Genomic DNA, 461,373 nt, shown 5'->3' on the forward strand with positions numbered 1-461,373 from the left:
TAAGAATTCACACGAAAAGTCCGGGTTTGACTTTTTGGGTGAATTTGTTCTGGCCGAGGGGCTAGGAGATGGAGCTGGACAATATAGAAAAGCGGAACCGCCCGGTTAGCTCCGACAGACAGATAAGGATTCGCCAGTAAAGGCGCTTTTTGCCTTTACTGGCGAATCCGTTCTGGCCGAGGAGTTGGGCGGTGGAGCTAGACAACACGAAAAACGAACAATCCCGTATAGGCTCGGTCAGACAGATAAGGGCAAATCCGTTCTGGCTGAGAGGCTGGGCGGTGGAGCTAGACAACATAGAAAATCGGATTCGACTGGCAAGGACCAACACTAAATGCATATCCACCGATTATTGAAATTTAACCACCGAAATTTGATATTATCTGCCTGTTTTCAATTTTGCATCAATCGAACCCTGCTGTCCGCAAATACAAAGCACCCGCATCAAAGATACGGGTGCTTTTTTATTACGCCTGTGCCTGTCTTGCTTTAGTTGCTGCATTAACCTGTTCATCTGCATGGTAGGAAGAACGTACGAGCGGGCCTGCTTCACAGTGGCTGAAGCCTTTGCTCATTGCAATTTCACGAAGCTCTGCAAATTCCTCAGGTGTGTAATATTTCAATACTTTAAGATGCTTTTTTGAAGGCTGCAAGTATTGGCCGATTGTCATAATATCAACATGATTTGCACGCAAATCATCCATTGTTTCGATAATTTCTTCTTTCGTTTCTCCAAGTCCGATCATCAAGCTTGATTTTGTAGGAATATCAGGCTGCATTTCTTTAGCGCGGCGTAAGAATTCGAGGGAACGCTCATATTTTGCACGTGCGCGAACTCTTGGAGTCAAACGTTTTACTGTTTCAATGTTATGGTTTAGTATGTCTGGTCTTGCGTCCATTAGCGTTTTTAGGTTTTCCTCAACCCCGCCCATATCTGATGGCAATACTTCAATTGAGGTAAATGGACTTTTGCGGCGGACAGCGCGGACTGTCTCGGCAAATACGTTAGCTCCCCCGTCACGCAAATCATCCCTTGCAACAGCTGTAATAACAGCGTGCTTTAAGTTCATCAATGCTACTGAATCTGCAACACGTTCCGGCTCTTGTAAATCAAGTTCAGTCGGCAAACCGGTTTTTACCGCACAGAAGCGGCATGCACGAGTGCACACAGCGCCAAGGATCATAAATGTTGCTGTGCGTCTCACTGCCCAGCATTCATGAATATTAGGACATTTTGCTTCTTCACAAACGGTGTGAAGGTTGTTCTCGCGCATCATTTTTTTCAAGCCTGTGTAATTTTCATTGGTGTTTAATTTTATTTTTAGCCATTCCGGCTTTCTCAGGTATTCTTCTTTCTTAGCCATCTGAATCATCTCCAGTATGTATTGTAAGTATTCCTCTGTGTTTTCTGCGAATTATCAGCATAAAAGGAAAATGAAAATAAAACATGTACATTAGCCACTTTAACATAACAGTTCAGGATAGGACAAGGGAAAGAGAGCTAAGCAATTTCTAACATTTTCTACATATGAATTTTCTTTATTACACCAAACTAAGGTTATGAAATTGGTTTAAAGGAGACCGGTAATGTGAGAAAAATATGGACCCTGTTTATTCTTTGTTTCTTCTGTACCGCTATGCCGAATCAGGTGCTTGGTGCGGATAAAAGCATTGAACAAATTAATCAAGAACGAATGAACTTATTTAAAAAAGCTGAAACCATTACTCAAATTCCCTGGTACGTACTGGCCTCTGTTGATCAATATGAGCGAAATGTAAGAAGAACCAGGAATGATATCCCAAAAGCAAAAGGCGTAATTGGCATCTATATCAGGCCGGAAGTATGGGCAGGTATGCAAAACCCAGACCAGTCTGACACAAACCCAACGAGCATCTCTTTGTTCGGCGGTATGGGGATTGATGGAAATGGCGACGGCAAGGCTGAGCCTGACAATGACGAAGATGTACTGTTTACGTTTGCAGCCTATTTGCTGTCTTATGGAATTGATCTCGAAAATATAAAAATTGGTCTTTGGGATTACTATCAGCGTGATAAAACGATTGGATTGATATCGGGGCATATGAAACTTTTTCAAAAATATGGAAGATTGGATCTTGATCAGCATTCCTTCCCTGTTCCCATTCGCTTCAATTACAGTTTTAAAAATACATGGGGAGATGCACGCGGCTGGGGCGGGCGAAGAATACATGAAGGCACAGACATCTTCGCTAATTACGGGGTTCCTGTGAGCTCTACTTGCTATGGTATTGTTGAAATGAAAGGCTGGAACAGGTTCGGCGGCTGGAGACTTGGTATACGGGACAGCTCAAACACCTACCATTATTTTGCCCACTTAAACGGATTTGCTGATGGTCTCCAGGTAGGACAAATTGTAGAGCCTGGCCAGTTAATCGGTTCAGTCGGTAGCTCAGGCTACGGTCCTCCCGGAACCTCGGGAAAATTCCCTCCTCATCTCCATTACGGCATGTATAAGGATAATGGCAGGACAGAATGGTCTTATGACCCTTATCCGCAGTTAAAAGTTTGGGAACGTGCAGAATACAGAAAAAGAAAAAGAAAATAAAAAGCAGGTCGGCCGTGATAAGCTGACCCGCTTTTTTAGTTTAATCGAATGGCTCCGCTCTAAGTTTTATCAACAAAAGGACAGCATCTCAAGGCACACCGTCTTTACATGAAGATTAAATAGGCAAATCTTCTTTTACCTTCCAGATGAGCCCTCAGGCACATCAAGTGCAGGAGGAGCACTGCCTCCGCCGCCATTGTAATAGCTTGGCACCTGCCCCTGTACAGCTTTTATTGCAATTGGGATTGTGTTTCTTACAGTAGCGGTTTGAGTGGAGAAGGGGATAACAACTTCTACATTCACTTCAATTTCAACCGCAATCTCAATTAAAGCATTATTAATTCCATACTGCTGAATGGTTTCTTTTACGTCAGTCTGGACTTCTCCCACCACATAGAAGCGAACCGGAACCCTTGGCCCAAGGTTACCGATAAGCGCATTATTTGTAGCTTGGCCCAATGGGATGGAATAGATAATTCCCTCTCCCTGCTCATCTTTTGATATATGTTCTCCCTCAGGAAGCTCAAGTGCATCTATATTTCCTTTCGAAGCTTCTCTCAAGTTCGTTTGAATTTTATCTGTTGTTTTAGCAAGCACGCTTCTTACAAACTTTGCGTTGAAATCGATCGTCGTAACATTCCCTTTTTCATCTGTATCGACAACAAACATTTCATCCACATCAACGTCTTCTTTTATGTCTTTATTGATTGCATTTTGAATAACGAGTGTTGCAATCCGTTTCGTTTCTGTCTCTGCAACAGTCATTAATGTTGGTTCAATTCCTTTATTGACGATCCACAGACCTGCAGCTGTAGAAAAAATAAAAAAGACAAGTGTAAGCAGGAATACATACCGGAAAGGAAGCGGCCCCTTCTTTTGAGGGCGTTTGCGGAATCTGGCCAAAAATAAATCCCCCCTTTACATGATATGTTTATGCAGGCAAGGAGGGATGTACGCATTCTTTTTCATCTATGATTTTGAAATGAATATTTAATAAGCTATTCCTAAAATAAGGCGCTTTTTGTTTTTCTGTCATTACAGCATTCTTAACAATGCCTCTCTGCCGCTCATACCGACATGTATGCCGCGATTTTCCGCTTCAAATGTAATGGATTCAAGAGGGGCATCAAGCAGCTGTTCAATGGTACGGACGCCTACTGCACGCCCAGCAATAATTCCGCGGTCTTTTAATTTTTCATTGAGCAAAGCTACATCAAGCGCGCCGCACATAATGTATCCCTTTTCACTTGTCACAGCCAAAAAATTGGTTTTTGGCAATGCTACCGTAATGGCTGTAAACTGATTGTTTTCAATAATAATTGGTGTCATTGATACCATCGTTATTTCACTCCCTTCCTTCTACAATTTATGAAGAAAGGAGACATGGAGTGTGAAAATTAGGCATTCTTGGACGAATGTACCTGTTTTAGCTTCCAGGCAAGCAGATCCCTCAGCATTTCAGGCATATAATACGTTTTCTTTTCCGCATGACCAATAGATGGATACAGGACACCAAGTGTAAACATATCCACTGTAGCTACTGCATAAATTCGTTCTGTCTGTATAGGTGCCCCTGATACCAGAATTTCTTTTACATGGTGCAAACCATCTTCTAATGGCTCTGTAAAAACCTCAATCCCGTCAAAAACCATTCGTCCCATTACATGGCCCCGGAAACCAAGCCCCTTTAATTTCAGCTGCTCCATCCTTTCTGAGCGCGCTTCTAAAATAACTTCCTTTAGGACGTCTCCTTTTAAATAAACCGTGCATGGATTAATAGGATGCGGACAAATCCGGTGCAGATCCTTTTTGGTGACAGGGCCTTTTTTAAGAGGCTCAAGCAGTATTCCTGCATTCACCATGCTTACTTCTCCCTTGCACCATTCTTTAATTGCAGCTGCTAATAGATCAGTGAATTCTGATGGACCAAACCAGTCCAATAATAAATCCTCTTCTAAAACAGTAACTGTTTCAGATAGGATCTCATCACTTTTTATAGTCTCATTTACTAGAAACTGCTTTGTGTCTTCACACTCGGGCTCTGAAAGAATGTTAATAACTTCAGCTTCCTTATCTATTAAGGTGCTGGTTTTATCCACAGTAAGAGAAATATGCCCAACCAATCCACAGTTTTTCCCTGCACCTGTTAATAAAGCGCCATGCAGAAGTTTCCCTTTTTCAAAGATATGATGAGTATGAGCCCCGAGTATGACATCAATTTCCGGAAACTCTTTTGCCACGATTTCATCATCATTTATTCCTAAATGAGAAAGCAAAATGATCATATCCGCTTCATCTTTCACCATTTGAATTGTCTCCTGAAGACTTTGAAACGGATCTTTTATTTTCCAGCCGAGCAATTGATAAAATTTTTCGTAAAAAACGCTTACTCCCAGTAATACTGCCTTAGTGCCATTTGATAAAGTGATGATTTCATAAGGCTTCACCCAGCTCGGACGTTCACCCAGTTCCGTATATAAGTTTGAAAGAACAACCGGAAAACGCGCATGTTTGTATAGAGTGTCAAGCGCTTCATGAGGGAGTGTAATTCCTTCATTATTGCCGATGGTAACGGCATCATAATTCAGGGCATTTAGAAGGTCGACATTAGCTTTTCCTTCTGTTGCTTCTGTAATGGGATGAACACGGTCGATGTGATCTCCAACATCAACTAAAATCATTTCTTCACCGTTTGCAGCATGTTCTTTTTTCATTCTTTTTAAATAGTGCGCAACTTTGGGCCAGTTTTCAAAATAACTGTGTAAATCGTTAGTGTGATATAGATGAATGGTCTCTGCCATTTACATTCTCCTCTATTAAAAAATACCTTCATAAATCAGTTTTAAACCGGCCAGAATGAGGACAAGACGCAGTAAGTTGATTACTGTTTTACCCGATAGCTTTGTCGCAATCATGGCTCCTGCTTTCCCGCCTGCCCACGCCCCCGGTATTAATGCTAAAGCAAAAAGCCAGTTCACATTTCCAAGCGCGATATGCATGACAGAGCTTGAAAGACCTGATAGAAAAATAATAAACATCGATGTGGCGACTGCAATATGCGGCGGAAATAAGAATAGCAGCACCATTGCAGGGACCATTAGAACTCCGCCGCCAATTCCGAACAGCCCTGAGATAAATCCAACTCCAAATGAGATAAAGACAGCAGGGGCAGGTTTATAAAAATAAACAGCATCATTGCCGTTTTCAGATGGATAATAGCGGATTACATCACCCAGTCCCGGCTCTCTGTATTTCGGCTTCCATTTGTCTCTCATCATAAGCAGCAGTGAGACAGCAATCATGAATAACCCAAAATAAAGAGAGAAAGAATCCAAATTTAAATACTTATTAAGATAAGCGCCTAATAAACCTCCGGGACCGCTTCCGATAAAAAAGATCCATCCGCTTTTATAATCTACTTTTTTAACCTTCATATAAGCAAGCGTTGAGGATAAGCCAGTGAAAATGATAACAAGCAATGAAGTTCCGACCGCCGTCTGCGGAGTTACGTTTTCAAAAATCGTAAAAAAGGCAGAAGAAAACAGCATAGCCGGAACAACAATAATGCCTCCCCCAAGACCCACTAAACTCCCGATCGTACCAGCAATAAAACCGATCAGGACAAGAAATAACCATTCCATTTAAGCCAACTCTTTTCCGTTTATTCACCGCTGAATAAATCCAGCTGTCTGGGTGCCAGGTCTTCGTACTCAATATTTAAAAGCTTTTGCATTTGTTTTGCATTATCTGCAGCGTCTCCGCCTGAATTATTATTAAAGAGAAGATAAATATCTTTAGTCGCATCTTTCAGCTGATCAATCTTTTCATGCCATTCCTGCAATTCCTGTTGATTGTACCGGTACAGATACCTGACTTCCCGCCAATCTTCACCATTTGCAGGTCTTGTCCATCCATGCACATTTCTGCCGTGCATCCTGATTAACGTTTTATTGTTATCTGTCGCTCTCACTACAGCGGGAATGGACCCGCTTCCGGCTTGAGGCTCGTCGCAAATGCTGTGAATCCACTTTTCCTGTTCCATAAAAGTTAGGGTCTTCTCATATGTATTAGGTGCAAACCATGATTGATGCCTGAATTCTAACGCAACGGGAACTTCACCCATTTGCTCTTTGCACCATCTCAAATAACTGACATTCTCTTTTTTGCATTCAAACCATGGCGGGAATTGAAATAAAACCATCCCAAGCTTGCCTCCTGCCTGATACGGTGCAATAGAATGATGAAAAGCCTGGAACATCTCTTCTTTAGAATCAAAAGGTATATCTCCCCGCTGATGTCCAGTCATTCCCTGATAAGCTTTCACGATAAACTGAAAGCTCTCAGGCGTATCCTTCACCCATTTTTCTGCGTTGCGCTGAGGCTGCACAGCATAGAAGCTAGCATCCACTTCAACAATCGGAAAATGTCCAGAGTATTCCTTCAGCTTATCTCCGGCAGAAGTACCATTAGGATAAAGCGCATCATGATCTCCCCAGCCTGTAAGTCCAATATAAATCAATGCAGCCTCAGCCTCCTTTATTATTTCATGATACTACAAGGCATTTAAAAATTCATTGAAAAGGACATTCATTTACTGCCCTGAATAGATGTCGGAGATTGAGTTATTGGAAGTACTTTTAAAAAAGGAAATATATATTATATTGATTTAAGCGGGGATTTGTGCAGGGCAAAAAGGAATGTAATAATGGATGGCGTTTTTTATCGGATCTTGCCATATATGATATGGGAAGATGGACAAGATTTTATAGGAATTAACTATGCCATGCTGATATCCACAGTTCCTGCATTCATTTAGACAGTATGGGACTATTTACAAAAGGATACCTCTGAACGTTCGTTAGAAATAAGATCTCAAAGTTTTCCTTCATCAATAATCACAAAAAAGCTCACCAGAACTGGTGAGCATTTCTCCATCTTTAATAACCGATAGAGCCTTCCATTTCGAACTTGATTAATTGAGGTTTTTCATAGTATTTCATAGGCTTGCAAAAACGTTGATATATCAGCGTTTTCAGTTATATATTTTCATTGATAGGAAAGTAGATAATAGAAAAGTTCAAACAGTCTAAAACTAACGATCTGATTTCTAATTAAAGAGACAGTTCACCTATCCTTAAATATGTGAACTGTCCCAAATCAAACTATAACTTTCCCTTTGACTTAATAAATTTTCAAACTGCACAACTATCTATTTGACTTGAACGTGAATCGTTTTTCTCTCCATGTTCCCTGCTTTATAGATTTTTATTTGGATTCATATGAAACGACGGAGCGAATCATTGGATTGCCTGCACCTCCTGCTTCAGAACCAACTCCATCCAAGGGACCAGCACCACCAGATTCTTTACGCCACGGTTCATTGAAAGTTTTCCACCATAAGCGGTCTGAGAACGGGCTGCTGTTATCCAAACCAAGGGTCGGCGCAAATGGATATGGAGCTTGGGTGCTGAATACAAGGAAATATTCCTTCGGTACATAAATGGAGTAAGGGCTAAGATCTACTCTGACCCAGCCATGAACGACATCCGATTTTGCAGGAATGGATTCCGTTAATTTCTTTCCAGGCCCTCCTTCAGGCCCAGTGGCATCATATACATCAACTTGAAAATTTTCCCCGCCTGGGTTAAGCCAGCGTGGGTCGATATAAAACAGGCCGGCAGTCAGCAATGCTTGTTCCTGTCCATCCTTCAATGACATTTTTAATGCGACCTCGTCTATTCCAGTGACCGGAAAGACACTTTCAGCCGAGCCATCATCATAGCTGATTTCATCTTCTGTACCGATATAAGGCTTTAAGTGTATATCGATTGAACGGATGGCATTGCCTTTAATTTCAATCCGTTCCCGGTAGGTATGAAAATAGGGGGCACTCACTTCAAGCGTATATGTTCCAATAAAAGGATTAAGCGAGTATTTGCCGTTTGCACCTGTTTTTACCGGGGCGACAGCGGCGTCTTCAATGAGTTTCACCGTGGCTCCCTTAATCGTTTTTTTGGATTTGCTGCTCTTGACAGTTCCCTTGACGACGCCTTTATCTAATGGGGATAACTGTATATCTACATTGGTCGATGCATCTTTCATTACTCTTGCCGTTTGAATCTTTTGCTTAAAGCCATAGGCCTCGGCCAGCAGGTGGTATTCATCTGCTGGCAGCTTCATGCTGAAGCTGCCATCCGTTGGATCGGTCGCTAAAAGCCTTTCATTTTCAACAATCTGTATTTGCGCGCTAAGTGGGATGAGAACTTGTTTTTCATGGGTGCCTTGCAGCCTTGCAGCCTCCCCAAATGGTTCAAATGCAGTCGTTGATTGGGAGGGTTGATATACGCCGCCGGAAGGCTTGGCTTCTATGGCAACATCATCTAAGTACCACCCTAAATTTGTTTTGTCACTGTCGGAATGGAAACGGTAAGCTACATATACCGTTTTCCCTGAGAAGGAAGACAAGTCGACAGAAACGGCTTCCCATTTTGTGTATAAATGTCCTTCGTTTGTTTTCGCCACATGCCAGTTCTTCATGTCTTCAGAAACGAGCACTTGGCCGTAATCATTCGCCCCTACTAAAAACGGAAATCCAAAGGTCTGTTTAAAGTTAAGGAATACCGCTTCTCCTTTATTGACTTGGATCGGAGGCATAGTTAGCATGGATTCCTCGTTATTGTGATAACTCCAGTTAAATTCGATGCTATCTCTCCAGTCAGGGATCGAGGTCGCGTACGCATTGGTCCCTGAAGCCGCCTTCAGGACATGCGTCGGCATAACCTTCCCCCAATTCCACGAACTGTTTCTACCGGTACTGTACCACCCTACAGGCGCTGTTTCAAAATCTGTTGCATACCCGACCGACAGCCCTTTCTTCAGGGGTAGGCGAACAGGGACGGTTTTCGTACTGTTTCCTGCATAGTCCGTAATCTTCCAGTAATACGTAATTTCTTTCCCCCTTACTTGTTCTAAAGGGAGTTCACTGGAATAGGAACCGCTTTTAAAGTTGCCTTTAAAAAGTGTTCCATTTGATGTTTGCTCTCGTGCTCTGTCAACTTGGTAATGAAGTTCCACCGCGGAAACTGCAAAATCGTCAGAGGCTTGTACAGAGAGTTTTAAAGGCGCATTAGCATAAGCATAGGGAAGAGGCTCATGGCTTGCTGCTGGTTTCTTTTTATCGACAGCTTTATAACCTACTTTTCCTACTAGACTGCCGACGCCGTTAGAACCGCTCTTAACTATACCTGTCAGGTCAACAATCCCTCTCCCATAGGCGTCATTTGGGGAAGATGGATACTGTGAATCGGATAACGGAATCAATCCGGCATACAAGGTTTCTTTAAGCTTGTCGATCGGCATGTTTGGCTGCATTTGCTTTAAGATGGCAATGGCGCCTGATACATGTGGTGCAGCCATGGAGGTCCCATTTGACAACCCGTATTCGTTATTTGGGAGGGTTGAAAGAATCGCTTCCCCCGGTGCAACCAAATCCGGCTTTATTTCACTGCCGCCATAGGGAGAAGGCCCCCTTAAGGAAAACCCTGAGATTCGGTTGGCTGAATCCGTTGAGCCAACTGCAATGGTTTCAGGGTAATTCGCTGGATTGACTATAGAACCTGGCCCGACGGGCGTCGTCAAACCGTCGTGGTTTCCTGCAGCAAAAACCGGTGTAATGTCGGCAGCCGTCCATGCCTTCACAACCGATCGAAACCAGTCATTCAAGGTAGAACTGCTACCCCATGAGTTATTAATAATGTCAGGTGCCATTTCTGGATGAGGAGTTCCCTTTTCATCCCGTGGGGCGAGAAGCCATTCTCCTGCTTTTAGCAAGTCTGTATCCAGCGCGCCGTTTTCTGAAAATGCGCGAACTGCAATCCAGCGTGCCCCTGGAGCCACTCCGGTACGCGTGCCTGTTTCCGGGTCATAGCCAACCATTGTCCCTGTCACATGTGTACCATGTCCAGTTGAATCAATTGGAGCAGGACTATCCCCAACCAAGTCCAGCCAATTGAAGGTGTGTGTAAAGGTGCCATCCGCATTGAGTCCTCGGTATTGCTTCTTAAGCGACGGGTGGTTCGCGTCCACCCCAGTATCAAGCGTTGCGACCACTACGCCCGATCCATCCAACCCTTTTTCCCATGCTTTTTTTGCCTGTATTTTTTCCAGGTTCCAAGGTAGCTCACTTGTTACTTTTTGGACTCCAGATGTCTTCGGTTTCGGCAAAGCGTGCCGTTCGTTTAAGTAAATATGGCTGACTTCCGGAAAGGCTGCTATTTCCTGCAAAACTTCTTTCGTGGATGTAAATGAAACCGCATTCACGATGTAGTAAGATTGATCATCCTTCAATTTGCCTTCAGCTTTCTTTTGACGGATAAAATTCTTAATATGATACTGTGTTTGTTCAGCGTTCGTTTGTAGTCCTGACACGACAGTTGAACGGACGCGGAGTTTCTCTTGATAGCGGGTAGCCTTCACTTTCTTAGCCTCTTCCCGAGCTTGATTAGAGATTTTCCCAACATCCGCTTGGTTTTTTAACTCTACAATCACAGTCGTGTACTTGTTTTTTTCAAAGGCCTGTATGACCTTCGGATCCACCTTTCCTTCCATTGGGGTAGGATTCGATCCTCCGTTTTGAACCGCACCGCCTTTTACAGGAAAGATTGTTCCTAGTAAAAGAAAAATCATCAAAAAAGCTACTAAATTCCGTTTTCTCCTTTTTAACCCTTTCATTTGAATCCTCCTTTTATAAACGTTATAAACACATCATTCAAATTACTATAAATTCTGAAAATTGAAACCATTCTAGCCAACCAGCATTTTTTAATCTTTGATAGTTATTTGTCTAGAAATATCTGTTTTAATAGAAAATAAACTGCCTCTTAGTTCAAATATTCCTGAATAAATCAATTCCTAATTTTTAAAACATCGCTACCTATACTGATATCTTTCATTCTCATAATCAACCTGTTCCTTCCAATTAAACACAATAGCAAAATTCCGAAGAGAGAAAGCCAGTATCTAGATGGTGTGAACTAAATTGCATGATTTTACTTATACTAGGATAAATCTCCTCCTTTTGAATTTATTAAATACTATTCCCAATAGTATAAGTATTCTGAAAAGTTAACAATACAGGATTTTTGATCGAATCGATTGAGTATTCAAATGGATAATAAAGGAAATATTTTGACATGCTTAACGATTTGTTTTTCCATATGTTAATCCCACTTATTTTTGATCGAAATCATTTTTATGTTACGGAATAACAGGGTTTATCAAATAAAAAATGACTAGCTGAAAATCATTTGGTTTTAATTGATTCGGGTGCTGTTTTATCCAACTTCTTACTCAAATTAATGGCCCGTTTGTTGAATAAAAAACAAAAAAAGATGTCCTCTTTATTTAAGAGACACCTTTTTTCAATCATATTGGTTCAGTAAAAACGAAAGATATTTGATTATTTTCTTAAGGTTTTTAATGCACCGCTCCAAGCATCAACTTGGTCAAGCATTGCATTAACATTATTAAGATGTAATTCAGCTGGTTTGAACACTGTCCCGTTTTCAAAATCTGTAAATAAGGACAATGTAGGATGTACACGCACATCTGCAATCATTAATTCACCCATGATTCCTCGTAAATGCTCAGCTGCACGAGCACCACCGGTTGAACCATAACTAACGATACCTGCTGCTTTGTTATTCCAGGCTTCACGAGCGAAATCAAGTGCATTTTTTAAGGCTCCTGTTATACTGTGATTATATTCCTGAACGATAAATACGAATCCATCCAAGCTGTTAAGTTTTTCGTTCCAAGCTGCAATTCCTGGTTCAGTCCCATCAGTTGTTCCTAAAAAAGGTAATTGATAATCAGCAATATCTACGATTTCATAGTTTGCATCTCCACGTTTGTCAGCAATTTCTTTAACCCATTCTCCCACTTGCGGGCTAACTCGCCCTTGCCTTGTACTACCTAAAATAATTCCAATATTTAATTTCTCATTTGTCATTGTTTCTTCCTCCTGTATCGTTTTTTAAATTTATTTTTCTAAATTTTGTGCACCCATTCCAATTCTCTTTAATAAATCAATTAGCTGTTCTTTTTCATCATTCGAGATAAATGATAAATTTTGAGAAATGGTTGCAACGTGTTTTGGGAAAATCTCATCAAATAGTGCTCTTCCTTCTTCTGTCAGGACGACATTAGAAGCCCTTCTATCATTAGGGTTTGGCTGTCTTGCAACAAGCCCTTTCTTTTCTAACTTATCAACAACATATGTGATACTTCCACTAGGAATAGAGTGTATCTCACTAATTTTTTGAACAGGATGAGGACCTTTACTGTAAAGTAATTCAAGAATCATAAAATTTTCATTATTAATTTTATGACTTTCAATATCCTTCTGAATATTTTCAACAACAGATTTGGAAGCCTTCATCCAAATCCGAAACAATCTCAAATCCAGATTACTTTGATCTTGCATCACACAACCTCCTTTTAAAATTAACGTTATCTTGGTTTTTTGTATAAAGGATAATCAACTTCAGTTGGAATCTCTATTAGCAGCATCCGAAGTTCTTCACCTTTAGGCTGAATGGTAAAGCTTTCAACATTCTCTGACTGAATAATAATGAAATCCTTATTCTCAAATGAAACCTCCAATTCATTAATCACACCACCATTACCCCTAATAGATAAAGCAGCTAGTGTCCGATTAGGTGAAAGAGCATACTTATAGGTTACACCATTTCCAATTTCAACATCGTACATTTTGGCATCTGTCACGAGATTGATTGGTGATTGCTCACCTAATATCGTCTTAACCATTACACCGTTTTCTGAAGTGAGCGGGAAATCTTCATGCCCGTATTTTGAGTAAGTGGGTGTTCGCTTCTTGGCTTCATTTAAATACGGTTCGAACCAAATTTGAAACGCTTCTGACGGCTCAAGAAGAGATTCGGCATGGTGCATACCTGAGCCAGCTTGCATCACTTGAACATCACCAGCACCTACTTCGCTAATCGTACCAAGCGTATCTTGGTGACGACCTCTGCCCTTAGTGAAGTAGCCTAATATCTCAAAACCCTGATGAGGATGAAAGCCAATACCACCCTCCCCTTCAGATGTTCCCCATCCCCAGTAAAACAATGGACCGAGACGATTAATGACGGAGCCTTCACCAGAAAAGCCAATGGGTTTTTGTGCTATTATTTTACCGTCATCAAACTGCTCTAACGCCTGATCCTGTGGTTTAATAATATTAATTTCCATTTTAATTCCTCCTTTATGTTAATAGACTTAAAGCAATGATCCAAAATTTATAAATAATACAATTAATCCAAGAATTAATAAAACAATCGGCATCATCATTTTGTTTACAGGATCCTTAACTTTGATGTGTGTGAAAATTGCCCCAATCATTGTACCGACAATAAATAAACCACCCCACGCAGCTAATTTATCATTCCAAATACCTGAGATAACTAGTACCGCTGCAATCACTTCAACAAGACCTGTAAATATCCTAAAACCTCCTGGATACCCATAACGCCCAAATTCATCCACCATTTGCTTTGAACCGAACTTCATAAATCCAAACATTAGGAATCCTAATCCTAATAAAACTTGAAGAATAATTGATAAAACACCCATTAAAACCTCTCCCTTTATCCTAATATTATTTATCTCGAAAAAATTTATCCTAAACTCAGAATAAATATATCCTATCATTAGGGTATATTATATGTCAACAAAAAAACAACTCAATTTATATTTATTGAGTTGTTGCGAGCACTTCTTTTGAGGAATGCCATTTATCTTTGTCCAAAATTAAAGATGCTTTTTTATAACAGTAAAAATACAATTTTATTCAGTAATAATTTATTGTAAAACAATAAATCTTATTAAAATCAAATTTACAATAAATAAGTGAGACGCTTTTTATGAAACGAGAAACACTCTTTTTAAAGATAGCTGTTTTTCTTATTGGAATTCCGATTGTTCAAACATTAAGAAGGACAGCCATAACAGCTGTCCTAAATTAAATTATGGTTTTTGTAAATATTCTTCAAGGGTGATGCCCTGTTCGTGGATTTTTTTAGCATGTTCAACACCAACGTATCTTAGATGCCATGGTTCATAGTTATAACCTGTAATAGCTTCTTTCCCTTTTAGATAACGAATGATAAAACCATATTTATGTGCATTCTCAGCTAGCCATTTACCTTCTTTTGTTTCTCCGAATGCCTCAGTAAGTTCATAATTCACTTCTGATGATGTTACATCTATGGAAAGACCTGTCTGATGTTCACTTTGTCCAGGTTTTGAGCTGGTTTTATTGGCTATTTCTTCCCCTTTTTCTTCAGCGTTAAAAGCAAAAATGGAAACTTGAGTATCATACGAGCGGTAACCGGATTGTGCAAGAAGTTCTAAACCCTTATCTTCAGCAGCCTTAAACAACACTTCTAATGAAAGAGCTGCTTCTTTTCTCATTTTTTTCTTTGGTAAGTCTTCTTTAAATGGAAAAGGCACATTTGGTTTAACTAGATCTGCTGGTTCATAATCTTCAGGCAAGTTTCTTTCTTTATTAGCTACGATTAAGAAATCATCTAGATTATGAACAACTGCTTTTCCATCTCCTGAGACGGTCACTGTTTCTTCTAGCCAAGGGAGATTTTCTTCTTGAGGCCTCTCTTCTTTTGGATCTTCTGTATTTTTTTCTTTTTTTTCACTTGATACATTGTTGAAAGGGGAATTCCACTGTTTTTCGGCCCAGTCAATTGGTTTACATGCCGAAAGGAGTAATACACTTCCAATTAGCATAGATGGTAAAACATAGTTCTTCAAAGTACTCTCATCCTTTAGTTCGATTTGTAATGTATGCTATCTTAGCAGGTTCCAGTCAACTGACTTCCTCAATTTTTTTGTACGATATCTGGTAAAGAATTAAAACCCGTCTGTAATGAAGAAATTGGACAAATTTCAGTACACGCTAACCGTTCATCCTGTAGCTGAATGAATTTCTTTAGCTTCTCTTCACCGAAAACGAGGCATCCTTTTTAATCAATAAAAAGTTTTGCAAGCTTTTAGAAAAACGTTCGGTTATGGCAATCCCTACTGCCTATGATTTGTTTCTTTCTGTTTTCTATATCCAAATATTTACTTACTAATAAGTAAGTATCCATGTAAAAAATCTTCAGGCTAGATTAATTTTCTTACCTCAAAAGATTCTAAAGCTTTCATTTGATAGCTTAAAGCAGGGTGCCCACTTCTTAGTTTTTCAGCAGTATTTGTAAAGTGCATTTCTTCACAAAGAGCCATAAAATGTTCTAATTGTCTCAATTTCAATATTCCTTATCCACCCCTTAGATATTTGTAAATCCATTTTAAAGTAAAACTCATATAATATACTATTCGAAATATTTTACAAAACTTCTATTAATTCTCTTTTATTACATAAAAAGGATGGAATGAGCTTATGAAATTCATCTACTAATGTTGCATAGTTTACAACTTGATTCAAAATCCCTCCTTTAAAATTTTAAAACTACTAGACACAATCATATTAATATTCTGAAGTGTTAACAATACAACTTTTTTGATCGAATCGATTGAGTATTTAAATGGATAATGAAGAAGATTTTTTAACGAACTGCTTTTTCCATATGTTGACCGGATTTCGAGTATGCACGAAATTGGCACGCCATGAATTTGAACATAAAAAAGCCTTGGTATATAAAGGATATACCAAGGCTTTTCAGTCTTTATCCGATTGAACCTTCCATCTCGAACTTGATTAAACGGTTCATTTCAACCGCATATTCCATTGGAAGTTCTTTAGTGAATGGTTCGATGAATCCCATAACGATCATTTCAGTTGCTTCTTCTTCTGAAATACCGCGGCTCATGAGATAGAATAACTGCTCTTCAGAAACTTTTGAAACCTTCGCTTCATGCTCTAAAGAGATGTTATCATTGAAGATTTCGTTATATGGAATCGTATCAGATGTAGACTGATTATCCATGATTAACGTATCACACTCAATGTTGGAACGTGCACCTTCAGCTTTGCGGCCGAAGTGAACGATTCCGCGGTACGTTACTTTACCGCCTTGTTTAGAGATTGATTTTGAGACAATTGTTGAAGACGTATTAGGCGCTAAGTGAATCATTTTCGCACCTGCGTCCTGATGCTGGCCTTTGCCTGCTATTGCAATGGATAATGTCATACCGCGAGCGCCTTCACCCTTAAGGATGACAGCAGGGTATTTCATCGTTAATTTAGAGCCAATGTTTCCATCGATCCATTCCATTGTAGCGTTCTTTTCACAAACTGCACGTTTCGTAACAAGGTTAAATACATTGTTCGCCCAGTTTTGAATTGTAGTATAACGGCAGTAACCGCCATCTTTTACGATAATCTCAACTACAGCACTGTGCAGAGAATTAGTCGTGTAAACCGGAGCTGTACAGCCTTCTACATAGTGCACATGTGCACCTTCATCAACAATAATCAGCGTACGTTCAAACTGACCCATGTTTTCAGAGTTGATGCGGAAGTATGCCTGAAGCGGTGTATCAACTTTGATGCCTTTTGGCACATAGATGAACGATCCGCCGGACCATACAGCTGAGTTTAGTGCTGAGAACTTATTGTCAGTCGGCGGAATAACCTTGCCGAAATGCTCTCTGAAAATATCTTCGTTTTCTTTAAGAGCTGTATCTGTATCTTTAAATACGATACCCAGGTCTTCAAGATCTTCTTTCATATTGTGGTATACAACCTCAGATTCATACTGAGCAGATACACCTGCCAAGTATTTTTGCTCTGCTTCAGGAATTCCAAGTTTATCAAACGTGCGTTTGATTTCCTCAGGTACTTCATCCCAAGAGCGCTCTGATTTTTCAGAAGGTTTTACGTAATACGTAATTTCATCGAAGTTAAGTGAAGCCATATCGCCGCCCCATTGAGGCATTGGCATGTTATAGAAATGCTCCAGTGATTTCAGACGGAAATCAAGCATCCATTGAGGCTCGCTTTTCATGCGAGAAATTTCTTCAACAATTTCTTTAGTTAATCCCCGCTTTGAACGGAAAATCGAAACGTCTTTATCAGCAAATCCATACTTGTAATCGCCGATTTCTGGCATTTTTTTAGCCATCCGTTTTCACTCCAATCATAGTAGAATGAGGTCTGCCCCCATTCTTTTTCTTAAGAAGGCATAAATTTAAAGGTTAAGCTATTAGCTGTTTTGGACCCCTTTTTCCATTGCCTTCCACGCAAGTGTTGCACATTTGATCCGTGCAGGGAATTTAGCAACCCCTTGCAATGCTTCAATATCCTCAAGCTCTACGTCATCATCGTAATCTTTTCCCTGCATCATGTCTGAAAAGATTTTTGAAAGCTTTAAAGCTGTTTCGACCGATTGCCCTTTAATCGCCTGAGTCATCATTGATGCAGATGACATTGAAATCGAACAGCCTTCACCGTCGAACTTTGCATCCTTAATGCACCCATCTTCAATCTGCAGCGTTAAACGAATTCGGTCTCCGCATGTAGGATTATTCATATCTATTGTTAAACTATCTTCGAGTACACCTTTGTTCCGCGGGTTTTTATAATGATCCATGATGACCTGCCGGTACAGAGTGTCCAGATTATTAAAAGACATTCGTGAAGTACTCCTTTGTTTTTATGATTCCTGCAACAAGCTTATCAACTTCTTCTTCTGTGTTGTACAGGTAAAAACTTGCACGAGCTGTCGAGGAAACATTCAGCCATTTCATTAAAGGCTGTGCACAGTGATGGCCGGCACGAACTGCTATGCCTTCAGCATCTAATACTGTGGCAACATCATGAGGATGCACATCTTCAATATTGAATGTCACAAGACCCGCACGCTTTTTAGGGCCGTATATAGTGATGCCTTCAACTTCTGACAGTCTCTCAAGTGCGTAATCAGCAAGCTTGTGCTCATATGCTTCAATGTTTTCAAGACCGATTTCTTCCAGAAAATCAATGGCAGCACCAAGGCCGATTGCCCCTGCAATGATTGGTGTTCCGGCTTCCAACTTCCAGGGAAGTTCTTTCCATGTTGATTCGTATAATCCGACGAAATCAATCATTTCGCCGCCAAACTCAACTGGCTCCATGTTTTCAAGAAGTGCTTTTTTGCCGTACAGGACGCCAACACCGGTCGGACCGCACATTTTATGAGCTGAAAAAGCAAAGAAATCACAATTTAAATCTTGAACATCAATTTTCATATGCGGAGCACTTTGCGCACCGTCAACAACCATGATGGCACCTTTGCTGTGGGCTAACTCTGCAATTTCTTTTATAGGATTTATTGTTCCCAGAACATTTGAAACCTGCATAACAGAGACAATTTTAGCTGAGTCTGTAATCGTTTCTCTGGCATCTTCAAGAGAAATCGTGCCATCCTCCTGCAAAGGAATATACTTAAGTGAAGCCCCAGTCGCTTTAGCAAGCTGCTGCCAAGGTATGACGTTTGCATGGTGCTCCATATGCGTAATCACAATCTCATCGCCTGCTTGAAGATTTGCACGTCCATAGCTTGCAGCTACTGTATTCAATGCAGTTGTAGCACCGCGTGTGAAAATGATTTCTTCTGCAGACTGAGCATTTATGAACTTTCTTACCTTTTCGCGTGCTCCCTCGTAGCCATCTGTAGCTTTGGTGCCCAGTGTATGAACTCCGCGATGAACATTGGAATTATATTCTCTATAATAGCGGTCTAGTGCTTCAATGACCGGCAGCGGCTTCTGAGAAGTCGCTGCACTGTCAAGATAAACAAGATTCTGTCCATTTACTTGCTGATCCAAAATCGGGAAGAGAGAACGGATATCTTGGATATTCATTACTTAACTTTCCTTTCAATGACCTCAACAAGCTGTTTCTTAACGCCTTCGATTGGAAGTACTCTAACAACCGGCGCAAGGAAGCCGTGAATGACAAGACGCTCAGCCTCAACTTTAGAAATGCCTCGGCTCATCAAGTAATACAATTGAAGCGGATCCACGCGGCCAACAGACGCAGCATGTCCAGCCGTTACATCGTCCTCGTCAATTAATAGAATCGGATTTGCATCTCCGCGTGCTTTTTCGCTAAGCATAAGAACTCTTGATTCCTGCTCTGCATTAGATTTAGAAGCACCATGCTCAATTTTGCCGATTCCGTTGAAGACAGATGAAGCACTGTCTTTCATTACGCCGTGCTTTAAGATGTAGCCCTCAGAATTTTTGCCGAAGTGAATCACTTTTGTTGTGAAGTTTTGAATTTGATTTCCGCGTCCGACAACCACAGATTTAGTGTCTCCATAAGAGCCGTCACCTATCAGGTTTGTTGTGTTTTCAGAAATCGTATTGCCGTCATTCATCAAACCAAGCGCCCATTCAATGCGTGCATCGCGGGCAGCAGTACCACGGCGGTTGACATACGTAGTAACACCTTTATTCAAATGATCAACAGCACCGTAAGTAACTTTTGCATTATTATTCGCAAATACTTCCGTTACAATGTTGAAAATCGATTCTTCCGTTTCAGTCGTTGAAATATAGTTTTCAACATAAGTGACAGAACTGTTGTCGTCTGCTACAACGATAACATGGTTGAAAAGATTGGTTTCCGGATTTTCATGTACATATACAGCCTGAAGAGGTGCTTTTACCTCAACATTTTTAGGCACATATACAAATACTCCGCCGTTCATAAGAGCTGCATGAAGTGCTGTTAAACGATGCTCATCAACTTTCACGCCTTCAGTCATGAAGTATTTTTGCACAAGCTCAGAATGTTCACGGGCAGCCGTATGGATATCAGTGAAGATTACGCCTTGGTCTATCAACTCCTGAGAAAGAGATGCATAAGCAGGCGTTGTATCTAATTGGATATAAAGATTTTTGTTCTCATCTTCAAGATCAATTAAAGCCTTTACTTCATCGCTTAAATCATTAAGGGATGCTAAAGCTTTGCTTTTAACTGAGTGAGTCTGGAATTGTGTAAAATTCCACTTATCAATTTTCGTTTTATCCGGTCTTGGCATTGAAAGGTCTTCAGCTTTTGCAAGAGCTTGTAAGCGCAGTTCTTTAAGCCATTCCGGTTCACCGAGTTCACTTGAGAAACCCGTGACATAGTCGTGGTTGAATTTCGTCTCTACTGTCATCTTAATCCCCCTAACGCTTACGCTTCTTGACCAACAGTTTCGTCTTCGATGCCAAGCTCTTGTTTAATCCAGTCATAGCCTTCTGATTCTAAACGCTGAGAAAGCTCAGGACCGCCTGATTTTACGATGCGACCCTGCATCATTACGTGTACATGATCAGGTGTGATGTAGTTTAACAGGCGCTGATAGTGAGTGATGATCAGGCAGCCGAAATCTTCGTTGCGCATTTGGTTAATGCCTTTTGAAACAACTTTTAATGCATCGATGTCAAGACCTGAATCGATTTCATCAAGAATCGCAATTTTAGGCTCGATCATCATTAATTGAAGAATTTCATTGCGTTTTTTCTCTCCGCCTGAGAATCCTTCATTTAGGTAACGCTGTGCCATATCAGGATCCATTTCAAGGAATTCCATGTTAGAATCCATTTTGCGGATGAATTTCATTAAAGAAATTTCCTGTCCTTCTTCTTTGCGTGCATTGATAGAAGAACGAAGGAAGTCAGCATTTGTTACTCCGCTGATTTCGCTTGGGTATTGCATCGCTAAAAATAGACCTGCACGTGCGCGCTCATCTACTTCCATCTCAAGGACATCTTCACCGTCAAGAGTGATGCTTCCTTTTGTTACTTCATATTTAGGATGCCCCATGATCGCAGATGATAGTGTAGATTTACCAGTACCATTCGGTCCCATGATTGCATGGAATTCTCCGCCTTTTATTTCAAGGTTTACACCTTTTAAAATTTCTTTCCCGTCAATTTCAACATGTAAATCTTTAATAACTAAAGTAGAACCTGCCATAAATAACTATACCTCCAATAATCTATTCTCAATTTAATCATTCTCAATTTATTCTCATTCTAATTTTATAACAAATGAAATGTGAATACAACTTTTTCGGTGGCTTCCCAAAAAGGACCGGATATATATAACTCAAAAGGAATCAGCCAGTGACTGATTCCTTTTGATTGGTATATTAATTCATTTTACGATCTAATACTGCAAATAGATGTTTGCTTTGCTGATAATCTTTTTCACGATTCTTTTCTACTTCCATACGCTTTTCATGGTTTCTGCTGTATACTGCATATCCCATTTTATGAGACTGCATTAAGGCTTTTTCCATTTCACTTGTGTAATTCAAATCAAGCTTTTGCTGACTTGCGTAGATAATGAATCATCCTTTCAATGTTTATCAATTAGCACTCTTATATGATAACACCTGGTCAAAACAGCCTCAATCATCATATAGAAGGATATGAAAGGATCATGGTTCTTCATATCGGATGTCAGTATTTAAGACACAGTTCTTTTATAAATACTCCGATATGCTCGAGTATGCTATTGCTTTAGGTGATTCAATTCTGTGATGCACTCTTGAACTAAGGTAACAGATTGACTCATTGCCGCTCCGCCGCCAAAGGCAGCTGTTACTCCGACTGTTTCTAGAATTTCCTGTTCGCTTGCTCCCTGGTCTAAACAGCCTTTTGTATGATAAATAATACAATATTCATCTTGTGAATAGATGCTTATGCCAAGTGCAATCAACTGCTTTTCTTTTTGGGAAAGTGTTCCTTCTTTGAAACATTCTTCAGTGAATTCATTATAAAGATGTGCAAGCTCAGGCATTTTTTCTGTAAAAACTCCTAGACCTTCTTTGTAATTATGCAAAGCGGCTTCGCTTATATTTCTCGGTTCAAAATGCTGCATTAATTTTCAGCTCCATTCCTTATATTAATCATCATTAGTATGCAAAACATTCAGGAGATGTATGTGTAAAAAGAGTTTTTTCGGAAGCGTTTATTCCTAATTTCTACTATATTGTATTGGGTTATTTCAGATAAAAAAGAGAGCACCGAATTTCGGGTGCTCTCTTTCTATTTATTCTCCGTCAACAGGTACTACTGCACCTTCATATTTTTCTTCAATAAACGATTGAATTTCTTTTGAATGAAGCACTTCTACTAAAGCTTTAATTTCTTTTTTTTCTTCATCGCCTTTGCGGACTGTGATGATGTTTACATATGGTGATTCTGACCCTTCAAGTGCAATCGCATCTTTTTGAGGATTGAGTCCTGCACCAATTGCATAGTTCGTATTAATTAAAACAGCATCGCCTTCATCGTTGTTATAAGCCTGCGGAAGGATACTTGCTTCTACATCTGCTTTGAATTTCAGATTTTTTTTGTTTTCAGCGATATCATCAATTGTTGCAGTTGTTTTATCGACACCTTCTTTGATCGTAATTAAGCCTTCGCTTTCAAGCAATGAAAGCATGCGGCCATGATCAGCTACAGAGTTACTCATGATAATTGTGCCGCCCTCTGGAATCTCTTCTAATGATTTATGTTTTTTAGAATACACACCAATTGGCTCGATATGAATGCCGCCTGCATTAACAAAGTCGTAATCTTTATTTTCCGCCATTTGAGACTCTAAATATGGAATATGCTGAAAGAAGTTGGCATCAATTTCTTTACTTGCGAGAGATTTATTCGGCAGGATATAATCCTGGAACGGCACGATATCAAGTTCAATGCCTTTTTCCTCAAGCAAAGGCTGTGCTTCCTCCAGAATTTCCGCATGCGGGACATTTGAAGCACCGATTTTCAGCGTTTTTGTTTCTTCTCCTTCGCCATTTCCGCCTCCTGAACCACATGCAGCAAGAGCGAAAGCAGATGTTGCGAATACAGCACTTAATAATAATTTCTTCATGTAAATTTCCTCCCTAACGTTTATCTAATTTTGATGTTATAAAGTCCCCAATAAATTGGATGATAAATACAATCACTAATATCAAGATTGTCGCAATCATTGTTACAGCATTATTATTCCGCTGGAAACCTTCAAGAAATGCAAGATTTCCTAATCCTCCGGCGCCGACAACCCCTGCCATGGCTGTGTAGCCGACAAGTGCAATTGCGGTTACGGTAATGCCGGAGATAAGCGCAGGAGATGATTCAGGTATTAATACCTTCCAAATGATTGTTGATGTTTTTGCACCCATCGATCTTGCAGCCTCAATGACTCCTTTATCTATTTCTCGTAGAGCAATTTCAACCATTCGTCCATAAAATGGCGCAGCGCCGATAATTAAAGCCGGCAATGCTGCTTTTGCTCCAAGAAACGTATCTAAAATGGCCTTTGTAAAAGGAATCAGCAAAATGATAAGCAGAATAAACGGAATCGACCGGAAAATATTCACGAATGCAGATATAATGATATTTACCGGTTTATTTTCCCATATTCCGCCTCTGGAAGTTAAGAATAACAGCAGCCCGAGTATAATGCCCAAGAAAAATGTTGCAGCCACGGAGAATCCTGTCATGAATAAGGTTTCACTTGTAGCTTCCCATACATTTTCCCATCTCACATTCTCAAACATTTGCAATCACCTCCGCTTCAACTTCTTGAGAGCGGATAAATGCCATTGCCTTATCAAGCTCTTCAGGTTGCCCGTCCATATGAATGAGCAAGGTACCATATGATCCGCTTTGAGTTTGCGATATTTTCCCTTGAAGGATGTTTACTTCAATCGGATGGTTTCGTATAAGATTCGTAATGAGCGGACTTTCTGTTGAATCCCCCACAAATGTTAGCTGAATAACCATTCCGTGTTTGTATTTTTCAAGAATCAATTCCATCGTTTCCTGCGTATCATCAGGCTCCGTAATTTGTTTCACAAAGCGCTTCGTAATAGACTGCTGCGGTTTTTTGAAAACATCGAGCACTTCACCCTGCTCAACAATCCTTCCGTTCTCCATAACGGCAACACGATGGCAGATTTTACGAATAACATGCATTTCATGTGTAATCAGGACAATGGTCAAACCCAGTCTTTCGTTAATATCCACCAGCAGTTCAAGAATTGAATCTGTTGTTTGCGGGTCCAGTGCAGATGTTGCTTCGTCACAAAGCAATACTTTTGGGTTATTCGCAAGAGCTCTTGCAATACCGACACGCTGTTTTTGTCCTCCGCTCAGCTGGGATGGATATGCATCTTCCCGCCCTTCCAGCCCTACAAGCTTAATCAGCTCTTCCACTCGTTTCACCCGCTGCTCTTTTTTCACTCCGGCAATTTCTAATGGAAACGAAATATTTTCCCGGACCGACCTTGACCAAAGGAGATTAAAATGCTGAAAGATCATGCTTATTTCGTGTCTTGCCGTTCTCAGTTCATCTCCGCGGATTTTATCGATCTCTCTTCCCGCTACTTGAATGGAACCGCCTGTAGGCTTTTCAAGTCCGTTCAGCAATCTGATCAGTGAGCTTTTTCCTGCTCCGCTATAACCGATAATTCCGAAAATTTCACCTTGATTTATGTTCAAGTCAACTGAATCAACCGCGGTAACATTTCCGCTTTTTGATTGAAAGACTTTTTTGACATCTTTTAACGTAATCATGAATTCACCTTCTTCCAAAATTCCACTCACTATCATTTTGCACGAATTACGTCAGGTTCATTTTTTTTATTAAGAAAAGCGGAACCACTTGTTCCCCTTAAACTTTTAAGAAAACAAAAATGCCTTTCTGCATAAATGAGCAGAAAGGCATATCTATAGAAGAACCTTTCTCTCATCTTTCAAAACTGAATAACAGCTTTGAGTGAATTGGCACCTTTTCAATAAAATTGACGGTTGCCGGGCTTCGCAGGGCACTTTCCCTCCACCTCTCTGGATAAGAGACTTACAATTTATTTAATTAGTTTACGTTTAAATTCAGTGAGTTAGTAGTACGAGTGTGATTTTATCATGTGCCAAAAGACCGTGTCAACCAAAAAGTTTTTTATTAATTCGAAAAGACGGATGATTCAATTAATGATTTCACACCCGTTGCTTGTTCAATTGCCTGTTCAAGATCCTCCAGAAGGTCATCTATATGTTCAATCCCAACAGACAATCGAATTAAGTCTTCAGTTACTCCTGATTTTTTCAGGCCTTCTGCATCCAGCTGCTGATGTGTAGTGCTGGCAGGATGAATGATCAGGCTTTTGGCATCTCCGACATTTGCTGCATGCGACCATAGGTTAACAGAATTAATCACCTTTGCGCCTGCTGCACGGCCGCCATCAATGCCGAACACTACAACCGCGCCTGCCCCTTTAGCTAAATATTTATCTGCCAGGGCCTTGTCAGGGTGCTGTTCATCTTCAGGGTACAGCACCCATTTAACTGCAGGATGCTCATTTAAATACTCAACCACTTTTCTCGTATTAAAAATATGCTCTTTCATTCTTACATGAAGTGTTTCCACTCCAAGAGCAAATTGAAATGCATTAAAAGGACTGATAGCAGGCCCTAAATCCCTGAGGAGCTGAACGCGGGCTTTTACAATAAAGGCTGCCTCCGGCAATGCTTCTGCATATACAAGATTGTGATAGCTTGGATCTGGAGTAGTAAAGCCCGGAAACTTATCGCTGTTCCAATCAAACTTCCCTCCGTCTACGATAATTCCTCCGAGGGTCGTGCCGTTTCCAAGCAGCCATTTGGTGGCCGAATGAATGACAATATCTGCTCCGTGTTCGATTGGCCTGCATAAATAAGGAGTTGCAAAAGTGTTATCAATAATTAATGGGATACCTGCTTCATGAGCAATTTTTGACACTGCCTCTAAATCAAGAACCTGCAGACTTGGATTGCCAATCGTTTCTGCAAAAATGGCCTTTGTTTTAGGTGTGATGGCATCCCTGAAATTCTCAGGATCATCCGCATTTACAAACTTAGTCTGTATCCCGTACTTAGGCAAAGTGGTTTGAAAGAGATTGTAGGTCCCCCCGTATAGGCTTGAGGCAGAGACAATCTCATCCCCTGTTCCGGCAATATTTAATATGGAAAGCGTTATCGCAGCCATGCCGCTTGCCACAGCAAGACTTCCTACTCCCCCTTCTAGCTGGGCAACTCTTTCTTCGAAAACCGTTGAGGTAGGATTATGTATCCGGGTATAAATGTAACCCTGCTCTTTTAAAGCAAATAAATCCGATGCATGCTCCGTATCATTAAAAACATAGGCGTTAGACTGATAAATTGGCACAGCCCGTGCTCCTGTTGCAGGATCCTTCTGCAAACCCCCATGTACATTTAACGTCTCAAGCCGATACTTATTTTGTCCCATATTCCCATCTCCTTTTTCATTTTTCCATATAAAAAACCCCTTCAAAGAAGAGGCGGAATCACCATAACTCTTCTTATCTTCCAGAGCATTCTACCCTGCTCTGATGGAATTGGCACCGTGTTGCAATAACCGGTTGCCGGGCTTCACAGGGCCAAGTCCCTCCACCTCTCTTGATAAGATTAAACTTATTGAATCTAAATGAATTGTAACACCGCTTCATTTACACAGTCAATTAATAGTTTGAATTTTTAGATTATTATTTAGACAAGTGAATAATGGATTCAAGCCTTAGTACATTGCGAAATGATCCTTTTACTTCAATCGCTCCTAGCTTTGAGAGCTGAAGAAGTCTGATTGGTGAGTGAAAACAGTCAAGAAGATGATTTTCATCACCTGAAACCAGTACATGTGCTGAAAGATTGTCATTGTCGCTGCTTAAACAACAAGCCCCCTTTTTTAAAACAAGCAGGATGGGTTTTTGTTTTGAACTGGTTATCCGTATTCTTAATTCTTCGTTTGGAAGCAGCGGCTGAATAAAATAAGACGCATTCATTTTTTCTACAAACGAAAATAAGTCCATTTCTTTTTTTCTCCCCATTTCTTTCCTATCAGATCATAACGTATTAATTCGTTTTAATACGACTCATCACCTTTATGAAAAGTTCGACACTTTATTGGACTTGGAGAGACAAAATAATCGTTTTTTCTATTTCCCAAGAAATATGTCAAATGCCGCCCTGCTCAGGCGGCATATTCTTTCAATATTTGATAAATATATTCAACAGAATGAAAGGCATATTTCTTGTGGGTAACCGCTCCATTTTCAAATATAAGCAAGCAGGGAACACTTTCAATTCCCCACTCTTCCGCTTGCTTAGGCAGGAAATTTAAGTTTGCCGTATGAATCGCTAAAGCTGGGAGCAGCTCTTCAACAACAGACAGCATTTTTTTTGCAAGCTGACACGTTCCGCAAAATGGAGTGTATAGATAAAGGATGCCAAATTCTTTTTCAGCAAACATATCTAATTGTTCTTCTTTTATTTCAATCATTGCTTTTCATGAGACTCCCTTTATTTTATAAGTATTTCGCCTGAACATCGATATTTGCACTTAAAAGCACAGCAGCAACATGCTGATCAGGTGCAGTCGCAACTTCACGGTACATTCTATCTATAAATATATGAGCAGCTTCGGGCAGTTCCCGCTTGAATTGTTTTCTGAGGCGATCCCCTGATTCATCAGAATCTACAAGCACATATACGTCTCTATAAAACAGAGCATCAATCATTTCATCTAATCGAGTAAGGCTTATTGTTCCATTTGTACAGATAATTTCTACAGGTTCATTGACAACATTAAGAACCTTTCGTTTGTCAGATGTTCCTTCAACTATTATGACCTTTTCAACCTCAATTGCAGACATCGCCATCACCTATTCAGTTAAAGTATGTGTTATCTTATAACCTATTCGAATTGCATGAGGTTGTTTCTTAAAATAATTGAACAAAAATGGCAGTGGAACATTCCACTGCCATTCGATTAGCACCAGCCGTTTTCTTCGTCACAATCTACATACTTTTCATCTTGTTTTGATAAAACGTCTGCATCCTGGAAAAAGGAATGGTTTTCTTCTTCATATCCATTTTTCAATGAAACCTGATTTCCATTTTGACCAAAAGACATTGTGCCAATTTGCTCTTTTTCAAAAAACAAGTTCATTTGACCTTCTGAAAAGCGTCCTGTTACCCGGTCTGTAATATCTAAGCGCTTCTTTTCAAATGACATCCTGGAACACCCTCCTTTTTATAGCTTAGGGTGTCCTGAGTTGATGCCCTTTATCAGTCTTCATTTGTCATTTCTACATATTGTTCAGCAGTCATTAAGCTGTCAACATCACTTACATTGCTTGGCTCGATAACAATCATCCATGCTTTTTCGTATGGAGATTCGTTTACAAATTCTGGGCTGTCATCAAGATCCTCATTGATTTCAACAACTTTTCCGCTGATTGGCGCATAAAGCTCTGAAACCGTTTTTACTGATTCAACGCTTCCGAAAGGCTCGTCTGCTTTAATTTCATCTCCAACTTCAGGAAGCTCAACAAATACAATATCCCCAAGTTCTGATTGAGCAAAATCAGTAATGCCGATACGTACTTTTTCGCCTTCAACTTTAACCCATTCGTGCTCTTCAGAATAGCGAAGTTCTTTTGGTGTGTTCATTTTTATTACCTCCAAGTTTTATCTTGTTTATTTGTAAAAAGACTGAAGTTAAAGTCTTCTACTACTTTGCCCATGCTGCTTCGAATTGATCTTCATTAAAGCCGACGGTAACTTTCTTGCCGTCTGTTGTTAATGGCCGTTTGATAAGCATGCCGTCTGATGCCAGAATCTCAAGCAGTTCTTCATCAGATAAAGAAGCAACCTTCTCTTTCATGCCTAATTCGCGGTATTTTTGACCGCTGGTATTGAAAAACTTTTTTACTTCTAACCCGCTGTTATCAAGCATCTTTTTTAATTCTTCTTTTGTCGGTGGATTTTCGACAATATGTACATCTTCTACCTGCAAATTGTGATCTTCAAACCACTTTTTTGCTTTTCGGCATGTACCGCATTTTGGATACCAATAAAACGTAAGAGCCACTCTTCTCACCACCTGCAACCGTAATTGAACAAGATTATTTTACCACAATCAATTGGACAATCATAATCCCAAGTTTCTATTGTGTAAAAATCAGTTTCCTAAAAGAAATAAGACCTTTTCCATTACGGAAAAGGTCCATTTCTTACACTTTGCTTAAGCGCGGTAACCATTTTCTTCAATTAGTGCAGCTGCAATTTCACGTTTTTTGGCAATCACGTTGATCGGAGTGTGACGAGTGAATTTTCTGAGTGCCGAAATCATCATGCGAAGTGTATCGCCCTGTTCAATCGCAACTAATGATTCCTTCGCGTGTGCTTCAATCTCATTAAATGCTTCCTGGCAGTACACTTGAGTATAAAGGAGCTTTTGAGCGCTCTTTGCTTCTCCAGCTTTGCTGATTGCTTTTTCAGTACGCAGAATCGCTGATTCCATAGCATAAATGCTGCTTACGATATCTGCAATGTTCACTAATACCTCTTGTTCCTTCTGCAATGCCTGGCCGTACTTTTGTGCAGCAAGTCCAGCAATCATCAAGCCGATTTTTTTAGCATTTTTCAATAAATGTTTTTCTTGTTCCAGAACGCCTTCACCAACTTCTTCAGGCATGAGCATCATTAATTCTTCCTGCAGAGCCTGAGCCTTTTGCAGCAATGGCAATTCACCTTTCATTGCTTTGCGCAAATATGTTCCAGGCACTAATAGGCGGTTAATTTCATTTGTCCCTTCGAAAATGCGGTTTATACGGGAATCACGGTACGCTCTTTCCACTTCGTACTCTGCCATAAAACCATATCCGCCATGGATTTGAACGCCTTCATCTACTACATAATCAAGCGTCTCAGATCCTAATACTTTATTTAATGAACATTCAATTGCATATTCAGCAATGGATGCAGCAACTTCTTTGCCGTCTTTCACTTCTTCAGGCGACAGACGGCTCATGCGGTCTTCAAACAACCCTACAGTACGGTATACAGAACTCTCCATTGCATAGGTTTTAGAAGCCATGTTAGCCAGTTTTTCCTGAATCAGCGAGAAGCTGCTGATTGGCGTTTTAAATTGCTGGCGCTGATTTGCATATTGAACAGAGACATCGATAATGCGTTTTGATCCGCCGATTGTTCCCACAGCTAATTTATATCTTCCGATGTTAAGGATGTTGAATGCGATAACATGGCCTTTTCCAAGGTCTCCTAATAGATTTTCCTTTGGAACCAATGCATCCTCAAGAATAAGAGTTCTAGTTGAAGAGCCTTTGATTCCCATTTTCTTTTCTTCCGGACCTGTTGATACTCCAGGATATTTTTTTTCGACGATGAAAGCCGAGAAGTGCTCGCCGTCAACTTTTGCATAGACTACAAAAACATCAGCAAAACCTGAGTTTGTAATCCATTGCTTTTCTCCATTCAGTACATAGTGTGTGCCTTCAGCATTCAATCTTGCAGTTGCTCTTGCACCCAATGCGTCTGATCCGGAACCCGGCTCAGTTAATGCGTAAGCTGCAATACGCTGGCCTGTTGCAAGGTCTGGCAGATATTGCTGTTTTTGTTCTTCGTTGCCGAAGAGCACAATTGGAAGCGACCCGATTCCTACATGTGCGCCGTAGGATAAGGAAAAACTGCCTGCACGTGCAAATTTTTCTGTGATCAAAGCTGAACTGATTTTGTCTAGTCCAAGGCCGCCGTATTCTTCAGGAACATCAGCTCCAAGCAGACCCAGCCCGCCTGCTTGCTTAAGCAGCTTCACAGATTTATCAAATTGATGATTCTCAATATCTTCTAAGTGCGGCAAAACATCATTTACGACAAAATCCTCTGTCGTTTTAGCAATCATTTTATGTTCATCTGTAAAATCCTCAGGAGTAAATACACTTTCAAAAGTCACATCATCTAGTAAAAAGCTACCGCCTTTGATTACATTTTCAGTCGTTTTAGACATGTTTGGTTCCCCCGTTTACTAAAGTTTTATTTCAAACCAGCTCGAACACTCCTGCAGCGCCCATTCCGCCGCCGATGCACATTGTAACAACTCCAAATTGTTCCTTGCGCCGCTTCATTTCATGAATAAGGGACAGGGTCAGCTTTGCTCCCGTACAGCCAAGCGGATGCCCAAGTGCAATTGCGCCGCCGTTAACATTCACTTTATCTTCATCTAATCCAAGCTCTCTAATCACCTGAATTGATTGAGAGGCAAATGCTTCATTCAGTTCAAAAAGTCCGATGTCAGATAAGCTCAGTCCTGCTTGTTTTAAAGCCCTCGGAATCGCTTCAATCGGCCCAATCCCCATTACCTCAGGCGGAACTCCTCCCACAGCGAAGGATCTGAATTTTACAAGGGATTGCAGACCTAGTGCATCTGCTTTTTCACGGTCCATCACCATAACTGCCGCAGCCCCGTCACTTGTTTGTGAAGAATTGCCCGCTGTTACAGATCCCTTAACGGAAAATGCAGGTCTTAAATTCGCAAGAATCTGCATGCTTGTTCCAGGACGTACACCTTCATCTTTTGAGAATTGGAAATGTTTTTCATGAAGCTTATTATCGCTGCCAACACTTCTTTGTGTGACATCTACTGCAATAATTTCATCATCAAATTTTCCTTCTTGGATGGCTCTTGCAGCGCGCTCATGACTGCGGACGGCAAATGCATCTTGATCTTCACGGCTAACGCCGTACTTTCTTGCCACCTGCTCAGCTGTATGCCCCATTCCCATGTAATATTCAGGAGCGTTCTCAGCCAAATTTGCATTTGGACGGACAACATGCCCCATCATCGGAACCATGCTCATTGATTCTGCTCCGCCTGCAATCACTGTATCTGAATGGCCAAGCATAATTTTTTCTGCTGCATAGGCAATGCTCTGCAATCCTGATGAGCAGTAGCGGTTAACGGTAATGGCGGGAACTGTGTAAGGCAGTCCGGCAAGCGCCCCGATGTTTCGCGCTAAGTTCAATCCCTGTTCTGCTTCAGGCATTGCACACCCGATAATCAAATCGTCTATATTTCCTTCATAGCCCCCGGCACGCTTCAGCGTTTCTTTTACAACGAGAGCTCCTAAATCGTCTGGTCTTACAGTTGCAAGTGATCCTTTTTTTGCTCTTCCAACAGGTGTTCTCGCACCTGCTACAATGACCGCTTCTCTCATAACAGTGCACCCTCCTAATTACGTAGTGGTTTCCCTTTAACAAGCATGTGCTGCATTCTTTGCTGTGACTTGCCCTCTTGAACCAAGCTCAGGAAAGCTTCTCTTTCTAAATCCAACAAGTACTGTTCATCCACTTCGGTGCCAAATGGAACCTTGCCGCCTGCAATGACATAAGCAAGTTTTTTTACAATTTTTAAATCATGCTCGGAAATATATCCTGATTGAAGCATGGATTGCGCGCCAAGCAGCAGTGCTGCATATCCAGTTTCGCCTACAACCGGAACCTTTTTACGGACAGGTGCTTTATATCCTTTATCAAACAGCTCAATAGCTTTTTGCTTTGCATCATGCAGGAGATGATCTCCATTAATACTCACAGAGTCGCTCTCATTTAAGAAAAAATTGTTTCTCGCTTCAGCAGCAGAGGCTGAAACCTTTGCAGTAGCGATTGTCTCAAAGACTTTATTTGCGACATTCTGCAGATCAAAGTCTACCCCTTTAGGAATGCTGTTTAGCAGTTTGATGTAAAGCTCTTTGTTGCCGCCGCCGCCCGGGATTAAACCAACGCCTGCTTCCACTAATCCCATATACGTTTCACTTGAAGCCTGAATGTGCGCAGCAGGCAGACAGATTTCTGCTCCTCCCCCAAGCGTCATGCCAAACGGTGCTGCTACAACTGGCTTAGGACTGTATTTAATCTTCATCATCGCCTGCTGAAAGTGACGGACAACCATGTCAACTTCAAAATAGTTGTCATCCTGTGCTTCCATTAATATCATCGCAAGGTTTGCTCCAACACAGAAGTTTTTCCCTTGATTTCCAATGACAAGCCCTTTGTAGTTTTTGCTGACTTCATCGATTGCGAAATTGATCATTTGAATGATATCCATGCCAATTGCATTGTTTGGAGAATGGAATTCAAGCAGGGCAACATCATCACCAAGGTCAATTAAGCTTGCACCGCTGTTCTTTTTAATGATCCCTTTTCTTTCTTTTATATCTTTTAAATCAAGGACTTTTTCGTTTTGCTGAATGCGTCTGTAATCTCCGTCATGATAAAAATATGAGATGCCATCTTCTTTTTTATAAAATGAGGTAAATCCACGCTCAAGCATGTCTTTAATCCAAGCCGGAACACTCTCGCCTTCAGCCTCCATTTTTTCAACCGACTTTGACAGCCCAATGGCATCCCATGTCTCAAATGGACCATATTTCCAGCCAAAGCCCCATTTCATTGCTTCATCTATCGCAACGATGTCATCTGCGATCTCTCCTGACAATTGTGCCGAGTAAAGGAGTGTCGGACTTGTAATATTCCAAAGTAATTGGCCTGCTCTATCACCAGAGTATATAAGCGCTTTCATTTTAGCGGCGGCACCCTTTGACTGTTTTGCAATTTCTATGCTTTGGGCCTTTAATCTTTTTCTCTCTCCGTATTCAAGCGTGTCAGGATTAAGCTCAAGAATTTCTTTTCCCTCTTTTTTGAAGAAGCCTTGACCTGATTTGCTTCCAAGCCAGCCATTTTCAAGCATTTTTTTCATAAATTCCGGAATTTCAAAAACAGCTTTCTCTTTTCCTTCCACCTGGTCATAAACGTTTTTCGCCACATGTGCAAATGTGTCGAGACCTACAACATCCAGTGTTCTGAATGTGGCGCTTTTTGGGCGGCCGATTAACGGTCCTGTAACAGAATCCACTTCGCCTACACTGTAGTTTCCTTTGAGCATTTCCTGAACAGTGACAAGCAGACCGTAAGTTCCAATTCGGTTTGCGATAAAGTTTGGAGTGTCTTTCGCTTCAACAACGCCTTTGCCAAGCACATCTTCCCCGAACGTTTTAATGAAAGATAAAACATCTTGTGATGTTGCTTTAGTCGGAATGACTTCGAGCAATTTTAAATAACGGGGCGGATTGAAGAAATGGGTTCCAAGAAAATGCTTCTGAAAATCCTCAGATCTTCCCTCTGCCATCGCCTCAACAGAGATTCCTGATGTATTTGAGCTTACAATACTTCCTTGTTTTCTATATTGATCCACTAATGTAAAGACTTTTTTCTTTATGTCTAAATTCTCAACGACTACTTCAATAATCCAATCGGCTTCAGACAATCTGTGCATGTCATCTTCAAAGTTACCCGCTTCGATCAATGAAAGATTTTCCTTAGCAGTCAGCGGAGCCGGTTTTTGTTTTAATAACTTTTGGATAGATTCATTAGAGATTCGGTTTCTGACAGATCGATCTTCTAAAGACAGTCCTTTCTTCTCTTCGTTATCCGTAAGTGAACGCGGGACAATATCAAGCAATAAAACAGGGATTCCGATATTTGCCAAGTGTGCAGCAATTCCTGAACCCATAACACCAGATCCTAAAACTGCAGCTTTTTTAATTCGCTGGACCATGAATGCTCCCCCTTTTGTCAATTTGAATGAATGCTCATTCATTTTTTGATGAAAAAAATAGTCAGGAATCAATTCCTCTATATACAATATAAAAGATTTCGAAAATTTGTTCAATACATTTACAAAAAATTCACATATTTATTGTGACGGCATGAAAAAAAGCCAGACGGGAAGGCTAAAAGCCAGGAGGTGACCAATTATGGCAAGGTTAAAGAAAGAACCATCTAAAGCAGGAGTAAGTGCATCCAGCGTAAAAGGCAGCTCTGGTCCAACAAATGAAATGGACGGCGGGGGCAAACGCTCGAGTACAAATCAGCAATATAAAAAGAAAAACATGGGACATGAATAAATGATCGGAAGCTGATTCGGAGGAATCAGCTTTTTTATTCTATAAACACTCCGTCACCCGTTTTACGTCAGAAGGGACAGAGCAGATTTCCTTACGGTTTTTCAAAGGAAGAAACGGATGATATCATTACAAATCTTCAAACAGACAGCCCAGCAAGGCTTGCCGAGTTTGGCGAAATATTCTTGAAAAGCGAGCTTTCTGAAGAGTTTAAGGAATGGTTGATGAAGATGGCCGTGATGATTTAGGAAAAGTATATGTTCCGACAGCCATTTTTTCTGGGAGATCAGATCTGTCCATTTCGAGTTTACTTAGACTTTGAGCGAAGGTATTCAATATTCGTCTGTTATTCCTTTTTTAGAACAGCGGAAAAGGAATATTTTTTATGAGAGAGAAATTTAACAGTGCACTTTTCATTCTTTCAGAACAGCAGCATTCCATGTTCATACTGAAACGCTCAGACATCTGAGCGTTTTTTCTTATTTTTTAACCATTCCCTTCAAAACGAATGCAACGTTTGCCGGCCTTTCTGCAAGACGGCGCATAAAGTAACCGTACCAGTCTGTTCCGTATGGGACATACACCCGCATTTTATACCCTTCTTTCACTAGTTCAAGCTGGCGTTCCGGCCTGATGCCATACAGCATTTGAAATTCAAATTGGCCATTCGGAATGTTGTTTTCTTTTACAAATCTTTTTGTAAATTCAATTATTGCATCGTCATGGGTTGCGATTGCTGTATAATTCCCATTCACTAAATGCATTTTAATTATTTTCTTGAAATTTCCGTCGACATCTTTCTTTTCAGGAAAAGCTACACGCGGAGATTCTTTGTAAGCTCCCTTAACAAGCCGTAAATTCGGATGAAACTGATTCAGATCATCGATATCTTTGATCGTTCTGTAAAGGTAAGCCTGAATAACCGTTCCAACGTTATCATATTCCTTTTTCAGGCTTTTAAAGATTTCTATTGTTTTCCCGCAGCGGGAATAGTCTTCCATATCAATGGTCACAAAAACATTATGTGTTTTTGCTGCTTCTAGAATCCGCCGCATATTCCGTAGGACAACCTCATTTGAGATATCAAGACCCATGGAAGTCATCTTTAAGGACAGCTGTGACTGCAGATTTTCCCTGCCTATTGCTTCAATTGCTTTTATCGAATGATCCGCCATTTCATTTGCCTCTGCTTCGTTATCGACGAATTCTCCCAAATAATCAATGGTAACATCTAGACCCTTCTTATTTAACTCTTTAATTACTGCTGCTGCCAGTTCAATTGTTTCTCCTGCAACAAAACGAGCCGCTCCAAATCTCAGTCCATACCTTTTAGCTGCTTTGGTCAGAGCTTTATTTTTTGATAAAAACAAAAAAAAGCTTCGAAGTAATTGCTCCATGTGAAGTCCCCCGCTCTCCGGCGAAAAAATTAAGAATTATCTGTTATTTTATCATTTTTATAATAGTTTGAATATATTTTGAGCTCATTTGCTGATACTCGTCACTAAAATTCCGTATAGAATTTTATGGCTGAGGAACGATAAGGAAGAAAATGTTTGAAGGAGGTTATAACTATGCAACAACAGCAGAATACAGGCACACAGCAAGGAATGATGCAGCAGCCGCCGTCTGTTATTACAACAAAAGATCACCTTTATTTAACAGATATGCTTTCGTGGAACCTGCTTGCCATGAAAAAAGCGCACTTCTTTGCATCGCAATGCAGTGATCAGAAATTAAAAACCGAGCTTGAGAAAGTTGGAAAAATGCATGAACAGCATTATTCTAAAATTTTAACTCATTTAAATCCAAATCAGGAAGCATACGGAATTCAGCTTCAGTAGGAGAGGTGCAGGATGAATAATAATCAGAACCAGAACAAAATCGGCAACCCTGAAACACAAGTACCTAAAACCCCTCAAATGAATGACCGCGACTTTGTTAATGAACTGCTGGCTACCGAAAAATATTTGACAAATTCTTATAGCACAGCCCTAAATGAGATGAGCCATGATTCTCTTTATCAGGATATTCAGGGAATCTACAACGAGACTCAAAATTGCCAAAGAGAATTATATAATGTGATGTATCAAAACGGCTGGTACAAGCTTGAAGCCGCAGACAGCCAAAAGCTTCAGCAATCTTATCAGCAGTTTGCTGATTATCTGCAGCAGCAATCACCTTATCTTCAATAGCGAAAATCGAATACCTACAGATAGGGGATCCGACAGAAAAGGCTTTTTTTTCCTTTCCTGGCGGATCCTTTCTGACCGAAGAGATGCCTTTAACCTTTATTCCTAGACTTTTCGTATTAATTCCCGCACTTTTATATTTAATTCCGAGACTTTCTAAGATTATTCCAAGACTTTTACAAATAATTCCGTACAATTGTGAACTTCACCCTAAACAGGATTCGGCTAGTTTGAAATTTCATTCAAACTCAAAAAAAAAATGAAAACAGCATTATGCCGCTTTCATTTTTATTTGCATTTATCCACAAATGTTTTAAACAGATTATGCATCGCCTCATCCTGGGCAGCCATTTCTTCAGGATGCCATTGAACAGCAAGCACATACCACTCATTATCGGTTCCTTCAATTCCTTCTATAATTCCATCAGAAGCCTTGGCTGTTGCCGTTAGTCCATCTGCAAGCTTTCCGACTGCCTGATGATGCATACTGTTCACACGGACTGTTTCTGTTCCAAAAATATTCTGCAGTTTGCTGGCTTTCTCAATCGTGATTTCATGAGTTGGATTTGGGCGGTCAGCTGTTTGATAATGCTTAATCGGATTTTCGTAATTGCTTTCGATATCCTGGATGACCGTTCCTCCAAGAGCTGCGTTAAGCATAGCAATGCCCCTGCAGATTCCAAATACGGGCTTTTTCTTTTCTTTCGCATATTTCACGACGGCTATTTCCATTTCATCCCGCTTGCCATTTGTTTTTCTTAGTTTCGGGTCTGGGTCTTCTCCGTAAGAATGAGGGTCCACATCCTCCCCGCCGCTTAAGATGAAGCCATCGCATATTGACACAATAACCTTTGCCATTTCATCATCTACAAGAGGAATCACGACGGGAATGCCTCCAGCCTGAATGACAGAACTGATATATTTTTGATGCACATGCACGCTCGGTATATCTCCGTGATCTACTACTGAGCTTGATATGCCGATAACTGGTTTTGAATCATCCATTTATGTTCACTCTCCCTGGGAATTACTCTTCTTCTATCTATACCCCATCCGATCCCAGGTCGAATCCTCTTATTATCATTTTATAAAATTTACCTTATTAAAGATCGTTCTTCCCACTCTTCCCGCAATAAACCGATTCTAATGGAATCGTAGTATTCTCCATTAACCACTCTGCATTTTCTCATGCGTCCCTCTATTGTCATGCCGAGCTTTTCTCCCACTTTAATCATTCTTATATTTCCAGACCATGTAGTGTAGCCGACTCTTACAATGGGCAATGTCTCAAACAGGTGATTTATCCATAATCGGAAGGCTGTCGTTCCATGTCCATCGTTCCAATAAGAAGGATCATAAATGCCTATCCCCATTTCAAGCCATAGTGAAGGCTCGTGCTCCCAATAATAGCTTACTGTCCCTATAATTTTTTCACCGGCAACGATCGCCCAGTAATCTTCTTGATTTACGATACTGTCTTTTTGTGAAAGGAAATCTGTCAGAGTAAGATTCTTATGTTCAAAATAAGGTGCATCCCACTTCTTCCACTCAGGATGTTCGTCTTTATACTTGATCTTCCATAAATGAATAAGATCCTTCGTTTCAATTGGACGGATCATTGCTTTTGACTGACACATAACTTGTTAGTCCCCCATTTTTGCAAGAATTTATTCACTGATAAAAGATTTTGCAGCTCTTTCCCTCTTTCAAGATATACCGTATAATTAAAATAAAGGAAAATTTTGGAGTTGATTTTCTATGAAATATTATGCAGCATCTTTGCTAATCTATCTGTTTTCTGTAGGTATTTTATATGCGGCCGGCTATGCATTTGAAATTGTTTGGCTGAAGTGGGAACACACAGTCACTTATCAGGATGGATCTATTAAAGCGGTTTCAGGATCCATTATACCCTTTTTCTTATGTGTGCCTATTTATTATTTCTTTACAAGAAAAGCGCAAACGCCAGCTTAGCTCAGGCATGGCAGATTATCACCTGGCAGAAAAGGTCCGGATTTGGTTTTTTGGGCGGATTTGATATGGCTGAGGAGTGGGTATATGGATCCAGACATCGAAGCAAAAAAATACTTTCTTATTAATTAAATCATCAAAAGAGTTTTGGACGATCAAAAGTAAAAAATCCCAGAGCCTTCATTCGTTCTCTGAGATTTATGATTCTTTATTATTTGTCTTTAATTTTGCTCGATGCTGTTCATTCAGCTGCTTAATTTCAGAAATAAGCTGTTTGATCTTTTCTTTCTCTGCCGGATACGTTTCATTCCAATGCTTCGCAAGCGGCGGCATGGACTTGGCAATGTGTGTATAAATCAACCAGCTTTTCACTTTTTCCTGAAGTTCAGGCGTTGACTCTCCAAGAAGCAATTCTGTGTATTTTTCAATCAGGCCATTCAGCGGTTCTTTAAGATCTTCCTGCAACAAGATCTCCTCCTAATCATCCATTATGTTAAACAATGCTTCGGACAGGTACTGCAGCGATCTCTTTTCTCAGAAGTCAGATAGTAAAGACAGCATGTTTGTCTCGTTACTTGTCCCTGTTCTCTATAGAAAGGCAAGAAAGGGTTTTTCATTCCTTCTCCGAAAAGTTCTCCGTCTGCTTCTTTCACTACATACACATAATCCGCTTGTATTTGCTCTATCGTAACATACTCAGGAATGTTTGCAAGCAGCGTGTTATACATCCAGACAACATAAAGGACGATATTCTCCCAAAGGATCAGTTTAGATATTCTTGCTTTCACTGACACGATGTTCACAATTTTACTTAAGTGATTCCGAAATAAATCTTTCAGTATTTCATCTCTCCACGCATCTCTGCTTTCTCCAGCAGAAACACACTCCAAAGAGTGAAAGTAAAAAGAAGGGAGCCATAAAGGATCCTTATCATCTGTCTCAAGTGTTAAATTTAGAGGGTCAGTATTCATTTTTTTCCCAAAAACAGTCATGGAAAAAAGAACCATCGCTGCAAGAAAGGCGTATCGTTTAACAAGCATAGATCCTGTAACATTCAATCTGTCTGAATGAATTTTTGGCTGGATCTCAATTAAGTACCTTGAAAGAAAATCAGGATCCAGCAAGTTTGCCGCTTCTATCGATAAGGCTGATTCACTTCGTTCTAAACTCAGCCTGAATCTCGATAAATGCCCGAGCTCTTCTTTTGAAAAATGGTTCATGATTAAATTGCCGCCTCTTTAATAATGCAGCGGCCTCTTCCATGCGGAATGCACAGAGGAGTTCCAAACAGCGGATCCATTGTAACTTCGCAGTTCATTTGAAAAACATCCTTCACCAAATTGCAATTAATGACATGTTCCGGTCTGCCTTCCGCATAGATTTGCTTATCCTTAATAGCAACAATATGGTGAGCATACCGGCAGGCTAAATTAAGGTCATGCAGAACCATAACAATCGTACGCTGTTCTTTTTCATTCAGCTCAAATAAGAGATCCAGAATTTCGATTTGATGAGTCATATCTAAATATGTCGTCGGTTCATCAAGTAAAATAATATCCGTATCCTGAGCAAGAGTCATGGCAATCCAGGCACGCTGACGCTGTCCGCCTGACAGGGAATCAACCGGTCTTTCAGCAAATTCCAGCATTCCTGTAGCATCTAAAGCGCTCATAACTGCCTTCTCATCTTTTTCCGTCCATTGTTTGAGCCAATTTTGATAAGGATAACGGCCTTGCTTGACGAGCTGAAGAACCGTCAGGCCTTCCGGTGCAGCAGGTCCTTGAGGCAAAATGGCAAGTTTCTTTGCCACTTCCTTTGTGGGAAGCTTCGCAATGGCTTCTCCTTCTAAAAGAACTGCACCTTTTTCAGGCTTTAAAAGCCGTGCTATTGAACGCAGAAGCGTTGATTTTCCGCAGCCGTTGCTGCCGATGAATACAGTGATTTCGCCTTTTGGGATCTCTAAATCGAGCTCATTAATAATGGTTGTTTCTCCATACGACAATGTTAGCGCCTTTGTTTTAATAGCTGTCATTTTTACTATCCAGCTCCTTTTCAAATAAGGATTGATTAATGGCTGCGGGATGAATTTCTGGTGCTGCGGAAACAGCCTAATTATTTCTGCTTCTATAAAGCAGGTAGATGAAATAAGGTGCCCCGATCGCTGCAGTGAATACACCTGCAGGAATTTCAAGAGGAGCAAAAAGAGTTCTTCCAATCAAATCTGCAACCATAACGAGCACCGCTCCGAGCAATGCCGATACAGGAAGCAAAGCACCGAAAGATGACCCTACGAGTCTTCTTGCGATATGCGGGGCAATGAGGCCTACAAACCCGATTCCACCCGCAAATGCAACAGCACTCCCTGTTAATGCAGTTGCAATCAGCAGCAGAATAAATCGATTGTGCTGTACAGCGCTTCCTACGCCAGCTGCAAGCTCATCCCCTAATTCCTGAATGTTGACGTTTCTAACAAAAATAAAGCTGATGATGACTAAAACGATTGTAATCGGCACCATAATCTTTACTTGATCCCAAGTTGCTGAATAAACAGTTCCTGTAATCCAAATATTTGCCTGCGCCGCGCGGTAGATCGGCCCTTTTATCATTAATAACGTCGTAAGAGACTGAGCAAGCATTGAAAGTCCAATACCGACCAAAACGAGTCTTATTGAAGAAGAACCGCCTCTCCATGACAAAATATAAACTAATAGGGCAATCACTGTCGCTCCTATAAAAGCTGCAACTGGCATCCACTGTATCGGAACAGTCAATGTATTATTTTTATCACTGAATATCGCTAAAAACATCACAACAGCAACGGAAGCGCCGCCGGTGATACCGATTATATCGGGAGATGCAAGCGGGTTGCGGATGATTCCCTGAAGAATGCCGCCTGCAACAGCAAGTGATATTCCGACCATTAGAGCAATCAGGATTCTCGGCAAACGAAAGGATTGAATGACAAGCTCATCCATCTCTGTCCCGTATCCAGCAAGTGTTTTAAGCACCTGAATCGGGCCGATTCTCAAATCACCCATACCTGTACTGAAAAGAAAGGTAAACGCAGTGACAAGGAGCAAAACACAGAAGACCGTTAAGGCTTTTTTATCAATAAGGAAAGAAATAAATCCTTTTCCTATTCTAAAAGAATGATAGCTTTTCATTATTTCTGGAACCCCCTGCGCGCGATGTAGATGAAAAATGGTGTTCCGACAAGAGCCGTCATCACTCCTACCGGCACTTCTTCAGGCATCGCGACGAACCTGGCCCCAATGTCAGCCGTCACTAACAGCACTCCTCCGAGTACGGCACAATAAGGAAGAATCCAGCGGTGATCATTCCCGACAAAGAAACGGGCAATATGCGGAATGACAATCCCTACAAATCCAACAGGACCTGCAATCGCAACTGCGCCTCCTGCAAGCAGAATAATAACGGCAGCCGTCATTAATTTGACGATGCCTGTTTTCTGGCCGAGCCCCTTTGCGACATCTTCACCCATCATCAGCAGGTTGATCTTGGATGCAAGAAAGACACAGATAACAAAAGCAATTCCTATATAAGGAAGCACACTATAGAGAAGCTCTAGCTTCCTTCCCTGAACAGATCCGGCAAGCCAAAATAATACTTGATCCAATGCAGCTTCGTTACTTACAAGAAATCCTTGCGTCAGAGAGGAAAACAAAGCAGCCATCGCTGCTCCGGCCAATGTAAGCTTCATTGGTGTTAATCCTTCTCTCCCAAAAGAACCTGCAAAATAAACAGTGAAAGCAGCTGCTGCCGCTCCTAAAAAGGAAATCCAAGTGAAGGCCTGCAAAGAGCTGACGCCAAATATGGATACGGCAATCACAACAAAGAATCCCGCTCCGGCATTAATCCCGAATACGCCCGGAGATGCCAGCGGATTTTTAGTAAGAGCCTGCATCAGTGCCCCTGCAACTGCAAGGCTTGCTCCAACCACAACAGCTGTTGCTGCTCTAGGAAGCCTTACTGTCTGAATAATTAAATGTTCGTTAGAACCATCGAAATTTGTAAGCGCATTAATGGCTGTTTCCCACGAGGTTTGTGTATAGCCAAGCACGACACTTGCACAAATACTCACTAAAAGCAAAATAAAACCAGTGATAAGTCCAGCTATTTTCACTAAATTAGTCTGTAATAACATATTTATACCTCTTGATGTGAAACCATCACTTCTTAATATTTTTCTAAAGCTATTGTAACAAAGTCAATTGAATTTGAAAATCATTTTCAATTAAATATTGGCAATCAAAATCAGAAAAATTAATATTTTATCCGCAAATGAAAATCATTTTCAATTAAATATTGACAACTGATAGTAAAAAAATTAATATTTAACTTGTAAATGAAAATCATTATCAAACAAAAATATGGGGGTAACAACAAATGCAAGCTACATATCAAAAAGCATGGCTGTCACTTATTGCAATCGTTTTATCAGCAGTACTTCTAGCAGCATGCGGAAACAACGAGAAAGATAAAACAGCTGGTGATACTGGCAGCAAAGATAAAGAAAGCGAATCATATACTGTTGAACATGCAATGGGAACAACTGAAGTGCCTAAAAAACCTGAAAAAGTAGTCATTTTGACAAATGAAGGAACAGAAGCTTTGCTTGCAATGGGTGTTAAACCTGTTGGTGCTGTTAAATCCTGGTTAGGCGATCCTTGGTATGATCACATTTCAGATGAAATGACAGACGTTGAAGTTGTTGGGGATGAAAGTGCCCTTAATGTAGAAGCAATCGCTGCATTAAAACCTGATTTAATTATCGGAAACAAAATGCGTCAGGAAGACCAATATGAAAAATTAAGCAAAATCGCTCCAACTGTTTATGCTGAAACACTTAGAGGCGACTGGAAAGAAAACTTCAGCTTCTACGCTAAAGCATTAAACCGTGAAGAAGAAGGCAAAAAAGTGCTTGCTGACTATGATGCCCGCATTGCTGATATCAAAGCAAAAGCCGGTGATAAACTAGATCAGGAAATTTCAGTCGTTCGCTTCATGGCTGGAACAACACGCATTTATTATAAAGATACATTCTCTGGTGTCATTCTTGAAGAGTTAGGATTCGCACGTCCAGCAAACCTTGAAAAGTTATTTTCAGACAATCCGGATGATTTATTTGTTCGCGAAGTAACAAAAGAACTAATTCCTGAAATGGATGGAGATTATTTATTCTACTTCACTTATGCTCCTGCTGAAACAAAAGCTGATGCTGAAAAACAGGCAGAAGAATTTACAAATGATCCGCTTTGGAAAAACCTTGATGCAGTAAAGGCTGGCAAAGCCTACCAAGTTGATGATGCGATTTGGAACACTGCAGGCGGTGTAAAAGCTGCTAACTTAATGCTCGATGAACTTGAGAAAATCGTTCTCGAGAAATAATTTTGTCTCCCAACCAATTCATATATGCTTAACCCTTTTAAACGAAAAAAGTCTTCCATCCGGAAGACTTTTTTCGTTTTCTTCTATATATATGCATTCTTAACAGATCCCTTAGATTCAACAATTAAATCATAATATTTTATGGCCAGCATTTTTTCATCCTTATAGGATTTGTTCCAGCAGTCTTCAAGCCATATATCTGCAATTGCCTGTTTCCGCTGATCTCCTGATTTTGCATCTTTCAGCGCAACGGTGCTTAACAGCAGATCGCACATTAAAGCGGATAATTTTTTCGCATGAAACTTCCATCCAGCTTCTTTCTGATTTTCCAGAAAAGCCAGCAGATCTTCAAGATCCCTTATCCCATTATGAATGGCTGTGCTGCCGGCCGAATTCTTTCTAATCCATGAGAGAAACAAAAGATGAACAGCATGCTTTTTAATGAGACGCAATACTTCTAAACCAAGTATATTTGCCGTACCCTCCCATACTGTCAGTACTTGAGAATCCCGCAGCAGTCTTGGCGTTACAAAATCTTCAATATATCCATTTCCGCCATGCATTTCGATTGCCTCATGCGAAAATGCAATTGCCTCTTCTGCCGTCTTTGCTTTTAATAACGCAATGAAAAGATGGGTCAGCATTTTTTCTTCATCTGTGGAAGTCTTTTCTCTCATTACCTTGTCAAAAAGCTGAATTAGTTCAAAGCATGCACTGGTCTGAACTTCCTGCCGCACAGCCATTTTACACAGCGTTTCCTGAATCATCGAAGATTCCGTCAGCTTTTTGCCAAAAGCTATCCGCTGCTCTGCATAGCCTTTTGCTTCAATATAAGCTCTTCTCATTATTCCGGCAGATGTGATGGCATTCGAGATTCTCGAAAGATTAAGTGCCTCCATCATGTAGTAAAACCCTCTGGATGGATCACCGATCAAGAATGCTTCCGCCCCATTTAATTCGACCTCAGCCGATGGAACTGCTCTTACCCCCAATTTATCTTTGAGACGTCTGATATGAATTTGATTTGAAGTTCCATCGTCCTTTTTCCAGGGAACTAAGAAAAGAGACAATCCCTTTGTTCCAGCAGGCGCTCCCTCCATCCTGGCAAGAACTGCTGCTATTTTGCATGCACCCGCATTGCTCGCAAAATATTTTTCACCATAAAGATGATACCCCATGTCAGCTTTTACGGCTTTAGTTTCATTTGCACCCACATCTGATCCGCCCTGTCTTTCCGTTAAAAAAGTAGCTCCTTCATAAAGCTCAACATCACCTGTTGAGATGGCATGAGGTAAATATTTCGCCTTCAATTCCTCATCTGCATATTCGTCAATTAAATAGGCAGCTGCCATCGTAAGGGTGACTGGACAATAAAACCCTGATTCAACCTGAGACAGAAGATATCCTTAAGCATATGAATAGTGATAGTCTGCCTTTCTGTTCAATTCAGGAATGTTTTTATGCAGATAGCCGACAATCCCTGTTTGATAGGTGTCTTGAATTGTTTTTTTATACCCCTCGTTCAGCCAGACTTCCGAGACATCATTTCCAAATTTATCATAGCGGATAAGCTTTGGCTGTCCCTCTCTATCCGTATGCGCTGCACGCTGATCAATTTCTTCAAAACAAAGCTTTTGAAATTTTGACAGTCTCTGAACGGTATATTCATAAAGTTCTGCATCCATAAATTTCTTCAGATTAAACAGCAAATTAGCATCCAATTAAATCAGCACCTCTCTTTATTAAATCGCTTACAACTTATTTTACAGAATATTCCCTTTATTCGATATGTGCTTTTTGCATTCTTTGTTAGATATTTGGTAAGCTAACGGTAGATAGTAAGTTAGGAGGGACTCAGTCGAATGCTGCAGGCTGCGATGTGGGGAGCTTTTGCTGGTTCCTCTATTTTATTAGGTGCTTTGCTTGGCATCTACAAGGAGATACCGCGCAAGGTTTTAGGTTTTATTATGTCGTTTGGAACAGGTGTCCTGATCGGGGCAGCTTCCTTTGAACTGCTTAGGGAATCAGTGGATGACGGGGGACTGCTGGCAGCATCGGGCGGATTCATTTTTGGATCTTTGACATTTACAGTGTGTGAATTGCTGATTACAAATAAGGGCGGAAGCGACAGAAAACGCTCAAAGCAAAACCCGGATAATCACTCAGGAGTATCCATTTTTATCGGAACTGTTATTGATGCTATTCCTGAGTCGGTTATTATCGGCGTCAGCCTGCTTCAGGAGAATACAGTCAGCTTCTTAATGGTGACAGCTGTTTTTATCAGCAATTTTCCAGAGGGTCTTTCAAGCTCTGTCGGATTGCGTAAAGATGGCTATTCCAAAAAAAAGATCCTTTTCATGTGGCTGATCGTTTTACTTCTTTCTTCTCTCAGCTCATTTCTCGGCTTCTCGCTGCTGCAGAATGCCGACACTGCAGTGATTGCATTTATTGGAGCCTTTGCAGCAGGCGGCATCATTGCAATGGTGGCCTCGACGATGATGCCGGAAGCATTCGAAGAAGGCGGTCCGATTGTAGGTTTGATTGCTTCTTTAGGCGTACTTGCTTCGCTGATCCTCTCAAATCTATAATAAAAAAGGCTTCGCAGATGCGAAGCCTTTTTTTCATCCTGTTAATATATCTTCGTTAGGATATTTAATTTTTTGTTTTTGTGGTTTAGCAATAGAGAACAAGAGCGTCAATGGCCCAACTTTCCCTAAGAACATAATAAAAATGATCACTTCTTTTCCCAAATCTGATAATTTAGGAGTAACAGACATTGACAGTCCTACTGTACCAAAAGCAGAAACAACTTCAAATAAAATTTCCATAAAAGTAAGATTTTCCGATAAGGTTAAGATAAACACGGACACTAGTACAAATAGCAGACTTGCCACTGTAATGGCAAGAGCTTTCACTATATATCTAGTGTTAATTGAGCGTTTCGCAATGCTTATTTCTTCTCTGCCCCGCAAAAAAGTAATGGTTGCCAGCAGAATGATGATGGCTGTAGTTAACTTTATTCCACCGCCAGTTGATGCACTCCCTGCTCCAATAAACATAAGGATGACCATTAGAAAAAGAGTTGTATCTTCCAGACTTGCCATATCCAATGTATTAAAACCTGCGGTTCTGGGCGTTACCGCCTGGAAATATGAAGCTAATAGCTTACTTCCCGAAGAAAGGTCTCCAAGTGTAGCAGGATTGGAATATTCAATAACAAAAATAATAAACATCGCTGTTACATTTATCACAAGTGTACCGACAAGCATCAGCTTTGTATGCAATGAAAACTTTTTAAAGCTGCGCTTTCTCCATACATCAACAAGCACTGTAAAACCTATACCTCCTATTATAAAAAGAGATGACAGCACCAGGTTTATAAGCGGATCTCCTACATACCTCATTAAATTATCCGGCCAAAGAGCGAAACCCGCATTATTAAATGCAGAAATTGCGTGAAAAAAACTGTAGAAAAGACCTTTAGACCACCCATACTCGGGTATCCATCTAAACGATAAAAAGATCATTGCAATGAATTCAATTGAAAGGGAAAAGTAAAACAAATACTTTACTAAATTTATAACTCCGCCAATGGAGGTTTGATTCAGCGCAGTTTGCATCACTAATCTTTCTTTAATGCCAATTTTCCTCCCTAAGAGGATATAAATCAGAACCCCAAATGACATGATCCCTAATCCGCCAAGCTGAATCAGCATAGCAATGATAAATTGTCCGGTATAAGTAAAGGTTGATCCGGGGTCCACAGGTGCAAGTCCTGTTACAGTCATCGCGGATGTAGCAATAAATAACGCATCAATCCATCTAATCGGTTCATGAGTTGAAACAGGCAGCATCAATAAGGCAGATCCTCCTGCAATTCCAACTGCGAAAATAGTAACCAATAGCTGTGATGGATTAAACCGAATCATTTTTTGCAGTTTATTTGAGCTTATCACCTATATGCCCTCCTCCTCGAAACGGCTGATGTCCTTATTCCGTCCAATCACAAGCAGAATATCACCTGATTTGATGGATTCTTCGGCAGGAGGCGAAACAATCATCTCTTCATCCCGCTGAATCCCGACAATATTACATCCATATCTTGCCCTAATATCTAAATCAATTAATGTTTTACGGTGAATTTTTGCTGAAGCAATCAGCTCTACCATGCTGTATTCCTTTGAAAGCTCAATATAATCAATCATTTTTTCTGAAATAATATGATGGGCAATCCGCTTTGCCATGTCACGTTCAGGATGAATGACTTTGTTTACACCTATTTTGTCTAAAACCTTCTGATGATAGTCATTTTGAGCTTTTGCCCATACTTGCGGAATCTCCATTTCTTTTAGCAGAAGTGATGTCAAGATGCTTGCTTCAATATCATCTCCAAACGACACAAAGGCATGATCTACGTTACGCACGCCAAGCTGCTTCAGTGTCGCCTCATCAATTGCATTTGCCTGCACAGCAAGTGTCGCATATTGAGAATAATATTGAACCTTTTCATCATCTTTATCGACCGCTAAAACTTCCATCCCCAACTCATGAAATTCCTTTACAAGACTTCCTCCAAAACGGCCAAGTCCAAATACAGCAAATTGCTTTTTCAACAGGATTTCCTTCTTTCAATACTAATTTTTGCACACAAAAAGACACAGAGGTCCCATGAACCGCTGTGTCTGATTTTTTAAGATCACATTAGTTTCATTATCCTCTCTCAAGAACGCTTGCGAAGTTAGCTGTCGGGTTCGGGCAATGAGAGTAGCCCTACCAGTAAAGGATTCACCCCAAGCTGCAAAAGATGCCAGCAAAATTGGGTCCCCCGCTCCGTAATGGATTAAGCGAATTAAGAATATCTGAAATGTATTTATGAAAGTATCTTACTCCTGTTGAATTGGACAGTAAAGAGCCAATTATTGCAGAAATTAGTTAAAATTGAGCAAATATAACCGTTTAAGCGCTCTCAAGTCTTATTTACTCAGCATATCTGTTTATTTTAAATTCTTTGAAAGACTGATATGATGCGAAGAAGTTGTGGTTTAACAGCATATATTGAAGCGTTATTCATTTAAATTGATGTTCTATCAGTGTAAATTGCAGTTTTATCTGCATAAACCGGATTTCTATCAGTATCTTTCCAGATCACACATGAGCAAGTTAAAAACACCAAGCCCACATGGACTTTGTGCCGGAAGTTTACAGTTTGGCTCTTTGCAGTCTCAGCGTGTTCAAAACAACGGAAACCGAACTGAATGCCGTTGCCGCTCCATATCAGCTTCTGCAAGGGCTTATTGTCTTTAATAAAAAAGACGGCCACTTTAGGCCGTCTTTCTCATTATGACAATTTTTCTTCCATTTCAGGAAATTTAAAGTCTCCATGTTTCTTTTCTGTTTCTGCTACAATCACTGCACATGCCGCATCTCCTGTAATATTAACTGCTGTACGAGCCATATCCAGCAGACGGTCTATACCGATGATCAAGGCGATGCCTGCTACGGGAAGGCCTACAGAGTTTAAGACCATCGCAAGCATGATAAGTCCAACTCCTGGTACACCGGCTGTTCCAATTGAAGCGAGAACAGCTGTAAGTACTACTGTCAGCAACTGAGTGAAAGAAAGATCAATATTGTAGACTTGAGCGATAAAGATTGTTGCTACACCCTGCATAATGGCCGTTCCATCCATATTAATGGTTGCGCCGAGCGGCTGAACGAAACTTGAGATCGGCTCTGGAACCTTCAGACGCTTTTGCGCTGTTTCCATAGATACAGGAAGTGTCGCATTACTGCTTGATGTACTGAAAGCTACTGCCATGGCAGGAGCGAAATTTTTAAAGAACCAGATCGGGCTTTGCTTTGCCAGAAAAAGAATGGATGAACCATAGGTGACAATAGCATGAATCACAAGTGCAAGCATTACAACTCCCATGTAGAGTCCCATTGCTTTAAGGGCGTCTAAACCTTGACTGCCTACAGCAGTAGCAATAAGACCGAAAGTACCGTATGGAGCGAATTTCATCACTAGATTTACTAAATACATCATTAAATCATTGCCTTGCTCAACTACCTTAAATAATGTATTTGCTTTCTTTCCAAGAAACGTGATGCCAAGGCCAACAAAAATTGAGAAAATAATAATTTGCAGCATATTACCATCGGCAAATGCTTTAACAGGATTCGTCGGAATCATATTTAAGAATGTTTCTGCAACAGATGGAGCTTCTTCAGCTTTATATTCAGCGGACTTTGTATCGAATTCACCTACATTGCCGGGCTGAATGGTCAGTGCAAGGATTAAGCCTATAACAATGGCTACTGCTGTTGTTACTAAAAAGTAGGTGACCGTTTTAACACCTATTCTTCCTAATTTCTTTGGATCTCCTAACCCAGCAACTCCCAGAGTAATAGAAAAGAAGACTATTGGTACGACGAGCATATTGATTAAGTTTAAAAAGATTTTTCCAAGCGGGGTAAATAGGAACGTGTCTAACTGTTTAAATAAATCCGGAGCCGTGATATTAAGAATGAGGCCGACAATTGCCCCCAGAATAAGACCAATGATGATTTTCGTTGCTAGTTTCATATAAAACCTCCGTAAAAAAGTAATAGATAGTGTTTAATTCCCAATAAATAGAGAAAGAGAAACATATATGTGGGAGTTTTTTTAAAAAATACAAAAAACCGCGAGAGAATTCTCGCGGTTTTATTCGTCAATTTGAATAATTATAACATTTCCACAGATGAGTCTCTCCACCGCATACGAGGTTAGCTGTCGGATTCGGACGAAGAGTGTCCTACCTTTTGACCATAAAGGATTCACCCCAGTGCAACTGCACAGTTTGGTTCCCCCGTTCCCATTTTAGGATTAAGCGTATATTTATTAAGTTATACTACTATTCTAAATACAAGATTTAATTTTTGCAAATATAAAAATTTGCCTTTAATTGGATTTGAACATAAAATTTAGCAAAAAACGTTCTTACTTTAAGGAGTTTTAACCATGAAAAAGTGGATAAAAAATTTTTTTCTGATTGCATCAGGGGGAATGATTCTCTCTTTTGCAGGATTTTATATCTGGTCCCAAATCACCTATAAACCGGCTGAAGAACTGTTTTACACTACTAATTTACTGGATCAAAATGATAAAAATGGGTATTTGCTGTTTCAGCCTGAAAACCAAAAAACGAATAATGGCATCATTCTATATCCTGGAGCAAAAGTTGATCCGAGAGCATATGCCTATCTTGCAGAGCAGTTAACTCAAAAAGGGTTCACTGTCTTAATTCCTAAAATGCCCTTTAACCTTGCTATTGCAGGCATCAGCAAAGCAGATAAAATTATAAATGATAGAGACGAGATTGAAAATTGGTACATTGGAGGACACTCTCTCGGAGGTTCGGCTGCTTCTATTTACGCGTTTGAACATCAGGAAAATATAAAAGGGCTTTTCCTGCTTGCTGCTTATCCGGCAGATTCCAGTGATTTTTCAAACACACATTTTCCGATTCTGACCATCTATGCAGAACATGACGGATTAACAACCCTGGATGAAATAAAAGAAACGAAACACCTATTGTCTGACAATACCTTTTATTACAAAATTAACGGCGGCAATCATGCACAGTTTGGCATTTACGGAGAACAAAAAGGAGATAACAAAGCCCAGATCAATGTCTTTGTTCAACAAGATCAGGTCATTCGAGAAATAAACAGCTGGATCGAGCGGATTGAGTAAAAGGCAAGGGAGATTTTCTCGTTTTTTTCTACATTTACAAGCCATAAAAAAAACGGAAACAGGCAGCAGAACCATGCCTGTTTCCGGTTTATTTATTTTGTCGCTTCCAAAAACTCTTCTACATCTTGCACAGTCAGCTGAACAGCTTTTTGCCAGAAATCCTCTTTTGTTAAGTCTACTCCTAAGTGTTTCATAGCCAAATCTTCTACCTGCATGGATCCTGTATCTTTTAAAAGAGCAATGTATTTCTCTTCAAACGCAGTTCCCTCTTCCAAAGCTTTCGCATATATGCCAAGTGAGAACAAATAGCCAAACGTATATGGGAAATTATAGAACGGCACACCGGTAATATAGAAATGCAGTTTTGATGCCCAGAAATGAGGATGGTACTCTCCCAAAGCATCACAATAAGCTTCTTTTTGTGCAGCTTCCATTAATTGATTTATTCTTTCCGTACTGACGATTCCTTTTTTGCGTTCCTCATAAAAAGAAGTTTCAAATAGGAAGCGGCCGTGAATATTCATGAGCAGTGCAACACTTCTTTGCACTTTATCTTCTAATAGTGCCAAACGCTCGTCATCAGATTTTGCTTTTTTAACTGAGGCATCTGCAACAATCATTTCAGCAAATGTTGATGCTGTTTCAGCTACATTCATCGCATAATTGCGGTTAAGCGGATGCACTCCCGCCATTGCATGCTGATGGAAGGCATGGCCCAGCTCATGGGCAAGAGTTGCGATATTTGACGGGGTGCCGGAGAATGTCATGAAGATTCTGGACTGGTCACTTTCGGTAAAACTTGTGCAAAAACCTCCCGGAGCTTTTCCCGGACGATCTTCAGCCTCGATCCAGCGGTTCTCAAATGCTTTTTTTGTAAATGAAGTCAGTTCTTCTCCAAAGTGGCTGAATTGATCTAAGATAAATTCAGCTCCCTCCTGATAGCTGACCTTCGCTTCTTCCCCGCCAATCGGTGCATCGAGATCGTACCAGCTAAGCTTTTCGACACCAAGCAAATCTGCTTTTCTTTTTAAATAGCTTACAAGCGGCTGTTTATTCTCAGAAATCACCTTCCACATGACATCAAGGGTCTCGCGTTTCATTCTGTTGATTTCAAGCGGCTCACTCAGAACATCGTCCCAGCCCCGCTTTTCATATACATTCAGTCTAAAACCAGATAAATGGTTCAGCGTATGGGCAAATAAATCTGCACCGCTTCCCCACGCCTTTTCCCATTCTTCAAACACAGATTTTCTGACTGATCTGTCCGCGCTTGAGAATTTATTGGCTGCCTGGCCTACAGACAATTCATGTACTTTGTCATCTTCTTTGTATGGTATTTTCACTTTGGAGACGAGAGTATCATAAAGCTGTCCCCACGCATGATAGCCGTCCACTGACAAGGCATTGATCAGTGTTTCCTGCTCCATCTGCAGTTTGTTTTTTGCTCTGTTCCTGCGCTCGGTCAAGGCAAATTTTAATTCAGTCAAGGCATCAGCATTTACAAGCTCAGGCCAAACCGCATCGTCAACTTGAACGAGCTTTTGATCAAAGGCTGCCAAAGCATTTTGAAACTGAGAACTGAGTTGAGTAACCTTCCCCCGGAGCACGGAGGCATGCTTATCATTTGTATCCTGAGCCTGCAGACACCCGACAAAAGCTCCTGCCTGTCTCATCCGTTTTGCAATACCCTGAAATTTCTCAAGAACCTCTCCTAAAAGGATGCTGTCTTCTTTTGTTTGAGGTACTTTGATGCTCTCTGCCTGCACCTTAAATGAAGGAACATCAACTTCAAGCTCCTCTAAATACTTTTTAAAGGCAACAGATTTGCTTCCACCTTCAAAAAACACATCTAAATCCCACGTTTCAGCATACGTAGCAGCTTTCATCGCCATTCCCCCTGTTATGTATTTCGGGACACTAAATAATCCCTCACTTGTCATTATAAAACAATTAACGAAAAATTTGTACAATTCAACCGGCTAAAAACAAAAGAAAAAGGCATGACGAAGTGTCATAGCCTTTACGAATTTTATTTATTTAATTTGTTTATCTGATTTTGCATCATCGTCGTCCATAAGACCTTTAGTAGCATTCTTAAACTCTCGTAGCGTTTTGCCTGCAGCTTTACCTAATTCAGGCAATTTTTTCGGTCCGAAAAGAAGCAATGCAACAAAAACGATCAACATAATTTCGCCGAATCCTAAGTTCACTATGAACCCTTCTTCCATCTCAATTTAATAGATTATTTATCAGTAAAAAGAAAACGCTGCCTTTGTAAATTATAGTTGATTTATCCATGAATTGCAAAATGAAATTCGGCCAATATTATTTAGGGAAAATTTAGAAATACATGAATTCCATTGACAAAAGGAAGCTGAATTGGTAGTTTTATTTTATTCAAATATTATTTTTACTATAAATCCTCACTATAATCTCGGTGAGGTAGAGGTTGCACCAATTAAGAGTAGATTGCAAGAGGCTAGTGGAGCTGTTGACTGTAAATTCGAAAGGACTTGGTGCCGAAGTTTGAAACAGCCACTTTGTTTCTTGCTGGGACTGTATCGAATAGGTACTGGACTGCCACAGAGAATCTGTGGAGTGCTATCATGAGATTTTTGAGTGAGTTTTTTGTGTATTTTTGCGCATGGACTTGTTCCATGCGCTTTTTGTTTGTCAAAAATGATCCATTTCTTCAAAAAATACACACACTAATTATGCAGCCATAACATTATGGTTCTATTTATAGGAGGTTTCAGCAGTGAAACAGAAAAAATGGGGATTTTGGCTTTTAACAGCCTTTGTAGTAGGAAATATGGTGGGCTCCGGAATTTTTATGCTGCCAAGCACACTGGCACAGACCGCAAGTCCGCTTGGCGTCACAAGCGCCTGGCTTGTAACCGGATTAGGTGTTTTAATGATTGCACTTGTATTCGGAAATTTATCAATCCGCAGACCTGATCTTACAGCAGGTCCGCAAAGCTATGCTAAAGCTTTATTTGATACTCCCAAAAGAGGAAAAGTCGCCGGATTCAGCATGGTGTGGGGATATTGGGTCGCAAACTGGATCAGCAATGTCGCGATCATCACAAGCTTCGCAGGCTACCTTTCTACATTCTTTCCTATTATGTCCGACGAATCTATTCTTTTTTCAATTGGTTCGCAGGATGTTCAATTAGGAAGAGCCGTTACATTTATTGTTTGTACCATTTTGCTTTGGGGCACTCATACCATTCTTTTAACGAACTTGAGCGGTGCAGGCAAATTGAATTTTGTGGCTACTGCTTCAAAAGTAATCGGTTTTATGCTTTTCATCATCGCTGGTTTATTTGCACTGGAGTCAGCAGCGTTTGGAGAATTTTATTTCCCGGTGGAAGCAGAGCCTGGTGTGACTTACGGGCTGACAAATCAAGTTCAATTTGCTGCGATCTCGACTTTATGGGCATTCGTAGGAATAGAGTCGGCAGTCATTCTGTCAGGACGCGCGTCTTCTCAGCGTGATGTAAAAAGAGCGACCATCACTGGCCTAATTATTGCTGTGTTTATCTATATGATTATCACACTTATCACAATGGGCGTTCTGCCGCACGATCAGCTGCAGTCATCTGACAAGCCTTTTGTTGATGTTCTTTCAGTCATTATTGGCGATGCCGGTGCAAATGCAATGGCACTATTGGCTGTCGTATCTTTGTTTGGATCAACGATCGGATGGATTCTGCTGTCATCTGAAGTGCCGTACCAGGCTGCAAAATCAGGTATTTTCCCTGCTTTCTTTGCTAAAACAAATAAAAAGGGAAGTCCGAAAAATGCTTTGATAATAACGAATTTAATGTCTCAAATCTTTATTTTCTCAACGATTTCCGGAACCATCAGTGAAGCTTATACATTCTTAACAACATCAGCTACACTTGCCTATCTTTTCCCATACCTTGTATCGTCTATCTTCTTCTTAAAGCTGATTGCCAAAGGAGAGACATATGATCTTATTAAAGGGTCAAGAGTAAAAGACGGAATCATCGCCTCACTAGCCTGTATTTATTCTGTTTGGGTGATTGTTACAGGAACTGCTGATATAAAAACATTTATACTTGGAGTCGGCCTTTTCTTTGCAGGATTTGTGATTTATCCGTTTTTGACGAAATATATGAAAAAACAAGATACTGGCTCAACCATATAATAGAAGGCTGCATGTTGAATGCAGCCTTTTTTAATTCTTTTTCCCCAAAAGCTGAGCTGCGCAATATTCAATAATTTCCCTTCTTCTGATTATCCCTATAAAGATTCCCTTATCGTCTGTAACAGGTACGAAATTCTGTTCCATCGCCCTTGTAATAATGTTCTCCATTTCAGCATGAATGGATATTGGTTCATTCTTTCGATGGTAATTAAGATCAGTTAATCGGATTTTTTCTGTGTTATGAAAATGCAAATCAGGTGTATTTTTCAGCATCCACAGCAAATCACCTTCTGTAAGTGTTGTTACGTACTTCCCCTCATCATCAAGCAGCGGAACGGCTGAATAACGGTGATATTCCATTCGTTCAAGCGCCTGCCTCATGGTGGCATAAATGTTTAAATAAACAACTTCCTTTTTGGGTATAAGGAAAAAAGCAATATTCATTTCTCCTGAACTCCTTTAAGATCGTCCATCTGACACGATGTGAATATCAATATTCTCTGTCTTTCTCATTATGGTATTCACAATGGAACCCTTTCTAATTTCTTCCCATCTTGTTCTTGCTGACTGACCGAGAAGGATTTGTGTAATGTGATACTGCTTAGCAATATCAATAATGACCTGAGCGGGTTTGCGGCTGCCTTCCTGCTCCAGCAAAAATACAGCATTAAATTGAGAGGCAAGTATTTTCCATTGCTCCGTTCTTTCCCGTTTTTCCTGTGAAAACGCCTCAGGGGAATTCTTCGTTACATTCAGAATATACAACTGAGCTTTTAGCCGGTTCGCCATCCGCCATCCTCTTCTGATTAATTTTTCAGCAGTTGGCCCATACCCGACACATACAAGGATTTTTTCATGAACACCTATTGGACCATACATTAAATTCCCGCTGATCTGCTCTATTTTTTCGTCTACATCATCTGCTACTTCTCTCAAGGCAAGTTCTCTTAGGGATGATAAATTGGTTACTGTAAAAAAATGAGTAAGGCTTTGCTCAATTTTTTCCGAGGCATATATTTTCCCATCTGCCAGCCGCTTCCGAAGGGTTTCAGGAGTGACATCAATGAGCTGAATTTCATGAGCATCCTGAACAAATAAATCCGGCACTCTTTCTCTCACTGCCACTCCCGTTATTTGCTGTACAATGTCGTGAACGCTTTCTAGATGCTGGATGTTTACCGCAGACATCACATTAATGCCGGCATTTAAAATTTCTTCTACATCCATATATCTCTTTTTATTTTTTGAGCCCGGAATGTTGGTATGGGCCAGCTCATCAATCACAATGACTTTAGGCATTCTTTGTATGATGGCATCTACATTCAATTCTCTAAAAATACTTCCTTTATAATTCATCTCTTTCAGAGGAACCACTTCAATATCTTTAATCAGTTCCTCTGTTTCTTTTCTCCCGTGGCATTCGATCAGACCGATTGCAACATCTATTCCTTCCAGCTTTAAATCATAGGCATCCTGGAGCATTTTATAAGATTTCCCGACACCAGGTGCTGCACCGACATAAAGCTTCAGCTTTCCCCGCTTTTCTTCAGCAATTTCATTAAGAAGCTCCTGCGGGGTTTTTCGTCTGAAATAAGGGTGTTTTTCACTCATTTCATCACCTCTGAAAAGTTGAATGACCTCAGCTGAATAGAAGCTGAGGTGCATCATCGTTAGTTCAACATATTTTTTAAAGCCAGATTTAATTGAAGAACGTTTACCTTCTCTTCACCAAACATTCCAAGTTCCCTTCCTTGAGTATGCTGCTTGATCATGTTTTCAAGCTTTGATTGATCAATTCCAGTTGCTTTTGAAATACGTTTCACCTGAGCATATGCGGCACCCGGGCTGATATGAGGATCAAGCCCCGAGCCTGAATTCGTCAGCAGATCATTTGGCACTTCACTTACTGGCGTTTCCGGGTTGTTTTTCTTCCATTCTTCAATCGAATCCAGCGTGCGCTTTATCATATCTGCATTAGATGGTGCATAGTTGTTGGAACCTGACCCCGCACCATTATTTTCAATGCTTGAAATTCTGCCATGAAAATAGCTGTCCGCGCTGAATGATTGCCCGATAAGCTCAGAGCCTATTACATTCATATTCTCATCATATACTAAGCTGCCATTTGCCTTTGCTGGAGAAATGGTTTGAGCGATTCCTGTCACAGCCACTGGGTAAATTATGCCGCAAATCACCATTAAGAATAAACTCATTCTGATGATCGGACCCATAATTGATTGTTTTTCTTCCATCATAAAATACCTCTTTTCTTCCTATTAAAATATACGTTACAAAATCATAGCAAGAACAACATCAATTCCTTTGATTCCAATAAAGGGAACCAGCACTCCCCCGAGCCCGTAAATTAGAAGGTTTCTGCTCAGCAAAGCATTCGAACTCATCGGTTTGTAGCTGACACCTTTCATTGCGAGAGGAATCAAGACGGGAATGATAATGGCATTGAATATCAAGGCTGACAGAACCGCTGAAATCGGCGAGTCCAGTCTCATGATATTCAGCACATTCATTTCAGGTATGGCAAGCATGAACATAGCCGGAATAATGGCAAAATATTTCGCGATATCGTTGGCAATACTGAACGTTGTCAGAGCTCCTCGCGTCATCAGCAGCTGTTTGCCGATGGAGACTACTTCAATTATTTTCGTAGGATTCGAATCTAAATCCACCATATTGGCTGCTTCCTTGGCAGCTGCTGTTCCGCTGTTCATGGCAAGGCCTACATCTGCCTGTGCGAGAGCCGGGGCATCATTTGTTCCATCTCCAGTCATGGCAACAAGCTTGCCTTGTGATTGTTCATATTTAATGACTTCAATTTTATCCTCAGGCTTGCACTCTGCAATAAATTCATCAACACCTGCTTCTTTAGCGATCGTTGCTGCTGTTAGCGGATTGTCTCCTGTACACATGACGGTTTTGATCCCCATGCTGCGCAGCTTATCAAAGCGCTCTTTCATGCCCGGTTTAACCGTATCCTTCAAGTAAATCAAACCAAAAATCTGATCGTTCATCGCAACAGCAAGAGGCGTGCCTCCCGCCTTTGAAATTTCATCTGTTTTTTTGTCTAAATCAGAAGGAATGGTTCCCCCTTGGGAGATTACCCATTTCTTAACGGCATCTACTGCTCCTTTTCTGACAACACTTCCATCAGCAAGATCCATTCCGCTCATCCGCGTTTCCGCCTTAAACTCGATAAACGTTCCGCCTATCGCGATATCTGTTTGATAGGAAAGCTGTTTCTTTTTCAGCAGTTCAAGGACAGATCTTCCTTCTGGTGTCTCATCTTCAAGCGAGCTGATGGCTGTCCACTGAGCAAAATCCTGCATGGCATGATTTCCTGCCGGAATAAACTCGCTTGCCATCCGGTTTCCAAAAGTTATCGTTCCGGTTTTATCCAAGATAATTGTATTAATGTCTCCAGCCGCTTCAACCGCTTTCCCTGACATCGCAATCACATTAAACTGTGTAACCCGATCCATCCCTGCTATTCCGATGGCAGAAAGCAGACCGCCAATGGTTGTTGGAATTAAGCACACAAGCAGGGCAATTAATACGGGAATCTCAAGCTCAAATCCTAAGTAATTTGTGAAAAGAGGCAATGTGACAACCACGATCATAAAAATGAGCGTCAGGCTTGTTAAAACCGTGTTCAATGCAATTTCATTCGGTGTTTTTTGACGCTGTGCTCCCTCAACAAGGGAAATCATCTTATCAAGGAATGATTCACCAGGCTCACTCGTGATTCTTACTTTGATCTGGTCACTGACAACTTTTGTGCCCCCTGTAACGGAGTTGAAATCTCCGCCAGCCTCCTTAATCACAGGTGCAGATTCTCCTGTAATTGCTGACTCATCTACAGAAGCGAGGCCAGAAATGATTTCTCCATCACCTGGAATAAACTCACCTTGTGATACGACAACTATATCCCCTTTACGGAGCGAGGCAGAGTCTGTTTTTTCAATTTCGCCATTAGGCTTTAATTTGTTTGCCGTCATTTCCTTTTTTGAATTCTTAAGAGAATTTGCCTGGGCCATTCCTCTCCCTTCTGCAAGTGCTTCTGCAAAATTCGCAAACAAAACGGTAAACAGAAGGATGAGGGACACTGTTAAATTAAACCAGACATTTACTTCACTTGACCCAAAAGCAGAAGGGATAAAGGCAAGCAGCAAAGTAAGGGCAAATCCAATTTCTACAATGAACATGATCGGGTTTTTCACCATTACCCGAGGATCCAATTTGAAAAAGGATGCCTTGATGGCGTTTCCGATCAGTTCCTTTTCCATCGCCTTTTTGTTTGCAGGCTTTTGATCATTAGGCTGGATTTGTTTAACTGGGGCCTTGCGTTCATATCTTTCAGCAGATTTTTCTGCTGCTGCTAAAAATGGCTTACTCATTTTGGATCCTCCAATTATCTTTTATAAAGTTAATAGCTCAGCAACCGGTCCCAGAACCAAAACCGGGAAGAATGTCAGAGCACCGACAATAAATATGGCTCCTACAAAAATGGTTCCAAACAAGCCAGTGTCTGTACGGAATGTACCTATCGTCTCCGGCACAAGCTTTTTGGCGGCCATTGATGCTCCAACAGCAAGCATGGCAATGATTCCAAAATATCTGCCTATAAACATGACAATACCGGTTGAGATGTTCCAAAACGGTGTTGCATCACCGAGACCTTCAAAGCCTGAACCATTATTGGCAGCAGAAGATGTGTACTCATAAAGAACTTGGGAAAGCCCGTGAAATCCAGGATTTGATATACCGTCAGATCCAAGCGGTGTAAATAAAGCAACAGCTGTTGAAGCAAGGATCAAGAAAGGATGAATAAGCAGTGTCACAGCGATCAGCTTCATTTCTTTACCTTCAATTTTCTTGCCAAGGAATTCCGGAGTGCGGCCTACCATTAACCCTGATAAGAAAACGGCTATGATCGCATACATCATAATGTTCATGAACCCTGCGCCAATTCCGCCGAAAACGGTATTCAGCAGCATGTTGGATAAAGCAAGCATTCCTGTTATTGGCGAAAGCGTATCGTGCATCGTGTTGACTGCCCCTGTTTCAGACGCCGTTGTTACAATAGCGTAAAGGGTTGACTGTACCGTACCGAAACGAACCTCTTTTCCTTCCATACTGCCGGATGACTGCTCAAGGCCTGCTTCTGCAAATCTGGGATTCCCCTGAAATTCTGAGAATAGGGCCGTTCCAAGAAAGACAACGAAAATCATGGCCATCGCCGCGAATAGAATTCTTCCCTGTTTAGCATTTCCGACCATTTTTCCGTAGGTAAACGGAAGAGCTGCCGGAATTAAAAGCATCAATAGAATTTGCAGGAGGTTGCTCATCGCATTTGGGTTTTCAAACGGATGTGCTGAGTTTACTCCGAAGAACCCCCCGCCATTGTTTCCAACTTCCTTAATTGATAAAAACGATGCAACAGGTCCTCTTGCGATCGTTTGCTCGGCTCCTTCCACCGTTGTGGCCGTGACACTTGAATCAAGTGTTTGCGGAACCCCAAGAAAGACGAATATCAGTGCAGTAATAAAAGCAATCGGTAAAAGCACACGTGTAATTGATCTTATTAAATCTACAAAGAAGTTTCCAAGCGGATTCCCTGCGAGTCCTCTTATTAACGCAATTGCAGCCGCAAATGCAGTTGCAGGAGCCACGAACATCATAAACGTAATGGCGATCATCTGAGACATATAGGATAATCCGCTTTCTCCGCTGTAATGCTGAAGATTCGTGTTTGTCATGAAGCTGATTGCTGTATTAAAAGCAAGGGTGGGCTCCATCCCTGCTATGCCGCTTGGATTCAGCGGCAGAATGCCTTGAAAACGAAAGACGAGATAGACAAGAAAAATCATAAAAATGTTCGAAAATAATAGTGCCATTGCATATTGCCTGAAGCTTTGGTTTTGCTGTTTTAATCCGCTGACTTTATAAACAGCATTTTCCACCGGGCCAAACACGGCATCCAGTTTAGTAGATTGATAAGTAAAGGCCCGGGCTATATAGTAGCCCATCGGCTTTGCCAGAAGCACAGCCATCGTCAAAGTAAGAATGATAGAAATGATGGATATTACGCTCAACGTCTTTCCCTCCGCAAGTTAAAATTTTTCTGGATTTACTAACGCATACAATAAATAAATCGTGACAGCAGCGATGCCGCCCATTAAGACAATCATCATTTCTCTTCCCTTCCTTCTTTCACAAGCTCTCCAGACCATTTAACAAACCCGGCCATGGCAAGTGTAAGTGCTGTAAATGAGATGATCATTATACTGTCAAGCATCGTCGTTCCCCCTTGTTCTTACTGAAGAAAAAATCGCAAAAACCTGTTTTGTTAGCTCCAATCCATGCATTAAGTTTTGTCGGGCACCTTGCGTTTTTTGTAATAACTGTGACCGGGAACGTGAACAATCGCATGAAGCCAAGCACTAGTATCGGCTATCATGTCCACGTGCTGTAAAGCTCGTGTAATTTGCTGGTGTATGATTAGAAAATGAGCATTTTGTCTATTAAAATAAATGTCTTTATATCCTCTTTTTTTGCAAATGACTCTGCACACGATAATTACCCGTTATAAAATGCAGGTGATAATTCTTCCGGGCAAATACCATCCGGGCATTCAAACCCTTAATAGCCATGTGAGCATTGCATTCTCTTCCTTTCGCTAACATAAAAAGCCGCGGAAGAGGGATCTCTTCCGCGGCTTTTGGCATCACTAAAGAAACGTGATGAATCACTGCGATTTTGATTTTCCCTCACAACGCTTTCGGGGTTAGCTGTCGGATTCGGGCTATGAGAGTAGCCCTACCATTTTTTCAATGGACTCACCCCCTAGTGATAGAAATCACAAAAGATTGGGTCCCCCGATTTCCTTAAGAAATTAAGCGATTAGGTTTTTTAAAAAAATATTCAATTCATTTACACTAAAAATGCACACAAAAGAACACTGAGGCATAAACCCAGTGTTCTCCACAAAGGTATCCTCTCTCAGAACGCTTACGAAGTTAGCTGTCGGATTCGGGCATCTTTGAGAGTAGCCCTACCACTTGAACATTCAAATGGACTCACCCCTAGTGACACTTAGTCACAAAATCTTGGGTCCCCCGCTCCTAATTTAGGATTAAGCGATTAATAGGAATTCTATTTTTAAAAATCGTTTGATCGTGCACCGTCCCTTCTCTTATGACGCTTACGAGGTTAGCTGCCGGGTTAGGGCCTAAGAGTTGCCCCTCTTGCACTTTCTGCGTCGATTCACCCCAAAGTGCCTTCATCACACCTATGTGGGTCCCCCGCTCCTTATCAGGATTAAGCGATTATGAGAGTAATATTACTCCTGTGGCTGAAACTTGTAAAGAACTTAAAAAGCACGAAATTTCTCAAAAAACAAGTAAATACCCTTATATCTTTGCAAATTTCAAAGGAAATATGACCCTTACTAACTAATTCATCATTTTCCTTCTGAATACATATCAATCAGAAATAATGATTGATTTTTTCCAAAGATTACATAAAAACCATTTCGCTTTATAAATGCAGTCAAACTATTAAGATTTTCATAGGGAAAACATATTATTAAAATCAAAAAAATTAGAAATAACATTATGATATACATAAAAAAAAAAGCCCGATTCAGATAGAATCGGGCTCTCTTTTATGCAGCAATATGCTCTTTATTCTTTTCTTCGTCAAACTCGCCTTCCCACTTAGAGATCACAACTGCAGCCAGTGAGTTCCCTACCACGTTTACAGCGGTTCTTGCCATATCCAAAATACGGTCAATACCTGCGATAAAGGCCAATCCTTCAACCGGAATTCCTACCGTACCCAATGTAGCGAGAAGCACAACGAATGATACGCCCGGTACACCGGCAATCCCTTTAGAGGTTACCATTAACACTAAAAGTAAGGAGATCTGTTGAGAGATCGACAGGTCAATCCCATACATTTGAGCGATAAATACAGCAGCCAGAGCCTGATAAAGTGTCGAACCGTCCAGGTTAAAAGAATACCCTGTCGGAATAACAAATGATGTAATGGCTTTCGGACAGCCGAATTTCTCCATTTTCTCCATGATTTTTGGTAAAACTGTCTCAGAGCTTGCGGTAGAATAAGCAAGAAGCAGCTCATCCTTCAGCAGACGGATAATGTTAAATAGATTAACACCAACCATTTTCGCAACTAGCCCTAAAACTACAACAATAAAGAAAATCATTGTTCCATATACTAGAATAACTAATTTACCAAGTGGTATCAGCGATTCTAATCCAAACTTAGATACAGTTATACCAATTAATGCAAAAACACCAAATGGAGCGAATTTCATAATTAGATTTGTTACATAGAACATGGTTTCAGCCGTTCCCTGGAAAAACGCAAGAACAGGTTTTCCCTTTTCTCCAATTGCAGCAATTCCAAGACCGAATAATACGGAGAAGAAAATAATTGGAAGCATGTCCCCTTGAACAAAAGATTCAAATATGTTGCTTGGTACAATATTAACAAATGTATCAGCAAAACCATGTGATTCTACATCCTCAGCTGTATCCACATAGCTATTGATATCCGTTTTCTCCAACTTGTTCATATCTACTCCAGCACCCGGAGTAAATAGGTTTGCAGCAACTAAACCGACTACAATTGCAATCGTTGTAATAATTTCAAAATATAAAATGGTTTTCCCGCCGATTTTTCCAAGCTTTTTTGTATCGCCGACGCTTGCTACGCCAACAATGAGACTTGAAATAACAATCGGAATAACAATCATTTTAATCAAACGTATAAAAATATCACCTATTGGCTGTAAATAATTTTCGATTGTTGGGTTACCGTAAAAAATAGCACCGAGTGCAATACCCAAAACTAACCCGATAAAAATCTGCCATGCAAGGCCTAATTTTTTCATTCAATCCACCCCTTATGTTTGTTATTTATGAAAATAAAATGGTCTATTGAAAATAGTTAGAACTAAACCATCTTATCATTTACCATGAATCACATTTTTTTATATTATATCAAATTTGATTATTTAACAATAACATTAATTTCCATAAGTTTATTCCATTTGAATCAAAGAAATATTCTAAAAATTGTTGACATTCTATCAATTCGACAATATACTACAAAATGTTCACTTCTAAGATAGGACTAAAATAATGGAGGATTATATGAGTTCATTGTTCAGAAAAAAGTCTATTACAGATTTACTTGCACAAAGTCAGCAAAAATCACTTGCCCGTACTATGGGTGCATTTGATTTAACACTGCTTGGGATTGGTGCAATTGTAGGAACTGGTATTTTTGTACTAACCGGTGTCGTTGCGGCAGAAACTGCAGGTCCGGCTCTCATTTTATCGTTTATTTTATCTGGAATTGCCTGTGCACTCGCAGCCTTTTGCTATGCGGAATTTGCTTCTTCTGTTCCGATCTCTGGCAGCGTGTATACTTACACATATGCAACTCTTGGTGAGCTGTTTGCTTTCCTTATTGGCTGGGATTTAATGCTTGAATATCTTCTTGCAACCTCGGCAGTTGCCACTGGATGGTCCGCATACTTTCAATCCCTTATTGCAGGATTTGGAGTTGAACTGCCGGATGTCATTACTTCAGCACCAGGGGCAGGAAAAGGCGGATTTATTGATTTGCCTGCAGTGATTGTTATTCTGCTCATAACCGCTCTCCTATCAAAGGGAATTAAGGAAAGCACACGGGTAAATAACATTATGGTATTTGTTAAACTTGCTGTAATCCTGATATTTATTGTTGCAGGCGTCTGGTATGTTAAACCTGATAACTGGACCCCATTTGTACCATTTGGATTTGATGGCATTGTAACAGGTGCAGCTACAGTCTTTTTTGCCTATATTGGATTTGATGCAGTAGCAACTGCTGCTGAGGAAGTAAAAAGACCGCAGCGGGATGTGCCAATCGGAATTATTGCTTCATTGACTGTTTGTACTGTACTGTACATTATCGTCTCGCTTATTTTGACAGGGATGGTTCCATATACTCAGTTAAACGTCGCAGACCCTGTTTCTTTTGCTCTTCAATTTGTAGGACAGAATTCTCTTGCTGGTTTGATTTCAGTTGGAGCAATTGCCGGAATTACAACTGTACTTCTTGTTATGATGTATGCACAGGTCAGAATATCATTTGCAATGAGCAGAGATGGGCTGCTTCCAAAACGGTTATCAAAAGTACATCCATCTTTTAAAACACCATTCCAAAATACATGGATTACAGGTTTCGTTGCAGCAGCGATCGCAGGTTTTGTTGATTTAACTACGCTCGCACATCTTGTGAATATGGGAACACTTGCAGCATTTACGCTGATTTCAGTCGCTGTTATTGTTTTAAGAAAAACACATCCAAATCTGGAACGTGCCTTTAAAGTGCCTTTTGTTCCGGTATTGCCGGCAATCAGCGCACTGTTCTGCATTTATCTCATGATAAGTTTACCAGCTATTACGTGGATCTCTTTCTTCATCTGGATCGGGATCGGCACGGTCATCTATTTTGTATACGCCAGAAAGAACAGCAATCTTGGCCGTTTAGAGAAATAAAAAAATCCTTTCTCCTGTGTTGGAGAAAGGATTTTTTTATAATCTTCTTACTTGCCTAAAGAAGTAGCCAACAAGAAGCAAAACAATTGCAAATGAAGACATGACGATAAATTTCAAGTGATCATGCAAGATGCTTTGACCCAGCGATGGTTGTACATCTGAAACAGTTCCTTTCACAACATTGCCTGCATCAGCAATAACAGGTTTTAGTTTATGGGAAGCAATTTTCCTGCCATCCTCGCCTTCAACCGCAAGCATTCCATCTAAATCAACTTCTTCAGAGATGCTTTCATTTAATTTTTTGGCATAATACAGCGGTTCACTCAGTGTAAACTCCTGGCCGCTCTGATCTTCAAAGGCTGTATCCTCTGCAATAAATTCTGATGTAAAATGATTAAAGCCATAATCTAATAATTTCACGGTATCTTTATATGAAATCCGGTCTGTTTTAGCATTAAGGACAATCGCAATCAGGCTGATATTCTCTCTTTCAGCAAGAGTGGATAAAGTAAACCCCGATTCGCTCACATAGCCGTTTTTCCCGCCGATCATCCCGTCATACGGCGTTACTTTAAGAAGCTTATGGTGATTATGAAGCGTAGTATCCCACGTTTCCCCGTCCCACTTTAATTCTTCTGTTGAAAAAATTTCTCTAAATAATTCATTTTGTGAAGCGTACTGAGTTAACTTTGCAAGGTCTTCAGCGGTCGTTACATGTTCAGGATCAAACAGACCGTGCGGGTTAGTAAAATTGGTGTGCAGAAGTCCTACCTTCGACTTTAAAAAAGCTGTCATTTCCTCAGAAAAGGTCTCGGTATCTCCGCTGATATGTTCAGCAATTGCTACACCTGCATCATTCCCGGAATTAATCATCAATCCCTGGATGAGCTTTTTCAAGGGAACCTGCTCTCCTTCTTCAAGGTATACCCTTGTTCCATCAACACTTCTGGCATTTTTGCTTATCGTCACAATATCTTCCATATTTCCTTTTTCAATCGCATAAATAGCTGTAGCCATCTTCGTTACACTCGCTGGATACATAATCGCATCACTGTCTTTTGAGTACAGAATCTGACCTGACTTCGCATCAATCAATACAGCTGATTCACTTTGAATATCGGGTTCTTTTATAGAGAGTTCCTCAGCGTATGCTTTAAACGAAAATAATCCGAAAGAAAAGATGAATACTAAAAGAATCAAAGGTGCTTTTATCATAAAAAAAATCTCCTGTATAGTAGTTAAGATTATTATTCTCTATTCAGTCCATATACAAGCATAACAGCTACTAATCAAGCATGACAATGTAAAGAAATAGAAATAGTCGTATATTCTTTCATTTGACTTTATGAAGCACCGGATTTATAATAAAACTGACGAACGTCAGGAAGGTGAAGAAATGACATCTGAACAAATAAAAGAAGCCGCGATACGCAATTTTGCCGCACACGGATATGAAGGTGCATCTTTAGCAGCAATAGCGAATGAAGTCGGCATCAAGAAACAATCTATTTACACTCATTTTAAAAGCAAGGATGAACTGTTTCTTACTGTCATGGCTGAGGTGCAGGAAAAAGAAATTGAGTATATTAAAAACTACTTTGTTTTCTCAAATTCCGCATCATTAAAAGAAGCGCTCTATCAATACTTGTCAGAGTATATCAACCGCTATGAAAAGGATGATAAAACAAAGTTCATGCTGCGGATCAGCTTTTTGCCGCCAGCACATCTTTACGATGAAGTGATGAAGAAAGTGTACACCTATCTGGATACTTTTGAAGAGCTGCTGACGGATATATTTAATGACCAGAAAGCTATAACAATAAACCAATCAGATGCAGTAATTGCCTATATGGGACTTGTTGATGCTGTTCTGGTTGAGATTCTCTATGGCGGTGCTGAAAGATTTAAAAAGAGATTGGATGGCTGCTTTAACGTTTACTGGAACGGGATAACACTTAGAAACACGGAAGAGCCTTGGTCAGCTCCGAAAGGCAGATAAGAATCCTGCGGAAAAGTCCGGGTTTGACTTTTTTGGCGGATCCGTTCTGACCAAGGAGTTTGGCATTTGCGCTTGCTGCCAATAAGCAAAATTGTGTCCCATCCAATAATTAAAGAAAGGAAGAACATCATGAATCGTGACTGGATAAAGGTTTTCTTAGCCGGTTTCATTGAAGTTATCTGGGTGGCTGGATTAAAATACTCAGACAGCTGGTATGAATGGCTTATTACAATTATTACGATATGTGTAAGTTTTTATTTACTGATCGGAGCGACTAAAAGACTGCCAGTGAGTACCGTTTACGCAGTCTTTACAGGACTTGGCGCTGCAGGAACCGTTATTTCGGAAATTCTCTTCTTTAACGAGCCATTTCAGCTCATCAAAATACTGTTAATTCTCGTATTAGTCGCTGGAGTTATTGGCTTAAAAACATTGTCTAATGATAAAAAAGAGGAGGCTGTGCACTAATGGACTGGATTTTACTGATAGCAGCAGGCCTATTTGAAGTTGTCGGTGTCATCGGAATCAACAAAATGAAAGATTCAAAAGGAATTGTTCCCTTGCTGATTATGATTGCAGGCTTTTCCATCAGTTTTCTTCTATTAAATCAATCTCTTCAAACCATTTCGCTTGGAACGGCATATTCTGTCTGGACAGGAATTGGATCTGCGGGCAGCGCGCTTGTGGGCATTTTATTTTACGGAGATTCAAGCAGCTGGAAAAGAATCCTTTTTATTAGTATGATCATCTCAGCTACAGTAGGATTGAAGCTTGTTTCATAAGGAGTTATCATTGTGAGCCAATTATTTAAATACTCATTCCTTGTCTTGGTCGGCGCATGCAGTTACGGGGTTATTTCTACCATTATTAAAATTGCCTTCATGCATGGATTTACAGTGAACGAAGTGATCGGAAGCCAATACTTGTTTGGCTTTATCATGTTTCTCATCTGTGTGACTCTTTTCTCAAGAAGAAAAGTTTCTTTTAAGCAGGCGCTCATCTTAATGATTACAGGAACCACTACCAGTCTGACTGGTATTTTTTACGGAAAATCTCTTGAAACGATTCCCGCCTCGATTGCGATTATCCTCTTATTTCAGTTTACCTGGATTGGAATCGTCATTGAGGCAATAGCTGTGAAAAAGCTGCCGGGTCCTGACAAAATACTCGCTGGAGGCATTCTCTTAATAGGCACATTTCTGGCGGGAAACATTTTTGGTCATGATGCTTTTAGCCTGAGTGATCCCGGAATCATCTGGGGACTTTTATCAGCTGTTTCATTTTCACTATTTATCTTTGCAAGCGGAAAAGTAGCAATTGAGCTGCCGTCTTTAAATCGAAGTCTGTTTATGTCATTGGGTGCTGCACTCTTTTTACTAATCGTCTTTTCCCCTGATTTTCTGACAAATGGCTCCATGCAGTCAGGATTATGGATTTACGCTTTGCTGCTGGGCTTTTTCGGCGTATTCATACCCGTTGTATTGTTTTCAATCGGAACGCCGAAGATCGGTTCAGGCATTGCAACGATTTTAGGAGCTGCAGAATTGCCAATGGCCATTCTCTGCTCGGTTCTTATTTTAAAAGAGCAGGTAACAATCCTGCAGACAGCCGGAATCGCCATGATTTTAATTGGAATTGTAACACCGCAGCTTTATCATTTTTTAAAACATAAGCAGCTTGAGAAGGATAGCATATCTTCTTGACAAAGAGAGTGAACGATTAAACGTTCACCCTCTTTTTAGCATCCAGATATAAGCTTACTCAGCTGAAAAAGTACGCATAGCATCTTCAGCTTGTTTCTCTGTTATATAAGGTGTATGAAAGTACACTCTTATCCATTCTTTTTCATCAGTCTGAACGTAATAGTGATAGGTTTGTGTGGCAGTCATTGTTTTAACATGCTCGAGTATTCTTTCTGATGGATACTTTAATTCGTTTATTACTTTTCTTTCAAAAATCCCCGGCCGGCTTTCAAGGCTTTGCTTTTCCTCAAGTGTACTGGGGACTGCCCCTCCTACAGTCTTTTCTCCTTGTTTAAAAATCAGGCTATCTCCATTTCTTTCTGTTTTGATTCCATCTGGAAGCTGTATACTGTAGTTTAATTGCCCATTCCGTGTATCTTCCCCTTTTTCACCATTTACAAAAAAGAGAGAAAAGATGCCGACTCCGATTAAAAGGATCATTGTTACAGAAAGCTGAAATACTCGGTGTATCACGGCAAGGGAAAATCCTGACCGCCTTTTGGAGAGAGCCTTGCTGATTTTCTCCCGCTGTTCGGATGATAATGTTTTTTTCGGAAACTGAAGGTTTTCAGGATTCAAGTTTGGCCCCTCCTTCTTTAATAGCATCTTGCCTGTTCTGATTTAGTTTCTTCAATGCCCGGTAGTAAGTGCGGCTGACTTTTTCCCTTGTCCAGCCCAGGACTTCTGAGGTTTCTTCCACGGAAAGCTCAGAGATGACTCTCAGCATGACAACATCTCTGTACTCTGTTTTCAGTTCATCTATTGCTCTGTAGACTTCCCTTACATTTTCATGTTCCATCAAAATATCATCCGGACTTTTTTGCCGCTCTTGATTTGGCAGCCAAGAAAGAAGCCGTTTCTTCCGGCGCTGATCAATGACAAGTCTTCTGGCAATGCTGATCAGCCATGTTTTCGGATGGGAATCACCGTGAAAATGGCTTTTTAAAGCCCTGAAAAAAACTTCCTGGACATCATCCTCCACATCGTGTGATCCTTTGTAATAAACCAAAAAGTGATAAAGATCATCTCCGAACAGCTTAAACATCCGCTCAATTTCTCTGTGGTGTTCGTTCATTTATCCACCCCGTTTGAACTCTTTACTTAATTAGACGGTTACTTATCTTAATTCTCTCACTTAAATGGAAAAAAATCAGTTTTTTCAGAATTGATCTATTCCATCTTTTATTTAAGATTAAAATTCGGGTAACATAAATATAAGACTGTAGAACTATATTTGTTTTATTTTTCAGAAAATATTGACTTTTTTCCGGAAAACTATTAATTTATAGGAAAGCGTTTGGATAAATGTAAGGAGTATATTATGACAACATTAAAAGAAATTGCGGAGCATGTTGGAGTATCAATTTCAACTGTTTCCAGAGTAATCAATAACGATCTATCAAGAAATATTCACCCTGAAACGAAAAGAAAAGTTTGGGATGCCGTGAAAGACTATGGATATAAGCCAAACCAAAATGCCAGGAACTTAGCCTCACAGAAAAAAACTGAAAAGAAAAAAACAATGCAGATTGGCTGTTTAGTCCAGCATCCTCATCTAATAGAAAGATATGATCCGTATTATTCACCTATATTTAATGGAATAAGCAAGACTCTTACAGAACATAAATACAGCTTAATCTATATTGATTCATTCGACAAAAAAATTGAGGAAACTGATTTTTACAGAACTATCAACTCTGATACATTGGATGGCATAATCCTTTTCGGAAACTTTGAGGAAAATGTCTTGTCTTTCATTAAAAATCAGATATCCTGCATCGTCGCTTTAGAAACTGCCCACACGGATCGCTTAGATGTATCATTGGTGGACTATGACAGACAGTCTGCATGCAGAGCAGCCATTAAGCACTTAATTGAACAAGGTCATGAAAAGATCGGATTTATTGGAGGCGGAACAGGTGCTGACTATGTGAATCTTTCTGATGAAGAGAGATATAAAGGCTATGTGAAAGCACTGCATGAATTTGGACTCGAACTTGAATCAGATTGGATTGTAAATGCCCAATGGACTCCTTCATTAAGTTATAGCGGCATGAAGAAAATTTTAAACCTTGATTCTAAGCCAACTGCCATGTTTTGTGCAAGTGACACAATGGCCATCGCTGCGATGAGGGCTGTTTATGAAAATAAACTGCAGATCCCAGAGGATGTTGCATTTATCGGGATTGATAACATTGAAATGTCTTTATATTCTAATCCCCCTTTATCAACTATTCATATTCCAAAATATGAAATTGGAAAAGCTGCAGTAAATGTACTTTTAAATCAAATAGAGGAACGGATGGATCTCCCAGTCGTGACTTTGCTGCCATATCAGTTAATTGCCAGGGAATCATCGGAAAATAAATCTAACTTGAAGCATCTTTAAAATTTTATGAGTTAAATTGAAGCATTTATTTTGCACAGTAGGAAAACGTTTTCCGTATTTGGGGAAAATTCAATTTAAGGAGGTGATCTGTTTTCATTGAAGGAGGTTTTTTTCATTTGATATTTCGAGAGGAGACATTAGGAAATGAAACAAGTAAGAATTGCTTTAATTGGAGCAGGATTAAGAAGCGGGATTGCAAAATACTGGCACAAGCCAGATGGTGATTCAATCGTAGTCGCCGCAGCAGATATTTCTTATTCAAAATTAAAAGAATTTCAGGAAAAGATAAATGCCGAAGCTTTTATTACGCAAGATTATAAAGAATTGCTGCAAAGAGATGATATTGATGCTATTGCCGTGACGTCACCTGATTATTTGCACGAGGAACACGCAATCGCTTCCCTTCAGGCTGGAAAGCATGTGTATTGTGAAAAACCTTTAGCTATAACAGTGGAAGGCTGTGACCGGATTATAGAAGCTGCAGAGAAATCAGGCAAGCATTTAATGGTTGGTTTTAACATGAGATATATGAATATGTACAGAACGATGAAAGGAATTGTTGATTCCGGTGTCATCGGAAAAATAAAAGCTGTATGGGTCCGGCATTTTGTAGGATATGGCGGCTACTTCTATTTCCATGATTGGCATGCAAAATCTAAGAATACGACATCTCTTCTTTTACAAAAAGGTTCGCATGATATTGATATCATTCATTGGATTACCGGAAGTTACACACAAAAAGTATCAGCATTTGGAGGCTTGGATTTTTATGGCGGGGACAAGCCAAATGATTTAACTTGCCCATCGTGCAATGAACGGGATACATGTACTGAAGCCAGTCCCCACACACTAATTGAATGCGCTTTCAGAGAAGAGGTAAATGTTGAGGATAATAATGTGGTCATAATGGAGTTGGAGGGTGGCATTAAGGCTTCTTACCTGCAATGTCATTTCACCCCTGATTATCAGCGGAATTACACATTCATTGGCACGGAAGGCCGAATCGAAAATTCAGAGCTGGAAGGAAAAATATATGTAAAGTCGCGTCGTTCAAACTCATGGAGAGAATTCTCTGATACTACCTATGAAATAAAAAAAGCAGAGGGCAGTCATGGCGGAGCCGATCCAAATATATGCAGAGATTTTGTAGATTTAGTGCTTAAAGGCAAGCAGCCTTTAACAACACCTCTTGCTGGCCGAATGAGTGTAGCTGTCGGATGTGCAGCAACTGAATCGATCCGTTCGGGCGGACACATTGTAAAGATTAAACCAATCCCCACAACTATTCCGAAAGCATTTTAAACATCAGTATAGCTGAAAGGGATGGTATTTTTGAAAATTGAACATAAACCTGAAAAATACACAAACACACGTACAGCCTCTAAGACCTCACATACAAAATTATCTGCATTTCGAATATCCTTCAGGAAAAACTGGGATCTGTATTTGCTGATTTCACCTGTCATACTTTATTTTATTATCTTTCACTACATTCCAATGTATGGAGTACAAATTGCATTCAAAGACTTTTTCCCTGTAAACGGAATATCAGGAAGTCCATGGGTTGGCCTTAAACATTTTGAACGATTTTTTGATAGCTATTATTTTTGGCGCTTAATTAAAAATACACTTGGAATCGGTTTATATACGTTAGCATTATCTTTCCCTATTCCAATTATTATTGCGCTCATGCTTAACGAGGTAAAGCATGAAAAGTACAAACGCTTCGTCCAAACTGTCATTTATGCTCCTCATTTTCTGTCAACCGTTGTCGTAGTCGGAATGCTGCTGTTGTTCCTGAAGCCTGATGGGCTGGTCAATCAAATCATTATCTTATTTGGCGGTGAACCTATTTATTTTATTACTGAGCCTAGCTTATTTAAATCGCTTTATGTTTTTTCTGATGTCTGGCAAACGATGGGCTGGAGTTCGATCATCTATCTTGCTGCTTTAGCCTCTATAGATTATCAGCTTCATGAAGCAGCCATCATAGATGGAGCAACTAGGATTCAGAGAATCTGGCATATTAATGTTCCGACCATATTTCCAACAATCGTTATTATGTTTATCCTAAGTGCCGGCTCTATTATGGCCGTAGGCTTTGAAAAAGTATTCTTAATGCAAAATAGTCTGAACATGTCTACTTCTGACGTTATTTCAACATTTGTATATCGTGCCGGGATTTTAGATGCCCAATATAGTTTTTCAGCAGCAGTCGGATTATTTAACTCCGTTATTAATTTCATTATGTTGATCGTCGTTAACTCATTTGCTAAAAAGATCAACGAAACTAGTCTTTGGTAGGAGATGAGGGATATGACAAACAGTTCATCAGATAAAGTCTTCAACATCGTGAACTATCTATTACTTGCCATAATTACACTGCTTGTGCTGTACCCTTTATACTTTGTCCTCAGTGCATCGGTGAGTGATCCCCTCTATGTCTTAAGAGGAGAAATGTGGCTCCTTCCGAAGGATATTAACTTCGATGCCTATAAAAAAGTATTTATGAATGAAGATATCCTAAACGGTTTTTGGAACACGATAAAGTATACAGCGGTTGGAACTGCCATTAACGTCGTGATGACAACAATGGCCGCCTTTCCCCTATCAAGAAAGGACTTCATGGGCAGAAACCTTATTATGGGATTCTTTGTGTTTACTATGTTTTTTAGTGGAGGATTAATTCCTTCCTATCTATTAATTAAGGAACTCGGAATGCTGGATACTTTTTGGGTAATGGTTATTCCTAATGCAGTAGCAATCTGGAACATCATTATTATGCGTACTTTTTTCCAGACCACCATTCCGATTGAACTGCAAGAGTCGGCAATGATTGACGGCTGCAGCAATATACAGATTCTAATTAAGATCGTTTTGCCATTATCTATGCCTGTCATTGCAGTAATGGTGTTATTTTATGCTGTTGGCCACTGGAATTCTTACTTCAACGCCTTGATTTACTTGCAGGACCGGGAGCTCTTCCCTCTCCAGTTAATTTTGAGGGAAATTCTGATTCAGAGTCAAACGGATGAAATGGTCAAAGCGACTTCGGAATCATTTGTAAAGCAGCAGTTAAGTGTTGAAGGGCTAAAATATGCTGTACTGGTTGTATCAAATATACCAATGATGCTCTTGTACCCTTTCCTGCAAAGATACTTTGTTAAAGGGTTTATGATCGGAGCCATAAAAGGATAATAAAGGGGGTTATGTTAATGAAGAGCAATAAATGGAGATATGGATTTTTATCAGGTGTTCTTGCATTTTCCATTTTGAGCGGCTGTACGAATGAGGAAGCTTCTAAAGAAAAGAGCGAATCTGCTGTCAAAGTCAATAAGACCGGTATGCCGATCGCAGATGAGAAAATAGAATTAACAGGATTTGCAGGGAAATTTTTTGCCTCTCAAGACTGGAATAAACTTAAGTTATGGGAAGAATATGCAAAGATGAGCAATGTTGAAATAGATTGGGAAACGGTACAAGTTGATAGTTTAAAAGAAAAAAGAAACCTTCTTCTTGCAAGCGGTGAATATCCGGATGTCCTATTCTCATCTGCACTTCCAAAAGCAGATTTGATTAAATATGGGCAGCAGGGTGTATTGCTTAAACTAAACGACTTAATTGATCAGTATGCTCCTAATTTTAAAAAGATTATGGAAGAAAATCCTGTGGTTGCAAAAGGGATTACTATGCCTGATGGAAGCATTTATGGGTTTCCTACTATCTATGATCCAGAATTTAAAGGTCTGCACTTGGGAACACCATGGATCAATAAGAATTGGCTGGAAAAATTAGGCCTGGAGGAGCCTCAAAATTTAGATGACTTTCATAAAGTTCTCAAAGCTTTTAAAGCAGAGGATCCTAATGGCAATGGAAAAGCTGACGAAATTCCATGGTCCGGGGCATATGGAATTGGAGAAGCTATCGGATTTATTAAAGGGTCTTTCGGTCTTAATAATCATGGATCTGCCAATGCATATATTGATTTAGCACCTGGAAGCAATAACCTCAGGTTCACTCCTGCGTCAGATGAATATAAAGAAATGCTGGAGTACCTTCATAAACTCTATAAAGACGGATTAATAGATAAAGAGATTTTCACAGCTGATCCACAAGCATTTACTGCCAAAGCTTCAGATGGAGCCTTCGGTGTCATCAACGGACTCGATCCTGAGACGATTTACCAGTTAAAAGGTTATGTCGGAACACCTGTGCTCAAAGGACCTAAAGGTGATCAAATGCTTACATCAATGGGTTCACCGCTTGGAAATATCGGAATGTTCGTCATCACGGACAAGAACAAAAATCCAGAAGCAACGATTAGGTGGATTGATCACTTTTACGGGGATGAAGGAACAAAGATGTTCTTTATGGGATTTGAAGGTGTGACATACGAAGAGAAAAATGGAGAGTTTGAATACACTGAGAATATGACAAAAAACCCTGATGGCTTAAATTTGGATCAGGCATTGAGCGAATATCTTACATGGCCGGGCGGGTATTACCCTGGAATTGTTAAAGAAAAATACTTTAAAGGAGCAGAAGGTAAGCCTGCAACAAAAGAAAATGCACTGAAATCTGAACCTTACGCCCTTAAACAAGAAGACATTTGGCCTGCATTTAACTTCAGCCCAGAAGAACAAGAAGAGCTGTCAACCATTTCAACTGATATAACGACATATGTAGATGAAATGACAGCAAGCTTTATCTCCGGAAAAACATCATTATCGAAATGGGAGGATTATGTTCAGACCCTCAAACAAATGAACTTAGACCGCTACATGGAGATTTATGAATCCGGCTATAAGAATTACAAGAAATAATGGCATACTTGGTAACCTATGAACTTCCTTATAGGTTACCTGAATTTCTTCAAAGAAACTGGGTGAAATGATGACTGCAAGAATGCTTATTTTGGGAAGCTATAGGCTCTGTGAAAAGATTATGTTAGCAGCCTATTTAAATCTTCTGTGGATTATATTTACAGCAGGCGGCTTCATTGTATTCGGAATCTTTCCTTCTACTGTAGGACTCTTTACAGTTATTAGAAAAATGATTCTTTACAAAGATCATGATATGAACATATTCAGCGAGTATTGGAGAGCTGTGAAAAAAGAGTTTGTGAAATCGAATGCTATGGGTTTTCTATTAACCCTCATCACTTTGCTTCTTTGGCTAAACTTTCAGCTGCTTCAAATCACCGATGGAATACCGCATCTCATACTTCTTTCGATTATGTGCATGATTGGAATGATGTGGGTCATTCTCTTATTCTATTGGATTCCAATATATGTACATTTTGAACTGCCTATTCGGAACGTTTTGAGTGCAGCTTTTCTGATTGGTCTGTCCAATCCTCTTTATACAATCTTAATGATTTTAGGGTTATCCGTACTGTACATGATTCTTCTTATCGTTCCTGGTTTATTTCCTTTTTTTTCAATCAGCATCTCTGTCTTCCTCATCATGAAGCTTGCTCTAAAAGCCTTTGAACGGAATCAAAAAATCACTTTCAGAAATGAGGAAAAGAAATGAAAGGAACATTTTTGGCTATAGGGCTTACAGTATCAGCCCTGTTAGCATCTCCCTCGTTATCTCATGCAGCATCTGCTGATAACGTTTATTTAGGACCTCTAAAGAGTGTTGAGTCTGATATCGTCATGAGTGATTGGTCACCAACTATTACTGCGCCTTATACCTATTGGGCCACTCAAAACTGGAATCAAGGTGCAGAGGGCGGCGGATATGCAGGATTTCAGCAGCAGGACGAGCGGGCTTGGGCCAACCGGACCGTACATTTTGCATTATGGGATCCAATGGCCGTTCAAGCTCCCATTGTTTCCTTATATTCTCACCCTGATGCTAAAGTTGAGCGTTTTGGCGGAGAAGGAACAGGATTAAAGGTAATGACACCATATGAATGGGATCTATCAAAATGGTATCGAATGGTTGTCAAGCGATGGGATATGCAGGATGGCACTCATTTTGGGCAATGGGTAAAAGATGTCAGCTCTGATAAATGGACCCTCATCACAGAAGTCGCCTATCCCGTTAAAGATGTGAATTTTGGCGGACGATTCACTCTTTTCCAAGAAGATTGGGCCGGTACTGCAGAGAACGCAAGAGGTGGACGCACAAAGAACGGCTACAATCGATCACTTGCTGGAACGTGGAATTCCTGGGATAAGCAGACAATGTCAACTAATAGTTCGAATACAAATTGGGCAGGAGGTGCAACCGATGAATACTTTTGGTATCAATCCGGCGGCACAACCATTCCCAACCTTGCCAATCCGACGACTTTAACGATCAGCCAGCCAGCAGAACCAGAACTTGATGATATCGAAATCGATTCTGTTAAAGCCATAACTAAAAATAAAAAAGTGCATATAAACTGGCACCTGAAAGAATCCAGTTCTCCGCAATTTGAATATGAAATCACAATTGTCGAAACTGAAAATCATACACAAGCAGCATCAGTGACGAGTATCGATACAAGGTCTAATTCAGAAATATTGACAGCCTCATTAGATAAAAAGAAAACATATAACGCTGAACTAAAAATTACGGATATTTTTGGCCAGCAAAAAACAATAACAAAACAAATAATCCAAAAGCAGTAAAATTGAAGCTCAGCTCTATAAACAAAAACATCTTTATAAGAGGATGATAGCAATGAATTTATTAAGCTCAAAAGAAGAACTTGCAAGTGCAGGCGCCCTATATACATCGAAAGAAATTATTCAGCAGCCCAAATTATGGGCAGAAGCAGCTGAAATAATCCAACAGCAAATTGATCAAATCACTTTGTTTTTGGATAACATTCAAAGCAGACATGATCGAATCAAAATCATTTTTACCGGAGCTGGAACTTCTGCTTTTATAGGAGATACACTCCTGCCTTATCTTAAAATGATTTCACAAGACTCAAAATTTGATTTAGAAAGTATTCCTACCACGGATATCGTATCGAATCCATATTATCATTTAGAAAGAGATTTTCCGGTTTTATTGATTTCATTTGCCCGGTCGGGGGATAGTCCCGAAAGTTATGCCGCTGTACAGCTGGTTAACCAGCTTGTTCAAAATGCTTACCATATTATTATCACATGCAATAAAAATGGAGAATTAGCTAATCAGGAAGGCAGCCATTCCAGGAGCTATATTTTATTGATGCCTGAGGAGGCAAATGACAAGGGGTTCGCGATGACCAGCAGTTTTACAACGATGATGCTCTCCTGTCTTCTTCTTTTTCAGCATTACTTCGGCCGCTATACCGAAAAAACAATCGAAGCTCTTAGTGTGTCTGCCGCTCATGTTTTGCAGCAGCATAAAAATTCATTAAAAGCTATAACAGAGCAGCCTTTCAAAAAGCTTATCTATCTTGGATCAGGAGTGTTCAAAGGTTTGGCATGTGAAGCTTCGCTTAAATTTTTGGAGCTTACAGGCGGGACCATCCCTTGCATGTATGATACTTCCCTTGGATTCAGACACGGTCCAAAAACCTTTTACGATGAGAATTCAGCTGTCATTCTTTTTCTTTCATCTAATTCTTATACAAGAAACTATGATTTAGATATTTTAAAAGAACTTTTCTTAGATCCAAAGAAGGGGACGGTCATTGTCATATCTTCACAGGAGGATGATGCAGCACGCTCCTATTGTGATCACTTTCTTATAACACATGTCGAAAATCAAGAAGAAGATATTATATTATCCTTTCCATACATCATAATTGCTCAAATCCTTGCGTTATACAAATCCATATCTGTAGGACTGAAACCCGATAATCCAAGTCTTGATGGAAAAGTTAACCGTGTTGTCAAGGGGGTCCGCATTTACCCTCACCATAAATTTTCGAAATAGTAAGATAGATGTCAGGAGGCAGAAAGATGCTCATTTCTACTGAATCACTATTAAAAGACGCTCAAGAAAAGGGATACGCTGTACCAGCTTTTAATATTCATAACCTTGAAACAATAAAAGCTGTCGTGGAAAAGGCAGATGAGTTAAGATCTCCTGTTATGCTGGCAGCCACCCCAGGCACAATACGATACATGGGTGCAGACTACTTGCTGCAAATTGCAGAGACAGCTAATCGAAAACATGATATTCCTGTCTCTCTTCATCTTGATCATCACGAAGACTTGAGAGATATTGAGAGATTAATTGAATTGGGTGCAAGATCTGTCATGATCGACGCCTCCCATAAGCCGTTTGAAGAAAACGTAGAAACTGTAAGAGATGTTGTGAAATTCGCCTCCCGCTTTGGTGCATCAGTCGAAGCTGAGCTTGGAAGATTAACGGGTATGGAAGATGATCTGCATGTTGATGAAAATGACGGCATCTATACGAATCCGCTTCAAGCTAGAGAATTCGTTGAAAGAACAGGCATAGACTCATTAGCCGTAGCCATCGGAACAGCTCATGGCTTATACAAAGGCAATCCAAAACTTGATTTCGATAGACTAAGGGAGATAAGAAAAGAGATACATATTCCTTTGGTTCTTCATGGTGCCTCCGGTCTTTCAAGTGAAACGGTACAAAGGACCATAGAAATGGGAATATGCAAGGTCAATATTGCTACTGAACTGAAAATTGCTTATTCAAGCGGACTCAAAGATTATCTCCAAAAGCATCCCAATGCAAATGATCCACGGGAATATTTTTCAGATGGCATTAATGCCTTAAAGCAGGTTGTCGAAAACAAAATTAAAATGTGCGGCAGTTATAACCGGGTTTAGGACAATTATGATTTTAGTTGTATCCTTAAACCCCGCTGTTGATATTCGCTACTCAGTGCCAGAATTCCAGCCCGGAAACATTAATCGTCCAGTATTGAAAGAAAAAACTGCAGGCGGAAAAGGGCTGAATGCTGCAAGGGTCCTCTCTCTGCTTGGATATAAACCGTTATTCATAACAGGATTTTCAGGCGGTAAGCAAGGTGAGTGGATTCAGTCTGAATTGGACTGCAGCTCAATCCCCTATCATTTTCAGGAGATTAAAGAAGAAACAAGAACTTGTATTGCTATTCTTTCCAGCTGCAGTCAGACAGAAGTTTTAGAGGCTGGTCCAGAGATTTCCGAGAGTGAAATGAAAAATTTTATTGATCTTTTCAGGGCAAAAGTGAAAGAGGCTTCCTTAATTATCCTTTCAGGAAGCCTTCCTAAAGGGGTTCCAGCTGATTTTTACCGAACACTTGGTGAGATAATCAAGCTAGAGAAAAAGCGTATGCTCCTTGATTCAAGCGGAGAAAGCCTTAAGTACGGAATTGAAGCCTCTCCCTTTTTAATTAAACCGAACTTGCAGGAGCTTTCGCAATTATTAAAGAGAAAGCAATTATCGGTGGAGGAAGCAATTAAAGGGGCCCTATCATTATGCGAAAAAGGTGTCTGTTACACGTTAGTATCTTTAGGTTCCGACGGTGCCATTCTGGCATCTGAGAAAGGAGTCTGGAAGGCCGTCCTCCCTTCCATCGAGATTAAAAATCCAGTAGGATCCGGCGATAGCATGCTGGCAGGTGCTGCCTTTGGAATGCAGCTTCATTTGCATCCGGGAGACCTCCTTCGGTTTGCATGTGCATGCGGAACTGCCAATGCTGCCGAAGAAAAGACTGGATTTATCAAAGAATCAACTGTCATGGAGCTTTATCAAAAAATACAAGTTGAACAGATCTTCCCGGAGAAAGGACTAGATTATGAGAAAGGCGATTTGTTTTGATGTCGGGGGAACTTTTATAAAACATGCCGTTATTGATGAAGAAGGAAAGGTTTATGATTTCGGCAAGACCCCAACCCCTAAAGCGAACATACGAAGTGAAATTGTGCTGCTTATTCAGTCTATTGCAAATAAATCTAAGGAAACTCATTTAATAGAAGGAATCGGAATTTCTTCCTGTGGGATTGTTGATAAAAAAAATGGCAGAATACTAGTTTCAGCAAATATTCCAGACTACAGTGGATTTGAGATTGTCAGAGAGGTGGAGAATGCTACAGATCTTTCCGTTCTTCTTGAAAATGATGTTAGAGCTGCCTGCCTTGGAGAGAGATGGAAAGGGATTGCAAAAAAGTCAGATCATATCGTCATGATTACCCTTGGGACAGGCATTGGAAGCGGAATTATTGCCAATGGAAAACTGGTTGAAGGAGAACACGGTTTAGCAGGAGAATTTGGACATATGATCATTTCCATTAACGGTGAACCATGTCCTTGCGGAATGAAGGGCTGTTACGAAAGGTATGCTTCAACCTCTGCTTTTATCAGTCAATACTGTCATGCTGCCAACATTGCCCCTTATCCAAACAAGATTTCTGGGGAAACCATTATGGAATTGGTTAGAAAAAGAGATTCCATTGCTGTTTCTGTTTATGAGCAATATTTAGAATACGTTGTAACCGGCCTTGTCAATATTGCTCATTCTATTAATCCAGAGATTATATTGATTGGGGGCGGTATTTCTGAACAAGGAGAACACTTTATCAGCAGCATTCGCTCCCTGTTTAAAAAAAGAGCAATGAAAGTTTACCAAGATTACACCCGCATTGACATACCTTCGCTGGGCAATTTATCCGGATTGGCAGGAGCCGGTTACCTTGTGCTGTCGCAGGACGTTATGAAAGGAATGTAAAAAGTCTTGTACTCTTAGCTTCCGCTTTTTAAGTATCCATTTAGTCTATAATTTTCATTTTTCCTTTGGATTACAATACTCCTAAACGATAAGACACTATATAATGAAAAAATATCATATGCAGCTTTACTTATTGTTTAAGGAGGAATTTAATGTCCAAAAAAACAGTGCTTATAACCGGGGCTTCAAGCGGGTTTGGCATGCTTGCAGCACATGGACTTGCAAAAGCCGGATATCACGTGATTGCCACAATGAGAAATCTGGAAAAGAAAGCGGGACTGATGAAGTCCATACAGGATGATGCCCTTGATGAAAATGTGACACTGCTTGAGCTTGATGTCACGTCATCTGACTCCATTCAGGCACTTAAACATTTTTTGAATGAAACAAGCAAAATAGACATTCTCATCAATAACGCTGGATATGCATTTGGCGGCTTTGGCGAGGAAATTACAGCTGATGAGTACAGAGAACAATTTGAAACGAACTTTTTTGGTGTGATTGCCGTTACACAGGCTGTCCTGCCTTTTATGAGGTCACAGAGAAGCGGAAAGATTATCAATATGAGCAGCATAAGCGGATTGATCGGTTTTCCGGGACTGTCGCCGTATGTTTCGTCAAAGCATGCTCTTGAAGGCTTCAGTGAAAGCCTTCGCCTTGAAGTAAAGCCGTTCGGCATTGATGTTATTTTGGTGGAGCCCGGGTCTTTTTCTACAAATATTTGGACAACAGGCAAAAGAGTTTCACCTGTCTCAATGGAAGCAAGTTCTCCGTATTATGAATATATGATTGGAATAGAAGATGAGCTTGAACGGGGAAGAGAAAAACTTGGAAATCCAGGTGAGGTTGCTGCACTCATTGTAAAGCTTTGTAAAAAAAAGACTGGTGTTAAACTGAGATACACGGTTGGAAAAGGGGTCCGTTTTTCTCTATTTTTAAAAAGAATTCTTCCATGGAGTATGTGGGAATCGATCATCATTGGAAAACTGCTGCCCAGCAAGAAATAGAACCCATCTTTTTGACGGGTTCTTTTCCATTCTAGCTCTCTAACTCCTTGCGATTCTGAAACTCTTCCTTTATATCATTGATTAAAGCTTCATCTGTCAAAAGTCTTAATCCAGTCAAAGCAAGACCTTTTGCCCCCAGAAGCAGAGCTTTGTCACCACGCTCAGATTTAGCTGCTTCCCTGAATTCAACTGTATGTCCAATTAAAGTATCCGGACCGATTTTAATATACGGATGGATCGTTGGCACTGCCTGGCTGATGTTGCCGGCGTCCGTTGAACCTAATCCGTCGCGTTCACCAGTCTCAACATGCTCTCCAAGACTTTCAAGCTCCTGTTTAAAAACAGCATCAAATGTGCGGTTTAAAACCAGATTATCGACTTCATTTTGAAAAGCGATGACGTTCAGCTTTGCCCCTGTTGCAAGTGCTGCACCTTCCGCAATAGCTTTCACGCGTGCAGTCGCTTCACTGCATTTTTTCCGTGTATCTGCCCTGATATAAAAGCGGGCTTTTGCGTATTCCGGCACGATATTCGGCGCATCACCGCCATGTGTAATGATTCCGTGAATTTTCACATCATCTGTTACATGCTGGCGCAAAGCATTAATGCCATTAAAAAGCTGAATGACTGCATCTAAGGCATTAATGCCATGATGAGGAGCAGCTGCTGCATGTGCAGGTTTTCCGATGAACTCAAAGTCAAGAGGATCAACAGCAAGTGAATTTCCGGTAATTCTCGTTGCATTCGCCGGATGCACCATTAACGCAGCGTCAATCCCTTCAAGCAGACCATGTTTGACAAAGCTTCCTTTAGCACTGCCGTTAGGACCTCCTTCTTCAGCCGGTGTTCCGAGGACTACAACTTCTCCCCCGGTTTCATCAATCACTTTGCTCAGTGCAATAGCCGCGGCCGTGCTTGTTGTGCCAATAATGTTGTGGCCGCATGCATGGCCAAGTCCTGGCAATGCGTCGTATTCAGCTAAAAAAGCGATAACCGGTCCGCTTTTTAATGCAGATTTCTTTCTGGCAAGAAAAGCTGTTTCATGTCCGGCAACTCCGCGTTCAACGCTGAAGCCTTCTGATTGAAGAAGATCTGCGAGGAGCTTTGATGCAAAGAACTCCTCATTGCCGATCTCAGGATTTTCATGAATGGAGTGGCTGATTTGAAGATACTTCTCCTTATTGGTATCAATATTTAAAATCGCTGCTTCTTTCAGAGTTTCAACAACTGTACTCAAGATTACCCCTCCTTAGATTTTATTCTCCAATTTTGCTTAAAGGTACAAATGTAGGAATCGTACTTCCGGCATATTCTTTTTCAATAAATTCAGCTGTATCTTCTTCCTGGTAAAGCTCAACAATGCGTTTCAGTTCTTTGCGGTCCTTATCTTCTGTACGTGCTGCAATAATGTTGATATATGGAGTAGCCGTTTCATCTTCATGGAAAATTGAGTCTTTCACTGGGTTAAAGCCTGCATCTACAGCAATGCCGTTATTAATGACCGATCCTGCTACATCCGGTAATACACGCGGTGTCTGGCCAGCAACAACAGGAACAATTTCTAAGTTTTTCGGATTTGAAACAATTTTGTCCAATGAACCATTTCCATCAAAGTCCTCTGGCAGTTCAATCAAGCCTGCATCCTGAAGCAGAAGGAAAGCTCTGCCCATATTGGTTGCTTCGTTTGGAACGGCAATCTTTCCGCCTTTGGGAATGTCTTTAATAGATTTATATTTATCAGAATAAAGCCCAAGTGGAGCAATCACAGTTGTACCGATTGGTGATAGATCAAGATCGTGTTCTTTTTTAAATGCGTTAAAATAAGAAATGGTCTGGAATGCATTTGCATCAAGCTCACCTTCTGCCAGTGCCAGGTTTGGCTGAACGTAATCTGAGAATGTGACAATCTCAATGTTGATGCCTTCTTTTTCGGCTTTCTTTGCAACGAAATCCCAAATGCGGTTATCTGATCCGCTTACGCCAATTTTGACATTTACTTCTTCTTTCCCGTTTGCTGTTTTATTTCCGCAGCCTGCAGCAAGAGCTCCTACTACTAGAATAAGTGCTAGGATAATAAATTTTTTCATTTTGTTTCTCTCCCTATCGTCTTCTGATTTTTTTAGATAATAAGTTTCCTGATGATTGAAGCCCCTGAACGAGCACAACAAGGATTGTAACGGTAATAATCATGACAACTGTGTCAAAGCGCTGGTAGCCGTATGTAATGGCGAGATCCCCGAGTCCGCCGCCGCCGACAGCTCCAGCCATCGCTGATGCCCCGACAAGACCAACCGTTGCGATTGTAAGACTTAATACAAGTGAGCTTAATGCTTCTGGAACGATGAATTTAAAGATGATTTGCGTTGGTGTTGCTCCCATAGCTTCTGCTGCCTCTATGACTCCCGGGTCCACTTCTAATAATGAGTTCTCAATCAATCTCGCAATATATGGACCTGCATAAAAGACAAGCGGCACTACAGCAGCGGCAGTCCCAATTGATGTTCCTACAATTAATCTGGTTAGCGGAACAATCGCAACCATTAATATAATGAAGGGTACAGAACGGAAGATATTGACGACACCGTTCAAGATATTAAAAATAATGGCATTTTCCCATAGGTGCCCTTTTCTTGTAATGACCAGCAGCACACCAAGCGGCAGTCCGATCAAGGTTGAGAAAAGCAATGAAAAACCGGTCATTGCAAGTGTTTCGATCAGTGCATCAATAATTTGCTGTGAATTAACTAGCATGTACTTCCACCTCTTTAACTGTGACATTTTCCTGATTCATTACTAATAACGCCCGTTTAATTTCGCTTTTTGCTCCCTGCAGCTCGACAATCAAATGTCCAAACGGGATGCCCTGAAGCTCTGTGATGTTTCCAAATAAAACATTGATATCAAGATCAAACCGTTTAGCAATCTGAGAAAGCAGCGGCTGGCCCGAAGATTTGCCGACAAAGTTAATTTTGAAAATCTGTCCCTGTGCATTCTCCTCCTGCACTAATTTCAGCACAGACTCAGGGATGGAATCATTCAGAACAGAACTGACAAAGTTCGAAGCTGTTTTTGTTTGAGGATTTGAGAATACATCAAATACTGAGCCTGACTCGATAATTTTTCCGCCCTCAATTACTGCAACCCTATCGCAAACCTCCCTGATAACTGACATCTCATGGGTGATCATTAAAATTGTAATGTTGTATTCCTGATTGATTTTTTTCAAAAGCTTCAGAATGGACCCGGTTGTTTGAGGATCAAGTGCAGATGTTGCTTCATCACACAATAGAATGGAGGGCTGTGTAGCCAGTGCTCTTGCAATGCCGACACGCTGTTTTTGACCCCCTGACAGCTGGTCTGGATATTGATTTGCTTTGTCCTCTAACCCTACAAACGACAATAATTCTGTTACTCTTTGTTTGATTTCTTTTTGAGAGGCTTTTGCAAGAAGGAGCGGCATCGCAACATTGGCGAAGACCGTTTTGGAATTCAGCAGATTGAAATGCTGGAAGACCATGCCGATTTTGCGTTTTACTTGTCTTACTTCCTTTTGGGATAGTGCCGTTAAATCGAGATTATCAACAATGATTTTTCCCGAGCTTGGACGCTCTAACAAATTCACTGTGCGGATCAGTGTGCTTTTACCGGCTCCGCTGAATCCGATCACACCGCAAATCTCCCCCTGCTTCACATGAAGATCAATGCCGTTAAGGGCTCTCACTTCATTTCCGCCGCTGTTATAAACCTTTGTGACACCTTCAAATTGAATCATATGTATTCCTCCCGTGATATTGATTTGAAAAGCGCAAGCGCCCGTTTAGCTCCGACAGACAGATAAGAATCTGACAGAAAAGTCCGGGTTTGACTTTTTTGGCGGATTTGTTCTGGCCGAGGAGTTGGGCAATGGAGCTAGACATCAATGCGCAAATTTTTATACTTTCTTATCTCTAAATAAAAAACCCTCTTCTATCCGACAAGAAGAGGGCATGAATTCATAAAGAATCACTAGGTCTCTTCTTATCTCCCAGGCTTTTTGCCTGCTGGAATTGGCACAGTACTTTTTTATAAAAGTCCGCTGCCGAAGCATCATCAGGCCAGTCCCTCCGCTTCTCTGGATAAGAAATCTATTTAATTTGCTGAAAAACAAAAAACCTCTTCCTGAAAGCCAAGAAGAGGGTAAGATCAAAGGTAAAAGACCGTTCACTCTTCTTATCTCTCAAGCGAAATCACGCTTGTTGGAGTTGGCACAGTTCTCAGGAAAGTCTGAGTCTGCTGCCGAGGTTTCAAAGGGCCAAATCCCTCCACCTCTCGTGATAAGAAGTTTCATATTTTCGATGTGAGTCCTACTTTACGCTGGTATTTTCAAAAAGTCAACACTTTTTTCATAAAAATATGACTACTTTGAAAGCCTGCGGTATCGGTATTGCTGCCACTGAAAACGAATAAAGCAGCCAACACAAAAGCCTAATATGGCAACAAATGCAGCTAGCGCGACCATTGCGGTAAAGATATAAGCCAGAGTCATCCAGTTCATCATATAACCAAGAAAACCAAGACTAAGACAGATGACTGCAATCATCTGATTGAACTGCTGCTGTTCGAAATCCTCGGGAATGTATTCCGAAGGCTTTTTTCTTAAAAAGAGCTTTGCCGTCTTCATAATAGGGTTAAATTTAAAAAGAAGCCCCATTAATCCTGGAATAAGAGGTATAAGAAGAAACCAGCCGGATCCTGAAACCCAAGCGGCTGCGACAGATAACACAATAAACCATTGATTCGTTAATACAAGAGGTTTAGGAATCGTATTCACTTAAATCCCACCTATCTGATTGGAATATTAGTATTCTACTCCTGTTTTTGTCATTTGTGAAGATAGAAACCTCAGGGGATTTCCCCCCCTTAAAAGCGTGTGAATGGGGTACTCAAATCGCTGATTCTCTGCTTTCATAACCTCAAAGTTTATTGACAGTTAGAAGGCGGCCGTGATAAGATCATTAAAACCAACTAAACCAATCAGAATTAAATAAATTATCAAGAGTGAACGAGAGATCTGGCTCCGCGACTTCACAGCAACCGCCGGCAAACGGAAAGGTGCTCCCACCAGCAAAGCTGCTGTGCTTTGGTTGATAGAGAAAAACCCTCTCTTTATAGCCAATGAAAGAGAGGGTTTTTCTTTTATGATTTGTATGAATTGGAGGAATCACAAATGACTGAAACGATTTACTCTGTATTGCCCGGTGCTGAAAGCTTTTTTTATAAAGGAAATGAGATTGGCATTCTGCTTTGCCATGGATTTGTTGGAACACCTCAAAGTGTTGGAGAACTGGGAAAACTGCTTGCTGATAAAGGCTTCACCGTTCTTGCCCCGCGATTAAAAGGCCACGGGACAGATGCTCGCGAGCTTGAAGCCTGCTGTTATCTGGATTGGATCAAAGACATTGAACAGACTTATTTAAAGCTGAAAAAAATCTGCCGGAAAGTATTTATTGCAGGTCAATCTATGGGCGGCATCCTAGCTTTGCATTTAGCTGGCAAATACAAAGAAATCAGCGGTGTGATTACGATTAATGCTGCTTTAAGCGTGCCTGGATATGAGTCTTTCGAAGATCTGACAGAGCCAAGGTTCATTGCTGAAGGAAAACCGGATATAAAAGCAGAAGGAATCGAAGAAATTACTTACTCAGCTGTTCCAATTACAGCCGTTCATAATCTCCTTAATCTTATAAAATTTATAAAACCAAAGCTTTCAGAAGTCTCATGTCCGCTGCTCGTTTTTAAATCCGAAGAAGACCATGTCGTCCCTCCGGACAGCTCCGATACCCTTTTTGAAAACGTCTCATCATCTATGAAAAAAATCATCAGTCTAACTAACTCCTATCACGTTGCTTCCATGGATTACGATAAAGAAATTATTGCAGATAGAACCTCGGATTACATACATTTGTGCTGTCATCCATTCTACAAAATTTCCGTTTAGCCAATGACTTTCTTCCGGCATTCCTGTTAAACTAAGAGCAGGTGATAAACATGTTTTTAAAATTAATCAAATTAAATAAAGAAGAGATACCTTCGTTTGAAACGTATCCTTTTTCCATTCCTGCCATTTCACATTTGGATGAACTTAAAATTAAAAGCCCTGTTACTTTTTTTGCAGGTGAAAATGGATCCGGCAAATCGACATTGATGGAAGCCATTGCCTATCAGTGCGGGTTTAATACCGCTGGCGGCAGCCATCATCTTTATGAAACTAGAAGCTCTCAATCTGATTTAGGAAAATATATCAAGCTTGCCTGGATGCCTAAAGTTAAAAATGGCTTTTTCCTAAGAGCTGAGTCCTTTTATCAGTTTGCATCCTATCTGGAAGAATTGAATGAAGAGCCATTGTCTGGTGACGTTTTTGGCCCATATGGCGGTAAATCGCTTCATCATCAATCACATGGTGAATCTTTTTTATCCCTCTTTCTCAATCGTTTCGGCAATGGCCAGAAAGCCGTCTATTTATTGGATGAACCAGAGGCCGCTCTTTCTCCATCAAGACAGCTGACCCTGCTCCGCATCATTCATGACTTAACAAAAGACGGTGAGGCGCAATTTATTATTGCCACACATTCTCCTATCCTTCTGGGATTTCCCGGGGCGAATATATTAAGCTTTGATTCGGAAAGCATAGCTGAAATCGATTATACGGAGACGGATCATTATCAGATTACAAAGTATTTTTTGGAGAATCGCAATCTGTTTTTGGAGGAGTTATTTAAGGAAGAATAATCTGAGCATTTACACCTTTCCTTTGCTCCTGAGGATTTCAGAGCCTTAACACCATTAATCTATGCCCTTATAAACCCTATGGGACATTTAAGCTAAAAATGCAAGAACGTCTGCCAATTCGAATAAAGAGATGTTATGTAAAGAAGCCTTCGGGAATGCTTTCCAAAGGCTTCATTTCCAAACAAGTTTTTCACGTTTAAAGTTAAAAACTAACTGTAATGTTCTATTTCTGCAAAAATATTTGGAATCAACTTGCTATTCCTAATTGCTGGTACTACCCGAAGACGGGGAGTTTCTCTTTAACATAAAAGAAAAGATATATCGTAATTCTTAGGAAGATCTTTCATTATCATAAAGAAAAACTCCAGCTCAATCCTGAAGCTATCTTTAATCTGCTTCATATCTTTAGTCACTTAAACTTCCCTTGTTTAGGAATACAATTCAAATCAGATCTAAAACATTTAAAGTAATAACGTTGCTCCTTTTTTATAATATTCGTTCATCGTTTCTTTAGGAACCATGCTTCCACCGGTAGCCCACATAAGATGTGTAGCATTTTTCATTTTATCTGTTAAGTTATGATTTTGTATGTATTCTTTTCCTTCTTTCTCAGTCCATAACTTTACCGGCCCTATTACACCGGCTAATGCGGAAGGCTCCAGGTGAATGTTTTCTGTATCGGCCAATGAGCTTAATAGTTTAAATAATTCATTATCACTTACCGTATAACTTCCGCTTAATAAAGACTCGATGGTTTGACCCACGAATCCTGATGGCCTTCCGACCGCAAGGCCGTCTGCTGATGTGATGTTGTCAATTCCAAAATCTTGTACAGAAACTTTATCATGCAGCCCTGTTACTAGCCCAAGTAACATACATGGAGAATGTGTAGGCTCTGCAAAGAAGCAATGTACTCGATGCTGATACATAAGTTTTAAGCCAAAAGCCACTCCTCCCGGCCCACCGCCTACTCCGCATGGAAGGTACACAAACAGTGGATGGTTTTCATCTACAGTTATATTTAAATCTTCTAATTGTTTTTCAAGTCGACTTGCTGCCACCGCATATCCTAAAAATAAATCACGAGAGCTTTCGTCATCAATAAAGTAACAATTCGGTTCGCTATGCGCCTGCTTTCGGCCCTCTTCTACAGCTTTGCTGTAATCTTCCTTATATTCGATAACCGTTACTCCTTTGCTTTTAAGAAGATCTTTTTTCCATTTCTTTGCATCAGCAGACATATGGACCGTTACTTTAAAACCTAATTTGGCACTCATGATACCTATACTTAACCCCAGGTTGCCTGTAGACCCTACAGCAATTGAGTATTGTGAAAAGAAGTTTCTGAATCTTTCACTATCAAGGATGGAATAGTCGTCATTTACTGCCAATAAACCATGTTTAAGGGCCAACGTTTCTGCATGTTTCAACACTTCGTAAATGCCGCCGCGTGCTTTAATGGAACCTGAAATGGGAAGGTGGCTGTCACATTTTAATAAAAATGTCCCTTCTAATGGATGCTCATACAAGTGTGATAACTGTTGATGCATCGCCGGGATGGGTACAATAGGAGATTCAATGATTCCGTTTAGTTTTCTTGTTTCAGGAAAAACTTTAGCAATGTAAGGAGCAAAACGCTTTAACCTTTCCTCGGCATCTTTCACATCTTTCTCATTAAGTGGAAGTTTTTTTAATCCAGTTTGAAATGCTTCATATTTAGGATTTGACCAAAATACTTCCTTTGTAGCAACTAAATCGTTTAATAAAGGATATTCTTTTATCCAATCTTGAATAGTTTTCATCTCTCTCCTCCTCCATTGGGATCGTACTTTTTTCTGTATCTTTATATTGCCATCTTAATGTCCAGAAGTTCTGCCATTATGATATATATCCATGCTATTTTATCGCTCTCTCCTTCGGCATTGCCACTTATTTTTGAACCACGAAGTTCTCCATATATCGATATATCGCATAAGCTACCCCATTCTCATCATTTTTGAGGGTTGTCGTTGTACAAACAGTTTTTATGACATCTTTCGCATTTCCCATTGCTACGCTGTATCCAACTTTCTGGAACATGGATAAATCATTGTTGCTGTCCCCGATTGCCATAGCCTGCTCTAAGGAGCCATTCATCGAGAAAGCCAATTTTTCAAGGGCCGTTCCTTTTGAAGCGCTTTTACTAGTCATTTCAATGTTATGATCAGCAGATGAAACAACCATCAACTCATCAAACTTTTTGAATTGGTTCCATGCTTCCTCTAATTTCTTTTTATCAAAAGAACATGCTAAAATGTTATAGAATTCTTCCTCCTGTTTTAAGATATCATGATAGTTGTCTACTAAAACATATCCAAACTGGTCAAATTGCCTTTCTGCTACTTCAACTAATTCTTTCATATCTGTACTCAAATCTGCGCTTTTCAAACTTTTAATCTCATTATGGAAATGTTCTCTTCCTTTTTTAAGAGTATAAATGGCTTTATCAGTAAACACTTCGTAATAATATTTCCGTTCATCTAACCATTGGAGAATAGATTCGACACGATCTTTAGTTATTGTAATAGAAGAAATGCACTTTCCGCTTTTTGAATGAATGGTCGCGCCATTTGTCCCGATTACAAATGGGGAAATCCCGGCTTTTTTACAAATTGTTTGAACATCAAAATAAGCCCGTCCTGTTGAAATAACTACTTCAAAGCCTCTATCTTGGGCATATTGAATCGCCTTTATATTTTCTTCACTAATTTCATTCTGGTCGTTTAATAATGTCCCGTCTAAATCTATCGCAATGAAACTCATGCTATATAGCTCCTTTTCTCATTCTATCTATTAAATTTTCTTTCTAGCTTTTTACCTGCTATCAATAAAAATCTATCAAAAAAGAGAGAGAACTCCCTCTTCCGTCTCGATATGTCCTTTTATGGATTGACTATGCTTGAATCCAATTGATTCCCTCTAATTTTGAATGATTTCTCCATTCCTCAGGAAATGGCTGCTCGCAGACAATCACATCGACTTTTTCTAGAGGACAAACTTTACAAAATGTATCGACACCAATTTTAGAGTAATCCGTTAACAATATAACTTGCTTTGATACCTCGACCATCTTGCGTGAAACTAATGTTTCATGTAAATGATAATTACTAACCCCACTTTGAATGGAAACACCACCAGCTGAAATGAACGCTTTATCAATATTAAATTGATTTAACATTTGTTCAGTGAGACCGCCGCATATAGATTGATGTTTTGGATCAATTTGTCCTCCCAGTAATATAATTTGTCCTTTAAACTTATTTTGATTGAGCAATTCGGTTAACAAAGACGTCACAGGAAGAGAATTAGTTAAAATTGTAATGTCTTTTTTATTTTCAATACACTGCGCAAATTCAAGCATGGTTGTTCCTACATCAATGGCAATCACATCTCCGTTAGAAATGAGTTCAACTGCCTTTTTCCCAACCTTGACTTTCGCATCTTGATTCACCGTTGTACGCTGTGTGAATGGAGGCTCCTCAAATTCAAAGACTGTTTTAATCGCTCCACCGTAAACCCTCTTTAAAAGTCCTTTTTCCTCTAATATCATCAAATCGCGTCGAATCGTTTCCTCTGAAACATTAAATTGATCAACTAATTCCATAACTTTTACTTTTCCCATTTTGTTCAGTTCTTTTAAAATTTCATTCTTTCTTTCTTCTGGCAAAACAGACATATTTGTTCCTCCACCATCTAATAATTTATAAAATAATGCATTCTTTCTTCGGTACAAGAATATGAACGCGTGCTCCTTGCTCAAACATTTTTCCTCGGTGGTGAAGATAGTCTACATGGAAAGCGGACTCCTCTGTTTCTACTTCATATCTTAAAACATTCCCTGTCATGGAAACCTCTTTAATAACCCCTCTAATTCCCCAGTTCTCTTGTAAATCCAAGCTACCTTCACCAACAGAAACTAATTGTAAAACTTCAGGACGAATGGCGACTTCATTCCCTTTTAGTTCTGTGCTGCGAACAAGTTTACGGAAAACTTCCATATTACAAACATTATAATTTCCGATAAATTTTGCAACAAATGTATTGACTGGAGATGTATAAATTTCTGATGGAGAACCGGATTGTACAACTTGTCCTTTATTCATGACAAAAATTCGATCAGACATCGTCATTGCTTCTTCCTGATCATGAGTAACAAAAATAGTTGTAATATCTAATTCTTTCTGTATTCTCTTTAATTCTTTTTGCAAACTTTTTCTAATTTTAGCATCCAATGCGCTTAACGGCTCATCCAAAAGCAGTACTTTCGGCTCCATGACAAGCGCACGTGCAAGAGCAACCCTCTGCTGTTGTCCGCCAGATAATTGATGAGGATAAGATTCCTCTTTTCCTATTAAATCAACCATCTCAATCATCTTTTTTACTCTTGATTTACTATTTTTTACCTTCATCATTTTAAGGCCGTAAGCAATATTATCAAAAACGCTCATATTTGGGAAAAGTGCATAAGACTGAAACACCATACCGACTTCACGCTGACGCGGTGATAAATTAGTAATATCTTTTCCATCAATTAATATTCTTCCTGCATCAACGCCTTCAAGGCCCGCAATGGAACGTAATAATGTACTTTTTCCGCATCCGCTTTGCCCAAGAAGTGTAGCAAATTCTCCTTTTATTAATTTTATAGAAATATCGTTTAAAACGACTTGATTTTCATACCCCTTAGTCACTTGATCGATGGTTACATAGCTCATTATTTTTCACCTTCTAAAGCAGTATTTTTACGACGGTATTGTTTTTTAAAAAATGAAAGAATTCGATTCTTATTTGTCACGACAGGATTCTTTTCGTTTCTAAATGTAAGTTTTAATACAGTCCCCGTTAAAAGTAAAATCACTGAATAATAAGTAATAACAATTGCACTTGTTAAGTGACCACTGCTGTTTAATTTGTCAGCAAGATAAATTTGAATGGTTTCAAATCGGCCCCCGACAAGCAAATTGGCAAAAGCAAATTCACTAAATAAAAGAGCGACTGATAATAAGGTAGACACTAAAATCCCAGATATAATATTGGGAAACACCACTGTGCGAAACGCCTGAAATTTTGTAGCACCCAGTAATTCAGCTGCATCAACAAGCTGCACAGCATTAACCGTACGAAGACTGTTGCGAATACCTTGATACATAAATGGCAGAATGGTTATGAAATAAGCACCAATTAAAATCCAAGGTGTTCCGGCAATTTGAATTGGTCCATCTGAATATACCTTGATTAATCCAACAGCTCCAACAATAGGAGGAATTCCATAAGGAAGCATAGCTGCTGCTTGCAGCAATCCTTCCCATTTAGCGAAATATACTGTGATGATAAAAATAGTCGGAATCATAATAACAACACTAAGACCGACAGACATGACAATTAAAAACAGTGTTCGTTGAAAAGCATCATAAAACCGTTCATCTTGAAATAATTCAATATACCATTTCATTGTATAACTCTCTGGCAAAATGGTATGATCCCATTTACCGGCAATCGAGAATAAAAATGTTCCTACTAGCGGAATTAATAAATAGATAACTAGTAATCCAACCAGCACTTTATGAAAAGTCAATGAAGATTTCATCGTAAATCCCTCCTAATGCGGCGCATCATTCGTTCATTGAACCACATCGCCCCTATCATGGTCGCTGCTAGAAGCACTCCCATCGCACTGCCTAGCTGAGGCTTTAATGCAACGTCACTAGCAACTAGAGAAGCAATTTGCAATGACAATAAGTTATAGTTGCTGCCGACCAATGCATAGGCTGTAGCGTAAGCTCCCATCGCATTAGCAAACAAAATACTGAATGTACCTACAATACTAGGTAAAAGAACTGGAATCCCAATGTGAAGCCAAAATGAGAATGTTGACCCTCCTAATAATGAAGAGGCTTCTTTCCATTGTTTCTTAATTCCTTGATAAGACGGGTAGATGAGCATAACAGCAAGCGGAATTTGAAAATAAATATAAACAAGAATGAGGCCCGTCCATGAATATAAATTAAAATCTGCAAACACATCCCAGCCAATCATAGAAAAAAGCAGCGTAAACAGCCCATTGTTTCCAAGTAAAATAATATATGAAAATGAAAGGGGAATCCCCTCAAAGTTCGACGTCATATTGGCAATCATCAGCAGGCGATTTTGTATTTTTTGTGAGAACTTTGTAAACGAATAGGCAGCAACGACTGCTATAATCACAGAAGTCACAGCAGAAACTAAGGAAATGACAAGGCTATTTTGAATGGCTTGTAAGTAAAATTTACTTTTAAATATGGTAATGTATTGATTAATCGTAACTTGAATTCCATCGTCTGCATAAAAACTATTTTTAATCATTGCCACTAATGGTCCTAGTTCAAATCCAATCACAAACATAATAAACGGCAGTAAAAGAGCTAATAAGTAAATTTTTTGTTTTTTTATTTTTCGCAAGACTTCTCGCTCCTCTATGTTCTCTAACAATTTAGGAATTGGTTTAAAAGTAAGTTCATTAAACCAATTCCACTTAACCTTCATTCTTCATTTTAATGTTGAATAGGCTATCCCTTTTAAAGTGTGATTTTTCCGTTTAGGCCCGGCAATCGATATGAAATCATTTTATTGGACGGCTCAATATTTAAAAGTTCACAAACGAGCGGTGCAAAAGCTAATTGCGGAATCACTTCACTGTAAACGCCAGGCTCAACTTTTGGACTGATGATAAAGAGCGGTACATCACGCTCACCATCAGTTATGCCGCCATGGTTGCCATATTCACTCATGCCATGATCAGATGTAATTAAAATGTGGTAACCTTCTTTGATCCAAATTGGCAAAAGTTGTGCCAACAAGCTTCCCATTTTTAAGATTTGTTCACGATATTCTTTCGATTCTGAACCGAAAATTTCTCCTTTTACGTCTACACCGAGCGGATGGATATATAAAAAGTGCGGGTCATACTTTCTGCGCAAGGCTTCTGCATCCATTAACACATGACTGTCTGGATAGTCATCATCCCAATAAAATTTTCCATATTGAATCGGCTTAGACTCATCCTCTTGCTCACGATCTTCAATAAAATGGAACGGCGCGCGATTATAAAGTTCGCTTACCCAGTAATACGATACCGTTCCGTTTCTTAAGCCGTTTTCTTTCGTAAGATGAAAGAGACTTTTCTCAGTAGATAAGCGAACAGCTTGATTGGACGTAATTCCGTTCACTGATGCCGGTGTACCCGTTAGTAACACTTCATATAATGGACGGGAAAGACTTGGGAGTTCCGACTTTACTTTGTAAAGTGCTGCCTGATTTGTTTCAACTAGATGTTGAATAAATCCAAGAGACTCACATGCTTTGTCATATCTCATACCATCAACAACTATTGCTATTACTTTATTTGACATGGACTAACACCTCTTCTTGCCAAATCTGCGGTAAATTTTTAGCCGTTTCTTCCCAATCTTTGTAATCTTCAATTGGTTTTGCATTTTTGTACTGTTCTTCTGGAACCATTTTTTCAGCTACTTCTTTCGGAAGTTCTACATCCCGAATTGGACGGGCAAACCCTTTAGCTAAGTTAATTTGTCCTTCATCGCTTAAGATATATTCTCTAGTTGCCATCGCTGCATGCGGATGCTTTGCATATTTGTTGATAATAGTTGCGTAGCCGCTTACGACTGAACCTTCACTTGGAATGGTGACTTCAAATTGATCGCGGTTGATTTGGTCAGCGTATCCAAGGGCATTGAAATCCCAAACAAGGGCAACTTCCACTTCCCCTTTTTCGATGTTAGCAGGCTTCGCATCAGTTAAGCCAAGGCGGCCTTGCTTGGCAAGTTTAGCAAAATAGTCAATTCCCGGCTGGAGATTCGTTTCATCACCGCCGTATGCGATAGCGGCAGCAAGAACGGCCATTTGGTTCTGTGTACCACGCTGAACATCTCCAACTGTTACTTTGTAATCTCCATTTAATATGTCATCCCAAGACTTTGGCGGGTTATCCACTAATTCTTTATTAGTAAAGAATGCAATTGTTCCTTGGTAGCCAACAACCCAATCTCCGTTGTCATCTTTTGCCCATTCAGGTATCTCGTCCCAATAGGAAGTTTTATAGGCAAGTGTTAATTCTTTTTGTTCCGCGATTGGTCCAAAGGAAATCCCTACATCGCCGATATCAGCTGTTGCATTCTCTCCTTCAGATTCCATTTTGGCAATCTCTTCGGCACTGGATAAATCTGTATCATTGTGTTCCAATGTATATTTTTTCATCACTTCATTCCACGTTTCTCCCCAGTTAGCCCATGAATCAGGCATACCGACACTATTAATGGTTCCCTCTTCTTTTGCCTTTGTTTCAATTTCTTTCAGGGTTATCGAACTTGGATCCTTAACAACAGGAGCAGCCTCCTCTTCAGTGGCTCCACAAGCAGCTAATCCTAGTACACTCACTCCTAACACCACAGCTTGAATAGACTTGTAACAATTCTTTTTGAATGTGTAATTCATAAAAAGTGCCTCCATTTATTGTGGGATTTTTAATGTTCGTTGCTGTTTATTACGGTTTAATCATAATTAACCAATATAAACCCCACATTAATCCAATGTTAAGGTTTTGTAAATTAGTTTTTAACTAACGAATGGAGCCCGGATCATAATCCTTAAGAATATCCGGAACCCAAACGGCCTAGTTTCCGTTCGTTTATAACTTTTTCTTTTCAATCGTCAAGTATTCGCTTGAGATCAAGCGTCCGTCATATCAGACGAAAAAAGGCTAGATGATCAGCCTATTCCTGAAAATACACCGTTCTTTGACGAATGCAGAATTTACTTGTATTCTTTCATTAATAGATTAGAAAATTAAGAAAAAGAGGATTTAATAGTAGGAGGAATGCTGCCTGAAGACGCTAAAAGTACCTTTACAGATTAAAATACTCGGGCTGGTTCTATTATTGGGATTATTGTTGATCCTGCTGCTGACAGGATTTTTCAGCTATATGGAAAGTAAACAAATCGAGGAAAATAAAGGTAGAATGGCACTGGAGTTATCAAAAACTGTCGCTCTCATGCCAACTATTATCGATGCATTTCAAACTGGGAATCCTTCCGAAACGATCCAGCCTTTAGCAGAAGAGATCAGGAAACAAACAGGTGCTGAGTTTATTGTAGTAGGGAATAAAGACGGCACACGTTATTCACATCCCATGAAGTCGGAAATTGGGAGAAAAATGACGGGAGGAGATAACGATAGAGCCATAATCAAAGGGGAATTTTATGTATCAAAAGCTAATGGCTCACTCGGCCCGTCTCTTAGAGGGAAATCTCCTATTTTCAACAAACAGGGAGAGATTATTGGTCTCGTTTCAGTAGGATTTCTATTAGAAGACATCAACCAGCAAATCATGAAGAACTTCATTAAAGTCCTGCTTGTATCTCTTTTTGCCTTTTTTATATCCGTTATTGGAAGTATTTTGCTGTCAGGCAATATCCGCAGGGACACTATGGGGCTCGAACCGTATGAAATTGCTTCTCTTTATAAAGAAAAAAACACTGTGCTGCATGCGGTAAAAGAGGGTATTTTAGCCATAGATAAAGATGGATTCATTACAATGATGAATCAGCCTGCTAAGAAACTCCTTCATATTAAAGGATCTGTCAGGCATATGAAAGTGGATGGACTGTTTCCTTCCGATTATCTTTATGAGGTTTTAAAACATGGGAATCCGCAAGTTGATAAGGAAATGGTTTGGAAAGATAAAACCGTTATTGTAAATACCACTCCACTGATTGATGAAAATGGGATAAGAGGAGTGGTTGCTTCTTTTCGCGACAAAACCGAAATTGAGCAGATGATAAACACCGTATCGGAAGTCAAAAGATATTCAGAAGATCTCCGTTCCCAAACACATGAGTTTACCAATAAATTATACGTGTTATCTGGCCTTCTTCAGCTTGGTGAATACGATCAGGCGATTAATATGATAAAAAGTGAAACACAGGTCCTGCAATTTCAAAATTCAGTAGTCTTTAACCAAATCAAAGATACCAAGGTACAGGCTATCCTTTTAGGGAAGCTCGGAAAAGCGTCAGAAAAGAAGCTGAAATTTGATATTGCTTCTGACAGTTATCTGGAAGAATTGCCATCACACTTTAAGCTTTCGAGCTTAATCGTTATTCTTGGCAACTTAATTGATAACGCTTTCGAAGCCGTTTATGGCGTGGAATCTCCGACGGTTAAACTTTTCGTTACAGACATCGGAAGTGATATCATCTTTGAGATTGAGGACAATGGCAGAGGAATAAGCGAAAGAGACATTCCTTTTCTTTTTGACAAAGGATTTACATCAAAAGATGGAAATGAGCCAAGGGGATTTGGTCTATCGAATGCAGAAGAAGCTGTAAAGGAAATGGATGGGATTATTGAGGTACAAAGCAGTTCAGATACAGGAACTGTATTTACGGTGTACCTTCCTAAGGAGCTGAGAAATTGAAATGATAAAAGTAGCCATCGCAGAAGACGACTTCCGAATCGCCGATATCCATGAAAAGTTTTTAGAGACATTCAACGAAATCGTTGTGGTTGGAAAATCATTGAATGGAGAGCAGACTCTTCAATTACTGAAGATGAAAGAACCTGACTTACTTCTTCTAGATGTGTATTTGCCTGATATGCTGGGATCTGAGCTGCTTCCCCTCATACGTGAGAAGTTTCCGAAGGTTAGCATCATTATGATAACAGCGGCAACAGATAAGGTGTTCCTCGAAAAAGCACTGAGCTATGGAGTAGAGAATTATTTGATCAAGCCCGTAAGCAGGGAGAGATTTGACGATATCATTCAAAAATTCATAAAAAAGCACTCTCTCCTGTCTTCCAATCAACAAGTGAATCAGAAATATATCGATCTTCTTTTTAGTAAGGGTAAAAATGAAAATTCAGGAAAAGGGAAAGGTTTGCCAAAAGGAATTGATGAAATCACACTTGGTAAAGTGAATGCCGTTCTTCAGGCTAAAAGAGAAGGGCTTTCTGCCGAAGAAGTGGCTAAGGAAATAGGCGCTTCCCGGATAACGGCACGCAGATATCTGGAATATCTCTCCTCTGTTAATCAATTAAAGGCAGAAGTGGTGTATGGAATTGTCGGAAGACCTGAGAGAAAATATTATCCGATTTAAGGGGATGATATAGAAACTTAACGGATTCTGCTAAATAGCCCAAAACGTTAACCTTTAATCATGTTAAATACAAAAAAACAGCAACTTTTAAAACTTTCACCCGACTAAAGATTTTTTAGTGATCTTTCTAAGCTGCCCTTGCTTAACATCAATTTTTTCAAAACCAAACGATATACTCAATAATTTATTACACTAATAAGGCGCTATCCTAGTTTTGGATAAGCGCCCTATTATTGAAAAGATCAAAAATGTCAAAACATAAGCAACACCTGACCTATTGCTTCAAGCAGCACAAGCAATTGCAAGCTTACAAACAGAAATACTCGCTTTTGTTGAGCATAACGACACAAATCAAATTGATGCCTAACGCTTAACGAAGCATCTACTGAAGGAAAGTGGTTCCAATAAGAAAGGAGGAGAAAAGCAGGACAAAGACATTAGAGCTTCCATTTTTAAATACTGCAGGAAAAACGGTAAAAATCTCAATCGCTTCTCCAGGTGAACAAATCACCTTTGGTCTCCTTTTATTACTTCTACTGAACCAAACGATAATTTTCAAACCTCTTCCTTTAGATGCCATAATTTTTTATTTAATCTAGGAGTATACATGACTAGGAAGCCGGATCGTCCAATAGTATAGACGATGAAGGCTAGCCATAAGCCATGATTATGCCAGATAGGAGTTATAGTGATTTGTATAATGATATAGATAATCATTGCGTAAATCATAGAGTTTCGAACGGGGGCAATTTCAGTTGCACCTGTAAAGACACCGTAAATGACAAGGCCAAAACAAGCAGCAAACGGGTAGATAATGAGCCATGCTCCATACTTTGTTGAAAGCTCGATAACACCAGGCAGATTTGTAAAAAGTTCAATAATCTGTTCTTGAAATAATCCATATACGCTCGCTATGATAAAAGCTGTTATCACCGACCATTGCCTTGATAAACTAAGTGTTTTTTTATATAATTTTTTGTCATTTGATCCTACCGCTTTGCCGACGAGAATACTAGAGGCGTTGGCGAATCCATCAAAGAAATAAGCCATTATGTAATGAATTTGAAATAATACAGCATTTGCAGCTAGAAATTCTGTACCAAACGAAGCACCTTTTGCTGTAAACATATTAATAACGACTAATAAACAAATGGTTCGTATAAATAAATCCTTGTTAACGTTAAACATCTTTTTCATAGACTGTGTATCTATAAGTGCTTGAATGGATGGTATTTTCCATTCAAAAGATGATGCTTTCATAACAATGAGTAATCCTAATACGAAGGCTGTAATTTCAGCCATCAAAGTGGCCGCAGCGACCCCTTTTACAGCAAAAGAAAAGACATGGACAAAAAGAATGGCCAAAATCATATTCAAAACATTCATGAACACTTGCAAAAATAAAGATTCTTTAATCTTAGCCATCCCCATTAACCAGCCAAGAATAACGTAGTTCAACAATGTGAAGGGGGCTCCCCAAATTCGAATTCGAAAATATTCAACTGCAAACTTACTCACATCCGAATCAGGAGCAATCAATGTAAGAGCAGCATATTCAATCGGCCATTGTAAGAGAATAAAACACATACCTGCAATTAGAGCTATTAAAAATGGACGGGATAATGCAAGTACTCCTTGAGCTGAATCACTTGCCCCGTTAGCTTGTGCGGCAAAGGCAGATGTACTGACCCGCAAAAAACCGAATACCCAATATAACGTATTAAAAATAAGGGTTCCAACTGCAACACCTCCAATATATGCTGGATTAGGAAGTTGCCCGACAACGGCTGTATCGACAGCACCTAATAAAGGCGTCGTCATGGTTGAGATCGTTAGTGGAATTGCCAAAGCAAGGTACGCACGATGATTCATCCGACTTTCCCCTTTCAAAAAATTTTAGGATAAACCTAAAAATAAAAGCCCCGATTATGTGAATGAAATCGAGGCATTCGAATAAATATAAATACTTTTTAATTAAGTATGGCTAACCCTTGTTCTAATCGATCGAAAACGCGGGTGCTCTGCAAGTATGGAACCTCTCATCTCTTTTACTACAGGATGTTCTGAAGTGAAAAACTGTTTTTTTGAATCATAAAGCTCGATTAATTCTCCTTTTTCTAGTACACCCAATGAATCACTAATCGAATAGGCAGCTTTAATATCATGTGTAATAAATAAATAAGATAGCCCGAAGTCTTCTTTTAGCTCCTTTAGTAATTCTAAAATAAGTGTTTGGTTAACCATATCTAGACTACTAACAGATTCGTCCAGGACGATCATCTTTGGTTTGAGGGAGATCGCTCTTGCAATATTGATCCTCTGCAATTGCCCGCCGCTAAATTGGTGCGGGTATTTTTTCAGGTCCTTTTCACTCAGTCCGACCCTTTCCAATAATTCAACAATAGTTCGTTTTTGTTCAGCAACTGTTAGCTTTTCATAGTTTTCTAAAGGCTCTGCAATAATACGTTCGGCTGTTATGCGGGGATTGACTGATGAGTATGAATCCTGAAAGACAGCTTGAATATCGCGACGGATTTTTTGCCGAGTATGTTTATCTGCAGTATAAATATCATGCCCTTGAAACAGGATTTGTCCGCTTTGTGGCCGTTCCAAACCAAGAATCACTTTTCCTAAAGTACTTTTACCGGCCCCACTCGTACCAAGCATTCCTAAGCATGTACCTTCCTCAATCGCAAGCGAAATATCAGAAAGTACTTTTTTAGGGCGACCTTTCCAGTTAAAAAACGTTCGGGATCCGTAGCTATGAGTGACTTCTTTTACTTGTAATAAACTCATTTGTTCACTCCTGTAAAGTGAGACTTCATTAAGTGGGGGGTTTTTTCATCCCCCACTTAATGGTAGCGAAACTTATCGGATCTTTACGGGCAGTTTACCCTCACCTATCTTTTTTGCTGCTTTATAAATTCTTGAATCTTAGGTAAGGGACTTACTGCCCGTTAAGAATGGGGTAAATACCTATTATTAGGCTAAGCCAAATGGATGTTAGGTTCATCTAAATGTATTAGTGAGCGTGCATTTAGTAGTTTCTTCGTATACTCATGCTGCGGCTCATCAAATAGCTGAAACACATTCGCTTTTTCTACAATCCTGCCATTCTTCATAACGGCAACCTCATCTGCCATTTCCGAAATGACTCCGAGATCATGGGATATTAAAAGAATAGCTGAACCATATTCAGAGCGAATTTTATCTAAGTGGTACAGCACTTTCTTCTGATTATTGACGTCAAGTGCGGTAGTTGGTTCATCAGCAATAATAACAGCTGGATGTAAGCATGCTGCAATGGCAATCATCACCCGTTGCAGCATGCCGCCACTCAATTGAAAAGGATACGATTTTAATAGGTTAGCAGGATTGGGTAAGTTCACATGCTGCATTGCCTCGATGGCAAGCTCTGTTGCTTGTTTTTTATTCCATTTTGTATGAGATCGAATGGTTTCGATAAATTGATGGCCGATCGTAAAAACAGGTGTAAAAGCATTCATCGGATTTTGCATAATAAAGGCAATATCCTTGCCACGGATCTTACGCATTTCTTTATCGGCTAAACCGTTCAATTCACGTCCTTGTAATGTTATACTCCCATCAATCGTTGTCGTTTTCCGATCAAGAAGTTGAAAAATGGACATACTTGTAACAGTTTTACCGCATCCACTTTCCCCAACTAGACCAAGAACACGTCCAGGCTTTAGTTCAAAATTTATCTCTTGAACAAGTGGGGTAACACCATCTTTTGTTTTTACCTGTACATGTAAATCTTTCACTTGTAACACATTCGACTGTTCTGCACCCAATATTCTCATCCCTTTTTAAAATCTACGTTTGACATCGTACCGTTCAGATAACGCTTCACCTAGTAAATTGAATGTAACAATAACGAGCATAATGATCAAACCTGGATAAAGCATTAATTCTGGATTTGTCCGAATATACGATTTCCCTTCGTGAATCATCGCTCCCCATTCAGGTGTAGGGGGTTGCACTCCTAATCCTAGAAACGACATGGCGGATATATCCATAATGGCCCAGCCCATTTCTAATGTACCCATGACGACAAGTGGCGGGAGTACATTTGGGACAATATGATTTTTAATAATCTTCCATTGAGAAGAGCCGCTTATTTTCGCAGCTGCAATAAAGTTTTGTTCTTTCAGACTAAGGACCATTCCTCGGAACATTCTTGCATAGTAGACCCATTGCACAAGCATCAACGCGATGATCACTTGTGTAAGTCCAGGTCCGAATATGCCAACAAGTCCAAGAATAAGGATAAGACTTGGAAAAGCCATGACACCATCGCAAAACCTCATCAATACATGATCAACAAGGCCGCCCTTATACCCTGAAAAGGTTCCAACAAGTAAACCAATGAGGATGGATGAAAGAAAGATTAGCATCGCAAAACCTAATGAAAGGCGCGCCCCATATAAAATACGCGATAGATTACATCTTCCTAAATGGTCCGTTCCTAATGGATAGGCCCAAGAAGGAGGCTGAAGTTTATAAGCTAAGTTGACAGCAATCGGATCATTGGGTGCAATCCATGGAGCAAAGATAGCAATGATAACAAGAATACTTAATATAATCGAGCATATGGAAATAACTTTTTGACTTCTGAATATCTTAGGTAAACTTATAATCATTGCTGCTGCCCTTCTTTCCTGGAAATGCGCGGGTCAATATACATTTGAATTAAATCAACAAGTAAGTTACTTAAAATAAATAAGCTGGCTGCAATCAGCACATAACATTGAATGACCGGTATATCACGATTAAAAATAGCTTCAATAAAATAACGACCAAACCCTGGCCAAGAAAAAACTGCTTCCACGATGATTGTTCCAGTCAGTAATTTTCCAAGATTCATCCCAAGACCAGTAATCATCGGGGAAATGGCAATCCTTAAGACATGCTTGGCCATAATCGTTTTTTCGTTAATTCCTCTTGTCCTGGCAAATAGCACATATGGCTGTTGCAAGTTTTCAAGAACACTCGCACGTAACAATCTTGTATAGATTGCAATTAAAGGAAGGGCAAGTGTAACGGAAGGCAGAACAAGATGCTGCCATGTCCCAATTCCTTCAACTGGAAAAAGGTCAAGTTTAACAGAAAAGAAAAAAATTAAAAGATAACCGAGCCAAAAAGAAGGAATCGATGCCCCTAAAAAGGAGAGAATCCTGCTAAAATGGTCGATTAGGCTATTTTTCTTTACTCCAGCAAGGAAACCTAACGGGATACTCACTAGTACAGCTATGACGATACTTCCTAGAGCAAGCTGAAAGGTAGCCGGTAATCTCGATGCAACCTCATCCAAAACAGGCTTATTCGAAACATAAGATATGCCAAAATCAAGCTGGCATATCTTCATAATAGAGTTTACATATTGAATGAGGAATGGTTGGTCTAAACCAAACTCATGTCTTTTTTGCTCCAAAATCTCATCGGTCGGCTGAATATGGGCGGCTGCTAAGTAGGCCTCAGCCGGGTCTACCGGTGAAAGGTGAATCATTCCAGTTGTAAGTAATGTTGCTAAAAGAAAAACTGGAATAATAGATATCATTCGTTTAAAAATATAGGTGCCCATGAAAGCCTCCTGCTACTTACTGCTCTTTGCTAATTCCCGTAAATGGATGTTCGTCTCGATTAGCAGGGAAAGTAAAATTAGTAACATCCTTTTGATAGATTGCTGTTTTCTTAACATAAGAGATCGGAATAATGGCTCCCTGATCTTGGATTGATGTTAAGATTGACGAGTAAAGCTGTTGGCGTTTTTGCTCATCTGTTGTTTTCGGAACCTCGGCGATTTGTTTAAGTAATTCAGCTTTGTTCGGATATGCTGATATCGCCTCATTAAAGCCAAATCCTTCTGACAAAACAATGTTTAAGAACGTATGTGGATCATATGGAGCTCCGTAGTTACTAAAGAAATTAATATCAAACTTATTATCTTTAAATCGCTGAATTTGCTCTGTTAATTCAACTCCAACAATGTTTAACTTCACACCAATGGCTCCCCACTCAGCTTGAAGCGTTTCTGCCATTGTTTTTTGAATTGATTCTGCTGAATCATACATTAACTCGACTTCAAGAGTCTGTCCATCTTTTTCACGTACCGTTTTTCCTTTAGGAAGCGTCCACCCTGCTTCATCTAATAACGATTTCGCTTTTTCTACATCATAATCAATGACCTTTGCTTCATTGCCCTTCGTATAAGGGAGGTTTGTCGGTAAAATATAATCTGCTTTTTCCTCGTAACCAGATGTAATCCCTTCAACAAGTGCTTCTTTATTAAAACCATAATGTAACGCTTGACGTACCCGTTCATCGGAAAGCTGTTCTTTCGTTGAATTGATGACGAGCTGCCTTGTTGCAACTGGTTCAGAAATGCTAGTTTCATAATCTCCAGTAGATTCCAATTGTTTGAAAGAATCTAAACTGATAGAACCTTCTCCGTAAATAAGGTCCAGCTCACCTTTTTCAAAAGCAAGTACCCGCGTTTCCGCATCAGGAATGACTTTCACTTGGATTTTCTCTTCTTTTGGAAGCTCACCCCAATAATTTTCATTACGCTTGTAAATAGCATATTCATCCGCTTTATGTTCTTCCAAAATCCATGGACCTGTACCAATCGGTTCAACGACACCTTTTGAGGTATCACCATCTTCAGGAAATCCAGCTTCGCCTAAGAAACGAACTGGTCGAACAACAGCTAACTCCTGGATCGTTGGATAATATGGTTCAGTTAATGTCAGTTTAAACTCATTTTCGTCGATTACATCTGTTCGATCTATTTTCGAAATAAAACCTAACCAGCTATGTAATTCTACATTATTTAAAATGGTATCGAAATTCTTTTTCACAATTTCTGCATTAAAGCTTGTTCCGTCGGAAAATTTCACATCTTGACGCAAATGAAACGTATATACTTTCCCGTCTTCAGAAATTTCCCATGACTCAGCTAGATGTGGTTTTAGTTCGCCACCCTCTTGGTAGCTTACTAACGGTTCATACACCATCGACTGAGCAAATAATTGTGAAGGATTATAAATATGCGGATTCATTTCTCCTACATCTCTCGGCCAAGCCAATGTTAGCATATTGTCATGATCGTCTTTTGGCGCTGAAACATCGTTAGCTTTTGTACAGCCAAATAATAGTGTTGATAATAATAAAATAAATACAGTTATAAATAACATCTGTCGGCTATTTCTTCCATTAAACATAATGCACTTCCTCCAGGTCGCTAATGATAATCATTTTCAATTGTAATCAGTATGCATGATACTGTCAATACAATGTCAGAAACTTTCGAAAACCGATATGGACACCTTTAACTTTTACTCTTCTTCAACAATCTGGCCCTTTTGCGAAATAACGGTTATTGCCTTCTTAAAATAAATGTCCAAAACCCCCTCCTTAAATATTAGAAAGGCACAGCATTAATTTGTTAAATGCTGTGCTGATTTACCGTTTTGCGCCTCTTAACTTAAAACGTTACAAGCATTTTAATCATCTATTAATCGGCTCGCAAACTAAAACTTTGCTGCAGAAAATTAGTCCTTACTGTGAACTTAATGTACAAAATATAGTTAACTTACTTTAATAACTTTATTTTGTAAACGTTTTCATTTCAGAATATTTTGTATACACTTTATTTACTAACAAAAGAGGTGAAGACCATGCTTGCATTATTAGGATTTTTAATGATAATCACATTCATGATTTTAATTATGACAAAACGGCTAACGGCTATGATTGCACTGATGGTAGTTCCAGTTGTTTTTGCATTAATCGGCGGATTCGGAAAAGAAATCGGACCCATGGCGCTTGATGGCATAAAAAGTGTAGCACCCACAGGCATAATGATCCTATTTGCCATTCTCTTTTTCGGCATAATGATTGATGCAGGAGTATTTGATCCTATTATTTCAACCATCCTGAAAGTTGTAAAAGGAGATCCTGTAAAGATAGCCATCGGTACGGCAGTCCTCGCATTGTTGATTTCCTTAGATGGGGATGGAACCACAACATATATAATTACGATTTCTGCCATGCTTCCATTGTATAAACGAATTGGCATGAGGCCGCTGATATTAGCAGGGATTGCCGTATCTGCTTCAGGTGTTATGAACCTACTGCCATGGGGAGGACCTACTGCCAGAGCCATGACGGCATTGAATCTTGAGATGTCGGATATTTTCACTCCAGTCATTCCCTCAATGGCTGGCGGAATATTGTTTGTATTATTCATGGCTTATTGCCTTGGAAAAAAAGAGCGCAAAAGAGTGGGTATACTTGAAATTGATTACAGCACAATGGCCATGCAGCAGACGGCGGCTTCTGCAGAGGAAGCTGGTATTAAAAGGCCAAAACTAATTGTTGTGAATTACCTGTTAACCATCATGCTTTTAGTGGCGCTAATCAACGAAGTCCTGCCGACTACTGTCTTGTTTATGATTGGTTTTGCCATTGCTATCACGATGAATTATCCAAAATTAAGTGACCAAAAAGCGAGGATTTCAAACTATGCTGATAATGCTTTATCAGTCATTTCAATGGTGTTTGCAGCAGGTATTTTTACAGGTATTCTCTCAGGGACTAAAATGGTAGATGCCATCGCAAACACTATGATTACGCATATACCTGATGCCTTTGGTTCACAATTAGCTCTTATTACAGCGATACTAAGTGCTCCCTTTACTTTTTTCATGTCCAATGATGCATTTTACTACGGCGTTTTGCCATTGCTCGCCAAGGCGGCTGCCGGATATGGAATTGACCCTGCATTTATTGGACGTGCATCACTTCTCGGATTGCCTGTCCATCTATTAAGTCCGCTAGTACCGTCGACATACCTTTTAGTCGGAATGGTTGGAGAAGATTTCGGGGACTTGCAGCGCACCTTCCTGAAATGGGCCTGCGGATCGACAGCCGTAATGATTTTAGTAGCTCTTGCCTTATCAATTATTCCTTTATAATAATTAAAAAGAAGGAATTCAACCCTAAAAAATAGAGAAACCCCGGATGTTTTTTATACAGGGTTTCTCATTCTATTTATTTTATAAAGTGCTCCAAACTAAAAAACCTATCTCTGAACATCTGCTCCTCAGAAATAGGTTTCTATCATTATGAAATCCCGTTTTTCAATTTCTAAAACCCAATTCTACTTTCTGCTCTTGTAACCTGTTAAAAAGGTTAAGACACAGTAAGCTGCCAAACGGCTCGTCATATCCCGAAAATCGAGTGTCGGGTCAATTTCAACAATATCCATTGCTTTTACAGCTGGAACTTCTCCTAAAAATCGTATAGCTTCAATCAGCATCCGTGAATCCATCCCGCCTGGACCAATGGCAGGGCAGCCTGGTGCAAACGCCTGATCCATTACATCCATATCAAGAGATACGTAGATGACGTCAACTTCTTTCAGGAGCCCACTCACACTCTCTTGTAAAATTGAGAGAATTCCTCTTTTGTACACGTCTTGCACGGTGAAGATATGGACACCCTTTTCTTTGCCATAATCGGTATATTCTTTGCCATTTGAAAAGTCGCGGATGCCAATTTGATAAAGGTGTTTTCCCTGCAGTACACCTTTTTCGATCAGCTGTCTAAAAGGTGTTCCATTTGACGGTCCTCCATCTTCAAGGTTCCGCAGATCGTGGTGCGCGTCGAACTGAATAATCCCAGCCTTTCCTTTTTCTTTTTGAAAAGCTGTAAAAATCGGCGCTGTAACAGAATGATCGCCCCCAAGAAAAATAGGAACCATTAAAGGATGTTCACCCAAAACTCCTTCCACCGTCGTTTCAATCCTCCGGTGCGATTCAGATAGATCTGTTACATGCATGGATATATCCCCAAAGTCTATGATTCTCTCTTTTTTCAAATCTGTATTGTTCTGAACAGAGTAGGTGGTAAAAGCGTTCATCATTTTTCTTATTGTTTCAGGAGCAAAAGATGCCCCTGAATGACTGATCGATGGCTTCGATAATGGAACTCCCACTAACCCAATGCCTTCGGCAATTTCATGATCCCGTTTTTTCAATAACGTTCCCGCCCGTGAAATCCCGCGGTCTACGAATCTTGCATCATGTGAAAGAAAGGGAAGACGGTTCACAGTGATCCCCCTTTTCATATACTATGGCACCTTTCTTGATAACGGTCCCTGCGTGATTCACTCCGAAATGATAAGGGATATATTCATAGTTTCCCGCATCCCAGATGACAAGGTCCGCCTGCTTCATTGGCGCGATTATCCCCCGTTCGCCGCCTAACCCGATGGCATGGGCTGCATTAATGGTGACAGCATTCCAAATTTCTTTGACCGTCATTTTATAGATAACCGCTGCGAAAGACATGATCAGCTGCAGATTCTCAGTCGGGCAGCTCCCGGGATTAAAATCAGTCGCAAGAGTCACCGCCACTCCTTCCTCGAGCATCTTTCTTGCTTTGGCATGATCCGGTTTGTTCAGATAAAAAGAAGTACCGGGCAGCAGGCAGGCGATAACCCCTTTTGCAGCCAGCTGCTTAATGCCTTCATCTGAAGTTCCAACTAAATGCTCTGCACTGACAGCACTGAGCTCAGAAGCCAATTCTGCTCCTCCTAATGGATCAATTTCATCGGCATGAATTTTCACCTGAAATCCTTTTTGCTTTGCTTTTGATAAAAACACTCTGGACTGTTCAATCGAGAAAACGCCTGTTTCACAAAAGATATCTACAAATTGGGCTAATTCTTCTTTTTCAATGACATCAAGCAGCTGAACCATTTCTTCTAAGAAAACATCCGGCTGATGCTTATGCTCTGGAGGTATGGCATGCGCACCCAAAAAGGTTGAAACAACTTCGGCTGCGTGCTCCGCGTTTAATTTTTTTGCGGTCCTAAGCTGCTTCAGTTCTGCTTCTGCGTTCAGTCCGTATCCGCTTTTCGCTTCAACCGTCGTCATTCCATATGAAAGCATCCGGTCAAGATGGCCGGCTGCTTTTTCATAAAGCTCCGCTTCACTTGCAGCCCGCGTTGCTTTTACAGTCGAAAGAATGCCGCCGCCCTGTTTCAGGATTTCCAAGTAAGGAACACCCTGCTGCTTCAGTCCCATTTCATGCTCACGGGATCCGGCAAACACTAAATGAGTATGTGGATCAATGAGGCCCGGTGTAACAAGCTTCCCTTCACAATCCATTCTTTTTTCAGCCGTCCACATAGCTGCTTCTTCGTTTGAACCTATCACAGCTATTCTCCCATCAGCAATCGCAAGTGCCTTGTTTTCAAGTACAATCAGCTCATCCATGTCCCTGCCGCAGAGTGGACCTTCTTTTTCATAATCCATTGTTAAGAGCTGGCCTATATTTTCAAGTATTAGATCATATTTCATGAAAGAACCTCCCTCTATTCCTGCATTGGAATACGTACATTATGTTCTTTTGCAAAAGTCTGTGCCTCTTCGTAGCCTGCATCTGCATGACGGATAATGCCCATCCCGGGATCAGATACGAGAACTCTTTCTAATTTGCGTTTTGCTGTTTCCGTTCCGTCAGCAACAACAACCATACCGGAATGCAGAGAATAGCCCATTCCTACTCCGCCGCCATGGTGGAAGGATACCCAGCTCGCTCCGGCTGATGTGTTAACTAGTGCATTTAACACTGCCCAATCTCCTATTGCATCGCTTCCGTCCTTCATCGCCTCTGTCTCGCGATTTGGCGAGGCAACTGAACCGCAGTCAAGGTGATCGCGTCCAATGACGATCGGTGCTTTCAGTTCTCCCGTCCTGACTAATTCATTAATGGCGAGGCCCATCTTCACCCGTTCACCGTAGCCGAGCCAGCAAATACGTGCCGGCAGTCCCTGAAAAGCAACATGCTCATGTGCCATATCAATCCAGCGCAGAAGGGCTTCATTTTCAGGAAAAAGCTCCTTAATCAGCTGATCTGTGCGGTGGATGTCTGCAGGATCTCCAGATAGAGCTGCCCATCTGAAAGGACCTTTGCCCTCACAGAACAGCGGACGAATATAGGCTGGCACAAAGCCCGGAAATGCAAATGCATTTTCCACTCCTTCGTCCTTTGCTACCTGGCGAATATTATTGCCGTAATCAAAGACGATGGTTCCGCTCTTTTGAAGCTCTAACATGCATCTTACATGCTCAGCCATAGATTTTTTGGATTTCTCAACATACAAATCTGGATGATCCCTTTTTATCTGCATCGCTTCATCCATCGATAAACCATGCGGAAAATACCCATTTAACGGGTCATGTGCGGATGTCTGGTCAGTAAGGATATCAATCTTTATGTTTTTCTTAATCACTTCATGAAGGACATCTACTGCATTTGCCACTAATCCAATTGAAAGGGCTTTGCCTTCTGACTTAGCCTTCATTGCCCACTGCACCGCTTCATCAAAAGAATGAGTCAGCCTGTCACAATACTTTGTCGCAAGTCTCTTCTCAATTCTGCTTTGATCAACATCGGCAGCAATAACAACTCCGCCGTTCATCGTTACGGCAAGAGGCTGTGCCCCTCCCATTCCGCCAAGGCCCGCCGTTAATGTAATTGTGCCTTTTAAGCTCCCGCCAAAATGCTCTTTTGCCACAGCAGAAAACGTTTCATAGGTTCCTTGAAGAATTCCCTGTGTTCCGATATAGATCCAGCTTCCCGCCGTCATTTGCCCATACATGGTCAGGCCTTTTTGATCAAGCTCGTGGAAGTTTTCCCAATCTGCCCATTTAGGGACAAGTACAGAGTTTGAAAGCAGAACCCGCGGGGCATGTTCATGCGTTTTAAAAATCCCTACAGGCTTCCCCGATTGAATGAGAAGTGTCTCATCATGCTCCAATGATTTTAACGATCGGACGATTCCATCCAGTGACTCCTGATTTCTTGCAGCCTTTCCAATTCCTCCATAAACAATGAGCTCCTCCGGCTTTTCTGCAACCTCAGGATCCAGGTTATTCATCAGCATGCGAAGCGCTGCCTCCTGCTCCCATCCTTTACAGTCTAATTCAGTTCCCCGTTTTGCTCCTGTGAATTTTGCTGTCATGATAAAATTTCCCCCTTTGTATCGTAATAATCTTTTTTAAATCTCTTTACATCTGCTTTTTTCAGCCAGGCCGCAGCTGCTTCTATATCCTTTGAAAATACTCTGTCCTTCGTAATAGCCGGGACAACAGTTCTTCCATGAAAATAAAATGTTCTTGTCGTTTCCGACATTTTCTCAATTCCCCGGTAGGCTGCTGCCTCCATCGCACAAATCAATTCAATGGCAAGAACACGTCTGCAGTTTTGAATAATTTGATAGGCGTGCCTTGAGGCAATCGTACCCATGCTGACGTGATCCTCCTGATTGGCTGATGATGGAATTGAATCAACACTTGCCGGGTGTGCAAGCGTCTTGTTTTCAGAGACAAGCGACGCAGCACAATATTGCATGATCATCGCTCCGGACTGAAGACCGGGCATTGGACTCAAAAACGGCGGCAGATCATTGAGCTGCGGATTGACAAGTCTTTCGATTCTGCGTTCCGAAATATTTGCAAGCTCGGCGATGCCAACCTTCAAGAAATCCATGGCAAACGCAATTGGCTGACCGTGGAAATTCCCTCCTGACAAAACCTTTTTGCCATCATCAAAAATCAGCGGATTATCCGTAGCAGCGTTCATTTCAATTTCAAGCTTATCTTTTACATAAGAAAGGACCTGAAGACTTGCCCCATGAACCTGCGGAATGCACCTTAATGAGTAGGCATCCTGAACTCTCAGCTCTCCCTGATGCGTCACGAGATAGCTGCCATTTAAAATCCCGCTGATTCGCTCGGCTACTTCAATTTGTTCTTTGTAGCCCCGGGCAATATGAATGTCCTCATCAAACGCATCAATGATTCCTCTCAGACCTTCAATCGTCATCGAAGCAATGTAGTCTGCCTGCAGCGCCACCGCTTCAGCTTCGATGTAATTGACGAGGCCCATTGCTGTCATTGCCTGTGTGCCATTGATTAAAGCCAGACCTTCTTTAGCCTGCAGAGTAACAGGGTGAAGTCCCGCTGTCTGAAACGCTTCTGCAGTCTGCATTTTCCGCCCCTGGTAAAAAACCTCACCTTCACCTACAAGAACAAGAGCCATATGAGATAAAGGCGCTAAATCCCCGCTCGCACCAAGTGAGCCCTGCTCGGGCACAACAGGATGAATTTCATGATTCAGGAGTGAAGCAAGTAAAGATAATACCTCTTTGCGGACACCGGAAAAACCTTTCAATAATGCATTAAGCCGAAGCAAAAGCATCCCCCTGGAAACCTCTTCAGGAAACGGATCTCCGACACCGCATGCATGACTTCGAATCAAATTGATTTGCAGCTCTTCTGCATGTTCCGCATCAATCAGTACATCGCTGAACTTCCCAAATCCCGTTGTAATACCGTAAACGACCTTCTTCTGAGCCACTATGTTTTCAACCGCTTTTCTGCTCTTTTCTACCTTATCCCAAACATAGTCAGGAATATGGATCATAGCTTTTTCATATAAAACCTTCTTTGCGGATTCAATTGTGAGTGTACTTCCCGTTAATTCGATCATAATCTGCTCCTCTTTTGATTAAAATGAAAAACAAAAAGGAGGCCATACCAATAGAAACACGTTAAACCGTGTTTTCTACCGATACAGCCCCCTGCTATCTATTAACTATGGGCGCATCTTATATATGATTAATTCCCAAACCCATTGCCTCATGCTCTGATCCTTTAACAGGAGCACCTATTGTGCCGTACAGAGCAATCGCGATCCATTCACCTTCCGTTTCTGCCTCGTAAGGCTTCCCCCGGACAATGGCAAATCGAAGACCAACTGTTCGCAAAACACTTCCAAGCTGAACCTGCCCTCTTGTCACACCATGAAGCGCTTCCATGATGGCATGATATAAAGCGTGTGTTTCGCGGTATCCATCAGGTGATATCACACCTGAACGCTTTGCTGCAGTTTCAATGGCCGCCACTACTTTATGCGTCTCCATTGAACCCGTTTTCCCCTGACAAAATTGAAACCCCTGCTCTGTCAGCTGTTCCCCGTAAAAATGATCATTTTCACCGATTAGAACGAGCTGCATGGCATTTCTCCCAATACGATGATCCGGTTGTATGCTCATATCTATTCTCACTTCATACTGAATTTTCTGATAAACTAATGTCTACCGTTAGTGTATGATTGAAATGGATTTATGTCAAGATGCCTTTGGATGTTTTGTCAGATTTTCCAAGGGACATACATCCTTAAAATAAACAAACCGCCCTTATAATAAGGACGGTCCAATCAAACATTATGCTGATTTGGCTAATTGGGCCCGCGGGCTATTCCAATTTGCAAGCCATTTTTTAACGGCTGCAACCATAATAATAATCCCTAAAATCAGCATGATAATGGATAATGCTGCGTTTAACACGCTGTAGCCAGGTGCAGCTGAATTAAGATACACATTTTTAATCATCCAGTAGCCCGCATAGTTTACAGTTACATACAAGTATGCAAGCGGTATCAAACACGTGAGCATGTATCTGCGTTTATCTGCAATTTTCAAAATAACCGTTGCTCCGACAATCAATCCGATTGAGGCCATTAATTGGTTAGATACACCGAACAGCGCCCATACGGATCCAATGTCTCCAGTAAAGAGCAGGCTGCCCCACAAGAAGCAGGCCAATGCACTTGCAAAAACAGCTCCCGGGATCCAGTCCACTCGTTTCATTGGTTTATAAAAGACACCCGCGAAATCCTGAATCAGATAACGGGAAACACGTGTACCTGAATCAATAGCTGTTAAAATAAAGAGCGCTTCAAACATGATAACAAACTGGAAGAAGTAAGATGAAAGCTTGCTGAACCATGGAATTTCAGTAAAGATATACGTCATTCCAACAGCCAGTGTAACCGCTCCGCCAGTTCTTCCTTCTAAGTTCAGCCCAATTGCCTCGCTCAGCATTGGAAGGTTTACAACATCCATGCCCAATGTTCTAAACACTTCAGGTGTAGAGTTGATTGCAAAATAATCTCCAGGCTGCAGGGCTGTGGCCGCAATTAAAGCCATAATCCCTACTAAACATTCTACAAGCATGGCACCAAAGCCAACTACTTTTATATCACTCCATCGATCGATCATTTTTGGTGTTGTACCAGATCCAACAAAGGCGTGGAAACCTGAAATTGCGCCGCATGCGATCGTAATGGAAATGAACGGCCAAACCGGTCCTGCCAGAATGGGACCTCCTCCATTAACAAACTCTGTTACAGCTGGAAATGGAATATCGGGATTTACAACGAAAACTCCCAGGATAAGAGCAATAAAAACTCCGATTTTCATAAAGCTGCTCAGATAGTCCCGAGGTGCAAGCAATAACCACACTGGCAAAGCTGCGGCAAAGAAAGCATAGATCGGCAAAATAATAGAAAGGGTTTTCGAATCAAGGGTCAGCCAGTCACCAATGATCGTATTCTGAATGTATGGACCTGTAAAAACTGCAGCTAAAATCAAAATAAAACCTGCAATAGAAGCCCCTTTTAGATTTCCGGTCTTTTTGTGATACAAACCTACTCCCATTGCAATTGGAATCGTAATTCCAACTGAAAAAGTTCCCCACGGATTTTTTTCCAAAGCGTGTAAAACAACCATGGAAAGGCCTGCCATCGTAATCGTAATAATAAATAACATTGCGAGGCCTGTACAAAAACCTGCTACAGGACCTAATTCTTCTTTAGCAACTTCAGCTAATGATTGACCATTTTTTCTCATTGATGCAAAAAGGACAACTGCATCATGAACGGCTCCGCCGATTACTGCCCCAATTAATAACCACAGCAGCCCGGGTAAATAGCCAAATTGAGCCGCTAAAATAGGACCTACCAATGGACCTGCAGCTGCAATGGCAGCAAAGTGATGGCCAAAAGTAACCCAGCGGTTCGTAGGCACATAATCTTTTCCATCCTCAAGATCATGAGCTGGCGTTTTTTTGGAATCATCTAATTTTAAGACCTTTACAGCCAGAAAAGTGCCGTATAAACGATAAGCTATCATTAAAATACACATGGATCCTATTACAATTGTAATCGCATTCATTTTGCACTGCCTCCTAAAACCTTATTCGTAAAATTATCATACTAAATGAAAGCGAATTCACAGCGTTTTCATGATAACCTGTCGGATATTAGGAATGAGGTGCAAAATAGTCAGGTTGAAATGCAAAAGAATGAAAGCGGTTTTTTCAGCAAGAATTAAAATCCCAGCCGCTGTTTCAGCTCTTTTACATAAGTACGGCTTACCGGTACTTTCGATCCATCTTTCATGATGAGATTATATGTTGAGTTAAACCATGGTTCAATCTCTGAAATGTGCTGCAAATTGACAAGAAAGCTCCGGTGTACACGCACAAACGAATCATGGCTCAGTTTCTTCTCAACTGTTACTAACGGTTCTCCCGTTTTATATTCCTGCTCCATTGTTTTAATAAGCGTTTTTCCTTCTGCAGAACCAACGTAGACAATTGCTGGAATATCTACTAACGCGATCCGTTCTTCAACCAGCAGAGGTATTTTCCCTGTTTGTTCCATTTTATAAGAACGGGTATCTGATCGGGTTTCTATTCCGCCAATCGTTTTAAGACTGAAAATTTTATCTAAGGTTTGTTGTATCCGCAATTCATCAAATGGTTTTAAAATATAATCAACTGCATCCAATTCAAATGCTTTTAAAGCATATTCATCATAAGCAGTAGCAAAAATGATTGCAGGTGAAGGTTCTAATGCTCGAATTTGCTCGGCTAACTGCAAGCCGCTGTCTTCGGCAAGTTCTATATCCAAAAACACGAGATGCGGTTTGCGATCAAGTATTTGCTGGATAGCATCTTCTATGCAGTCGGCTTCCCCAACAATTTCTATCCTCTTACTCCTAAGCAGGAGATATTTTAATTCATCTCTCGCCAACGGTTCATCATCTACTATAAAAGCCTTTAACATGGTTTTCGTATACTCCTTTTTTATCAAGAGGTATTGTTACAAGTACTTTTGTACCTATACCTTCTTCACTGTGGATATGGATGCCAGCTTTCATATTGTATATCCCTTCCAGCCGCTCACGTATATTTACCAGTGCAGTCCCAGTGCCCTCTTTAGACTTTACAGCTTGTTTTCCTAATGACTCTGTCTCATCTTTAGTCATTCCTTTTCCGTCATCTTCAACCAATACATACATTTTTTCATCCTTTGTATAGGCGTGAATCAAAACATGACCTTTGCTTTTCACATGAGAAAAAGCATGACGGATGGCATTTTCTACTAGCGGCTGTAATGTAAATGGAGGAAGAGTAACCTTTTCAAGGCCTTCTTCCATTCTTAACGTGATTGTATATTTATTTGGAAAACGTGCTTGTTCCAATGATAAATAAGCTTTAACGTGTTCCAATTCTTTTTCAAGCGTAATGACCGTTTGACGGGATCCCTGCAAATTACTGCGGAAAAATACACTGAGCTCCAGTAATAGTTTTCTTGCTTTTTCAGCATCCGTACGGCATAAAGCAGAAATTGTATTGATGGCATTAAACAAAAAATGAGGATGAACCTGAGCCTGTAATGCTTTTATTTCCGCATCTTTCAACAATTTACTTTGCAGCTCTGCTTTGGCTAGTTCCAATTGAGTTGAAAAAAGATTCGCCAACCCTTCTGCAAGCTCTTGTTCAACTTCATTCATTTGATTTGGATGCTTAAAATACAGTTTAAGAGTTCCTGCCGTTTTATCATGTACTTTTAAAGGCAGAACAACCGCTGCCTGTAATGGGCAATTTTCATTAAAACAGAAGATCTCTTCCTTTTTCCTTGCAGTTATGATGGTTCCTTCTTCAAGCACTTTTTTCGTTAATCCGGTCGCAAGTCCTTTCAAAGGAAGATGATGGTCGGAAGCTGCACCTACATGTGTTAATACTTGCTTCTGATCGGTAATTGCCACAGCGTCTGCATCTGTCAGCCTTAACAAAATTTGCGCCACTTCTTTACATGAGTCAGGATTCAAACCCTGGCGAAAGAAAGGCAGCGTTTGATCGGCAATGTGGAAGGCTTTATTTGTTTGTACTGCACGTGCACGTTCTTCCTCGCGAAAGATGGATTGAATAATAAACATAAACAAAAGTGTCCCGAATCCATTAATTACAATCATCGGAATCCCGATCACCTTAATAAGATCCAAGGCCATTTCAAAAGGTTTTGTGACAAGCAGGATAATCCCCATTTGAATGATTTCCATCACTACACCTACACTTACCGCAAACAACGGGGTAATCCTGGATTTTTTGCGGTATTGTACACCTATATATCCTGCGGCAAGGCCCGCTAAAACAGCTGAAATTGCACATGCCTCTGCTGTAAAACCACCCAGAGTAAACCTGTGAAGCCCTGCAATCAAACCAATACCCAGTCCAACAAATGGCCCGCCAAGCAAGGCGCCGATTCCAATACCTAATATTCTTGTATTGGCAATGGCACTATCAGGTTCAACCTCCAAAAGCCAAGTATGCTCCGCCGCAGAATTAGGATTAATTTCAATTCCCGTATAGTTGCTCATGATCCCAAAAATTCCAAATACAGCAATCAATAACATCTTTCCTGAAATCCGCTGATCATTATTTATAATTCTTTGGAAAGATTTAAGTCTTGAGAGCAAGAATGCAACAATAAAAATAATGCCCATTCTTTCTAACATTAACGGCAGTAAATGCATCATGAGGAATCATCCTTTAAATTTATCATTCCATACATCTTACAACAGAGAATAATTTATTGTCGATTTCTCTATCCTTATCGCGGTTATAAAGAAAAAGAGCAGAACCATATTTGGTTTGCCCTTATCTGTCATTTTTTGATACACCTATTCTTAAAATCAAGTTGCAATTGTCGTATTTTGATCGATCAGCAATGCGAAAGTTTCCTGATCGGATTTAGACGGGAGTTCATAGTTGTCCTTATACACTTCGCTCCCTTTTCCGGTGACAAGGATCCAATCTCCCGCTTTTGCCATATCCCAGGCTTTTTTTATGGCAAGTGTCCTGTCAGGTATGATAAGATCCGCTGCTTTGCCGGAAGCCTCACGATATTTTTCAAGCTCTGCTATCATATCGTTTTGATCAATTCCATTAAGATCATCTAACGTCAGAATTGTGCAGTCAGTCATTTGCGATGAGACTGCCATCATTTCATCCCGCTTGCTTTCATCACGGTCTCCCCTGAATCCAAATACATGCACGATTCGTTTTGCCCCGCAATCACGGGCTGTTTTTAAACAGTAAGAAAACGCATCAGCTGTATGTGCGTAATCAATGACAGCCGTGGCATCATTGGGATGACTGTACATTTCGAACCTGCCCGGAATTCCCGGAAATGATTTGAATGCATCAATCAGCCGGTCAGATTCAATTCCTATTTTTCTGCCGGTCAGATAGGCCATGGAAGCATTATAAATATTATGAAGACCCGGAATTGTCATCTGAAAATGAAGCTGTTTTCCAGACTCTGTGACTTGGAAATCTGAGCAGTGAACATCACTTTTAGAATCAAAAATAAGATCGTCCTTATCTGTTTTTCCAAAAGTCGACACCTTGATTTTTCTCTGGTTCAGCAAATCCGTCAGCTTTTCTCCCCACTCATCATGAGTGCTGATAATAGCTTGTCCGCCTTCTTTTAACTTTGAAAAAAGCAGCTGCTTCACTTCAAAATATTCTTCAATCGTATGATGATAATCCAAATGCTCATGAGCAAGATTTGTAAACAGACCGATGTCATATTCAATGCCTTCAAGCCTTTTTTGAGCTAAGCCATGTGAAGAAACTTCCATAATGACAATATCATCATCGCTTTTGGCTAAAAGCTTTTGTAATTCCAGTGAATCAGGTGTTGTATTTTTCGAATCATAGGTCTGCCCATTTATTACATTGTGTACAGTTCCAAACAATGCACAAGAATAACCTGCATATTCAAGGATATGTCTGAGCATAAAAGAAGTTGTAGTTTTCCCGTTTGTACCCGTAATTCCGATCATAATGTGTTTAGCAGACGGAAAATCATAGAAATGTGCCGCCAGATTAGCCAGTGAATCACGGCTATTCTCAACTCTTACATAGGGTACGGTCAAATCTGCCAAATTCTGCTCTCCAATTACTGCCGCCGCACCTCTATCTATTGCATCCTGTATATAATCGTGCCCATCACGCTGATATCCTGTAATGGCTACAAATAAATAGCCCTCTTCTGTTTTAGAAGAATTTGCTTCAATTCCTTTAATATCAACAGATTCCAGTTCTTCGCTGCAGAAAGCAGAATGACCGGTCTCCTCTAACATTTTTTGTAGTTTCATGATTGAACTCCCTTATATGGTGGCATCCGTTCATATTTCGGTTATTTTATGTAACTTTAGGCAATGTTATTTGCGTGCATGAAATTGCGTTATCATATTTGTTCGTAATGATTCCTGTTTTATGAGGGAAGATGCGGGAAGAAAATGCTGGATGATTATTATGGGGATCCCTCAAAAAGAAGGGAGTTCTGGCTTCTTACATTGTTTTTATGACCGCTCTGCAATAGTTTCTGCTGACGACTTTCATCGGATTTGTGGCCGCTTTCCAATTACCTCCTTAATCTCATATCAGCACTCTTCAGAATCCCGGTTTACAGCAAAACAAAAAAAACAGCCCCGAAAACCGGGGCTGTACAAAAGGGGGGTAATCTATATTAACTATTCACAACCTCTTTCTGAGACAAGGTTATTTTTTCCGTTACCTTTTCTCCCTGGCGGTAAAATTCAACATCAATTTTATCGCCGATACTTGTTTGTGAATAGAGGAATTTGCGAAGCTCATTTGAATTTTTGATCTTCGTTCCATTCATTGCAACAATGACATCGCCTTCCTGCATTCCTGCTTCTGCAGCTGGTGAAGACGGGCTTACTCCCTGAACGAAGACTCCCTCTGTTATTTCATTCGGCAGCTGAAGTGTGTTTGTACGGTATTGTTCAGGCACTTCGCTTAAGTCAAGGAGTCCTACTCCTAAGAACGGACGGTCGACTTTTCCCTTTTCAAGCAGTTCATCAACGATTGGCTGAAGGTCGTTGCTTGGTATAGCAAATCCTAATCCCTCAACACCATCCTGTGTGATTTTCAAGCTGTTGATGCCAATGACCTGGCCGCTCATGTTCAGCAAAGGTCCACCGCTATTCCCGGGGTTAATTGCCGCATCCGTCTGAATAACATTCAATTCCCAGCTGCCTTCTGAAGTTGAGATGGGAATGGTGCGGTCCGTTCCGCTTATAATACCTTCAGTAACGGTGCGGGAGAAATCCAGTCCAAGCGGATTTCCGATCGCAACGACTCTTTCACCTGCACGAAGCTGTCCTGAATCGCCGAAGTCGGCAACTGTTTTTGCAAACTTGCTGTCAATTTTAAGAACGGCTGTATCTGTCAGCGGATCAGCTCCAACAAGCTCAGCCTTCGATTTTTCTCCATCTGAATAGGAGATTTCGATGCTGCTTGCACCCTCAATTACATGGTTATTTGTAATAATATAGGCTGTTTCCCCATCTTTTTTGAAAATAACACCTGAACCCGTGCCTGCTTCAGCATCCTGTGTTCCGCCGCCAAAACCCTGCTGCTGCTGTTTGTTTGATATCCCGACAATCGCAGGCGACAGATTTTCGACCATGTCCGCAATGTCGCTCGTTTGACTGATAGGCTGTGTGTTCACAGTACTTGAGTCGTTTTCTTCTTCAGCCGTATTAGAATCAATGGAATAAGAAGGTTCCTGTGTGCTTGTCTCATCATCAAGGAAAGGCTGTACCCCAAGCACCAGCGCTCCGCCTACTACCCCGCTGATAACAGATGACATAACCGCTCTCCATCTGGACGGCTTTTTTTGAGGATGTCCCGATCTGACCATGATCTCGCGTGCGTCCGGGTCTAATAATGTATCTTTTCGTTCTGTATCGTCGTAATATCCCATCCTGATTCCTCCTAGTGAATTTCTTTGTTAACCCTACTATAAAAAATCATTTTGGGAGAAAGATGAAAAGATTATGTGAAATTGTCAAATGATGACCTTATCCGTGATGACATTGTATAATTACGTTTAAGAAGGAGCGTGAACTAGATTGTCCTACTCTATTTTTCTTGTGGAAGACGAACAGAATTTAAATGATTTGCTGACAAAATATCTGGAAAAGGAAGGCTTTAAGGTTACCTCATTTACTAATGGGGAAAATGCGCGCCAGGCCATTCATGAAACTCCTCACCTTTGGGTTCTCGATATCATGGTGCCGGATTTTGACGGCTATCAATTAATAAAAGAAATTAAAGCGGCATCGTCAGATACTCCCGTTATTTTCATTTCTGCAAGGGATACAGATATTGACCGGGTGCTTGGGCTTGAGCTTGGAAGCGATGACTATATTTCAAAGCCGTTCCTCCCCCGTGAACTTGTGATTCGCGTTCAGAAGCTGCTGACCCGTGTTTATGAGAGCAGCTCAGTTAAAACAAGCGTGCAGCTTCCGCCTTATACCATTGATGAAAGTGTGCGTTCTGTCTCGCTGAATAATGAAAATCTAAATCTGACTTCTAAGGAATTTGATTTATTGCTGCTGTTTCTGCATAACAAAGGTCAGGCTTTTTCGCGCGAACAAATGATTGAGCACATTTGGGGCAGCGATTATTTTGGCACAGACCGGGTGGTTGATGATCTCGTCCGCCGGCTCCGAAAAAAAATGCCTGACTTAAAAATAGAAACCATCTACGGATATGGGTACAGGATGCTGACAGGATAATGAAAAATAAATCATTGACTTTTCAAATATGGATTGTGATCTCAGGCATTCTTCTCGTCATTTCTTTGATGCTGATGATTATTTTCCCGACTACACTCAGGAATTTTTTCACGAAAGAAATCTACACAACGATTGAAAATGAACAGCATATATTGACGGAATACCACCTACAGGGAAATATCCAAATGGATCCTCTTACCGGAAATGGAGAGAAGCTCTCCCCTGACCGTTCGGTTCAGCACATCATTCTCCCTGAGAGCACGCCTTTTTTTTACAACGAAAAAAAGCTGCCGCTTAGATTTCTTCAAGAAACGCAAACACTTGCTTCTGCTCAAAAGGATATTACGGAAGAATACTCAAGGGAAATTAATAATGAACGGCTCTTTTTTGTAATCAAGAAGGTGACAGTTGACGGCCAGCCGGCTTTTCTTCTTTCATATGCATGGGACTCTTACCGGAATGATCTTGTTTTGACTTTATTTAAGCAGCTTGTCTTAGTCATGATCATTGTGTTTCTTTTCAGCTGGATTCCATCTATTTGGCTTGCGAAGTATCTGTCGCGTCCAATTGTTTCTTTAGAAAAGGATGTTAAAAGAATTTCGAATGAAGATTGGCATGAACCGGTTGTACTTGATCGAAGTGATGAAATCGGAAAACTTGGAGAAACAATTGAAGTAATGCGGAAACGGCTTGTTCAAAAGGATGAAGCACAGCGCACCCTGCTGCAGAACATCTCTCATGACTTGAAAACACCGGTCATGGTAATCAGAGGATATGCGAAATCTGTAAATGACGGCATTTATCCTAAAGGCGATCTGACCAGCACGATGGATGTTATAGAGGAAGAAGCGGAGCGTCTTGAGAAAAAAATTAAAGACTTGCTGTATATAACGAAGCTGGATTACTTATCTTCACGCAACTCAGGCAAATCGGCGGAGGTTGAGCTGAATATGACGGTTCGCGAGGTCATTGACCGCATCAAATGGTCACGCCAGGAGCTTGATTATGAAATAAAACTGGACCAGGCGGCTATTCATGGCGATGAAGAGCTGTGGATCAAGCTGCTTGAAAACTTATTTGAAAATCAGCTCAGGTATGCGGATTCAATGATCGGTGTTCATCTAAAAAAAGCGGGGAATGACTTCCTTCTTAAAATATGGAACGATGGACCCCCGATTGAAGAAGACATTCTGCCTCATCTGTTTGAGCCATTTCATAAAGGCAGCAGCGGTGAATTCGGGCTTGGGCTCAACATCGTAAAAAGAATTGCTGAGCTTCATCACGGTACAGTTTGGGCTATGAATGAGGATGGAATGAGTACGTTTTATGTGAAAGTACCAAAAAGATAGCAGACGGCCTTTTTAAAAGGCCGTATTTTTATGTTGAAGTCCGTGATTTCTGTGCTAGCATCCAATAACAAAAAAGAACAGCTTTCATGCTGCTCTTTCAATTCCCATCTTAATTAACATCTCCCAAATAAATCTTTTCCGGATGCTTCCCAGATTCAAGCTCCATAATGGAAGGCAGCATCGACATCGGATAAAGCCGATAATCGGTTAGATTTTTTACGGGCAGCCATTCTACACCAATTTGGCCGTCATCCGGAATGATGCCTGCTGCCGGTGCAGGCTGCCCTTCTTTAATGCGGCATAGAAACATCAAATCCAATTGATGGAATTCTCTATCCCAATCAAACCCATGATTGCCCCCAACATAATCCCGAACAAAAATCAGGTCATCAATCTCAACTTCAACCCCAATCTCTTCCATGCACTCTCTTTTCAAATTTTCATGAAGGTTCTCGCCATGCTCTTGTCCGCCTCCTGGCAAAATGTAGAATGGTCCAATCTCATCTTCTTTCTTGATGACCAAAATCTTGCTTTCTTGAATAATAATAGCTTTTGATGCTGTACGTACCATATATGTTCTCCTTTTGACTGAAAATTTCATCCTCCCCAATTATATTGGAACTTCTGAGAAAATTGTCATTTTTGTACAGTGTTTCTTTTAATATCCTGTCGGCCAATTCGCTAATCTGCGTTCACTTTTTGTCCCATTTTTAACAACGGCAAATTCTAGCGCTTTACACAGATATTTCCTTGTGTCCCTTGGATCGATCACATCATCAATATAATGCTTGGATGCTGCTTTGTACGGGGAGCTGTCAAAGGCCCATTGCCCGAGCAATTTCTTCCTTGCTTCATCCTGACTGATTTCATTCTGGAGCTGCCTGCCGTATACAACATTGATGCCGACCTCTGGTCCAGTGAAATTAATTTCAGCTGTTGGCCAAGCAAAGACAAAATCAGCCCCCATCGTCGGTCCGCACATATTTCCGTAAGCAGCGCCAACGCTTTTTCTGATGACAACTGAGATTTTAGGTACAGTTGACTGAGCCAGTGCCTGATTCCAGATCATGATTTTAGTCGGCATTTTATCCCGCTCAGCTTCTTGACTTATTCTAAATCCTGGTGTGTCATGCAGGAAGATTAACGGAATATGATAGGAGTCACACAGACATATAAAATCAGTGGCCTTATCGCACTCCTTTGGTCCCGCAGCTCCGGCAAATTTCTTTGGCTGATTTGCAACGATCCCGACAACTCTTCCATTCATTCTGGAAAATACCGTAATTAGGCCTTCTCCATAAGTAGATTTATATTCAAAAAACTGCTGATTGTCTACGATTTCCCGAATGATCTCCTTCATATCATAGACTCTGTTTTTCTGTCCCGGCAAAATATTCAATAGGTTTCCTGCACTGCGGTACGGATCATCATTTGTCTCAATGTAACGAGGCTCATCATCAGCATTTAACGGCATATAGCTGAAGAAGGTTTTCAGCTGCTCTATACATTGTTCTTCCGTACTGCCAAAGGAATCTGCCTGTCCTGTTTCTTCTGCATGAACCTGCCAGCCTCCAAGCTCTTCCGTATTAACCTTTTGACCTGTTGCCATCGAAAGCATTCTCGGACCTGCAATAGCCATACATGTTCCTTTTAGCATCGTGACAAAATCAGAGGATACCGCCATCCATGTCGGCCCTCCAAAACTGTCTCCCACTATCGCCGTCATTAAAGGCACTTGTCTTGAATGGGTTAACATTTCTTGAGGGAACAGCTTGTCGCTAATGCCATCGGAGCCCATCCCATCAGGCATCCTAAGTCCTCCTCCCTCATTCAGATTAAACAGCGGCAATCCCCGTTTCAAAGCATATTCATGTACTTTTTTGGATTTCCTTATATGAACAGATCCTTCTGTGCCGGCAAAAACCGTTTTGTCACCAGCCATAATAACTGCAGGCCGGCCATCAATTTTTGCTAGTCCGGTTATTAACCCATCCCCATAGCTTCTTTCTTCTGCACCTGGATAATCAGAGTGATTCAGCATCCCAAGCTCCAAAAAACTGTCAGGATCAGCCAGCAATTGGATTCTTTCTCTTGCAGTCTGAAAACCATTTTTGTGGAGCAAATCAATTTTCTCCTGCCCCCCGCCAAACTTGGCTTTTTCTTTTCTCCTTTTCAGATCCTCAACTGCGTCATGAACGGAATTCTTTACTTCATTCATTTTTTTACCCCCTCATTTTCAGGTGTTTTTAATAACCTCCTCAAAACTTTTCCTGAGCTTGTAGAAGGCAGTTCATCTCTAAATTCAATCTCTCTGGGGTATTTGTAGGCAGCCATATGTTTTTTAGACCAGTTAAAGATTTCTTCTTCCGTCACTTTTTCTCTCTCATTTGGTTTCAGCACAATAAAGGCTTTAACGCTTTCGCCCCGGACAGAATCCGGGATCCCGATGACAGCACTTTGCATAACTGCAGGATGCTCATTCAATAAAGCTTCAACATCTTCAGGGAAAACACTGTATCCTGAGCATTTAATAAGCTCCTTCATGCGGCCAAAGAAATAGAGATACCCCTCTTCGTCAAGCATTCCGATATCACCTGTAAAGACCCATCCATCTCTCAAGGTTTCAGAGGTTGCATCTGCTCTGTTTAGATAGCCTTTGAAAATCCCAGGATTCTTGACAGCAATTTCTCCTCTTTCGCCTGGAGCAGCCGGAGACCCTGTCTCACCAGCTATAATTTTGATTTTATTCTCATAGACTGGGATCCCGCAGCTTCCGAACTTTATCTTATCTTTAGGCATAAACGTATCACATGTATGGGTTTCGCTCAGACCATAAGATGCCTCATGCATGATGCATCCTTTCGTAAGCTCATGCCATTTATCAGCCAGTTCTTTTGTTACCGGCATTCCAAAGCTTGTAGAGGGATTATGCCTGAGAGATGTAAGATTTCTTTTGTCCGCACCCGGTGTATGTAAAATCGCTGCATTCATCGGTGCAACACTGTACCAAGTAGTTATTTTGTATGTTTCAATCACATCAATAGTAGTTTCAGGATCAAATCTGGTTAATAGATAACAAGTGTTTCCTGAGTAAACAGGAATATTCACACCCATGACCATTCCTGCAATATGACATAAAGGAGCAATCGCCAGTGAACGGTCATCTTCCCTCATTTCATTGGTTTCTGCAGTTGCAGCTGTTTTATAAAGAGAGCTTCCATAAGTTAGAAGTGCACCCTTTGGTCTTCCGGTTGTACCTGAAGTAAAGATCATTAATCCAATATCATTCCAGGTATCAATCTCCGCATTTTTATTCAGCGGATCCTCTTCTCTAAAAATATCATTCATATCATGTGCGGATTCAAAGGTTTGTTTTGAAATAGATAAGTCTTCAGGCAGCTTAAGAGCAGGCGTTTCAGGAATAAAATCTCCGTAATGAACGGTAATAGAAAGAATCGGATTATCCAGATCACTAACTGCTGTCTGAACCCTTGAATATAATTCGCAGCCGGCTATTATTCCTTTCATCCCTGCTTCTTTAAAAAAGTAGGACAGCTCAGATTCTTTGTACATTGGATTAAGGGGGACAACGATTCCTCCAATTTTTTGTATGGCATAATGCGCAATGATGTATTGAGGGCAATTCTGCATAAATAATCCCACTGCATCCCCTTTTCTTACATCATTTCGGTTTAAAAAACCGGCCAGCTGGCAGATTTTTTTCTTCAGCTCTTTCCAGGAAATTTCTCTTCCATAATACGAATAGGCAATTGCATCAGGTTTTTCATCACAATGCTGATCAATATACTCGTGAAGCGGTCTTTCTCCATGCCGGTATTGCAGGGTTTCCGGCAGATAGGATGGCCAATAAGACAGCTGAGTCATTTTCATTCCCCTTTTCCTTTATAATTGAACAGAGATAAACTGACCGGTTAGTATGTTGTGAGATTATTATACAATGAATCTTCCTCTCTATAAACAAAGTTGTTTAAATTTTCTAAAAAAGGGCGTCTTGCACTTTATGTTTACAGCTTCACATACAGGGAAAATAAAGGGCAGATAAGTAAAAGGAGGGTTTTCCATATGGGAAGATTAAAGGATAAACTGGCGGTTATAACTGGAGCTGCAACCGGGATTGGCGCTGCGACTGCGGAGGTTTTCGCAAATGAGGGAGCAACCGTGGTTTGTGCAGATATCAAGGAAGAGCAGCTGCAAGAGACGGTTGAAGCCATTCGCTCAAATGGAGGACAGGCGGAGGCTTATTATCTGGATGTTGCCAATGAAGAGAGTGTGGTCTCTTTTGCTGAAAAAATAAAACAGGTTTACGGTAAGATTGATATCCTCTTCAACAATGCAGGTGTCGATCAGCAGGGCGGCAAAGTGCACGAATATCCTGTTGAACTGTTTGACCGTATAATGGCTGTGGATTTGCGCGGAACATTTCTATGCAGCAAATATTTGATTCCGCTTATGCTTGAAAATGGCGGTTCCATTATAAATACCTCCTCAATGTCCGGCCGTGCAGCGGATCTTGACCGATCAGGGTATAACGCCGCAAAAGGCGGCATCACAAACTTTACAAGAGCTATGGCCATCGATTATGCCCGGAATGGAATTCGGGTGAACTCTTTATCTCCAGGCACAATTGAAACACCCTTAATTGATGCCCTTGCAGGCAGCAAAGAAGAAGAAATGGGACAGAAATTCAGAGATGCTAATAAGTGGATGACGCCACTGGGCAGATTAGGAAGTCCAAAAGAAATAGCGACTGTAGCTCTCTTCCTGGCATCCGAAGACAGCTCTTATGTGACGGGAGAAGATATTACGGCAGATGGCGGAATTATGGCCTACACCTGGCCGGGAAAAATGCTGATTGAAGAAAAATGGAAGAAAGAAACGGAATAACACGGGTACTCCAGCTTTTAGGAGTACTTTTTTTCCGCTTGTATTCTCTGTAATTCCCATCAATGCTACAATATAGGAAATTGACACTAAACAGCCAGGAGGTCACGCCTTGAAACTGCCGACATGCACGTCTTGCCATTATAAATTCACCTGGAAAGAAACGCTTCTAACCACGCTGAAATTTACTAGAATTCTAACATGCCCTAAATGCGGAACAAGCTTGTATCCAACCCCTAAATCAAGAACAAAGGGAACACTCTTAATTGCAATCCCAATCGTTGCTGCGAGTTTTATCAGTTCCATGGCGGGTGCTGATGCTGCAGTAAGAATAACAGCCATTATTCTTGCAGGAATGCTATCCGTCCTGCTGTCGCCTTACTACTATGAATACATAGAAGAAGATAAGCCATTATGGTAAATAATGGGGTCTGAATCATACAATTCACATAGTGAATAGCAGGACTTTTCTGCCGTTAAATCTTGCTGGTTACTGTGTTATTTCCATTCTCATTTTGTTCCTGCACGATTCATAGTTTAATAGAACAATCACTATGTGCTGCATTCCCCGCCGTTTGCTGCAAAAATATCTGCCTTTGTTGATTTTATATATATCTTTAACGAGCCGCCGCTTACACCAAATACTTCTCCTTTGTGCGTCCAGCCATACTTTTCATAATACCCTTCCAAATCCGTGCTTAAATAAAGATTTTCAAATCCTTTCCTGCTTGTTTCTTCTATGGCATGCTTAAGCAGTCGGGAACCAATTTCTTTTCCTCTATGCTCTGGAAGTACATATAAACAAGCAAGCCAAGGATATATGTCCTGACGGCTGTTAAGATCATTTCTAATTAATGCAAACGTCCCCACTATACAATCATCTATTATCGCTATATAGAACCTTGGTATTTCATCTTCAGTTTTGCATGAATGAATCATACAATCTTGATAAAACTTATAATTGTGTTCGTTTCCCCACTCTTCCCAAAAAACAGCAACTGCCTTGTCAAATAAGTCTATCCGCTGTTGTATTTCAATTATTTCCAAAAAGCTGCTCTCCCCTCAATACAAATTCTTGATAAAACTTTGGTGAACCTTCTGATAAAGTTCTTTTTCTCAAAAGACCTATTTATGGTGGCTTCCGTCAAATGGTCCAATATAGATAGACGCCTCTCCAGTTAAGAAGCGCCATTTTATTGATTATCATTTAATAAAATTGTTTTTCAGACAATCCTCTTTTTTGTTATAAAACTTCAAGATAAATAGTGACACCGTCATTTAGCCTATTTCCCCCGCGGTCCAATCATATCGAGCGGATTCACATACTTATCAAATTCCTGTTCGGTCAGCAATTGAAGCTTTAATGCAGCTTCTTTCAGAGTGCTTCCATCTTTATGGGCCTCTTTCGCTATTTTTGCTGCATTTGCATAACCAATATGAGGATTCAAAGCTGTTACAAGCATCAAAGATTCATTTAAATATTTATCTATTACATCCAAATTCGGCTTGATGCCAATCGCACAATGGTCATTAAAGGAGTGAATCGAGTCAGCAAGCAGTCTGACCGATTGCAGGAAATTATACATAATAACCGGCTTGAACACATTCAGTTCAAAATTTCCCTGACTTGCTGCAAATCCGATCGTTGCATCGTTCCCCATCACTTGTGCTGCCACCATCGTAATGGCTTCACTTTGGGTTGGGTTCACTTTTCCGGGCATAATGGAGCTTCCCGGTTCATTTTCAGGTATGGTAATTTCGCCGATCCCGCACCTAGGACCGCTTGCAAGCCATCTTACATCATTTGCAATCTTCATTAAATCTGCTGCAAGTCCTTTTAAGGCCCCATGAACAAAGACAATCTCATCATGACTGGTCAGGGCGTGAAACTTGTTTTCTGATGTGCGGAATTTTGTTGCTGTATATAGACTGATCTCTTCAGCTACAAGTCTCCCAAAATCAGGATGGGCATTGATCCCCGTGCCTACCGCTGTACCTCCTATTGCAAGATCCCTCATTTTTTCTACAGATAACAGAATCATATCTTTCGATTTTTGCAGCATATGAACCCAGCCGCTTATTTCCTGGCCCAATGTGAGCGGGGTAGCATCCTGAAGATGTGTTCTGCCGATCTTGACGATATCTTCATTTTCTTTGGATTTGTTTACAAGTGTTAAATAGAGCTTATCAATTGCCGGAACCAATGAATCAAAAACAGAGAGCACTCCTGAAACATGCATAGCTGTCGGAAACGTATCGTTCGAGCTTTGTCCCATGTTGACATCATCATTGGGATGAATGACTTGATCAGACTCATTTAACAGCGCGTTTCCCCTGTTTGCAATCACTTCATTTACATTCATGTTGCTTTGCGTTCCGCTTCCTGTCTGCCATACAACCAGAGGAAAGTGTTCATCAAGCTTTCGGCTTAGGATATCATCGCATACTTTCACAATCGCTCTCTCTTTTTCAGCGCTTAGCTTTCCTAATCTTCCATTCACTTTAGCTGCGCTTCTTTTTAGAATAGCGAATGCGTCAATCAGCTCCTGAGGCATTCTTTCCATACCGATTTTAAAGTTTTCTTTGCTTCGCTGTGTCTGAGCCCCCCAAAACTTATCTGCAGGAACTTTAATCTCACCCATCGTATCTCTTTCGATTCGAAATTCCACTTTCTCCACCTCCGCATTTTTATCCTTACCCTTTTATTCAAGAAAAGTTCATATAAACCTTTTTAACACACCTATTCTTCCGCTGCTTTTTTGATAAAATATAGAAAAACGGCGGTGGATACCCCGGAATCAGCAGTCTCCTTTAAGACTTGCACCGTGAAAAGATTTGCTGCTTCAAAACCAGCCATTTTTGCAGAAAAAATTCTGAAGCATTTCAAAATGGATTTCTATTTTGATCAAATAGCCGGCAGCAGCCTTGATGGCACACTTATCGCCTAGTCAGACATCATCGCAGAAGTTCTGAAGCATTATCCTGTTAACCCGAAATCAGAGATTTGACCGTGAGCAGGATATCATCGCAGCAAGAGAAAATAACATTGCTTCAATTGGGGTTTTATACGGATATGGTTCGAAAAAAGAACTGGGTTCTGCTGCACCGGATTTTCTGGCGCCATCAGTGGACGAACTAAAGAAAACCCTTATGCACCAAGGAAATTCACAGCTTAATCAAACGTTTGTTTAACTATTAATGAGGTGATAGAATGGGAGATTTCTTCGTACTGACAGCGGCATTGCTGCTCTTAATTTTTGTTTTAGATACGCTTGCAAAATTGAAGGGTTCAAGTAAGGACAAGAACGAAAACATTCTTAAACTATATTTAGGGTTTTTAATCCTTATTGCCATTTCCGTTATTCCCTATAAATTGTGGAAGCTCACAGGCAGCCATCATAGTCCTGACGGCATGCTCGTCACGGCAGGTGCTGCCCTTGCCATGATTGTTTTCGTTATCAGTTTTTATTCCCGCAGAGTTAAAAATCATGCATGAGAGGCTGCCGGGAAACATACAAGTCCTCACAACAGTGAAAACCGGATCTAGAATTTGCAGGATTATTTAAGAAATAAAAAAACTTCAGCGGAAACGCTGAGGTTTTTTTATAGTTCTTCTATCCGGTTAAACTCCCGCAAGAGTCTCAGCTTTTCAAGCGTAATCCAGCCCTTCCATTCTTCTTTAGCAAGAAGCCAAATATCTTCATATTGCCCCCAAGACCAGGCTGGTGCAAAGCTGCCGTCATCGGTTTGCTGTTCAATGATGAAATCAAGATTCTGTTCCACGCTTTCAGCGAATAATGGATAATACCTGGAGCTTGGTGACTGAATCACACCCGTCGGCTGGAGTCCGTATCCTATCCAGTCTTCTGGATTTCTGATGATGCATTTGCTAACAAATTCATCCAGATGAACGGTCATTTCACGGCGGGATACGTGCGGCGCTTTTTCAGCAAGTCTAAGATAGCAAAGCAATTCATGAAATTCATATTCCTGAAGGCCCTGAAGATGGCTGATTGCATGATCAGTCAATTCAGAAAGCATGCTTTCTGGTATCAATTTTTTATATTCATAAAAATAACCCAGTACTTCAGCATTTGGATTTCCCCAATCTGCCCCAGCCTTTTGGTAATTCCACCAGGGTGCCCTCGGTGCAGATTCTACCTCAGGGGGCACTTTTTCCCAACCATGAAGTTCTGGTTGATAGCTCTGAATGAAATAAGCAATAGTGTTGTTAAGAATTTCGTCTTCTTCATCCGCGTTCACTCTGGATAAATACTGCATGCCGACCGTTGAGGCAAGTGCTGATGAATCTGAACATCTGAAATCCGGCTCAAGTCCATTCCCGAAGCCGCCATCTTGATTCTGATATGTTTTAAGCTCCATTAGCACATCTTCTTTAGAGCCATTCTCAAATTCAAAAAGATATAAAGCGCGGTCAACCTTTCGCGCTTTTTCAAGCATAAATTTCCGCGCTTTAAGAAATTGCCCCTTTGTAAACTGCTTCATAACCTTAAGCCCCCCTACTTTTTCAGTCTGATGATTACCTTTGTGCCTTTGCCAAGTTCGCTTTCCATTTTGAATTCCCCATTATGCTCGGTAATGATTTTGTTGCTGATTGTAAGACCCAGTCCAATGCCTTTTTCTTTTGTTGTAAAAAAAGGCGTTCCGAGTTTTTCCAGACGCTTTTCATCAATACCTGTCCCATTATCCTCAAACGTCAGCTGATAAAATAAATCATCCTTGTTTTCTCCTCTTATTTTAAGGCTGCCTCCGTCCGGCATAGCTTCTATGGCATTTTTCATAACATTGATGAATACTTGTTTCATTTGATTTTTTTCACATTCTATTTTTGCGGCATCTGAATCAAATTTAAGATCGATAGCCACATTTCTGAGGGAAGCCTCTGGATTTAATAAAATCATCGTGTCTTTAAGAAGTTCTACAACATTAGTGCATTCTTTCAGATGAATAGCCTGGGGCCTTGCCAGTGCCATAAATTCATTGACGATCTGCTCAATTCGGCTTAATTCATCCATGATGACATTCTGATATTTTATCTCATTCTGGTCCCTGTCTTTTTCAGTCAGCAGCTTAAAGAATCCCTTAATGGATGTAAGCGGATTCCTGATTTCATGGGCAACACCAGCTGCAAGCTCCCCTAGTACGGTAAGCTTCTCATAGTTGCGGATATATTCTTCGACTTTTCTTTTTTCAGTAATATCCCTTGATATGAACACAATGCTTTCTGGGTCCCCATGCTGATTGAAAACAGCCATTCCTTTTCCCTCAAACAAGACAGCCTGTCCTGTATGACTGATCTTGTGATAAGGGATGGTGACAGGTCCTTTTGTGGTTAAAAGGGTGTGTATAATCCCTTCTGCTTTAGCATGATCATCAACAAGTATATATTTAAAGACATTTTGCCCGATCATACGCTCAGGCTCATATCCCAGGACTTTTTTATAAGAGGGCGATGCGTATATATAATTTCCTTTAAGATCGACTACACATATTAAGTCGTTGCTGTGTTCTAAAATGATCCGGTACTTGCTTTCGCTTTTTCTCAATTTTTCTTCTGTTTGCTTCCGCTGTGTAATGTTTCTTGAAATGACGATCGCATGCTTTAAGGATTCATTTTCAGTGACGGGAATTCCATGCGACTCAAGCCATATATAAGTATGATCCTTGCATAAATATCGATACTCAACCGTCATCTGTCTATTTTCCTTGAGCATTTTATAAAATTGGCCGGCAATCAGCTCCCTGTCCTCCGGATGAACGAATTGAAAAGGAGTGTATCCGACTGCTTCTGATATATCATACCCAAGTACTTCTTTATAAGACGGAGATACATAGGTGAAAAGTCCGTTTGCATCTAGAAGCCCAACGATATCACGCATATTTTCAGTAATCAGACGGAACTTTTTTATCGTTTCCTCGTGTTCTTGTTCAAGTTTTTTCTTAATTGTGACATCTCTTATAATCACCTGGGTGGATTGCCTGTCCCCCCATATGTTTGGCAGTGATGTTACTTCCATGGTTAAGGGCAATCCTCGTCTGGTATACCAGATCTGTTCCATTGAAGACGGTGTGAAACCATTTTTTGTATCGGTGATCCGCTGCTCAATTATCTCTCTATGCTGAGGATCAATTGAATTCCAGATGGATTTTCCAATGAGATCCTCCTTGCACTTTAACTCTAACAGATTCATGGCAGAAGGATTTATATATGTCCACTTTCGGTTTTCGTGAATTAAAAATGCGGTTGGAGAGTTCTCAAGCTGATTAAGATAGACTTCCATTAAGCCATCGAGTCTTTCCTGAGAAAGAAATTTCTCTTCATGAGCCTGTTCTTGCTTCTTCATCGCGGTCCATCTCCTCCAAATACATACATATCCTTAATATATCAAAAATTCAATTAATAAGGTACTGCCCTAGTAGCGAATAAATAAAAAGCCCGTATTTTATGATCAATACGGGATGTGTTTCTAATGAATTTTGACTCTTCCACGGCATTGTTGATTTTCACTCACTTTTAATGAAGCTTCGTATTAGCCATTAATTAATAATCCCATGGTGGACTATTTCCACACTTACTTTAGGTTCAATCAGGATGTTTGGATAATCCTCCTCCCATTTTACCTTTTTCCAGATAGCGGGATGATAGGCAATGAGCTCTCTCCCAATACCAACGGACTGAAATCAGGTACAATGAACCACATGATTGTTTCTCAAGCATACTCAAAATTTATAATTGTGAAAATTATCACTTGCAAGATTGCCGATTTACCTGCTATATTGCTAACAAATGAATATTTTTTCATTCTGCTGGGGGAGTCCATGATGCTGGACTGAGAGAAGAACGCAATTCTTTGACCCTTTGAACCTGATCTGGATGATGCCAGCGTAGGGAAGCGGTGTGGCGTAGGCCGTTTTTTTTGGCTTTTTACACATACTGTTCCAAGGGTTCTGTTCATTAACAGAACCCTTTTTCTATTTCTTTCGCGGGTGCAGATCAAAACTCTATTAAACGATATAAGGAGGAGTTAAGATTGGATTTCGCATTCACTAAACAGTTTGATGGCAGCAAAAAGATGTATAAAACAGGATCAAGAGAGGACATTCGTGTTCCATTTCGGAAAATTGAGCTTGCACAGGATAATGAACCAGTGCTTGTTTATGATACGAGTGGTCCTTATACGGATCAAGCCGCTGCCATTGATATTAAAAAGGGGTTACCTGAAGTCAGAAGAAGCTGGATTTTTGAACGGGATGATGTGGAAGAATATTCAGGTCGCAGAGTCAAGCCTGAGGATAACGGCCGACAAGGGGATATGACTTCAAATGAAAACGTCTTTACTGGCGATAGAAAAGTACTGCGGGCAAAAAAGAATGCCAATGTCACTCAGCTTCATTACGCCAGAAAAGGAATCATTACACCTGAGATGGAGTTTATAGCCATTCGTGAAAACATGGACCCTGAGTTCATTAGAAGTGAAGTTGCAAGCGGCAGAGCCATTATACCTGCAAACATCAATCATAGAGAAAGTGAACCTATGATCATAGGCAAACATTTTCATGTCAAAATTAATGCAAATATAGGCAACTCTGCAGTAACCTCATCCATTGAAGAAGAAGTTGAAAAAATGACATGGGCAATCAAATGGGGTGCTGACAACATCATGGATTTATCGACAGGCAAAGATATTCACACCACCCGGGAGTGGATTATCAGAAATTCACCAGTACCGGTTGGAACAGTGCCCATCTACCAGGCGCTTGAAAAAGTAAAAGGCATTGCTGAGGATTTAACCTGGGAAGTGTACAGAGATACCTTAATTGAACAGGCGGAACAAGGGGTCGATTACTTTACAATCCATGCAGGTGTTTTGCTGAGGTATATCCCTCTTACAATTAAAAGAACAACCGGGATTGTATCAAGAGGAGGATCCATTCTTGCAGGATGGTGCTTAGCCCACCACGAAGAAAACTTTCTCTATACCCATTTTGAGGAGATTTGCGAGATTTTAAAACGTTATGATATTTCCATTTCATTAGGCGATGGCCTGCGTCCCGGATCGATTGCAGATGCAAATGATGAAGCACAATTTGCAGAACTTGAAACCCTGGGTGAGCTCACGAAAATCGCATGGAAGCATGACGTACAGGTGATGATTGAAGGTCCTGGCCATGTTCCAATGCACATGATTCGCGAAAATGTAGAAAAGCAGCAGGAAATTTGCCATGAGGCACCTTTTTATACACTTGGACCATTAACGACAGATATCGCACCAGGCTATGATCATATCACTTCAGCTATAGGTGCAGCGATGATTGGCTGGTTCGGTACCGCGATGCTTTGCTATGTAACGCCGAAAGAGCATTTGGGATTGCCTAATAAAGATGATGTTCGCGAAGGAGTCATTGCCTATAAAATTGCTGCACACGCCGCTGACCTAGCCAAAGGACATCCTAATGCACAGTATAGAGACGATGCCCTGTCTAAAGCGAGATTTGAATTCCGCTGGGAAGATCAATTTAATCTTTCCCTTGATCCTGACCGTGCAAAGGAATATCATGATGAAACGTTACCTGCCGAAGGAGCTAAAACCGCTCATTTCTGCTCGATGTGCGGGCCAAAATTCTGCTCGATGAGAATTTCCCACGATTTAAGAAATACTGTTAAAGAACAGGAAATTGAAGAAGGACTGAAGCAAAAGTCAAAAGAATTTGTTGAAAACGGTTCAGCTATCTATCAGTAGACCATTTAGGCTGTGAACGTTCTGCCGGTTCATTGAATCATTTTAGGGGCGAACCTTGTATTACTTTCCAAACCGGTCCATTTACTGTCCGAAATGTCCGTAATACTGGCGAAAAACAGGAAAATACTTTCTTATTTGAATGAAATACTTTCTTTTTTACAAAAATCTCCTAAACCATAAAAAAACAGCGGAATGCATGCATTCCGCTGTTTTCATCTATTACTGTATCGCCTGCAAACCAGCCTGGTTCAAGAAGTTCCAAGGCTTGTTGTAATGAGGCTGGAAGAAGAAGTCGACAAAGCCAAGCTCATCAATCGTCATGCGATTTTGGATGCAGACTGATAGAGTATTAATTGATTGAGTCAAATCCGCTTTTGACATCACTTGTGCACCGACAATTCTTCTTGTCTCTTCTTCATAAACGACCTTTAAAGTGACAGGTTCATAGGATGGCATAAACTCAGGGCGATCGTTTTCTAAGATTGTGATACTTTTCACATTCATATCCATAAAAGAAGCAGCTGTTTCTGTCATGCCTGTTGAAGCGATGTTATTTTCATAAATTTTAATGCCTGATGTACCTTGAGTACCCATATATTTAATCGTTTTGTTCACTAAGTTTTTAGCGACTAATGTTCCCATCCGGACGGCATTAGTAGCTAATGGAATATAAGCATGCTTCCCGGTTGGATTATAGAGAATCGCGCAGCTGTCGCCTGCTGCAAAAATATCTTCATTGCTTGTTTGCATATACTCATTTACGATTATAGCGCCATTATCAAGCATATCAACTTGCCCTTGAAGCAAACCTGTATTCGGCTTAAATCCTATGCAAAGAACAACTAGATCTGTCTCGTACGCGCCTTTGGTTGTCACTACTTTTGAAACATTGCCGTTTTCGCCTTCGAATTTGCTGACTGTTTCACCCAGAGCAAGAGTAATGCCGCGATTTTCAAATTCATCTTCAATGACTTCTGTATATTCCGGATCTAGATATTTACTTAAAATGCGGTCTGAACTGTCTATTAAAGTAACATCTTTTCCGTATGATTCAAACGCTTCTACAAGCTCAATCCCAATATAGCCTGCCCCGACTACTGTGATTTTCTGGGCCTCCTTCGCTTTTTCGATAATATTATTAGCGTGGTTAAAGTTTTTAGAAAGCACGATATTATTTAATTGAATTCCCTCAAGCGGAGGCACGATCGGCCATGAACCTGTTGTCATCACTAATTTATCATACGTATCTTCGAACGTTTCCCCTGTTTCAAGGTTTTCAGCTGTGAGTGTTTTCGCTTCTGAATCAATAGAAGTTACGGCATGCTTCATTTTCATCGCAACTCCCATGTTCTCAAGTTCTTGAGGTGAAGAGTAAAATAAGCCCTGTGCGTCCTGAACAACTCCTCCTACATATAATGCGATGCCGCAAGATAAGAAAGAGACATTATCATTTTTTTCATAAACGGTAATTGCTGCATCCGGATAAAGCTTCGTCATATTTGAAACTGCTGCTGTTCCAGCATGTGTACATCCAATCACTGCGATTTTCATAAGTGCAGTTCCTCCCTTTAAAATTGTTTGTGAATGTTTTCACATTATATTGTGAAGTAATTCACATACATTGCTTAATTCATATTATATTCCCTTATTTTTAAAAACGCAAGAAATATTGTGAAGTTTTTCACATAAAGTTTTTTTCCCTATTTATACCTATCCATCGTCCTATAGTCATGGTAAAATTTTTACAATACTCTGAAAAGTGAACGCGGGGTTTTTTAAATGAAATCAACAATTGAAATCTCCAGGCATATCCTTCTTTTTCTCTTAATCGTTCTATCTCTCATTCTAGTCGTTCTATTCCCAAGAGATGTTGAAATAAGTGCTGAGGGCAGAGCACAGACTGTCATATTTGACTATCAATTTTCATGGTCTGCCTATCAAGAAAACATAACATCCTTTTTCAGCGGTCTTTATCAGGAAAAAAGCTTTGGACTGACCAAATATGAACGTCCTGTGGAAGAAGAAATGAAACTGTATTTTTCAAGAAGCATGAAAATCATTGTGACTGCTCTCATCCTTGGTTTGTTTTTCGGAATTCTGAAAGGAGTTTATGATGCAGCGCACCCGAGTTCGCTCGGAATGATTTTCGGAAAAGGATTTACATGGGTGCTGCAGGCCATCCCTGATTTCTTTCTGTTTCTCTGTTTACAATGGGTGCTCATCATCTATTTCAGGGAATATGCCGATATTTTTGGACACGAGAAATGGTACAGTTTTTTATTTCCAGCTTTATTGGTATCCATTTACCCTGCCCTGTACATAAGCCGCATTACGGCTGCAACCTTTCAGGAACAGGAAGGCAAGCAATATATTACGGTTGCCCATTCAAAAGGGCTGCCGCAGGCTGTTATCACATTTAAGCATATTCTTAAAAACAGCGCAGTCCAAATCCTGAATCATACAAGTTCAATGATGATCTATCTTCTTTCTAATCTGTTGCTTGTAGAATATCTGCTCGATTACAAGGGGGCTGCATACCGTCTATACGAAGCGTTTAATGTAACTCCTGTCTTAAGTGTTGGTTTGAACACAGCAATAGAGCAAAATGTCATCATCGTATTCGGCACTTGTTTCATGATTCTGGTTCTTATTGTTCAAATCACGAGCGGACTTATTAAAAGAATGATAGATCCAAGGGAGCGAGGGGCATGAGAAATAAAACCCTGTTATTCGGAAGCGTTATGCTTGCTGCTATTCTATTGATTTCTCTGATAGGCCCTCTTTTCCCCTTAGTACAAGCAGGGATAGAAGAACAGAGAATGGTTTTTATAAACAGCACCACCTATGAACGGGCACCATTCCCTCCCTCACTGCAGCATCCCTTTGGATCTGATGATGATGGGAGAGACATTCTCAGCCTCATTATCATGGGAGCAAAAGACACACTGCTCCTAATTTTCAGCATTACGGCCATAAGATATCTAGCTGCCGTCTTACTTGCTTTTTTAGGCTCCAGCAAAAAAAGTCCGTTCCGGCTGCTGATTTATGGCTTAAACGGTTTTGCAGCAAGTCTTCCCTTAATTTTCGCAGCCATTCTCTTTATTACAATGCCCATGTTTACCTTCAGCCCCAATCGCGTGCTCTGGGTTATTCTCTTTCTCTCACTGACTGATGCAGGCAGAGTTGCTTTTATTATTCAGCAATCGATGAGCAGCCTTTCTCATTCTCAATTTGTAGAAGCAGGAGTAACTGTCGGCAATAACCAAATGGGACTTTTCATTCGCTATTACCTGCCAAATTTATTGCCGGAGCTGATCGTTCAATTTTTTATGGACCTTGGAAAAGTTGCACTTTTGTTGGGACAGCTCGGGATTCTATCTATTTTTGTCACACAGGTTTTTGTTCAGACTACCTATGGATATGGAGAACTGCAAAATACTAGCCTGAATTGGTCTACTCTTCTCGGCATGGCGAGATCAGATATATTAAGAGGCTTCTGGATTCCATTTTTTCCTGCACTCTCCCTGACATTGCTGATTTTCACCTTTAACATGATCAGTGAAGGTCTCAGACAGCATTTCAGCCGTGCTTAAACGGTGTTATAATAGCGAATGCCTGACTGCAGAGACAGTCAGGCACCTTTTTTATATTTGGTCTTTATCAAACCATCCCTTCCGTTTAAACCAAATAAACATCATGAAACTTAAAAAGCCCATTCCGCCAAGCACATAAAAATAACCGTACTCCCACCTGAGTTCAGGCATGTTCTCAAAATTCATTCCATATACCCCCGCTATAAATGTCAGCGGCATAAATATTGTTGTAATCACAGTCAGCGTCATCATCACAGTATTTGCGCGATAAGAGTTGACTGAGATATAATTTTCTCTAATTTCAGCAGTGAAATCCATATTGGCAGAAATCAGCTCGGACAGCTTTATTAGATGGTCATATACATTCATGAAATACGTTCTTTCACTCTTTGGGATACTCAGTCTTTCTGAATTTAATAGCCGGTAAAGCAAATCTCTCATTGGAAAAATGGTCCGCTTTAGCTTAAGAAGCCCTGAACGCGTTTCAAAAACCTGCTTCATTATCTGCTTTATTCTGTATTCCCCGCTCTCAAGCGCATTCAGCGTCTCTTCCATTTCTGTTATACGCGGAAAATAGAAATCAACCAGTTTATCTAACAATTCATAAAAGACATAATTGGGTGTAAGAGATTTCACATGATTTACTTGCTTTATTTTTTCATAAAGAAGCTCTGTTTCTTCAGACTGATGTAAATGAAAGGTCACAATATACTTATCAGACAAGAAAACATCCAGCTCCTCGGCCTCCATTGTTTCTTTATTGATAGAATGAAGAACGAAGAAATGATACCCTTCATAATAGTCAAGCTTTGGCCGCTGCAAAAAATGAAAACAGTCCTCTATTGCAAGAGGATGAAAATTAAAAAGATCCTTTAACACTTTCCCTTCCCAATCTTTTTCAGGGTAAATATCAAGCCAGACCATTTTATATGAATCAAGTGAAAAATTCTTTAAATCGACAGAATGAATGAGACTGCCGCTATGATCGACTGCCATCGTCTTAATCAATTTGTTCCATCTCCTTTAAATTGACACATCCCGCTTCGTAAAAGCAGCCCAGGCCGCTGCAAAAAAGATGCACAAATAAATACATAAAACAGCAATTGAAAAGCCCATTGTTGTCCCCTCAAATAACGGCCTGTTCCCTTCAAGATGCTGCTTGAGGCTGGTGTTGGCAAACAAGATGTATTTTCCCCACTCAAGGTTATAATGAGCAAGCAGTTGAACGAAGGTTTTACCTGAAAACGTGATGAACATCGACAGGCCTATAGCGAGAGAGCTGTTTCTAAATACCGCAGAAATCATAAAAGCGAACGTTGATATCATGATCATCTCAATCAAAACGGTAAGATAGTTCAGGCTGATGCCTTTCATTAACTCTGTATCGCCCGTTCCGCCCTCTGTCCCAAAGAAAAGCAGTCCGAGCAAAATAGACAGGGCAAAGTAGAAGAGTAAAAAGTACAATCCGAACAAAACAGTAGTGATGTATTTCGACAGGAGAATTTTCGTGCGGACTACAGGGCGGATGAGCAGGAACTTAATGGTTCCCCACGTAAATTCATTTGCCACAATCGCTCCCGCAATTACAAGTGAAAAGAAAGGCAGAACAAATAAGAAGCCTGTAGTCAGAGATACATACCCCAGTACATTTTCATCTGTTCCGGCTCCGGAAAACATTCGTTTTGATATGACTGCCATTAATATACTGATCACAGCAAGTGTAATAAAAAGGACATTGGTGCTTTTCTGAAAAAGCAACTTCATATGCTCGATTTTAATTAACTTCATCATGAAGCATTTCCTCCGTAAGCTCGATAAAGGAGTCTTCCAATGACTTATAGACAGGCTGGATGGAATAGACATCTATCTTTCCTTGCACGAGAATTTGGTTAATCTTTGGGATATCTTCTTTCTTAATGAATAGAGAGATGCCGTTATTGTATATGGATGCGGAGTATTCAGGCTTTAAAATTTGCAAAGCTCGTTCTCCCTCAGTTAGTTCAAACCGCACCTTAATGAGTTCATCTTTCTGACTTCCAATCTCATTTACTGCAGCGATTTGCCCCCTTCTAATAATGGCTGCTCTTGTACACAGCTCCTCTACTTCTTTGAGAAGATGAGAAGCAATGATAATGGAGACATTCTCTTTTTCGCAAAGATCTCTTAAATAGGTTCTAAGCTCCCTGATGCCTGATGGATCTAGTCCGTTTGTCGGTTCATCCAGGATAAGCAGCTTAGGTTTATGTAAAATGGCCTGTGCAATTCCCAGGCGCTGTCTCATTCCAAGCGAGTACGTTTCCACTTTGTCGTGAATCGCGTCCTTCAAATGAACAAGACCGACAACGTCTTCAATCCGCTTTTTACTGATATCTCCATGCATATCAGCAAAGTGCGAAAGGTTCTGATAACCGGTCATAAATGGATAAAATTCCGGGTTTTCCACAATGGCTCCCGCATGTGAAATTGCTTTTTCAAATTCGCTGTGCACAGAGTGCTGATTGATTCTGATTTCTCCGGAATCAATCTTAATAAGTCCAAGGATTGCCCTGATTAATGTCGTTTTTCCAGAACCATTGGGACCAAGCAGTCCGAATATTTCTCCTTCATATATGTCTAAGGAAATTTGATGCAGCAGCTGCTTTTGCCCAATCGACTTGTCCAAATTTTTCACGCTAAGAATGATCTTCTCCATGAAGCATTCCTCCTCATATCAACAGTATATACCGGACTATGGAGATTCGGAAAGAAGGATAGCAGGGAACACAAATAAGAAAAGCGCAAGCGACCGTTTAGCGCAGGCAGATAAGTCCGGGTTTGACTGATTGGTTCTGGCCGAAGAGCTGGGTAATAGGCACGACATCCATTCACAGTATTTTATCATTTCCTATCTCCTGAAAAAAACTGCTGATATGAAACACTCAGGAAGTTTTCAGGGTAAATAGCTGAATTTTAAAAACTAAAAGGGAGCACACTTGGTCATCGAAATGACATTAGCACGCTCCCTGTTCTAAACTTTATCTCAACTAAGCTCTTCTCTGTTTCGCTTTTAAGCGTTTATGCTTTTAAGCGATAAAGTAACTGTCTTAATAATATCTCTCTTTTTGTATAGCGTCAAGGTCTTTTTTATATTAATATCTACTGAAAAGAGACCCGCGCAAGCTTTGAGTCCCTTTAAGAGTTACATTTGATCATTCTTTTTTGCAGATGCTGTTTCCGTCAGAGAATTCATGTTTTTCTGCACCTTCGTGCTGTAAGTAAAATCGCCATAGCAGTAAGGATAGCGGAAGTTCCCTTTATCTCCTCCGCAGTTGTAGATATCCGGCTGTTTTTTCACCTGTATCATCGAAAATTCTTTTGCAAGGTCCTCGCTGTGTTTTCCGCCATTTTTTACAATAAAGTCAATGTAGCCAGTTCCCATATTATAAGCTTGAATGACTGTCAGCTCGTCCACATTTCGTTCTTTTCCGTATTGTAAGCTTTTTTGAAAATATTTGACGCCCTGCTCAATGCTTTTAGCCGGGTCTTCTATGGTATTTCTCGGAAGCCCGGCAGATTCAGAGGCCTGCATTGGGTCTCCGCCCACTCCTTTACTCTCTTGCTGCATTAGCGCAAGAACAAGCGGCGTATATTCTTCAAGCTGGTACTCTGCGAGTTCCTTTGAAATGAGAGGCTCATACTTCTTCACATTTTCAAATGCATCACTTGGATAGAAAGCCGGCTGTTTTGTTTCTTCTGAATATAAGATGGTCAGAATAAAAAAACCAAAAAACACAACTAAAAGAAAACCAATACTATTTTTAAGGAATTTTATCATGTTTTATCTCCGTTTCCCTTTTCCCTTGTATCTATCATTATAATGATTCTAGCAATCTCATCAACAGAGAGCATGCTTCCATCTTCTAATCATCCTAAGAATAAGGTAGAATAGGAGGGAAAGATACGGTCTGCAGTCTTTCTATCCATAAGGCCAGAGACTTAGCTGAAACTTTTTTGAACTTACCTTCGTCTTAACTCTATGAAACTTCTTGAACATTAAAGTGAGGGATTATACATGTTTGAAATAAAACAAATTGAAGCAGAACATACATACACCTTAAGACAAAAGGTACTTATGCCTGATCACTCTATCCAGGAATGCGGATATACCCGTGATAAAAAGAAAGAAACACTCCATATTGGCGCTTTTAAGGAAGAAACGCTAATTGGAACGGCATCTTTTTTCAAGGAAACACATGAAAAACTTAAGCAGAAAAATGGCTACCGTATGCGTGGACTTGCAATTGACCCTGATCACCGCAATCAGCTCCGCGGGCAGACTTTGTTATTATTCGCTGAAAATAAACTGACCCAGCTGGATGCATCCATGCTTTGGTGCACAACAAGCGTGAATAATGTTGAGTACTATCAGCACTTGGGATTCAAAGAAACGGATCACCGTTTTCACTTGCCTTCTAAAGGGCTTAATGTTTTGATGGTTAAACCATTGTAGAACCGCCTCTGGCGGTTTTTTTCATGTTGCGGGCCCGGCACTCAATTTTCATCAAAGTTAACCTGGTTCGGAGAATTTCATTTTGCAAAGTGTATTTATTAGCGATATTCCGAGGATTAATTGCGGTCTTTAACGATATTTTGCCGAATCAGAAGTCTATTTAGATTTCGGCTATTTTTCATTTTAGCTAAATAAGCGAATACAGCTCATTTAGCCATTTTATCTAAGAAAAAAGCCCGCAGCATTCTATCGCTGCAGGCTCACTTCATTTTACTTCTTTGTTTTCGATTGTCAGTTCTTTTGTATCATCCGCGTTTTTCAGCCACTCATATACTGCCTGAGAAAGATTTTTCTCAATAATCCGGTCAGCGGCAGTCGGACGTGAGCTCATGCACTGAGATTCATCAAATAACAGTTCTTTAAAATCAAGGTCCATCTGCTGCTGCAGGAATGCTCCCAGCTGTTCCGGCTGTATGGATTCATTAATAATCAAGAAAGAGTAGGTCACTCCTTTTTGATCTTTCTCCCTTAAATAATCTGCAGCGTGCATCCACACAGATTCTCCTCCGGTAACAACAAGCCCATCAACAGCGGCAGCTGCATCGCGCATTAAATCAGAAAGGTCTTCTCCAGGGAGCTGAACACAGCATACTCTCTGCTTCATATATAAAAGAGAACTGATCGTGTCTTTTACTTTCAGCACATTTGTTACAACTTCATTCAAAGCTGTATCGTATCCTAAAGAGCGGTCAGATAAAATGGAAATTGGAAGAAAGAGCAATTTCACTTGTGCAAAAGACAGCACGTCAACAGCCTTCTTGCTTCCGCCAAATACAATCACTGCGTCATATGCTTCGATGGCTTTAATAAAACTTTCCTTATTCTTAATAAGTATTTTCTCAGATACAGAGCGAATCCGGTTTTCCAAAGCTTCTGCCTTCAGTTCTGATGAAGCCGTCTGCCATTCAAGTCCTTCTATTACGCTGTTCGTTTCAGAGGCGAACTTTGTTATGTCCTGGGTGATAGACTTCGTTTCATTTATTGTATCGATACCGAGAACTCCGATGCGCATGCAATCCCTCTTTCTTTTCTATATATGCTTTTGCTGAAAAGCCGCTATGCTTGCGTACTCCTCTTTCAGAAGTCGTGAAAGGCGAATATAGATTGGTGTTAATTCTTTATAAACCTCAACATGTTCTGGGTTCGGCTTGTGGTGGTGGGTACCGCCGACCATATCTGATACTACATCAAGAGAATCAACATGTCCAAGTCCATATAAACCAAGAAGAGCAGCACCTAAGCAAGAACTCTCAAAGCTTTCTGGAACTGAAACTTCCTGATCAAAAATATCCGCCATCATTTGGCGCCATAATTCTGAACGAGCGAATCCGCCTGTAGCCTGAATACTTTTCGGCTCGCCGATCAGCTCTTCAAGTGCAAGCAGCACAGTATATAAGTTAAAAATAACGCCTTCTAATACAGAGCGTATCATATGTTCTTTTTTATGGTGAAGTGAAAGCCCGAAGAAGGAGCCTCTCGCGTTTGCATCCCATAAAGGAGCACGTTCGCCGGCCAGATACGGATGAAAGAGCAAACCGTCAGAGCCTGGCTTTACAAGTGATGCAATCTCAGTCAGCACTTCGTATGGATCTTTGCCTAAACGCTTGGCTGTTTCCATTTCAGAAGAGCCTAATTGATCGCGCACCCATCTGAAGATCATTCCGCCATTATTAACAGGACCGCCGATTACCCATTTATCATCAGTCAGGGCATAGCAAAAGATACGTCCTTTTGGATCTGTCACCGGCTTGTCGGTAACTGTCCGAATCGCGCCGCTCGTACCGATTGTAACAGCAACAACGCCAGGCTGTATTGCATTCACTCCAAGATTTGATAAAACTCCGTCACTTGCGCCAACTACAAACGGAACCTCTGCAGGAATTCCCATTTCTGCTGCATAAACAGCATCTAGTCCCGTTAAAGAAAATGTTGTATTCACAGGTTCTGAAAGATGTTCTGCCGTAATTCCTGCAACTTCAAGCGCTTCTTTATCCCAATCTAATGACTCCAGGTTAAACAATCCTGTTGCTGAAGCAATTGAATAGTCGATGACAAAGCGCTTAAACAGCTTGTGGAAAACGTACTCTTTAATGGAAATAAATTTAAACGTTTTCAAAAATAAGTCTGTTTGTTCATTTCGGATCCACGTTATCTTAGACAGCGGGGACATCGGGTGAATAGGTGTCCCTGTACGTAAATAAATCTCATGGCCATTCAGTTCTTTTGCTATTTTTTCTGCCCACTTGGCACTGCGGTTATCTGCCCAAGTCATGCAATTTGAAAGAGGTGTCCCGTCCCGGTCAACAGCGATGACACTGTGCATCGCAGAACTGAAAGACACGCACAGCAGATCAGCCGGGTCCACTTTGCTGATTACTTCCTTAATTGTTTTGATCACAGCTTGAAAGATCTCGTGCGGATTTTGTTCTGCTGTTTCAGGGTTTGGAGAATACAGCGGATACTCCACTCCAAATGTTGAAACGATTGTTCCGTCTGTTTTAAATAAAACGGATTTTGTGCTTGTTGTGCCAATATCGACTCCGATAACAAATTTCTGATTCAAGATGACTCCTCCTTACATTGCGCCAAAACCTCTAGTAGAAATATAAAAGCGCAGACGCCTTGGTCAGCTCCGACAGTCAGATAAGGATCCGCCCGAAAAAGTCAGGTATTGAGTTTTTGGCGATCCATACTTACCGGGGAGTCAGGCGCCGCAGCTAGACGCAAATTAAATTAATTTAATAAGCAAGAACTATTCATGATTAAAATTTTCTAAACAACGAAAAAGAAGATGCTTGTTACTAAGCCTCTTCCCTTCTCTTTTTAATGCCTAAACGTGTTAGTCTTTATTGACAACAGCATGTCCGCCAAACTCATTGCGCAGCGCTGCCACTACTTTTCCGGAGAAAGTATCTTCTTCTAGCGAGCGGTATCTCATCATTAAGGATAAAGCGATAATCGGCGTAGCAGTCTGAAGGTCTAATGCTTCTTCAACTGTCCATTTCCCTTCGCCGGATGAATGCATAACTCCCTTGATGCCATCTAATCTTGAGTCTTTTGAAAATGCATTTTGAGACAGCTCCATTAACCATGATCGAATAACAGAACCGTTGTTCCACACTCGTGCTACCTGCTCATAATCAAAGTCAAATTGACTCTTCTCGAGCACTTCAAAGCCTTCTGCAATAGATTGCATCATTCCGTATTCAATGCCGTTATGAACCATTTTCAAGTAGTGTCCGCTTCCTATAGCGCCGGCATATAAATAGCCATTTTCAACACAGATATCTTTAAACAGAGGTTCGATTGAAGCAAACACTTCTTTTTCTCCGCCGATCATAGTGCAGGCTCCATTTCTTGCGCCTTCCATTCCTCCGCTTGTTCCTACATCAAAGAAATGAATGCCAAGTTCCTTTAATTCGTTTCCGCGGCGAATGGATTCCTTGTAATTTGAGTTTCCGCCGTCGATCACGATATCTCCAGGCGCAAGAAGATCTTTTAATTCAGATAGCACGTTTTCTGTAATAACGCCTGCAGGCACCATCATCCAAACCGTTCTTGGAGATGGAAGTTTAGAAACTAGATCCTCAATTGAAGATGAGCCTGCCGCACCCATATTAGCAATTTTATTTACAGCATCTGAATCGATGTCAAATGCAATAACCTCATGTTTATGATCTATTAAATTAAGTGAAAGATTATAACCCATTTTCCCTAAACCGATTAAACCTACTTGCATGTTTTAAAACTCCTTTATATCTTGTTTTTGTCCTATTCCTATTATACGAAAATTTTTTTCTTCTGCAATCGTTTTCAAGAAATTTTTTTTCATATTCTTTTTGTGCTATACTTTTTTCGAAGGATAAAAAGTATTAAGAATTCAGTATTCATGTCTAGCTGCAGCGCCTGACCATGGCGCTTGGGCTTTTCTTAGTAAATGTAAGCGAGGTCATATTCTATGGGGCAAAACTGTTTAGGAAGTATTCGTTCTCATTATGCAAGGTTAAGTGAAAAAGAAAAAAAGATTGCTAATTATATTTTGGAGAACCCGAAAGAAATTATTCATAGCACGATTAATGAAGTAGCCGATAATCTTGGCGTTGCAGAAGCGACTGTTTTCCGTTTTTGTAAGCGCATAGATTTTAAAGGATACCAGGCCATGAAAATTGCGCTTGCCTCTGAAATCATGAGTCCGATCCAGCAAATCCTTGAGGAAATTAATGAAAATGACAATGAAAAGGCTGTAGCTGAAAAAGTTTTTCATTCGAATATCAGAACACTCGAAAACACACTTCAGATATTGGATTTTACTTCCATAAAAAAAGCTGCCGGCTTTCTCACAAACGCCAATCACGTTAATTTTTATGGAACGGGAGGGTCGGCCATCATAGCTATGGATGCCTATCATAAGTTTATACGTACTGGTATTTCAGCCTATGCGTTCATCGATTCGCACTTTCAGCTGATGTCGGCTTCCCAGCTGACAAACCGTGATGTTGCTGTGGTTATTTCTCACTCAGGAACGAACAAGGACACAATTAAGGTAATGAATACCGCTAAAAAAAATGGGGCAAAAACCATTGGCATTACTGGATTTCCAAAATCACCGATCGGTCAAAATGCAGATGTCACTCTCTTTACAAGCTCTGAGGAAACAGAATACCGGTCAGAAGCGCTCGCTTCAAGAATTGGCCAGCTCAGTCTGATTGATGCTCTTTATGTAAACATGATGATTTCAAACAAAGATGAAGCAAAAAAATCATTGGAAAAAGTTCGTGACGCAATTTCGGAAACACGCGTATAAGAAAAGCTGAAGCGCCTTAATCAGCTCCGAAAGGCAGATAAGAATCCGACGGAAAAGTCCGGGTTAGACTTTTTTTGCGGAGCAGCTCTGACCAAGGAATCAGGCGCTGGAGCTAGACAACAATGCGCTAATGTATATATTTACTCCTATAATTTAACAAGAGAGCCTCGGTTCTCTTTTTTTCCGGCTTTGAAAAATAAAATATTTTTTCATAAATGTATTGATTTTAAAAAATATTTTTCATATAATCGGAATCACTAGTTGAAAGTGCTTTCAAATTCTTTAAACAAGAAAGGATTTTATAAATGCTATTACTCATCGTCTTCGCAGCAATCGTTGCGCTTCTTCTGCTCATAACTGTGGCAAAGCTGAATCCTTTTGTCGCGTTAATTGTAACCGCTATCGGCGTTGGTCTTGCGACTGGGATGCCGCTTATTTCTACTAATCCCGAGGTGCCCGGCATTATTGATTCGATCAAAGCCGGCATGGGAAATACCTTAGGGTTTCTTGCAATCGTTCTTGCACTAGGTACAATGCTTGGAAAAATGATGGCAGAATCAGGCGGTGCCGAGCGCATTGCCAATACTCTGATTGCAAAATTCGGAGAAAAAAATGTTCACTGGGCAATGATGTTTGTTGCTTTTATCGTTGGGATACCTGTATTCTTCCAGGTTGGGTTCGTTCTCTTAATCCCGCTGGTATTCACAATTGCACGCCGTACTGGAGTTTCTTTAGTCAGTCTCGGGGTTCCGCTTGTAGCTGGTTTATCTGTTGTGCACGGCTTAGTGCCTCCGCATCCAGCCGCAATGGCAGCTGTTGGAATATTCAAAGCTGACGTAGGCATCACGATTCTTTACTCGATTATTGTTGGTCTTCCGACTGCGATTTTAGCAGGTCCTGTTTACGGTAAATGGATTGGTAAACGAATCCACAAAACTGTTCCAAAGGAAATTGGGGATCAGCTGACAGAACAAAAAGATGAAAACGAGCTTCCTGGCTTTTTAAATACTGTTATCACGGTTTTAATCCCAGTTTTCTTAATGCTTTCTGCTTCGATTGCAGAGCTGTTTTTATCAAAAGAAAGCACAGCATTTGAGGTTTTCCGATTCCTTGGAGATCCTGTTGTTGCTCTATTAATTGCAACCGTATACTCGTTCTTCAGTCTTGGCTTCTTCCGCGGCATGAACCGTGATAAGATCTTGAAACTGACAAACGACTGCTTGGCTCCTACTGCTACAATTCTATTAGTTATCGGTGCAGGCGGCGCGTTTAATAAAGTTCTTCTCGATTCGGGCATCGGTGATTACATTGCACAGCTTGCGCAGGAATCAAATGTTTCTCCGATTCTCCTTGCATGGGGAATTGCTGCGATGATTCGTGTTGCAACTGGTTCTGCCACTGTTTCCATGATGACAGCAGCCGGTATCGTTGCTCCAATTGCAGCAGTGATTCCGGGTGTAAACCTTGAGCTTCTTGTATTAGCAACAGGCGCTGGCTCACTCATTCTGTCTCACGTAAATGATTCAGGTTTCTGGATGATTAAAGAGTATTTTGGGATGACTGTTAAAGAAACGCTTCAAACGTGGACAGTGCTTGAGACTATCATTTCAGTTGCAGCACTTGTATTTATCTTATTGCTAAGTATGTTTGTATAAAGAAGAAAAATCCTCAGGCGATTGCCTGAGGATTTTTTTATGGTCTGATTTTAATTAATTGAATCACAGTCTTATTAATGATTTGTTTTCCGCGAAAAAAACTGACTGAATAGCATGCGGCAGCTATTGATATAGAGACAAGCAAATAAATAATCCAGTACAGATGCGTGCCTGCATGATATATGCTAAGCACTAACGCTCCTGTGAACCACAAGATAAGATGCAGGAGATGCTGAATCTTATATCGCTTTCGCTCAGCAAGTGCCTCGATAAAAGTAACCGTATAGATAACAGCTAGCATGGCATAAATAAAAGAAACAACAACGAGCATAACAATCATGCCTGATCACGCTCCTTTAAACTCCTCTACATTTTCTCACAATTGATGAATTCTATAAAGAAGTTTTCCCAATAGTTACCCAGGTAACTTTTCTAGAATTTTATGATATAATTACCTAGGTAACTAATTTGCGAGGAGAAATAATATGTCAGAAATTGATCAGAATATTTTCCACTCCATTCAGCAGCTTTCAAGGCAGCTTACAAAACGGCTGAACGAGGTTTTACAGCCCCATGGCCTGTTCAGTGCACAATGGACCGTTTTATTCACCTTAAAAAAATATGGAATACTTACACAGACAGAGCTCTGTGACTACCTCTCAATTGAAGCTCCGCCAATGACCCGGACGATTCAGAGACTTGTGAAGCAAGGGTATGTTCTTCAAATCCCAGGTTCTGATAAACGGACAAAGCATATAAAGCTTACAGATAAAGCAATAAATGATTATGCGCTATGGGAAAAATCCGTATTAGAAATGGAGAATGACTTACTTAAAGCAATTCCTGATGACATGCAAGATCCTCTCCGGACATACATCCAGCAGTGGCTTCAGCACATAAGAAATTCAGAACGGGGATGATAGTATGAAAGAACAAAAACTATGGACCAAAGATTTTCTCTCTATATCTTTAAGCAGCTTTTTTCTGTTTTTATCGTTTTACTATTTGCTTGTTACTCTGCCAATCTATTCTCTTCATAATTTAAACGGCAAGCCATCACAAGCTGGACTGATCGTGACAATTTTTCTTCTGGCAGCGATTGTCATCCGCCCTTTTGCAGGAAAGTGGATTGAGCTCTACGGAAAGAGGATTGTGCTGATATCCTCTCTTTCTATCTTTGCTTTAGGATCACTTCTCTACTATTTTGCAAATACAATGAACGGGTTGTATCTTCTCCGCTTTTTTCATGGGATTGGATTTGGAATGGCTACAACAGCAGCAGGGGCGATTGTTGCAGATATTATTCCAGAATCCAGGCGCGGGGAAGGAATGGGCTATTATGCGATGTCAATGAACCTTGCAATGGTCATCGGTCCGTTTCTCGGACTTACTGCAATGGAACAATGGGGGACATCAGTGATGTTCAGCATCTGTATCTTCACTGCCTTTTTCTCTCTGTTCTCCGGTCTTATAATCAAGCTGCAAAAGCCTGTAAAAACAAGCAGCAAAGTGGTGCCTTCAACCGATAACAAAGGCTTGAGGGGACTATTTGAACCAACCGCCATTTCAATTGCTCTTGTTGCCGGTTTATTTGCCCTTGTCTACGCTTCTATTCTTTCTTTTGTTTCGGTATATGCGAAAGAAATTGGCTTAATTGAAGCAGCAAGCTACTTCTTTGTGGTATATGCAATCGTCATGCTAATTGCACGGCCCTTCACGGGAAGATGGTTTGATCAATACGGGGCAAATGTCATCATTTATCCGGCGATTGTTTGCTTTGCATCTGGCATGGTGCTTCTAAGCATGGCAGATACATCATTAAGCTTTTTACTGTCGGCAGCTCTTATAGGCTTAGGCTGGGGAACATTGTTTCCAAGCTTTCAAACGATTGCCATTCAATCTGCGGAACCTAAAAGAAGAGGACTTGCCACTGCTACCTTCTTATCCATTTTTGATATCGGTATCGGTATTGGCTCCTTCCTTGTAGGTGTCATCACGACAAAAATTGAATTTAGTTCCCTGTATTTCTTCAGTTCATTTTTCATCTTGGGTGGACTAGCTGTTTATTACGCTCTGCATGGTAACAAAACAAGCCTGAAAAACAAGAATGAAAGCAGTGAACCACTGTTGAAAGCGAATGGCTGATCTTAAAACCTCTAATTAAAATTAAGGGGTTCCGTTTTGGGAGAGAAAATCTGAAAACACAATATTTAGCACCGGGAATAGCAATAGGATTGGTACACTAATTCACACCGCTTTAAGCGGTGTCTTTTTTTGCATACAAAAACTCAGTTCATTGTTGAACTGAGTTAATAAGTTATTCCATTATAGCCCCCGATTGTTGAAGAATTCCTTAAGGATTATTAATAGATACCGTTTCTTCAAACTTCAATCCAAAGTAACTATAACTTATATTCACTTTTTCTATGGGTTCATTATGAACAACACTTATCCCATAACTTTTATCATTTATAGTTGCCTTTCCATTATTCATCTTTTCTAATTTAGTTATTGGAGATGTATCAGACTCAATGTCTATAGCTTCAATATTACTAATTCCATATTCCTCTTCATCAAACGTGTTAGATATAACAAAACCTTTAAGGGGATTGGTGACCTGTATTTTTTGCTTTAATGGTTTATTGTAATTATTTACTAAAACTTCATTAATCTTCAGTTTTCCAAACCCTTTATTCCCTATTGCAACAACGACTGCTTTATTATCCATAGTTGAACCAACTGTACCACTTACCAATGGTGGATTGATTTTGAAAAAAGAAAAAAGTCCAAAGAACACAATTATTATGCTTAGAACAAAAATCAAAATTAATTTTTTCAATTTCCTTAATCCCCCCATATATTTCATAGAAAAATTCATCTCCTTACTCCACAATCCTTCCCAATAAACAAAGAGCGATTACACCGTACTGCAATCGCCCCCTTTAATTAAAAAAAGGATTTAATACAACTTTTCCCCAATACAAAAAGCTCATTGTGAAAAATACAAATGCAAATGTAGTTAAAGATTTTGGTAATCTGCTGTAAAAATATATTAATGCTATTCCAATAAGTATATGAATGAAAGCAAAAAGGATAATACTCACTCGGTCACCTCTTACTTTATTATACATTTTATCCAATTATAAGATAAGACTTATTCCATTAAACTGCCCTTTACTTCAATAAGAAGAAGCGACACTTTGTAATATTACCTTCTAAGGAATGAATAAACATATGTGTCGTGTGCATTCCCATTTTGATACATATAGTCTCTCAATACTCCCTCTTTTTGAAAGCCTGCTTTTGTTAATAATTTATTTGATGCTTCATTTTCAGTAAATACAACTGCACCTATGCGAGTTAAATCTAGTTCTTCGAATGCATATGATATAACTTTTGATAATGCTTCCATAGTGTATCCATTTCTCCAGTGTTCTGGATGTATTTCGTAACCAATTTCAGCTCGTTTATGTTTAGGCAACCAAGCATTAAATCCGATGGTTCCAATTATTCCTTTGGTTTCTTTTCTTTCTATCCCCCAACGTATGCCTCTTTTTTCCGCATAGTTTTTTGAGAAGAAATCCACGAAACTTTCTGCTTGTTCAATACTTTCCAATGTTTCTTGCCCGTAGAAACGTGTGACATCGTTGTTAGAAAAACAAGCAAAAATCCCCGGTGCATCCTCTTTCTTTATTTCTCTTAATATTAGTCTTTCTGTTTCTAAGGTCGGAATCATTTTAACCCTCCTTGTATATAGTTTTATAGGTTTCTTATTCCACAATCCTGCCCAAGTCTTTAATAAAGCAAAGAGGATAATACTCAATTGGGTCACCTCTTACTTTATTATACATTTTATCCAATTATAAGATAATACTTATTCCATTAAACTGCCCGATTGCTTAATACCAATTATTTCAAAATTAGGTGATTAACTCAATCTTTTATTCCATTAAAAAGGACACTTACCTTATTACAGATAAGCGCCCGTTTGTTGAACAAGATTATGTTAATTATTGCAGCCAATTATGTTCTGGCTCTTGTGATTGTATTGCTTTTTGCAGCCAATTTTTATTTTCATCATCAAGATAATCTTGAGACAGCAAGAACAAAATTATTCTTCATTGAAAATAAATGCAGGGTTAATGCCTATAGGATTTTTCATGACAAATAGCTTCTTCTGGATCATCGAAAAAAGGGGAGTCTTGAAAGCAGCAGATACGATGTATGGTCGGATCCCTTTCACAAATTTTGACGAAGTAAAAAACAAATTTCCCATTCGCTCTTGAATTTGGTGAATTTCCTCAATCTCCTCACTTCGAATTTCTTGGACTCTACAGAGAACTTTAGCTGAGACATCACATTTTTGTAGCGCATCCCAAATAACATCAGCCGCCACAACTGCTGTCGTTACTGCTAAAGAAACTCCTATTGCTCCTACAGGAGATGAACAATGAGCAGCATCACCGATCAGCATGCAGCCATTCTTTGCCCACGTTTTAACCATATGATTTTTAGCTTGAAGCGGTACAAATGGTTTAAAGTCAACCAAAGATTCAGCAAATTCATCAAATCCTTTGTTAGCATGCATAATTTCCTGACGAAAATTTTCTATCCCTTGACGCTGTGTTTCTTTCCATTCACCCCGTGGTAAAGCAATGCCTACTTGAAGTAAATTAGGGTATTTCGGCAGTGTTATATAGCTGTATCCCTCTGTGATTTTAAATCGTAATTCTTCTCCCCAATGAGAAGGCCGTTTTACACTGAACCAGATTAGATCACCAGGATAATGTTGATATTCTAATTCAAAACCACCTAAACGACGAATCGTGGAAAACCGTCCATCAGCTCCGACTACTATTTTCGCCTGAATTTCAAGCAGCTCTTTATTTTCCCCATCAACAACCACTCCTGTTACTGTTCCATCCTTCTCGAGCAGTTTTTTTACCGGGGCATGAAACATCATATCAAACGTTGGATATTCCTTTGCTTTTTTGTACAGTGCTTGAAGTAAAATAGGCTGAGGAATCCAGAGAGCATAAGGTGCTTCTGCAATCATGGAAGTAAAATCAAAGTCACCTTTCTTTTTATCATAATGATAAAAAGCACCTTTCTTTAGCTTAGAATGAGGCAATTGTTCGATATACTCGCGTAATTTCAATTGATTAAGCAATTGAATAAAACGAGGCTGAAGCACTTCTCCACGGTATTCACGATCAAAATTATCGTGGCTCTCCAAGACGATTACTTGAACACCAACCTTAGCCAGTAATAAGCCCAGCATCATACCTGCTGGTCCTCCACCAACAACAATGACATCCTTTTGTAATTTTTCATCAATCATTACACATATTTCCTCCCTATATTCAAATGTCAACATGGAATTATATGTAAAAAAATCGATGTAATGCTTGCTTTTGTTATTCAAGAATATGGCCCTTGACTACACGTTTCCAGTCTCTGTGGTCACCATATTTCCGTTTAAGCATTTCATTTCCCCGTTCCTATATTTCATTGCTAATGGCTAAAAGGTATGAACATTTTGTGCTGCAATAGCCCCTGATTTTTGAAGACATTCATTTTTCATTTTCTAATCTGCATCAAACTGGTCCACAAAAAATCTTCCCCGAATTTCGTAGCCGGTTGACTAATTTTAATCTGTACCAAATATCTAACCGTTGTAACTCTGCACTTTCCTGACGATACCCCTAATTGTCAGATTACCTGATCATTGAGATTGTACCCCTTTTGTATTCATTAACAAAGGTTGAATATAAACAAACACGAATAAACGATTCAATAATATGATAGTCCTAAGCCCTGTTTTTTGCCTGACAGCTGATTCATACCGCCGTAGGCCAGGCGAAGCGTTTTTTAGCGGCATTATAGAAAAATATTAGAAAAAGGAGAGCGACGAAATATGAAGCGATTGGTCCTGTCCTATCCGTTGAGCGTGCATACGCCAGTGTATAGAGACAATCCCCCGGTTGAGATCCGGCAACAATTCAGTATACAAAAGGGCGATCTGTTCAATCAATTTTTCATAACGACCATTAATCATAATGGCACGCACATTGACGGTCCGTGGCACTTCAATCCGCAAGGTAAAAAGCTCAGCGAACTGCCCATTGATTATTTTGTCTTTACCCGTATGACGATCCTCGACATTCCCAAAACGGATGATGAACTGATCACAAAAGAAGATCTGGAGTCTTTTGCGAACCAGATCGCTGGCTCAGATCTGTTGCTTGTACGTACAGGATTCGGGAATATCCGCGATTCGGATCCGGTTCGCTACGGCAATCGTAACCCGGGTTTTTCAGCATCTGCAGCTAAGTACTTAATGGTATTTGATTCATTGCGCGCCATAGGCATTGACTTCCCTTCCGCCTCAGCCGCACAAAGGTTGGATGAAGGCATCCTTTTTCATCAAATCATTCTAGGGAAAGGCCGGATGGATGGCCATTTTATATTGATTATTGAGGATATGAATTTAAAACACGACTTTTCCGAAGTGGACATCGTCTATGCTATACCTTTGTTTATCGAAGGCATTGACAGCAGTTTTAGCACAATTTTCGCAGAAAAACGTTAAGCTCCCAAGAGCTTAAACAAAATAAGTTCCACAACACTGGTCGTTAAAGGGAAACACTCTTATTCATCAAAGGTTTTATCCTTAGCGTGGGAAATGTGATAAATGGTTGGTGGTACCCCTTTAAGAACTTTATTTTGCATCTTGTACAATCTGTTAACGGTGCAATGCGGTTTATTTAACGTTGTATATCCGCATTTTCCTGATGCTACCCCCATAAGAACAGCAGAAGCTTTATCTCTCATAACAACCTCACTTTCTTAGACATTTTCTGACCCAACTTTTTGATAAGTAAGGACGATCACATTATGCTGCAATCGCCCCCGATCGTATTATAAGGTCAGCCAAAATGGCCCTATAATGGAATAGAGAAGGACTATATGTTTCTTTTTTTAAAAGCTGTTTATATAATCAACTAACACCATTTGTAATTTAACAACTTCGATTTATTACCTTGTTTCTTAATCAATTCACCTTTCACCTTGTCCTCGCTCTAATAGTTAATAACAACCGTGACTGAACTTAATAATTATCTGTATGGATTATCTGATGTTACCCATAAGAAAATAGTGAAAAAGGGTACTTCACAAAAGTTATACAATTTTTTGGATACATCCTCGATTTTTGCATTTCTAATTGAAATGTTATTTAAAGTGGTATACCCCCCTGATATATAAGGGATTAAAATCACTTTATTACATCATGCCGCCCATAGATTGTGGAGTTTTACATGAGAACATCATACAATCTAACCTTAATTAAAACACACAACGAAACGTTTGTTCCCTACTAGAATATTCACTCAACAATATAAAATAATATCGATATTGGCACCCATTCGGCACTTTTTTTGGTACCCAGGGTGTTTTTCTTCTAATAAACGGAGCTTATTACACAAACGCGCCCTTTTCTTGAATAATTATAATGACTTAGTACACGATCTTTTCACATTACGTATGGTGACCTGAGAATGCAGCTATTCTACTTTGCGGATAATAGGTTCGCTGGTCCTCCCTTATAGAAAAAATTTTTTATGACTGATTTAACACTTACCTTTATGTAAGTACCTGTAATAAAAGTGTGTACTTACATATTTTCAGCTTGGGCTTTACAATAAAAATGAAATCAGCTTAAGGAGGAAGAAACATTGAAAACTCTTGTTATCCTAACACACCCAAGCTTAGAAACATCTGTTGTTAATAAGCGATGGGTAGAAGAATTAAAAAAATATCCAGAAAAATATACTGTGCACGAATTGTATAAGGTTTATCCTGATGAGAACATAGATGTGGAAAAAGAACGAAAATTGGTTGAAAAACACGGAAACCTTGTTTTCCAATTTCCTGTATATTGGTTCAACTGTCCTCCTCTCTTAAAAAAGTGGCTGGATGATGTTTTCCTTTATGGATGGGCTTATGGTTCAAAAGGAGATAAATTAAAGAATCGAAAAGTTGCTTTAGGGATATCTGCCGGGATCAAAAATGTGGATTATAGTGAAGCTGGAAGATACCATTATACACTAGAACAAGTGCTGCGTCCGTTTGAGACGACAGCCATCTATTGTAATGCAGATTATCGTTCGTTCTTTGCGTTTTATGGAGCAGAATTTGAGCCATCTGTAAGTAAAATAGAAAAAAGCACTCAAGATTATTTAAATTTCATTGATAATATGTAATGGGTAACTTTTATAAAAGTTAAAATAAGAAGTACCTCCTAAACAAGAAGGTACTTCCTTTTTACTATGCCTATTTTGTTACATTTTCTAGAGCTTGAAAATTATTTTTCTCTCCCCAATCGCACATCATATCTAACAATGGAATAAGTGAACAACCACGTTCAGATAATGAATATTCAACTTTTGGAGGTATTTGGGGAAATTCTTTGCGTATAATTAGACCATCTTCCTCAAGCTGTTTTAACATAACACTTAGTGTTTTAAAGGAAATAGTCCAATACATCGCTTCAGCTCATTGAATCTCATAACCTTATTTTCAGACAACCAATACAAAATAATCATTTTATATTTACCACCTATTAAGGATAACGTATATCCAAAACCAGTGTTTTTTAGTTCTACGCCAGTCGGAACACAGGTTTCACTCACAATCCCCACTCTCCTTCTGATAAGAATATCCTATCAATATGAATACTTTATAGTAAATTACTATGCAATCTTATCACAAGAATGTAAAGTAAGATCGCTATAAAATTTTGTTATATCTTTAATTCGAATTAAAGATATAACAAAACACCCCTGTTAAAAAACTTCTTTTTTATTCAACAATCTGGCCCTTTTCATGAAGAAAGACGCTTTCCATTTCAGAAAAGCGCCCGATAGTTGAAAATTTAATATGAAATTACTTTTTGAATCTGATCATTATATTTACCTTACTTAATCCTCCGTGGTAACGAACCACAGATTCAATGTCGAGATCTAAGTACTTTTTCAGGGATTTAAATGCTGTATCCATATCTAGTGTGACCGCCGGATGGGCACTATAGCTGAATTATGTAATAGCCGGTCTAAAAAGTGGGCGAAAGAAAAAGCCACACAGCTTAAAGAGGCTGCGATCCGAAATCCGTTTCAGAAAGCCCTTTACCACAGCCATATTCTAAGCCTGCATATGTACATTGATCTGCTTCTTCAGTACAAAGAGCATCTATCTAAGTTGGCAGCTGAAATAGATGCTCTCGCTAAAGAAGTAGAGGAATATGAAATCATTCAATCAATTCCCGGCATTGGAGAAAAAGCGCTGCAACGATTATCTCCGAAATTGGGGAAATTGAACGATTCAGTGCTCCCCAAAAACTTGTGGCGTTCGCTGGAGTGGACCCAAGTGTCTTTGAATCTGGCAAATTCAGAGCCATTATGAACCGCATAACCAAAAGAGGATCCAGCAGACTTCGCCAGGCTTTGTTTATGCTATTCACCTTTTAAAAACATAAAAACCCTGACTACTTTTTAAAATCCTAAAGCCGTTCACGTAACTGCACAATAACCAATATTTTTATCATTCCTCTTCTAATGCCCTTTTCAAAAGAGCAAAATGAATCTTAATCGGTTTTCGGTTCCCTACCTTACGAACAATGCCTTCTTTAGTCAAATCATTTAGTAGTGATGTCACTGTTTCACGAATACTGCCTATCATCATTGCTATTTCATGATGTGTTATTGGAATTTCGAGTTGAATCCAATCTACCTCCTTCGGATTGCTACTAGGCAATTCTCCCCCAAACTTTACTGCTAGTTTATGCAATAAATATAATAGGCGCTTTCGCACACTACTGTATGCCATATATTCCAATAGCTCCTCTACTTCCTTTAAACGGTTTGATACCATTTCGATAAACTTCAAGGAAACACTAGGCCGATCATGTATTATTTTTTCAAATTGATTTTTATCTATCGTGCAAATAATGGAATCTTCCCATGTTTCCGCGTACATATTTTCTGATCCTGTTGTAAATGAACCAATCTCTCCAAATACATGACCAGTTCCTAATATATCAATCGTAAACTCTTTCCCACCTTCAGATAATTTATATAAACGAACATTACCAGATTTGATTAAATACAAGATCTTTTGATCCATGTGTGGAGAAGTAATAATTGTTCCTTTTTTTATGACTTTCATGGGAGTGACAGGTTCAATTTTTTTTAATTCTTCTATTTCCAACTCACTAAACAGCTGTATTCTCGATAAATATTTAATCTTATCCATGAAGTTCTCCTATCATTGTAGTCTAAACTACATTTTTGGGGGAATAGAAAGCTTATCATTCTATGTAATGCAACACATCTATTATACTAAAGGGGGAAACAACGTGGATTCAGTAATCGTAACCATTCAAATTATTTTAATCTGTATCTTTGCAATGTCAATTTCTATGAAATTGTTACGTACTAAATCAATGGTTCACCATTGGAATGAATATCGTTATCCAATGTGGTTCATGAATGTAACTACCTTGTTAGAGCTAGTCGGTGTGATTGGATTGGTTATTGCATTTTGGATTCCGGAATTCTTAAAATTTTCAGGAGTCCTATTTACCTTTCTAATGCTTGGTGCAATACACGCTCACTTCGTCAGAGCCAAGCATAAACCGATAATGGCACTTAACGCTTTAGCTATGCTTATTCTGTCTATTGTGATCATCTTGTTTTAAGTAAAACAGTTTCAAGTTAATTCGAATAAAATCCCAATCTCTCAGTGATATAAATGAGAAATTGGGCTTTTTCGTTACTCCATAAAAGCGCCCGATTGCGGAAGATCCAAGCTGTTGAAGCTGGCTCACACTTATTGAATTCTAGCACCCTTTAGTTTAAGTGTAATAATTCACAATCTCTATATTCAACATAGGTATTTCATAATAATTTCCAACTTAACTCACTTAATTTTCGGTTTCAACTTGGTTATTTAGGTAATCTCGTATTATCCACCTTAAAATCAAGGTAATGAAAATAGTATATCCTATGAGCTTTGGATATGTTATAGAAATAATCGAGTTTTGAATCAGAATCGCACCAATAAATAATATAAAGATTGTAATTAAATACATGATATTCCCAGCAAATAATGTGTGATATCGAGTACGTTGGTCATGTTGTAGATTAATTTTATTCCATTTACCTTTTCTATGTATATTCAAACCATAAGCAATGACTTGAATAGATGAAAAAATGGCAATAATTAGGGTTAACTTAGAATGTGATAAGAAGAAATAGCTTGCAAATAAAAACAGGGGGATTCCCATTCTTAAAATAAAATTAGCCTTATACGAAACATTCATTTTACACATCTCCTTCAATCCAAAATAATTTATCAAGCGAACAATCTAACACAGTCGCTAATTTAATTGCTGTTCCAATAGATGGTTCATAACGTTGTTTTTCAATAGCTATAATAGTTTGTCTCGTCACCGAGATACTTTCGGCTAATTGGTCTTGTGTAATACCTTTTTCTTTTCTAAACTCTTTGACTGAATTTCTAACACCATGCTTCATTGTTTACACCCTTCCCAAAATGTAACGTATACATTACATAAATTAATATTATCCTGAAAGAAATGTAATGTCAACATTACATTTTATTTTTTTACATTTTTTTGTTAGGGTTATAAACTTTCAAAAGGAATACCATATTTAAGCACAAAAAATTCGACTTCTTATAAAAAGAAATCGAATTTTTGTTACACTATCCTGCTCTTTTAGTTTAAGTACATTTCTTCACAATCTCTTCTTTAATATCCATTTATTTTGATAATGAGTTATTCAACAATCTGGCCCGATTGTTGAACATGGTTAGCCCCTGATGGAGAAACATTATTTATGTCTGTCCAACATCCTGGTGAAGAAAGTAAAGATGTTAATAACCCAACCAGCAGGTGGCCATTTGGAGATATACCTAGACCATCTGTGGTAGCAATTTCAAGAGTAAAGTAATCAGTTACCAAATAAACACCTACATTACTCAAACATAATAATGCTTAAAAATAGAAAAAAGTTATCCCAGTTTAATACCCATTGAGAATAGCTATCCTTTTCCTATAACCTGGAAAGGATGGCTTTTTCTCATTTATCAAAGAAAAACATGAGATATAGTACTTGCAATATTTATACTTTGCTTGATAGCAATGCATACGGACGGTACGTATTAATCTCCATCATTCTAACGATCTACGAACCTATAGTATTTTTTGCATTTTCCTACACCTTATTATAATTATAAAATTCTCCATCTATACGTTTCGGTATTTCGTAACGCTCCCCTTTGTGTACTCGTTATATAGACGTTTATGAGTGCTTAATCTTTCCATTATCCTGCCCCATTTTTCTCTGCAATTATTTAACTCAAAAGACAAAGGAAATTGCAAGCTGCCAACTCGGTATTTCCTTATCTTTATTCTTCTAAGGTTCTTGGTTATCTTTACCTTGCCTATTTACAAGATATTTACCTCAACTTCACAATAGGTAAATAGAAAAATGCTACCCTAATTATTGTTACTGAAATGGTTACTATACTTCGGTAATACCTAAAAACATTTGTTTATACATCAATGAGGAGGACATCAATGAAAAACTTAAAAAAGAAACTAGGTTTAGCTTTAGCTGTCACTGTGTCTACAGTAACTTTTGCAACAGCTTATGCAACAACGTCAGTACCAACAGCTGCGACAACATCGGAAAGTATTAATGTAAGCTCTATAAGAAATGATGAGCCTACATCTGATAGAATCAATGAATATAAAAAAATCGCCATGTATTATTACTGGAATGGTGGAGACATTCAACAAGCAGAAAAAGAGATTTTTAAGGGAATCACTCTTAAAGGAAAATATGATGTGGTTGAAAATGCATTTAAAGAAGCCACACTATTAGATCCTTACAATCTTGATCTGAAATTTTCACTTGCATCAACACAAATCATCCAAAAAAAAACTTCAGAAGCTTTACAAACATATAAACAGATATTAAATTTGGAGCCAAATAATTTTAATGCAAATCTACTTTACGGCGCTTACTCTAAAGCAAATGGAGACGATTCTTCATATAAAAGCTCCATTTCAAATTTAAGGCAGATAGATTCTAGAAAAGCAAATGAATATCTCCAAAAATTAGAAACAACAGATGGTATTATAAACGAAAAACTAAACACGGCAGTTCCAGCTAATTTACCACAAGAAGATCATGCAATTGTTATACTTGGTTACGCTCTTGCCGATGATGGTTCAATGCGACAGCCTCTTCTTGAACGTTTAAAAGCAGGACTTGCTATTGCGAAACAATATCCAAATTCAAAGATCGTTGTAACTGGTGGAGTTCCTAAACAAGGAGTTACCGAAGCTGATGCAATGAGTAACTGGTTGATCTCTCAAGGAATTGAAAAAGATAGAATTATTCTCGAAAACAAGTCAACAGATACTGTTGAAAATGCTCTTTTCTCAACCGCTTTGCTTGAAAAAGAGGGATTAAAAGATGTGACGCTTGTGACAAGTGCAAGCCACATGAGAAGAGCGTTAACGGCATTTAAAGAAGCCACCGATTTTTATGATAAAATGAATGGACAAAACAATGACCGAAACTTCACAAATGTTGTCTATTTGGATTATCCATCCATAGAGGAAGCACACAAAGTATCGAACGATGAAATTTTGGTTATCTACCGTGATTTACTTAGAACTTCTGGAATCTGGCAATATCCTGGACTTCAAAGATAAATTGAAATCATAAATATAGTCGTATACCACATTTAATTTTTTATAGATATACTGGTTCTTAGAGGAACCTGATCCCAGCCCCCCCCTTGACGCACAAGGGGGGGGCATTTCTCCATTAAATTGCTCGTTCAGTAAACAAATAGGCGCCGTCGCATACAATCTGAAATAACATTCCTTTTCTCCAATCGTCATTTCCCCCGATTGCCTCTGAGCCAACATCATCCAGGACTAGAAGACCTATTCTTTTAATATCTCTAAAAATATCTTCTTCAGATTTAGCAGCTCCTTTTCTGTAGGTTGTCTTAAACATTGATAGCAACTGACCTGTAGTTAAAAAACCTACGGAAATTCCTTTTTCTTTTACTTCTTTTATAGTCCCAGCACATAAATAACTTTTTCCTGTTCCAGGGTTTCCAATAATTAGCAAGTTGTAAAGTTCACCTGCTAAAAACATTTTTGTATATGTCATTGCGGCTTCTTTTGCCTTCGAAGTAACATCGTTAGTTTTCTCGAAATTCTTAAACCCCCAGCCATTAAATCTTCCGGAAGGAGGAAAAACTCGTTCATAAGCCTTTCACCAATTAATGTTCTTAATTCTTCTAAGCTTTTACTTTGATAAACCTTGAAAGCTTCATTATCCCTACAAACTGAGCATTTCATCGTTTTGCTAACTGTATACCAATCATCCTGATTTAACATTCGATAAAATAGACTTACCTATGAGTTCGTGGCTCAAGGGTGGTCTATTCCCGAATTTTGAATATTAATATTCAAAACTAACGGGATTGGCTAATGAATCAGAGATAGACTGTCCCTAGTTGTCAGGCTGAAGGGCTGTCTATTTATGTTTTCGAGAGTTGCCAAGCAACTCCTTAGATAAGTACCAAATCCCTCGTACAATATACAATTTTACCGCTACGTACTTTTCTTGAAGTAGTGGTGGTACAATTTTAAAAATTGTACCAGGCAGTCTTGCGCGAGACTGCGTTTCCGTTTACATAATATTATCGGAAGTGAAATGAGCTTACACATCCAAGCTGTTGATGATAGCTAATACTTGATGATCTGTCCATTTGCCATTAATCTTTAGATTTTCTTTAGCTATACCTTCTTTTTTAAACCCTACTTTTTCTAATACACGAATAGATGCTATATTGTCAGGCATAGCTCCTGCTTCAATTCTATGTAGTTTTAATTCTCTAAAAGCAAAGTCTACAATAAGTTGAAGAGCTTCTGTTGTATAGCCCTTTGCATTATACTCCTTATCTAAAGTAAATCCCGTATAACAGCTTTGGAGGTCTCCCCTAGCAATTTGAGTTAATGAAATGTCTCCGATAAGTTTATCAGTTGCTTTTAAAAAGATTCCAAAAGCATATAATTGCCCTTCATCTGTCTTTTTTAATGCCTGTTCAATGCGTATTTTTTGATGTTCTTCTGTATAAAAGGCTTCTGGGAGTAATGGGCTAACTCGTTGAAAAAATTCGCGATTTCTAGTATGTAAGTTAGCTAACTCACCGGCGTCAGAAGTTTTGTAAAGTCGAAGATAAATTTGTTGCCCTACTAGCTTCATAAAACCCCTCCAGTATCTTTAATATCTTTTTACTACCATTATATTCTAATTAGGCAAAAGTATGATGTATATCCTATTCAAGGGGTCCTACCAACAAAACGCGGAAAACATACGCTAAGAGAAATTCAGGATAAAAAAAAGCCGATTTTTCTTACGCTAAGGAAGTAACATCAGGAAAATACGGATTAACAATGGTAAGGATATCCAAATATAAAAAAGCCTAATTTCTCGCTTTTAGCACCGAGAAATTAGGCTTTAGTTACTTCATTAAAGCGCTATCTATCCTTGGAATTTAATACACAAAAAGGTTCTAGAACCAAAGCCTTTTTTGTTTAATTTACCTTTTAAATCCACCTTCTAAATGAATAATCTGACCTGTAATCCAATGCTTCATCGCTCATTAGAAATTTAATAGTTTTTGCAACATCTCTCGGTTTTCCTATTCTACCGAAAGGAAACATCGGTGTTAATTCATTTTTTATTTCCTCTGTCATCCACCCTGTAACAGTTGGACCTGGATTTAATGCATTAACCGTTATTTTGAGAAGGAGTTAACTTTTTCTTGCTTAATAGCTAACTGTTTTTAAAAGTAAGTTGGGGCTTTTGAAACAGAAAGGTATATTTTTAACTACTATGACAAATTTTTTCCGTTTTTCCTTTTTGCCTACTTGCTAAATTCAGCAAGTAAAATATTTTTAAAAGGATTAGGACTGTTATCTCTACCCAAACTGTTCAAACTGACGACCAACGTATGCTTGCCTCCAAGTGTACCTCCAGCAATAGTAGAAAACCCTAGAATGCCACCTGTGTGTCCCCATATCGAGACACCGTTTGAAAGCTTAGTTTCAAAGATTCCAAGACCATATCCATCAATTCCTGCTCTTCCTGTAGGAACTGTAGTAAGCATTTGTTTTAGTTGCTGTTCCTTCAGTAATTTGCCACCGAGCAAGGAAGAGAAGAATTTATTTAAGTCGTCAGCAGTAGAAATCATATCTCCAGCCGAGCTACCTGCACTTGGGTTATAATAAGTAACGTCTTTTATCTCACTTGCTTCGTCTGGTTGGGAATACCCCCGAGCATGCTCGGTGCCTGGAATAACGCTTGAATTGCCAGGTAGGAATGTATCCGACAATTCAAGCGGTTCAATAATCCGATTTTCAATCTCTTCCGCGTAGCTGTTTCCGGTTACTTTTTCAATAAGAATACCCAGTAATACGTATCCTGTGTTTGAATAAGACCAGCCCTTTCCTGGGACAAAGTCTGGGGGCAGAGAAATCCCCATCTTCACTAGTTCTTCAGCCGAATACGATTTTTTTGTATCCATAAAATCAGCGTCTTTTGACCTTGAGTATTCAGCGATACCACTTGTATGGTTCAATATCTGCCGGATGGTAATCTGTTTACCATTATATCCGTTTCCTTGAATGACACCAGGCAACCACTTTTCGATGGAGTCGTCTAGATTCAAGCGGTTCTCTCCAGCTAATTGAAGTACAACCGTTGCGGTGAACGTCTTCGTCACGCTGCCAATGCGAAAGCGAAAATCTGTTTTCATTGGTTTCTTGGTGCTCAGATTCGCTACCCCAGCGGCATAACCCCACGTTTTTCCATCCTCAGAAGTTTTAGCAAGTATCCCTGGGAATCCAAGTTGCAATGTATCCCGCATTGCTTGCTTGACGGAATTATGATCTCGTTGAGTGCTTGTTTGTAACGAACTAGATACATTTTGAGTGGGCTCTACTTTTACAATTGAGGTTGGCGATGTGTATAGCAGGGAAATTCCAGTTATTAATAGGGCCAGACTTGCAAATGTAATTTGACTACGTATTTTCATAAGGCATTCCTCTCCTCTATTAATATTAGGTGGTTGCTTGTTGTTCCATATTAATCACACAGCTATACTTTGCATAAAATGACTATCCTCGTCTTGATACTCATCATTCTCATATTGTTTTTCAATGTTTATAAGGAATTGTTCCATTTCTTCTACATATGATTTAAAGTTATTTTATTTTACCATAAAAACCCAATAATTAGATTTAAATATCATTTTTCTATTCTCATGGTTTACTATTTATTGCACAGTTCGAATATGACCTATCCTGTCCCGTTACTTTAAGTACATTACTTCATAATCTTATTTATAAAAATAATATTCAATCCTTATTCCATTAAATGGCCCGATTGTGGAATATCAACTAATAAAGCAGATGTCCTTTCATTAAAGTTACACAGTCTCCAATTAACTCAACTTTTTCTCCTATTATCTTTAAATATAAACAAGTCAGTATCACAAATATTTAACATAATGGTTCTTTTCACTCGTCAATCGGTAGTCCGTTTCCCCTAATTTCATAATGTAAACGCCATCTGGAAAATAATGTTTTGTTGTTATTTGTTTTTTAGTATTTATTTTATATGAATACTAAAAAATTAGAAAAGGGAGATTTATAAAACATGCGGAAGAAATTCGTATATCCATTTTTAGCTGTTTCTTTAAGCTTTTCATTAGGAGCTTGCTCGGAGAAAACTATAGAAATACCTAATACAGATGAAAGTGAAGGAAAAGAGGCTCAAAGTACACAGACTGCTCATTGGTCCTATGAAGGGGAAACAGGACCTGAACACTGGGGAGAATTGGACCAAGCGAACTCAACATGTGTCAACGGAAGTGAACAATCTCCAATTAATATTGAATTTTCACAGGTAATAACCGATAAAAAAATAGAAAACATTCAGATTCAATATGAGCCTACACCTTTTACACTTGTAAACAACGGTCATACCGTGCAGGCTAATGCCACAACAGAAAGCAACAGTATTTTAGTTGAAGGAAATAAGTACAATCTCGCTCAATTTCATTTCCATACTCCGAGTGAACATCAATTTAATGGCCAAAATTATGATATGGAGCTACACCTTGTACATAAAGACGCGAATGGAAAGATTACCGTCCTTGGAGTGATGATACAAGAGGGTAAAAAAAATGAAAAACTTGCATCTATTTGGGATGTATTACCGAAGGAAGAAACAGGAGAAGATATTTCCGTAAAAGAACCGGTCGATTTACAGGGTATACTCCCTCAAGAACAAACGTCTTTTCATTATAATGGATCGTTAACAACTCCTCCTTGTACAGAAGAAGTGAAATGGATCATATTTGAGCAGCCGATTGAAATGTCGAAAGAACAAATTCAGGCATTCCAGCAAATCTTCCCTGACAACCATCGTCATGTTCAATCTTTAAATGATCGTGAATTATATGAAACTAAATAAAGAATGATTTCCATGTAGTGATGATCACTTAAAGAAAAGTTGAGCCGTCATTTTTCTGTTTTCCGAAGAAAAATAACTTCACAAAAACTCATATTTTACGGTAAATAAGAAGAATCCATTTTTAAAAAAAAGATTGATCAAAATGGATTCTTATCTAGGGTTAGTGTATTCTCCTTTGGTCACTTTTCCATTCTTGCGCCTGATTGCGGAAGATCGTTTTACTGTATGTTGGCTGTACTTTTATTCCTGAAAAGCCCCCGATTGTGGAACAATAGTATTTCATCCTTATCACTCTCCGTGGGCGTTATTACCATTCCTTATTCCTAAAGAGAAAGATAACATCTGGGTATTTTTCATTCTCACGTTTACTTTAACTACTTGTTCTTGAATGTCTTTAGGTAAGGCAAAGCTATTCTTTTTAGCCGTTATTTTTTTCGTTTTTTCTTCTTTGAGATAATAAACCTCGATCTCATATGTTTGGTCATTATCTTTTAAATTGATATGTACATTTGCTTTATCATCCACTTGAAACTCAACAATCCCAACATCATCAGTAGGCAAGAAATAGGGTTCAGTATCTCCGGTGCATCCCTCGCTGCCACCACTGTCCCAACAGGAGCTAGGAATAAGTGTTGCAGTTTTTTTGTTTACCGTAAGTTCAACCGATGGAGTGCCAGCCTGTTGTATTTTAGCATTTTCTATATGCCCTATAATTCCCGGAATCAATAAGAGTATATAAATGATAAGTGGAACAAAACATACTAACACTTTCTTGTAAGGTTGATTTACCTCGTAAATGATAAGTGTGTCTACAACGAAGAAAATTGATGCAACTAATACAGTAAGGCCAATGAAGCCAGGTGCATCAGCAAATAGCATTAAGCTAATAATCAAAGCTGGAATGGTGTGAATGAAGAAGTTTGTTAGAATTTTATATCTGCTTAATTTTTTAATTAGATAACCTGCTAGCACGTTAACTGATACTCCAAAAAAAACCATATAAGGAGTCGCAAAAATACTAAAAATCATTGCTGCACTTAAATAATCACTGAAATTCATTCCTAGATTTTCTATACCTAGTGCAAATGGTAAGATCAGTATTGAAATCAAGATTGATAACAAAGATACAAAGAATTTCTTATTAAAATACGAATTTCTCTCCAAATAATGTGCCTCCAAAGGTGATATTTTCTTCTCTCATATAAAACCACATTCTCCTAAATTATATAAGGTCATCACCTTTTGGTAAATGATTCCTTCAATTTGGGGATTTCTTCTTTTGAGCATCGGATCACATAAAAGCCCTCCTAACGGAAGGCTTTTTCTATTTTTTGTGACACTTATTTAATTAAAGCCCCCGATTGTTGAATATCATTTATATTGTCTTATCGAAGAAAAGTGCCCTATAATGGAATAACGAAAATAGAAACACGGATGTAAATAAACTTATTTTTCTTCAAATAACGACCACCCTTTAGTTGAATAAGAAAATATGTCTTAACGGTTTCTTGGGATGCGAATATAACATATGGAAGCTACACTTTACCGACTAGAAAATAGCGTCTCTTTAATAAGTAACAATTTCATTATTATGCAATTTTTATCTGCTGCTCTCATCGTGGTGATGATCATGATGATCCTCATCCTCTAATTTTAACCTTGCTGATACTCCTGCGTGGTCGGATGGCCAAAGCCCTGTTTTTGTTCGGTCTTTCTGAGATTCTCCTACTAATTCTGCTTCAATTGGTTTCCAGCCGTTTTTAAATAAAATATAATCTATTCTTCGGTTCAACAGTGAAACTGCGTTTAATAGATCAGGATTCTGAAGAGCAGTAAACCCTTGTCCTTTACCAACTTGACTCCATACATCATGAAAGCCTTCATTAATGAATAAATTATAAGTAGTGCTATTAGGGGGGGCGTTCAAATCTCCCGTAATAATCACAGGTAAAAGTGTATTTGCAGGCCCCTGAAGAATTTCATTTGCTTGAGCATTCCGTATTGCTTCAACAGCTGGCTCCAAATGTGTATTTATCATCCTAAAAACATATCCATCTTTCTTAACATCTATACAGGACCAACCTCGAAGTATTGTTAAAAGTTGTCCTCCTATAGGCACAGTTAGGTTTGTTTGGAAATTAGCTTCATGACGTCTTTTTACCTTAAAACCTTTATCTTTTCGAACCAATATTACATCCTTGTCTAAAAATCGAACTAAGTTTCCATTGCTGTCTGGAAGTTCCCCCTCAAAGCCCTTGTTTTGAGCTGCTACTTCGTAGTTCAAACCCCTTTCCTCTAACTCTTCTAATAGTATATCTATAAAGTCATAGGTAACAGTTCCGAAGGTTGGAATAATAAGTACCCAACGAACAGCTTCTTGCAAACCAATAAAATCAGGTTTTTCCGATTCGATTTCTCTAGCGATTGCCTTCGCTCGAATAGGGATATTTGTCGCAAGAAAAAGCCTAAAGACCTGTGTTACCCGTTCAGGAATTTGCTCTGGGGACGCATTAATCAATGGCGTAAAATCAGTACCTAGATATATATTCCATGTTAGAAACGATAAATCGATTTTACATTCTGAATTCATTTACATTCACTCCAATCAATTTCATATACTAGTAGTAGATGAAATTGATTGAGAATTGAAACGGCAGTTATACCACTACTTAGATAAATTTTGTGTCAATGTCAAATTAGGTTTTATATTGTACCATTTATTTAGGAGACTGGAAGGCGGGTTACAGTTAAATGTTTGAGTTGTTATAATCATAGCTTTTTGATACAACAAAAAAATTTGACCTTTCAAATGATTATTTTACTATCCCGTTTGTTTAAGTAACAACCTTCATAATCTCTTTTAAACTTTAACATAGATATCTAATTTTCTTTAAAGGTGTTATTCAACAATCTGGCCCTTATGCAGAAGAACTTCAGTATCTGCTTACTCCGTTAAACTGCCCTTTAATGGAATATCTATTATTTATAATAATATTATATAAATCCCACTTAAACGTTGTCTGTCAGTAGTCATCAGGCAATAAAAGAAAGTGGGAATTCGCAAGCCAATTAGCACACTAATTTTATGATGTACAATAGTTATTGTCCTGTTGCTAAATAGGTATCTATTTCTGTTCATAAACGGTTGAAAACCTTGTAATATCAACAAAAATAACAGGTCTAATTCATATGCGAATGAGCCTGCTATTTTTAGTGCTATTTACTTTTTTCCTTCCGTAAACGGAACCCCTCTGATTATAATCAGGGGTTTTTCTTTTGAAGAATCCTATTATTAATAATGCTAATAAATATTATAATTTATATTTATTTTACTAATAGTTATGGAGTTGATAAAGTTATCTTAAGAACAAATTGCTTAGGAAGTGTACATCATGTTGAACAGTCAAACAAAGCTAAAACATCAGCGGTTGCATTTTATGCAAGGGATTTTGCTGACATTCATATTTGCAGCTATTGCTTCTTATCTAGCAAGTTTCTCCTTATTTTCCGTTATAGGACCCCTTATCATCGCCATGATTCTGGGAATGTTGTGGAGAGCTTCTGCCGGAATAAGTGAACCAGTGCTTACAGGAGCCTCTTTTTCAAGCAAAAAGCTATTGCGCCTCGGCATCATTTTTCTCGGAATGAGATTAAATCTGACAGTACTTTATCAAGCTGGATTTAACGTGTTTATCCTTTCCTTAATCGTAATCCTCTTTACCATGCCCCTGGTATATGCTCTTTCCCGCTTTCTCAAAGTGGATAAGAAAATCAGTATACTCACCGCATGCGGAACTGCAATTTGCGGGGCTGCAGCTGTTGCGGCAATTGCCCCATTAGTGAAGGCGAATGATGAGGAGACTGCTGTAAGTGCAGGAACCATTGCCATTTTAGGCACTGCCTTTACCCTGCTGTACACCTTTTTATATTCTTTTATAAATCTAACCCCCTATGGTTTCGGTGCTTTTTCCGGGGGAACGCTGCATGAAGTTGCACATGTCGTAGCTGCGGCATCGATTGGAGGAACCGAATCAGAAGATTTAGCCATTATCGTAAAATTAACCCGTGTCGCCCTGCTTGTACCCGCTGCTCTGATAGTCGGAATCCTTTTTAGAGAAAAAAAGGCAGAAGGCGCTCCTTCTTCCCTGCCTATTCCTTGGTTTATTCTAGGATTCCTTTTCATGAGCGGGTTGAATACAGCTGGAATTGCTTCAGAGGAAACGGCCTCTTTCCTTGTCTCTTTTTCCTATCTATTAATTGGAATGGCCATGGCTGGACTTGGATTAAACGTAAACTTAAAGACTTTTAAAAAGCTTGGCTCTAAGCCGCTGATTGCCGGTTTGACAGGGTCTGTGCTGCTGTCTGCTGCGGGGTACGGATTAGTTCTATTGCTGGGGCTTAATTAAAAATGGAGGACCGGTCAGTTACGATCGGTCCCTTCGTATTAATGAGCTATTAATGCCCTGACCCGTTTCTCAAGCAGCTCCGTCCCTCCATACCCGGTAAGTACACTCACAATTTCGCCATTCTCATCTACAAAAAAAGTGGTAGGCACCGCTGCCACTCTAAACAAGGTTGAAGCTTCCCCTTTCTTATCAAGCAGAACAGGAAATGAAAATCCATAGTCTTTAGCGAACATATACGCTCCTTCTTCTGAATCCTGATTGGTCATATTGACCGCATAAATTTTCACCTGACCTTTATATTTCTCAGCAAGCTTCACTAAATCAGGTGCTTCCATTTTGCAGGGGCCGCACCAGGATGCCCAGAAATTCAGGACGATAGGCTGATCGTAGGGCGGTCTTATTTCATGTTCTTTCTGATTGATATCCGACAGCTTAAGTTCAGGTGCTTTTGCTGCAGCAGTTTGTTCCAGCGGGATACAAAGACTGAGCAGTACAGCAAGCAGAATCAGTCGTGCTATATTGATCACCTTCCTTTTTTATCCTTATCATTCTCCTTTAAGAATGGACATATTCCTGTGAGACGAGCGTACATATGAATTAAGATGTTTTTGAAAGGAGCGGCTGGTGTTGCTGTCTAAAACAAGTTCACAAATCTTCACTCTCTTTTTTCTCGTTCTCCTGATTGGAACGATGGCCTATTTAGATTCCTTTCAGGCAAAAAATACCGAAACAGGATCTTTTCCTATGGCTGCTGAAGAAGAAGCAGAGACTGCGGCAAAGGAGCAGCCGCTTTTCACAGTGTACGAGGATAAGAAAATCGCATCAGAAGAGAAAGATGGATATTGGGTAGAAACTTATCAGGAGTTTGAAATCCTTAAAGATGCAGATGGAAAAACGATAGAAGTGAAGCCGACAGAGAACTACAGTTACTTAAAATATAGAGTAGATTAAATGACAAAAAAGCTGATCTGTATGAAGATCAGCTTTTTTATTTTGAAAGCAGGATATATCCTTTGTTATACAGCTTCCCGCTCTGCTGAAATTTAGACGGATAGGTTTCCACAAGATATTCTCCCTGCAAATGGCCAAGACTCAATTGCATCGTTTGCTCGAAAGGAGCATTTTTATAAAAAGAATCCGCCAGGTGCCGCTCTTTTCCGATTGAAAGTCCCTTCGGCACGAAGATGTCCCAATTTGAAAGAGGAATCACACCTGAAATAGCCAAGTCTCTCCGTCCTGCTGAATGAAAATCGGTTACCATTAAAATGGCCCGGTTCTGATCTTGTGCACAGCCTGCAAATTTGACTGCAACAGCTTCTAATGACCGAAAGTATTTTGAGAGCGGCTTAAAGGAAGCAAGTTTCTCGCCATGCTTCTCCATCTGACGCTTAAATTCAGCTGTCGGCAGCAAGAGCTCTGATGCCACCTCATCACAAAGCCTTTCAATTTCGTCCTGCCCGTCTTTCCCCATTAGCTGTCCCATTGTTACTTCAAGCGCGATGGCAAGCTGATAAAGCTTTTCTGCGGAGATTTGTTTGTTTGGATATTCTCTATTTGTGAAAGATAAGGCTTAGAGACTCCAGATTCACTTGAGAGTTTTGCTGATAGTCAAGATTTCAACTTGGAAGAGTATAAACAAATGAACGCTGATCTGCTTGGTCAAAAAGCAGAAGCAAGCGAGCAGCTGCAGTTTTCTGAGACTGAACGCAAGGAGCTGTTTATGCATCTTGCAGGATTAATTGAAGAAATAAAAACCATTGAAACATCAGCACTTATGAAATTGAAGGAAGCTCTTCAATCAAAGAAATGGGAGGATTATCTATCTTGAAGCATAAAGTCGTTATTCACGCACCGATTGAATTTGTTTTTGAACAGCTTTCCTCACCGGCCGCTCGCAAGACATGGACAAAAGAAATAGAAAAGATCCAATATGAACAGCCCAGAGCAGAGAAGATTGAAGGAGCATCATTTATTCAAGTACAAAAAGAAGGTGCGATGCGAACTTCTTTTCACGGAAAAAATGGTGTGATTGCCGAACCGGAAACATATTCATATTCCCTTGAAAGCAAAGCATTTAAAATGGTGATTACCTATCACCTTGAAGTTGTACAGGGCGACACTCAGGTCACTCAAACCTATGAGATCATCTATTTATCGAAGCTTGCAAAAATCATGGGCAAGCTATCGAGCAAGCTGACTGAGAAACTGGCACTTTCCCTTTTGCAGCAGTTCAAAACACATTGTGAAATTAGAAAAGCGCAAGCGCCTCCGACCTAATAGTGCGGAAATTGATATTCTTTCCTAAATAAAAAGAAGCTGATGCATCCGCACAAGCTTCTTTTTTATTTCCTTCTGCAAATGAAATCCCCTTACTAAATTATAATGTTTACATAGGGAAAGATAACTTCTTTTAAACGTATCGAATCCCTATTCTGTTATTAAATGTCTGATTCTTATTTTTAAAGACAAAAAAATTGTTCGCGTAATCGATAGTCAGCTCGTTGTCGTATGTATCTTCAAAGTCATCATCAACGATAAAATCCAGCTTTTCTGTTGTAATCACTTTTTCATACGTTTCTGTTTCTCTTTTATTAATGACCTTTATTTCATACAGCGTATTCACAATATCACAGCTGCCTCGGTCAAAAGAAAGCTGGATCATCTTATCATCCGGTATTTCATTTAATTTGTCTTTAGCTTGCTGAGTAATTGTTATATTCATATAATGAACCTCCTATTCTTCTTTAGGGACCAGTATTTCAATGTGTCTCTTTAGATTTTCCACTTTTATCGGAAGCTTATCCCCTTCGTCACCGTCTACGTTCGCAATCATTTCATAAGTTGAAGATGCTTCAATCACTGGCACTTTTAAGTATTCAACATGCTCGCTGTTTCCCAGTTCACCCGTTATGATCTTCGGCAGGAGCAGCAGAAATTGCGGCATGGCAATATCTTTAATAATCATGACGTGAAGCATGCCATCGTTCACCTCTGCTTCAGGGGCAATCGTTTCGAATCCGCCGACTGAGTTTGTCAGTGCTACAAGCATAAGCAGCGCCTCCCCCTCCCAGACGACATTATCTGATTGCACCCTGAGTTCAAAAGGCTGCTTTTCCTTCATTTTCTTTACACCTTCAATGATGTAGGCAAGCGGTCCAAGCTTTGTTTTCTGCTCCACAGGCGTGGAGAAAGATGCTTCAGCTAAAGCACCTACAGCAACTATATTAATAAAATATCGGTCATTGATTTTTCCTACGTCCGTTTTTCTTGTGTTCTGCTGCTCCAGAATGGAAATAGCCTCTTCAGGATCGAGCGGAATATTAAGCGCTCTGGCAAAATCATTCACCGTACCGAGTGGAATTAAACCGAATAAAGGCCGATGTTCCTGTTCAGCAATTCCGTTTATTGCTTCATTTATCGTACCGTCCCCGCCCATTGCCGCGATAAAATCAAGCTTACTTTCACAGGCTTCCCGGGCAAACTCCATAGCATCTCCCTCGCCTTTTGTTTCACGGATCTCTGTTTCATAGCCCATTTTATTCATTGTTTTTAAAGCGTGCTCTGCATATTCAGTCCCTTTTTCCTTTCCTGAAGATGGGTTTACAATTAACATTGCCTGCTTCAAACCATTTTCCCCCCTGACTTAAAATGCCTATAATTTACCTTACCCCTAAAATAGACAAATGGAACCATCGATGCAAAAAACATTACTCCTTTTACTGAAGTAATGTTTCTTATCATAGGATGGCAATCCGCTCATAAATATCCCTCAGGTTTCTGCAGCCGAGTCCTTTTACATCCTCTACATATTTACACCATAATTTTGCTGTCAAGATGGCGTCGCCTAACGCATGATGACGGTCTATAACAGGAATCTGCTTATGATCGCACCAATCTTCAAGTCTTACATACTCAAAATTCGGTTCAGCGATGCGGTATAAAAAAGAAGTGTCCACAATCCGGTGCTTAAAAGGTGCACGGAACAATTTCCTGCTTGCATGCTGCATAAAGTTTTTTTCATGTGAAGAGTGATGGGCAACAAGTGTATCTCCTTTTACGAACTTATAAAATTCGATCATGGCCTCTTCAAGGAAAGGAGCATCCATTAAGTCTTCATCACTAATGCCCGTTAACTCACGGATTTCATCGGACATCCCATTTTCATGTCTGACAAGCGAGTAGAAACGTTCCTCTTCCTTCAGCGTGGACCCGCTCACCTTCACTGCTCCGATAGCAATGATTTCGTTTCCCTGCTCTGGGAAAAATCCGGTTGTCTCAATATCAAAGACAACCACATTCAGATCGTCTAATGGAACCGACAGCGCCTCCTCTGCTTTCATTTCTCGCTGAAGCTGGCGCAGAAACGCAATTTGCTGGGAGTTTTGTCCGCTTTGAGCAGTTCCAAAAACGCTTGTTTGAAACTTTCCGTGCACTTCTCTTATAAAATGAACGAACGGATTCGACTTCATTTATGAACACCCTTTTCAATGATTCCCTGTACAAAGTGATGCAGCTTTTTCCCGTTTTTCAGAATGGTTTTCATTTCTTTTCTCTCCGCACGGCTGAGCTTTTGAATGGGAAGGTAATGTACATCATCGTAATCTTGGATTCTCTTTAAATTAGACATTCGAAATTGCAGCAGATTTGCAAAGCTGGTCTTATAGTCGCTCAGCTCATTCCGATAAAACTCGTCATTGCTGAGCTCATCAATCCGGTCCAAAGTTGACGCGGCTAGTACTCCTTCTTTAATAGCAAGGATTCTTACCGCATTCACATAGGGCAAAAACGCAGCCTGCTTCAAATTCAATGATCCCTGATAAGGGCCGCTGTTTTCGGTAAAGATTTGCCCAAGAGGACCAACAGAAGGTTTGAGGTGCATGATATTATCCATAAACCGTTTTAATAGCTTAGGAGACTTTTTCTGGCAATCATCAATAACGTTTTTTAAGTGGTTAACAAATGTTTCTTCTCCCTCTAATACTCTTGCATCAACAAAAATCTGCAGATACCGCATCGACTCGAAGCTGACTTCATCCATCCATTTTGATAGCTGATTTTCAAAAGCTCCAAGCGATTTGCACCAGACAGGATTTGAGCTCATGACTTTACCTTCGCAATAAGGATATCCTGCAATATGAAGACCTAAGGAAACTTCTTTTCCAAGTGCCAGAAAGTACTGATCTGCATCCGTACCGCTTTTTTCATAAACCATTCCATGATCCTGGTCACTGATGACCCCCTGTTCATATCTCCCTGCACTCCCCATGACAAACCATGTAAAGGGCGAAGGAGGAGTTCCTTTTTCCTCCTTCACCCTTTGCAGAGATATGTTAAAAACAGCCCGCATGACTTGATCATGAAATTGATTTAATGTGTGCGTATCAGATGTATATTTATATATCTCTTCATCTTTCCATGCACGAATCGATTCGTAGCTTTCTCCCATTTACAGCACTTCCCTTTCGCTCCGGAATTAAGAGCTGATCTTATCCTCTTTTGATAAGAATACTTCAGGATAGCCGTAACTTCCATGCTCACTCATATCAAGCCCCATAATTTCTTCTTCTTCCGTTACACGAAGACCGCCCATCAGCTTTTTAGCAGCAAAGAGAATGATAAACGAAACAATAAAAGCATAAGCTCCGGATACGCCGACCCCCATAATCTGAACACCTAATTGTTCAAAGCCTCCGCCATACAATAATCCTGGCTTTCCAACTGTCGCCAGTTCTGGTGTTGCGAAAAACCCTGTTGAAATCGTACCCCAAACCCCTGCTGCACCATGAACGGATAAGGCGTAGATTGGATCGTCTATTTTTCTCTTTTCAAAGAATCTCACACTATAGAAAACCAGGATTCCAGCGATAAAACCGATGAGAACAGCCGCCCATGTATCAACAAACGCACAGGATGCTGTAATCGCTACAAGACCCGCGAGTGCCCCGTTCAGCATCGTCGGCACATCTGATTTCCCAAGCACCGCCCATGAAACGATGAGCGCTGCGACAGCACCGGCTGCTGCTGCAAGATTAGTATTCAGAGCAACATATCCGAAAAATCCATCCTCTACTCCAAGCGTGCTTGCCGCATTAAATCCAAACCAGCCAATCCAAAGCAGCAAAACGCCTAAAGCCGTAAACACCTGATTATGCCCAAAAATGTTATTGGCAGAACCATCCTGATTGAATTTCCCAATTCGGGGCTTCAGCAAAATTGTCGCCGCAAATGCAGCCATTGCTCCCGTTAAATGCACTACTGTAGAGCCTGCAAAATCCTGTTTGCCATGCTCAGCAAGCCAGCCTCCGCCCCAGATCCAGTGTGCAACTACAGGATAGACAAGAGCTGAGAACAGCACCGTAAAGACAAGATAGATTGATAGCTTCGCCCGCTCGGCAAACCCGCCAAGGGCAATCGTAATCGCAATACCGGCAAATGCAAGCTGAAATATAAAGAATACAGCGGAAGAAAGATTCATCCCTTCAAGCTCATATCCTGAATAGAAAAAGTGGGATAAACCGACAAGGAAATTAGCATTATCGCCAAAAATAAACCCAAAGCCCACTGCCCAAAACACAAGGGATGCAAGACCAAACGTAAAGATCGTCTTCCCGGCAATATGACCGGCATTTTTCATGCGTGTAGATCCCGCCTCAAGCAAAATGAACCCGCCCTGCATGAGAATAACTAAGATCGCCCCTAAAACCACCCATAAACTATTTAACAAATAAATAGAATCCAATTTAACGTCCCCCTATTGCTCTTTTCATAACATGATATGTTATAAAATATAACATAAGTTTATTATTTTCTATTTTATCGTATATTTTTCTTTAGTCAACCAATTTTCTAAAAATTTTTATAACTTCACGTCAAAAAACCTTACATGTTTTTAATGAATAAAGAATTTGAAAAATCGCAGATAGGTTGCTTTTACAATAGACATTTCTTCCTAAATAAGGTAACATTATATTGTGAATTATTTCACAATCCATTGAAAAGAGTGTTGCACAATGACACAAGAAAAGATAAACCGTGTAGTCTTAGTTGGAACCGGTTTTGTCGGATCCAGCTGCGCATTTGCTCTCATGAATCAAGGAATGGCTGATGAACTCATTTTAATTGATGCTGATGCCGAAAAAGCGCTTGGGGATGTAATGGATCTTAATCACGGAAAAGTGTTTGCGCCAAATCCTGCCGCCATCCGCCTCGGAGAATACGAGGATTGCAAACACGCAGATATTGTTGTCATTTGTGCAGGAGCCAACCAGAAGAAAGGCGAAACCCGCCTCGATCTAGTAGCAAAAAACCTGGCTATATTCAAAGAAATTACCGAAAGCGTTATGAAATCCGGTTTTCAGGGGATTTTTCTAGTAGCAGCCAATCCAGTGGATATCCTGACCTACGCAACCTGGAAATACAGCGGCTTGCCGAAAGAACGCGTGATAGGTTCAGGAACCATCCTTGATACTTCCCGCTTTCGCTACCTGCTGGGCGATTATTTTAAAATTGCTCCAAATAACGTGCATGCCTACATAATCGGTGAACATGGAGACAGCGAGCTTCCTGTTTACAGCGCTGCGGATATCGGCGGGATCCCTGTCATGAAGATGATTGAACGAAACAAAGCCTTTAAAAAAGAAGATTTAGATGAAATTTTTAAGAACGTCAGAGATGCAGCCTATCAAATTATAAGTCGAAAGGGCGCAACCTATTATGGAATTGCAATGGGACTTATCCGCATTACGAAGGCAATCCTTCATAATGAAAACTGTGTTCTGACCGTTTCTGCCTATCTTGATGGCCATTACGGTGAAAACGATGTCTATATCGGTGTTCCAGCTGTAATTAACCGCGAGGGGATTCGCGAGATTATTGAGCTTGATCTAAACGCTGAGGAACAGAATAAATTTAAAAACAGTGCAGCGATATTGAAGGAAATACTGGCTCCACATTTTGACTAGAAAAGCTGGGTAACTTCAGTCAACTCTCTTACCAGCTATAAAAAGGCAAACGGCTATTTATGCTCCGGCTTCAGAAGCTGGAGTTTTCTTTTTTTGCTTTCAAGCTGTTATTAGCGCATTTTATTCTATTTTAGGTGCCATTCTTTTTCTAGCCAGCTGCATACAAAAAAGAAGCATGAACCCCTAAGGAGTTCATACTTTCAAAGTATCTGGCTATCTCTCTTTCCTTTCACTCTTAAAAGCCGTAATCCATTTAACGTAACTAGCAATGTAGCTCCCATATCTGCAAAGATCGCGATCCAAAGCGTCAGCCACCCCGGAACGACCAGAAGTAAAGCAAGCAATTTGAGTCCTAAGGCGAAGGCAATGTTCTGCTTAATGATAACAAGCGTTTTGCGGCTGAGTTCAATTGCAAATGGCAGCTTTTTCAGATCATCCCCCATTAAGGCAACATCTGCTGTTTCAAGAGCGGTATCCGTCCCGGCTCCTCCCATCGCGATTCCAACTGAAGCTGCAGCAAGGGCAGGAGCATCATTTACGCCATCCCCAACCATTGCAGCTGCCCCGTATTCCCTTTGCATCTTTTTCACTGCATCCAGTTTATGCTGAGGAAGCAGCTCAGCATAAATCTCAGACACTTCTAACTGGTTACCGATCGCTGCAGCTGTATTTGCATGATCACCCGTCAGCATGATGGTTTTTTGAATACCGAGCTCTTTTAACTGCTTCACAACGCGGACACTGCTTTCACGGACCTCGTCTGCCACTGCTAAAACAGCAAGCAGCATTTCATTCGTTCCGGCGAGCATGACTGTTTTTCCTTGTTTCTGCAAAGAATCAACCTTGTTCCTTAATTCACCTTCAAATGTAAGCCCCATTTCTTCAAACAGCGAAACATTTCCAACGTAGTACCACTCATGATCAATCTTTCCTTTGATTCCTTTTCCAGTTAAGGACGTGAAATCTTCTACAATCAGTGATTTATAATCGATCTCCTGCTGCTCTGCTTTTTTTATAAACGCTGAAGCAAGCGGATGCTGCGATCGATATTCCAGCGCACTTACCAATTTAAATAGGTCGTTCTCTGAAATGCCGGATTGTAAAACTTCAAAATCGGCAACCACGGGAGCCCCTTTTGTTAAAGTGCCTGTTTTATCAAAGGCAACTGCCTTGATTCTGCTTAATTCTTCAAGGTAAATGCCGCCTTTGATCAATACACCATTTCTCGCAGCGTTCCCAATTGCCGTAACAATAGAAACAGGTGTTGAAATAACAAGGGCACATGGACAGCCGACCACTAATACGGCAAGACCCTGGTAGATCCATGTGTCCCATGCTGCGCTGAAAAATAACGGAGGAAGAACGGCAACTAAAAAGGCAACCGCCATAATGGCAGGTGTATACCACTTCGCAAACTTGTCAACAAACGCCTGCGATGGTGCGCGTTCCGCCTGGGCTTCTTCTACTAAATGAATGATTTTGGCAATCGTCGTATCATCAGCAAGCTTTGTAACCTGCACTTCAAGCAATCCTTCTTCGTTAAGAGTTCCCGCAAACACTTCGGCGCCTGGTCCTTTTTCTGCCGGGATGGATTCACCCGTGATGGACGCCTGATTAACAGCCGAAAACCCTTTAACAACTAAACCATCCATGGCAATTTTCTGGCCAGGCTTCACGATCATAATATCGAGAGCTTCAATTTCATCAACGGCAATAGAGCTTTCAATTCCATTTCGTCTTATTAACGCTTCTTTTGGAGCAATATCCATTAAAGAGCGAATGGACTTTCGCGCCCGGTCCATCGAATAGGATTCCAGAGCTTCACTGACGGCAAACAAGATGACCACAACCGCTCCTTCGCTCCATTCCCCAATAATGACGGCGCCAATAATGGCAATCGTCATGAGTGTTCGCATATCAAACTCAAGTCGAATCAAATTTTTAAACCCAGTGATAAACAGGGATGATCCTCCAATAATGATGGCAGCAATAAAGGCTGCTATAGATGGGACACTTCCTTCCCCGTAAGAAAATAAGGAATAATAGCCAATAATTATGAACAGAGCGGACACTAGAAGCGCACCGTATTTTTTAAGGAATGGTTCTGCAGGTGCTTGAACGGCTCCCTTTTCAGGAAGGATTTTAAGGTGCTCGAACGCTCCTGCTTTTTCAATATCATCGATACTTGCTTTGCCGATAACTGTTAACTTGGCGGCACCAAAATTTACTTTCGCATCCGTCACGCCATCCAGCTCTTTTACATTGCGTTCAAATTTCCCGGCACAGCCTGCACAGGTGAATCCCTGAACCCGATATACATTTTTTTCAGCCGATTGTTCTGCTTCCACGCTGGCTCATCTCCCCTTGATGTTCAAAAGCAATCAAAATAAGCTTCTTAACATGATCATCATCCAATGAATAATAGACAAGCTTTCCTTCTTTGCGGAATTTAGCAAGCCCCGTATTCTTCAAAAGCCTTAAATGATGCGATGCGGTTGCAGTCGTAGCCCCGACGATATTCGCGACATCACAGACACAAAGCTCCTCTTCTAAAAGCGCATAAGCAATTTTCAATCTTGTATCATCAGCAAGTGCTTTATAAATTTTCGCCACATTTGCCGTTTCCCGTCCTCGAAGCTTATTCTTAACCCGTTCCACTTTTTCAGAATCCACACAAGTTATTTCACACACATCCTGCAGCTTCACTTCATCACATCCTATTCATTCAAACGTTCGTTTGATTAAAGTATATGCACGATAATATGAACAGTCAAACAATTATTTGAATGTTTGTGAAAATAGCTAATCTTCCCTATAATGATAACTACATAAGAAGTCAGAAGGAGACCCACGATGAAAAAAGAAAAACAAGAAGCAGAAACGTTTCATGATCTGGACGAAGAAACCATCTTCATCGCTTCCCAGACTTTCAAGGCGCTGTCAGACCCGACACGGCTCCGCATATTAAACCTGCTCACTCAAGGTGAATGCTCCGTAAATGAAATTGCTGAAACATTATCTCTTCTCCAATCAACCGTATCCCACCAGCTAAGATTTCTAAAAAATCTCCGCCTCGTCAAATTCCGCCGCGAAGGAACCACCTTATATTATTCGCATGATGACGAACATGTTATCGGGCTTCTCAAACAGATGATTGAGCATGCCCAGCATTAAAAACCTGAAACAGGGAGCAGCGGATTTGCTGCTCCCTTTGAACATGCTTTTAACTGCAATTTCTTATCGAAAATGAAACCTTTCTTATCGAAAATCCATTAATAAATTAGCTTAATTACAATGTTCATCTCCGCAGCAGCCGGAACCTTTCCGGTCAATTTGAATCGTGGTATGGTGCAGCCCAAACTGGTCATGAAGCAGCCTGTTTGCTTCAGTTAAAATCGTTTGATGCGCTTTACCATCCTCTACTTCAAGATGACAGCTGAGTGCAGGAAAATCAGAAGTAATGGACCACACGTGCAGATCGTGCACTCCGCAAACATTCTCCATTTTCAGCAGGGCTGCTTTGATTTCATCTGAATTCAAGTTCCCGGGAACACCCTCCATCAAGATATGAAAAGAATCCTTTGTCACGCGAAATCCGCTGATAATAATTAAAACAGCCACAATAATGCTTGCAGCCGGATCCGCTATTCCCCAGCCGAAAAACATAATCAGCAGCGCGGCAATAATCGCCCCGACAGAACCAAGCATATCCCCGATAACATGAAGAAAAGCACTTCTGATATTCAAATTATCATCTTTGTCGCCCTGCATCAGGATAAACGCAGCCGCAATATTGACCAAAAGGCCAATGCTTGAAATGATCAGCATTCCCGAACTGGCAACTTCAGGAGGATCCATGAACCGCTCATAGGCCTCAAAGAAAATAAAGATCGAAATCACAATCAGCGTCAGCCCGTTGATAAACGCAGCCAGTATTTCAAACCGCTTGTATCCGAATGTTTTAGAAGAAGAAGCTCTTTTTGCCCCAAATGTCAGGGCAAGAAAACTCAGACCAAGAGCTGCCGCATCACTCAGCATGTGCCCTGCATCTGACAGAAGAGCCAGACTGTTTGTCAGGAGGCCGCCAATCACTTCTGCAATCATAAAAAGAGTAATAATGGCAAACGCCCAAAGCAGCGCTTTTTTATTGCTCGTATGGTGATGATGATGCCCATCATGACCATGATGGCTATGCGAATGTCCCATCGTATCCCCTCAACTCTCTTTATATATGAATATATGCTCATATATATATTATTTCAAAATTTCAGGTTTTGTGCAAGATACAATTATCATTTACATACCCGATCTTTTTCATGATGAATAAGGAACATTAATCTCCTTCTTTTTCCAAGAAGGTCAAATGGAATAGCTGCCGCGGTCTTCCTTTTAGCGAAAGCTTTTCTACTCCTGCAAGTTCAATCAGCCCTTCATCAAGCCACCTTACCAGCTTGCGGTGCACACTTCGAGTAGAAATGCCCATAATCGCTGACAAGTCATTTGCTGTAAACGTATACTTTCCGGCGCGGGAGATTTGAGAACGCAATCGATTATAGGCTGCAGCTGAGACGCCCGCTTGTTTTGCTTCTTTCATCAGAACTTCACTCGTAATGGAAAGATCATATGTCAGAGGAAACTGTTTTTCCAAAGGAGACATTACCTGCTTACCTTCGTTTACAAGACAGCTTTTTTCGCCAAGAATGGCTGCCTCTGAAAGAGCAATCCTTGCATGAGCAGCTGCCTGATAAGCGGTAGCCCCGATGCCAATTCCCAATGAGAAAGAACCCTTTTTCTTTTTGGACAGTCTCCTGATGTAGCAATCTGCAAACTCATCAATCCCAGTTGTAGAGGAAAAAAATAAAATCTCATTTCCCTTGAGCACAGCCATATACCCTTCAAGGTCAGAAACAAATTCAGAGATGCTTTTTGAAAGTCCATCACTTGCGGCACCCACTCTTATCAATCCAACTGAAAGCGGCTGTTGTTTCATACTTTTTCACCTCTGTATATATTTTCATCCTGGTTCAAAACTGGTTCCTATTATTCATACAAACCAATGGTGATTCTATGAATCTGAAAACGAAACATAATTTATGACGTATAAGAGACAAAATCTCTATAACCCTTATAATACCTCGATTATTAAACTAGAATCCACCTAAATATATTAAATTTTCAGAATATAGTATTGGATTCTTCTGTCACTTCTTGTACGATTGATGATGAACCAGATTTAACCCAAGACTCTTCACCTGTGTCAGAAAATAGAAGGAGGAAAAAGAGAGTGAAGAAAGGACTTATTGTATGCTTAAGTGTTCTTTTATGGATCATGCCGGTAGTTCTTGGAGGAGAAGGCGTAAAGGCAGAAACAGACAGCAAGCTGAGCCGCACTTACTTCAGTGAACCTGAACAGCTGTTTACCCCTCTCACTGACGCTATCAGTATTTTTAATGGAGCTGTCGGCAAAGAGGATGGAAGACATGTGATGTACACTACAGTAAAAGGACTGCCTGCTCAGCTTAATGTCATCGACATCGAGAGCAAGAAGCTGTTAAGGGTCATCAGCCTTGAAAACTCAGAAAATTCCTGGGCGCATGAAGTGATGCCAAACGGAGATCTGTATATCGCAACGGAAGGAGGCGGGGCAAAGCTCTGGAAATATTCTCCCGCAACGAAAACAGCAAGCGTAGTCGCTGTTTTTTCAGGTCAAAGCTTTCCTTTCTCAATTACGTCTGAAGATGGGAAAATTTATGTAGGAACATATCCAAGCGGCAAAGTGTATGAATACAATCCTGATACAAACAAAGTAACAGATCTTGGGAGAATGATCGGAGAATCATCTCAAGAGTATATCCGGTCACTGGCTGTTATTCAGGATGATGTCTACTCAGGCACAGGACACGGCAAGATCATTCATTATAATAAAGCAACAGGCGAAAAAGAAGATATTGCCGAGTCTATCGGAGAATCAGGACACATTTATGACCTTGAAAAAGTGGACAGCCGGTATTTATTTGCTCGCTATGAACTCTCAAGCAACGGTTATATTTACAATACCCAGACGAAGAAATGGCTTGATGTAGTCATTCCAAAAGTACGCGGGCTCCATGTTGAAGAAGAGTCTTTAGACGGGAAAATCTATTACATGACCACTGAAAACAAATTGAACACGATTGACCTCACAACATTGGAAATTGAAGACACCGGAATCACATATGAAAGCGGTTTCCGAGGTGCGGACTGGGTAGAATTCAACTCCCCTGATCTGCCGGGAAAAAGTCTTGTTACCATTAACTTCAGCGGCTATGTTTCCATTTTAAACTTAGAAACAAAAAAGACGGTAAAAACGCCTGTTCTTGCTCAAGGAACTGCCAATGTCATCAATAAAATTGAAACCGGTCCGGAAGGCAGCCTCTATATGAGCGGCATCCAGACAGGCAAGGGCGCGATCTATGATCCGGAGACAAAAACAAAAACAGCTTTTAATATGGGACAGGGCGACAGCATGGCGGCTTTTGGCAATAAGATGCTATTCGGCGTATACCCTGATGGTGATATTAGAGAATACGATCCTGCACTCGAACCTTCAACTACAAACCCAAAAAAGCTATTTACGCTTGGTGAAGGACAAAACCGCATCAGCCATATTACAGCAGGGGACGGCAAAGCTTATATTGGAAGCATCCCATTTTACGGCGAGCTTGGCGGAGCATTGACGGTTTATGACCCTGAAGCTGAAGGCAGCATCAAACATAAAGTGTTTAGAAATGTGGTTCAGGATCAAAGCATCATCAGCCTGGATTATAAAGACGGTAAAGTCTACGGCTCAACCTCGATTAATGGAGGACTTGGGGCAGATCCAACGGCTGAGGAAGCAAAAATTTTCGTCTGGGATGCAAACGCCGAAGAAAAAGTGAAAGAAGTAACCCTTTCGATTGAGGGTCTTGAAAAGCCTCCGGCGATCGGCGAGCTTTCATTCGGTCCAGACGGACTGCTGTGGGGCGCTGCAGTCAATACCATTTTTGCCATGAATCCTGACACTCTCGAAGTTGTTAAAAGCAAGAAACTCTATGATTCTCTGCCTCTATCAGCCTGGCATGATATTGAACTTGAATGGTCAAATGGCCTTCTTTATGCAGACTTCAGCGGAAATTTGACAGCCATTGACCCTCAAACACTTGAAAGCAGACAGATTGAAAGCATCTATAATTTCAGCATCAGCCCCGCTGGTGATATCTATTATGCAGCCCGCTCAAACCGAACAATGCTATACAAAATAAAAGTAAATGACATTACAGGCATAGTGGATCTTCCTGTACAAAATCATCATTTTGAACGGCCCGTAAAAGAAGACGTCATCCCCGGCTGGACTTCGATGTTCGGCACAGATGAGCAAGTCTCATACACCATTTCAGGCGAACAGCACTCCCAGGGAAGACAAAGCTTAAAGCTCACAGATTCAGCCAGAAACAAATCCGCTGCCTTGATGAGTCAGCCAATTGAAGTCACTGGCGAAGACATCATTCGGGCATCTGCCAATCTATTTATCCAGGACGGAACAGCAAGTTTTATGATCCGGTTCTATGATGCGTCTGGAAAAGAGGCCAACTCTCTGCCTGTTCACATTCAAACAGGCTATGGCAAATGGCAGAATATCGAACTTACCGCTAAAGCACCTTCGAATGCAAAAACCGCACGGCTTATTGCTTATACAACTTCGTATTCCATGAGCACTGCCTACTATGATGAAATCCGGGCTCAAAAACTTATCATTGAATAAGCCGCTTGGCCGCCATTCTATATGGCGGTTTTTTCAAATGTGCTTGTTCTTCAAAATTCTTGAAGGAATTTCATTCGCTGGACCGAATTTATTAAATTATCCAACTATTTTATACACTATTTATTTATAATAATTATAAAATAGTATTGATTTTTTACTGATAGATGTTATCATTGTTTATGGGTTAAATAATATGAAACTATGAGGTGATTCGATTTATGATTAATGATAAAAAAAATCTAACTACCAGTTGGGGTGCTCCTGTTGGAGACAACCAGAATTCAATAACAGCCGGTTCCCGCGGTCCAACATTAATTCAGGATGTACACCTTTTAGAGAAACTGGCTCATTTTAACAGAGAACGTGTGCCTGAGCGCGTTGTTCATGCAAAAGGTGCAGGAGCACACGGATATTTTGAAGTAACAAATGATTTAACAAAATATACTAAAGCTGACTTTTTATCAGAAGTAGGAAAACGCACACCGATGTTCGTTCGTTTCTCAACAGTAGCTGGAGAAAACGGCTCTTCTGATACAGTGCGCGACCCCCGCGGTTTTGCATTGAAGTTCTATACAGAAGAAGGAAACTATGACTTGGTCGGAAACAACACACCTGTGTTCTTCATTCGCGATGCTATTAAATTCCCTGATTTCATTCACACTCAAAAGCGTCATCCGCAAACGCATTTGAAAAATCCAGATGCGGTTTGGGATTTCTGGTCTCTTTCACCAGAATCTCTTCATCAGGTAACGATTTTGATGTCTGACCGCGGAATTCCTGCAACATTCCGTCATATGCATGGATTCGGAAGTCATACATTCAAATGGACAAACGCTGAAGGCGATGGCGTATGGATCAAATATCACTTCAAAACAGAACAGGGCATTCAAAACCTCGCTCCGGAACTTGCAGCTAAAATTGCTGGAGAAAACCCGGACTACCATACTGAAGACCTATTTAATGCAATTGAGAAAGGCGATTTCCCAGCATGGAAAATGTATGTACAAATCATGCCTTTAGAAGATGCAGACACCTATCGCTTCGATCCATTTGATGTTACAAAAGTATGGTCTCAAAAAGATTATCCGTTAATTGAGGTTGGCCGCATGGTACTCGACCGCAACCCGGAAAACTATTTTGCGGAAGTAGAGCAGGCAACATTCTCACCTGGAACACTCGTGCCTGGAATCGACGTATCTCCAGACAAAATGCTTCAAGGCCGTTTATTTGCCTACCATGATGCAGCCCGTTACCGTGTAGGTGCGAACCATCAGGCATTGCCGATTAACCGCCCTAAAAATGAAGTCAACAATCACCAGCGTGACGGTCAAATGCGCTTTGACAACAACGGCGGCGGCTCTGTCTACTACGAGCCAAACAGCTACGGCGGACCAGCAGAATCAGCTGAAAACAAGCAGGCTGCTTTCCCGGTTCAAGGAATTGCAGACAGCGTCTCTTACGATCATAACGATCACTACACTCAGCCTGGAGATCTCTATCGTCTCCAAAGTGAAGAAGAGCGCGCACGTCTTGTTAAAAACTACGTTGACTCAATGGCCCCTGTCACAAAAGAAGAAATCAAACTGCGCCAAATTGCGCATCTGTATAAAGCTGATCCGGAATTCGGGAAGCGTGTAGCACAGGGACTTGGACTTCAGGTTCCGCAGCAGGTTTAAGTAAATTGAAGGTATAGCTTTACAATTCGTTCTCAATTTTATTCTCATTTTTGCATCCGCTTTGTTGGCGGGTGCTTTTTTTTATTGATTTAAGGTTGTAGGAACGTTTTCTTGTCTCCCCGGTAACAGGTAAATTCAAAGATTTTAGCAGTTTACTGGCTATATGAATAGAAGATAGATTGAGGAAATTTCGGAGCTCTTTGTTTGTAATACTTTGATTAATAAGCAGGTTATAGTCATCTAAAGATTCAATATGAGCATCTTTTGAAAAAACAGAGCACTTCCGGCATATCCATCTTCCCCTCCCTCTCTGCATAAGCGAAGCTGAACATGCCGGGCAAAAGACACCCTTAACAAGCTCCTTCTGGCTGATTGTGAACTGCTGAAGAATATTTACATCTGCTGGGCAATGCTCTTTTACAATCCTTCTTGAAAGCTTCTGAATGAGTTTAGAAGTATACATTTCTTTCTGGTGAATTTTTCGAAGTGTCTCGGTTTGCGCTGGAAGTTTTGCATTTAAAATCACTATTTCAAAGATATGCTGATTATCCGGTAAAGTTCTGAGGATTGCACGCGGGCTTGTAAAGATGACAAGCGGTTCAACAGGAATAAACGGAAATTTATTCAACTGAAGCCATTTATTAAATTGAAAGCATTGTCTCTCAACCTGAAGAATTGGATCAGGAAATGCTTCTTCCTTCTCATCTAGAGTTCTAATAAGCTGATGAAAATGAGAGTCGAAAAAAATTTTCCCTGCAATATTTTTCACTTCCAGAACGAGAATAAACCATTTTGACAGGATAAGCGTGTCAATCTGAAAATAGTGTGTTCCATCATATAGTCTAATATCATGAAATATGAAGTAGTCTTCTTCGGCAAGAAAACTAAGCGGATAATCAATACTTAACTCTCCCCTATAACCTGCCATTCTTTTTGCTAAAACTTCTTTAATATGGGTTCTTTTATGATGATCAGGAGGAAGTCTTCTTAACAATGCTTCAAGTTTATGAATATAAACTGGGGTTGAGTGAGGTTTAACGATCATTCCATCTCCCCTTATAGATTAGGATGATGTAATTGTACTATTTCTTTGAATCGATGTAACCGCTGAATATTTAAGTTTTCATAGAAGAAAAACCGTTTTTCGCTGCATAAAATATAAAATTATTCAAGCTAATTGAAAGATATTTCCTTATAAAAGAGCTTTTTAGCAGGTAATTAAAAAGGTACGGCATACTTAAAAATTTGCGAGTTTCAAAATAACAATATAAATTCGATTATCTGGAGCTTCGTTCATTAAACATTTAGCTGAATTTCGATTTTTTATAGCTGAAATCCGAATTTTTTTAGCCGAAAATGCAGAATTTCTAGCTGATTTCAGGGTTTTTTTAGCCAAGATGAAAATAACACGTTTCATCTAATGTCTGTATCTAGCCAAGATTTCTATTTTCTAACTGATACTTCTTTATTTTAGCTGAAGTCACCCTTTTAAATCTTAATCTACGATACAAAAAAACAGCCGCTCCCCAGCGGCTGCCAACTCAATAAATATCCCTGCGCGAAAACACGATAAACGAAACAATCAGTCCGGCTGCTGCCCAGATGCTGAGAACACTCATGGAAAATCCCAGTGTCATCCCGTTTATAGGAGGCGCCATGCCGGCTACGTAATCGGTCAGTCTTAGGTTGACCATGAAAAAGTACTTGGCTGATTCCCAGGAGGAAACCATATTTGCAAGTATCGCTCCTGCAATCAATGCGGCGAGCATCACTCCCATAACAGAGGCGGTGCTTTTCATAAGCACGGAGAGAGTAAAGGTCAGGGTTCCGACAACAAGCGCCACGAACCACACAAGTCCGAGCTCCATCAAAATGTACTGCCACTGTTCAACCAGCCGGACCTGATCGGTGTTTAAGTCCTCTCCCTGGACTGTAAACCCAGTTAGGATCGGCATATTCCAGCCGCCATATCCAAAGACGATTCCTGATATGAGATAGGACAGTAATCCAAGGGATAATACGATAAAAGAAACCGACAAAATTAATGTGATGTACTTGCTTAATAAAATCTTCCACCTTTTTACCGGCCTGGTTAACAGCAGCTTGATTGTTCCCCCTGTTGCCTCAGAGGAGACGAGATCGGCTGCGATGACCATGATCATCAGCGGCAGCAGGAGGTCAATCGAATTCTCCGCAAACATTCTCATAAAGGTTGGTGCTCCGGGAGCACTTGGATTAATGTCGTTATCCAGGTAATATTGCTGCTGCTCCATCCGGATTTGCAGATACTTCTTCCATTCAGCTGATATGCCGCTAGAGCTTAACCTGTTCTGCGCATTGATAATTTCCTGCTGCAATTGAGAACGCCAGTCGGTTGTTCCCAATTCTTCTTCAAGGGTTTTAGCTTCTTTCATTTGGGCATATGTGAAAAGTCCGACTAGTACAGCTAATATTCCGGCAATGATAAAAAGCCGCTTCTTCCGGATAATTTTGATCATTTCATTATAGACGAGGTTAATCAATGGTTTCACCTTCAGTCAGCTCGATAAATAAATCTTCAAGTGTGGGCAGTTTTGTCTGGATCTCCCGCACTTTTACACCTGCTCCAACTAATTTCTCATTCCAATCAGGAATGCTTTCTTCCTCATTATAGGTAACGATCCTGTCATTATAATCGGTAAGCAAGGTTGTTTCTGCCGCTAAGATGGCCTTTCCTTTTTCAAAAGGATCAAGTCTCCAGATGACTCGCTCTTTTTCAGCAAGAAGATGCTCTACGGTGTCGATCTTAAGAATGGCACCTTTTGAAATAATCGCAACCCGGTCACACATTAATTGAATCTCACTAAGCAGATGGGAGGAAACAAGGACACTCAAGCCTTCTTTTTCCGCTAAAAATCGAATGAATTCCCGCATTTCTCTAATGCCGACTGGATCAAGTCCGTTTGTGGGCTCATCCAAAATCAGCACGTTCGGCTTGCCTAATAATGCTTGTGCAATCCCCAGGCGCTGCCTCATTCCAAGGGAATAGGTGCTTACCCTGTCGCCAATTCGATTTTGCAGACCGACAAGCTCTACTACTTCATCAATCCGCTCCATTGGAAGGCCGGGAACCATTCTCCAGAAATAGTGAAGGTTCTCAAGTCCCGTCAAATAAGGATACAGCTCTGGATTTTCAACAATACAGCCGATATTTTTGATCGCATTTGAAAAATCGGATTTAAGATCGTGGCCGCAGATGGTAATCCTGCCGGATGTCGCTTTAATCAATCCGACGAGCATGCGGATCGTTGTTGTTTTGCCTGCGCCATTCGGGCCCAGAAATCCAAATACTTCTCCCCTATGAAGCTGAAAAGAGATGTCTTTGATGATTTCTTTTTTGCCTATTTTCTTCCGGAGATTTTCAACAACCAATGTTTCATTTGAATTATTCATCCTGATTATCCTCCCCGCTGAATACGATCAAAGATGACAGCCGTTCTCCTATCAGCTTGTAGCCTTCCGAATTGGGATGAAACTTGTCACTGTACAAATAATCGTTTACATTCTGCTCAAATAAATCAAATGTCGGGACCATGACAACTTTTGGATATTTCGCTGCAATTTCAGCAGAATCAAAATTCCATTGCCTCACAATGGCAGAAGTTTTTTTTGCATCCTCCAAATCATTAAAGGGATTGTAGAGACCTACGTAATAAACGGATGCTTCCGGATTAACCTTGCGTATTTCCTTAATGACTTTATCTAAGTTCTCTAAAAAAACAGCTTTAACTTGATCATTTTCCTCAGAAGATAAATGTTCAAGTGCTTGTCCGCCTTGAAAAAGGTCATTTCCCCCGATGGTCATGATAATTGCATCTGCCGTTCTGACCTGTCTTCTGATCTCAGGTTTTTGAAGCTGCTTGACTGCCTGATCCGAGACTTGGCCTTTGATCGCTAAGTTAGAAAGCTTAATCTCCCGCTCTGTTTTTTCTTTAAGATCATCTACTAAATAGCCAATATACCCTTTGCCTGACTGATCACCTGTTCCTCGTGTCAATGAATCGCCAAGCGCTACAATTTGATAGTCATCATCCATGCCGCTCACTTCAGCTTCAGCAGATGAATCCTGGTTCACTTGAGAATCCGGTTTGCTGAAAAAATAATCATTTATCGTCCAGCACAAGCCGAAAATCCATAATACTGTCGCGAGCACGGATAAGATAGCAATAAACTTCGCTGTGTTTATCTTCAAACGATCACCTTTTCTTCCTAATTAAAAACTTGTTACCCAACAATTTACATGATTTCAAAACATATAAGCAACTAAGAACGCTTCCATTTTCAGATAATCTGCAGGCTTGTTCAAGTAATTGCCATATTGATTTTTGTTTGTGCATAAAGAATTTTGCAGCTGATGCCCTGATTAATCAATCGGTACTCTCCCCGTTATTTATAAAGGAGTCAGCGTCGATAAAGGGAAATGAATATAAACCCTTACTTGCCCTGTAGGCTCGTGCTGAAGGAACTCTGAGTTGAGCGTGAAAAGGTTCTCTTTATGTCATCAAACATCCAGCTTTTTCGTTCGGCAAAGCAAAAAAAGCCTGCCCGAATCCGAGCAGACTTTATGGTCTCAATTATTTATATATTTCTCAAAAACTTCGCCGAAATCTTTAATATGATATTGCTCGCGTACAGAGGTCATCCATGTAAAGCCAAAGTCGGTTAAATCTCTGTAAGTATCGGAGAGCTTGTTATGATCCGTTCTTGAATTTTGAAGGATGTTTACAGCTTTATCAAGACTGCTTGATGCCATATCTATGTATATAGCATTTTCATGTGATATTTCAGCTATGCGAAGAAGAGATTTATATAAATCCTTCAGCTGTTCAATCTGATCTTTCCTTACATCAATATCAAACCTCTGGCTGCCGAGGCTGAATTTAATTTCTACATCCATATCGATTTTTCCTGCTGTTTCAAGCAGAACATCTGAAAATTTATACTGGGCGTAGGGATAGCGTTTTAATGTTCTTTTAGAAGAAACGGCATTTGCCCCGTCTACATGAATAAAAGAAAGATTTGTAAAGCAGTATTCATCTGCCTTTGTCTTAATTAAAAAATAGATTTTCTCATTATCCTCATGCATCACATAATCATCTGCATCTGTTTTGTCATAATCAGCCGGACTGATAATTGTCCCAATATCGGATAACCCTAATGCCTCTGAAGCTAGTTTTTTAAACATGGCTTTTCATCCTTCCTGGTTTAGCATCTCCCTAATTTTAACAAGAGACTGTAAAATTGAAAACTGTTAATTATGCTTACAACTATTTGAACTGTATTTTCTGAAATAAAGAAAGACAATAAAATACACGTACACGTATTTCCAGCTCTGCATATCCTATTGAATGAACCTTTCAGGGAGAACTTTAGAGTAGGCGGTCAAGCTATGAGCAATAAAGAAAAAGCGGTATTCGGAGCATGGATCCAGGCTATTGGAACAGTAACTGCAGCCGTTGGAAGTACTCCCTCAAAAGTACTCACAGACCAGCAGCTTGAAAATTTAAATTTATGGGGAAATATTCTGCAGGGTACTGGTAACGCTATACTCGCCGATACAGAAGATACATTTACCTTAAATAAAATCGGCAATATGATTCAGGCAATCGGAAATACTACTGTAGTCACAGGAATCATCATTGATTTCAGCGAACGCACTCAAACACTCCTTGATGTTCAGGGTAATCTCCTTCAGGCAACAGGCGGCGGAGCGGCTCTTGCAGATGCATTTGGGGAGGAAAGATCGATTGAACAGTTATATTCGATCTACGGCAATCTTCTGCAAGTCATAGGGAATTCCATGCAGGCCATTGCTGGAGGCATGGAGCTGCGGAATGAAGATCCGGGAAACATCAACGTAGCCGGAAGCTGGATTCAGGCAATCGGTTCGATTATTTCAGCCATCGGAGAGACAAAATACTAAAAAGGACACCATTTCCTGGTGTCCTTTGCCCATTTTTCCCCTTGCCATTATAACTATATTGAATTAATACACGATATTGTATTTAATAGTGATAGAAGCTTACTAATGAGGTGTGAAGAATGAATAAGACAGTCAGTTCAAATTACATCCAGCAGCATCTTGCGAATGAAAGGACTTACCTTGCATGGATCAGAACTTCTATTGCAATTATCGGAATTGGATTTTTGATGACAAACATCCATTTCACCTTTTTGCCTAAGCTCTCCTCTCTTACTGATACCGTCACAATGGGCACTGGCATTGTTTCTATCATCTCAGGAATTGCGATTGTCCTTTTTTCCACGTATGACTATCTGAAAAAGATGAAACAGATTGATGCCCAGACGTTTGAGCCTTCAAAGAATATCGTTATTCTTCTCTCTTTTATTATTTTAATTTTCATTCTTGGATTTGCCTTTTATTTTATGATGATCATATAACAAAAAAGCAGCGGAAAAATCCCGTTGCTTTTTTTTATAAAATGTCCATCCAAATCTACAGGCTCTCATTCGCCCTTCAGATAAGAAACAGTCATTCCTTCTTCCACAAGCATTTCGCCTGTCATAATGGATGATCCTCCTTCTTACCAATAATTTTACATGATCCAGGTTGTGAAATTATGTGAATTTGTGTTAATAATAGGTTATCCATTCATACAAAAGCAGGTGAAAAGATTGTTAGCACATGATCGTCATCAAAATATTTTGGAATATTTACGAAATAATAAATCATTAAAGGTCTCTTCGATCACCAAACTGTTCGGAGTATCTACCGAAACAGTACGCAGGGATTTAGAACATCTCGAGAAAGAAGGGTATTTACGAAGGGTAAGGGGAGGAGCAGTCTTAGACAATGTGAACAGCCAAGAAGTCAATTTCACATTGAGGGAAGCCAAAAACATTCAGGAAAAAAAGGAAATAGCAAAAATTGCTGTACAATATGTGACGGAAGGTCAATCCATTGCGTTGGATGTCAGTACAACTAATACTGAATTTGCGAAGGAATTAAAACAGAGGTTTCAGAGACTTACCGTTATCACAAATTCGTTAATCATTGCTAATGAACTTTCAGATATGCCTCAATATACAATTTTGATGCCCGGAGGTGTACTTCGAAATGAAGAATTATGCCTGGTAGGTCATTTAGCAGAGGAATTTTTCAAGGGGTTTCACATTGATACGTTTTTTATGAGTGTAAGTGGTATTTCTTTGACTGAAGGACTTACAGATTACGGGTTAGGAGAATACCAAGTGAAAATGAGTATGCTTGAAAACTCTCAAAATGTCATTGTGCTGGCTGATAGCAGCAAGTTCGATGTTGCATCTTTGTTGAAAGTTTGTCATTTTGACAGAATCGAGCGCATTATTTCTGATTCCAAACTTTCAGAAAAAGTCCTGCAGAAGTACAAAAACGAAGGTATCGAAATTGCGAATAAGTCTATTATTGAGGAAAAGTGACTGTCCACTTTCCCTCTTTTTTTGCCCTTTTCGTAAATATTGTTATCTAAAAAGTCCTCAGTCATCCTTTTTCAAAAATACCCCATCCCCCTCGCTTCAATAAATTCAACATTACTTGATAATATAGTTAATCCATAGAGTGTAAATATATAGAAAATTGTATAAATGTGTTGTTTTAAGTTTATTAACAAATATTCAACAATAATTTACACAATTATTAAATAAAATCAATAATCGATGAGTATTATTTATGGATGAAAGAGGTTTTTTGTGCAATAAAGTGTTATTTTGTGTTATTCAAAAACGGACAACTTAAAGGCCCAAGTCAGCAGATGTATTTCTGTTTTTATTACCTGCTCTCACCTTTAATGTGGGACAAAAAAATAATTAATAGAGAATGAAAGGAAATGGCATTTTGGAAATTAAAGGGATTTTGTTTGATAAAGACGGAACGTTATTACAATTTAGGGAGATTTGGATTCAAATCTCTTATGAAATTATTGATGAGCTACTAAACAGGATAGAAGATAAGGGCAATACAACATTAAAAGAGAAGCTGTGTCATGCAATAGGGTTAAGAAACGGAATAGTTGATGAAAAAGGATATTTAGCTTGCGGAACATCATTAGATATGGCCGATGCATTTAATAAAATACTCCCAAAAGATATGCCGCATTTGCACCAGTGGCTGTCTGAGCGTTTGTTAGCAAAGACGAAAGAACATATAGATAAAATAAAACCGGTTTGCGACCTGTCACTGCTTTTTTCTTCCTTAACGCATAAGGGGATCATAGCAGGGATCGCTACGGCAGATGACTATGAGACTACAAAACTTTGTTTACAGCAATTAGGCATTTTAAATGATGTTCAATTTTTAGGAACAGCAGATTTATATAAAAAAAAGCCCTTTCCTGACGTGGTTGAAGAATTCTGCAAAAAGTTTCATCTAAAAAAAGAAGAAGTTGTCATTGTTGGAGATACAATCATTGATATGCAGCTGGCTAAAAATAGCAGTGCTCGTTTCGGAGTAGGTGTTTTGTCAGGAGTTGGTTCTTATCAAGAACTATATCAGCTAGCTCACTTTGTTATTCCGAGTGTCGATTATCTTATTGATGGAAATGACAGGTTCATCTGGGAGTAAAGTTTATGTCATCTATATCTATAGGGCAAGTCCATAAATTAGGATGAGAAGGAGGTGATCGGTCACTGGCATCTCAACAAGCAAATGATTGAGTTATTACAAAATATTACTTGAGTTTCAAGGAGTTTAGTTTTAACATACGCACCATTGAAAAACTTATTTCAGAATGAGAAGAAAGTGATTATTACAGCCGTGACTTCTGCTGAAAGCATGAATCAGTAAATTTGCAGAGCCGGAAAGAAAAAACGATATCAATGAATGAAACGTTTTGACTACACTAAATTTCATGAAAAGAGGAGTAAATCAATGAGCAATGATCAATCACAAAATAAAACAGAAGAATTATCGCATGTTGATACTTTTAACCAAGGAATGGACCGACGCAGCTTTATAAAAAAGACAACTGGAGTGGCCGGAGTTGCTTTAGGTTTAACTCTTGCAAGCTCACTGCCTGGCATACCAGTAAATGCAGCATCAATCACTTCCAGCCCTTCCTTTTTAAATCCAAAAGGAAAAAAACCTAATTTAATATTTCCAGTTATAAGCGATGTTCATATCAATGCGGACAGTAATAATACATTAGAAAAATTCACCACTACTCTAGAACAATTAAACCGGGCAGTGCCAAAGCAGCACGCTTTTGTAGTTGTTGGTGATTTAACAGATAATGGTGTTACTGCAGAGTATGACAAGTTTATGTCTGCTTACAATACCAAAAAACAATCTAAAGCAGTTTCTATGTTTGCAATCGGAAATCATGACTACTGGAATGGATTATCAGTAACTGATGCTCAAAAAAGGTTTTTCGAGAAAACAGGAATGAAATCTATTTACTATCACAAGGTAATCAAAGGCTATCATTTTATTGTTTTAGGCACAGAAGATGGCAGAACAGAAGGAACATTTTCACAAAAGCAAATTGATTGGCTTGGTGAACAATTAAGGCAAGCAAACGCTGATGATCCAAAAAAACCAATTTTCGTCTTCCACCATCAGCCTATCAAAGATACCATTTATGGAAGCGAATGGGGCTTCTCAGAAAACAGAGACCTTTTTTACAATACGCTGAAAGAATATCCGCAAGCCATTACTTTTTCCGGTCACACACATTACCCTTTAGATGATCCAAGAATTATCCATCAAAAAGATTTTACTACTATTGGGACTTCTACAGGTGCTTACCTGTGGCTTGATAGCGGAAGAATTCAGGGAGAAGTGCCTGAAGGCGCAGATATACTGAATCAAGCTCTTGTGGTAGAGGTTTATGACAACAAAGTTTTGCTTCATCGCCGCGATATTCATAAAAATGCTTGGACAGGAGAACCATTTGAGATTAGCTATCCTGCTGATAAGCGTAAATTTAAATATACAGAAGATCGAGACAAAAATGCACCTTTCTTTAAGCCAAATTCAATGCTTGCCATTGATCATGAAAAAACGACGGCTGCCAGTTTAGCAATCATGTTTACTCAAGCTAAAGATAATCTTCTCCTGCACGACTATAAAGTAGTAGTGAAAAAAGCAGAAACAAAGGAAATTGCTAAACAATTCCTTGCGTTCTCAGAGTTCTACAAAGATCCTGTACCAAATCCATTGACATTGCCAATCGACGGATTGCTCCCTAATACATTATATGAGATTGAAGTACATGCCCTTGATGCATATGGAAATGTAAGTAGAAATTCTTTGAAAGTATTAGGAAAAACATTGGACGGGGTGGTTAAAGATATAACGATTACCTTATCCAAAAATGAGTTAAGTGGTGTAGATGATACTGTGGAAGTTTCGGTTGAAAATGCCAGAATCCCTAACGGTGACTGGATTGGTATATATGAAGTAAATGAAAAACCGGGAGATATTGCTTCAATATGGTGGATGTATACTAAAATAACAGATGGAACATGTAAATTTACTTATGACCCAAAAAACAATGCAAATCCAGGCAGATACAAAGAAGGTGCTACATATAAATTCGTCTATTTCTATGGCAGCGGATATGAGTCTGCAGCTTCAACAACATTCACAGTAGGAAGTAAAGAATAGTATTAGTAATATCTTAAAATTTAAAGTATAGAACTGTATATAAGATCATTAATCATATTTCAAGGAGGGAACAGCATGTTTCAAAATATCGGCATACCCGGATTAATCTTAATTTTGATCATTGCTCTCATCATATTTGGTCCATCTAAGTTACCTGAAATTGGACGGGCCTTTGGCAGCACACTGCGCGAATTTAAAAGCTCTACTAAGGATTTAATTTCAGACGATAAAGAAAAGGAACAATCCAAATAAAATGGAACTTTCATCAGTGGAGCTTTTGCTTCACCCCCACTGATGGTTTGTTGAGCCAAACGGACTTTTGCGGCAATTTAACCCAACCTTCGATTCACTTTCATTAGGTCACTGCCCGTTAATATAGGATAACTGGTTTGAAGATGTGAGCAGAAAGCTTACATCTTCCACTTTTTTTGGAATGAGAAAATCTGTATCTAATCAAAAGCATCCCTTTGGGGTATATGCAACCAATAGTGTCCCTATGAAATGCTGCCCTTCTCCTATTAATCCTCCTGATGCAGTTCTATATCCTCAACAAATCACCATAATATGCAACAGCGAAGCTTATTATATACCTCCAATAAGTTGCTTTACCTTCCATCCAAATTTTACTACATTTAAATATTTGAATATTTCGATATTTATCTTTATAATAGAAAAAAGGGTAAGGAGATGAGTTCTTATGGAAAAAAAGTATTTGCTTAATCCCCCACAACAACCTGAAGTAAAAATCCTGGATTCTTTATTCGCCGAAATGGTGTTAGACAAAGCTCTTCTTAATTTCCGTAAAGAGCAAATCCAAAAAGAAATTGATCACTCGCTACAGAATAAAAACAAAGAAGAATTCATGCGATTAACTGAGGAATTAAAGAATATTTCCTAAACTGCTGTATATATTTCGGGTAGACATAAAATGTTCAAACTATAAAAAAAGGGAAGAAGGTAGAAATACTTCTTCCCTTTTTTCATTAACTGAAAGAATTCATTCCTTTATGGACCAAACTACAATAATGATATTTTCCCCTTGATTAATTCGTTTAATTAACTTTTCAAGCCAATAAATTGTGTGCTCTATTCTAGTTGAAACATAGCCTCTCATAAATTCTGCAAACTTCTCGTGTTCTTTGTCTATCTGAAACTGCTTTTCAACATTGCTGATTTACTCTGCTTAATATATTTAATTCAGAATTTAGTAGTGATATAAAACAGGAATAAAAATGTGGTTTACGTCAGTCTCGGCTAATTACGGTACAGCAAACCGATGACGTTGAGTACTCATTGAGTGCGTATGATTCCTCTTTTCTGGCTCAATCCTGAATTTGGGTACTCATTGAGTGCGTATGATTCCCCTTTTCTGGCTCAACCCTGAATTTGGGTACTCATTGCTTGCGTATGATTCCTCTTTTCTGGCTCAACCCTGAATTTGGGTACTCATTGAGTGTGTATGATTCCTCTTTTCTGGCTCAACCCTGAATCTGGGTACTCATTGAGTGTGTATGATTCCTCTTTTCTGGCTCAACCCTGAATTTGGGTACTCATTGAGTGTGTATGATTCCTCTTTTCTGGCTCAACCCTGAATTTGGGTACTCATTGCTTGCGTATGATTCCTCTTTTCTGGCTCAACCCTGAATTTGAGTACTCATTGAGTGCGTATGATTCCCCTTTTCTGGCTCAACCCTGAATTTGGGTACTCATTGCTTGCGTATGATTCCTCTTTTCTGGCTCAACCCTGAATTTGAGTACTCATTGAGTGCGTATGATTCCCCTTTTCTGGCTCAACCCTGAATTTGGGTACTCATTGAGTGCGTATGATTCCCCTTTTCTGGCTCAACCCTGAATTTGGGTACTCATTGCTTGCGTATGATTCCTCTTTTCTGACTCAACCCTGAATTTGGGTACTCATTGCTTGCGTATGATTCCTCTTTTCTGGCTCACCCCTGAATTTGGGTACTCATTGAGTGCGTATGATTCCCCTTTTCTGGCTCAACCCTGAATTTGGGTACTCATTGAGTGTGTATGATTCCTCTTTTCTGGCTCAACCCTGAATTTGGGTACTCATTGAGTGCGTATGATTCCCCTTTTCTGGATCAACCCTGAATTTGGGTACTCATTGAGTGCGTATGATTCCTCTTTTCTGGCTCAACCCTAAATTTGGGTACTCATTGAGTGCGTATGATTCCTCTTTTCTGGCTCACCCCTGAATTTGGGTACTCATTGCTTGCGTATGATTCCTCTTTTCTGGCTCACCCCCTGAATGAAGGTAAAAAAATTCAAAGGTTATCATCTTAAGAGAAAATAATATTCAAGCAGAATCCCTATACGCAGACATAGAGATTCTGCTTTTTTCAATCATCGATCTGCTTTAAAAAAGTTAAGAGCTTTTCCATCCAGCGAATATTTTGCTCTGCTTGGCTAAATGCATGTTCACTAATAAATTGTACAGACTTCTGCTGTTTTTCACCGAGGAGTGCAAGACGTTTTTTGATTTCTTCTTTATTTTTAGTCTCTCTATATTGAGTCCATCTTTTCTTTTCTTGTTTGATAGCATCCTCTAGATAAAAAGCGGCTTTAACTGGATCAATATATTTCAACAGATAAATGGATATGTATAGGTCTTCTACCTTTGAAACTTTTTTATAACTGCTGTAAATCTCTTGTTCAAGAAAATGTCTTCCATCCTGAGTAATCCTGTACAGGGTTTTGTTTGGACGATTTTCTTTCTGAATGGATTCGACAGGTTCAATGAATCCTTTTTTCTTCAGCGCCTCAAAGTTATAGTAAAATTTTCCTTCACTCATTTTATTTATAGGTAGTGCATCAAGCAAAATTTTCTTTAATTTGTAAGGATGGCTATTTTCATCGGCTAAACTCCCGAGTATAAATAATGAAAGAGACAAGAGGAATTCTCCTTTCAGATAAAAATTCTTTAAACCCTTAAATTTTATCATATTAAGCTTCGTCATACTTCCGCTTTATACAATCGAATCGTTCCATTTTCTTATTATGTATAGCTGTTGACATCATCGAAGACCAGAAATCAACGCTAATTAAAACCGAATTCCAACCATATGCAGGTTCCATGTCCTATTTCCATTTACTCTATAAAAATTACTCTGATTAGAGTAATGTGGAAGTAGGGAGTGGTCACACCGGTATGATACTTTATTAAAAAGTAAAGGCAAGTTGTGTAATCCATTTTGAAGGAGGAATAGAATTATTATGAATAAAGAAGTCATTCCAATTAAAGAAATCACAAATTTCCAGTCACGTGCAGAGGAATTTTTTCCGATTGATTGGTATAAAGAAATGTTGCACCATCATCCTGTTTATTATCATGAAAAAACAAATACATGGAATGTGTTTAAATATGAAGATGTTAAACAGGTTTTAAGCAACTATGAATTCTTTTCAAGTGAAGGATCTAGAACAACTATTTTTGTTGGAGCTAATAACAAACAAGAAAAGCCTTCTCCTATAAACATTACAAATATGGACCCTCCTCAACATAGGAAGAGTCGCTCTTTATTGGCAGCAGCTTTCACTCCCCGCAGCTTGAAAAACTGGGAACCTCGTATTCAACAGATTGCAGCTGAACTTGTAGAAGACATAAAAGAGAACTCTGATGTTAATATAGTTGAAGCCTTGGCGTCTCCTTTACCCAGTCTAGTTATAGCCGATTTATTTGGGGTACCAATACAAGATAGGCATCAATTCAAAAAATGGGTTGATATCCTTTTCCAACCTTACGACAAAGAAAGGCTGGAAGAAATTGAACTAGAAAAACAAAACGCCGCAAACGAATATTTCCAATATCTCTACCCTATAGTTGTTCAAAAACGTTTGAATCTTTCTGACGATATTATCTCTGACTTAATCCAAGTTGAGGTAGATGGTGAAAAGTATACGGATGAGGAAATAGTGCAGGTCACAATGTTGCTTTTAGGTGCGGGTGTTGAAACAACCAGCCATGCGATCGCCAATACTTTCTATTCATTTCTCTATGATGATGAGTCATTATATGGGGTGCTAAAAAATAATTTGGAATTAGTGCCGCACGCAGTTGAAGAAATGCTCCGATACCGTTTTCAAATGTCACGAAGAGATCGTACTGTAAAACAAGACAATAATTTATTAGGCGTTGAGTTAAAAAAAGGAGACGTAGTCATCGCGTGGATGAGTGCATCCAACATGGATGAAAATATGTTTGACGATCCTTTCTCTCTAGACATTCATCGTTCAAACAATAAAAAGCATTTGACATTCGGAAATGGTCCACATTTCTGTTTAGGTGCACCTCTTGCACGATTAGAAATGAAAATTGCACTTGAGGCATTCTTACAAAAGTTTTCTCGTATCGAACCAGTAAATGAGTTTGAATTAGAAAAAAATTTAACTGCTTCAGCTACGGGACAGTCCTTAACTGATTTACCGATGAAGGTTTACAAGTAAGGATTAAGATATGTTAGTGGAATTTGGGAGCATCAGATCACTTCTGTTGTTCTCTTTTTTATTGATTCTGGTTAAATATCCTTTTTCAACTAAAGTATCAACTAAAAGCAATGTTCAATCGAAAAAAACTATGAATCACATTCCAACTGAAATGTAATCCATAGTTCCTTAAGTTAATGACATTGATTACCAAATCGGTTTTGCTTCAGAATCTACTCTTTTACTGTGAATTATATCTATGGGCTTTATTCTTTTAATTTCTCCTCCTGAGAAAGAGCACTACAAGCTGTAAATTCTTCTAAAGCATGCATGGCAAACCTCGCGTTGGGATAAGTGATCGAGCCGCCACCAATCACACCAATTTTGAGGGTTTCCATGGTTTCGTCGATGGTTGCCCCCGGCATTTAAGCAGCCTTCCATGTGATAGCAAATGCATTCATCGCAGCGGCTGACTATTGATATGGCTAATCCCATAGTGGTGTCCTTACCCTAACTGGCGTTTAAATGCTTTACTGGCGAAGAAGTAAGCGATGACCATGATGCCGACGCACCAGGCAAGCGCGATCCAGATGCCGTTGCCAACAGACCCATCATACAAGAGGGCACGAATCGCATTCACGATTGAAGTCACGGGCTGGTTCTCAGCGAACGCACGGACAATTTTAGGCATGGTTTCGGTGGGGACAAAGGCCGAACTGATAAACGGCAGGAAAATCAGCGGGTACGAGTAGGCTGTCGCCCCTTCCATAGACCTCGCTGTCAATCCGGGAATGACCGCCAGCCATGTCAGCGCCAGCGTAAACAGCCCGAGTATCCCGGCTACCGCGAGCCAATCCAGGATATCAGCGCTGGAACGGAAGCCCATCAAGAGCGCGACGAGGATAACCACCACGATAGTAAGCGCATTGGAAACAAGCGAGGTCAACACGTGAGCCCACAATACCGACGAGCGTTTGATGGGCATGGTAATGAAACGCGCCATCAGCCCGCTCTTTACATCCGTAAACAGCCGGACGGAAGTGTAAGCGACGCCGGATGCGATAGCCATCAGCAAGATTCCCGGCAATAAATAATTGACGTAGTTGTCCGTGCCTGTCTCTATGGCGCCGCCAAATACGTAGACAAACAGCAGCAGCATCATAATCGGCGTAATCGCCACCGTGATAATCGTATCCGGGCTGCGCATGATGTTGCGCATTAAACGCCCTAGTAATACCCCTGTTTTGCTTTTCATTTACTTCTCCTCCTTTTTGCCGATGATCGCGAGGAAAATTTCCTCCAATGTCGGCTGCTTTTCGATGTACTCCACTTTCGCCGGCGGGAACATCTCTTTGAGTTCGTTAAGGGTACCGGTCGTGATGATTTTTCCGCCATGCAGGATGGCGATACGGTCCGCCAGTTGTTCGGCTTCCTCCAGGTACTGGGTCGTCAGCAAGATGGTCGTGCCGCCGCCGGCAAGCTCCTTGACGGTATCCCAGACTTCAATCCGAGCTTCGGGGTCAAGCCCTGTCGTCGGTTCGTCGAGAAAAATGACTGATGGCGTCCCGATCAGGCTCATGGCGATGTCAAGCCGGCGCTTCATCCCGCCGGAATATTGGTCCGCCCGGCGGTTGGCTGCATCGGTCAGGCTGAATCTTGCAAGCAGATTGCCGGCGACTTGAGCGGGATTGGAAACTCCCCGCAACTTGGCGATCATCATCAGGTTTTCCCGCCCGGTGAGCATGCCGTCTAAAGCTGCGAACTGCCCTGTCAGGCTGATGCTCTGGCGAACATGATCCGGTTGACGCTGGACGTCAAAGCCGCTAACACCTACTTCGCCGCCATCGGCCTTCATCAGCGTCGAGAGGATGTTGACCGTCGTCGTCTTGCCCGCTCCATTTGAGCCCAGCAGTGCGAAAATTTCGCCGCGCCGCACCTCAAAATCCACCCCCTTTAAGACTTCCTTGTCTTTAAAGGATTTTTTTAACCCTTTTACAGAAATCGCTGCATTGCTCATACTTTTTTCCTCCTTATAATAAGCGCCTTGCGGAGCTAGATTGCCTATACTCTTCTATTCAGTCTGACTGATAATCAGTATAACTTATTACTGGTTGAAAATATAACTGAATAACGAAGGTGGCAATTCACATTTGTAACCAGCTATTCAGTCGGTATTATCTATTGAATTTATTTTTTTCCCAATCGCTTCATGATACTCTGATTCAAATCTTCACGATACTTGGCGACATAGGTTTTAGCATTTGCCACTAGTTCGTCGGCAAAGGACGCCACGTCGTCCCCAGTGATTTCCAGCACTTGTCTGCCTTCCGCCGCACCGGCTTCGAACAACTCGATTAATTCATACTGTATGTGCAGCATATCCATCCCGCTGCCCGCTGAGAAATTCCACATGTAGTTTTGAATTTTCTTAAATACAAACTGGTAGTCCTCTGGCAGGGCTTCAACCCGTGCCATCATCATTTTGTACTCTTTTTTATCACCAATCATTTTTTTGAACATTTCCATCATGTTATTTTTCCTCCTTTTTAATAAAGCTGAACAAGACACTCCAAAAATATCGTACGGAATATCTTATGAAGCTAGATTGACTTCAAGACGTTGATTTTTGATGATACAAAATCCCATTTTTTCCAAAACAATTCAAGTTCCTGGCGGCCAGCCTCATTAAGTGAGTAAAACTTGCGGGGCGGCCCCATATCTGAAGGTTTCTTTTCTACGTTCACCAGTTTTTTCTTTTCTAATCGCACGAGGATGGTGTAGACAGTCCCTTCCACGACTTCGGTAAACCCAAGCTGGTTCAGGCGGCGGGTGATCTCGTAGCCATAGGTTTCATGGCGGCTGATGATTTCCAGCACACAGCCTTCCAGCGAACCCTTCAGCATTTCAGTTAAATTTTCCATGTTCAGCGCCTCCTCTATTCTTTCCGACTTATATTCAGTATAACTTAGTACTAAAGAAAATTTTTACTGAATAGCTTTTGGGAAATCACGCCTTCCAGCGAACCCTTCAGCATTTCAGTTAAATTTCCCATGTTCAGGGCCTCCTCTATTTTGTCTGACTTATATTCAGTATAACTTAGTACTCAAGAAAATTTTTACTTAATAGCTTTTGGGAAACTACGCTATTAAGTATTGCTTATTACAAGTACATTGTAACACCGAGTAGCAGGGGTGTCAACTATTTTTCTTGAAATATTTTTGCAACTTCACTATTCAGTAGTGTTGGTATCCAGTGTGACCTACTACAGGTATATCGTAACACGTAGTAGGTTGACAGTCAACTGGATTTTCTAAATATTTTTAAAACCAGCTATCCCATTGGATACAACCGATTTTCATTATGGAGCTTTTACTTCCTCCTATGCTTCTTTCAAAATGATTACACCGCGGATTATTCCCCTCCAGCAGCTGTACATGTAGGTTCCCGGTTTCTCTGGTGTGAAAACGATGAGGTTTTCTCCTACTTTCATTGACCAATTCCTTCCGAATTAAACTTTCAAGTTTTTATTAAGATGTCTTATGTTTACAATATGCTTTTATCCTTACAATGCAATTGATGTGTAATTTACAACAAAATAAAAAGAGCACCTAGTCATTAGTTAGGTACTCTCAATGTTAATTAGTTAAATAAAAGTAATTTAAAGAATATTTTTGCCGAAAGTTTTAAGTATATCTTTACCTATCCGGCAGTTTTATGGGTAAAATCACACATTGTTATTTTTTCACCAAAATATGTATGGTGGAGACGGTGGGAGTCGAACCCACGTCCAGAAACATCGCCACTAAAGCGTCTACGAGTGTAGTTGATATATTCGCAGTTCGCTAACTCTTGTGCCTATCAACGGGCGTCGGAGCAGCTAGTCTGATTGGTCTCTTCCTTTATCCCCAGACGGAGGCATCAGGCGTAGCCCACTTAAAGTGAGTCCCTTACCCTACCACATGGGCGATGGAGGGAGGAACCGCTATAGTCTGTTATTAAGCAGCTAAAGCGAAGTTGTTGTTAGATTTGCCAGTTATTATTGGCGTGACGTTTTAACGAGGACGATCCCCTCGACTCGCAACTAAAGCTCGAACTATCCCTGTCGAATCCGTAACGTCCCCATGATAGTAAGATCGGCATGGAAGTTAATCCAGCTTCACTATGGGAAGTCCCTTAAAGGGAAACGGAAACGCTCATGAAAGATCAGAGCGGATATGAAATTGTGCTGTTTGTCTTACAAGTTCTATTATATCAGATAGAAACAAGAAATCAATTGTAAGTTATTGTCAATCAGTAGTCCTTCTGACGGTCGCGGAAAGCTCGTTCCACTTCGCGTTTCGCTTCTTTTTTCTTCAAGTCTTCACGTTTGTCATATTTCTTTTTACCCTTGCCTAAGCCAAGCAAAACCTTAGCAAAACCGTTTTTCAGGTAAACTTTCAAGGGAACAAGCGCATAACCCTCTTCTTTTGTAAGTCCGATCAGCTTGCTGATTTCTTTTCGGTGAAGCAATAGCTTTCTTGTTCTAAGGGGCTCATGATTATAGCGGTTGCCTTGTTCGTATGGCGAGATATGCATGTTATGAAGGAAAACCTCTCCCTGCTGCACTCTTGCGAAAGCGTCCTTTAAGTTAACGCGTCCAGCACGTATGGCTTTAATTTCCGTCCCCTGCAAAACAATGCCTGTTTCATACGTTTCTTCAATCGAATAGTCATGATTTGCTTTTTTATTTTGAGCAACGACTTTTCCAGATCCTTTAGGCATGCTGCATCCCCTTTCTCTCTCTATAACGATAGGCTATATTTTAACAAAATATGAATGGAAAAGGAAGCCTAGAGAGGCTCCCATCCTAAATGTTTTCTATTTAACGTTTTTTCTTTTTTACTTTTCGTTTACTTGCAGGAGCATTTTGAAACGATTTTTTCTTCTTTTTCTTTTTATTCGGATTTTGATTGCTCCAGCCATCATCAATACTGCCGCTTCGCTCTGCAGGTTTCTTGCCTTCATCTGATGATTTTCTTCTGCCTCTGCCCTCTTTAGCACCGCTTCTTTTGCCGCGGTCTCCTTTGATTACTTTAGGAGCATCACTTGGCTGGCGGCGTCTTGTCCCTTTCATGCCGACAATTTCGAAATCTACAGCACGTTCATCTTTGTTTACATTCACAACGCGTACTGTAATCTCATCACCGATGCGGTAGACGTTACCTGTCCGTTCGCCGATCATCGCATAATTCCGCTCATCATAACGGTAATAGTCGTCGGTCAGATAGCTGACGTGAACAAGACCTTCGATTGTATTAGGAAGCTCAACGAACATTCCAAAGTTCGTTACTGAGCTGATAATCCCGTCATATTCTTCCCCGACTTTATCAAGCATGTATTCCGTTTTCTTCAGGTCATCTGTTTCACGCTCAGCATCAACTGCCCGGCGTTCCATATTCGATGATTGATCCGCGATCATGTCCATTTTTTCTGCCCATTTTGTTTTTGTTGCTTCATCCACCTTGCCTTCAATTAAGTAGGTGCGGATTAAGCGATGGACAATTAAATCCGGATAACGGCGGATCGGTGATGTGAAATGAGTATAGAACTCCGTTGAAAGACCAAAATGCCCCAGACTTTCAGGATCATATTTAGCCTGCTTCATCGATCTCAGCATGACAGTGGATATAACCATTTCCTCAGGCTGTCCCGCTACATCATCTAAAATATCCTGAAGGGCACGAGGGTGAATTGTGTTTGCTGTTCCTTTTACGGCGTATCCAAAGTTCGTTACAAATTCCAGGAATCGCTGCAGTTTTTCCGCATTAGGTTCTTCATGTATGCGGTAAATAAACGGCACATTCATCCAATGGAAATGCTCTGCAACTGTTTCGTTTGCAAGCAGCATGAATTCTTCAATCAAACGTTCAGCAACAGTGCGTTCACGTATGACAACATCATGAGGCTTTCCTTCTTTATCAACCAGCACTTTTGCTTCTTTAAAATCAAAGTCAATTGCCCCGCGGGTCATCCTTTTATTGCGGAGTATTTGCGCAAGCTTTTCCATCCTTTGAAACATTGGTACTAGCGATTCATATTTCTCAAGCAGTTCTGGCTTTTGATCAACCAGTATTTCCTTTACATCAGAATATGTCATGCGCTCTGTCGTTTTGATTACGCTCTGGAAAATTTCGTGCTTTACAACTTCCCCTTGACTGTTGATTTCCATCTCACAAGAGAGCGTCAGGCGATCCACCTTTGGATTAAGGGAACAAATGCCATTTGATAAACGGTGCGGAATCATCGGAATAACGCGGTCAACTAAATAAACGCTCGTTGCGCGCTCTAATGCTTCCTTATCAATTGGAGAGTTCTCTGTCACATAGTGACTGACATCCGCGATATGAACTCCTAATTTGTAATTTCCATTTTCAAGCTCTGTAACGGTAACTGCATCATCCAAATCTTTTGCATCCGCACCGTCAATTGTGACAATGACCTCATTGCGAAGATCCCTGCGGCCCTTGATATCTTCTTCACTGATTGTTTCAGGAACATCATTGGCCTGTTCTAATACCTCTACCGGGAAAGCCTGCGGAAGACCATGCTTATGAATAACAGATAGAATATCAACGCCTGGATCGTTTTTATGTCCAAGAATCGCAATGACTTCTCCTTCTGCACTCATTCTTCCTTCTGGGTATGTTGTCAGGTGAACAACCACTTTGTGTCCTTCAATTGCTCCATTTGAAGCTTTTTTAGGAATGAAAATATCATTTGGAATCTTTTTATCATCGGGGATGACAAAACCAAAGTTTTTACTCTCTGTATAAGTTCCGACAACCTCTTTCAGACCGCGCTCTACAATGCGGATTACTGTGCCTTCCTGTCTGCTCCCGCTCGATTCGGTGCTGACTCTGACCAGGACAGTATCCCCGTGCATGGCGTTATTTAGCTCACTCGGCGGAATAAACACATCTCCTTGATTTGGATCCTCTGTAATAACAAATGCAAATCCTTTAGCATGTCCGCTGACTTTTCCTCGAATTAAATTCATTCGTTCCGGCAAGCCGTAGCGGTTGCTTCTTGTGCGCACAATCAGACCTTGTTCCTCCATCATCACAAGAGCTTTTACAAACTCCTTGAATTCAGAAGAATCCTCAATTCCAAACGCTTCTTCAAGCTCCTGGACGGTTAAAGGCTTGTATGCTTCTTCTTTCATAAAAGAAAGCAGTTTATCAATATGTATCTTCATATTATTATCCATTTGCGTCCCTCCTTTTGGGATTATTGCCAATCAAGACTTTCTAAAAACTCATGCACATCTGCATGGAGCTGATCGCGCTCTTTATCCAGTGTGATGACATGTCCTGATTCTTCGTACCATTTTAAATGCTTGTTATTAGATTCTACTTCGTTATAAATAATATTTGCACTATCTGTATTAATCATGTGGTCATGTCTTGCTTGAGCGACAAATGCCGGCGAATAAACCATATCCACATTATTTCTTACATCTGCAATCAGTTCCTGAAGAGCCCTAAGAGTATTCATTGGCGTTTTTTCAAATTGTTTCATTTCCTCTTCGATTTCTGCTTCTGATTTTCCTTCGAATTTCTTAAAGTTGCGGGCATACTCTAAAATCCCCTTGTACATCACATCTTCACTCTTGATATACATAGGGGCACACATCGGAACAATACCCTTTACAGGTACAGTGTAACCCAATTTGACAGAAAACACACCGCCAAGAGATAAACCGGCAACCGCGATCGATTTATGCCCGCGCTCTTTCAGCAGATTATAGCCGTCCATCACGTCCTTCCACCAATCTTCAGGACCAGTGTGCACAAGCTCTTCAGGCGGTACACCATGGCCTTTGTATTGAGGGGCGTGACAAGTATACCCTCTCTCATTCAAATAGCGTCCAAGCATCCTTACGTCAGCTGTGTTGCCCGTAAAACCGTGCAGAAGCAGGACGGCACGGTCTCCGCCTTCAAATGTAAATGGTTTTGGCCATACTCTCTTCATTTTAAAAACTCCTTTTATGTAAGTATCTTTTTATAATGTTCCATCATCTGTTTCTATTTAAACAAACGTTTGATTAAAGGGCAAAAATGTTGATTCATTAAGGGATTCTGGATAAATGACAAAAGGGAGTCTGATAAGAATCAGACCCCCATTCGATCAATGTCATGTATTAAAATCCAGCGTACGAAACCGCAATCGTCAGTATAAAAAAGAGAACTGATAACACGACTGTCGCACGATGAAGCACCAAATCCATTCCGCGTGCTTTTTGTTTCCCGAAAAGCTGTTCAGCTCCTCCGGAGATAGCACCTGATAAACCAGCACTTTTCCCTGACTGAAGTAAAACAACAGTAATAAGAGCAATACTTACAATTACAAGTAATGTGATTAATAAAATGTGCATGGACGACACCTCCTAAAACCCGGTTAGCATTATTTTCAATTTACCATATTGAAAGCCAAATGTCACTATCATTCGAATGTATGTCCCATCTTTATTCTTAGCCTCACGAAACAATTCTTTTGAGGGAAAAGCTTCTTATATGATATGCTACTTAGATAGTTTGGCAGAAAGAAGGGAAAACCTTGAAGAACACGCGCATCTATCTTATCTTGATCGGTGTTATGCTCATATGGGGACTTAACGTGCCTTTACTCAAAATCATTGTTGAAAGCTTTATGCCTGTTACGGTAACAGCCGTACGAATTTTTACTGCAAGTATTTGTGTACTCATTATCTTATCCTTTTTAAAACTTCTTCGCAAACCGACTGCCAAGGAAACGATGTATATTGCAGGCGGCGGCCTGCTGAACGTTGTGTGCCATCACTATTTCCTTTCAGTAGGACTGACAATGACCACTTCTACAAATGGAGGCTTGATACTTGGCCTTGGTCCTATGCTTACAGCCATCTTATCCATTCTCTTTCTGAATCAAAGACTGACAGTCATACGATTTACAGGTTTTGTGCTGGGACTGACTGGAGTAGGATTTACCATTTTAGCAGGAAGCAAAGGCATCAGCAGCATGAATACGGGAGATATCTATATCTTCATATCTATTTTCACACAGGCCTGCAGCTTCATTATTATTAAAAAAGCGTGCCGGACACTTGATCCTCGCTTAATGACAGGCTATATGCTTTTCTTCGGCTCAATGATCCTATTTGTCATCAGTTTGTTTACTGAACCTGAAGGAATAAAGAGCCTCTTTCATGGTACACCTGCTGTATGGGGAGTCTTTTTCGCATCAGCCATTCTCGCAACCGCGATCGGGCATATGACATATAATTTTGCAATTGGAATGGTCGGTCCTGCAGAAACATCCATCTTTATGAATCTGAGCACATTTTTTGCTCTCGCAGGATCTGCTCTTATTTTAAAAGAAGCCATTTTGCCTTCTCACTTAGTCGGACTTTGCTTCATTGTTACTGGCGTCATCTTGGGGTCAGGAGCCTATGAAGAATTCAGGTATCGTCATAAACTCAACAAACATGAAGCTTCGTCTTCTGGTTAAACAGCGCCTTTGTTTTAGGATGCTGTTTTTTTATTGGATGGATATGAGAATTGCCGCTGAAAAATTGGATTTTGGAGATTTGCGGTATTTTTATGCTCATTTTATGATGTGATAAAGGAGGTATCATAATTGATAATGAAAGAGAGATGTGAACCATTAGAGTTAAAGATTTATAAGAGCTTGAGTTCTCGAATGGATCTTATTCCAAAAGACAAAAATCACTTTGATAACCTTTTGAAAGGGTATGAAGGGGAGAAGAGGTTTGATGATTGGATTAACGCAAGTGAGAGTGATGGGATCCTTTTGAATGACCTTTTGTTTGAGACAAACAATACATTTTATCAGATAGATTCCTTGTACGTTGCTCCTCACACAATTTACCTTTTCGAGGTGAAAAACTATTCAGGCGATTTCTTTATTGAAGGAGAGAAATGGTATTCATCTTCAAGGCTTGAAATCAAAAGTCCCATTTTACAGCTAAAAAGAAACGAATCATTGTTCAGGAGATTGCTGCAGGAAAATAAATTCTCGTTTTCAGTTGAAGCGTATGTTGTGTTTATAAACCACGAATTTCATCTTTATCAAGCTCCCCCTACTTTACCAATTATTTATCCTTCCCAATTAAATCGTTATGCAGAGAAATTCAATAAAAACGCGATAGCTTCAAACGGGGTTTACCCGAAGCTTGCGGAAAAGCTTTTGTCACTTCACGTGAATGAATCTCCTTACTCGCGCTTGCCAGAGTATAGGTATGAAGAAGTTAGAAAGGGGATTGTTTGTGGGAAATGCGGAAAATTAAATCTTTCGTTATATAAAAAAACACTATTGCTGTGCAGTGATTGTAACGAAACGGAGATCTATAAGGAAGCTGTTTTAAGGTGCGTGAATGAATTCAAACTGCTTTTCCCTGACAAGAAAATAACCGCGGACCAAATAGACGATTGGTGTGGAAATATAAAGAATAAAAGATCGATTCAAAGAATTCTCAGGGAGAATTTTGTTAGAGTCGGGCATGGAAAAACTACTAATTATACGGATGTACAATGATAAAGTTTAGTTTGTTTTTCTATTTTAAAATTTACGCACTTCTTTCCTACCGGATAGCCTTCTTTGTGCTGCTAACTTCGTTTTGGCGCACTTCCTCCCTGCTGGAGTGCCTTCTTTGTGCTGCTAACTTCGTTTTGGCGCACTTCCTCCCTGCCGGAGTGCCTTCTTTGTGCTACAAACTTCGTTTTGGTGCACTTCCTCCCTGCCGGAGTGCCTTCTTTGTGCTGCTAACTCCTTTTTGGCGCACTTCCTCCCTGCAGGAGTGCCTTCTTTGTGCTGCTAACTCCGTTTTGGCCCACTTCCTCCCTGCCGGATAGCCTTCTTTGTGCTGCTAACTCCTTTTTGGAGCACTTTCTTCCTGCCGGAGTGCCTTCTTTGTGCTGCTAACTTCGTTTTGGCGCACTTCCTTCCTGCCGGAGTACCTTCTTTGTGCTGCAAACCCATGTTGGCGCACTTCCTTCCTGCAGGAGTACCTTCTTTGTGCTGCAAACTCCTTTTTGGCACACTTTCTTCCTGCCGAAGAGCCTTCTTTGTGCTTCAAACTCCGTGTTGCCGCACTTCCTTCCTGCCGGAGTGCCCTCTTTGTGCTGCTAACTCCTTTTTGGCGCACTTCCTTAAGGTCGAAGGACTCTATTTTTGCTGCATTCACCATATTATTGGAGCCGAAGTCCTTTTCACCACAAAAAAACCGCCCGGAAACAAAATCCCGGGCGGTTTTCATACATACAAATTATTTTCTTAAGTTGTAGAAAGTGTGGATTCCATCGTATCTAGCTGTGTCACCAAGCTGATCTTCAATGCGAAGAAGCTGGTTGTATTTTGCAACACGGTCAGTACGTGAAGGAGCACCTGTTTTGATTTGGCCAGCGTTTGTTGCTACAGCGATGTCAGCAATTGTGCTGTCTTCTGTTTCACCAGAACGGTGAGAGATTACAGCTGTGTAGCCAGCGCGTTTAGCCATTTCGATTGCATCAAATGTTTCAGTTAATGTACCGATTTGGTTCACTTTGATAAGGATTGAGTTGCTGATTCCTTTTTCAATACCTTCAGAAAGCTTCTTAGTATTTGTTACGAATAGATCGTCACCAACTAATTGAACTTTGTCGCCAAGGCGCTCAGTTAATAGTTTGTGGCCTTCCCAGTCGTTTTCATCTAAGCCGTCTTCGATAGAGATGATTGGGTATTTAGAAACTAAATCTTCGTAGAAGTCTACCATTTCAGCAGATGTTTTTACAACACCTTCGCCTGATAGGTGGTATTTGCCGTCTTCTTTGTTGAAGATTTCAGAAGCTGCAACGTCCATAGCAAGTTTTACTTGCTCGCCTGGTTTGTAGCCAGCTTTTTCGATTGCTTCGATGATTGTTTGTAGAGCTTCTTCGTTTGATCCAAGGTTTGGAGCGAATCCGCCTTCGTCACCTACAGCTGTGTTAAGGCCTTTGCCTTGAAGAACTGATTTCAGGCTGTGGAAAATTTCAGCACCCATGCGAAGTGCTTCGTGGAAATCTTCAGCTCCAACCGGCATAACCATGAATTCTTGAATGTCAACGTTGTTATCAGCATGCTCTCCGCCGTTGATGATGTTCATCATTGGCACTGGCAATGTTTTAGCGTTGAATCCGCCAAGGTATTGGTAAAGTGGAAGACCTAAGAATTCAGCTGCTGCACGAGCTGCTGCCATAGATACACCAAGGATTGCGTTCGCACCTAATTTACCTTTGTTTTCCATACCGTCAAGCTCGATTAGAAGGTGATCGATTGCAACTTGCTCAGTTACGTCGAATCCTAATAATTCAGGAGCGATTACTTCGTTTACGTTTTTAACAGCGTTCAATACGCCTTTTCCCAGGTAACGGGATTTGTCGCCGTCACGTAATTCTACTGCTTCATATTCACCAGTAGATGCGCCAGACGGAACCAATGCACGTCCCATAGCACCTGTTTCTGTGTGTACTTCTACTTCAACTGTCGGGTTACCGCGTGAGTCTAATACTTCGCGAGCAAATACATCAACAATGTATGGCATAATTTATTTCTCTCCTTTTAAATGGTTATTTTTTAATTAATGATTTACCTGTCATTTCTTTCGGAAGGTCTACTCCAAGCAAGTCAAGCATGGTTGGCGCTAGATCACCAAGAATTCCATCTTCTCTTAAGCCTGCAACTTCCTTTGTTACGATTACAGGAACTGGATTTGTTGTATGTGCTGTCATCGGTGTACCTTCTAGGGTTGTCACTTCATCAGCATTTCCATGGTCCGCTGTAATAATAGCCGTTCCGCCTTTAGCAATAATCGCATCAACAATTTTGCCAAGACATTCATCAACTGTTTCTATTGCTTTAACAGTCGGTTCAAGCATCCCTGAATGTCCAACCATATCCGGGTTGGCGAAATTCAGGATAATCGCATTATGCTTGTCAGCTTCGATTTCGCCAAGCAACGCGTCCGTTACTTCGTAGGCACTCATCTCAGGCTTCAAATCATAGGTTGCGACTTTTGGTGAATCAATTAGAATGCGTTCTTCACCTGGGAATGCTGCTTCACGTCCGCCGCTCATGAAAAATGTTACGTGAGGGTATTTTTCCGTTTCAGCAATCCGAAGCTGGGTTAACCCGTTTTGCGATAGAACTTCACCTAGTGTGTTATCTAAGTTCGTTGCTTTAAAAGCAACATACCCATCTACTGTTTCACTAAAATGAGTCAAACATACAAAATGCAGGTTTTTCGGATGCTTTGGTCCACGGTCAAATGAACGGAAGTCTTCGTTTGTAAATGTGTTCGAAATCTGAATTGCGCGATCCGGACGGAAATTATAAAAAATAACCGCATCGTTCTCGCTGATTGTTGCAACAGGAGAGCCGTCTTCTTTCGTCATAACTGAAGGAAGAACGAACTCGTCGTGGATTCCATTTTTATATGAATCTTCCACTAAGTCAAGCGGATTCGTATAAGTTGGGCCCTCACCGTATACCATAGCGCGGTACGCTTTCTCAACACGATCCCAGCGCTTGTCGCGGTCCATGGAATAATAACGGCCTGAGAGGGTTGCAATTGCACCAACACCATACTCTTCGATCTTTTCGTTTAATTGCTTAATATAGCCTTCTGCTGTTTGCGGGCCAACATCACGGCCGTCAAGGAAGCCATGGATGTAAACATTCTTGACGCCTTCTTCCTTTGCCAGTCTCAGCAAAGCAAAAAGATGGTCAATGTGACTATGAACTCCTCCATCAGAAAGCAATCCAAAGATATGAAGGTTTGTGCCGTTTTCTTTAACGTGATTCATTGCTGAAATGAAGGTTTCATTTTTCTCAAATTGACCTTCACGAATGGCTACGTTCACACGCGTTAAGCTTTGATAGACGATACGTCCGGCACCAATGTTCAAATGCCCTACTTCTGAATTCCCCATCTGGCCTTCAGGCAAACCGACTGCTTCGCCGCTTGCCGTTAAAGTAGCATGAGGATACTGATTCCAGTAACGGTCAAAGTTTGGTTTTTTCGCATGAATAACCGCATTACCCTTTTCTTCGCTGCGAAGTGCAAACCCGTCAAGGATAATTAAGGCTACCGGTTTCTTACTCATGTTGTCCTGCCTCCAAAAGCTGTAAGAAAGATTGCGGCTCAAGACTTGCTCCGCCGACTAAAGCGCCGTCGATGTCAGACTCTGCCATGTATTCTTTAATGTTCTCAGGCTTTACGCTGCCGCCGTATTGAATGCGTACTGCTTCAGCTACTTCTTTAGAGAACTGATCTGCCACAACTGAACGGATGTGTGAACACACGTCATTTGCATCTTTTGCAGAAGAAGATTTGCCAGTGCCGATTGCCCAGATTGGCTCATATGCAATGACAACTTCTTTTAATTGCTCGTCTGATAAACCAGCAAGTGCTTTTGTTACTTGATCTCCTACAAGATCGTTTGTTTTGCCTGCTTCACGTTCTTCAAGCGTTTCGCCGCAGCATACGATCGGCACAAGACCATGCTTGAAAGCAGCAGCTGTCTTTTTGTTTACTGTTTCATCTGTTTCAGCAAACATTTCGCGGCGCTCTGAGTGACCAAGGATCACGTAGCTTACGCCTAAGTCTTTAAGTGCCACAGGGCTAGTTTCACCTGTAAATGCACCGTTTTCTTCGAAATGCATGTTTTGGGCACCGATTTTCACATCAGTTCCATTAGCAGCCTCTACAAGGCGGTCTAAAAAGAGTGCAGGTGCACAAACTACAGATTCAATTTTGTCAGCAGAAGGAACTAAGCCTTTTACTTCTTCAATGAATGCTGCTGCTTCGCCCATTACTTTGTTCATTTTCCAGTTACCAGCGATAATTGGCTTTCTCATCACGCACACCGTCCTTAACAAACAAGAATTTATTTATCGTTTAAAGCGACAACTCCTGGAAGCTCTTTACCTTCCATGAATTCAAGAGATGCTCCGCCGCCTGTTGAAATGTGATCCATTTTATCTGCCATGTTGAATTTCTCAACTGCAGCAGCAGAATCTCCTCCGCCGATGACTGTATATGTATCTTTTGCTTCTGAAAGTGCTACAGCCACAGACTTTGTACCTTCTGCAAATGCATCTAATTCAAATACGCCAAGCGGTCCGTTCCAGATCACAAGCTTTGAATTACTGATAACATCTTTATAGATTTCACGGGATTTTGGTCCAGCATCTAAGCCTTCCCAGTCACTTGGAATGCTGTCGATCGGCACAACTTTAATATTTGCATCGTTTGAAAAATCATCAGCTACAACTACGTCAACTGGCATGTAGAAGTTAACGCCGTTCTTTTCCGCCTTTTCCATGAAGGATTTAGCAAGCTCGACTTTATCTTCTTCAAGAAGAGATTTCCCAACCTCGTGGCCCATTGCTTTAATGAATGTATAAGCAAGTCCGCCGCCGATGATCAAGTTATCCACTTTATCTAAGAGGTGATCAATCACACCGATTTTGTCTTTTACTTTAGCTCCACCGATAATTGCTGTGAACGGACGCTCAGGGTTTGATAATGCTTTGCCCAATACTTCTAATTCTTTTTCCAAAAGGAAACCTGCAACTGCCGGAATGTGGTCTGCAATGCCTGCTGTAGAAGCATGTGCACGGTGTGCTGCTCCGAAAGCGTCATTTACATAGACATCAGCAAGTTCAGCAAATGCTTTTGCAAGCTCAGGATCATTCTTCTCTTCACCAGGGTAGAAACGAACGTTTTCTAATAGAAGTACGTCCCCTTCCTGCATCTTAGAGATTTCAGCTTTTACAGAGTCGCCATAAGCTTCGTCTGCTTTCGCTACATTTTTGCCAAGTAATTCTTGAAGACGCTCTGCAACTGCGTTTAAACGAAGCTCCTCAACAACTTGTCCTTTTGGACGGCCTAAATGGCTTGCTAATAGAACCTTAGCACCTTGCTCTGTTAAGTACTGAATAGTCGGGATAGCTGCGCGAATGCGTGTGTCATCTGTTACTTTGCCATCTTTCATCGGCACGTTGTAATCTACACGGCAGAAGACAACTTTCCCTTTAACCTCGATGTCTTTTACTGACTTTTTGTTCATCTTCAGGAATTCCTCCTTTAATTGGAATGGTATGGCATACAAAGCAAAAGGGAGGGGGCCTGTATTCCCCTTCCCCTTGCTTTCATTATAACCTTAGTTTTGCTTTGAATCCAAGCCTCAGGAGACTTAAGGATTAAAGACCTTTAGAAGCGATGTAATCAACAAGGTCTACTACACGGTTAGAGTAGCCAGACTCATTGTCGTACCAAGAGATTACTTTTACCATGCTTTCTTCCATAACCATTGTAGATAAAGCATCGATTGTAGAAGAAGCTGGGTCGCCATTGTAGTCGCCAGAAACTAATGGCTCTTCGCTGTAGTTAAGAATTCCTTTTAATGCGCCTTCAGAAGCTTCTTTGAATGCTGCATTTACTTCTTCAGCTGTTACGTTAGTGTCAAGTTCAGCAACTAAGTCTACTAAAGAAACGTTTGGAGTTGGAACACGCATAGCTCCGCCGTTTAATTTACCTTTAAGTTCAGGCAATACTAGAGATACTGCTTTAGCTGCTCCAGTTGAAGTAGGGATGATGTTTTCAGCTGCTGCACGAGCACGACGGTAGTCTTTATGCGGCAAGTCAAGAATTTGCTGATCGTTAGTGTATGAGTGAACAGTTGTCATCATACCGCGTTTGATGCCGAATTTGTCGTTAAGAACTTTAGCGAATGGCGCTAAGCAGTTAGTAGTACAAGATGCATTAGAGATTACATCATGGCTTGCAGCGTTATATTTGTCATGGTTAACTCCCATAACAATTGTGATGTCTTCATCTGTTGCAGGAGCAGAGATGATTACTTTTTTAGCGCCAGCTTCTAAGTGCTTCGCAGCGTCTGCACGCTTAGTGAAGAAACCAGTTGATTCAACAACTACTTCTACTCCGCGCTCGCCCCAAGATAATTTTGCAGGATCGCGCTCTGCTGATACTTGGATTGTTTTACCGTCAACAACAAGGTTGTTTCCGTCTACTTTCACGTCAGCATCTAATCTGCCATGAATTGAGTCATATTTTAAAAGGTGAGCAAGCATGTTAGCGTCTGTTAAGTCGTTAACCGCTACAACATCCACATTAGGATTTTTAAGTGCTGCACGAAATACGTTACGTCCGATACGTCCAAAACCGTTAATACCAATTTTTACTGCCATGATTGAAATTTCCTCCTTTAAATAAGTGAGAGATTTTTTTGTAGCTATATAATTAGGGATTAAGATCCCTTATTAACTCTTTCGCGGCGCCTTCATCCGTTATAAGAATGGAATCGGCTGCCTGCCTCAGGTATGCCCGGATGGCTTTTGCTTTTGATGCTCCGCCTGCCACTGCAATAACATCCTGAATCTTTTCTAAGTCGCTAAGCTGCATCCCTACTGTCTGCACCTTGTGAACGACTTCTCCTTCTTGATTGAAATAATACCCGAACGCTTCAGCTACCGCCTGACCCTGCTCTATCTTTATGTAGTCTTCTGGCAGTGTTTTCCGGCGTTCCGCCATTGTCTTAGCGTCTCCTATTCCATGAACAACCATACTTGAAGATTTAATGAGCATAAGCAGCTCTTTAATCGACGGTTCTTCAATAATAGAGAGATAGGCTTCCTTGCTTAACTGATCTGGAACGTGCAGAAGACGGTAGTTTCCCATCGCCCTCTCAGCCATTTTTGCGCAGATTGTGTTGGCCTGGTTTTCTACATTTTCTCCAAGACCGCCTCTGGCAGGTACATACAGCTGTTCGCGATTTTTACTGTCCGGTGTCATCATTTCAGCGACAGCGGCAATGGTTGTTCCTCCAGTGACAGCGACGATATTTTCTCCTGTAAGCCGCTCTTTTATGCATGCAACACAGGCTCTGCCCATTTCTTTCTTAACCCATGAGAACTGATCGCTGTCTCCGGATACGACGATGACGTTTTTTAGATTTAAACGTTCCTTTAATGTATTTTCCAAAAACGTTAGACCTAAAACATCTTTCATCGTTTCTTCGAGAATTCTTAACAGAGATGATCCTTCCTTCGTTAACATCATGCCGGAGGAAAAAATATCGATCAAATTTTGATCTTTCAAAAATTGAACTTCCCCTCTTAAAACCCGTTCACTGATCCCGAGACTAGATGAAAGACTTCGACGTCCGATTGGCTGCATTAGTCGTATATACTGAAGGATCTGATAACGTTTTTGCATAACTTGAAGCAGATCAGGCAATAATTTTTTTTGGACTTCTATAATTGACCTCATGTACAAATTCCCTTTCAAGAACATACGGGACAAAAAATGTCCCTCTATGACGTAATATGTCCCACTATCCCTAAAAAAAATCATCCCTGCTATATTTTTATTTTAACAGGGTGAAAAAGCTTATTCAACTATTGTTTCTCGCTTTTCGTCAAGTAACCGCTTTCTTATAAAATCTTTTTTAATTTTGCCGTATCCAAGCACCAAACCTCCATATTCAACGACAGGAATCATGAGCTGATACTTTTCAAGCAGGGCATCGTCACTGTAAATATCAACAACCTCGATTTCAATTTCCATGTCGTTTTTCAGCTTTTCAAGTTCCTCTAAAGCTTCAGAGCAGAGAGGACAGCTGTTTCTTGAATACATTTTTAAAAGCATTATTTTTACACATCCTAATATCGTTTTCTTGCAGAAGAAGAGGCAATGCCTAGCTGATCTCTGTATTTGGCCACCGTTCTTCTTGAGACATCTATTTGATGTTCCTCTGTGAGTTTTGAGACAATTTTCTGATCGGACAGCGGAGCAAGCTTATCTTCCTGTTCAATCATTTGTTCTATGATTGTTTTTACAGTGGAAGCAGTGATGTCCTGAGAGGATTGCTCTAATCCGTTTGAGAAAAAAAACTTCAGCTCATAAAGCCCATGAGGAGTCTGAACATACTTCTCCCTCACTGTCCTGCTGACAGTTGATTCGTGAACTTCAATAGCATCAGCGACAGTCTTTAATGTCAGCGGTTTCATAAACAACTCACCTTTTTCAAAAAAGTCAGCCTGCCTCCGGACAATCTCTTTCATCACTTTCATCATTGTCTCTTTCCGCTGATTCAGCGTTTTTATCAGCCATCTGCATTGATTGAGCTTTGAAGACAGATATTGCTTCACATCTGCATCTTCTATAGAAGAATAATCCGATTCATAGGCAGAGTTAACGGCGACTTTAGGTGAAATGTCATCATTGTACATGACTTGCCATTCCCCGTGAACCTTGGCAACTGTCAGCTCAGGAACAATATAGCTGTCATGAACGTGATGATAGGCAAGCCCAGGGCGCGGATGCAGTTTTTTTATAAAATCCTGAACACCTTGAATTTCTTTTAAATCAAGCTTCGTTCTTTTCGCAAGCTCTTTCCATGATTTTTCTGCGAATAAGTAGAAATAGTCGTTCACAATTAATTCGGCTGTTTTATTTCGTTTTGGCAGCCTTGCAAGCTGAATCGAAATGCATTCCTGCAGATTTCTCGCCCCTACTCCTGCCGGGTCAAGCTTCTGTAATACGGTTAGCTGCTGATTTAGCTCCTCAGCACTGATGCTGAATTTTTCTGAAAGCACACTAAGATCTGCCTCTATGTACCCGTTAGGATCAAGAGCCTGTATCAGGATATGAAGTGCGCGTTTTTCTGATGCAGTCAGCTTCATCCCCAGCAGCTGTGCTTCTAAATGCTGCTGCAGTGTTGTGCCAAGGCTTGAGACGTTTTCAATCATGTCCCTGTTCTTTGATGAACTTGTCATTTTCGCCCGTGATGAGGTATGATACAATACGCCTGAATCAGGCTTCTCTTTTAATTCGATGAGGGGATTTTCCAGGGTAAGGTCCTCTATATAGGAGGCAAGCTCCATAGAGGAGTATTGAAGGAGAGTAATCGCTTGCTTTAATTCTTGAGTCATATTAAGTTTTAATGATTGCTCTTGAAATAAACCGACTTTCATATTCATAGTTCGTTCCCCCTGCTTCTCATTTTACACGAAAACGGTCCATCATTGTATGGAAAGAACTTCAAAGGAGAGATATCAATGAGTGAATTATTTTCAGTGCCCTACTTTGAGCAAAATTTTAAAGAGCACATTAAACAGAATGAAGGTCAAGTTCCGAAGCTTGATGCCATGAACCGTTATTATCGCTCTGTCGTATCAGCGCTGGTTCAGGATCAGCTTACAAAAAACTCAGTGGTCTTAAAACGGATTCAGAATTTGGACGAGGCGTACACTACGATTAAATCCGATAAATAATTGAAAAATTTACCTGTTCACAAAAAGCGCGACATGCTTTAAAATAAGAATTGTTGAGTCGTCAAGCACGGCAATATACACTTCTTGTCCAGTGCGGCTTACTGGACTCTTACATATTATTTCTGTTTCCATTCAATCATGCCCCGCCTAGGTTATCTTGGCGGGGCTTTTTTTATCGGATTGGCATTAAAGGTCCCAGCGTCAATATCTGTCTAAATCGTCTAAAAACACTTTTCTTACAGAAATAACCTTCGCCATGTCAGCGGTCCTACAATACCATCAACTTTAAGATTTTGCCTGCGCTGAAAATCCCTTACTGCACGCTCAGTGATTGGTCCATAAATATTGTCTGCCTTTACTCCAAGCTTTCGCTGTATTTCTCCGATATTTGCGCTCTTCATATATGGAGACTTCAATCTGTAAAGAGTACCCGGATACGGTTTTCCACGTCTTGGTTTTGCCCGATTCAGCTTGCTGAAGGTCTCCGGCCCTACGATTCCATCAGCCGTTATTCTCTGATCTCTTTGAAACTCTTTAACCGCAGCTGCTGTCTCCGCACCAAACGTGCCGTCTGCACCGAATCTCGGGAGCGCATATCCCAGTGAGATCAGTTTTTTCTGTAAAAAAGTTACCTCCGGGCCCCGGTTTCCCCTTCGTATAATGGTGACATCTACCACAGTGCCTGTTTCCTGCTTTGGCGGTTCAACTTTAATAGGCGTTCCGCTGCTCCCCCATGCATCATAATAAACACGCACATCACTCATGAATTTTTCCCAAGTCACACCATGTGCACTGAACCAGCTGTCCGGATCCGATCTTCGGCGTGGATCAAGTGTGCTGTGTGCGACTATTTTAGTTGAAGGGTTTAAATTGAACCTGCGGCAAAGGTACGCGTGGTACCATACATACCGGTCATAAGCTTTAATGAATTCTCCAGTGCGGCAGAGCTCAACAGCAATAGCTGCTTCATTTGCATCATAACCGAAGAGCTGATTATCTTCAGGGTTCCGGTAAAGATTATGCCAAGCTTTTTCATTTAATGGGATGATCTCAAGAATTTTATCATCATCTATAAACGCATGAGCAGAAGCACTCGGCTGAGAGTTGTTAAAATAATTAAAGTGATCGTCTGCATCAGCTGAGTTATTTGCCGTTTCGTGAGAGACTATAAATAGAGGTCCAGTCAGCTTTTCCCCTGAACGTGCATTTCCAAGACGGATATAGCGCTGTTCAATTTGATATTTTTGAGAAACACTCAATCTTTATCACTCCTTTTTATAGTAAATGATAGAGAGACGCCTTTTGGAAAGGCGCCTCTCTTGGCTCATTAGTCTATTTTTAAGGAATCTATGAAAGAATCTAGCAATTCAAATAGCAGATGCGTGTGTTCAGCTCCGTTCTGAAAAAGGAGTCTTTGCCCGAGCTTGTACTCCGTATAGGCGTCCTGCTATTCTTTGAGGCCGCATAGTAGTTTTATTAGCGTAAATCCAACAAAAAAAGAAAGAGCTGGTTTAATTAAAAAACCAGCTCTTTCTATAAGTGACGCGCTCGAAGGGATTCGAACCCCCGACAGACGTGGTACCGGAAACCACCGCTCTATCCAACTGAGCTACGAGCGCATATAAAAGTTAATTAGTCAGTAGCGTTATTATACGATAAAAACAACCTATGTATCAAGCGGTATTTTTATACTGCAGGCGGAAATGACTAAACTCCTGAAGATAACGGAGGTTTTCAGGATATAAATCTCTGATAATCGAGGAATTATTAGTGATAAAGAACAAAGGAGTACATGGATGATGAAAGATTACACCATATTCAAATGGTTCCTCTTTCGCCTGAGATTTAGATCAGGGTAACTTTCATTTCTAAGGCAACAATGTGGATCTATACTGCATTTAGTACGTTTCTTGATACATCCGAAGAGATTTCAGCGAAAAGTGCTGCACGACTGATCATAAGTCGGCAGGGTACCGGACTGGTGAAATAGTGAATGCCTTTTGTCAGCACCGAAAGAAAATATAAAGGATATTTTAAAGAGCCTGCCGAATACATACGTTACAGCCTCCTAATGAAAGACCACTATAGAAGTTCATTATACGCAGAAAAAATGAGGCTTGAAACAGCTTTACTCAACTGTTTGAAAGAAAGAATAATTGGGTAACATGTTTACAGTCAGCAACTGCTACATATGTATAAGGTGCAAGAAAAAGCTTCAAAGAACAGCGTTTCGTTTGACCTTTATTGACCATAGTTGTATGATGAGAGTACATAAAATTTACCTTTATTTAAAAGGAGGAAAATACGATGAATTTAATACCTACAGTTATTGAACAAACGAACCGCGGTGAACGTGCATACGATATTTACTCACGTCTTTTAAAAGACCGCATTATTATGCTTGGAAGCGGAATTGACGATAACGTGGCAAACTCAATTGTATCACAGCTTTTGTTCTTAGAAGCTGAAGATCCAGAGAAAGACATCTCAATCTACATTAACAGCCCTGGCGGTTCTATTACAGCCGGTATGGCGATTTACGATACAATGCAGTTTATTAAACCACAAGTATCAACAATCTGCATCGGTATGGCCGCTTCAATGGGAGCATTCCTCCTTGCAGCCGGCGCAAAAGGCAAACGCTATGCCCTTCCAAACAGTGAAGTTATGATTCATCAGCCTCTTGGCGGAGCTCAAGGACAGGCAACTGAAATTGAGATCGCTGCAAAACGCATCTTGTTCTTGCGTGATAAGCTGAATCAAATTCTTGCTGACCGCACTGGCCAGCCAATGGAAGTGATCGCTCGCGATACAGACCGAGACAACTTCATGACGGCAGAACGCGCACTTGAGTACGGCTTGATTGATAAAGTGATGACTCGCAATACAATGCCTGATAATAAATAAGAAGATACAGCAGAACGGCCTAAGGCCGTTCTGTTTTTTTGTTTTGAGGCATGGGCGTATGATCCCCCTAAACAGGCATGATCCTGGTTTTGGATACTCAATGAGTGCGTATGATTCCCTTTTACAGGCTAAATCTCGGATTTGGGTACTCAATGAGTGCGTATGATTCCTCTTTACAGGCTCAATTCTGGATTTGGATACTCATAGAGAGTGTATGATCCACTTTTACAGGCTAAATCTCGGATTTGGGTACTCATAGAGTGCGTATGATTCCTCTTTACAGGCTCAATTCTGGATTTGGATACTCATAGAGAGTGTATGATCCCCTTTTACAGGCTAAATCTCGGATTTGGGTACTCAATGAGTGCGTATGATTCCTCTTTACAGGCTCAATTCTGGATTTGGATACTCATAGAGTGCGTATGATTCCCCTTTACAGGCACAATCCTGGTTTTGGATACTCATAGAGAGTGTATGATCCCCTTTTACAGGCTAAATCTCGGATTTGGGTACTCAATGAGTGCGTATGATTCCCCTTTACAGGCTCAATCCTGGTTTTGGATACTCATAGAGTGCGTATGATTCCTCTTTACGGGCTCAATTCTGGATTTGGATACTCATAGAGAGCGTATAATCCCCTTTTACAGGCTAAATCTCGGATTTGGGTACTCAATGAGAGCGTATGATTCCCCTTTACAGGCTCAATCCTGGTTTTGGATACTCATAGAGAGTGTATGATCCCCTTTTACAGGCTAAATCTCGGATTTGGGTACTCAATGAGTGCGTATGATTCCCCTTTACAGGCTCAATCCTGGTTTTGGATACTCAATGAGTGCGTATGATTCCCCTATACAGGCACAATCCTGGATTTGGATACTCATAGAGAGTGTATGATCCCCTTTTACAGGCTAAATCTCGGATTTGGGTACTCAATGAGTGCGTATGATTCCTCTTTACAGGCTCAATTCTGGATTTGGATACTCATAGAGTGCGTATGATTCCCCTTTACAGGCACAATCCTGGTTTTGGATACTCAATGAGTGCGTATGATTCCTCTTTACAGGCTCAATTCTGGTTTTGGATACTCATAGAGTGTGTATGATCCCCTTTTACAGGCTAAATCTCGGATTTGGGTACTCAATGAGTGCGTATGATTCCTCTTTACAGGCTCAATCCTGGATTTGGATACTCAATGAGAGCGTATGAAACCGCGGCTTATTCTTATCCGATGTTTGCCGGTAAGCTGATTTACTTTCTAAATCGTAATTTTTACTTTCCCAAATATCCTTTTTACTAGCGAAAACCCGTAAAATAATTTCCAAGGTCAACGAAATACTTTCTTTTTTTCAAATACCTCCTAATCAAAAAAAACGGCCAAAGGCCGTTTTTAAGCTTCTTGTTTCACATATTGAGATAAAACTTCTAATGCTTCTGACTCGTCATGGCCTTCTGCGATAAGAGTAACCACTGAGCCAGTGCTGATGGCGAGACTCATTAACCCCATGATGCTCTTCGCGTTCACCTTTTTCCCGTCTTTTTCTAAAAAGATGTCTGATGAATAACGATTAGCCTCTTGTACAAAAAGTGCTGCGGGACGGGCTTGTAAGCCTGTCTTTAAACGAACTTCGACCTGTTTCTCAACCATATAAATCCCCTCTTCTTTCCCCTTTTTATTTGATCGTTACCGGCTGGCCATTTCTAAGTTGTTCTGCAATCTCGTCAAGTTTTCTCAGACGGTGATTAATGCCTGACTTGCTGATTTTGCCGCTTGATACCATTTCACCCAGTTCTTTAAGCGTAACATCCTGATACTCTACCCGAAGGCGTGCGATTTCACTTAATTTGTCGGGCAGTGCTTCAAGACCCATTTTTTCATCGATGAATTTAATATTCTCGACTTGGCGTATGGCTGCACCAATTGTTTTATTTAAGTTAGCGGTTTCACAATTGACGAGACGGTTAACGGAATTTCTCATATCACGGACAATCCGCACATCTTCAAAGCGCAGGAGTGCCTGGTGTCCGCCGATAATACTGAGAAAATCTGAGATTTTCTCAGCTTCCTTCAAATAGGTAATGTATCCTTTTTTCCGTTCAAGTGTTTTGCTGTTCAAATGGAAGGAATTCATTAATTCACATAGAGAGTCATTGTGCTCTTTATATAATGAAAAAATTTCTAAGTGATAGGATGAAGTCTCCGGATTATTGACAGAACCTCCTGCTAAAAAGGCACCTCTTATATAGGATCGCTTACAGCATTTCTTTCTGACAAGCTCCTCGGAAATACTTCTCTCAAACGTAAAGTTCTCTCCTAGGATGCCCAGATCCTCTAATATTTCACGAGCTTTTTCTATCAGCCGAACGATGTAGACGTTATTCTTTTTCAAACGCATTTTCTTCCGCACAAGCAGCTCGACAGAAACGTCATACTGCTTTTTTAAGAGAGTATATATTCTTCTAGCTATTGCTGCATTTTCGGTTTGAATGTCCAAAATTAATTTTCGATTCGAAAAAGAAAGAGAGCCGTTCATTCGGATGAGTGCAGATAACTCTGCTTTTAAACAACAGGCTTTAGATTCTATGTTGGTTAATTCTTTTTTTGTTTCAGAAGCAAAGGACATCTTTCTGCACCCTCCAATCCTATAAATGCATTCGTTTGCACTCTTTATTTTTTATGTGATCATATCATATAGCAGCTTGGCAACTTTAACCGTATCATGGCGGATGACGTTATTTTCGTAGGAAACAATCTTGTCATGAACGATCTCAAGTCCCAAATCACGCAATGCTTCAATATCATAATAGACGGGTTTAGCCAGTTCCTCTGCATATAATGCTTTCATCATATCAGGAATTTCTTCATCATTCACTAATATTGTATCGATGAACGTGCATTTCATGTGTTCATTCAATGCTTTTACATGATCGCTTGCAGTAAAATCAAGGGTTTCCCCTGCCTGAGTCATCACATTGCAAATATAAACCTTTTTTGCTTTTGCCTTGCATACCTCATCACCAATTTTAGGAACGAGAAGGTTAGGCAGAATACTCGTGTACAAGCTTCCCGGACCAAGGAGAATTAAATCAGCCTGCCGAATCACTTCGATCGTTTCTTCAAGAGGTTCAATGGATTCAGGTGATAAAAAGACGCGTTTAATCTTCTTGCCGGAGTAAGGTATTTTTGATTCTCCTGAAACGATCGTTCCATCTTCCATTTCAGCATGAAGGACGACGCTTCGATTTGCAGCAGGCAGAACTTTTCCGCGCACATTAAGGACTTTGCTCATTTCCCGCACGGCATGGAAAAAGTCGCCTGTAATATTCGTCATTGCTGCCAAGATAAGATTTCCAAGAGAATGTCCTGTGAGACTATTTCCTTTATTAAACCTGTGCTGAAATAAATCTTCTACTAACGGCTCTACATCTGAAAGCGCAGCTAACACATTGCGTATGTCACCTGGAGGCGGAATTTTGAGTTCCTCACGGAGCCGGCCTGAGCTCCCGCCATCATCTGCAACTGTAACAATTGCTGTAATATCAACTGGGTATACTTTTAACCCCCGCAATAGTACAGACAATCCGGTACCTCCGCCGATTATGACAACCTTTGGCCTATTTGCAGTATCAGTCATTTAATGACGGCTTCTGCGCTCAATATCACGATGTGATACGTGCGTCAGATAATCATTTTTGTAGTGCTTCGCAATGTATTCCGCCAATGTAACCGACCTGTGCTGGCCGCCTGTGCATCCTATTGCAATGACAAGCTGGCTTTTTCCTTCTCTTTTATAGTAAGGCAGCATGAAGGTAAGCAAATCAAGTACCTTTTCTAAAAACTTCTGAGTCTCTGTCCATTTTAGAACATATGAGGAAACTTCCTCTTCAAGTCCTGTTTTTGGTCTCATATGATCAATATAATGCGGATTCGGCAAGAATCTGACATCGAACACCAAATCAGCATCGATCGGCACTCCGTATTTAAAACCGAACGAGAGCACATTTACAGAGAAGGTATGCTCAGCATCTTCCGCAAACTGCTTCAGTATTTTTTCTCTGAGTTCGCGGGGCTTCAATTCAGATGTGTCAAAAATCATCTGTGAACGGCCTTTCAGTTCCTCAAGCAATTCTCTTTCGTTTTTAATTCCTTCTAAAGGCAAGCCTGTGGTGGCTAATGGATGAGACCTGCGTGTTTCCTTGTATCGAGTAACAAGGGTAGCATCCTTAGCATCCAGAAAAAGAATTTGAGGATTAATCCAAGTCTTTTCCGCCATATCATCCAGTGCCTGAAACAGGCTTTCAAAAAATTCGCGTCCCCGCAAATCCATTACCAGTGCAACTTTGTTCATTTTAGAGCCGGATTCCTTCATCAGCTCAAGAAACTTCGGAAGCAGGTTAGGCGGCAGGTTATCTACACAAAAATAACCAAGATCTTCAAAGCTTTGAATGGCAACCGTTTTGCCTGCTCCTGACATACCTGTAATAATCACCATCTTAATATCCTGAACACTGCCTGTACTCATGCAGATTTCCTCCTTTCTCTTTCCCCGTGCTTTTATATGAATGAATGGATCGTTTACTGCGGATCTAACCGATATGCCAGCAGTTCAAAATCAGGTGTGTATGTAAAGGTGCCATATATCAGCCCTGCACCTTTCATCATAAACTCAAGAATATGATGGTCTCCCGGAGCCATCGGAAGGTCACTGACCTCTTCTAAAGAATGCCACTTAAGCTTTCCTTCCTCAGACTCTGCCACATTCTCACCTGTGAATTCCGTAGCAAAAAACGTAAACATCATCCACTCTGAAACAATTTCATTTCCATCTTTAATAATAAAGGTGAAGATTCCTTTAATTTTTGGGTTTTTTAAATATATGCCTGTTTCTTCACGATATTCTCGAATGACAGTGTCTTTAATCGATTCACCCTGCTCCATTTTTCCGCCAGGCGCCACCCACCATCCTCTTCTCGGTTTTTGCAGGAGAAGAATTTTATTGTCCTGTACTAAAACGCAATTCGTTACTCTTTGCAAAAGTCTTTCACCTCTGGGTTCGTTCGGGTAGTCTAAACATATTTACTCACTCTTTATTATACTATTTCAAAGACAACCTCACAATGAACGGAGGCTTTGTACAGACTTATTTTTTAAAGGAATGGCTTATGAGGTTTATATACGTGTGAGCCCGGATAAAAGTTTCAAAGGATAATAAACAAAAAAAAGGAGTACGGGAAAGGGCGCCCGTACTCAAAAGTTTATTTATAAAAGGGGGTCAATTACTACTTATATAGTACCGCATTATTATTTCAGTGGTGTTACAGGATAGTTAAAACCGAGTTACGTTTTTGTTAACTGTTTAAAGCTTTACCGAAAGTTAGTTGGCAGCTTTCATTTTTTCCATTAATTCTTCTACAAAATGCTGAGCACTTTGTGCTGCAATCGAGCCATCGCCTGTAGCTGTTACGATTTGACGCAATGACTTTTCACGGATATCGCCTGCAGCAAAGATGCCAGGGACCTTCGTTTCCATGCGCTCATTCGTTTCGATATATCCGTTTTCGTTTGTAATGCCGATAGAAGCAAACGGTTTTGACAGAGGAAGCATTCCGATATAAATAAATACTCCGTCCGCACTCATTTCAGTCTCTTCGCCTGTTTGAGTGTTTACAAGGGTTGCACTGCCGACCTTGCCGTCTTTTTCATTGATTTCTTTAATCGTATGATTCCAGATGAAATCTACTTTTTCATTATCAAATGCGCGCTGCTGAAGAATTTTTTGGGCACGAAGCTCATCACGTCTGTGAACAATTGTCACTTTTGATGCGAAACGGGTTAAATACACGCCTTCTTCTACTGCAGAGTCGCCTCCGCCAATAACGATCAGCTCTTTCTTTTTAAAGAATGCGCCGTCACAGACTGCACAGTAAGAAACTCCGCGGCCGCCAAGTTCCTTTTCGCCCGGAACGCCGATTTTTTTATACTCGGCACCAGCCGAAATAATGATAGAACGCGCTTTATATTGTTTGCTTCCGGCAACAACGGTTTTGTACTCTTCACCGTCGATAATTTCTTTTATATCTCCGTATGCATATTCAGCACCGAATTTTTTCGCATGGTCAAACATTTTTGTTGATAAGTCAGGTCCAAGAATATGGTCAAAACCAGGATAGTTTTCAACGTCCTCTGTATTTGCCATTTGTCCTCCAGGAACACCGCGCTCAATCATTAAAGTTGAGAGGTTTGCTCTGGATGTATAAACAGCTGCTGTCATTCCGGCAGGACCTGCACCAGCGATAATGACATCATAAATTTTCTCTTCAGACACACTACATCACTCCTTGCCTTCGCAGCAATTGATCATTTTCGGGATCTTGTGTTTCCCCTACTCTTATCCTATAAAAGATAAGAGGTTCATGCCATTTTTTTGCTCACGTCCATAAATTCTTGATGAAAGCTGAATACTTTGAAAGAGTTTTACCTGAAATGGAGTACTGTTTAGCAAGCTCTGTCTGCGTCACTTTATATCCATTTTCTTTTTTCCATACGTATTCGAGTGCTCCAGCCCATGCAAGGTGGTTTTTAAGCGGCATCTCTTCTCTTTTTGCTTTTAAAGCTGTTTTAAAGAAAAACAAATAAAGTCCTTCATTCAGGTTTTTATTGTTTTCAAACAGGACTTGCGCTGCCTGGTAGGTGAACTTTGATTTCTCAGAGACACTTTTTTTAATCTCTCCATTAACATGCGCAATTGCAAGATCCATAAACTCTCTTTCGAAGACTGATTGTGGAACTTTTGCTGTTTGAAATATTTGGATCTGATCAAGCTGCTTTGTTTCAGCCGCTAAAAAGATCGCAAGCAGACGCTCTTCAATCGGCATCGTCAATGGACGTTCCGCCGGCTTCTTCTCCTTCGACCACGGCTGAGAACCCGCTTTTTCAGGATTGATTTCAATCACACGATCCCAGCTGGTTCTCGCAAGCTCTTCTTTTCCGGTAAAATAAGCAGAATATGAAAGCCAGTAATAGAAGGTATCATCACCGTCAAAACCTTGTCTATAGATGGCTCTGAGCCATTTAAAGGCAAGTTCATATTGCCCGACCAATGCAAAAGTTGCACCAAGCTTATAGCGGTGTTCAAAAAGAATAGGATAGATGTGTCCAAGTCTTTGCGACAATTCTTCTACTTTATCATCCTGCCGTTCGTAGTAGTAGAACACAAGCAAATTGCAAAGAGCATGGAGATTGCCCGGATTTTTGTCGAGCACCATATCTAAATAATCTTTCGCCTGCTGAACGTCGCCCATGTAAAAGTAGGCTAACGACAAGTTGTTGTAAGCAGACCAGAATTCAGGAAAATCCGTGACAATTTCTTTTAACAAGGCAATGGCCTCTTCTAATTTTCCATTTTCCAGAAGTGATTTTGCTGCATCCTGCTTAACAATCAGCTCATCAGAATCTAAAAAGGGATCCTCTTCATCTGCCCCTTCAATCGTGAGCAAATCAAGGAGATCTTCTGTTTCTTCGATGAACTCGCCATTCGGCTCTTTTGTTTGATATTCAATTGCGCATTTGTAGGCTTCATGAAAGAGACCTAAATGTGCGTAATTATTCGCCATAAAGTAATGGCATTCCGTTAAATCTTTATCAATATCCTTGAGAATATATGTTAAAAGCTCATTAGATTGCTGGTATTTTCCAAGCTCGGTATAGATGGCTGCAAGCTGGCTAAGCATGACAATCTGATTCGGCTCAAGCTGAATCGCACGCTGAATCCACTTGCTCGCTCTTAAAAGATCGCGTTCCCGATAGGCTTTCATGCCCTTACGGTAAAAGTACTGTCCGTCTTGGAAGAAAGGGACAATCTGTGCTTTTTGTTGAGTGTTACTCGATTGTTTTCCCACTGAAATCCTCCATTTCTTTACTTCTGCCGTAGGTTAGTATACCACACTGGGGAAGTTCAACAATAGGAATGGTAAAAATTATTAAACCCTTTTACAAAACAAGAATATTGCCTTATGAACTTGGTCTTAGCTTAGGCAAAATGGCGGTGCGGCAAACAGAATTGATGGAGATATTTGAGCGGTTTGAAGAAAAGGAGTTTTATAAAAATACGGTGCTGGATCTATGAGGGACCAGATTGGTTTTCTATATAGAAATGCAGTTTATGAGGTTTTTAATTAAGAGAAAATGGCAGATCTATTGATGAGCGAGCAGAAAATGACCTCGGGGTTGCATATACCCTGCTTGAGCGAGCACAAATATGGCCGGCCAAGTTTTTCTTCTGTCTTCACCAGCATTTAACCCCTAAATACTCAACTGCGTCGAGTAAAAAGCAGATAAGAAGGTGAGCATGGAAAATCTATGTGCACATTTTTCAGGGTAGAGGCATTTTTTTGCTCCATTCACTTGTTTTGTCGCGCTTTTTTCAGGATGAAGGCCATTTTTCTGCTCCATATCACCCTTTGATGCACTTTTTTCAAGCTTGAGACGTTTTTCCTGCTCTATTCTGCGGCTTTAATGCACTTTTTTAGGATAGAGCTGGTTTTTTACTCATAAGAAAAAGCCCTCAAGACGAGGGCTCTTCCATTATTTTTTCGTTATATGACGCTCTTCCAATACATTTAACACTTCATCAAACGGAAGTTTTTGTTCGCGGAGCAGCACCATTAAGTGGAATAATAGATCAGCAGCTTCCCATTTTAATTCATCCGCATCGCGGTTTTTGGCTGAGATGATGACTTCTGATGCTTCCTCTCCAACTTTTTTCAGGATTTTATCGACGCCTTCTGTAAACAGGTACGTGGTATAAGAGCCTTCAGGCATTTCTGCTTCACGTTCGGCGATCAATTTTTCCAGTGTGTTCAGGATTTCAAAGCGTTCGCCCTGGGCTTGCCTGGAATCTCCAAACACGTTTTCTGAAAAACAAGAGTATGAGCCAGTATGACACGCAGGGCCGGCAGGTCTTACCAATACGAGCAGGGCATCCTGGTCGCAATCGTATTTTAAACCAACCACTTCCTGAGTATTGCCTGAAGTTGCCCCTTTGTTCCAAAGCTCCTGTCTGGAACGGCTGTAAAACCATGTTTCTTTTGTTTCAATTGTTTTTTGCAAAGATTCCTCATTCATATAAGCTAGAGTAAGAACTTCTTTGCTGACTGCATCCTGAACGATTGCAGGGACTAAGCCATTTTGATCAAACTTTGCCGATTGCAGATTCATCTGACATTCACTCCCTGCGTTTTTAAGTAATCTTTAACTTCTTTTACTGACGTCTCTTTATAGTGGAAAATAGAAGCTGCAAGGGCAGCATCCGCTTTTCCTTCTAAGAATGCCTCTGCGAAATGTTCAGCGTTCCCTGCACCCCCTGAAGCAATAACAGGAACGGTAACGGCTTCACTCACCATTTTATTTAAAGTTAGGTCGAATCCTCTTTTTTCACCGTCGCTGTTCATGCTTGTGAGCAGAATTTCGCCTGCGCCGCGCTTAACTGCTTCTCTGGCCCAGTCTGTTACTTCCCACTCTGTTTCTTTTCGTCCGCCATGTGTGTACACCATATATTTGCCGGTTTCTTCAGTAAACCTTGCGTCAATGGCTACAACAATGCATTGGGAGCCAAAGAATCGTGCACCTTCTGAAATCAGTTCAGGGCGCATCACTGCTGATGTATTGACGGAAACTTTGTCAGCACCTGCACGAAGAATTTTTTTCATGTCGGTAAGCGAATTGATGCCGCCTCCCACTGTAAAGGGGATCGCAAGCTGCGCTGCGACACGTTCAACCACATCCACCATTGTTTTTCTGCCTTCGTGAGAAGCAGATATATCCAAAAAGACAAGCTCATCTGCGCCCTCTTTGTCATAGAAGGTGGCAAGCTCAACAGGATCCCCAGCATCTCTCAGTCCTAAAAATTGAATGCCTTTTACTACCCTTCCGTCTTTTACATCAAGACAGGGAATGATTCGTTTTGTAATCATGCCCGCACCACCTCTTCTAAGGCTTGTGCAAGATCGAATTGATTTGTGTAGAGCGCTTTTCCTACAATTGCACCTGCTACTCCTTCTTTTTGAAAAGCAGCAAGCTCCACCAAATCATTCAGAGAGCTGACTCCGCCTGATGCAATCACATCTTTGCCGGTAGCCTTCGCCATTTCGCGCACAGCTTCAATGTTAGGTCCTGATAACATGCCGTCTGTTGCAATATCGGTGAAAATAAACACCTCTGCACCTGCAGCAGCAAGCTCCACGCCAAGATCAGCAGCCTTTACGGTTGACGTCTCAATCCACCCTTCAGTAGAAACATAGCCGTCCTTCGCATCAATTCCGATCGCAATTTTACTGCCATATTTCGCAAGCATTTTTTTCACGAAATCAGGATTTGAGATAGCAGAGCTTCCCAGGATAACGCGGGATACCCCATTTGAAAGGTAATACTCTACGTCTTCCTCCGTACGGATCCCTCCGCCTATTTGCACGTTTACATTCAGCTTTTCAGCGACCTCAAGAACATGATTGTCATTGACTCTTTTGCCGGCTTTGGCTCCATCCAGATCAACCATGTGGATCCATTTTGCCCCTTTATCAGCGAATACTTTTGCCATCTCGTAAGGTGAGTCGCCGTAAACTGTTTCTTTTGCATAATCGCCTTGTATAAGACGGACACATTTTCCTCCGCGCATATCGATTGCCGGATATATGATAAATTCACTCATGATTTCACCTTCTCTTCAACGATTTTGACGAAGTTTCTCAAAATGCCTATGCCTAAGTGACTGCTTTTTTCAGGATGAAATTGCGTGCCGAATATATTTTTTTCACCAACAACTGCGGGAACATCAACGCCATAATCGGCACTTGCAATCACGGTGCTGCTCTTTTCAGCCTTCACATAGTAAGAATGCACAAAATAGGAATAGCCTTCTTCAAGACCTTCGAGAAGATCGCTCTGCTGGTGCATGCGTAATCGATTCCAGCCCATGTGCGGCACTTTCAGCTGCTCTTTTTTCATCAGGTCTTCCGAAAAATGCACGACATTCCCTTTTAAAAGAGAGAGTCCTTCTGTTAAACCATTTTCCTCGCTCGAATCAAATAATAATTGCATACCTAAGCAAATACCAAGCAGCGGCTTCCCTTCACTAGCGATTTTCTGAATATAGTCCGTTAACTTTGTTTCATTTAAAATCGCCATTGCATCCTTAAAAGAGCCGACTCCAGGAAGAATATAGCCATCCGCTTTTTCAAGCTCTTCTGGGTTTTCCGAAATGAAATAGCCGATATTCAAGCGCTCAAGCGCTTTACTGACGCTGTATAAATTCCCCATGCCATAATCAATAATTCCAATCATTTATAACATTCCCTTCGTAGACGGGACTCCTTTAATCCGAGGGTCAATCGTTGATGCTTCGTCAAGCGCTCTGCCTAAGGCTTTGAAAACCGCTTCAATCATATGATGAGTGTTTCGTCCGTAGTGGACAATGACATGAAGATTGATGCGCGCTTCAAGTGCAAACTTCCATAGAAATTCATGTACAAGCTCTGTATCAAAGTTTCCTACTGTAGGACTTGGAAACTCGCCTTTCAATTCAAAGTGCGGGCGGTTGCTTAAATCAACTACTACCTGGGCAAGGGCTTCATCCATTGGAACCAATGCCTGACCATAGCGCTTAATTCCTCTTTTATCGCCTAATGCTTCTCTGAATGCCTGTCCAAGACAAATGCCGATATCTTCTGTCGTATGATGGCCATCAATCTCCGTATCTCCAATAGCCGCAACAGACAGATTAAATTGACCATGCTTTGCAAACAGATCAAGCATGTGGGTCATGAAAGGCACGCCTGTATTTAATTCAGAAATTCCATCTCCGTCAATTGAAAGAGAAAGGGAGATATCCGTTTCATTTGTTGTTCTTTGCAGACTTGATGTTCTTTCCATTGTCAGTTCCTCCTATTTTAAGCGCTCTTCAATAGCGCGTGCATGTGCTTCTAAGCCTTCTAAACGGGCAAATGCTGCAATCTTATGGGCAGAATTCTGAAATGCTTTTTCACTGTAAGAAATAATGCTGGATTTTTTCACAAAATCATCGACGTTCAGCGGACTTGAAAAACGGGCTGTGCCATTAGTAGGGAGCACATGATTCGGTCCTGCAAAATAGTCTCCAACAGGCTCTGAGCTATATCTTCCGAGGAAAATAGCGCCTGCGTGTCTAATGTTGTTCAGCAGCTCCATCGGATATTCTGTTAACACCTCAAGATGCTCCGGTGCGAGCTCGTTCACAGCGTTAATAGCTTCATCCATTGACTCTGCCACATAAATAAATCCGAATTGCTCAATCGAAGGACCTGCTATCTCTTTTCTCGGAAGAGTCTCAAGCTGCCGCGTGACTTCTGCTGATACGGATTCTGCAAGCTCCATTGAATCTGTTACAAGTACGCTTGAGGCAAGAACATCATGTTCAGCCTGGGACAGCAGATCGGCAGCCACTTCATTTGCTTTAGCAGTATGATCTGCTAAAACAACAATTTCACTTGGTCCGGCAATCATATCTATATCGACATCCCCAAATACTTCCCGCTTCGCAAGAGCAACATAGATATTTCCGGGACCAACAATTTTATCAACCGGCCTGATTGTTTCCGTTCCATATGCTAGTGCAGCTACTGCCTGGGCACCGCCTGATTTGTAGATTTCCCCGATACCAAGCTCTTTTGCAGCAACAAGTACTCCTGCAGGCAGCGTACCTTCCCTGTTTGGAGGAGAAATCAGAACAATTCGTTTTACCCCAGCCGTTTGTGCAGGGATGACATTCATTAAAACGGATGAAGGATAAGCGGCAGTGCCTCCAGGTACATATACCCCAACAGCATCAAGAGGAGTAATCTTCTGTCCGAGCATCGTTCCGTCCTCTTTATATGTAATCCAGGACTCACGTTTTTGTTTTTCATGGAAAAAACGGATATTTTCTGCTGCTTCCCTGATAATCTCAACTAAGTCCTGATCAAGCTCCTGATAAGCTGCCTCCACTTCCTTTTCAGACACTCTCAGACTTGACAAACTGACAGAATCGAATTTTTCCGCATAGGCGAAAAGAGAAGCATCACCTTTTTTCTTAACATCTCCAATGATGTTTTTAACAGCCTCTCTCTGTGCTTCTGTACCAGAGTCGATCGAACGCTTCAGAGAGGCAAAATTCCCCGATAATCTTTTAATTCTCATTTTGCTTCTCCTTCCACAACTTCTGATAATCGGCTGACCAGTTCATCAATCTGGGCATCCTTCATCCGGTAGCTGACAGGATTGACAATGAGTCTTGAAGTAATGCTGCAAATTCGTTCAAGTTCAACCAGACCGTTTTCTTTTAACGTTCTGCCCGTTGAGACAATATCGACAATGCGGTCAGCAAGGCCAATTAAAGGAGCAAGCTCAATCGAACCGTTCAGCTTGATGATTTCCACCTGTTCCCCCTGTTCGCGGAAATAAGAAGACGCCACACCAGGGTACTTTGTTGCAACCTTAGGGGCAACAACATCTGAGCCGCTCATGTTAGGCAAGCCAGCAACAGCCAAGTAGCAGTCACTTATTTTCAGATCCAGCACCTCATAAACATCACGCTCTTCCTCAAGCATGACATCCTTGCCCGCAATGCCAATGTCCGCAACTCCATGTTCAACATATGTTGTGACATCCATCGGCTTCGCTAAAATAAAACGCATGTTTTCAGCCGGAACTTCTAAAATAAGCTTTCTGGACTCATCGAATTCAGGCGGCAGCTTATATCCTGCTTTTCTGAGCAAGTTTGCTGCTTCATCAAATATTCTTCCTTTCGGCATCGCAATTGTAAGCATATTACCCATCCTGCTCTTCCTTTCTCGATCCAATAAAATAAGCTACATCGGCAAACTGCTTTGTATAGGCATCTACATCATTTACTCCGGATATATCCTGTAAAATCACTTTTTTCCCCTGTCCTCGAAGCTCATCTGCAGACTTCAGAGCCTCCATTCTTCTTTCCTGACTGTAAAGTACACAATGAATGTCAGGAGTCTCTTCCTGTTCTCCAAGAGATTCGATCAGCCTGTCTAAGCGGATTCCAAAGCCCGTTGCCGCTGCAGGTGTATCAAACCGTTCGAACAGCTGATTATAACGGCCGCCGTTTCCAAGCGGAAAGCCGACATTCCCTGCATAGACCTCAAATAAAACTCCTGTGTAATAGCTCATATGACTGACAAGATTTAGATCAAGCTTTACAGATTCCAGCACCCCAAAATCCTGAAGATGCGACCACAGCTTGCCAAGTTCTGCTGCAGCCTCTTTTCCTTCCCTGCTTGAAACCAGGTCGGCTGCAACTGCAAGCTGATCCTCTCCGCCTCTCAGCTGCAGAAGCTGAAGCAGCCTTCCTTTATCTATAGACGACAGCGGCAATGACTTCACATGCTCGCGATAGCCGACATAATTCTTTTCATATAAGTACCTTCTTAAAACATCTGCCCGCTCTTGATTTCCTAGAATCTCTTTAAATAGAGCATCCGCGTAACCTATATGTCCGATTGCGACCTTAAAATCCTGAAGACCTGCCTCTTTAAGAACGGCAATCATAAGTGCAATAACCTCTGCATCTCCGCTTGTTGTTGCATCGCCGATCAATTCAGTCCCAATTTGTTCAAATTCAGCAGGACGTCCGCCTTCACGCTGCTGCGCACGGAACACATTCGCATCATAAGCAAGTCTGAGCGGATAATTTTCCTTATAAAATCTTGAAGCCGCTACCCTTGCTATTGGTGCTGTCATATCAGGTCTAAGAACCAGCGTGTGCCCTTCCTGATCAAGCAGCTTAAACAGCTGTCCTTCAAGAATCGCTGACTGAACACCTACCGTATCGTAAAATTCAAGCGTTGGCGTTTCAATAAATTGAAAGCCCCATTTCTCTATTGCACCCGTCATTTTTTGACGAAGCTGTTTTTTCGTTTCATACAATAATGGCAATGTATCTCTCATCCCGAGAGGTTTTTCAAACATAAACATGCTGACTTGCACCTCTTTCACAAAAAGTTCCGAATCCTTTAGCTCGCTAATATAGTAACATGCTACCAAAATAAAGACAGGTTCGCAAGTATGAATATTCCTTATCATTCTCTTTCTTTGGCGAATTTCCTCTAAAAAGAAATGTTTAAACAAACGTTTGATTAGGTTTATTACGATGAAAATCGGGTAAATAAAAAGTATTATTTCCCCCCATTAACATAGAAAACCGGCCAAGCAGTAGTTGGCCGGTCTTTTTTTCGGACTAATTTGTTCTGAGGTTTAAATGCTTGCTGGCGAGTTAGAATGGCGAATAGGATCATTTGGATAAAATAAAAAGACACCAGCTCTAAAAGCTGGTGTCCCTCCGTTCCATCTCTTCCTTTGAAAAGATAACTCTCATCGGATTTCCGCCTACAAAGGCTCCTGCCGGAACATCTTTGTGGACGAGCGTTCCCGCTGAAACGACGGCTCCATCCCCGATTTCAACACCCGGCAGAACAGTGGAATTGGCACCGATCATGACTTCGTCACCGATGACAATGTCACCAAGTCTGTACTCGCGTATCAAATATTCATGCGCAAGCAGTGTCGTGTTGTAGCCAATCACCGTATTCCGGCCAACTTTGATTTTTTCAGGAAACATCACATCCAGCATGACCATCAGAGCAAATGATGTGTGCTTCCCCACCTTCATTCCGAGTAAACTCCGGTACATCCAACTCTTCAATGAAAGAAATGGGGTGTAGCGAGCCACCTGAATGACAATGAAGTTGCGGACGACCTTCCAAAATGGAACTGTTTTGTAAACATGCCAAAGTGAATTCGGGCCTTTAACAGGATATCTCGTTGTTTTTCTCACACTTATTCCGCTCCAAGCACGTTCAGTAAATCACTCATCTTGTTCAGCATGTAGTCAGGTTTAAACCCTTCTAGATACTTCACGCCTTTAATTGTCCAAGCCACACCGGCCGTTTTGGTGCCTGCTGCTTTTCCGGAATCAATATCATGGTGATTATCGCCGACCATAATCGCTTCCTCAGGAGAACTGTTGAGTTTTTCTAAAGCAAGCAGGACCGGTTCTGGATGCGGCTTTGCGTTTTTAACATCATCAAGTGTCACGACCGTTTCGAAAAACTGGCCAAGACCCGTGAGCTTAAGACCCATATTCACGGTATCACGTATTTTAGTTGTAACAATGCCAAGCTTATAGCCCTTTTCGTGGAGTGCCTGAACTGTTTCATAAACCGTTTCAAATTGAGTAACCAATTGATCGTGCTGATCATGATTAAACTTCCTGTAGGTGCTGATCATTTCATCGACACGAAGCGGATCCATTTTTACAAACGTTTCATGAAGGGTAGGTCCTAGAAACGGCAGGACATCCTCGCGTCCATATTGATTCGGATAATAGAGATTCAGCGTATGCAGGAAAGATTCTATGATTAAATCGTTTGTATTAATTAAAGTTCCATCCAAATCAAACAGTACCGTGTTAATTCTCATAAGTTGCTTCCTTTCTGTTTGTATGTTCAAATCGGCTCCAAATCGCTCCTACTGCCATTGTCAGAATGACCGCTGTTACAATCCGGATCAATAACAGAGGCAGCACCGGGATGCCAAGCGGCACAAAAATCAGGGTATCCTCCACTACAGCATGACAGGAGACAAGAAAAATAAAGGCGAGCGTTAAATCTTTATAGCTGACCCCGTCTTCTTCCGCTGCCTGAATCATGACCCCAGCTCCGTATGCAAGCCCTATCGTTAAACCGGCAACCATTGTCATGGAGGTGTTTTCATTCATTCCGAGCATCCTTGTAACAGGTGCCATCCATCTTGAAAAAACAGTTAAAAAACCTTTATCTTTAAGCACCTGGATGATAATCATCAGCGGTATTACAATTAAGGCGAGCTGCACAATGCCAAGACCTGCTTTCTGAACAGCACTTAAACCAATTTCAACATAGCCGGACGGATCGGCTGTATTCTTTGGAATAAACCCATACTGTGCCGTTTCCTGTCCGCCCTGCCATAGCAGATTGATCATAATAGCAGAGCTGACCGCAAGCCCAATCCTTACAGCAAGAATGATCCAAAGCTTGATTCCCACCTTTGCAGCAACCGTTGATTCAATAATCAAGTTATGTGAGAACGAAAGCATAACAGCTAAAATAAACACTTCCTTAACAGATAGATCAAGTGTCAGGATTGCTGCTATACCAGCATACAAATTCAGCATGTTCCCAAGCACCAGCGGAATAGCGGCTTCACCTGATAAACCGAAAATTCCCATGACCGGCTGAATAAGCTTGATCAGCCACGGAAGAACCGGTGTGTGCTGAAGAAGACTCACAATCAAGGTAACCGGAAAAATAACCTTGCCAAGCGTCCAAGTTGTTTGAAGCCCTGCCTGAAGTCCTTTTTTTAAGCTATTAATCAGAAACATCCCCTTACTCAGCTGATTCTAAGTACCTTTCCTTTGAATATCCTTTGACTCTCCTGATAATTAATACTGCAGCCGCAAGCGCAATTAATACTAGAGAAATAACTTGTGCAACCCGCAGCGATTCCGTCAGCATCAAGCTATCGGTACGCATACTTTCAATGAAAAAGCGTCCGATTGAATACCAGATGATGTAGGTGAGGAAAAGCTCTCCCCTGCGCAAATTGGCTTTTCTGAGAAGCATAAGTCCGGCAAAGCCGACAAGGCTCCACAGAGATTCATATAAAAACGTCGGATGATAGTAAGCACCATTAATGTACATTTGATTGATGATGAACTCTGGCAGAAACAATCCTTCTAAAAATTGACGGGTTACCTCGCCGCCATGGGCTTCTTGATTAATAAAGTTTCCCCAGCGTCCGATGGCCTGCCCAAGGATGATGCTCGGAGCTCCAATATCAGCAAGCTTCCAAAACGAGATCCCTTTCACCTTTGCAAAGATATAGCCTGTTACAAATGCCCCAATTAATCCGCCATGAATGGCCAGGCCCCCGTTCCATATCTTCACGATATCTCCCGGGTTTTGTGAGTAATAATCCCACTGAAAAATCACATAATAAATACGCGCACAAATAATCGCGATTGGAATGGCAAACAGCACTAAATCTACAAACGTATCTTTATGAAGTCCTCTCCGCTCACTTTCACGGACAGCAAGCCAAAGACCAAGCAAAGCTCCTATCCCGATAATCAAGCCATACCAATGCACCTGAATGGGTCCAAGCTCAAGAAAAACCGGATCGATAGGCGTAAAATTTTCCTCCATTGTCTCTATTCCCCCTTAACGATGATTATGCGTCGTCATGCTCAGTATCTGTTATGACATCTGTTAATTTATTTGTGAATTGTTCAGCAGCATTCAGACCCATGCGTTTTAATCTGAAGTTCATAGCCGCCACTTCAATGATGACCGCTAAGTTTCGTCCAGGGCGGACAGGCACAGTTAACTTAGGAACATCTGTGTCGATAATTTTCATTTTCTCTTCATCAAGGCCCAATCTGTCATATTGCTTCTTTGGATCCCAGATTTCAAGATCAATAATCAGGGTAATCCGTTTATAACTGCGGACTGCGCCTGCGCCAAATAACGTCATCACATTAATGATGCCAAGCCCGCGGATTTCTAAGAGATGCTCAATTAAGTCTGGTGCATTTCCGATCAATGTATCCTGATCCTCTTGGCGGATCTCGACACAGTCATCTGCAACTAAACGATGGCCTCGCTTTACAAGTTCAAGAGCCGTTTCACTTTTACCGACTCCGCTTTTGCCGACAATCAGCACACCTACGCCGTAGACGTCTACTAAAACGCCGTGAACTGCAGTGGTGGGAGCAAGCTTTCCTTCTAAAAAGTTCGTCAGATGACTTGATAGACGGGTTGTTTTTAAAGGAGAACGAAGCAGCGGAACAGACTTTTCTTCTGAAGCGTCTATTAACTCCTGCGGGATCTCCATTTCGCGTGAAACGATAATAGCCGGTGTTGAATCTGTACATAGCTGATCCATCCGGTTTCTCTTTTCCTCATCTGTCAGCTTTTGGAAAAACGTCAGCTCTGTTTTTCCGAGTATTTGCACGCGTTCTTTCGGGTAATATGTAAAAAAGCCAGCCATTTCAAGCCCTGGGCGGGACAAATCGCTTGTTGTAATGGGACGATTAATTCCTTCTTCACCGCTGATCAGCTCTAAATGGAATTTTTCAATTAAATCTTTCGTTCGAACTTTTGCCATCCTTCTGCTCCTCCTTTTTCTTTCAAGGGGTACCAATAAAATCCTCTCTTATTTTAGCACTTTTACATATTAAACGGAAACGGGGAATCCTTTACCGGCAATTTAATCTTTCTTTCCTATTTTTTAAAAAACATAGGACAATCACCGCTACTCTATTGCACATCCTGCAATATATTAGTAGGGTAAAGACCAATTAATAGGAGGACTGTACGTGAAGATTGCAATTGACGCCGGACATGGTTACACAACATCCGGCAAAAGAACGCCAGACGGTATGAGAGAATATGAATTTAATCGTGCTGCAGCAAATGAAATGAGGGACCTTCTCGCTGGATATGAAAATGTTTCAATCCTTTTCACTCACTCAGACACACATGATGTCCCGCTGAAAGAGAGAACGGATAAGGCCAATGCTGCAAAAGCAGATGTGTTTGTATCCATTCATGCCAATGCATTTGGAAAAGGCACAGCATGGAATAATGTAAAGGGCATTGAAACGTATGCTCACGATTCAAAACCACAGGAGTCCTTTGCTCTTGCGGAAGCGGTTCAGAAGAAGCTGATTGAAAAAACAAAACGGGAGGACCGGGGGGTTAAGCTTGCCAACTTCCATGTCTTGCGGGAAACCAATATGACGGCGATTTTAATTGAGTGCGGCTTTATGACAAATCAAGAGGAAGCACAGGCTTTAAAATCTGCCGCTTACCGCAAAACATGTGCGCAAGCTATTGTCGAAGCACTTGCTGCCTTTTATAAGCTTAAGAAAAAGCCGGCACCCGACCCAGCTCCTGCTCCGTCTCCTGAACCGGAAAAATTGTACAAAGTGCAAGTCGGTGCATTTGCAGAAAAAGAAAACGCCGTGGCCCTGGCCAATGAATTAAAAAATAGAGGCTACAGCGTCATCGTGCTTTACGAATAAAAGAGTAGAGACAGTATATTTCTTACAACTGTCTCTACTCTTTTAATTTTAAAAGAAACCTCTCCTTGGGCAGGTGCTTTTTAGGCCGGAATTTATTCAAGTATGGAGAATAAGTATCAACCTGAATTTCCTTTTGACTTGCCTTAAAAAATAGAAGACGCATAAAACCGTTGCCGCCATGCTTTTCAGCCTGATAATTCGCAAGCATCTGAAAAACTCTTTGCTCCTCAGAGAGGCGGGTTTCTAAAAAACCCGTTCCGTAATAATGACCGGATAAAACCATTTTCACGTTTGGGTTTTTCAAAACGACTTTCTGAAAAAGTTCTTCTCCTGCAGGACTTCTCTCATTTTTATAATTCAAATAATCATGAAAAGCTAAAATCGCCGTGTGATTCCGGTAATCCTTAAGTACCTTATTCATCCAATTAAGAGCACTGCGATTTACATCCCATCCCATATAAATCATGATATATGGCTGATTGTGGATCGTCAGAAGATCATAGTGGCCGCGGTTATTTTCAAAAGAGCCGCCGTAAAAAGGCTGCCGAATAAAACGATGATAGCCGAAATGATCTGTAAACACCTTATAAGGCTGTTCTGTATGAACCAAATCATGGTTCCCTGCCAAAACACCATATGGAATTCTCGTCATATCAAGCATTTTCAGTATTTGATCGGTTCTTTCCCATTGCACATCATCATTAGCATGATCCACCAGATCACCTGTATGAAAAACATATTGAATATTATATTTGTCCCGGTTTTCAATAATCCACTGTATTTGTTTAATCATGATTTCCGGATAGTTTTTTGCGTAATATTGAGTATCTGATAGCCAAACAATCGTCACATCGCCATCTTCAAATGAAAATTTTGCGTACGCAGGAGTTGTAAATAGACAAAGCAGCAGGACTGCCGCAATAAGAGTTTTTTTCATAACCTTCACCCATTTTTAGCGTACCCATCTAGCGTGTCCTTATGTTCACGATTTACATTTATGATCATTGGTCTATACTAGATATGGAAACCAAAACAAGGAGACATACATATGCTGAATGAATTTAAGAAGTTTGCCATAAAGGGCAACGTTATTGATCTGGCTGTCGGGGTCATAATCGGAACTGCATTCGGAAAGATTGTCACTTCTCTTGTGAATGACATTGTGATGCCGTTGATCGGGATCCTGCTCGGAGGAGTAAATCTTTCGGGGCTCCAATATACATTTAGAGATGCCCCTTTAAAATACGGAGTATTTCTGCAGACCGTTCTCGATTTCTTTATAATTGCTTTTTCCGTGTTTTTATTCATTCGATTCTTTGAACGGTTTAAGCGAAAAGACGAGCAAAAGCCTGTGCCTACATTAACAAATGAAGAGAAGCTGCTGACGGAAATCCGTGATTTGCTGAAAAAGGATGTACATGAGGAAAGAGAATTTTAGAAAGAAAAGCGCAAACGCCTTGATATGACCGAGGATCTAGACGCTCCGAGCTAAACCAAGGATGCTGAAAGCTATATAAATTCCGGCTTAAACAAAAAAGGCAGGATCCATGGGATCCGGCCTTTTTTTCTATTTCTTTTTACTTTCTTTAAGGGGTTCTATGACACCTTTTTGAATCAGCAAATGGAGCAGAGAAATAACAATAGAAGCTAAAATCGCTGTGCCAAAACCATCAATGTTAAAGGAGTCTCCCATTATCCCCTGCGCGATCATCAGAGTAATCGCATTGATGACAAACAGGAAGAGTCCAAGCGTCACCACCGTGACCGGCAAGGTCAGCAAGATGAGAAAAGGCTTCACTAAAACATTTAAAACAGATATAAGCAAGCTTGCAAGAATGGCGGCTCCTACACCGCTGATATGAAACGATTCAAAGTACCCTGATACAACAATCAGTATGAGGGCATTGACCAAAATACTGATGGCCCATCTAATCATGCTTAATGACATCTCCCTCATTCGGTACGATGAAGATCATAATCAAGTAAATAAGACCGAATGGGAAAAAGGCAGTGGTGAGCAGCAAAATTACAAATAAAATCCGGAGCAATGTTACGTCCATGCTTAAGTAATCGGCCAATCCGCCAATGACACCGCCAACCATTTTTTTAGATCTGGATCTATATAATTTCTTTTTCATATTGAATTACCTCTCTTTTAATAGAATAGACCCTGTTTTAGAATCTGCAAAAACAGACATCGTTTGTTCACCTGCTGTATTTGATTTAACCCTCAGTTCCTTTTGAATCGTTTCATTCTTCTCAAAAAGCACCTCAAGATCTTTTAAATCAGCAGCTACTGAACCTAAATTTGATTTAAGTTCCCCATTAATTTTCACGTTTTCCGGAACATAAACGTCCACGTTTCCAGTGGCTGTTTTAGCATACAGAGTATGACATCCTTCGTCCTCAAGCTTAACGACGATATTTCCATTAAAGCTTTGAACATCAATTCTCTCGCTTTTCCCGTTTAATTGGATGAGCCCATTTATTGTTTCCGCTTCAGTATGGGCTGCCTCGATGTTTGTCAGGCGGATTTGACCATTTGCTGTTTCAGCTTCTATTTTTTCACCCTTGAAATTCAGAACAGTAATAACACCATTTGCCGTTTTCGCATTAAAATCCCTTACGTTTAAATCTTCCCCTCTGATCGGCCCATTAAACAGCTTAATTTTAACAAGCTCATACTGCTGTTCAGGAACATACAGGGTCATATTGATTTTTACTGTTTTCTTTTCAGTGTAAAAACGGAACTTCGAACCGTCCACTGTGCAATCAACATTTTGCATAAAGGTTTCTCTTGCAAGCTCCTGATTCTCCTCACGGAATACTTTTGCATCACATTCGACGCGAACATCGTTTTGTGTCCATGCCTGCAGATTCACACTTCCGTTGATTAATTGAATATCAAAATCCCGGATATCAGCATCTTTGAACTGATATATGTGCTGAACATTGAGAGAACCGCCAAAGTTCAAATCAAGATCAAGCTCCTTTACCTTCTTCACTGCTGTTTCAATGAAAGTCACAAGCTTTGCGGGAAGAGAAGATTGTGAGGATTTCTCTTTTTCAACAAAAGCATCTTTTGAAAAAACATCTGCAGACATCGACGTCATCATTTCGCTTTCTTTATGACTATACTCCTCTTCCAGCTTTTCAATGAGTGTCAGTGCTTCACTTGCCGACAGCTTTCCCTGTTCAACTAGATCCAAAATGCGTTTTCTTTGTTCCTTCACTTTTTCCATCCCCCAGTATTTGAGTATGTATTTGAAAAGAAAAGCCTTGAGCAAGAAACCCAAAGCCTTTGTGATTAAACCGTTTTTAAAATTTTAATACCCTGTACAATGTTATAAATAAACGCAACAAGGTTCACTATGCCAATCAGGATAAATCCAAAAATGACAACTCCGAATGCAAAAGCTTCTGGTGCACCAGACATTCCTGCAAACAAAATCATAAAGAACGGTACAATAATTGTTACGATTGGAATGATATGTGACAGCAATGATTTTTTCGCATGCTGCTTCACTTCACGCTCATCAGAGATAAAGTAGACGATAATCGGAAATAAAAACGGTGCGAAAAAAATACTGAAATAGCATAATGATGAGAGCAATTTATTTGTATTCAATTTATTTCAACTCCTTATAACAAGTATACGATTGAGTAATAGATAAGTTTCATTAAATTTCTGTGAGCAGTTAGAATATCAACCGATTTTCAGGAATTATCTGCCTGTTTTTTAATTAATCGTTGAAATTAAAAGATTTTTCAGCCAAACAGCGTTTACCGCAAAAAGACCCTTAACTGAATGTGTTAAGGGTCTCTCATTTATGCTTTAGCTACAGCTTCTTTTTCCTTGATTGCCTTTTTCATCCGGTCGCGGTCTCTTGTTAAGATAGGCTTTAAATACTTCCCTGTATATGAACCTTCTACCTTAGCAACTTGTTCCGGAGTTCCCGTTGCGACGATTTGCCCGCCGTGATCTCCGCCTTCCGGTCCAAGATCGATTAGATAATCGGCTGCTTTAATGACATCAAGATTATGCTCAATCACTAAAACAGTATCTCCATTCTCGACGAGACGCTGAAGCACTTTCAGGAGTCTTGCAATGTCGTCTACATGCAACCCGGTTGTCGGTTCATCCAGAATGTAAAGGGAACGTCCTGTTGAACGGCGATGCAGCTCTGAAGCAAGCTTCACACGCTGCGCTTCTCCTCCAGACAGCGTTGTTGCAGGCTGACCAAGTGTAATGTAGCCGAGGCCAACATCATAAATGGTTTGGAGCTTTCGGCTGATTTTTGGAATATTTTCGAAGAATCCCACTGCATCTTCTACGGTCATTTCTAAAATGTCAGCAATGTTTTTGTTTTTGTATTTCACTTCAAGAGTTTCGCGGTTATACCGTTTTCCATGGCAGACCTCGCATGGCACATAGACATCAGGAAGGAAATGCATTTCAATCTTGATGATTCCATCACCTCGGCATGCCTCGCAGCGTCCGCCTTTTACGTTAAAGCTAAATCGGCCTTTTTTATAGCCGCGCACCTTCGCTTCGTTTGTTGTAGCAAAGACGTCGCGAATATCATCAAAAACACCTGTATAAGTCGCAGGGTTGGAACGGGGTGTCCGTCCGATTGGCGATTGATCGATATCGATCACCTTATCAAGCTCTTCAATTCCTTTAATTTCTTTGTGCTCGCCAGGCTTCGTTTTTGCTTTGTTCAGCTTTTGAGCAAGAGATTTATGAAGGATTTCGTTTACAAGCGTACTTTTACCAGATCCCGATACGCCTGTAACGGCCACAAATGTGCCAAGCGGAAACTTCGTTGAAACGTTTTTCAGGTTATTTTCGCTTGCGCCCTTTATCTCGATGAAACGTCCATCCGGCTTCCGGCGTTCAACCGGCAGGGGAATGAATTTTTTGCCTGATAAGTATTGTCCGGTTAATGAATTCTTATCATTCATCACGTATTCAGGTGTCCCTTCAGAAATAATCTCCCCTCCGTGAACCCCTGCACCGGGACCTATATCAATTAAATAATCCGCAGCAAGCATCGTGTCTTCATCATGTTCAACAACGATCAGAGTATTCCCGATATCCCTCATGCTTTGGAGCGTTTGAATCAGCCTGTCATTGTCACGCTGATGAAGCCCGATAGAAGGCTCGTCAAGTATATACAGAACACCTGTTAATCTTGAACCAATCTGAGTAGCAAGCCTGATTCGCTGAGCCTCCCCGCCTGAGAGTGTTCCTGCAGCACGGCTCAAAGACAGGTAATCAAGACCGACATTGTTTAAAAAGCCAAGCCTCTCTTCAAGCTCTCTTAAAATCAGTCTTGCAATCTGCATTTCTTTTTCCGTAAGATTGACCTTTTCAAAGAAATCGATTGCTTCATGAACAGATAAAGAAGTGACATTTCCAATGTGATTGCCATCAACAAGCACAGACAGGCTTTCTTTTTTTAAACGATGCCCTTTACACTTAGGGCATGCCTGCTGAGCCATATATTTTTCCATCTGCTCACGGATGTAGTCTGAGCTTGTTTCTTTATAGCGGCGCTCTACGTTGCGGATGACGCCTTCAAACAGAATATAATTTTCACGCACCTGACCGAAGTCATTTTCATAGCGGAAGTAAATTTCATCGTTTCCGCTGCCGTATAAAACCTTGTCCAGCAAGTGGGATGGGATTTCTTTTACAGGAACATCCATCGGGATGCCGTAATGATTGCACACAGCCTCAAGCAGCTGAGGGTAATATTGAGAGCTCGTAGGTTCCCATGGTGCCAGCGCATGCTGCTTTAATGATAAATCCTTGTTTGGAAGTACTAAGTCTACATCGACTTCAAGCTTCGTTCCAAGGCCGTCACACTCATTACATGCGCCAAACGGACTGTTGAACGAAAACATTCTCGGTTCCAGCTCGCCGATTGAAAATCCGCAAAGCGGACAAGCGTGATGCTCACTGAAAAGAAGCTCTTCTTCTCCAATTACATCAATCATGACTCTGCCTTCACCAAGGCCAAGTGCAGCTTCAAGGGAATCTGCAAGGCGCGCAGCGATTCCTTCTTTAATGACGATCCGGTCAATCACTACCTCAATGCTGTGTTTCTTGTTTTTCTCAAGAGTGATCTCATCACCGATCTCCATCATTTCCCCGTTTACGCGAACCCTGACATAACCTTGCTTTTTGATATCTTCAAACACCTTTGCATGTGTTCCTTTTCGGCCGGAGACAATCGGTGCAAGCACCTGAAGCTTTGTTCGCTCAGGATACTCTAAAATCCGGTCGACCATTTGCTCAATCGTCTGTGATGAGATTTCAATGTCATGATTCGGACAGGTCGGTCTGCCGACACGCGCAAAAAGAAGTCTCAGGTAGTCATAGATTTCTGTCACGGTCCCTACCGTTGAACGAGGATTTCGGCTCGTTGTTTTCTGATCTATAGAAATCGCCGGTGAAAGTCCTTCAATTGAATCAACGTCCGGTTTATCCATTTGACCAAGAAACTGCCGGGCATAAGCAGAAAGAGATTCAACATATCTGCGCTGGCCTTCTGCATAAATCGTATCAAACGCAAGCGACGATTTTCCTGAACCGGATAAGCCAGTCAGAACAACAAGCTTATCCCGCGGAATCGTCACATCTATATTTTTTAAATTGTGAGCTCGCGCACCTTTCACAATAATTTTATCAATAGCCATTCTAGTTTCATCCTTCCGCTTTTAGCTCTAAAATCAGATCGCGAAGCTCAGCTGCACGCTCGAAGTTCAAGCCTTTTGCTGCCTCTTTCATCTCTGCTTCCATTTGTCCGATCACCTTTTCGCGTTCTTTCTTCGTCAGCTTGCCGAGCTTTGGAACTTGTGCATCGAATTCTTCCCCGTCCTCTGGTGCAATCGTAGCCCGTATACCCTCGCGAATTTTTTTCTGTATCGTTTTTGGCTCAATGCCATGTTTTTTATTAAAAGCCTCCTGCGTTTCACGGCGCCGTTTCGTTTCATTCAATGCAATTTCCATTGATTTGGTCATTTTGTCAGCATACATAATAACGTGTCCATTTGAGTTTCTTGCCGCACGTCCAATAGTCTGGATCAGCGATCTCTCAGATCTCAGGAACCCTTCCTTGTCTGCATCCAAAATAGCAACTAGGGATACTTCAGGAATATCAAGACCTTCTCTTAAAAGGTTGATTCCGACTAGAACGTCATACTTACCAAGCCGCAGCTCACGGATGATTTCAATCCGCTCCAGTGTTTTGATTTCAGAATGCAGGTAGTTAACTTTGATGCCTATGTCCTTCAGATAATCCGTCAGGTCCTCCGACATTTTCTTCGTTAATGTTGTGATAAGGACACGTTCATTGCGTTCTGTCCTTGCCTGAATTTCCCCAATCAGGTCATCAATCTGACCCTGAATCGGTCTCACATCAATTGTCGGGTCAAGAAGTCCTGTCGGGCGAATGATTTGCTGAACCATTTCAGGTGTATGGTCAAGCTCATACGGGCCAGGAGTAGCCGATACAAACAGGATGTTATTGATATGCTTTTCAAACTCGTCAAATTGAAGCGGACGGTTATCTTTCGCTGAAGGCAGGCGGAACCCGTGGTCAACGAGAACCTGTTTTCTTGCCTGGTCACCGTTATACATCCCTCTGATCTGAGGCATGGTAACGTGGGACTCATCCACGACAATCATGAAATCTTCAGGAAAGAAATCAAGCAATGTATAAGGAGTGGAACCTGCCGGGCGAAGCGTCAGGTGTCTTGAGTAGTTTTCAATTCCTGAACAAAAGCCCATTTCCCGCATCATTTCAAGATCATAGCGGGTACGCTGTTCAAGGCGCTGCGCTTCTAACAGCTTTCCATTCTCATGAAGCTCTTTCAGCCGTTCATCAAGCTCCTGTTCAATATTTGTAATCGCAACCTTCAGCTTTTCCTCGCGGGTGACGAAGTGGGATGCAGGGAAGATCGAGACATGCTCGCGTTCTCCTTTGATTTCGCCTGTTAAAGCATCCACTTCTCTAATACGGTCAATTTCATCGCCGAAAAACTCAACCCTGATGCACTGCTCATCTCTTGAAGCAGGAAAAATCTCGACTACATCACCGCGCACTCTGAACGTCCCGCGTTTAAAGTCGATATCATTTCTTTCATACTGCACATCAACAAGTCTTCTGAGCAGCTGATTGCGTTCAATCTCCATGCCTGTGCGAAGAGAAACCACCAGATCACGGTATTCTTCAGGTGAACCCAAGCCGTAAATGCACGAGACACTCGCGATGATAATAACATCCCTACGCTCAAATAAAGAGGCTGTTGCGGAGTGTCTGAGCTTATCTATTTCATCATTAATGCTTGCGTCTTTTTCGATGAATGTATCGGTCTGCGGCACATAGGCCTCCGGCTGATAATAATCATAGTAGCTGACGAAGTATTCTACTGCGTTATTTGGAAAAAACTCTTTAAATTCGCTGTATAATTGTCCTGCCAATGTTTTATTATGAGCAATAATCAGCGTCGGTTTGTTTACTTCCTGGATGACGTTTGAAACGGTGAACGTCTTCCCTGTACCTGTAGCACCAAGAAGCGTCTGATGCTTCTTCCCTTCTTTTATGCCCTGGACTAGCTTTTTTATCGCCTCGGGCTGATCGCCCTCTGGCTTATAATTCGAGATTAAATCAAAACGATCGCTCAACAGGAGGACCTCCATTCATATGTAATCAGTATTTATATTTTACCATAAACAGGTGGAAAATCACCAAAAATACGAACTATAGTTCGCATATTTCTTTCGACATTTTGATTCTATCATTATCGCCGGATTTTTCTATTTAAATGCCTGGCTTATCTTTTTCATTACCTTTTTTGGGCGGCTGGTAAACCGAGAGCAACCTCACGCCCAGCAATTTAGTACCCGCTTACTGTTAAAAGTGCTCTTTTCAACAAGCAGGACTTTCCCAACATATTCCGAGACTTTCTAACTTTATTCCAAGACTTTTAAAATTAATTCCGAGACTTTACGGATTAATTACGAGACTTACCAAAATAATCCCGTACAAATGTGAACAACTGCTTATGACCGTGGAGTTGGGCGATGGAGCTAATCATAAATGCTGGAAACTATACAAATTATGGTGTAAAAAAAACCCGCTCCCAAAGGGAACAGGTTCAAATCTCAATTCGTTTTTTCACGTCTTGTGCGTCTTGCCATTTTCGCAGCATACAAAAATCCTGCGGCGACAGATATCGCATCCAGTACTATGATAATCCATGATTCCATATACCCTTTCGAATAAGCTGCAGCTAAAAGAGCAATGGTCAGGACAGTCGCAACGTAGTGATTATATGAGACTCTGGCAAACAAAGTCAAAATAATAAAAGGCAGAGTCAGGGCCAGAACGGCTTTTAGTAACATGGAATCAGCTCCTGCTTACTTCTCTGAAGCAGAAAAGCTTTGGTAGTCGTTTTCCTGCAGAAGATCGATAAGTTCAATCTCTTTATGATTTTCTTTAAAATGCCTGAAGGTAAAATCATTTTCAAAGAGGACAGCATATTGATCATTGCGGTCGCGCACGAGCAGGCTTCTTGAATCAAAGAAACGTTTTTCGAATTTTTCATTGCCGATCCATCTTGGGATGCGGTCGCCCATAGGAACAAATTCGATCTCAACGTTGTACTCGGCTCTCATACGGTATTCAAATACCTCATATTGAAGCTGTCCGACAGCGCCAAGGATGATGTCGTCCGTTGAATCCTGACGGAAATACTGAATGGCCCCTTCTTGAACCAGCTGGTCAATTCCTTTACGGAACTGCTTTGCCTTCATGACGTTTTTCACGCGCACCTTTTTAAACATCTCCGGCGGGAACTGCGGAAGCTCATCATAATGATAGCCTTCTTTTCCGACCGTCAGTGTATCACCGATTTGGTAAACGTTCGGATCATAGATTCCGATGATGTCGCCAGCGAATGCTTCATCAACCGTTTCTCGGTCTTTAGCCATAAACACCTGCGTCTGGTTCAGCTTAAGCGTTTTATTCGTTCTGCTCAGCTGTACGCTCATGCCGCGCTCAAATCGTCCGGAGCACACCCGAAGAAAGGCAATGCGGTCGCGGTGGGCAGGGTTCATGTTGGCTTGAATTTTAAAGATATAGCCAGAGAATTCTTCTGTCTCAGGTGCAATGAAGCCCTGATTTGTTCTTCTCGGCTGCGGAGGAACGGCATACTGTAAAAACACATCAAAAAATGATTTTACACCAAAGTTTGCAAGCGCACTTCCGAAGAAAACAGGGGTTAATTCCCCGCGTTTAACGCGGTCAGCGTCGAATTGATTGCCTGCTTCCTCAAGAAGTTCAAGCTCATCCTTCGTTTCCAAATAAGTTGGATGACTCCCAATTTCGGTTGCATCTACTTCATCTGAAGGAATTATCTCTTCCTGCTCGTTTCCTTTAAATTGAACGACTGTATGCTGCTCGCGGTCAATAATCCCAAGGAATCGCTTGCCCATGCCAATCGGCCAGTTCATTGGATAGGATTCAATTCCAAGTACTTCCTCAATTTCAGAAAGAAGCTCAAGCGGATCTTTTCCTTCGCGGTCCAGCTTATTAATAAATGTAAAAATAGGGATGCCTCTCATGCGGCAGACTTTGAAAAGCTTGATCGTTTGAGGCTCGACCCCTTTTGTAGAGTCGATGATCATTACTACGCTGTCTACTGCCGTAAGCGTACGGTATGTGTCTTCACTGAAATCTTCATGTCCTGGAGTGTCCAGAATGTTTACGTGGAAATCATGGTATGGAAAGCTCATAACACTTGATGTAACAGAAATTCCGCGTTTCTTTTCAATTTCCATCCAGTCAGAAGCCGCAAATTTGCCGGTCTTCTTCCCTTTAACCGTACCTGCTTCACGGATGACTTTACCGAAATATAATAATTTCTCTGTTAACGTCGTCTTTCCCGCATCCGGATGGGAGATGATGGCGAAAGTCCGTCTCTTTGATATTTCTTTATCTATGTTCATTTACATTACCCTCACAAAGTTTACTTCGTTTGAAATATATCATATTTGGAGCAATAGAACAATTTCACTCTGGACTTTCTCATGCTTACACAGGTGCTGTAAAAAAGAGCACATTCACTGCAGCCATCACTAGCGCACCGATAATAATAAATGCTGTATCCTTCTTCTTCATGTTTTTTTCCTCCTACTGCATTGTTTTTACTAGTTTATCAAGTAATTATGTCTAAATTATTAACAATTATAAATCATGTTTTTTATCAGGAAATTTCAGGATGAATTTGGTGCCGTGATTCTTCCTGCTATCAATCACGATTTCTCCCTGATGCAGGTGAACAAGCTGTTTAACAATTGATAATCCCAAACCGAATTCGCCAAATTGATGGCCGGTTCTGGACATATCCGCCTTATAAAAACGCTGCCATATAGATTCAACCTCTTTGGGGTCCATCCCGATACCGGTGTCTTCTATTTCAATAATTGTTTCCTTATATCCCTTTTTTCCGCGCAGCCAAACGGTCCCGCTCTCTGTAAATTGAATACTGTTTTTTGTAATATTAATTAAGATTTGAATGAGGCGGTCATAATCAGCAAAGACCGTTATTTCTTCATTCCCATCAATCTTTAATTCCACCTGTTTTTCCTCTGCCTGAAAAAATAAATGCTCTTTAATAATTTCAAAAGCCTCTGTAAGCTGAATTTCTTCTTTGAAAAGCTTCACCTGATTGGAGCGGATTTTTTCATAATCCAGGTTTTCATTCACGAGTCTGATCAGGCGTTTTGCTTCCTGACTGACAAGCTGGATGCCTTTCTCCTTTTCGCCCTCTTCAATCATGTTATTTTTAAGCCCTTCAATTACTCCGCTGATTGTTGTTAAAGGAGTCCTTAGTTCATGAGAGACATCCGCCATAAATTTTCTTCTTCTATTCTCTAAACTTTCGATTTCCTGATTTGATTGCTTCAGCTGCTCCGCCATATTATTAAAATCGTTCGCAAGCTCGCCGATTTCATCTATGTTGGACGATGGCACCGAAATATCGTATTTCCCTTCCGCAATCATTGATGTTGCGTTTCGGATCCGCTGAATTCTTTTTACATGAACGTTTGATAGAAACCAGCTTAACAAAAGTGAAACGGATAAGGAGATTAAAATAGTATATAAAAGATAACGGTTAATCTCGCTGATTGTCTCTCTGGAACCTTTAATCGGCGAAACTAACAGAATTCCTCCTGAAAGATTGCCGTTTTCAAGATACGGCAGGGCAACTAAAGAAACCTCCTGGTTAAAGCGTTTGATTTCATGCTTAACGACGATTCTCTCGCCTTCCTTTAGATTCTGCCATTCTTCTTCTGTCGGCTGAAACCTTGGAGCGTTCCCTGCATACGGATAGAAAATCATTCCTTTATCATCAAAAAGACTAAACCGTATGCCTCTCGCACTGAGCACCTGCTCATACTCTTTCAAAGCGCGCTCTCCTCTGTTATTTTGCACGTCTGTTAAAATTCTGTTGCCATACTGCTCAAGTTCTTCCACCTTGTCTTCATAAACAAAGGATTCCGCATATTGGGCTACAACAAGACTCAAGATCATAAAAGCAATGATCAGAATGCTGATATGACTTAAAAACAGCTGATAAATATACTTAATTCTCATTCGGATCTACCGTTTCATCAAACTTATAGCCCACTCCCCATACGGTATGGAAAAAAGGCCTGGTTTGCGAGCCCAGCTTAGCCCGCAATCGTTTAATATGAACGTCTACCGTTCGTTCATCCCCGTAAAATTGATAGCCCCAAACCCGTTCAAGCAGCTGCTCTCGCGAAAAAACCTGCCGAGGATGCTCCGCAAAATAAAAAAGGAGATCAAATTCTTTTGGCGTTAAGTTTTCGACCTTTTTATTTTCAAGCAAGACCTCTCGTGTTTGTTTGCTGATTTTGAAATAAGCTGTTTCAAGACTGCCTGTCTCTTTTTTAGGTGCATGCGAGACTGAGTGCCTGCGGGACACTGCTTTAATCCTCGCCATAAGTGCAAGCGGGCTGAATGGCTTCGTCACATAATCATCGGCTCCCATTTCAAGCCCAAGAACCTGATCAGATTCGCTGTCCTTTGCTGTCAGCATAATAATCGGAACGGAGCTCTTCTCTTCCCTGATCTTTCTGCAAAGGGTAACCCCGTCCATCCCCGGCAGCATCCAATCAATAATCAGCACGTCCCAGTCTTCGCGTTTAAATACATTGTAGCCTTCAAGCCCATCATTTATAAAAGCACCCTGGATGCCTTCTTTTGAAAAAAACATCTCAAGCATTGCACTGACACTCTGATTATCTTCTATGACTAAAACCTTCATATTTACACCATCCAAAAATATGACTTTCTTTTCAAAGTAAAGTGAATTTCCATGTTTCGCAACAGTTTTCTAAATTCTTCCCTGTTTTTTAAAGGTTAAGAAATAGTTTAGACATAGTTTGTTCATTTCTAACTACTATTCTAAGAAATGTGGAACCGGCTGTTTAGCCCCGACAGGCAGATAAGGATTCACCTGAAAAGTCCGGCTTTGACTTTTTTGGTGAATCTGTTCTGACCGAAGGGTTAGTAGTGGTGCTGGACACCGAGAACATTATTGAAAACTAGTGTACTTATTCTAATACAAAGGAGTAATAAAATGAATTTTATGAAACGCGGTTTTTTAAGTGTGAGAGCACGTGCAGGAAAAAGCCTGCTGCAAGTCTTTATTTTTACTGTCATTTGCGTGTTTGTCCTATCAGGGCTGTCAATTCAGTCAGCTGCTGAAAAATCAAGTGTGCTTGCGAGAGAGTCGCTTGGAGGCGAAGTGACTCTTAATGTCGACATGGAAAAACTGATGGAACAGCAGCGCAGCGAAAGTACGGAAGAAGGCGAGAGAGTTCGCTTTCAGCCTGTTCCCATTCAGGAAGAATCAGCTGAGGAGCTGACCTCCTATTCACAAGTAAAAGGCTATAACTTCTTATCCTCTACATTTGGAACAGCAGCGGACTTCGAGCCAATCGAAAATGAATCCGCGGATGCTGCAGAAACAGAAGAAGCTGCTCCGGGCAGAATGGGAGGCGGGGCAATGGCTGCCGCTGATCTTACACTGCAGGGTGTCATGTTTACGGATTCTGTCCAATCCTTCTTAAACAGTGAATCTGCTATTGTAGAAGGCCGCCACCTGACAGATGAAGATTTAGAGAAAAAGGTAACGGTCATAGAAAAAACACTCGCTGAAGAAAATGAGTTAGCAGTTGGCGATAAGGTCACTGTGCAATCAACTGCTGATGAAGAGACATCATTAGAACTTGAGATTGTGGGAATCTACGAAACTGCCTCTGCAGGCTCAGAGCTTGGAGGCAGAAACGTCACAGCTATGAATCCATACAACCTGCTTTATGTTCCATATACAGCAGCAACTGCTCTTAAGGGAGCTGATTACGAAGGAACCATTGATCAGGCAGTTTATTACATGAACGATCCTGAGAAAATTGACAGCTTCGTGGATGAGGCAAAAGAAAACAGCAGCATCGATTTTGAAACGTTCAAATTGGATGCCAATGATCAGACATATCAGCAAATGATCGGTCCGATTAATAATGTAGCCTCTTTTTCAAAAAATGTTGTGTATTTAGTAACCATTGCCGGTGCAGTCATTTTAGGCCTCATCATTATGATGTCTATTCGTGAACGCAAATATGAAATGGGCGTCCTGCTTGCGATTGGGGAAAAGAAGTGGAAGCTAGTAGGTCAATTCTTGTTTGAAATTTTAATTATCGCTGTTCTGGCTCTTGGCGTTTCATCCGTAACCGGTCAAGCTGTGGCAAAACAGTTCGGAGATCAGCTGCTGTCTCAGGAGCTTACTCAAACAGAAGAAACCGCATCAAACCCTGCTTCATTCGGTGGCGGACGAGGCGGCATGGGAATGGGCGGACCGTTTGGCATGCAGCAGTCTGCTGCAGATGCAGATCCGATTGATGAACTTCAAATTGAAGTGACCGGAGAGGATTTAGGCATTCTCTTTGGCATAGGGCTGTTAATCGCTATTATTTCAGCACTAATTCCAGCTTTATCTGTTTTGAGACTTCAGCCAAAAACAATCTTAACGAAACAAGACTAAGGAGGAACAATACATGACTAATCTGCTGCAATTTGAAAATGTCAGCTACTGGTACCATCATGAAAATAAAAAACATGTGATTTTGAACGATATTTCCATTGGTTTTAACAAAGGAAGCTTCTATACTATTGTCGGACCATCAGGTTCAGGAAAAACAACCTTTCTCGCACTCGCAAGCGCACTTGACGTCGCGAAAGAAGGCTCCGTTTTATATGAAGGCAAAAACATTAAGAAAATCGGCCTTTCAAACTTTCGCAATAAATATGTATCGATCGTTTTTCAATCCTATAACCTCCTGCCTTATATGACAGCCCTTCAGAATGTCACGACGGCTATGGAGATCACTGGATCGGCCCAGCCAAACAAAAATGAATTTGCTTTGCAGATCTTAGAGAAAGTTGGCATTTCCGAGAAACAGGCAAGACAAAAAGTGCTGACCTTAAGCGGAGGACAGCAGCAGCGCGTCTCCATCGCGAGGGCGCTTTCCTGTCAATCTGAATTAATCATTGCAGACGAGCCAACGGGGAATTTAGATGAGGACACAGCCAAAGACATTGTCCGCCTCTTTCAAGACCTTGCCCATAAGGAAGGTAAATGTATTATTGTTGTCACCCATGATCAAAATATTGCGGCGATTTCCGATGTGACAGTGAAGCTTTCTAAGGGGAGTTTTTATGTGAGTCAAAATAGGGAAGCGGTTGGTTTAAAAAGCTAAGATTAATGCCCGTTCCGCTCATCTAAGATGATCGGAGCGGGCATTTTTATATTTTACAATTGATGGGGCACGTGTCAATCAAGATTCCGTCAAATAATCCATTTACTTTCCAATACAGGGTAATTACTTTCCAAATCGTCCTATTTACTTGAAAAAAATTAAGAAATACTTTCTAAATGCAGTATTTTACTTTCTTTTTTCCAATTACCTCCTAACCCTATACGATATCCTCATTATTAAAACGCTCATAATTGGAATTCCGCCTAAAATGAAGTACATTTCCCCAATTTCTTTAAATAACTGAGTGAAGAATCGAAGTTGAACTTCGTTAGAAAATAACACTTGCGATCGGCTGTGGTTCTGCTTCAGCTGCAAGCGGCGAAAGATAGTGCCTTCCGTTTAGTGCTCTTGCATGTTCTTCTTTGGCTTCCTTCACTTTCCCTGGGTGAACAAGCAAATCAACCGCTGTCGCAGCAAGTACTTTCCCTGCATGAAGCATGCCTTTATGACCGATGCTCATTCCCCCCTGTGAAACAACCTGCCACGTATGAAAAGGAGTTCCTACAGCAGCTGTGACAACTGAACACTGTGCGGTTGGCACAAGCCAGCTGACATCTCCGACATCTGTTGATCCATAAGAAAAACCCTCATTATATTTGTATGGTTTTAGTTCATCTGATAAATAAGGATACGATGTGTCCTTAGAGAAAGTTGACTGAATTTCTTTGGCAAAGTCTTGCTCTTGTTCCGTAAAATTCGGAAGACCGATTTTTTGGAAGTTTTCAAACATGACAGATTCCAGCGTTTTATTTAATACGAGATTGGAAGAACCGGCATCAAAGCGGACATCTAGCTCTGTTTCCGTCATTAACGCTGCTCCTTCAGCAATTTTTAACACTCTTTCGTATATCTCCTGCACTTGTGCAAATTCTGGAGCTCTAAGCTTGTACAAGACTTCGGCAAACGGCTGAACAACATTTGGCGATTTTCCGCCTGAGTTCGTAATGGCGTAGTGAAGCCTGGCATCCTGAATAAGATGCTCTCTTAAAAAATTGGCGCCTAAATTCATCAGTTCGACTGCATCTAATGCACTTCTTCCTAAATGAGGGCTTGCTGCAGCATGTGAGCTTCTCCCATTAAAAGTGAAATAAATCTGGCAAGTCGCTAAGTTTCCTGAGGATTGAATATGGTTAGTGGATCCTGGATGCCATGTCAGCGCTGCGTCCACGTCGTCAAACAATCCCGCTCTGACCATGAACCCTTTTCCGCCGCCGCCTTCTTCAGCCGGACAACCGTAAAAGCGGATTGTACCTTGTAAACCCGATTCCAGCATGTAGTCCTTTAATATAACTGCCGCTGCAAGCGCACCTGTCCCAAGCAGATTATGCCCGCATCCGTGTCCGTTCCCCTCATTTTCAATTGGAGATTTATGTGAGATCCCTTTTTCCTGACTTAGATTAAACAGGGCATCATATTCCCCAAGAATCGCAATGACAGGACTTCCGTTTCCGCAGCTTCCGACAACTGCCGTTGATATGCCGCCTGCTTCCCTCTCAACCTCAAAACCTTCCATTTCCAATGTTTCTGCCATTTGTTCAGCAGACTGAACTTCTTCATATCGAGTTTCGGCATAGCTCCAAATTTCGTCACTGACGTGAATGAATAGGTCACGCTTTTTTTCAATAAGCTGAGATAAACGTTCATAGTAAGGGATACTCATGATTCGATTTCTCCTTTTCTATTTTCTGGCGGACGGAACAACATCATTTGGTATTGGATTACGATAAGGGTCATCTTGGGTTTTTCCAGCCAGCTCCTGTTTTGCCAGAGTGATTAACTCAGGACTGTTTAAGATTTCAAGAGCTGCTGCTGCCATGACTTTTCCTGCGTGAAGCATGCCTTTATGAGCAAGCGGCATGGCACCCTGCGCTACAATTTGGTATGTATGAAACGCTGTGCCTGCAGCAAAGCATGCTGTTTGAATCTGTCCGGTAGGCACAACCCAGCTTACATCGCCAACGTCTGTAGAGCCTGCAATGTTCACCGTGACGTCCAAAGGGATGACAGAATCAGCTAAATCCTTATTCTTCATTTCTTTAGACAGGCCAAATGTTTTATCCTCGTCAGTCAGCGTTGCGCGGATGTTTTTCGCAAACTGTAAATCTTCTTCATTAAACTTGGGTGTTCCAAACTCTATGAACTTTTCATGCAGCACCTTTTGAATCGTGTTATTAGGAATGAGATTGGAGCAGGCTTTATCAAAAATAATTTCAAGATCGGTTTCAGTCATCAGTGCTGCTCCTTCGGCAATTTTGCAGACTCTCTTATAAATCTCGTCAACTTGGCTGACGTTTGGCGCACGAACCAGATAAAGCACTTCTGCTTCAGACTGAACAACGTTTGGTGAAAAACCACCTGTATTTGTAATCGAATAATGCAATCTGGCATCCTGAATGACATGTTCCCTCAGATAATTGACTCCGGCATTCATCATAGCAACCGCGTCGAGAGCGCTTCGCCCCGTGTGCGGGCTTTGTGCTGCGTGAGCCGAGCGGCCTTTGAATTTAAAATAAACTTGATAGTTAGCTAGAGAGCTGCCGTTCATGACACCGTTTCCCGTTCCCGGATGCCAGCACAGCGCATAATCGACATCTACAAACAGTCCTTCCCTGACCATAAAGGTTTTGCCGGACCCGCCTTCCTCACCAGGACAACCATAGTAGCGGATTGTTCCTGGCAGATTGTTCGCTTCCATAAATTCTTTAACAGCGACTGCCGCGGCCAGTGAACCTGATCCAAGTAAATTGTGCCCGCATCCGTGTCCATTCCCTCCCTGAGTGACGGGATCATGATCCGCCACCCCCTTTTTCTGACTCAACTCGGCGAGGGCATCGAATTCACCCAAGATAGCAACAATGGGTCCATCTGCTCCAAAACTTCCAATAAATGCGGTAGCCATATTCCCAACACCTCTGTCTACTGTAAAACCTTGCTGTTCAAGCGTTTTACAAAGAAGCTCTGCCGATTTATATTCTTCAAAGCGTGTCTCCGCATATTCCCATATTTGATCGCTTATCGATATGAAAATATCTTTCTTCGATTCAATCATTTTCGAAACCTTATTCGATATTCTTTCAGCTGCTTGCTGCTCTTGCATGATCGGCCTCCTCCTTGAAATTTCTTACTTCATATAAAAAAATGATTCAAAGGCTAATTGGACCCTGTCATCGTCCAATTTTGAAGGTTTTTATGAAAGCCAAATACTTTAGGCTCTCCCTCTTTCACTTCTTTGCTGACAGCTGAAAAATCATTATCTGAATACAAGGTGAAAACAGGCAGGTCTTCATTCCAAAGCTTTTGCAGCTCTGAATAAATTTCTTTTCTTTTTTCCACATCAGGCTCAGATTTCCCCTTATTCAGCAATTCATCACTCTTTTCACTGTTGTATTTCATATAATTTGAAGGCGCATTTGACTTATACATGGAGGAAATATCTGGATCAAGCGAATTCGTAAATCCAATAAACATAACATCATAATCCCCTGCCTTGGCTTTTGCCAGCAAGGTCGGGAAGTCATACGTTGTCACGTTTGTTTTTAATCCTATCGCTTTCAAGTCTTGAGTAATAATATCTGCAGATTGTTCACGGACCTTGTTGCCCGTCGGAACGATGATGTTTAACGGCTTGTTAAAATCCCATCCTGCTTCTTTTAACAGCTGCTTTGCTTTCTCAGGATCATACGTATACGTCTTAAGGTCTTTATCTAGATACGGGCTGACAGAGGTATAAGGACCATCAACGATTTCGCCTTCACCTTTCAGGAGCTTGTCCACAATCGCCTTACGATCAATTGCATAAGCAACAGCTTGCCTGATTTTCGGATCTGCAACCGATTCTGTGTTGAACATAATAGATTGATAGCCATATGTTTTTTCAAATTTAGTCGTTACATTTTGGAACTTTTCTACTGTTTCATAGTCATTTGCAGGGATCTTCCCTATTCCTCCCGCTGCGTTCATGCTAAGTTCTCCCGTTTGCAATTGAGCAACGATATTAGCTGCCGGCATTATTTTCACAAACATTTTATTAAGCTTTGGCTTACCTAAATAATAATTTTCATTTGCTTCATATTCTACGTACTGATCCTTCTTATAAACGACGAAATTGAAAGGTCCATTTGTAACTGTTGGCTTTTGCATGAAAGGATCTTTTGACAGATCTTCAGGCTTTACATCTTGCAGCACATGCTTAGGCAAGATCATAAATTTAGCTCCCAGCTGCTCTTTTACCATATTTGGGTCAACAGGCTGTTTCGTTTTAAAAGTAAATGTTTTTTCATCAACTTCTTCAATTGAAGGGATCTCTGTCTCACCTTCCGGAAGCTTTCCGCTATCATCTAATCCATCAATAATGGTGAGAAAGTTACCTACGCTTGTTTCCGTTTTAGGATTTGCGACAAGATTCATTGTGAAAATTGCATCAGCAGCAGTAACAGGTTCACCATCAGACCACTTGGCATCCTTTTGAATCTTGACGGTGTAATTTTGTTGATCTGTGGTCTCAAATGATTCGGCAAGCTTTGGTGTGAAGCTTTGTGGCGCATCCATATCCAAAAACGTATCAAACATAAATTTCTCAAGAAATTGTGCAGCAACATCAGTAGAATTAATCGGATTAAAGGTTACAGGAGGATTTACCATTCCAATGAACATGCTGCTATCTCCTGAACCACCACTGCTTGTTGTACTTGTTCCACCCGCACTGCAGGCTGCGAGTAACAAAAGACTTAAAATCATACAGATCGAATTTTTGATCAACTTCATTGTTTTCCCCCCATATTCACTATAATCGTTTTGATTTTATTTAAAGCTTTTCGGATCTAATGCATCACGCAGTCCGTCACCCATGAAATTAATCGAAAGAACTGACAGGATAATCATTAAACCAGGCGGAATCCAAAGCCAGGGCTGCGTGCCAAGCACGGTTAAGGACTGTGCCTCAGTCAGCATGTTTCCCCAACTGGCAGCTGGCGGCTGTACTCCCATGCCCAGAAAACTCAACGAGGTTTCAAGGATAATGGCAGAAGCAATTCCAAACGTTGCATTTACTAGAATAGGCGCAAGACAGTTTGGCAAAATATGCTGAAAAACAATTTTAGGAGCTGAATATCCAAGCGCAACACCGGATTTAATATAGTCCATCTCTTTTACTGACAGTACGCATCCCCTGACTAAGCGCGCCACTGACGGCCAGCCCAGGAGTCCAATAACAAGGATAATGTTAAAAAGGCTGGGACCTACCACACTGACAAGAACAAGAATGACCATTAAATAAGGAAAAGACATAAATATATCTGTTAAACGCATGATGATCATATCAACCCACTTGCCAAAATAACCAGCTAAGGCACCGAGGATTGTCCCAATCGTTATGTAAATGGCAACGGCTCCAATGCCAACTGACAGGGACACTCGTGATGCATAAATGAGGCGGCTTAATAAATCTCTCCCAACCTGGTCAGTACCTAGAATGTGTGTTGAGGAAGGCGCTGAGGAAAACTCTCCTTTGATATCATAAGGACTGAGCGGAGCAAAAACAGGCGCAAACACTGCGATTATTGCCATAATCGTAAAAATAACGAGGCCCACAACCGCTAGCTTATGCTTGAAAAACCTCTTGGTAATTTCTTTGAAATTGCTTTCTTCTTTCCCTAAATCCTCTCTCAATTCTCGCGGCGGCAGATTAACCTCAACTTCAACCTTCGGGTTAGCAAAAGACATGGCACGCACTCCTTTCTGAAAGTTAGGTGTACTTGATTCTCGGGTCTGCTACAGAATAAAGAACATCAGAGAGCAGGTTGGACAACAGCACACTAACTGCGGCCAGTAAATTTATTGCCATTAAGGTTGGGTAGTCCCTTGATCCAATGGCTTGAATGGTTAATTGGCCGAGTCCTGGCCATTGGAAAATCTGTTCGGTTACGACAGCGCCCCCAATTAGTAAGGGAATATCCATACCTATAATGGTGATGATGGGGATAAGAGCATTTCTAAGTGCATGTTTATTTGTAACAACAAATTCCTTCAATCCTTTAGCTCTGGCCGTCCGAAGGTAATCCTGCCCTAACACCTCAAGCATGCTTGACCTCACATAACGGACCATACTTCCTGCAATCCCAGTCCCAAGTACAAAGGCAGGCAAAATGAGGTGAAGAAATGTATCAAAAAACCCGCTCGATCCGCCTAGAGTGTTCATCCCTCCTGTTGGCAGCACTTGCAATATCAAGGAGAAAATATAGATGGCACCGAGTCCAAGGAAAAAACTCGGAATCGATACACCAAGAAATGAGAAAGTTGTAGTGAGATAATCTGTCCATGAATACTGTTTTACCGCACTAATAATGCCGATTGGAATCGCAATTAAGTAAGCTATAATCAAAGCCGTCCCCATAAGCAGAAGAGTTGGAAAAACCCTTTCAGATATCATATTGATTACAGGTTCATATGTCGTAAATGAATTTCCAAAGTCACCCTTCAAGATGTTGACGAGCCAGTGCCAGTATTGAACATAGATAGGGTCATTTAATCCAAGAGCCTCTTTCTTAATGGCAATATCCTGTTCTGTTGCATCAGGGTTAATATACATTTCTACAGGATCGCCTGGTGCCAGATTCACAATGAAAAAATTGAATACTGTCACACCAAATAAGACAGGTATGGCAATAAGAATTCTGCGCACTATATACTGGAACACTCTGATCTCCTCCTTTATCTATGACTGTTCTTAGTTCAGCGGAAAATGACATGCGATTGATTGGCTGCCTCCTAATAGCTCTGGCGTTTGCTGCCTGCAAATATCCTTCGCTATCGGGCATCTTGTATGAAAGCTGCATCCTTTCGGCGGATTTGCCGGGCTCGGGACATCACCCGCCAATACAATTCTTTCCCGATTCCTGAAATGCGGATTTGGTATGGGATATGCATTTAATAAGGCTTGTGTATACGGGTGCTTCGGATTCTTAAAAATATCCTCCGTTTTGCCAATTTCGACAATTTTCCCAAGATACATAACCGCGATGCGATCGCTTATGTATTTAACAGCGCCTAAACCATGAGCAATAAACAAATAGGTTAAGCGGAATTTTTTCTGCAAATCCTTTAACAGATTCAAAATTTGAGCTTGGATCGATACATCAAGTGCCGACACTGGCTCATCGCAAACGATCAGCTTTGGTTCAAGAATTAATGCACGGGCTATGCCGATTCTTTGTCTCTGACCACCTGAAAATTCATGGGGGTAGCGGTTTTTATGAGATTTTGTGAGACCGACAATTTCGAGCATATCATCAACTTTTTTGACTGCCTCCTCCTTGCTAGCAAGCTTATGAGCAAGCAGCGCCTCAGCAAGAAGATCTCCAATCCTCTTTCTGGGATTCAGTGAAGAATACGGGTCTTGAAAAATAATCTGCAGATCGAGGCGGGCTTTTCGCAAATCGGCGCCATTTAAGGATGATAAATCCCTTCCGTTGAAAATGATTTGACCGCCAGTCGGCTCATCCAATTTTACAATTGATCTGCCTGTTGTAGACTTTCCGCAACCCGATTCCCCTACTAGTGCAAGTGTTTCTCCAGGGTATATTTCAAAATTCAAGCCATCGACCGCTTTGACATGGCCAACAGTTCTGGAAATAATCCCTTTCTTGATTGGATAATATTTTTCCAGCTGTTTGATTTCAATTAGCGGCTTGTCCATGTTCGGTTCGGGAATGAATCTTTCTTTTTCAGCAATTGGAATACTCATACTTGTACCTCCATGTCAGAAGCTGCTTCGCTGCTCCTTTGCCCTTCATATAACCAGCACCTAACTTTATGAGGATTGTTTTCATCTAAAGAATCCAGAGCTGGGTTTTCGGATAAACATTTATCACGTGCATATGGACATCTGGCATAATAGCGGCAGCCCTTCGGCATATTCTGCAGCGTTGGGACAGCACCGGGAATGGAATTAAGCCGCTCATGCTTGTCCGACTCCAAATGCGGAATAGACTGCATCAGCCCTTTCGTATAGGGATGCTTTGGGTCATCGAATAAGGTAAACACATCCGCTTCCTCCACAACTTGCCCTGCATACATGACAAGCACCTTATCGGCCATTTCCGCTATAACTCCCAGATCATGGGTAATCAATATAATCGCTGTTTTAAATTCTTCACGTAAGTCCTTCATCAGCTGAAGTATTTGCGCTTGAATCGTGACATCCAAGGCTGTCGTCGGTTCATCCGCTATTAATAAACTTGGATTGCATGACAATGCCATCGCAATCATGACTCTTTGTCTCATGCCTCCAGATAGTGCGTGAGGGTATTGATCCATTATTTCTTCTGCTCTTGGGATTTTTACTTTCTCAAGCATTTGGACACCATACTTTTTGGCTGCTTTTGCATTCATGTTCGTATGAAGCCTGATCGATTCAACGAGCTGATTTCCAATCGTGAAAACCGGATTGAGTGACGACATCGGCTCCTGAAAGATCATGGAAATTTCATTCCCGCGGTACTTCCTCATTTCCGCTTCCGATAATTTGGATAAATCCGTTTTGTTTAACATGATTGAACCTTCTTTAAGGTATCCGTGCTTCCCCAGCAAACGCATGATGGATAAAGAGGTGACACTTTTCCCGCAGCCTGATTCTCCTACAATTCCGAGGGTTTCCCCCTTCTCAAGTTCAAAGGAAACCTCCTCTACAGAAACGACTTCCCCTTTATCTGTTGAAAAAGCCGTCTTTAATTTATCAACCTTAAAAAAAGGATCTGACACCTTTTACACCCCCTATAAAGTCGTGCTGATATTAAACAATTTCAATCGCCTTCTCTTCCGGAATTACAGCAGCATAATGATAGACGAGTCCCAGCAATGATTTTGCGGCATACACCATTGCACGTTCATCAAAATCAAATTTAGGATGATGATGGGGATAAGCTGCTCCTGTTTCTTCGTTTCTGGCGCCCGTATGGTAGAACATTCCTGGTTTATTTAACAAATAATAGGCAAAATCCTCACCACCCATAATTGGCGGAGTTTCCATCAGCATCCCTTTATCTAATGAAGAAGAGATAACCTCTTTAAATACTTCAACTTCCTCATTATGGTTGTATACTGAAGGATAGCCGTTTTGATAAGAGACTTCACAGTCAGCATGGAAGGCAAGACAAACTCCCTTTACAATATTCTTTAATTCCTCTTCAACATATGTCCTTACTTCCTCGTCGAACGTTCGAACGGTTCCAGTAATGACCGCTGAATCAGCAATAACATTGTTTGCATTTCCAGCGTGGAAGGAACCTACTGATAAGACAGCCGATTTTTGGGGATCTACTCCTCTGCTGACAACATGCTGAAGCTGATTTACTACTTGGGCGCCAATCGCAATTGAATCAACTGTTTCATGAGGGGATGAGCCATGACCGCCTTTTCCAATGATTTTTATTTCAAACGAATCCGCCGAGGCCATTGAATAGCCTCTGCGATAGGCAAATGTCCCAAGCGGTCCTCTTGACGATAAATGCGTTCCGTATACAACATCGACATCTTCTAAACAGCCATCCTCTATCATTGCAATGGCACCGCCAGGGTAAAGTTCTTCTGCGTGCTGATGAATAAGTACTACATTCCCTGCAAGAAGATGCTTATTTTCACTTAATATTTTTGCGACAGCCAATAGTGTTGCTGTATGACCGTCGTGTCCGCAGGCATGCATCACACCAGGAACAGTCGATTTATATTCGACTTCTTTTTCATCCTGAATGGGCAGAGCATCAAAATCAGCTCTTAGTGCAATCGTTTTTCCAGGTTTCCCGCCATAAATTTTCCCGACTACTCCCCTTCCGCCTACGCCAGTGCGAACTTCAATTCCATAGTCTTTGAGAATACCCGCTATCATATTCGGTGTTTCAACTTCTTGGAAGGAAAGCTCAGGATTGCGGTGAAGATGCCGCCTCCATTCCACCATTTGACTAAACATTTCCTCTGCTTGATCATGCCATGCTTTTAACACGCTCATTCCTCCATTCCTCACAATAAAGATTGAATAATCTTAATTTAAATATTATTCAGATAATTAAAACCATACTTGTCCTTCAGCACCGATATTTTTGATAATGGTTATACAGCTCCTATCATTTATATTTTTCAATAACTTATCATATATAAATAGATGTTGAAATAATCATGTTACTTTATATGACAAATAATATTAATATAAGTATTAATTTTCATCCATCCTTATAGAGAGGTGAAAATGGAAGATTATATAACAAACTATTGAGTGTCTGCACCGTTACACTCCTAATGTACAAAATACATAAGGAACAACATTTCACAATCAAACCATTCCTTATGGTGGTTTCCTTCTCTTACATAAAAAACAAGACCGCAGAATGAATACATTTCTGCGGTCTCACCAATTAATCCCTATTCAATTGAACCCGATACTTCCTCCGTCATCCCGGCAACAGATTCAAGACCACCGCCTGATAGGTACCAATAGTCAGGATCTAAATAAATAATCTTTCCATTTTTATAGGCTTTCGTATTTTTAACCAAATCATTTTCCACTACCTGCTTCGCAGAGGATTCTCCGCCGGCAACTGCTCCTCTATCAATAACAAATAGGTAGTCAGGGTCTTTTTCTGTAATATATTCAAATGAAATGCTTTGTCCATGTGTAGAGACCTCGATTTTTTCGTCAGCTGCTGCGAAGCCGAATTCGTCATGGATAATGCCGAAGCGTGATCCTGCTCCGTAAGCACTTACCTTGCCGTCATTTGCAAGGACGATTAATGCTTTTTCACCGCCTGCTGATGCTTTCTCTTTAAGCTCTTTGATAGACTCTTCTACTTTAGCAAACTCTTTTTCTGCTTCTTCTTCCTTGCCGAAGATCTCGCCTAATGTTGTTACATTTTCTTTAAATGATTCCATGTACTTCGTTGTATCCACGCCCATGAAAATGGTCGGGGCAATCTTGCTCATCTCTTCATAGGAATCCTGCTGTCTGCCTGAAATGATGATGAGATCTGGTTCCATTTCATTGATTTTCTCAAAGTCCGGCTCTTTTAAGCCTCCGACATTTTCGTATTTTGCATCTTCATATTTTGAAAGATAAGAAGGAATGTTTTCCTGAGGCACTCCCGCTGCTTCAATGCCTAATTTATCTAATGAATCCAATGTTCCGAAGTCAAAAACAACGACTTTTTTTGGATTTTCAGGTACTTTTGTTTCCCCTAATTGATGCTTCACTGTTATTTCTTCTTTCTCTTTCTCACCGCTGGCAGAAGTTTTTTCTGCCTCTTTTGTTCCGCACGCTGCTGCAAAAACAGCCAGTACTACCGTTAAAAGGACTACTAATAAATTCTTCTTCATTCTCTTCACCTCTATTATTTTTTTAAAAATAAACACAAATGCGATTGCCGTTTATCGTTTGAATATCAATATCCATCTCATAAATTTCTTTTAAAACAGGGGATGTAATGATTTCTTCAACAGGACCTTCCTTCACAATTTTCCCGTCTTTTAATGCGACAATAAAATCCGAATAGCAGGAAGCAAAGTTGATATCATGAATCACTATCACGACTGTTTTTCCAAGCTCATCCACAAGCCTTCTCAGCACTTTCATAATCTGCACGGAATGCTTCATGTCGAGGTTGTTCAGTGGCTCATCAAGAAGGACATACTCTGTATTCTGGGCGATGACCATGGCAATAAATGCGCGCTGCTGCTGGCCTCCGCTCAGCTGATCCAAGTATTTATCCTGCATGTCCTGAAGCTCCATATACTGAATGGCCTCATCAACGTGCTTCATATCTTCCTTTGAGAGATTCCCTTGAGAATACGGAAACCGTCCAAAGCTGACCAGGTCTCTGATCGTTAAACGGATATTCAAATGATTGGACTGCTTGAGGATTGAGATTTTTTTCGCAAGATCATTGCTTTTCCATTCTCCAATGTCAGTGCCGTCAATAAATACCTGTCCCGTATCCTTTTTAATCAAACGGCTGACCATCGACAGCAGCGTGCTTTTTCCCGCTCCGTTCGGTCCGATAAAAGAGGTGATTTTCCCTTTTTCGACCCGGATTGATACATCTTCCACTACATTCTTATTTCCATACCGTTTTGAAACCTTGCTGACTTCTACCATGATTTATTCTCCCTGAGCAGCAGATAAATAAAGTACACGCCGCCTATGAAATTGATGATCACGCTTAATGTTGTTGAAAAGGTGAAGACTTTCTCAACGATAAATTGACCGCCGAGCAAAGCAATAATGCTGATTAAAATCGACCCTGCAATCAAGTACTTATGCTGATGTGTTTTTAAAAACTCATGTGCCACATTTGCAACAAGCAGGCCAAGGAATGTAATCGGGCCAACGAGAGCCGTTGCGATAGAGACTAAAATGGCAATAATAATCAGCAGCCTTCTGACCACTCCATCATAGTCGATGCCGAGATTTACAGCGTGCTCCCTTCCGAGCGAGAGCACATCGAGGAAATGACTGAATTTCATAAAATAAACCGCAATCGCAGCTGTTATAAGAATCGCAGCAAGGAGAAGATCTGTGTTCACATTGTTAAAGCTTGCAAACATCCTGTCCTGCACGATCTGGAACTCATTCGGATCTATCAGCACCTGTAAAAACGAGGACATGCTTCCAAATAACGTTCCAAACACAATCCCGACTAACAGGAGAAAATAAATGTTTCTCCCTTCTCTTTTAAAAAGAAGCTGAAAGAGCAGGAGGGCAAATAGCACCATTAACCCGACAGATAAAAGAAAGTTTACATTCTTATTAGCCATCGTCAGTGATTGAGAACCAAAAACAAAGATGATGAACGTCTGAATAAAAAGATAGAGTGAATCTAATCCAATGATGCTCGGAGTTAAAATTCGGTTATTTGTAATCGTTTGAAAAATCATCGTAGAAAACGCGATGCAGCTTCCTGTCAAAACAATGGCCAAAATCTTGACTCCCCGTTTTGGAAGAACATAGTCCGGGTTCCGTCCAACATCATAGAATAGGAAAATTGCAGCGAATAATACGGCGATGACTCCAAGGATGATAAGCTTCGTTTTATTATTCATATGCCTTTCTCCTAAACAGTAAATAAATGAAAATGATGCTTCCGATCACACCGACAGTCAAACCAATCGATATTTCATACGGATAAATGATGATGCGCCCTAAAATATCACAGAACAGGATAAATACTGCACCAAGCAAAGCTGTATGCGGCAGGCTTTTCTTCAGATTGTCCCCTAAATAAATGCTGACGATGTTCGGAATGATTAATCCGAGGAACGGAATGACGCCCGCGGTCAAAATAACGACCGTTGTCACAAGAGCTACAATCACAAGACCTATATTGACAACCTGCTTATAATTCAGTCCCAGATTGGCTGAAAACTCTTCTCCCATTCCCGCTACCGTAAATCGATTCGCAAAGAAATACGCAACAATAACAAGAGGAATGCTTATGTAGATCAGCTCATACTGCCCTTTTACAATCATTGAAAAATCGCCCTGAAGCCAAGATGACATGTTTTGAATCAAATCATTTTTGTAGGCGAAAAAGGTTGTAATGGAACCAATGATGTTGCCGAACATTAAACCTACAAGCGGAATGAAGATCGTATCTTTAAATCTGATTCTCTCTAAGATCTTCATAAAAATGAACGTACCGGCTAGTGCAAAAACGAAGGCAACACCCATCTTTTCAAGCGGACTTGCCGAAGTGAATATCATCAGCGAAACTAAAATGCCCAATCTAGCCGAGTCCATAGTACCTGCTGTGGTCGGAGAGACAAATTTGTTCCTCGTTAACTGCTGCATGATTAAGCCGCAGATGCTCATACTAACACCGGCAATCAAAATGCTGATGAGCCGCGGCAGTCTGCTTATCAGGAGGATTTGCACCTGATCATCCTGCAGATTCAGAAGATCTAGAGGGGTAATGCCCTTGACCCCGATGAAAATGGAGGAAATTGATAAAATTATTAGCGCTAAAAACAAATATCTCTTTTTCATAATGTTTCCTTACATCCCTTTATTTTTGAAGCTCTATGTTGGGTAATCACCTCATTCGCTCTGGTAAAGATAATCATTCTCATATAACCCTAAAAAAAAGAAGCTTTCGCTTTTTTATTATCCACTTTAAATGATAATGATTTTCATTATCATTTGTCAATATAAATTTACTTGTTTAAACAAGTATTTATGCAAAAAACATTTATTTTAAGTTATTTCTTATTTTATCAAGCACCGTCAGACAGATTTCCATGTCGTGTTCACTAATCTCTGCTGAAGCATCCGCAATGGTTTGACCTGCTAACCCCTCGAGCTCAGATTGAAGATCTATCATTGCTTCAGTCAAAAAAATAAGGTTGATGCGCCCGTCACTTTCGTGCGGAACTCGTTTCACCAGCCCGCGCTTGATCATATTATCAATAAGCCGTGAAACACTTGGCTGATCTCTTTCATTAAGCAGAGCCAGCTGATTTTGCGTTTGGCCATCCTTTTCATAAAGTCTGCACAGGATTTGCCACTGTTCATACGTAACAGAATAGTCTCTTAAGTTTTGATTTAACCGGCTGCATATGAGCCTTGAAGCATGGAACAGTTTATATCCGAGTGAGTTGTCCAAATAATATTTATTGTTCATAGCTGCACACTCCTTTTACAATCTGTCCATTAATAATGGTAGAGGAAGAAGCTAGTTTATGCAAGTGTTTTCATAAGAAAAGCGGAATCGCCGGTTTAGCGCATGCGGACAGATAAGGATCCGACGGAAAGTCAGGGTTTGGCTATTCACCAGATCCGTACTGGCCCAGGAGCTGGACGGTCAAGCTAGACATAAATACTTGATAACTATGTAAAAGCATTACCAGGCAGGTCCTTTTTGATTATTCTTATTTAACTTTCTCAAGATTCAGATCCCAGATTACTCCAAATGCATCCTTCACTTTAGCATAAGTGGCTCCCCAGAATGTATCCTGAAGCTCCATCAAAATCGTGCCTTTTTCAATTAGAGCACTGTAAACGGTTCTGATTTCATCCTCGGATTCGAACTCCAACACCAATGATAGATTGTTGCCGATTTCAACTGTATTGCCTGGAAAAGCATCTGAAATCATTAGAAGCAGATCATCTTTTTTCAGACGGGCGTGCATGATTTTTTGTTCTGCCTCAGGAGGAGTAGGATAGTCGGCTTCGCCATACGTCTGAATTACTTCAATCTCACAGCCAAAAACTCCTTTATAGTACTCCAGTGCTTCTTTCGCATTTCCATTAAACATTAAATAAGGTGTTGCTTGATGCTTCATAAACAATCACTCCTTCGCAATGGATGATACTGTCATTATAGTGGACAGCTTCCTAATACTCAAACGGGTAATTATCTGAAGAATAAGAAAACGTATAGAAAATGTTCACAAAGATTCGACATCTTTTTGTCAAATGCTCCCGACTATTACTTTCCAGTACAAATAACTGTTAATATGTTAGATAATCAAGTATGTTAGTAAGGGTTTGGATTTAAAAAGAAAAGGAGAATTGTGATGAAAAGTACAGAGGTAATCGTAGAGGATTCTCTTTCTATAAAAAGCATCTTTTCTTGGAGTAATTTTAAGGCTATCGTCAAAGACGGCATTGTGAAATCAAACCTTCTAGGTATGTTTGCAGGCCTTTCAGTAGCGTTGTCTGTATATAATATCAGTTTTGTGGATAATATTCTGGTCGTCATTCTTGCTCTTCTGGGTACGGCAGCTGTTGTTGGCGGTGCCGGTGCGATTAATAACTATTACGACCGCGATATCGATTCTCTTATGAAACGCACGATGGAGAGACCAACAGTTACAGGATCCATCCATCCCAAGTTTGCATTATGGCTTGGCACCGCGCTTTCAATAAGCGGAATTGTGTTTTTGTTCCTGATTTCACCTTTAACGGCTTTTATTGGAGCTCTTGGATTATTCTTATACCTTGTCCCTTACACAATGTGGACAAAAAGAAAAACAATTTATAACACAGAGGTAGGAAGCTTATCCGGCGCCATTGCCCCTCTAATTGGCTGGGCAGCGATTTCGCCTGACATGTTCCACCCTGCAGCACTTGGACTATTCGTTTTAATGTTTTTATGGCAGCCTCCTCATTTCTATGCGATTGCCATCAGACGTTTAGAAGATTACAAGAATGCAAGCGTCCCGATGCTTCCGGTTGTAAAAGGAACACCGCGTGCTAAAATTCAAACAATCGTTTATTTAATATTGCTTCTTGCATCATCATTCCTGTTCTTATCCTTCAGCAAAGTCGTCGCTTTCTCCATGTTCGCCCTGACACTTGCCTGGATGCTTGCCGGAATCATCAGTTTTAAAAAGATGGATGATTACAAATGGGCAACGATGATGTTTATCTTCTCACTGAATCATTTAACGATCATTTTCACTATGCTAATTATTGTTTCGTTTCTATAAGAAAAGCGGAAGCGCCTTGGTCAGCTCCGACAGGCAGATAAGGACCCGCCGGAAAAGTCCGGATTTGACTTTTTTGGCGGATCCGTTCAACCGAGGAGTTAGGCGCTGGAGCTGGATACGAGTACTTTGCCATAACTTAAAAAAGTCAGCCCTTCGGCTGGCTTTTTTCTATTCAGTCATGACGCTCCATCCATCTGCATAGCCGCCAAGCGGCTTGGTAATCGCATCAAGCTTCTTTTGCATGGCCACAATCTCATTATGCTTTAAATGCATCTTAACGGAGCCAAAGCATGTCCATTCTTCCACATCATCGTCATACTCCATCATGAATTTGTAGCCTTTATCAGAAAGTGCCTTTAAAATCGCTTCCCCGTTCTCCTGATCCGGAACCGCCACATAAAAATCAATCATATGAGGCTTCTTAAAATTAAGACCTTCTTTGTACAGCATACTCAGTACTTTTCCATCCTCATCCTTTGGAAAATTCATAGTATCTCCTCCTTTTTATAAAAAGTGCATCTTCATTATCTTATAACAATCTGAAATTGCAATCCCCATCTAAAGTCTGAGAAAACTTCAATCCAATGGCGAATTTTATCTAGGAATATTTCCCATATAATAAAAGGAACAAAAGGAGGCGGAAACGATGGGTACAGACAACTTTTATGTTTTAGAGGAACTAAGAAAATGGCAGCAAGAGGAGCTTCATAAAAGAATGAAGTTTAACGAAACGTATCAATTATATTCTGATGTACCAAGGAAGAAAGTATGCGCGGACTTTATTTTATTTAAGATTTGCATATAAAACGAAAGCTCAGCCAAAAAACGGCTGAGCTCTGTTTTTACTTCTTATGGTTATCCGCGTAAACAGCCATTGCATCTCTCATATATGCAGCTAACCCTTCACCGAACTTATCAATGTTTTTTGTAAACCGTTCATCATCTACATACATTTGTCCGAGTCCTTTAAAAGCATCAAGCGAATAATCGCCAAACTCGTTCAGAAGCACATACCATTCTCCGATTGCAGCCTGTGACTCTTCAGATGAAGGTGAGTCGTGACGAAGATCTGCAAGCTTTCTATAAAGATTATTAAAATTATCCTGCATTTCTTTGGTCATGCCCGCTGCTTTAGCGTTAGCTTTATCAACCGCCTCGTCGCCCCAGCGTTCGCGCGCTTCCTGTTCATAAGGATTTTGACTGAAATCAAAACCTTCAAATTTTTCTTTCTGTGACATCTCAATTTCTCCTTTCGCATGTTTTATAGTTTTCTCAACTGTTGCAATCATCTGATCAAGCCGGTTCCGCTTCTCCAGCAGCATTTTCCTGTGCAGCCTGAGCGCTTCTTCCCGGTCAAATGAAGGACTGCTGATGACTTCTTTTATTTTCTTTAAAGGGAAACCAAGCTCTTTAAAAAATAAGATCTGCTGCAGCGTTTCGAGATTTTCATTGGAATAAAGCCGGTATCCAGAATCAGTTACCCCATCTGGCGTTAACAATCCGATTTCATCATAATGATGCAGTGTGCGCACACTAATTCCAACTAAATCCGCGACTTCTTTTACTTTCATAAGCTGTCAGCCTCCCTTCACTATTTACTTTAAGGTATGACGTTACGTTAGAGTCAATTAGTTTTTTTTAGCTTTTTAATTAAGAGTTTGGAAATTTTATTTCAGTTGATTCTCTTACTATTGGCTTTGGGCCTTTTCTGGGAATCTTACCTGCCCTCGAATACTCAATTTGCTCATTTTCATCTTTTTAAGGAATCATTGATACCCTTTGAGTATCCATTCTGCTCATTTTCATCTTTTTAAGGAATCATTGATACCCTTTGAGTATCCATTCTGCTCATTTTCATCTTTTTAAGGAATCATTGATACCCTTTGAGAACCCATTTTGCTCATTTTCACCTTTTTAAAGAATCATTGATACCCTTTGAGTATCCATTCTGCTCATTTTCACCTTTTTAAGGAATCATTGATACCCTTTGAGTATCCATTCTGCTCATTTTCACCTTTTTAAGGAATCATAGATGCCCTTTGAGTATCCATTCTGCTCATTTTCACTTTTTTAAGGAATCATTGATACTTCTTGAGTATCCAATTAGAGCTGTTACGCCTTCAAGGCACATAAGTTTACAACCATACAAAAAAACCACTCAAACAATAGTCTGAGTGATTATCTGACAGCTTATACCGCCTCTGTCTCCCACTTCTTCTCATCCTGTACAAACAGAATGCCAAGCTCGTGGTGTTCGCCTTTGTAAACGGCTCCCTGGACGTAGCGGATCTCTCCATTTAAGCCGATGACTTCCATTTTACAGAAAGCACCGTTAATTTGCAGGGCCTGGTAAAACTCATCGACCGTCTTAACCGAGGCTCCATTTGTTTTCATAATGATTTCGCCAACTTCGAGCTCAAACTTAACGGCAGGTGAATGCGGCAAAATGCCAAGCACCATCAGGCCGTGATCCCGCTTTGAGAAATAGAAGGCTGCCGAATTATCATTCATCCGCTGGCGGACAGTCAAAAATTCTCTCCCGATGATGGCAAGCAGTGCTGCTGCAAATGCAAGCGGCATAAACCAGACACTTGCGACCGCCACGGCAAAAATAATCATTCCAAGCCAGATGATGCGCTTAGACGTGACCATAATACTTTCTTTAGGCAATGAACCCTGAACTCTTTGATGAAACCCAATGATATAAGGAATGAACACAAAAAGAAATGGCTCATCTCCGATAGTCAGTACCGGCCACCACGACAGGCTTTCCGTTAAGGATCCTCCTGGAATGAGTAAAAACAGCGGCAGCAGCCATGTTCGATTTGCAACATGATTCCCGATTGGAAGACCCCTGCTGCTTTTTAATAGAAATGGCGAAGTCTTTAAATGAGCTGTCCGATAAGCAAGGACACCCTCCGCAACCATAAGCAGTCCCATTAATATTGCGAGAATTGAAAAGCTTGTCTCATTTAGATCTGGTAAAGAAGAGACAGCATCTGCCTGCATCAAAAGAAATACCGAAAAGATGGTTAATCCCATTGTGTAAGCAGGCGAAAGAAAGCGCAGCTGAAAAGTCAGAGACAGAATAACTGTCACGGCTGCAAGCAGGATGATTGAACCAAGCGGAATCATCGTGCCAAGAGCAAATGTCACTGCAGACAATAGAAGACCTGTGAGCAGTCCTTTTGAATATGTAAACCGTACTTCTTCATAGATATCTTGAATTCTTGTATGGAAGGATTTACGCTCCCGCTTTATGCGAATAAACCCAAGCACAAGGGAATAAATAAGGAAAAAATAAACGAGAGGATGAATAAAAAACCTTCCCATTGCCAATAGAATTTCCAGCAACCAGTTTTCAAGCAAACTTCATACACCACCTTGATTGCTTTCGTCACTTAGTAAGTAAACGATTAATGCTATTTTATCAGATATAGAATAGGATGAATATCATATTCTGACCGAGTTTACTTTAATTTGCTCCAAAGATGCAAATTCGAAAGTGAAAAATCAAGGAGTGAGTCGTCTACTTTAATATCCAGCACTTCTTCAATCAGCTGCATAGACCGTTTTATATCCGTGAGGTTTAACGAAAGACGCTTGTAGTTCTCCGTTAAATAGTGAAAGTATTCTTGAATGCAAACTTTATCGATTTCCTGCAGTCTCTTAACGTCTGTGTAGTTTGCCAAGTACATGCAGAACAGCTGAACCCATTTGCTGACCTTCGCATGTGAGGAATTTGCAGTTTGTAGTCTTTCTTTAAATTCTTCTGTCAACTGTCGATAAGTTTGTTCTCTCATCACACTTGCCCTTTTTTTCAATTGATCTCCCCATCTTTCTGTTTTTAGAGTGTGTTGTAGAACAGTACTTCCATCGTAAAACTAATATCCCGATTAATCAACTAGCTAAAGTTTCATTTTTTTGTGCGCGAAAAGTCTGTACTAATTATAAAAATACGGAAATTCTTTCTGATTTTCGTCGTTATTCTCACAAAAAATCTAAAAATCATCCTAAATGTAGTTATTTTGTTAGAAAATTCCATAAAAATAGAGCCAGCTCCCTAGTTTGCAAGCCGGCTCTACTATTTATCTGGATAAAGTTTCAATTGCTTTCTCAAGCTGAAGATCATGTTTTCCATTTAAACGCTGCTCAGAAACCTTTTGATTAATGGCCTCTGCCGTTTGAACATCAATATTTCCAGTAGCGGAAAGCTTGTTTTTCTTTTGGAAATCCTTGACGGCTACAGCCATTTTCTTCCCGAAATATCCATCTTCTCGTCCTGGGTCATAGCCTAATCCTTTTAAAAGAATCTGCGCTATTTTGATTTGCTCATCATTCATATCAACAGCGAGCGGTTTTTCCAGCTGAATCGGTGCAGTAACAAGGTGCTTAGGCTGTGAAACTTTGATTGTTGGTTCAACACCTTTTTTATGGATCCAATTGCCTTCAGGTGTCAGCCATTTATAAAGAGTCAGCTTGATGTTGCTTCCGTCGCCCATAGGAACTGCCTGCTGAACAGTGCCTTTTCCAAAAGAGGTCTCTCCAATAATCTCATACTGGCCGGCTTCCTTTAAAGCTCCTGCCAGAATTTCAGAAGCAGATGCACTTCCTTTATCAATCAGGACTGTAACAGGATAGTCTTTTTTCTCAGTCAAATTGGAGAAATAGCGTTTCTTATCGCCGTTGCGCTCTTCAATTTGAATATATGGCTGATCCTTGGTCACAAATTGTTTCAGAATTTCTTCTACACTTTGCAAATACCCGCCAGGATTTCCGCGAACATCGAGGACCAGTCCTTTAATGTTTTTTTGCTCAAGCTTTGTTAATTCCTCTGTGAAATCGTTAGCTGTATCTTCCGAGAAAGAGGTGATTTCAATATAGCCGTATTTCGATTTCCCTTTTGTTTTAACAGAACTGAATACCGTTTCAATCGGAATTTCGTCCCGTGTCACTTCAAAGCTCAGTTTTTCTTTTGAACCGTTCCGCAGCACTTCAATTTTAACCTTTGTTCCTTTTTTTCCGCGGATTTTAAGAACGGTATCGTTGAGGTCGCCCCCGGCGACAGATTCACCATCAATGGTAATGACCTGATCATTCGGCTGCAGACCTGCTTTTTCTGCAGGTGAATTTTTAAATGGAGAGACGATAATGATTTTGCCGCCATCCATTCCCACTTCTGCACCGATGCCTTCAAAAGAAGAATCAAGACTATCGGAAAATTGTTTGGCTGTTTCTTTATCCATATAGACAGAATAAGGATCATCGAGAGTGGTCAGCATGCCTTGAATTGCTCCTTCAAGCAGCTCCTCCTCGTCAACTTCCTCAACATATTTGCTCGAGATTAACTCATAAGCCTGTTTCACTTTTTCGAGTCCTTCTACTTCTTGATCCCGATCTTGCTTTAATACATCAGTCACAGCAGGAACGGCAAGCTCTTCTGCTTTTGTATCCTGCTGATCATGTTCCATAAACTGCATGCCGGCGTACATGCCGCCCGCACCCAGTGCCATTGAGAGAGTCATCATAAGAGCTGTGACTTTTTGCTTCATCTTGTTCCTCCTTCTAAAGGTTAACTTCGTTATGTAGGACCTGAACTTTACAAATAAACTCGTATCTCTAGTATATGTGAAAAAAGGATAAATCATGTAGGACAAGATGATTTATCTAAAAAATACAGAACGTAAAAAAACCCTAAAACATGAAGTTTTAGGGTTTTGGCTATTATTGTAAGAACTGCATTGGGTTAACTGGGTTTTTCCAAGCACCATCGTGAATTTCGAAATGAAGATGCTTGCCTGTTGAACGGCCAGTGTTACCCATGAAGCCAAGCTGCTGACCTTTGCTGACAGATTGTCCGCTGCTTACATGGCGCGCTTCTAAATGTGCATAAACAGTTGTGTAAACTTTACCGTCGATGTTATGTGAAATGAAAACGCAGTTTCCATAGCTGCTTGAGTAGTATGAACGTATAACAGTTCCTGCTGCTGCTGCCACAACTGGTACATTGCTTGCTGCGTTTGCAATATCAATACCAGCGTGCAATTTACCCCAGCGATGGCCATATCCTGATGTAAATGTACCTTGTGCAGGCCACATGAACTTGCCGCCAGTTACTGCCGGTGCAGGTGCCGGTTCCGGTTCAGGAGCAGGTGCTGATGATTCATTTGAAGAACTGTTTGATGAAGCTGCTGCTGGCTTACTAGCCGCTGCTTTTGCTGCTGCCGCTTGTGCATCAGCTTCCTGCTTAGCACGGGCAGCTGCTTCTGCAGCTTCGCGTTTGCGCTGTTCTTCTGCTTGTTTTTGACGTTCCATTTCTTTTTGAATAGCTGCTTCCTGCTCTTTTAAGAATGCTGATTCATCTTCTAATTCATAGATCGCTGCTTCTGTTTCCTGATGCTGTGCTTTAACTTGCTCAATTAATTTGCCTTTTTCTGCTGCTTGCTGTTTTAACTGCAGTTTTAATGCTTCTAACTCAGTTAAAGCTGTTTCAAGCTTCTGAAGCTGGCTACTTAGTTCTGCTTCACTTTGCTCTAGAAGTTTTTTGTCTTCCTCGTGGGCTTTGATAATTTCTTTATCTGCTTCGACAATCGTTGTTACAGCACTTACGCGTGTAACAAGGTCACCGAAATCCTGAGCACCTAGTAGCACATCTAAATAGCTTACTACACCGCCGCTCTCCTGTAGAGAACGTACACGGTCCTCTAGAAGTAGATTACGCTTTTTAATACGCTCTTTCACTTCTGCAATCTGAACCTTTAATTCTTCAATCTTTTGTTTCGTTTCATCGATTTCAGCTTGACGCTCACGGATTTTCTCATTTGTATCCGCTGTTTGCTTATCAAGTTTTTCAATCTCGTTATTTAAGCTTTTCTCTTTTTCTTCAAGCTTTGATAACTCGCCTTGCTTTTCTTGGATGTTTGAATCTACGCCTGAACGCTCATTTTGAATATCTGCTTTTTTCTTTTCAAGATCAGCGTTTGCATAAGCCTTTTCTTGGGTAATTGGAATAATAACAGAGCTTGTCCCTATTATAACAGCCAACCCAAGTGATAAGATTTTCTTTCTCACTCTCTAGTTCCTCCCTTTATCTATCATCCTCTGAACGAGGAAACCAGCAATCTATCAGATTGCCAGTTTATACTCTTAAGAACTTTCGGACAGACATTAAACTTCCCCACACTCCGATTAATCCGCCTATTAAGATCAGAATAGCTGATACTTGGAAGACGAATGGACTAAACGGAAGTAATTGAACAAATGAACCTGCAACTTTCGGTTCAACCCATGTATATAAATAGTTGTACGTAGCCATTACGAGCACAATCGGAATAATTGATCCCATAATTCCAAGCATTAAACCTTCAAGGAAAAACGGCCAGCGGATAAACCAATTTGTTGCACCTACTAGTTTCATAATCTCTATTTCATGCCTTCTGGCAAAAATCGTAATTTTAATTGTATTTGAGATAAGGAACATGGCTGTAAAGACTAATCCGATGATTAATCCGATGCCGATATTTCTTGAGATTTCAACAAAATTGAATAGTTTTTCTACTTCTTCTTTACCATACAGAACTTTATAAGCTCCAGTAAATCCCTCAATCCTCTTCGCAATTTGAGGGGTTTCACGCGGATCTTCCGTTTTGATCACAATAACATCATTCAAAGGATTGTTCTGTTCAAAAAGCTGATAAGATTTCCCTTGTTCTCCCATGCTGCTGATCAGGTTATCAAGTTCTTTTTCCTTTGGTGACAGTTTTGCTGTTTTAATTCCGCTGAGGTTATCAATCTTGGTCCTCAGCTGCTTTTGTTCCTCCGGAGTGCTTGTCACATCTACCAGCACCCGTATTTCAACGTCCTCTTCAACCTTAGAAGCAAAGTTGTTTAAGTTCATCATAATAACCAGGAACGTTCCGACAAGGATTAAAGTGACAGTTACGGCACTGACTGACGCAAATGTCATCCAGGCATTACGGCTTAAGCTTTTTAACGTTTCTTTGAAGTGACGCCCAAGGGTTCTAATCATAAATCCCATACTCCCCTCTAGCCTCGTCACGCACAATCTTTCCATCTTCGATCGCGATGACTCGTTTTTTCATGGTGTTTACTATCTCACGGTTGTGTGTAGCCATCACAACAGTCGTTCCTCGATTGTTGATTTCCTCAAAGATGCTCATAATCTCCCAAGATGTATCGGGGTCAAGATTTCCTGTCGGCTCATCAGCGATGACAACCCCAGGATTGTTAATAATTGACCGCGCAATCGAAACGCGCTGCTGTTCTCCTCCTGATAACTCATTAGGGAAAAATCTAGCCTTATGCTTGAGCTGAACAAGGTCTAAAACGTCCAGCACTCTCTTTTTGATAATTCTAGGATTCTCTCCAATAACTTCAAGAGCAAATGCAATGTTTTCAAAAACAGTTAACTTAGGCAAAAGTTTAAAGTCCTGGAAAACAACGCCGATGCTTCTTCTTAAATATGGAACTTTCTTTTCCCGCAATTTAGCAAGATTTATTCCATTGATCACGATTTTGCCGTCTGTTGGTCTTTCTTCACGGTACATCATTTTAATAAATGTTGATTTACCAGCACCGCTCGGACCGACAACATAAACAAATTCGCCCTGATCTATTTTTACATTTATTCCATTAATGGCAAGAACGCCATTTGAATACGTTTTAAAAACGTCTGTCATTTCGATCATATTTTTATCACCCAAAGCTGTTTATTTTGTAGATTACGTGGTGTCCGCTGGTTCGTATTGTATTTAAGAGAGTGTCTCGGAATATGTATCCAATATTTTCATATATTAATAAGATTACCCACAAAAAATATTATAACATCAAAGTTCGGCAAAAATAGACTTAAAAATATTACAGTTTCATTTCAACGTCGTAAATTGTAGAATTTTATCGATTTACAATTATTTATGGTTCCATTGTTGGAGATTTTGGAAACGCTTTAATCTAAATATTAGAACTTTCTGACTAAAAAGACAATCTTTTATTAGGAATTAAATAATGGTAAATTTTTCTGAGTGTCGAAAGGTTTTACTTGCGGATTGGATAGAATTAGGTTAAATGAGCGGGGATGAAAATAGGAAAACCAGCCTTGTCTTTCAGGCTGGCTTTTATAGAAGCTACTTCTTCTGCGCAAGCCATTCTGCTACTACAGCTGCGTCTGTTTCATTAATAAGACCTGCTGGCATTCCGCCCTGACCTTTGTTAATGATGCTTTCAATTTTATCTTCATCATATTTACCGCCTACTTTTTCCAGGCTAGGTGCAGCCCCGCCGCCTTCAAGATTTTGTCCATGACAGCTGATGCAGTTTTGCTGTACGATTTCTTCAGCTTTTGCCGTATCCTTAGTTCCTGAATCTTCTTTGGGCTCTTCTCCTGCATTATCTCCGCCTCCGCATGCAGCGAGCGCAAGTGATGTTCCAAATAATAGTGCGAATAGTTTTGTTTTCATTGCCAAAATCCTCCTCAAATAAGGATATAAAATACATTTCTATTATATCCTATCTACGCCCGCTTGAAACCTTCGCCGAGTACATCAGAAGCATCCATTACAACGACAAATGCAGACGTATCAATGCTTTTTACGAGTTGTTTCAATTTGGTGAATTCTGTTTGATCAACCACACACATTAAAATCGGCCGCTCATTGTCCGTATAGCCTCCGAAGGCAGATAATTTGGTCACTCCCCTGTCAATTTCACTCAGAATTGCCTTTCTGACTTCTTCTTCTTGATTGGTAATGATCATCGTCATCTTAGAACGTCCAAGTCCAACTTGAACGATATCAATGGTTTTGCTGGTCACATAAAGGCCTACAAGTGCATATAGACCGCGTTCTATATCAAAAACAAAAGCTGCCGTCAGCACGATCAGTCCATCTATTAAAGCTACACATGTACCAAGAGAGAGTCCTGTGAACTTATGGATAATCTGTGCCGCAAGATCTGTCCCGCCTGTTGAAGCTTTTCCGCGAAAAACAAGACCGAGACCAAGACCTACGCCGATTCCGCCGAAAATGGCTCCAAGCAAAGGATCTGTCGTTGCAGGCTCCATTTCTTTTGTTAAAAAGACTACAAAAGGAAGGAAAATGGTTCCTATTAACGTTTTTAAACCAAATTGCTTTCCAAGGAGCAGAACTCCTGCGATAAATAAAGGAATGTTGAAGGCCCACTGAACATACGCAGGTTCAAATCCAAATAAGAAATCTGTAATAGTACTGATGCCGCTGACTCCGCCAGATGCAATGCGGTTAGGCAGGAGAAACAAATTAAAGGCAATGGCAACGATTCCAGAACCAAGCAAAATAAACAAATATGAAGTGATCTTTTCTAAAGCCGGATTGTAAGTACGAGTGCGTTTACGCTGAAACATGCTGTATCCTCCATCTATGAAAACACTTGTTTTTTGACATAACCTTTCAGAGTATAGCACCCGTCTGAACAAGCTGTAAATAACAGTGTAATAACGTGCTAAAGAGGTAAAGGGGCTGAGGTTAGTTTTTGCTAATAATGATGGATTTAGCCATATTTGGTTTTGAAACTTTTATTTGTGATAAATATTTGTTATAAAACTGCTTTAAATCGTGCTTACTTTCCAAAGTAGAGAAAATATTGTCCAAAATGACTCTATTACTTGCGGGAATTAATAAAATACTTGCCCTTATAAACGCTTTACTGTCTTTTGTGCATTTTTCTCCTAAAAATAAAAAACAGCTGCCCTCAAAAGGACAGCCGTAATAACTTTTTATGAAAGTTTAGAACGCAAGTATGCATCAATAAATGGATCTAAATCGCCGTCCATGACGCCTTGAACGTTTCCGCTCTCTGTACTTGTGCGGTGATCTTTTACAAGAGAGTACGGGTGGAATACATAAGAACGGATTTGAGATCCCCAGCCGATTTCTTTTTGCTCGCCGCGGATTTCGTCAAGCTCTGCCTGCTGTTCATCAAGCTTCAGCTGATAGAGCTTCGCTTGAAGCATTTTCATCGCTCTCTCACGGTTTTTGATCTGTGAGCGCTCTGTTTGGCATGTTACAACCGTATTGGTTGGAATATGAGTGATACGGACAGCGGAGTCAGTTGTATTGATATGCTGACCGCCGGCACCGCTCGCACGGTACGTATCAATTTTCAGGTCCTCTGTGCGGATATCAATGTCGATTTCATCATTGAATTCAGGCATAACTTCACATGATACAAACGATGTATGACGGCGGCCCGAGGCATCGAATGGTGAAATACGGACAAGACGATGTACACCTTTTTCAGCTTTCAAGTAACCGTATGCGTTATGTCCTTTGAATAGAAGCGTGACGCTCTTAATGCCGGCTTCGTCTCCAGGAAGGTAATCAAGGGTTTCAACCTTGAAGCCTTTCTTTTCGCCCCAGCGAGTATACATGCGGAGCAGCATGGAACCCCAGTCCTGGGACTCCGTGCCGCCAGCTCCTGGATGAAGCTCAAGAATCGCATTATTTTTATCATGAGGCTCGCTTAATAGAAGCTGAAGCTCAAATTCGTTCATAGCCGCAGTCAGTTCAACGACTTCATTTTCAAGCTCAGCGTGAAGCTCAGCGTCTGGCTCTTCTTTTAAAAGCTCATGCGTCACTTCAAGATTCTCATGTGTTTCGTTCATTTCATTGAATTGGTTGACCGCTTCTTTTAAAGCATTGCTTTCATTAATCACGGCCTGTGCTTCACTTTGGCTGTCCCAAAAATTCGGATGGGACATCATTTCATCTAGCTCATCAATACGAGCCTGTTTGTGGTCGAGGTCAAAGAGACCCCCTAAAAGCCGCTAATTTCTTAGCCATTTTTTCAAGTTCGTTCCGGATATCTGATAATTCCATCATAATTCTCCTCTAAAATGGGGTAAAGAGAGGTGCCTGACACCTCTCTTTCCTGATTTACTTACCGCAGCAGTTTTTGTATTTTTTGCCGCTTCCGCAAACACATGCTTCATTTCGGCCAATTTCCATCTGCTTTTTAACAGGTTTTTTCTTAGGCGCCTCGTCTCCCTCTTTCGGGTGAACGGCCTCCTGTGGTTTTGCAACTTCCTCGCGCTCAAGGTTGTTGCGGATTTCTGCTTTCATGATATATTTTGCAGCATCTTCTTCAATCGATGCAATCATGTTTTCAAACATCGCAAAGCCTTCCATTTGATACTCGCGAAGCGGATCTGTCTGTCCATATGCGCGAAGGTGAATACCTTGACGCAATTGATCCATTGCATCAATATGATCCATCCATTTCGTATCAACCGCTCGAAGCAGGATTACTTTTTCGAATTCGCGCATCTGCTCTTCGCCGAACGCTTCTTCTTTTTCGCTGTAGCGTGCTTTTGTTTTCTCTAACACAAGTTCAGTGATTTCTTCCGATTCTTTCCCTTTGAAATCATTCACCGTAAAGGTACCCTCTTCAAGAAGATTGGCATGGAGATAATCAAGCAATCCTTCAAGATTCCATTCCTCAGGAAGCTCGTCCTTAGGAGTGTACATGGCAACCACGCGCTCAACTGTTGATGTAACCATGCTTTCTACGATGCTGCGAAGATTTTCTGAATCGATGACATCAAAGCGCTGCTTGTAAATGACTTCACGCTGCTGACGAAGCACATCGTCATATTGCAGAAGCTGTTTACGTGCATCAAAGTTATTGCCCTCAACACGTTTTTGCGCAGATTCAACCGCACGGGTAACAATTTTACTTTGAATGGGCTGTGAATCATCCATTCCGAGACGATCCATCATTGCCATCATATTCTCAGAACCGAAGCGTCTCATTAATTCATCTTCCATTGAAAGGTAGAATTGAGTTACACCAGGGTCTCCCTGACGGCCTGAACGTCCGCGGAGCTGATTATCAATACGGCGGGATTCGTGGCGCTCTGTACCGATAACAGCTAAACCGCCAAGCTCTATAACACCAGGTCCAAGCTTGATATCCGTACCGCGTCCGGCCATGTTAGTTGCGATTGTAACGGAACCTTGGTGACCGGCATTTTCGATGATTTCAGCTTCCCGCTCATGGTTCTTCGCATTCAGAACGTTATGCGGAACGCCTTTTTTCTTCAAAAGCTTTGAAATAAGCTCTGACGTTTCAACAGCAACCGTACCAACCAATACTGGCTGACCGGCAAAGTAACGCGTCGTTACATCATCCACAACTGCTTTGAACTTGCCTTCCATTGAACGGTACACAAGGTCAGCGCGGTCATCACGGACAACATCACGGTTAGTAGGGATCGCAACAACCTGCATGTTGTAAATGTTGCGGAATTCCTCTTCTTCCGTTTTCGCTGTACCCGTCATACCAGAAAGCTTCTCGTACATGCGGAAGTAGTTCTGGAACGTAATCGTTGCAAGCGTCATGCTTTCATTTTGAATCTCAAGACCTTCTTTTGCCTCAATTGCCTGGTGAAGACCATCGCTGTAGCGGCGGCCCTTCATTAAACGGCCTGTAAACTGGTCAACGATGACAACCTGACCTTCTTCAACAACGTAGTCAACATCATTGTGCATTACCACATGTGCTCTTAATGCCATATTAATATGATGATTTAATGAAACATGTGTAAGATCAAAAAGGTTTTCAATATGGAATGCTTTTTCAGCTTTAGACATACCGTCTTCTGTCAGCTGAACACCTTTTGTTTTTTCATCAAACGTATAATCCTCGTCACGTTTAAGAGAACGCACAAAACCGTTTGCCTGCACATAAAGCATCGTTGACTTTGCAGCAGAACCGGAGATGATCAGCGGCGTACGCGCTTCGTCAATTAAGATGGAGTCAACTTCATCGATTACAGCATAGTGAAGCGGACGCTGAACCATCTGCTCTTTGTAAAGCACCATGTTATCGCGCAAGTAGTCAAATCCTAATTCATTATTAGTAGAATAAGTTACATCAGCGGCATAAGCAGCGCGCTTTTCTTCTTTTGAAAGGCCGTTCGTATTTAAGCCTACTGTTAATCCAAGAAACTCATACAGCTTGCCCATTTCAACAGCATCACGGCTTGCCAAGTATTCATTGACTGTTACAACATGAACGCCTTTTCCGGAAAGAGCATTCAGATAAACAGGCATGGTGGACGTCAGCGTCTTACCTTCCCCTGTTTTCATCTCAGAGATATTGCCCTCATGAAGCGCGATACCCCCCATAAGCTGAACAGGATAAGGGTATAAGCCAAGAACACGCTTTGCAGCTTCGCGGACTACAGCAAAAGATTCAGTCAAAAGGTCATCGACGCTCTCACCTTTTGCAATGCGGCCTTTAAACTCCTGTGTTTTCGCCTTTAGATCTTCATCAGAAAGCTTTTCCATGTCTGATGATAAAGACTCTATTTGATTAGCCATTTTTTCATATTTATTTAATGCACGTTTGTTAAAATCAAACACCTTATTTAAGATTCCAAGCATTTTATACGCTCCTCTGTCTAATGAAGTGCCATACATGAAGATACTGTAATATCGGAATGTATTTCACATCTCACTGTATCTTTTTATGCATTTCAAAACTAAATTCTATTTTACCATATTTTAAATAATATCAACAGTTTATCCTTATTCAAAGCCAAAAACCCCTTTTGAAGGAGGATTCTGATAAATAACAAAAAAGCCCAAGCTGACATGCTCAGGCTTCTTCTCTATGTATGAAATTATAGAGTTTCACTTGACGATACACTGCTTTTTCCCTTTAATGAAACATTCTTTGTTATATCCTGCAGAGCCTCATTCATTTTAAATATGACAATTAACAGCTCGCAATAAATTCGGATAACAAAAGGACCAAGCAAGATCATAAATAACCCTGCAAATATTTGAGCGCCGCCTCCGTATATGGCATTAGCCCCGCTAATAATCGAAACAAACCCTGCAATGACACTAATGGCTGATCCCACATAAAAAATAACAGAGATAATAGTAGGCGTAATCATTTTATTAAATTTTAAAAAATCCTGCATTCAGACATCTCCTCCTTTCCATATGTATATGACCATAGGACCACTAAATATGAGCTGCGGAAAGGAAAGTTGTAAAAATATAGAAATACAAACAATAAAAACGCAGCCCGCTCATAGAACGGACTGCATTGGTTTATTGGTATTATTCAGTTGGTTCGATAATCGCATATTTGCCGTCTTTGCGCTGATAAACCACATTCGTAGAATTCGTTTCAGCATTTGTGAAAACGAAAAAGTTATGGCCAAGCATGTTCATTTGAAGGATCGCTTCCTCACTGTCCATTGGCTTTAAGTTAAAGCGCTTTGTGCGGACAACTTCGATGGAGTCATCTTCTTCCTGAACCGGCGGCTGAGCTTGTTCACCCTCTGCCTCAACTGCCCCATTTGTAAACATGAATTTCGCTGAACCCTGCTCGCGCAATTTTCGGTTTACTTTCGTTTTATGTTTACGGATTTGACGCTCAAGCTTGTTTGTCACAAGATCGATGGCAGCGTACATATCCTCATTGTATTCCTCAGCACGCAACACTAAATTGGTCATTGGAATCGTTACTTCAATCTTTGATTCTTGATCATTGTAGAATTTTAAATTTACATTTACGTTTGCATCGATTGAATCCTCAAAATAGCGTTCTAGCTTGCCGATTTTCTTCTCGACATACTCTCTTAAAGCTGGAGTTACCTCAATGTTTTCGCCTCTGACGTTATAATTCAAAATGAACTCCTCCTTTTGTTAAGGATATGTAAACCTATTTCTCTCTTTCCCTCTAGTATTCCTGCTCAAACGTTAAAATAATGTTAAAACTATGTGAAATTTGTTGAAGATTGCGGCTGAATGACTGCCGGAGAAGGATGAGAATAGAATATGACAGTTAATCTTTATTTATGCTATAGAAAAAATCCCATCCGGATGCAGATGAGATTAATGAAGCAGGTATGGCAATAGGTATGCCTGAACCTCATTTTTCCATTGGATGAATAATACGGAAAGCTCATCTTTTATATAGATCTGAAAAGAAAGAGTATCGTCCTTATTCAATGTAAACGGCTTCAATTCGCCGATGATCTGATCAAATAAGAGAATTTGATTTTGGAGATGCTCATTATCTCCTGCCAGGTGGAACATGCCGGAATGAGTGGTATCAATTTGAATGAACGCATCAACAAGATCATCCATGATACGCTCGCCTTCTGTGTACTCCATGGATTCAAAGCTCTGAATCAAATCATATATATCCTCCTCAATACAATTAAGCAGCTCATTATAGGAATAAAAGAGCTCATATTCCCTTTGAGTGAGGGATTTATTTGCGTTTATCATAGTACATGCCATCGACTGATGCGTTCTGATAAGGATTGATGTATTTTTGATTCGATGCTTTTTGAATTTTGAGCTGGGTAATATCGTTTTTAATTTCCTGCTTCAGCAGATTCAGCTTGTCATGAATAATGGCGTTCCATTCGGTAATTTCTTTGCCAAGCTGTTTTTCCTCACGATTGTACGGAGGCTTGAGCTGGTTGATCAGACTGTCACGCTGCTCAATCCAATCCTGGATGTTAACGATGTGGCTGTCCCTCATGTCTTTATCTGGTGCACCGTTTACCTCTGACAGTAATTGCTTTGTAAGCTGGTGCAGTTTGTTTACTGCACTCACTAGACTTGACCGCCTTGTCCGAACTGCTGCTTTCGGGCCGATTGAATCACTTGCTTCCAAGTATCACGAAACTCTGTTACATACTCTTCCACCTCAGCAAGAATAACCAAGTCATTTGAAATATTGGCTTCTACTAAACGGCGATTCATATATTCATACATCGACATCATCGATTCAGATACGGCAGCTTCAGGATTTAATGTAATCATCAGTTCCTGAATAATCCGCTGTGCTTTTTGAAGATTGAGGTTTTTCTCTTGCGTTTTTTTCTGCTGAATTGCCTGGCGTGCTTGCTTGATAAACTTTAGACATCCATTATAAAGCATCAGCGTTAATTCGCCCGGTGAAGCAGTACTCACAGAATTTTGCTGATACGCTTGATAAGGGTTGTTAAGTGCCATTTCTCATTACTCCTTTATTAACCGAATTGCTGCATAAGATAATTCATTTGATCGTTTGAACGCTGAATGGCTTTTTCCATCGCCGTGAACTGTGCCCAATAGCGGTTTTCTACTTGGGTTAAGCGGTCTTCAAACCGGTCGATTTGAGAGTCAATGGAGGATAGGTTCCTGCCGATTGTAAACTGCTGGCTAGTGGAACTGGACGTTCCAGCCCTGGCATTCAGCTTGTCCATCGTTGTTTTTAAGTTGTTATAAAGGTTTGTGATAATCCCTTTTTCACTGCTTGTCGGCCCGTTGCTAGTGAAGAGCTTTTCAACACCTTCAGGATTTTCTTCAATCGCTTTTTTCAGCTTCGCTTCATCGATGATTAACTTGCCGCCTTCACGGTAGTTCGAAGTTGTCGAGATGCCAATGTTAGACAAATGAGTGAATGACGAGCCGGTTGCTGCAGATAGAGTGGAATAAAAATCTGTACGCATTTGGCTTAGTGCACCTGTGAGGATTGAGTCTCTTCTGAGCAGTCCGCTTTGCGCTTTTTCATCCCATTGTTCCTGCTGTTTATCAGTTAGAGATTCGCGCTCTTCATCAGACAGCGGCTGATAATCACGGTAGCGTGTTTCATCTGTTTTGGCCTGAATTTTTGCGATTGTTTCATTATATAAGGTCACGAACTTTTTAATGTTGTCAAAGACTGCGTTCGTATCGTTTGTGACGTTTACTGATACTGCAGGGTCTGTTGCTGCGAATGTGTCTTTTAAAGTGAAAGTGACTCCGCTCATTTCGAAAGTGTTGGAGGTACGTTCAGTTGATAGGCCGTTGATCGTGAATTTTGCGTTTTGGCCTCCAGTTTCCGTTCCAGAACCAAATCCCAGCACATTATTCAGGAAACCAGCTGAAGTAATGATTTCATTACCAGCCGTGTTAAAGTCACCCGTTTCTTTTCTAGTAAGCGTAATTTTATCTGAAAAAGAATCGTATAAAGCGGTGACACCAAGTTCAGATGAATTGATTTTATTAAAAACGGTATTTAATGATTCTGTACCCTGTATAAGAAAATTTTCTTTTATTTGCCCTTTGGATGTGTGTGTTTGCATATCAAAGGACATATAATTGTCTGTACTGTCTATTACATACTCTACTTTTATAGAGCTTCCTTTTTTGATCGACTCGCCGAATGTAAGAGTCCCGTCACTATCAATCTTTGCTTCTCCAGCCTGCGGTGTTCCTGTTACAAGCGTAAAAGTTTTTCCATCTGCTTTTATGACCGCATCTTTATCGAAGTTTTTCAGAACTTCTCCGGTCTCTAATTTGAGATTAAACGTGCTTCCATCTGCATCAGCGGTAATCGTCTGATTTTTCACGGTACCTGTCTGCCAGTTGAAATTCTGGTTCGCGAAAGAATCTTTCATTTCGTAAAGTGACTTCGACGGATCAACTTTTGATCCATCTGCTGAAATTGCACCTGCATTTACCTTAGTCGCTGCTGTCGCAAGCTGTTCTACTTTTGAAATGCTGTAAGAAGATGTGCTCGCCGAACTAGTAGCAGCGGCTGTCACTTTATCAGAATTCGAACTGTTCGTTGCACGTGCACGGTAGTTGCTGGAGAGCTTCATATCAAACGTCGCATTGCGGAATGCAAACAGCAGGCTGTTCATTTCACGATAGCCGTCCCGCTGCCATTCAAGCGTTTGTTTATTTTGCTTTAATTTATCAAGCGGCATTCTCTCTGCTTTCATTAGATCGGCTACAAGCGAATCAATGTCCATTCCGCTTGCCAAACCACCTATTCGAACCATGCTGAATCACCTCTCTAGATTTTTTTGTCGACAACAAAGCCTAGAAACTCAGTCATCGCTGCGTATAAATCGAGCATTTTTTTTGATGGGATTTCCCGTACGATTTCTCTTGTGTGATTGTCTACAACAGTTACATAATATTCATTCAGTTTCTCATGCAGCTGAAACTGAATATGCGTGTTAGCTGGCTGAAGAAAATCATTAATGCCGTTAACGACTTTTTCTAATTCTTCTTTTGGAAATGCGGGTATGCTTTCTTCTTTTTTATATTCTGGAAGTTTAATAGGTTTCGTATCGATCTCTGAGATGCGCGGACCGGGCTGGGATGACATTTTTTCGATCATCATGGTGGGTCGCTCCTTGGGATTTATGTTCTAATGGTTATATCGGTTGTACATATAGGTTTTTGAAGTCTTAAAGTTTAAATTCAGCTTAAATATTGAATAGCTGAATTTTAAAAAAGACCCTAGCATGGCTAGAGTCTTTCATCCAATTAACGAAGTAATTGAAGTACACCTTGTTCTTTCCTTTTTTCTTATAATTTAGGTCCACTAGATAACTCAGTATTTACCCTAGACCGAATATTTTTCTGTGCTTGTCCAATATCATGATAAGTAGATTCCAGCTGAATGATCTTCATCGTGTACTGGTAATTGTAATCCCCAAGCTCGGATAAGAAAGCTTCCTTCCCCTCCCCCGTCTTCCAAGAATAAACACCCCATTTTGACGAACATCATGTACATGAATGCTCAATATTATGATATATGCTTGATTTTATTACTAATACAGTTATCCCAATTTATTTAGAATACAATAATTCTATTTCATCATCATATAATAGAACCAATTGTCCACCATCAAGTTTTACATTATAAGCGTCATCTTCTATCAAACTAGGCTTATGAATGATTCCATTCATACCTATAATTGTAGGCATAGGTTTGTTGACGCGCTTGCTATGATTATAATTTATATGTACTATTTTAACCCTATCACCTTTTGAAAATGCCATATCACTTATACCTCCCAAAATGGAAAGAAGACCCTAGCAAAACTAGAGTCCCTTTCAGATATTCTAAAATTAACGAAGAAGTTGTAAAACTCCTTGTGGTTGCTGGTTCGCTTGCTTTGCGACTGTATCTTTCGATGACAGAATAGACTATATCTTCACCCTTGTATTATAAAGGGGCTGGGCACTTCGTACAGCTTTCACTGCCCTACGAGATTCATAGTCATAGCTTCTCGCCTTAGACCGTATTCTCTAGTCGTTGAACCTTCTCCAGAGTTTCCTCACAGGAGCTTGGCTGCTGATTATCCATTGTTCATCTTCATCATTTTCAAACCTTTACGCCTGTCGTTTCCAACTACGCTGTGGTTGATGAAGCTTTAGGAAGTTCCAGCAATTCACCCAGTGATACTCCAGTTCGTTACCAAACTGGACGCCCTTCTAATCAATTATCTCAGAAGTTGTAAAACTCCTTGAGGCATTTGATTGGATTGAGCCAGCATTGCTTGTGCTGCTTGAGAAAGAATAGAATTCTTTGTTTGGTTCATCATTTCTTTCGCCATGTCTACGTCACGTACACGAGATTCAGCAGCTGTTAGATTTTCAGAAGCATTATTCAAGTTATTGATAGTGTGCTCTAAACGATTTTGATTTGCTCCTAGTTTAGAACGAGAAGCGGAAACTTTTCCGATTGCAGCATCAACTTTTGCAATATCTAAATCGAAATTTGCTTTAACACCATCAAGAGCAAGTGCATCCATAGCTAAATCCGTTGAGCTAAATCCCGCTAAAGCTGTACCATTATCTATTGTTAATGAAAGTTGTTGACCAGCATTTGCTCCGATTTGGAAATCCTTCGCAAAACTACCATCCAACAACTTTTTACCGTTAAACTCAGTACGTGTTGAAATACCATCTAATTCTGTGTTCAATTGAGTGATTTCATCTTTAATCGCTGTTAGATCTTCTGGTGCTAAAGTTCCACCATTTCCGGCTTGAACAATTAGTTCACGTTGTCGTTGTAGGATAGAGTGAGTTTCGCCTAAAGCTCCCTCCGCAGTTTGAATTAATGAAATACCGTCTTGAGCATTACGAGAAGCTTGATCCAAACCACGAACTTGTCCACGCATTTTTTCAGAAATAGAAAGACCAGCTGCATCATCACCAGCACGGTTGATACGCATGCCAGAAGATAATTTTTCCATGGATTTTGACTGAGCACCAGAAGCACTGTTCAACTGACGGTAAGTGTTAAGAGCCGCAATATTATGATTAATTCTCATTTTAAAATTTCCTCCTTGAAATAATTGTAGTAATCCACATCCATGTGAATTCTTATTTACTCGCAGTCGCAACAGCCGGCCGCCTGTTGGTTCTGCTTGTTACACTTCTTATATCGTCATGATCAGGAGTTGTTTTATAGTATTTAGAAAATATTTCATAAAAAAACCTTAAGCTAATGTGCTTAAGGTTTTCTGTTCTTTAATTGAGCAAGCAAATCTAAAGATACTTCTGCTGCTTTGTTATTTTCCTCTTGAATGGAAAGATAGATTTCTTTGCGATGGATATCAACATTATTAGGAGCACTAATACCAATTTTCACTTGGTCGCCAGCGATAGAGATTACCGTGATTTCAATATCATCGCCAATTTGAATGGCTTCTCCAGTTTTCCTTGTTAAAACAAGCATTATGCTCCCTCCCATAGACAATGTTTAGTTGTATATTCTGTCTTGTTAAGGATAAGCTGCTTGCCCAATCTTTTTCCTTTATTTAAAATCAACGGACCTTGTAAATTCGCTGTTGAGTTTGTAAACGGGTCACTGACTGTTAAAATAACATACACTTCGACATCATTCGGAGATTCTATCATTAATAGTTCTTTTGTTGATTCATCCAAATCAAATTCATAGTCTTTGAAAAAGAAAAAGGGACTTGTGACGACAAATGCGGTGTTTTGCGATTGAATGGATTGAAGAATAAAGAAGGAAGAACCTTCTTCAAGCGGCAGCAAGATGTAGTTCTTCTCCTCTAAAAACCCCGGAATCCCATGTTCAAATGTGATTTTGTGCGCTTCATTAATTGTTGCTTCCCCATGATATTTCGTTTGAATTAACATGCTTCACATTCCTTTGTTTAAAGTCTATTAAATCTTTTTGTCGATTGAAACGAAGTCTATTTTCAGCTGGTTTCTCTCAGCGAGTGCAACTTTGACCTCTCCAGCTTTATAATCCATGATCGGCTTGTTGATTTTGCTCTCAATGATCGGAGCATTTCTCTGCACATCGATTTTCACATCTGCAGGCTGATAGTCAAGCTTGACGCTGAAATAAGATGGGATAAATCCGATGTTGAATTGCTTGATTTCGCGTTCGCTGTTTTTTTTCGTCTGGGCAGTCAGAGGTTTTCCGCCGTTTTCGATCCGCATCTGTTCATCGCCTTGCTGAATGCGTCTTGCAATGCCGGAAAGAACGTCTTGGCGACCTTGATCGGCTGCTTCTTCTATTCGCTTGGAAATATGCTTTAAATCAACATCTTCCCTGGCTTTTGTTTGATCAATTGTTAGCTTGCCCGGCGTTGTATGAATGGACAGATCTGCTTTGGGCTGCTGGATAGACAGGTCCGCTTTAGGCTGCTGAATTTCAAGTGAAGCATTGACCGTTTCTAGCCCTAGTTTAGCGAATCTGCTTTCTATCCTTATTTGAGGAATGTTCATATATTGTCCCCCTAGTAAAAAAGCTATCTTATAAAAAGATAGCTTATCTTAAAAAATCCATTAATGTCGGCTGAATGATTCTTGCGCCGACAGATAACGCAGCGCGATGGATACTTTCTTGTGCAGTTAAATCCATGATGACCTTCTCTAAATCAGCATCTTCGTTCTCAGATAGAATTCGTGTTGAAACAATCTCTTGTTTTCCAACTCGATCTTCAATAAGCTCCAGGCGATTGTATCTGGCTCCGAGTTCTGCACGTTCCGCTGACATGGAGTCCATTTTACCGTCAAGGTCAGAAAGCAATCCGTCTAATCCAGATGCGTCACCTGAACTTAATGCCTTTTCAATCGAACCCATCACCGCAAATAAGTCCTCGCTGAAAACATTGTCAGAATTTATATTTGCCTTCAATTGAACACCCTTAGAAACCTCAATTTCAAATGATGATTTATCAATGTTTACTGATACTGTTCCATCAGCGTTAAGAGTAACAGGCGCTTCTTTCGTCTGCGTCCCATTAAAAATATAATTCCCTGCCACCTGGGTATTTGCAGAACCAACTAAATCTTGCTTCAGCTGCTTAATCTCTGCACCTATAGCTTTTAGATCCTCTGGGCCGTTCGTTCCATTACTGGCCTGAACCATTAGCTCACGTACCCGATGAAGAACTTGTGTGCCCTGTTCTATCCCGGCTTCAGAGTTTTCCATCCATTGATAGGCCTCGGAAATGTTGCGCTGATATTGTTCGACTTCGGTTAAGTTCGTGCGATAGTGCATTCCCTTCATTGCGACAACTGGATCATCAGATGGGCGGTTGATTTTTTTGCCGGTTGCGAGCTGATCCTGGTAGGTGCCCATTTTTTCATAGCTTTTGCTTAGGTTGCGGAGCGAGCTGCCTGCGAGCATGCTTTGAGTTACGCGCATAATTGTTCACCTACCTTCTTAGTCCGTTAATAATTGTATCGAGCATTTCATCCTGCAATGAAATCATTTTTGCTGAAGCATTGTATGCGTGCTGGAATTGGATCATGTTTGTCATCTCTTCATCCAATGAAACGGCGCTGACAGATTGACGGCGCTGGTCAACTGCAGAACGGAGCACATCACTGTTGCTTGCCAGACGGTTTGCTTCCTGTGCGTCAACTGCCATGCCTCCTATTAAGCTTTCATAGAAATCCTGGATGGTTGACGTTTTCCCGCCGATTGTGAAGGTTTGATTTTTTACTTCTGAAAGCGCAAGCGCATTTTTTCCATCACCTATATTGCCGTTTGAAGATGCGGCAATATTATCAGTTGAGTCTATGATAGATTGATGAAGGGTTAACATAGACGCTGCATCTTTAGGCGGATCTGTCAGGTTTGTAAAATCAAAAAACGGTGTACTGTTTGCTCCATTTTCTTCAATCCGCTTGATGCTGTACCCCGCTTCCTGAACTTTGTTCACTTCTGTCGCAAAGCTGTATGCTAATTCATCAAGCTGTCCGAGCATATCCGGATACAATCCATTTGCGGAACTGTCTGAATTGTACCCATAAGAATCAATCAAACTGCGGATTTCCCCGACACTGCCAAAATCCTTTATATTTATAGCATTTGTTCCTATCGAAACCGAATCTACTAATCCATTATCAGTAGAAAAACCAATGCTGATTTCATTGACAGATTTACTCTTGCCATCAACTAGAGTTCCAAGAGATTTACCGCTCGCATCCATGATTTCAATTGTGACAGAGCCTTCTGCGATAGAAAGTGAGTTTCCGCCGCTTTTTTCGTTTGAAATCTTGATGTTTGCAAGGCCTGAAAGCTGATCGAGAAGACGATCACGCTCATCGTACAGATCGTTTGCCAAGTAGCCATGCGGTTCGATTTCAGAGATTTGTTTATTGATGCTGTTAATTTGGTTTGCAAGTGAGTTAATCTCTTTTGTCGATACCTCTAATTCACTTTTCAGTTCTCCTTGAACAGCTTTAAGTGAAGTCGATAAGTACTGAAACGTTTCTGCTACTGCAGCCCCGCGTTCACGGACAACCGCACGGGCCCCTGCATTTGCAGGATTTAATGCGAGATCCTGCATGGACTGCCAGAAGCGGTCAAAGCTTTTGGAAAGACCCGTTTCAGATGGCTCATTCATGATTTCTTCCATTTTTAATAGAGAATCAGCACGGGAATCCCAGTAGCCTACTTTGTTATTTTCGTAGCGGAATTGTGTATCGAGAAAGCTGTCTCTAACCCGTTCAATTGTTCCCGCTTCAACGCCTGTTCCAATTTGGCCCGGAAATTCAGGGCGGTTCATGGATGGTGCAGGGTATGCCTCAGTCTGCACAAAATTAACACGCTGTCTTGTGTAGCCGGGCGTGTTGGCGTTTGCAATATTATGTCCAGTTGTGTTTAAGGCGCTTTGCTGTGTAAACATTCCTCTTTTTGCGATTTCAAGACCAGAAAAAGTCGAGCGCATGGTTCATTCCTCCGAGCATTAGGCTTTTGAATCAAATAAAGATCTTCGTTTCGGTGCTGAAGCCGTTCCGCCGGGAGGCTTGTAGGCTGGAGATTGTTCCTTTGGCATCAGCATGTCCATTGATAAGGAGACAAACTGCAGGGCCTGGATGGTAAGCTGCTGATTCAGCTTGTTGGCGTGTTTCAGCTTATCCATTACTTCTGTTAATGACTGAAAAAGATCTGAGAATTTTTCTTTATCTGCTCCCGCTGCTTTTTCTATGCATGCCGATAAAGTTAAGTCATCTTCCCGGTTTAAATAAGCCGCAGCAAGGTCGATCCGTTCATTTTCCACTTGCTTAATGGCATGTACATAGATTTGTTCCTGCTTGAGTGTTTGCTGCAACACAGTCAGGTTTTCTGTTTTCAAGGCTTCTGTTTTTGTTTGCGCTAATTGGTATAGCTGCCGATTCAGCCCGAGCAGCTTCTCAAGCTTTAGAATTAATGACTGTGCTGACACTGCAAGTCCTCCCGAAATCTATTTTTGGTAATGCTTTATGACGCTGTTTGCGATAGCTTTTGGATCAATTGTATAGGTGCCGGTTTCAACCTGTTTTTTTATTGCAGCTACCTTTTCTTGTCTTGCCTGGTCAATGGCATTTTGCTGCTGAAGCTCTTTAGCCTGTGTTGAAATTTCAACTTTATCCTGCTTTTTAGCCGGCTGTGCTGCTTCCTGCTGCTTCTCTGTATTTCGTTTATAAGGGTTTATCCCTGCTGAGTTTAAGTGATTGATCTTCATCCCTTTTCCTCCATTCTTTCGTTCTTTTCGTTACTTTTTATATCGGCTGAAAATAATTGTTGTTAATATAGTTAGTTATTTTTAGGCTGAAAGGTATAATAGGTCGCTTGCTTTTCTGTGACTTTTTGACGGCGATCTTCTTCCTGTTCTAATTCAAACAGCTGAGTTTTAATGTCTTTTCCGCAAGAAATACAAAGCTTATTTTCTCTGATTAGTTTTCCGCATTTCTGACAAGGATAACCGAGGTTCGGGAAGTTGGCGAGCTGAATTCTGCCCTGTCTGATAAATTTCAGAATCAGCTCTTCTTCAACTCCCGTATGTTCTTCGATATTTGATAGAGTGGCTGTACGATTTTTACTCTGCTTTAAAAAGCCGTAAACGACTTCAAATTTATGTTCTTCTTCTTTATAACATGCATCACAAACCGTTTTAAATTGTGTTTTCACAAATAGCTTGTAGCATTCCGGACAGTTCGATAGTTCTCCCATTGGTGATTCTCCTATCATTGTACTATATATCTTTACTATCGGAATCAGTTTGAAAACGTTTAGCCTCGAACGAGCGTTAAAGATGAAACACTTTCGGCACCATGGTCTATAAGCAGTTTGGCTGCATGTCTGATCGTAGTTCCTGTTGTATAAATATCATCAATCAGAAGAAGGTTTTTCCCGGAAAATTCAGAGCCGCCATTTATGAAAAAAACATTTTCAGTCTGCAGGCGTTCAGTTCTTGTTTTCTTGGATTGTTTTTCTAAGTGAATACGCATGAGAGGTTCGTGAATTGGGGCATTGAGTAAGTCAGCAAGCAAGCGTGCCTGATTGAATCCGCGTTCATAAAGCCGCTCTTTACTGAGTGGAATGGGGATAAGAAGGGAATTCTTTGAGAAATGCTTAGAGAAGACGTTTCGGAAGGGCTCGTAAAAGAGTTCAGCTAATTGTGCATCGCCTCTATATTTGTATCTGGCTATTAATTCTTTCATGAATTCATTGTAATGATACACAGAATGATTACTCGAAAGGACGCTGCCAAACAGGGGATCTGCTTGCCATCTTTCACAGTCATAGCAAGCTTTTTCCTCAGATTGGGGCCGATCGCAAATTGGACATACAGTACCTTCAATCAAACAGAACTTAGATGAACAATCCGCACAGCATGCACTCTCTTGTTCATCTAAAAAAAATACGCTCCTCCAGGATACAGCTTTTTCAAGCTCATCCTGGCAAATAAGACATTTGTTCATCACTCACCTCTTACATAAGTTTCGCACTTCGGCGTATCGGAGACCATCTTTGCACATTCCGCTAATTTGACAATTAAAGTCGTCATTTGCTGTTTGTCGACAAATTCCGCTTTCACATAAGCAACCTTATCCGGATTGGTTACGTATCTCGGCTGAACCCTGTTTAAAACAAGGGCAAGCACGTCATTTAAGCATTCCTCACACGTACAATTCATCTGCAGAGCAGCCTTATATTCATCTAATAAATCGATCATGATTCGTTCCATCGCATTAACTACCACCGCTCTACCCCCATCTACATTATCTTGTAGATGATTATGCCACAGACAGAATATGTTGGATAGAAATATACCCTTAAACAGTTACAAAGTCACTCTTTTCGCTTCAGCATTCATCATTTGGATATGCTTTTTGGCACGAATCATCGCTTCTGTTTTACCGTAATGAAAAAATTGCACATCTCCGCTTGGGTGCTTCGCACTTCTTCCGACACGGCCGGCAATTTGCACCAGCGCACTCTCTGTAAAAACATTGTCCTCTGCCCCCAGCACAGCGACATCAGAATTAGGAATGGTGACTCCTCTTTCTAATATAGTGGTGGTAATAATAATGGGAATTTCTCCATCTCGGAAGCGCTGTACCTTTTCTTTACGACCAGGATCTTCAGCATAAACCCCTTCTATTAAGGGATCCTGCTTTTTTAATAGAGCCGTCGTTTCTTCTAATAACGGTATGGATGGAACGAATAGAAAAGCTTGTTTTTTTGATTCCAAATGGGAGGAAATCCATTCTTGAACGTTTAAAGGAAGTTTGTCTTTTCGAAGAGCCCTTTTATAGTTCCCGCACCATGAAAAACCAGGTACAGGAAGCGGATAACCGTGGTATCTTTGAGGGATTTTGACTTGATTGGCAATTTCTTTCTTCAGGTTGTTGGATGGTGTTGCCGTTAAATAAATGAGGGAGCTTTGTTCTTTTCTTGCACGCCCCGCAGCAAACTGGAGACTTTGATCAGCTGAGTAGGGAAATGCGTCTACTTCGTCTATGACCATCAAATCAAACGCTCGTTCAAAACGGAGGAGCTGATGAGTCGTGGATATAGTGAGGTTAGCTTGCTTAAACCGATCTTCGCTTCCTCCATATAGAGCAGAAATTTCTGCTTGAGGAAAAACGGACTGAAGCCTTGGGGCAAGCTCCAGGACAACATCCATCCGCGGCGTAGCGATGCAGACTTGCTTATTAACTACTAAAGCTTGTTCAATTCCTTTGAAAAGCATTTCTGTTTTCCCTGCACCGCATACAGCCCAAATGAGCAAATCGCTTTGATTTTTCAGGGCATGCAGCATTCTTTCTGACCCTTTTTGCTGCTCTCTTGATAGCTGTCCATTCCAGTGCATGGCATCAAATTTTTTATGCTGGATGTCTGATTCCGGACCGGTCCATTTAAGAAGAGGGGTACACTCGCTGACTCTTCCCATAAGGATGCAGGAGCGGCAATACGAACAATATTCACCGCACCTTGCACACTTAAAGGATCCGATCAAGCTTTGATCGCTGTTATTGCAGCGATTGCATCTAAGCTGTTTATTCGTTTTCTCCAAGCCATACGCATACTCAATATAGCCGTTTTCATAATGCCGGTGTATGATTTCGAACGGAAATGGAATTTCATCTATGAGCAGCTTTTTTCCCTGAAGGTGTTTTTGGAGGTCTTTAGAATATGTAAACGATGGATTGATTTGGCTAACACGGAGGTTATGTTTTGAAATTGGAAGCCCTTCTTTGTCATTCTCTGTGGGTTTCAACAATCCATTATGTATGTGGAATTTCATTCTTCATTGAACTTGGTTTTTTCAATTTTTCTGAATCTCTTTTCAACACTGATGGGTGTTCGGTTTAGCTGTCTTGCAATATCCCGGAATTTAACACCTTGCTTTCTTAAATCCATTAACTTTTTGTCTTCTAATGTTGTCCAATGACGGTAGGCGCGTTTCTGTAAGTCAATTTCCTGCATGTGACCACTCCTCTAGTTTAATTAAGCATTATCATAAGTATGTTAAATTTTGCAGAAATTGTCTAGTCTTGTCACATTAATTACAAAATGCGGAAAACAAATTTTCGGTGCGAATTTCGTTATTTTTTCGTTGATTTTTTAAAAGTTGTTATTTCGACTAGCGAAATAGTATGGCGGTCTCCTAAATCAAGGAAAAGGTAAAGAAATCGGAAGCGGTTGAGCCTTGCTTTTGAAGAGAATTATTTATCAATTCTTCATTTTGACTTTCAATAAATTTATTTTCTCGTGTGATTTCTCAAAATAATTCCCGGACTTTCCAATTCCAACACTTTTCCTATTAATTCCGAGACTTTCCATGTTAATTCCAAGACTTTCCGTGTTAATTCCAAGACTTTTCGAATTAATTCTGAGACTTCCACAAATCATCCCGGATAATTGTGAACAAATACGGCTTCAACAAAAAAACTGACCCAAAAAGTCGCATGTTGCGACTTTTTGAGTCAGCCTCTTATCTCTTATACCACCCAAGACCCATTGCACCTTCACCTAAATGTGTGCCGATAACCGGTCCGAAATAGCTGATGGAGTATTCTACATGGGGATACTTTGCTTCAAGTTCTTCTTTCATTTGCTGAGCTTCATCCGGGCGGTTGGCATGAATGATGACCGCGCGCATCGGGTCTCCTGCGCAAGCTACTTCATCAAAAAGCTCATATATACGGTTGATCGCTTTTTTGCGTGTGCGGATTTTTTCAAAAGGGACGATCAGTTTATCGACAAATTGCAGGATTGGCTTTACCTGCAGCAGGCTGCCGATCAGTGCCTGTGCGCCGCTTAAACGTCCGCCGCGCTGAAGATGTGATAAATCATCTACCATGAAATAAGCTTGAATTGATTTTTTCACTTCGTTTAGACGTGTGATGATTTCCTCAGGTGTCTTGCCTTCTGCAGCAATCTCCGCAGCCTCAATGGCATAAAAACCCTGGACCATGCAGCTGACTTCCGAATCGAATGCATAAACATCAATGTTATCGACCATTTGGCCTGCTGACACAGCTCCGTTATAAGTACCGCTGATTCCGCTTGATAAATGAACACTAATGACTGCATCAAATTCTTTAGAAAGTTCTTCAAATAATTCAACAAATTTGCCAACTGACGGCTGTGACGTAGTCGGAAGCTCGCCTCTGTTTTTGACTTCTTCGTAAAAGTCTGCAGCTGTTATTTCAACTTCCTCCTGGTACACTTCTCCGCCAAAAATCACGCTCAGCGGAATCATCTTTATATTTAACCGCTCCCGTATTTCTTTTGGAATATAAGCAGTGCTATCCGTAACTATTGCCGTTTTCATATATGTACCATCCTTGTAATCGACTTCTCTTATTGTACTTTTCATTCTATAAGATATTGCTTCTAATTTCATTACTTTGTATGTAAATAAATGGTGAAGAAATAAGAAATGTGCAAGCGCCCGTTTAGCTCAGGCATGACAGATAAGAATCCGGCCGTCCGGGTTTGACTTTTTTGCCGGATTTGTTCTGGCCGAGAAGTTGGGCGGTGTAGCTAGTGTGCAAAACTTTATACTTTCTTATTTCTAAATAAAAATCCCTGCTATCTACTATAACAGGGATTTGCGAGATATAGATATGCAATTTTTAAAAAGCTCCGTGTAAAAGAAAAAACCTGCCGAAGCAGGTTTTATCGCACTTCCACCCAGCCGTTTTTGATTGCAACGACTACTGCTTGAGTACGGTCATTTACGTTCATTTTTTGAAGAATGTTGCTTACGTGATTCTTAACTGTTTTTTCACTGATGAAAAGGGCTTCGCCGATGCCGCGGTTGCTTTTTCCGTCCGCAAGCATTTGCAGCACTTCACATTCACGGCGAGTTAAAATATGTAATGGACGTCTGATTTCAGTCGTGATGGTTGTTGTTCCTCCGCCTGATCCGCTTGTAGCAAGACGTCTGAATTCATTCACAAGGTTATGTGTTACTTTAGGATGCAAGTAAGACCCGCCATCAGAAACGACTTTTACAGCTTCGATCAGTGTGTCTGCATCCATTTCTTTTAACAAATAGCCGCGCGCGCCTGTTTTCAAAGCGTGAGTTACATAGTTTTCATCGTCGTGAATCGACAGGATGATTACTTTTGTTTCCGGATTTGCTTCCACCAGCTGTTTTGTAGCTTCCACGCCGTTTACTTTTGGCATGTTGATGTCCATGATGACAACATCAGGCTTGCTGTCTTCAACGATGACTAATGCATCTTCGCCATCATCGCCTTCTGATACAACTTCAAAGCTTGGTTCGAAATCCAAGATTCTTTTAACGCCTTCTCGGAATAATTGGTGATCATCGATAATCGCAATTCTAGTCTTCATGCATACGCCTCCCATTTTTTATTCTAGTCTATTATACGGTGATGCCGTCAATATGCCTTTGGTCTATTTTTTCAGACATTGAGAGGCACCTGTATCATAATGAATGTCCCAAGACCTATTTTAGAATCAATTGTGATTCGGCCGTTTAAAAGCTCTACACGCTCTCTCATCCCAAGGAGACCGAATGATTTCTTCTGATTTTGCTTCATTTCTCTCGTATCGAAGCCTTTGCCGTTATCTTTGATCATCAGAATAATATTATTCTGATTCACCTCAACTTTAACCTGAATCTCACGGGCTTCAGCGTGCTTTAAAGCATTCGTGACTGCTTCCTGAGCCAGCCTGAACAACGCTACTTCAAAACGGGGCGGAAGCCTGTTTTCTTCAAAATCGCCGAGGCTTGAAAATAAGATACGGGTTTTCCCGTTATACTCTTCGATTGTATAAAGGTACTTTCTGAGGGTGGGAATGAGTCCAAGGTCGTCCAGTGCCATTGGCCTTAAATCATAGATAATCCTCCGAACCTCATACAGGGCATTGCGGACATTTTGGCGAAGGCTGCGGATTTCTTTAAAGCCTTCATCAGACCCCCGCTCTCTGAAAATCCGTTCAATCAGCTCTGAACGCATCATCACGTTCGCAAGCATCTGAGCAGGTCCGTCGTGAATTTCCCTTGAAACGCGTTTGCGTTCCTCTTCCTGAGCTTCAATGATTCTTAGACCGAAATCTTGCTTCTGATGTGCATCCTCAATCAGCATGCCGACCTGACGAAGATCCTGATGCAGATAATTCAGGACAACCGTTATTTGGCTCACAAGCACCTCTGCCCGCTCAATCGTTTCCTGAAGCCCAAGCAGCCTTCTCTCTAAATCATCCCGCCGATCTCTGAGCTGCTTCTCTTTTTGCTGAAGCATGGTGAGCTCCACCTGAAGCTTGTGGGCCTTCTCATAAGCTTCCCTTATTTCTTCCTCGCTGAATTGCTTAAAGTGCTTGCTCACCTCAGACAGACGCTTTCTGGCAAACCTGGCGTGAACCTCAAGCTTGTCTCCCTGTTCAATCACATCATTAACCTGTATCTTAATTTGTTTTAATTCTTCTACAAGCTCTTCGTATTGCTGACGGGACTGCTCGCCGATCTTAAAAATTTCGCCTTTGCTGCCGTCTACCGTCGATACCATCTTATCCAGAATTTGATCAAGCACTTTGCAGTCAAGCTTCTTGGAGTCCACTATATCTCCTCCACTAATGGGTTAAAATAAACTTCACACAATATTACACAATATAATGATTGAAGTGAAAATTTTGTCGCTTTATAATATAAGAATGTGCATTTATAATTCCATTTGCCTTCTATAAGCTTGCAAGGAGGTGTACAAGCATGCTTTCACACTATTATACCGTAAAAGGATACGGAGAGCATGAAATATCCATACAGAAATCACGTTTTATTTGTTATATAAACCGCGCAGCAACCGAAGAAGAGGCGCAGGCCTTCATTCAGCAGATAAAAAAGAAGCATTGGGATGCGACACATAACTGCTCAGCCTATTTAATCGGCGAACATGATCTGATTCAAAAAGCAAATGACGACGGGGAACCAAGCGGAACCGCCGGCGTGCCTATCCTTGAAGTGCTTAAAAAGAGACAATTAAAAGATACAGTTGCCGTTGTTACCCGTTATTTCGGAGGCATAAAGCTCGGCGCAGGCGGACTGATCCGCGCATATGGCAGCTCAACCTCTGAAGCACTGAACGCAATCGGCATTGTCGAGCGTAAGTTAACACGTGTGATGCATACTAAGATTGATTATACATGGCTTGGGAAAGTGGAAAATGAACTCAGAAATTCACATTATCAGCTTAAAGAAATTCATTACCTTGATAACGTGGAGGTTGAGACGTTTGTCGAAGAAGGCCAGAAGGATCAATTCATAGAATGGATGACAGAGCTGACAAATGGCCAGGGTGAAATCAGCGAAGGTACTCAAATCTATTTAGAACAGCCAAAAATTTAAACGTACAGAGGAGTAACTTATGAATAGGCAGGAAGTTAAGAAAATAAAGAAAAAGAAGAAAAAAAGCGTTTTTAGACGAATTTTATTTTTGTTCTTCATACTATTTCTTTTAGTTGGCGGATATGCAGGCTATGTCTTTTATCAAACCTATCAGGCCGCTAACAATTCATATGACGATTTAGGAAGAGATAAATCCAAGTTGCGCGATGAGGCCGTGAGCATCTCAAACGATCCCGTTTCCATTCTGTTAATGGGCGTAGAAAACTACTCAAGCGGCGGATCCGGCGGACGGGCAGATACACTCATGGTGGCTACCTTTAATCCAAAGGATCAGACGATGAAACTGTTAAGTCTTCCGCGTGATACACGCGTAGAAATACCAGGAAAAGAAACAAAGCGCAAAATCAACTCTGCCTATTCAACTGGCGGGAAAGAACTGACAATTGAAACGGTCGAAGGTTTCTTGGATATTCCGATTGATTATTATGCAACAGTTAACTTCGAAGGCTTTAAAAACATAATCGATATTGTAGGCGGCATAACAGTGGACGTACCTTTTGATTTCACTCAAAACAGTGATGATCCAAAAGCCGAAAAACTTGAGTTTACTGAAGGACCAATGAAAATGGATGGAAGATACGCTTTGGCTTATGCAAGAATGAGGCTGCAGGATCCTAACAATGACATTGGCAGAAATGAAAGACAGCAGCAGGTTGTAAAAGAGGTCATCAATGAGATTGTATCAGCAGGCACTCTCCTGAAGGTTGACAAGCTGACAAATGAAGTTGGAAAGAACGTTGAAACCAACATGAGAATGTCAGAGCTATTAGGATTTTATAAAAAATACAACAACTTTAACACTAATAAGATTGAAACTGTAAAGCTTGAAGGTGTAGGGGAATACATCGGCAACGCCGCTTACTGGATTCCGGATGATACAAGCCTTGAAGAAGTAAAAGATGAATTAAAAGAGCATTTAGAGCTTAAATCAGCAGAAGACGATAACTTAGACAGCAATTAATACCGAAAAAGCTCCAGCCTAACTTGGCTGGAGTTTTCTTTATTCTAAAATAAAGCTTCAGCGGATCTGCAAACCGGTTATAGAGGACGGTCACTGACTTTCACGCTCTAATGAAAATTTAGCATTATTCCATCCAGGGTACTCAACTCGCAAAAAACGACATTCATTCAGCAAAAAACCTTATCCCATTCGCAAGAATTCCTGTTCAACTCGCAGAAACGGGCTTCCAACTCGCAAAGCTCCATTTCCAATGAAGAAAACAAAAAAAACCGCACAGCAGCAGCTGTGCGGAATTAATTATCTTTTTGAGGCTTTGGCTTAGCCATAAGCTTTCTGAATGCATTTATAAGCGGTTTATGGCCTTCCCCGATTAATCCGATGAGCTCAGCTGTAATCTGGATAAAGAACAGCAGAATCATCATGATAAGCAGAGCCATCCACATCGTTGCATTTGAGAAAACAATAGCTGACAGTCCAAAGCATGCACTGAAGAAGTAAATAAGCAGCACAGACTTTCTGTGGCTGAATCCCATGTCCACTAAACAATAGTGCAAATGAAGCTTATCGGGTGCAGCGATATTCTGTCTGTTCACCAGTCTTCGCACAATCGCAAAGAGTGTGTCAAAAATAGGTATAGCCAAAACAATGATCGGAATAATAAAACCGAATAACGTGATGTTTTTAAATAATCCCATAGTCGACAGAATAGAAATGGAATAACCGAGGAACAGTGCTCCGGTATCTCCCATAAAAATTTTCGCCGGGTAGAAATTGTGAATCAGGAATCCGAGCGTGCTTCCGATCAGAATCACACACAGGGATACAACTGCAAATTGAAAATTAGTAAACGCCATGATCAGGATACTGGTCATCGCTATAGATGAAACGCCCGCTGCAAGCCCGTCTAATCCATCGATCAGATTGATGGCGTTTGTGACGCCGACGATCCAGAGAATGGTTACAGGATAGCTCCAGTAATCAAGATAGATCAGTCCGAAAAACGGAAGGGTAATCTTGTTAATAAGCAATCCGGATGAGACAACGACTGCAGCTGCAGCTAACTGCCCTGCAAGCTTATACTTTGCTGAAAGAGTAAAGCGATCATCAAGAATACCAATAATGATAATGATGAAAGCACCGATTATAATCTCTTTCATATACATTGATTCAGGACGCAAGTAGAGGTAGCCTGCCACAACACCGATAAAGATGGCAAGACCGCCAAGCCTTGGCATGAGGCCCTGATGGATTTTTCTGCTGTTGGGCTTATCAACCGCCCCGATTTTTATCGCAAGTTTTTTTATAAGTGGTGTAATAGATACAGCCACTATAAACGATACTATAAAAGCTATAATATAATTAGAATAATCTAACATGCTTACACCAACTTGTGTGAGATATTTTCACTTCCTCCATCATAGCAAAAATATATAAACTTGCAATTATTATTTTGTTAAGATTGTCTACGCTTTATTCTAAGTATGAACTCTTTTTGAACAAAAATAATAATCGCTATTGCTGTTTCAGCAATTTTTTATAAAATGACACTAACTTCTTTTCTTCTGTTTCCCAATTATAGGTTGTTTCGAAACTCATTCTTCCATTTACACCAAAGTCTTTTGTCTTTTCCGGGTTATCCAGCAGCACATTTAGTGCATCTGCAATGGATTCAGGCTTCTCAGGATCAATCAAAAGTCCGCTGCGTGAATTTTCCACCACTTTCCGGTAATGAGGGAAATCAGAAGCCAAAATCGCAACACCTGCTGCCATATATTCAAATAGTTTATTGGGCAGACAGACCAAATGATTGGGCTCAGGCAAGTAAGGAATAATGCCTATTGATGCCTTTGATAGGTAGGTTTCGATTTCTGAATAAGGCACACTTCCCATAAACTCCACGCGGTCTGCCAATCCATAAGCTTTTACCTTCTGTTTGATTTTCCGTTCGAATGCGTCAGACTCAAATCTTCCAACAAAAACAAACCTTGCATCCGAATGCTCGTCCGCTGCTGATGAAAAGGCCTCTGTTAACTGTTCAATCCCTCTGATGGGAGTTATACCGCCAAGATAAAGAATCATGTCAGGATCTTTCAGCGCAGAGTGATTGAGCGTGAACATTTCAGTCAAAGGGTAGTTTTCAATCTTGCAGGAGTTATATCTCTGATACCTCTCCCCTACTTCGTCCGTCGTATAAATAACGCCTGACAAAATAGGCAGGGAAATTCTCTCAATGGTCCCGTAAATAAAACGGACAGGTTTTTTCATCCATCTTTTCAAGTATTTTTTACTCATAATCGCATTAGGGTAATGCTCATGGGCATCAAAGATTACAGGCTTTCCGGTAAAAATACGGAGCAGAACGCCGACTGGAATAAGCTCCGGATCATGAAAATGATAAAGGTCTGCATTTGTTTTTCTGGCTGCTTTGAAAACGGTAAACGTATGTAAAAAACGCTTGAATTCCTGCTTTGGCTTTTCGATTGGAATAAGCCTTATTGAATCTTCCAGCATCTTCTCAGGTTTTGGTGCAACAAGCGAGACATCATACCCCGCCTTAACAAGAGATTTGCATTGCTTATGATAAATACGGCCGTCATATGCGTTATGAACAGACGTGATTACACAGATTTTCTTCATAGATATCCATTCCTTTTTAAAGTTATAGCAGAGTATAACATTCAGCGCATTGATGTTCTCTCCAGTGCCCAGCTCCTCGGCTCCCGGACTTTTCAGCCAGAGCCTAATCTGCCTTTCAGAGCTGAACAAAGCACTTCTGCTTTTCTCATCTCTAAGTTGTAACTTTTCAATTTATACTTTACACTATTATATTGACATATCCTAATTTTTAATGGAAAGGGATTACTATGAAAATCGTTTATATAACACAGCACTTTCCGCCTGAAATTGGTGCAGCACAAGGCCGTGCCTTTGATATGAGTACGAATCTTTCAAACTTGGGGCATGATCTGCATGTGCTTACGGCCTTTCCAAATCATGAGTCAACTTCTAAATTGTACAGCAAAGAGAAGGTGAACAAGCTATCCGTTTATCGCTCTTTTCGCATACGTGATACTAAAAAAAGTTCAATCCGGCGGTTAGCCAACTACTTGTCGTTCATGTGCTCAAGCATCTTCAGCGGCTTGTTCGTAAAAAAACCGGATATCGTTTATGCAACCTCCCCACAGCTCTTTCAAGGAGTAACCGGGTATGTGCTGAGCCGCATCCACAGAACAAAGTTCGTTTTTGAAGTCCGTGATTTATGGGTAGACTTCGCTGAAATTTTAGGTCAATTTAAAAACAAAAAATTACTGAATCTCGCCAGAAAGCTTGAGAATTTCATTTATAAAAAAGCGGATCTGATTGTTGTCGTCACTCACGGCTACAAAGATCGTCTGATAGACCTGGGTATTTCAGCAGACAAGATCATCGTCATTCCAAACGGAGTGAATCCAAATACCTTAAAACCTGTTATAAAAAGGAACGATGTGAAAAAGGAATACGGGATCGAAGATAAATTCCTCGTACTTTATACAGGCAATATTGGGGCAGCGCAAGGTCTTAAGACCATCATAACAGCTGCAGTAAAGCTGAAGGATGACCCTTCTGTCTGCTTTATGTTCATAGGTGAAGGTGTTGAAAAAGAAGCTTTAATGGAACAAGTGAAAGCAAATGGGTTAACCAACGTGCTCTTTCTGGACAGCAAAAGAAAAGAAGAATTGGCTTCCTTCTACGACAGCGCTGATCTTGGCATTGTCAGTTTAAAAAAGCACCCATTATTCGAAATCACCATTCCATCCAAGGTGTTCGATTATATGGCGGTTTCACTGCCGGTACTGATCGGTGTTGAGGGTGAAGCCAGAGAGATCGTAGAGAAAAATCATGCCGGCTTCACATTTGAACCAGAGAATCCGGAAGACTTTATCCGTGCACTCAAGATCGCTCAAAGTCAGCCAGAGACACTTAAAGAAATGAAGAAAAACCTGCGTCACCATCTTCTTCAATCCTTTAATAGAGAAACACAGGCAGCAGAGCTTTCTCAAGCCCTGCACTGCTGCAATGAATCTCAAAGCATCAACCGCATAAAAAAGACGACCTAATTTTTGGATCAGGTCGTTTTTTTGATTTAAAAGAAATATAAAGCTTCGCGCTTTACTTGTCCGGCTCCACCGCCCAACTCCTCGGCCAGAACGGGCGGTTCCGCTTTTCTTATTATACTTGGAACGGCACAGGCTTTTCATCACGCTTTTTGAAATAGTGCAGGATAGCTTCCACGATACGTCTGGAAGCTTCTCCGTCTCCATATGGATTAGAGGCTTTCGACATCTCTTCATAGCGTTCTTTATTGTTAAGCAGCTCGTATGCAAGCTTATAGATCGTTTCCTCATCTGTACCCGCTAGCTTCAATGTTCCTGCTTCAATTCCTTCAGGGCGCTCTGTTGTGTCCCGCAAGACAAGGACAGGCACTCCGAGAGATGGCGCTTCTTCCTGTACGCCGCCTGAATCTGTCAGGATAATATGAGCTTTAGAAGCAAAGTTATGGAAATCATAAACGCCAAGCGGTTCGATCAAATGAATTCTAGGATCATTGCCCAGGATTTCATCCGCAACTTCACGAACAGCCGGATTTAAATGGACAGGATAAACAACCTGCACATCATTATGCTCTGTGATCAGGCGCTTAATCGCACGGAACATGTTTCTCATTGGCTCGCCTAAGTTCTCGCGGCGGTGAGCGGTTAATAGAATCATGCGGTCAGATCCTACCTTCTCAAGCACCTCATGAGTATAGGAATCCTTAACAGTTGTTTTTAAAGCATCAATCGCGGTGTTGCCTGTTATGTAAATCGTCTCGCCTTTTTTATTTTCCTGAAGCAGATTGGCTTCCGCTTTGTCCGTTGGAGCGAAATGAAGATCTGCAATCACACCTGTAATTTGACGATTAACCTCTTCAGGGAACGGAGAGTATTTGTTCCATGTTCTGAGCCCTGCTTCTACATGCCCGACAGCAATTTGATTATAAAATGCAGCTAAGCTTGCAACAAACGTTGTCGTTGTATCGCCATGAACCAGTACAAGATCAGGCTTAACTTCCTTCATCACTTCATCTAAGCCTTCGAGCGCCTTTGTTGTTACACCTGTCAGCGTCTGGCGGTCCTTCATAATGTTCAGATCATGATCTGGAGTGACTTCAAATAATTCCAATACCTGATCAAGCATTTGACGATGCTGGGCAGTTACAGTAACGATTGAATCAATTTCATCCGGATACTTTTCAAGTTCAAGCACAAGCGGTGCCATTTTAATGGCTTCAGGTCTTGTACCGAAAATAGTCATGACTTTTAATTTGCGATCCATATATACGAAACTCCTTTTATAGTCCAATTTAGGCAGCTAGTCTCATTATATCACGTGCCTGAAAAAGAGTATTTTTCTTTATTATTAGAATTTCATTTCATTTTAATTAAATATTTATAAAAAAGATGTGGTGCTATAACCCCACATCCATTACGATAAATTGTCATACATCTGTATCAGCTTTTTACTTTCCGCATCCCAAGTTAAAACCTCTCTGGCAAGCAGGCAGTTTTGCTGATAGTAAGAATATTGATTCATAATCTCCATAATGCCATTTACAATTCCTTCCGGAGTTTCCTCTGCCAGCACGCCGGTATTGTACTCGTCAATAATGACAGACTTGCCGGGATGATTGGAAGAAACAGCAGGAACGCCCGCCTGAAGGTATTCAAAAATTTTATTAGGTGTTGAATAATAATTGTTTTTAGAAACCTTCTCATACATCACAAGGCCGATGTCAGCCTTCGCTGTATAATGAATTAAATCCTCAGAAGATACCTGATCGTGAAAAAAGACCCGGTCTGACAGTCCAAGGGAATGAGTACGGCTAACAAGTTCTTCTTTCAAAATACCAGAACCAACCATCACAAGTTTAAAGGTTTCAGGAAGCTTAGCCATCGCATCAATGATCAATTCGAGTCCGCGGTACGGAGAGAATCCCCCTTGATAGAGCAGAATCGTATCTTCTTCCTTAAACCTATAATCCCAGTCAATTTGCTTATCCTGATTCAGGATATCCTTGTGAAAAAGAGGGATATTTTGAATGAGCACACATGGTTTTTCACCGTTTTTTTCAAACAGATAATCTCTCAGATAAGGATTCACAGTAATAAAATAATCTATCTTTTTAAAAAGCCGTTTTTCCATGCTGTACCCTACGATGCGGTCAAGCTGGTTACGCCCGGCCATTTCGTTGAAGATTTCATGTGAATCATAGATTAGTTTTGCAGAGAAATCATTTGAGAGCATGTGCCCCTGCCACAGCGTATTTAAATCATGACAATGAACGGCATCAATCGAGACATCTTTTAAATTCGCTTTGACCTTTTTATAAAACTCATAGTAGGCAAGGTAGTCTTTAGGTATTTTAACAATCGGCAGTCTGGCAGTGCGGACGATCAGCTTTTTTATTGCTGATTGTCGTGTTTGGCCGCCGGCGTTCCCTTTAGACATAGTAGCTTTCAGGCTTTTAACTGAAATGCCAATCCGAATCAAGTGAATGTTTTTATGTAAAAAAGGATCAGGCTCCTGGAATTCACTGACGCAGGCTAAGTATACGGCATGTCCTGCATCAGCTAATGCCAAGGCCTCTCTTTTTACTCTCGCATCATAAGGAATATCCTTATACAGCAGCATGAGAATATTCATTATCTTGCCTTTTTCATAAACTCATCATATTCCTTGACGATCGGGCCTGTTTCGCCAACAGCCTTTTGCTCGCCAAGATGAATCCAGACAACACGGTCACAGATCGCTCTTACTAAGTTCGATGAGTGGGTTACAAGAATAACCGTTCTTTCTTGTTTGATTTTCTCCATAATCGCTTCACGGCATTTCATCTGAAAAGCCGTGTCGCCTACTCCTAAAACTTCATCGATGAGCAGAATCTCAGGATCTAGCGAAATAGCAGTAGCAAAAGCGAGTCTTGATTTCATTCCTGCAGAATACGTGCGGACAGGTTTATAGATAAAATCGCCAAGCTCGGAGAATTCTATAATGTCATCGATTTTTTCATCAATCGTTTTCTTTTTATGACCTAAAAGGAGGCCATTCAGATAGATATTCTCAATCCCAGGCAGCTCAGGCTGAAATCCCGCTCCCAATGAAAGAAGAACTGGATGCTCCTCGTCCATGATGCTGAATTCGCCTTTATCGGGAGAAATCAGGCCGCTGAGCAGCTTTAAGAGCGTACTTTTACCAGAACCGTTTCGGCCGATTACGCCAAGAACCTCGCCTTTTTTCACTTCGAAGTTCAGACCCTTCAGCGCCCAGAACCGGTCCTCTTTTTTATGAACACTGATTAGTTTTTTTAATGGTTTTTCTGTATGCTCCGGGTACGAAACCCAAAGATCTTTTACTTCAATTATATTTTCACTCAATTAAATCACCTTAGCATATTCTTTTTCATTTTTGTTCAGCAAGCGGATGCCTAAATATAAAACGGCCATTGAAAGAATGGTTAAGATAGCCAGCGGCATGAACTCTGGAGGTTTTCCATACACCAGAATGTCCCGATATGATTCTATAAAAGTCGTTAAAGGATTCAGATAAAGCAGCGGAATTAATTTTTCCGGAACGGTCTTCAATTCAAACAATACAGGGGACAGATACATCATAGTCCTTGTAATATACTGCATCATGTTTTTCACATCGCGGATAAAGACGCCAAGATGTGCCAAGAAAATCATAAGCCCCAACAAACAAAATGCATTCAGGACAAAGATGAGCGGGAAATACAGCACGTTCCAAGTAAAGTCGATACCGTAAATAGCCAAAAACAAAAAGAGAACGACTACACTTATCAAATATTTAATACAGTTAACAAGCAAGCGGACCAATATAAAAATAATTTTCGGTACATACACCTGCTGCAGAATATTCCCTTTGGAGGAGATGGAATTCGTTCCATCTACTAAAGCAGCAGTAAAAAATTTCAGAGGAATTAAACCAGTAAAGATGACGACTGGATAATCTGGCGTGCCTCTATCAAGTATGACAACGACTAATAAGTAGAAAATTGCCATATAAAAAATCGGATCAAGAATCCACCATAGAAAACCAAAATATGTCCTTGAGTTATTTGCTTTAAAGTCTGAAGTAGTCAAGTGATATATTAAGTCTTTATTGTTTTTTATGGTTTTTATTGTATCTAATAGCATAAGATGTTCTCCTAACTAGCAAAATGTTGCACCTTAATAATAATATACTTACTTAAATCACCTTTCAAGTTTTACTCCAAATTGTAAAAGGATTGACACGAATTAAAAACGTCTAATAGAAACCGGCTGTACTTTGCGGAAACCATTGTATGACAGATGCTGCTCTATTGCTCTGAATAATAACCCTCAGCAGGTTAAAACTTGAGATTGAGTAACCGCAGGAATGGGTATATGCCTTTTAACAGCTGAAACTCTGTAATAGGGTAATCACGCAACTGCTCAAACGGCAAAATCAGGCAGCCGCAGAAAGCTCCTTTACATGCTAAACGTGTCCTTTTCCAGCGCATGACCAGAACCAGCAAAAATAGAATTCCCCTCTATTATCTGTCTAGATTACCCCTAAATTTCGCATCCCAAAACCTTACGGCAGAATAAAAAAAGACCATAAACGAATATGGTCCATTGTAGATTCAATTTTGACTTACTTTACAAATTTATAAAGGTTTCCGAAGTTGATATAAGTGATCTCTTCCGGGCACTCTTTTACAATGTTTTTCGTGTCAAAAATTCTCTTTGTTTTCATGCCTGCAAAGTCAGCAGCATCGACTGATTTGAATTCGTTGTGATCTGTCAGAACTAAAACAAGATCAGAATCGTTAACTGCTGCTTTAAGGTCTTTTTCTACCCAGTCTTTTTGAACATGCGGGTCGTAAGCGATCACTTCGTTTGCACCAGCCATTTTTAACTGCTGGTAGATATCCATTGCCGGACTTTCACGGATGTCGTCTACGTTTCCTTTATATGTCAGACCGAATACAGTGATTTTTTTATCGTCTAAGCCGCCAAGCATTTTAGATACGTTTTCTACAACAAATGAAGGCATAGAAACGTTGATATCACGTGCCTGATAGATAAGCTTCGCCTGTTCAGGAGCTTCAGCAACGATGAAATACGGATCAACAGCTAAGCAATGTCCGCCAACGCCCGGTCCAGGGTGATGAAGGTTTACACGCGGATGCTTGTTTGCCATTTCGATTACATCAAGTGCATTGATATCAAGCTCAGTACAGATTTTTACAAGCTCATTTGCAAGTGAAATGTTTACGTCACGGAATGTATTTTCCATAAGTTTGGACATTTCCGCTGTTTTAGCATCTGTTAAAATAAGCTCGCCTTCAACAAATGTGCTGTATACTTTTGCTCCGGCTTTTTTACAAGCTTCTGTCACACCGCCGATGATGCGGTTATTGTGAATTAATTCGTGCATAATTTGTCCAGGAAGCACGCGCTCTGGGCAATGTACTAAGAAGATATCTTCCCCGATCGTAAAGCCATGTTTTTCAAGCAGCGGCTTTACATGATCGTCCGTTGTACGCGGAGCGATTGTTGATTCAACAATAACCGTGTTGTTTTTTTCCAAGTAAGGAATCATCATTTCAACAGCACTTAAAACATATTTTAAATCTACAGATTTATATTGATCATCTTTATTTGGAGTTGGAACAGCAATAATGAATACATCTGCTTTTTCAGGCTTCGTTGCTGCCTTGAATTTGCCAGATGCCATAACCTCTTCTAATGCATCCTGCAGACCAGGCTCTTCGATATGAATTTTGCCCTGGTTTAATGAATCAACAACTTGCTGCTGAACATCTACACCAAGCACGTCTACGCCATGCTTTGCAAACATTATAGAAGTTGGCAGTCCAATATAACCAAGACCAAGTGTTGCGATCTTCATGTGAATTCTCCTCCAGTTGATTGTTCAAAAAATTTCTCTCATACAACAGTACAGCTTTGAAAACAGCATGTCAATGATTTGAGTTACGGCTGCTCTAAGAGAACTTTCTCATTTTTCGTTTCTGTTATTTCTTTAAGTTCTGCCTGAATCATTTTGTTTTTTCCGCATTGATACCTGACGATATGTGCAGCTTCTTCGGATTTTTGCAAAAAGGCTTTCGGGTGATAATAAAGGTATTCAATGGCTTCGGCAAGACCCTTATAGTCCTCGCTTTCAGCTAAAAATCCGCAAGAATCATCTATGAATTCAGGAATGGCATATACACCGGATGTTACAGGCACCAATCCGCTCGACATCGCCTCTCCAAGGGAAACACCTTGAGAGTCCATTCTCGACGGGCTTAAAAAGATGCCATGTGACTTATGCTGTTCAGCTATATCCTGCTGAGATAAGAAATAGTTATGAAGATGAACATTCGGAATGTCTCTGATTGGCTCAACCACTTCATTAAACAACGGTCCCTGACCGTAGATGTCAAAGGTAAGATCATTAAAAAACGGCTTGTCTTTTAACTCAAGAATGGCTTTTACGGTCAAATCATTCGCATACGTCCTTGAAGCAAACGGCCTGATGGTTAAAATTCGCATTCTTTGCTCTTCTGGTTTCTCTACATAATTAAACAATTCATCATCAATTGCATTGTGGATGATGCTGTAGTTTTTAATGATCGTATTTGTATCTTTTTCAGCAACATTTTCTTTGTACCATTTTGAGACGAAGATGAATTTAATATCGTCATCTTTTGCCGTATAAAGATCCGCCATAAAGTCAAGCTGCTCCTGGTTCCTTTTCGCATACTCAAGGCTTTTGCGTATTTCTTTGGTGCTTTGGTAGAAATTAAACCAGCGGCGGTACCATTTTGTTGTTTCGAACCCGTGAACCCAGATAAGTTTCGGAGTATAACGGGCTTTTGACTTTCTGACAGCTCTGTACATTCTTTCATTTATGAAGTGAAATAATACTTTCTTGTAGGGCTTTGCATTTAAAAGGTTCGTAAGCGCATCTTCCCCGCCTATAAAGACAGGTACACCATCATATACATAATGAGCAATGCTTGCAGGTGACGTATTCAGCCGGTAAATGGCTGCATTAATTCCGTTCTCTTTATACGCAAGCACCCGTTTATGCACGAACATATTTTGGTAGTACGTGTTCTTTTCAGGATAAACATTTGTCACAATCAGGTAATCCGCCTCAGGATATCTCAAAAACAATTCCTTCTGGCTTTCTTCAGTCGGAACATTGTAGGCAGAAACAGAAAAATCCGTAATCACCGCTTCTCCGGTTCCTGAAAGCCTAAGCCCTAATGAATAGCTGGCTACATTTTTCGGAAAGCTCAGGTTCATTTCACTGCCTAATGGATTGTACTGAACATACACCTTATTGTTATCTTTGTCATAACCGACGATAACCTGCTGAACCTGCACGCCGCTGTACGTTTTTCCGTCTATTTTAGCAATATACGTGTACTCAGCGTTCAAGCTGCGGTCAACTTTATTACTTTTATTGTAGTAAAGGATGATCGGATTGGCGTCTTTCTTAAGCTGAGTGATCTTAATATCCAGACGGTCACTGCCCTCTATCTGTACATCAAAGCTTGACGTTGTTTTTTTGGGCCATTTATCAAAAAAGGAATCCGTTTTAACCGGCTCTTTTGTTATCAAGACTGTCCCCTCCCGTCCTCAAATAAAAAATTTGAGACTTACCTCTATTTTCTGCGTTTCAGTTCCCAATATTTCAATTGTAATTTTCCAAGTTTGGAATTTTGCAGTCTTGTCAATTTCGTTCTGAGCTCATTTATTGTCCGGTCTTTTTCTTCTAAAAGCTTTTTCTGCTCTTCCTGACCTGCTGAAATCGACTCAATGGATAGACCAGCTGCCTTTAATCCTGCAGCTTCCTGTTTTTTGATGAGCTGACCCAGGTTTTCGCGGGATTCAATGTCATCGGCAATTGCTGCCAGAATTTCCTTGAATTCCTTTTCCATTTCCTTCTTATCTTGAATCAGACGGTCTGCTAATTGGCTCAAACGTTCACATTCGTCTTTATCTGTGCCCGTCATCTGATGATTCGCTGTCTCCATCGTTTTCATCCAGCTCCTTTCAAAAACAACCCCGGTCTTAGGCACTATATTGCTGACTTCATTGTCAGCTGCGCCTGGGAAATTTTTTTGAAACCATTTTTTCAAAAACGCCTGCAGCTGCTTTCGCATCGTCAAGAGGTGATAAGTAGGTAATGCCGTCACTTTGGCCTAAAATACTTCCTTCTTCATACACACCCCAAATATCAGTGCCGCTGCCTTTATAATCACTAAGTTTTGAAGGCAGGTAAGGATTTATAGGCTTATTGTCTTTCGTAGTTGAGTCATTAACAACTAAGCAGTCAAATTTTGTGCACAGATTCAGGAACGTATAGAAGTCGACAAAGCCATTGACAATAATGGAATCTTCAAGCGGATCATCTTTTAGCTGATCCTCGAGATCTGTCGGTTTAGCGGTAAATACATGGATAAGCACTTTGCGCTGTGTATCCTCATTCGCTTCTTTTAACCCTGAGAACAGATCGTTCAAGTTTCTCTTGCTGTAAAAATTACCGAAATAGGCAACATTTACATGGTCATCCGAAAGCAGAGGATAATTAAACTCTTCCATATGATAATAACGTTCAGGCAGTGTCGGATGCGGCTCTATGACAGCTTTTTGCTTAATGATTGACTTGATTTCCTCAATCGGGAACATGTCCATCATATATTGGAACTGATTTTTGTTGGTGAAAATTAATTCATCCGCAAAGATATACGGAAGATATTCACACCATACGAACAAACTGCTGTCGTTTGGTGAAGGGTATCCCGCTTTCTTCACACCTGCTTCCAGCTGTTTTAGATACCCCTGATCTGTGATATCAACAAGGCGTTTCTTCGCTTCAATGTCATAGATTAAAGGATCTGAAAACTCAGCAATCCACTTCGTTTGCGGATATTTCTTTTTGTATTCATACGCTAAAAAGTGGGAGGCAGCCCACATTGCACGGCTGAACACCTGCTTATGAACACCATTTTTCTCAACCAATTCGTCTGCGCCTTTCATGCCCATGTCTACAAACGTTTTTATATGGGCCCAGTGAGAAAAGCTTGAAGGTGAGTTGATTGCAAGCCTAGTATGAATTAAATCATCCACCATTTGGTTCAATGATGTATTTCTTGTGCGGACTTTGTCCATTGTATTATAGATAACATCAGATACCTTGCCTGCTTCCCTCATACGTTTCGCCATAACGTTTCCGGCTGTGTCGTTATAAGGCGGGAAGCAATAAGAAACGACCAATTGTTCTACCTTATCCTTGTTAAGCAGATGGTACGGGAAGTAAGTTAGTCTTTTGGATGAAACTTCTTCAATAATCCGGTCGTATTCATCCTTATGCTGTTCATAGTATTTTACAATGAACGAACTTTGTGCGTTTATTTTCCGCTCGACAAAATCGCGTTTTCCATGAGAAATATCAGGAATCTGCAGAAGTTCATTCAGTTTCGCAATACAAGCGGCACGCTGTCTCACATTAAAGTCAAACGTCATAGCTTGTCTGGAAATAGAGTTTTCTCTAAGCGTTCTGTAATAAACTGCCTTTTTGGTTATTGGCGCTACAACAAATTCCAAGTCATTTTTAATAAGAAGCTCCGAGAAGAATACAACGTCTTCTCCGCTTTGCAGACTTTCATCAAACTTGTACTTTTGTACATATAAAGTCGGAATCAGCTTACATGCGTTGATGGTTAAGACGGTATGAAGCTTCATGTAGGGACTTTGCTTGCTGATAACCGATTTTAAAATCTGGCGATTAATTGGATTGGAGGATTGTACATTCCCGTCTGGCTCAACGTTAAAAATTTGAGAAATCACCACGGAATTCGGCTTTGCCTGCTTGTACATTTCTTCTAGAAAATTCTCTGACAGATAATCGTCGTCATCAAGGAATGTGCAGTATTCACGTGAAGCAAGTGAAATTCCTTTGTTTCTTGCGATTGATGCTCCTGCTTCATCCATTGCAATGACTCGGATGTTTGTCAGGTTTCTTTCAGAAATCAGCTGATTGATCAGGTCTTCCGTGCGGTCTTTTTCTCCGTTGATAACAACAATGACTTCAAATAATGCAGCATCAAGGGTCTGATCAGCAAGGGATTTTAAGCATTTAACAATGACATTTTCACCTTTGTAGGTAGGCAAAATAATGCTGATTCCTTTATCATAAAGAGGCTTGTCATTTTTTCGGACATGTTCCTTTTCAATGTCATACCCCATTTTCATAGCTCGTGTTAGTCGGACTTTCTCTAAACGTTTGAGTATTTCCACTTTAAGCATTATTTCTTACCTCTTCCGGCTATTTTTTTCTTTAATTCCCAATATTTTAATTGAACTCTGCCAAATCGGGATTTTCTCAGAACATTATAGCGATGCTCCAGATTCGTTACTTTTCTGTTCAGATCTTCAATTTTGTTTGAATAGGCCAGTGCAGCTCTCAATGCTTCTTCTTCACGATTAAGCACCTCGACCGTTTCAATTTGCAGCTGACGGATGTATTCATCCTTTTCAGCTATCTGCCTATTCAGCTCTTCGTATAACACTTCTATTTTTTCAGATGATTTTTTCACTTTTTCTAATTCTTTTAGTTCTTTTTCATTTTTCGCAGCTTGACCAGCAAGCGTTCCGATGCGCTGCATATAATCTCTTTCCAGCCAATAAAAACCCTGCTCTAATTGCTTCGTGTTTTCTGCTGTATAAAAAGATTGATTATTTTCTTGAACAGCTGTGCAAATTACACCTGTCCACCTTCCCAAATACTCAAAGGATTCAATTTTGAAATGAGCACCTAATTGTTCAGCTAATAATGAGTAATAATAAGTACGTTTATGATCTATAAAATCATTAATGCCAAAAGGAACGGTTACGATTAATCTTCCGCCCGGCTTTAAATGTGACACCGTTTTCTTTAAAAAAGAATCTGGGTCACTGATATGTTCTAGAACTTCTGTAAGTAAAATTGTATCGTAATTAGTGTCTATATCTTGGTCTGTCATAAAGTTAGAAACTTTAAATGAAACGGAGGCTTGTACTGACGGATGTTCTTTACCAAGCTCTGTTTTTGCATATTCTACTGACTCATGAGAGATATCGATTCCATCTACTTTTTTGCCTTCCCGACCTAATAGTATGGCATTTATACCCTGTGAGCAACCAATATCAAGCACTTTGCTGCCTAAGACATGTGTAACAATCCAATTTATGCGCTCTCTTGTTTTCTTGCTGAAATCTGTTCCTAAAGCTCCATAATATGCTTCATTAACACGATCTATAATAAGTTTACTCAAAGAAACTCCTCCAATTAGCTATGTGAAATGGCAATGACGTAATTTCTATTCTCTTTAATTGTAGTTTTTGCAGAATTATTCTATGTATTCTGTAAGGCCCTACTTATTATATCGAAAAGTGTCTTTCGTTAACAACCATAAAAAAAGCCCGCAATCAAAAACGAAGATTGCAGGCTTAAGGTATTAGTTATTTTTCTTCCATTGATAGAAGTCGTTAATTCCCTGTGCAATAGCCTCAGCTGCTCCATCCTTGCCATCGTTTGTTTTAAAGATAGAAGCATCATTTTTATTCGAAATGAAGCCCATTTCAATCAGGACAGATCTCGTATAATTTTTATCAATGACATAAAAAGCTTCTTCCTTTATTCCACGATTTCTCGTATCTAACGCCTTAACCAATCTTGACTGGATAAAGGCTGCAAGCTTTGCACTGTCCGCTTTTTCTTTATCCGTCATGGATGCCGTACTAAAGCTTGAGCTGCCGTTTGTTGCAAAAGTTTCCGTTCCATTGGCCGAGGGAGCTGTGCTTGAATTCATATGAATGCTGACAAATACGCCGGCGCTTTTGCTGTATGAGAAATCGGTGCGTTCATTTAAAGAAAGGTAAGTGTCATCTGTTCGGGTCATATGAACGTCGTAGCCCAGTTTCTTAAGCTTATCCGCTGTTAGCTTTCCGACTGCAAGGGTAATATCTTTTTCCTGCAGGCCATTCCCGATAGCTCCCGGATCTTTTCCTCCGTGACCAGGATCGAGAACAATCACTTTATTCAGCTCTGTTTCTTTAGCTATAGGCTCGAGGGTTAGATATTTGGCTGAGACATATCCTGTTTTCCCATTAAACATAACCGATGCCCAATCATCCTTAAGCTCTGAGGGATTCAGCACTTTAACTTCTTTTCCTTGCGGGATTGTCAGGATGATGGAAGAGCTTGTACTTTTTTGAGAGCGAAGACTCAAGTTCTCGCGTACATAGTACTTTAGTTCCTCGGGTGTAATTTCTTCTGCAGCAACTGGCTTATTTACAATATCTGATGATTTTAAATATCCTGTCTTGCCATTGTAATCGGCTTCAGCCCATCCATTTGAAATGCCGCCCTGTCTGATTTTCATTTGACCATTTCTTGTCAAGTTAGCAAGTACTGAAGAAGCTGTGCTTTTCGAACTGTAAATGCTAGTGTTTTTATTTGCGTAATAAGTGAAATATTTAGGCTTACTGGAGATGCTGCTGTATGGTGCATACCCTTTAACTCCATTGTATTCGATTCTGCTCCAGCCTTTGATGACACTGCCTTGTTTAACTTTCACAACAGAACCTGGCGCAATTTTCGTCTTTGGTGTTTTTGTATTTCTCTCATTATATAAAGTGAAATCTTTAACGGCATAGTATGTAAAGAATACTGGCTGTGCTGATGTCAGTTTTGAGTAATCAGCATAATACTTTGTTCCTTTATGATGGATTTCCACCCAGCCATTCAGAACCGTTCCTTTAGCAACCTTAATGACAGCATCCTCTGCAATTGAACCGTATCTTTTCGACTGAGTCCCTCTTCCTCCGTAAAAACTCACAGGTTCCTTGGTGTAATAGTTAAAGCAAACTGGCTGTGAAGGCTTTTTATTCGTAATATCTTCAGCCTTTGCATACATGGTTCTTCCGCTTAGCTGAATTTCCGCCCAACCGCCTTTGATTCCGCCTTTTTTCACTTTAAAGGCTGTTTGAAATTCGACTCTTCCGGCTTTTGGGAAGCGGTCTCCAGGGCCGGTCCGAGATTCAAACTCATTTTTCGCATAGTATGTAAAGTGAACAGTTGAGGCTTCTGCTTTTTGAGGCGTCCAAAATTCAATCATTCCTGCAGCAAGTAAAAAAACGGCAATCACACTGGTTAAAAGCTTTTTCATTCAATTATTTCCTCCCGGATGTTTGTAAACTGGCACAACTGCCCGGGACTTTCCGCACAGCCTGCTCAGCTTATATATCGAGTGAATCCGGGAAATCTTTAGGGTTATTTAGAAAAAAATGTATGGATGTTAATTTGGAGATAGTTGAAAAAAAGAAAGTAAAGTGATGCAATCGGCCAGTATTTCATTTGGTACAGCAAGTAAAAAAGCTATTCCGGCAAGTATTTTCCGATTTTGGACAGTATCTGGAGGTTTGGGAGAAAAAAATAGAAAAAAGCTGTCCTCAAGTGTGATTCAACACTTAAGAACAGCCCTCATTAGTTCGTTTTGATCATCTCTTTGCGTCCGACGGATACATAGGTCATCCATTCAGGAATATCTCTCAGCCGATAGATGTTTCTTCCATCAATCAGGATTGGGCTGCTCATTTTTTCCTTATAGATGTTCATAGGAACCGTACAGACTTCATCCCACTCGGTCACAATAAAAGCAGCGTCCGCATTCGTGATTGCTTCAGCAAGATTGTCACTATATGTGATCGATTCCTTTAAAACCTTCCGAGCTTCATTCAGAGCAATCGGATCATACCCTGTCACGACCGCACCTTCCTTAACCAGCTCCTTCGCAATCACAAGCGAAGCAGCTTCTCTGACATCATCTGTATTAGGTTTGAAGGCTAAACCGAGAAGAGCGATTTTTTTACCTTCAAGAGAACCTAAATGCTTTTTGGCAGACTCGATTAATTTTAGCGGCTGGCGATTGTTTACGGTAATGACTGAATTCAGCAGATCAAACTTATGCTGCACATTGCCCGCTAACTGGACGAGCGCTTTCGTATCTTTTGGAAAACATGAGCCGCCATATCCGATTCCGGCCTTTAAAAATTGTGATCCAATTCTGGCGTCTTTGCCAATGCCTTCTGCCACATCTTCAATGTCCGCACCTAATTTTTCGCAGATGTTGGCAATTTCATTGATAAAGCTGATTTTTGTAGCCAAAAATGCATTAGCCGCATATTTAATCATTTCAGCGCTTCTTATATCCGTCCGTACTACAGGAATACCAAGCGGTTTATAGATTTCTTCAAGCGTATCCCCAGCAAACACCGAGCGTGATCCAATGACGATGCGATCTCCGTGAAAAGTATCATGGATAGCAGAGCCTTCTCTGAGAAATTCAGGATTAGAAGCGACTTCCGCATGGATCGATGGCTGCTTATGCTGATTAACAATCTCAAGAATATGTTCATTCGTGCCGACGGGAACAGTGCTCTTAACGACGATAATCACATCGTTTTGAATCTGTTCAGCGATTTGAACAGCAGCCGCTTCAACATAAGTCAAATTAGCAGAACCATCCTCATTTTCAGGCGTCCCGACAGCAATGAAGATGATTTCGCTTTCCCCATACGCAGAGCTTGAATCTGCTGTAAAAGCCAACCTTCCTGTTTGAACGTTTTTCTTCATTAATTCCTCTAGACCCGGTTCATAAATAGGAGACACTCCATTATTCAGCAGTGCGACTTTCTTAACATCGATATCCACACACGTTACCTTATGGCCGATCTCAGCTAAGCATACACCCGTGACCAGCCCGACGTATCCAGTTCCAGCAACTGATATTCTCACTGCATAATCCCCTGACCTCTCTCTAACTATTTGCCACTTTATTTTTTATGTACTGCAGAATATCTTCTCTCAGCTCATCGTTATCCATGGCAAAATCAATTGTCGCCTGAATAAAGCCAAGCTTGTCTCCGACATCATATCTTTTGCCGATGAAATGATATGCCGTTACTTCTTCTTTATGGGCAAGCTCTTTTAAAGCATCTGTTAATTGAATTTCTCCGCCCGAACCAGGTTTAAGCATTGCGAGAATATCAAAAATTTCTGGACGCAGGATATATCGTCCTAAAATAGCTGTATTAGATGGGGCATCTTCCCGTTTTGGCTTCTCTACTAAATCTTTCACTTTATAAACATTGTCAGCCTTTTTTTCTTGTTGATCATAGCTTACAATTCCATACTTCGAAACATCTTCAGGCTTCACATTCTGCACTCCGATTACCGTGCTTTGAAATCGATCATAAACATCAATTAACTGCTTTAAGCAAGGAACGTCAGACTGAACAATGTCGTCTCCAAGCATAACAGCGAAAGGTTCATTGCCGATGAATCTTCTGGCGCAATAAATGGCATGCCCAAGACCAAGAGGCTCTTTTTGACGAATGTAATGAATATTGGCAAGCTCTGAAATGCCCTGGACCTTGCTGAGCAAATCCCATTTCTCTTTTTTAATTAGGGTCTCTTCAAGTTCATAGGATTTATCAAAATGATCTTCAATCGCCCTTTTTCCTCGTCCTGAAACAATTAAGATATCTTCAATTCCGGAAGCAACCGCTTCTTCAATGATGTATTGAATGGTAGGTTTATCAACTATAGGAAGCATTTCTTTAGGCTGGGCCTTCGTAGCAGGCAAAAACCTTGTTCCCAAACCCGCAGCCGGTATGATCGCTTTTTTCACATACATGTGTCTACCCCCTGATTATGTCAAAAGTCTCTCTCCTTATATTACAACATCTATACAGTCTATTCCTTTAACGTTTTATAAATGTTTGGTAAACACGAAATGCGGAACCGACTGTTTAGCTCCGACAGACAGATAAGGATCCGACAGAAAAGGCGCTTTTTGCCTTTACTGGCGGAGCCGTTCTGGCCGAGGAGTTAGGAGGTGGAGCTGGACAGCACGAAAACCGGAATCGCCTCGTTCAGCGCAGGCATGGCAGATAATGACCCGGCAGATCAGTCCGGGTTTGTTTCGGATAATGAGATCGGCCTTTCCGATAGGAAGATCCCGGTTCCGTTCCGGATAGTTAGATAGCTTTTCGTATAGTAAGAAAGATTTGAGCTAGGCCTCAACATTATTAAAAAACGGCATCATTTCTGAAAGAATAAAAAAACTGACTCCTAATTCGCTTTTCAACGATTTTAGGGCCAGTTTTTATTAATAACTTTTATTGAAGAAACCAGTTTTGCAGACTGCTGCGAGTTTGCTCTGAGATGGCTCCTTTTCCGCCAAGGTAATGAATATGCGGAATGAATGTCATGTGATCATAAATGTAACTTGCGACAGGCACTGGAACTGTATCTTTTTCCACTAGAATTATTGGTGCGCGATTATTCGCTGCGAGTACGGATCCAGGAAGTGCGTCAATAAATTCTGTACCTCTTGCAAAGAAGACTTTGCGATTGTCCAGATTGTATTTCTTCACGATATTCACGCTGGTTTCGTAGCGGTTTTTTCCGTAAACGCGATCAACATTGCCTGGACCTACTAAAGCCTCAAGCTGTGTTTGAACGCTTGCTGAGACTGCTGTCTCGCCGCCGACAATCGTTACTTTGCGTACACCGCTGCCTCTTATAAAATCCGTTACTGCTTTTGGAACAGCAGAAGTTTTTGTGTAAAGAATCGGCATCTGTTCAGCAGCTGCATACGATGCAATCGATAAAGCATCCGGTGAGTCACTGCTGTCGGATGTGATAAAGATCGAGCCTGAGTGGCCTGCTTGTTTTGCCACAGCAGCTGCCGTATCATACCGTGTTGAACCGCTGATGCGGTGAACATTTGCAGCGATTGCCTTAAGTTCGGCTTCAACTGCGTCCGAGATAGCTGATTTGCCGCCAAGAATATAGATGGATGCAGGATTCAGATTCGCTAATGTTTTTTTAACTGACTCAGATAATTGATTAGGATTTGATAATAACAGTGGTGCGTTGTATTTCTTTGCAAGGACGCTTCCCGTTAATGCATCTACCGGGTTGTCTCCTCTGCCGATAAAGACCGTGTTTGCAGATGACCAGCCGAACTCGGCAATGGCTGCACTTGTTTCATAGCGATCTTCGCCTTCAATTTCTTCAACGGCTTGATCGATATAATTATCATAGTTTGTGCCAGGGTAATAGAAATTGGTGATTTCCATGTAGTTTTGGTTTTGATCGGACATTGCCTTTGCGCCGTACTGGCTCATTCCGACTCCATGGCCAAACCCTCGGCCATTAAACGTATAGACACCTTTTTCATATGTCAGCGAATCAATCAGATGACTTTTGAAATCCACAGTGCCGAACATAGAGCGAAGGGTAGAGACGTTAACGTTTGTACCTTCTTTAACGACGGTTTCAATCTTGCCGTCTTTCATTTGATAGGTGCCATTTGCATTTTTGACATAAAATTCAATGCGGTAGCTTCCTGTTTTACGTCGATCTCCGCTTGTTTTTTCATTAGAAACAGCAAGCTTCGTCACTTTAACAATTTTGAGGTCTTTGCCAGTGAAGTTTTTGTCTGTTTTTAACCAAGTCTTAATATTGTTTGAATACTTTGCGTCTTTTTCTTTGACCGTTCCCCACCAATAGCCTGGCTTTGTTAAATCAAGCAATGCCGGGTCAATTTGTGATTCGTTCATTCTGATTGTCCAGCTTACTCTAGGATCATACGGATCATTTTTTGCAGGGAAATAAGAAAGCGGTGTTCCGCTCGTCCATACATTTGCATTATTTTCTGTTTTTCCGCCGTTGCTTGAACTGTACAGTGCGTCAATCAAGCTCCCATTTATCTTCAGAACTTGGCCTTTTGTGCGGTTTACCGCTTCATTCGTATTGTTATAAAGGGAAGATGTCCAAATATACCCTTCATATTTTTGAAAGCTCACCGTATCATCAATCGTTTGGTTCATTCTTTTTAATGCGTACGTTCTAGCTGTTACAGTTTGAGCTTTTAATGCCTCAACAGACCAGCTTGCAGGCATTTCGCCCGGTACAACCCCTTTTAAATAATCTTCAAGAGGCAGCTCATTTTCCGGTCGGACATATTGACTGTTTTCAACCTTGAATTTCATCGTGCCTAAATAAGAACGGCCATTGATCTTCATATAATTTCCTGTACCGTATTTTGCAGGCATAAACGCTGCAGAACTGTTTAGAGTCTTTTTCTTAACGCTGCCATTATACAAGACCAATGCGCCATTTTCATTTTTGACTTTATAGGTATTGCCTTCTTTTAATTTAAAATCATTTTCTCCGGACAAATAGTATTCACCTTCAACCAATACCGTCACTTCCTTGGCATTGCCGACATAGTGTTTGAGATTAACAGACACTTCTGAAGGATTACTATTAGCAGCAAACGCATTTTCTTCCGCAAACAAAAAGAATAGAGTTAATGCAACAATTGACATAAAAGCCTTATTCAAAAGTAGTTCCTCCGCTATGATAGATTGAGAGCTTCTAGCATTAGCAGTTTATTCCACAGAAGACAAACTTGACTCACCCTTGTACCCATTTTCTCCGGTAAGTTCGAAATCTTCTTTTACGAGTCCGAGTTTAGGAGCATAATATCTTGTGAAAATGGTTTCCTCGTCTACTACTTCATTTGATATTTTCTGAATGACGAAAACATTTTTCAGTTTTCCGTAATCTGTTTCAACTGCAGCTGATTTTTCAAGCAGTTTCCAATCCGCACCATCGCCCAGCAGCTTTTCATTCATATTCGGTTCAAATGAATCCAGCAGGCTGACAGAATGATCCTGCAGATCACGCTCCTCATATACGAGGGTAATTTCGGAACCTGTCCATTTAAAAATTTGAGTGGTTGTTGAGTCACCCAATGTCAGGGCAATTTGAACAAACTCTTCATTAGCTGCCACTACATTTTCTGTGAGTAAAACGACACCGCCTTCTTTAAATTGTTTTTTTGCTCCCGTCTCAGGACGATATTCCAAAAATGGACCTGCCGTACTTTGTTCACTCTCCATTTTTTTATCGGTATTTTCTGGAGATTCTTTAGGCTTTTCCGTTTTTTCTTCTGAACTTACTTCTGTTTCACCTTTTGAATTCTGATCATTTTCTTCTGCCTTTTCTTGATCAGGTTCTTCTTTTGACGATGTTTGAGTTTGATCAGACTCTTTATTAACTGGTTCTTCTTTATCAATAGGTTCAGTCACTGAAGCTTTCTTCTCTTTCTGCTCCTCTTGCTTTCCTGCCTCTTCTTCACTTGCTGCACATCCTGCTAAAAATAAGAGAATTAGAGAAAAAACAGACAGCATTTTTTTCATTTTAATCATCCTTAACTTAAGAAAGATTCGGGCTTATGTGGGCCCGAATCAATCTGAATTATCTTACTCTGTTGAAAATCTCGCCTGTTATCACATCAGGTACAGCTCCGCCGATAAGCGTAACTTCCTTCATATGATGCTTGCCGCCATATTCCATGATGTATGTTTCCAGGGATTTGTTAAACGTTGAACCTGCCAGGATCAGCGGTGCCTTTGTCACTAATGATAAAGGTGCTGCTGTTAATGCATCCGGGAAGTTTGCTCCGGTTGATACTAAAATAGAATCTGAGTTTAGATATGGATCAAAACGCCACAGTACTTTTGCAAGTGTTTCATAGCGGTCTTTACCAGCTAAACGTGCATAGCTTGCTGGAGCTGCATTTTTTACCTGAGTATCAATATTTGAAGTGAGAACGCTATTTCCTCCAAGAATAAGAGCCTGCTTGCCTTTAAGTTTCACTCTTGCCTCACTTGAAAGACTATTTGTATCGGACAGCATAATGGCCCAGTTTTTCTGAGCAGCTATAGGCGCTGTGCCAAGAGCATCCGCATAGTTTCGTCCTGATGTGACAAAGTAGCCATCTACATTTCCGATTTGATTTAGAATAAGCTGATTTGTCTCGAAACGATTCGCTCCGCTTACTCTTTCAACCGTCAGATGCATTGATTGAAGCTGTGCGGCAATACCTTTAGAGACGGCACCCTCACCGCCAATGATGATCGCTTTTTTTGCTTTTAGACGGGTGATTTCATTTGTTATGTAAGAATCCATTCCAGTTCCTTTTACTAAAAGGATTGGCGCTGCCCCGTGCTTTCTTGATAGGGGACCTGCTGATAATGCATCAGCATATCCTGTGCCTGTTGCAATAATGATGGTTTTATCCGGTTTACTGTCTGCAAAACCTGCAGGATACATTTTCTTAGAAACATTGATTGCTGTTTGATAACGATCTGCACCAACTAATTTCGTTAATGGCAGCTTTCTTGTAACTTTATCGTTTGCGATATTTGTGAATACTACTTCACCTGAAATATTATTTACAACTCTCGCATTTGGCGCATTTTTTCCTGCAATGTAACGTGCGTGCTCAAAATCGACGTAGCCTGCTTTCTTTGCACCATTTACATAGAGATCATATTTTTTAGGCAGGAAGTTCGACCAAAGGGTAAAGCCGTTGCTTTTATAGACTAGTCTCGTATTCCTGTAGCGTTGTGCAAAAGCCATAGCTTCGCTTGATGTATAGAACTCTCCTAATTTTCCATTCGTTCTGTGGTGCACTTCATATAGAGTGCTTGTTTTATAGATATCTTTTTGAGCATACTTATCAAACACTCTGACTGGTTTCGTCTGTTTTTTGGCAAATTGCAGCGCCTGATCCTTCGATTTCGTCGTTAATAATTTATGATTGCCGGAATCGTATACTTCATAGACTTTAAAGTAATTCACGACGGACGAAGCGATGGCTTGAGCTGCCTTATTTTGAAAATCTGACGTTTTAATTCGTGCTTCTTCTTCACGATTGGTCATGTAGCCCATTTCCACCAAGACAGCAGGCATTTGTGCATTGCGGATGACATAGAAGCTTTGATCATCGGCAATTCCTCTGTCGATTGAACCTAATTTAGCTAAAACAGCCGGATGAATTTCACCTGCTAAACGCTGATTATCTGCTAAGTATCTGATTTGCAGGGGATCGTGAGGATATTCTTCCTTAGCGTGGTCTACGCCATTATAAAAGTAGGTTTCGTATCCTTTTACGTAGGGGTTGCTTGGATGAGCATTATGGTGAATGGAAATAAATACGCTGTTATCATTATTTCCTTTTGCAAAACTGTTCGCCTTTTGCATTCTGAGATCGAAGTCACCGCCATCTGTACTACCGTCCGCTTTCTTCAAATATGGTGCAAATTCCATATCCGTATCTCTTGTTAAATAAACTTTAATGCCGCTAGTTATAAGGTAATCTCTCACTTTTTGCGACACAATCAGATTGGCTTTTTTCTCGCAAAAACCAGTCGTGTTCCCAGTTAAACCGCATGTACCGCTGAATTTCCCTCCATGACCAGGATCAATAACAAGGACTTTTTCAGCAAAACCCGTATTCGGGGCAAATAAGAGCATTAAAAATAGAAAGACGCCCAGTGCCCATGACTTGCTGCTTTTCATCATTCACTCCCCTTTTTCTACAATTTTCGCTACTACTCTCCTATTATAGCACCCGCAATCTCTCATTCTTATAAGATTATGTCCATTAACGCTAATTAGGCATTAAGGCATTAGAGGACATAGATCTTTTGTCAGATAAGCAAAAAGAAGCTGCCGAGCCAATAAGCCCAGCAGCTGGAAGGTAATTGAATTTTTTATTGGATCAATTTATGAATCTCAGTAAGGACCTCATCAGATACAGCCCCTTTTCCTCCAAACACTTTCACTTGTCCAATTTCATTGCCTCCGAAGAAATTTTTAACTTCTGAAGATAAGGTTTTGCCAACAAGGATTACTCCGCTTTCATGCTTAGCAGCTAATCCTGCTCCCGCCAATGCATCTGCAAAGTTTTGCCCAGTTGCGGCATATACCACATCTAATGATGGCTCAAAGTAATCTGCAAGCGCTACGCTTGTTGCATAGCGGTCTTTTCCATACACTCTTTCAGCATCTGGAAGTTTTTTATACACACTGTCAGACAGAGCCACTTGGCCTCCGACTACCAATGTATGTTCAACTCCCAGTTCTTCAAGAACCTTACTTGATGCAGCAGGAAGTTTATCTTTTTGAGACAATACGATCGGCATACCGTACTGACCTGCATAAGAAGCAACAGCCAGAGCATCTGCAAAGCTTGTTCCGTTTACAACAACTGCATCTTCTGAACCATCCGGAGCGACTTCTTTAGCAATTGCTGCGGCAGTTGCCCATCGGTCTTTACCGAAGATGCGGTCTACTTCAAGACCCATATTTTCTAATTGATCTTCTACTTTTACAGAAACAGCGCTTGTTCCGCCAAGGATCACAACTGTTTCTGCACCCAGCCTTTCAAGCTCAGCTTTTGCAGCTCCTGATAACCCTTTTGAATCTGTTAATAATATTGGAGCATCATATTGAGCTGCAAGCGGTACACCTGCCAATGCATCAGCAAATTCCTGTCCTTTTGCAAGGAAGACAAGCTCAGAGCTCTCCCAGCCTCCAGAGCTGATGGCTGCTGCTGTTTCATAGCGGTTTTCTCCGCTGATGCGGCTAACTTTATCATCTCCGCGGTATACTTTTACTTCTTTAACTGTTTTGTGGCCAGCTAAGTCAGTCGCTTCTACCATGAATGTGTTTTCACCCGGCTGAAGCGCAACTTCTGTCTTGATTTCTTTCTCAATGCCTCTCATTTCATATGGCTCTCTCAGCATGTTGTAGAAGACCTCGTCCCCGTCAACAGCCACCCGAAGCTCATCAAAATTATCCGAAACATTTGTTGTAATTGTTGCTTTTTCTGCAGCAGCACTTACACTTGCAGGTGCACTTACAGATAGCTCAGGTGCAGTTGTGTCAACGAAGAATTGCTTTAAGAAAGAAATTTCGTTGCCTGCTTCATCTGAACCTGCAATTCTGATTTTATGGAATCCATCTTCTAGTGTAAGAGTCGTTTCAAACTCATAGCGTTTTGTTTCAGCATTCCATTTCAATTCAACTGATTGGCCGTCTACCGTGAAGTTAGTCACTTTAGACTCATCTGTTACATAGCCTTTTACAGGAACTTCATTCGTATCATATGTTCCGAGGGCTTCAGGAAGCTCGGCAATGATTGATGGAATTGTCCCATCATTCACACCTTTGAACTCTTTTGCAGATGTGTTGCCTGCATTGTCTACTGCAAGAACCGTTACAGTTGAACCTGTCACAAGATTCTCAAGCTTGAATTCCGTTGTTGTTGGCGCAAGTGTTAATGGATTTCCTTCTTTATCTTTGCCAACGACAGATTGGCCGTTAACAAGAACATCAATGTATGCAACTCCTGAACGCTCATCCGCTGCACCAAATGTTACTTTATTATCTTTAAATTCGGCATTTAAAGTTGGCTGAACTGTATCCACGATAACAGGAACGTGAACCTTTTGAGGCGCTTTCCCTGCATAATCTACAGCTGCAGCAATTTCAAAGTAATATTGACCGTCTTTTACAAGAGCGTTTTTCACCTTTCCATCCCATTGGTTTGCAGGATTTAGCGTGTACATTGAACCTGAGCCTGCATCATAGTAATGCTTGCGCACCTCAAGTTCCGTGCGAATAGTACGCAATTGTTTTTTGTTCTCATCAAGAACATTGTATTTTACCTCTTTAGCGTTTCGCAGGAATGAAAGAACCGGTATTAACTGGTCATTGCTGCCGTCGCCATTCGGAGAAATCGCAATTTTGCTTCCATCGAATGGAACTTTTTCGTTAAACGCATCATATCCAAGGAAATTGAAGTCTTCGCCATCCTTTGCTACAACTCCAGAAATCCCATAGAAAGTTTCGTTTTCAGCATCAAAGTTCATCGCATCAAGAATTGGAGCTTTACCCCAGTCTCCATTGAAGCCTACATAAGGTACGGTAAGCTGTGATAAACCTTCAGCAGAGAATGTCACGAATCCTTCTACAAAGTAACCGTTTTTGAAGACATCCTTCACTGGTACAGGAGTTTCAAAGTCATCCCCTAAGACTTTTGCATTTTCAGTATCAAGTGTGACTTTTACTGTTTTTGTTTCCCCGGCAGCAACTTCTACTTTTGCAGTGTCCTTGCCGTCTACTTTAATAACAGCATCTAGTAATTGTTGTGTTTCAAGCTCATCATAGTCATATCCGAGAGATCCCTTATTGGCGAAATCCGTTTGAACATTTGCTTTTACGTCATAAGAAACGGCTTTGTCACTGAAGTTTTTAAGATCAAGCGAAAATTCCACTTTATCTCCAACTTCTTTCAATGCCACTTTTCCTTCACCTGTTTTTGATTCTGTTACAACTGCAGGTGTATTAAGTGCAGAATAGAGTTTCATTAATCCCGCACCTTGACGGCGAGGAGAATAAGGAAGTTCCCATTTAAAAGCGTCATTAACCAATCCTTTATCGATAACAGGCTGAGATGTATTCATTAAGATGTTTTTCGCCATAAGGACACGATCTGCACCTTCTAAATTGAATAACTCGTCTACGCGCTCAAGCACAATCGCAGATCCTCCAGCCACATGAGGTGCAGCCATCGACGTTCCGCTCATAATTCCGTACTGATTATCATTGAATGTAGATAAGATTTTTCCGCCCGGAGCTGTGATTTCAGGTTTGAAATCAAGATTAGGAGTCACTCCCCATGATGTAAAGGCAGACATTTTTCCTGCATCAGCATTTGGAGCAGCTACTTTGTCATCTCCAAATGTCACTTCAAGTTTCTTGCCTTCCTTCGCTTGAGCTTCAAGGGCATTACCATCTGCAATGCTTAAAGAAACTAATGGAATCGAAGGTTTGTCTAAAGCCATGCTTACATAGTCGCCATGTGCAGGCAATCCGCGGATGATTACACCGGCAGCGCCTTGTGCTTCAGCCGTTTTCTGGATATTTGCATAGAAATATCCCCCTGTACGAACGGCAAAGACAACTTTACCTTTTACATCTTTCCCTTCATATTGTGCAGGCTGTCCATCTCCTACATACACAATATCAAGCTTTTGACCTTTGAATTTATCAAGGAATTTCGGTCCGTCCTGTTTTTGGTACCCAATAGTTCCAAAATCAGCGCCGTCTACTTGAACTTTCATCGCATCAAGATCAATTGTTGAGTTTTCAATGGAAGCAACCTGCAGGGAATCATAAGAAAGACCCGGAGATCCAACTAATCCCACATCAGGATTGCTTGCATAAGGATTTGCCCAGCCGTTTCCTAAATGAGCTGAGTTACCTGCAGAAACAGACATGACCACTCCGTTTTCAACTGCTCTTGCAATAGCTTGCTGCTCAGGATCTTCAGGCAGCACGAATGATGCTGTTGAGCCTAAGCTCATATTCAATACATCTGCCCCCAATTGAATGGAATCATCAATTGCTTTCACATAGATATCGCTCCATGTAGAAGGCATTTCAGGATCATTTCCGAAAACTTTCAGAGCTAAAAGCTGTGCCTCGGGAGCCACGCCTTTTAATCCGCCGTTTTCTTCATCTCCATTTGCGCCAACCGTTCCCCCTACGTGCATTCCATGCATCGATGCACCTGGTCCTAAATCAAGAATTTCTTCATTTTCGTCCATATAGTTATAACCATAAGGCACTTTTTCTGTGTAAAACTTTCCTGGCAAGTTAAGGTCTGAAACAGCATCTCCTACAGAACCTTCTGTTAAAGCAGGAACTGTATCTTCACTTAGAATCATGTCTCTGTGACTTGGATCGATCCCTGTATCGATGATACCTACGATCATTCCTTCACCGTCATAGCCTAAATCCCAAGACTCGCGTGCTTCCACTAAGTCTTTACTGTATTTCATTTCAGGTTCTGCAGCCGGACGATCGTATTCATGAGCGATCGTTACTTTGTTAACGCCTGTTAACTTTTCAAGCAAAGCGATCTTTCCATATTCAACTTCTCCGGAGAAGCCGTTGACTACAGTTGTAAACTCCTGCTCGAATTTCATTCCGATGCTTTTAGTAGCGATTTGGTTTTTAACCGCTTTTTGCTCCTTCAAAGCGTTTGCTTTCAGCTCTTCCTGCTTTGATTTTGCAAGAGCACCGAATTTCTTTCCTTGCTTTGTTGCATATGTAATTGCGGGCTCGCCCTCGACTTCGACAATTACACGAACTTTGTCCGTACTCTTATATTGTTTTTCAGCGTCTGATTTTTTAATAGATTGCTTGCCGGCATTTTTCTTAACCTCAGTATTGGCATTTCCCTTTTGCGGTGTCGGAACCGCTGCTAATGCTGCATTTGAGAAAACCAGCAAGAACGCGAACAGTAAAAATACCGATCTTTTCAGTTTAACCTTCAACTACTTGACCCCCCTAGTAATTTAGCAGTGTGTTTCACTAAAAAAATACTAATTTATCCCTCCTTTAACATATATAGAAATTATTTACTCTTTCATTTTATTTGTAAAATATTGAATAGTCAAATATTTACGAAAACTTTTATTCACTAGTGTGCTAAGGACAAATTCCGACAAAAACCAGGACCTTAAGATGCTCGTTATACATTGATGCATCAGTGTTTTAAAGTGAAAAACAGATAAAAAATGATGACAGCTCTGCGTCTAAACAAAGATTATAAATATCCATTGATTTGTATATTGGAATAGATTTTGAAGGGAGGGGCAAAAGTCCTGATGCCGTTCGACTTTTCTCAGGCATTTTTCAACACTTTTCCCGGGGAATTATTTTTATTTTACTAAATTCTTTATAAAATGCAGAAAGACTGTCAGATGAGGACCTGACAGTCTATGTCTAGCAGCAGAGTTTAATTTTTTAATAGGCTGATCATTTCTTTTTCGATGTCAGCATTTACTGCTCCCTGTCCGCCAAGAATAGTAGCCGATTGATACTTGTCGATTAAAGTTTTTGATGATGTATCATTTACAAGCAGAACAGATGCATTATTCTTTGAGGCGAGAACCGCTCCCGAAAGTGCATCCGGGAATTGATCTCCTCTTGCTGTGAAAATCTCGTTTTGCCCCAGTTTTAATTGCTGGGCAACTTGTATGCTTGTTTCATATCGATTTTTACCGCTGATTCTTATTGCATTTTTGCTTTTCAGCTCATTAAATACTTTAGCTGAAATGGCATTTTCCCCTCCGATTACGACTGTCTTAGATATTGTTGTTAATGACTTTTTAATCTTTTCAGGGATCGTGTCCACTTCGCTGAGCAGAATTGGGTAGCCTTTTTTAGATGCATAAGCCGCAACAGATATAGCATCAGGGAAATTTCTTCCTGTGGCAACAATTGCTGTAGTGGAAGGCAGACTTTCTGCTATTTTAGCTGAAGTTTCAAATCGATTAGATCCTGAAATACGGGTAACTGATAAGCCTAATCCCCGAAGTTCGCCTTCTACCTCTAATGGTATTGCACCATTTCCGCCAAGAATAATAACCTTTTTGGCTCCTAATCTTGTGATTTCTTGTTTAGCCGGAAGATTGTTCTTTGATTGAATGGTTTTTGATTTGCCGTCTATTAACAGAAGAGGTGCATGATATTTTGCAGCTAAAGGCGTTCCTGATAAAGCATCGGGAAAATCTCTTCCTGTCGCAAGAACCACTGTATCTGACTGCTTCCAGCCCTCTTTAGAGATTTCTGCAGCTGTATGATAGCGGCTCGCGCCTTCCAATCTCGTTAAAATACGTTTTAAATAACTGGATGCTACATATCCTTTAGTTTGTGAATCTTTCACCTGAACTGGATACCAGACGAAATGGTTGGATGAACCGGCACTGCTGTCATAAACAAATTCCCCAGTGGGTTTTACAACAATCCCTTTTCCTGCTTTAACTACAGGAGAAGACCCAGTTGCGCCCTGACGAATTTTTGGATCTGCGGCATCTTCATTAAACGTGATAAGAGTATCGTTTTTATTAAAAAGATGCTTTGTTTCTGTCATTTGAGCATTTAGTTTAAAATCTGTTTTATTGAAAGTAATATTTTCACTAGTTTTACAAGTATAAGTGAAGTCTGCAGGCTTCATATCAATTAAGGCAATCTTAGTATTGATATCCTGTATCCCTTTGCCTTCATCAGTCTTAATCAGTTCAAATAGTTCTTCTTGATAAGCTCCAGAATTTCTTTCCCCATTCCCTTCACATATTGCGAGAGGACTGTTCTCAGGCTTGATTCCGTTGTACCGCAAGGCAGAGAAATACCATCTTTCAAGATATGATGCAGCTGGATCGTCCTTTTGCACGAGAGGTGCAGATTGATTGGAGCCGACAGGTACAGTCAGGTAGTCTTTTAATCTCTTAACCCCTGAGTAGATATTAAAAATCGCATTCTTTTTCAAATTTTCTTCATCTGCTGCAGGGTATACCGTTATCTGCATGATGCCTATACCGCCATCGCCAGATAGAATAGGTTCTCCGTTTTTAAATTGCTGCCAGTCAATGCTTTCTTTAGTCGCAACAGCTTTTACAATTTCCGCAGGAACTTCAAGCTCCAAGGCAGCATTCGTCAAAAGACAATTTCCTGTTTGATAAGGAATGAACTTCCCGTATTCTGTTTGCGGATTATACTTGCACTTCTGACTGACTTTTTGCTGCACGCTATTAAAATCAGGCGTGCTGGCCTGAGACAGTGACGGGAGCAGAAAAACGAAAACAACTGACATAAACATGAAAAGGGTGATTTTTTTTAAATACACGTACATTGCCTCCAAAATTTAGATTCTAGTAAAATCTTAACATAATCCAACAGGTTTTGTATTAGTTTCCAAAATTAGATAAAAAAATAGATCCCTTTTTATAGGATCTATTCCGTGGTTTTCACAAAGTAGTTTGTTAAGTATTCTGCCCAGATCTTGTTTCCTTCCTCATTTGGTGCTGCTTGATCTTCATTCAGCAGATTTTTTATTTTTTCGTCTTTCTGATCTGGCCAGTTATCCCAATGATTAAGGTATGTCAGCCCTTTTTCTTTTACAAGCTCTTTTAAAGCAGCCACTTCTTTTGGATAAAAGGTTGCATTGAAGATTGGATGAGATGGCTGAATATAGATGAATGTCTTGGGGTTCTTTTCTTTAAAGCCAGAGATAATTCCATTAAAATTCTGCAAAGTATTTGTCAGACCAACATTTCCATTATCGTTTAAGGAAAATGGTTCAAATAATAGGATATCCGGCTGAAGTTTATTGACTTCTTCACCATGATTTTCATTGATAAATGTTCTGGTTGTTCCCTCAGGATATGATAAAACTTGAAGAGTGAACATTTCCTCCCCATATGCTTTCTGTAGATTCGTTTGCAATAATGCCGGCCAGCCTGTGCTCTGTACAGAAGTGCTCTCTGAACCAACTGCCACGATTTTTAATGGTTTGCCGTTTTCTTTTGCAAGCTTCATTTTTTCTTTTATCGGTGCCGGCAGATTAGCAGCTTTGGCCATCCACTCTGGCTGTTCTTCTTTTGCTGCCGGTTTTTCTGATTTAGAATCTATCTGCTGTTCTTGAGCTGAGCTTATTTTCTGCTTCCAATGATAGTTGCCTAGTACAAGTGCGCATACCGTTAAGATTATGACACACATTGTAATTACTTTACTCATGTCAAAGTTCCTCCAAAATCTACAAAGTTCTACATTCTATCATAGTTATCTATATAAGAACCTGCAAGAGAATTAAAGGGAAATTATTATTAATTTATCAATATTTTACTATTCTTTCTATAATAAAAAGCAGTGAGAGTGCTCACTGCTTAATTAATCACACTTTTCACGCCTAAGTAACGCGGTTCAAAGTATACGTTATCCATGGTGGATATCGTTACACCTTTTGAAGAACTGGCATGGATAAACTCATTATTCCCGATAAATATTCCTACATGCGAAGGGCCTGCTTTATACGTTTCAAAGAATACGAGGTCGCCTTTTTCCGGAACGGCTACTACTGTAGCTTCATTCCATTGATCAACCGTAGTTCTCGGAAGATCCACTCCATGCTTGTCAAAAACATATTGTGTATACCCGCTGCAGTCAAATCCTGATGTTGTTGTGCCTCCGTATTTGTAAGGCACGCCTTGCAGGGATTTTGCCGTTTCAATAAGCTTGTCTACTGGAAAATAAATCGAGGTAAGCACACTGTTGCTGATTGCACTCGATCCGCCGATCACGGTGACGGTCTGTACATTTTTAGTATCGATTAATTTTCCAATTTCAGCTGGAAGGGTTGATTGATTTGTAAGAAGCATAGGAATGTTTTGCTTTGCTGCATAGATAGAACCTGTTAATGCATCAGCATACGTATTACCAGACACAAGTAAGGCACGCGACGCAGAGAAGCTTGCAAACTTAGTGGCTACCTTTGCTGATGTGTCATAGCGGTTCGCTCCTGCAATTCTTTCAGGGTTCGGCAATTGGGAAGCTGTACCCGATGCAATAACGCCTGTTCCGCCGATTACATATGATTTAGTAAAACCATTTACATAGTTTTTCACTGACGTTGGAACGCCTGTCTTCTTAACCAGCAGGATGGGTGAGCCCTGCCTCGCAGCAACCGCAGATACTGAAAGACTGTCTGGGAAATTGCTTCCGTTTGTAATAAAGGCTGTTGTAGATGCAGCTCCCAATGATTTTAATTTCTTTGCAATGGCTACAGATGTATCGTAGCGATCGAGGCCCGATATACGGGTTACAGTAAGGCCCATATTTTTCAGTTTGCCGGCTACTGCTGCAGAGACTGCACTTTCACCACCAAGTATGTATGCATTTTTAGCATTTAATCTTGTAATTTCAATAGTAATTGCTGCAGACATTGCGTCTTTTCCCGTTAGAAGGATTGGCGCATTTAACTTGTAAGCAAGCGGTCCTCCTGCTAAAGCATCAGGGTAGTTGTTTCCGACTGCAATAACGACATTGGATGTGCCGTTTGGAAAGGTCTTATTTGAAACTGCTACTGACGTTTCATAACGATCCTGACCATAGATTCTGCTTGTTGTCCCTGCTTCTGCCTCTTTAGGCTGAGAGATCAAAAGAATCATCAAAAGACTGAGACAGCTCAACATTGTAATAGTTATTCGCTTCATACCATTCTCCTATGATGTTTTTACCCTTTCCTATTATATAACAGTTTAATAGTCAGACAGTTTACAAGTATGTTACAAATTGTTTCCTCATTCGATGATAGCCAACAAAAAAACAGCGTTTCCGCTGTCTTTTGCTTCCTATTTACACCTTTTTTCGACGAGCTGCATACAAGGCAGCACCTGCCATTATAAGGATTGTTCCAAAAAAGACTGACTGATACATCGTTGTTGCTGTCTTCGGAAGTTCATTCTCCCTAATGCCAGAAGCAGGTTTTGCTTTCTCTGGCAAAATTGGCTGATTTCCGCTTTCGTTTTCCGGCTGCTCTTCCTTATCCGGAGCTTCTTCTCCAGACTCCGGTGTCTCTCCTGTCACAGGCTTATCATTACCTAAAACAAACCGCAGCGGATTTTTCATATAGTCTTGATCTAATTCAATTTCAAATTCATATTCGTACTCGACGCCTTCACTGTAAACAAAGAGGCTGTAGGCACCGGCTTTCAGATTGAATTCCCCATCAGCTGCCTGAAAGTCATCAATCAGCTTGCCATTTTCATCAGAGTAGCCATCATATACAATGTCTTCATTGTTTTCATCAAGTCCAGCTAGCATAAACTCAGCTTCGTCAACTGGCCGGTCAGCTTCATTTATCAGATATAGCTCAGCCTGCTTCATCCCTTCTTCGTCTTCAGGAAGAGTCGTTACTTCCATCGATGCAAAATTTCCAAACTCTTCATTTTCCCCATAAACTTCAATGAGATATGTCGTACCAGGCTCTAAATCTTTTAACTCGTATGATGTTTTTGATGCAGGCAGAGGCTCTTCTTCTCCTGTATACACTCCGTCAACGATTACTGTATAAGAACCATCTGTTCCTTCAAACATTTTATCCCACGAGAAGGCAATGGTATGCTGAGTCACATCATTAATATGGATCTCAGGATAGTTCGTACTGTCTATCTGGACTGTGACGCCTCTCTCTCTCAATTCCTGAACGACCATACCAGCAACTGATCCGGAGGACAAATCAAGCGTATTGATTCCGTAGAGAGAGACCAGGCTCAAGGCTTCAAGATCCAACAGCTCATCAATATTTGTTAAGTCTGTTCTTTCCAATGTGACAGTTTCCAGTGACTCAAATCTTTCTAATCCAGTTAAATCTTTGAGAGGATTTTTGGACATTTCTAAGGTTAGGAGCCCTTCTAAACCTTCAACTCCTAAATGCTCGATCTGATTTTCGTTCAGTACTAAGCCTTCTAATTCATTTAAATTAGATAGAACGGAGATGTCGCGGATCTTATTATGTGAAAGATCAAGATAATTAAGCTGTTCCATACCCTTTAAAAATGAAAGATCTTTAAGCTGATTACTTCTAATCGAGAGGGAATCCAGGCTTTCTATTTCTGCAATCTTTTCATAGCTTTTCAGCTTCGTGTTTTCGATATGCAAGTCTGCTAGTGATGACAGACCGCTTAGCGGAGATAAATCCAGTTCTGACTCATTGTTTATAAGATACACAAACATTAAATTTGACGCATATTCCAAGCCTGTCAAATCTTTAATATCCATATCTGCAAGGAATAAATCCTGAAGACGCTCCATATCGCTCGCGCGGACATCACGGATTAATCCAAGCTGTTCTTTTATGACATCTCTTAAAGCACTGTCTTTGAATTTTACAACAGGACCTGTTGGAGCCGACTCTGTTGTTTCAGTGGTTTCTGCGCTGGCAACCAGTTCACCATCCGAATCATAAGCTTGTACCTCAATATCATAAGATGTCTCAGGCTCAAGACCTCTGATCCAATAACTGTACTCATAGCCGTCTACTTTATCTGCTATTACTACACCATTGACTAGTACTTTGTAATGATCCAGTTCTTCTTCCCCAAAGTAATCCCAAGAGATTTCAAGTGAGTCTTCCGTTGATCTTGAAGCATAAATCCAAAACTCTTCTTCTTCCTCATACTCATACTCAACATAGACACCTTTATCCCTGAGCTGTGTGATGACTTCCAAACCCTCTGATCCATCTGTTAAATCAAGCGTTTCTATTTCCATTAAGAAAACCATAACCAAATGATCAAGCGCAAGCAATGGCTGTATGCTCTCTATCGATGTTAACGAAAGATCCAGGTATTGCAGATCTTTTAGAGCAGTAAGCTCTTCAATTCCTGTAAGGGATTCATTTTCGCTCAGACTGAGTTCAGTTAATCCTTTTAATCTTTCAATCCCGTTAAGTGAGGATAGGTCATTGCCTCCTATATAAAGAGAACTTAATTGCTCAAGCGCAGGCATTTCAGAAAGATCTTCCAGCTCATTATAAGCAAGACCAAGTGTCCCCAGCTCTTTCAATGAAGCAAGGATAGAGAGATCTTTAATACCTGTATCAGAAAGGTCTAAATACTGCAGGTTCGGCCATTTCTTTATCGATGAAAAATCCTGCAGACGGTTTCCGTCCAAAAGAAGGAACGTCATTCCTGTCAGGCTTTCAATAGGTTTTAGGTTTTTAAGATCATTCCCTGATAAGCCAAGCATTTTCAGATTTTTAGCTGTTTCCAAGCCAGATAAATCACGAATCTCAGCACCCGTCAGGTCAAGCTCTGTCAGATGCTCCATATCGCTTTCTACGATGTCCCTTTTAAAGCCAAAGTACTCTTTCATCGCTTTTTTAAGGTTAGCATCTGCAAAAATCACTTTTTCTCCAGACGGCGTTTTTAAAGTAGAGAACATACCGTTTGTAAAACCAATCAGCTTTCCTTCCTTATTAAAAGCTTTTACGGAGAAAGAATACTGAGTATCCGGATTCAAGCCTGATGCTTCATAACGGTATGATTTTTTGCTTGTTTCTATTTTTTCTTTTTTCTCATTGAGCGTCAATTCATATGAAGCAATCCGCCCCTCGCCTTCATAATCCCATTCAAGAACTGCGTTTGTATCTCCGGGCTTAACTTGATTAATATACATATTCAAGCTGTCATCATAGACAAATTCCACAGAGTCTTTAAAGAGGCCGGTCTCATCAAGAATATCGATGTAGCCAGATCCATAAATAATGACCTTTTGAAGAGATGGAAGGTTAGCCAGCACCTTAATACTCTTAACCTCTGTATAAGACAGGTTGATTTCCTCCAGCTGATGAAATGACTCTAAAACAGACACATCTTTCACGCCTGTCCAGCTTAAATCCAAAAGCTTTAAATTCGTCAGCTTCTGAATGTGTTTAAGGTCCTTGAAGCTTGTATCTGCAAGCAGCAGACTGTGTAAGTTTGTTAAAGAATTAAGCGGTGAAAAATCAGTTGCACCAGACATTGATAAATCCAGGTACTCGAGCTTGGCAAATGATTTTAACGCTCCAATACTTTTCAATCTGTTTCCTGCAAGTTCTAAATGCTGCAAATTCACTGCATATTCAAGTCCGGACAAATCCTTGATTTCATATGGAGAAGCATTTAAATAAGTCAGCTTTTCTAAATCACTTTCCGTGACATCTCTTTGAATTCGAAGCTGCTCCTGTACGGCAAGCTTTAGGTTTTTGTCCTTAAACTCAATCGTTATACCTTTAGCTGCATCCTTCGTTTTTCCTTTAACTGCTGCTTCGCTGATCATCTTTCCATCTTTATCTAATGCGGCCGCTTTCACTTCATAAACAGTAGCTGCCTTCAAATCAGTGAAGATATTTTCTGTTTCTTTTGTTTTCTCTAACATTAATTTCCCGTCTAAATACACATCATAAGTAACTGCGCCGTCTAAAAACCAGCTTGCTTCAAACGATGAATCATTTACTTGGTAAAAGAACACCGTGTAGTTTGGTTTTTGCGCCTCTTCTGTTTTAGCACTTGTTTCTTTTGTATCGAGAAGCTTGTCTCCCGCTATCACTTTCATTGTGAATGCGTAGGTTGTGTCAGGCGCTAAATCTTTAGAGACGTATTCACCTGCCTCACTGAAGCTCTGAACAAATTTCCCGTCCTGAAACAATTGATATTCCACTGTTTCAGTTACATTGTATTTTGGCCAGGACACGATAATAGATGTGCCTTCAGCTCTTGTATTTAAGATAAATTTATCATCGACAACAATTGGTTCACCTGGGTTAACAGAAGTTCCGCTGTCATCATTGCCTTTTTTGTACACAACAGTAATCGCCTCTGTCTGAACGGATTCATCCCCGGCAAGCTTTACAAGATATGTATACGTTTCTTTTTCTTTTACATCTTCATCAATGTATTCGTATGTTCTCGCAGTTGAACCATCTCTATTTTTAAGTTCATCTACAAGCTTGGCTTCAATCCCATTCTCCTGATCATTTTTCTTCAGGATAAATGTTTCAGGTTCAACGGACACCGATGTTACTGTCCACAATAACTGAATCCCTTTCCCTGTGTTTTTATACGAATGAAACCCAATAAGTGTCCCTGCTTCAGCTGCTGCCGTATAGGGCAATGCCATTGTAACAAGCAAAGATAAAATCATGAAAATCGACAGCATTCTTTTCATAGTAATTTTGTAATCCCCCTAGTTTCTTATAAACATATAAACTTATTATAGTTATGAAAAAATCACTTGTATATTTGATTCTATAGACAAAAATCTACAAATTTATGAAACTTTTCTCTCATGAACAACGTCTCATAGTAAGATATCTCTTATTTTTACAAAAAAAGTATTGTTTCCATGATTCGGTAAAAATATAATGTGTATAGGTTATTAATTCAATTAAAGGATGGTACTATGAGAGAGAACCGAAACAAAAAGCGCAAATGGCTTTGGATTGTGCTCAGCATCATTGGATTGCTCGTGCTGGGTACAGGAGGCTACGCCTTTTATTTGTATAAAACTGCATCAGATACTGTTGCAAAAATTCAAGAGGATATTGGAAGGGATGTATCCGAAAAACGTCCAGAAGCTGTGGCATTTAAAGATAAAGACCCTATTTCTGTCCTTCTATTAGGTGTTGATGAAAGAAAAGGAGACCGCGGACGCTCTGATTCATTAATTCTATTAACAGTCAATCCGAATAAAAAATCCATGAACATGGTCAGCATTCCTCGTGATACACGAACGGAAATCATCGGAAAAGGCAAAGAAGATAAAATCAACCATGCATATGCTTTCGGCGGCACTGAAATGGCCATTAATACCGTTGAGAACTTCCTTGACGTGCCTGTTGATTATTTTGTGAAGGTCAATATGGAAAGCTTTAAAGATATTGTAGATGCAGTCGGCGGTGTAGAAGTTAATAATACGCTTGAATTTACTCAAGACGGCAAAACATTTAACAAAGGATCCATTTCATTAGATGGTGAAAGTGCTTTGAGTTATACAAGAATGCGCTATGAAGACCCGCGCGGTGATTTTGGACGCCAAGATCGTCAGCGTCAAATCATTCAGGCAGTTATCGCAAAAGGTGCAAACATTTCTTCCTTAACAAAGTTCGGGGAAATGTTTAAAGTCGTCGAGAATAACGTAAAGACAAATCTAGATATGAACGAAATGTGGAGCATTCAGGAAAACTACAAAGATGCACGCAATTCTATGGAGCAATTTCAGATAAAAGGAAAAGGCGATATGATCGGCGGAGTTTATTATTATATCGTGCCTGAAGAGGAACGAACCGGATTATCCAATCAGCTGAAAGAGCATTTGGAGCTTGAACCTAGTACGGCATCTACTAATTAATAGAAAGAGCGGATTTCATATGAAATCCGCTCTTTTTTCTGCAAAAAGGATGATAGAAAAACGACATAGATTTATCTATCCTCACCTTTACAAAATAATCAGCTGTTGTTCTTCACCCATTCAATCAGCTTAGGATGCTTCGACCAAATATATTCATTCTCATAAACATATTGAACGGCTTCATTTTGATCTCCAATTCCAAAGGAATCAGGAGGAGCAGGAAGACTTTTCTTGACTGTCAGATAATCAAAAACAAATGGATTAATCTCTTTCGCCTTATTGACAAGCTGCTTTAAATTAGAAGTGACTCCATTTAGAGCAAACTCAAGTAAAACTCGGTTGTAAGCTCCTGATGCCATATGACTTTCATCATACTTCTCCATCAATTTTTCAGCCTGCTTGTACATTCCTAAATCCATATACATGGCAAAGAGTATGTAGCGCACTCCCTGGTTATCATTTTCATCGAGGTCAAGCAATTCCTCACATTGTTTAATGGCTATTTCTAAGTTACCCGCTGCAGCTTCAAGCACTGCATAATTAAATTTCGCCCTCATATAAGGTCTAGTTTCAGTGAGACCCCAGAACATCCCTTTGTTCTGTTTAAAATAGTCCTTGCCAAGATCTGTTTCTCCAGCTTCCATTCCCTTTTTGAAGAATTGCAGCTGTTTCTTGAGATCCTGCTCGGCTTCCCCCAGAATACTGTAGGCATCAGGGTGATAAGGATAAATTTTTATCGCTTCTTCGGCGAGCTTTAATCTCATCGCCGGATCACTTTTCATGGCCTGAAAAATCAATTTCTGTGCTTGATCCCGAGCAGAAGCATGATGTGATGATGGTTGCTTCTCTTTTTCTTGTTGAAGATCCTGCAAGTCCTGCTCCATCTCACCTTTTAACTCCCGATACAGCTTAGAAAGGGAGCTTGTGCTTACTCCGTACATATCAGCAAGCGCCTTCTGAGTCAGTCCCATCTTATGAATGTGTTTTTCGATGAAATAATGCATAGCGGCTGCATAAATTTCATGTTTCTTAATAGATGGATTCAACCGGTGGAAATAAGAGTGCATAAGCTGTACTGCAAGCCCCCTTGTTTCTTCAAGTGATTCAATGTCCTCAAAATAATCTCCTGCAGTCAATTTTTCTTCTAATAAACGGACTGGGAGCTCATAGTTCATATTATCCCAAATAAGCTCTTTTTCTGACTCAGCTTTCATCTCTTCAGGCTCTGTCAGCATGGAAATAATCATCTCTGGGTAGTTATCTTCCATAAATGCTTTCGGATCGATGAACTCACTTTCCTTAAATAAATCTAAAGTCAGCTTTTTATTGTGTGCTGTTTGATTTTTCTCAAACTCAAGCTGCATTAAATAATAAGAGTGGTACTCCCCGTATGGCAGCAGATAGCCAAGCAGCAGACTGCCCTCTTCAAATGACGATGCTCCCTGTGACACTTTTACTTTCTTTTCTTCATTTGAAAAAATGTCTCTTACATTAAACCACTCGTCATCAAGGATGCTTTCAATGACAGAAAACGAAGGTGCAGCTTCTGTCCATTGTTCAAGCTGAGACAGTGTAGATGGTCTTATTTCTTCTTTCTGCTTCTTATGAACAAAGGCTTCAATCACCCGTCCGGGAACAAATGAGGCAGAAAAGACAGCCCATACTAATAGAGCACCGTACACATTTTGATGCTTATCGCGATCAAGCTTACCCATTTTTTCTTTAACTGCTTCATCCATATGCCTCGAAAAATTTGCAGAAGCAAATTCCATCAATTCAATCTGCAGCTTCTCAAGATCCTCATGGCGGATAGCCTCAAGCGAAGTTTCTTTCTTCATACAGCATTTCTTATATTTTTTCCCGCTGCCGCAATGGCACGGGTCGTTGCGTCCGATATCCATTTGTTAACTCCTTTTATTCCTAATTCCCTTGTCTATTGTGCCAGTAAATCGAGCAGAATTCAATGTACGCAAGAAATCACGCAAAATTAAAACCATTTCAATATGAAAAACCGCATAAATAAGTTCTGCGGTTTTGTACGATTTTAATTTGAATTGTTTTTCTCTCCATTTAAAGAAAGAACCGTCACCTCACTCCTCACCCCAAACCGATAATTCCAGTGCGCCTGTCCAATTCCTTTTGAAATATAAAGATAAGACCCATCAATCTTATGGAAGCCTTGGTAAATTCCTCGCTTCGCAAGCTCTCCCTTTGAGATAAAGGTAAAGAAGAACGGAACATTGAATTGCTTTCCATGCAAGTGGCCGGAAAGCATTAAATCAAATGGCTCTGCAACTTCAGCTATATCATTGGGATCATGACATAGAACAACACTCGGCTTATCCCCTTTTACTTTTGAAAATGCTTTAGTCAATCCGAGCTCATCTTCTCTATAAAAATCCAATCCTATCAATGTAAAGTCTGGCAGTTCAATCGATTCATTTACAAGAACCTTTACTTGGTTTTCTTCGAGCCATGGCCGCAGCCGCAAACTCAGCTGAAAAGTCCGATAGTCGTGATTGCCAAATACCGCATACACTTCAATCCCATATTCATTGAAAACATCTAAATAAGGTTTAATGCGCGGAATATGCTTTTCTCTTGCGGTAAAATCACCGGTGATAAACACATAATCAGGTTTTTCCTTTTGAAGCAATTCCTTCATTTTTTCAGGATGAATCCGATTTCTTTCAATATGAAGATCTGATAACTGCAGGATCTTTTTATCAATTCCAAGCGGAACATCAATATGTTCAACTTTCAGCCATTGTGTCGGCAGTATAAATAACAAATAGAACAGCCCCGTACATCCGATAAGACCAATCAATAATTCAGCCATGATATACCCCATTTTTTTCTATTTGTTCTATTTTACTAAAGACACGAAGGATTTAGTATAAAAAGCAGCCAAATTCTCAAAGGAACTTGGCTGCTTTCTGTTAATAAACTTCATAACCCTCATATGACTCAGCTATACAGGAAGATAGTTCCCACATCTCTTCTTGACGGTCCAAATAAGTCAGTACGAGCTGCTGAGCATGTCCCGATTTCATTAAAAAACTTTCGACGCTTCCCTGGATTTCAATTTCTTCTCTATTTCTGCATTCAATGAATGTTCTATTGTTCTTCCCAAAAGCCTGTTTCACATGATGATAGGAAACCCAAATACACTCTTCACTGTCTGGAGATAAAGTCGGAAGCATACATATCCTGTAGCCCGGTGAAATACATACCGGGAGCATTTTTTTACCCGGCAAAATAAGCTTCGCTGCATCAATCATTCCCTGATAAGAGGCTCCGGCATGAACACAGCTGAGGTTAATAATTTCCCTGGGTGACATCTTTACAATCAGCTTTCTGTACAGCTCATGTACAACAGACCACAACTCCCCATTTTCCGTGTACATCGGTTTCAAAACCATTGTTTCTCTCCATACTCCATAACTTTCTTTCATCAGCATTCTCTCCACCTCAATCTTCTGTTTTTTATCATGAAAAATTTTCCACAACATTATTTTACAGAAAGATTCAGTGAAAGACTCAAAAACTAGGAAAATTTTACTATAAATCAATAATACATTTACACTAAATTAAAACAAACAAAGAGACCTCCATTCTAGAGGCCTCACTCAAATTGCCACACAATCTTCCAATCTCCCTTTTCCTTCACTGCATATACATCCTGCATTACATCGAACGTTCCAAACTTACTTTTAAAAGTCTGCCTGACTTTGATGAGGCGCGCCTCATTAAATACCGGTGCGCCTTTTGCCATCCTCCACCTGCGAACTTTTTTCTCCTTTAAAATTTCAAAAGAAAACGTTGTAACCCCGTAATGGCTCATATAGATATGAGACCGCTCTGTCACATAAGCATTCTTTGTAAAACGATCCTGCATCAATGGGTGAAACAGATCCCAGGCACCGCTAAAGTTTCCAGTCTGTTCAGCAGTATAAAAGAGCTGCACAGCCTTTTTTGGAGAGGATGGCGTGAATAGATGAAACAGTCCGATAAGCAGGAGAATGGCAGCACCGATCATTACGATCGGAATAAGAGGGAAAGGTTTACGTCTTCGCATGATTATCACCCTTTTAAGCATGTCTAAGACAGTGTATGAGGGAGTTTTAAGGTTAATACGAAAAGGTTTGTTAAATAAAAAAGACCTTTCGAAATGAAAGGTCCCACTAACTCTTTTTATTTCTCACAAGCAATCAAATCTTTATCACGATCACTCTTTGTGTTGGCATTATAAAGGTCTTTTGAAACAAAAGGCTTATACTTTGTTTTACCGCCTTTATTTTTCACTTTAGATGACTGCGCCACGCCACCTTTGTAATCTTTGTTCAACTCTGTGCAATTTTTATACGTTTTCGCTTTTGCTTTTGCCTCTGCTGTATCTGTTGAAGTAAAAGAAAAACCAAAAACTAGTGCTAAAGAAAGTCCAATAGTAAAAATTTTCTTCATATGTAGTTAATTCCTCTCATAATCTATTTTTTTCTTATCTTAATGGATAAATTTAGATTTTACAAGGCAATGTTGCACTCAAAATTAAATTTTCAAATCTGAAGGAAACCAATAATCAAGAGATTGTCATAATGTAATAAAAAAGATGACTGGGTTCATATGAAATCCAGTCATCTTTTTTATTACTATTTTCTATTAAACTATCCTAATGCCTTTCGAAATGAAAGGCCCCACTAACTCTTTTTATTTCTCACAGGCAATCAAATCTTAATCACTATCACTCGTTGTGTTGGCATTATAAAGGTCTTTTTTTTTATTTTATCTATCTGATTTTTATATGGAATAAAACTTTCCGCAATTTCCCCCAAGTATGTGCGGCTCATATTTAGAGGCATACTGATTTACATAATTTACTGCAATATCTATTGTAGCAGCATAATCTTCACTAAGAGTGCATACAGGCCAATCAGATCCAACCATTACCCTTTCAGGCCCAAAGGCATCAAACACAACATCTAAATATACTTTGAAATCTTTCTCTTTCCATTCGTTCCAATCAGCTTCTGTCACTAGTCCTGATATTTTCACATAAGTATTGTCCCTTTCCGCGAGTCTTTGGATATTTTCTTTCCAAGGCATGATCACTTTATGTTTAATATCTGGCTTTCCTATATGGTTCAGGACAAATTTCTGATCAGGAAACTTTTTAACTAGTTCAACTGCATAAGGTATATGTCTGGGATAAATAAGAAGATCAAAAGGCAATCCATAATCCCCTAACAGTTTTATGCCCTTTTGGAACTGCTCTTTAAGCATATACTGATCCTCAAACTCATCTTGCAGGATATGCCTTACGCCTTTAAACAGAGGATTTGCTGTAAATTCATCCAGCTGTTGCTTAAGTTCATTTGAACAAAGGTCTACCCAGCCAACAACGCCTTTTATAAAGCTGTACTTGTTCGAAAGACCAAGCAGCCACCTTGTTTCCTCTAGGCATTGCCTGGCTTGTACCGCAATCGATCCATCAAAACCAATCTTATTCAATAAAGGCTCAAGCTCATTTGGTAAAAAGTCCCGTTTTAGCAAAGACATTTCCTCGTTAATCCAAGGATATTCTTCTTTTGTATACATCCAGAAATGCTGATGTGAATCAATTTTCATCCCCATAATGTTTTCTTCTCCTTTTCAAAAGAACATTTGAAAACACTCAAGACTCATTTACGTTTTTATAACACCTTTCTTTAAGATAATATTCGCATAAGGTACTTTTTCACCAGTTGCTATAATAGCAAAAGCCCTCTGGGCCCTATCATAAAAAGCAAAGCGATCAATCCACTCAAATTGGATATCTCTTTCTTCCCGGTTATTAATAATCTTGCTGTATTCATCCCATAACTTAGATTCGGCCAGATCTCCCGGCTCCTCTTTCATTAAAGTAACAGGCTTATCAACATATGTATCTAAGGGAAAGAGGTATAATAGTGCATCTAATAAATCAGGAATAGTATGTCCGTCCGCTCTATTTAGTTTTTGAGCATGGCTTGCTGCAGGAAAGTTTCTGTCTGCAAGCACAATTTCATCACCATGCCCCATTTCACAGATGGCTTTTAGTATATCAGGTGATAGAATCGCAGGAATATTCTTAAGCATAAGATTCCTCCACTTCAAACTAATTGTTCTTCAATAAAAGAATTGGTCAGCGTGCCCAAATGTTCAATATCTGCTGACACTACATCACCTGGTTTTAGATATACTTGCTTATCAGAGGATTTCCCTAATACTACTCCCTCAGGAGTACCCGTCAGAATGATATCTCCTGGGTAAAGAGTCATATGCTGCGAGATATAACTGATAATCTCATCAACATGGAAGATCATATCAGATGTGCTTGAGTTCTGCCTCAGTTCTCCATTAACATAAGTTTTCATCCGCAGATTGTTGGGATCACTAATTTCATCTGCCGTGACTAAATACGGACCTATTGGGCTGAAATCATCGCAGCTTTTTCCTAACAGCCATTGGGGGGTTTTTAATTGAAGGTCTCGCGCTGACAAATCGTTTGCCGTGCAATATCCGAAAACATGGCTTAACGCTTTTTCTTTAGTCACATACTTTGCTGTTTTTCCAATTACTACCCCAAGCTCAACTTCATAATCTAATTGATCAGTAACTTTCGGGATAGCAATTGGCTGTTTATGACCTGTTAACGTATTGCTGAATTTGTTGAATAAGATCGGAACTTCCGGATAAGGAGCATTTGTTTCATCCGCATGCCTTCGATAATTTAAACCTACACAGACAATCTTATTTGGCCGGGTAACACATGGTCCAAAATGCAGTTCATGCTCTTTAATCATATAAGAATAATTATTTGACTCTAAAAGGCTGTTCACAAAATGACTTAACGAAGATAAAGTATCTGTATCGGATGATATAACATCCATTATATTAGTTGGGATGTCTTTGACTGGTTCTTCAGTTAATGCAGCTTCCAAATCAATGACTCCCTCTTCAGTAAGAATGCCTAATGTTTCTTTTCCTTCTTTTATAAATGTGAGAAACTTCAAAAGACAACCTCCTTTTACAAGAATATTCAAATTATTTTTTAAGCATCTTTCCCAAAAACCACTCCGCCATCAATATAAAGGGGGGACCCCATCATAAACTTCGATTCATCTGATGCCAGGTAAAGCGCAGCAAAAGCAACATCCTCAGGCTTGCCTAATTCTCCGCTTAATTGACGTGTTTTTATTTTCTCAATGGCTTCCTCTGGATCAGCATAGGACTCTTTTAAATAAGTTTCTACAAATGGGGTTAAGATTGTACCAGGCAAGAGCGCATTAACACGGATATTATAAGGAGCATAATCAACTTGCATCGACTTCGTCAGGGCTAAAACTGCTCCTTTCGAAGCAGAATAAGATGCTCGATTGCCTAACCCAATTTCTGCTATGCATGATGACATATTTATAATGGACCCCTTTTTTTGATCCATCATATAAGGCAATACAAATTTGCTAGGGAGCATAACCCCATTGATATTTACGCGAATTGTTTGATCCCATTCGTTTAGATTGGTTTCGTGAAGTTTTCCGACACCGCTAATTCCAGCATTATTAAAAAGAACATCGATTCGTTTATATTTATTTATTGCTTCTTCAACCATAGTTTTCACGGAAATGGGATTTGTTACATCAGCTTGTAAAAAAAATGCATCTCCTCCAAATTCAATAATTTCTGATACAGTTTTACCGCCTTTTACTGAATCCAGGTCATTTACAACGACTGACGCACCTTCTCTTGCAAATAATAATGCCGCAGACTTCCCAATGCCAGAACCTGCCCCGGTTATGAGAACTACCTTATCTCTCAATCTCATAATACGCTAAACTCCTTTGCTATTAATGTTCCAGGCGGTCTTCTGGCTGAGCTGCTTTTACTGTTAAACCGCCATCAACCATCAATAAATGGCCATTGATTTGATCGGCTTCATTTGAAGCCAGAAAAACAACGGCATCTCCTATTTGCCTTGCTGTTCCCAAACGCTTCAGTGGATTTGCCTCTGTTTCCTTTTGTCTGATCTCTGGATCAGATAGAAAGTCCGTGCACATATCTGTATCCACAGTGCTTGGGCCGACAGCATTCACATTAATGTTATATCTCCCCAGTTCAATGGCCAGCCCCTTAGTCAACATATGCCCTGCTGCTTTTGAGGCTTGATAATGCGGTATGACAGGGCTTGTTACCATTAAGCTTGCTGTGGATAAAATATTAATGATTTTCCCGCTCCTCTTTGGAATCATTCTCCTGGCTGCTGATTGAGAAGTGAGATAGATTGACTTCACATTTGTATTAAAGGTTCGGTCCCAAGTATCTTCGGAGAGCTGCATAAACGATTCAAAAGGAGCAATTCCGGCATTGTTAACTAGAATATCTATTTCCCCTAGTGATTCTTCAACTAATGCTACCATTTCTTCCACATCGTTTTTCTTGCCTGCATCGGCTTTAATTACAATTGCTTTTCTTCCAATTGCTTCTACTCTTTTTTTCACATCGTTTGCTTGAATGCGTGAACGTTCAGAGTTAAAATTAATGGCGATGTTTGCCCCTTCTTCTGCTAACCTAATAACAATCGCTTCACCTATTCCCCTGCTTCCGCCAGTAACCAAAGCAACCTTATCCAGTAATCTATTCATCTCCTTTAATCCCTCCCTGTCCTACAAACTGATGCCTATACGGCTAATGCTGAATTCTTGATGCCCAAGAATCTCGGCTTTTGTCAAATGACCTGAAGAAACGTTTATGATTTCGTTGAATAATCGCTTTCCAGCTAGATCTAGATTTTCTTTTCCTGTTAATACTGTACTGACATCAACATCAATATTATCTGACATTCTTCTTGCCATCTCTTCATTACCAGAGATTTTTATCACTGGTACAATTGGGTTGCCAGTAGGTGTTCCACGCCCAGTAGTAAAGCAAACTAATTGAATTCCAGCTGCTGCCATACCTGAAACACATTCAATATCATTCCCCGGAGAGTCCATAAAATAAAATCCTTTTCCAGGTATTTCACTTGCATAATCTACTACCCCCTGCAATGGAGCTGACCCTGCTTTGCTTATACACCCTAAGGATTTTTCCTCTATGCTGGACAATCCACCTTCAATATTTCCTGGACTGGGGTTGCCGCCGCGCATATCTACACCCATTCTATTAATTTCTTCTTCAAACCGGGCGATTGATTGATAGAGTTTGTTTTTAACGTCATTGTTCACTGCTTTTTCTGCTAAAATATGTTCAGCTCCTATTATTTCAGTGGTTTCCCCCATCACAATGCTTCCGCCTTCTTGAATAATAAGATCCGATGCTCTTCCAAGTACTGGATTACTGCACAAGCCTGATGTTGCATCAGATCCTCCGCATTTAACTCCTACTATGAGCTCTGATAATGGAATATCCACCAATGGGGTGTTTTTAATCTCATTTATTAACTGATCTGCTATTTCTATTCCTTTATGAATCGTATTTACAGATCCGCCTTCTTCCTGAATATCGATCCAAACAACTGGTTTTCCGGTTTCTGCAATTTCTTTTTGAATTTGTTTCGCATCCATCACTTCGCAGCCAAGGCTGACTAATAGAACAGCTCCAACATTGGGGTTTCTTCCCATGCCTACAAGGACCTTATGTGTTCGATCTTTGTCTTCGCCTACTTGGCTGCAGCCATGCTGATGAGGGATGGCAATTGACCCTGGGATCTGCTGTTGAATTTTTGTTACAACTTGATTTGCACATACTACTGTGGGCATTAGCAGCAAATGATTTCTTATGCCGCTCTTTCCGTTCGGACGACGGTATCCTTTAATGGCTGCCATTGATATTCTCCTTTAATTTTGATTGATCTCCTCTGCCGCGAATGCCTATTAAATTATGTACATGAACATGTTCCCCGTCTTCTATATCAGCTGTTGCCCGTCCAATAACTTCCCCATATTTTATGATTTCTTCACCTTCTATAATTTTCCGCAGGGCAAGTTTATGTCCAAATGGAGCAGCCTGTCTAGCCCTTAAAGTTTGAGGCTGACCGTCTATATCCATACTGAATGTAAGCAATTCATTTTTGTCTGCTCTTTTAAGCAGAGTGATAACGTTATCATTTTTATTCATGACAATACATGATATTTGAGATCCCTTTAATTGATTTACCGAATCCATGAAATAATTCCCCCCTGAGAGCAATGAATTTCCAGTCTCATTTTTATAATTCAAATAGATCAATTGTATTACTTTCTTTATTCTTGATAAAAAGATGTAACGGACTCCCTTTCACCACTTTTCCACAAAGACTAAGAACAAATTCACTGAACATAGAATTGGACCAGGAAAACCATTCTCTCGTGTACTTTTCAGGCATATCTGCATGAAAACCTTCATGCATAAAACCGTATTTCCATCTGTGGAAGTTAGTATCTTAAGAATATTCAACTTTTCTTTATATGAAACAGCAGTCATCCCTTGAATGGACAATGCAATAGGCCAGACATACTGTCCAGGAGTATGAGGACTTCCAATTCCTCTAGCCTTCACCCCTTCATAGTAATAGGGATTTTCCCGACTCAGTATATAGCTGCGCGTTTTTAGATAAGTTTCGTCCCTAAAACCTGTGTAACCAAGATAGGGGATAGATAATAAACTTGGAACATTTGCATCATCCATAAGGTTAAATCGCCCGAGCCCATCTGTTTCATAAGCATAAATAGAATCAAATACTGGATGATTAAAGACAGCATACTTTTCAATCCCTGTGTTAATTTCATCAGCAAGCTGCTCACAGGCTCGCTTCAGCTCCATATCCTTTATTACTTCGTCACATATCTCTGCAGCGTATTTTAATACAACAACTGCAAACATATTTGACGGCACCAAAAATCCGTATAAACAAGCGTCATCACTTGGTCTGAAGCCGCTCCAAGTCATTCCCGTCTTCGCTGTTTTCGATCCCTTTCCATCACGTATTAGTGTGTCATAATAACGGTTGGTCTCTCTTATAAATGAATATGGGGAGTTATTTTCATGATCCTGTTCTGCCGTCCATACATTTAGAATCTTTTTCAATGCTTCAACAAATAAATGATCAAAGTGCTCCACTCTGCCTGTAGACTTCCAAAATAGGTAAGAGAGCTGAATAGGATAGCAGAGGGAATCAATTTCATATTTTCTCTCCCAAATTTCGGGAAGCATTTCTGTTTGATCGGTCTGATGCCCTTTTCCATTTGCAGATTCGTTAAAGGCATTGGCGTAAGGATCTATATTAATGAACTGCAATTGACGTCTAATCACCCCTTCGATCATCTCAGCAATGTTTTCGTCTTCTTCTGCTGCCATTAGATAAGGGCGCACCTGTGCTGCAGAGTCACGAAGCCACATAGCAGGAATATCACCAGTGATTACAAATGTTGTCCCATCCTTCTGAGACTTTAAAGTTGTTTCATACGTATTAACAAAGCATTGTTCAAACATCGTTTGCAGTTTTGCATCCTCAGGAAACGTTTCTTTAACAAGTGCAATTAACCTGTTTAGTGATGCTGGAATGACTTTATTTTTCATAAATGATTCCCCCCTTGCATCCTAGTGTGATAATTTCATAGGGTCATATCTTTTCCTCAGCAATGGTTTGAAACATAAACCATTGCTAGTCCCAATGTGAATGGGAAATAATATGAGCCTTCTGTGGTTTCAAGTCCTCTTATTTTAATTTGATCTCAATGACTGGAACTAAAACATCGGGTTTAATAACCGGGATTTCAAGAACCACTTCTCCATCTTCAACTACCGGTACGTTATGGTGGTGTATATCAGACTCCATATATTCATAGAATTTCACTTCGGAATGATCATGTAAAAATTGAACATATTCTATTTTTCCTGCCAGTTCGCTTAGATGGATTGTCCTGAATGGCCAAGAAAAAATATGAAGATAAATAGTTTGATCTTTTTGGGTTAATCGGCAATCTGGAGGAGAAGGAAACTCACTTTCCCCTGCACCATATATGGATGACTCATGATACTTCATCCATTCTGAAATTCTTTCCATAATTTCCATCGATTTTAAATCCCATTCTCCTCTGGCGGTTGGACCTATATTCAATAAAAGATTTCCATTTTTAGATACAGTATCGATCAGCATTTTTATGACCATTTCTGGCGACTTCCAATGAAGTTCATCCCGGTCATATCCCCAGCTTCCATTCAAGGTTTGACAGGCTTCCCACACGATATCTAAGCCGTCTTTTTTTATGGACCGTTTAGGCTGATATTGCTCGGGTGTATAAACACCCCGATTCAGATCCAGCCGATTATTTAAAATGATATGCGGCTGCAGTTTAAGAATTAATGCTTCAAGCTCCTCAGCCTTCCAATCTTTTGCCCCTTTGCCTTTGGACCAGTCCCAGTCCCTGTCCGGATAGGAAAAATCAAACCATAGATAATCGATTTTCCCATAAGACGTTAACAATTCATGAACTTGTTGATGCAGATATTGCACATACTGGTCAAACTCTCTTTTTTTAGCCTTTTCTTCTTCGTTTTCACGAAGTGAATGCAAGCCATCAATCGTAAACTCAGGATGATGCCAGTCGATGAGGGAATGATAGAACCCTATTTTTATTCCTTCCGCTCTGAACGCATCTGCAAACTCTCTTACAATATCTTTTCCATAGGGTGAATTTGTAACTTTATAGTCCGTTGCGTCTGAGTCCCACATGGCAAATCCTTCATGGTGTTTTGTTGTGAGAACAGCATATTTCATGCCTGCCTTTTTTGCATTTACAGCCCATTCCCTCGCGTTAAAAAGGTCGGGATTAAATCGATCCATGTATTTTTTGTATTGCTCTGGGTGAATTTTCTCTTTCGTCATCACCCATTCATGTCTTGCAGGCAATGCATACAATCCCCAATGAATAAACAGACCAAATCGGTCCTCTATAAACCACTGAAAATCTCCGTAATGATCTGGCCAGTCATATACGCGTTCCGTCATAAACTCCACTCCTTCTTATTCCAAATACAATGCCCGCAGGCGGGATGTCATCTCTCATAAAGCAGATTGTTAAAAGGTTACCTCTATGCCTTTTTCACTGGATTCATAGATTCCGCAAAGAATCTTCATTATCTCTACTCCATCCTGTACAGGACTAATCGGCTCTTTATTTTCAAGCACGCATTCAACAAAATGATCGATTTCTGAATGAAAAGCTTCTGTAAAGTTAAAGGTTGCATGATTGATTTGAGGCGTAATATTAAGGATCGTATTGTTTTTCTCAGATATGATTTCTAAGGAAGGTTCTATTTCTGCTCCACCTTTATCCCCATAAATTTTTATTGTTGTCTCATCTTTTTTAGCATGCAGGGTGAAGCTTGCATCTACAAAAAGAGTAGCCCCATTTTCAAAGCGAATAAGAGCATTTGCCATATCTTCTACATTATTTTTTGTCGCGTCATAATCTGCAGCTTTATAAAAAGAGAGATTCTTAACATTTGAACGATTCCCTAATAAATCATAAGTGTTGCCTGAAATAGATTTGACCTTTGGGCGGCCCATTAAATACCAGCATAAATCTATTACGTGGACACCAATATCTATTAGTGGACCACCGCCGGAACGCTCCTTATCAGAAAACCATCCTCCCGGGTTTCCCAAACGGCGAATACTTGAAGCTTTTGCATAATAAATCTCGCCGAGTTCTCCAGCATCAATAAACGTTTTTAAAATTTGGGTATTGCTTGCAAACCTCCTTACAAATCCGACTTGAAGAATTTTCCCGCTTTTTTTGACTGCATCTTCAATTTCAAGAGCTTTTTCAACACTTGTGGTTAATGGTTTTTCAACTAAAACATGTTTTCCGGCATTCAGCGCTGCAATGGCAATTTCAGCATGTGTATTATTCCATGTGCATATACTGACAGCTTGTATTTCTCTGTCTTCTAATAGTTTTGTATAGTCCGTATAGTATTTTTCTGCATTGTATTTTTCTGCTGTTGTTTTTGCTCTTTCTTCGTTTAGATCGCACACAGCGTAAAGTTCTGCACACTCATGCATTGAAAAACTGCCTAAATGCATTTCTGCAATTGAACCAGCACCAATAACCCCTATTTTAAGTTTCCTCATTGATAACCCCTCCGATTTAAAATCTACTTCCATAACCTTTTAATATTGTTCAAACCAATTTCAATGGCCTTGAGGCAATCTTCCATGCCTTCAAATTCAAGTGAAATATACCCGTCATACCCAAAAGATTTGAGAACTTGAATAATTCCTGAAATATCCAAATCACCTTGTCCTGCAATTGCACCTCTTAAAAAGTTTCCAGCAGTTGTCTGGAAGAATCCTTCCCCGGGGAATTGAGTATGCGGACGGATATAAAAATCTTTAAAATGAACCATTGATGCTAAAGGAATAGTCCGTTTTACTGCAGATAATGGATCTTCATCGACACATAGAAAATTACCAATATCCAGAGTTGTTCTAAAGTTTTTTCTATCAACCGAGTGGACAATCTGTCTAATCCGGTCTGCATGCTGAACATGAAAACCATGATTTTCGATGCTGGTAATAATTCCATATTGTGCAGCATAGTCAGCAATTTCTCTGCAAGCCTTGATTATAATCGGCAAATCTTTCATAAACTGTTCAATAGAAGTATTTTCTTTTTCTCTTGATGCAATATCATGGCGCATTCGCTTTACTCCAAGAGCATGTGCTATGTCAACCTGCATTTTCAGCTGTTCTAATTCTTGATTAAATTGAGCTTCATCTTTGTCAATGAAATTGGCGCCTACCGCATAATTAGAGATCTCAATCTCTGCTTCTTTTGCTTTTTCTACAATATCGTTAATCAATGGGCTATTATCACTTAGCGTAAAACCAATTGGGACGATTTCGATATGTTCTCCGCCATGTTCTTTAAGCCAATCAATCGCCTCTAAAATGCTCATATTTCCTGATCGAAGTGCGGAATAAAAACTGTAAGAACTTACACCTAGTTTCATAGATATCCTCCATAGTATGATTGGGAAATGAGAAACAATTGAAATCAAGTATTTTTTATGTAAACCAAATAATAGTAAGGCTTCATCCCCTTAATGAATGGGAATGAAGCCAGACCTTTTATTTCTCTTCTTTATACCGGTCGTATGCTTTCTGATAGATTTTAACCAATTTATCCACGCCCATTTTATCAATGGTTTTGATGTATTCGCCCCACTTCGAAATTGGCTCTTGACCTGTGATAAACTTAGCTTCCATTTGCTCTACATAAGCTTCAAGATCAGCATTGATAGCAGCAACTTCTTTTAGCTCCTCAGGAGTTAGAAAAACCTGCGGCATTGCTACTTGTCCAACTGGTTTGATTTTATTTTTTGTTTCAGCCACAACAAATGGATCATATTCATTTCCTTCGTATACAATTGGAGAATCTAAATGAGCCCATGTAGGAACATTTATCCCATAGTTTGGTGTTAAAGTTCCTTTGTAATCTTCAATCGATGTTCCATCTTCACGAGGTATTTGTCTTCTTAGATTCTTATCCTTATCTGCCCACTCCCATATATCTCCTTCATCCAGAATGCTCAGGAACTCGTTTCCTTCCTTGGAATAAGAATAGTCCACCCAGCGCATAGAAGCTTCAGGGTTTTTATTAACATTCGTAATGGCAAACTGTCCGACACTTTGTCCGGGGCTAATGGCAATAACAGGTTTATCAGCACCCTTACCGGTAACAGGCTGCATCATAGGGTTTGTTGTACCATTTGGCATACCAAGAAAATCTCCAGGCGCCCAGTTTGCAAACAATCCGACGCGATTAGCTTTTCCTTTTGCCCCCTTTTGGTCCCAAGACTGAGAGAATACTTCATTATCCAGTAACTCTTCTTTATAAAGCTTATTCATAAATTCCAGGTAATTCTTAAACCCTGGCTGAGCTGCTCCATACTTCACTTCGCCGTCATAGGTGCCTACTCCAATTGACACAACACCAAAGAATCCCATAAACCATTGATTAATATCCCACATCTCAGCTGCAGTTAGCGGAATTTCATCTTGTTTTCCATTTCCATTAGGATCTTCTGTTTTAATTCGTACTAATAAGTCGTACAATTCCTCACTTGTTTTAGGCAGTTCTTTCACATTTAAAGCTTTTAAAAATGAGCCATTATACCACATAGGATGAATATTCCACTGCAAGGTTCTATCTACAGTCGGCAGAGCATAAATGTGACCATCCAGGGCAGTTATACTTTTCTTTACGTCCGGATACTCTTTAAACATCGCTTGTATATTTGGAGCATACTTTTCAATTAAGTCATCTAATGGAACTAACAATTTCTGTTCGCTGTATTTTATAATTTCACTGTTCGTCAAGGAAGCGCCATAAAATATATCAGGAAGTTCATTACTGGCAAATAAGAGATTCTTTTGTGTTTCAAAACTATCATTGGGAGGCGTATCAAACTCAAAATGAATATTTGTTTTCTTCTCCATCATTTTAAAATATTTCATATCTTCCCACTTCGCTCGGCCAACATTGGGGCCAAACATAGATAATGTAACTTTCTCATCAACAATCGGAAAACCTTCGCTGTTAATCTCTGCACTTTTGCCTTTTTCAGAACTTGCTTCCTGATTGTTTGAACATGCAGAGAGCATACCTGCCAATAGAATTGAAATCATTGGTAAAGCTAATCTTTTCTTCACAGTAATCCCCCTCATAATAATTAGATAGTAGTCTTGAACTTACCGCCGCTTTTTCTATCAGCATTCGCTGCCTCCAAAAAAAGCAGGCATTTATCCTTTAACAGAACCAATCATCACACCTTTGACAAAGAAACGCTGCATAAACGGATAGATGATGATAATTGGCAAAGTGGCTACAATGATGACGGCATATTTCACAATATCCGCAATTTCAGCTTTTCGCTGCAAGGCCTCAGCAGTCGCCCCAGACATATCTGCACTCATTTCCTGTAAGACAAGGATTTGCCTTAAGACCAATTGTAAAGGATATAAATCCTGATCTCTTAAGTAAATAAGCGCTCCGAAATAACTATTCCAATGTCCTACTCCGTAAAACAAGGCCATTACAGCAATAATAGGAGCTGATAGTGGAAGAATGATCTTGAGAAACAAATTGAAGTTACTGCATCCATCGATTTTTGCCGCTTCTTCCAATTCATTTGGGATTGACGTTTGGAAAAAAGTGCGGCAAACAATAATATTCCAGACTGAAGCTGCACCAGGAAGGATTAAAGCCCACATAGAATCCATTAACCCAAGACTTTTCACAATAATATAGGTTGGAATCAGGCCTCCGCTGATAAACATAGTGACAAGCATCATTCCCATGATAAAGCCTCGGCCAACAAAATCTTTCCTGGCTAACGCATAGGCAGCAGGGATTGTCACCATCAGATTAACAGCTGTTCCTACTGCTGTGTAGATGATGGTATTTTTATAGCCAAGCCAGATTTGCTCGTTTTGAAAGACACGTTCATATCCTTCAAATGTCAGGTTGATAGGGAGAAGCCACATCTCCCCTGAGTTCACAAATTTCGGATCACTAACAGACGCACTGATAATGTAGATTAGCGGATACACTACGATGATAAGTGCCAGTGATAGGTAGAAGTAGCATAAAAGCTTAAAAAATCTGTCAGCAGCTGTATCTTTAATCATTCCAACACCCCTCTTTTTACCATAAGCTTGTCTCCGATTTTTTCCGGGCAATTTGGTTAACAATTATGAGCAAGGCTGCATTAATGACGGAATTGAATAATCCGACCGCAGCACCGAAGCTATATTGACCTTCTAAAAGACCGACACGATAGACAAAGGTAGATATGATATCAGATGCTTCCATATTCAAAGGATTTTGAAGAAGCAGCACTTTTTCAAACCCTACTGATAATAAGCTTCCTGCATCCAGAATAAACAGAATAACCATTGTTGGAACTAGAGCCGGAATATTGATATTCCAAATCCTCTGCCATCTTGATGCACCATCTACAATGGCTGCTTCGTGCAGCTGCTGGTCAACGCCGGCTAATGCCGCTAAATAAATGATGGTTCCCCAACCAGCGTTTTGCCAAATTCCCGACATTACATAAACGGTCGAAAACCATTTAGGATCTGTCAGAAACGGAATAGGTTCCATCCCCAGCATCTCGATAAGATTATTAATCATTCCTGTTGTTGGAGATAAAAATGTAATAATCATCCCAGACATAATAACAATAGAAATGAAATGAGGTGCGTATGTGACGGTTTGAACTGTTTTCTTAAACATGCCATCACGTATTTCATTCAGCGCAAGCGCTAGAATAATAGGAATGGGAAAGCCTACAATCAGGCTATATACACTGATTTCGATCGTATTTTTAATCAGGTCCCAGAAATAATAGGATTCAAAAAATCTCTTGAAATGTTCAAATCCTACCCAGGGGCTCCCCCAAATACCTTGTACTGGATAATAATCCTTAAATGCGATTTGTATGCCATACATCGGCATGTAGTGAAAAAGGATCAAGTACGTTACTAAAGGAAGTACAAAAAGATACAATTGCCAATTCTCTCTGACATTTTTCTTGGTTTTCTTTCGCTGTATTCTTTTAAACTCCTGATCTTCCTTCTTTTTTCTAAACTTGATAATTTTACTGGCAGGCTTTAAAGTTTCAGCAGATGCACCCTCATTCTTCTTATTAAGAACACCCAAGAATTCCCCTCCCTTTATTTGATATTTTTTCTGTTTTCATTTTTTCACAATTTTGAATACGGGGTAAATATGTCATATATTTTCATTATGTAAGCGCTTAAAAATAGTGGAAATCCAAGTAAATAATCGTTTTTACACATTAACGTTAAATTCTACATATGCCGGTTTCATAAAGACTCTATTTAAAAATCCGCGGTTTATTGTTATCCTTATGATAGATTTTATTTAGAATTTTCAATCTTGTTAACGCTTTCTTAATCAGAAATAATTTCGAACGGTGGTGATAGTTAATGGGGTCTAACACTTTGATTGGAAAATTCTACACTCTGGCAGAATGGATATTAAAGGCTATGTATCTGCATTTGCTGTGGATCATTTTTACTTTAGCAGGAGGAATTGTATTAGGGGTTATGCCTTCATCTACAGCTGTCTTTTCAATCATTAGGAAGTGGCTTCAAGGGGAGACAGATTTGAAAACCTTCCCTTTTTTCCTGTCCGTTTATAAATCAAGCTGGAAAACGACAAATTTAGCAGGCTTAATATTTTTATGTTTAAGCACTGTACTGCTGGTTGATCTGCAGCTGAATGAACTTACTATTAAATCTGCTCTTATCCATTTACCTCTTCTGCTGTTTGGTCTGTTATTAAGCAGCACCATGATCTTATTCTTTCCTGTCTATGTGCACTATGATTTAAAAATCTTTCAGCATATTAAGCAGGCATTTATCCTATCACTGGCACAGCCATTGTGTGTAATGGCCATTTTATTATGGATCGTAACAGCGTATATCCTTTCGCTGTATATCCCTATTATCTTTTTATTCATGGGGATCTCTGTTGTAACTCTTCCAATAATGTGGTTTTCCCTGCATTCCTTTAACAAATTAGAAGCAAAATCAATGAATTAAAAGGGGTGTTGCTATGAAAAAGATGACTTCGAGATTATTGCTGCAATACATCTTTTCTTATTTAATTATATTTTTTGTTCCATTTTCTGTAATGGCCCTCATTTTATATCACAATTCTGTTTCCAGTATAAGAGAAGAAATTGAACTGTCAAATTTGCATAATTTAAATCATGTGAAAAACCTGACAGATAATCGCATGCAGGAGCTTAGTAAGATCGGAACTCTTATATCATATGATCCAAATCTTACACCTTATATGATAAAGATGAAGGAAAATCACCCTGAGGCAAAAAAAAGCCTGGATAAATATAAAGAAAACAGCTCTATCATAACGGACCTTTATCTCTACTATAATGAGCAGGATCATATTTACTCTTCTGAAGGACTAATGTCAACAAATACATTCATAGAATACAAGACAACCTATACGGAAATGAAGACATTTTTGATGGATATAGAGTCCTCAACCTACCCTTTTATAAGCAATAATCTGAAATTATCCAACAATACAACCGCCTATATTTATCCGCTTCCCTCAGGAGCTGTAAAGCAATATGGCAGTGTCATATTTAAACTGAAAGACTCTTTCTTTAAAGACATGATTAACAATATTCTTGGTACATACGAGGGGAAAGTTTTTATTTTAGATCATAATAATAAAGTAATTGCGACCAACAATAGGTATTCCGAAACCATCGATTTAAACCAGATTGAAAAGATCGCTTCTTCAAAAAAATCATTTATTGGCGAACTTAAAATTGATGGAAACTCCTATTCTATTTCATCCGTAAACTCAGAAAGAAGTAACTGGTCATTTGTTGCAGCCATACCTACTGAGCAATTTTATGGAAAAGTATCAAAATTCAGCACGTTTATATGGCTGATAATACTTGGGATCGCAACCGCTGCTTCAATTCTTGCCATCATGCTGGGCTTATACCAATATCGTCCGATCAAAAAAATAATTGAATTTATTAAAAATAAAGATGAAAGCTTACAATTTTCGAGTAATAACGAACTGGATACCGTACGCAGCACTTTAGAAAACATTTATCTCAATCAGGAACAGTTAAATAAAATCGTATTGCACCAGGAGCCACTCGTACGTGATCAATGCCTAATGATGCTTTTGCAAGGACAGATGGATAAATATATGCAGTCAGAAGGCTTATTGGAATCGCTGAACATTCAAATTGATGGCCCCTATTCATTTGTATTTACGACAGAATTAACAAGCAGGCAGCTAAGCACCATTGATATGAAGAAACTTGAGCTTTCTTCCAGCAGTTTAATAAAAGAGGTGACTATTTTTAGTGTTGAATTAATCAATAATAAGACTATGGTTTATGTGGCCAATGGAAATTCTGATAATCCTTCTGTTAAAGAAAGACTTATTAATGAATTTCAAAGAATCCTAATGAAGCACAATCCCAATCCCAAAATTGGTGTAGGTGAAACGTATAAAGGAATTAATCACATAAATCGTTCTTTTATTGAAGCATCAGCAGCCTTGGAATTCGCAAAATTAAGCGAGAAAAGAGATATCATTGCATTTACAGAAATAGATGAACTCAATGAAAAAATGTGGATCCCAAAAGAATACCTTTTAAAATTGTCGATGAGCTATAAACAGGGGGATGCTGAAATTGCATCTGAAACAATCATAACTTTGTTTAACTGGCTTCGAGACAACAGTTCATCTATTCATTTACTAAAAGGGATGACCTATGACGTAGTAAACACAATCACTAAAACAGTGAATGACATGAATGTACCGTGTAATTTCGGCAAAATCTATCAATTGATAGAAAGACAGTCATTTATCGAGATTGAAAAAAACTTAATTGAAATGACAATTGATATCTGTGCAGAAATTTCAAAAACAAAAGAATCTCAAAAAAACCAATTAGAGCAAAATATTCTCGATTATCTTTCAAACCACTACGCTGAGTACGAATTAAGCCTAGAAGGAATGGCAGAGCAATTTGGCTTATCAAGCTCTTATCTGAGCCGTTTTATAAAAGAACAGACAGGAACAACTTTTTCACAGTATGTATGGAACTTACGGACAGACGAAGTAAAGAAACAACTGCTTCAGACTAATTCTTCAATCAAAAAAATTATATCTGAGGTAGGATATATTGATGTACCGAACTTTATCAGGAAATTCAAAAACTCTGAAGGTATTACACCTGGGCAGTTCAGAAAATTATATACAAAAACCACGGAATAACATAGGGACAGTCAAACTAACACAAGAAGCCTTTTCCTGAATGGGGAAAGGCTTCTTTTCTTTGTACTACTTAATATGAGTGAAACCAGATTGAATGACCGCTGCAGATACTTCATGGTCACGATATACACCTATTAGCTTTCCATCCTTCCCGGCTGCAAACAGCACAGACCGTTCAGCTTCCAGCAGGAACTCATATGTTGTTCCGTTTTGCGTGTTTTGTATTTCCATCTCAATATCTTCCCCGCATTCCGAAACAAAGATAAACAGATCTTCAGAATGAAAACTGATCTTGCGTCCATATATACCTGGATAATTGCCTTTTATCCATCTTAAATCTTCAGCGACACCAGCAACATTCAAAGCATACTTATAAAGTTCAGAAATTGGTTCATTTCTTTCGTTTAGTTCAATTGATAACGGAGACCACAAAAGCTTCCCTTTTCCGATCTTGTATTGCTGAATCTCTGTTGGCTGGATACAATCCAGCGGGATCTCCTTCATTACTTCTGCTATTCGTTTGTCTGGGAACGATGCGAGATGCCTTGTATTATTAATGAACATAAATTCTTCTCTTCTAATATTTCCGACTGAAGTTTTTCCGACAATTCGCTTTGCTCTTTCAGTCTTATTCCAATACTCATCCAAGCTTATTGGTCCAGTATATAACAATGTAGCTTCAGTAGCTTCCACTATTTCAAGAAGCTTTTCAAAAGCATTTGTATTAAAGGTATGCGCACTTGGCACTATGATTAATTTAGACGGATTTATCCTTAAATCATCCAAGTGATATTCACTTATTGCCCGAAAAGCTACATTTAATTCGCAGGCCATAACTCTAGTTAATCGTGCAGTAGAATCAAAAGCCAAACGCCTATTTGAAAAGTCATTGGAAAATGGGAAAATAACAGCTACTTCTTCCATTTTTCTTCCTTCAAATATGTGGCTGATGTCTTTCATAAACGCCCCAAAATCATACGATACATCAGCCTCCGGCTTTTCTGTGCCATCGGCTCTTAACGCTCCAATATTAGACTCATTTATATTGTTCATAAAATAATTTGTATTCCATATCCATTGAACAGCGCCAGCCCCGGCCCCGGCGAAAGAATAAGCATATTTCCTTTCGAGAATATTCCTTAACTCTTCTTCCGTCCTCTTTGCGATATTATCTGGACGCTCGACATACATGATTCCTGTTTCTTGAATTAAATTTGGTTTATTTGGAGCTTTCGTAAAGATGCTGTCCCATAAAAGCTGATCCATAAACCACCACGAATGATTCGTTGTATAGTCTACAGCCTCTTCATAAAACATCGGTGAGGGTCTTTGAGACGTCAATGCTTCATCCTGTCCCACTGTTACCAATTGATCCGGTGTGAAATGCTTAATTGCAGCTGTTAAATCTTTTGCCCATTTATTATGCATATCCATAGTGTAGAAGGTATAGTCAAACCATTTTAGTCCGCGATTTCCCCAAGCCATGTTTTGAATATGTGAGTTGATTTCACTAGGTTCAGGGGTATCGATGCTGTTGAAATCAGCAATTTCTGCCGGAGTTGCATTCCAATTTTCTTGAAGGTTTTCAATTGTTCGATGTTTATTCTTTAACCACTTGCGAAATTCCTTTTTATCGTATGAATCATGAAGAGATCTCGGTCCGGAAAATCCGCGATCTGGATCAAACATAGATGGTTCATTAATTAAGTCCCAATTTAAATTCTTCGTCTCTTTATGTCTTTGCACAATTGTTGTAATAAACCGTTTTTGTGCTTCTACACTCCTTGGATCTAAGTATGGATTTTCTCCATCCCACATTTCCGGCGTGAATGAGAAAAAGCAGAAAGTAACATCAATTTCATACTTTTTTGCACAAAGAACAAACGCATCTAAAGCTCTCAAGACTTCCTCACTTACATGCCCGTCCACAAACATGATGTTGCGGTAAGCGGTCCAGATGCCTGTTCTTACATAATTAATATTTGCCTTTTTCATCTGGGCAAAATCACGATCCCAGACCGCAGGGTTAGGCAGAAATAAAAAATAGCGCGATACATCTGAGGTCATGTAAGTCATGCCAACAATAGGCAAAGGCTTCCCGTTCTTTCGGAAATAATCCCGATCGACTGTTAAAGGCTCCCCTTTACTTAATAGAGATCGGTCCATTCCCCAGAATCCCTGCTTATAAATCAGTTTTTCTCCTGCATCTGAAGTCGCCGTACACACAACATTATATAAGCCAGGCGAGATTGTAATATCAGGATGAATTCTTTTAAAATCCAAATAGCTTGAAACCGTTGCTTGAAAACTATGAGTAAATACTTCAGCATGATCTTTTGTAATTTTTAACTCAAAAGTCCATTCTGTGCTCTTCTTATGAATGGACTGAAATTGAAGAGAAATTACTGGTGATTCATTCACTTCATAACAGGCATAATTAGTTTTCAGCCAAATTTCTGTAACGCCGCAGTTCATGTATTGGGAAAGATTTTCTAATAGGTGAATGCTTTGTTCATTATAAAAAGGATTTGCCAGCTCTTGATTAATAAAAATCCATCTTCCGCCCGGAAATTTCCCCTTATAATTTTCTATCAATACAACAGGAGCCGTTATTTTTCTTTCTCCCTTATTACCTGTAAGCAAAGGGTAAATCCTGGCATCCATAGGTCCGTTAGAACCCATTTCTTTTTCTATTGAACTTTTTTTTGTTACATGCAAAATAAAATTATAGGTGTCTTCTTTAGAAAATAGGGCTTCAAAGCCATCAAGTAATGGAATTTCCTTATTATGATTCAGGGTTTTTACATCTTTAGATTTTACTGAGAGCGCTTCATGTATGTTTAGATGCATGTGATATCCGGTTTGTTCTCTTTCTATTTCCCACGAACCATTTATAAAGTTGCATGGCTTGCGAAAAGGAATACCGCCAAGATATAAAAGCCCCTTACCCTTTTCTAAAAATGACGATATATGGCCCCAAGATCTTTTAGGAAAATAAGGACCATGCATGTGGATAAAACTGCTGTACACAGGATTCCTAAGTTCCATTTCCAAATTCTTCGAATCCACAACAGTAAACTTTTCCTTTAAAAGATTTAACCATTCACGTGTTGGCCTTAATCCAGCAAAGGGAAACGCTTCATCATAAAATACCAGAACCTGCTTCAACTAAAATCCCCCCATATGTGTTTGCCGATAATAAAAGAGCACCTCATTATTGAAAAGCTCTGCATCAGTTTACCATTCCTATTGATTCGTACAATATGTGTATTATGACTAGGCTTTGTAAGAATTTACTTTCCATTATAGACCGGATATTTCTGCTGCTCTTGCAGCATCTATTTAAATTCTCTCCACAGTAACAGCCTATATTTTTTTTAAAAGGCAAATAAAAAAGGGAAAGGAACTTGTCATCCCTCACCCTGGCCATTGTTTACTTAAACTTTTGTATAAAAGCAATTGCTTCCGTAATATCTTGGATTGGATTTGCTTTAACTTCTCTCTCTATTGTCAGGTAGCCCCTGTAATCTGCCTCTTGAAGAGCTAAGAAGTAATCTGTAAAATTGACATGCCCTTTACCCAGCGGCACTTCCATAAAATATTCTCCTGAACTAACCATCTCGGCAATTTTCTCATGATCCGTTCCGCTGTCATGGCCAAGGAACCCATAAACATTCCTTGGATCAACTGGTTTGTATTGGATTCCATCTTTGACATGAGTATGGACGAGATACTCTTTAAGCAATTTCACACCCTCAACTGGATCATCTCCAGTTACCATAACCATATTTGCAGGATCAAAATTAACGGAAACACCATTTGTACTGAGCGAGTCTAAAAATGATTTCAGCCGTTTAGCCGTTTCAGGGCCTGTCTCGATGGCAAAGTAAGCATTCAGGCTCTTCGCATAAACACCCAGATCCTCACATGCCCTTTGCATAGAATCATATATTCTGGAGTCAGGATCTTCAGGTATGATTCCAATATGAGTAGTCACAATGTTTGTACCCAGCTCTACTGCCAAATCTAGTATTCTTTTTGATTTCTCAATTTTCAAGGGATTAAGACCATGATCTTGAAATCCGTGTCCGCCTAAGTCCCCGCAAAGGGCACTTATCTCTAAACCTAATCCGTCTATCATTGATTTAAGGTTTTTTCTGGCTGCTGATGATACATTTTCAGGACTCATTTCACCTGAAACAGCGTAGATCTGAACACCATCCGCACCGAGCTTTTTTGCTGTTATTAAACCCTCTTCAAGCGGCAATTGCAAACTGTCAACAATAATACCCGTTTTATTCTTTAATTTTTTTATATTCTTGGTATCCATTTTAACTCTCCTTCCTTTATAAGCAGTTCTGTTCAGTCATACTCACACTCTAAAATTAAACTTCATCCCAGATTCGGCGGACGTTATCCATGCCAATTCTGGTGCCTTCCTGACAGTTTTCCATCCCCTCAAATTCTACGGTTAAATAGCCATCGTAGCCAGATTGCTTGACCAGCCTTAATGCTTCACGGATATTAATATCTCCATGCCCAACAATAGCCCCGCGCAGATAATTATTGTTTACCGTTCTGAACCAGTCACCGCCGCCGGGATTCTCATAGTAAGGGCGTATATAAAAATCTTTGACATGGACTGTCTTGGCATATTTTACATTCTTTTTTACTCCCACCAGAGGGTCTTCGTCAATACATAAGAAATTACCTATATCAAGGGTTGTTTTAAAATTATCCCGCTTTACAGCATGAAGCACGCGCTGTACACGATCACTAGATTGTACGTTGAAGCCATGATTTTCAATTGTTGTTGTTATGCCAAATTGATCTGCATAATCAGCAATCAGCTGACTTCCTCTTACCATCTGCTCAAAGTGCTCTTCAAAATAGTGTATGGTCATTTCTTCTTTCTCTAATCTAAATGAAGTAACATCATGCCGCATAATTTTAATGCCCATTCGGTTCACAACATCCACATGTTTTTTTAATCTTTCTACTTCTTCTAAAAACGCCTGTTCCGTTTCCTGGATAAAATTAGCCGGGAGGGAATAGGCAGATAATTCGATTCCTGCATCAAGAGCTTTTTCTCTTATTGCATCTGCCAGTTCGATATTGTCAACTACCGAAAAACCGTATGGAACGAGTTCAAGATGAGTACCTCCATTTTCAGCTACCCACTGTACAACATCCAATATGGTAAGGCTTCCATTTGTAAGATCCTTTAATAAACTATAAGAACTAATTCCAACTTTCACTATGCATACACTCCTTATATTTTAAGATTCTGCAAGATAAATTTTTTTGCTTGTTTAAAGCTAATTGAGAGATAAAACTAGTTTGCTGACCAGGTAATATCTTTGCACAATGCCGTGCTTCTCGAATGATCAGGGCTGACAGCCAGCAATTCTAAATAGGTTTTTCGTTCATGATGCCTATTTTTTAATTGATGAATATAGTAAACTTCATCATAAATTCTACCTACTAATTCGCGATTCCTCTCTCCTGTTACATGGTATATTTCATAAAATAAGACATTTTCCGCATCGAAGTCCCAGGATAGGAATACATCGGCTGTTCCCTCACTCATTTTCAGGTGATCAATTGTAAACCTTTTTGGCTTTTTTGGTTTGTCTGTTTGTTCTCCTTTTGCCAAATGAATTTGTCCAAGATTCAGACAATAATCTCTTTGGCCGTTAGCAACTTTTATTCCTATAGCTGCTATTACTCTCCCTTTAAAGTTTGCCAGTGAAAGAGAATTTGAAGTCCAATCAGAGGTCATTTTTTCTTCACTGTCCACCCAATAGAACTGATAAGGCTGATCTTCAAAAATAAGACCAAACTTAAAGTCTTTTGAGTGATCTTTTAGATTGCTTTTGTATGTAAATGAAAGAGAAACATCATCATCTACTGGTAAGCATGTCTTAAAAAGTCTTATTTCTGCTGCTTGATCTTCCGTTAAATCTCCTCTTATTTTAAGTGATGAGCCCCCATCGTAGGCTGTTTGGTAATCATAAGAAACAGAGATTGAGTGATCGGACCTGCTGTTTGTCACCCACCATTGCCATGTTGGCAAAATATCTTGAATACTGGCATTATTCCATTCTTCCGCGCTTGCCAGTTTCCCATTTACAAAGAATCTTTTCCCATGCCCTGTATTGAAACTTGTAAGAAAAGGATAGGAACCAATAACAGATCTCTCAGGTATATAACGGGAAACACCGTCCCAGCAGCGAAACTCTTCAGGATTGACTGCTTTATATTCATCTTTGTATGGTTTATATAATGTTCTCCCTACAGGATCTAAAGGACTTTCTGTTGGACCGCACCAATAACGTCTTTCTCGTCTATATACTTCTTCTTGATCTTCTGGGTCCAATTTATTATCGTAGCGATTCCATACAAAATCTGTGCCGAACAGAGCCCAGCCTGTTCTAGGCTCACCGTTCTCAGGGAATATCAGTCTCGTATCATACGGGGGGTTATATCCATATTTATCATTTTCTGTTCCTGCAAATACTTCTGTATAAGGGTCTAAACCTATTTTTTCAGCATGGCTATTAGAATACTCCAATCGCTTATCATTCCACGCATAATTTAAGAAAATGCTGTTGCTGACCCTTTCTTCCCCATCTCTTACCCATCTATCATTTTTTTCGTTAAACTCATTCTGATAGTTTAACTTTCCATCTTTAAGAATGGCATCATACCATTGAACATGAAAAGGCTTTGATGCTTTTTTTTGCATGTATTTCATCATTTTCATTAAACTCTCACTGTCTTCTTGTGTGATCGTAGCTTCCTGATTTATAAAGTATCCATCAAACCCGAAATATTCACTCATTTCCAGCAGTTTGTCGGCAACAGGAAAGGTATGATCTTCTTTCTCCTCAACCCATTCAGAAAAATTTTGGCCTTCACGGGGCCAAAACCATTTCCCTAAGCTCAAAACACCGTTCCGATGTGCAGCGTCCGTATAAGCGGGGTTAGGTAAATTGATCACACCATATTGAGGATTCTCTTCTTCTGAATCTAAAATAGGCAGCCCATGCCATGCCCCGTAAATATCTGTATACTGCCAAAATTTAAGGAGGTTCTTTGCAAAAGATTTACCGTATTTAAAACTGATTGCTGATTTATCATAATCTGCTGATAAATTCATTACCTGTGGAAGCGGACTGAGTTTGGGATTAACTTGAGTTGGTGCAAAAAATGGAATTCTCTTTGCCAATGGAACACGGGACCGATTATATTTTGCAAAGGGATCTGACTCAGCACTCCAATTTTTAATATCATTCACATTATAGCCATGAAGTCGAACCGGATTCGTTTCTCTGCCTTTAACACTATTAGTCAACGTTTCTCTCCTCCCTAATAAATAATTCCTCAATGTCACAGCATGAAGTAAAGTGATTTATAAACACAGCCTCCAATCTAACGATTAATTATTTATAGCTTTGCAAATTAATAGCATTATTTATATATGTATCTTTTTTTTAATGTGTCGTAACTGACAATTCTCTGCTAAATTGGGAATGTGTAAATTTTAGTTAAGGCGTGCAGTACAGAATTTGGGGATGCATAATGGGTCTATGAGTATCCAAGTCTGGGTTTTTGTAGATTTTGGGGATGCATAAGAGGTCTTTGAGTATCCAAGTCTGGGGTTTTGTAGATTTTGGGGAAGCATAAGAGGTCTTTGAGTATCCAAGTCTGGGGTTTAGTGGAATTTGGGGATGCATAGAGGGTCTATGAGTATTCAAGTCTGGGGTTTAGTGGAATTTGGGGATGCATAGAGAGTCTATGAGTATCCAAGTCTGGATTTTTGTAGATTTTGGGGAAGCATAAGAGGTCTTTGAGTATCCAAGTCTGGGGTTTAGTGGAATTTGGGGATGCATAGAGGGTCTATGAGTATCCAAATCTGGGGTCTAGTGGAATTTGGGGATGCATAGAGGGTCTATGAGTATCCAAATCTGGGGTCTAGTAGAATTTTGGGAAGCATAGAGGGTCTATGAGTATCCAAATCTGGGGTCTAGTAGAATTTTGGGAAGCATAGAGGGTCTATGAGTATCCAAGTCAGGGTTTTTGTAGATTTTGGGGATGCATAGGGGTCTATGAGTATCCAAGTCTGGATTTTTGTAGAATTTGGGGAATCTCCAGATAAAAAAACAACCTAAAAAAACCTTGATATACTCAAGGTTTTTTTAGGTTATTCCAGCTGCTAATTCTGCAAAAATTGCCTTGGAATCATCCCCGCTCCGACAACTCCAGCCTTCTGATCCAAAGAAGCAAGCTTTAATTTCAAATGCGGTCTAAGACTAGGATACAAAAGCGGAACTACTTTCTCCTTTAAAGGATCAAGCATCAAATCCTTAGATTTCATCACTCCGCCTCCAAGAACGATAACCTCGGGATTTAAAGTATGAACAATATTGGCAATCCCCATTGCCAAATAGCTAAGCGCTTCATCAATAATCTCAGCTGCCTCTTGATTGCCTTCTTGAGCAAACAGGAACACTTCTTTTGCACCGTGGCCTGGCCCAAATACAGACTCAGCTTTTCTCCCAATTGCCGTGCCGCTTGCAAGTGCCTCTAATGCTCCTTTGTTAAGGTTAGGAGCATCTATTGCATGTGGATCTACTATCATATTTCCAATTTCACCGCAGTTTCCCTGAGCCCCTGATATTAGCTTTCCGTTATAAACGTACCCCCCGCCAATGCCTGTAGAAACGGTTATATAAAAGACGCTTTCTGCTTCTTTGCCAGCACCGATCAGTGCTTCTGCAAGTGCAGCTGCATTGGCATCGTTTTCAAGATACACCGGCAAATGAATGGCAGACTCAATCATTTTTGTTAACTCAATATTTTTCCAGCTGGAAAGATTAGGAGGTTCAATAATGATTCCCTTTTTTGCATCCAGTGGTCCTGGCGCTCCAATACCTACTGATCGTACAGCATGTTTTTCCTGCAGTGATTGTATCATTGCAATGATCTTTTCAATAGCTGGAAGCGGTCCATTTTCCGCTTCTGTCGGGCATCCAAGCTCTTCTATAATAATCCCGTTATCATCCATTACTGCCACCCGAATGTTTGTCCCGCCTAAATCGACTCCTATGTTCATTTTCCCCCACCATCCCATCAAACTTGTATAAGATTAATCATATTGTCTATGCTTCTCGTGCACAACAGGAAAATTGAAATTATTTTCTCGTTTAATAATAAAACCTCAATGAGATCCAGCTCACCGAGGTTTATTCTTTAAACTATCTTTTAAAAGCAACTTCTTATTTTTCATATGAATGAAGCTTCAATGAAAATCTAAATTTAGCATCTTCTTCGTACCACATTGGAAAATTCGTTCCCCATACATTGTTGTATAAATTAAAATGAAAGCCGTTCTCTAAATTCGAAGGTTTATTATCCAGCTGTAATAATCGTTTCTCTCCTGGAGACACAAGAGGGACATCCTTTGTTTCAATGACAGCCCATCCGTCTGCTCCATGGTAAGTTACTCCCGACTGTATGCCATGAAGGTTGCGGTTGCCGTTTTTTACAACCTCATAAGGAGAAATCAGGGTGCCCATTTTATCCATTTTCCAAAGAGACGGATTATCAACCTGCAGATTAAATGAGAACCATATCGCTTCAGGAAGACGGTTTGCATCTTTTTCAAACCAATTCATTTCAATATCAACCGTTGGCTCATGCTTTAAAAATGTATAGATAATCTCAACTTCTCTTGGAGCACCGTACAGCTCTGCAGCCTGAACCGGCAAACGAAGGTTTACATAGACTCGATCTAAGCTCTGATCTTTATGCTTTGTCAGGGAAATTAATTCAGGACGATAAAGAGTATGTACAGGAATGGGCTCAACCATCTCCATGCCCGGCTTCCCTTGATCTGCCTCTGACCAGCGGTAGGTTTGATGAAGATTTTCTACATATTGCTTAAACCACGTCTGATAGTTTTCTGTTCCGAAAGATTCATAGGAAAATACACCAAGCCGCTGATCTTGACTGGCCCACTCTTTACCTGATTGATCAAGTAATCGGGAGATGGAGCCATCATCCGAGAAGGATACTTGGAACTCCCCAAGTGAATATACAGCGCCTGTTCTCATTTCCTCTAAAAAGTTCCCTTCATTCTTAACAGGCACTAATGCCTCAAGGGCTGCCTTCACTTCCTGCTGTTTGTCAGAAGAAAGTGCGCCAACAGCCTTTTGAAGAAACCCTCTCTGTTCCTTCCATGAACTTTCAAATAAGCTGTAGCTTCTATTTTCCCATGTGGTTGAAAAAAGCTGCTTGGACATATTGTCAAATTCATGCATTGCAAATGAACCAATGTAGCCGTATTTATCAGGAACCGCATCTTTCGAAATCAAGTCCCGCTCTCTAGCCGACTTAAAATCTTGTTTTGCATAATGTTTATAGTCATTTAAATACTTTTTTTCATCAAGGCCCCATGTATGCTCAGGAATTAACAATAACCAATCCGAAAACTCCTTGAATTCTTCGCTGTCTTCTTCAAGTCTGCCTTGTGTGATCCATGTATTTCGAAGCCTGATCAGCTCACGGTATTCCGCAACTTTTTTCGGATCGGTGCCTGCTCCATGAATCCATGTATCGCCTATCTCTTCATGCACAACTGGGAGTGTATGCTTGATCGCGAGAAGTTTTTCTGCAAAGGCATCCATAGTAGAAGCTTTAATACTGGCATTCGGGAATCGTTCTCTTAATCCAGCAAACTCTTGTTTGATATCCTCTATCGATGGCGGTCCGCAGTTGTCGCCGGTGTGGGCAAAGACCATCACCTCATTCAATCCATCTATCCTTAAGACATCCCCATAATTATCTGCATAATTAACAATGACATCAGAGCCATCATCCGCTTTCCATACAAACAAGTTAGGGACGGAAGGGACTTTTGAGGCGGGGTTCACTCCAAAATGCAAATACTTGATTCCACTTTCAGCGAGCAGAGGAATCATAGCCTTTGTATGTCCCGGGACATCTGTCATTTTTCCCGCGATCGTCTTTTTTCCATATTCCGCATCAAGATTCTTCGCGATCGTTAATGCGTATTTAAACAGATTTTTGTCCATCAATTCCGTATGTGTCGTGAAAGGAAGGCCGTGCCAGGCGATATATCCTCTAGATATGGCATCATCCATGACCTTTTTTTCATCAGCATTTGCCCGTTTTAAGTATTCATGAATGAGCCAAGAGCCCGTAGTCCATACAAACCCGGCACTGTCTTTCTCCTTCTCAAGCTCCCGGCTTAATTCAATCGCCTTGGGTATGTAGGACTGAATATATTGATTCGTCACATTTTCTGCTAAATCTGTAAAACCGATATCAAGATGTGTTTTAAATACGACATGAACAACTTCAATCTCTCTCAAATGGATGTCACCCCTTGTATGTCTCTCATTTGGCTGTCATTTTGATCAGGTTTGCAAGGCTGAGCTCCAAGCTATCGAATGGGCTCCCTTCACAAATATCCTGTTCAACCGCATACCACTCTACACCGTTTTGTTCCCCCCACTTAAGAATCGGTTCAAAATCGATGCAGCCTGCGCCTATCTCTGCAAAATTTTCTTTTCCGTCGCTGGTCATATCCTTCAAATGCAGAATGGGCATTTGATTTGGAAAGCGGCGAATATAACTTAATGGATCAAGTCCTGCTTTTTTCACCCAATATGTATCAATTTCCGGAAAAACCTCTGGCGGAGCCAGAAGGTAATCCAGAGCATATTCCCCATCGATCTCAGTTTGGAACTCAAAATCGTGATGATGATAGCCGATTCGAAATCCCTGCGGCACTGCTTTTTTAGAAATGGCGAGCAGGTCTTTTCTGACGTTTTTGTATCCTTCTTCATTTTTTAAATGGTCGTCTAAATAAGGCAAGATGATTTCTGATGTTTGAAACAGTCTGGCTTCCTTTAACACCTCATCCAGTTCATGTGCCAGCCTGTCTAAGCTGACATGCATGCCGGCCGTTTTTAACCCTGTTTCGTTAAGAACCCCGGCAATCTCTTCAGGTGAATACCCATACAGGCCATCAATTTGAACAGCTTCCCAGCCCATTTTTTTTAACACCCTTAATGTGCTTGGAAAATCATTCTGAATTTCATTTCGCAGCGTATATAATTGGGCAGCGAATTTATGCTTCATTTCTGGTCGCTCCTTTCCTTAAACACTTGCTTCTCGTTCCATCAAATTGAGCCAGTTCATTTCCCCAGCCGTCAGCTTAATCGCTGAACCTGTTACTGATGACATTAATTCTTCTGAATTCTCCGGCCCTATGATGGCTGCCGTTGGGTATGGCTGATTCAGCACATAAGCGAGTGCGATCTGAATAGCCGTAACACCCTTCTCTTCAGCAAGCTTCTTAGCCCGTTCATACCTTTTCCAATTATCCTCGGTGTAATAGACCCGAACCATTTCTTCATGATCTTTTCTGTCAGGAGCAAATCTTCCGCTGAAGAAGCCGCCTGCTTGAGATGACCATGAGAGCAGCGGCATCTGTGAGCCTTTGTGCCAATTCTCCATGTGCTCATCCACTGAAATACATCCGGGCCATCTTGGTTCCCTGCATTTTGCAAGGCTCAGGTTCGGACTATTAAACGTAAACCCTATTAATCCGTGCGCTGCAGCATATTCATTCGCTTCCTGTATGCGCTGATGCGACCAGTTTGAAGCCCCAATCGCATGAATTTGCCCTGCAGCAAGATGCTGATTTAAAACATCCATAATCACGCCAACCTCTACGCTTTCATCATCACGATGAAGGGCATAGAAATCAATATAGTCTGTATTCAATCGCTCTAAGCTTTCTGAGATATCTTTAGAAATAGCTGCCGGATTTACGCGGGGACCTGGTTCACCATCATCATGATGAGCCCCTTTTGTTAAAATATGAACCTCACTGCGATTCTTCCTCAAATGCAGCCATTCCCCAAAAATAACCTCGCTGTCTCTGTACTGATGAGCCATATCAAACGTATTTCCGCCTATTTTGAAGTACTCATCCAGCATATCGAATGCCTGCTGCCTGCTGTCATATTGATAGAAATGAGCCGTCCCCATTATTAACCTTGAGCATGCTTTCTCAACATGTTTTTGATCGATAATTCCTTTTAAACTGTGAAATTCCATTTAAAGGCCTCCTTTATGAATGATGAATCGTTCTTTCTCTTATCATGACGTCAGGCAGATTCGTGTCCATCGCGTCGATTTTCCATTCCTGAAGCGTTTTCCATACACCGATATCGTCGCTCATGCTTCCATGCACATAATAGCGGGCCTGATGAAGCTCTTCTATTAAACTTGGAGATAATTGATTGATCGGCACATTTAATACTTGTGCCTGCAGTTCTTTCAAATAACGGACAGGATCTGCTAGTCGCGAAGAGCAAATGACATTTGTGAGGATGTGCTTGCTGTGCTTCCTAGCTTCAGCTAAGGATGCATGGTTAAAGGACATGAGCTGGATTTGGTCTTCCATTTGATAGCTTCGGATTAAATCTGTGACTCTTTTAGCTAATGGTTCTTTCAGGTGCTCCATCTGCTTCAGTTCGATGCTGAGCACGATTTTCCCCTTCGCCCATGCTAAAACTTCCTCGAGTGCCGGAATCTGTTCATCTGCAAACTCCTCTGAAAACCACGTACCTGCATCTAATTTTTTTAAATCAGATAAAGTGTGTTCACTCACAAATCCTGTTCCATTTGTTGTCCTCTCAAGTGAAAAATCATGGAAGACAACCGCATGCCCGTCACTTGTCAGCTGGACATCAAGCTCAAGCATATCAGCCTGCTGCTCCAGGGCTTTGTTAAAAGACGACATTGTATTCTCCGGACAATACGCAGATGCACCGCGATGAGCGCCAATTAGAGCTCTGTTCTTGCCTTGAAAGATTCTATCCACCTTTTCACCTGCTTCTTATGAAAAATAAATCGGATTGCTGATGACAATTGGAGTGTCGGTTTCCGCGTCCCATAATTCAGCACGCACATATAAGCTGCTGTCTGGAATCTCAATAGTTCTAGACAATGTTCCTGCGGGTTTATGGCTTTTAAAAACGTCCCCTTGATCCGTAATGATTTTCAAAAGACCGCCAGTACTTTCCGGAATATCAATTTTTATAAGTGTCCTTTCATGATTCCTTTTAAAAGTGCCGCCCATCAATGTCTCACCCGTCTGCATTTGAATCCAAGGGGAAGTTGGACGGCCGGCAATACACACTTCGCCAGCTGTTAAAGCTTCTAATAGCTTTCTTGGCGCATGCATATCCGAATATAGCCATGTCGTTGGCGTTCCATATTTAATGGTTTCATGAAGGCGGTGGGTATCGCTTCCACCTATCGCCACGATTTTCTTCCTTTGCTGCAATTGCAGATCCCACCATGTTAAAGCAGCTTGATTCTGTTTGCTCCAAGGGCCATTCCAAATCTCCACTATTTTCACATCGAAATGCTCCAGGCCCCATTCCCATGAGCAAAACGAACAGTGCGGATGGTTGATGGAAATAACGGCGCCGTTTGCCATCCCTTCATCAAGCTTCTCTTGAACATCTTCCTTCGTTGCACAGCGAAAATCGGCAAAGGGCTTGTGCACGCCGTAAAAGTTGCAATGCCCGCGGTTTGTCGTCAGCTCAACTCCCGGAATGACAGCCAGATCTTCAACCAGCGGATACTGATAGTTTTGACTGAACGTATTATGATCCGTTAATGCCACAAAATCTAAATCAGCATGCCTGGCATTTTCGACTACTTCTGCAAGAGTAAAGGCACCATCACTGTGATTGGAATGCAGGTGCAGATCCCCTTTCAACCATCTCTTTTCGCTCATCATAAGAGTGACTAAAACATTGACCTCACACGCCCCAGGAACACGGTAAGCATTCAGGATGACCCCCCACTCGCCGGCAGGAAGCTCGCCTAACGTGTAGCCTGGTGTGGCACGGTCTTCACGGACAAAAATATCCTTGCGGGCACCGCCGCTCCACCCCTTAAAACCATTGGGATCCTCCAAACCCAAGTCAATAATATTTTCATCAGCATGACTGAAAGACAGCTCTACCTTTATTTCTTCAATATCGTCCGGGACAGAGAAAGGCAAAGTGATGTACTCGCCCTGCTGAGAATGTTCAATCCTCTTAGACAGGGTGACTTTGTGAACCCGGCTCACGATTCTTTTCCTCCCGAACCCAGTCCTCCCAGTCCTTGCTCAAATAGAGGCTGAAGAATAAAGTACAAAATAATCATCGGCAAAGCTGCAGTAGTTGCACCCGTCATGATTAACGGCCAATCGATGTTATATTGGCCCTGGAATGCTTTAAGAGCTATCTGTATCGTGTACATTTCCTGCGATCTCGCAATCGTCAATGGCCATAAATACTCGTTCCAGTGACTCAGGAAGCTAAAGATTGCCACTAATGCGATCGCCGGTTTATTTAAAGGCATGATCACTTTCCAATAAATTTGAAACTTTGAGCAGCCGTCAATCGTTGCCTGCTCATCCAATTCTCTTGGTATGGCAAGGAAGTTCTGCCGCATCAGAAAAATGGCAAAGCCTGTGACTGCAAAGGGAAGAATGAGTCCCACATAAGAATCAAGCCATCCATCAGGCCCAGCGAACGGTACATTTTTCATCATGAAAAAGAGCGGAACAACCATTAAGCCAGAAGGAATCATCATTGTCGCAAGCACTAGGAGGAAAAGCTTATCTCTTCCCGGAAATGTCAGTCTTGCAAAGGCAAAAGCCGCCAACGACGCAAATAACACGTTAATAATTGTAGCAAAAGCTGATACGATAAAGCTGTTTAAGAAAGCTCTCGGCAAGTTTGTTTCCTGCCAGATTCTCAGGAAATTTTCCCAATGAAATTCTGTTGGCAAAATTTTAGGCGGCCAAACCATGACATCACCCTGAGACTTCACGGCCGTCATCAGCATCCAAATATATGGACCTAAAAACACGAATAAGACAAACGTCAGCAAAAAATACAGGATGAAGTTTTTCAGGATTTTTGACTTTTTCATCGTATTTAGTCCTTTCCGGATAGCTTTAATTGAAGCCAGGTCACTGCAAGCAAGAATGGGAATAGAACAAGTGACAGTGCAGCTCCATAGCCAACATAGTTAAATTCAAACGACTGCTGCCAAATATGTTTAATGACTACCATCGTGCTGTCCATCGGTCCGCCGTTTGTCAAAATATCTACAACCGCTACGACCTGGAACGATCCAATGACAGACATAACCATGGTGTAAACTAATATATGGGTGATCGATGGCAGTGTAATATGTATAAACTGCTTCCAGGAATTAGCTCCATCAATCCTTGCTGCTTCATATAAAGATTGAGGAACGGCCTGAAGGGCTGCCAAGAAAATCGGGATATTATAAGCTGTGCCTCTCCATGCTCCAATCAGAATCAGAATGATCATCGCTGTAGCCGGCTGCAAAAGCCAGGCCGGCGGTGTTTCGACACCTGCGGCCTTCAGCAAATAGTTAAGGATGCCCAGGTTATTATCAAACACCCACAAAAAGATCATGGCCGTAATTACCTCAGAGGTGATCGTCGGCAGAAAATAAAACACTTTAAAAAATCGTAAGCCTCTAAGCTTTCTATTAAGAAGCACAGCAACGGCAATCGCGCCGCCCAGCCCTAAAAACATGGAACCGGCTGTATAAACGATTGTGTTTCCGAGACTCTTAATGAAAAGCTTGTCTTGAAGCATTTGAGAAAAGTTCTTTAAGCCAGTAAACACAGCGGGATTCGGCAGGCTGTAATCATGAAAGCTCAGCCAAATTAAATAGAGAATAGGCGCTATGGAGAATATAAATAAGAAACTAAGTGCAGGTAAAACAAATAGATAAGACCCGATATAATCTTTTAATTTATGAAACTCTTTTTTCGTTTTTATTTCAGTATTCATTTGAGAAGCCATTTCTGTTTTCATTATCATCACTCCCTTTAAAGGGAAAGGGCATGTCTTCACATACCCTTTCAAAATCAACTCTTTTTAAAAGTATCTATTTAGCTGAATTAACAGCCTTTTCGGCAATTCCCTGTGCCTCGTCAAGCGTTTTTTGCGGATCAGCCCCGTCAAATACAGCACGCAAAGCTTTACCCCATGCATCATTTGCTTCTGGATACGCTTCCAATTTATACGGTACAGCCTTTTGCAGCGTCTCTACATATGGCTTCAATAATGGATCACTGTACATTTCATCTTCATATAAATGTGTTTTCACCGGATGACGGCCTTGCTCTTTCGCTAACCGAATTCCGTATTTGTCCGAAACAAACCATTTCATCAGCTCAAAGGATGCGACTTTGTTTTTGGATCCCTTTGGAACAAACAAGCTGCCTCCTCCCAATACAGAACCATTTCCATCACCAGGAAGCGGAGCTGTTGCAAGGTCTTTATAGGAATCTGGAAACTCATTTTTAATTCTTGCGATATCCCAAGGTCCAGAAATGAAGGAAACGGCTCTTCCTGTTCCAAACATCGCTACAGGATGATCAGTTTGTCTTTCTTGCGGCGGAGGAACAGGAGATGATTTATCCTCCGTTGCTAAGCCTGTATATTTCGCCATGGTTTCAACAATCTTTGGATCATTCAGATTTGCTGTCACCTTGTCCCCATCAAACTTCAGCGTGTTCGTTCCCGCTGCGATGACATTTCCGAAGAAACTCCATCCGCTCGCACTCGTCACGATTCCATACCTGGATCCATCTTTCTTTGTCAGTTTCTTTGAAACATCCACTAGCTCATCAAGCGTTTTAGGCGCTTCTTTGATGCCGTTCTCTTCAAAAACCTTTTTGTTATACAAGTAGATTGTAGTATTTACATCAATCGGCATTCCGTATTTAACACCTTCCCAGGTCGTATCTTCAATACCGCCTGGAACAAATTTATCCTCTTCGCCCCACTCTTCCCACAGATCATCAACCGGTTCAGCAAGACCCTGTGCACCCATTGCAAAGGCATGGGCATGAGCCATATCAGGAACCGCTCCACTAGAAACCGCAAGCTTTACTTTATTGCTCATATCTCCCCATTCAATTCCAACCGTTTTAATTGAAATGTTCGGATAGACTTCCTTAAATTCCTTGATTGCATCTTGAATTGGAGCTGTATTGGCATAGTCAGCTGCCAGCCAAATTTCCAAATCCGTTTTCCCCAATTCTCCAACCTTTTCATTAAACTCCGGCAAGCCGTCTGCCGCTAAATCGCGATCCGGCGCCTTTACAGGTTCCGTTTTCCCGCCGCCCGAGCTGCCCGTGCTCGATTGACAGCCTGATAAAACAAGAAAAACAGCAAGTACTAAAAATATCAGTTTTTTCATCATAATCCCCCTGTTAATCGTTGTTATTTACTGTAAGCCCTTACAATTCAGTATGTAGAATCTTGATAGATTCCTGGTCTCCCCTCCTCTCATGCTTCATCCATTACGCTTCTTGATGCTTCATATCTTGACAAGAATCGCGAATAACCAGCTTTGCAGGGATTGTTCTGATTCTTGGAACAAGCTGTTTGTTCAGCATATTAATCAGAACCTCAGCCGCTTCCTCCCCCAGCTTCTCAGGAAACAGCTCGACACTCGTTAAGTTAGGAGTCGTCTCAAGAGCCAGGGTCTCATTATTGCTCAAAGCAATCAGGGAAACATCTCCCGGAATATCCACTTCCATTTCCCTTGCGGCTCTCATTACCCCAAGTGCAACACGATCCGAATCCGCAATGACCGCTGTATACTTCTTCTCTTTTATCTTTTCTAAAAAAGAGACATACCCATATTCAGATGCGTTTGAAAAGGTCGATTGACCATAATAAACAACATTCCCCTCGTCAAACGGCATATTGTAATTATCATAGGCCTGCATCAGCCCAGCTTTTCTGTCCTCTGCTACCGTCATATGATAAGAAGCATTTAAAAATAAAATCTCGCGATGGCCATTGCCGATTAAATATTCCCCGACCTCTTTCGCCATTTCAATATTGTTATTATCTACACATTTGATATCCATGTCCGTTCTGTCTGGCCGCCCGATCAGGACAAACGGCATGCTGGAATCCCTGTATTGCACAATACGCGCATCATCTTCACGGGGATTTAATAGAATCACACCGTCAACAGGATCCCTTGAAAAGTTCGTTTGGTCGTCTCCTTCATAAATGCGGTCCAAAAGAACCCGGTATCCGTTTTCCGAAGACTTTTTCACAACCCCATTAATCACTTTCGTTTCAAAGCTGCTTAACTCATAATCTTTGACAGTCGGCATCTTAAGACCAATAATCATTGTCTTTTTAATAGCCAGACTTCTCGCCATGTGATTGGGAACATAATTCAATTCCTTTGCAACCCGAATCACACGCTTTGTCACATCCTCACTTATCGGACGCTTCTTGCTGAATACATTCGAAACCGTACTTTTAGATACACCAGCCTGCTTTGCTACATCACCTATTGTGACCATTAAGATCTCCTCTTCCACATTTCGTCGAACCGGTTTCATTAACAGTAAAAAAATAATGAAATATTAAAGAAGTATTTCATGGGTTATTGAAGATACTATTAAAATATATTTCTGTTTATGTAGAATATTCCTCCAGATGAATCGAACCGGTTTCATTAATCTGTTTTCATTATAGTAAATAGTTTTAATTCAGTCAATATTCAGATTAATAAATTTATAGAATGCTAAAACAAGGATTCCTGCATCGGAACCCTTGTCATTTTTCATATATGAGAAACGATTAAATCACATTTACCGCTAATCGAAAAAGCTCCAGTCTCAGCAGGCAAAATAAAATGAGTTCCTTTAGGAATCGGATAGCTTTTTCGATCATGAATAAGCTCGCCATCTCCCTTCAATCACACTGCAAAGAAGAAAAGGCTGATCCTGCGTAAATGACGCTTGTCCATTTACTTCCCACTTGCAGACAGTAAAATACTGCTCTTCTACAAAAGTCATAATGGTTACATCTTTCATCTTTGCTGCGGCTGGCTACAGTTTGAACTTCCACATTTAACTTTAATTTGAAATTATTGGAGGGATTAGTGTAGGGAAATTCCAAGCTAAATGATGTGGTCCCCTGTTAGCTATATATCCTCCTAATATCGGCCTATATTGCGTTATTAAATGATTATAATTTTCTTGAGGGTATATATGTGACATAGCTTCAATTAAACTACCCGGCCAATTGTTGTTTCCTTCCATATTTGGTTTTTCTAGATCCGTTTTAGTATAATACTGCCAATTATTTGGATTTTCAACTGCATTATATAATTTATCGAATGCCGCTTTTATTCTTTTACCTTCTAAACTATTTAAATCAAATAAATTAGTATTTGTTTCGTTATAAATAAGAAATGCTGATTGTGTAAGTGGTGCTAATGCAAAATATGTATATCTCATACTTTTTGCCTTTCGAGCAACTTCTTCCTTCATTTTTCCATTTGCATCAATTTGTGAAACAATTATTTTTTTGGTGTACATAACTTCCTTTTCTAATTTACTTTTATCACCTAAATAACTATAAGTAGTAAGAGAGGCCAAATTACCCCAATTCGCCCAATTATTTGATCTATTTCGGGCGAATTGAATGGTAGGCAAGTATGTAGATTCAACCCATTTTCGGAATTGTGATTGATCCCATTTTTTATAATCATGTAGTAATGTAGCACTATATATAAATCCTATTCCGCTATTTGCAGCTACCAGTGGAGTATCATCTTTAGCTGAGATTTGTTTATTAGTTTTTGACCAATGATTTAATATGTCTATTGCTTTTTCTGCATATATCTCTTGGTCTGTTAACTTCCATGCAAGCCCTAATATATAACTTGCATAAGCATCTTCAGTAATATCTTTTCGGGCTTTTGCATGGCCGCTGTTATCTACATAAGTTGGGGGAATATACAAGTAATCTACTGGATTAGCTTTTCTTTTTAAGTAATTGTTTGCTAGTTCAATAAATTGTATATAGGCTTCGAGTCTTTGTTCATCTTTCTTTATCATCTCTTTCACTTCATGAAACTCTTGTTCACTATAAATTCCATAAGATTCATTCTCTCGGAAAAAAATAGCACTAATCAAAATAATACATATTAAAATGAGAACAAAGAATCGTTTGAAAAACAATTTTCGTGACCTCCTCTCATTCATATAATAATAGATCTTCAGAATATCTGTTTTCATCACGCTATAGCCTTCTTCCAAGGTACCTTTTCATTTTAAATTACCACTTATTTTAAAAATATATATAATTTTTGAATCCTTTTTTCTTTACAATGCATATAAAAGCGCCATTCCAATTGGAATGACGCTTTTATGAGTGTATGATAAAGTATCCATAAAATCACGAGTAGTTAAATCTGTTATGTAGATTATTTCATTCAACTAGACTTTATTCTGTAGAAGATTTTAGATATAAAATCGACCAATTTTTTTACTCAATAATAAAACGTAATTCATTCCTGGATTCATAATAATTTCCTTGGCCCGTTCTGCTCCGATCCTTTGCATGCACGATAATTTTATATGTGCCTGGATTTGTTGGCGTCCATATTGCACTGCTGCCATTTCCGTAATCCTGAATCGTAGTGAGAATTCCTTTTTCATCACGTACCAAAAATCGATAGTCTGGATTGGTTCCACCCTCAGCAGTTGCTGTCAATTTTATGGGATGGCCATGTAATTGTGGAGAAGCTGCATCTGAGTTTATTTGAACTCCAGTTACCTTTATTCCTTCAATCATAAACTTCATTTCAGTTCTAGCTTCATAGTAATTTCCTGAACCAGTTCTGCTTGAATCCTTTGCATGTACGATAATTTTGTATATTCCTGGTTCTGTAGGAGTCCATGATGCATTACTTCCATTGCCATATTCTTGTATTGTGGTGAGAGTTCCTTTTTCATCACGTACCAAAAATCGATAGTCTGGATTGGTTCCACCCTCAGCTGACGCAGTTAATTTTATCGAATTCCCGATGATTTGAGGTGAAACTACATCTGCATTTACATGAACGCCTGTTACTTTTATTCCTTCTACTTTAAAGCTCATATCCGTCCTGGCTTCATAGTAATTTCCTGGACTAGTTCTACTCTTATCCTTTGCATGCACAATAATTTTGTATGTTCCTGGTTCTGTTGGTGTCCAGGTTACATTACTTCCATTGCCATATTCTTGGATTGTCGTAAGAATTCTTTCTTCATCACGTACAAAAAAACGATAATCTGGATTTGTCCCACCTTCTGCAGCTGCCGTCAGTGTTTAATGGAAGAACCAACTTGTTGTGGAGAAGCTGTTACTGTGTTTAATTTAACTCCAGTTACCTTTGAACCTTCCACCTTGAAACTCATATCAGCTCTAGCTTCATAATAATTCTCTGTGCCAGTTCCGCTCTGATCCTTTGCATGAACGATTAGTTTATATGTTCCTGGGATAGTTGGTGTCCACGTTGCTGAATTCATTTCTCCATATTCTTGGATTGTAGTTAAGACCCCTTTTTCGTCTCTTATAAAGAACCGATATTCGGGACGATCGCTTCCTTCTGAATTTGCCGTTAATTTAATAGGTGTTCCTATTTCTTCCGGACCGGTATGATCAACTGATAATGTAACTGAATCTACATGGTCATTTCCACTGTTCACGTAGAAGTCTGCTGTGAAATCCTGTTCATAATGATAATATTTTGTGTTCCCTGCATGATCTGTTAAAGCAATCATATCTATCTTCCACGTACCGCCTTCGGAATTTGCGTTAGTTGGAATGGTCCCATACCATCTTCCTTGTTCATCAACAGAATAAATATTTGCCCCATATGATTGATCCCCTGACGGACTTTCTGCATGAAAAAATACATACTTTACTCCAGAAATATCATCCTTCGGTGTTATATAAATGGTGTTACTTTCCTCGGCTTTTATTTCTACTTTACTTAACTCTACATTTTCTAATGACGGAGCAGATATATCAGCATTTTGGTTAGTTACACTAAAATCAGTCGTAAAATCCTGTCCATAATGATAATATTTGGTATTCCCTGCATGATCTGTTAATGCAATCATATCTATCTTCCAGGTACCGCCTTCGGAATTTGTGTTCGTTGGAATCGTCCCATACCATCTTCCTTGTTCATCAATAGAATAGATATTTGCTCCATATGATTGATTCCCTGACGGACTTTCTGCATGAAAAAACACATACTTTACTCCCGAAATATCATCTTTTGGTGTTATAAAGACTGTGTTGCTTTCTCCTGCATTTATTTCAGCTTTACTTAACTCTACATTTTCTAATGATGGAGCTGACAAATCGGCATTTGGGCTAGTTACGCTAAATTCAGCTGTGAAGTCTTGTCCACTATGATAATATTTGGTGTTTCCAGCATGATCCGTTAATGCAATCATATCTATCTTCCAAGTACCGCCTTCAGCATTCGCATTAATTGGAATTGTCCCGTACCATCTTCCTTGTTCATCAACAGAATAGATATTTGCTCCGTATGATTGATTACCTGACGGACTTTCTGCATGAAAAAACACATACTTTACTCCCGAAATGTCATCGTTCGGTGTTATATAAATGCTGTTACTATCTCCTGCATTTAATTCAGTTGTACCAAGCTCTACTTTTTCCAAGGCCGGCGCTGTCAAATCCTCAACAGCCAAACTATGCGAAGAAATTGTAGTACTTATCAGTACAATCATTGCAAGAATCTTAATTATTGTTCTTACTTGATGCAATTTCATGGTTTCCCCCGTAAAAAACAATTCTATAAAAATATAAATGTATAAGGTAAATAGTTTCTAGCGATTAAACTATTTACCTTATTTATTTTTTTAGCTTTGTTCTGTTTTCAATTTATTCCTCAACAAAACATGAAAAATAATAACCATGATCAAAAGTACACCAATATTAATATAAGGTATTAGTAAAAATGAAGTTGTACTTTTGAAAACATAAAAAACCGCTGTTGAAATAATGACTAGAAAAATTAACGAGACATAATTGACTGCTTTTTGCATTTTAAAACCGTACAGAAATCTAGTTTGTAAAATCATAATAATAGAAAGAGGTATTGTAAAGGCATAAATGCCAAGTGCATCAGATACTATACTAACTGAGCCAAGATCAAATTCCCCTCTCATAAAGACAAGTTTTGTAATTAACTCAGAGTACACAAACATAATAATAGCGACAATGGAAAATAAAACAAATAGGCTAACACAGAGTTTAGAATACAAATTTTTTAAATATGCTAATTTGCCCTCTCTTATTTTCCTTGAGATTAATGGGAAGATCATCGCTCCAATACCTACTAGCATCATACCTTGCGGGATTGATACTAACTTAGTCGAATAATTTACAGCTGAGACTACCCCTTCTTCATAATGGGTTGCATACATTCGTTGAAGTATGTTATTTATTTGTAAAGAAGCCCCGCCAAAAATGATCGGTAATGATATGCCCCAAAACTCTTTTACAGTCATTTCATTTTCTTCTACTTTATTAGGTTTAATATAAACTGGCTCTTTTGTTACAAATGCAGCTTTCATCATTAACAATGATAGCCAACCAATGATTGTACTTAAGGTGAAAGCTAAACTAAATGTAACGTAAATATCCCATTTAAAAAAGTCCAAGGGAACAAGATAGATTAAAATGACAAAAAACACATTTGCGATAATCAACGAAATTTGCGGATATACCGGTTTTGAGATCATATTAAATAAGCTCGTCCTAAGTGATAAAAAGACATAGGCAGGAATAGACCAGTAGATCACTAAAATAGATGGGTGAATGAAGTCTTTATATACGAAATAAATGGTTAAAATCAACAGAAATAAACATATTGAAGCAACTCCAATATGTTTATAAATCGTTTTTAAACCTTTCATAAAACCTGAATTATTATTTTTCGAATTGGCAAATATAATAATGGAAGTTGATAATGCCCCGCCAATTATTAAATAAACATAAGTTGGAATACTTAATAGTAAAGATAGATTATCAGCTATAAGTGTCGTACCAAATTCATTTGCAATGACAAGTTCTCTAACGAAGCCAACAATTTTCCCAAGAAACGACAATATTCCGATCACAATAAAGACAAAATATTTATTTTTTGTTATTTTAGGAAACATTTATATAGCCTCTCTACTTTTGATACTTGTTGAGATATGGTCATACTGCGAGCATATTTCATATTTTCTTTTGTAATTTTATCCATATCTTCACTTTCTACGATTGTTAATCCCTTTTTAATCGCAGAAGAAATATCATTTGCATTTTTAGCTTCAAATAAAATCCCTCTATTTTCTGCTAAGAGTTCTGATAAACCACCGACATTTGAACCAAGAACTAACAGACCGCTTGCCATAGCCTCTAAGGTTACTAGACCAGCACCCTCATTGTGAGAAGGCAAAATTAGCATTTTAGAAGCACTGTAATACTCCTTTAGTTCTCTTTTTTCAATTACTCCTGTAAATTCTACATTCAAATTATATTTATTTATGATTTCCGTACATTTCTCATAAACACTCTTATCATGTAAAGACCCTACTATACAAACATTCAATTGAGGATAATTCTTTAATGCTTCAAATAAATCTATAACACCTTTTGACTTTATAAAATTCCCTACAAACAATATATCGTAATTTTTTGTTTTTTCATTTGGGATGGTAAGGAATGATTCATCAATTCCCATATTAAAAACAACAACTTTTTCTGGATTTACTTCAAACTCTTTGACAATAAGACTCTTTAGATAGTCACTAACACATTGAACGCAATCTGCCCTATTTAAAATATGCTTTGTCATTGATTTATGAAGCTTCGTCCTCTTTGCCATATTGTCAACGTCTCCGCCATGAACTGTGACGATTGTTTTTGAACCAAGAAATTTGAAAAGGTCAATCAATAATGCAGTAGGAAAAACATAATGGAAATGGATAATTTGATATTTTTTAGAAGAGAGGAACACTTTTAATTGCTGAAGGAAAAACGTTAAATATTTTGAAATAACATTTTTTTTGCCTTTCCGATGATTATCAATCACAATCTTATCGATATGAAAACTCTCTTTTAATCTTTTATAATGGTTATAAACAAATGAACCGAACGCAGCATTTTCTTTAGAAGGAAACATATTACTTACTAATAAGACTTCATTATTCTTACTTTTTCTCTTCGATAACTGATTCAAGAATGCTTACACCCTTTGCAAATTTGCTTTGATAGATAGAATTCGCCTTAATGATATTATTTTTATTACTCTCTGATTGATTGATTTCTTCGATAAGTTTATCAACATTTAACTCATCAATTTTAAAGAAATTATTCTCTAATTCCATTTCACCAAAAAAGCCTTCTACTTTATGGTGATAACCGATACCGTAAATAGATGCATTGACTAATAAACCAATGATAAGGGAGTGCAATCTCGTACCTACGACTAAATCTAAATCTTGTGTGAATTCAATCAAAGATTTTGGACTAAGTATTTCTTCATTCAAAATTACATTTTGTTTTTTTGTTTCCTGATAAATTTCATTTGCAAGTCTATGATCATCAGGATACTTTGTGCTATATAAGTAGATTTGATTATTTTTATTTTCAGAAAGGCCGTGAATTAACTTGATAATGTTATTTTTATATTGTTCAAACTTTTCTTTATCATATTCTGGCCAATAATAATCCGCAAAATAGGGTAATACCGTTATCCCAATTTTTTTTACTCCAGCTTCTCTTGATATAGCTAAGTGCTCATTGCCAAAGGCTGGGTCACCGATAATTTCGATTGAACGGTTCCCTGAGATCAGTTCATTCAAGATTTTTTTGGACTTTTCATCCCTTACACTAATTACCTTAGAAGAATTTAAGATGTTTTTTACAATTTTCTTACCCAAAGAAGTTTTTAGGGGACCTGCTCCTACCCCATGCACAATAAGTGTGCCATCTCGTTTAACAATATTTTTCACAATGAACCAATACAAAGGTAAATCTCTTGGATACATATCCATTAGAATACCCCCGCCACCTAAAATAACAATGTCAAACTTTTGTTTTAATTTGAGTATTTCTTTTATAGAAAATATGATATTGACTAATTTAGATTTTTTCTCTTTATAGATCAGACTTTCTTTCACTACACCTTCAACTGTATCTGTATTATCCTTATTATTCGTAAAAACCGTTATTTCAATATCCTTATTAATCGTAAACATTGTATGAATTAATCCTGATAAAATCGCATCATCACCAGCATTACGGTTACCATAATTACCAACAATCGCTATCTTCATTTAACCAATCTCCATATAATTTATTAAATCATCTATAAGATTTTTTTCATTTGTTATCGTTGCGATTTTTAAATCCTTATTTAAAAGTTCAGCATTAAGATCTTCAATTTCATGAATGACAGGAATTTCATATTTCCCATGAAAATAATCTGACATCTCTAATTGATGATCGTCCACATGTTCATTATACTTCTGTCTTCTCGGTACAATAATAATTGGTTTTTTCAAAGTTAACGCTTGATTAATTGAACTGGTGCCTGCATGAGTAATTATAAGATTCGAAGCTTTGATTAACTCATTTAATTCCTCAGCATTTTTAAAATCAAACCAAATTATATCACTATTTTTTGGAGGGGAACTATAACCAGTTTGAATAGTAAACTCATACTTCTTACTATCATCGGCTAAAGTAGATAAATGATTTATTAATCTTTCAAATCCAAATTTCTGAGTACCTAAAAGAACTAATATCTTCTTAATAAAGACCACCTCTGTAAATAGCTTTTTTATATACTTTTTGCATATCTGGCCACTGTACATAAAATCGATCTGCAATGAAATACATTAGTCGACCAGTCAAAGTAGGGGATTTTACCTTCGCAAAACTTTCAATAAAGATAATTTTTGAACCCATAAGTTTCCCAAGGATCATACAAGGAATAACCGCACCTGCACCAGTAGAGATAATATATTTAGGCTTTGTTTTTCTTAATACATGAAAAGAAATTCTTGTGTTTGCAATAATAGTCTTCACAAAATTTTCTTTTCTATTAAACATATTTAAAAAGTACATATCATCCTTTGGCATTATAGAAGGATGCTTTTCAACCAAATAGGCAACATCCTCCTTATTTAAAGCCGCAGCTATTTTATTAACTTGAGTAAAATGTCCACCTGTTGAACTAGCTATCAACACTTTCTTCAACTTTTTCCTCCTTTAATTCCGCAGAAATTAAGCCCAACAATGTAAAAATAATGATAAATTGCGGACTTGAAAAATATATTTGTTCAGCTAAAGATTCTAAGAAAGCATGAATAAAAACAAAGATAAAAATGTAATAGTAGTAACTATTTAATCTTTTTTTAATTTGTTTTCGTTTCTTAAAAATAATTAAAAACACACAACCATAAAGGATGATCCCTAATAATCCTGTTTCTCCAAGTATCGCTGGCCAAAAAGTATCAGTCAGCCACATTGGATTATCTGGGCTTAATCCCCAAACATGATTTAATCCGAATTCATAGTAAACGCTACTATATGGATCAATTGACTGAAATGTTCCGTACGTTCCAAAGCCAGTGCCGAATGGGAAGTAATCTTTTGCTATCACAAACGAAAATAAATATAAAGCCTTTCTCGCTGACTCATCATAGTCAATTTGGATATATCTTTCAATCGTCAATGATAATAAATCGCCAAAGAAAAATAAAAAGGTAGGTGCTACAAATAAAATGACTACTATTATTCCTAATATCTTATTTTTTGATTTAAAAAGTAAATAAGAAATAAGAAACGCTAGTAACATGATTACTTTAAAACGTAACGAAATAATTGCAAACAAGAAAAAGATAATGGATATAATAATATTTTTTTTGTTTTTATTACTTAAAAACTTCGAGAACATAATAATTCCACATAAACTCATAAACCATCCATAGACACCTGGATGTGTCATTAAAGACTGTACACTTACTAAACCGGCCCTAATATCTGCACGATATTCCAGATTTAATAATGCTCTAAATCTTTCATAAAATAAAAAGTCAATCACCGCAAAAAGCATAAGTAAGTATCCAATAACTATCATTGTTTTTAATATTAACTTAATTTTATTTTCATTTTTTCCCGTTAATTCGAAGATTGTTAAATATACAATAAACCCCTTCACTACTAGGAAAGAGCTAATGATAGAATTTATTGTGATTCCGTCTCTTAAAAAACTTGATATAAAACCAATTATTAAAAATGCTATAGCTAGTAAAGATACTATCATTGTATGTTTTGATATGGTTTGAGTCTTAATTAATTTAACCAAAACCAAAAATGCTAAGAAAACAACAATGATCTCATCTGTCATATCAATAATTGGATGTATATTTACAGCTAATAGTTCCTGAAATAATAAGACTACTAAAAGAATTTGAATAACAATTCTGCTCATTTTATTCTCCATTAGGAATTAACATTATTTTTATTGTCATAAAAATAATTTTAAAGTCAAAGAGTATCGTCCTATTTTTCAGATAATAAAGATCTAGTTGAACCATTTCTTCAAATCCAACATTATTTCTTTCTGTTGCCTGCCAGAGTCCCGTACATCCTGGTGTTATTAGTAGTCTTTGTAAATGGTTCTCGTTATAAGTTTCTACTTCTCTAGGTAACGGCGGACGTGGTCCGACCAAACTCATTTCACCTTTAAATACATTAAACAATTGTGGAAGTTCATCGATAGAAGTTTTTCGTATGAATTTCCCAATCTTCGTAATTCTTGGATCGTCCTTCATCTTAAACATAGCTCCAGGAACTTCATTATGCTTTAATAATTCTTTTAATCTATCTTCTGCATCATGAACCATTGATCGGAATTTGATCATATTAAATTCTTTGCCATTTTTACCAACCCTTTTCTGAATAAAGAAAACTTTACCTTTCGGGTCTTCCAATTTGATTAAAATTGCTACTAGTAAAAAGATAGGGAACAATAAAATTATTCCGATAAAAGAACCAATAATATCTATAACTCTCTTTCTCTTTTCGTATAGACGTTTTAATTCTAATCCGTCTCCAATTTCTGGCTCTATAACTGTAATAGAGTAGCCTTCCATATACTACTTTCACCTCTTACCCTTTAACTTTCATTACATTTAATAGGTCTTCCATGTATCTGATCATGTCGTCCTTAATATCCTCATGTTTTAAGGAAAACTCAATTGTTGTTTTAATAAATCCTAACTTCTCACCAACATCATATCGAGTACCTTCAAAGTCGAAAGCATATACGGATTGTTTCTCATTTAAGTGTTGAATAGCGTCTGTTAGTTGTATTTCTCCACCCGCACCTGTTTCTTGATCTTCTAATAATTCAAAAATCTCGGGAGTTATTACGTATCTGCCCATAATTGCTAGATTAGATGGTGCTGTTCCTTGTGCAGGTTTTTCTACAAAACGGTTTACTTTATAGAGTTTTCCATCTCTTTCTAGCGGATCTATTATTCCATATCGATGTGTTTGATCTTCAGCAACTGATTGAACACCAATCACAGAAGACCCCGTTTTCTCATATTCATTAATTAACTGCTTTAAACAAGGAGTTTCTGCTTCAACAATATCATCACCAAGTAATACCGCAAATGGCTCATCACCAACAAACTTTCTAGCACACCATACTGCATGTCCTAATCCTTTTGGCTCTTTTTGGCGTATAAAATGAAGATTAATTTCTGATGAATGCTGTACTTTTTCTAAAAGGTCAAATTTCCCTTTACCCATTAAATTCTGTTCAAGCTCAAAATTATGATCAAAATGATCTTCAATCGCACGTTTCCCTTTACCTGTCACAATAATAATATCTTCAATCCCAGACTCAATTGCCTCTTCAATTATGTATTGAATCGTAGGCTTGTCCACAATTGGTAACATTTCTTTAGGCATTGCTTTTGTTGCTGGTAAAAAACGTGTCCCTAATCCCGCTGCTGGAATAATCGCTTTCCTAACTTTTTTCACTTTAAATCCCCCTTGACTTATCAAACATTAAGTAACTGTAAATTTTTAACTGAAGGTCTTCCCATTGAGTGGTATTCAACAAAATAGTTTTCAACGATTTTAGGATCATAACAATTACGCCCATCAAATATTACTGGTAGTTTCATATTTTCTACAAACGTACCTATTTCTAAATCTTTAAATTCATTCCATTCTGTTAAAATCAACGCAACATCAGCATCTTTTAATGCATCAACAGTATTTGTCGCATATTTCACATTCGAATCTAATATTTTCGTCGCATTCTCCTTAGCAACTGGATCATAGGCTACAACATGCGCACCTTTTTCAACTAAATGTTTCGTAATAACTATAGATGCTGCCTCTCTCATGTCATCTGTATTTGGTTTAAATGCTAATCCTAAAACTGCAACTTTCTTTCCTTCTAAGCTGTTAAACCGTTTGTTCAATTTATCTAGGAGGATTTCTTGTTGCTTTTGGTTAACTCTGACAACACCTTTTAGTAAATCAAAATCATACTCTACGTTACCCGCAATTTGGATAAGTGCCTTTGTATCTTTAGGGAAACAAGAACCACCGTAACCAATTCCAGCGTTTAAGAATTGTGAACCGATTCTACTATCCTGTCCCATTCCATTCGCAACTTCTTCTACATTTGCTCCTACTTTTTCACAAATGTTTGAGACCTCATTAATAAAGCTAATTTTTGTTGCAAGAAAAGCATTAGCCGCATATTTAATCATTTCAGCACTTCGAACATTCGTTTTAAATACAGGAATGCCAAAAGGTTTATTAATTTCTTCTATAATACTAGCTGCACTTTCATTACTTGCTCCAACTACAATTCTATCTCCATTAAAAGAATCATAGATTGCAGCACCTTCACGTAAAAATTCAGGATTTGATACAAGATCAACTTTTACATTATGAACGAGATTGTTTTGAATCACTTCTTTGATCCAGTCATTTGTTCCTACAGGGACTGTACTTTTTGTAACTACCACTACATCTGTTTTAACATGAGTCGCAATATCTTTTGCTACTTGCTCAACAAATGATAGATTAGCCGAACCATCTTCTTTTTCTGGAGTACCCACCGCAATATAAATTACGTCAGCCTCTTCAAATCCTTCATTATGATTTGTTGTAAAGAACAATCTTCTTCCTTGTATATTCTTTTTCATTAATTCATCTAAACCTGGTTCATAGATTGGAGATATACCTTCACGCATTTTGTTTACTTTCTTTTGATCAATATCAATGCATGTAACTGTATGTCCAATTTCAGATAAGCAAGTACCTGTCACTAATCCAACATATCCAGTTCCTACTACTGCGATTTTCATCTATTTTCACCTTTTCTTTATAATTTCTCTTTCAAAAATATCTAACGGAAAAGTACTCTTTTTTAAGTACTCTTTCGTTAAATATCTTAAGTAAAATATTTAAATTGTGCATCAAACTACACCCATGACTACAAGCGTCTAAGGTCTTTCTACCTACAAAACAGCCGAGTGCCTCCATTGATAATGGTGGAGGAGGTATCACCAGTTCTTGCTTAAAAAATACCCAAAAACTTTTTCTTTTTGATTCTGCTTGGATCCATTCTATAAACTGTCAAATTCTTAATCAGTAACTCTGCGTTTTCTTTAAAAAGGTATACTGCATCAGATCCAAATTCATGATTAAGAACACCATATCCATTAGCCAGTCGAAATGGACGATTTTTAAGGCTGTGAACGTCCGAGGCTAAGAAATGGGTCAGCTGAGATTCAATGAGCTGCAGCGTGAATTTTTTGATGTTCTTTCCAAAATGACCCGTTAGGCTTGAAGCTGTGATTTGAGTAAGTGCTCCCTTGCTTACTAGCTTGTACAAAAGATCCGGATTTTCTATAATTTCTGAATTTCGTTCAGGATGGACGATGATTGGCGTGAGGCCCTTCATTTGGATGTCAAATAGCATTTGTTCTGTATATCTAGGTACATGTCCAGAAGGCAGCTCAATAAATACGTAGTTTGTGTGGTTTAGTGGCAGAATAAGATCATTTTCCAGTTCAATCAGCAGATCTCCATGAATTCTTGATTCCTGCCCTGGCAAAATGGATAGAGGTACATCTTCTTTTTTTAATAATAGATTTAGTTCTTCAACTTTTTCGAGAATACTTTGTTTATAATTAATATATTTTCCATTTTGATGATGTGGTGTTGCAATAATTGTCGTAATACCTTCATTAACAGCTGATTTGGCAATTTGTATTGCTTCTTCAAAACTTACAGCACCATCATCTACTTTAGGTAAAATATGGGAATGAATATCAATCATAAAAACCACCGCCTATTGTTAATTGCATAGGTATTATGGAATATTATAATACCTATGCATGTAAACACTTTGAGATAATAACATAAAAAGAACTAGTCCAAAAGGTGTGTATTTTCTCGAATAATCATTTATTTTGATGCGTAATAATAATATTGACTATCCTGTTGCTTTTTGTTGTTAAGGACTGTTCCAAGAATTTTAGCCTGCGCTTGCTCTAAAGCATCCTTTGCCTTTTTAGCTGATTCTAACTCGGTTTTCCCGCTGCTTACAACAAGGACAACTCCATCAACCGCATTCGAGAGAATTTGTGCATCCGTTACCGCAAGCACTGGTGGAGTATCAAATAAGACGAAATCATACTCTCCTTTAGCATCTTCAATCAGCTGTTTCATCCCTTTAGATGCTAAAAGCTCTGAAGGGTTAGGAGGAATGGGTCCACTAGTCAAAATAAACAGATTATCCTGATCTGTATATTTTGCAGCTTGGCTTAAGGTAGATTGTTTAGTTAATATATTCGTAAGTCCTACATGATTATCAACTTTAAATGTATGGTGGCCAGTAGGTTTTCGCAGATCTCCATCTATTAAGAGGACTTTTTTACCCTGTTGAGCAAATACTACTGCAAGATTTGCTGCAGTTGTTGATTTTCCCTCACCGGGACCAGCAGAGGTAACAATCATAGAGCAAATTTCTTCATCTACCGTTGAGAATTGTATATTCGTGCGGATTGTGCGATATTGTTCAGCTATTGGCGATTTAGGTGTTGTCATCGAAACTAAACTTCTGCTTTGTAATTGAAACATTTGCTTTCGGTCTTTACGAGCCAATAGACTCACCTCTTGTTCTTGTTATCTTATTTCCTGCATTCTTTTGATCTTTCATTTCTTGTTCCATATCTATGCGAGTAATCGCTCCTAAAACTGGTAAGCCTAAGTGTTTTTCAATGTCTTGCTCGTTTTTAATTGTGTTATCTAAGTATTCCAATAAGAAAGCTAAACCCACACCTGCCATTAGACCTACAACTAATGCAATAGCTATATTTAATACCGGCTTTGGTTTTATTGGTGATGGATCGATACCTAAATCGGCTGTTGATAAAATGCTAACGTTATCTACATTCATTATCGTTGCTATTTCTTTTTGGAATATAGCTGCAATTGCATTTGCAATTTCTGCTGCTTGCTTTGGATCTTCATCTTGAACAGAAATGGTTACAACTTGTGAGTTTTGCTCACTCTCTACAGCTACATTTTCATTTAGCTGTCCGCTAGTCATGTTCAGATCTAACTGTTGAATAACTTTATCTAGAATCACTGGACTTTTAATAATCACATTATACGTATTAATTAATTGAAGATTCGTTTGCACCTCTCCAGGATTAAATGCCTGCTGATCACTTTTTGCTTGATTCACGAGAATTTGGGTAGAAGATTGATAGATAGGAGTTAAAATAAAGTAACTAATGATTCCACTAGTGGCTGCGGCGATTGCCGTGATAATAATGATGAGAGAAAGACGTTTCTTTAAGGTTTGAAACAGTTCTTTCAAACTGATTGTTTCTTCCATGTTGACCTCCAGTTAATTTTTGTAATAAAAAAAACACAAAGCTTATTATAATAAAAGACCTAGTTGATAGCTACAAAATTTTACAATGAAAGTGATATTTTACTTATATTTTGTCGTTTATTATCTTTTTTTGAACAACAAAGACAATTATAACAAGGAATTGTAAATTGTATATTAATTTTTTGTCCATTCAAAAAGGAGATTCGCTTTTTTGCGAATCTCCTTTTTTATCATAGGCCGTTAATTAAAACGGTTACAATCGCTGTAAGTAAAATTGTGAAAAATGGAATGGAAACTGTCATGATACGCTTTTTCAGCTCTTTTTTTCTTTCCATTTCTTCTGGTGTAATCCAATGACTCATTTGTCTAAATCCCCCTCGAAACCTGTCGATATTTGTCAAAATGTTTATGATTATTATATCGGAGGGAATACTAATAGTGTAATAGAACTTTTGTCATATGGTACCGAAAAAAGTCCGCACATTTTTCATTGCGGACTTTTTTCGGTGTTAATCTATTATGATGCGTATACTTTTCTAAATTGAAGAATCAGCTCATCCAGCAGTTCTTTGGTGGTAATTTCATTTGAATGCTCGCCTTTTTGGTAAGCGTGCATTAAAATTTGCAGAAGTTCTTCTTGTTTAAGGCTATTTTCTTTCATTCTACAAATTTTCCTTTCTTGTATTTTACAATTTTATACAACAAGCAGATTATACTGCGTTTTCTGTCGTATGGCAACTATTTATACCATTCGTGTCGAACTATCTTTTATGTCCCCGAATATTCTCAACTCTAAACTTTACCGAAAATTCCCTTTCCATTTTATCCTTTGTTCAATATCAGTTATAATGAAAGAATTGACTACGAAAAGCGCTAATGCCCGTTTAGCTCTAACAGACATATAAAAATCCGGCTGACGGATTTGTTCTGGCCGAGAAGTTGGGCGATGAAGCTGGATATAGAAGCGCAAAATTATATACTTTCTTATCACTAAAAAGGAGCGGTGTGCCATGCTTCAGCATGAACTGGATAAAGAGTTGATTCTGCATGCGGGTGAAGAGCTGCAGGATCAGCTTTCGCCTGAGTTAGAAGACGATCGCAATCTTGTGAAAAAAGGGCTGATGCTGTATCGGCAGAGCAGCGTGTACAACGTGAAAATAGATGGACACACAGTGAGCGCCAATGTGCAGGATGTAACGCCTGTTCGGGTTGTGCTTGAGCTTGATTTTTTTACGATGAGTTCATGTTCCTGTCCTGCAGATTTTCCCTGCCGTCATGTTGTGGCATCTTTTCTCTATTTATATGCAAGCGTCGAACGAGTCGGTACATATATGGACGCTTGGAATGCCAAGACGCAGCAGGCGATTCTTGCCCAGCTGAAGCCGGCTAGCCAAATGATACCGTCTGTGAGCTGGAACGATGATTCGCTTTCAAGCTGGCTATCGTTTTTCGAGTTTGAATATAAGCGCTGGGCTCAAAATCGGCCGCGCAACATTCAGCAGATTCAAAGCTTGTACAACCATTACTATCCCGTGCTGAAGAAGAAGGCTCCGAAAAATGCGGACCTCAGACGGTTTTATACTATACATGCAAACCTTACGACATTGTTCTACATGCTTCGTCTACTTAATGAGACGAAACCAAATGATCATTTGTTACACCATGTTTATCATTCTTATTTTGAAGAGTGTATAGAATCCATTACATACGAGCTTCGGGAGATGCGGAAGTTCGCTTTGCCTTTCTCTCTCGATTCTCTTTTTGAGGAGAGCATCGAGGTTTTTCATCAGCTGCTTGATGTCAGCAGTTATTTGCAGTTTGAACGGATCAGCCTTTACCGTGCTCTTTGGATCGGTCTGCTTAATCGAAAGAAGTGGATTGAGCGAGAGGTTGACTGGCTGAATGAGCAGTTAAGTGAACGGGATGTTCCTGAATATCGGCTTGCATTGATTCATATGGATTTCCTGCAGGGTGATGATGATGCTTTGTTTGAGAAGATGAAAGTCTTTAATGATGGAGCTTTTCCGATTTTGTATGACTGGGTTGGCGATCTTGTTTCCCGGAAAAATTGGAAACGTGCTGCGAAATGGTTTACGTATTTGCTTGGGAAATCGGATGCTTTTTTAAACAGTGACATTCCATATGAAGAAAAGCGCCGTTCGATTCGTTTTTTCTTGGATATGCTTTCAGAGTATTCGACTCAGACCAAAGATGAGAGGCTGTATGAGAATGCCTGCCGCAATCTGCTTCCATTTAGCTACGCAGAGTATCATCATTTTCTCGTGAACCGTAAGCAGTTCAGAACGTGGGCAGAGCTGCATTTGCTGCTTGGGTTTGAATTGTATGAGATTGACCGTGATTTGTTAAAGATGATAGAGAAGGAAAGTCCTGAGTCGCTGCTGACCATATATCACCATGCGATACGCCAGGAGATCGCTCTCAGGACGCGAACGAATTATAAGCTTGCGGTGCGCTATTTAAAGAAAGTGCGTACGTTATATAAGAAGATAAAGAATGAAACGCAATTTGAAATCTATCTTGAAAAGCTTTCACATGAGCACCGGCGACTGCGTGCTTTTCAAGAGGAGCTGAAGAGAGGAAAGTTGATTCATGCTGAATGATTTGAAGATCTCCGTCCATACGGAACAAATCGAGAATTTTCACTTTTACGTATGGTGCACGACGAAGGATGAGAAAACGCTCGGAACGAATCATATGCGGCGCTACTTGTTCACATGGCATGAATCCTCTTTCTTTGGATCGCTGCTTGAAGATGTGAGCTACATTGGGGTCCCATCTGTTCTGCTTTCTCCATGGATGATGGTTGAGCTGATCGGAAAAGATACGACGAATTCACTGGCTGATATTGAGTACAGCGGCGATGCTGTCCCGCTGATTGATGCTGCAGAGGCGATTTACGATTGCATTGTGAACGGCGAGTTTATGCCCGATTTTGAACGGTGGAAAAGTGGCGCCTTTGGCTGGCGTGATACTGCTGGTGAGCTTGAAGGGTTTACGGCTGATTGGCTGTCTGCGGCTGTTAGCGATTTAATTGAGAGGAATTCGGATCTAGGGCGGGCATGGAGTGACATTGTTGAGGCTTATACCGCAACTGAAAAGTTTGAAGGTCATTTTCTTGACGAGCGCGACTGGCTGGAGAAGATTGGCTTCTTAATTGATGATGCTCCGTTTACGATTGGCCTGCGGTTAAATGAGCCTGATTATGATGGCGACGATTGGAAGCTAGAGCTGTTTTTACGTGACCGCAAGAACCCTGATTCGTTTCATCTATTTCAGGGGCTAAAGGATTTGCCGACTCCTTGGCGAGGTTATATGGACCGGATTGAACGCGAGCAGCAGCGCTTTGAGGAAATTGTGCCGTGGCTTTCTTTTCAAAATGGAAACACGCATATTACAGAAGATGAGGCGTGGCTCTTTTTAACAAGTGCGAGTGAAACGTTTGTAAATACCGGTGTCGAGATTCTCCTGCCATCATGGTGGCAGGTTGTCCGTGATTCAAAGGTGATGCTGAAGGCGAAGATGTCGTCGGCCCCGCGCGGACAATCCTTTGTCGGTATGAACTCGCTGATTGATTTCAACTGGCGCTTTGCGACGAATGGCGTGGAAATGAGCGAGGAAGAATTCATGGGGATGGTGAATGATAACCGCCGTCTTGTGAATTTTAAAGGACAGTGGATTAAGTTAGACCCTGCTTTTATCAAGCATGTGCAGTCGATTTTGAAAAAGGCGGAAAAAGAAGGTCTGCATTTTTCCGATATTCTGCAGCAGGAGCTGGCTGACGCACGTGATAGTGATGATGAGGTTCTTGATTCAAGAGCATTTGCAAATATTCATATTGAGCTTAGCCGTCAGATGAAGTCGATGCTTCGTCAGCTTACGGAGATAACGGATATTCCGAAGCACGATGTTCCTTCGACGTTTCACGGTGACCTTCGTCCTTATCAGCAGCAAGGCGTTGACTGGCTGCTGTTTCTCCGGAAGTTCCATTTTGGAGCTTGTTTAGCGGACGATATGGGTCTCGGGAAAACGATACAGATGATCGCTTATTTTGTTTATGTATTGGAACACGAAAAACAAGAAACACCATTTTTAATCATCGCTCCAACATCGGTTCTCGGTAACTGGCAGAAGGAAATTGAGAAGTTTGCTCCTAGTTTGAAGGTTCATCTTCATTACGGTCCTAATCGGGCAAAGGGTGAAGATTTTAATGTATCGCTTGCCGATACGGATATTGTTTTGACGTCTTACGGCCTGTCTCACGCCGATCATGAAGAGATTGCTTCTGTTGCGTGGAGCACGATTTGTTTAGATGAAGCGCAGAATATTAAAAATGCGCACACGAAGCAGTCCCGCGCGATTCGGAAATTGAAGGGCCAGCATCATATTGCCCTGACAGGAACTCCAATGGAAAATCGCTTAACGGAATTGTGGTCGATTTTTGATTTTATCAATACAGGATTTCTTGGCAGTTTGCATAGTTTCCATAAGCGATTTGTGCTGCCGATTGAGAAGGATCGGGATCCGGCGATTATCGGAAACTTGCAGCAGCTGATTAAGCCGTTCCTGCTGCGCCGGACGAAGCGTGACGAACAGGTTGCGCTGAATCTGCCTGAGAAGCAGGAGCAGAAAGAGTATATCCCGCTTACGGTTGAGCAGGCATCTCTTTATGAACAGCTGGTTAAGGATACCTTTGATCAGGTGTCACAGCTTGCTGGAATGCAGCGGAAGGCTTTGATTTTGAAGATGCTCGGAAAGCTGAAGCAGATCTGTAATCATCCGGCTCTTTATTTGAAAGAGGAACGTGCGGAATCAGTGACGACGCGCTCTCATAAAATTGAGAAGCTGCTTGAGCTTGTAACGGCGATTCGGGAGCAGGATGAAAGCTGTTTGATTTTCACGCAGTATATTGGCATGGGCGAGATGATTCAATCCCTGCTTGAGCGTGAGTTTGGAGAGAAAGTCTTGTTCTTAAACGGCAGTGTGGCGAAAAATGCGCGCGATAAGATGGTGGAGCAGTTTCAGAATAAAGAGTATTCGATTTTGATCTTGTCACTGAAAGCTGGAGGAACTGGTTTGAACTTAACCGCCGCGAATCATGTCGTTCATTATGACCGCTGGTGGAACCCTGCTGTTGAGAACCAGGCTACAGACCGTGCTTACCGCATAGGGCAGAATCGTTTCGTTCACGTGCACAAGCTGATTACTACAGGAACTATTGAAGAGAAAATCGATGGCATGCTGGATAAAAAGCAATCCCTGAACGATGAAATCATCCAAAGCGAGAGCTGGATCACAGAGCTGTCCACAGACGAACTGGAAGAGCTCTTCACCCTCTCCATGAGCTAGGAGGCGCGACATGAGCAAGAAAAAAGAAGATTTGAAGAAAGAAACAATGAGTGCAGAGTGGAAGAAGCTGTATGAATTGATTGCGAAGAAGGTTGGGAAATAAGGTTATGTTGGGACCAGTCCGGGTTGGGCTGGTTTTTTTGTATTTGTTTAGTGGTTTTTCTAGATGCAGTTGGGTATTTAAAGGTTTTGGGGTAGCTGTTGGTACGGTATTTCCGTCAGACAGTTGGATTACTTTCCAATATGGGGTTTTCACTTGCCGGAATGACTCTTTTACTAGCAGAAATCGGATAAATACTTGCCAGTATAGAGTAAATACTATCTTTTTTCCAGATACCTCCTAATTTAACATGAAAAAATCAACCTCTTTTTTAAGGCTGATTGAGTTCATGCAATTTAAAGATTTCTATGTCATGCTCTGCTGATTTTTTCTTTAAATATTCTAGTTCAATACGCTGGTATGACAGTTCTTTAAGCAGCGTCTTATCTCTAGATTCGCTTTTTGCTGCGTTGTCATTGACTTTCCCTTCTAATTCGGCCAATTCTTTAAGCAGCATGTTGTCTATTTTTCGCTTTTCACTTCATTGTCGTCAATCTTGCCCTCTATGATTGCCATCTCTTTAAGCAATTCTGCCCTCATTCCAGACATTTCTGTTTTCAAACTCGAGACATCTGTTTTCACTTCTGACATGTCTGTTTTTAGGTTTGAGACATCCGCTTTCACTTCTGACATGTCTGTTTTTAGGTTCGAGACATCCGCTTTCACTTCTGACATGTCTGTTTTTAGGTTCGAGACATCCGCTTTCACTTCTGACATGTCTGTTTTTAAATTTGCAACGTCCGTTTTTATCTCTGACACTTCTACTCTAATCCCGTCGATACCAGTGAGAATTCGGGTTAGCAACTCTTCATTCATCAAATGATACCTCGCTTTCTTAGTCTTATTATATCCTACTTTCCCCTTCTCAAGAAAGAACTAGCCGGATAGTTCCGGCTAGTTTAAGTGAGGAAGTGGGGAGTTCCTTGATTCTGTTTCTGTGAGGGGTTTTGAGGGTTTGTAACTTTGTTATTTTTCTGTTACTGCAAGCTCACGGGTTTTGCCGCCCATGAAGCGTACGGAGTCAGCGACGACTTCTGTGACATAGACGCGCCTGCCTTCCGAGTTTTCGTAGTTGCGGGTCTGGATGCGTCCGGATACGCCTACGATTGAACCTTTGCGGCAATAATTCGCTGTGTTTTCTGCCGTTTTTCTCCACAGGGTGCAGTTGACGAAGTCTGTGTCCATGTCACCCGCTGCATTTTTAAATGAACGGCTCACTGCGAGTGTGATATTGGCGACAGGCGCCCCTTCTGCTGTGTAGCGCATTTCCGGGTCTTTCGTTAAGCGTCCGACCAGCGTGACTGAATTTATCACCTAATTCCTCCTCTCTTTAGCTTACAAGGCTATTGTAGCGGGTAATTGGAATTAGGAAAAATCTTGAAAATGTCGTTTTTGGGTTTTGAAAAGTGATTTTCCCAGTAGAATTTCAGTGTTTTCTAGGCTCATTTCTTACGATTCGTTATGTTTGCTGCTATTTTCTATGTATTTGAAATAAATAGGATTGCTGTTCATGACCTGAAAAAGTGATGCTTTGGAGAATAGCTTGAAATGCTTGTGATGCGATGAGTTCATTCTGAATGGCTGTTTCTTCATAACGCTTGGTTTGTTCGATCCATACGTAAGATTTGATGGACATTTCATTTTTTAATAAATCAAAAAGAATTCTTACGATTTGAAGCTTGTCTTTTGTTTCGTATAATATTTCTACTGACGCTTCCCTATGTACTTGGAAGTGGTGGTACTTTGTTTTGCCGGCAATGATCTCCCCTACTTTTAATAATAATGATTTATCATCTAACCTTTCTCTCACTATTTCACTCGTTTTTTGCAGATCTTTTACTGAAATTGTTTTTAACTTAATCGTCTCCATTGATCAGCCTCATTTCTTAAAGTTTGCTATTTTACCATAGCAAATTTACGAGTTTATGAAAAATGCCGGATATAGGCATTTTTACTCATATATTGTCATATTTTGTATTAATCCTCTCTCTTCCTCTTTTTTCCTCTTTTTTTCATCTGTTTAATTGATTCATTCTGCTCATCCCTCCGTTTGGTGCTTCACTCTTTCTGTATGATATAATGTAACAATAACCATACATGAACGATAAACTGGACTAAGGAGGGTATTTATGAAAACGTTTAGACTCGTAGGGCTGACCATTGAAGTGCAAGGAGAAAACGGTGCTCGTTTAGAAGAAATCCCCTTATCGGACGGACTGATCATCAACAAAGAAGACGGGGAAAATCATTGGATGATTGAGGCTCTTTTACAAAAGGAACACCGCTCATACTTTGAAACACTCTCGCAAAAGAAAAATGAACTGCATATTTATGTAACAATTTCCAAAAAAACAAACAAACCCGCCGAGATCGTGGCGAAGATTAAATCCATCATGGTCCTGGAAGAACATATTTCTGTCTTATTTGAGGGGCGGATGCTCGCGCGAAAAGCAAAGAACGAGCCTGAAAAATTGCTTGAGGATCTGCTGACAAAAGGTTTGCACGGTGAAGACCTAAAGAAGGCTTTCAAACAAAAGCTAAAAGAACAAAGAGAATTAAACGTGAAAAAGTCCCCTCAAACGTGAGCGGGACTTTTTCTATTTATGCTGCTATTTGTTTTCGTCTTTCATATCGTTTTCCATGTCATGTTCCATATCTTTCTCGTCTTCTTCCATGTTGTTCTCATCTTTCTGCATGTCTTCTTCCATATCCTGCTCCATGTCCTTCTCTGTTTCGTCCTCAACAGGAGGCGTGTCATCATTTGGCACTTCTTCTTCAATATTGTTATCTTCCGGTGGTGCAGGATCCTGATCGTCCGCACAGCCCGCAATCAGCATAGCTGCTAATAATGTACCAGAAATTTTAAGTATCCACTTCGTATTCATAATCATACTCCTTCCTTAATTAGACCTTTATCCAGCGGTCGTGGTTAGGGTTTCCAGAATGATTAGGTTTATTCGGAAAATTTGTCTAAAGCAGGTGTTACAGTATTTATTTACCACATATGTGGAATTGTAAACGTTTATTTTAAAATGGGGAGCTGGTATTTGCGGTTTTTATAGGAGCCTGTGTGGTGGAGGTTTAGTACAGTTAATAATTTAGACGCAGAGCTCATTGAAGAGATTCTTAGAAACTGCCTTATTTCTTTATTTGTAATGGTCGGCCCAAGTAACAAAGCGTAATCATTCAAAGAGGCAATATACGCTTCTTTAGATGTGAACATGCATTTTGTGCAAACCCAGCTTCCGCTAATTTTTTTCATCGGGATTGAAAAGCATTGTGTGCAATGAACACCTGTTATTAAATCTGACCTTGATAGTTGAAATTGTTGAAGTAGATCCGGGTTATTTGGTGAGTGGTTTTTAATAAGTTGCCTTGACAGCTTATTTAAATCCTTAATTGTTAAAATCTGATCTTTATACCGATTATCCAGTAAACGAATTTTATCTTGGAGTGATCCTGCATGTAACACTTTTTTCAATACTGTTTCTGAGTAGTTTGGAATGGTTTTAAGAATAGCTGCGGGATTGCTGATGACGATATAAGAATGCAGCGGCATACTGGGGTAATTGTGTTCAGACAGCCATGTTTGAAGATTTTTCTGTTGGCGCCTTACTTGAAGAATTGGATCAGGGAATGCTTCTTCTCGTCCATTTAGTGTTCGTATTAGTTGTTTAAATGTCTGATCGAAACATAGCGTTCCACTCATGTTTTTGACTTCAAGAATTAGAATATAGGATCTAGTTAAGATCACAATATCTAATTGAAAATAATGTTTTTTATTCAGCAGTCTAATATCGTGCAGAACAAGGAACTCTTTACTTAATAACGGAAGCAAATGATAATCAATTGACTGTTCACCGCGATACCCTGCCATACTTTTAGCATACTCCTCTTCTATTTTAGCTCTTATTATATGGTTCTGGGGCAGCCTCCTTAGTAAAGCCTGCAGCTTTTGAATTTTTACAGGTAATTGTTTTTCTTTTTTTATCAAAAGATCACTCCTTCTCTTTATTAATTTTGTTTATTTCTAGATTTATTTTTAAACTCCTTTGCAGCACGGCAAAATAGAATTTTATTTTTGGTCAGATTCAAGGATGAAGAGATTTACTTTCCAAAATGGGACTTTTACTTGCCGGAATGCCTCTTTTACTAGCGAGAATCAGGTAAATACTTTCCTTTTTGGAGCTAATACTTTCTTTTTTCCAGATACCTACTAAATACGAAGGCTATGATCGCCGTTCAATCCTATTTTCTGCCGGCAATCAGGCTTTTTCTATTTGCACTTGGCTAATTAGGTTATTTCTTTTGAACTGGATGGTATCTGACTGTGATTAGCTGCTCAGATCCAAGGATTAATCTGATTTACTTTCCAAAATGGGACTTTTACTTGCCGGAATGCCTCTTTTACTAGCGAGAATCAGGTAAATACTTTCCTTTTTGGAGCTAATACTTTCTTTTTTCCAGATACCTCCTAGATATGAAGGCTATGATCACCGTTCAATCCTATATTCTGCTCAAGATTTCTGCCCGACATCAGTCGTTTTTTAATTGCACTTTGCTATTTAGGTTTTTTCTTTTGAACTGGATGGAATCTGAATGTGATTAGCCGCTCAGATCCAAGGATAAATCTGATTTACTTTCCAAAATGGGGCTTTTTCTTGCCGGAATGCCTCTTTTACTACCGAGAACCGGGTAATTACTTTCCAGTTTGGAGCTAATACTTTCTTTTTTCCAGATACCTCCTAAAGATCAGCACAAAAAAAACGATCCCGACAAGGATCGCTCGCAAATCTATTCTTTCTTTTCACCCAGCGCAAACATCAATTCTGTTTCACATACGACTTCGCCGTTTACTGTAGCGACGCCTTTGCCTTTGCCGAGTGATCCGCGCAGACGGATGATTTCAACTTCGAGGCGGAGCTGGTCGCCTGGTGTTACTTGCTTTTTGAAGCGGCAGTTGTCGATGCCTGCAAAAAAGGCAAGGCGGCCGCGGTTTTCTTCTTTGATCAGCATGGCAACAGCGCCGACTTGGGCGAGTGCTTCAACGATTAGGACGCCTGGCATGACTGGGTATTCTGGGAAATGGCCATTGAAGAATTCTTCGTTTGCTGTTACGTTTTTTAGTCCGATTGCACGCTTGCCTTCGTCTACTTCAAGGATTTTATCGACGAGCAGGAATGGATAACGGTGCGGAATGATTTCTTTGATTTGTGTGATGTCTAGCATTTTAGTACCTCCTCCTAGTACAACCTATTAGTTCTATTATACACAAAAAGGAGGGGGTTAGCCCTCCTTATTTTTCAGATTCTTTTTCCACCAGGTCAAAGACATGCTGCCATGTTTTTTTATCGAAGACGTCTGTTGGCTTTCCATCACCGAGTACACCGTAGCCAATCATCGCACCGCTGATTGCGGCAATGGCCATGAAAAAAAGCAATAAAACAATGCGCAGCCAGATCGGAAATAGCCTGATTCTGATTTTGCGGCTGCTGGACTCTTCTGTTTTTTTCGTTTCTTTCATTTCTTCACGAGACCGTTCGTTTGCACTCACTGTAAAAACCCCTTTGTTTATCTCACGCTATTGATTAACCCGAGCATTTGATCGCCCATGGTGATAGATTTTGAGTTTAATTGATAAGACCTCTGAGCTACCATCAGCTCAGTCATTTCTTTTGAAAGATCGACATTTGACATTTCAAGTGCACCTTGCTGAATGCCAATTTGATCAAGGTTCAAAAACTCGATCGTGCCGTTTGGTGCGTTCTCATTTAAAGCGTACCGATTTCCGCCCTGTTTTTCAAGCATAGATTGCTGATTTACCCCAACTATTCCTAATTGAACGGACTGATTGCCCGGATCTGCCGTTAATCTGCCATCAGGTGTTACCTTCATATTTTCAAACGTATCATCGAAGAAAATCGGATTTTGATTTTCATCAAGAACAGCGTGGCCTTCAGATGTGACAAGCTGAAGCTGTCCATTTTCTGCAGGATTCAAATATAGAGCTCCATCACGTGTATACTGCACCTCACCGCTTACTTCTACTTGCAGGAATTGGCCAGGCTTTGTGATGGCAAGGTCAAGCACCCGATCTGTCACCTTGATGCTGCCTTGGGTATACACGGTTTGTCCCGTTACCATCGCTCCGACTCCAGGCCGAACGCCAAGAGCTGTCGACCGCCCAGCAGGGTCGTCCTGAAGTCCAGCATTGTTTATTTGCTGATTAAGGAGTTCTGAGAAGCCTGTTTGTGTGCGCTTGTAGCCTTGTGTATCAATGTTTGCCATGTTATTTCCGATCAGATCCAGCTGTTTTTGCAGCTGACCTAATGTATTTGCAGCCGTAATCATCGAACGTAGCATGCTTATCCCCCTATTATCTTACCCTGCCGATTTCATTCACGGCTTTATCCATACTTCTATCGTAAGCCTGCAGCACTTTTTGATTCGCTTCAAAGGCGCGGTAAGCTGTCATCATTTCGGTATACGATTTGGAAACGTCGACATTTGAGCCTTCCACATAACCCTGCTTTAGCTGATACGAAATTTCAGGATTATTGACCGCAGTCGGCAATCCATTTCCATCCTCGGTCCGGTAAAGACCATTTCCTTCTTTAATTAACGTTCTTGTGTCACCGGCAAAGACAATTTCGATTTGTGCCTGTTCAACCCCATCCACTCTAACCGTTCCGTCTGATGTGATTTCGAATTGATCTGAAGCAACTGAAATGGGCTGGCCGTTCGTTCCTAAAACAGGGTTGCCTGCAAGAGTAAGCTCGCCGTTTTCATTTCGTGTAAACTGTCCATTGCGTGTGTAGCGCAATTCAAAAGCTTGATTCTGCACTGCAAAAAGCAAAGCACCTTTCGCATTCGTCTCCTCATTATAGGGAACCAGCTCTTCAACTAAGGCAACATCGCTGGAGAGACCTGTTTCACGGAGATCGCCCTGTGTAAATTGAGGAATCATCTCTTGAAGATACACGCCAGTATTCAGCGTTCCAACAGCCTGCGTGGCAGGAGCAGGAACCTTGCTGCTTTCAACTCTTTTCAAAAGCATTTCCGGGAAGGCCTTTAGCGCTGCCTGATCCGATTTATATCCAGGTGTTTTCGCATTGGCTATGTTATTTGACAGCATCTCTGTTCTCCGCTGCTGGGCAAGCATCCCTGCTGTCGCTGTATAAAAACCTCGTAGCATTCTTTCACCTCATAAGAGATTCATTCTCTTTTTTCGACCATATTTTCTATTTTCATTATATCTGACTATTTGGAACATCACCGTAAAAATTTATAAGTTTCATAAAAAATCGAAGGTATACTCTTAAAATCGGCACGATTGACGAAAGGTTTATAGGAAGTGAGAAAAAACAAAAAAACACCAGTCCAAAAACTGATGTTTTTCAATAATCAATTATCCAAACTTGCGTCTACTAAGGCGATCGACGTTATCAAGCATGATGCCTGTGCCGATTGCTACACAGTCCATTGGATTTTCTGCGATTAAGACAGGAACCTTTAATTCTTCTGCCATCAACTGATCCAGACCGTTCAGAAGGGCTCCGCCGCCTGTTAAGATGACGCCGCGGTCGATGATGTCCGCAGAGAGTTCAGGAGGTGTGCGCTCGAGTACGCTTTTTGCAGTTTGAATGATGAGGGCTACTGATTCACGCAGTGCGCCTTCAACTTCTTCAGAATTAACGGTAATGGTACGGGGCAGACCTGATACCATGTCTCTGCCGCGAATGGCAATTTCTTCGTTGCGTCCGCCTGGGAACACTGTCGCTACTTGCGTTTTAATATCCTCAGCCGTACGTTCACCAATTAAGAGCTTGTACTCTTTTTTGATGTAATTTAAGATTTCCATGTCGAACTTGTCCCCAGCCATCTTAATAGAAGAGGCGGTGACAATATCGCCCATTGAAAGGACTGCGACATCTGTCGTTCCACCGCCAATATCTACTACCATATTTCCGCTTGGCTGAAAAATGTCCATGCCGGCGCCAATTGCTGCGACCTTTGGTTCTTCTTCAAGATAAACGTATTTTCCGCCGCTCTTTTCAGCAGCTTCTTTAATGGCTTTTTGCTCAACAGAGGTGATATTCGTCGGACAGCAGATGAGCATCCGCGGTTTCGTGAATAAACCCTTTACATTTAATTTGTTGATAAAATGCTTGAGCATAGCTTCTGTTACTTCAAAATCAGCGATGACTCCGTCTTTTAATGGACGAATCGCAACAATATTCCCAGGAGTACGTCCTACCATTCTTCTTGCTTCTTCTCCAACAGCAAGAACCTTGCCCGTGTTCTTATTAAGTGCAACTACAGATGGCTCGTTTAAGACGATGCCTTTTCCTTTTACGTGAATTAGTACATTTGCAGTACCAAGGTCAATTCCTATATCCCTTGCAAACATTCTTACCATATCCTCCTTGCAATCTGATCCCAGCAATTCCTACTTTGTGCCCTAATTTCATATTGTATCATAAATCACTAAAAAAAGTATGAAATTGTAAAATTCCCTGTTGGGATTTGTCGAAATTGCAAGAAAGACAGGTGATTTCTTTATTTTACTGGTTCTTCCTGAAGGATATCCTCCTTCCGATACTTAAGCTTCGTTGCTTCCCCGCCTCTTAAATGGCGTATCGATTTATGATAATCAAGGATTTCTTTCACTTCATTCGCAAGCTCTGGATTAATTTCAGGCAGTCTTTCAGTCAAATCTTTATGGACAGTACTTTTAGAAACGCCAAATTCCTTCGCAATCACGCGAACAGTTTTCCTCGTCTCCACGATATACTTTCCAATCTTGATAGTACGTTCTTTGATGTAATCGTGCACACCACTCGACCTCCCTAAAATGGATGTGAGAAGTGTGAAATGAGACTCGCATACTTAATTACAGCAGCCATTTTCCGCGTAGCTGAATGTATAATAGCACCATTGCTGCGTTTACGAAAAATATTCACGATCCCTCACCTCATACACTCTCTTTGTTAGGTTTGTAACATTTTATTAGCTTGGATGAAGATATATGCTAAAAAGTCAAGAGGGACAAGGGATTTGTGCGAATTTTTTTATAAATTGCGGTTTTAAAGGCAGAAATTCGGGTTATTGCATCCGAAAATATGTGGAAAGAAATGAACTTTGGAGAAATTTAAATCAATTAGAATGTTTCATTGCTTTCTTTATTTCCCAAGAAATTTGTCGATTTAGGCCAGGGGACTGAACGTAAAACAAAAAAAATAGTCTATCCCTATTGGATAGACAATCTATATGTTGTAGCTTATTAAGCGTTTTTTGTGCTGATTGAAGCTTCAGATTGGTCTTGTGAATTCCCTTTTTCTGATCCTTCTTTACCAGCGTCTTCTTTTTCTTTGTCTTCTTCAGCACCTTTTTTGTCTTCAGTGCCTTTTTCAGCGTCTTCTTTTTCTTGTTCAGTGCCTTTTTCTTCTTCAGCACCTTTTTCTTCGCCTTCAGTACCTTCTTCTTCTTTAACTGGCTGTTCTTTTACAGGCTCAGCTTCTTTTTCAACATTCACGTCGTTTAAAGAAGTAAGTGGTTTGTCCATGAAGTCTAATGGATTGACTGCAACGCCATCTTTGCGGATTTCAAAGTGAACATGTACGCCATCTTCTTCTTGGATCAGGCTTTTTCCAGCTTGTCCGATGATTTCGTTTTGCTCAACTTCGTCACCAGCTGCAACCATCATGCTTGCTAATGATTGGTAAACAGTTGTCACGCCATCTTCGTGCTCGATTTCAACGACATTTCCAAGTAATGGATCTTTTTCCGCTTTCGTAACAGTTCCGCTTAGTGAAGCTGCAACTTCGAATTCCTTGCCATCTTCTTTTGCCAAGTCAATTCCTTTGCTAGGCTCGTACGTATTATTATAGGAAACGAGTGCTGCTTCTTGCTCTGCTGCTGTTGCATCTTTTTCATAGAACTTGCGGATAACTGATACTGCGTCTGAATCAACTGCCGGCATTGCGAAATTTTCTACAGCTGAATTTACTTCTTGAGTCGGCTCATCTTGATAAGATGTTCCTTGGTCAATCGGATCATTTGCTGAATCTCCATTGCCTAAAGCCTGATACCATAACACGGCTGTCAAAATCAATGCTGCACTTACTAAGTAGATTGCTGGGAATACCCAACGCTTTCTGAAGAATTGTTGCATTTTCGAGTTTTGAGAAGTACGTTTAGTTTCTTCCTCTCTCATTCTATCATCACCTCAGCAATCATTCTGAACAAAATTCTGAAAATATATACACCTCTATAAAAAAAAGTTAAAAACTTATTTTCTGCTACCCTTAATAAAATTATGTATAGATTCTAAAAATTTTATTTCAGTCATGGTATACTATGTTCCATCAGCAACCTGAAGGAGCACGATAATGAAGAAACCTATCCTTAAATGGATGCTGACTCTGGCACCCATTCTTTATATGATTCTCATATGGATTCTATCAAGCTTGCCTGCAGATGCGATTATCAACACGCCTTTTTCATTTGACCACTTAATGAAGGAATCGCTTCACTTGATTGAGTTCGGCATTCTCTATTGGCTGATTGCTTTGGCGTTTGCAGCTCATCAAAGCTGGACCATGAAAGCTAGTATCCTTGCAGCCATCGTATCCATTCTATATGGGGCAACAGATGAAATTCATCAATACTTTGTTCCGTACCGGTCTGCAACAGTTATTGATTTAGTTAAGGATGCTATTGGCGTTCTTGTATCTTTTTATATTATGAAGGTGACGTATTTTGCAAAACGCCCTTCTTTTATAACCTCTATTTTTCAAAAGTTAAATGATGCGGAGTGATCAGCTATGAGTTTACCTATTCGAAAAGCCGTGATCGGCGACCTGCCTGCCATCGTTGAGATTTATAACTCCACGATAGAAAGCAGAGCCGTTACGGCAGATTTAACACCTGTTACCGTTGCAGATCGCGCTGGCTGGTTTCATCAGCACACAGATCAGCGTCCCCTTTGGGTCATGGAAGACGGAGATCAAATTGTTGCCTGGCTGAGCTTTGAATCCTTCTACGGCAGAGCAGCCTACCAATATACTGCAGAGGTCAGCATTTATATTGATCAGAACGTGCGCGGCAAAGGAATCGGCACCACGTTCGTACAGGCGGCGATTGATGCTTGCCCTAAGCTTGGCATTAAAACGCTGCTCGGCTTTGTCTTTGGCCACAACGAAGCAAGCCTGCGTCTTTTTAAACGCTTCGGCTTTGAGCAGTGGGCGAACATGCCCGGTGTCGCGGAGCTTGATGGCATTGAACGTGATTTGGTGATTGTCGGGAAAAGAGTAGCAGAATAACGCAAAAACGAGCTTGGGCAGTCCAGGCTCGTTTCTTTATTTCTAGATTCATTCACTTTTTTGATTGCCAATAACGTTCTAATACTTTACAGAAAAATAACAAAAGTGACATAGAATCCTCAAATTACCTTGTAAGTTCTAGATCAAAGTGATATTTCTCACCGTGATACTTGGTAATCGTATATTCTATTGGCCTGTCATCAAAGCCAAAGCTTACCCTTTTAATTTTCAGCAGCGCTTCTCCCCCGCGGATTCCGAGTAAGTCCGCTTCAGGCACGGTAGCATTAATTGCAGTGATTTGATCTTTTGCATATTTTAATGTAATATTTTTTGCTTCCAATATTTCATAGAATTTTGCGGTATCCAAATCATGCTTCATCAATATTTTTCCTATGTATGCAGGCCAGCACGAACGTTCAATCGCAATAGGTACTTTATCAGCAAATCTGATCCTTTCAATTACTAATATTTCTTCTTCCTCCAATAAATCAAGCATCGATTTTTCATGATATAAATCACTTCTGAATTCAGCTCGAATTAACTTTGATTTTGGCGTTAACCCTTTTTCGGCCGCTTCTTCTGCGAAGCCTTTTAATCTTCCCCCGCCAGATAGCTCCTGGGCTTTGACCATTGTGCCTTTTCCTTGTTTTTTTTCAAGCAATCCATCTTGGACAAGGATGGATATCGCCTGCCGTAAAGTGGTGCGGCTCACGTTGAATTCTTTCATTAATTCTTGTTCAGTTGGTATTAATGTGTGAGCAGGCCACACTTTTTCCTGAATCCGTTTTATTAAAATATTTTTAACTTGTAAGTATAAAGAAAGATCTTTATGAGGATCTACGTTATGCTCCATTGATTAAAGCTCCCTTCAAGATTCTCTAACTCTATTCTTATCTTACTTCGGAATTAAAAACAAAGTAAAGCCTGCTTGCATTTTCTGTTTTTTCAGGAATTGAGCTTGGCACGTATCCCTGATAATCATTATTTTTTATACCTAAAAAAGACTGTTGAAATACTGTTCAACAGTCTTGCATCTCTTTTTATAGGTTTAGATTGACGATATCTGACTAAATAATTCTTTCCACTTCGAACTTTTGCGGTAAAAGACTGGAGGATAGCCAATTGGTGCGGAAATCGTCACTGTCCCGCCTTTAAATTCTTCCCCGCTCCAAATATGAACCCACTCATCCTCTGGCAAATATACTTCCCAATCCGTTTGATTTTCTTGGTGCACAGGAGCAACCAGCAAGTCTCTTCCATATAAATATTGATATTGAATATCATACGCTTTCTCATCCTGCTCATAATGCATGAATAAAGGACGCTGTACAGGAATACCATGTTTGGCATTTTCTTTCACAAGCGATTTTGTATACGGACTAAGTGCAGTATACACATTTGACATTCTTGCTAGGTGTTCTAATGATTCATTGTCATCATCGTATTGAAAGCAATCTGCAGGACGATTTCCTTCATGAGTTCTCATCATTGGTGTGAAAGCTCCCATGTCGGCCCACCTCATGAGCAATTCCTTCGATCGTTTATTTCCATGGAGGCTTGTGTAGCCCCCAATATCACTATGATGCAGTCCGCAGCCAATCATTCCGGAAGAGAGCGCTGCAGGAATCACAGATGCGAGTCCATCATCAAGTGAAAAATCTACGCTCTGATCTCCGCCCCAAAGCATCGTGCAATATTTTTGGATACCGGTATATCCTGCACGCATGAAGAATAGAATTTCACCTAATTTTCCAGACTCAACAAGTGCTTCATAATTCACCTTAGCCCATAATGCAGGCCAGGCGTTATGCATTTTTTTCGGATCAGCCCCATTGCTTAACACAACATCAATAGGCAAATATTCTCCGAAATCAGCCATCCATCCGTCTAAACCAAATTGGATCAAATTCTCTTTTATCACTTCTTTATACCAAATAAATGCATCTTCATTTGTAAAATCTACGACCCCGCAGTAAAACTCTCCGAAGTCAACAAGATAGGTAGTGCCTTGATGATTAAGTGCCAAATATCCCTTTTCTTCTGCCTCTTTAAATAGGTCCCCTTCAATCGCAACATAAGGGTTAATATATCCTAAAAAACGAATTTCTTTTTTCTTCCATTCAGGTATCTTCTTGTCTAACCCCGGGTATTCTTTTTCATTCCATTTCCAATTCCACATTAACCTTTTGCCAAAGGATGTAATGCGTTTTCCTTGCCAATCCTGACACCATACACCGGCAATAGCCATCCCTTTTTCTAAAGCTTTATTAATCTTACTTTCTGTAATCTCTGTTCCTCCCTGGATGCCAAGAATAACGCCATTATAGATCCAATCTGGCAATTCCGGCTGACGGCCAAGAAGATTTGTTATTTTCCCTGTTAGCTCCAAGAATGAGTCAGCAGTTTCAAATAGTGTCTTTTTCGGTATTTCCCAAAATTGCAATTCATGAAAATGCGGATTACGGAAATCAAAATCTGCATATGCTGTTGTATCTGTATGACAGTAATATTTTTTACTGGAAACAAAGGTAGGCTGCGGAAAATTCGTATGATAGTAATCTCCGCCCGCTTTATCTAATACGTCTGCCTGCCAGGTTACATACGTTTTTTTATTTCTGCCTACACCTGGTTCAGAAGTCCATAAAGGAAAGTTTTTACCCCGCAAGTTAAAATGTGAAAGCTGTTCTCCGCAGCCATACACTTTTTCATCTGGATCTGCCGGTGTACGCAGCCACATACGATTTATGCTTTCATCATTTGTATGGTATTCAACCGACAGCCGCCCATCTTCTTCTTTTATCTGCAATGTCATTACAGGGTCGATATTCGAGAATTTTGAAAAAGCTACAGTAATCTCATGTTCCTGCTGAGAAATGTCTGCATAAAGCAAAGGAGACCTTTCGATTACGTAATCTTTTATTTCAAAATTGCCTCTGTACATGTCCATACTGTCTTGTCCTCGTCCTATAAACAGCATTGGACTTTCCAATGTATGACGCAGTAGTACTTTTTCGTTGAATATCACTTCAAATCCGTCTTCTATAGATTGAATCATTAATTTTGAAAGCTTTAATCCTGATTGCATTGGCGTTTCCCCCTAATTATTTTCAGCCTGATGCGGTTTTTCCCTTTTCTGAAATATTTGAAGAAAGATCCTCATGAGGCAATAATTGCTTCTCAATGTAGCTGCTGTATTTTACGTTGTATTTTTTAACTGAAATATAAGCCACGACCCCTGTAACCACCGCTAAACCAAGAAATGCCGGGAAGAAGTAAGGTGAGACAATGCCGTCTGCATAAGCTAAACCAATAGGTGAGAAAACGATGTAAAACTCAAACATTAATCCTATTAAAATCACGGCTACCGGCAATGCATATTTCCATGGCTTCATTTCTATTTTCGGTTTTGGAGTAAATCTCCATTCTTTAGCCGGTGCTATTTTGCCTATAATCAGCATCATAGCAATCTCCGTAAAGAAGAGAATGGCATAGATATGAATGTAGTTAATTTCAACTTTGTAGCCAAATAATTGATCCATGCCCCAAATTAACATGTAGTAAGTTATAACATGGAAAAAAACGACTATTTTCGCAGCAATTGCAGGTACTTTTCTTGCAAAGATGCCTATTAAAACGATGGCTATGATTGGAATATTAAAGAACCCTGTAAATCTTCTAATCAGCTCCCATAAGCCATCTGGTGCATACATCAAGAGCGGTGAGACACAAAAACTAATAATAGATAATACAATCGAAAACCATTTACTTAAGCCAAGCAGCTTCTTATCCGTGACGTTCGGCATAAGAGGCTGTACTACATCTAAAGCAAACATAGTTGCTGCCGAATTGATTAAAGCGTTAAATGTGCTGAAAACAGCTCCTAACAATACAACCAGGAATAGTCCCTGCAAATACCATGGCAATACATTCGCAACTAATGTCGGGAAAGCTAAATCAATGGATTCAAGATTTCCGCCGTATAAATGAAACGCAACAATACCTGGAAGCATCATTAAGATCGGAACTAATAATTTGAAAAAACCAGTGTATAAAACACCTTTTTGCCCTTCAGCCAAATTAGCTGCACCAAGGGTTCTCTGGATTGCGTATTGGTTCGTACCCCAATAAAACAGGTTAGCCCAAATCATACCTGTAAAGATCGTCAGAAAAGGAACAGCATCTGTACTTGATCCAACGGCATTTAACTTTTCTGGGTTCGTTGTAGTAATTGTTTTTAATCCTTCCATGATGCTTCCGTCCCCTAATTGAAACAGCCCTATCAATGGAATCAATGTACCCACTACTAATAAACCAATTCCAATAAATGTATCAGAAACCGCAATCGCCTTCATTCCGCCAAAAGTAGCGAACAGTGCTCCAATAATTCCGATCACCCAAACCATGAGCCATACGGACTCTGTATAGGAGAGACTGAATAAAGAAGGTATATCAAATAGTTTCAGCACAGCTAAAGCACCTGAATATAAAGTAGATGGAATGGTAACTAGAACATATCCTAACATGAAGAGGATGACAGCTAATCTTCTTACCCCTTCATCAAATCGATCTCTTAAAAACTGAGGTAATGTTGTGAAGGCTCCTCCTAAATAACGAGGCAATAAAATTAATGTCATAATGACGATGGCTAAGATGGCGGTAACTTCCCATGCCATATTTGTCATATTTGCGCCATACGCCTGGCCATTTAAACCAATCATCTGTTCTGCTGATAAATTTGTTAAAATAAGTGCCCCTGCAATAAACCCTCCAGATAAACCGCGTCCTGCCAGGAAATATCCTTCTGTTGTTGAATTAGCCCCTTTTGTTTTCTTGTAAGTCCAAACACCCAATAAGGACATAATCACAATACTTGACAGTAAAGTGAATAGAATGTTCTGATCTCCCATAGTTTCCCTCCTAATCTCCTAATAGTAAACCCTTACATTTTCACCTGTTATTCCAGGATAAGCCCCTTTTTGAATAAGGACTTCTCTATCAGGATGAGCAATCAGCCACTTATTCTTCATAAATAATAATTCGTCTTCATTTGTTGTTTTTTTCGTTTCTTGTTCCAGCTTTTCATTGGTACCTGCTGGAAGGATAACAATCGCTTTAAAGCCGTCATCTTCAACTTTACAAGGAGCAAAATGAAGAGTTGTCCCATATAATTCAATCGCTGTTCCTTTTGGAACATAATAAGCAGCTGTATGCTCTGATTCGTAGGTATTATTCCTTATATCTTGGACTTTTCCCAATAATAGCACGAAGTCTGTGATTGCAACATTGATTTCGCTTCCTTTATGATATTCCAGTCCATTCAATGAAGAGTTGCGCCCGTTGCAGTACCCTATCTGCACGGGCATTCCTCCATAGAAAGTATTAGCTAGTTCATTGCATACAGATGTTTTTTCCATATGGGGAACTGAGGCAACATATTCATTGCCTTCAATAGGAATCTCTGTTGTTTCCATATATACCTCAAGCTCCCTGAAAGAATAATTCTCAATTTTCCTGCCGTAGGTTCGAAAAGATTCATCGCCTACCTCATAAAATGAAAGATGCTTATTCTTTTCTTTCAGCCTTTCAAAATTAGACATTACCCATCTCTCCTTGATGTTTGAGCTTTATTTTGAAACAGCTTCTTCTGTTTTCGTTTGATCCCAGGCATTTCTGAAAACATTCAAACCATAATCTGTAAACGCATGATCAAAACTGCTTCTGTACACATCGAATCCGCATGTGACAATATGCGCTCCCGCTTTTGCAGCATCAACAATCTGTTTACCATTGCGTAAAGCTGCTACAATAATTTCTGTCTCAAATCCGTAAGTTTTATAGATATTCACGATATCCTGGATGTACTGAGCCGTATCTTCTCCGCTATTTTCTTTCCATCCTACAAACGGGGAAACGAATGCGGCTCCTATTCTAGCTGTCTGTATCGCCTGAGAGGGAGAAAATACCAGAGTGACATTGGTTGAAATGCCTTCTTTTTTTAATTCTTTTGCTGCGATCAATCCAGGTTCGGTGCAAGGAATTTTCACTACAAAGTTAGAGGAGCGGGCTGCAATTTTTTTGCCTTCAGTGACCATTTCTCTCGCATTGTCTAAATGTGGATTAATCTCAACTGAAATAGGAAAGTTTTTTATTTCGCCAAATTCACCTGCAAGTTCATCTACTATGGTTAAGAATGATTTCCCGCTGTTCATAATGTGTTTAGGATTTGTTGTAACCCCATCAATTGCCCAGTTCTCATATGCGTAATGGATTTCCTTCGTAAGCGCACTGTCTAAAAAATACTTCATCTTGACCTCTCCTTTTATCGTAATGTTTAGGTATTTGTCGTAACGTAGTAATCTTTAAATATATGTAACTACCTTTAACTCTATAATATGAAAACGGATTCAATTAATCAAGTCTTTTTTTTATTTTAATTGAATAGTTGTACAATTAATCATTGTGATCACTAACGGTGCAAAAAAAGCACGATTAGGTAGTAAATAAAATTGTATCTCAAAGTTACCTGAACAGGTTTAATTCGAATGACCGCTGCAGCTGCCACTTCAAACAGCACCAAGGGTGAGATACTCAAAGAAAGTGAAATCCTTTAATCATAAAAATAGATGAAATCAGCAGGCTGAAAATTAAAGTGGCATAAGAAAAAGTAACAAAAACATCCTTCTGTAATCGATTCCATTCATTTATGAAAATGGGGCAAAAAGAAAATAAATGAAGAGACAGTATATATAGCGCAATATATCGACATCCTGCAAGCTGGTCTGTTCCCGCCTAAAAGAATAGCGAGAGGCACAGGAGCCTGGTTATTGCCTCTCCTCAATCTTTAGATCCCTCTTCCTCAAAGCACTTATTGCACAAATCGCAATGACGCAGGGAACCATCCAGCCAATTAAAATAGGAAAATAATTCGAGGAAGCCAATTCCCTGCCATTAGAAGAATTCGCTAAAAATACAACAAGCGTAATGAACGCCGGAAACAAAAGGATCCATCTAGCGTTTCGTTTTAATGTTTTTAACACGATTCATCACCCTTCTTATTTATAATATGAGGAAAAAAACAATTGGCAGTGTTGCCAAACTGAGCAGGGTACTCACAAAAGTTACACTTGATACAAAATCGGGCTCTGTATTAAATTGAAGTGCGTACATGGTCGTATTAGCAGCAGTCGGCATAGCTGCCATAATGACCATAATTTGTTTGACCATATCATCAACAGGCAAAAAATAAGCAATTCCAAAAGCAATTAATGGTGAAATAGCTAATTTAACGATTAGTCCAAGTGACATTCTTTCTATTTCTAGTTTTTTTATTGAAAGAGTCGCTAATTGCATTCCCAAAGCAATCATAATCGTTGGGATCGCAGCATTTGCTACTAAGTCAATAGCTGTTAATACGGATTTTGTTAATGTAATATTCAAGGCCTGACATATTAACCCTATGATTGCAGCATATACAATCGGAACACGAAGTACTGCGTTAATCGCGGATCTCATTCCATTGGATTCAGAATTGCCTTTTGCCGCAAAGTAAACTCCGATTGTGCACATCACAAGCTGTTGAACGACCATAAGAATAATTCCATAATGAAGTCCGGCCGTTCCAAAGAGCAGCAAAACAACTGGAGTGCCATAATTTCCATTATTCATAAATGAGGAAGAAAGGATAAATCCGCATTTCTCTGTGTTCGAATAGTTCCGAATAAAAGAAAGGATATACCCAACAAGAATTAAACAAAAACAAAGACCAAATGTGTATAGAACAAAAGACAAATATTCTATCGTAAAAGCCGTAGTATAAAATGTCCGAAAGACAAGAAAAGGAGACATTAAGTACAGTGCCATTGTTGAGATTCCTTTTGTATCAAAATGAAATTTTTTTTGACCGACAAACCCCAAAACAAAAATCCCAAATACAGGAAGCAATACACTTAAAAATTCCAACATTTTCACCTTCAATTTTCAATGATATAAAAACCCTGGCAACTATTTAACCAGGGCGTTATATTGCATAATCTCATTCACTCTTATAAATTCATGACGATAATCTTTTCTTCCGTCATTTCTTCAATGGCGTATTTAGGGCCTTCCTTTCCTGTACCGCTGTTTTTCACTCCGCCATACGGCATGTGATCTACCCTATATGCAGATGCATCATTCACAATCAGGCCGCCTACTTCAATTTCACGCGCAGCTTTCATTGCAAACTTTAAATCATTTGTAAACAAACCTGCCTGTAATCCATAATCTGAATCATTCACTCTAGCAATCACTTCATTTATATCGTTATATCCCGCTACTGATACAACTGGACCAAATACTTCTTCCCTGCATACTTTCATATCATCATTTACATTCGTAAGAATTGTAGGGTAATAGGAAGCACCTTCTCTTTTGCCGCCTGTTTCAATCTTTGCTCCCTGCTGGACAGCTTCTTTGACCCAGGAGTCTACACGTTCTGCTTCACGAAGGCGGATTAATGGGCCAATATCTGTATTTTCTTCAAGAGGATTGCCGACAATCAGTTTTTCTGTTTTTTCTTTTAGCTTTAATAAAAACTGTTCGTAAACTTCTTCTTGAACATACACACGCTGTACAGATATGCAGACCTGTCCCGCATTGTTAAAGCTCTTTTGTGTGATTAACGAGGCTGCTTGTTCAAGATCTGCATCCTTATGAACAATTGTTGCGGAGTTATTGCCAAGCTCCAATGCAACTTTACGCAAACCTGCTTTTGAGCGAATATATTCACCAACACCAGGACTTCCTGTAAAGGTAAACATTGAGACGTCTTTGTTCTCTAGAAGCCAGTTTCCAATTCCAGCCCCTTCACCTGTCAAAACTTGAAGCCGCCCTAATGGAAGACCTGCTTCTTCAAAAATAGAAGCTAACATTAATGCTGTAATTGGTGTCACTTCAGCAGGCTTTAAGACTACAGTGTTTCCAGCAGCCAGCGCAGGACCAATCTTATGGCATACCAAATTGAGAGGAGCATTAAATGGAGTAATAGCTGCGATAACGCCTACAGGAACACGTAATGTAAATGCCATTCTATTTTCAGACCCTGGTGCAGATTCTACTGGAATTCCCTCACCATGTATTCTTTTGGCTTCTTCAGCAGAAATTTGCAGAGTAAGAGCTGCGCGCTCCACTTCGCCGCGGGATTCACCGATCGGCTTTCCGACCTCAACCGTTAAAATGCGGGCAAATTCTTCCGTACGCTCGATTAATAATTGGGCTGCTTTCATTAATACATGATAGCGATCCGTCGGATGAAAAGGCTTTTCAAGGGCAAGCTTTGCACCTTTAACAGCTTCGTCCACATGACTTTTATCAGCTTTTGAAATTTTGGATGCTATTTTTTGTGTATATTTATTTAATACATCCATTGTTTCTTCTGTACTCTTCCATTCACCATTTATGTACAATCCATATTGTTTTTCCAGAGCTGTCGCTGTCAATTCGTTCACTCCCTCATATCTTTTATAAACGATTACCTTTTAAGATCAATATTATAATGATACTGATCACTGTGATACTTAGTTGAAGTAAATTCAATCGGTTTATCATCAAAACCGAAACTTAGTCTTGTCATCTTCAAAAGAGCTTCTCCGCCTCGAATGCCTAATAAATCTGCTTCATTAAGCGTGGCATTAATGGCAGTGATTTGTTCATTTGCTCTTTTTAAATAAATTTCATTTTCTTCTAAGATTTCATAGAATTTTGCCGTATTTAAATCATATTTTAAAATAATATGACCTATGTACGACGGCCAGTAAGAACATTCAATCGCAATTGGCCGATCATCTGCAAAACGAATTCTTTCGATTAATAACACTTCTTCATCTTCCTGCAGTTGAAGCATAGATTTTTCAAAGTATACATGCTGCTTGAATTCAGCACGGATCAGCTTTGACCTGGGAGTTAGCCCTTTTTCTATTGCTTCTTCTGCAAAACCCTTTAATGCCCCTAAATGACTGACGAGCAATTGAGGTTTTACAATCGTCCCTCTGCCTTGCTTTCTCTCCAGTAAGCCATCTTGGACAAGCATTGAAATTGCCTGGCGCAAAGTGGTTCGGCTTACTTGAAATTCTTCTATTAACTCCTGTTCAGTAGGAATTAACGTATTTGCAGGCCAGACTTTTTCTTGGATTCTTTTGAGCAGTATTTGTTTAACTTGTAAATAAAGAGAAAGATCATTATCAAAATCTATGGTACTATTCATATCTTATTACCGCCTTTAAACACGCTGTTCTTTAATTCCACGTGAGGCAAGGTCTTCTTTAGGCTTCAGCAAAACGGCTCTTTTCACAAAAGAAGATTTCATGTCACACAGCAACAGGAGTTTCTTAAACATATACATTCGTATCTAAACCAAGTATGCGGCCGAGTTCAATCAGCTGATTTGTAACATCTCCATAAACTAATGCAAAATGAGGTTCATAACCTGCGTGCATAAGTTCATATAGAGTGCTGGTCACATCAGTTGATAATTTAACCTCTACTGACGTTCCGCTGAATGGCTGTTCAACATCCAGCGCAGCTCCTTTCATTACTAAAAGGCGATATCCTTCTGGCGTGCTGCTTACACGGAAGATTGTTACTTCCCCTGCTTTTAATCCAAAATCCATTGCAAATCCTATTTTCCGATTTGGATGGACCCCTGCCGTTGCACCGGTAGAAGGGCTGGCAAGCGAGTATGCACCTGCTCCGCAATGCCAAAAAACAACGGAGTTTTTCTCTTCATCCACATGTACCAGATCTCCTAGATATGGTGCACTTCCGTTTGTCAGCTCAGATAGGATATACATTGATATCGATCCATGTATATCAGATTCACAAGATGTGACCATTCCTTCTTCTGTTAGGTGTGAAAGTGTTGAACAAGGTGCTGCTCCTAAATCAGTGAAAAAGTCTGGCCAGCATCTCATTGCCAATGACTGAAGATTTTCTTGCCTAACTTGTTTTTGAATATATGCTGAGAACTGAGCGAATTTTTTTACCGTTTCATCTTCACGATTTAAACCAATTACTTGTTGTTCCGCTCGTTCAATTTGCCCAATCCACTCTTCTTCTTTAAGCTCTGTACATTTTTTAAACGCATCATGCAAATCCATTTTCAGCAGTTTAACACCAAGTGCTTGCTTAAGTTTATCTTCATCTGCATCAGAGAAAAAGAAACCGGGCGGATAATCTCCTACTACACCAATCTTCATTCCCCCAAGCAAAGCCATAACACGCATGACATCCAATTGCTCAGTTAATCGTTTCTCAAGGCGTTCTTCCCCCGGATTTCCGAATACAAATGCAAACGGGTGATTTTGATTGCGCAGTACATTGCTGGTGCTATTTCCGCCTGTAAGTGAATTCAATCGCAGTCTGCCGCCAACACTTGGTTCACGAACTGACCAAACAATCATCGGCTGTTTAAAATATTCTAAAACCTTTATCACAAATTCACCATCTGCGAATGTCACACTTTGATATAAAACCGTATCAAACTTATTTTCTTTTATTGAAAATAAGAAGGTATCGAGTTCTTCAACTGACGTGATGATTCCCTCTGGAGCAGCGACAGTTTGACAGTTTTCATTTAACCAGCTCATGCTTTTTAATCGGACATTTTCTGCTGCTTCAAGATCAAACGTTTTTCTGCCAATCGGTACATATAAAACTGCAGTTTTTGACATTTTGCATCCCCTTTACGCACTAATCAACACTATCTTTAATAAGTTAACTTATTTTTCTAAATCATTCTTCAATAATCAGTATATATCTCTTAATCTTTATATAGGAACTTGAATGATTTTTTATCAAACAGTTACTTCTGTTTTTGTGTTGTCCCAAGCATTTCTGAAAACATTCAGACCATAATCTGTAAATGCATGATCAAAACTGCTTCTGTACACATCAAATCCGCATGTGACAATATTCGCTCCCGCTTTTGCAGCATCAACAATCTGTTTGCCATTGCGTAAAGCGGCAACAATAATTTCTGTCTCAAATCCGTAAGTTTTATAGATATTCACGATATCCTGGATGTACGGAGCCGTATCTTCCCCGCTATTTTCTTTCCATCCTACAAACGGGGAAACGAATGCGGCTCCTATTCTAGCTGTCTGGATCGCCTGAGAAGGAGAAAACACCAGTGTAACATTTGTTGAAATGCCTTCTTTTTTTAATTCTTTTGCTGCGATTAATCCAGGTTCGGTGCAAGGAATTTTCACTACAAAGTTAGAGGAACGTGCTGCAATTTTTTTGCCTTCAGTGACCATTTCTCTCGCATTGTCTAAATGTGGATTAATCTCAACTGAAATGGGAAAGTTTTTTATTTCGCCAAATTCACCTGCAAGTTCATCTACAATGGTTAAGAATGATTTCCCGCTGTTCATAATGTGTTTAGGATTTGTTGTAACTCCATCAATGGCCCAATTTTCATATGCGTACTTGATTTCCTTTGTAATAGCACTGTCTAAAAAATATTTCATTATACCCTCTCCTTTTGTCATGATGTTTTTTACATTTATCATAACATAGTAATCTTTAAATATAAGTAGTTACCTTTAACTCTATAATATGAAACCGGATTCAATTAATCAAGTCTTTTCTTAAAAAGGATAGAAATTCTGAAATAATTAGGAGTAAATGAAAAAACACTTTATAGCAAAAAAGAAAGCACAGGAAATAGTTTCCTGCGCTTCCCTTTTAATTCCGAGCCGTAAACTGAGTAACAAACGGCTCAACATTCGCCACTTGTGCTCCCTGGTAGTAGTAGCTGACAATGTCCTTGTATTTTTTTCCGTCCTGCGCCATGAAATTGGCTCCGTATTGGCTCATGCCGACACCGTGGCCGAAGCCTTTTGTGGTGATGAGGACTTGATCACCTTTAAGCTGCCAAGTGAAGTCGCTTGAGCGGAGACCCAGCTTTTCACGGATATCTCGGCCGTTCAGTTTTTTCCCGTTGATGTCGACTTGAGCTACTCGTTTGCCTGAGGTTCGTTCAATGACTTTCCCTACTTCTCCGTCTGAATCGAGTTTCACTCCAAGTTTTTTCTCGAAATCGCTCACTTTGATGGCGATTTGGTCATAGTATTTCGGTGATTTTTCGTCCCATGGACTTTCCACGCTCTTTAAATAAGGCAGGGATGCTGCCCAATAGTCTTCGGAGTTTTCGGTGTATCCGTTGCTGGTTGAGAAAAAGGAGGCTTCGATTGGTTTATTTTCATATGTTAAGATTTGACCTTGTGTAGTGGCGACTGCATTGTACACCTTTTTGATTTTCCAATCATAGTCCTTACCCCATTGCCTTTTCAGCTCTGCATCACTTTTGAAGACCTGATGAGCTGTCGTGTCACTGACGACTGCACCGGCTGGAACACTTATCGTTTGTTCGCTCATTAATTGCTTTACAATATAAGTCCGGGCTGCCAGTGCCTGGGCTTTCAGCGCTTCGTCTTCAAAATCTGCAGGCATTTCTGAGGCAACGACTCCGATGACGTATTCTTCTAAAGGAATGTTCTCGATTTTTTCCGCACCGCTGCGATAGACCGGTACATCAATAATTGATTTGGCAAGCATGACTTGTTCATCCTTTTTGGCTTGAAGGTCTTCTGATAGTTCACCTTTGGTCTGGTTCATAAAAGGTGCGACTAACAATGTCGGGATCATTAATATGATGAGAAATAATCCGGCAAGAACTAAAAGTATTGGTTTCAAAGATTTCATCTAAGAGCCTCCATATCCGATATGTCATTTACCGTCTCTACTCAATACTATGGAGGTGGACAACCATTTATGACTGAAAAACTCTTAAATCTGAAGAATTCCCTTTTGCTTCCACTGTCTATTTCTACATTTTCCGCCGATTTCCTTCGACAATTTGCACGTGTTTTGAATAAGCAAAAATGATTTTTATTAAAATGATTCCTGCTAATGCCCCTGTCAGGTCGTAGATCATATCCACAATCCTGCCGCTGCGCATAGCATATAGCTGAAGAACTTCTGAGGATACAGCGAGAAATACTGCCCATAAAATCGCTGTACGCATCCGGTACATATAAGTCATGATAAGCGTAAAAAAGAAAAAGAAAAAGGCGTGCCCTATTTTTGTGACAACATAAAACTTACTGTGCAGGGCTATATCATGATAGAGAAACAAGTCGGAAAAATCGGGGTCTCTCCGAATGGTGAGACCGATATAATCTCCCGTCAGCAAAGACAGTAAATCACTCGTAAACGAGAACAATGAAAATGCGATGATCAAAAATAAAGCCGTTAAGAATTTCATGAAAACCCTCCTTCGCATTCATCGTCGTCAATTGCCGGGTATTTTATGCAAAAAAATAGGATATCTGATGTATAAATCATAGTAGAAACAGCAACACTAATAAAGTATTTTTATTTTGGACAATATAAAAAGAAGCTGGAATTCGAGGACTCCAACTTCTTTAGATGTACGTATGTTTAAGCGTTCATGTCGCTTACAGCCTGCTCGGATTTAATCGTAGTTTCTTCTGTGATTCGTTCGATGTCAGCACCGATTGAAGCAAGTTTTCCGTGGAAGTCAACGTATCCGCGGTCTACGTGCTTAAGCTCGGTTACACGAGTGTAGCCGTCTGCAACTAAACCTGCAAGAACAAGTGCTGCACCAGCGCGCAAGTCTGTTGCTGCCACTTCTGCACCTTGCATATTAACTGGACCGTTGATGATGACAGATCGGCCCTCAATCTTAATATCCCCATTCATGCGGCGGAATTCTTCCACGTGCATGAAACGGTTTTCGAACACAGTTTCCGTGATCATAGAAGTTCCTTCAGCTTTCAACAGCAATGCCATCATTTGAGATTGCATATCTGTCGGGAAGCCTGGATGCGGCATTGTTTTGATGTCAATGGACTTGAGTTTTTCTGGTCCAATGACACGAAGTCCGTCTTCTTCTTCAGAAATCTGAACGCCCATTTCTTCCATTTTCGCGATCAAAGAAGTTAAGTGTTCCGGCACAGCGCCGCGAACCAATACATTTCCGCCTGTAATAGCAGCTGCAACCATGAAAGTTCCAGCTTCAATGCGGTCAGGAATGATATGATGCTTAACGCCTTTAAGTGTTTCTACACCTTCAATGCGAATCGTTCCAGTTCCGGCTCCGCGAACTTTGCCGCCCATTGCATTAATGTAATTGGCAAGGTCAACGATTTCCGGTTCTTTTGCTACGTTCTCAAGGACAGTTGTGCCTTCTGCAAGAGCCGCAGCCATTATAATATTTTCAGTTGCTCCAACGCTTGGGAAATCCAAGTAGATTTTTGCCCCGCGAAGTCTTCCTGAGACTTCAGCGTCGATAAATCCGTTCCCAACCTTAATGGTAGCTCCCATAGCTTCGAAGCCTTTTAAATGTTGATCAATTGGACGTGATCCAATCGCACAGCCGCCTGGCAATGCCACACGTGCACGGCCATTTCTGGCAAGTAATGGACCCATAACTAAAACAGAAGCACGCATTTTGCGTACATATTCGAAAGGAGCTTCCATATTTAGCTCTTTAGATGCATCTACAAACACTTGGTTATTTTCAAAGTGTACTTCTGCACCTAAATGGCGCAGCACTTCATTGATTGTATACACATCGGAGAGCGTAGGCACATCACAAATTATGCTTTTTTGTTCACTGGCTAATAAAGATGCAGCGATTACTGGTAAAACGGCATTTTTAGCACCTTCTACTTTAACAGTACCGTTTAACTTACGACCGCCGCGGACGATGATTTTTTCCAAGGTCTTCCCCTCCGCGTCCCAATTTCTATATATTAATATTCAGACGTTATGATTGGTGTTCCTACTGTAACGCTAGTATTACTGCCCAATCCTGCGCCTCTGAGCGCAATTTGAATATTCATGCTGCCTTCATCTGTTGGAATCAGGTGATCCCAATCTGACGTACGTGCGGACACAGATATGAACGAATCTTCTTTAAGCTGTTCAACTGGCACCGCGTTAAATTGTTTGAGCAAACCATTTACCTTCAATTGCAAAACACTACTCATCTTATCATCAAGCTGGCCATTTACACAAGTGAAAATTGTAGGATTTTCATGGAAAATGTCGAAGCTACGAGCTTGCGCATACTCATGTAGCTGAATCCAATTTTTCCCTGAACCTTCCCCGCTGAGCTCATACAAGATATACGATTGTTTTTGTCCGTTTGTGTCGGTTGACTGAATTTGAAGCTTTTCTGTAAAACCCATCTTCTTGTTAAAAAAGATTCCCGATGCTTTATGTAGCTTGCCATCCACACTTTCATTCGACCACTTATAATGACGAAATTGAGTTTGCAAAAGTTTCGTTAATTCTTCAAAAGACTGATTCTCTGCTGAAATCATTTCCTTTGAAAATAAAGACCACTTTTTAACATCAATTCCCTGTGCTTCCATGCCTTCTACAATGGTTCCAAGTTCTGCTTCCTTCTTGTCAGACCCAATAGCTTGTGCAACAACCGCACCTGTAAGAAATAATAAAAAGATAATAATTGCCAGACTGACTTTTTTCATCGTAATCCACGTCCTCTCTCCTTAGTAACATTGTTACCGTTTGAGAAGGGCGTATACGTGGAAAAAGTCGTCATTGTTAGACAATCTCTGGGCTGTTCTCTGGTAATCTGTAGGTCATATTCCCCTGTTCTTTATTAGTTAAACGTTAATCAGAAAAGAGGAATCGCCTTGGCCAGCTCAGGCAGACAGATAAGGTTCCGGCAGAAACGTCAGGTTTTGACTTTTTTGGCGGAGCCGTTCTGGCCGAGGATCTAGACGCTGCAGCTCTGCTTCAATACTCAAAATCAATTTATAACTTCCTTTAATTTAAAAAGCTGATGCCTTTTGCTGACTGAAAAGTTCATTAAAATAAAAAAGGCAGCTGGCGGGACCATATTAAATAATCAAGAAAAAAGTTGCTTACAGCGCCTGAAATGGCGATCGTGAGAAGGATCATCAGCGCACGCGCTTGCATGACCTTTCCTTTTTTCATGGCTTTTTCAATATGCAGCGCCTGCAGTGCCCACCATGTAACCGGAATGAATACAAGATGTGACAAAAGGCCAAGTAATGCTTGCTGATTAAAATCAAGCATAGGTTTAACAACTCCTATATGTAGCTATTCTTATAGCAAGCATAGCACTTTTTACGAAACCAAAAAAAGAAGAGGCTTTTACACCTCTTCCATTATATAAAATTCTGCCGGCACTTTGATGGTTTTTTTGTAAAGATTAGTGGCAAATTTATGAAATATTTAAATTCAGAAAATCAAATGCAGCACCTGGGAAAATTCCAAGCAGCACGGTTGCAATCATACAGATGACCGTCACGATCAGAAGCGGTGCACTCCATTTAAATGGCTCCTCGGTTTCTTTTTTCCTGAAAAAGACCTGAGTGAGTATGCCGAAATAATAAAAGTACGAGACAACGGTAGTCGCAATCATGATGGATGCAAGAACAATCTGCGGCGTGCTGTTGGTAAATGCATTCATGAAGATGGTGATTTTTCCGATAAAGCCTGCCGTACCAGGGAGTCCGGCAAGCGATAACAAAAAGATGGTGACGGCGATTGCTGCAAGCGGAGAACGGTGATACAGACCTGCAAAGGCTGTGACATCCTCTGAGCCTGTTTTTCTTCCGACTGCCTGGACAATCGCAAAAGCGCCGAGATTCATGATGACGTACGATAATAAATAAAACCAGATGGCGTCAAAGTAAAAGTAGCCGCCGAAGGACACGAAACCGACAAGCACATATCCAGCATGCGCAATGGACGAATACGCAAGCAGGCGTTTGATGTTTTTCTGCCTCAGGGCGACCGCATTGCCGACGATCATCGTAATCGCAGCTAAGATGGCGATAAAGCCTTGATAGATCACTAGTATTGACTGCATACCGTCTTCATCCGGAATATTTCCAAAGACAGACAGACATAATCTGAGGATGATAATAAACCCGGCTGTTTTTGAAACGGCACTCAGAAAAGCTGTGACAGGTGTCGGTGCCCCTTCGTATACATCCGGTGCCCACATGTGAAAAGGAACCGTTGCGATCTTAAAGGATAAACCGACAAAAATGAGCAAGAAAGAGATTCCCGAGATATAGAGATAGCCTGATTCTGTTAAGGCATTCAGCTGCGGAATCATTTCTGTCAGACTTGTTGTGCCAGTCAAACCATAGATATAGCTCATCCCGAATAAGGTAATGGCCGTTGAGATCCCGCCGTTTATCACATATTTCAGGGCTGATTCATTTGATTGCAGATTTTTTTTGCGTAATCCAGCAAGTATATAAGAAGAAATGGACAGCAGCTCAAGCCCGACAAATAAGGTGATTAAATCCCGGCTTGATGCCATCATCATGGCTCCAAGAAGCGCTGCTAGCAGCAAGTAATAGAATTCTCCCCGCTCTTTCAAGCCTTCCTGGGGTTCATAATCAATTGCCAGCAGGAAAATAATTGCTGCTCCTAGCAGTAAGATGAATTTGAACGCTTTTGCAAAGGAATCCAGAACAAAGGTGTCATAAAGAATAACTGCGTCCTTTGCACCGATCATGAAAACAAGACTTATTACTGCAGCCGCAATACCGGCGAAACCTATCCATCCGAGCCATTTACGGCTTTTGCCGTCTCCCATAAAAAGATCAATAATAGACAGCAGCAGTGCCGTCCCGAGAATGATGAACTCCGGTGTCATGACACTCCATTTATAGCTGAGCAAGGTTTCCATATCCATTGTTCATCACCCCCCTATCCCTTTCATGATGGTTTCAATTGTCAGCTGCAGTGGAACGGAAAGTCCATTCGGATAGACACCAATCAAAATAATGAAAAACAGCAGCACGAGTACCGGGATAATCTCATACCACTTCATATCAACGTGCACATGCTCTGATTTTTTTTCGGCTCCAAAGGTAATTGAAAGAACAGCCCTCAAAAGATAAGCGGCGGTCAAAATGATGCCGATTGCCCCGATTGCCCCAAGCTCCGGATGCTGATCGAAGACCCCCATGAACGCCGTCAGTTCACTGATGAAACCGGACATTCCCGGCAATCCAAGCGAAGCCATTGCACCTGCCAATAAAAAGCCTGCAGCAAGCGGCATGGCTTTCGATAAGCCTGAAAGCTGATCCAATTGAGTTGTTTGAGTTCGTTCGATTAATACTCCCACTAAGAAGAACAGCAGCGCAGAAATTAGTCCGTGTGAAACGACCTGAAAGATCGCCCCCTGTATACCAGCTTCATTTAGTGCACCAAGTCCGATGAGCACGATGCCCATATGTGAAATACTCGAATAGGCAAGCACCATTCTGAATTCATTTTGAATGAGCGCCAAAAAGGCTCCATACAGCAGATTCACAAGCCCAAGTATGATTAAAATGGTGCTTAGCTTTGAAAATTCGTTTGGGAATAAGCCAAGGCCGAATTTAATTAAACCGAATGCACCTATTTTCAGAAGAATTCCTGAATGAAGCATGACAATGGGCGGCGGAGCCTGAACATGCACTCTCAGCATCCACGTATGCAGCGGGAAGATTGGAAGCTTCACTCCAAATGCAATGATGAGAGCAATCATTAATCCAAGCTTAAAATCCTCTGAGATTGGCCCGATCAGCTGAACGTCAGGCGTATTCAGCAATTGGCTCAGCAGGGCAAGATTAGTTGTCCCTGTTTTTGAAAAGAGCAGGATGATCACAATCAGCAGAATAGCCGACCCAAATCCGTTATAAAGCAAAAATTGATAAGCTGCTTTTTCACGGGCCATGAAGCCCCATTTTCCAATAAGGAAAAACATCGGAATCAGCGTAATTTCAAAAAAGATAAAGAAAAGAATCAGATTCTGTGCCATAAAGACGCCGAGCATGCCGACTTCAAGAAGAAGCAGAAGCATAAAGTAGCTTTTCCAGTTCTTTTTAATGGAAAAAGAGGCCGCTGCAGCGAGAGCCGCAAGAATTGATGTGAGCAGAACCATAATCAGCGAAAAGCCGTCCATAGCAAGCTCGTAATCAACTGTAAACACGCCAGGCTGCATGTCATGGTATTGCCCAAACGCAATCCATTCGTGATTCTCGGCAAATCGGGCGAGGTCATTGCCTATCTGATATTGTGCAAACATGATTCCAGATAAAAGGACAGCAGGCAAAGTCGCAAGAAACCCGACAAGTTTTAACGATGATTCCTGGTCTTTTTTCATAAAAGCAAGAACGATGATTCCAAGTACAGGCGAGAAAACAAGGGCCGTGAGCAGAATGGATGTCATAAGAAGTTCCCCCCTGTTACTGCATATAGAACAAGTAAAATAGCGAGTCCGACAAAAGCAACGGTTCCATACATCTGCACCTGCCCGTTCTGCATTTTCGATCCCAAGGCTCCTGCTGACCGGACAATCCCTGCCACTCCTTTTACAGCACCCTCAACCAAGAATTTTTCGAGGTACTTGCAGAAGACGCTGATTGTATTCGTGAGCCATATGATCGTTATTCCGTAGAGTTCATCAATGAAATATTTGTTTTTAAGCACTGAATGAATCATTGGCATCCGCGATCTTATTTTTTCAGGAGAGATCGATGGTTTGCTGTACATCATGTAAGCAAGCAAGATGCCAAGCAGAGAGACAGCGGTTGCCGCGAACATAATCCACATTGGCCCTTCAATGTGGCCGTGCCCAAGCTGCGGCGAACCTTCCGTCAGCCAGTCTCCAAGAAATGTGCCGAACCAGGGCGTGTTGCTGTAGCCTGAGAAAATGGCGAGCGCGGCTAGGATACTCATTGGAATCAGCATATTGGACGGGGATTCTTTTACTCTTGAAAGCTCTGTTTTCGGACGTCCGGTGAAAACGAGAAAGAAGAGCCGGAACATATAAAAGGCGGTGAAGAAGGCGGCAATGAGTGCCAGCCAGAAAAGGACAGGATTTCCATGTGTCCACGCCGCAATCAGGATTTCATCTTTACTGAAAAATCCCGAGAAGAGCGGGACACCGCTTATAGCAAGCGTCCCGATTAGAAACAGCGGTCCCGTGAACTTCAGCTTTTTCCACAAGCCGCCCATCTCATCAATGTTTTGTGTATGAACAGCATGAATCACACTGCCCGCTGCTAGAAACAGCAGGGCTTTAAAAAAGGCATGTGTCATTAAATGGAAAACACCGGCGACATAGCCTGCAGAACCAAGGGCAAGCATCATGTAGCCCAGCTGACTGACAGTAGAATACGCAAGCACGCGTTTGATATCTTTTTGCACAAGCCCGATGCTTGCAGCAAAAATAGCCGTGAAGGCTCCAATTGCTGCGACAACCAGGAGTGCTGTTTCACTTGCGGCAAATAGCGGATACATAAGGGCTACTAAATAAACACCGGCCGCTACCATAGTCGCCGCATGAATGAGGGCAGAAACAGGCGTCGGACCTTCCATCGCATCCGGAAGCCAGGAATGGAGCGGAAACTGACCTGATTTTCCAATCGCCCCGATGAAGATTAAAAGACTGATCAGGGTGATCAAATCAAGCGGCACCTTGCCATCTGCGACACTTGCAAAGATCTGGTCATATTCGAAGCTGCCAACCTGCCAAAAGAGCAGGAGCATGCCGATGAACAGACCGACATCCCCGATTCTGGTCATGATAAAGGCTTTTTTTGCAGCTGCCTTTGCTTCTTCTTTATAAAAATAAAAACCGATCAATAAGAATGATCCGACTCCGACGAGTTCCCAGAAGATATAGAGCTGAAGCAGGTTTGTCGTCATGACAAGTCCGAGCATGCTGAAGGTAAATAAACCTAGATACGCATAAAAAACAGGAAAGCGTTCGTCCCCATGCATATATCCTTTTGAATATATATGTACAGCTAAGCTTACAAGCGAAACGATCACCAGCATTAAGGCATTTAATTGATTGATTTCAAAGCCCGCTGTCAGCTCAAAATCGCCAATTGTGAGCCACACGGTTTCCGCTTTAAAGGTTGGCTGTGTAAATCGCTCGAACAATACAGCGAGCGAGCCCGCAAATGCGAAAAGCATAAGAGTGCTGCCGACATTAGCGCTCCCCTCCCTCAGACGTTTGCCGAACAGGAGCAGCACGAGGAATGAGACAAGCGGGAACAGCGGGATCATCCAGGCATATGGCATCATTGTATTCCATCCCCTTCTTGTTTAGAGGTTTTAGTGCTTCATAGAATGATAGTCGTCAATATTGACAGATCTACGGTTGCGGTACAGGGCAAATAGGATGGCAAGTCCAACGGCCGCCTCTGCTGCTGCGATCGTGATCGTAAAAAGAGAAAAAACCTGCCCGGTAATGTCCGGAACGACTCCGTATTTGCTGAATGCAACCAGATTAATGTTGGCAGCATTCAGCATAAGTTCGATCGAAATAAGCACGATGACCGTATTACGTTTCGTAAGGGCTCCGTACAGACCGATGCAAAAAAGAATCAGCGCGAGAACAAGAAAGGCGGATAATGGAATCGAGCTCATTTTTTCTCCTCCTCCTTCTCGTCTTTTTTCGCCAGTATGATGGCACCGACCAGTGCGACAAGCAATAAAACAGATGTAAGCTCAAATGGAATGACGAAATGTGAATAAAGGGAGATTCCGATTTGCTCCGTATTTTTCACATGCAGATTGGCAGTCGGCTCACCGAGCTTTAGATCATAGATTCCAAGATACATCACGAGCGCAAACGCAGCGATTCCAAGAAATGTAATGAGCTTTCTTCCGTTGCCCGCTGTGGATTGTTCCTCGTCCTCATGACGCGTGAGCATAATGCCAAACAGCATGATGATCGTTATTGCACCCGAGTAGATTAAGATTTGGACAGCTGCGACAAATTCGGCGGAGAGAAGAACATATAAACCGGCAATACTCACGAACGTAAACACCAGCGATACGACCATATGAACCACTTTTGTCACATTCAGCATGAGAATGCCGCCCCCGATTGCCACCATTGCGAGTCCGACAAAGGCTACATACTCTCCGGTTATACTCACACCTTATTCTCCTCCCTGATGTTCTCATCATTTTCATCCAGCCACTCGAGATTTTTAAAAAGCTGATCGCGGCTGTACTCCGCAAGCTCAAAGTTATTCGTCATAACGATTGCCTCTGTCGGGCAAACCTCTGTGCAGAGATCGCACAAGATGCAAATTTCAAAGTTGATATCATACGTATCAATGATTTTCCCTTTTTTCGCCGGATCCGGATGTTTCTTGCCTGTCAGCTCAATGCAATCCGTCGGACAGATATTCGCACACTGATTGCAGACAATGCACTTCTCCGGATAAAACTTCTGAATGCCCCGGAACCTGTCAGGCAGAGCCAGTGCATCATTCGGGTAATCATACGTCACTTTTTTCTTCGTCAAGTTGTTCAGGGTATACGTTAAACCTTTTGCTAAACCTCGCATGCTCTCACCCCTTGATTTTGTGAGGATCCTGCCGGTGTGCCGGCTTTAGGCCTGGCTGCGGCAGGTGTTTCTTGCTTTTACTTGCCGATTGCGGCTGCTTACTGTCCAGAATGCTTCTTTTACTAGCCAAAATCCGGGATTTACTTGCCGAAATGGCGAATTTACTTTCTATTTTCCAGCTGTCTCCTATTTAAAGAAAATCTCCTTCACAATCGCCGTTATGAATATATTCGCGAGTGCGACCGGGAGCAGCACTTTCCATCCGAATTCCATCAGCTGATCGGCGCGGATCCGCGGGAATGTGACGCGGAACCAGATGAGTGTGAAGATGACCACACTGAATTTGAGGCCGAACCAGATTGCGCCAGGGATGAAATCAAGAAATGCAACCGGATGCCAGCCGCCTAAAAATAAAACCGTTGTTAAGGAAGCCATTGCGAAAAAATACACATATTCCGACAGCATGAAGAATGCCCAGCGGAAGCCGGAATACTCGACATGATAACCGGCAACAAGCTCTGATTCCGCTTCAGGCAAGTCAAACGGGGTTCTGTTTAACTCAGCCACAGAAGCAATCAGGAAAATTAGAAACCCGATCGGCTGGAGGAAAATAAACCAGACGTCCTCTTGTGCGTCTACAATCGTATTTAAGTTCAGGCTCCCTGATAACAGGACAACCCCGATGACCGACATGACAAGAGGGATTTCATAGGAAATCATTTGCGCCGCTGCGCGCATCCCGCCGAGCAGAGAGTATTTGTTATTCGAAGCCCATCCTCCTGTTACAATGCCAATCGTGGTTAAACCCGATATGGCGATGTAAAAAAGCAGGCCGACACCTAAATCTGCAAACTGAAAAGCGTCAGTAAACGGAATCGTTGATAGAACAATGAAAGCCGGAGCAAAAGCGATGACAGGAGCGAGAATAAACAATGGTCTGTCAGCAAGCTTCGGAATCGTGTCTTCTTTTATCAGAAGCTTTAAAACATCTGCCACAGTCTGCAGCAGACCCCATTTGCCCCCTACCTGGTTAGGGCCGATCCGTCCCTGCATAAATCCCA

Annotated in this window: 425 protein-coding genes, 1 tRNA gene, 1 other RNA gene, 10 pseudogenes and 12 riboswitches (1 of these 449 only partly in view); of the genes and pseudogenes, 89 read left to right on the plus strand and 348 right to left on the minus strand. The window is 40.3% G+C overall.

All coding sequences use genetic code 11. The annotated features are described in order from the left end of the window. Window positions 1–467 precede the first annotated feature (467 nt). A complete protein-coding gene (gene lipA / locus QLQ22_RS21700; protein ID WP_223438020.1) occupies window positions 468–1,364 on the minus strand; it encodes a lipoyl synthase in 897 nt (298 codons plus the stop codon). Window positions 1,365–1,637: 273 nt separating this feature from the next. Here lipA and QLQ22_RS21705 point away from each other — a divergent pair, with 273 nt between their 5' ends. After that, on the plus strand, window positions 1,638–2,585 hold the full coding sequence (locus tag QLQ22_RS21705; RefSeq protein ID WP_284016919.1) for a M23 family metallopeptidase: 948 nt from the start codon (window positions 1,638–1,640) through the stop codon (window positions 2,583–2,585). Between the two features lie 135 nt (window positions 2,586–2,720). On the opposite strand, the gene yunB is transcribed toward QLQ22_RS21705, so the two are convergent. The 32 genes from yunB to QLQ22_RS21865 form a co-directional block, all read right to left on the minus strand. Continuing rightward, a complete protein-coding gene (yunB, locus tag QLQ22_RS21710; RefSeq protein ID WP_223438021.1) occupies window positions 2,721–3,488 on the minus strand; it encodes a sporulation protein YunB in 768 nt (255 codons plus the stop codon). Between the two features lie 132 nt (window positions 3,489–3,620). Continuing rightward, the gene (locus QLQ22_RS21715; protein ID WP_223438022.1) at window positions 3,621–3,923 is read right to left on the minus strand and encodes a YunC family protein; all 303 of its coding nucleotides are present in this window, start codon (window positions 3,921–3,923) and stop codon (window positions 3,621–3,623) included. Window positions 3,924–3,982: 59 nt separating this feature from the next. Next, entirely contained in the window at window positions 3,983–5,386 is a 1,404-nt protein-coding gene (locus QLQ22_RS21720; protein WP_284015536.1) for a bifunctional metallophosphatase/5'-nucleotidase, read from the minus strand. Between the two features lie 15 nt (window positions 5,387–5,401). Beyond that, on the minus strand, window positions 5,402–6,226 hold the full coding sequence (locus QLQ22_RS21725) for a sulfite exporter TauE/SafE family protein (RefSeq protein ID WP_284015537.1): 825 nt from the start codon (window positions 6,224–6,226) through the stop codon (window positions 5,402–5,404). A gap of 20 nt (window positions 6,227–6,246) precedes the next feature. Next, entirely contained in the window at window positions 6,247–7,104 is an 858-nt protein-coding gene (locus QLQ22_RS21730) for a DUF72 domain-containing protein (protein ID WP_223438025.1), read from the minus strand. A gap of 746 nt (window positions 7,105–7,850) precedes the next feature. Next, entirely contained in the window at window positions 7,851–11,315 is a 3,465-nt protein-coding gene (locus tag QLQ22_RS21735; RefSeq protein ID WP_284015538.1) for a S8 family serine peptidase, read from the minus strand. Between the two features lie 727 nt (window positions 11,316–12,042). Beyond that, window positions 12,043–12,594, minus strand: a complete 552-nt coding sequence (locus QLQ22_RS21740) for an NADPH-dependent FMN reductase (protein WP_284015539.1) — start codon at window positions 12,592–12,594, stop codon at window positions 12,043–12,045. A gap of 30 nt (window positions 12,595–12,624) precedes the next feature. Beyond that, window positions 12,625–13,071, minus strand: coding sequence for a MarR family winged helix-turn-helix transcriptional regulator (locus tag QLQ22_RS21745; protein WP_284015540.1), 447 nt, complete (start codon window positions 13,069–13,071; stop codon window positions 12,625–12,627). Between the two features lie 23 nt (window positions 13,072–13,094). Continuing rightward, entirely contained in the window at window positions 13,095–13,856 is a 762-nt protein-coding gene (locus tag QLQ22_RS21750) for a pirin family protein (RefSeq protein ID WP_284015541.1), read from the minus strand. 27 nt (window positions 13,857–13,883) lie between these two features. Further along, on the minus strand, window positions 13,884–14,237 hold the full coding sequence (locus QLQ22_RS21755; protein ID WP_223438030.1) for a DoxX family protein: 354 nt from the start codon (window positions 14,235–14,237) through the stop codon (window positions 13,884–13,886). 393 nt (window positions 14,238–14,630) lie between these two features. Beyond that, the gene (locus QLQ22_RS21760; protein WP_284015542.1) at window positions 14,631–15,431 is read right to left on the minus strand and encodes a M15 family metallopeptidase; all 801 of its coding nucleotides are present in this window, start codon (window positions 15,429–15,431) and stop codon (window positions 14,631–14,633) included. A gap of 354 nt (window positions 15,432–15,785) precedes the next feature. Continuing rightward, the gene (locus QLQ22_RS21765; RefSeq protein ID WP_284015543.1) at window positions 15,786–15,926 is read right to left on the minus strand and encodes a helix-turn-helix domain-containing protein; all 141 of its coding nucleotides are present in this window, start codon (window positions 15,924–15,926) and stop codon (window positions 15,786–15,788) included. A gap of 422 nt (window positions 15,927–16,348) precedes the next feature. After that, on the minus strand, window positions 16,349–17,746 hold the full coding sequence (sufB, locus tag QLQ22_RS21770; protein ID WP_223438033.1) for a Fe-S cluster assembly protein SufB: 1,398 nt from the start codon (window positions 17,744–17,746) through the stop codon (window positions 16,349–16,351). Window positions 17,747–17,827: 81 nt separating this feature from the next. Next, the gene (gene sufU / locus QLQ22_RS21775) at window positions 17,828–18,256 is read right to left on the minus strand and encodes a Fe-S cluster assembly sulfur transfer protein SufU (RefSeq protein ID WP_223438034.1); all 429 of its coding nucleotides are present in this window, start codon (window positions 18,254–18,256) and stop codon (window positions 17,828–17,830) included. Further along, window positions 18,246–19,466, minus strand: coding sequence for a cysteine desulfurase (locus tag QLQ22_RS21780; protein WP_284015544.1), 1,221 nt, complete (start codon window positions 19,464–19,466; stop codon window positions 18,246–18,248). The genes sufU and QLQ22_RS21780 overlap by 11 nt, the downstream gene beginning before the upstream one ends. Continuing rightward, complete coding sequence (sufD, locus tag QLQ22_RS21785; RefSeq protein ID WP_223438036.1) at window positions 19,466–20,770, minus strand: Fe-S cluster assembly protein SufD; 1,305 nt, start codon at window positions 20,768–20,770, stop codon at window positions 19,466–19,468. The genes QLQ22_RS21780 and sufD overlap by 1 nt, the downstream gene beginning before the upstream one ends. Before the next feature lie 17 nt (window positions 20,771–20,787). Further along, window positions 20,788–21,573: a Fe-S cluster assembly ATPase SufC gene (sufC, locus tag QLQ22_RS21790; RefSeq protein ID WP_223438037.1), complete on the minus strand. Its 786-nt coding sequence runs from the start codon at window positions 21,571–21,573 to the stop codon at window positions 20,788–20,790. A gap of 175 nt (window positions 21,574–21,748) precedes the next feature. Continuing rightward, window positions 21,749–21,898, minus strand: a complete 150-nt coding sequence (locus QLQ22_RS21795) for a YuzK family famiily protein (RefSeq protein ID WP_476703496.1) — start codon at window positions 21,896–21,898, stop codon at window positions 21,749–21,751. 215 nt (window positions 21,899–22,113) lie between these two features. Further along, complete coding sequence (locus tag QLQ22_RS21800; RefSeq protein ID WP_223438038.1) at window positions 22,114–22,482, minus strand: carboxymuconolactone decarboxylase family protein; 369 nt, start codon at window positions 22,480–22,482, stop codon at window positions 22,114–22,116. 171 nt (window positions 22,483–22,653) lie between these two features. Beyond that, on the minus strand, window positions 22,654–23,487 hold the full coding sequence (locus QLQ22_RS21805) for a MetQ/NlpA family ABC transporter substrate-binding protein (protein ID WP_284015545.1): 834 nt from the start codon (window positions 23,485–23,487) through the stop codon (window positions 22,654–22,656). A 13-nt stretch (window positions 23,488–23,500) separates the two neighbouring features. Beyond that, window positions 23,501–24,157 (minus strand): methionine ABC transporter permease, encoded by a 657-nt coding sequence (locus QLQ22_RS21810; protein ID WP_223438040.1) that lies wholly within the window; start codon window positions 24,155–24,157, stop codon window positions 23,501–23,503. Then, complete coding sequence (locus tag QLQ22_RS21815) at window positions 24,150–25,175, minus strand: methionine ABC transporter ATP-binding protein (RefSeq protein WP_284015546.1); 1,026 nt, start codon at window positions 25,173–25,175, stop codon at window positions 24,150–24,152. The genes QLQ22_RS21810 and QLQ22_RS21815 overlap by 8 nt, the downstream gene beginning before the upstream one ends. Before the next feature lie 169 nt (window positions 25,176–25,344). Then, a riboswitch (SAM riboswitch) is annotated at window positions 25,345–25,456 on the minus strand. 104 nt (window positions 25,457–25,560) lie between these two features. Further along, window positions 25,561–26,883, minus strand: coding sequence for an O-acetylhomoserine aminocarboxypropyltransferase/cysteine synthase family protein (locus QLQ22_RS21820; RefSeq protein ID WP_284015547.1), 1,323 nt, complete (start codon window positions 26,881–26,883; stop codon window positions 25,561–25,563). Window positions 26,884–26,953: 70 nt separating this feature from the next. Then, window positions 26,954–27,063: riboswitch (SAM riboswitch) on the minus strand. 76 nt (window positions 27,064–27,139) lie between these two features. Then, window positions 27,140–27,463 carry an SCP2 sterol-binding domain-containing protein gene (locus tag QLQ22_RS21825; RefSeq protein ID WP_223438043.1) on the minus strand — a complete coding sequence of 108 codons (324 nt, stop codon included), beginning with the start codon at window positions 27,461–27,463 and terminating at the stop codon, window positions 27,140–27,142. A 161-nt stretch (window positions 27,464–27,624) separates the two neighbouring features. Further along, complete coding sequence (locus tag QLQ22_RS21830) at window positions 27,625–27,933, minus strand: thioredoxin family protein (RefSeq protein WP_223438044.1); 309 nt, start codon at window positions 27,931–27,933, stop codon at window positions 27,625–27,627. 25 nt (window positions 27,934–27,958) lie between these two features. Continuing rightward, a complete protein-coding gene (locus QLQ22_RS21835; protein WP_223438045.1) occupies window positions 27,959–28,306 on the minus strand; it encodes a toprim domain-containing protein in 348 nt (115 codons plus the stop codon). A gap of 116 nt (window positions 28,307–28,422) precedes the next feature. Further along, entirely contained in the window at window positions 28,423–28,668 is a 246-nt protein-coding gene (locus tag QLQ22_RS21840; RefSeq protein WP_223438046.1) for a YusG family protein, read from the minus strand. Window positions 28,669–28,721: 53 nt separating this feature from the next. Beyond that, on the minus strand, window positions 28,722–29,105 hold the full coding sequence (gcvH, locus tag QLQ22_RS21845; protein ID WP_070874736.1) for a glycine cleavage system protein GcvH: 384 nt from the start codon (window positions 29,103–29,105) through the stop codon (window positions 28,722–28,724). A gap of 61 nt (window positions 29,106–29,166) precedes the next feature. Next, the gene (locus tag QLQ22_RS21850) at window positions 29,167–29,526 is read right to left on the minus strand and encodes an arsenate reductase family protein (RefSeq protein WP_223438047.1); all 360 of its coding nucleotides are present in this window, start codon (window positions 29,524–29,526) and stop codon (window positions 29,167–29,169) included. 153 nt (window positions 29,527–29,679) lie between these two features. Continuing rightward, window positions 29,680–31,464 carry an acyl-CoA dehydrogenase FadE gene (locus tag QLQ22_RS21855; RefSeq protein WP_223438048.1) on the minus strand — a complete coding sequence of 595 codons (1,785 nt, stop codon included), beginning with the start codon at window positions 31,462–31,464 and terminating at the stop codon, window positions 29,680–29,682. A gap of 31 nt (window positions 31,465–31,495) precedes the next feature. Beyond that, entirely contained in the window at window positions 31,496–32,671 is a 1,176-nt protein-coding gene (locus tag QLQ22_RS21860) for an acetyl-CoA C-acetyltransferase (RefSeq protein ID WP_223438049.1), read from the minus strand. A gap of 14 nt (window positions 32,672–32,685) precedes the next feature. Beyond that, window positions 32,686–35,070: a 3-hydroxyacyl-CoA dehydrogenase/enoyl-CoA hydratase family protein gene (locus tag QLQ22_RS21865; protein ID WP_284015549.1), complete on the minus strand. Its 2,385-nt coding sequence runs from the start codon at window positions 35,068–35,070 to the stop codon at window positions 32,686–32,688. 199 nt (window positions 35,071–35,269) lie between these two features. On the opposite strand from QLQ22_RS21865, the gene QLQ22_RS21870 reads away from it, so the two are divergent. Next, complete coding sequence (locus QLQ22_RS21870; protein ID WP_223438051.1) at window positions 35,270–35,419, plus strand: YuzL family protein; 150 nt, start codon at window positions 35,270–35,272, stop codon at window positions 35,417–35,419. A gap of 476 nt (window positions 35,420–35,895) precedes the next feature. On the opposite strand, the gene QLQ22_RS21875 is transcribed toward QLQ22_RS21870, so the two are convergent. Next, window positions 35,896–36,813, minus strand: a complete 918-nt coding sequence (locus QLQ22_RS21875; RefSeq protein WP_223438052.1) for a proline dehydrogenase family protein — start codon at window positions 36,811–36,813, stop codon at window positions 35,896–35,898. A gap of 174 nt (window positions 36,814–36,987) precedes the next feature. On the opposite strand from QLQ22_RS21875, the gene QLQ22_RS21880 reads away from it, so the two are divergent. Both QLQ22_RS21880 and QLQ22_RS21885 read left to right on the plus strand, forming a co-directional pair. Continuing rightward, the gene (locus QLQ22_RS21880) at window positions 36,988–37,257 is read left to right on the plus strand and encodes a hypothetical protein (RefSeq protein WP_223438053.1); all 270 of its coding nucleotides are present in this window, start codon (window positions 36,988–36,990) and stop codon (window positions 37,255–37,257) included. A 12-nt stretch (window positions 37,258–37,269) separates the two neighbouring features. Next, a complete protein-coding gene (locus tag QLQ22_RS21885; protein WP_223438054.1) occupies window positions 37,270–37,608 on the plus strand; it encodes a spore coat protein in 339 nt (112 codons plus the stop codon). Between the two features lie 285 nt (window positions 37,609–37,893). On the opposite strand, the gene QLQ22_RS21890 is transcribed toward QLQ22_RS21885, so the two are convergent. Beyond that, a complete protein-coding gene (locus QLQ22_RS21890; RefSeq protein ID WP_284015550.1) occupies window positions 37,894–38,610 on the minus strand; it encodes a gamma-glutamyl-gamma-aminobutyrate hydrolase family protein in 717 nt (238 codons plus the stop codon). Window positions 38,611–38,699: 89 nt separating this feature from the next. Next, window positions 38,700–39,242: a GNAT family N-acetyltransferase gene (locus QLQ22_RS21895; RefSeq protein ID WP_223438056.1), complete on the minus strand. Its 543-nt coding sequence runs from the start codon at window positions 39,240–39,242 to the stop codon at window positions 38,700–38,702. 121 nt (window positions 39,243–39,363) lie between these two features. Between QLQ22_RS21895 and QLQ22_RS21900 the strand changes: the two genes are divergently transcribed. Then, complete coding sequence (locus QLQ22_RS21900; RefSeq protein WP_284015551.1) at window positions 39,364–39,579, plus strand: hypothetical protein; 216 nt, start codon at window positions 39,364–39,366, stop codon at window positions 39,577–39,579. Between the two features lie 195 nt (window positions 39,580–39,774). Here the strand turns inward: QLQ22_RS21900 and QLQ22_RS21905 are convergent, their stop codons facing one another. From QLQ22_RS21905 to QLQ22_RS21925, 5 genes are all read right to left on the minus strand, one after another. Then, complete coding sequence (locus QLQ22_RS21905; protein WP_223438058.1) at window positions 39,775–40,041, minus strand: DUF2573 family protein; 267 nt, start codon at window positions 40,039–40,041, stop codon at window positions 39,775–39,777. Window positions 40,042–40,064: 23 nt separating this feature from the next. Beyond that, the gene (locus tag QLQ22_RS21910; protein ID WP_284015552.1) at window positions 40,065–40,796 is read right to left on the minus strand and encodes an IucA/IucC family C-terminal-domain containing protein; all 732 of its coding nucleotides are present in this window, start codon (window positions 40,794–40,796) and stop codon (window positions 40,065–40,067) included. Window positions 40,797–40,798: 2 nt separating this feature from the next. Further along, window positions 40,799–41,608, minus strand: coding sequence for an ABC transporter ATP-binding protein (locus tag QLQ22_RS21915; protein ID WP_223438060.1), 810 nt, complete (start codon window positions 41,606–41,608; stop codon window positions 40,799–40,801). Between the two features lie 76 nt (window positions 41,609–41,684). Beyond that, complete coding sequence (locus tag QLQ22_RS21920; RefSeq protein WP_223438061.1) at window positions 41,685–42,740, minus strand: FecCD family ABC transporter permease; 1,056 nt, start codon at window positions 42,738–42,740, stop codon at window positions 41,685–41,687. Further along, window positions 42,740–43,741: a FecCD family ABC transporter permease gene (locus QLQ22_RS21925; protein WP_223438062.1), complete on the minus strand. Its 1,002-nt coding sequence runs from the start codon at window positions 43,739–43,741 to the stop codon at window positions 42,740–42,742. The genes QLQ22_RS21920 and QLQ22_RS21925 overlap by 1 nt, the downstream gene beginning before the upstream one ends. A 242-nt stretch (window positions 43,742–43,983) precedes the next feature. On the opposite strand from QLQ22_RS21925, the gene QLQ22_RS21930 reads away from it, so the two are divergent. Further along, entirely contained in the window at window positions 43,984–44,985 is a 1,002-nt protein-coding gene (locus QLQ22_RS21930; RefSeq protein ID WP_252207371.1) for an ABC transporter substrate-binding protein, read from the plus strand. An 83-nt stretch (window positions 44,986–45,068) separates the two neighbouring features. Here QLQ22_RS21930 and QLQ22_RS21935 read toward each other — a convergent pair. Next, window positions 45,069–46,670, minus strand: a pseudogene (locus QLQ22_RS21935) (acyl-CoA dehydrogenase family protein). Window positions 46,671–46,847: 177 nt separating this feature from the next. On the opposite strand from QLQ22_RS21935, the gene QLQ22_RS21940 reads away from it, so the two are divergent. After that, window positions 46,848–47,573: a ZIP family metal transporter gene (locus QLQ22_RS21940; RefSeq protein ID WP_252207372.1), complete on the plus strand. Its 726-nt coding sequence runs from the start codon at window positions 46,848–46,850 to the stop codon at window positions 47,571–47,573. 33 nt (window positions 47,574–47,606) lie between these two features. Here the strand turns inward: QLQ22_RS21940 and QLQ22_RS21945 are convergent, their stop codons facing one another. The 4 genes and pseudogenes from QLQ22_RS21945 to QLQ22_RS21955 form a co-directional block, all read right to left on the minus strand. Next, on the minus strand, window positions 47,607–48,914 hold the full coding sequence (locus tag QLQ22_RS21945) for a TrkH family potassium uptake protein (RefSeq protein ID WP_284016921.1): 1,308 nt from the start codon (window positions 48,912–48,914) through the stop codon (window positions 47,607–47,609). A gap of 27 nt (window positions 48,915–48,941) precedes the next feature. Then, on the minus strand, window positions 48,942–49,598 hold the full coding sequence (locus QLQ22_RS21950; RefSeq protein WP_223438065.1) for a potassium channel family protein: 657 nt from the start codon (window positions 49,596–49,598) through the stop codon (window positions 48,942–48,944). Between the two features lie 99 nt (window positions 49,599–49,697). After that, a riboswitch (cyclic di-AMP (ydaO/yuaA leader) is annotated at window positions 49,698–49,842 on the minus strand. A 342-nt stretch (window positions 49,843–50,184) separates the two neighbouring features. After that, window positions 50,185–50,256, minus strand: a pseudogene (locus QLQ22_RS25205) (cation transporter); the annotation flags it as partial. 67 nt (window positions 50,257–50,323) lie between these two features. Then, window positions 50,324–51,571, minus strand: a complete 1,248-nt coding sequence (locus tag QLQ22_RS21955; RefSeq protein ID WP_223438066.1) for a dicarboxylate/amino acid:cation symporter — start codon at window positions 51,569–51,571, stop codon at window positions 50,324–50,326. Window positions 51,572–51,727: 156 nt separating this feature from the next. Further along, a riboswitch (cyclic di-AMP (ydaO/yuaA leader) is annotated at window positions 51,728–51,870 on the minus strand. Between the two features lie 118 nt (window positions 51,871–51,988). On the opposite strand from QLQ22_RS21955, the gene QLQ22_RS21960 reads away from it, so the two are divergent. Next, window positions 51,989–52,723 (plus strand): alpha/beta hydrolase, encoded by a 735-nt coding sequence (locus QLQ22_RS21960; protein WP_284015553.1) that lies wholly within the window; start codon window positions 51,989–51,991, stop codon window positions 52,721–52,723. A gap of 92 nt (window positions 52,724–52,815) precedes the next feature. Here QLQ22_RS21960 and QLQ22_RS21965 read toward each other — a convergent pair whose 3' ends face one another. Together QLQ22_RS21965 and QLQ22_RS21970 are read right to left on the minus strand one after the other, a co-directional pair. Beyond that, window positions 52,816–54,609 carry a M3 family oligoendopeptidase gene (locus tag QLQ22_RS21965; protein ID WP_284015554.1) on the minus strand — a complete coding sequence of 598 codons (1,794 nt, stop codon included), beginning with the start codon at window positions 54,607–54,609 and terminating at the stop codon, window positions 52,816–52,818. Window positions 54,610–54,756: 147 nt separating this feature from the next. After that, window positions 54,757–54,933 carry a twin-arginine translocase TatA/TatE family subunit gene (locus QLQ22_RS21970; RefSeq protein WP_223438069.1) on the minus strand — a complete coding sequence of 59 codons (177 nt, stop codon included), beginning with the start codon at window positions 54,931–54,933 and terminating at the stop codon, window positions 54,757–54,759. 225 nt (window positions 54,934–55,158) lie between these two features. After that, window positions 55,159–55,335, plus strand: a riboswitch (Lysine riboswitch). A 146-nt stretch (window positions 55,336–55,481) separates the two neighbouring features. Between QLQ22_RS21970 and QLQ22_RS21975 the strand changes: the two genes are divergently transcribed. Then, on the plus strand, window positions 55,482–56,897 hold the full coding sequence (locus tag QLQ22_RS21975) for an amino acid permease (protein ID WP_284015555.1): 1,416 nt from the start codon (window positions 55,482–55,484) through the stop codon (window positions 56,895–56,897). Between the two features lie 30 nt (window positions 56,898–56,927). Here the strand turns inward: QLQ22_RS21975 and QLQ22_RS21980 are convergent, their stop codons facing one another. From QLQ22_RS21980 to gltP, 7 genes are all read right to left on the minus strand, one after another. After that, window positions 56,928–57,341 (minus strand): CBS domain-containing protein, encoded by a 414-nt coding sequence (locus QLQ22_RS21980; RefSeq protein ID WP_223438071.1) that lies wholly within the window; start codon window positions 57,339–57,341, stop codon window positions 56,928–56,930. Window positions 57,342–57,356: 15 nt separating this feature from the next. Beyond that, entirely contained in the window at window positions 57,357–58,508 is a 1,152-nt protein-coding gene (gene kdpDN / locus QLQ22_RS21985; protein WP_284015556.1) for a KdpD-like non-kinase potassium sensor, read from the minus strand. A 59-nt stretch (window positions 58,509–58,567) separates the two neighbouring features. Next, window positions 58,568–59,149 (minus strand): potassium-transporting ATPase subunit KdpC, encoded by a 582-nt coding sequence (gene kdpC / locus QLQ22_RS21990; protein WP_223443684.1) that lies wholly within the window; start codon window positions 59,147–59,149, stop codon window positions 58,568–58,570. A gap of 36 nt (window positions 59,150–59,185) precedes the next feature. Further along, entirely contained in the window at window positions 59,186–61,309 is a 2,124-nt protein-coding gene (gene kdpB, locus QLQ22_RS21995) for a potassium-transporting ATPase subunit KdpB (RefSeq protein WP_423246214.1), read from the minus strand. 21 nt (window positions 61,310–61,330) lie between these two features. Then, complete coding sequence (kdpA, locus tag QLQ22_RS22000; protein ID WP_223443691.1) at window positions 61,331–62,998, minus strand: potassium-transporting ATPase subunit KdpA; 1,668 nt, start codon at window positions 62,996–62,998, stop codon at window positions 61,331–61,333. 27 nt (window positions 62,999–63,025) lie between these two features. After that, a complete protein-coding gene (locus QLQ22_RS25210) occupies window positions 63,026–63,145 on the minus strand; it encodes a potassium-transporting ATPase subunit F (protein ID WP_420828803.1) in 120 nt (39 codons plus the stop codon). Window positions 63,146–63,674: 529 nt separating this feature from the next. Next, window positions 63,675–63,824, minus strand: a riboswitch (cyclic di-AMP (ydaO/yuaA leader). A gap of 80 nt (window positions 63,825–63,904) precedes the next feature. Beyond that, window positions 63,905–64,064: riboswitch (cyclic di-AMP (ydaO/yuaA leader) on the minus strand. Window positions 64,065–64,097: 33 nt separating this feature from the next. After that, window positions 64,098–64,249: riboswitch (cyclic di-AMP (ydaO/yuaA leader) on the minus strand. A gap of 329 nt (window positions 64,250–64,578) precedes the next feature. After that, window positions 64,579–65,829 (minus strand): glutamate/aspartate:proton symporter GltP, encoded by a 1,251-nt coding sequence (gene gltP / locus QLQ22_RS22005; RefSeq protein WP_223438073.1) that lies wholly within the window; start codon window positions 65,827–65,829, stop codon window positions 64,579–64,581. Window positions 65,830–66,091: 262 nt separating this feature from the next. Between gltP and bcaP the strand changes: the two genes are divergently transcribed. Continuing rightward, entirely contained in the window at window positions 66,092–67,486 is a 1,395-nt protein-coding gene (gene bcaP, locus QLQ22_RS22010; protein ID WP_252207374.1) for a branched-chain amino acid transporter BcaP, read from the plus strand. A 36-nt stretch (window positions 67,487–67,522) separates the two neighbouring features. Here the strand turns inward: bcaP and QLQ22_RS22015 are convergent, their stop codons facing one another. After that, a complete protein-coding gene (locus tag QLQ22_RS22015) occupies window positions 67,523–68,701 on the minus strand; it encodes a D-alanyl-D-alanine carboxypeptidase family protein (protein WP_252207375.1) in 1,179 nt (392 codons plus the stop codon). A gap of 181 nt (window positions 68,702–68,882) precedes the next feature. Here QLQ22_RS22015 and QLQ22_RS22020 point away from each other — a divergent pair, with 181 nt between their 5' ends. The 4 genes from QLQ22_RS22020 to QLQ22_RS22035 all read left to right on the plus strand — a co-directional run bounded on the left by QLQ22_RS22020 (window position 68,883) and on the right by QLQ22_RS22035 (window position 71,188). Next, a complete protein-coding gene (locus QLQ22_RS22020; RefSeq protein ID WP_284015557.1) occupies window positions 68,883–69,485 on the plus strand; it encodes a TetR/AcrR family transcriptional regulator in 603 nt (200 codons plus the stop codon). Window positions 69,486–69,614: 129 nt separating this feature from the next. Beyond that, a complete protein-coding gene (locus QLQ22_RS22025) occupies window positions 69,615–69,953 on the plus strand; it encodes a DMT family transporter (RefSeq protein ID WP_252207379.1) in 339 nt (112 codons plus the stop codon). Then, window positions 69,953–70,267, plus strand: a complete 315-nt coding sequence (locus tag QLQ22_RS22030) for a DMT family transporter (RefSeq protein ID WP_223438078.1) — start codon at window positions 69,953–69,955, stop codon at window positions 70,265–70,267. Before QLQ22_RS22025 ends, QLQ22_RS22030 begins: the two co-directional genes overlap by 1 nt. 12 nt (window positions 70,268–70,279) lie before the next feature. After that, the gene (locus QLQ22_RS22035; RefSeq protein WP_284015558.1) at window positions 70,280–71,188 is read left to right on the plus strand and encodes an EamA family transporter; all 909 of its coding nucleotides are present in this window, start codon (window positions 70,280–70,282) and stop codon (window positions 71,186–71,188) included. A 54-nt stretch (window positions 71,189–71,242) separates the two neighbouring features. Here the strand turns inward: QLQ22_RS22035 and QLQ22_RS22040 are convergent, their stop codons facing one another. Both QLQ22_RS22040 and QLQ22_RS22045 read right to left on the minus strand, forming a co-directional pair. Then, window positions 71,243–71,806 (minus strand): hypothetical protein, encoded by a 564-nt coding sequence (locus QLQ22_RS22040; RefSeq protein WP_223438080.1) that lies wholly within the window; start codon window positions 71,804–71,806, stop codon window positions 71,243–71,245. Then, window positions 71,796–72,302 (minus strand): RNA polymerase sigma factor, encoded by a 507-nt coding sequence (locus QLQ22_RS22045; protein ID WP_223438081.1) that lies wholly within the window; start codon window positions 72,300–72,302, stop codon window positions 71,796–71,798. The genes QLQ22_RS22040 and QLQ22_RS22045 overlap by 11 nt, the downstream gene beginning before the upstream one ends. Before the next feature lie 246 nt (window positions 72,303–72,548). On the opposite strand from QLQ22_RS22045, the gene QLQ22_RS22050 reads away from it, so the two are divergent. The 12 genes from QLQ22_RS22050 (at window position 72,549) to QLQ22_RS22105 (ending at window position 85,250) form a co-directional block, all read left to right on the plus strand. Further along, the gene (locus QLQ22_RS22050; RefSeq protein ID WP_223438082.1) at window positions 72,549–73,616 is read left to right on the plus strand and encodes a LacI family DNA-binding transcriptional regulator; all 1,068 of its coding nucleotides are present in this window, start codon (window positions 72,549–72,551) and stop codon (window positions 73,614–73,616) included. Window positions 73,617–73,760: 144 nt separating this feature from the next. After that, window positions 73,761–74,918 carry a Gfo/Idh/MocA family protein gene (locus QLQ22_RS22055; protein ID WP_284015559.1) on the plus strand — a complete coding sequence of 386 codons (1,158 nt, stop codon included), beginning with the start codon at window positions 73,761–73,763 and terminating at the stop codon, window positions 74,916–74,918. Between the two features lie 30 nt (window positions 74,919–74,948). Continuing rightward, the gene (locus tag QLQ22_RS22060) at window positions 74,949–75,920 is read left to right on the plus strand and encodes an ABC transporter permease (protein WP_223438084.1); all 972 of its coding nucleotides are present in this window, start codon (window positions 74,949–74,951) and stop codon (window positions 75,918–75,920) included. A gap of 12 nt (window positions 75,921–75,932) precedes the next feature. Further along, the gene (locus tag QLQ22_RS22065) at window positions 75,933–76,814 is read left to right on the plus strand and encodes a carbohydrate ABC transporter permease (protein ID WP_223438085.1); all 882 of its coding nucleotides are present in this window, start codon (window positions 75,933–75,935) and stop codon (window positions 76,812–76,814) included. A 17-nt stretch (window positions 76,815–76,831) separates the two neighbouring features. Next, on the plus strand, window positions 76,832–78,439 hold the full coding sequence (locus QLQ22_RS22070; protein ID WP_284015560.1) for an extracellular solute-binding protein: 1,608 nt from the start codon (window positions 76,832–76,834) through the stop codon (window positions 78,437–78,439). Window positions 78,440–78,509: 70 nt separating this feature from the next. Then, on the plus strand, window positions 78,510–79,151 hold the full coding sequence (locus tag QLQ22_RS22075; protein WP_223438087.1) for a YesL family protein: 642 nt from the start codon (window positions 78,510–78,512) through the stop codon (window positions 79,149–79,151). Then, on the plus strand, window positions 79,148–80,239 hold the full coding sequence (locus QLQ22_RS22080) for a DUF3472 domain-containing protein (RefSeq protein WP_284015561.1): 1,092 nt from the start codon (window positions 79,148–79,150) through the stop codon (window positions 80,237–80,239). The genes QLQ22_RS22075 and QLQ22_RS22080 overlap by 4 nt, the downstream gene beginning before the upstream one ends. Before the next feature lie 52 nt (window positions 80,240–80,291). Continuing rightward, a complete protein-coding gene (locus QLQ22_RS22085; protein ID WP_223438089.1) occupies window positions 80,292–81,482 on the plus strand; it encodes an SIS domain-containing protein in 1,191 nt (396 codons plus the stop codon). A gap of 26 nt (window positions 81,483–81,508) precedes the next feature. Further along, window positions 81,509–82,360 (plus strand): tagatose bisphosphate family class II aldolase, encoded by an 852-nt coding sequence (locus QLQ22_RS22090; RefSeq protein WP_223438090.1) that lies wholly within the window; start codon window positions 81,509–81,511, stop codon window positions 82,358–82,360. A gap of 7 nt (window positions 82,361–82,367) precedes the next feature. Next, window positions 82,368–83,336, plus strand: coding sequence for a 1-phosphofructokinase family hexose kinase (locus QLQ22_RS22095; protein WP_223438091.1), 969 nt, complete (start codon window positions 82,368–82,370; stop codon window positions 83,334–83,336). Continuing rightward, window positions 83,314–84,243 (plus strand): ROK family protein, encoded by a 930-nt coding sequence (locus QLQ22_RS22100; RefSeq protein WP_223438092.1) that lies wholly within the window; start codon window positions 83,314–83,316, stop codon window positions 84,241–84,243. Before QLQ22_RS22095 ends, QLQ22_RS22100 begins: the two co-directional genes overlap by 23 nt. Before the next feature lie 152 nt (window positions 84,244–84,395). Then, entirely contained in the window at window positions 84,396–85,250 is an 855-nt protein-coding gene (locus QLQ22_RS22105) for an oxidoreductase (protein ID WP_252207389.1), read from the plus strand. Window positions 85,251–85,281: 31 nt separating this feature from the next. Here the strand turns inward: QLQ22_RS22105 and QLQ22_RS22110 are convergent, their stop codons facing one another. The 5 genes from QLQ22_RS22110 to QLQ22_RS22130 form a co-directional block, all read right to left on the minus strand. Then, window positions 85,282–86,487: a M20 family metallopeptidase gene (locus tag QLQ22_RS22110; RefSeq protein ID WP_223438094.1), complete on the minus strand. Its 1,206-nt coding sequence runs from the start codon at window positions 86,485–86,487 to the stop codon at window positions 85,282–85,284. A gap of 19 nt (window positions 86,488–86,506) precedes the next feature. Beyond that, window positions 86,507–87,337, minus strand: a complete 831-nt coding sequence (locus tag QLQ22_RS22115) for a MetQ/NlpA family ABC transporter substrate-binding protein (protein WP_223438095.1) — start codon at window positions 87,335–87,337, stop codon at window positions 86,507–86,509. A gap of 13 nt (window positions 87,338–87,350) precedes the next feature. Continuing rightward, window positions 87,351–88,001, minus strand: a complete 651-nt coding sequence (locus QLQ22_RS22120) for a methionine ABC transporter permease (protein ID WP_223438096.1) — start codon at window positions 87,999–88,001, stop codon at window positions 87,351–87,353. After that, complete coding sequence (locus QLQ22_RS22125; protein ID WP_223438097.1) at window positions 87,991–89,022, minus strand: methionine ABC transporter ATP-binding protein; 1,032 nt, start codon at window positions 89,020–89,022, stop codon at window positions 87,991–87,993. Before QLQ22_RS22125 ends, QLQ22_RS22120 begins: the two co-directional genes overlap by 11 nt. A gap of 242 nt (window positions 89,023–89,264) precedes the next feature. Continuing rightward, a riboswitch (SAM riboswitch) is annotated at window positions 89,265–89,372 on the minus strand. An 84-nt stretch (window positions 89,373–89,456) separates the two neighbouring features. After that, a riboswitch (SAM riboswitch) is annotated at window positions 89,457–89,570 on the minus strand. Window positions 89,571–89,646: 76 nt separating this feature from the next. After that, window positions 89,647–90,060: a DUF4395 domain-containing protein gene (locus QLQ22_RS22130; protein WP_223438098.1), complete on the minus strand. Its 414-nt coding sequence runs from the start codon at window positions 90,058–90,060 to the stop codon at window positions 89,647–89,649. 215 nt (window positions 90,061–90,275) lie between these two features. After that, a riboswitch (SAM riboswitch) is annotated at window positions 90,276–90,383 on the plus strand. Between the two features lie 73 nt (window positions 90,384–90,456). On the opposite strand from QLQ22_RS22130, the gene QLQ22_RS22135 reads away from it, so the two are divergent. Together QLQ22_RS22135 and QLQ22_RS22140 are read left to right on the plus strand one after the other, a co-directional pair. Continuing rightward, window positions 90,457–91,227, plus strand: a complete 771-nt coding sequence (locus tag QLQ22_RS22135) for an alpha/beta hydrolase (RefSeq protein WP_284015562.1) — start codon at window positions 90,457–90,459, stop codon at window positions 91,225–91,227. Window positions 91,228–91,277: 50 nt separating this feature from the next. Beyond that, on the plus strand, window positions 91,278–92,018 hold the full coding sequence (locus tag QLQ22_RS22140) for an AAA family ATPase (RefSeq protein WP_284015563.1): 741 nt from the start codon (window positions 91,278–91,280) through the stop codon (window positions 92,016–92,018). Between the two features lie 461 nt (window positions 92,019–92,479). Here QLQ22_RS22140 and QLQ22_RS22145 read toward each other — a convergent pair whose 3' ends face one another. The 8 genes from QLQ22_RS22145 to QLQ22_RS22180 form a co-directional block, all read right to left on the minus strand. Continuing rightward, window positions 92,480–93,820 carry a D-serine ammonia-lyase gene (locus tag QLQ22_RS22145; RefSeq protein ID WP_284015564.1) on the minus strand — a complete coding sequence of 447 codons (1,341 nt, stop codon included), beginning with the start codon at window positions 93,818–93,820 and terminating at the stop codon, window positions 92,480–92,482. Window positions 93,821–93,947: 127 nt separating this feature from the next. Further along, window positions 93,948–94,820 carry a Cof-type HAD-IIB family hydrolase gene (locus QLQ22_RS22150; RefSeq protein ID WP_284015565.1) on the minus strand — a complete coding sequence of 291 codons (873 nt, stop codon included), beginning with the start codon at window positions 94,818–94,820 and terminating at the stop codon, window positions 93,948–93,950. 130 nt (window positions 94,821–94,950) lie between these two features. After that, the gene (locus tag QLQ22_RS22155; protein WP_284015566.1) at window positions 94,951–95,733 is read right to left on the minus strand and encodes a DeoR/GlpR family DNA-binding transcription regulator; all 783 of its coding nucleotides are present in this window, start codon (window positions 95,731–95,733) and stop codon (window positions 94,951–94,953) included. A 25-nt stretch (window positions 95,734–95,758) separates the two neighbouring features. Beyond that, the gene (locus QLQ22_RS22160) at window positions 95,759–96,772 is read right to left on the minus strand and encodes an ABC transporter ATP-binding protein (RefSeq protein ID WP_223438103.1); all 1,014 of its coding nucleotides are present in this window, start codon (window positions 96,770–96,772) and stop codon (window positions 95,759–95,761) included. Further along, the gene (locus QLQ22_RS22165) at window positions 96,772–97,644 is read right to left on the minus strand and encodes an ABC transporter permease (protein ID WP_223438104.1); all 873 of its coding nucleotides are present in this window, start codon (window positions 97,642–97,644) and stop codon (window positions 96,772–96,774) included. Before QLQ22_RS22165 ends, QLQ22_RS22160 begins: the two co-directional genes overlap by 1 nt. Next, the gene (locus tag QLQ22_RS22170; RefSeq protein WP_223438105.1) at window positions 97,641–98,495 is read right to left on the minus strand and encodes an ABC transporter permease; all 855 of its coding nucleotides are present in this window, start codon (window positions 98,493–98,495) and stop codon (window positions 97,641–97,643) included. The genes QLQ22_RS22165 and QLQ22_RS22170 overlap by 4 nt, the downstream gene beginning before the upstream one ends. 116 nt (window positions 98,496–98,611) lie before the next feature. Next, entirely contained in the window at window positions 98,612–99,445 is an 834-nt protein-coding gene (locus tag QLQ22_RS22175) for an alkaline phosphatase family protein (RefSeq protein WP_284015567.1), read from the minus strand. Continuing rightward, complete coding sequence (locus QLQ22_RS22180) at window positions 99,435–100,547, minus strand: ABC transporter substrate-binding protein (protein WP_284015568.1); 1,113 nt, start codon at window positions 100,545–100,547, stop codon at window positions 99,435–99,437. The genes QLQ22_RS22175 and QLQ22_RS22180 overlap by 11 nt, the downstream gene beginning before the upstream one ends. Window positions 100,548–100,990: 443 nt before the next feature. Here QLQ22_RS22180 and QLQ22_RS22185 point away from each other — a divergent pair, with 443 nt between their 5' ends. The 3 genes and pseudogenes from QLQ22_RS22185 to QLQ22_RS25270 form a co-directional block, all read left to right on the plus strand. Then, window positions 100,991–102,529 carry an ATP-binding protein gene (locus QLQ22_RS22185; protein ID WP_349654965.1) on the plus strand — a complete coding sequence of 513 codons (1,539 nt, stop codon included), beginning with the start codon at window positions 100,991–100,993 and terminating at the stop codon, window positions 102,527–102,529. Window position 102,530: 1 nt separating this feature from the next. Continuing rightward, a complete protein-coding gene (locus QLQ22_RS22190; protein WP_223438108.1) occupies window positions 102,531–103,208 on the plus strand; it encodes a response regulator in 678 nt (225 codons plus the stop codon). Between the two features lie 274 nt (window positions 103,209–103,482). Continuing rightward, window positions 103,483–103,575, plus strand: a pseudogene (locus tag QLQ22_RS25270) (hypothetical protein); the annotation flags it as partial. A 188-nt stretch (window positions 103,576–103,763) separates the two neighbouring features. Here QLQ22_RS25270 and QLQ22_RS22195 read toward each other — a convergent pair. From QLQ22_RS22195 to nikA, 6 genes are all read right to left on the minus strand, one after another. Then, window positions 103,764–105,080: an MATE family efflux transporter gene (locus tag QLQ22_RS22195; protein WP_284015569.1), complete on the minus strand. Its 1,317-nt coding sequence runs from the start codon at window positions 105,078–105,080 to the stop codon at window positions 103,764–103,766. A gap of 102 nt (window positions 105,081–105,182) precedes the next feature. Continuing rightward, window positions 105,183–106,004, minus strand: a complete 822-nt coding sequence (nikE, locus tag QLQ22_RS22200; RefSeq protein WP_284015570.1) for a nickel import ATP-binding protein NikE — start codon at window positions 106,002–106,004, stop codon at window positions 105,183–105,185. A 191-nt stretch (window positions 106,005–106,195) separates the two neighbouring features. Beyond that, the gene (gene nikD / locus QLQ22_RS22205; RefSeq protein ID WP_223438111.1) at window positions 106,196–107,023 is read right to left on the minus strand and encodes a nickel import ATP-binding protein NikD; all 828 of its coding nucleotides are present in this window, start codon (window positions 107,021–107,023) and stop codon (window positions 106,196–106,198) included. A 15-nt stretch (window positions 107,024–107,038) separates the two neighbouring features. Further along, entirely contained in the window at window positions 107,039–107,872 is an 834-nt protein-coding gene (gene nikC, locus QLQ22_RS22210) for a nickel ABC transporter permease subunit NikC (protein ID WP_284015571.1), read from the minus strand. Next, entirely contained in the window at window positions 107,869–108,813 is a 945-nt protein-coding gene (gene nikB / locus QLQ22_RS22215; protein ID WP_223438113.1) for a nickel ABC transporter permease subunit NikB, read from the minus strand. Before nikB ends, nikC begins: the two co-directional genes overlap by 4 nt. Before the next feature lie 16 nt (window positions 108,814–108,829). Further along, complete coding sequence (gene nikA / locus QLQ22_RS22220) at window positions 108,830–110,452, minus strand: nickel ABC transporter substrate-binding protein (protein ID WP_284015572.1); 1,623 nt, start codon at window positions 110,450–110,452, stop codon at window positions 108,830–108,832. Between the two features lie 417 nt (window positions 110,453–110,869). On the opposite strand from nikA, the gene QLQ22_RS22225 reads away from it, so the two are divergent. Beyond that, window positions 110,870–112,207, plus strand: a complete 1,338-nt coding sequence (locus tag QLQ22_RS22225; RefSeq protein ID WP_284015573.1) for a CitMHS family transporter — start codon at window positions 110,870–110,872, stop codon at window positions 112,205–112,207. 185 nt (window positions 112,208–112,392) lie between these two features. Here the strand turns inward: QLQ22_RS22225 and hutG are convergent, their stop codons facing one another. The 10 genes from hutG to QLQ22_RS22275 all read right to left on the minus strand — a co-directional run bounded on the left by hutG (window position 112,393) and on the right by QLQ22_RS22275 (window position 126,236). Beyond that, complete coding sequence (gene hutG / locus QLQ22_RS22230) at window positions 112,393–113,343, minus strand: formimidoylglutamase (RefSeq protein WP_284015574.1); 951 nt, start codon at window positions 113,341–113,343, stop codon at window positions 112,393–112,395. Further along, the gene (hutI, locus tag QLQ22_RS22235; RefSeq protein WP_223438117.1) at window positions 113,315–114,598 is read right to left on the minus strand and encodes an imidazolonepropionase; all 1,284 of its coding nucleotides are present in this window, start codon (window positions 114,596–114,598) and stop codon (window positions 113,315–113,317) included. The genes hutG and hutI overlap by 29 nt, the downstream gene beginning before the upstream one ends. A 14-nt stretch (window positions 114,599–114,612) precedes the next feature. After that, window positions 114,613–116,265 carry a urocanate hydratase gene (hutU, locus tag QLQ22_RS22240; RefSeq protein WP_284015575.1) on the minus strand — a complete coding sequence of 551 codons (1,653 nt, stop codon included), beginning with the start codon at window positions 116,263–116,265 and terminating at the stop codon, window positions 114,613–114,615. After that, window positions 116,262–117,794 carry a histidine ammonia-lyase gene (gene hutH, locus QLQ22_RS22245; RefSeq protein WP_284015576.1) on the minus strand — a complete coding sequence of 511 codons (1,533 nt, stop codon included), beginning with the start codon at window positions 117,792–117,794 and terminating at the stop codon, window positions 116,262–116,264. The genes hutU and hutH overlap by 4 nt, the downstream gene beginning before the upstream one ends. 118 nt (window positions 117,795–117,912) lie before the next feature. Beyond that, the gene (hutP, locus tag QLQ22_RS22250; RefSeq protein ID WP_223438120.1) at window positions 117,913–118,359 is read right to left on the minus strand and encodes a histidine utilization transcription antiterminator HutP; all 447 of its coding nucleotides are present in this window, start codon (window positions 118,357–118,359) and stop codon (window positions 117,913–117,915) included. A 171-nt stretch (window positions 118,360–118,530) separates the two neighbouring features. Beyond that, window positions 118,531–120,321, minus strand: a complete 1,791-nt coding sequence (cstA, locus tag QLQ22_RS22255; RefSeq protein WP_284015577.1) for a carbon starvation protein CstA — start codon at window positions 120,319–120,321, stop codon at window positions 118,531–118,533. 155 nt (window positions 120,322–120,476) lie between these two features. Further along, window positions 120,477–121,217, minus strand: coding sequence for a LytR/AlgR family response regulator transcription factor (locus QLQ22_RS22260; protein ID WP_284015578.1), 741 nt, complete (start codon window positions 121,215–121,217; stop codon window positions 120,477–120,479). Further along, window positions 121,192–122,973 carry a sensor histidine kinase gene (locus QLQ22_RS22265; RefSeq protein WP_252207412.1) on the minus strand — a complete coding sequence of 594 codons (1,782 nt, stop codon included), beginning with the start codon at window positions 122,971–122,973 and terminating at the stop codon, window positions 121,192–121,194. The genes QLQ22_RS22260 and QLQ22_RS22265 overlap by 26 nt, the downstream gene beginning before the upstream one ends. A gap of 156 nt (window positions 122,974–123,129) precedes the next feature. Continuing rightward, window positions 123,130–124,599, minus strand: a complete 1,470-nt coding sequence (locus QLQ22_RS22270) for a UDP-N-acetylmuramoyl-L-alanyl-D-glutamate--2,6-diaminopimelate ligase (RefSeq protein WP_284015579.1) — start codon at window positions 124,597–124,599, stop codon at window positions 123,130–123,132. A gap of 374 nt (window positions 124,600–124,973) precedes the next feature. Continuing rightward, entirely contained in the window at window positions 124,974–126,236 is a 1,263-nt protein-coding gene (locus QLQ22_RS22275) for a S1C family serine protease (protein WP_223438125.1), read from the minus strand. 148 nt (window positions 126,237–126,384) lie between these two features. Here QLQ22_RS22275 and QLQ22_RS22280 point away from each other — a divergent pair, with 148 nt between their 5' ends. Beyond that, on the plus strand, window positions 126,385–127,053 hold the full coding sequence (locus tag QLQ22_RS22280) for a response regulator transcription factor (RefSeq protein ID WP_284015580.1): 669 nt from the start codon (window positions 126,385–126,387) through the stop codon (window positions 127,051–127,053). Next, on the plus strand, window positions 127,053–128,402 hold the full coding sequence (locus QLQ22_RS22285; RefSeq protein WP_284015581.1) for a sensor histidine kinase: 1,350 nt from the start codon (window positions 127,053–127,055) through the stop codon (window positions 128,400–128,402). The genes QLQ22_RS22280 and QLQ22_RS22285 overlap by 1 nt, the downstream gene beginning before the upstream one ends. 109 nt (window positions 128,403–128,511) lie before the next feature. Here the strand turns inward: QLQ22_RS22285 and QLQ22_RS22290 are convergent, their stop codons facing one another. The 3 genes from QLQ22_RS22290 to QLQ22_RS22300 all read right to left on the minus strand — a co-directional run bounded on the left by QLQ22_RS22290 (window position 128,512) and on the right by QLQ22_RS22300 (window position 132,293). After that, on the minus strand, window positions 128,512–128,973 hold the full coding sequence (locus QLQ22_RS22290; protein ID WP_284015582.1) for an NUDIX domain-containing protein: 462 nt from the start codon (window positions 128,971–128,973) through the stop codon (window positions 128,512–128,514). Between the two features lie 87 nt (window positions 128,974–129,060). Further along, on the minus strand, window positions 129,061–130,620 hold the full coding sequence (locus QLQ22_RS22295) for an acyl-CoA carboxylase subunit beta (protein ID WP_223438129.1): 1,560 nt from the start codon (window positions 130,618–130,620) through the stop codon (window positions 129,061–129,063). Next, on the minus strand, window positions 130,617–132,293 hold the full coding sequence (locus tag QLQ22_RS22300; RefSeq protein WP_284015583.1) for a class I adenylate-forming enzyme family protein: 1,677 nt from the start codon (window positions 132,291–132,293) through the stop codon (window positions 130,617–130,619). The genes QLQ22_RS22295 and QLQ22_RS22300 overlap by 4 nt, the downstream gene beginning before the upstream one ends. A gap of 192 nt (window positions 132,294–132,485) precedes the next feature. On the opposite strand from QLQ22_RS22300, the gene QLQ22_RS22305 reads away from it, so the two are divergent. Both QLQ22_RS22305 and QLQ22_RS22310 read left to right on the plus strand, forming a co-directional pair. Then, window positions 132,486–133,307, plus strand: coding sequence for an SDR family oxidoreductase (locus tag QLQ22_RS22305; protein ID WP_284015584.1), 822 nt, complete (start codon window positions 132,486–132,488; stop codon window positions 133,305–133,307). 109 nt (window positions 133,308–133,416) lie between these two features. Continuing rightward, window positions 133,417–133,725 carry a TIGR04104 family putative zinc finger protein gene (locus tag QLQ22_RS22310; RefSeq protein WP_284015585.1) on the plus strand — a complete coding sequence of 103 codons (309 nt, stop codon included), beginning with the start codon at window positions 133,417–133,419 and terminating at the stop codon, window positions 133,723–133,725. Window positions 133,726–133,856: 131 nt separating this feature from the next. Here the strand turns inward: QLQ22_RS22310 and QLQ22_RS22315 are convergent, their stop codons facing one another. Continuing rightward, window positions 133,857–134,351 carry a GNAT family N-acetyltransferase gene (locus QLQ22_RS22315; protein WP_284015586.1) on the minus strand — a complete coding sequence of 165 codons (495 nt, stop codon included), beginning with the start codon at window positions 134,349–134,351 and terminating at the stop codon, window positions 133,857–133,859. A 236-nt stretch (window positions 134,352–134,587) separates the two neighbouring features. Further along, window positions 134,588–135,973, minus strand: coding sequence for a class II fumarate hydratase (gene fumC, locus QLQ22_RS22320; RefSeq protein ID WP_223438134.1), 1,386 nt, complete (start codon window positions 135,971–135,973; stop codon window positions 134,588–134,590). A 313-nt stretch (window positions 135,974–136,286) separates the two neighbouring features. Between fumC and QLQ22_RS25215 the strand changes: the two genes are divergently transcribed. Together QLQ22_RS25215 and QLQ22_RS22325 are read left to right on the plus strand one after the other, a co-directional pair. After that, the gene (locus QLQ22_RS25215) at window positions 136,287–136,496 is read left to right on the plus strand and encodes an HAD hydrolase-like protein (protein ID WP_275976769.1); all 210 of its coding nucleotides are present in this window, start codon (window positions 136,287–136,289) and stop codon (window positions 136,494–136,496) included. Window positions 136,497–136,515: 19 nt separating this feature from the next. Then, entirely contained in the window at window positions 136,516–136,800 is a 285-nt protein-coding gene (locus tag QLQ22_RS22325; protein ID WP_252207424.1) for a hypothetical protein, read from the plus strand. A gap of 107 nt (window positions 136,801–136,907) precedes the next feature. Here QLQ22_RS22325 and QLQ22_RS22330 read toward each other — a convergent pair whose 3' ends face one another. From QLQ22_RS22330 to QLQ22_RS22340, 3 genes are all read right to left on the minus strand, one after another. Then, window positions 136,908–137,810: a hypothetical protein gene (locus tag QLQ22_RS22330; protein WP_284015587.1), complete on the minus strand. Its 903-nt coding sequence runs from the start codon at window positions 137,808–137,810 to the stop codon at window positions 136,908–136,910. A gap of 14 nt (window positions 137,811–137,824) precedes the next feature. After that, complete coding sequence (locus tag QLQ22_RS22335) at window positions 137,825–139,669, minus strand: PAS domain S-box protein (protein ID WP_223438137.1); 1,845 nt, start codon at window positions 139,667–139,669, stop codon at window positions 137,825–137,827. A 193-nt stretch (window positions 139,670–139,862) separates the two neighbouring features. After that, the gene (locus QLQ22_RS22340) at window positions 139,863–139,991 is read right to left on the minus strand and encodes a Ger(x)C family spore germination C-terminal domain-containing protein (RefSeq protein WP_223443699.1); all 129 of its coding nucleotides are present in this window, start codon (window positions 139,989–139,991) and stop codon (window positions 139,863–139,865) included. A gap of 133 nt (window positions 139,992–140,124) precedes the next feature. Next, a riboswitch (TPP riboswitch) is annotated at window positions 140,125–140,234 on the plus strand. 122 nt (window positions 140,235–140,356) lie between these two features. Here QLQ22_RS22340 and thiC point away from each other — a divergent pair. Further along, complete coding sequence (thiC, locus tag QLQ22_RS22345; RefSeq protein ID WP_223438138.1) at window positions 140,357–142,066, plus strand: phosphomethylpyrimidine synthase ThiC; 1,710 nt, start codon at window positions 140,357–140,359, stop codon at window positions 142,064–142,066. Between the two features lie 219 nt (window positions 142,067–142,285). Here the strand turns inward: thiC and QLQ22_RS22350 are convergent, their stop codons facing one another. After that, window positions 142,286–143,617, minus strand: coding sequence for an FAD-dependent oxidoreductase (locus tag QLQ22_RS22350; protein ID WP_284015588.1), 1,332 nt, complete (start codon window positions 143,615–143,617; stop codon window positions 142,286–142,288). 228 nt (window positions 143,618–143,845) lie between these two features. Here QLQ22_RS22350 and QLQ22_RS22355 point away from each other — a divergent pair, with 228 nt between their 5' ends. Then, window positions 143,846–144,778 (plus strand): ABC transporter permease subunit, encoded by a 933-nt coding sequence (locus tag QLQ22_RS22355; RefSeq protein WP_284015589.1) that lies wholly within the window; start codon window positions 143,846–143,848, stop codon window positions 144,776–144,778. Further along, window positions 144,775–145,659, plus strand: coding sequence for an ABC transporter permease (locus QLQ22_RS22360; protein ID WP_223438141.1), 885 nt, complete (start codon window positions 144,775–144,777; stop codon window positions 145,657–145,659). Before QLQ22_RS22355 ends, QLQ22_RS22360 begins: the two co-directional genes overlap by 4 nt. 51 nt (window positions 145,660–145,710) lie before the next feature. Here the strand turns inward: QLQ22_RS22360 and corA are convergent, their stop codons facing one another. The 4 genes from corA to QLQ22_RS22380 all read right to left on the minus strand — a co-directional run bounded on the left by corA (window position 145,711) and on the right by QLQ22_RS22380 (window position 149,473). Next, window positions 145,711–146,667, minus strand: coding sequence for a magnesium/cobalt transporter CorA (gene corA, locus QLQ22_RS22365; RefSeq protein ID WP_284015590.1), 957 nt, complete (start codon window positions 146,665–146,667; stop codon window positions 145,711–145,713). A 15-nt stretch (window positions 146,668–146,682) separates the two neighbouring features. After that, on the minus strand, window positions 146,683–147,450 hold the full coding sequence (locus QLQ22_RS22370) for an ABC transporter permease (RefSeq protein ID WP_223438143.1): 768 nt from the start codon (window positions 147,448–147,450) through the stop codon (window positions 146,683–146,685). Continuing rightward, complete coding sequence (locus tag QLQ22_RS22375) at window positions 147,434–148,351, minus strand: ABC transporter ATP-binding protein (protein WP_284015591.1); 918 nt, start codon at window positions 148,349–148,351, stop codon at window positions 147,434–147,436. Before QLQ22_RS22375 ends, QLQ22_RS22370 begins: the two co-directional genes overlap by 17 nt. Window positions 148,352–148,837: 486 nt before the next feature. Then, the gene (locus tag QLQ22_RS22380; RefSeq protein WP_252207433.1) at window positions 148,838–149,473 is read right to left on the minus strand and encodes a lysozyme family protein; all 636 of its coding nucleotides are present in this window, start codon (window positions 149,471–149,473) and stop codon (window positions 148,838–148,840) included. Window positions 149,474–149,710: 237 nt separating this feature from the next. Between QLQ22_RS22380 and QLQ22_RS22385 the strand changes: the two genes are divergently transcribed. Next, entirely contained in the window at window positions 149,711–150,148 is a 438-nt protein-coding gene (locus QLQ22_RS22385) for a GNAT family N-acetyltransferase (protein WP_223438146.1), read from the plus strand. A gap of 265 nt (window positions 150,149–150,413) precedes the next feature. On the opposite strand, the gene QLQ22_RS22390 is transcribed toward QLQ22_RS22385, so the two are convergent. From QLQ22_RS22390 to gnd, 3 genes are all read right to left on the minus strand, one after another. Then, window positions 150,414–151,220, minus strand: coding sequence for a 6-phosphofructokinase (locus tag QLQ22_RS22390; protein ID WP_223438147.1), 807 nt, complete (start codon window positions 151,218–151,220; stop codon window positions 150,414–150,416). Window positions 151,221–151,238: 18 nt separating this feature from the next. Beyond that, window positions 151,239–152,771: a gluconokinase gene (gene gntK, locus QLQ22_RS22395; RefSeq protein ID WP_420828806.1), complete on the minus strand. Its 1,533-nt coding sequence runs from the start codon at window positions 152,769–152,771 to the stop codon at window positions 151,239–151,241. Between the two features lie 276 nt (window positions 152,772–153,047). Next, a complete protein-coding gene (gnd, locus tag QLQ22_RS22400; protein WP_223438148.1) occupies window positions 153,048–153,947 on the minus strand; it encodes a phosphogluconate dehydrogenase (NAD(+)-dependent, decarboxylating) in 900 nt (299 codons plus the stop codon). A gap of 219 nt (window positions 153,948–154,166) precedes the next feature. Here gnd and QLQ22_RS22405 point away from each other — a divergent pair, with 219 nt between their 5' ends. Both QLQ22_RS22405 and QLQ22_RS22410 read left to right on the plus strand, forming a co-directional pair. Next, on the plus strand, window positions 154,167–155,012 hold the full coding sequence (locus QLQ22_RS22405) for a MurR/RpiR family transcriptional regulator (protein ID WP_284015592.1): 846 nt from the start codon (window positions 154,167–154,169) through the stop codon (window positions 155,010–155,012). 305 nt (window positions 155,013–155,317) lie between these two features. Next, window positions 155,318–156,667, plus strand: a complete 1,350-nt coding sequence (locus QLQ22_RS22410; protein ID WP_284015593.1) for a GntP family permease — start codon at window positions 155,318–155,320, stop codon at window positions 156,665–156,667. 37 nt (window positions 156,668–156,704) lie between these two features. Here the strand turns inward: QLQ22_RS22410 and QLQ22_RS22415 are convergent, their stop codons facing one another. Then, complete coding sequence (locus QLQ22_RS22415; protein ID WP_252207435.1) at window positions 156,705–157,007, minus strand: hypothetical protein; 303 nt, start codon at window positions 157,005–157,007, stop codon at window positions 156,705–156,707. A gap of 145 nt (window positions 157,008–157,152) precedes the next feature. On the opposite strand from QLQ22_RS22415, the gene QLQ22_RS22420 reads away from it, so the two are divergent. Together QLQ22_RS22420 and QLQ22_RS22425 are read left to right on the plus strand one after the other, a co-directional pair. Beyond that, entirely contained in the window at window positions 157,153–157,587 is a 435-nt protein-coding gene (locus QLQ22_RS22420) for a MarR family winged helix-turn-helix transcriptional regulator (protein WP_223438152.1), read from the plus strand. 4 nt (window positions 157,588–157,591) lie between these two features. After that, window positions 157,592–158,812, plus strand: a complete 1,221-nt coding sequence (locus QLQ22_RS22425; protein ID WP_284015594.1) for an MFS transporter — start codon at window positions 157,592–157,594, stop codon at window positions 158,810–158,812. 208 nt (window positions 158,813–159,020) lie between these two features. Here QLQ22_RS22425 and QLQ22_RS22430 read toward each other — a convergent pair whose 3' ends face one another. From QLQ22_RS22430 to QLQ22_RS22440, 3 genes are all read right to left on the minus strand, one after another. Beyond that, window positions 159,021–159,506 carry a hypothetical protein gene (locus QLQ22_RS22430; RefSeq protein ID WP_284015595.1) on the minus strand — a complete coding sequence of 162 codons (486 nt, stop codon included), beginning with the start codon at window positions 159,504–159,506 and terminating at the stop codon, window positions 159,021–159,023. A gap of 369 nt (window positions 159,507–159,875) precedes the next feature. Then, the gene (locus QLQ22_RS22435) at window positions 159,876–160,403 is read right to left on the minus strand and encodes a GNAT family N-acetyltransferase (RefSeq protein ID WP_223438155.1); all 528 of its coding nucleotides are present in this window, start codon (window positions 160,401–160,403) and stop codon (window positions 159,876–159,878) included. Window positions 160,404–160,778: 375 nt separating this feature from the next. Beyond that, complete coding sequence (locus QLQ22_RS22440; RefSeq protein WP_284015596.1) at window positions 160,779–162,008, minus strand: FAD-dependent monooxygenase; 1,230 nt, start codon at window positions 162,006–162,008, stop codon at window positions 160,779–160,781. 576 nt (window positions 162,009–162,584) lie between these two features. Between QLQ22_RS22440 and QLQ22_RS22445 the strand changes: the two genes are divergently transcribed. After that, complete coding sequence (locus QLQ22_RS22445) at window positions 162,585–163,259, plus strand: cyclase family protein (RefSeq protein ID WP_223438157.1); 675 nt, start codon at window positions 162,585–162,587, stop codon at window positions 163,257–163,259. A 59-nt stretch (window positions 163,260–163,318) separates the two neighbouring features. Here the strand turns inward: QLQ22_RS22445 and QLQ22_RS22450 are convergent, their stop codons facing one another. Then, on the minus strand, window positions 163,319–163,501 hold the full coding sequence (locus QLQ22_RS22450; RefSeq protein ID WP_284015597.1) for a hypothetical protein: 183 nt from the start codon (window positions 163,499–163,501) through the stop codon (window positions 163,319–163,321). A 902-nt stretch (window positions 163,502–164,403) separates the two neighbouring features. Between QLQ22_RS22450 and QLQ22_RS22455 the strand changes: the two genes are divergently transcribed. Further along, window positions 164,404–164,931 (plus strand): NAD(P)H-dependent oxidoreductase, encoded by a 528-nt coding sequence (locus QLQ22_RS22455; RefSeq protein WP_284015598.1) that lies wholly within the window; start codon window positions 164,404–164,406, stop codon window positions 164,929–164,931. A gap of 70 nt (window positions 164,932–165,001) precedes the next feature. Here the strand turns inward: QLQ22_RS22455 and QLQ22_RS22460 are convergent. After that, window positions 165,002–165,360, minus strand: a pseudogene (locus QLQ22_RS22460) (winged helix-turn-helix transcriptional regulator). Between the two features lie 253 nt (window positions 165,361–165,613). Next, a pseudogene (locus tag QLQ22_RS22465) lies at window positions 165,614–165,748 on the minus strand (MBL fold metallo-hydrolase); the annotation flags it as partial. 6 nt (window positions 165,749–165,754) lie between these two features. Between QLQ22_RS22465 and QLQ22_RS22470 the strand changes: the two are divergent. Then, window positions 165,755–166,179: pseudogene (locus tag QLQ22_RS22470) on the plus strand (transposase); the annotation flags it as partial. Window positions 166,180–166,267: 88 nt separating this feature from the next. On the opposite strand, the gene QLQ22_RS22475 reads toward QLQ22_RS22470, so the two are convergent. Further along, window positions 166,268–166,978 (minus strand): Crp/Fnr family transcriptional regulator, encoded by a 711-nt coding sequence (locus QLQ22_RS22475; RefSeq protein ID WP_284015599.1) that lies wholly within the window; start codon window positions 166,976–166,978, stop codon window positions 166,268–166,270. A gap of 103 nt (window positions 166,979–167,081) precedes the next feature. Here QLQ22_RS22475 and QLQ22_RS22480 point away from each other — a divergent pair, with 103 nt between their 5' ends. Next, window positions 167,082–167,423, plus strand: coding sequence for a DoxX family protein (locus QLQ22_RS22480; RefSeq protein WP_284015600.1), 342 nt, complete (start codon window positions 167,082–167,084; stop codon window positions 167,421–167,423). 225 nt (window positions 167,424–167,648) lie between these two features. Here QLQ22_RS22480 and QLQ22_RS22485 read toward each other — a convergent pair whose 3' ends face one another. Both QLQ22_RS22485 and QLQ22_RS22490 read right to left on the minus strand, forming a co-directional pair. Next, entirely contained in the window at window positions 167,649–168,047 is a 399-nt protein-coding gene (locus tag QLQ22_RS22485; RefSeq protein WP_252207445.1) for a hypothetical protein, read from the minus strand. Window position 168,048: 1 nt separating this feature from the next. After that, window positions 168,049–168,261 carry a helix-turn-helix transcriptional regulator gene (locus QLQ22_RS22490; protein WP_082904342.1) on the minus strand — a complete coding sequence of 71 codons (213 nt, stop codon included), beginning with the start codon at window positions 168,259–168,261 and terminating at the stop codon, window positions 168,049–168,051. A gap of 1,067 nt (window positions 168,262–169,328) precedes the next feature. Between QLQ22_RS22490 and QLQ22_RS22495 the strand changes: the two genes are divergently transcribed. Continuing rightward, a complete protein-coding gene (locus QLQ22_RS22495) occupies window positions 169,329–170,474 on the plus strand; it encodes an ElyC/SanA/YdcF family protein (RefSeq protein ID WP_252207449.1) in 1,146 nt (381 codons plus the stop codon). A 115-nt stretch (window positions 170,475–170,589) separates the two neighbouring features. Here QLQ22_RS22495 and QLQ22_RS22500 read toward each other — a convergent pair whose 3' ends face one another. From QLQ22_RS22500 to QLQ22_RS22515, 4 genes and pseudogenes are all read right to left on the minus strand, one after another. Further along, complete coding sequence (locus tag QLQ22_RS22500; protein ID WP_284015601.1) at window positions 170,590–170,943, minus strand: ATP-binding protein; 354 nt, start codon at window positions 170,941–170,943, stop codon at window positions 170,590–170,592. 555 nt (window positions 170,944–171,498) lie between these two features. Next, window positions 171,499–172,044, minus strand: a complete 546-nt coding sequence (locus QLQ22_RS22505) for a GNAT family N-acetyltransferase (protein ID WP_284015602.1) — start codon at window positions 172,042–172,044, stop codon at window positions 171,499–171,501. A gap of 337 nt (window positions 172,045–172,381) precedes the next feature. Next, window positions 172,382–172,589 (minus strand): annotated as a pseudogene (locus QLQ22_RS22510) (SDR family oxidoreductase); the annotation flags it as partial. A 119-nt stretch (window positions 172,590–172,708) separates the two neighbouring features. Next, window positions 172,709–173,878 carry a serine hydrolase domain-containing protein gene (locus tag QLQ22_RS22515; RefSeq protein ID WP_284015603.1) on the minus strand — a complete coding sequence of 390 codons (1,170 nt, stop codon included), beginning with the start codon at window positions 173,876–173,878 and terminating at the stop codon, window positions 172,709–172,711. A gap of 623 nt (window positions 173,879–174,501) precedes the next feature. Here QLQ22_RS22515 and QLQ22_RS22520 point away from each other — a divergent pair. Further along, window positions 174,502–175,320, plus strand: coding sequence for a carbonic anhydrase (locus tag QLQ22_RS22520; RefSeq protein WP_252207457.1), 819 nt, complete (start codon window positions 174,502–174,504; stop codon window positions 175,318–175,320). A gap of 288 nt (window positions 175,321–175,608) precedes the next feature. On the opposite strand, the gene QLQ22_RS22525 is transcribed toward QLQ22_RS22520, so the two are convergent. Both QLQ22_RS22525 and QLQ22_RS22530 read right to left on the minus strand, forming a co-directional pair. Beyond that, window positions 175,609–176,484 (minus strand): hypothetical protein, encoded by an 876-nt coding sequence (locus tag QLQ22_RS22525; RefSeq protein WP_252207459.1) that lies wholly within the window; start codon window positions 176,482–176,484, stop codon window positions 175,609–175,611. A gap of 436 nt (window positions 176,485–176,920) precedes the next feature. Then, the gene (locus tag QLQ22_RS22530) at window positions 176,921–177,910 is read right to left on the minus strand and encodes an endonuclease/exonuclease/phosphatase family protein (protein WP_284015604.1); all 990 of its coding nucleotides are present in this window, start codon (window positions 177,908–177,910) and stop codon (window positions 176,921–176,923) included. 802 nt (window positions 177,911–178,712) lie between these two features. On the opposite strand from QLQ22_RS22530, the gene QLQ22_RS22535 reads away from it, so the two are divergent. Then, the gene (locus QLQ22_RS22535) at window positions 178,713–179,726 is read left to right on the plus strand and encodes a YeiH family protein (protein WP_284015605.1); all 1,014 of its coding nucleotides are present in this window, start codon (window positions 178,713–178,715) and stop codon (window positions 179,724–179,726) included. 38 nt (window positions 179,727–179,764) lie between these two features. On the opposite strand, the gene QLQ22_RS22540 is transcribed toward QLQ22_RS22535, so the two are convergent. Then, window positions 179,765–180,253 carry a TlpA family protein disulfide reductase gene (locus QLQ22_RS22540; protein ID WP_284015606.1) on the minus strand — a complete coding sequence of 163 codons (489 nt, stop codon included), beginning with the start codon at window positions 180,251–180,253 and terminating at the stop codon, window positions 179,765–179,767. A 100-nt stretch (window positions 180,254–180,353) separates the two neighbouring features. Between QLQ22_RS22540 and QLQ22_RS22545 the strand changes: the two genes are divergently transcribed. Next, window positions 180,354–180,677, plus strand: a complete 324-nt coding sequence (locus QLQ22_RS22545; RefSeq protein WP_284015607.1) for a hypothetical protein — start codon at window positions 180,354–180,356, stop codon at window positions 180,675–180,677. Window positions 180,678–180,714: 37 nt separating this feature from the next. Here the strand turns inward: QLQ22_RS22545 and QLQ22_RS22550 are convergent, their stop codons facing one another. Continuing rightward, a complete protein-coding gene (locus tag QLQ22_RS22550) occupies window positions 180,715–181,197 on the minus strand; it encodes an ImmA/IrrE family metallo-endopeptidase (protein WP_284015608.1) in 483 nt (160 codons plus the stop codon). Between the two features lie 168 nt (window positions 181,198–181,365). Here QLQ22_RS22550 and QLQ22_RS22555 point away from each other — a divergent pair, with 168 nt between their 5' ends. Next, window positions 181,366–181,554, plus strand: coding sequence for a hypothetical protein (locus tag QLQ22_RS22555; protein ID WP_252207467.1), 189 nt, complete (start codon window positions 181,366–181,368; stop codon window positions 181,552–181,554). Next, window positions 181,551–182,003, plus strand: coding sequence for an SRPBCC family protein (locus tag QLQ22_RS22560; RefSeq protein ID WP_284015609.1), 453 nt, complete (start codon window positions 181,551–181,553; stop codon window positions 182,001–182,003). The genes QLQ22_RS22555 and QLQ22_RS22560 overlap by 4 nt, the downstream gene beginning before the upstream one ends. 133 nt (window positions 182,004–182,136) lie before the next feature. Here the strand turns inward: QLQ22_RS22560 and QLQ22_RS22565 are convergent, their stop codons facing one another. From QLQ22_RS22565 to QLQ22_RS22585, 5 genes are all read right to left on the minus strand, one after another. Beyond that, the gene (locus tag QLQ22_RS22565) at window positions 182,137–182,448 is read right to left on the minus strand and encodes an iron-sulfur cluster biosynthesis family protein (RefSeq protein ID WP_284015610.1); all 312 of its coding nucleotides are present in this window, start codon (window positions 182,446–182,448) and stop codon (window positions 182,137–182,139) included. 12 nt (window positions 182,449–182,460) lie between these two features. Continuing rightward, window positions 182,461–183,351, minus strand: a complete 891-nt coding sequence (locus QLQ22_RS22570) for a diacylglycerol/lipid kinase family protein (protein WP_284015611.1) — start codon at window positions 183,349–183,351, stop codon at window positions 182,461–182,463. A 112-nt stretch (window positions 183,352–183,463) separates the two neighbouring features. Further along, window positions 183,464–184,195, minus strand: coding sequence for an exonuclease domain-containing protein (locus tag QLQ22_RS22575; RefSeq protein ID WP_223438189.1), 732 nt, complete (start codon window positions 184,193–184,195; stop codon window positions 183,464–183,466). After that, a complete protein-coding gene (locus QLQ22_RS22580; protein ID WP_223438198.1) occupies window positions 184,192–185,172 on the minus strand; it encodes a DUF294 nucleotidyltransferase-like domain-containing protein in 981 nt (326 codons plus the stop codon). The genes QLQ22_RS22575 and QLQ22_RS22580 overlap by 4 nt, the downstream gene beginning before the upstream one ends. Window positions 185,173–185,199: 27 nt before the next feature. Further along, window positions 185,200–186,465 (minus strand): ammonium transporter, encoded by a 1,266-nt coding sequence (locus QLQ22_RS22585; RefSeq protein WP_223438200.1) that lies wholly within the window; start codon window positions 186,463–186,465, stop codon window positions 185,200–185,202. A 271-nt stretch (window positions 186,466–186,736) separates the two neighbouring features. Between QLQ22_RS22585 and QLQ22_RS22590 the strand changes: the two genes are divergently transcribed. After that, on the plus strand, window positions 186,737–187,687 hold the full coding sequence (locus QLQ22_RS22590; protein WP_284015612.1) for an L-lactate dehydrogenase: 951 nt from the start codon (window positions 186,737–186,739) through the stop codon (window positions 187,685–187,687). A gap of 200 nt (window positions 187,688–187,887) precedes the next feature. Here QLQ22_RS22590 and QLQ22_RS22595 read toward each other — a convergent pair whose 3' ends face one another. Beyond that, complete coding sequence (locus QLQ22_RS22595) at window positions 187,888–190,035, minus strand: heavy metal translocating P-type ATPase (RefSeq protein ID WP_284015613.1); 2,148 nt, start codon at window positions 190,033–190,035, stop codon at window positions 187,888–187,890. After that, window positions 190,013–190,393: an ArsR/SmtB family transcription factor gene (locus tag QLQ22_RS22600; protein ID WP_223438206.1), complete on the minus strand. Its 381-nt coding sequence runs from the start codon at window positions 190,391–190,393 to the stop codon at window positions 190,013–190,015. The genes QLQ22_RS22595 and QLQ22_RS22600 overlap by 23 nt, the downstream gene beginning before the upstream one ends. A 147-nt stretch (window positions 190,394–190,540) precedes the next feature. Here QLQ22_RS22600 and QLQ22_RS22605 point away from each other — a divergent pair, with 147 nt between their 5' ends. Beyond that, entirely contained in the window at window positions 190,541–190,861 is a 321-nt protein-coding gene (locus tag QLQ22_RS22605) for an ArsR/SmtB family transcription factor (RefSeq protein WP_284015614.1), read from the plus strand. Between the two features lie 111 nt (window positions 190,862–190,972). Here QLQ22_RS22605 and QLQ22_RS22610 read toward each other — a convergent pair whose 3' ends face one another. Continuing rightward, a complete protein-coding gene (locus tag QLQ22_RS22610; protein ID WP_284015615.1) occupies window positions 190,973–191,893 on the minus strand; it encodes a cation diffusion facilitator family transporter in 921 nt (306 codons plus the stop codon). A 127-nt stretch (window positions 191,894–192,020) separates the two neighbouring features. Then, the gene (locus QLQ22_RS22615) at window positions 192,021–192,677 is read right to left on the minus strand and encodes a helix-turn-helix domain-containing protein (protein ID WP_284015616.1); all 657 of its coding nucleotides are present in this window, start codon (window positions 192,675–192,677) and stop codon (window positions 192,021–192,023) included. 294 nt (window positions 192,678–192,971) lie between these two features. Here QLQ22_RS22615 and QLQ22_RS22620 point away from each other — a divergent pair, with 294 nt between their 5' ends. Both QLQ22_RS22620 and katA read left to right on the plus strand, forming a co-directional pair. Further along, window positions 192,972–195,467 carry a hypothetical protein gene (locus tag QLQ22_RS22620; RefSeq protein WP_284015617.1) on the plus strand — a complete coding sequence of 832 codons (2,496 nt, stop codon included), beginning with the start codon at window positions 192,972–192,974 and terminating at the stop codon, window positions 195,465–195,467. A 218-nt stretch (window positions 195,468–195,685) separates the two neighbouring features. After that, window positions 195,686–197,143, plus strand: coding sequence for a catalase KatA (katA, locus tag QLQ22_RS22625; protein WP_223438214.1), 1,458 nt, complete (start codon window positions 195,686–195,688; stop codon window positions 197,141–197,143). 19 nt (window positions 197,144–197,162) lie between these two features. On the opposite strand, the gene QLQ22_RS22630 is transcribed toward katA, so the two are convergent. From QLQ22_RS22630 to QLQ22_RS22650, 5 genes are all read right to left on the minus strand, one after another. Continuing rightward, the gene (locus tag QLQ22_RS22630; protein WP_284015619.1) at window positions 197,163–198,188 is read right to left on the minus strand and encodes a nuclease-related domain-containing protein; all 1,026 of its coding nucleotides are present in this window, start codon (window positions 198,186–198,188) and stop codon (window positions 197,163–197,165) included. 496 nt (window positions 198,189–198,684) lie between these two features. Further along, on the minus strand, window positions 198,685–199,665 hold the full coding sequence (locus QLQ22_RS22635; protein WP_252207489.1) for an ABC transporter permease: 981 nt from the start codon (window positions 199,663–199,665) through the stop codon (window positions 198,685–198,687). Continuing rightward, window positions 199,658–200,575 (minus strand): ABC transporter ATP-binding protein, encoded by a 918-nt coding sequence (locus QLQ22_RS22640; protein WP_284015620.1) that lies wholly within the window; start codon window positions 200,573–200,575, stop codon window positions 199,658–199,660. The genes QLQ22_RS22635 and QLQ22_RS22640 overlap by 8 nt, the downstream gene beginning before the upstream one ends. Then, window positions 200,568–201,374: an SGNH/GDSL hydrolase family protein gene (locus tag QLQ22_RS22645; protein ID WP_284015621.1), complete on the minus strand. Its 807-nt coding sequence runs from the start codon at window positions 201,372–201,374 to the stop codon at window positions 200,568–200,570. Before QLQ22_RS22645 ends, QLQ22_RS22640 begins: the two co-directional genes overlap by 8 nt. Window positions 201,375–201,752: 378 nt before the next feature. Then, window positions 201,753–202,367 (minus strand): PH domain-containing protein, encoded by a 615-nt coding sequence (locus QLQ22_RS22650; RefSeq protein ID WP_223438224.1) that lies wholly within the window; start codon window positions 202,365–202,367, stop codon window positions 201,753–201,755. A gap of 204 nt (window positions 202,368–202,571) precedes the next feature. Here QLQ22_RS22650 and QLQ22_RS22655 point away from each other — a divergent pair, with 204 nt between their 5' ends. The 7 genes from QLQ22_RS22655 to QLQ22_RS22685 all read left to right on the plus strand — a co-directional run bounded on the left by QLQ22_RS22655 (window position 202,572) and on the right by QLQ22_RS22685 (window position 208,683). Beyond that, a complete protein-coding gene (locus QLQ22_RS22655) occupies window positions 202,572–203,105 on the plus strand; it encodes a DUF6944 family repetitive protein (RefSeq protein ID WP_223438227.1) in 534 nt (177 codons plus the stop codon). Window positions 203,106–203,224: 119 nt separating this feature from the next. Then, the gene (locus QLQ22_RS22660) at window positions 203,225–203,584 is read left to right on the plus strand and encodes a YidH family protein (RefSeq protein WP_223438229.1); all 360 of its coding nucleotides are present in this window, start codon (window positions 203,225–203,227) and stop codon (window positions 203,582–203,584) included. A 234-nt stretch (window positions 203,585–203,818) separates the two neighbouring features. Next, window positions 203,819–204,601, plus strand: coding sequence for a DeoR/GlpR family DNA-binding transcription regulator (locus QLQ22_RS22665; protein ID WP_223438230.1), 783 nt, complete (start codon window positions 203,819–203,821; stop codon window positions 204,599–204,601). A gap of 415 nt (window positions 204,602–205,016) precedes the next feature. Continuing rightward, complete coding sequence (locus tag QLQ22_RS22670) at window positions 205,017–205,742, plus strand: HAD family hydrolase (protein WP_284015622.1); 726 nt, start codon at window positions 205,017–205,019, stop codon at window positions 205,740–205,742. A 306-nt stretch (window positions 205,743–206,048) separates the two neighbouring features. Further along, window positions 206,049–207,785, plus strand: a complete 1,737-nt coding sequence (locus QLQ22_RS22675) for a metallophosphoesterase family protein (protein WP_284015623.1) — start codon at window positions 206,049–206,051, stop codon at window positions 207,783–207,785. Between the two features lie 75 nt (window positions 207,786–207,860). Beyond that, window positions 207,861–208,037: a twin-arginine translocase TatA/TatE family subunit gene (tatA, locus tag QLQ22_RS22680; protein WP_252207494.1), complete on the plus strand. Its 177-nt coding sequence runs from the start codon at window positions 207,861–207,863 to the stop codon at window positions 208,035–208,037. A 445-nt stretch (window positions 208,038–208,482) separates the two neighbouring features. Continuing rightward, a complete protein-coding gene (locus tag QLQ22_RS22685) occupies window positions 208,483–208,683 on the plus strand; it encodes an IDEAL domain-containing protein (protein ID WP_223438236.1) in 201 nt (66 codons plus the stop codon). 1,462 nt (window positions 208,684–210,145) lie between these two features. Here QLQ22_RS22685 and QLQ22_RS22690 read toward each other — a convergent pair. Further along, window positions 210,146–210,697 (minus strand): PadR family transcriptional regulator, encoded by a 552-nt coding sequence (locus tag QLQ22_RS22690; protein ID WP_223438238.1) that lies wholly within the window; start codon window positions 210,695–210,697, stop codon window positions 210,146–210,148. Window positions 210,698–211,019: 322 nt separating this feature from the next. Here QLQ22_RS22690 and QLQ22_RS22695 point away from each other — a divergent pair, with 322 nt between their 5' ends. Beyond that, window positions 211,020–212,249 (plus strand): cytochrome P450, encoded by a 1,230-nt coding sequence (locus tag QLQ22_RS22695; protein ID WP_284015624.1) that lies wholly within the window; start codon window positions 211,020–211,022, stop codon window positions 212,247–212,249. A 245-nt stretch (window positions 212,250–212,494) separates the two neighbouring features. On the opposite strand, the gene QLQ22_RS22700 is transcribed toward QLQ22_RS22695, so the two are convergent. The 10 genes from QLQ22_RS22700 to secG form a co-directional block, all read right to left on the minus strand. Beyond that, entirely contained in the window at window positions 212,495–212,653 is a 159-nt protein-coding gene (locus QLQ22_RS22700) for a hypothetical protein (protein ID WP_223438242.1), read from the minus strand. Between the two features lie 80 nt (window positions 212,654–212,733). Then, complete coding sequence (locus QLQ22_RS22705) at window positions 212,734–213,483, minus strand: ABC transporter permease (RefSeq protein WP_284015625.1); 750 nt, start codon at window positions 213,481–213,483, stop codon at window positions 212,734–212,736. Further along, window positions 213,484–214,245 carry an ABC transporter ATP-binding protein gene (locus QLQ22_RS22710; protein ID WP_284015626.1) on the minus strand — a complete coding sequence of 254 codons (762 nt, stop codon included), beginning with the start codon at window positions 214,243–214,245 and terminating at the stop codon, window positions 213,484–213,486. Between the two features lie 170 nt (window positions 214,246–214,415). Continuing rightward, entirely contained in the window at window positions 214,416–214,757 is a 342-nt protein-coding gene (locus tag QLQ22_RS22715) for a DUF1048 domain-containing protein (RefSeq protein ID WP_252207502.1), read from the minus strand. A gap of 71 nt (window positions 214,758–214,828) precedes the next feature. Further along, window positions 214,829–215,149, minus strand: coding sequence for a PadR family transcriptional regulator (locus QLQ22_RS22720; protein ID WP_252207504.1), 321 nt, complete (start codon window positions 215,147–215,149; stop codon window positions 214,829–214,831). A gap of 836 nt (window positions 215,150–215,985) precedes the next feature. Continuing rightward, window positions 215,986–216,349, minus strand: a transfer-messenger RNA (tmRNA) gene (gene ssrA / locus QLQ22_RS22725). A gap of 169 nt (window positions 216,350–216,518) precedes the next feature. Continuing rightward, entirely contained in the window at window positions 216,519–216,989 is a 471-nt protein-coding gene (smpB, locus tag QLQ22_RS22730) for an SsrA-binding protein SmpB (protein ID WP_223438251.1), read from the minus strand. A gap of 100 nt (window positions 216,990–217,089) precedes the next feature. After that, window positions 217,090–219,474: a ribonuclease R gene (gene rnr, locus QLQ22_RS22735; RefSeq protein WP_240549804.1), complete on the minus strand. Its 2,385-nt coding sequence runs from the start codon at window positions 219,472–219,474 to the stop codon at window positions 217,090–217,092. Between the two features lie 20 nt (window positions 219,475–219,494). After that, a complete protein-coding gene (locus QLQ22_RS22740) occupies window positions 219,495–220,238 on the minus strand; it encodes an alpha/beta hydrolase (RefSeq protein ID WP_252207506.1) in 744 nt (247 codons plus the stop codon). Between the two features lie 169 nt (window positions 220,239–220,407). After that, window positions 220,408–220,641: a preprotein translocase subunit SecG gene (gene secG, locus QLQ22_RS22745; RefSeq protein WP_070874455.1), complete on the minus strand. Its 234-nt coding sequence runs from the start codon at window positions 220,639–220,641 to the stop codon at window positions 220,408–220,410. Window positions 220,642–220,823: 182 nt separating this feature from the next. Between secG and QLQ22_RS22750 the strand changes: the two genes are divergently transcribed. Together QLQ22_RS22750 and QLQ22_RS22755 are read left to right on the plus strand one after the other, a co-directional pair. Further along, window positions 220,824–221,753, plus strand: a complete 930-nt coding sequence (locus tag QLQ22_RS22750; RefSeq protein ID WP_223438255.1) for a DMT family transporter — start codon at window positions 220,824–220,826, stop codon at window positions 221,751–221,753. Window positions 221,754–221,888: 135 nt separating this feature from the next. After that, a complete protein-coding gene (locus tag QLQ22_RS22755; protein WP_284016929.1) occupies window positions 221,889–222,800 on the plus strand; it encodes a nuclease-related domain-containing protein in 912 nt (303 codons plus the stop codon). Window positions 222,801–223,530: 730 nt separating this feature from the next. Here the strand turns inward: QLQ22_RS22755 and eno are convergent. The 8 genes from eno to rpoN all read right to left on the minus strand — a co-directional run bounded on the left by eno (window position 223,531) and on the right by rpoN (window position 232,286). Then, window positions 223,531–224,823 (minus strand): phosphopyruvate hydratase, encoded by a 1,293-nt coding sequence (eno, locus tag QLQ22_RS22760; protein ID WP_223438259.1) that lies wholly within the window; start codon window positions 224,821–224,823, stop codon window positions 223,531–223,533. Window positions 224,824–224,848: 25 nt separating this feature from the next. Then, window positions 224,849–226,384 (minus strand): 2,3-bisphosphoglycerate-independent phosphoglycerate mutase, encoded by a 1,536-nt coding sequence (gpmI, locus tag QLQ22_RS22765; RefSeq protein WP_284015627.1) that lies wholly within the window; start codon window positions 226,382–226,384, stop codon window positions 224,849–224,851. Further along, window positions 226,377–227,138, minus strand: a complete 762-nt coding sequence (gene tpiA / locus QLQ22_RS22770) for a triose-phosphate isomerase (RefSeq protein ID WP_223438263.1) — start codon at window positions 227,136–227,138, stop codon at window positions 226,377–226,379. The genes gpmI and tpiA overlap by 8 nt, the downstream gene beginning before the upstream one ends. Before the next feature lie 29 nt (window positions 227,139–227,167). Next, complete coding sequence (locus QLQ22_RS22775; protein ID WP_284015628.1) at window positions 227,168–228,352, minus strand: phosphoglycerate kinase; 1,185 nt, start codon at window positions 228,350–228,352, stop codon at window positions 227,168–227,170. A 133-nt stretch (window positions 228,353–228,485) separates the two neighbouring features. After that, window positions 228,486–229,493, minus strand: coding sequence for a type I glyceraldehyde-3-phosphate dehydrogenase (gene gap, locus QLQ22_RS22780; protein WP_284015629.1), 1,008 nt, complete (start codon window positions 229,491–229,493; stop codon window positions 228,486–228,488). 52 nt (window positions 229,494–229,545) lie between these two features. Continuing rightward, window positions 229,546–230,574 (minus strand): sugar-binding transcriptional regulator, encoded by a 1,029-nt coding sequence (locus tag QLQ22_RS22785; protein ID WP_223438275.1) that lies wholly within the window; start codon window positions 230,572–230,574, stop codon window positions 229,546–229,548. A gap of 120 nt (window positions 230,575–230,694) precedes the next feature. Continuing rightward, on the minus strand, window positions 230,695–230,952 hold the full coding sequence (locus QLQ22_RS22790) for a glutaredoxin family protein (RefSeq protein WP_223438277.1): 258 nt from the start codon (window positions 230,950–230,952) through the stop codon (window positions 230,695–230,697). 14 nt (window positions 230,953–230,966) lie between these two features. Continuing rightward, on the minus strand, window positions 230,967–232,286 hold the full coding sequence (gene rpoN / locus QLQ22_RS22795; protein ID WP_252207510.1) for an RNA polymerase factor sigma-54: 1,320 nt from the start codon (window positions 232,284–232,286) through the stop codon (window positions 230,967–230,969). A gap of 78 nt (window positions 232,287–232,364) precedes the next feature. On the opposite strand from rpoN, the gene yvfG reads away from it, so the two are divergent. Next, a complete protein-coding gene (gene yvfG, locus QLQ22_RS22800; RefSeq protein ID WP_223438281.1) occupies window positions 232,365–232,580 on the plus strand; it encodes a protein YvfG in 216 nt (71 codons plus the stop codon). A 236-nt stretch (window positions 232,581–232,816) separates the two neighbouring features. Here yvfG and QLQ22_RS22805 read toward each other — a convergent pair whose 3' ends face one another. From QLQ22_RS22805 to QLQ22_RS22815, 3 genes and pseudogenes are all read right to left on the minus strand, one after another. Further along, complete coding sequence (locus tag QLQ22_RS22805; protein WP_223443713.1) at window positions 232,817–233,344, minus strand: peptidoglycan-binding domain-containing protein; 528 nt, start codon at window positions 233,342–233,344, stop codon at window positions 232,817–232,819. Next, window positions 233,324–233,839 (minus strand): annotated as a pseudogene (locus QLQ22_RS22810) (peptidoglycan recognition protein family protein); the annotation flags it as partial. The gene QLQ22_RS22805 and the pseudogene QLQ22_RS22810, both read right to left, overlap by 21 nt. A gap of 284 nt (window positions 233,840–234,123) precedes the next feature. Continuing rightward, window positions 234,124–234,199, minus strand: a tRNA-Arg gene (locus QLQ22_RS22815). Window positions 234,200–234,887: 688 nt separating this feature from the next. On the opposite strand from QLQ22_RS22815, the gene clpP reads away from it, so the two are divergent. Next, the gene (clpP, locus tag QLQ22_RS22820) at window positions 234,888–235,487 is read left to right on the plus strand and encodes an ATP-dependent Clp endopeptidase proteolytic subunit ClpP (RefSeq protein ID WP_223438283.1); all 600 of its coding nucleotides are present in this window, start codon (window positions 234,888–234,890) and stop codon (window positions 235,485–235,487) included. Between the two features lie 1,387 nt (window positions 235,488–236,874). On the opposite strand, the gene QLQ22_RS22825 is transcribed toward clpP, so the two are convergent. From QLQ22_RS22825 to hprK, 20 genes are all read right to left on the minus strand, one after another. Further along, window positions 236,875–237,132, minus strand: coding sequence for an HPr family phosphocarrier protein (locus QLQ22_RS22825; RefSeq protein WP_133312653.1), 258 nt, complete (start codon window positions 237,130–237,132; stop codon window positions 236,875–236,877). A gap of 25 nt (window positions 237,133–237,157) precedes the next feature. Further along, complete coding sequence (gene whiA / locus QLQ22_RS22830) at window positions 237,158–238,108, minus strand: DNA-binding protein WhiA (RefSeq protein WP_223438285.1); 951 nt, start codon at window positions 238,106–238,108, stop codon at window positions 237,158–237,160. A 51-nt stretch (window positions 238,109–238,159) separates the two neighbouring features. After that, complete coding sequence (locus tag QLQ22_RS22835; RefSeq protein ID WP_223438287.1) at window positions 238,160–239,119, minus strand: gluconeogenesis factor YvcK family protein; 960 nt, start codon at window positions 239,117–239,119, stop codon at window positions 238,160–238,162. Next, window positions 239,120–240,007 (minus strand): RNase adapter RapZ, encoded by an 888-nt coding sequence (gene rapZ / locus QLQ22_RS22840; protein WP_223438289.1) that lies wholly within the window; start codon window positions 240,005–240,007, stop codon window positions 239,120–239,122. Between the two features lie 53 nt (window positions 240,008–240,060). Beyond that, entirely contained in the window at window positions 240,061–240,519 is a 459-nt protein-coding gene (locus tag QLQ22_RS22845; RefSeq protein ID WP_223438291.1) for an 8-oxo-dGTP diphosphatase, read from the minus strand. 340 nt (window positions 240,520–240,859) lie between these two features. After that, window positions 240,860–241,810 carry a thioredoxin-disulfide reductase gene (gene trxB / locus QLQ22_RS22850; protein ID WP_223438293.1) on the minus strand — a complete coding sequence of 317 codons (951 nt, stop codon included), beginning with the start codon at window positions 241,808–241,810 and terminating at the stop codon, window positions 240,860–240,862. A gap of 103 nt (window positions 241,811–241,913) precedes the next feature. After that, window positions 241,914–243,383: a tetratricopeptide repeat protein gene (locus tag QLQ22_RS22855; protein ID WP_223438295.1), complete on the minus strand. Its 1,470-nt coding sequence runs from the start codon at window positions 243,381–243,383 to the stop codon at window positions 241,914–241,916. Window positions 243,384–244,068: 685 nt separating this feature from the next. Further along, window positions 244,069–244,701: a bifunctional phosphoribosyl-AMP cyclohydrolase/phosphoribosyl-ATP diphosphatase HisIE gene (gene hisIE / locus QLQ22_RS22860; RefSeq protein ID WP_284015630.1), complete on the minus strand. Its 633-nt coding sequence runs from the start codon at window positions 244,699–244,701 to the stop codon at window positions 244,069–244,071. Then, a complete protein-coding gene (gene hisF / locus QLQ22_RS22865) occupies window positions 244,698–245,456 on the minus strand; it encodes an imidazole glycerol phosphate synthase subunit HisF (protein ID WP_223438301.1) in 759 nt (252 codons plus the stop codon). Before hisF ends, hisIE begins: the two co-directional genes overlap by 4 nt. Further along, entirely contained in the window at window positions 245,453–246,190 is a 738-nt protein-coding gene (hisA, locus tag QLQ22_RS22870; RefSeq protein WP_252207516.1) for a 1-(5-phosphoribosyl)-5-[(5-phosphoribosylamino)methylideneamino]imidazole-4-carboxamide isomerase, read from the minus strand. Before hisA ends, hisF begins: the two co-directional genes overlap by 4 nt. Beyond that, entirely contained in the window at window positions 246,187–246,822 is a 636-nt protein-coding gene (gene hisH, locus QLQ22_RS22875; RefSeq protein ID WP_223438304.1) for an imidazole glycerol phosphate synthase subunit HisH, read from the minus strand. Before hisH ends, hisA begins: the two co-directional genes overlap by 4 nt. Continuing rightward, on the minus strand, window positions 246,823–247,410 hold the full coding sequence (gene hisB, locus QLQ22_RS22880) for an imidazoleglycerol-phosphate dehydratase HisB (RefSeq protein ID WP_284015631.1): 588 nt from the start codon (window positions 247,408–247,410) through the stop codon (window positions 246,823–246,825). It lies immediately after the preceding gene. A gap of 12 nt (window positions 247,411–247,422) precedes the next feature. Further along, window positions 247,423–248,691, minus strand: a complete 1,269-nt coding sequence (hisD, locus tag QLQ22_RS22885) for a histidinol dehydrogenase (RefSeq protein ID WP_223438312.1) — start codon at window positions 248,689–248,691, stop codon at window positions 247,423–247,425. Next, complete coding sequence (hisG, locus tag QLQ22_RS22890) at window positions 248,688–249,329, minus strand: ATP phosphoribosyltransferase (protein ID WP_223438313.1); 642 nt, start codon at window positions 249,327–249,329, stop codon at window positions 248,688–248,690. The genes hisD and hisG overlap by 4 nt, the downstream gene beginning before the upstream one ends. Further along, the gene (locus QLQ22_RS22895; RefSeq protein ID WP_284016933.1) at window positions 249,322–250,497 is read right to left on the minus strand and encodes an ATP phosphoribosyltransferase regulatory subunit; all 1,176 of its coding nucleotides are present in this window, start codon (window positions 250,495–250,497) and stop codon (window positions 249,322–249,324) included. The genes hisG and QLQ22_RS22895 overlap by 8 nt, the downstream gene beginning before the upstream one ends. A 346-nt stretch (window positions 250,498–250,843) precedes the next feature. Then, window positions 250,844–251,356 (minus strand): acyltransferase, encoded by a 513-nt coding sequence (locus QLQ22_RS22900; RefSeq protein ID WP_223438317.1) that lies wholly within the window; start codon window positions 251,354–251,356, stop codon window positions 250,844–250,846. A gap of 2 nt (window positions 251,357–251,358) precedes the next feature. Continuing rightward, window positions 251,359–252,000, minus strand: a complete 642-nt coding sequence (gene ppaX, locus QLQ22_RS22905; RefSeq protein ID WP_223438319.1) for a pyrophosphatase PpaX — start codon at window positions 251,998–252,000, stop codon at window positions 251,359–251,361. After that, window positions 251,990–252,940: a nucleoside recognition domain-containing protein gene (locus QLQ22_RS22910; RefSeq protein WP_284015632.1), complete on the minus strand. Its 951-nt coding sequence runs from the start codon at window positions 252,938–252,940 to the stop codon at window positions 251,990–251,992. Before QLQ22_RS22910 ends, ppaX begins: the two co-directional genes overlap by 11 nt. Window positions 252,941–252,944: 4 nt before the next feature. Next, window positions 252,945–253,763, minus strand: a complete 819-nt coding sequence (gene lgt / locus QLQ22_RS22915) for a prolipoprotein diacylglyceryl transferase (protein WP_223438323.1) — start codon at window positions 253,761–253,763, stop codon at window positions 252,945–252,947. A 25-nt stretch (window positions 253,764–253,788) separates the two neighbouring features. Further along, window positions 253,789–254,724 carry an HPr(Ser) kinase/phosphatase gene (hprK, locus tag QLQ22_RS22920; RefSeq protein ID WP_223438326.1) on the minus strand — a complete coding sequence of 312 codons (936 nt, stop codon included), beginning with the start codon at window positions 254,722–254,724 and terminating at the stop codon, window positions 253,789–253,791. 211 nt (window positions 254,725–254,935) lie between these two features. On the opposite strand from hprK, the gene QLQ22_RS22925 reads away from it, so the two are divergent. Further along, a complete protein-coding gene (locus QLQ22_RS22925; RefSeq protein WP_284015633.1) occupies window positions 254,936–255,643 on the plus strand; it encodes an N-acetylmuramoyl-L-alanine amidase in 708 nt (235 codons plus the stop codon). A gap of 34 nt (window positions 255,644–255,677) precedes the next feature. Here QLQ22_RS22925 and QLQ22_RS22930 read toward each other — a convergent pair whose 3' ends face one another. Then, window positions 255,678–256,580 carry a metallophosphoesterase gene (locus QLQ22_RS22930; RefSeq protein WP_284015634.1) on the minus strand — a complete coding sequence of 301 codons (903 nt, stop codon included), beginning with the start codon at window positions 256,578–256,580 and terminating at the stop codon, window positions 255,678–255,680. Between the two features lie 111 nt (window positions 256,581–256,691). On the opposite strand from QLQ22_RS22930, the gene mscL reads away from it, so the two are divergent. Further along, the gene (mscL, locus tag QLQ22_RS22935; RefSeq protein ID WP_223438333.1) at window positions 256,692–257,081 is read left to right on the plus strand and encodes a large conductance mechanosensitive channel protein MscL; all 390 of its coding nucleotides are present in this window, start codon (window positions 256,692–256,694) and stop codon (window positions 257,079–257,081) included. Between the two features lie 129 nt (window positions 257,082–257,210). Here mscL and QLQ22_RS22940 read toward each other — a convergent pair whose 3' ends face one another. The 10 genes from QLQ22_RS22940 to QLQ22_RS22985 all read right to left on the minus strand — a co-directional run bounded on the left by QLQ22_RS22940 (window position 257,211) and on the right by QLQ22_RS22985 (window position 269,008). Next, window positions 257,211–257,579, minus strand: coding sequence for a phage holin family protein (locus QLQ22_RS22940; protein WP_223438334.1), 369 nt, complete (start codon window positions 257,577–257,579; stop codon window positions 257,211–257,213). Next, complete coding sequence (locus QLQ22_RS22945) at window positions 257,572–257,781, minus strand: PspC domain-containing protein (RefSeq protein ID WP_223438335.1); 210 nt, start codon at window positions 257,779–257,781, stop codon at window positions 257,572–257,574. Before QLQ22_RS22945 ends, QLQ22_RS22940 begins: the two co-directional genes overlap by 8 nt. Window positions 257,782–257,787: 6 nt before the next feature. After that, entirely contained in the window at window positions 257,788–258,876 is a 1,089-nt protein-coding gene (locus QLQ22_RS22950) for a DUF4097 family beta strand repeat-containing protein (RefSeq protein ID WP_284015635.1), read from the minus strand. Window positions 258,877–258,950: 74 nt separating this feature from the next. Then, the gene (locus QLQ22_RS22955) at window positions 258,951–259,271 is read right to left on the minus strand and encodes a magnetosome magnetite crystal formation protein family (RefSeq protein ID WP_223438338.1); all 321 of its coding nucleotides are present in this window, start codon (window positions 259,269–259,271) and stop codon (window positions 258,951–258,953) included. A gap of 200 nt (window positions 259,272–259,471) precedes the next feature. Further along, the gene (gene uvrA, locus QLQ22_RS22960) at window positions 259,472–262,348 is read right to left on the minus strand and encodes an excinuclease ABC subunit UvrA (protein WP_223438340.1); all 2,877 of its coding nucleotides are present in this window, start codon (window positions 262,346–262,348) and stop codon (window positions 259,472–259,474) included. Between the two features lie 7 nt (window positions 262,349–262,355). Beyond that, window positions 262,356–264,338 (minus strand): excinuclease ABC subunit UvrB, encoded by a 1,983-nt coding sequence (uvrB, locus tag QLQ22_RS22965; protein WP_223438343.1) that lies wholly within the window; start codon window positions 264,336–264,338, stop codon window positions 262,356–262,358. Between the two features lie 480 nt (window positions 264,339–264,818). Then, the gene (locus QLQ22_RS22970) at window positions 264,819–265,058 is read right to left on the minus strand and encodes a CsbA family protein (RefSeq protein ID WP_223438345.1); all 240 of its coding nucleotides are present in this window, start codon (window positions 265,056–265,058) and stop codon (window positions 264,819–264,821) included. A 15-nt stretch (window positions 265,059–265,073) separates the two neighbouring features. Further along, window positions 265,074–266,663 (minus strand): peptide chain release factor 3, encoded by a 1,590-nt coding sequence (locus QLQ22_RS22975; protein ID WP_223438354.1) that lies wholly within the window; start codon window positions 266,661–266,663, stop codon window positions 265,074–265,076. Between the two features lie 238 nt (window positions 266,664–266,901). Then, window positions 266,902–268,314, minus strand: coding sequence for a HAMP domain-containing sensor histidine kinase (locus QLQ22_RS22980; protein ID WP_284015636.1), 1,413 nt, complete (start codon window positions 268,312–268,314; stop codon window positions 266,902–266,904). Further along, on the minus strand, window positions 268,304–269,008 hold the full coding sequence (locus QLQ22_RS22985; RefSeq protein ID WP_223438358.1) for a response regulator transcription factor: 705 nt from the start codon (window positions 269,006–269,008) through the stop codon (window positions 268,304–268,306). The genes QLQ22_RS22980 and QLQ22_RS22985 overlap by 11 nt, the downstream gene beginning before the upstream one ends. Before the next feature lie 315 nt (window positions 269,009–269,323). Between QLQ22_RS22985 and QLQ22_RS22990 the strand changes: the two genes are divergently transcribed. Then, a complete protein-coding gene (locus QLQ22_RS22990; protein ID WP_284015637.1) occupies window positions 269,324–270,787 on the plus strand; it encodes an ABC transporter permease in 1,464 nt (487 codons plus the stop codon). Between the two features lie 13 nt (window positions 270,788–270,800). Further along, window positions 270,801–271,502 (plus strand): ABC transporter ATP-binding protein, encoded by a 702-nt coding sequence (locus QLQ22_RS22995; protein ID WP_252207534.1) that lies wholly within the window; start codon window positions 270,801–270,803, stop codon window positions 271,500–271,502. Between the two features lie 328 nt (window positions 271,503–271,830). Here the strand turns inward: QLQ22_RS22995 and QLQ22_RS23000 are convergent, their stop codons facing one another. The 14 genes from QLQ22_RS23000 to QLQ22_RS23065 form a co-directional block, all read right to left on the minus strand. Beyond that, window positions 271,831–273,222 (minus strand): M20 family metallopeptidase, encoded by a 1,392-nt coding sequence (locus QLQ22_RS23000; RefSeq protein WP_223438364.1) that lies wholly within the window; start codon window positions 273,220–273,222, stop codon window positions 271,831–271,833. Between the two features lie 18 nt (window positions 273,223–273,240). Continuing rightward, window positions 273,241–274,659, minus strand: coding sequence for a M20 family metallopeptidase (locus QLQ22_RS23005; protein ID WP_284015638.1), 1,419 nt, complete (start codon window positions 274,657–274,659; stop codon window positions 273,241–273,243). Between the two features lie 53 nt (window positions 274,660–274,712). Next, on the minus strand, window positions 274,713–276,326 hold the full coding sequence (locus tag QLQ22_RS23010) for an ABC transporter substrate-binding protein (RefSeq protein ID WP_223438368.1): 1,614 nt from the start codon (window positions 276,324–276,326) through the stop codon (window positions 274,713–274,715). 36 nt (window positions 276,327–276,362) lie between these two features. Beyond that, window positions 276,363–277,283: an oligopeptide ABC transporter permease gene (opp4C, locus tag QLQ22_RS23015; protein WP_223438370.1), complete on the minus strand. Its 921-nt coding sequence runs from the start codon at window positions 277,281–277,283 to the stop codon at window positions 276,363–276,365. 22 nt (window positions 277,284–277,305) lie between these two features. Beyond that, complete coding sequence (locus QLQ22_RS23020) at window positions 277,306–278,256, minus strand: ABC transporter permease (RefSeq protein ID WP_223438372.1); 951 nt, start codon at window positions 278,254–278,256, stop codon at window positions 277,306–277,308. A gap of 30 nt (window positions 278,257–278,286) precedes the next feature. After that, window positions 278,287–279,303, minus strand: coding sequence for an ABC transporter ATP-binding protein (locus QLQ22_RS23025; protein ID WP_275976724.1), 1,017 nt, complete (start codon window positions 279,301–279,303; stop codon window positions 278,287–278,289). After that, window positions 279,300–280,319 carry an ABC transporter ATP-binding protein gene (locus QLQ22_RS23030; RefSeq protein ID WP_284015640.1) on the minus strand — a complete coding sequence of 340 codons (1,020 nt, stop codon included), beginning with the start codon at window positions 280,317–280,319 and terminating at the stop codon, window positions 279,300–279,302. Before QLQ22_RS23030 ends, QLQ22_RS23025 begins: the two co-directional genes overlap by 4 nt. Window positions 280,320–280,350: 31 nt before the next feature. Further along, window positions 280,351–281,556, minus strand: a complete 1,206-nt coding sequence (locus QLQ22_RS23035) for an amidohydrolase (RefSeq protein WP_275976725.1) — start codon at window positions 281,554–281,556, stop codon at window positions 280,351–280,353. 416 nt (window positions 281,557–281,972) lie between these two features. Then, complete coding sequence (locus QLQ22_RS23040; RefSeq protein WP_284015641.1) at window positions 281,973–282,920, minus strand: siderophore ABC transporter substrate-binding protein; 948 nt, start codon at window positions 282,918–282,920, stop codon at window positions 281,973–281,975. A 22-nt stretch (window positions 282,921–282,942) separates the two neighbouring features. Beyond that, the gene (locus QLQ22_RS23045) at window positions 282,943–283,698 is read right to left on the minus strand and encodes an iron ABC transporter ATP-binding protein (protein WP_284015642.1); all 756 of its coding nucleotides are present in this window, start codon (window positions 283,696–283,698) and stop codon (window positions 282,943–282,945) included. Further along, complete coding sequence (locus QLQ22_RS23050) at window positions 283,692–284,642, minus strand: iron chelate uptake ABC transporter family permease subunit (protein ID WP_223438377.1); 951 nt, start codon at window positions 284,640–284,642, stop codon at window positions 283,692–283,694. The genes QLQ22_RS23045 and QLQ22_RS23050 overlap by 7 nt, the downstream gene beginning before the upstream one ends. Continuing rightward, entirely contained in the window at window positions 284,635–285,585 is a 951-nt protein-coding gene (locus QLQ22_RS23055) for an ABC transporter permease (RefSeq protein WP_252207547.1), read from the minus strand. The genes QLQ22_RS23050 and QLQ22_RS23055 overlap by 8 nt, the downstream gene beginning before the upstream one ends. Window positions 285,586–285,787: 202 nt before the next feature. Then, entirely contained in the window at window positions 285,788–286,219 is a 432-nt protein-coding gene (locus tag QLQ22_RS23060; protein WP_223438384.1) for a MarR family winged helix-turn-helix transcriptional regulator, read from the minus strand. Between the two features lie 247 nt (window positions 286,220–286,466). Beyond that, window positions 286,467–286,880: a VOC family protein gene (locus tag QLQ22_RS23065; protein ID WP_223438385.1), complete on the minus strand. Its 414-nt coding sequence runs from the start codon at window positions 286,878–286,880 to the stop codon at window positions 286,467–286,469. 234 nt (window positions 286,881–287,114) lie between these two features. On the opposite strand from QLQ22_RS23065, the gene cyoE reads away from it, so the two are divergent. Continuing rightward, window positions 287,115–288,029, plus strand: a complete 915-nt coding sequence (gene cyoE / locus QLQ22_RS23070) for a heme o synthase (protein ID WP_223438387.1) — start codon at window positions 287,115–287,117, stop codon at window positions 288,027–288,029. 168 nt (window positions 288,030–288,197) lie between these two features. Here cyoE and QLQ22_RS23075 read toward each other — a convergent pair whose 3' ends face one another. After that, window positions 288,198–288,518 carry a ribonuclease E inhibitor RraB gene (locus tag QLQ22_RS23075; RefSeq protein WP_223438389.1) on the minus strand — a complete coding sequence of 107 codons (321 nt, stop codon included), beginning with the start codon at window positions 288,516–288,518 and terminating at the stop codon, window positions 288,198–288,200. Window positions 288,519–288,675: 157 nt separating this feature from the next. Here QLQ22_RS23075 and QLQ22_RS23080 point away from each other — a divergent pair, with 157 nt between their 5' ends. Continuing rightward, entirely contained in the window at window positions 288,676–288,834 is a 159-nt protein-coding gene (locus QLQ22_RS23080; protein ID WP_223438391.1) for a hypothetical protein, read from the plus strand. A 37-nt stretch (window positions 288,835–288,871) separates the two neighbouring features. Here the strand turns inward: QLQ22_RS23080 and QLQ22_RS23085 are convergent, their stop codons facing one another. The 35 genes from QLQ22_RS23085 to degS form a co-directional block, all read right to left on the minus strand. Further along, window positions 288,872–289,600: a MerR family transcriptional regulator gene (locus QLQ22_RS23085; RefSeq protein ID WP_284015643.1), complete on the minus strand. Its 729-nt coding sequence runs from the start codon at window positions 289,598–289,600 to the stop codon at window positions 288,872–288,874. A gap of 619 nt (window positions 289,601–290,219) precedes the next feature. Continuing rightward, on the minus strand, window positions 290,220–291,398 hold the full coding sequence (locus tag QLQ22_RS23090; protein WP_284015644.1) for a PDZ domain-containing protein: 1,179 nt from the start codon (window positions 291,396–291,398) through the stop codon (window positions 290,220–290,222). A 101-nt stretch (window positions 291,399–291,499) separates the two neighbouring features. After that, window positions 291,500–291,835: a swarming motility protein SwrAA gene (locus QLQ22_RS23095; RefSeq protein ID WP_275976770.1), complete on the minus strand. Its 336-nt coding sequence runs from the start codon at window positions 291,833–291,835 to the stop codon at window positions 291,500–291,502. 282 nt (window positions 291,836–292,117) lie between these two features. Next, window positions 292,118–293,581: a S41 family peptidase gene (locus tag QLQ22_RS23100; RefSeq protein WP_223438398.1), complete on the minus strand. Its 1,464-nt coding sequence runs from the start codon at window positions 293,579–293,581 to the stop codon at window positions 292,118–292,120. Between the two features lie 172 nt (window positions 293,582–293,753). Then, entirely contained in the window at window positions 293,754–295,100 is a 1,347-nt protein-coding gene (locus QLQ22_RS23105; protein WP_223438399.1) for a murein hydrolase activator EnvC family protein, read from the minus strand. A gap of 67 nt (window positions 295,101–295,167) precedes the next feature. After that, window positions 295,168–296,058 carry a permease-like cell division protein FtsX gene (ftsX, locus tag QLQ22_RS23110; RefSeq protein ID WP_223438400.1) on the minus strand — a complete coding sequence of 297 codons (891 nt, stop codon included), beginning with the start codon at window positions 296,056–296,058 and terminating at the stop codon, window positions 295,168–295,170. After that, window positions 296,051–296,737, minus strand: a complete 687-nt coding sequence (gene ftsE, locus QLQ22_RS23115; protein WP_223438401.1) for a cell division ATP-binding protein FtsE — start codon at window positions 296,735–296,737, stop codon at window positions 296,051–296,053. Before ftsE ends, ftsX begins: the two co-directional genes overlap by 8 nt. A 435-nt stretch (window positions 296,738–297,172) precedes the next feature. Further along, window positions 297,173–297,505: a cytochrome c551 gene (cccB, locus tag QLQ22_RS23120; RefSeq protein WP_223438403.1), complete on the minus strand. Its 333-nt coding sequence runs from the start codon at window positions 297,503–297,505 to the stop codon at window positions 297,173–297,175. 53 nt (window positions 297,506–297,558) lie between these two features. After that, window positions 297,559–298,425 carry a YitT family protein gene (locus QLQ22_RS23125; RefSeq protein WP_252207559.1) on the minus strand — a complete coding sequence of 289 codons (867 nt, stop codon included), beginning with the start codon at window positions 298,423–298,425 and terminating at the stop codon, window positions 297,559–297,561. A gap of 372 nt (window positions 298,426–298,797) precedes the next feature. Beyond that, window positions 298,798–299,899, minus strand: a protein-coding gene (prfB, locus tag QLQ22_RS23130) for a peptide chain release factor 2 (RefSeq protein WP_223438407.1) whose coding sequence is annotated in 2 segments (ribosomal slippage) — window positions 298,798–299,826 and window positions 299,828–299,899 — 1,101 coding nt in all. Because the reading frame shifts where the segments join, the coding sequence is not laid out codon by codon here. A 57-nt stretch (window positions 299,900–299,956) separates the two neighbouring features. After that, complete coding sequence (gene secA, locus QLQ22_RS23135; RefSeq protein WP_223438409.1) at window positions 299,957–302,467, minus strand: preprotein translocase subunit SecA; 2,511 nt, start codon at window positions 302,465–302,467, stop codon at window positions 299,957–299,959. A 239-nt stretch (window positions 302,468–302,706) separates the two neighbouring features. After that, the gene (locus QLQ22_RS23140) at window positions 302,707–303,012 is read right to left on the minus strand and encodes a DUF4282 domain-containing protein (RefSeq protein ID WP_223438412.1); all 306 of its coding nucleotides are present in this window, start codon (window positions 303,010–303,012) and stop codon (window positions 302,707–302,709) included. 142 nt (window positions 303,013–303,154) lie between these two features. After that, on the minus strand, window positions 303,155–303,727 hold the full coding sequence (gene hpf / locus QLQ22_RS23145) for a ribosome hibernation-promoting factor, HPF/YfiA family (protein ID WP_223438414.1): 573 nt from the start codon (window positions 303,725–303,727) through the stop codon (window positions 303,155–303,157). A gap of 207 nt (window positions 303,728–303,934) precedes the next feature. Continuing rightward, complete coding sequence (locus QLQ22_RS23150) at window positions 303,935–304,345, minus strand: DUF8042 domain-containing protein (RefSeq protein WP_476703493.1); 411 nt, start codon at window positions 304,343–304,345, stop codon at window positions 303,935–303,937. After that, window positions 304,317–304,667, minus strand: coding sequence for a flagellar protein FliT (fliT, locus tag QLQ22_RS23155; RefSeq protein WP_223438419.1), 351 nt, complete (start codon window positions 304,665–304,667; stop codon window positions 304,317–304,319). The genes QLQ22_RS23150 and fliT overlap by 29 nt, the downstream gene beginning before the upstream one ends. Continuing rightward, window positions 304,667–305,068, minus strand: coding sequence for a flagellar export chaperone FliS (gene fliS, locus QLQ22_RS23160; protein WP_223438421.1), 402 nt, complete (start codon window positions 305,066–305,068; stop codon window positions 304,667–304,669). Before fliS ends, fliT begins: the two co-directional genes overlap by 1 nt. Window positions 305,069–305,085: 17 nt before the next feature. Then, a complete protein-coding gene (locus QLQ22_RS23165) occupies window positions 305,086–306,864 on the minus strand; it encodes a flagellar hook-associated protein 2 (RefSeq protein WP_252207565.1) in 1,779 nt (592 codons plus the stop codon). A gap of 14 nt (window positions 306,865–306,878) precedes the next feature. Continuing rightward, window positions 306,879–307,211: a flagellar protein FlaG gene (flaG, locus tag QLQ22_RS23170; RefSeq protein WP_252207567.1), complete on the minus strand. Its 333-nt coding sequence runs from the start codon at window positions 307,209–307,211 to the stop codon at window positions 306,879–306,881. Between the two features lie 452 nt (window positions 307,212–307,663). Beyond that, the gene (locus QLQ22_RS23175; RefSeq protein ID WP_284015646.1) at window positions 307,664–307,876 is read right to left on the minus strand and encodes a hypothetical protein; all 213 of its coding nucleotides are present in this window, start codon (window positions 307,874–307,876) and stop codon (window positions 307,664–307,666) included. Window positions 307,877–308,319: 443 nt separating this feature from the next. Further along, the gene (hag, locus tag QLQ22_RS23180) at window positions 308,320–309,153 is read right to left on the minus strand and encodes a flagellin Hag (RefSeq protein ID WP_284015647.1); all 834 of its coding nucleotides are present in this window, start codon (window positions 309,151–309,153) and stop codon (window positions 308,320–308,322) included. Window positions 309,154–309,335: 182 nt separating this feature from the next. Next, window positions 309,336–309,560 carry a carbon storage regulator CsrA gene (gene csrA, locus QLQ22_RS23185; RefSeq protein ID WP_284015648.1) on the minus strand — a complete coding sequence of 75 codons (225 nt, stop codon included), beginning with the start codon at window positions 309,558–309,560 and terminating at the stop codon, window positions 309,336–309,338. Further along, window positions 309,560–309,988 (minus strand): flagellar assembly protein FliW, encoded by a 429-nt coding sequence (fliW, locus tag QLQ22_RS23190; protein WP_284015649.1) that lies wholly within the window; start codon window positions 309,986–309,988, stop codon window positions 309,560–309,562. Before fliW ends, csrA begins: the two co-directional genes overlap by 1 nt. 27 nt (window positions 309,989–310,015) lie before the next feature. Further along, a complete protein-coding gene (locus tag QLQ22_RS23195; RefSeq protein ID WP_284015650.1) occupies window positions 310,016–310,585 on the minus strand; it encodes a DUF6470 family protein in 570 nt (189 codons plus the stop codon). 43 nt (window positions 310,586–310,628) lie between these two features. Then, complete coding sequence (flgL, locus tag QLQ22_RS23200) at window positions 310,629–311,510, minus strand: flagellar hook-associated protein FlgL (RefSeq protein ID WP_284015651.1); 882 nt, start codon at window positions 311,508–311,510, stop codon at window positions 310,629–310,631. A 10-nt stretch (window positions 311,511–311,520) separates the two neighbouring features. Beyond that, entirely contained in the window at window positions 311,521–313,041 is a 1,521-nt protein-coding gene (flgK, locus tag QLQ22_RS23205) for a flagellar hook-associated protein FlgK (protein ID WP_284015652.1), read from the minus strand. A gap of 18 nt (window positions 313,042–313,059) precedes the next feature. Continuing rightward, the gene (locus QLQ22_RS23210) at window positions 313,060–313,539 is read right to left on the minus strand and encodes a flagellar protein FlgN (protein ID WP_284015653.1); all 480 of its coding nucleotides are present in this window, start codon (window positions 313,537–313,539) and stop codon (window positions 313,060–313,062) included. An 18-nt stretch (window positions 313,540–313,557) separates the two neighbouring features. Continuing rightward, window positions 313,558–313,818, minus strand: coding sequence for a flagellar biosynthesis anti-sigma factor FlgM (gene flgM / locus QLQ22_RS23215; protein WP_070878218.1), 261 nt, complete (start codon window positions 313,816–313,818; stop codon window positions 313,558–313,560). Window positions 313,819–313,889: 71 nt separating this feature from the next. Then, window positions 313,890–314,306 (minus strand): TIGR03826 family flagellar region protein, encoded by a 417-nt coding sequence (locus tag QLQ22_RS23220; protein WP_284015654.1) that lies wholly within the window; start codon window positions 314,304–314,306, stop codon window positions 313,890–313,892. 59 nt (window positions 314,307–314,365) lie between these two features. Beyond that, window positions 314,366–315,058: a ComFC family protein gene (locus tag QLQ22_RS23225; protein ID WP_284015655.1), complete on the minus strand. Its 693-nt coding sequence runs from the start codon at window positions 315,056–315,058 to the stop codon at window positions 314,366–314,368. After that, window positions 315,058–315,339 (minus strand): late competence protein ComFB, encoded by a 282-nt coding sequence (gene comFB / locus QLQ22_RS23230; protein ID WP_284015656.1) that lies wholly within the window; start codon window positions 315,337–315,339, stop codon window positions 315,058–315,060. Before comFB ends, QLQ22_RS23225 begins: the two co-directional genes overlap by 1 nt. An 81-nt stretch (window positions 315,340–315,420) precedes the next feature. Beyond that, entirely contained in the window at window positions 315,421–316,887 is a 1,467-nt protein-coding gene (locus tag QLQ22_RS23235; RefSeq protein ID WP_284015657.1) for an ATP-dependent helicase ComFA, read from the minus strand. After that, the gene (locus tag QLQ22_RS23240) at window positions 316,884–317,069 is read right to left on the minus strand and encodes a Myb-like DNA-binding domain-containing protein (protein WP_223438449.1); all 186 of its coding nucleotides are present in this window, start codon (window positions 317,067–317,069) and stop codon (window positions 316,884–316,886) included. Before QLQ22_RS23240 ends, QLQ22_RS23235 begins: the two co-directional genes overlap by 4 nt. 508 nt (window positions 317,070–317,577) lie before the next feature. Then, complete coding sequence (locus QLQ22_RS23245; RefSeq protein WP_284015658.1) at window positions 317,578–318,420, minus strand: DegV family protein; 843 nt, start codon at window positions 318,418–318,420, stop codon at window positions 317,578–317,580. A 347-nt stretch (window positions 318,421–318,767) separates the two neighbouring features. Next, window positions 318,768–319,451, minus strand: coding sequence for a two-component system response regulator DegU (degU, locus tag QLQ22_RS23250; protein WP_223438451.1), 684 nt, complete (start codon window positions 319,449–319,451; stop codon window positions 318,768–318,770). 71 nt (window positions 319,452–319,522) lie between these two features. After that, complete coding sequence (gene degS / locus QLQ22_RS23255) at window positions 319,523–320,680, minus strand: two-component sensor histidine kinase DegS (protein WP_223438454.1); 1,158 nt, start codon at window positions 320,678–320,680, stop codon at window positions 319,523–319,525. A gap of 149 nt (window positions 320,681–320,829) precedes the next feature. Here degS and QLQ22_RS23260 point away from each other — a divergent pair, with 149 nt between their 5' ends. Together QLQ22_RS23260 and QLQ22_RS23265 are read left to right on the plus strand one after the other, a co-directional pair. Continuing rightward, the gene (locus tag QLQ22_RS23260; protein ID WP_223438455.1) at window positions 320,830–321,465 is read left to right on the plus strand and encodes a YigZ family protein; all 636 of its coding nucleotides are present in this window, start codon (window positions 320,830–320,832) and stop codon (window positions 321,463–321,465) included. A 19-nt stretch (window positions 321,466–321,484) separates the two neighbouring features. Beyond that, window positions 321,485–322,486 (plus strand): LCP family protein, encoded by a 1,002-nt coding sequence (locus QLQ22_RS23265; RefSeq protein WP_223438456.1) that lies wholly within the window; start codon window positions 321,485–321,487, stop codon window positions 322,484–322,486. A 293-nt stretch (window positions 322,487–322,779) separates the two neighbouring features. Here the strand turns inward: QLQ22_RS23265 and QLQ22_RS23270 are convergent, their stop codons facing one another. Continuing rightward, entirely contained in the window at window positions 322,780–323,862 is a 1,083-nt protein-coding gene (locus QLQ22_RS23270; protein ID WP_284015659.1) for a glycosyltransferase family 4 protein, read from the minus strand. A 136-nt stretch (window positions 323,863–323,998) separates the two neighbouring features. Next, window positions 323,999–325,123 carry a glycosyltransferase family 4 protein gene (locus QLQ22_RS23275; RefSeq protein WP_284015660.1) on the minus strand — a complete coding sequence of 375 codons (1,125 nt, stop codon included), beginning with the start codon at window positions 325,121–325,123 and terminating at the stop codon, window positions 323,999–324,001. Window positions 325,124–325,350: 227 nt separating this feature from the next. Between QLQ22_RS23275 and QLQ22_RS23280 the strand changes: the two genes are divergently transcribed. Continuing rightward, a complete protein-coding gene (locus QLQ22_RS23280; RefSeq protein ID WP_284015661.1) occupies window positions 325,351–326,583 on the plus strand; it encodes a glycosyltransferase family 4 protein in 1,233 nt (410 codons plus the stop codon). Between the two features lie 112 nt (window positions 326,584–326,695). Here QLQ22_RS23280 and wecB read toward each other — a convergent pair whose 3' ends face one another. From wecB to QLQ22_RS23380, 20 genes are all read right to left on the minus strand, one after another. After that, on the minus strand, window positions 326,696–327,841 hold the full coding sequence (wecB, locus tag QLQ22_RS23285; RefSeq protein ID WP_223438460.1) for a non-hydrolyzing UDP-N-acetylglucosamine 2-epimerase: 1,146 nt from the start codon (window positions 327,839–327,841) through the stop codon (window positions 326,696–326,698). 150 nt (window positions 327,842–327,991) lie between these two features. Next, complete coding sequence (locus QLQ22_RS23290; RefSeq protein WP_252207583.1) at window positions 327,992–329,209, minus strand: glycosyltransferase; 1,218 nt, start codon at window positions 329,207–329,209, stop codon at window positions 327,992–327,994. Next, window positions 329,209–329,940 carry an ABC transporter ATP-binding protein gene (locus QLQ22_RS23295; protein ID WP_223438464.1) on the minus strand — a complete coding sequence of 244 codons (732 nt, stop codon included), beginning with the start codon at window positions 329,938–329,940 and terminating at the stop codon, window positions 329,209–329,211. The genes QLQ22_RS23290 and QLQ22_RS23295 overlap by 1 nt, the downstream gene beginning before the upstream one ends. Beyond that, the gene (locus QLQ22_RS23300) at window positions 329,941–330,720 is read right to left on the minus strand and encodes an ABC transporter permease (RefSeq protein WP_223438466.1); all 780 of its coding nucleotides are present in this window, start codon (window positions 330,718–330,720) and stop codon (window positions 329,941–329,943) included. A gap of 481 nt (window positions 330,721–331,201) precedes the next feature. After that, window positions 331,202–332,461, minus strand: coding sequence for a nucleotide sugar dehydrogenase (locus QLQ22_RS23305; protein WP_223438472.1), 1,260 nt, complete (start codon window positions 332,459–332,461; stop codon window positions 331,202–331,204). Window positions 332,462–332,544: 83 nt separating this feature from the next. Continuing rightward, window positions 332,545–334,185 carry a glycosyltransferase family 4 protein gene (locus tag QLQ22_RS23310; RefSeq protein ID WP_223438474.1) on the minus strand — a complete coding sequence of 547 codons (1,641 nt, stop codon included), beginning with the start codon at window positions 334,183–334,185 and terminating at the stop codon, window positions 332,545–332,547. Between the two features lie 44 nt (window positions 334,186–334,229). Beyond that, on the minus strand, window positions 334,230–334,706 hold the full coding sequence (locus QLQ22_RS23315; protein ID WP_223438476.1) for a hypothetical protein: 477 nt from the start codon (window positions 334,704–334,706) through the stop codon (window positions 334,230–334,232). Further along, window positions 334,666–336,876: a glycosyltransferase family 2 protein gene (locus tag QLQ22_RS23320; RefSeq protein ID WP_284015662.1), complete on the minus strand. Its 2,211-nt coding sequence runs from the start codon at window positions 336,874–336,876 to the stop codon at window positions 334,666–334,668. The genes QLQ22_RS23315 and QLQ22_RS23320 overlap by 41 nt, the downstream gene beginning before the upstream one ends. Beyond that, window positions 336,876–337,883, minus strand: a complete 1,008-nt coding sequence (locus QLQ22_RS23325) for a methyltransferase domain-containing protein (protein WP_223438480.1) — start codon at window positions 337,881–337,883, stop codon at window positions 336,876–336,878. Before QLQ22_RS23325 ends, QLQ22_RS23320 begins: the two co-directional genes overlap by 1 nt. 183 nt (window positions 337,884–338,066) lie before the next feature. Then, a complete protein-coding gene (locus QLQ22_RS23330) occupies window positions 338,067–339,779 on the minus strand; it encodes an N-acetylmuramoyl-L-alanine amidase family protein (protein WP_284015663.1) in 1,713 nt (570 codons plus the stop codon). 317 nt (window positions 339,780–340,096) lie between these two features. After that, on the minus strand, window positions 340,097–341,407 hold the full coding sequence (locus QLQ22_RS23335) for a UDP-glucose dehydrogenase family protein (protein WP_284015664.1): 1,311 nt from the start codon (window positions 341,405–341,407) through the stop codon (window positions 340,097–340,099). A 22-nt stretch (window positions 341,408–341,429) separates the two neighbouring features. Next, window positions 341,430–342,308 (minus strand): UTP--glucose-1-phosphate uridylyltransferase GalU, encoded by an 879-nt coding sequence (gene galU / locus QLQ22_RS23340; RefSeq protein ID WP_284015665.1) that lies wholly within the window; start codon window positions 342,306–342,308, stop codon window positions 341,430–341,432. A gap of 484 nt (window positions 342,309–342,792) precedes the next feature. Next, window positions 342,793–345,027 (minus strand): SpoIID/LytB domain-containing protein, encoded by a 2,235-nt coding sequence (locus tag QLQ22_RS23345; RefSeq protein WP_252207591.1) that lies wholly within the window; start codon window positions 345,025–345,027, stop codon window positions 342,793–342,795. A 48-nt stretch (window positions 345,028–345,075) separates the two neighbouring features. Next, window positions 345,076–345,888 (minus strand): hypothetical protein, encoded by an 813-nt coding sequence (locus QLQ22_RS23350; protein ID WP_223438491.1) that lies wholly within the window; start codon window positions 345,886–345,888, stop codon window positions 345,076–345,078. A 58-nt stretch (window positions 345,889–345,946) separates the two neighbouring features. Then, window positions 345,947–348,055 carry a cell wall-binding repeat-containing protein gene (locus QLQ22_RS23355; protein ID WP_284015666.1) on the minus strand — a complete coding sequence of 703 codons (2,109 nt, stop codon included), beginning with the start codon at window positions 348,053–348,055 and terminating at the stop codon, window positions 345,947–345,949. A 194-nt stretch (window positions 348,056–348,249) separates the two neighbouring features. Then, window positions 348,250–352,884, minus strand: coding sequence for a cell wall-binding repeat-containing protein (locus tag QLQ22_RS23360; RefSeq protein ID WP_284015667.1), 4,635 nt, complete (start codon window positions 352,882–352,884; stop codon window positions 348,250–348,252). A gap of 464 nt (window positions 352,885–353,348) precedes the next feature. Next, window positions 353,349–355,238: a cell wall-binding repeat-containing protein gene (locus QLQ22_RS23365; protein ID WP_223438497.1), complete on the minus strand. Its 1,890-nt coding sequence runs from the start codon at window positions 355,236–355,238 to the stop codon at window positions 353,349–353,351. Between the two features lie 107 nt (window positions 355,239–355,345). Next, window positions 355,346–356,128 carry an SGNH/GDSL hydrolase family protein gene (locus QLQ22_RS23370; protein WP_284015668.1) on the minus strand — a complete coding sequence of 261 codons (783 nt, stop codon included), beginning with the start codon at window positions 356,126–356,128 and terminating at the stop codon, window positions 355,346–355,348. A gap of 149 nt (window positions 356,129–356,277) precedes the next feature. Then, entirely contained in the window at window positions 356,278–357,603 is a 1,326-nt protein-coding gene (locus QLQ22_RS23375) for a cell wall-binding repeat-containing protein (RefSeq protein WP_284015669.1), read from the minus strand. 142 nt (window positions 357,604–357,745) lie between these two features. Continuing rightward, window positions 357,746–362,098, minus strand: coding sequence for a leucine-rich repeat domain-containing protein (locus tag QLQ22_RS23380; RefSeq protein ID WP_284015670.1), 4,353 nt, complete (start codon window positions 362,096–362,098; stop codon window positions 357,746–357,748). 234 nt (window positions 362,099–362,332) lie between these two features. Between QLQ22_RS23380 and tagU the strand changes: the two genes are divergently transcribed. Then, window positions 362,333–363,280, plus strand: a complete 948-nt coding sequence (gene tagU / locus QLQ22_RS23385; protein WP_223438508.1) for a polyisoprenyl-teichoic acid--peptidoglycan teichoic acid transferase TagU — start codon at window positions 362,333–362,335, stop codon at window positions 363,278–363,280. A gap of 98 nt (window positions 363,281–363,378) precedes the next feature. Here tagU and QLQ22_RS23390 read toward each other — a convergent pair whose 3' ends face one another. The 19 genes and pseudogenes from QLQ22_RS23390 to QLQ22_RS23480 all read right to left on the minus strand — a co-directional run bounded on the left by QLQ22_RS23390 (window position 363,379) and on the right by QLQ22_RS23480 (window position 381,903). Then, entirely contained in the window at window positions 363,379–365,181 is a 1,803-nt protein-coding gene (locus QLQ22_RS23390; RefSeq protein ID WP_284015671.1) for a cyclin family protein, read from the minus strand. Window positions 365,182–365,324: 143 nt separating this feature from the next. Further along, window positions 365,325–366,119: a metallophosphoesterase gene (locus QLQ22_RS23395; RefSeq protein WP_252207601.1), complete on the minus strand. Its 795-nt coding sequence runs from the start codon at window positions 366,117–366,119 to the stop codon at window positions 365,325–365,327. 100 nt (window positions 366,120–366,219) lie between these two features. Then, complete coding sequence (locus tag QLQ22_RS23400; RefSeq protein WP_252207602.1) at window positions 366,220–366,735, minus strand: competence protein ComK; 516 nt, start codon at window positions 366,733–366,735, stop codon at window positions 366,220–366,222. A 170-nt stretch (window positions 366,736–366,905) separates the two neighbouring features. Beyond that, window positions 366,906–367,358: a hypothetical protein gene (locus tag QLQ22_RS23405; protein WP_252207603.1), complete on the minus strand. Its 453-nt coding sequence runs from the start codon at window positions 367,356–367,358 to the stop codon at window positions 366,906–366,908. 116 nt (window positions 367,359–367,474) lie between these two features. Then, on the minus strand, window positions 367,475–367,744 hold the full coding sequence (locus QLQ22_RS23410; protein WP_223438516.1) for an excalibur calcium-binding domain-containing protein: 270 nt from the start codon (window positions 367,742–367,744) through the stop codon (window positions 367,475–367,477). A gap of 333 nt (window positions 367,745–368,077) precedes the next feature. After that, window positions 368,078–368,911: an amidohydrolase family protein gene (locus QLQ22_RS23415; protein WP_252207605.1), complete on the minus strand. Its 834-nt coding sequence runs from the start codon at window positions 368,909–368,911 to the stop codon at window positions 368,078–368,080. 51 nt (window positions 368,912–368,962) lie between these two features. Next, a complete protein-coding gene (locus QLQ22_RS23420) occupies window positions 368,963–369,394 on the minus strand; it encodes an RbsD/FucU family protein (RefSeq protein ID WP_252207607.1) in 432 nt (143 codons plus the stop codon). 14 nt (window positions 369,395–369,408) lie between these two features. Further along, the gene (locus QLQ22_RS23425; protein WP_223438519.1) at window positions 369,409–370,311 is read right to left on the minus strand and encodes a fumarylacetoacetate hydrolase family protein; all 903 of its coding nucleotides are present in this window, start codon (window positions 370,309–370,311) and stop codon (window positions 369,409–369,411) included. 38 nt (window positions 370,312–370,349) lie between these two features. Then, entirely contained in the window at window positions 370,350–371,123 is a 774-nt protein-coding gene (locus QLQ22_RS23430) for an SDR family NAD(P)-dependent oxidoreductase (protein WP_252207609.1), read from the minus strand. A gap of 22 nt (window positions 371,124–371,145) precedes the next feature. Continuing rightward, window positions 371,146–371,940: an SDR family NAD(P)-dependent oxidoreductase gene (locus tag QLQ22_RS23435; protein WP_252207611.1), complete on the minus strand. Its 795-nt coding sequence runs from the start codon at window positions 371,938–371,940 to the stop codon at window positions 371,146–371,148. 21 nt (window positions 371,941–371,961) lie between these two features. Continuing rightward, window positions 371,962–373,122 carry a UxaA family hydrolase gene (locus QLQ22_RS23440; RefSeq protein WP_252207612.1) on the minus strand — a complete coding sequence of 387 codons (1,161 nt, stop codon included), beginning with the start codon at window positions 373,120–373,122 and terminating at the stop codon, window positions 371,962–371,964. After that, window positions 373,109–373,462 (minus strand): UxaA family hydrolase, encoded by a 354-nt coding sequence (locus QLQ22_RS23445; RefSeq protein WP_252207614.1) that lies wholly within the window; start codon window positions 373,460–373,462, stop codon window positions 373,109–373,111. The genes QLQ22_RS23440 and QLQ22_RS23445 overlap by 14 nt, the downstream gene beginning before the upstream one ends. 43 nt (window positions 373,463–373,505) lie before the next feature. Then, window positions 373,506–374,854, minus strand: a pseudogene (locus tag QLQ22_RS23450) (glycoside hydrolase family 125 protein). A gap of 139 nt (window positions 374,855–374,993) precedes the next feature. Further along, on the minus strand, window positions 374,994–376,286 hold the full coding sequence (locus QLQ22_RS23455) for an alpha-L-fucosidase (RefSeq protein ID WP_223438526.1): 1,293 nt from the start codon (window positions 376,284–376,286) through the stop codon (window positions 374,994–374,996). Window positions 376,287–376,355: 69 nt separating this feature from the next. Continuing rightward, window positions 376,356–377,414, minus strand: a complete 1,059-nt coding sequence (locus QLQ22_RS23460) for a Gfo/Idh/MocA family protein (RefSeq protein WP_252207618.1) — start codon at window positions 377,412–377,414, stop codon at window positions 376,356–376,358. 23 nt (window positions 377,415–377,437) lie between these two features. Next, window positions 377,438–378,295 carry a sugar phosphate isomerase/epimerase family protein gene (locus QLQ22_RS23465; protein ID WP_284015672.1) on the minus strand — a complete coding sequence of 286 codons (858 nt, stop codon included), beginning with the start codon at window positions 378,293–378,295 and terminating at the stop codon, window positions 377,438–377,440. Window positions 378,296–378,413: 118 nt separating this feature from the next. After that, window positions 378,414–379,997: a type 2 periplasmic-binding domain-containing protein gene (locus QLQ22_RS23470; RefSeq protein ID WP_223438532.1), complete on the minus strand. Its 1,584-nt coding sequence runs from the start codon at window positions 379,995–379,997 to the stop codon at window positions 378,414–378,416. A 90-nt stretch (window positions 379,998–380,087) separates the two neighbouring features. Beyond that, complete coding sequence (locus QLQ22_RS23475; protein ID WP_223438534.1) at window positions 380,088–380,975, minus strand: carbohydrate ABC transporter permease; 888 nt, start codon at window positions 380,973–380,975, stop codon at window positions 380,088–380,090. A gap of 16 nt (window positions 380,976–380,991) precedes the next feature. Next, on the minus strand, window positions 380,992–381,903 hold the full coding sequence (locus QLQ22_RS23480; protein WP_223443723.1) for an ABC transporter permease: 912 nt from the start codon (window positions 381,901–381,903) through the stop codon (window positions 380,992–380,994). 398 nt (window positions 381,904–382,301) lie between these two features. Here QLQ22_RS23480 and QLQ22_RS23485 point away from each other — a divergent pair, with 398 nt between their 5' ends. Beyond that, complete coding sequence (locus tag QLQ22_RS23485; RefSeq protein ID WP_223438536.1) at window positions 382,302–382,919, plus strand: YesL family protein; 618 nt, start codon at window positions 382,302–382,304, stop codon at window positions 382,917–382,919. Window positions 382,920–382,932: 13 nt separating this feature from the next. Next, window positions 382,933–385,152, plus strand: a complete 2,220-nt coding sequence (locus QLQ22_RS23490) for a helix-turn-helix domain-containing protein (RefSeq protein WP_284015673.1) — start codon at window positions 382,933–382,935, stop codon at window positions 385,150–385,152. A gap of 66 nt (window positions 385,153–385,218) precedes the next feature. Here QLQ22_RS23490 and QLQ22_RS23495 read toward each other — a convergent pair whose 3' ends face one another. From QLQ22_RS23495 to QLQ22_RS23650, 34 genes and pseudogenes are all read right to left on the minus strand, one after another. Then, entirely contained in the window at window positions 385,219–388,320 is a 3,102-nt protein-coding gene (locus tag QLQ22_RS23495; protein ID WP_284015675.1) for a beta-galactosidase, read from the minus strand. A gap of 265 nt (window positions 388,321–388,585) precedes the next feature. Next, window positions 388,586–389,482 carry a sugar phosphate isomerase/epimerase family protein gene (locus QLQ22_RS23500; protein WP_284015676.1) on the minus strand — a complete coding sequence of 299 codons (897 nt, stop codon included), beginning with the start codon at window positions 389,480–389,482 and terminating at the stop codon, window positions 388,586–388,588. Window positions 389,483–389,537: 55 nt separating this feature from the next. Further along, entirely contained in the window at window positions 389,538–390,410 is an 873-nt protein-coding gene (locus tag QLQ22_RS23505) for a sugar phosphate isomerase/epimerase family protein (protein WP_284015677.1), read from the minus strand. Window positions 390,411–390,487: 77 nt separating this feature from the next. After that, window positions 390,488–392,509, minus strand: a complete 2,022-nt coding sequence (locus QLQ22_RS23510) for an endo-beta-N-acetylglucosaminidase (protein ID WP_284015678.1) — start codon at window positions 392,507–392,509, stop codon at window positions 390,488–390,490. Window positions 392,510–393,370: 861 nt separating this feature from the next. Further along, window positions 393,371–394,270, minus strand: coding sequence for an ROK family protein (locus tag QLQ22_RS23515; RefSeq protein WP_284015679.1), 900 nt, complete (start codon window positions 394,268–394,270; stop codon window positions 393,371–393,373). Window positions 394,271–394,433: 163 nt separating this feature from the next. After that, window positions 394,434–396,551: a DUF5054 domain-containing protein gene (locus QLQ22_RS23520; protein WP_284015680.1), complete on the minus strand. Its 2,118-nt coding sequence runs from the start codon at window positions 396,549–396,551 to the stop codon at window positions 394,434–394,436. 25 nt (window positions 396,552–396,576) lie between these two features. After that, a complete protein-coding gene (locus QLQ22_RS23525; protein WP_284015681.1) occupies window positions 396,577–397,323 on the minus strand; it encodes a sugar phosphate isomerase/epimerase family protein in 747 nt (248 codons plus the stop codon). Between the two features lie 18 nt (window positions 397,324–397,341). Then, window positions 397,342–398,307, minus strand: a complete 966-nt coding sequence (locus QLQ22_RS23530; RefSeq protein ID WP_284015682.1) for an aldo/keto reductase — start codon at window positions 398,305–398,307, stop codon at window positions 397,342–397,344. 13 nt (window positions 398,308–398,320) lie between these two features. Next, window positions 398,321–399,076, minus strand: coding sequence for a glycerophosphodiester phosphodiesterase (locus QLQ22_RS23535; protein ID WP_284015683.1), 756 nt, complete (start codon window positions 399,074–399,076; stop codon window positions 398,321–398,323). A gap of 15 nt (window positions 399,077–399,091) precedes the next feature. Continuing rightward, window positions 399,092–400,339, minus strand: coding sequence for a CehA/McbA family metallohydrolase (locus QLQ22_RS23540; protein ID WP_284015684.1), 1,248 nt, complete (start codon window positions 400,337–400,339; stop codon window positions 399,092–399,094). Beyond that, the gene (locus QLQ22_RS23545) at window positions 400,336–401,190 is read right to left on the minus strand and encodes a carbohydrate ABC transporter permease (protein ID WP_284015685.1); all 855 of its coding nucleotides are present in this window, start codon (window positions 401,188–401,190) and stop codon (window positions 400,336–400,338) included. The genes QLQ22_RS23540 and QLQ22_RS23545 overlap by 4 nt, the downstream gene beginning before the upstream one ends. Window positions 401,191–401,195: 5 nt before the next feature. Continuing rightward, complete coding sequence (locus QLQ22_RS23550; protein ID WP_284015686.1) at window positions 401,196–402,113, minus strand: carbohydrate ABC transporter permease; 918 nt, start codon at window positions 402,111–402,113, stop codon at window positions 401,196–401,198. A 73-nt stretch (window positions 402,114–402,186) separates the two neighbouring features. Continuing rightward, window positions 402,187–403,506 carry an extracellular solute-binding protein gene (locus QLQ22_RS23555; protein WP_284015687.1) on the minus strand — a complete coding sequence of 440 codons (1,320 nt, stop codon included), beginning with the start codon at window positions 403,504–403,506 and terminating at the stop codon, window positions 402,187–402,189. Window positions 403,507–403,609: 103 nt separating this feature from the next. After that, complete coding sequence (locus QLQ22_RS23560) at window positions 403,610–404,635, minus strand: LacI family DNA-binding transcriptional regulator (protein WP_284015688.1); 1,026 nt, start codon at window positions 404,633–404,635, stop codon at window positions 403,610–403,612. A 263-nt stretch (window positions 404,636–404,898) separates the two neighbouring features. Next, on the minus strand, window positions 404,899–405,033 hold the full coding sequence (locus tag QLQ22_RS25070; protein WP_349654966.1) for a hypothetical protein: 135 nt from the start codon (window positions 405,031–405,033) through the stop codon (window positions 404,899–404,901). After that, window positions 405,005–405,133 carry a hypothetical protein gene (locus QLQ22_RS23565; protein ID WP_284015689.1) on the minus strand — a complete coding sequence of 43 codons (129 nt, stop codon included), beginning with the start codon at window positions 405,131–405,133 and terminating at the stop codon, window positions 405,005–405,007. The genes QLQ22_RS25070 and QLQ22_RS23565 overlap by 29 nt, the downstream gene beginning before the upstream one ends. Before the next feature lie 60 nt (window positions 405,134–405,193). Beyond that, window positions 405,194–406,303 (minus strand): alginate lyase family protein, encoded by a 1,110-nt coding sequence (locus QLQ22_RS23570; protein WP_284015690.1) that lies wholly within the window; start codon window positions 406,301–406,303, stop codon window positions 405,194–405,196. A 307-nt stretch (window positions 406,304–406,610) separates the two neighbouring features. Further along, a complete protein-coding gene (locus QLQ22_RS23575) occupies window positions 406,611–407,225 on the minus strand; it encodes a triple tyrosine motif-containing protein (protein ID WP_284015691.1) in 615 nt (204 codons plus the stop codon). 42 nt (window positions 407,226–407,267) lie between these two features. Beyond that, window positions 407,268–407,432 (minus strand): annotated as a pseudogene (locus tag QLQ22_RS25220) (triple tyrosine motif-containing protein); the annotation flags it as partial. Beyond that, window positions 407,429–408,916 carry a triple tyrosine motif-containing protein gene (locus QLQ22_RS23580; RefSeq protein ID WP_284015692.1) on the minus strand — a complete coding sequence of 496 codons (1,488 nt, stop codon included), beginning with the start codon at window positions 408,914–408,916 and terminating at the stop codon, window positions 407,429–407,431. The gene QLQ22_RS23580 and the pseudogene QLQ22_RS25220, both read right to left, overlap by 4 nt. A gap of 90 nt (window positions 408,917–409,006) precedes the next feature. Next, window positions 409,007–410,311 carry a lipid II flippase MurJ gene (locus QLQ22_RS23585; RefSeq protein ID WP_284015693.1) on the minus strand — a complete coding sequence of 435 codons (1,305 nt, stop codon included), beginning with the start codon at window positions 410,309–410,311 and terminating at the stop codon, window positions 409,007–409,009. Beyond that, complete coding sequence (locus QLQ22_RS23590; RefSeq protein WP_284015694.1) at window positions 410,296–411,375, minus strand: glycosyltransferase family 4 protein; 1,080 nt, start codon at window positions 411,373–411,375, stop codon at window positions 410,296–410,298. The genes QLQ22_RS23585 and QLQ22_RS23590 overlap by 16 nt, the downstream gene beginning before the upstream one ends. Then, entirely contained in the window at window positions 411,347–412,474 is a 1,128-nt protein-coding gene (locus QLQ22_RS23595) for a polysaccharide pyruvyl transferase family protein (protein ID WP_284015695.1), read from the minus strand. The genes QLQ22_RS23590 and QLQ22_RS23595 overlap by 29 nt, the downstream gene beginning before the upstream one ends. Next, window positions 412,475–413,014, minus strand: coding sequence for a glycosyltransferase (locus QLQ22_RS23600; protein WP_223438575.1), 540 nt, complete (start codon window positions 413,012–413,014; stop codon window positions 412,475–412,477). Further along, a complete protein-coding gene (pssD, locus tag QLQ22_RS23605; protein ID WP_223443725.1) occupies window positions 412,950–413,390 on the minus strand; it encodes a PssD/Cps14F family polysaccharide biosynthesis glycosyltransferase in 441 nt (146 codons plus the stop codon). The genes QLQ22_RS23600 and pssD overlap by 65 nt, the downstream gene beginning before the upstream one ends. Then, entirely contained in the window at window positions 413,377–414,636 is a 1,260-nt protein-coding gene (locus QLQ22_RS23610; RefSeq protein ID WP_284015696.1) for a hypothetical protein, read from the minus strand. The genes pssD and QLQ22_RS23610 overlap by 14 nt, the downstream gene beginning before the upstream one ends. A gap of 1 nt (window position 414,637) precedes the next feature. Then, the gene (locus QLQ22_RS23615) at window positions 414,638–415,300 is read right to left on the minus strand and encodes a sugar transferase (protein WP_284015697.1); all 663 of its coding nucleotides are present in this window, start codon (window positions 415,298–415,300) and stop codon (window positions 414,638–414,640) included. A 16-nt stretch (window positions 415,301–415,316) separates the two neighbouring features. Next, window positions 415,317–416,198, minus strand: coding sequence for a UTP--glucose-1-phosphate uridylyltransferase GalU (gene galU, locus QLQ22_RS23620; RefSeq protein WP_284015698.1), 882 nt, complete (start codon window positions 416,196–416,198; stop codon window positions 415,317–415,319). A 20-nt stretch (window positions 416,199–416,218) separates the two neighbouring features. Further along, window positions 416,219–417,544 (minus strand): UDP-glucose dehydrogenase family protein, encoded by a 1,326-nt coding sequence (locus QLQ22_RS23625; RefSeq protein WP_284015699.1) that lies wholly within the window; start codon window positions 417,542–417,544, stop codon window positions 416,219–416,221. Window positions 417,545–417,756: 212 nt separating this feature from the next. Beyond that, window positions 417,757–418,521: a tyrosine-protein phosphatase gene (locus tag QLQ22_RS23630; RefSeq protein WP_284015700.1), complete on the minus strand. Its 765-nt coding sequence runs from the start codon at window positions 418,519–418,521 to the stop codon at window positions 417,757–417,759. Between the two features lie 128 nt (window positions 418,522–418,649). Further along, the gene (locus QLQ22_RS23635) at window positions 418,650–419,348 is read right to left on the minus strand and encodes a CpsD/CapB family tyrosine-protein kinase (RefSeq protein ID WP_423246215.1); all 699 of its coding nucleotides are present in this window, start codon (window positions 419,346–419,348) and stop codon (window positions 418,650–418,652) included. After that, a complete protein-coding gene (locus tag QLQ22_RS23640; RefSeq protein ID WP_223438589.1) occupies window positions 419,338–420,087 on the minus strand; it encodes a YveK family protein in 750 nt (249 codons plus the stop codon). Before QLQ22_RS23640 ends, QLQ22_RS23635 begins: the two co-directional genes overlap by 11 nt. 230 nt (window positions 420,088–420,317) lie before the next feature. Further along, window positions 420,318–420,449 (minus strand): hypothetical protein, encoded by a 132-nt coding sequence (locus QLQ22_RS23645; protein WP_275976726.1) that lies wholly within the window; start codon window positions 420,447–420,449, stop codon window positions 420,318–420,320. A 155-nt stretch (window positions 420,450–420,604) separates the two neighbouring features. Next, the gene (locus QLQ22_RS23650) at window positions 420,605–420,748 is read right to left on the minus strand and encodes a YwzD family small protein (RefSeq protein WP_223438591.1); all 144 of its coding nucleotides are present in this window, start codon (window positions 420,746–420,748) and stop codon (window positions 420,605–420,607) included. A 349-nt stretch (window positions 420,749–421,097) separates the two neighbouring features. On the opposite strand from QLQ22_RS23650, the gene QLQ22_RS23655 reads away from it, so the two are divergent. Next, the gene (locus QLQ22_RS23655) at window positions 421,098–422,708 is read left to right on the plus strand and encodes an SWIM zinc finger family protein (RefSeq protein WP_284015701.1); all 1,611 of its coding nucleotides are present in this window, start codon (window positions 421,098–421,100) and stop codon (window positions 422,706–422,708) included. Beyond that, a complete protein-coding gene (locus QLQ22_RS23660; RefSeq protein WP_284015702.1) occupies window positions 422,698–425,454 on the plus strand; it encodes a DEAD/DEAH box helicase in 2,757 nt (918 codons plus the stop codon). The genes QLQ22_RS23655 and QLQ22_RS23660 overlap by 11 nt, the downstream gene beginning before the upstream one ends. Window positions 425,455–425,825: 371 nt before the next feature. Here QLQ22_RS23660 and QLQ22_RS23665 read toward each other — a convergent pair whose 3' ends face one another. The 4 genes from QLQ22_RS23665 to QLQ22_RS23680 all read right to left on the minus strand — a co-directional run bounded on the left by QLQ22_RS23665 (window position 425,826) and on the right by QLQ22_RS23680 (window position 427,424). Beyond that, on the minus strand, window positions 425,826–426,011 hold the full coding sequence (locus QLQ22_RS23665) for a hypothetical protein (RefSeq protein WP_284015703.1): 186 nt from the start codon (window positions 426,009–426,011) through the stop codon (window positions 425,826–425,828). A gap of 5 nt (window positions 426,012–426,016) precedes the next feature. After that, complete coding sequence (locus tag QLQ22_RS23670; protein ID WP_284015704.1) at window positions 426,017–426,370, minus strand: hypothetical protein; 354 nt, start codon at window positions 426,368–426,370, stop codon at window positions 426,017–426,019. A gap of 150 nt (window positions 426,371–426,520) precedes the next feature. Beyond that, window positions 426,521–426,868, minus strand: a complete 348-nt coding sequence (ssb, locus tag QLQ22_RS23675; RefSeq protein ID WP_133312790.1) for a single-stranded DNA-binding protein — start codon at window positions 426,866–426,868, stop codon at window positions 426,521–426,523. 157 nt (window positions 426,869–427,025) lie between these two features. After that, window positions 427,026–427,424 carry a hypothetical protein gene (locus QLQ22_RS23680; protein WP_223438597.1) on the minus strand — a complete coding sequence of 133 codons (399 nt, stop codon included), beginning with the start codon at window positions 427,422–427,424 and terminating at the stop codon, window positions 427,026–427,028. 259 nt (window positions 427,425–427,683) lie between these two features. Here QLQ22_RS23680 and QLQ22_RS23685 point away from each other — a divergent pair, with 259 nt between their 5' ends. Then, entirely contained in the window at window positions 427,684–428,139 is a 456-nt protein-coding gene (locus QLQ22_RS23685) for a YwpF-like family protein (protein WP_223438599.1), read from the plus strand. A 24-nt stretch (window positions 428,140–428,163) separates the two neighbouring features. Here the strand turns inward: QLQ22_RS23685 and QLQ22_RS23690 are convergent, their stop codons facing one another. The 9 genes from QLQ22_RS23690 to spoIIQ form a co-directional block, all read right to left on the minus strand. Next, window positions 428,164–428,439 carry a hypothetical protein gene (locus QLQ22_RS23690; RefSeq protein WP_223438601.1) on the minus strand — a complete coding sequence of 92 codons (276 nt, stop codon included), beginning with the start codon at window positions 428,437–428,439 and terminating at the stop codon, window positions 428,164–428,166. Between the two features lie 137 nt (window positions 428,440–428,576). Beyond that, window positions 428,577–429,548, minus strand: coding sequence for a nuclease-related domain-containing protein (locus QLQ22_RS23695; RefSeq protein WP_284015705.1), 972 nt, complete (start codon window positions 429,546–429,548; stop codon window positions 428,577–428,579). Between the two features lie 800 nt (window positions 429,549–430,348). Beyond that, a complete protein-coding gene (fabZ, locus tag QLQ22_RS23700; protein WP_252207678.1) occupies window positions 430,349–430,783 on the minus strand; it encodes a 3-hydroxyacyl-ACP dehydratase FabZ in 435 nt (144 codons plus the stop codon). Between the two features lie 67 nt (window positions 430,784–430,850). Next, window positions 430,851–431,108, minus strand: coding sequence for a DNA-directed RNA polymerase subunit beta (locus QLQ22_RS23705; RefSeq protein ID WP_284015706.1), 258 nt, complete (start codon window positions 431,106–431,108; stop codon window positions 430,851–430,853). Between the two features lie 17 nt (window positions 431,109–431,125). After that, complete coding sequence (locus QLQ22_RS23710) at window positions 431,126–431,917, minus strand: flagellar hook-basal body protein (protein ID WP_284015707.1); 792 nt, start codon at window positions 431,915–431,917, stop codon at window positions 431,126–431,128. Between the two features lie 13 nt (window positions 431,918–431,930). Beyond that, window positions 431,931–432,749 (minus strand): flagellar hook-basal body protein, encoded by an 819-nt coding sequence (locus QLQ22_RS23715; protein WP_284015708.1) that lies wholly within the window; start codon window positions 432,747–432,749, stop codon window positions 431,931–431,933. A gap of 213 nt (window positions 432,750–432,962) precedes the next feature. Further along, window positions 432,963–433,964, minus strand: a complete 1,002-nt coding sequence (gene mreB, locus QLQ22_RS23720) for a rod shape-determining protein (protein WP_223438608.1) — start codon at window positions 433,962–433,964, stop codon at window positions 432,963–432,965. A gap of 149 nt (window positions 433,965–434,113) precedes the next feature. After that, window positions 434,114–434,389: a sporulation transcriptional regulator SpoIIID gene (gene spoIIID / locus QLQ22_RS23725; protein ID WP_070875369.1), complete on the minus strand. Its 276-nt coding sequence runs from the start codon at window positions 434,387–434,389 to the stop codon at window positions 434,114–434,116. A gap of 448 nt (window positions 434,390–434,837) precedes the next feature. Continuing rightward, window positions 434,838–435,770: a stage II sporulation protein SpoIIQ gene (gene spoIIQ / locus QLQ22_RS23730; protein WP_284015709.1), complete on the minus strand. Its 933-nt coding sequence runs from the start codon at window positions 435,768–435,770 to the stop codon at window positions 434,838–434,840. A 175-nt stretch (window positions 435,771–435,945) separates the two neighbouring features. Here spoIIQ and QLQ22_RS23735 point away from each other — a divergent pair, with 175 nt between their 5' ends. Both QLQ22_RS23735 and QLQ22_RS23740 read left to right on the plus strand, forming a co-directional pair. Continuing rightward, the gene (locus QLQ22_RS23735; RefSeq protein ID WP_284015710.1) at window positions 435,946–436,374 is read left to right on the plus strand and encodes a VanZ family protein; all 429 of its coding nucleotides are present in this window, start codon (window positions 435,946–435,948) and stop codon (window positions 436,372–436,374) included. Window positions 436,375–436,380: 6 nt separating this feature from the next. Next, window positions 436,381–436,878: a GNAT family N-acetyltransferase gene (locus QLQ22_RS23740; RefSeq protein ID WP_284015711.1), complete on the plus strand. Its 498-nt coding sequence runs from the start codon at window positions 436,381–436,383 to the stop codon at window positions 436,876–436,878. A 124-nt stretch (window positions 436,879–437,002) separates the two neighbouring features. Here the strand turns inward: QLQ22_RS23740 and QLQ22_RS23745 are convergent, their stop codons facing one another. From QLQ22_RS23745 to nuoH, 22 genes are all read right to left on the minus strand, one after another. After that, window positions 437,003–437,731 carry a GntR family transcriptional regulator gene (locus QLQ22_RS23745; RefSeq protein ID WP_284015712.1) on the minus strand — a complete coding sequence of 243 codons (729 nt, stop codon included), beginning with the start codon at window positions 437,729–437,731 and terminating at the stop codon, window positions 437,003–437,005. 195 nt (window positions 437,732–437,926) lie between these two features. After that, window positions 437,927–439,963, minus strand: a complete 2,037-nt coding sequence (locus QLQ22_RS23750) for an alpha-glucosidase (RefSeq protein ID WP_284015713.1) — start codon at window positions 439,961–439,963, stop codon at window positions 437,927–437,929. Window positions 439,964–439,985: 22 nt separating this feature from the next. After that, window positions 439,986–441,785 carry a solute:sodium symporter family transporter gene (locus tag QLQ22_RS23755; RefSeq protein WP_284015714.1) on the minus strand — a complete coding sequence of 600 codons (1,800 nt, stop codon included), beginning with the start codon at window positions 441,783–441,785 and terminating at the stop codon, window positions 439,986–439,988. A gap of 18 nt (window positions 441,786–441,803) precedes the next feature. Continuing rightward, window positions 441,804–442,475 (minus strand): DUF4867 family protein, encoded by a 672-nt coding sequence (locus QLQ22_RS23760; RefSeq protein WP_284015715.1) that lies wholly within the window; start codon window positions 442,473–442,475, stop codon window positions 441,804–441,806. 27 nt (window positions 442,476–442,502) lie between these two features. Continuing rightward, window positions 442,503–443,183 (minus strand): transaldolase family protein, encoded by a 681-nt coding sequence (locus tag QLQ22_RS23765; RefSeq protein ID WP_284015716.1) that lies wholly within the window; start codon window positions 443,181–443,183, stop codon window positions 442,503–442,505. Window positions 443,184–443,934: 751 nt separating this feature from the next. Beyond that, a complete protein-coding gene (locus QLQ22_RS23770) occupies window positions 443,935–444,837 on the minus strand; it encodes an AEC family transporter (protein WP_284015717.1) in 903 nt (300 codons plus the stop codon). A gap of 83 nt (window positions 444,838–444,920) precedes the next feature. Beyond that, the gene (locus QLQ22_RS23775; RefSeq protein WP_284015719.1) at window positions 444,921–446,354 is read right to left on the minus strand and encodes an aldehyde dehydrogenase family protein; all 1,434 of its coding nucleotides are present in this window, start codon (window positions 446,352–446,354) and stop codon (window positions 444,921–444,923) included. Window positions 446,355–446,386: 32 nt separating this feature from the next. Further along, window positions 446,387–447,118 carry a GntR family transcriptional regulator gene (locus QLQ22_RS23780; RefSeq protein ID WP_284015720.1) on the minus strand — a complete coding sequence of 244 codons (732 nt, stop codon included), beginning with the start codon at window positions 447,116–447,118 and terminating at the stop codon, window positions 446,387–446,389. A 124-nt stretch (window positions 447,119–447,242) separates the two neighbouring features. After that, window positions 447,243–448,583, minus strand: coding sequence for a sulfoquinovose isomerase (sftI, locus tag QLQ22_RS23785; protein ID WP_284015721.1), 1,341 nt, complete (start codon window positions 448,581–448,583; stop codon window positions 447,243–447,245). A 123-nt stretch (window positions 448,584–448,706) separates the two neighbouring features. Continuing rightward, on the minus strand, window positions 448,707–449,381 hold the full coding sequence (locus tag QLQ22_RS23790) for a transaldolase family protein (RefSeq protein ID WP_284015722.1): 675 nt from the start codon (window positions 449,379–449,381) through the stop codon (window positions 448,707–448,709). 217 nt (window positions 449,382–449,598) lie between these two features. Continuing rightward, window positions 449,599–450,618: a stage II sporulation protein D gene (gene spoIID / locus QLQ22_RS23795; RefSeq protein ID WP_252207690.1), complete on the minus strand. Its 1,020-nt coding sequence runs from the start codon at window positions 450,616–450,618 to the stop codon at window positions 449,599–449,601. A 124-nt stretch (window positions 450,619–450,742) separates the two neighbouring features. After that, window positions 450,743–451,180 carry a VanZ family protein gene (locus tag QLQ22_RS23800; protein WP_284015723.1) on the minus strand — a complete coding sequence of 146 codons (438 nt, stop codon included), beginning with the start codon at window positions 451,178–451,180 and terminating at the stop codon, window positions 450,743–450,745. Window positions 451,181–451,356: 176 nt separating this feature from the next. Further along, on the minus strand, window positions 451,357–452,661 hold the full coding sequence (murA, locus tag QLQ22_RS23805) for a UDP-N-acetylglucosamine 1-carboxyvinyltransferase (protein ID WP_223438621.1): 1,305 nt from the start codon (window positions 452,659–452,661) through the stop codon (window positions 451,357–451,359). Window positions 452,662–452,693: 32 nt separating this feature from the next. Next, on the minus strand, window positions 452,694–453,434 hold the full coding sequence (locus QLQ22_RS23810) for a YwmB family TATA-box binding protein (RefSeq protein WP_223438622.1): 741 nt from the start codon (window positions 453,432–453,434) through the stop codon (window positions 452,694–452,696). 343 nt (window positions 453,435–453,777) lie between these two features. Then, window positions 453,778–454,008 (minus strand): DUF1146 family protein, encoded by a 231-nt coding sequence (locus QLQ22_RS23815; RefSeq protein WP_223438623.1) that lies wholly within the window; start codon window positions 454,006–454,008, stop codon window positions 453,778–453,780. 148 nt (window positions 454,009–454,156) lie between these two features. After that, a complete protein-coding gene (gene nuoN, locus QLQ22_RS23820) occupies window positions 454,157–455,647 on the minus strand; it encodes an NADH-quinone oxidoreductase subunit NuoN (RefSeq protein WP_284015724.1) in 1,491 nt (496 codons plus the stop codon). Between the two features lie 6 nt (window positions 455,648–455,653). After that, window positions 455,654–457,171: a complex I subunit 4 family protein gene (locus QLQ22_RS23825; RefSeq protein ID WP_284015725.1), complete on the minus strand. Its 1,518-nt coding sequence runs from the start codon at window positions 457,169–457,171 to the stop codon at window positions 455,654–455,656. Further along, the gene (nuoL, locus tag QLQ22_RS23830) at window positions 457,168–459,036 is read right to left on the minus strand and encodes an NADH-quinone oxidoreductase subunit L (RefSeq protein WP_284015726.1); all 1,869 of its coding nucleotides are present in this window, start codon (window positions 459,034–459,036) and stop codon (window positions 457,168–457,170) included. The genes QLQ22_RS23825 and nuoL overlap by 4 nt, the downstream gene beginning before the upstream one ends. A gap of 30 nt (window positions 459,037–459,066) precedes the next feature. Continuing rightward, entirely contained in the window at window positions 459,067–459,381 is a 315-nt protein-coding gene (gene nuoK, locus QLQ22_RS23835) for an NADH-quinone oxidoreductase subunit NuoK (protein WP_252207697.1), read from the minus strand. Next, complete coding sequence (locus QLQ22_RS23840; protein WP_223443730.1) at window positions 459,378–459,890, minus strand: NADH-quinone oxidoreductase subunit J; 513 nt, start codon at window positions 459,888–459,890, stop codon at window positions 459,378–459,380. The genes nuoK and QLQ22_RS23840 overlap by 4 nt, the downstream gene beginning before the upstream one ends. Before the next feature lie 2 nt (window positions 459,891–459,892). Next, window positions 459,893–460,312, minus strand: a complete 420-nt coding sequence (nuoI, locus tag QLQ22_RS23845) for an NADH-quinone oxidoreductase subunit NuoI (protein ID WP_070875395.1) — start codon at window positions 460,310–460,312, stop codon at window positions 459,893–459,895. A gap of 186 nt (window positions 460,313–460,498) precedes the next feature. After that, window positions 460,499–461,373 carry the 3' portion of an NADH-quinone oxidoreductase subunit NuoH gene (gene nuoH / locus QLQ22_RS23850; RefSeq protein ID WP_223438628.1) on the minus strand. Its footprint extends 130 nt past the window's final position, so the window shows 875 of its 1,005 coding nt (coding positions 131–1,005); the start codon falls outside the window, past its right edge; its stop codon occupies window positions 460,499–460,501.

The sequence above is a fragment of the Metabacillus hrfriensis genome (assembly GCF_030127205.1).
In the GTDB taxonomy this organism is placed as follows: Bacteria; Bacillota; Bacilli; order Bacillales; family Bacillaceae; genus Bacillus_P; species Bacillus_P dongyingensis.

Excerpts from the sequence above, each read along its gene's own strand:
- lipA (WP_223438020.1), bottom strand. The coding sequence starts at position 1,364 with ATGGCTAAGAAAGAAGAATACCTGAGAAAGCCGGAATGGCTAAAAATA.
- QLQ22_RS21705 (WP_284016919.1), top strand. The coding sequence starts at position 1,638 with ATGCCGAATCAGGTGCTTGGTGCGGATAAAAGCATTGAACAAATTAAT.
- QLQ22_RS21715 (WP_223438022.1), bottom strand. The coding sequence starts at position 3,923 with ATGGTATCAATGACACCAATTATTATTGAAAACAATCAGTTTACAGCC.
- QLQ22_RS21720 (WP_284015536.1), bottom strand. The coding sequence starts at position 5,386 with ATGGCAGAGACCATTCATCTATATCACACTAACGATTTACACAGTTAT.
- QLQ22_RS21725 (WP_284015537.1), bottom strand. The coding sequence starts at position 6,226 with ATGGAATGGTTATTTCTTGTCCTGATCGGTTTTATTGCTGGTACGATC.
- QLQ22_RS21735 (WP_284015538.1), bottom strand. The coding sequence starts at position 11,315 with ATGAAAGGGTTAAAAAGGAGAAAACGGAATTTAGTAGCTTTTTTGATG.
- QLQ22_RS21740 (WP_284015539.1), bottom strand. The coding sequence starts at position 12,594 with ATGACAAATGAGAAATTAAATATTGGAATTATTTTAGGTAGTACAAGG.
- QLQ22_RS21750 (WP_284015541.1), bottom strand. The coding sequence starts at position 13,856 with ATGGAAATTAATATTATTAAACCACAGGATCAGGCGTTAGAGCAGTTT.
- QLQ22_RS21755 (WP_223438030.1), bottom strand. The coding sequence starts at position 14,237 with ATGGGTGTTTTATCAATTATTCTTCAAGTTTTATTAGGATTAGGATTC.
- sufB (WP_223438033.1), bottom strand. The coding sequence starts at position 17,746 with ATGGCTAAAAAAATGCCAGAAATCGGCGATTACAAGTATGGATTTGCT.
- sufU (WP_223438034.1), bottom strand. The coding sequence starts at position 18,256 with ATGTCTTTTAATAATCTGGACACTCTGTACCGGCAGGTCATCATGGAT.
- QLQ22_RS21780 (WP_284015544.1), bottom strand. The coding sequence starts at position 19,466 with ATGAATATCCAAGATATCCGTTCTCTCTTCCCGATTTTGGATCAGCAA.
- sufD (WP_223438036.1), bottom strand. The coding sequence starts at position 20,770 with ATGACAGTAGAGACGAAATTCAACCACGACTATGTCACGGGTTTCTCA.
- sufC (WP_223438037.1), bottom strand. The coding sequence starts at position 21,573 with ATGGCAGGTTCTACTTTAGTTATTAAAGATTTACATGTTGAAATTGAC.
- QLQ22_RS21795 (WP_476703496.1), bottom strand. The coding sequence starts at position 21,898 with ATGGAAAAAGCCTTAATGCAGTCTCATAAAATGGGATATGCAGTATAC.
- QLQ22_RS21800 (WP_223438038.1), bottom strand. The coding sequence starts at position 22,482 with ATGCAGCATTTTGAACCGAGAAATATAAGCGAAGCCGCTTTGCATAAT.
- QLQ22_RS21805 (WP_284015545.1), bottom strand. The coding sequence starts at position 23,487 with ATGAAGAAATTATTATTAAGTGCTGTATTCGCAACATCTGCTTTCGCT.
- QLQ22_RS21810 (WP_223438040.1), bottom strand. The coding sequence starts at position 24,157 with ATGTTTGAGAATGTGAGATGGGAAAATGTATGGGAAGCTACAAGTGAA.
- QLQ22_RS21815 (WP_284015546.1), bottom strand. The coding sequence starts at position 25,175 with ATGATTACGTTAAAAGATGTCAAAAAAGTCTTTCAATCAAAAAGCGGA.
- QLQ22_RS21820 (WP_284015547.1), bottom strand. The coding sequence starts at position 26,883 with ATGGGACAAAATAAGTATCGGCTTGAGACGTTAAATGTACATGGGGGT.
- QLQ22_RS21825 (WP_223438043.1), bottom strand. The coding sequence starts at position 27,463 with ATGGACTTATTTTCGTTTGTAGAAAAAATGAATGCGTCTTATTTTATT.
- QLQ22_RS21830 (WP_223438044.1), bottom strand. The coding sequence starts at position 27,933 with ATGATTGAAATAAAAGAAGAACAATTAGATATGTTTGCTGAAAAAGAA.
- QLQ22_RS21835 (WP_223438045.1), bottom strand. The coding sequence starts at position 28,306 with ATGTCTGCAATTGAGGTTGAAAAGGTCATAATAGTTGAAGGAACATCT.
- QLQ22_RS21840 (WP_223438046.1), bottom strand. The coding sequence starts at position 28,668 with ATGTCATTTGAAAAGAAGCGCTTAGATATTACAGACCGGGTAACAGGA.
- gcvH (WP_070874736.1), bottom strand. The coding sequence starts at position 29,105 with ATGAACACACCAAAAGAACTTCGCTATTCTGAAGAGCACGAATGGGTT.
- QLQ22_RS21855 (WP_223438048.1), bottom strand. The coding sequence starts at position 31,464 with ATGTCTAAAACGACTGAAAATGTAATCAAAGGCGGTAGCTTTTTACTA.
- QLQ22_RS21860 (WP_223438049.1), bottom strand. The coding sequence starts at position 32,671 with ATGAGAGAAGCGGTCATTGTAGCAGGTGCGAGAACACCTGTTGGAAGA.
- QLQ22_RS21865 (WP_284015549.1), bottom strand. The coding sequence starts at position 35,070 with ATGGTCCAGCGAATTAAAAAAGCTGCAGTTTTAGGATCTGGTGTTATG.
- QLQ22_RS21870 (WP_223438051.1), top strand. The coding sequence starts at position 35,270 with ATGGCAAGGTTAAAGAAAGAACCATCTAAAGCAGGAGTAAGTGCATCC.
- QLQ22_RS21875 (WP_223438052.1), bottom strand. The coding sequence starts at position 36,813 with ATGGAGCAATTACTTCGAAGCTTTTTTTTGTTTTTATCAAAAAATAAA.
- QLQ22_RS21880 (WP_223438053.1), top strand. The coding sequence starts at position 36,988 with ATGCAACAACAGCAGAATACAGGCACACAGCAAGGAATGATGCAGCAG.
- QLQ22_RS21885 (WP_223438054.1), top strand. The coding sequence starts at position 37,270 with ATGAATAATAATCAGAACCAGAACAAAATCGGCAACCCTGAAACACAA.
- QLQ22_RS21890 (WP_284015550.1), bottom strand. The coding sequence starts at position 38,610 with ATGGATGATTCAAAACCAGTTATCGGCATATCAAGCTCAGTAGTAGAT.
- QLQ22_RS21895 (WP_223438056.1), bottom strand. The coding sequence starts at position 39,242 with ATGTGTCAGTCAAAAGCAATGATCCGTCCAATTGAAACGAAGGATCTT.
- QLQ22_RS21900 (WP_284015551.1), top strand. The coding sequence starts at position 39,364 with ATGAAATATTATGCAGCATCTTTGCTAATCTATCTGTTTTCTGTAGGT.
- QLQ22_RS21910 (WP_284015552.1), bottom strand. The coding sequence starts at position 40,796 with ATGAACCATTTTTCAAAAGAAGAGCTCGGGCATTTATCGAGATTCAGG.
- QLQ22_RS21915 (WP_223438060.1), bottom strand. The coding sequence starts at position 41,608 with ATGACAGCTATTAAAACAAAGGCGCTAACATTGTCGTATGGAGAAACA.
- QLQ22_RS21920 (WP_223438061.1), bottom strand. The coding sequence starts at position 42,740 with ATGAAAAGCTATCATTCTTTTAGAATAGGAAAAGGATTTATTTCTTTC.
- QLQ22_RS21925 (WP_223438062.1), bottom strand. The coding sequence starts at position 43,741 with ATGTTATTACAGACTAATTTAGTGAAAATAGCTGGACTTATCACTGGT.
- QLQ22_RS21930 (WP_252207371.1), top strand. The coding sequence starts at position 43,984 with ATGCAAGCTACATATCAAAAAGCATGGCTGTCACTTATTGCAATCGTT.
- QLQ22_RS21940 (WP_252207372.1), top strand. The coding sequence starts at position 46,848 with ATGCTGCAGGCTGCGATGTGGGGAGCTTTTGCTGGTTCCTCTATTTTA.
- QLQ22_RS21945 (WP_284016921.1), bottom strand. The coding sequence starts at position 48,914 with ATGATTCGGTTTAATCCATCACAGCTATTGGTTACTATTTTCGCAGTT.
- QLQ22_RS21955 (WP_223438066.1), bottom strand. The coding sequence starts at position 51,571 with ATGAAACTAGCAACGAAAATCATCATTGGTCTTATTCTGGGGGCAATT.
- QLQ22_RS21960 (WP_284015553.1), top strand. The coding sequence starts at position 51,989 with ATGAAAAAGTGGATAAAAAATTTTTTTCTGATTGCATCAGGGGGAATG.
- QLQ22_RS21965 (WP_284015554.1), bottom strand. The coding sequence starts at position 54,609 with ATGAAAGCTGCTACGTATGCTGAAACGTGGGATTTAGATGTGTTTTTT.
- QLQ22_RS21980 (WP_223438071.1), bottom strand. The coding sequence starts at position 57,341 with ATGAATATTGCTTTTTTCCTTATACCCAAAAAGGAAGTTGTTTATTTA.
- kdpDN (WP_284015556.1), bottom strand. The coding sequence starts at position 58,508 with ATGAGTGAAAAACACCCTTATTTCAGACGAAAAACCCCGCAGGAGCTT.
- kdpC (WP_223443684.1), bottom strand. The coding sequence starts at position 59,149 with ATGGAAGAAAAACAATCAATTATGGGTCCGATCATCAGAATGAGTTTA.
- kdpB (WP_423246214.1), bottom strand. The coding sequence starts at position 61,309 with ATGAGTAAGCCATTTTTAGCAGCAGCAGAAAAATCTGCTGAAAGATAT.
- QLQ22_RS25210 (WP_420828803.1), bottom strand. The coding sequence starts at position 63,145 with ATGGTCTGGAGAGCTTGTGAAAGAAGGAAGGGAAGAGAAATGATGATT.
- gltP (WP_223438073.1), bottom strand. The coding sequence starts at position 65,829 with ATGAAAAAATTAGGCCTTGCATGGCAGATTTTTATCGGGTTAGTTTTG.
- bcaP (WP_252207374.1), top strand. The coding sequence starts at position 66,092 with ATGAGTTCATTGTTCAGAAAAAAGTCTATTACAGATTTACTTGCACAA.
- QLQ22_RS22015 (WP_252207375.1), bottom strand. The coding sequence starts at position 68,701 with ATGATAAAAGCACCTTTGATTCTTTTAGTATTCATCTTTTCTTTCGGA.
- QLQ22_RS22020 (WP_284015557.1), top strand. The coding sequence starts at position 68,883 with ATGACATCTGAACAAATAAAAGAAGCCGCGATACGCAATTTTGCCGCA.
- QLQ22_RS22025 (WP_252207379.1), top strand. The coding sequence starts at position 69,615 with ATGAATCGTGACTGGATAAAGGTTTTCTTAGCCGGTTTCATTGAAGTT.
- QLQ22_RS22030 (WP_223438078.1), top strand. The coding sequence starts at position 69,953 with ATGGACTGGATTTTACTGATAGCAGCAGGCCTATTTGAAGTTGTCGGT.
- QLQ22_RS22045 (WP_223438081.1), bottom strand. The coding sequence starts at position 72,302 with ATGAACGAACACCACAGAGAAATTGAGCGGATGTTTAAGCTGTTCGGA.
- QLQ22_RS22050 (WP_223438082.1), top strand. The coding sequence starts at position 72,549 with ATGACAACATTAAAAGAAATTGCGGAGCATGTTGGAGTATCAATTTCA.
- QLQ22_RS22055 (WP_284015559.1), top strand. The coding sequence starts at position 73,761 with ATGAAACAAGTAAGAATTGCTTTAATTGGAGCAGGATTAAGAAGCGGG.
- QLQ22_RS22065 (WP_223438085.1), top strand. The coding sequence starts at position 75,933 with ATGACAAACAGTTCATCAGATAAAGTCTTCAACATCGTGAACTATCTA.
- QLQ22_RS22070 (WP_284015560.1), top strand. The coding sequence starts at position 76,832 with ATGAAGAGCAATAAATGGAGATATGGATTTTTATCAGGTGTTCTTGCA.
- QLQ22_RS22075 (WP_223438087.1), top strand. The coding sequence starts at position 78,510 with ATGACTGCAAGAATGCTTATTTTGGGAAGCTATAGGCTCTGTGAAAAG.
- QLQ22_RS22080 (WP_284015561.1), top strand. The coding sequence starts at position 79,148 with ATGAAAGGAACATTTTTGGCTATAGGGCTTACAGTATCAGCCCTGTTA.
- QLQ22_RS22085 (WP_223438089.1), top strand. The coding sequence starts at position 80,292 with ATGAATTTATTAAGCTCAAAAGAAGAACTTGCAAGTGCAGGCGCCCTA.
- QLQ22_RS22090 (WP_223438090.1), top strand. The coding sequence starts at position 81,509 with ATGCTCATTTCTACTGAATCACTATTAAAAGACGCTCAAGAAAAGGGA.
- QLQ22_RS22095 (WP_223438091.1), top strand. The coding sequence starts at position 82,368 with ATGATTTTAGTTGTATCCTTAAACCCCGCTGTTGATATTCGCTACTCA.
- QLQ22_RS22100 (WP_223438092.1), top strand. The coding sequence starts at position 83,314 with ATGAGAAAGGCGATTTGTTTTGATGTCGGGGGAACTTTTATAAAACAT.
- QLQ22_RS22105 (WP_252207389.1), top strand. The coding sequence starts at position 84,396 with ATGTCCAAAAAAACAGTGCTTATAACCGGGGCTTCAAGCGGGTTTGGC.
- QLQ22_RS22115 (WP_223438095.1), bottom strand. The coding sequence starts at position 87,337 with ATGAAAAAATTTATTATCCTAGCACTTATTCTAGTAGTAGGAGCTCTT.
- QLQ22_RS22120 (WP_223438096.1), bottom strand. The coding sequence starts at position 88,001 with ATGCTAGTTAATTCACAGCAAATTATTGATGCACTGATCGAAACACTT.
- QLQ22_RS22125 (WP_223438097.1), bottom strand. The coding sequence starts at position 89,022 with ATGATTCAATTTGAAGGTGTCACAAAGGTTTATAACAGCGGCGGAAAT.
- QLQ22_RS22135 (WP_284015562.1), top strand. The coding sequence starts at position 90,457 with ATGACTGAAACGATTTACTCTGTATTGCCCGGTGCTGAAAGCTTTTTT.
- QLQ22_RS22140 (WP_284015563.1), top strand. The coding sequence starts at position 91,278 with ATGTTTTTAAAATTAATCAAATTAAATAAAGAAGAGATACCTTCGTTT.
- QLQ22_RS22145 (WP_284015564.1), bottom strand. The coding sequence starts at position 93,820 with ATGAAAACTATTCAAGATTGGATAAAAGAATATCCTTTATTAAACGAT.
- QLQ22_RS22150 (WP_284015565.1), bottom strand. The coding sequence starts at position 94,820 with ATGAGTTTCATTGCGATAGATTTAGACGGGACATTATTAAACGACCAG.
- QLQ22_RS22155 (WP_284015566.1), bottom strand. The coding sequence starts at position 95,733 with ATGTCTGTTTTGCCAGAAGAAAGAAAGAATGAAATTTTAAAAGAACTG.
- QLQ22_RS22160 (WP_223438103.1), bottom strand. The coding sequence starts at position 96,772 with ATGAGCTATGTAACCATCGATCAAGTGACTAAGGGGTATGAAAATCAA.
- QLQ22_RS22165 (WP_223438104.1), bottom strand. The coding sequence starts at position 97,644 with ATGAAATCTTCATTGACTTTTCATAAAGTGCTGGTTGGATTACTAGTT.
- QLQ22_RS22175 (WP_284015567.1), bottom strand. The coding sequence starts at position 99,445 with ATGTCAAATAAAGTAATAGCAATAGTTGTTGATGGTATGAGATATGAC.
- QLQ22_RS22180 (WP_284015568.1), bottom strand. The coding sequence starts at position 100,547 with ATGAATTACACATTCAAAAAGAATTGTTACAAGTCTATTCAAGCTGTG.
- QLQ22_RS22190 (WP_223438108.1), top strand. The coding sequence starts at position 102,531 with ATGATAAAAGTAGCCATCGCAGAAGACGACTTCCGAATCGCCGATATC.
- QLQ22_RS22195 (WP_284015569.1), bottom strand. The coding sequence starts at position 105,080 with ATGAATCATCGTGCGTACCTTGCTTTGGCAATTCCACTAACGATCTCA.
- nikE (WP_284015570.1), bottom strand. The coding sequence starts at position 106,004 with ATGAGTTTATTACAAGTAAAAGAAGTCACTCATAGCTACGGATCCCGA.
- nikC (WP_284015571.1), bottom strand. The coding sequence starts at position 107,872 with ATGATTATAAGTTTACCTAAGATATTCAGAAGTCAAAAAGTTATTTCC.
- nikB (WP_223438113.1), bottom strand. The coding sequence starts at position 108,813 with ATGGGCACCTATATTTTTAAACGAATGATATCTATTATTCCAGTTTTT.
- nikA (WP_284015572.1), bottom strand. The coding sequence starts at position 110,452 with ATGTTTAATGGAAGAAATAGCCGACAGATGTTATTTATAACTGTATTT.
- hutI (WP_223438117.1), bottom strand. The coding sequence starts at position 114,598 with ATGAAATATGATCTAATACTTGAAAATATAGGCCAGCTCTTAACAATG.
- hutU (WP_284015575.1), bottom strand. The coding sequence starts at position 116,265 with ATGACAGCAAAATTCACAGGAGCAAAACGGGGAACTGAATTAGACTGT.
- hutH (WP_284015576.1), bottom strand. The coding sequence starts at position 117,794 with ATGATCGAATTAACGGGAAGTACACTCACAATTGAATCCGCAAAGAAG.
- hutP (WP_223438120.1), bottom strand. The coding sequence starts at position 118,359 with ATGAGCATACAACCGGATCATCGTATTGGGAGAAATGCCATGCAGCTC.
- cstA (WP_284015577.1), bottom strand. The coding sequence starts at position 120,321 with ATGAATGCGATTACAATTGTAATAGGATCCATGTGTATTTTAATGATA.
- QLQ22_RS22260 (WP_284015578.1), bottom strand. The coding sequence starts at position 121,217 with ATGTTAAAGGCTTTTATAGTAGATGATGAACCGTTGGCGAGAGATGAA.
- QLQ22_RS22265 (WP_252207412.1), bottom strand. The coding sequence starts at position 122,973 with ATGATGCATTTACTGCCGTTAATGTTAGAAAGAATGGGCATTATTTTT.
- QLQ22_RS22270 (WP_284015579.1), bottom strand. The coding sequence starts at position 124,599 with ATGAAACTACAAAAAATGTTAGAGGAGACCGGTCATTCTGCTTTCTGC.
- QLQ22_RS22275 (WP_223438125.1), bottom strand. The coding sequence starts at position 126,236 with ATGGGATATTACGACGATACAGAACGAAAAGATACATTATTAGACCCG.
- QLQ22_RS22285 (WP_284015581.1), top strand. The coding sequence starts at position 127,053 with ATGAAAAATAAATCATTGACTTTTCAAATATGGATTGTGATCTCAGGC.
- QLQ22_RS22290 (WP_284015582.1), bottom strand. The coding sequence starts at position 128,973 with ATGGTACGTACAGCATCAAAAGCTATTATTATTCAAGAAAGCAAGATT.
- QLQ22_RS22295 (WP_223438129.1), bottom strand. The coding sequence starts at position 130,620 with ATGAATGAAGTAAAGAATTCCGTTCATGACGCAGTTGAGGATCTGAAA.
- QLQ22_RS22300 (WP_284015583.1), bottom strand. The coding sequence starts at position 132,293 with ATGAAAATGACTCAGCTGTCTTATTGGCCATCCTATCTGCCGGAAACC.
- QLQ22_RS22305 (WP_284015584.1), top strand. The coding sequence starts at position 132,486 with ATGGGAAGATTAAAGGATAAACTGGCGGTTATAACTGGAGCTGCAACC.
- QLQ22_RS22325 (WP_252207424.1), top strand. The coding sequence starts at position 136,516 with ATGGGAGATTTCTTCGTACTGACAGCGGCATTGCTGCTCTTAATTTTT.
- QLQ22_RS22330 (WP_284015587.1), bottom strand. The coding sequence starts at position 137,810 with ATGAAGCAGTTTACAAAGGGGCAATTTCTTAAAGCGCGGAAATTTATG.
- QLQ22_RS22335 (WP_223438137.1), bottom strand. The coding sequence starts at position 139,669 with ATGAAGAAGCAAGAACAGGCTCATGAAGAGAAATTTCTTTCTCAGGAA.
- QLQ22_RS22350 (WP_284015588.1), bottom strand. The coding sequence starts at position 143,617 with ATGAAAATCGCAGTGATTGGATGTACACATGCTGGAACAGCAGCAGTT.
- QLQ22_RS22355 (WP_284015589.1), top strand. The coding sequence starts at position 143,846 with ATGAAATCAACAATTGAAATCTCCAGGCATATCCTTCTTTTTCTCTTA.
- QLQ22_RS22360 (WP_223438141.1), top strand. The coding sequence starts at position 144,775 with ATGAGAAATAAAACCCTGTTATTCGGAAGCGTTATGCTTGCTGCTATT.
- QLQ22_RS22370 (WP_223438143.1), bottom strand. The coding sequence starts at position 147,450 with ATGATGAAGTTAATTAAAATCGAGCATATGAAGTTGCTTTTTCAGAAA.
- QLQ22_RS22375 (WP_284015591.1), bottom strand. The coding sequence starts at position 148,351 with ATGGAGAAGATCATTCTTAGCGTGAAAAATTTGGACAAGTCGATTGGG.
- QLQ22_RS22380 (WP_252207433.1), bottom strand. The coding sequence starts at position 149,473 with ATGATAAAATTCCTTAAAAATAGTATTGGTTTTCTTTTAGTTGTGTTT.
- QLQ22_RS22385 (WP_223438146.1), top strand. The coding sequence starts at position 149,711 with ATGTTTGAAATAAAACAAATTGAAGCAGAACATACATACACCTTAAGA.
- QLQ22_RS22390 (WP_223438147.1), bottom strand. The coding sequence starts at position 151,220 with ATGCGCATCGGAGTTCTCGGTATCGATACAATAAATGAAACGAAGTCT.
- gnd (WP_223438148.1), bottom strand. The coding sequence starts at position 153,947 with ATGCAAGTAGGTTTAATCGGTTTAGGGAAAATGGGTTATAATCTTTCA.
- QLQ22_RS22405 (WP_284015592.1), top strand. The coding sequence starts at position 154,167 with ATGGGGCAAAACTGTTTAGGAAGTATTCGTTCTCATTATGCAAGGTTA.
- QLQ22_RS22410 (WP_284015593.1), top strand. The coding sequence starts at position 155,318 with ATGCTATTACTCATCGTCTTCGCAGCAATCGTTGCGCTTCTTCTGCTC.
- QLQ22_RS22415 (WP_252207435.1), bottom strand. The coding sequence starts at position 157,007 with ATGATTGTTATGCTCGTTGTTGTTTCTTTTATTTATGCCATGCTAGCT.
- QLQ22_RS22420 (WP_223438152.1), top strand. The coding sequence starts at position 157,153 with ATGTCAGAAATTGATCAGAATATTTTCCACTCCATTCAGCAGCTTTCA.
- QLQ22_RS22425 (WP_284015594.1), top strand. The coding sequence starts at position 157,592 with ATGAAAGAACAAAAACTATGGACCAAAGATTTTCTCTCTATATCTTTA.
- QLQ22_RS22435 (WP_223438155.1), bottom strand. The coding sequence starts at position 160,403 with ATGATTCCGACCTTAGAAACAGAAAGACTAATATTAAGAGAAATAAAG.
- QLQ22_RS22440 (WP_284015596.1), bottom strand. The coding sequence starts at position 162,008 with ATGATTGATGAAAAATTACAAAAGGATGTCATTGTTGTTGGTGGAGGA.
- QLQ22_RS22445 (WP_223438157.1), top strand. The coding sequence starts at position 162,585 with ATGAAGCGATTGGTCCTGTCCTATCCGTTGAGCGTGCATACGCCAGTG.
- QLQ22_RS22450 (WP_284015597.1), bottom strand. The coding sequence starts at position 163,501 with ATGAGAGATAAAGCTTCTGCTGTTCTTATGGGGGTAGCATCAGGAAAA.
- QLQ22_RS22475 (WP_284015599.1), bottom strand. The coding sequence starts at position 166,978 with ATGGATAAGATTAAATATTTATCGAGAATACAGCTGTTTAGTGAGTTG.
- QLQ22_RS22485 (WP_252207445.1), bottom strand. The coding sequence starts at position 168,047 with ATGAATGTTTCGTATAAGGCTAATTTTATTTTAAGAATGGGAATCCCC.
- QLQ22_RS22490 (WP_082904342.1), bottom strand. The coding sequence starts at position 168,261 with ATGAAGCATGGTGTTAGAAATTCAGTCAAAGAGTTTAGAAAAGAAAAA.
- QLQ22_RS22495 (WP_252207449.1), top strand. The coding sequence starts at position 169,329 with ATGAAAAACTTAAAAAAGAAACTAGGTTTAGCTTTAGCTGTCACTGTG.
- QLQ22_RS22500 (WP_284015601.1), bottom strand. The coding sequence starts at position 170,943 with ATGACATATACAAAAATGTTTTTAGCAGGTGAACTTTACAACTTGCTA.
- QLQ22_RS22505 (WP_284015602.1), bottom strand. The coding sequence starts at position 172,044 with ATGAAGCTAGTAGGGCAACAAATTTATCTTCGACTTTACAAAACTTCT.
- QLQ22_RS22515 (WP_284015603.1), bottom strand. The coding sequence starts at position 173,878 with ATGAAAATACGTAGTCAAATTACATTTGCAAGTCTGGCCCTATTAATA.
- QLQ22_RS22520 (WP_252207457.1), top strand. The coding sequence starts at position 174,502 with ATGCGGAAGAAATTCGTATATCCATTTTTAGCTGTTTCTTTAAGCTTT.
- QLQ22_RS22530 (WP_284015604.1), bottom strand. The coding sequence starts at position 177,910 with ATGAATTCAGAATGTAAAATCGATTTATCGTTTCTAACATGGAATATA.
- QLQ22_RS22535 (WP_284015605.1), top strand. The coding sequence starts at position 178,713 with ATGTTGAACAGTCAAACAAAGCTAAAACATCAGCGGTTGCATTTTATG.
- QLQ22_RS22550 (WP_284015608.1), bottom strand. The coding sequence starts at position 181,197 with ATGGGGAAAGACGGGCAGGACGAAATTGAAAGGCTTTGTGATGAGGTG.
- QLQ22_RS22555 (WP_252207467.1), top strand. The coding sequence starts at position 181,366 with ATGAACGCTGATCTGCTTGGTCAAAAAGCAGAAGCAAGCGAGCAGCTG.
- QLQ22_RS22565 (WP_284015610.1), bottom strand. The coding sequence starts at position 182,448 with ATGAATATAACAATTACTCAGCAAGCTAAAGACAAATTAAATGAAATA.
- QLQ22_RS22575 (WP_223438189.1), bottom strand. The coding sequence starts at position 184,195 with ATGAAGTCGAATCCGTTCGTTCATTTTATAAGAGAAGTGCACGGAAAG.
- QLQ22_RS22580 (WP_223438198.1), bottom strand. The coding sequence starts at position 185,172 with ATGGGAGAAAGCTACGAATCGATTCGTGCATGGAAAGATGAAGAGATA.
- QLQ22_RS22590 (WP_284015612.1), top strand. The coding sequence starts at position 186,737 with ATGACACAAGAAAAGATAAACCGTGTAGTCTTAGTTGGAACCGGTTTT.
- QLQ22_RS22605 (WP_284015614.1), top strand. The coding sequence starts at position 190,541 with ATGAAAAAAGAAAAACAAGAAGCAGAAACGTTTCATGATCTGGACGAA.
- QLQ22_RS22610 (WP_284015615.1), bottom strand. The coding sequence starts at position 191,893 with ATGGGACATTCGCATAGCCATCATGGTCATGATGGGCATCATCATCAC.
- QLQ22_RS22615 (WP_284015616.1), bottom strand. The coding sequence starts at position 192,677 with ATGAAACAACAGCCGCTTTCAGTTGGATTGATAAGAGTGGGTGCCGCA.
- katA (WP_223438214.1), top strand. The coding sequence starts at position 195,686 with ATGATTAATGATAAAAAAAATCTAACTACCAGTTGGGGTGCTCCTGTT.
- QLQ22_RS22630 (WP_284015619.1), bottom strand. The coding sequence starts at position 198,188 with ATGATCGTTAAACCTCACTCAACCCCAGTTTATATTCATAAACTTGAA.
- QLQ22_RS22640 (WP_284015620.1), bottom strand. The coding sequence starts at position 200,575 with ATGAATAATTCAAATGAAACATTGGTTGTTGAAAATCTCCGGAAGAAA.
- QLQ22_RS22650 (WP_223438224.1), bottom strand. The coding sequence starts at position 202,367 with ATGTTTAAAAAACTAGCTTCAGAGGCATTAGGGTTATCCGATATTGGG.
- QLQ22_RS22655 (WP_223438227.1), top strand. The coding sequence starts at position 202,572 with ATGAGCAATAAAGAAAAAGCGGTATTCGGAGCATGGATCCAGGCTATT.
- QLQ22_RS22660 (WP_223438229.1), top strand. The coding sequence starts at position 203,225 with ATGAATAAGACAGTCAGTTCAAATTACATCCAGCAGCATCTTGCGAAT.
- QLQ22_RS22675 (WP_284015623.1), top strand. The coding sequence starts at position 206,049 with ATGAGCAATGATCAATCACAAAATAAAACAGAAGAATTATCGCATGTT.
- tatA (WP_252207494.1), top strand. The coding sequence starts at position 207,861 with ATGTTTCAAAATATCGGCATACCCGGATTAATCTTAATTTTGATCATT.
- QLQ22_RS22685 (WP_223438236.1), top strand. The coding sequence starts at position 208,483 with ATGGAAAAAAAGTATTTGCTTAATCCCCCACAACAACCTGAAGTAAAA.
- QLQ22_RS22695 (WP_284015624.1), top strand. The coding sequence starts at position 211,020 with ATGAATAAAGAAGTCATTCCAATTAAAGAAATCACAAATTTCCAGTCA.
- QLQ22_RS22700 (WP_223438242.1), bottom strand. The coding sequence starts at position 212,653 with ATGCCGGGGGCAACCATCGACGAAACCATGGAAACCCTCAAAATTGGT.
- QLQ22_RS22705 (WP_284015625.1), bottom strand. The coding sequence starts at position 213,483 with ATGAAAAGCAAAACAGGGGTATTACTAGGGCGTTTAATGCGCAACATC.
- QLQ22_RS22710 (WP_284015626.1), bottom strand. The coding sequence starts at position 214,245 with ATGAGCAATGCAGCGATTTCTGTAAAAGGGTTAAAAAAATCCTTTAAA.
- QLQ22_RS22715 (WP_252207502.1), bottom strand. The coding sequence starts at position 214,757 with ATGATGGAAATGTTCAAAAAAATGATTGGTGATAAAAAAGAGTACAAA.
- QLQ22_RS22720 (WP_252207504.1), bottom strand. The coding sequence starts at position 215,149 with ATGGAAAATTTAACTGAAATGCTGAAGGGTTCGCTGGAAGGCTGTGTG.
- smpB (WP_223438251.1), bottom strand. The coding sequence starts at position 216,989 with ATGCCTAAAGGATCTGGAAAAGTCGTTGCTCAAAATAAAAAAGCAAAT.
- rnr (WP_240549804.1), bottom strand. The coding sequence starts at position 219,474 with ATGGATAATAATATGAAGATACATATTGATAAACTGCTTTCTTTTATG.
- QLQ22_RS22740 (WP_252207506.1), bottom strand. The coding sequence starts at position 220,238 with ATGAAGAGAGTATGGCCAAAACCATTTACATTTGAAGGCGGAGACCGT.
- secG (WP_070874455.1), bottom strand. The coding sequence starts at position 220,641 with ATGCACATTTTATTAATCACATTACTTGTAATTGTAAGTATTGCTCTT.
- QLQ22_RS22755 (WP_284016929.1), top strand. The coding sequence starts at position 221,889 with ATGAAAGAGAGATGTGAACCATTAGAGTTAAAGATTTATAAGAGCTTG.
- eno (WP_223438259.1), bottom strand. The coding sequence starts at position 224,823 with ATGCCATACATTGTTGATGTATTTGCTCGCGAAGTATTAGACTCACGC.
- gpmI (WP_284015627.1), bottom strand. The coding sequence starts at position 226,384 with ATGAGTAAGAAACCGGTAGCCTTAATTATCCTTGACGGGTTTGCACTT.
- tpiA (WP_223438263.1), bottom strand. The coding sequence starts at position 227,138 with ATGAGAAAGCCAATTATCGCTGGTAACTGGAAAATGAACAAAGTAATG.
- QLQ22_RS22775 (WP_284015628.1), bottom strand. The coding sequence starts at position 228,352 with ATGAACAAAAAGTCAGTAAAAGACATCGAGGTTAAAGGGAAAGTTGTC.
- gap (WP_284015629.1), bottom strand. The coding sequence starts at position 229,493 with ATGGCAGTAAAAATTGGTATTAACGGTTTTGGACGTATCGGACGTAAC.
- QLQ22_RS22785 (WP_223438275.1), bottom strand. The coding sequence starts at position 230,574 with ATGAGGTCAATTATAGAAGTCCAAAAAAAATTATTGCCTGATCTGCTT.
- QLQ22_RS22790 (WP_223438277.1), bottom strand. The coding sequence starts at position 230,952 with ATGCTTTTAAAAATGTATTCAAGAAACAGCTGTCCTCTCTGCTCTGAA.
- rpoN (WP_252207510.1), bottom strand. The coding sequence starts at position 232,286 with ATGAATATGAAAGTCGGTTTATTTCAAGAGCAATCATTAAAACTTAAT.
- yvfG (WP_223438281.1), top strand. The coding sequence starts at position 232,365 with ATGAGTGAATTATTTTCAGTGCCCTACTTTGAGCAAAATTTTAAAGAG.
- QLQ22_RS22805 (WP_223443713.1), bottom strand. The coding sequence starts at position 233,344 with ATGAGTGATGTGCGTGTTTATTATGATGCATGGGGGAGCAGCGGAACG.
- clpP (WP_223438283.1), top strand. The coding sequence starts at position 234,888 with ATGAATTTAATACCTACAGTTATTGAACAAACGAACCGCGGTGAACGT.
- QLQ22_RS22825 (WP_133312653.1), bottom strand. The coding sequence starts at position 237,132 with ATGGTTGAGAAACAGGTCGAAGTTCGTTTAAAGACAGGCTTACAAGCC.
- whiA (WP_223438285.1), bottom strand. The coding sequence starts at position 238,108 with ATGTCCTTTGCTTCTGAAACAAAAAAAGAATTAACCAACATAGAATCT.
- QLQ22_RS22835 (WP_223438287.1), bottom strand. The coding sequence starts at position 239,119 with ATGACTGATACTGCAAATAGGCCAAAGGTTGTCATAATCGGCGGAGGT.
- rapZ (WP_223438289.1), bottom strand. The coding sequence starts at position 240,007 with ATGAGTACAGGCAGTGTTCAGGATATTAAGATGGTGATTATTACAGGT.
- hisIE (WP_284015630.1), bottom strand. The coding sequence starts at position 244,701 with ATGAATCTGCAATCGGCAAAGTTTGATCAAAATGGCTTAGTCCCTGCA.
- hisF (WP_223438301.1), bottom strand. The coding sequence starts at position 245,456 with ATGATTACAAAACGAATCATTCCCTGTCTTGATGTAAAAGACGGAAGG.
- hisA (WP_252207516.1), bottom strand. The coding sequence starts at position 246,190 with ATGAGTGAATTTATCATATATCCGGCAATCGATATGCGCGGAGGAAAA.
- hisH (WP_223438304.1), bottom strand. The coding sequence starts at position 246,822 with ATGATTGGAATTATTGATTATGGCATGGGGAATTTATACAGCGTCAGT.
- hisB (WP_284015631.1), bottom strand. The coding sequence starts at position 247,410 with ATGGAAAGAACATCAAGTCTGCAAAGAACAACAAATGAAACGGATATC.
- hisD (WP_223438312.1), bottom strand. The coding sequence starts at position 248,691 with ATGAGAATTAAAAGATTATCGGGGAATTTTGCCTCTCTGAAGCGTTCG.
- hisG (WP_223438313.1), bottom strand. The coding sequence starts at position 249,329 with ATGGGTAATATGCTTACAATTGCGATGCCGAAAGGAAGAATATTTGAT.
- QLQ22_RS22895 (WP_284016933.1), bottom strand. The coding sequence starts at position 250,497 with ATGTTTATGTTTGAAAAACCTCTCGGGATGAGAGATACATTGCCATTA.
- ppaX (WP_223438319.1), bottom strand. The coding sequence starts at position 252,000 with ATGAGAATTAACACGGTACTGTTTGATTTGGATGGAACTTTAATTAAT.
- QLQ22_RS22910 (WP_284015632.1), bottom strand. The coding sequence starts at position 252,940 with ATGTTTCTGATTAATAGCTTAAAAAAAGGACTTCAGGCAGGGCTTCAA.
- lgt (WP_223438323.1), bottom strand. The coding sequence starts at position 253,763 with ATGGAGGAAAATTTTACGCCTATCGATCCGGTTTTTCTTGAGCTTGGA.
- hprK (WP_223438326.1), bottom strand. The coding sequence starts at position 254,724 with ATGGCAAAAGTTCGAACGAAAGATTTAATTGAAAAATTCCATTTAGAG.
- QLQ22_RS22930 (WP_284015634.1), bottom strand. The coding sequence starts at position 256,580 with ATGAAAAAAACTCTTATTGCGGCAGTCCTGCTGCTTTGTCTATTTACA.
- mscL (WP_223438333.1), top strand. The coding sequence starts at position 256,692 with ATGCTGAATGAATTTAAGAAGTTTGCCATAAAGGGCAACGTTATTGAT.
- QLQ22_RS22940 (WP_223438334.1), bottom strand. The coding sequence starts at position 257,579 with ATGATTAGATGGGCCATCAGTATTTTGGTCAATGCCCTCATACTGATT.
- QLQ22_RS22945 (WP_223438335.1), bottom strand. The coding sequence starts at position 257,781 with ATGAAAAAGAAATTATATAGATCCAGATCTAAAAAAATGGTTGGCGGT.
- uvrA (WP_223438340.1), bottom strand. The coding sequence starts at position 262,348 with ATGGCTATTGATAAAATTATTGTGAAAGGTGCGCGAGCTCACAATTTA.
- QLQ22_RS22970 (WP_223438345.1), bottom strand. The coding sequence starts at position 265,058 with ATGTTACTAAAAGCCGTTCTGGCCCTGACTCTGCCTTTTATTATTTTG.
- QLQ22_RS22975 (WP_223438354.1), bottom strand. The coding sequence starts at position 266,663 with ATGAACATAGATAAAGAAATATCAAAGAGACGGACTTTCGCCATCATC.
- QLQ22_RS22980 (WP_284015636.1), bottom strand. The coding sequence starts at position 268,314 with ATGAGAATTAAGTATATTTATCAGCTGTTTTTAAGTCATATCAGCATT.
- QLQ22_RS22985 (WP_223438358.1), bottom strand. The coding sequence starts at position 269,008 with ATGAAGGTTTTAGTCATAGAAGATAATCAGAGTGTCAGTGCAATGCTT.
- QLQ22_RS22990 (WP_284015637.1), top strand. The coding sequence starts at position 269,324 with ATGAATTTTATGAAACGCGGTTTTTTAAGTGTGAGAGCACGTGCAGGA.
- QLQ22_RS22995 (WP_252207534.1), top strand. The coding sequence starts at position 270,801 with ATGACTAATCTGCTGCAATTTGAAAATGTCAGCTACTGGTACCATCAT.
- QLQ22_RS23000 (WP_223438364.1), bottom strand. The coding sequence starts at position 273,222 with ATGAGTATCCCTTACTATGAACGTTTATCTCAGCTTATTGAAAAAAAG.
- QLQ22_RS23005 (WP_284015638.1), bottom strand. The coding sequence starts at position 274,659 with ATGCAAGAGCAGCAAGCAGCTGAAAGAATATCGAATAAGGTTTCGAAA.
- QLQ22_RS23010 (WP_223438368.1), bottom strand. The coding sequence starts at position 276,326 with ATGAAGTTGATCAAAAATTCGATCTGTATGATTTTAAGTCTTTTGTTA.
- opp4C (WP_223438370.1), bottom strand. The coding sequence starts at position 277,283 with ATGTCTTTTGCTAACCCGAAGGTTGAAGTTGAGGTTAATCTGCCGCCG.
- QLQ22_RS23025 (WP_275976724.1), bottom strand. The coding sequence starts at position 279,303 with ATGAGTATTCCAATTGCTGAAAAAGAAAGATTCATTCCCGAACCGAAC.
- QLQ22_RS23040 (WP_284015641.1), bottom strand. The coding sequence starts at position 282,920 with ATGAAGAAGAATTTATTAGTAGTCCTTTTAACGGTAGTACTGGCTGTT.
- QLQ22_RS23045 (WP_284015642.1), bottom strand. The coding sequence starts at position 283,698 with ATGGTAGAAGTCAGCAAGGTTTCAAAACGGTATGGAAATAAGAATGTA.
- QLQ22_RS23050 (WP_223438377.1), bottom strand. The coding sequence starts at position 284,642 with ATGAATAATAAAACGAAGCTTATCATCCTTGGAGTCATCGCCGTATTA.
- QLQ22_RS23055 (WP_252207547.1), bottom strand. The coding sequence starts at position 285,585 with ATGAAAAAGAGATATTTGTTTTTAGCGCTAATAATTTTATCAATTTCC.
- QLQ22_RS23060 (WP_223438384.1), bottom strand. The coding sequence starts at position 286,219 with ATGAACAATAAATATTATTTGGACAACTCACTCGGATATAAACTGTTC.
- QLQ22_RS23065 (WP_223438385.1), bottom strand. The coding sequence starts at position 286,880 with ATGAAGCATCAAGCAACACCTTATTTAATGTTTAATGGAAATGCGAAA.
- cyoE (WP_223438387.1), top strand. The coding sequence starts at position 287,115 with ATGAAAAGTACAGAGGTAATCGTAGAGGATTCTCTTTCTATAAAAAGC.
- QLQ22_RS23075 (WP_223438389.1), bottom strand. The coding sequence starts at position 288,518 with ATGAATTTTCCAAAGGATGAGGATGGAAAAGTACTGAGTATGCTGTAC.
- QLQ22_RS23080 (WP_223438391.1), top strand. The coding sequence starts at position 288,676 with ATGGGTACAGACAACTTTTATGTTTTAGAGGAACTAAGAAAATGGCAG.
- QLQ22_RS23085 (WP_284015643.1), bottom strand. The coding sequence starts at position 289,600 with ATGAAAGTAAAAGAAGTCGCGGATTTAGTTGGAATTAGTGTGCGCACA.
- QLQ22_RS23100 (WP_223438398.1), bottom strand. The coding sequence starts at position 293,581 with ATGAAGCAAAAAGTCACAGCTCTTATGATGACTCTCTCAATGGCACTG.
- ftsX (WP_223438400.1), bottom strand. The coding sequence starts at position 296,058 with ATGATTAGAACCCTTGGGCGTCACTTCAAAGAAACGTTAAAAAGCTTA.
- ftsE (WP_223438401.1), bottom strand. The coding sequence starts at position 296,737 with ATGATCGAAATGACAGACGTTTTTAAAACGTATTCAAATGGCGTTCTT.
- cccB (WP_223438403.1), bottom strand. The coding sequence starts at position 297,505 with ATGAAAACAAAACTATTCGCACTATTATTTGGAACATCACTTGCGCTC.
- QLQ22_RS23125 (WP_252207559.1), bottom strand. The coding sequence starts at position 298,425 with ATGTTTCAGCGTAAACGCACTCGTACTTACAATCCGGCTTTAGAAAAG.
- secA (WP_223438409.1), bottom strand. The coding sequence starts at position 302,467 with ATGCTTGGAATCTTAAATAAGGTGTTTGATTTTAACAAACGTGCATTA.
- QLQ22_RS23140 (WP_223438412.1), bottom strand. The coding sequence starts at position 303,012 with ATGCAGGATTTTTTAAAATTTAATAAAATGATTACGCCTACTATTATC.
- QLQ22_RS23150 (WP_476703493.1), bottom strand. The coding sequence starts at position 304,345 with ATGGCATGTACTATGATAAACGCAAATAAATCCCTCACTCAAAGGGAA.
- fliS (WP_223438421.1), bottom strand. The coding sequence starts at position 305,068 with ATGGCACTTAACAACCCTTATCAAGCGTATCAGCAAAATTCTGTGAGT.
- QLQ22_RS23165 (WP_252207565.1), bottom strand. The coding sequence starts at position 306,864 with ATGGTTCGAATAGGTGGTTTGGCAAGCGGAATGGACATTGATTCGCTT.
- flaG (WP_252207567.1), bottom strand. The coding sequence starts at position 307,211 with ATGATGATCGAAAAAATGTCATCCCAGCCCGGTCCGCGCATCTCAGAG.
- QLQ22_RS23175 (WP_284015646.1), bottom strand. The coding sequence starts at position 307,876 with ATGGCATTTTCAAAAGGTGATAGGGTTAAAATAGTACATATAAATTAT.
- hag (WP_284015647.1), bottom strand. The coding sequence starts at position 309,153 with ATGAGAATTAATCATAATATTGCGGCTCTTAACACTTACCGTCAGTTG.
- csrA (WP_284015648.1), bottom strand. The coding sequence starts at position 309,560 with ATGCTTGTTTTAACAAGGAAAACTGGAGAAGCCATTCAAATTGGCGAT.
- fliW (WP_284015649.1), bottom strand. The coding sequence starts at position 309,988 with ATGTTAATTCAAACGAAATATCATGGGGAAGCAACAATTAATGAAGCG.
- QLQ22_RS23195 (WP_284015650.1), bottom strand. The coding sequence starts at position 310,585 with ATGAACATTCCTCAAATAAGGATAGAAAGCAGATTCGCTAAACTAGGG.
- flgL (WP_284015651.1), bottom strand. The coding sequence starts at position 311,510 with ATGCGCGTAACTCAAAGCATGCTCGCAGGCAGCTCGCTCCGCAACCTA.
- flgK (WP_284015652.1), bottom strand. The coding sequence starts at position 313,041 with ATGCGCTCGACTTTTTCTGGTCTTGAAATCGCAAAAAGAGGAATGTTT.
- flgM (WP_070878218.1), bottom strand. The coding sequence starts at position 313,818 with ATGAAGATCAATCACTTAAACTCAGCAGGGATAAACCCTTATAAACGA.
- QLQ22_RS23220 (WP_284015654.1), bottom strand. The coding sequence starts at position 314,306 with ATGGGAGAACTATCGAACTGTCCGGAATGCTACAAGCTATTTGTGAAA.
- QLQ22_RS23225 (WP_284015655.1), bottom strand. The coding sequence starts at position 315,058 with ATGAACAAATGTCTTATTTGCCAGGATGAGCTTGAAAAAGCTGTATCC.
- QLQ22_RS23235 (WP_284015657.1), bottom strand. The coding sequence starts at position 316,887 with ATGAAATTCCACATACATAATGGATTGTTGAAACCCACAGAGAATGAC.
- QLQ22_RS23240 (WP_223438449.1), bottom strand. The coding sequence starts at position 317,069 with ATGCAGGAAATTGACTTACAGAAACGCGCCTACCGTCATTGGACAACA.
- QLQ22_RS23245 (WP_284015658.1), bottom strand. The coding sequence starts at position 318,420 with ATGAAAACGGCAATAGTTACGGATAGCACTGCTTATATTCCAAAAGAA.
- degU (WP_223438451.1), bottom strand. The coding sequence starts at position 319,451 with ATGAAGACTAGAATTGCGATTATCGATGATCACCAATTATTCCGAGAA.
- QLQ22_RS23260 (WP_223438455.1), top strand. The coding sequence starts at position 320,830 with ATGCTTTCACACTATTATACCGTAAAAGGATACGGAGAGCATGAAATA.
- QLQ22_RS23265 (WP_223438456.1), top strand. The coding sequence starts at position 321,485 with ATGAATAGGCAGGAAGTTAAGAAAATAAAGAAAAAGAAGAAAAAAAGC.
- QLQ22_RS23270 (WP_284015659.1), bottom strand. The coding sequence starts at position 323,862 with ATGTTAGATTATTCTAATTATATTATAGCTTTTATAGTATCGTTTATA.
- QLQ22_RS23275 (WP_284015660.1), bottom strand. The coding sequence starts at position 325,123 with ATGAAGAAAATCTGTGTAATCACGTCTGTTCATAACGCATATGACGGC.
- QLQ22_RS23280 (WP_284015661.1), top strand. The coding sequence starts at position 325,351 with ATGAAAATCGTTTATATAACACAGCACTTTCCGCCTGAAATTGGTGCA.
- wecB (WP_223438460.1), bottom strand. The coding sequence starts at position 327,841 with ATGGATCGCAAATTAAAAGTCATGACTATTTTCGGTACAAGACCTGAA.
- QLQ22_RS23290 (WP_252207583.1), bottom strand. The coding sequence starts at position 329,209 with ATGAATATTCTCATGCTGCTGTATAAGGATATTCCTTATGATGCGAGA.
- QLQ22_RS23300 (WP_223438466.1), bottom strand. The coding sequence starts at position 330,720 with ATGCTATTAGATACAATAAAAACCATAAAAAACAATAAAGACTTAATA.
- QLQ22_RS23305 (WP_223438472.1), bottom strand. The coding sequence starts at position 332,461 with ATGAAGATCGCAACACTTGGTCTTGGTTATATTGGACTGCCAACTTCT.
- QLQ22_RS23320 (WP_284015662.1), bottom strand. The coding sequence starts at position 336,876 with ATGCTTAAAGTGGAAATACTCAAACGTTTAGAGAAAGTCCGACTAACA.
- QLQ22_RS23330 (WP_284015663.1), bottom strand. The coding sequence starts at position 339,779 with ATGAAAAAGCTTTTAACCAGTGTGATTGCCGTTTTTTTACTTGCTGCA.
- galU (WP_284015665.1), bottom strand. The coding sequence starts at position 342,308 with ATGTATGTGAAAAAAGCGATCATACCGGCTGCGGGTTTGGGAACAAGG.
- QLQ22_RS23350 (WP_223438491.1), bottom strand. The coding sequence starts at position 345,888 with ATGAAAAAAATGCTGTCTGTTTTTTCTCTAATTCTCTTATTTTTAGCA.
- QLQ22_RS23355 (WP_284015666.1), bottom strand. The coding sequence starts at position 348,055 with ATGAAAAGCAGCAAGTCATGGGCACTGGGCGTCTTTCTATTTTTAATG.
- QLQ22_RS23370 (WP_284015668.1), bottom strand. The coding sequence starts at position 356,128 with ATGAGTAAAGTAATTACAATGTGTGTCATAATCTTAACGGTATGCGCA.
- QLQ22_RS23375 (WP_284015669.1), bottom strand. The coding sequence starts at position 357,603 with ATGAAGCGAATAACTATTACAATGTTGAGCTGTCTCAGTCTTTTGATG.
- QLQ22_RS23380 (WP_284015670.1), bottom strand. The coding sequence starts at position 362,098 with ATGAAAAGAATGCTGTCGATTTTCATGATTTTATCTTTGCTTGTTACA.
- tagU (WP_223438508.1), top strand. The coding sequence starts at position 362,333 with ATGAGAGAGAACCGAAACAAAAAGCGCAAATGGCTTTGGATTGTGCTC.
- QLQ22_RS23390 (WP_284015671.1), bottom strand. The coding sequence starts at position 365,181 with ATGGATATCGGACGCAACGACCCGTGCCATTGCGGCAGCGGGAAAAAA.
- QLQ22_RS23395 (WP_252207601.1), bottom strand. The coding sequence starts at position 366,119 with ATGGCTGAATTATTGATTGGTCTTATCGGATGTACGGGGCTGTTCTAT.
- QLQ22_RS23400 (WP_252207602.1), bottom strand. The coding sequence starts at position 366,735 with ATGAAAGAAAGTTATGGAGTATGGAGAGAAACAATGGTTTTGAAACCG.
- QLQ22_RS23405 (WP_252207603.1), bottom strand. The coding sequence starts at position 367,358 with ATGCGAAGACGTAAACCTTTCCCTCTTATTCCGATCGTAATGATCGGT.
- QLQ22_RS23410 (WP_223438516.1), bottom strand. The coding sequence starts at position 367,744 with ATGAAGAAAATTTTTACTATTGGACTTTCTTTAGCACTAGTTTTTGGT.
- QLQ22_RS23415 (WP_252207605.1), bottom strand. The coding sequence starts at position 368,911 with ATGGGGATGAAAATTGATTCACATCAGCATTTCTGGATGTATACAAAA.
- QLQ22_RS23420 (WP_252207607.1), bottom strand. The coding sequence starts at position 369,394 with ATGCTTAAGAATATTCCTGCGATTCTATCACCTGATATACTAAAAGCC.
- QLQ22_RS23430 (WP_252207609.1), bottom strand. The coding sequence starts at position 371,123 with ATGAGATTGAGAGATAAGGTAGTTCTCATAACCGGGGCAGGTTCTGGC.
- QLQ22_RS23435 (WP_252207611.1), bottom strand. The coding sequence starts at position 371,940 with ATGAATAGATTACTGGATAAGGTTGCTTTGGTTACTGGCGGAAGCAGG.
- QLQ22_RS23440 (WP_252207612.1), bottom strand. The coding sequence starts at position 373,122 with ATGGCAGCCATTAAAGGATACCGTCGTCCGAACGGAAAGAGCGGCATA.
- QLQ22_RS23445 (WP_252207614.1), bottom strand. The coding sequence starts at position 373,462 with ATGGATTCGGTAAATCAATTAAAGGGATCTCAAATATCATGTATTGTC.
- QLQ22_RS23455 (WP_223438526.1), bottom strand. The coding sequence starts at position 376,286 with ATGACGGAACGCGTATATGACTGGCCAGATCATTACGGAGATTTTCAG.
- QLQ22_RS23460 (WP_252207618.1), bottom strand. The coding sequence starts at position 377,414 with ATGAGGAAACTTAAAATAGGGGTTATTGGTGCTGGTTCAATTGCAGAA.
- QLQ22_RS23465 (WP_284015672.1), bottom strand. The coding sequence starts at position 378,295 with ATGAAACTAGGTGTAAGTTCTTACAGTTTTTATTCCGCACTTCGATCA.
- QLQ22_RS23475 (WP_223438534.1), bottom strand. The coding sequence starts at position 380,975 with ATGATTAAAGATACAGCTGCTGACAGATTTTTTAAGCTTTTATGCTAC.
- QLQ22_RS23485 (WP_223438536.1), top strand. The coding sequence starts at position 382,302 with ATGGGGTCTAACACTTTGATTGGAAAATTCTACACTCTGGCAGAATGG.
- QLQ22_RS23490 (WP_284015673.1), top strand. The coding sequence starts at position 382,933 with ATGAAAAAGATGACTTCGAGATTATTGCTGCAATACATCTTTTCTTAT.
- QLQ22_RS23500 (WP_284015676.1), bottom strand. The coding sequence starts at position 389,482 with ATGGATACCAAGAATATAAAAAAATTAAAGAATAAAACGGGTATTATT.
- QLQ22_RS23515 (WP_284015679.1), bottom strand. The coding sequence starts at position 394,270 with ATGAACATAGGAGTCGATTTAGGCGGGACAAACATTCGGGTGGCAGTA.
- QLQ22_RS23525 (WP_284015681.1), bottom strand. The coding sequence starts at position 397,323 with ATGAAGCATAAATTCGCTGCCCAATTATATACGCTGCGAAATGAAATT.
- QLQ22_RS23530 (WP_284015682.1), bottom strand. The coding sequence starts at position 398,307 with ATGGAATTTCACAGTTTAAAAGGAATTATCGATCAAAAACATGTTGAG.
- QLQ22_RS23545 (WP_284015685.1), bottom strand. The coding sequence starts at position 401,190 with ATGAAAAAGTCAAAAATCCTGAAAAACTTCATCCTGTATTTTTTGCTG.
- QLQ22_RS23550 (WP_284015686.1), bottom strand. The coding sequence starts at position 402,113 with ATGAAAACAGAAATGGCTTCTCAAATGAATACTGAAATAAAAACGAAA.
- QLQ22_RS23555 (WP_284015687.1), bottom strand. The coding sequence starts at position 403,506 with ATGAAAAAACTGATATTTTTAGTACTTGCTGTTTTTCTTGTTTTATCA.
- QLQ22_RS23560 (WP_284015688.1), bottom strand. The coding sequence starts at position 404,635 with ATGGTCACAATAGGTGATGTAGCAAAGCAGGCTGGTGTATCTAAAAGT.
- QLQ22_RS23565 (WP_284015689.1), bottom strand. The coding sequence starts at position 405,133 with ATGACTTTTGTAGAAGAGCAGTATTTTACTGTCTGCAAGTGGGAAGTA.
- QLQ22_RS23575 (WP_284015691.1), bottom strand. The coding sequence starts at position 407,225 with ATGAGCTTTAAAGTAGAAGGAATAAAAGTAACAGGCGTTCATGTAAAT.
- QLQ22_RS23580 (WP_284015692.1), bottom strand. The coding sequence starts at position 408,916 with ATGAAATTGCATCAAGTAAGAACAATAATTAAGATTCTTGCAATGATT.
- QLQ22_RS23585 (WP_284015693.1), bottom strand. The coding sequence starts at position 410,311 with ATGTTTCCTAAAATAACAAAAAATAAATATTTTGTCTTTATTGTGATC.
- QLQ22_RS23595 (WP_284015695.1), bottom strand. The coding sequence starts at position 412,474 with ATGAAGATAGCGATTGTTGGTAATTATGGTAACCGTAATGCTGGTGAT.
- QLQ22_RS23600 (WP_223438575.1), bottom strand. The coding sequence starts at position 413,014 with ATGTACAGTGGCCAGATATGCAAAAAGTATATAAAAAAGCTATTTACA.
- QLQ22_RS23610 (WP_284015696.1), bottom strand. The coding sequence starts at position 414,636 with ATGAGCAGAATTGTTATTCAAATTCTTTTAGTAGTCTTATTATTTCAG.
- QLQ22_RS23615 (WP_284015697.1), bottom strand. The coding sequence starts at position 415,300 with ATGGAAGGCTACTCTATTACAGTTATAGAGCCAGAAATTGGAGACGGA.
- QLQ22_RS23625 (WP_284015699.1), bottom strand. The coding sequence starts at position 417,544 with ATGAAAATCGCAGTAGTAGGAACTGGATATGTTGGATTAGTGACAGGT.
- QLQ22_RS23630 (WP_284015700.1), bottom strand. The coding sequence starts at position 418,521 with ATGATTGATATTCATTCCCATATTTTACCTAAAGTAGATGATGGTGCT.
- QLQ22_RS23640 (WP_223438589.1), bottom strand. The coding sequence starts at position 420,087 with ATGGAAGAAACAATCAGTTTGAAAGAACTGTTTCAAACCTTAAAGAAA.
- QLQ22_RS23645 (WP_275976726.1), bottom strand. The coding sequence starts at position 420,449 with ATGAGTCATTGGATTACACCAGAAGAAATGGAAAGAAAAAAAGAGCTG.
- QLQ22_RS23650 (WP_223438591.1), bottom strand. The coding sequence starts at position 420,748 with ATGAAAGAAAATAGCCTTAAACAAGAAGAACTTCTGCAAATTTTAATG.
- QLQ22_RS23655 (WP_284015701.1), top strand. The coding sequence starts at position 421,098 with ATGCTTCAGCATGAACTGGATAAAGAGTTGATTCTGCATGCGGGTGAA.
- QLQ22_RS23660 (WP_284015702.1), top strand. The coding sequence starts at position 422,698 with ATGCTGAATGATTTGAAGATCTCCGTCCATACGGAACAAATCGAGAAT.
- QLQ22_RS23665 (WP_284015703.1), bottom strand. The coding sequence starts at position 426,011 with ATGCTGCTTAAAGAATTGGCCGAATTAGAAGGGAAAGTCAATGACAAC.
- QLQ22_RS23670 (WP_284015704.1), bottom strand. The coding sequence starts at position 426,370 with ATGAATGAAGAGTTGCTAACCCGAATTCTCACTGGTATCGACGGGATT.
- QLQ22_RS23680 (WP_223438597.1), bottom strand. The coding sequence starts at position 427,424 with ATGGAGACGATTAAGTTAAAAACAATTTCAGTAAAAGATCTGCAAAAA.
- QLQ22_RS23685 (WP_223438599.1), top strand. The coding sequence starts at position 427,684 with ATGAAAACGTTTAGACTCGTAGGGCTGACCATTGAAGTGCAAGGAGAA.
- QLQ22_RS23690 (WP_223438601.1), bottom strand. The coding sequence starts at position 428,439 with ATGAATACGAAGTGGATACTTAAAATTTCTGGTACATTATTAGCAGCT.
- fabZ (WP_252207678.1), bottom strand. The coding sequence starts at position 430,783 with ATGCTAGACATCACACAAATCAAAGAAATCATTCCGCACCGTTATCCA.
- QLQ22_RS23710 (WP_284015707.1), bottom strand. The coding sequence starts at position 431,917 with ATGCTACGTTCGATGATTACGGCTGCAAATACATTAGGTCAGCTGCAA.
- QLQ22_RS23715 (WP_284015708.1), bottom strand. The coding sequence starts at position 432,749 with ATGCTACGAGGTTTTTATACAGCGACAGCAGGGATGCTTGCCCAGCAG.
- mreB (WP_223438608.1), bottom strand. The coding sequence starts at position 433,964 with ATGTTTGCAAGGGATATAGGAATTGACCTTGGTACTGCAAATGTACTA.
- spoIIQ (WP_284015709.1), bottom strand. The coding sequence starts at position 435,770 with ATGAGAGAGGAAGAAACTAAACGTACTTCTCAAAACTCGAAAATGCAA.
- QLQ22_RS23735 (WP_284015710.1), top strand. The coding sequence starts at position 435,946 with ATGAAGAAACCTATCCTTAAATGGATGCTGACTCTGGCACCCATTCTT.
- QLQ22_RS23740 (WP_284015711.1), top strand. The coding sequence starts at position 436,381 with ATGAGTTTACCTATTCGAAAAGCCGTGATCGGCGACCTGCCTGCCATC.
- QLQ22_RS23745 (WP_284015712.1), bottom strand. The coding sequence starts at position 437,731 with ATGGAGCATAACGTAGATCCTCATAAAGATCTTTCTTTATACTTACAA.
- QLQ22_RS23750 (WP_284015713.1), bottom strand. The coding sequence starts at position 439,963 with ATGCAATCAGGATTAAAGCTTTCAAAATTAATGATTCAATCTATAGAA.
- QLQ22_RS23755 (WP_284015714.1), bottom strand. The coding sequence starts at position 441,785 with ATGGGAGATCAGAACATTCTATTCACTTTACTGTCAAGTATTGTGATT.
- QLQ22_RS23760 (WP_284015715.1), bottom strand. The coding sequence starts at position 442,475 with ATGTCTAATTTTGAAAGGCTGAAAGAAAAGAATAAGCATCTTTCATTT.
- QLQ22_RS23765 (WP_284015716.1), bottom strand. The coding sequence starts at position 443,183 with ATGAAGTATTTTTTAGACAGTGCGCTTACGAAGGAAATCCATTACGCA.
- QLQ22_RS23780 (WP_284015720.1), bottom strand. The coding sequence starts at position 447,118 with ATGAATAGTACCATAGATTTTGATAATGATCTTTCTCTTTATTTACAA.
- sftI (WP_284015721.1), bottom strand. The coding sequence starts at position 448,583 with ATGTCAAAAACTGCAGTTTTATATGTACCGATTGGCAGAAAAACGTTT.
- QLQ22_RS23790 (WP_284015722.1), bottom strand. The coding sequence starts at position 449,381 with ATGAAATATTTTTTAGACAGTGCTATTACAAAGGAAATCAAGTACGCA.
- spoIID (WP_252207690.1), bottom strand. The coding sequence starts at position 450,618 with ATGAAATCTTTGAAACCAATACTTTTAGTTCTTGCCGGATTATTTCTC.
- QLQ22_RS23800 (WP_284015723.1), bottom strand. The coding sequence starts at position 451,180 with ATGAAATTCTTAACGGCTTTATTTTTGATCATCGCATTTTCATTGTTC.
- QLQ22_RS23810 (WP_223438622.1), bottom strand. The coding sequence starts at position 453,434 with ATGAAAAAAGTCAGTCTGGCAATTATTATCTTTTTATTATTTCTTACA.
- QLQ22_RS23815 (WP_223438623.1), bottom strand. The coding sequence starts at position 454,008 with ATGCTTGATTTTAATCAGCAAGCATTACTTGGCCTTTTGTCACATCTT.
- nuoN (WP_284015724.1), bottom strand. The coding sequence starts at position 455,647 with ATGGATATGGAAACCTTGCTCAGCTATAAATGGAGTGTCATGACACCG.
- QLQ22_RS23825 (WP_284015725.1), bottom strand. The coding sequence starts at position 457,171 with ATGACATCCATTCTGCTCACGGCCCTTGTTTTCTCGCCTGTACTTGGA.
- nuoL (WP_284015726.1), bottom strand. The coding sequence starts at position 459,036 with ATGATGCCATATGCCTGGATGATCCCGCTGTTCCCGCTTGTCTCATTC.
- nuoK (WP_252207697.1), bottom strand. The coding sequence starts at position 459,381 with ATGAGCTCGATTCCATTATCCGCCTTTCTTGTTCTCGCGCTGATTCTT.
- nuoI (WP_070875395.1), bottom strand. The coding sequence starts at position 460,312 with ATGCGAGGTTTAGCAAAAGGTTTAACGTATACCCTGAACAACTTGACG.